At 64.1% G+C, this 456,952-nt stretch carries 405 protein-coding genes, 3 tRNA genes and 3 pseudogenes (2 of these 411 only partly in view); 197 read left to right on the top strand and 214 right to left on the bottom strand.

The annotated features are described in order from the left end of the window. Positions 1–1,094, top strand: the 3' portion of a protein-coding gene (locus ACP2YP_RS04115) for an ABC transporter substrate-binding protein (protein ID WP_426422462.1). Its footprint begins 502 nt before the window's first position; 1,094 of the gene's 1,596 nt are visible here — the last part of the coding sequence; its start codon lies off the left edge, out of view; the stop codon is at positions 1,092–1,094. Between the two features lie 331 nt (positions 1,095–1,425). Here the strand turns inward: ACP2YP_RS04115 and ACP2YP_RS04110 are convergent, their stop codons facing one another. Together ACP2YP_RS04110 and ACP2YP_RS04105 are read right to left on the bottom strand one after the other, a co-directional pair. Continuing rightward, positions 1,426–3,657 carry a CHASE2 domain-containing protein gene (locus tag ACP2YP_RS04110; protein WP_426422461.1) on the bottom strand — a complete coding sequence of 744 codons (2,232 nt, stop codon included), beginning with the start codon at positions 3,655–3,657 and terminating at the stop codon, positions 1,426–1,428. 147 nt (positions 3,658–3,804) lie between these two features. Then, positions 3,805–16,344 (bottom strand): Ig-like domain-containing protein, encoded by a 12,540-nt coding sequence (locus tag ACP2YP_RS04105; protein ID WP_426422459.1) that lies wholly within the window; start codon positions 16,342–16,344, stop codon positions 3,805–3,807. Positions 16,345–17,019: 675 nt separating this feature from the next. Here ACP2YP_RS04105 and ACP2YP_RS04100 point away from each other — a divergent pair. Both ACP2YP_RS04100 and ACP2YP_RS04095 read left to right on the top strand, forming a co-directional pair. Continuing rightward, the gene (locus ACP2YP_RS04100; protein WP_426422457.1) at positions 17,020–17,772 is read left to right on the top strand and encodes a transglutaminase-like cysteine peptidase; all 753 of its coding nucleotides are present in this window, start codon (positions 17,020–17,022) and stop codon (positions 17,770–17,772) included. Between the two features lie 86 nt (positions 17,773–17,858). Then, positions 17,859–18,983 carry a lysozyme inhibitor LprI family protein gene (locus tag ACP2YP_RS04095; RefSeq protein ID WP_426426466.1) on the top strand — a complete coding sequence of 375 codons (1,125 nt, stop codon included), beginning with the start codon at positions 17,859–17,861 and terminating at the stop codon, positions 18,981–18,983. 159 nt (positions 18,984–19,142) lie between these two features. Here the strand turns inward: ACP2YP_RS04095 and ACP2YP_RS04090 are convergent, their stop codons facing one another. The 6 genes from ACP2YP_RS04090 to ACP2YP_RS04065 form a co-directional block, all read right to left on the bottom strand. Continuing rightward, positions 19,143–20,342 carry an ABC transporter substrate-binding protein gene (locus ACP2YP_RS04090; RefSeq protein ID WP_426422456.1) on the bottom strand — a complete coding sequence of 400 codons (1,200 nt, stop codon included), beginning with the start codon at positions 20,340–20,342 and terminating at the stop codon, positions 19,143–19,145. A 74-nt stretch (positions 20,343–20,416) separates the two neighbouring features. Then, positions 20,417–22,255, bottom strand: coding sequence for an AMP-dependent synthetase/ligase (locus tag ACP2YP_RS04085; RefSeq protein ID WP_426422455.1), 1,839 nt, complete (start codon positions 22,253–22,255; stop codon positions 20,417–20,419). 36 nt (positions 22,256–22,291) lie between these two features. Next, positions 22,292–23,080: an ABC transporter ATP-binding protein gene (locus ACP2YP_RS04080; protein WP_426422453.1), complete on the bottom strand. Its 789-nt coding sequence runs from the start codon at positions 23,078–23,080 to the stop codon at positions 22,292–22,294. 3 nt (positions 23,081–23,083) lie between these two features. Then, on the bottom strand, positions 23,084–23,842 hold the full coding sequence (locus ACP2YP_RS04075; RefSeq protein ID WP_197953824.1) for an ABC transporter ATP-binding protein: 759 nt from the start codon (positions 23,840–23,842) through the stop codon (positions 23,084–23,086). Next, positions 23,839–24,990, bottom strand: a complete 1,152-nt coding sequence (locus tag ACP2YP_RS04070; protein ID WP_426422452.1) for a branched-chain amino acid ABC transporter permease — start codon at positions 24,988–24,990, stop codon at positions 23,839–23,841. Before ACP2YP_RS04070 ends, ACP2YP_RS04075 begins: the two co-directional genes overlap by 4 nt. Before the next feature lie 4 nt (positions 24,991–24,994). After that, the gene (locus tag ACP2YP_RS04065) at positions 24,995–25,870 is read right to left on the bottom strand and encodes a branched-chain amino acid ABC transporter permease (RefSeq protein WP_426422451.1); all 876 of its coding nucleotides are present in this window, start codon (positions 25,868–25,870) and stop codon (positions 24,995–24,997) included. Between the two features lie 274 nt (positions 25,871–26,144). On the opposite strand from ACP2YP_RS04065, the gene ACP2YP_RS04060 reads away from it, so the two are divergent. The 5 genes from ACP2YP_RS04060 to ACP2YP_RS04040 all read left to right on the top strand — a co-directional run bounded on the left by ACP2YP_RS04060 (position 26,145) and on the right by ACP2YP_RS04040 (position 30,235). Then, positions 26,145–26,894 carry an ABC transporter ATP-binding protein gene (locus ACP2YP_RS04060; RefSeq protein WP_426426465.1) on the top strand — a complete coding sequence of 250 codons (750 nt, stop codon included), beginning with the start codon at positions 26,145–26,147 and terminating at the stop codon, positions 26,892–26,894. Further along, positions 26,891–28,417, top strand: a complete 1,527-nt coding sequence (locus ACP2YP_RS04055) for a permease (protein ID WP_426422449.1) — start codon at positions 26,891–26,893, stop codon at positions 28,415–28,417. The genes ACP2YP_RS04060 and ACP2YP_RS04055 overlap by 4 nt, the downstream gene beginning before the upstream one ends. A 55-nt stretch (positions 28,418–28,472) precedes the next feature. Then, positions 28,473–28,724, top strand: a complete 252-nt coding sequence (locus ACP2YP_RS04050; protein ID WP_426422448.1) for an AbrB/MazE/SpoVT family DNA-binding domain-containing protein — start codon at positions 28,473–28,475, stop codon at positions 28,722–28,724. Between the two features lie 90 nt (positions 28,725–28,814). Then, entirely contained in the window at positions 28,815–29,630 is an 816-nt protein-coding gene (locus ACP2YP_RS04045) for an MBL fold metallo-hydrolase (RefSeq protein ID WP_426422446.1), read from the top strand. Between the two features lie 65 nt (positions 29,631–29,695). After that, on the top strand, positions 29,696–30,235 hold the full coding sequence (locus tag ACP2YP_RS04040) for a hypothetical protein (RefSeq protein WP_426422445.1): 540 nt from the start codon (positions 29,696–29,698) through the stop codon (positions 30,233–30,235). A 189-nt stretch (positions 30,236–30,424) separates the two neighbouring features. On the opposite strand, the gene ACP2YP_RS04035 is transcribed toward ACP2YP_RS04040, so the two are convergent. Continuing rightward, positions 30,425–30,880, bottom strand: a complete 456-nt coding sequence (locus ACP2YP_RS04035) for a cupin domain-containing protein (protein ID WP_426422443.1) — start codon at positions 30,878–30,880, stop codon at positions 30,425–30,427. A gap of 238 nt (positions 30,881–31,118) precedes the next feature. Between ACP2YP_RS04035 and ACP2YP_RS04030 the strand changes: the two genes are divergently transcribed. After that, complete coding sequence (locus ACP2YP_RS04030; RefSeq protein WP_426422442.1) at positions 31,119–31,664, top strand: hypothetical protein; 546 nt, start codon at positions 31,119–31,121, stop codon at positions 31,662–31,664. 160 nt (positions 31,665–31,824) lie between these two features. On the opposite strand, the gene ACP2YP_RS04025 is transcribed toward ACP2YP_RS04030, so the two are convergent. The 4 genes from ACP2YP_RS04025 to ACP2YP_RS04010 form a co-directional block, all read right to left on the bottom strand. Beyond that, positions 31,825–33,081 carry an aminopeptidase gene (locus ACP2YP_RS04025; protein ID WP_426422441.1) on the bottom strand — a complete coding sequence of 419 codons (1,257 nt, stop codon included), beginning with the start codon at positions 33,079–33,081 and terminating at the stop codon, positions 31,825–31,827. A 111-nt stretch (positions 33,082–33,192) separates the two neighbouring features. Continuing rightward, positions 33,193–34,554 (bottom strand): 3-carboxy-cis,cis-muconate cycloisomerase, encoded by a 1,362-nt coding sequence (gene pcaB, locus ACP2YP_RS04020; RefSeq protein ID WP_426422439.1) that lies wholly within the window; start codon positions 34,552–34,554, stop codon positions 33,193–33,195. A gap of 331 nt (positions 34,555–34,885) precedes the next feature. Beyond that, on the bottom strand, positions 34,886–35,455 hold the full coding sequence (locus ACP2YP_RS04015) for a DUF2147 domain-containing protein (protein ID WP_426422438.1): 570 nt from the start codon (positions 35,453–35,455) through the stop codon (positions 34,886–34,888). A 277-nt stretch (positions 35,456–35,732) separates the two neighbouring features. Next, entirely contained in the window at positions 35,733–36,365 is a 633-nt protein-coding gene (locus ACP2YP_RS04010; protein ID WP_426422437.1) for a TetR/AcrR family transcriptional regulator, read from the bottom strand. Between the two features lie 216 nt (positions 36,366–36,581). Here ACP2YP_RS04010 and ACP2YP_RS04005 point away from each other — a divergent pair, with 216 nt between their 5' ends. The 4 genes from ACP2YP_RS04005 (at position 36,582) to ACP2YP_RS03990 (ending at position 41,769) form a co-directional block, all read left to right on the top strand. Beyond that, the gene (locus ACP2YP_RS04005; protein ID WP_426422435.1) at positions 36,582–38,132 is read left to right on the top strand and encodes an ABC transporter substrate-binding protein; all 1,551 of its coding nucleotides are present in this window, start codon (positions 36,582–36,584) and stop codon (positions 38,130–38,132) included. A 207-nt stretch (positions 38,133–38,339) separates the two neighbouring features. After that, positions 38,340–39,311, top strand: a complete 972-nt coding sequence (locus ACP2YP_RS04000) for an ABC transporter permease (RefSeq protein WP_426422434.1) — start codon at positions 38,340–38,342, stop codon at positions 39,309–39,311. Next, positions 39,308–40,147, top strand: coding sequence for an ABC transporter permease (locus ACP2YP_RS03995; protein ID WP_426422432.1), 840 nt, complete (start codon positions 39,308–39,310; stop codon positions 40,145–40,147). Before ACP2YP_RS04000 ends, ACP2YP_RS03995 begins: the two co-directional genes overlap by 4 nt. A gap of 2 nt (positions 40,148–40,149) precedes the next feature. Continuing rightward, entirely contained in the window at positions 40,150–41,769 is a 1,620-nt protein-coding gene (locus ACP2YP_RS03990) for an ABC transporter ATP-binding protein (protein ID WP_426422430.1), read from the top strand. 18 nt (positions 41,770–41,787) lie between these two features. Here ACP2YP_RS03990 and ACP2YP_RS03985 read toward each other — a convergent pair whose 3' ends face one another. Beyond that, on the bottom strand, positions 41,788–42,060 hold the full coding sequence (locus ACP2YP_RS03985; RefSeq protein ID WP_426422428.1) for a hypothetical protein: 273 nt from the start codon (positions 42,058–42,060) through the stop codon (positions 41,788–41,790). 365 nt (positions 42,061–42,425) lie between these two features. Between ACP2YP_RS03985 and ACP2YP_RS03980 the strand changes: the two genes are divergently transcribed. After that, positions 42,426–42,599 (top strand): hypothetical protein, encoded by a 174-nt coding sequence (locus tag ACP2YP_RS03980; protein WP_426422426.1) that lies wholly within the window; start codon positions 42,426–42,428, stop codon positions 42,597–42,599. Then, on the top strand, positions 42,596–42,805 hold the full coding sequence (locus ACP2YP_RS03975; RefSeq protein WP_426422424.1) for a hypothetical protein: 210 nt from the start codon (positions 42,596–42,598) through the stop codon (positions 42,803–42,805). Before ACP2YP_RS03980 ends, ACP2YP_RS03975 begins: the two co-directional genes overlap by 4 nt. A 95-nt stretch (positions 42,806–42,900) precedes the next feature. Here ACP2YP_RS03975 and ACP2YP_RS03970 read toward each other — a convergent pair whose 3' ends face one another. Next, the gene (locus tag ACP2YP_RS03970) at positions 42,901–43,197 is read right to left on the bottom strand and encodes a hypothetical protein (protein ID WP_426422423.1); all 297 of its coding nucleotides are present in this window, start codon (positions 43,195–43,197) and stop codon (positions 42,901–42,903) included. A gap of 224 nt (positions 43,198–43,421) precedes the next feature. On the opposite strand from ACP2YP_RS03970, the gene ACP2YP_RS03965 reads away from it, so the two are divergent. The 6 genes from ACP2YP_RS03965 to ACP2YP_RS03940 all read left to right on the top strand — a co-directional run bounded on the left by ACP2YP_RS03965 (position 43,422) and on the right by ACP2YP_RS03940 (position 53,675). Beyond that, positions 43,422–43,742 carry a hypothetical protein gene (locus ACP2YP_RS03965; RefSeq protein WP_283048267.1) on the top strand — a complete coding sequence of 107 codons (321 nt, stop codon included), beginning with the start codon at positions 43,422–43,424 and terminating at the stop codon, positions 43,740–43,742. 222 nt (positions 43,743–43,964) lie between these two features. Further along, positions 43,965–44,687, top strand: coding sequence for an outer membrane protein (locus tag ACP2YP_RS03960; protein ID WP_426422421.1), 723 nt, complete (start codon positions 43,965–43,967; stop codon positions 44,685–44,687). Between the two features lie 167 nt (positions 44,688–44,854). Beyond that, on the top strand, positions 44,855–46,996 hold the full coding sequence (locus tag ACP2YP_RS03955; RefSeq protein ID WP_426422419.1) for a methyl-accepting chemotaxis protein: 2,142 nt from the start codon (positions 44,855–44,857) through the stop codon (positions 46,994–46,996). Between the two features lie 132 nt (positions 46,997–47,128). Continuing rightward, positions 47,129–48,190, top strand: a complete 1,062-nt coding sequence (locus ACP2YP_RS03950) for an MBL fold metallo-hydrolase (protein WP_426422418.1) — start codon at positions 47,129–47,131, stop codon at positions 48,188–48,190. Positions 48,191–48,552: 362 nt separating this feature from the next. After that, positions 48,553–49,782 carry a 5-aminolevulinate synthase gene (gene hemA, locus ACP2YP_RS03945; RefSeq protein ID WP_426422416.1) on the top strand — a complete coding sequence of 410 codons (1,230 nt, stop codon included), beginning with the start codon at positions 48,553–48,555 and terminating at the stop codon, positions 49,780–49,782. A 383-nt stretch (positions 49,783–50,165) separates the two neighbouring features. Beyond that, on the top strand, positions 50,166–53,675 hold the full coding sequence (locus tag ACP2YP_RS03940; protein WP_426422414.1) for a PAS domain-containing hybrid sensor histidine kinase/response regulator: 3,510 nt from the start codon (positions 50,166–50,168) through the stop codon (positions 53,673–53,675). A gap of 13 nt (positions 53,676–53,688) precedes the next feature. Here ACP2YP_RS03940 and ACP2YP_RS03935 read toward each other — a convergent pair whose 3' ends face one another. From ACP2YP_RS03935 to ACP2YP_RS03925, 3 genes are all read right to left on the bottom strand, one after another. Further along, a complete protein-coding gene (locus ACP2YP_RS03935; protein WP_426422412.1) occupies positions 53,689–54,510 on the bottom strand; it encodes an SDR family NAD(P)-dependent oxidoreductase in 822 nt (273 codons plus the stop codon). Positions 54,511–54,659: 149 nt separating this feature from the next. Beyond that, entirely contained in the window at positions 54,660–55,691 is a 1,032-nt protein-coding gene (locus tag ACP2YP_RS03930; protein ID WP_426422411.1) for an alpha/beta fold hydrolase, read from the bottom strand. A 1,177-nt stretch (positions 55,692–56,868) separates the two neighbouring features. Next, positions 56,869–57,540 carry a response regulator transcription factor gene (locus ACP2YP_RS03925; RefSeq protein WP_426422409.1) on the bottom strand — a complete coding sequence of 224 codons (672 nt, stop codon included), beginning with the start codon at positions 57,538–57,540 and terminating at the stop codon, positions 56,869–56,871. Positions 57,541–57,885: 345 nt separating this feature from the next. Here ACP2YP_RS03925 and ACP2YP_RS03920 point away from each other — a divergent pair, with 345 nt between their 5' ends. After that, entirely contained in the window at positions 57,886–59,511 is a 1,626-nt protein-coding gene (locus ACP2YP_RS03920) for an MFS transporter (RefSeq protein WP_426422407.1), read from the top strand. A 55-nt stretch (positions 59,512–59,566) separates the two neighbouring features. On the opposite strand, the gene ACP2YP_RS03915 is transcribed toward ACP2YP_RS03920, so the two are convergent. The 4 genes from ACP2YP_RS03915 to ACP2YP_RS03900 all read right to left on the bottom strand — a co-directional run bounded on the left by ACP2YP_RS03915 (position 59,567) and on the right by ACP2YP_RS03900 (position 61,134). After that, complete coding sequence (locus tag ACP2YP_RS03915) at positions 59,567–60,040, bottom strand: secondary thiamine-phosphate synthase enzyme YjbQ (RefSeq protein WP_426422405.1); 474 nt, start codon at positions 60,038–60,040, stop codon at positions 59,567–59,569. A gap of 217 nt (positions 60,041–60,257) precedes the next feature. Further along, a complete protein-coding gene (locus ACP2YP_RS03910) occupies positions 60,258–60,413 on the bottom strand; it encodes a hypothetical protein (RefSeq protein WP_426422403.1) in 156 nt (51 codons plus the stop codon). 115 nt (positions 60,414–60,528) lie between these two features. Continuing rightward, positions 60,529–60,642, bottom strand: coding sequence for a transposase (locus tag ACP2YP_RS03905; RefSeq protein WP_426426464.1), 114 nt, complete (start codon positions 60,640–60,642; stop codon positions 60,529–60,531). 264 nt (positions 60,643–60,906) lie between these two features. Then, on the bottom strand, positions 60,907–61,134 hold the full coding sequence (locus ACP2YP_RS03900; protein ID WP_426422401.1) for a hypothetical protein: 228 nt from the start codon (positions 61,132–61,134) through the stop codon (positions 60,907–60,909). Positions 61,135–61,372: 238 nt separating this feature from the next. Here ACP2YP_RS03900 and ACP2YP_RS03895 point away from each other — a divergent pair, with 238 nt between their 5' ends. From ACP2YP_RS03895 to ACP2YP_RS03885, 3 genes are all read left to right on the top strand, one after another. After that, positions 61,373–63,898 carry a glycogen/starch/alpha-glucan phosphorylase gene (locus tag ACP2YP_RS03895; protein ID WP_426422399.1) on the top strand — a complete coding sequence of 842 codons (2,526 nt, stop codon included), beginning with the start codon at positions 61,373–61,375 and terminating at the stop codon, positions 63,896–63,898. Positions 63,899–63,990: 92 nt separating this feature from the next. Continuing rightward, positions 63,991–64,338, top strand: a complete 348-nt coding sequence (locus ACP2YP_RS03890; RefSeq protein WP_426422397.1) for a hypothetical protein — start codon at positions 63,991–63,993, stop codon at positions 64,336–64,338. A gap of 4 nt (positions 64,339–64,342) precedes the next feature. Then, on the top strand, positions 64,343–65,158 hold the full coding sequence (locus tag ACP2YP_RS03885; protein ID WP_426422396.1) for an acyl-CoA thioesterase: 816 nt from the start codon (positions 64,343–64,345) through the stop codon (positions 65,156–65,158). Between the two features lie 205 nt (positions 65,159–65,363). On the opposite strand, the gene ACP2YP_RS03880 is transcribed toward ACP2YP_RS03885, so the two are convergent. The 3 genes and pseudogenes from ACP2YP_RS03880 to ACP2YP_RS03870 form a co-directional block, all read right to left on the bottom strand. After that, positions 65,364–66,980 carry a phosphoenolpyruvate carboxykinase gene (locus ACP2YP_RS03880; protein ID WP_426422394.1) on the bottom strand — a complete coding sequence of 539 codons (1,617 nt, stop codon included), beginning with the start codon at positions 66,978–66,980 and terminating at the stop codon, positions 65,364–65,366. A gap of 280 nt (positions 66,981–67,260) precedes the next feature. Next, positions 67,261–69,827, bottom strand: a pseudogene (locus ACP2YP_RS03875) (CHAT domain-containing protein). Between the two features lie 79 nt (positions 69,828–69,906). After that, positions 69,907–70,641: a HugZ family protein gene (locus ACP2YP_RS03870; RefSeq protein ID WP_426426463.1), complete on the bottom strand. Its 735-nt coding sequence runs from the start codon at positions 70,639–70,641 to the stop codon at positions 69,907–69,909. 243 nt (positions 70,642–70,884) lie between these two features. Here ACP2YP_RS03870 and ACP2YP_RS03865 point away from each other — a divergent pair, with 243 nt between their 5' ends. The 5 genes from ACP2YP_RS03865 to ACP2YP_RS03845 all read left to right on the top strand — a co-directional run bounded on the left by ACP2YP_RS03865 (position 70,885) and on the right by ACP2YP_RS03845 (position 74,861). After that, positions 70,885–71,586, top strand: a complete 702-nt coding sequence (locus ACP2YP_RS03865; RefSeq protein WP_027535781.1) for a response regulator transcription factor — start codon at positions 70,885–70,887, stop codon at positions 71,584–71,586. A gap of 115 nt (positions 71,587–71,701) precedes the next feature. Further along, positions 71,702–73,492 carry a stimulus-sensing domain-containing protein gene (locus ACP2YP_RS03860; protein ID WP_426422392.1) on the top strand — a complete coding sequence of 597 codons (1,791 nt, stop codon included), beginning with the start codon at positions 71,702–71,704 and terminating at the stop codon, positions 73,490–73,492. After that, positions 73,489–73,938: an HPr kinase/phosphorylase gene (locus ACP2YP_RS03855; RefSeq protein ID WP_426422390.1), complete on the top strand. Its 450-nt coding sequence runs from the start codon at positions 73,489–73,491 to the stop codon at positions 73,936–73,938. Before ACP2YP_RS03860 ends, ACP2YP_RS03855 begins: the two co-directional genes overlap by 4 nt. A gap of 207 nt (positions 73,939–74,145) precedes the next feature. Then, positions 74,146–74,547: a PTS sugar transporter subunit IIA gene (locus ACP2YP_RS03850; RefSeq protein WP_007597752.1), complete on the top strand. Its 402-nt coding sequence runs from the start codon at positions 74,146–74,148 to the stop codon at positions 74,545–74,547. After that, positions 74,544–74,861, top strand: a complete 318-nt coding sequence (locus ACP2YP_RS03845) for an HPr family phosphocarrier protein (RefSeq protein ID WP_426422388.1) — start codon at positions 74,544–74,546, stop codon at positions 74,859–74,861. Before ACP2YP_RS03850 ends, ACP2YP_RS03845 begins: the two co-directional genes overlap by 4 nt. Before the next feature lie 9 nt (positions 74,862–74,870). On the opposite strand, the gene ACP2YP_RS03840 is transcribed toward ACP2YP_RS03845, so the two are convergent. Further along, the gene (locus ACP2YP_RS03840; protein ID WP_426422387.1) at positions 74,871–76,496 is read right to left on the bottom strand and encodes a glycosyltransferase family 39 protein; all 1,626 of its coding nucleotides are present in this window, start codon (positions 76,494–76,496) and stop codon (positions 74,871–74,873) included. 113 nt (positions 76,497–76,609) lie between these two features. On the opposite strand from ACP2YP_RS03840, the gene lepA reads away from it, so the two are divergent. Beyond that, positions 76,610–78,421 (top strand): translation elongation factor 4, encoded by a 1,812-nt coding sequence (lepA, locus tag ACP2YP_RS03835; protein WP_426422385.1) that lies wholly within the window; start codon positions 76,610–76,612, stop codon positions 78,419–78,421. A gap of 291 nt (positions 78,422–78,712) precedes the next feature. Here the strand turns inward: lepA and ACP2YP_RS03830 are convergent, their stop codons facing one another. The 3 genes from ACP2YP_RS03830 to ACP2YP_RS03820 all read right to left on the bottom strand — a co-directional run bounded on the left by ACP2YP_RS03830 (position 78,713) and on the right by ACP2YP_RS03820 (position 81,393). Further along, positions 78,713–79,966: a serine hydrolase domain-containing protein gene (locus tag ACP2YP_RS03830; protein WP_426422383.1), complete on the bottom strand. Its 1,254-nt coding sequence runs from the start codon at positions 79,964–79,966 to the stop codon at positions 78,713–78,715. Positions 79,967–80,089: 123 nt separating this feature from the next. Next, positions 80,090–80,506, bottom strand: a complete 417-nt coding sequence (locus ACP2YP_RS03825) for a methyltransferase family protein (protein WP_426422381.1) — start codon at positions 80,504–80,506, stop codon at positions 80,090–80,092. A gap of 197 nt (positions 80,507–80,703) precedes the next feature. Next, positions 80,704–81,393: an aspartate/glutamate racemase family protein gene (locus ACP2YP_RS03820; RefSeq protein ID WP_426422380.1), complete on the bottom strand. Its 690-nt coding sequence runs from the start codon at positions 81,391–81,393 to the stop codon at positions 80,704–80,706. A gap of 299 nt (positions 81,394–81,692) precedes the next feature. On the opposite strand from ACP2YP_RS03820, the gene ACP2YP_RS03815 reads away from it, so the two are divergent. Beyond that, positions 81,693–82,487 (top strand): L,D-transpeptidase, encoded by a 795-nt coding sequence (locus tag ACP2YP_RS03815; protein WP_426422378.1) that lies wholly within the window; start codon positions 81,693–81,695, stop codon positions 82,485–82,487. A gap of 108 nt (positions 82,488–82,595) precedes the next feature. Here ACP2YP_RS03815 and ACP2YP_RS03810 read toward each other — a convergent pair whose 3' ends face one another. Both ACP2YP_RS03810 and ACP2YP_RS03805 read right to left on the bottom strand, forming a co-directional pair. Continuing rightward, the gene (locus ACP2YP_RS03810) at positions 82,596–82,874 is read right to left on the bottom strand and encodes a hypothetical protein (protein WP_426422376.1); all 279 of its coding nucleotides are present in this window, start codon (positions 82,872–82,874) and stop codon (positions 82,596–82,598) included. Positions 82,875–83,043: 169 nt separating this feature from the next. Then, positions 83,044–83,460: an SRPBCC family protein gene (locus tag ACP2YP_RS03805; RefSeq protein WP_426422374.1), complete on the bottom strand. Its 417-nt coding sequence runs from the start codon at positions 83,458–83,460 to the stop codon at positions 83,044–83,046. A 201-nt stretch (positions 83,461–83,661) separates the two neighbouring features. On the opposite strand from ACP2YP_RS03805, the gene ACP2YP_RS03800 reads away from it, so the two are divergent. Further along, positions 83,662–83,871 (top strand): GDCCVxC domain-containing (seleno)protein, encoded by a 210-nt coding sequence (locus ACP2YP_RS03800; RefSeq protein WP_426422372.1) that lies wholly within the window; start codon positions 83,662–83,664, stop codon positions 83,869–83,871. 31 nt (positions 83,872–83,902) lie between these two features. On the opposite strand, the gene ACP2YP_RS03795 is transcribed toward ACP2YP_RS03800, so the two are convergent. From ACP2YP_RS03795 to ACP2YP_RS03785, 3 genes are all read right to left on the bottom strand, one after another. Further along, complete coding sequence (locus tag ACP2YP_RS03795) at positions 83,903–84,082, bottom strand: tetratricopeptide repeat protein (RefSeq protein ID WP_426422370.1); 180 nt, start codon at positions 84,080–84,082, stop codon at positions 83,903–83,905. 45 nt (positions 84,083–84,127) lie between these two features. Beyond that, entirely contained in the window at positions 84,128–85,483 is a 1,356-nt protein-coding gene (locus ACP2YP_RS03790) for a serine hydrolase domain-containing protein (RefSeq protein ID WP_426422369.1), read from the bottom strand. A 179-nt stretch (positions 85,484–85,662) separates the two neighbouring features. Further along, a complete protein-coding gene (locus ACP2YP_RS03785) occupies positions 85,663–87,273 on the bottom strand; it encodes an amidase family protein (RefSeq protein ID WP_426422367.1) in 1,611 nt (536 codons plus the stop codon). Positions 87,274–87,293: 20 nt separating this feature from the next. Here ACP2YP_RS03785 and ACP2YP_RS03780 point away from each other — a divergent pair, with 20 nt between their 5' ends. Next, positions 87,294–87,461: a GNAT family N-acetyltransferase gene (locus tag ACP2YP_RS03780; protein WP_426422358.1), complete on the top strand. Its 168-nt coding sequence runs from the start codon at positions 87,294–87,296 to the stop codon at positions 87,459–87,461. 77 nt (positions 87,462–87,538) lie between these two features. On the opposite strand, the gene ACP2YP_RS03775 is transcribed toward ACP2YP_RS03780, so the two are convergent. Further along, positions 87,539–89,314 carry a B12-binding domain-containing radical SAM protein gene (locus ACP2YP_RS03775; RefSeq protein WP_426422356.1) on the bottom strand — a complete coding sequence of 592 codons (1,776 nt, stop codon included), beginning with the start codon at positions 89,312–89,314 and terminating at the stop codon, positions 87,539–87,541. A 310-nt stretch (positions 89,315–89,624) separates the two neighbouring features. Here ACP2YP_RS03775 and ACP2YP_RS03770 point away from each other — a divergent pair, with 310 nt between their 5' ends. Then, entirely contained in the window at positions 89,625–90,776 is a 1,152-nt protein-coding gene (locus ACP2YP_RS03770; protein WP_426422354.1) for an acyl-CoA dehydrogenase family protein, read from the top strand. 176 nt (positions 90,777–90,952) lie between these two features. Here the strand turns inward: ACP2YP_RS03770 and ACP2YP_RS03765 are convergent, their stop codons facing one another. Continuing rightward, complete coding sequence (locus ACP2YP_RS03765) at positions 90,953–93,112, bottom strand: putative bifunctional diguanylate cyclase/phosphodiesterase (RefSeq protein WP_426422352.1); 2,160 nt, start codon at positions 93,110–93,112, stop codon at positions 90,953–90,955. A gap of 446 nt (positions 93,113–93,558) precedes the next feature. Here ACP2YP_RS03765 and mepA point away from each other — a divergent pair, with 446 nt between their 5' ends. The 5 genes from mepA (at position 93,559) to modC (ending at position 97,700) form a co-directional block, all read left to right on the top strand. Beyond that, positions 93,559–94,503: a penicillin-insensitive murein endopeptidase gene (gene mepA, locus ACP2YP_RS03760; RefSeq protein WP_426422350.1), complete on the top strand. Its 945-nt coding sequence runs from the start codon at positions 93,559–93,561 to the stop codon at positions 94,501–94,503. Between the two features lie 333 nt (positions 94,504–94,836). Further along, on the top strand, positions 94,837–95,340 hold the full coding sequence (locus ACP2YP_RS03755; RefSeq protein ID WP_426422348.1) for a hypothetical protein: 504 nt from the start codon (positions 94,837–94,839) through the stop codon (positions 95,338–95,340). 186 nt (positions 95,341–95,526) lie between these two features. Then, positions 95,527–96,312 carry a molybdate ABC transporter substrate-binding protein gene (modA, locus tag ACP2YP_RS03750; protein ID WP_426422346.1) on the top strand — a complete coding sequence of 262 codons (786 nt, stop codon included), beginning with the start codon at positions 95,527–95,529 and terminating at the stop codon, positions 96,310–96,312. 27 nt (positions 96,313–96,339) lie between these two features. Further along, the gene (gene modB / locus ACP2YP_RS03745; protein WP_426422345.1) at positions 96,340–97,035 is read left to right on the top strand and encodes a molybdate ABC transporter permease subunit; all 696 of its coding nucleotides are present in this window, start codon (positions 96,340–96,342) and stop codon (positions 97,033–97,035) included. Between the two features lie 2 nt (positions 97,036–97,037). Next, positions 97,038–97,700, top strand: a complete 663-nt coding sequence (modC, locus tag ACP2YP_RS03740) for a molybdenum ABC transporter ATP-binding protein (RefSeq protein WP_426422344.1) — start codon at positions 97,038–97,040, stop codon at positions 97,698–97,700. A gap of 173 nt (positions 97,701–97,873) precedes the next feature. On the opposite strand, the gene ACP2YP_RS03735 is transcribed toward modC, so the two are convergent. Both ACP2YP_RS03735 and ACP2YP_RS03730 read right to left on the bottom strand, forming a co-directional pair. Next, positions 97,874–98,134 carry a PepSY domain-containing protein gene (locus ACP2YP_RS03735; RefSeq protein WP_426422343.1) on the bottom strand — a complete coding sequence of 87 codons (261 nt, stop codon included), beginning with the start codon at positions 98,132–98,134 and terminating at the stop codon, positions 97,874–97,876. A 291-nt stretch (positions 98,135–98,425) separates the two neighbouring features. After that, on the bottom strand, positions 98,426–100,219 hold the full coding sequence (locus tag ACP2YP_RS03730) for a potassium/proton antiporter (protein WP_426422341.1): 1,794 nt from the start codon (positions 100,217–100,219) through the stop codon (positions 98,426–98,428). Between the two features lie 214 nt (positions 100,220–100,433). On the opposite strand from ACP2YP_RS03730, the gene ACP2YP_RS03725 reads away from it, so the two are divergent. Both ACP2YP_RS03725 and map read left to right on the top strand, forming a co-directional pair. Next, positions 100,434–101,750 carry a mechanosensitive ion channel family protein gene (locus tag ACP2YP_RS03725; protein ID WP_426422339.1) on the top strand — a complete coding sequence of 439 codons (1,317 nt, stop codon included), beginning with the start codon at positions 100,434–100,436 and terminating at the stop codon, positions 101,748–101,750. A 185-nt stretch (positions 101,751–101,935) separates the two neighbouring features. Then, entirely contained in the window at positions 101,936–102,754 is an 819-nt protein-coding gene (gene map / locus ACP2YP_RS03720; protein WP_426422337.1) for a type I methionyl aminopeptidase, read from the top strand. 104 nt (positions 102,755–102,858) lie between these two features. Here the strand turns inward: map and ACP2YP_RS03715 are convergent, their stop codons facing one another. Further along, entirely contained in the window at positions 102,859–103,455 is a 597-nt protein-coding gene (locus ACP2YP_RS03715) for a bifunctional transcriptional activator/DNA repair enzyme AdaA (protein WP_426422335.1), read from the bottom strand. A gap of 132 nt (positions 103,456–103,587) precedes the next feature. Here ACP2YP_RS03715 and ACP2YP_RS03710 point away from each other — a divergent pair, with 132 nt between their 5' ends. From ACP2YP_RS03710 to ACP2YP_RS03700, 3 genes are all read left to right on the top strand, one after another. Continuing rightward, positions 103,588–104,532 carry a DMT family transporter gene (locus tag ACP2YP_RS03710; protein WP_426422333.1) on the top strand — a complete coding sequence of 315 codons (945 nt, stop codon included), beginning with the start codon at positions 103,588–103,590 and terminating at the stop codon, positions 104,530–104,532. 79 nt (positions 104,533–104,611) lie between these two features. Next, positions 104,612–104,749 carry a twin-arginine translocation signal domain-containing protein gene (locus tag ACP2YP_RS03705; RefSeq protein ID WP_426422331.1) on the top strand — a complete coding sequence of 46 codons (138 nt, stop codon included), beginning with the start codon at positions 104,612–104,614 and terminating at the stop codon, positions 104,747–104,749. Positions 104,750–104,776: 27 nt separating this feature from the next. Further along, on the top strand, positions 104,777–105,466 hold the full coding sequence (locus ACP2YP_RS03700) for an intradiol ring-cleavage dioxygenase (RefSeq protein ID WP_426422330.1): 690 nt from the start codon (positions 104,777–104,779) through the stop codon (positions 105,464–105,466). A gap of 30 nt (positions 105,467–105,496) precedes the next feature. Here ACP2YP_RS03700 and ACP2YP_RS03695 read toward each other — a convergent pair whose 3' ends face one another. Beyond that, positions 105,497–106,222, bottom strand: a complete 726-nt coding sequence (locus ACP2YP_RS03695) for an SDR family oxidoreductase (protein ID WP_426422329.1) — start codon at positions 106,220–106,222, stop codon at positions 105,497–105,499. A 47-nt stretch (positions 106,223–106,269) separates the two neighbouring features. Then, entirely contained in the window at positions 106,270–106,836 is a 567-nt protein-coding gene (locus ACP2YP_RS03690) for a TetR/AcrR family transcriptional regulator (RefSeq protein WP_426422328.1), read from the bottom strand. Positions 106,837–107,134: 298 nt separating this feature from the next. Between ACP2YP_RS03690 and ACP2YP_RS03685 the strand changes: the two genes are divergently transcribed. Further along, positions 107,135–107,521 carry a VOC family protein gene (locus ACP2YP_RS03685; RefSeq protein WP_426422327.1) on the top strand — a complete coding sequence of 129 codons (387 nt, stop codon included), beginning with the start codon at positions 107,135–107,137 and terminating at the stop codon, positions 107,519–107,521. 99 nt (positions 107,522–107,620) lie between these two features. Then, a complete protein-coding gene (gene radC / locus ACP2YP_RS03680) occupies positions 107,621–108,334 on the top strand; it encodes a RadC family protein (protein WP_426422325.1) in 714 nt (237 codons plus the stop codon). A 136-nt stretch (positions 108,335–108,470) separates the two neighbouring features. On the opposite strand, the gene ACP2YP_RS03675 is transcribed toward radC, so the two are convergent. Genes ACP2YP_RS03675 through ACP2YP_RS03660 form a run of 4 tightly spaced genes read right to left on the bottom strand, consistent with a single transcriptional unit; the run spans position 108,471 to position 110,123 of the window. Then, complete coding sequence (locus tag ACP2YP_RS03675; protein WP_426422324.1) at positions 108,471–108,653, bottom strand: hypothetical protein; 183 nt, start codon at positions 108,651–108,653, stop codon at positions 108,471–108,473. A 53-nt stretch (positions 108,654–108,706) separates the two neighbouring features. Next, the gene (locus ACP2YP_RS03670) at positions 108,707–109,267 is read right to left on the bottom strand and encodes a dihydrofolate reductase family protein (RefSeq protein WP_426422323.1); all 561 of its coding nucleotides are present in this window, start codon (positions 109,265–109,267) and stop codon (positions 108,707–108,709) included. Next, on the bottom strand, positions 109,260–109,760 hold the full coding sequence (locus ACP2YP_RS03665; RefSeq protein ID WP_426422321.1) for an SRPBCC domain-containing protein: 501 nt from the start codon (positions 109,758–109,760) through the stop codon (positions 109,260–109,262). The genes ACP2YP_RS03670 and ACP2YP_RS03665 overlap by 8 nt, the downstream gene beginning before the upstream one ends. Positions 109,761–109,778: 18 nt before the next feature. Further along, complete coding sequence (locus ACP2YP_RS03660; RefSeq protein WP_426422319.1) at positions 109,779–110,123, bottom strand: ArsR/SmtB family transcription factor; 345 nt, start codon at positions 110,121–110,123, stop codon at positions 109,779–109,781. A 513-nt stretch (positions 110,124–110,636) separates the two neighbouring features. On the opposite strand from ACP2YP_RS03660, the gene ACP2YP_RS03655 reads away from it, so the two are divergent. Beyond that, the gene (locus tag ACP2YP_RS03655) at positions 110,637–111,164 is read left to right on the top strand and encodes a hypothetical protein (RefSeq protein WP_426422318.1); all 528 of its coding nucleotides are present in this window, start codon (positions 110,637–110,639) and stop codon (positions 111,162–111,164) included. A gap of 25 nt (positions 111,165–111,189) precedes the next feature. On the opposite strand, the gene ACP2YP_RS03650 is transcribed toward ACP2YP_RS03655, so the two are convergent. Together ACP2YP_RS03650 and ACP2YP_RS03645 are read right to left on the bottom strand one after the other, a co-directional pair. Further along, positions 111,190–111,576: a VOC family protein gene (locus ACP2YP_RS03650; RefSeq protein WP_426422317.1), complete on the bottom strand. Its 387-nt coding sequence runs from the start codon at positions 111,574–111,576 to the stop codon at positions 111,190–111,192. A gap of 25 nt (positions 111,577–111,601) precedes the next feature. After that, on the bottom strand, positions 111,602–112,183 hold the full coding sequence (locus ACP2YP_RS03645; RefSeq protein ID WP_426422316.1) for a TetR/AcrR family transcriptional regulator: 582 nt from the start codon (positions 112,181–112,183) through the stop codon (positions 111,602–111,604). 160 nt (positions 112,184–112,343) lie between these two features. Here ACP2YP_RS03645 and ACP2YP_RS03640 point away from each other — a divergent pair, with 160 nt between their 5' ends. Next, positions 112,344–112,769: a tautomerase family protein gene (locus ACP2YP_RS03640; RefSeq protein WP_426422314.1), complete on the top strand. Its 426-nt coding sequence runs from the start codon at positions 112,344–112,346 to the stop codon at positions 112,767–112,769. A gap of 61 nt (positions 112,770–112,830) precedes the next feature. Here the strand turns inward: ACP2YP_RS03640 and ACP2YP_RS03635 are convergent, their stop codons facing one another. The 9 genes from ACP2YP_RS03635 to ACP2YP_RS03595 all read right to left on the bottom strand — a co-directional run bounded on the left by ACP2YP_RS03635 (position 112,831) and on the right by ACP2YP_RS03595 (position 120,170). Further along, positions 112,831–113,136: a YMGG-like glycine zipper-containing protein gene (locus ACP2YP_RS03635; protein ID WP_426422312.1), complete on the bottom strand. Its 306-nt coding sequence runs from the start codon at positions 113,134–113,136 to the stop codon at positions 112,831–112,833. 158 nt (positions 113,137–113,294) lie between these two features. Then, positions 113,295–113,669 (bottom strand): hypothetical protein, encoded by a 375-nt coding sequence (locus ACP2YP_RS03630; RefSeq protein WP_426422311.1) that lies wholly within the window; start codon positions 113,667–113,669, stop codon positions 113,295–113,297. A 206-nt stretch (positions 113,670–113,875) separates the two neighbouring features. Beyond that, entirely contained in the window at positions 113,876–115,159 is a 1,284-nt protein-coding gene (locus ACP2YP_RS03625; protein WP_426422310.1) for an RNA polymerase sigma factor, read from the bottom strand. Between the two features lie 31 nt (positions 115,160–115,190). Next, a complete protein-coding gene (locus tag ACP2YP_RS03620) occupies positions 115,191–115,589 on the bottom strand; it encodes a YciI family protein (protein WP_426422309.1) in 399 nt (132 codons plus the stop codon). A 150-nt stretch (positions 115,590–115,739) separates the two neighbouring features. Beyond that, positions 115,740–116,432, bottom strand: a complete 693-nt coding sequence (locus ACP2YP_RS03615) for an AprI/Inh family metalloprotease inhibitor (protein WP_426422307.1) — start codon at positions 116,430–116,432, stop codon at positions 115,740–115,742. Continuing rightward, positions 116,432–117,421, bottom strand: coding sequence for a 2-hydroxyacid dehydrogenase (locus ACP2YP_RS03610; RefSeq protein ID WP_426422306.1), 990 nt, complete (start codon positions 117,419–117,421; stop codon positions 116,432–116,434). The genes ACP2YP_RS03615 and ACP2YP_RS03610 overlap by 1 nt, the downstream gene beginning before the upstream one ends. Then, a complete protein-coding gene (locus ACP2YP_RS03605) occupies positions 117,421–118,239 on the bottom strand; it encodes an ABC transporter permease (protein WP_426422304.1) in 819 nt (272 codons plus the stop codon). Before ACP2YP_RS03605 ends, ACP2YP_RS03610 begins: the two co-directional genes overlap by 1 nt. Then, positions 118,236–119,051, bottom strand: a complete 816-nt coding sequence (locus tag ACP2YP_RS03600; protein ID WP_426422302.1) for an ABC transporter ATP-binding protein — start codon at positions 119,049–119,051, stop codon at positions 118,236–118,238. Before ACP2YP_RS03600 ends, ACP2YP_RS03605 begins: the two co-directional genes overlap by 4 nt. Positions 119,052–119,147: 96 nt before the next feature. Beyond that, on the bottom strand, positions 119,148–120,170 hold the full coding sequence (locus ACP2YP_RS03595) for an ABC transporter substrate-binding protein (protein ID WP_426422300.1): 1,023 nt from the start codon (positions 120,168–120,170) through the stop codon (positions 119,148–119,150). A gap of 140 nt (positions 120,171–120,310) precedes the next feature. On the opposite strand from ACP2YP_RS03595, the gene ACP2YP_RS03590 reads away from it, so the two are divergent. The 3 genes from ACP2YP_RS03590 to ACP2YP_RS03580 all read left to right on the top strand — a co-directional run bounded on the left by ACP2YP_RS03590 (position 120,311) and on the right by ACP2YP_RS03580 (position 123,207). After that, positions 120,311–121,117, top strand: coding sequence for a creatininase family protein (locus ACP2YP_RS03590; protein ID WP_426422299.1), 807 nt, complete (start codon positions 120,311–120,313; stop codon positions 121,115–121,117). A 139-nt stretch (positions 121,118–121,256) separates the two neighbouring features. Continuing rightward, complete coding sequence (locus ACP2YP_RS03585) at positions 121,257–121,520, top strand: hypothetical protein (RefSeq protein ID WP_426422297.1); 264 nt, start codon at positions 121,257–121,259, stop codon at positions 121,518–121,520. Between the two features lie 388 nt (positions 121,521–121,908). Further along, entirely contained in the window at positions 121,909–123,207 is a 1,299-nt protein-coding gene (locus tag ACP2YP_RS03580; RefSeq protein ID WP_426422296.1) for a hemolysin family protein, read from the top strand. Positions 123,208–123,226: 19 nt separating this feature from the next. On the opposite strand, the gene ACP2YP_RS03575 is transcribed toward ACP2YP_RS03580, so the two are convergent. The 3 genes from ACP2YP_RS03575 to ACP2YP_RS03565 form a co-directional block, all read right to left on the bottom strand. Further along, positions 123,227–123,466 carry a PilZ domain-containing protein gene (locus tag ACP2YP_RS03575; protein ID WP_426422294.1) on the bottom strand — a complete coding sequence of 80 codons (240 nt, stop codon included), beginning with the start codon at positions 123,464–123,466 and terminating at the stop codon, positions 123,227–123,229. Between the two features lie 106 nt (positions 123,467–123,572). Continuing rightward, positions 123,573–125,285 (bottom strand): FMN-binding glutamate synthase family protein, encoded by a 1,713-nt coding sequence (locus tag ACP2YP_RS03570; protein ID WP_426422292.1) that lies wholly within the window; start codon positions 125,283–125,285, stop codon positions 123,573–123,575. Between the two features lie 223 nt (positions 125,286–125,508). Next, the gene (locus ACP2YP_RS03565; RefSeq protein WP_426422291.1) at positions 125,509–126,282 is read right to left on the bottom strand and encodes a ferredoxin--NADP reductase; all 774 of its coding nucleotides are present in this window, start codon (positions 126,280–126,282) and stop codon (positions 125,509–125,511) included. A 372-nt stretch (positions 126,283–126,654) separates the two neighbouring features. Between ACP2YP_RS03565 and ACP2YP_RS03560 the strand changes: the two genes are divergently transcribed. Continuing rightward, positions 126,655–127,455, top strand: coding sequence for an ATP-grasp domain-containing protein (locus tag ACP2YP_RS03560; protein ID WP_426422289.1), 801 nt, complete (start codon positions 126,655–126,657; stop codon positions 127,453–127,455). 177 nt (positions 127,456–127,632) lie between these two features. On the opposite strand, the gene ACP2YP_RS03555 is transcribed toward ACP2YP_RS03560, so the two are convergent. Beyond that, entirely contained in the window at positions 127,633–128,553 is a 921-nt protein-coding gene (locus tag ACP2YP_RS03555) for an amino acid ABC transporter substrate-binding protein (RefSeq protein ID WP_426422288.1), read from the bottom strand. Between the two features lie 12 nt (positions 128,554–128,565). Next, positions 128,566–129,861, bottom strand: coding sequence for a dicarboxylate/amino acid:cation symporter (locus tag ACP2YP_RS03550; protein ID WP_426422286.1), 1,296 nt, complete (start codon positions 129,859–129,861; stop codon positions 128,566–128,568). Between the two features lie 218 nt (positions 129,862–130,079). Here ACP2YP_RS03550 and ACP2YP_RS03545 point away from each other — a divergent pair, with 218 nt between their 5' ends. The 5 genes from ACP2YP_RS03545 to ACP2YP_RS03525 all read left to right on the top strand — a co-directional run bounded on the left by ACP2YP_RS03545 (position 130,080) and on the right by ACP2YP_RS03525 (position 135,339). Further along, positions 130,080–131,081 carry an NADP-dependent oxidoreductase gene (locus tag ACP2YP_RS03545; protein WP_426422285.1) on the top strand — a complete coding sequence of 334 codons (1,002 nt, stop codon included), beginning with the start codon at positions 130,080–130,082 and terminating at the stop codon, positions 131,079–131,081. Between the two features lie 208 nt (positions 131,082–131,289). Beyond that, positions 131,290–132,069 carry a cysteine rich repeat-containing protein gene (locus tag ACP2YP_RS03540; protein WP_426422284.1) on the top strand — a complete coding sequence of 260 codons (780 nt, stop codon included), beginning with the start codon at positions 131,290–131,292 and terminating at the stop codon, positions 132,067–132,069. A gap of 121 nt (positions 132,070–132,190) precedes the next feature. Beyond that, positions 132,191–132,400 (top strand): hypothetical protein, encoded by a 210-nt coding sequence (locus ACP2YP_RS03535; protein ID WP_426422283.1) that lies wholly within the window; start codon positions 132,191–132,193, stop codon positions 132,398–132,400. Between the two features lie 189 nt (positions 132,401–132,589). Next, positions 132,590–133,729 carry an FAD-dependent monooxygenase gene (locus ACP2YP_RS03530; RefSeq protein ID WP_426422281.1) on the top strand — a complete coding sequence of 380 codons (1,140 nt, stop codon included), beginning with the start codon at positions 132,590–132,592 and terminating at the stop codon, positions 133,727–133,729. Continuing rightward, positions 133,726–135,339: a benzoate-CoA ligase family protein gene (locus tag ACP2YP_RS03525; protein WP_426422279.1), complete on the top strand. Its 1,614-nt coding sequence runs from the start codon at positions 133,726–133,728 to the stop codon at positions 135,337–135,339. Before ACP2YP_RS03530 ends, ACP2YP_RS03525 begins: the two co-directional genes overlap by 4 nt. A gap of 167 nt (positions 135,340–135,506) precedes the next feature. Here ACP2YP_RS03525 and ACP2YP_RS03520 read toward each other — a convergent pair whose 3' ends face one another. Further along, positions 135,507–136,019 (bottom strand): MarR family winged helix-turn-helix transcriptional regulator, encoded by a 513-nt coding sequence (locus ACP2YP_RS03520; RefSeq protein WP_426422277.1) that lies wholly within the window; start codon positions 136,017–136,019, stop codon positions 135,507–135,509. Next, positions 136,009–136,641, bottom strand: coding sequence for a maleylacetoacetate isomerase (gene maiA / locus ACP2YP_RS03515; RefSeq protein ID WP_426422276.1), 633 nt, complete (start codon positions 136,639–136,641; stop codon positions 136,009–136,011). Before maiA ends, ACP2YP_RS03520 begins: the two co-directional genes overlap by 11 nt. A 109-nt stretch (positions 136,642–136,750) precedes the next feature. Here maiA and gtdA point away from each other — a divergent pair, with 109 nt between their 5' ends. Continuing rightward, positions 136,751–137,791 carry a gentisate 1,2-dioxygenase gene (gene gtdA / locus ACP2YP_RS03510; RefSeq protein ID WP_426422274.1) on the top strand — a complete coding sequence of 347 codons (1,041 nt, stop codon included), beginning with the start codon at positions 136,751–136,753 and terminating at the stop codon, positions 137,789–137,791. 117 nt (positions 137,792–137,908) lie between these two features. Here gtdA and ACP2YP_RS03505 read toward each other — a convergent pair whose 3' ends face one another. The 4 genes from ACP2YP_RS03505 to ACP2YP_RS03490 all read right to left on the bottom strand — a co-directional run bounded on the left by ACP2YP_RS03505 (position 137,909) and on the right by ACP2YP_RS03490 (position 142,071). Then, entirely contained in the window at positions 137,909–138,730 is an 822-nt protein-coding gene (locus ACP2YP_RS03505) for an ABC transporter permease (protein WP_426422272.1), read from the bottom strand. Next, entirely contained in the window at positions 138,723–139,496 is a 774-nt protein-coding gene (locus ACP2YP_RS03500) for an ABC transporter ATP-binding protein (protein ID WP_426422271.1), read from the bottom strand. The genes ACP2YP_RS03505 and ACP2YP_RS03500 overlap by 8 nt, the downstream gene beginning before the upstream one ends. A 172-nt stretch (positions 139,497–139,668) precedes the next feature. Then, the gene (locus ACP2YP_RS03495) at positions 139,669–140,673 is read right to left on the bottom strand and encodes an ABC transporter substrate-binding protein (protein ID WP_426422269.1); all 1,005 of its coding nucleotides are present in this window, start codon (positions 140,671–140,673) and stop codon (positions 139,669–139,671) included. Between the two features lie 33 nt (positions 140,674–140,706). After that, positions 140,707–142,071 (bottom strand): FAD-dependent oxidoreductase, encoded by a 1,365-nt coding sequence (locus tag ACP2YP_RS03490; RefSeq protein WP_426422266.1) that lies wholly within the window; start codon positions 142,069–142,071, stop codon positions 140,707–140,709. A gap of 110 nt (positions 142,072–142,181) precedes the next feature. Here ACP2YP_RS03490 and ACP2YP_RS03485 point away from each other — a divergent pair, with 110 nt between their 5' ends. Further along, entirely contained in the window at positions 142,182–143,066 is an 885-nt protein-coding gene (locus ACP2YP_RS03485) for a LysR family transcriptional regulator (RefSeq protein WP_426422264.1), read from the top strand. 13 nt (positions 143,067–143,079) lie between these two features. On the opposite strand, the gene ACP2YP_RS03480 is transcribed toward ACP2YP_RS03485, so the two are convergent. Next, entirely contained in the window at positions 143,080–143,883 is an 804-nt protein-coding gene (locus tag ACP2YP_RS03480; protein WP_426422263.1) for an enoyl-CoA hydratase-related protein, read from the bottom strand. Between the two features lie 171 nt (positions 143,884–144,054). Between ACP2YP_RS03480 and ACP2YP_RS03475 the strand changes: the two genes are divergently transcribed. Continuing rightward, positions 144,055–145,029, top strand: coding sequence for a ketopantoate reductase family protein (locus ACP2YP_RS03475; protein WP_426422262.1), 975 nt, complete (start codon positions 144,055–144,057; stop codon positions 145,027–145,029). 3 nt (positions 145,030–145,032) lie between these two features. Here the strand turns inward: ACP2YP_RS03475 and ACP2YP_RS03470 are convergent, their stop codons facing one another. Further along, a complete protein-coding gene (locus ACP2YP_RS03470; protein ID WP_426422261.1) occupies positions 145,033–145,710 on the bottom strand; it encodes an alpha/beta family hydrolase in 678 nt (225 codons plus the stop codon). A gap of 126 nt (positions 145,711–145,836) precedes the next feature. Between ACP2YP_RS03470 and ACP2YP_RS03465 the strand changes: the two genes are divergently transcribed. Further along, on the top strand, positions 145,837–146,982 hold the full coding sequence (locus tag ACP2YP_RS03465) for an acyl-CoA dehydrogenase family protein (RefSeq protein WP_426422260.1): 1,146 nt from the start codon (positions 145,837–145,839) through the stop codon (positions 146,980–146,982). A gap of 134 nt (positions 146,983–147,116) precedes the next feature. Then, positions 147,117–148,727 carry an ABC transporter substrate-binding protein gene (locus ACP2YP_RS03460; RefSeq protein WP_426422259.1) on the top strand — a complete coding sequence of 537 codons (1,611 nt, stop codon included), beginning with the start codon at positions 147,117–147,119 and terminating at the stop codon, positions 148,725–148,727. 72 nt (positions 148,728–148,799) lie between these two features. Here ACP2YP_RS03460 and ACP2YP_RS03455 read toward each other — a convergent pair whose 3' ends face one another. The 9 genes from ACP2YP_RS03455 to ACP2YP_RS03415 form a co-directional block, all read right to left on the bottom strand. Then, positions 148,800–149,939: an amidohydrolase/deacetylase family metallohydrolase gene (locus tag ACP2YP_RS03455; RefSeq protein ID WP_426422257.1), complete on the bottom strand. Its 1,140-nt coding sequence runs from the start codon at positions 149,937–149,939 to the stop codon at positions 148,800–148,802. A gap of 115 nt (positions 149,940–150,054) precedes the next feature. Then, on the bottom strand, positions 150,055–152,061 hold the full coding sequence (locus ACP2YP_RS03450; RefSeq protein ID WP_426422256.1) for an SPFH domain-containing protein: 2,007 nt from the start codon (positions 152,059–152,061) through the stop codon (positions 150,055–150,057). A 201-nt stretch (positions 152,062–152,262) separates the two neighbouring features. Then, entirely contained in the window at positions 152,263–152,334 is a 72-nt protein-coding gene (locus tag ACP2YP_RS03445) for a hypothetical protein (protein ID WP_426426461.1), read from the bottom strand. Positions 152,335–152,396: 62 nt separating this feature from the next. Continuing rightward, positions 152,397–152,828: a DUF2569 family protein gene (locus ACP2YP_RS03440; protein ID WP_426422254.1), complete on the bottom strand. Its 432-nt coding sequence runs from the start codon at positions 152,826–152,828 to the stop codon at positions 152,397–152,399. A gap of 266 nt (positions 152,829–153,094) precedes the next feature. Continuing rightward, a tRNA-Arg gene (locus ACP2YP_RS03435) sits at positions 153,095–153,171 on the bottom strand. 99 nt (positions 153,172–153,270) lie between these two features. Beyond that, positions 153,271–153,465: a hypothetical protein gene (locus ACP2YP_RS03430; protein WP_426422253.1), complete on the bottom strand. Its 195-nt coding sequence runs from the start codon at positions 153,463–153,465 to the stop codon at positions 153,271–153,273. A 25-nt stretch (positions 153,466–153,490) separates the two neighbouring features. Beyond that, entirely contained in the window at positions 153,491–154,129 is a 639-nt protein-coding gene (locus tag ACP2YP_RS03425) for an RraA family protein (RefSeq protein ID WP_426422251.1), read from the bottom strand. A gap of 24 nt (positions 154,130–154,153) precedes the next feature. Further along, the gene (locus ACP2YP_RS03420) at positions 154,154–155,671 is read right to left on the bottom strand and encodes an AMP-binding protein (protein WP_426422250.1); all 1,518 of its coding nucleotides are present in this window, start codon (positions 155,669–155,671) and stop codon (positions 154,154–154,156) included. Between the two features lie 125 nt (positions 155,672–155,796). Beyond that, positions 155,797–156,825, bottom strand: a complete 1,029-nt coding sequence (locus ACP2YP_RS03415) for an alpha/beta hydrolase (RefSeq protein ID WP_426422248.1) — start codon at positions 156,823–156,825, stop codon at positions 155,797–155,799. 209 nt (positions 156,826–157,034) lie between these two features. On the opposite strand from ACP2YP_RS03415, the gene ACP2YP_RS03410 reads away from it, so the two are divergent. Continuing rightward, the gene (locus tag ACP2YP_RS03410; protein ID WP_426422246.1) at positions 157,035–157,658 is read left to right on the top strand and encodes a hypothetical protein; all 624 of its coding nucleotides are present in this window, start codon (positions 157,035–157,037) and stop codon (positions 157,656–157,658) included. 21 nt (positions 157,659–157,679) lie between these two features. Here ACP2YP_RS03410 and ACP2YP_RS03405 read toward each other — a convergent pair whose 3' ends face one another. Both ACP2YP_RS03405 and ACP2YP_RS03400 read right to left on the bottom strand, forming a co-directional pair. Further along, positions 157,680–157,895, bottom strand: a complete 216-nt coding sequence (locus tag ACP2YP_RS03405) for a hypothetical protein (protein ID WP_426422245.1) — start codon at positions 157,893–157,895, stop codon at positions 157,680–157,682. Positions 157,896–157,913: 18 nt separating this feature from the next. Next, positions 157,914–158,921 (bottom strand): 2-dehydropantoate 2-reductase, encoded by a 1,008-nt coding sequence (locus ACP2YP_RS03400; RefSeq protein WP_426422244.1) that lies wholly within the window; start codon positions 158,919–158,921, stop codon positions 157,914–157,916. A gap of 165 nt (positions 158,922–159,086) precedes the next feature. Between ACP2YP_RS03400 and ACP2YP_RS03395 the strand changes: the two genes are divergently transcribed. Further along, a complete protein-coding gene (locus ACP2YP_RS03395) occupies positions 159,087–159,656 on the top strand; it encodes a YidB family protein (RefSeq protein ID WP_426422242.1) in 570 nt (189 codons plus the stop codon). Positions 159,657–159,698: 42 nt separating this feature from the next. Beyond that, the gene (locus ACP2YP_RS03390; RefSeq protein ID WP_426422240.1) at positions 159,699–159,971 is read left to right on the top strand and encodes a GlsB/YeaQ/YmgE family stress response membrane protein; all 273 of its coding nucleotides are present in this window, start codon (positions 159,699–159,701) and stop codon (positions 159,969–159,971) included. Positions 159,972–160,106: 135 nt separating this feature from the next. On the opposite strand, the gene ACP2YP_RS03385 is transcribed toward ACP2YP_RS03390, so the two are convergent. Then, the gene (locus ACP2YP_RS03385; protein WP_426422239.1) at positions 160,107–160,892 is read right to left on the bottom strand and encodes an SDR family NAD(P)-dependent oxidoreductase; all 786 of its coding nucleotides are present in this window, start codon (positions 160,890–160,892) and stop codon (positions 160,107–160,109) included. A 258-nt stretch (positions 160,893–161,150) separates the two neighbouring features. On the opposite strand from ACP2YP_RS03385, the gene ACP2YP_RS03380 reads away from it, so the two are divergent. The 3 genes from ACP2YP_RS03380 (at position 161,151) to ACP2YP_RS03370 (ending at position 164,406) form a co-directional block, all read left to right on the top strand. After that, complete coding sequence (locus ACP2YP_RS03380; RefSeq protein WP_426422238.1) at positions 161,151–162,215, top strand: acyl-CoA dehydrogenase family protein; 1,065 nt, start codon at positions 161,151–161,153, stop codon at positions 162,213–162,215. 15 nt (positions 162,216–162,230) lie between these two features. Then, entirely contained in the window at positions 162,231–163,391 is a 1,161-nt protein-coding gene (locus tag ACP2YP_RS03375; protein ID WP_426422237.1) for an acyl-CoA dehydrogenase family protein, read from the top strand. A gap of 196 nt (positions 163,392–163,587) precedes the next feature. Beyond that, positions 163,588–164,406: an enoyl-CoA hydratase/isomerase family protein gene (locus ACP2YP_RS03370; protein WP_426422235.1), complete on the top strand. Its 819-nt coding sequence runs from the start codon at positions 163,588–163,590 to the stop codon at positions 164,404–164,406. Between the two features lie 256 nt (positions 164,407–164,662). Here the strand turns inward: ACP2YP_RS03370 and ACP2YP_RS03365 are convergent, their stop codons facing one another. The 3 genes from ACP2YP_RS03365 to ACP2YP_RS03355 form a co-directional block, all read right to left on the bottom strand. Further along, positions 164,663–165,412 (bottom strand): hypothetical protein, encoded by a 750-nt coding sequence (locus ACP2YP_RS03365; protein WP_426426460.1) that lies wholly within the window; start codon positions 165,410–165,412, stop codon positions 164,663–164,665. Positions 165,413–165,414: 2 nt separating this feature from the next. After that, positions 165,415–166,203, bottom strand: coding sequence for an enoyl-CoA hydratase (locus ACP2YP_RS03360; protein ID WP_426422234.1), 789 nt, complete (start codon positions 166,201–166,203; stop codon positions 165,415–165,417). Positions 166,204–166,377: 174 nt separating this feature from the next. Then, positions 166,378–167,583, bottom strand: a complete 1,206-nt coding sequence (locus tag ACP2YP_RS03355; protein ID WP_426422232.1) for an ABC transporter substrate-binding protein — start codon at positions 167,581–167,583, stop codon at positions 166,378–166,380. A gap of 381 nt (positions 167,584–167,964) precedes the next feature. Here ACP2YP_RS03355 and ACP2YP_RS03350 point away from each other — a divergent pair, with 381 nt between their 5' ends. After that, positions 167,965–168,765, top strand: a complete 801-nt coding sequence (locus tag ACP2YP_RS03350; protein ID WP_426422231.1) for a thermonuclease family protein — start codon at positions 167,965–167,967, stop codon at positions 168,763–168,765. A 102-nt stretch (positions 168,766–168,867) separates the two neighbouring features. Next, the gene (locus tag ACP2YP_RS03345; protein ID WP_426422230.1) at positions 168,868–170,292 is read left to right on the top strand and encodes a M48 family metalloprotease; all 1,425 of its coding nucleotides are present in this window, start codon (positions 168,868–168,870) and stop codon (positions 170,290–170,292) included. 10 nt (positions 170,293–170,302) lie between these two features. Here ACP2YP_RS03345 and ACP2YP_RS03340 read toward each other — a convergent pair whose 3' ends face one another. Both ACP2YP_RS03340 and ACP2YP_RS03335 read right to left on the bottom strand, forming a co-directional pair. Next, positions 170,303–170,704: a c-type cytochrome gene (locus ACP2YP_RS03340; protein ID WP_426422228.1), complete on the bottom strand. Its 402-nt coding sequence runs from the start codon at positions 170,702–170,704 to the stop codon at positions 170,303–170,305. Between the two features lie 55 nt (positions 170,705–170,759). After that, the gene (locus tag ACP2YP_RS03335; RefSeq protein ID WP_426422227.1) at positions 170,760–172,097 is read right to left on the bottom strand and encodes an MFS transporter; all 1,338 of its coding nucleotides are present in this window, start codon (positions 172,095–172,097) and stop codon (positions 170,760–170,762) included. Positions 172,098–172,278: 181 nt separating this feature from the next. On the opposite strand from ACP2YP_RS03335, the gene cyoA reads away from it, so the two are divergent. Genes cyoA through ACP2YP_RS03300 form a run of 7 tightly spaced genes read left to right on the top strand, consistent with a single transcriptional unit; the run spans position 172,279 to position 179,208 of the window. Then, positions 172,279–173,439 (top strand): ubiquinol oxidase subunit II, encoded by a 1,161-nt coding sequence (gene cyoA / locus ACP2YP_RS03330; protein ID WP_426422226.1) that lies wholly within the window; start codon positions 172,279–172,281, stop codon positions 173,437–173,439. A gap of 39 nt (positions 173,440–173,478) precedes the next feature. Beyond that, complete coding sequence (gene cyoB / locus ACP2YP_RS03325; protein ID WP_426422224.1) at positions 173,479–175,476, top strand: cytochrome o ubiquinol oxidase subunit I; 1,998 nt, start codon at positions 173,479–173,481, stop codon at positions 175,474–175,476. Next, positions 175,477–176,106 (top strand): cytochrome o ubiquinol oxidase subunit III, encoded by a 630-nt coding sequence (gene cyoC / locus ACP2YP_RS03320; RefSeq protein WP_426422222.1) that lies wholly within the window; start codon positions 175,477–175,479, stop codon positions 176,104–176,106. Beyond that, positions 176,103–176,483, top strand: a complete 381-nt coding sequence (gene cyoD / locus ACP2YP_RS03315; RefSeq protein ID WP_426422221.1) for a cytochrome o ubiquinol oxidase subunit IV — start codon at positions 176,103–176,105, stop codon at positions 176,481–176,483. The genes cyoC and cyoD overlap by 4 nt, the downstream gene beginning before the upstream one ends. Beyond that, a complete protein-coding gene (locus tag ACP2YP_RS03310) occupies positions 176,480–177,328 on the top strand; it encodes an SURF1 family protein (protein WP_426422219.1) in 849 nt (282 codons plus the stop codon). Before cyoD ends, ACP2YP_RS03310 begins: the two co-directional genes overlap by 4 nt. Further along, the gene (locus ACP2YP_RS03305) at positions 177,300–178,685 is read left to right on the top strand and encodes an ATP-binding protein (RefSeq protein ID WP_426422217.1); all 1,386 of its coding nucleotides are present in this window, start codon (positions 177,300–177,302) and stop codon (positions 178,683–178,685) included. The genes ACP2YP_RS03310 and ACP2YP_RS03305 overlap by 29 nt, the downstream gene beginning before the upstream one ends. Then, a complete protein-coding gene (locus tag ACP2YP_RS03300; protein WP_426422216.1) occupies positions 178,675–179,208 on the top strand; it encodes a response regulator transcription factor in 534 nt (177 codons plus the stop codon). The genes ACP2YP_RS03305 and ACP2YP_RS03300 overlap by 11 nt, the downstream gene beginning before the upstream one ends. A 188-nt stretch (positions 179,209–179,396) precedes the next feature. Here ACP2YP_RS03300 and ACP2YP_RS03295 read toward each other — a convergent pair whose 3' ends face one another. From ACP2YP_RS03295 to ACP2YP_RS03275, 5 genes are all read right to left on the bottom strand, one after another. Then, entirely contained in the window at positions 179,397–180,218 is an 822-nt protein-coding gene (locus ACP2YP_RS03295) for a CarD family transcriptional regulator (protein WP_426422215.1), read from the bottom strand. Positions 180,219–180,567: 349 nt separating this feature from the next. Then, entirely contained in the window at positions 180,568–180,906 is a 339-nt protein-coding gene (gene fdxA / locus ACP2YP_RS03290; RefSeq protein ID WP_148751923.1) for a ferredoxin FdxA, read from the bottom strand. A 132-nt stretch (positions 180,907–181,038) separates the two neighbouring features. After that, positions 181,039–181,269 (bottom strand): S4 domain-containing protein, encoded by a 231-nt coding sequence (locus tag ACP2YP_RS03285; protein ID WP_426422214.1) that lies wholly within the window; start codon positions 181,267–181,269, stop codon positions 181,039–181,041. A 49-nt stretch (positions 181,270–181,318) separates the two neighbouring features. Beyond that, positions 181,319–184,711 (bottom strand): helicase-related protein, encoded by a 3,393-nt coding sequence (locus tag ACP2YP_RS03280; protein WP_426422212.1) that lies wholly within the window; start codon positions 184,709–184,711, stop codon positions 181,319–181,321. A 570-nt stretch (positions 184,712–185,281) separates the two neighbouring features. Further along, positions 185,282–186,091, bottom strand: coding sequence for a DUF3108 domain-containing protein (locus ACP2YP_RS03275; RefSeq protein ID WP_426426459.1), 810 nt, complete (start codon positions 186,089–186,091; stop codon positions 185,282–185,284). Between the two features lie 585 nt (positions 186,092–186,676). Here ACP2YP_RS03275 and rpmB point away from each other — a divergent pair. After that, positions 186,677–186,988 carry a 50S ribosomal protein L28 gene (rpmB, locus tag ACP2YP_RS03270; RefSeq protein ID WP_426422211.1) on the top strand — a complete coding sequence of 104 codons (312 nt, stop codon included), beginning with the start codon at positions 186,677–186,679 and terminating at the stop codon, positions 186,986–186,988. Positions 186,989–187,123: 135 nt separating this feature from the next. On the opposite strand, the gene ACP2YP_RS03265 is transcribed toward rpmB, so the two are convergent. The 4 genes from ACP2YP_RS03265 to ACP2YP_RS03250 form a co-directional block, all read right to left on the bottom strand. Then, the gene (locus ACP2YP_RS03265) at positions 187,124–192,034 is read right to left on the bottom strand and encodes an AAA domain-containing protein (protein ID WP_426422210.1); all 4,911 of its coding nucleotides are present in this window, start codon (positions 192,032–192,034) and stop codon (positions 187,124–187,126) included. A 155-nt stretch (positions 192,035–192,189) separates the two neighbouring features. Further along, a complete protein-coding gene (locus tag ACP2YP_RS03260) occupies positions 192,190–192,468 on the bottom strand; it encodes a DUF1488 domain-containing protein (protein WP_426422208.1) in 279 nt (92 codons plus the stop codon). Positions 192,469–192,661: 193 nt separating this feature from the next. Next, entirely contained in the window at positions 192,662–192,958 is a 297-nt protein-coding gene (locus tag ACP2YP_RS03255) for a hypothetical protein (protein ID WP_426422206.1), read from the bottom strand. After that, positions 192,951–193,217 carry a hypothetical protein gene (locus ACP2YP_RS03250; protein ID WP_426426458.1) on the bottom strand — a complete coding sequence of 89 codons (267 nt, stop codon included), beginning with the start codon at positions 193,215–193,217 and terminating at the stop codon, positions 192,951–192,953. The genes ACP2YP_RS03255 and ACP2YP_RS03250 overlap by 8 nt, the downstream gene beginning before the upstream one ends. 380 nt (positions 193,218–193,597) lie before the next feature. Here ACP2YP_RS03250 and ACP2YP_RS03245 point away from each other — a divergent pair, with 380 nt between their 5' ends. From ACP2YP_RS03245 to ACP2YP_RS03235, 3 genes are all read left to right on the top strand, one after another. Continuing rightward, complete coding sequence (locus ACP2YP_RS03245) at positions 193,598–193,966, top strand: hypothetical protein (protein ID WP_426426484.1); 369 nt, start codon at positions 193,598–193,600, stop codon at positions 193,964–193,966. Positions 193,967–194,223: 257 nt separating this feature from the next. Then, on the top strand, positions 194,224–195,549 hold the full coding sequence (locus ACP2YP_RS03240) for a DUF2235 domain-containing protein (RefSeq protein ID WP_426422204.1): 1,326 nt from the start codon (positions 194,224–194,226) through the stop codon (positions 195,547–195,549). A 263-nt stretch (positions 195,550–195,812) separates the two neighbouring features. Next, on the top strand, positions 195,813–196,058 hold the full coding sequence (locus tag ACP2YP_RS03235; RefSeq protein WP_426422202.1) for a PilZ domain-containing protein: 246 nt from the start codon (positions 195,813–195,815) through the stop codon (positions 196,056–196,058). A 35-nt stretch (positions 196,059–196,093) separates the two neighbouring features. On the opposite strand, the gene ACP2YP_RS03230 is transcribed toward ACP2YP_RS03235, so the two are convergent. The 5 genes from ACP2YP_RS03230 to cobS all read right to left on the bottom strand — a co-directional run bounded on the left by ACP2YP_RS03230 (position 196,094) and on the right by cobS (position 201,982). Next, positions 196,094–196,501 (bottom strand): hypothetical protein, encoded by a 408-nt coding sequence (locus tag ACP2YP_RS03230; protein ID WP_426422200.1) that lies wholly within the window; start codon positions 196,499–196,501, stop codon positions 196,094–196,096. A gap of 123 nt (positions 196,502–196,624) precedes the next feature. Beyond that, on the bottom strand, positions 196,625–197,737 hold the full coding sequence (locus ACP2YP_RS03225) for an NADH:flavin oxidoreductase/NADH oxidase (RefSeq protein ID WP_426422198.1): 1,113 nt from the start codon (positions 197,735–197,737) through the stop codon (positions 196,625–196,627). Between the two features lie 141 nt (positions 197,738–197,878). Beyond that, a complete protein-coding gene (locus ACP2YP_RS03220) occupies positions 197,879–198,937 on the bottom strand; it encodes an esterase-like activity of phytase family protein (protein ID WP_426422197.1) in 1,059 nt (352 codons plus the stop codon). Next, positions 198,934–200,838 carry a cobaltochelatase subunit CobT gene (cobT, locus tag ACP2YP_RS03215; RefSeq protein ID WP_426422196.1) on the bottom strand — a complete coding sequence of 635 codons (1,905 nt, stop codon included), beginning with the start codon at positions 200,836–200,838 and terminating at the stop codon, positions 198,934–198,936. Before cobT ends, ACP2YP_RS03220 begins: the two co-directional genes overlap by 4 nt. A 145-nt stretch (positions 200,839–200,983) precedes the next feature. Then, positions 200,984–201,982, bottom strand: a complete 999-nt coding sequence (gene cobS / locus ACP2YP_RS03210) for a cobaltochelatase subunit CobS (RefSeq protein ID WP_008144548.1) — start codon at positions 201,980–201,982, stop codon at positions 200,984–200,986. Between the two features lie 293 nt (positions 201,983–202,275). On the opposite strand from cobS, the gene ACP2YP_RS03205 reads away from it, so the two are divergent. Further along, entirely contained in the window at positions 202,276–202,935 is a 660-nt protein-coding gene (locus ACP2YP_RS03205; protein ID WP_426422195.1) for a DedA family protein, read from the top strand. A 151-nt stretch (positions 202,936–203,086) separates the two neighbouring features. Here ACP2YP_RS03205 and ACP2YP_RS03200 read toward each other — a convergent pair whose 3' ends face one another. Next, positions 203,087–204,304: a citrate/2-methylcitrate synthase gene (locus tag ACP2YP_RS03200; RefSeq protein WP_426422193.1), complete on the bottom strand. Its 1,218-nt coding sequence runs from the start codon at positions 204,302–204,304 to the stop codon at positions 203,087–203,089. 81 nt (positions 204,305–204,385) lie between these two features. Here ACP2YP_RS03200 and ACP2YP_RS03195 point away from each other — a divergent pair, with 81 nt between their 5' ends. Continuing rightward, a complete protein-coding gene (locus ACP2YP_RS03195; protein WP_426422192.1) occupies positions 204,386–205,477 on the top strand; it encodes a citrate synthase/methylcitrate synthase in 1,092 nt (363 codons plus the stop codon). 227 nt (positions 205,478–205,704) lie between these two features. Here ACP2YP_RS03195 and ACP2YP_RS03190 read toward each other — a convergent pair whose 3' ends face one another. Continuing rightward, positions 205,705–206,340 carry a J domain-containing protein gene (locus tag ACP2YP_RS03190; RefSeq protein ID WP_426422191.1) on the bottom strand — a complete coding sequence of 212 codons (636 nt, stop codon included), beginning with the start codon at positions 206,338–206,340 and terminating at the stop codon, positions 205,705–205,707. A 158-nt stretch (positions 206,341–206,498) separates the two neighbouring features. Here ACP2YP_RS03190 and ACP2YP_RS03185 point away from each other — a divergent pair, with 158 nt between their 5' ends. After that, entirely contained in the window at positions 206,499–206,774 is a 276-nt protein-coding gene (locus ACP2YP_RS03185; protein ID WP_426426457.1) for a BolA family protein, read from the top strand. A gap of 145 nt (positions 206,775–206,919) precedes the next feature. Here the strand turns inward: ACP2YP_RS03185 and ACP2YP_RS03180 are convergent, their stop codons facing one another. The 3 genes from ACP2YP_RS03180 to ACP2YP_RS03170 are packed head-to-tail and all read right to left on the bottom strand — an operon-like array spanning position 206,920 to position 210,038. Further along, positions 206,920–208,224, bottom strand: a complete 1,305-nt coding sequence (locus ACP2YP_RS03180) for an HlyC/CorC family transporter (protein ID WP_426422189.1) — start codon at positions 208,222–208,224, stop codon at positions 206,920–206,922. Positions 208,225–208,266: 42 nt separating this feature from the next. Then, positions 208,267–209,415: a 3-dehydroquinate synthase gene (gene aroB / locus ACP2YP_RS03175; protein ID WP_426422188.1), complete on the bottom strand. Its 1,149-nt coding sequence runs from the start codon at positions 209,413–209,415 to the stop codon at positions 208,267–208,269. Next, positions 209,412–210,038: a shikimate kinase gene (locus ACP2YP_RS03170; protein ID WP_426422187.1), complete on the bottom strand. Its 627-nt coding sequence runs from the start codon at positions 210,036–210,038 to the stop codon at positions 209,412–209,414. Before ACP2YP_RS03170 ends, aroB begins: the two co-directional genes overlap by 4 nt. A 168-nt stretch (positions 210,039–210,206) precedes the next feature. On the opposite strand from ACP2YP_RS03170, the gene ACP2YP_RS03165 reads away from it, so the two are divergent. The 4 genes from ACP2YP_RS03165 (at position 210,207) to ACP2YP_RS03150 (ending at position 214,580) form a co-directional block, all read left to right on the top strand. Beyond that, entirely contained in the window at positions 210,207–210,353 is a 147-nt protein-coding gene (locus ACP2YP_RS03165) for a hypothetical protein (protein ID WP_035669499.1), read from the top strand. 17 nt (positions 210,354–210,370) lie between these two features. After that, on the top strand, positions 210,371–211,342 hold the full coding sequence (xerD, locus tag ACP2YP_RS03160; protein ID WP_426422186.1) for a site-specific tyrosine recombinase XerD: 972 nt from the start codon (positions 210,371–210,373) through the stop codon (positions 211,340–211,342). Positions 211,343–211,640: 298 nt separating this feature from the next. Next, the gene (locus ACP2YP_RS03155) at positions 211,641–212,603 is read left to right on the top strand and encodes an acetyl-CoA carboxylase carboxyltransferase subunit alpha (RefSeq protein WP_426422185.1); all 963 of its coding nucleotides are present in this window, start codon (positions 211,641–211,643) and stop codon (positions 212,601–212,603) included. A 456-nt stretch (positions 212,604–213,059) separates the two neighbouring features. Continuing rightward, on the top strand, positions 213,060–214,580 hold the full coding sequence (locus ACP2YP_RS03150; protein WP_426422184.1) for a L,D-transpeptidase family protein: 1,521 nt from the start codon (positions 213,060–213,062) through the stop codon (positions 214,578–214,580). 22 nt (positions 214,581–214,602) lie between these two features. Here the strand turns inward: ACP2YP_RS03150 and ACP2YP_RS03145 are convergent, their stop codons facing one another. From ACP2YP_RS03145 to ACP2YP_RS03115, 7 genes are all read right to left on the bottom strand, one after another. Then, on the bottom strand, positions 214,603–215,298 hold the full coding sequence (locus tag ACP2YP_RS03145) for an ABC transporter ATP-binding protein (RefSeq protein ID WP_426422183.1): 696 nt from the start codon (positions 215,296–215,298) through the stop codon (positions 214,603–214,605). Next, positions 215,291–216,025 (bottom strand): ABC transporter ATP-binding protein, encoded by a 735-nt coding sequence (locus ACP2YP_RS03140; protein ID WP_426422182.1) that lies wholly within the window; start codon positions 216,023–216,025, stop codon positions 215,291–215,293. Before ACP2YP_RS03140 ends, ACP2YP_RS03145 begins: the two co-directional genes overlap by 8 nt. Then, positions 216,012–217,103 (bottom strand): branched-chain amino acid ABC transporter permease, encoded by a 1,092-nt coding sequence (locus tag ACP2YP_RS03135; protein WP_426422181.1) that lies wholly within the window; start codon positions 217,101–217,103, stop codon positions 216,012–216,014. Before ACP2YP_RS03135 ends, ACP2YP_RS03140 begins: the two co-directional genes overlap by 14 nt. Positions 217,104–217,171: 68 nt before the next feature. After that, a complete protein-coding gene (locus tag ACP2YP_RS03130) occupies positions 217,172–218,386 on the bottom strand; it encodes a substrate-binding protein (RefSeq protein WP_426422180.1) in 1,215 nt (404 codons plus the stop codon). A gap of 4 nt (positions 218,387–218,390) precedes the next feature. Next, entirely contained in the window at positions 218,391–219,248 is an 858-nt protein-coding gene (locus ACP2YP_RS03125; protein ID WP_426422179.1) for a branched-chain amino acid ABC transporter permease, read from the bottom strand. 138 nt (positions 219,249–219,386) lie between these two features. Beyond that, positions 219,387–220,901, bottom strand: a complete 1,515-nt coding sequence (locus ACP2YP_RS03120; protein ID WP_426422178.1) for an amidase — start codon at positions 220,899–220,901, stop codon at positions 219,387–219,389. Positions 220,902–221,075: 174 nt separating this feature from the next. Further along, complete coding sequence (locus ACP2YP_RS03115; protein ID WP_426422177.1) at positions 221,076–222,260, bottom strand: substrate-binding domain-containing protein; 1,185 nt, start codon at positions 222,258–222,260, stop codon at positions 221,076–221,078. Between the two features lie 179 nt (positions 222,261–222,439). On the opposite strand from ACP2YP_RS03115, the gene ACP2YP_RS03110 reads away from it, so the two are divergent. Continuing rightward, a complete protein-coding gene (locus ACP2YP_RS03110) occupies positions 222,440–222,874 on the top strand; it encodes a MarR family winged helix-turn-helix transcriptional regulator (protein WP_057747431.1) in 435 nt (144 codons plus the stop codon). Between the two features lie 228 nt (positions 222,875–223,102). Here ACP2YP_RS03110 and secA read toward each other — a convergent pair whose 3' ends face one another. Further along, complete coding sequence (secA, locus tag ACP2YP_RS03105; RefSeq protein WP_426422176.1) at positions 223,103–225,943, bottom strand: preprotein translocase subunit SecA; 2,841 nt, start codon at positions 225,941–225,943, stop codon at positions 223,103–223,105. Between the two features lie 352 nt (positions 225,944–226,295). Between secA and ACP2YP_RS03100 the strand changes: the two genes are divergently transcribed. From ACP2YP_RS03100 to ACP2YP_RS03090, 3 genes are all read left to right on the top strand, one after another. Next, entirely contained in the window at positions 226,296–227,252 is a 957-nt protein-coding gene (locus ACP2YP_RS03100) for a peptidylprolyl isomerase (protein ID WP_426422175.1), read from the top strand. A 129-nt stretch (positions 227,253–227,381) separates the two neighbouring features. After that, positions 227,382–228,623, top strand: a complete 1,242-nt coding sequence (gene argJ / locus ACP2YP_RS03095) for a bifunctional glutamate N-acetyltransferase/amino-acid acetyltransferase ArgJ (RefSeq protein ID WP_426422174.1) — start codon at positions 227,382–227,384, stop codon at positions 228,621–228,623. A 10-nt stretch (positions 228,624–228,633) separates the two neighbouring features. Continuing rightward, positions 228,634–229,044 carry a (deoxy)nucleoside triphosphate pyrophosphohydrolase gene (locus ACP2YP_RS03090; protein ID WP_426422173.1) on the top strand — a complete coding sequence of 137 codons (411 nt, stop codon included), beginning with the start codon at positions 228,634–228,636 and terminating at the stop codon, positions 229,042–229,044. A gap of 133 nt (positions 229,045–229,177) precedes the next feature. On the opposite strand, the gene ACP2YP_RS03085 is transcribed toward ACP2YP_RS03090, so the two are convergent. Then, the gene (locus ACP2YP_RS03085) at positions 229,178–230,047 is read right to left on the bottom strand and encodes a methyltransferase domain-containing protein (protein ID WP_426422172.1); all 870 of its coding nucleotides are present in this window, start codon (positions 230,045–230,047) and stop codon (positions 229,178–229,180) included. 206 nt (positions 230,048–230,253) lie between these two features. Here ACP2YP_RS03085 and ACP2YP_RS03080 point away from each other — a divergent pair, with 206 nt between their 5' ends. The 4 genes from ACP2YP_RS03080 to ACP2YP_RS03065 are packed head-to-tail and all read left to right on the top strand — an operon-like array spanning position 230,254 to position 232,728. Then, positions 230,254–231,051: a ComF family protein gene (locus ACP2YP_RS03080; protein ID WP_426422171.1), complete on the top strand. Its 798-nt coding sequence runs from the start codon at positions 230,254–230,256 to the stop codon at positions 231,049–231,051. Positions 231,052–231,098: 47 nt separating this feature from the next. After that, a complete protein-coding gene (grxC, locus tag ACP2YP_RS03075) occupies positions 231,099–231,374 on the top strand; it encodes a glutaredoxin 3 (RefSeq protein WP_426422170.1) in 276 nt (91 codons plus the stop codon). Beyond that, on the top strand, positions 231,371–232,249 hold the full coding sequence (locus ACP2YP_RS03070; RefSeq protein ID WP_426422169.1) for a carbon-nitrogen hydrolase family protein: 879 nt from the start codon (positions 231,371–231,373) through the stop codon (positions 232,247–232,249). The genes grxC and ACP2YP_RS03070 overlap by 4 nt, the downstream gene beginning before the upstream one ends. After that, entirely contained in the window at positions 232,246–232,728 is a 483-nt protein-coding gene (locus ACP2YP_RS03065) for a DUF1178 family protein (protein ID WP_426422168.1), read from the top strand. Before ACP2YP_RS03070 ends, ACP2YP_RS03065 begins: the two co-directional genes overlap by 4 nt. 112 nt (positions 232,729–232,840) lie before the next feature. Here the strand turns inward: ACP2YP_RS03065 and ACP2YP_RS03060 are convergent, their stop codons facing one another. From ACP2YP_RS03060 to ACP2YP_RS03050, 3 genes are all read right to left on the bottom strand, one after another. Then, the gene (locus ACP2YP_RS03060; protein WP_426426456.1) at positions 232,841–233,740 is read right to left on the bottom strand and encodes an EamA family transporter; all 900 of its coding nucleotides are present in this window, start codon (positions 233,738–233,740) and stop codon (positions 232,841–232,843) included. A gap of 189 nt (positions 233,741–233,929) precedes the next feature. After that, entirely contained in the window at positions 233,930–234,703 is a 774-nt protein-coding gene (ubiG, locus tag ACP2YP_RS03055; RefSeq protein ID WP_426422167.1) for a bifunctional 2-polyprenyl-6-hydroxyphenol methylase/3-demethylubiquinol 3-O-methyltransferase UbiG, read from the bottom strand. 14 nt (positions 234,704–234,717) lie between these two features. After that, positions 234,718–235,185, bottom strand: a complete 468-nt coding sequence (locus ACP2YP_RS03050; protein ID WP_426422166.1) for a PH domain-containing protein — start codon at positions 235,183–235,185, stop codon at positions 234,718–234,720. Between the two features lie 150 nt (positions 235,186–235,335). On the opposite strand from ACP2YP_RS03050, the gene ACP2YP_RS03045 reads away from it, so the two are divergent. The 5 genes from ACP2YP_RS03045 to ACP2YP_RS03025 all read left to right on the top strand — a co-directional run bounded on the left by ACP2YP_RS03045 (position 235,336) and on the right by ACP2YP_RS03025 (position 242,426). Beyond that, complete coding sequence (locus ACP2YP_RS03045; RefSeq protein WP_426422165.1) at positions 235,336–236,592, top strand: aspartate kinase; 1,257 nt, start codon at positions 235,336–235,338, stop codon at positions 236,590–236,592. Between the two features lie 268 nt (positions 236,593–236,860). After that, the gene (gene ptsP, locus ACP2YP_RS03040; RefSeq protein ID WP_426422164.1) at positions 236,861–239,128 is read left to right on the top strand and encodes a phosphoenolpyruvate--protein phosphotransferase; all 2,268 of its coding nucleotides are present in this window, start codon (positions 236,861–236,863) and stop codon (positions 239,126–239,128) included. A gap of 57 nt (positions 239,129–239,185) precedes the next feature. Then, entirely contained in the window at positions 239,186–240,271 is a 1,086-nt protein-coding gene (prfA, locus tag ACP2YP_RS03035; RefSeq protein WP_426422163.1) for a peptide chain release factor 1, read from the top strand. Continuing rightward, positions 240,268–241,152, top strand: coding sequence for a peptide chain release factor N(5)-glutamine methyltransferase (prmC, locus tag ACP2YP_RS03030; RefSeq protein ID WP_426422162.1), 885 nt, complete (start codon positions 240,268–240,270; stop codon positions 241,150–241,152). The genes prfA and prmC overlap by 4 nt, the downstream gene beginning before the upstream one ends. 464 nt (positions 241,153–241,616) lie before the next feature. Then, a complete protein-coding gene (locus ACP2YP_RS03025; protein ID WP_426422161.1) occupies positions 241,617–242,426 on the top strand; it encodes a DUF4167 domain-containing protein in 810 nt (269 codons plus the stop codon). 63 nt (positions 242,427–242,489) lie between these two features. Here ACP2YP_RS03025 and ACP2YP_RS03020 read toward each other — a convergent pair whose 3' ends face one another. Then, a complete protein-coding gene (locus ACP2YP_RS03020) occupies positions 242,490–243,233 on the bottom strand; it encodes a class I SAM-dependent methyltransferase (protein WP_426422160.1) in 744 nt (247 codons plus the stop codon). A gap of 108 nt (positions 243,234–243,341) precedes the next feature. On the opposite strand from ACP2YP_RS03020, the gene gloB reads away from it, so the two are divergent. Continuing rightward, complete coding sequence (gene gloB / locus ACP2YP_RS03015) at positions 243,342–244,109, top strand: hydroxyacylglutathione hydrolase (protein WP_426422159.1); 768 nt, start codon at positions 243,342–243,344, stop codon at positions 244,107–244,109. 37 nt (positions 244,110–244,146) lie between these two features. After that, positions 244,147–244,569 carry a cupin domain-containing protein gene (locus ACP2YP_RS03010; protein WP_426422158.1) on the top strand — a complete coding sequence of 141 codons (423 nt, stop codon included), beginning with the start codon at positions 244,147–244,149 and terminating at the stop codon, positions 244,567–244,569. A gap of 111 nt (positions 244,570–244,680) precedes the next feature. Here ACP2YP_RS03010 and ACP2YP_RS03005 read toward each other — a convergent pair whose 3' ends face one another. The 3 genes from ACP2YP_RS03005 to ACP2YP_RS02995 form a co-directional block, all read right to left on the bottom strand. After that, complete coding sequence (locus ACP2YP_RS03005) at positions 244,681–245,550, bottom strand: DMT family transporter (protein ID WP_426422157.1); 870 nt, start codon at positions 245,548–245,550, stop codon at positions 244,681–244,683. Positions 245,551–245,665: 115 nt separating this feature from the next. After that, complete coding sequence (gene phbB / locus ACP2YP_RS03000; RefSeq protein WP_426422156.1) at positions 245,666–246,391, bottom strand: acetoacetyl-CoA reductase; 726 nt, start codon at positions 246,389–246,391, stop codon at positions 245,666–245,668. Positions 246,392–246,651: 260 nt separating this feature from the next. Beyond that, positions 246,652–247,830 carry an acetyl-CoA C-acetyltransferase gene (locus ACP2YP_RS02995; RefSeq protein ID WP_426422155.1) on the bottom strand — a complete coding sequence of 393 codons (1,179 nt, stop codon included), beginning with the start codon at positions 247,828–247,830 and terminating at the stop codon, positions 246,652–246,654. A gap of 305 nt (positions 247,831–248,135) precedes the next feature. Between ACP2YP_RS02995 and phaR the strand changes: the two genes are divergently transcribed. Both phaR and ACP2YP_RS02985 read left to right on the top strand, forming a co-directional pair. Continuing rightward, entirely contained in the window at positions 248,136–248,729 is a 594-nt protein-coding gene (gene phaR, locus ACP2YP_RS02990) for a polyhydroxyalkanoate synthesis repressor PhaR (RefSeq protein WP_426422154.1), read from the top strand. A 107-nt stretch (positions 248,730–248,836) separates the two neighbouring features. Next, positions 248,837–249,454: a class I SAM-dependent methyltransferase gene (locus ACP2YP_RS02985; protein ID WP_426422153.1), complete on the top strand. Its 618-nt coding sequence runs from the start codon at positions 248,837–248,839 to the stop codon at positions 249,452–249,454. A 6-nt stretch (positions 249,455–249,460) separates the two neighbouring features. Here ACP2YP_RS02985 and ACP2YP_RS02980 read toward each other — a convergent pair whose 3' ends face one another. Next, complete coding sequence (locus tag ACP2YP_RS02980; RefSeq protein WP_426422152.1) at positions 249,461–250,348, bottom strand: branched-chain amino acid aminotransferase; 888 nt, start codon at positions 250,346–250,348, stop codon at positions 249,461–249,463. Positions 250,349–250,694: 346 nt separating this feature from the next. On the opposite strand from ACP2YP_RS02980, the gene ACP2YP_RS02975 reads away from it, so the two are divergent. After that, the gene (locus ACP2YP_RS02975) at positions 250,695–251,630 is read left to right on the top strand and encodes an alpha/beta hydrolase (RefSeq protein ID WP_426422151.1); all 936 of its coding nucleotides are present in this window, start codon (positions 250,695–250,697) and stop codon (positions 251,628–251,630) included. Positions 251,631–251,639: 9 nt separating this feature from the next. On the opposite strand, the gene ACP2YP_RS02970 is transcribed toward ACP2YP_RS02975, so the two are convergent. The 4 genes from ACP2YP_RS02970 to ACP2YP_RS02955 all read right to left on the bottom strand — a co-directional run bounded on the left by ACP2YP_RS02970 (position 251,640) and on the right by ACP2YP_RS02955 (position 254,496). Next, entirely contained in the window at positions 251,640–251,885 is a 246-nt protein-coding gene (locus tag ACP2YP_RS02970) for a hypothetical protein (RefSeq protein WP_426422150.1), read from the bottom strand. 266 nt (positions 251,886–252,151) lie between these two features. After that, entirely contained in the window at positions 252,152–252,712 is a 561-nt protein-coding gene (locus ACP2YP_RS02965; RefSeq protein ID WP_426422149.1) for a carboxymuconolactone decarboxylase family protein, read from the bottom strand. A gap of 127 nt (positions 252,713–252,839) precedes the next feature. Continuing rightward, on the bottom strand, positions 252,840–253,985 hold the full coding sequence (locus ACP2YP_RS02960; RefSeq protein ID WP_426426455.1) for a PLP-dependent cysteine synthase family protein: 1,146 nt from the start codon (positions 253,983–253,985) through the stop codon (positions 252,840–252,842). Between the two features lie 46 nt (positions 253,986–254,031). Beyond that, a complete protein-coding gene (locus tag ACP2YP_RS02955) occupies positions 254,032–254,496 on the bottom strand; it encodes an Lrp/AsnC family transcriptional regulator (RefSeq protein WP_148755822.1) in 465 nt (154 codons plus the stop codon). A gap of 158 nt (positions 254,497–254,654) precedes the next feature. Between ACP2YP_RS02955 and ACP2YP_RS02950 the strand changes: the two genes are divergently transcribed. Then, positions 254,655–255,671: a 1-aminocyclopropane-1-carboxylate deaminase gene (locus tag ACP2YP_RS02950; RefSeq protein WP_426422148.1), complete on the top strand. Its 1,017-nt coding sequence runs from the start codon at positions 254,655–254,657 to the stop codon at positions 255,669–255,671. Positions 255,672–255,685: 14 nt separating this feature from the next. On the opposite strand, the gene recQ is transcribed toward ACP2YP_RS02950, so the two are convergent. The 7 genes from recQ to ACP2YP_RS02915 all read right to left on the bottom strand — a co-directional run bounded on the left by recQ (position 255,686) and on the right by ACP2YP_RS02915 (position 265,062). Continuing rightward, positions 255,686–257,551 (bottom strand): DNA helicase RecQ, encoded by a 1,866-nt coding sequence (recQ, locus tag ACP2YP_RS02945; protein WP_426422147.1) that lies wholly within the window; start codon positions 257,549–257,551, stop codon positions 255,686–255,688. Positions 257,552–257,659: 108 nt separating this feature from the next. Further along, positions 257,660–258,403 carry a polysaccharide deacetylase family protein gene (locus ACP2YP_RS02940; protein WP_426422146.1) on the bottom strand — a complete coding sequence of 248 codons (744 nt, stop codon included), beginning with the start codon at positions 258,401–258,403 and terminating at the stop codon, positions 257,660–257,662. A gap of 105 nt (positions 258,404–258,508) precedes the next feature. Further along, a complete protein-coding gene (metA, locus tag ACP2YP_RS02935) occupies positions 258,509–259,510 on the bottom strand; it encodes a homoserine O-succinyltransferase MetA (protein WP_426422145.1) in 1,002 nt (333 codons plus the stop codon). A 12-nt stretch (positions 259,511–259,522) separates the two neighbouring features. Then, a complete protein-coding gene (locus ACP2YP_RS02930; RefSeq protein WP_426422144.1) occupies positions 259,523–260,824 on the bottom strand; it encodes an O-acetylhomoserine aminocarboxypropyltransferase/cysteine synthase family protein in 1,302 nt (433 codons plus the stop codon). Between the two features lie 309 nt (positions 260,825–261,133). Next, entirely contained in the window at positions 261,134–262,711 is a 1,578-nt protein-coding gene (locus tag ACP2YP_RS02925) for an amidase family protein (RefSeq protein WP_426422143.1), read from the bottom strand. A gap of 123 nt (positions 262,712–262,834) precedes the next feature. Then, positions 262,835–263,869 carry an aldo/keto reductase gene (locus ACP2YP_RS02920; RefSeq protein ID WP_426422142.1) on the bottom strand — a complete coding sequence of 345 codons (1,035 nt, stop codon included), beginning with the start codon at positions 263,867–263,869 and terminating at the stop codon, positions 262,835–262,837. 11 nt (positions 263,870–263,880) lie between these two features. Then, the gene (locus tag ACP2YP_RS02915) at positions 263,881–265,062 is read right to left on the bottom strand and encodes an MFS transporter (protein ID WP_426422141.1); all 1,182 of its coding nucleotides are present in this window, start codon (positions 265,060–265,062) and stop codon (positions 263,881–263,883) included. Between the two features lie 99 nt (positions 265,063–265,161). Between ACP2YP_RS02915 and ACP2YP_RS02910 the strand changes: the two genes are divergently transcribed. Next, positions 265,162–266,115 (top strand): LysR family transcriptional regulator, encoded by a 954-nt coding sequence (locus tag ACP2YP_RS02910; RefSeq protein ID WP_426422140.1) that lies wholly within the window; start codon positions 265,162–265,164, stop codon positions 266,113–266,115. Positions 266,116–266,203: 88 nt separating this feature from the next. On the opposite strand, the gene ACP2YP_RS02905 is transcribed toward ACP2YP_RS02910, so the two are convergent. The 4 genes from ACP2YP_RS02905 to ACP2YP_RS02890 are packed head-to-tail and all read right to left on the bottom strand — an operon-like array spanning position 266,204 to position 274,837. Further along, entirely contained in the window at positions 266,204–268,837 is a 2,634-nt protein-coding gene (locus tag ACP2YP_RS02905; protein WP_426422139.1) for an autotransporter outer membrane beta-barrel domain-containing protein, read from the bottom strand. Then, positions 268,755–269,687, bottom strand: coding sequence for a YncE family protein (locus ACP2YP_RS02900; protein WP_426422138.1), 933 nt, complete (start codon positions 269,685–269,687; stop codon positions 268,755–268,757). The genes ACP2YP_RS02905 and ACP2YP_RS02900 overlap by 83 nt, the downstream gene beginning before the upstream one ends. A gap of 28 nt (positions 269,688–269,715) precedes the next feature. After that, positions 269,716–272,325 (bottom strand): autotransporter outer membrane beta-barrel domain-containing protein, encoded by a 2,610-nt coding sequence (locus tag ACP2YP_RS02895; RefSeq protein WP_426422137.1) that lies wholly within the window; start codon positions 272,323–272,325, stop codon positions 269,716–269,718. 22 nt (positions 272,326–272,347) lie between these two features. After that, complete coding sequence (locus ACP2YP_RS02890) at positions 272,348–274,837, bottom strand: autotransporter domain-containing protein (protein ID WP_426422136.1); 2,490 nt, start codon at positions 274,835–274,837, stop codon at positions 272,348–272,350. 324 nt (positions 274,838–275,161) lie between these two features. Between ACP2YP_RS02890 and ACP2YP_RS02885 the strand changes: the two genes are divergently transcribed. The 3 genes from ACP2YP_RS02885 to ACP2YP_RS02875 all read left to right on the top strand — a co-directional run bounded on the left by ACP2YP_RS02885 (position 275,162) and on the right by ACP2YP_RS02875 (position 281,370). After that, the gene (locus ACP2YP_RS02885) at positions 275,162–276,061 is read left to right on the top strand and encodes a sigma factor-like helix-turn-helix DNA-binding protein (protein ID WP_426422135.1); all 900 of its coding nucleotides are present in this window, start codon (positions 275,162–275,164) and stop codon (positions 276,059–276,061) included. 367 nt (positions 276,062–276,428) lie between these two features. Further along, positions 276,429–280,061 carry a hypothetical protein gene (locus tag ACP2YP_RS02880; protein ID WP_426422134.1) on the top strand — a complete coding sequence of 1,211 codons (3,633 nt, stop codon included), beginning with the start codon at positions 276,429–276,431 and terminating at the stop codon, positions 280,059–280,061. A gap of 124 nt (positions 280,062–280,185) precedes the next feature. Next, entirely contained in the window at positions 280,186–281,370 is a 1,185-nt protein-coding gene (locus tag ACP2YP_RS02875; protein ID WP_426422133.1) for an IS481 family transposase, read from the top strand. 44 nt (positions 281,371–281,414) lie between these two features. Here ACP2YP_RS02875 and ACP2YP_RS02870 read toward each other — a convergent pair. Further along, a tRNA-Ser gene (locus tag ACP2YP_RS02870) sits at positions 281,415–281,504 on the bottom strand. 196 nt (positions 281,505–281,700) lie between these two features. On the opposite strand from ACP2YP_RS02870, the gene ACP2YP_RS02865 reads away from it, so the two are divergent. After that, the gene (locus tag ACP2YP_RS02865) at positions 281,701–282,042 is read left to right on the top strand and encodes a hypothetical protein (protein WP_426422132.1); all 342 of its coding nucleotides are present in this window, start codon (positions 281,701–281,703) and stop codon (positions 282,040–282,042) included. Positions 282,043–282,077: 35 nt separating this feature from the next. On the opposite strand, the gene ACP2YP_RS02860 is transcribed toward ACP2YP_RS02865, so the two are convergent. The 3 genes from ACP2YP_RS02860 to ACP2YP_RS02850 all read right to left on the bottom strand — a co-directional run bounded on the left by ACP2YP_RS02860 (position 282,078) and on the right by ACP2YP_RS02850 (position 286,102). Further along, on the bottom strand, positions 282,078–283,541 hold the full coding sequence (locus ACP2YP_RS02860) for a trehalose-6-phosphate synthase (RefSeq protein WP_426422131.1): 1,464 nt from the start codon (positions 283,539–283,541) through the stop codon (positions 282,078–282,080). Between the two features lie 248 nt (positions 283,542–283,789). Beyond that, positions 283,790–284,611: a trehalose-phosphatase gene (otsB, locus tag ACP2YP_RS02855; protein ID WP_426422130.1), complete on the bottom strand. Its 822-nt coding sequence runs from the start codon at positions 284,609–284,611 to the stop codon at positions 283,790–283,792. Positions 284,612–284,614: 3 nt separating this feature from the next. Further along, entirely contained in the window at positions 284,615–286,102 is a 1,488-nt protein-coding gene (locus ACP2YP_RS02850; RefSeq protein WP_426426454.1) for an MFS transporter, read from the bottom strand. A 130-nt stretch (positions 286,103–286,232) separates the two neighbouring features. Between ACP2YP_RS02850 and ACP2YP_RS02845 the strand changes: the two are divergent. Beyond that, positions 286,233–286,615, top strand: a pseudogene (locus ACP2YP_RS02845) (DUF3175 domain-containing protein). Between the two features lie 71 nt (positions 286,616–286,686). Here the strand turns inward: ACP2YP_RS02845 and ACP2YP_RS02840 are convergent. Beyond that, positions 286,687–288,720, bottom strand: a complete 2,034-nt coding sequence (locus ACP2YP_RS02840) for a methyl-accepting chemotaxis protein (RefSeq protein ID WP_426422129.1) — start codon at positions 288,718–288,720, stop codon at positions 286,687–286,689. Between the two features lie 156 nt (positions 288,721–288,876). Then, a complete protein-coding gene (locus ACP2YP_RS02835) occupies positions 288,877–290,916 on the bottom strand; it encodes a methyl-accepting chemotaxis protein (protein WP_426422128.1) in 2,040 nt (679 codons plus the stop codon). Between the two features lie 238 nt (positions 290,917–291,154). Between ACP2YP_RS02835 and ACP2YP_RS02830 the strand changes: the two genes are divergently transcribed. The 4 genes from ACP2YP_RS02830 (at position 291,155) to ACP2YP_RS02815 (ending at position 296,196) form a co-directional block, all read left to right on the top strand. Next, positions 291,155–291,640, top strand: a complete 486-nt coding sequence (locus ACP2YP_RS02830) for a (2Fe-2S)-binding protein (RefSeq protein ID WP_426422127.1) — start codon at positions 291,155–291,157, stop codon at positions 291,638–291,640. 83 nt (positions 291,641–291,723) lie between these two features. Then, entirely contained in the window at positions 291,724–294,066 is a 2,343-nt protein-coding gene (locus ACP2YP_RS02825; RefSeq protein ID WP_426422126.1) for a xanthine dehydrogenase family protein molybdopterin-binding subunit, read from the top strand. A gap of 12 nt (positions 294,067–294,078) precedes the next feature. Then, complete coding sequence (locus tag ACP2YP_RS02820; RefSeq protein WP_426422125.1) at positions 294,079–294,879, top strand: FAD binding domain-containing protein; 801 nt, start codon at positions 294,079–294,081, stop codon at positions 294,877–294,879. Between the two features lie 204 nt (positions 294,880–295,083). Then, positions 295,084–296,196, top strand: coding sequence for a CaiB/BaiF CoA transferase family protein (locus ACP2YP_RS02815; RefSeq protein WP_426422124.1), 1,113 nt, complete (start codon positions 295,084–295,086; stop codon positions 296,194–296,196). Between the two features lie 101 nt (positions 296,197–296,297). Here ACP2YP_RS02815 and ACP2YP_RS02810 read toward each other — a convergent pair whose 3' ends face one another. The 3 genes from ACP2YP_RS02810 to hppD all read right to left on the bottom strand — a co-directional run bounded on the left by ACP2YP_RS02810 (position 296,298) and on the right by hppD (position 299,448). Then, complete coding sequence (locus tag ACP2YP_RS02810) at positions 296,298–297,632, bottom strand: MFS transporter (RefSeq protein WP_426422123.1); 1,335 nt, start codon at positions 297,630–297,632, stop codon at positions 296,298–296,300. Positions 297,633–297,735: 103 nt separating this feature from the next. Further along, complete coding sequence (locus tag ACP2YP_RS02805) at positions 297,736–298,191, bottom strand: nuclear transport factor 2 family protein (RefSeq protein WP_426422122.1); 456 nt, start codon at positions 298,189–298,191, stop codon at positions 297,736–297,738. 114 nt (positions 298,192–298,305) lie between these two features. Then, the gene (hppD, locus tag ACP2YP_RS02800) at positions 298,306–299,448 is read right to left on the bottom strand and encodes a 4-hydroxyphenylpyruvate dioxygenase (RefSeq protein ID WP_426422121.1); all 1,143 of its coding nucleotides are present in this window, start codon (positions 299,446–299,448) and stop codon (positions 298,306–298,308) included. 122 nt (positions 299,449–299,570) lie between these two features. Between hppD and ACP2YP_RS02795 the strand changes: the two genes are divergently transcribed. Beyond that, entirely contained in the window at positions 299,571–300,050 is a 480-nt protein-coding gene (locus ACP2YP_RS02795; protein ID WP_426422120.1) for an Lrp/AsnC family transcriptional regulator, read from the top strand. Between the two features lie 74 nt (positions 300,051–300,124). Further along, positions 300,125–300,436, top strand: coding sequence for a DUF1272 domain-containing protein (locus ACP2YP_RS02790; RefSeq protein ID WP_426422119.1), 312 nt, complete (start codon positions 300,125–300,127; stop codon positions 300,434–300,436). A gap of 120 nt (positions 300,437–300,556) precedes the next feature. Here ACP2YP_RS02790 and fahA read toward each other — a convergent pair whose 3' ends face one another. From fahA to ACP2YP_RS02765, 5 genes are all read right to left on the bottom strand, one after another. Continuing rightward, positions 300,557–301,831, bottom strand: coding sequence for a fumarylacetoacetase (gene fahA / locus ACP2YP_RS02785; protein WP_426422118.1), 1,275 nt, complete (start codon positions 301,829–301,831; stop codon positions 300,557–300,559). A 174-nt stretch (positions 301,832–302,005) separates the two neighbouring features. Further along, positions 302,006–303,352 (bottom strand): homogentisate 1,2-dioxygenase, encoded by a 1,347-nt coding sequence (gene hmgA, locus ACP2YP_RS02780; RefSeq protein ID WP_426422117.1) that lies wholly within the window; start codon positions 303,350–303,352, stop codon positions 302,006–302,008. 2 nt (positions 303,353–303,354) lie between these two features. Continuing rightward, positions 303,355–304,311, bottom strand: coding sequence for an MBL fold metallo-hydrolase (locus ACP2YP_RS02775; RefSeq protein ID WP_426422116.1), 957 nt, complete (start codon positions 304,309–304,311; stop codon positions 303,355–303,357). Between the two features lie 37 nt (positions 304,312–304,348). Beyond that, positions 304,349–304,573, bottom strand: a complete 225-nt coding sequence (locus ACP2YP_RS02770) for a DUF2783 domain-containing protein (protein WP_008137646.1) — start codon at positions 304,571–304,573, stop codon at positions 304,349–304,351. Between the two features lie 8 nt (positions 304,574–304,581). Continuing rightward, positions 304,582–306,210, bottom strand: coding sequence for an FAD-dependent oxidoreductase (locus ACP2YP_RS02765; RefSeq protein WP_426422115.1), 1,629 nt, complete (start codon positions 306,208–306,210; stop codon positions 304,582–304,584). A 110-nt stretch (positions 306,211–306,320) separates the two neighbouring features. On the opposite strand from ACP2YP_RS02765, the gene ACP2YP_RS02760 reads away from it, so the two are divergent. Continuing rightward, complete coding sequence (locus ACP2YP_RS02760; RefSeq protein WP_426422114.1) at positions 306,321–306,863, top strand: MarR family winged helix-turn-helix transcriptional regulator; 543 nt, start codon at positions 306,321–306,323, stop codon at positions 306,861–306,863. A 144-nt stretch (positions 306,864–307,007) separates the two neighbouring features. Here ACP2YP_RS02760 and ACP2YP_RS02755 read toward each other — a convergent pair whose 3' ends face one another. Next, the gene (locus ACP2YP_RS02755; RefSeq protein ID WP_426422113.1) at positions 307,008–307,814 is read right to left on the bottom strand and encodes an N-acyl homoserine lactonase family protein; all 807 of its coding nucleotides are present in this window, start codon (positions 307,812–307,814) and stop codon (positions 307,008–307,010) included. Between the two features lie 371 nt (positions 307,815–308,185). On the opposite strand from ACP2YP_RS02755, the pseudogene ACP2YP_RS02750 reads away from it, so the two are divergent. The 4 genes and pseudogenes from ACP2YP_RS02750 to ACP2YP_RS02735 all read left to right on the top strand — a co-directional run bounded on the left by ACP2YP_RS02750 (position 308,186) and on the right by ACP2YP_RS02735 (position 314,737). Beyond that, a pseudogene (locus ACP2YP_RS02750) lies at positions 308,186–309,707 on the top strand (caspase family protein). A 142-nt stretch (positions 309,708–309,849) separates the two neighbouring features. Then, positions 309,850–310,515, top strand: coding sequence for an OmpA family protein (locus ACP2YP_RS02745; RefSeq protein WP_426422112.1), 666 nt, complete (start codon positions 309,850–309,852; stop codon positions 310,513–310,515). A 143-nt stretch (positions 310,516–310,658) separates the two neighbouring features. Then, positions 310,659–311,588 carry an efflux RND transporter periplasmic adaptor subunit gene (locus ACP2YP_RS02740; protein WP_200471284.1) on the top strand — a complete coding sequence of 310 codons (930 nt, stop codon included), beginning with the start codon at positions 310,659–310,661 and terminating at the stop codon, positions 311,586–311,588. Then, positions 311,588–314,737, top strand: a complete 3,150-nt coding sequence (locus ACP2YP_RS02735) for an efflux RND transporter permease subunit (RefSeq protein ID WP_426422111.1) — start codon at positions 311,588–311,590, stop codon at positions 314,735–314,737. The genes ACP2YP_RS02740 and ACP2YP_RS02735 overlap by 1 nt, the downstream gene beginning before the upstream one ends. A 33-nt stretch (positions 314,738–314,770) precedes the next feature. Here ACP2YP_RS02735 and ACP2YP_RS02730 read toward each other — a convergent pair whose 3' ends face one another. Continuing rightward, positions 314,771–315,445 (bottom strand): Crp/Fnr family transcriptional regulator, encoded by a 675-nt coding sequence (locus tag ACP2YP_RS02730; protein WP_426422110.1) that lies wholly within the window; start codon positions 315,443–315,445, stop codon positions 314,771–314,773. A gap of 222 nt (positions 315,446–315,667) precedes the next feature. Between ACP2YP_RS02730 and ACP2YP_RS02725 the strand changes: the two genes are divergently transcribed. Further along, on the top strand, positions 315,668–317,725 hold the full coding sequence (locus ACP2YP_RS02725; RefSeq protein ID WP_426422109.1) for an AsmA family protein: 2,058 nt from the start codon (positions 315,668–315,670) through the stop codon (positions 317,723–317,725). Positions 317,726–317,990: 265 nt separating this feature from the next. Further along, a complete protein-coding gene (locus ACP2YP_RS02720) occupies positions 317,991–320,438 on the top strand; it encodes an adenylate/guanylate cyclase domain-containing protein (protein WP_426422108.1) in 2,448 nt (815 codons plus the stop codon). Positions 320,439–320,572: 134 nt separating this feature from the next. Here ACP2YP_RS02720 and ACP2YP_RS02715 read toward each other — a convergent pair whose 3' ends face one another. From ACP2YP_RS02715 to ACP2YP_RS02700, 4 genes are all read right to left on the bottom strand, one after another. Then, entirely contained in the window at positions 320,573–320,764 is a 192-nt protein-coding gene (locus ACP2YP_RS02715; RefSeq protein ID WP_426422107.1) for an AbrB/MazE/SpoVT family DNA-binding domain-containing protein, read from the bottom strand. Positions 320,765–320,876: 112 nt separating this feature from the next. After that, positions 320,877–321,074 carry a hypothetical protein gene (locus tag ACP2YP_RS02710; RefSeq protein WP_426422106.1) on the bottom strand — a complete coding sequence of 66 codons (198 nt, stop codon included), beginning with the start codon at positions 321,072–321,074 and terminating at the stop codon, positions 320,877–320,879. A gap of 223 nt (positions 321,075–321,297) precedes the next feature. Continuing rightward, positions 321,298–322,569 carry a Spy/CpxP family protein refolding chaperone gene (locus tag ACP2YP_RS02705; RefSeq protein WP_426422105.1) on the bottom strand — a complete coding sequence of 424 codons (1,272 nt, stop codon included), beginning with the start codon at positions 322,567–322,569 and terminating at the stop codon, positions 321,298–321,300. Between the two features lie 318 nt (positions 322,570–322,887). Further along, positions 322,888–323,886, bottom strand: coding sequence for a LysM peptidoglycan-binding domain-containing protein (locus ACP2YP_RS02700; RefSeq protein ID WP_426422104.1), 999 nt, complete (start codon positions 323,884–323,886; stop codon positions 322,888–322,890). A gap of 165 nt (positions 323,887–324,051) precedes the next feature. Between ACP2YP_RS02700 and ACP2YP_RS02695 the strand changes: the two genes are divergently transcribed. The 3 genes from ACP2YP_RS02695 (at position 324,052) to ACP2YP_RS02685 (ending at position 328,063) form a co-directional block, all read left to right on the top strand. Further along, a complete protein-coding gene (locus tag ACP2YP_RS02695) occupies positions 324,052–324,744 on the top strand; it encodes a hypothetical protein (RefSeq protein ID WP_426422103.1) in 693 nt (230 codons plus the stop codon). Positions 324,745–324,971: 227 nt separating this feature from the next. Beyond that, complete coding sequence (locus ACP2YP_RS02690; protein ID WP_426422102.1) at positions 324,972–327,635, top strand: bifunctional diguanylate cyclase/phosphodiesterase; 2,664 nt, start codon at positions 324,972–324,974, stop codon at positions 327,633–327,635. Positions 327,636–327,802: 167 nt separating this feature from the next. Next, positions 327,803–328,063, top strand: coding sequence for a hypothetical protein (locus tag ACP2YP_RS02685; RefSeq protein WP_035971930.1), 261 nt, complete (start codon positions 327,803–327,805; stop codon positions 328,061–328,063). Between the two features lie 19 nt (positions 328,064–328,082). Here the strand turns inward: ACP2YP_RS02685 and ACP2YP_RS02680 are convergent, their stop codons facing one another. Then, the gene (locus tag ACP2YP_RS02680) at positions 328,083–328,973 is read right to left on the bottom strand and encodes a LysR family transcriptional regulator (protein ID WP_426422101.1); all 891 of its coding nucleotides are present in this window, start codon (positions 328,971–328,973) and stop codon (positions 328,083–328,085) included. Between the two features lie 107 nt (positions 328,974–329,080). Here ACP2YP_RS02680 and ACP2YP_RS02675 point away from each other — a divergent pair, with 107 nt between their 5' ends. After that, positions 329,081–329,962, top strand: coding sequence for an SDR family oxidoreductase (locus tag ACP2YP_RS02675; RefSeq protein ID WP_426422100.1), 882 nt, complete (start codon positions 329,081–329,083; stop codon positions 329,960–329,962). Positions 329,963–330,140: 178 nt separating this feature from the next. Here ACP2YP_RS02675 and ACP2YP_RS02670 read toward each other — a convergent pair whose 3' ends face one another. Beyond that, on the bottom strand, positions 330,141–332,240 hold the full coding sequence (locus ACP2YP_RS02670; protein WP_426422099.1) for a methyl-accepting chemotaxis protein: 2,100 nt from the start codon (positions 332,238–332,240) through the stop codon (positions 330,141–330,143). Between the two features lie 155 nt (positions 332,241–332,395). Next, a complete protein-coding gene (locus tag ACP2YP_RS02665; protein ID WP_256375386.1) occupies positions 332,396–332,518 on the bottom strand; it encodes a hypothetical protein in 123 nt (40 codons plus the stop codon). 97 nt (positions 332,519–332,615) lie between these two features. Here ACP2YP_RS02665 and ACP2YP_RS02660 point away from each other — a divergent pair, with 97 nt between their 5' ends. The 4 genes from ACP2YP_RS02660 to ACP2YP_RS02645 all read left to right on the top strand — a co-directional run bounded on the left by ACP2YP_RS02660 (position 332,616) and on the right by ACP2YP_RS02645 (position 335,660). After that, the gene (locus ACP2YP_RS02660; protein WP_426422098.1) at positions 332,616–333,185 is read left to right on the top strand and encodes a hypothetical protein; all 570 of its coding nucleotides are present in this window, start codon (positions 332,616–332,618) and stop codon (positions 333,183–333,185) included. After that, entirely contained in the window at positions 333,185–333,319 is a 135-nt protein-coding gene (locus tag ACP2YP_RS02655) for a hypothetical protein (RefSeq protein ID WP_426422097.1), read from the top strand. The genes ACP2YP_RS02660 and ACP2YP_RS02655 overlap by 1 nt, the downstream gene beginning before the upstream one ends. Before the next feature lie 126 nt (positions 333,320–333,445). After that, the gene (locus ACP2YP_RS02650) at positions 333,446–334,576 is read left to right on the top strand and encodes a lactonase family protein (RefSeq protein WP_426422096.1); all 1,131 of its coding nucleotides are present in this window, start codon (positions 333,446–333,448) and stop codon (positions 334,574–334,576) included. Positions 334,577–334,772: 196 nt separating this feature from the next. Beyond that, a complete protein-coding gene (locus ACP2YP_RS02645) occupies positions 334,773–335,660 on the top strand; it encodes an efflux RND transporter periplasmic adaptor subunit (RefSeq protein ID WP_426422095.1) in 888 nt (295 codons plus the stop codon). A gap of 215 nt (positions 335,661–335,875) precedes the next feature. Here the strand turns inward: ACP2YP_RS02645 and ACP2YP_RS02640 are convergent, their stop codons facing one another. Next, the gene (locus ACP2YP_RS02640) at positions 335,876–336,724 is read right to left on the bottom strand and encodes a caspase family protein (protein WP_426422094.1); all 849 of its coding nucleotides are present in this window, start codon (positions 336,722–336,724) and stop codon (positions 335,876–335,878) included. Between the two features lie 412 nt (positions 336,725–337,136). On the opposite strand from ACP2YP_RS02640, the gene ACP2YP_RS02635 reads away from it, so the two are divergent. The 6 genes from ACP2YP_RS02635 to ACP2YP_RS02610 all read left to right on the top strand — a co-directional run bounded on the left by ACP2YP_RS02635 (position 337,137) and on the right by ACP2YP_RS02610 (position 344,911). Then, positions 337,137–338,864 (top strand): hypothetical protein, encoded by a 1,728-nt coding sequence (locus ACP2YP_RS02635; protein ID WP_426422093.1) that lies wholly within the window; start codon positions 337,137–337,139, stop codon positions 338,862–338,864. A 298-nt stretch (positions 338,865–339,162) separates the two neighbouring features. Further along, entirely contained in the window at positions 339,163–339,888 is a 726-nt protein-coding gene (locus tag ACP2YP_RS02630) for a thermonuclease family protein (RefSeq protein WP_426426453.1), read from the top strand. Positions 339,889–339,994: 106 nt separating this feature from the next. Next, complete coding sequence (locus tag ACP2YP_RS02625; protein ID WP_426422092.1) at positions 339,995–341,182, top strand: pyridoxal-phosphate-dependent aminotransferase family protein; 1,188 nt, start codon at positions 339,995–339,997, stop codon at positions 341,180–341,182. 201 nt (positions 341,183–341,383) lie between these two features. After that, a complete protein-coding gene (locus tag ACP2YP_RS02620) occupies positions 341,384–341,647 on the top strand; it encodes a hypothetical protein (RefSeq protein ID WP_426422091.1) in 264 nt (87 codons plus the stop codon). Between the two features lie 53 nt (positions 341,648–341,700). Continuing rightward, positions 341,701–342,672, top strand: a complete 972-nt coding sequence (locus tag ACP2YP_RS02615; protein WP_426422090.1) for a CobW family GTP-binding protein — start codon at positions 341,701–341,703, stop codon at positions 342,670–342,672. A gap of 130 nt (positions 342,673–342,802) precedes the next feature. Next, complete coding sequence (locus ACP2YP_RS02610) at positions 342,803–344,911, top strand: S9 family peptidase (RefSeq protein WP_426422089.1); 2,109 nt, start codon at positions 342,803–342,805, stop codon at positions 344,909–344,911. Positions 344,912–345,065: 154 nt separating this feature from the next. Here ACP2YP_RS02610 and ACP2YP_RS02605 read toward each other — a convergent pair whose 3' ends face one another. Together ACP2YP_RS02605 and araD are read right to left on the bottom strand one after the other, a co-directional pair. Beyond that, entirely contained in the window at positions 345,066–345,785 is a 720-nt protein-coding gene (locus tag ACP2YP_RS02605) for a ribonuclease activity regulator RraA (protein WP_426422088.1), read from the bottom strand. A gap of 9 nt (positions 345,786–345,794) precedes the next feature. Further along, complete coding sequence (gene araD / locus ACP2YP_RS02600; protein WP_426422087.1) at positions 345,795–347,534, bottom strand: L-arabinonate dehydratase; 1,740 nt, start codon at positions 347,532–347,534, stop codon at positions 345,795–345,797. A 258-nt stretch (positions 347,535–347,792) separates the two neighbouring features. Between araD and ACP2YP_RS02595 the strand changes: the two genes are divergently transcribed. Continuing rightward, positions 347,793–348,212: a response regulator gene (locus ACP2YP_RS02595; protein ID WP_426422086.1), complete on the top strand. Its 420-nt coding sequence runs from the start codon at positions 347,793–347,795 to the stop codon at positions 348,210–348,212. Continuing rightward, on the top strand, positions 348,190–351,786 hold the full coding sequence (locus ACP2YP_RS02590; protein WP_426422085.1) for a PAS domain S-box protein: 3,597 nt from the start codon (positions 348,190–348,192) through the stop codon (positions 351,784–351,786). The genes ACP2YP_RS02595 and ACP2YP_RS02590 overlap by 23 nt, the downstream gene beginning before the upstream one ends. Positions 351,787–351,855: 69 nt before the next feature. Here the strand turns inward: ACP2YP_RS02590 and ACP2YP_RS02585 are convergent, their stop codons facing one another. Further along, the gene (locus ACP2YP_RS02585; RefSeq protein WP_426422084.1) at positions 351,856–352,491 is read right to left on the bottom strand and encodes a response regulator transcription factor; all 636 of its coding nucleotides are present in this window, start codon (positions 352,489–352,491) and stop codon (positions 351,856–351,858) included. A gap of 175 nt (positions 352,492–352,666) precedes the next feature. Here ACP2YP_RS02585 and ACP2YP_RS02580 point away from each other — a divergent pair, with 175 nt between their 5' ends. After that, positions 352,667–352,984 (top strand): hypothetical protein, encoded by a 318-nt coding sequence (locus tag ACP2YP_RS02580; protein WP_426422083.1) that lies wholly within the window; start codon positions 352,667–352,669, stop codon positions 352,982–352,984. A gap of 54 nt (positions 352,985–353,038) precedes the next feature. On the opposite strand, the gene ACP2YP_RS02575 is transcribed toward ACP2YP_RS02580, so the two are convergent. The 7 genes from ACP2YP_RS02575 to ACP2YP_RS02545 all read right to left on the bottom strand — a co-directional run bounded on the left by ACP2YP_RS02575 (position 353,039) and on the right by ACP2YP_RS02545 (position 359,530). Continuing rightward, positions 353,039–353,542: a response regulator gene (locus ACP2YP_RS02575; RefSeq protein WP_254127721.1), complete on the bottom strand. Its 504-nt coding sequence runs from the start codon at positions 353,540–353,542 to the stop codon at positions 353,039–353,041. Positions 353,543–353,684: 142 nt separating this feature from the next. Continuing rightward, positions 353,685–354,002 carry a PilZ domain-containing protein gene (locus ACP2YP_RS02570; protein ID WP_426422082.1) on the bottom strand — a complete coding sequence of 106 codons (318 nt, stop codon included), beginning with the start codon at positions 354,000–354,002 and terminating at the stop codon, positions 353,685–353,687. 2 nt (positions 354,003–354,004) lie between these two features. After that, positions 354,005–354,877, bottom strand: coding sequence for a CheR family methyltransferase (locus tag ACP2YP_RS02565; RefSeq protein ID WP_426422081.1), 873 nt, complete (start codon positions 354,875–354,877; stop codon positions 354,005–354,007). A 34-nt stretch (positions 354,878–354,911) separates the two neighbouring features. Then, a complete protein-coding gene (locus tag ACP2YP_RS02560; RefSeq protein WP_426422080.1) occupies positions 354,912–355,301 on the bottom strand; it encodes a response regulator in 390 nt (129 codons plus the stop codon). Between the two features lie 36 nt (positions 355,302–355,337). Then, positions 355,338–355,811, bottom strand: a complete 474-nt coding sequence (locus tag ACP2YP_RS02555) for a chemotaxis protein CheW (protein WP_426422079.1) — start codon at positions 355,809–355,811, stop codon at positions 355,338–355,340. Positions 355,812–355,834: 23 nt separating this feature from the next. After that, entirely contained in the window at positions 355,835–358,642 is a 2,808-nt protein-coding gene (locus ACP2YP_RS02550; RefSeq protein WP_426422078.1) for a hybrid sensor histidine kinase/response regulator, read from the bottom strand. Positions 358,643–359,062: 420 nt separating this feature from the next. Beyond that, positions 359,063–359,530, bottom strand: coding sequence for a response regulator (locus ACP2YP_RS02545; RefSeq protein ID WP_426426452.1), 468 nt, complete (start codon positions 359,528–359,530; stop codon positions 359,063–359,065). Positions 359,531–359,985: 455 nt separating this feature from the next. Here ACP2YP_RS02545 and ACP2YP_RS02540 point away from each other — a divergent pair, with 455 nt between their 5' ends. The 4 genes from ACP2YP_RS02540 (at position 359,986) to ACP2YP_RS02525 (ending at position 362,457) form a co-directional block, all read left to right on the top strand. Continuing rightward, a complete protein-coding gene (locus ACP2YP_RS02540; RefSeq protein WP_426422077.1) occupies positions 359,986–360,696 on the top strand; it encodes a Crp/Fnr family transcriptional regulator in 711 nt (236 codons plus the stop codon). Positions 360,697–360,890: 194 nt separating this feature from the next. After that, a complete protein-coding gene (locus ACP2YP_RS02535) occupies positions 360,891–361,586 on the top strand; it encodes a Crp/Fnr family transcriptional regulator (protein ID WP_426422076.1) in 696 nt (231 codons plus the stop codon). A gap of 146 nt (positions 361,587–361,732) precedes the next feature. After that, positions 361,733–362,110: an Hpt domain-containing protein gene (locus tag ACP2YP_RS02530; protein WP_426422075.1), complete on the top strand. Its 378-nt coding sequence runs from the start codon at positions 361,733–361,735 to the stop codon at positions 362,108–362,110. 98 nt (positions 362,111–362,208) lie between these two features. Next, on the top strand, positions 362,209–362,457 hold the full coding sequence (locus tag ACP2YP_RS02525) for a hypothetical protein (RefSeq protein WP_426422074.1): 249 nt from the start codon (positions 362,209–362,211) through the stop codon (positions 362,455–362,457). A 38-nt stretch (positions 362,458–362,495) separates the two neighbouring features. Here the strand turns inward: ACP2YP_RS02525 and ACP2YP_RS02520 are convergent, their stop codons facing one another. Then, positions 362,496–363,113, bottom strand: coding sequence for a LuxR C-terminal-related transcriptional regulator (locus ACP2YP_RS02520; RefSeq protein ID WP_426422073.1), 618 nt, complete (start codon positions 363,111–363,113; stop codon positions 362,496–362,498). Between the two features lie 342 nt (positions 363,114–363,455). Here ACP2YP_RS02520 and ACP2YP_RS02515 point away from each other — a divergent pair, with 342 nt between their 5' ends. The 3 genes from ACP2YP_RS02515 (at position 363,456) to ACP2YP_RS02505 (ending at position 366,944) form a co-directional block, all read left to right on the top strand. Continuing rightward, positions 363,456–364,619, top strand: a complete 1,164-nt coding sequence (locus ACP2YP_RS02515) for a hypothetical protein (RefSeq protein WP_426422072.1) — start codon at positions 363,456–363,458, stop codon at positions 364,617–364,619. A gap of 402 nt (positions 364,620–365,021) precedes the next feature. Continuing rightward, entirely contained in the window at positions 365,022–365,447 is a 426-nt protein-coding gene (locus tag ACP2YP_RS02510; RefSeq protein WP_426422071.1) for a hypothetical protein, read from the top strand. A 282-nt stretch (positions 365,448–365,729) separates the two neighbouring features. Further along, complete coding sequence (locus ACP2YP_RS02505) at positions 365,730–366,944, top strand: EAL domain-containing protein (RefSeq protein ID WP_426422070.1); 1,215 nt, start codon at positions 365,730–365,732, stop codon at positions 366,942–366,944. A gap of 81 nt (positions 366,945–367,025) precedes the next feature. On the opposite strand, the gene ACP2YP_RS02500 is transcribed toward ACP2YP_RS02505, so the two are convergent. From ACP2YP_RS02500 to ACP2YP_RS02490, 3 genes are all read right to left on the bottom strand, one after another. Next, complete coding sequence (locus ACP2YP_RS02500; RefSeq protein ID WP_426422069.1) at positions 367,026–367,529, bottom strand: GDYXXLXY domain-containing protein; 504 nt, start codon at positions 367,527–367,529, stop codon at positions 367,026–367,028. Between the two features lie 85 nt (positions 367,530–367,614). Then, entirely contained in the window at positions 367,615–368,889 is a 1,275-nt protein-coding gene (locus ACP2YP_RS02495) for a DUF2157 domain-containing protein (RefSeq protein ID WP_426422068.1), read from the bottom strand. 432 nt (positions 368,890–369,321) lie between these two features. Then, the gene (locus ACP2YP_RS02490) at positions 369,322–369,483 is read right to left on the bottom strand and encodes a hypothetical protein (protein ID WP_426422067.1); all 162 of its coding nucleotides are present in this window, start codon (positions 369,481–369,483) and stop codon (positions 369,322–369,324) included. On the opposite strand from ACP2YP_RS02490, the gene ACP2YP_RS02485 reads away from it, so the two are divergent. After that, the gene (locus ACP2YP_RS02485; protein WP_426422066.1) at positions 369,467–371,803 is read left to right on the top strand and encodes an Ig-like domain repeat protein; all 2,337 of its coding nucleotides are present in this window, start codon (positions 369,467–369,469) and stop codon (positions 371,801–371,803) included. The two genes, ACP2YP_RS02490 and ACP2YP_RS02485, sit on opposite strands and share 17 nt — an antisense overlap. Before the next feature lie 73 nt (positions 371,804–371,876). On the opposite strand, the gene ACP2YP_RS02480 is transcribed toward ACP2YP_RS02485, so the two are convergent. From ACP2YP_RS02480 to ACP2YP_RS02470, 3 genes are all read right to left on the bottom strand, one after another. Then, on the bottom strand, positions 371,877–372,182 hold the full coding sequence (locus ACP2YP_RS02480; RefSeq protein ID WP_426422065.1) for a hypothetical protein: 306 nt from the start codon (positions 372,180–372,182) through the stop codon (positions 371,877–371,879). 65 nt (positions 372,183–372,247) lie between these two features. Beyond that, on the bottom strand, positions 372,248–373,150 hold the full coding sequence (locus ACP2YP_RS02475; RefSeq protein WP_426422064.1) for an SDR family oxidoreductase: 903 nt from the start codon (positions 373,148–373,150) through the stop codon (positions 372,248–372,250). Between the two features lie 47 nt (positions 373,151–373,197). Further along, complete coding sequence (locus tag ACP2YP_RS02470) at positions 373,198–373,938, bottom strand: SDR family oxidoreductase (protein ID WP_426422063.1); 741 nt, start codon at positions 373,936–373,938, stop codon at positions 373,198–373,200. 116 nt (positions 373,939–374,054) lie between these two features. On the opposite strand from ACP2YP_RS02470, the gene ACP2YP_RS02465 reads away from it, so the two are divergent. Beyond that, positions 374,055–374,957 (top strand): LysR substrate-binding domain-containing protein, encoded by a 903-nt coding sequence (locus ACP2YP_RS02465; protein ID WP_426422062.1) that lies wholly within the window; start codon positions 374,055–374,057, stop codon positions 374,955–374,957. A gap of 445 nt (positions 374,958–375,402) precedes the next feature. Here ACP2YP_RS02465 and ACP2YP_RS02460 read toward each other — a convergent pair. After that, positions 375,403–375,492 (bottom strand) — tRNA-Ser (locus tag ACP2YP_RS02460). Between the two features lie 616 nt (positions 375,493–376,108). Then, positions 376,109–377,260, bottom strand: coding sequence for an ROK family protein (locus tag ACP2YP_RS02455; RefSeq protein ID WP_426422061.1), 1,152 nt, complete (start codon positions 377,258–377,260; stop codon positions 376,109–376,111). Between the two features lie 344 nt (positions 377,261–377,604). On the opposite strand from ACP2YP_RS02455, the gene rplU reads away from it, so the two are divergent. From rplU to ACP2YP_RS02440, 3 genes are all read left to right on the top strand, one after another. Next, positions 377,605–377,994 carry a 50S ribosomal protein L21 gene (rplU, locus tag ACP2YP_RS02450; protein ID WP_426422060.1) on the top strand — a complete coding sequence of 130 codons (390 nt, stop codon included), beginning with the start codon at positions 377,605–377,607 and terminating at the stop codon, positions 377,992–377,994. A 97-nt stretch (positions 377,995–378,091) separates the two neighbouring features. Beyond that, entirely contained in the window at positions 378,092–378,361 is a 270-nt protein-coding gene (rpmA, locus tag ACP2YP_RS02445; RefSeq protein WP_128962840.1) for a 50S ribosomal protein L27, read from the top strand. A gap of 155 nt (positions 378,362–378,516) precedes the next feature. Then, a complete protein-coding gene (locus ACP2YP_RS02440) occupies positions 378,517–379,110 on the top strand; it encodes a GNAT family N-acetyltransferase (protein WP_426422059.1) in 594 nt (197 codons plus the stop codon). Between the two features lie 74 nt (positions 379,111–379,184). On the opposite strand, the gene ACP2YP_RS02435 is transcribed toward ACP2YP_RS02440, so the two are convergent. Beyond that, entirely contained in the window at positions 379,185–380,099 is a 915-nt protein-coding gene (locus ACP2YP_RS02435; protein WP_426422058.1) for a DMT family transporter, read from the bottom strand. A gap of 120 nt (positions 380,100–380,219) precedes the next feature. On the opposite strand from ACP2YP_RS02435, the gene ACP2YP_RS02430 reads away from it, so the two are divergent. The 3 genes from ACP2YP_RS02430 (at position 380,220) to ACP2YP_RS02420 (ending at position 383,694) form a co-directional block, all read left to right on the top strand. Continuing rightward, positions 380,220–380,699 carry a MaoC family dehydratase gene (locus tag ACP2YP_RS02430; RefSeq protein ID WP_426422057.1) on the top strand — a complete coding sequence of 160 codons (480 nt, stop codon included), beginning with the start codon at positions 380,220–380,222 and terminating at the stop codon, positions 380,697–380,699. Positions 380,700–380,802: 103 nt separating this feature from the next. Further along, entirely contained in the window at positions 380,803–381,843 is a 1,041-nt protein-coding gene (gene obgE, locus ACP2YP_RS02425; protein ID WP_426422056.1) for a GTPase ObgE, read from the top strand. 216 nt (positions 381,844–382,059) lie between these two features. Next, complete coding sequence (locus ACP2YP_RS02420; RefSeq protein ID WP_426422055.1) at positions 382,060–383,694, top strand: alkaline phosphatase family protein; 1,635 nt, start codon at positions 382,060–382,062, stop codon at positions 383,692–383,694. Positions 383,695–383,827: 133 nt separating this feature from the next. Here ACP2YP_RS02420 and ACP2YP_RS02415 read toward each other — a convergent pair whose 3' ends face one another. Next, positions 383,828–384,793, bottom strand: coding sequence for a Bug family tripartite tricarboxylate transporter substrate binding protein (locus ACP2YP_RS02415; RefSeq protein WP_426422054.1), 966 nt, complete (start codon positions 384,791–384,793; stop codon positions 383,828–383,830). A gap of 189 nt (positions 384,794–384,982) precedes the next feature. On the opposite strand from ACP2YP_RS02415, the gene proB reads away from it, so the two are divergent. The 10 genes from proB (at position 384,983) to ACP2YP_RS02365 (ending at position 394,632) form a co-directional block, all read left to right on the top strand. Then, complete coding sequence (proB, locus tag ACP2YP_RS02410; protein ID WP_426422053.1) at positions 384,983–386,104, top strand: glutamate 5-kinase; 1,122 nt, start codon at positions 384,983–384,985, stop codon at positions 386,102–386,104. A 135-nt stretch (positions 386,105–386,239) separates the two neighbouring features. Beyond that, positions 386,240–387,535, top strand: coding sequence for a glutamate-5-semialdehyde dehydrogenase (locus ACP2YP_RS02405; RefSeq protein ID WP_426422052.1), 1,296 nt, complete (start codon positions 386,240–386,242; stop codon positions 387,533–387,535). A gap of 23 nt (positions 387,536–387,558) precedes the next feature. Continuing rightward, positions 387,559–388,203 (top strand): nicotinate-nucleotide adenylyltransferase, encoded by a 645-nt coding sequence (locus ACP2YP_RS02400; RefSeq protein WP_426422051.1) that lies wholly within the window; start codon positions 387,559–387,561, stop codon positions 388,201–388,203. A gap of 213 nt (positions 388,204–388,416) precedes the next feature. After that, positions 388,417–388,773: a ribosome silencing factor gene (rsfS, locus tag ACP2YP_RS02395; RefSeq protein ID WP_426422050.1), complete on the top strand. Its 357-nt coding sequence runs from the start codon at positions 388,417–388,419 to the stop codon at positions 388,771–388,773. Positions 388,774–388,865: 92 nt separating this feature from the next. Further along, positions 388,866–389,348 carry a 23S rRNA (pseudouridine(1915)-N(3))-methyltransferase RlmH gene (gene rlmH, locus ACP2YP_RS02390; RefSeq protein ID WP_426422049.1) on the top strand — a complete coding sequence of 161 codons (483 nt, stop codon included), beginning with the start codon at positions 388,866–388,868 and terminating at the stop codon, positions 389,346–389,348. 31 nt (positions 389,349–389,379) lie between these two features. Next, positions 389,380–390,747: a murein hydrolase activator EnvC family protein gene (locus tag ACP2YP_RS02385; protein WP_426422048.1), complete on the top strand. Its 1,368-nt coding sequence runs from the start codon at positions 389,380–389,382 to the stop codon at positions 390,745–390,747. Then, complete coding sequence (locus tag ACP2YP_RS02380) at positions 390,744–392,105, top strand: S41 family peptidase (protein WP_426422047.1); 1,362 nt, start codon at positions 390,744–390,746, stop codon at positions 392,103–392,105. The genes ACP2YP_RS02385 and ACP2YP_RS02380 overlap by 4 nt, the downstream gene beginning before the upstream one ends. A 155-nt stretch (positions 392,106–392,260) precedes the next feature. Beyond that, positions 392,261–393,490, top strand: coding sequence for a divergent polysaccharide deacetylase family protein (locus ACP2YP_RS02375; protein ID WP_426422046.1), 1,230 nt, complete (start codon positions 392,261–392,263; stop codon positions 393,488–393,490). Between the two features lie 72 nt (positions 393,491–393,562). Continuing rightward, entirely contained in the window at positions 393,563–394,069 is a 507-nt protein-coding gene (locus ACP2YP_RS02370) for an RNA pyrophosphohydrolase (protein ID WP_426422045.1), read from the top strand. 62 nt (positions 394,070–394,131) lie between these two features. Beyond that, entirely contained in the window at positions 394,132–394,632 is a 501-nt protein-coding gene (locus tag ACP2YP_RS02365) for an RNA pyrophosphohydrolase (protein WP_426422044.1), read from the top strand. A 283-nt stretch (positions 394,633–394,915) separates the two neighbouring features. Here ACP2YP_RS02365 and ACP2YP_RS02360 read toward each other — a convergent pair whose 3' ends face one another. From ACP2YP_RS02360 to ACP2YP_RS02335, 6 genes are all read right to left on the bottom strand, one after another. Further along, positions 394,916–396,565 (bottom strand): adenylate/guanylate cyclase domain-containing protein, encoded by a 1,650-nt coding sequence (locus ACP2YP_RS02360; RefSeq protein WP_426422043.1) that lies wholly within the window; start codon positions 396,563–396,565, stop codon positions 394,916–394,918. Between the two features lie 148 nt (positions 396,566–396,713). Next, on the bottom strand, positions 396,714–397,121 hold the full coding sequence (locus ACP2YP_RS02355) for a F0F1 ATP synthase subunit epsilon (protein WP_426422042.1): 408 nt from the start codon (positions 397,119–397,121) through the stop codon (positions 396,714–396,716). A gap of 91 nt (positions 397,122–397,212) precedes the next feature. Then, the gene (gene atpD, locus ACP2YP_RS02350; protein ID WP_426422041.1) at positions 397,213–398,652 is read right to left on the bottom strand and encodes a F0F1 ATP synthase subunit beta; all 1,440 of its coding nucleotides are present in this window, start codon (positions 398,650–398,652) and stop codon (positions 397,213–397,215) included. A 52-nt stretch (positions 398,653–398,704) separates the two neighbouring features. Beyond that, entirely contained in the window at positions 398,705–399,577 is an 873-nt protein-coding gene (locus tag ACP2YP_RS02345) for a F0F1 ATP synthase subunit gamma (RefSeq protein ID WP_426422040.1), read from the bottom strand. 173 nt (positions 399,578–399,750) lie between these two features. Continuing rightward, positions 399,751–401,280 (bottom strand): F0F1 ATP synthase subunit alpha, encoded by a 1,530-nt coding sequence (gene atpA / locus ACP2YP_RS02340; protein ID WP_426422039.1) that lies wholly within the window; start codon positions 401,278–401,280, stop codon positions 399,751–399,753. Next, positions 401,280–401,840 (bottom strand): F0F1 ATP synthase subunit delta, encoded by a 561-nt coding sequence (locus tag ACP2YP_RS02335; RefSeq protein WP_426422038.1) that lies wholly within the window; start codon positions 401,838–401,840, stop codon positions 401,280–401,282. Before ACP2YP_RS02335 ends, atpA begins: the two co-directional genes overlap by 1 nt. A gap of 647 nt (positions 401,841–402,487) precedes the next feature. Between ACP2YP_RS02335 and ACP2YP_RS02330 the strand changes: the two genes are divergently transcribed. Next, positions 402,488–402,985: a septal ring lytic transglycosylase RlpA family protein gene (locus ACP2YP_RS02330; RefSeq protein WP_426422037.1), complete on the top strand. Its 498-nt coding sequence runs from the start codon at positions 402,488–402,490 to the stop codon at positions 402,983–402,985. A 223-nt stretch (positions 402,986–403,208) separates the two neighbouring features. Here ACP2YP_RS02330 and ACP2YP_RS02325 read toward each other — a convergent pair whose 3' ends face one another. After that, a complete protein-coding gene (locus tag ACP2YP_RS02325; protein ID WP_426422036.1) occupies positions 403,209–405,419 on the bottom strand; it encodes a primosomal protein N' in 2,211 nt (736 codons plus the stop codon). A 113-nt stretch (positions 405,420–405,532) separates the two neighbouring features. Between ACP2YP_RS02325 and ACP2YP_RS02320 the strand changes: the two genes are divergently transcribed. Both ACP2YP_RS02320 and ACP2YP_RS02315 read left to right on the top strand, forming a co-directional pair. Beyond that, positions 405,533–406,498, top strand: a complete 966-nt coding sequence (locus tag ACP2YP_RS02320) for a tyrosine recombinase XerC (RefSeq protein WP_426422035.1) — start codon at positions 405,533–405,535, stop codon at positions 406,496–406,498. A 135-nt stretch (positions 406,499–406,633) separates the two neighbouring features. After that, a complete protein-coding gene (locus ACP2YP_RS02315; protein WP_426422034.1) occupies positions 406,634–407,227 on the top strand; it encodes a DUF4337 domain-containing protein in 594 nt (197 codons plus the stop codon). 142 nt (positions 407,228–407,369) lie between these two features. Here ACP2YP_RS02315 and ACP2YP_RS02310 read toward each other — a convergent pair whose 3' ends face one another. The 12 genes from ACP2YP_RS02310 to ACP2YP_RS02255 form a co-directional block, all read right to left on the bottom strand. Continuing rightward, positions 407,370–407,900, bottom strand: coding sequence for a hypothetical protein (locus ACP2YP_RS02310; RefSeq protein ID WP_426422033.1), 531 nt, complete (start codon positions 407,898–407,900; stop codon positions 407,370–407,372). A gap of 34 nt (positions 407,901–407,934) precedes the next feature. Further along, positions 407,935–409,335: a dihydrolipoyl dehydrogenase gene (gene lpdA, locus ACP2YP_RS02305; RefSeq protein WP_426422032.1), complete on the bottom strand. Its 1,401-nt coding sequence runs from the start codon at positions 409,333–409,335 to the stop codon at positions 407,935–407,937. A gap of 38 nt (positions 409,336–409,373) precedes the next feature. After that, positions 409,374–410,135: an SDR family oxidoreductase gene (locus ACP2YP_RS02300; protein WP_426422031.1), complete on the bottom strand. Its 762-nt coding sequence runs from the start codon at positions 410,133–410,135 to the stop codon at positions 409,374–409,376. 55 nt (positions 410,136–410,190) lie between these two features. Further along, positions 410,191–411,438: a 2-oxoglutarate dehydrogenase complex dihydrolipoyllysine-residue succinyltransferase gene (gene odhB / locus ACP2YP_RS02295; protein ID WP_426422030.1), complete on the bottom strand. Its 1,248-nt coding sequence runs from the start codon at positions 411,436–411,438 to the stop codon at positions 410,191–410,193. A 181-nt stretch (positions 411,439–411,619) separates the two neighbouring features. After that, complete coding sequence (locus tag ACP2YP_RS02290) at positions 411,620–414,589, bottom strand: 2-oxoglutarate dehydrogenase E1 component (protein WP_426422029.1); 2,970 nt, start codon at positions 414,587–414,589, stop codon at positions 411,620–411,622. A 136-nt stretch (positions 414,590–414,725) separates the two neighbouring features. Continuing rightward, positions 414,726–415,610, bottom strand: a complete 885-nt coding sequence (gene sucD, locus ACP2YP_RS02285) for a succinate--CoA ligase subunit alpha (protein WP_426422028.1) — start codon at positions 415,608–415,610, stop codon at positions 414,726–414,728. 34 nt (positions 415,611–415,644) lie between these two features. Beyond that, complete coding sequence (locus ACP2YP_RS02280) at positions 415,645–416,124, bottom strand: DUF1579 family protein (protein WP_426422027.1); 480 nt, start codon at positions 416,122–416,124, stop codon at positions 415,645–415,647. A gap of 4 nt (positions 416,125–416,128) precedes the next feature. Beyond that, positions 416,129–417,325, bottom strand: a complete 1,197-nt coding sequence (sucC, locus tag ACP2YP_RS02275) for an ADP-forming succinate--CoA ligase subunit beta (RefSeq protein ID WP_426422026.1) — start codon at positions 417,323–417,325, stop codon at positions 416,129–416,131. A 217-nt stretch (positions 417,326–417,542) separates the two neighbouring features. Then, positions 417,543–418,511, bottom strand: coding sequence for a malate dehydrogenase (gene mdh / locus ACP2YP_RS02270; RefSeq protein WP_148755121.1), 969 nt, complete (start codon positions 418,509–418,511; stop codon positions 417,543–417,545). A 239-nt stretch (positions 418,512–418,750) separates the two neighbouring features. Beyond that, positions 418,751–419,938: a cell division protein ZapE gene (zapE, locus tag ACP2YP_RS02265; RefSeq protein ID WP_426422025.1), complete on the bottom strand. Its 1,188-nt coding sequence runs from the start codon at positions 419,936–419,938 to the stop codon at positions 418,751–418,753. A 240-nt stretch (positions 419,939–420,178) separates the two neighbouring features. Continuing rightward, positions 420,179–420,715, bottom strand: coding sequence for an RNA 2',3'-cyclic phosphodiesterase (thpR, locus tag ACP2YP_RS02260; RefSeq protein WP_426422024.1), 537 nt, complete (start codon positions 420,713–420,715; stop codon positions 420,179–420,181). A gap of 174 nt (positions 420,716–420,889) precedes the next feature. Next, positions 420,890–421,525, bottom strand: coding sequence for an arylesterase (locus ACP2YP_RS02255; RefSeq protein ID WP_426422023.1), 636 nt, complete (start codon positions 421,523–421,525; stop codon positions 420,890–420,892). A 55-nt stretch (positions 421,526–421,580) separates the two neighbouring features. Here ACP2YP_RS02255 and ACP2YP_RS02250 point away from each other — a divergent pair, with 55 nt between their 5' ends. The 4 genes from ACP2YP_RS02250 to ACP2YP_RS02235 all read left to right on the top strand — a co-directional run bounded on the left by ACP2YP_RS02250 (position 421,581) and on the right by ACP2YP_RS02235 (position 426,702). Then, on the top strand, positions 421,581–422,303 hold the full coding sequence (locus ACP2YP_RS02250) for an ABC transporter ATP-binding protein (RefSeq protein WP_426422022.1): 723 nt from the start codon (positions 421,581–421,583) through the stop codon (positions 422,301–422,303). Next, positions 422,300–424,870, top strand: coding sequence for an ABC transporter permease (locus ACP2YP_RS02245; RefSeq protein ID WP_426422021.1), 2,571 nt, complete (start codon positions 422,300–422,302; stop codon positions 424,868–424,870). Before ACP2YP_RS02250 ends, ACP2YP_RS02245 begins: the two co-directional genes overlap by 4 nt. Positions 424,871–425,152: 282 nt before the next feature. Further along, positions 425,153–425,944 (top strand): Bax inhibitor-1/YccA family protein, encoded by a 792-nt coding sequence (locus tag ACP2YP_RS02240; RefSeq protein WP_092233985.1) that lies wholly within the window; start codon positions 425,153–425,155, stop codon positions 425,942–425,944. Positions 425,945–426,171: 227 nt separating this feature from the next. After that, positions 426,172–426,702 carry an N-acetyltransferase family protein gene (locus ACP2YP_RS02235; protein WP_426422020.1) on the top strand — a complete coding sequence of 177 codons (531 nt, stop codon included), beginning with the start codon at positions 426,172–426,174 and terminating at the stop codon, positions 426,700–426,702. Positions 426,703–426,824: 122 nt separating this feature from the next. Here the strand turns inward: ACP2YP_RS02235 and ACP2YP_RS02230 are convergent, their stop codons facing one another. The 3 genes from ACP2YP_RS02230 to acnA all read right to left on the bottom strand — a co-directional run bounded on the left by ACP2YP_RS02230 (position 426,825) and on the right by acnA (position 431,510). Then, positions 426,825–427,196, bottom strand: coding sequence for a DUF2794 domain-containing protein (locus ACP2YP_RS02230; protein WP_426422019.1), 372 nt, complete (start codon positions 427,194–427,196; stop codon positions 426,825–426,827). A 601-nt stretch (positions 427,197–427,797) separates the two neighbouring features. Next, positions 427,798–428,577 (bottom strand): DUF1223 domain-containing protein, encoded by a 780-nt coding sequence (locus ACP2YP_RS02225; protein ID WP_426422018.1) that lies wholly within the window; start codon positions 428,575–428,577, stop codon positions 427,798–427,800. A 212-nt stretch (positions 428,578–428,789) separates the two neighbouring features. Next, the gene (acnA, locus tag ACP2YP_RS02220; RefSeq protein WP_426422017.1) at positions 428,790–431,510 is read right to left on the bottom strand and encodes an aconitate hydratase AcnA; all 2,721 of its coding nucleotides are present in this window, start codon (positions 431,508–431,510) and stop codon (positions 428,790–428,792) included. A gap of 243 nt (positions 431,511–431,753) precedes the next feature. Between acnA and ccmA the strand changes: the two genes are divergently transcribed. The 5 genes from ccmA to ACP2YP_RS02195 all read left to right on the top strand — a co-directional run bounded on the left by ccmA (position 431,754) and on the right by ACP2YP_RS02195 (position 434,909). After that, positions 431,754–432,356 (top strand): heme ABC exporter ATP-binding protein CcmA, encoded by a 603-nt coding sequence (ccmA, locus tag ACP2YP_RS02215; protein ID WP_426422016.1) that lies wholly within the window; start codon positions 431,754–431,756, stop codon positions 432,354–432,356. A gap of 250 nt (positions 432,357–432,606) precedes the next feature. Beyond that, entirely contained in the window at positions 432,607–433,275 is a 669-nt protein-coding gene (ccmB, locus tag ACP2YP_RS02210; RefSeq protein ID WP_426422015.1) for a heme exporter protein CcmB, read from the top strand. A gap of 76 nt (positions 433,276–433,351) precedes the next feature. Next, positions 433,352–434,137 carry a heme ABC transporter permease gene (locus ACP2YP_RS02205; protein ID WP_426422014.1) on the top strand — a complete coding sequence of 262 codons (786 nt, stop codon included), beginning with the start codon at positions 433,352–433,354 and terminating at the stop codon, positions 434,135–434,137. Next, positions 434,134–434,319, top strand: coding sequence for a heme exporter protein CcmD (gene ccmD, locus ACP2YP_RS02200; RefSeq protein ID WP_426422013.1), 186 nt, complete (start codon positions 434,134–434,136; stop codon positions 434,317–434,319). The genes ACP2YP_RS02205 and ccmD overlap by 4 nt, the downstream gene beginning before the upstream one ends. Beyond that, entirely contained in the window at positions 434,316–434,909 is a 594-nt protein-coding gene (locus tag ACP2YP_RS02195) for a DsbE family thiol:disulfide interchange protein (protein ID WP_426422012.1), read from the top strand. Before ccmD ends, ACP2YP_RS02195 begins: the two co-directional genes overlap by 4 nt. Positions 434,910–434,937: 28 nt before the next feature. On the opposite strand, the gene ACP2YP_RS02190 is transcribed toward ACP2YP_RS02195, so the two are convergent. The 3 genes from ACP2YP_RS02190 to ftsY form a co-directional block, all read right to left on the bottom strand. Continuing rightward, complete coding sequence (locus tag ACP2YP_RS02190; RefSeq protein WP_426422011.1) at positions 434,938–436,152, bottom strand: hypothetical protein; 1,215 nt, start codon at positions 436,150–436,152, stop codon at positions 434,938–434,940. A 226-nt stretch (positions 436,153–436,378) separates the two neighbouring features. Then, positions 436,379–436,981 (bottom strand): septation protein A, encoded by a 603-nt coding sequence (locus ACP2YP_RS02185; protein ID WP_148778471.1) that lies wholly within the window; start codon positions 436,979–436,981, stop codon positions 436,379–436,381. Between the two features lie 3 nt (positions 436,982–436,984). Continuing rightward, the gene (gene ftsY / locus ACP2YP_RS02180; RefSeq protein ID WP_426422010.1) at positions 436,985–437,932 is read right to left on the bottom strand and encodes a signal recognition particle-docking protein FtsY; all 948 of its coding nucleotides are present in this window, start codon (positions 437,930–437,932) and stop codon (positions 436,985–436,987) included. Between the two features lie 47 nt (positions 437,933–437,979). Here ftsY and ACP2YP_RS02175 point away from each other — a divergent pair, with 47 nt between their 5' ends. Both ACP2YP_RS02175 and ACP2YP_RS02170 read left to right on the top strand, forming a co-directional pair. Continuing rightward, complete coding sequence (locus ACP2YP_RS02175) at positions 437,980–438,681, top strand: RluA family pseudouridine synthase (protein WP_426422009.1); 702 nt, start codon at positions 437,980–437,982, stop codon at positions 438,679–438,681. 212 nt (positions 438,682–438,893) lie between these two features. Next, positions 438,894–440,003, top strand: a complete 1,110-nt coding sequence (locus tag ACP2YP_RS02170; protein ID WP_426422008.1) for a DUF2336 domain-containing protein — start codon at positions 438,894–438,896, stop codon at positions 440,001–440,003. 168 nt (positions 440,004–440,171) lie between these two features. Here ACP2YP_RS02170 and mtaB read toward each other — a convergent pair whose 3' ends face one another. Together mtaB and dapF are read right to left on the bottom strand one after the other, a co-directional pair. Further along, positions 440,172–441,425 (bottom strand): tRNA (N(6)-L-threonylcarbamoyladenosine(37)-C(2))-methylthiotransferase MtaB, encoded by a 1,254-nt coding sequence (gene mtaB, locus ACP2YP_RS02165; protein WP_426422007.1) that lies wholly within the window; start codon positions 441,423–441,425, stop codon positions 440,172–440,174. Further along, on the bottom strand, positions 441,425–442,300 hold the full coding sequence (gene dapF, locus ACP2YP_RS02160) for a diaminopimelate epimerase (RefSeq protein ID WP_426422006.1): 876 nt from the start codon (positions 442,298–442,300) through the stop codon (positions 441,425–441,427). The genes mtaB and dapF overlap by 1 nt, the downstream gene beginning before the upstream one ends. A gap of 204 nt (positions 442,301–442,504) precedes the next feature. Here dapF and ACP2YP_RS02155 point away from each other — a divergent pair, with 204 nt between their 5' ends. Both ACP2YP_RS02155 and ACP2YP_RS02150 read left to right on the top strand, forming a co-directional pair. After that, a complete protein-coding gene (locus ACP2YP_RS02155) occupies positions 442,505–443,272 on the top strand; it encodes a GyrI-like domain-containing protein (RefSeq protein WP_426422005.1) in 768 nt (255 codons plus the stop codon). A 5-nt stretch (positions 443,273–443,277) separates the two neighbouring features. Next, the gene (locus ACP2YP_RS02150) at positions 443,278–443,982 is read left to right on the top strand and encodes an SIMPL domain-containing protein (protein ID WP_426422004.1); all 705 of its coding nucleotides are present in this window, start codon (positions 443,278–443,280) and stop codon (positions 443,980–443,982) included. A 163-nt stretch (positions 443,983–444,145) separates the two neighbouring features. Here ACP2YP_RS02150 and ACP2YP_RS02145 read toward each other — a convergent pair whose 3' ends face one another. Beyond that, a complete protein-coding gene (locus ACP2YP_RS02145) occupies positions 444,146–445,210 on the bottom strand; it encodes an MBL fold metallo-hydrolase (RefSeq protein ID WP_426422003.1) in 1,065 nt (354 codons plus the stop codon). Between the two features lie 395 nt (positions 445,211–445,605). Between ACP2YP_RS02145 and ffh the strand changes: the two genes are divergently transcribed. The 6 genes from ffh (at position 445,606) to leuC (ending at position 451,147) form a co-directional block, all read left to right on the top strand. Next, the gene (gene ffh / locus ACP2YP_RS02140; RefSeq protein ID WP_426426450.1) at positions 445,606–447,153 is read left to right on the top strand and encodes a signal recognition particle protein; all 1,548 of its coding nucleotides are present in this window, start codon (positions 445,606–445,608) and stop codon (positions 447,151–447,153) included. A gap of 99 nt (positions 447,154–447,252) precedes the next feature. After that, positions 447,253–447,585 (top strand): 30S ribosomal protein S16, encoded by a 333-nt coding sequence (gene rpsP, locus ACP2YP_RS02135; protein ID WP_014438992.1) that lies wholly within the window; start codon positions 447,253–447,255, stop codon positions 447,583–447,585. A gap of 9 nt (positions 447,586–447,594) precedes the next feature. Then, positions 447,595–448,128 carry a ribosome maturation factor RimM gene (gene rimM, locus ACP2YP_RS02130; protein WP_426422002.1) on the top strand — a complete coding sequence of 178 codons (534 nt, stop codon included), beginning with the start codon at positions 447,595–447,597 and terminating at the stop codon, positions 448,126–448,128. Positions 448,129–448,161: 33 nt separating this feature from the next. Continuing rightward, positions 448,162–448,917 carry a tRNA (guanosine(37)-N1)-methyltransferase TrmD gene (gene trmD, locus ACP2YP_RS02125; protein ID WP_426422001.1) on the top strand — a complete coding sequence of 252 codons (756 nt, stop codon included), beginning with the start codon at positions 448,162–448,164 and terminating at the stop codon, positions 448,915–448,917. Positions 448,918–449,027: 110 nt separating this feature from the next. Further along, positions 449,028–449,408: a 50S ribosomal protein L19 gene (gene rplS / locus ACP2YP_RS02120; protein ID WP_200471166.1), complete on the top strand. Its 381-nt coding sequence runs from the start codon at positions 449,028–449,030 to the stop codon at positions 449,406–449,408. Positions 449,409–449,740: 332 nt separating this feature from the next. Continuing rightward, positions 449,741–451,147 carry a 3-isopropylmalate dehydratase large subunit gene (gene leuC / locus ACP2YP_RS02115; RefSeq protein WP_426422000.1) on the top strand — a complete coding sequence of 469 codons (1,407 nt, stop codon included), beginning with the start codon at positions 449,741–449,743 and terminating at the stop codon, positions 451,145–451,147. A 61-nt stretch (positions 451,148–451,208) separates the two neighbouring features. On the opposite strand, the gene ACP2YP_RS02110 is transcribed toward leuC, so the two are convergent. The 3 genes from ACP2YP_RS02110 to ACP2YP_RS02100 form a co-directional block, all read right to left on the bottom strand. Then, positions 451,209–451,760, bottom strand: coding sequence for a hypothetical protein (locus tag ACP2YP_RS02110; RefSeq protein WP_426421999.1), 552 nt, complete (start codon positions 451,758–451,760; stop codon positions 451,209–451,211). Positions 451,761–451,894: 134 nt separating this feature from the next. Continuing rightward, a complete protein-coding gene (locus tag ACP2YP_RS02105; protein ID WP_426421998.1) occupies positions 451,895–452,158 on the bottom strand; it encodes a hypothetical protein in 264 nt (87 codons plus the stop codon). Between the two features lie 77 nt (positions 452,159–452,235). After that, positions 452,236–452,517 (bottom strand): hypothetical protein, encoded by a 282-nt coding sequence (locus ACP2YP_RS02100; RefSeq protein ID WP_426426448.1) that lies wholly within the window; start codon positions 452,515–452,517, stop codon positions 452,236–452,238. A 156-nt stretch (positions 452,518–452,673) separates the two neighbouring features. Between ACP2YP_RS02100 and ACP2YP_RS02095 the strand changes: the two genes are divergently transcribed. From ACP2YP_RS02095 to ACP2YP_RS02080, 4 genes are all read left to right on the top strand, one after another. Continuing rightward, on the top strand, positions 452,674–453,072 hold the full coding sequence (locus ACP2YP_RS02095; RefSeq protein WP_426421997.1) for a metallopeptidase family protein: 399 nt from the start codon (positions 452,674–452,676) through the stop codon (positions 453,070–453,072). 79 nt (positions 453,073–453,151) lie between these two features. Further along, positions 453,152–453,757, top strand: a complete 606-nt coding sequence (leuD, locus tag ACP2YP_RS02090; protein ID WP_426421996.1) for a 3-isopropylmalate dehydratase small subunit — start codon at positions 453,152–453,154, stop codon at positions 453,755–453,757. Positions 453,758–453,840: 83 nt separating this feature from the next. Further along, entirely contained in the window at positions 453,841–454,626 is a 786-nt protein-coding gene (locus ACP2YP_RS02085) for a hypothetical protein (protein ID WP_426421995.1), read from the top strand. Positions 454,627–454,897: 271 nt separating this feature from the next. After that, the gene (locus tag ACP2YP_RS02080; protein ID WP_426421994.1) at positions 454,898–455,317 is read left to right on the top strand and encodes a DUF6455 family protein; all 420 of its coding nucleotides are present in this window, start codon (positions 454,898–454,900) and stop codon (positions 455,315–455,317) included. A gap of 29 nt (positions 455,318–455,346) precedes the next feature. On the opposite strand, the gene ACP2YP_RS02075 is transcribed toward ACP2YP_RS02080, so the two are convergent. Next, the gene (locus tag ACP2YP_RS02075) at positions 455,347–456,360 is read right to left on the bottom strand and encodes a helix-turn-helix domain-containing protein (RefSeq protein ID WP_426421993.1); all 1,014 of its coding nucleotides are present in this window, start codon (positions 456,358–456,360) and stop codon (positions 455,347–455,349) included. Positions 456,361–456,505: 145 nt separating this feature from the next. Between ACP2YP_RS02075 and ACP2YP_RS02070 the strand changes: the two genes are divergently transcribed. Further along, positions 456,506–456,847 (top strand): DUF3817 domain-containing protein, encoded by a 342-nt coding sequence (locus tag ACP2YP_RS02070; protein WP_426421992.1) that lies wholly within the window; start codon positions 456,506–456,508, stop codon positions 456,845–456,847. Continuing rightward, positions 456,840–456,952 carry the beginning of a CopD family protein gene (locus ACP2YP_RS02065; protein ID WP_426421991.1) on the top strand. The gene runs 295 nt beyond the window's last position, so 113 of the gene's 408 nt are visible here — the first part of the coding sequence; it begins with the start codon at positions 456,840–456,842; the stop codon falls past the right edge of the window. Before ACP2YP_RS02070 ends, ACP2YP_RS02065 begins: the two co-directional genes overlap by 8 nt.

Genomic DNA, 456,952 nt, shown 5'->3' with positions numbered 1-456,952 from the left:
ATCAGATGCTGTGGTTCCTGGTGTCGAGCCCGGCGCAATATGAAAAGCTCGGCAAGGATTGGGACAAGTTCGCCAGCCAGCCCTCCGGCACCGGGCCGTTCAAATTAACAAAACTCGTGCCGCGCGAGCTCGCCGAGCTCAGCAAGAACCCGGACTATTGGAACGCCAAGCGTATTCCCAAGGTCGACAAGATCGTGCTGGTGCCGATGCCGGAGGCGCTGACCCGCACCAATGCGCTGCTCGCCGGCCAGGTCGACCTGATCGAGACGCCAGCGCCCGATGCCGTGCCGCAGCTGAAAGCGGCCGGCATGAAGATCGTCGACAACGTCACGCCGCATGTCTGGAATTATCATCTGAGCGTGCTGCCGGGCTCGCCCTGGACCGACATCCGGCTGCGCAAGGCGCTCAACCTCGCGATCGATCGCGAAGGCGTGGTCGGCCTGATGAATGGGCTGGCAAAACCCGCCAAGGGCCAGGTCGACCCGTCGAGCCCGTGGTTCGGCAAGCCGCGCTTCGACATCAAATATGATCTCGCCGCCGCCAAGAAGCTGGTCGAGGAGGCCGGCTACTCCAAGGCAAAGCCGCTGAAGGCCACGTTCATCATCGCGCAGGGCGGCACCGGCCAGATGCTGTCGCTGCCGATGAACGAGTTTTTGCAGCAGAGTTTCAAGGAGATCGGCATCGACATCGATTTTAGGGTGGTCGAGCTCGAGACGCTCTACACGCATTGGCGCAAGGGCGCGGCCGACGAGATGAACGCCGGCATCACCGCCAACAACATCGCTTATGTCACCTCCGATCCCTTGTACGCCATCGTCCGCTTCTTCGCCTCCGACCAGATCGCGCCGGTCGGCGTCAACTGGGGCGGCTACAAGAACCCGAAGGTTGACGCGCTGATCAACGAGGCCAAGCAGACCTTCGACACCGCCAAGCAGGACGACCTGATCGCCCGGGCGCATGCGCTGATCGTCGACGATGCCGCGCTGGTCTGGGTCGTCCACGACACCAACCCGCACGCGCTCTCGCCGAAAGTGAAGCAGTTCGTGCAGGCGCAGCACTGGTTCCAGGATCTGACAACGATCGGGGTGGAGTGAGGGCGGCAGCAAGCACAGCTGCCGTAGGGTGGGCAAAGCGAAAGCGTGCCCACCAGCTGGCTGCGGTGAAAACGATGGTGGGCACGGCGCTCCGCGCCTTTGCCCACCCTACGAGAGTTGATGGTGGCCGCGCACTAACGCGTCTCAGCTGTCGTCCCGGCGCAGGCCGGGACCCATAACCACAAAATTGAGTTTGGCGAAGATTGCCAATTCCGATCTCGAGCCACGACTGCTGCTGCGAAGTATGGGTCCCGGCCCCCCGTGCGCACTTGCGCACTAGGCCGGGACGACACTATTGTTGAGGCGCCGGCTAGCCCCTCATGGGCAACGGCTACTTCGTCAGCAGCGCATACGCCCCCGTCCACCCTTCCTCCGGCGGATTGACGCGAAACTCATTGATGCGCGCTTCATACAGCTTGAACAGCTTTTCCAGCGTGTCGGCATCCTCGCTGCGACGGCCGCGCTCGATGGCGTCGAGTGCGCCCTGCCAGTCGCGGCTGCGGTAGCAGCCGAGCATCTCGATGGTGACGTTGCGCAGGCGCTGGAACGCACCCGACTGCATCACGTCCTCGCGGCCGGCGATGGCATAGATCACCTCCGGCTCGCTCTTGCCCTTGACCATGATGAAGTCGAGTTCGAGGATCGCGAACTTGTCCTTGGCGGCGAGCGCCGTGCGGGAGCCGACGATGATCGGAAAGCCGTATTCCTTGGTCTGGCCTTCCAGGCGCGAGGCCAGGTTCACGCTGTCGCCCAGCACCGAATAGTTCTTCTTCAGGTCGGAGCCCATGTTGCCGACAACGCCGATGCCGGTGTTGAGACCGATGCCTACGTTGAGCGGAATATAGACGTGACCGCCATCGGCGGCTTCGCGCTCGCGCTCCCTGTTGACCACGTCGATCTTCTCGAGCATCCGGATCGCGGCCTCGCAGGCGTTGAGCTGGTGCTCGGCATCGTCGAGCGGCGCGTTCCAGAACGCCATGATGGCGTCGCCCATGTATTTGTCGACGTAGCCCTTCTCCTCGATGATCACGTCGGTGAGTGGCGTCAGGAAGCGGTTCATCAGCACGATGAGCCCTTGCGGATCGTGCTTGTAGCTTTCCGAGATCGTGGTGAAGCCGCGCACGTCGGAGAACATGATGGTCATCTCGCGCTCCTCGCCGCCGAGCACGACCTTTTCAGGCGACTGTGCCATCTGCTCGACCAGAACGGGCGACATGTATTGCGCGAAGATGCCGCGGATCTCCTTCCGCTGCCGCTGCTCGCGCACGAAGCTCGCGAAGATGAAGGTCAGGTAGATCGCGGTGGTCGACAGCAGCGGATAGGTGAAGTCGATGAGGTAGCGGGACCGCCAGTAGAAGAACCAGGACGTGCCGATCAGGATGGCGGCGAACGTCGCGCCCGCGAGCACGAGCCGGACCGGGCCGAGATTCGGCGTGAAGATGATGACGAGGATGCCGATGATCAGCGCGGCGAGCAGCTCGACGCCGAGCGCGTAGTTCGGCTGGGAGATCACGGCGCCGCTCAGCACGCTTTCGAGCACCTGGGCGTGGATCTCGACACCCGGCATGTTCGGGGACACCGGCGTGGTCTTGATGTCGTTCAGCCCGGCCGCAGAGGTGCCGATCAGCACCAGCTTGCCAGTGATCTTGCTCGGCGGCACGGTGTTATCGAGCACGTCCGCCGCCGAGACATAGATCGAGGGATCGCGGCGGGCGTAGTGCACCCAGAGCTGGCCGTTCTTGTCGGTCGGGATCTCGACGCCCTTGAGGCGGATGGCGCGGATGCCGGTCTTGTCAGTGCGAACCAGCAGCGTCGGCGTTGCCGTGACGACCCGCAGGATCTCGAGGCTGAGCGAGGGCATGATGTTGCCCTGGGCCCGCATGATCATCGGCACGCGGCGAATAAAGCCGTCGCGCTCGGTCTTGATGGAGAACAGGCCACGACCGGCGGCGACCTTCTCGATGACGGGTACGTTACGCAGCAGGCCGGGGAATTCGAACAGGAATTTTTCGGCGTTCTCCTCGCCGACCGTCGCGACGCCGGTGAAGGGCAGCGTCTTGTCGAGCTCCGACCCGACCTCCGGCAGTCCGGTTTCGCCGAGGACGACGTGCGAGCGCTTGATCGCTTCCGACAGAATCTGGTCGTTGCTCGGCAGCTCGCGCAGTTTGGTGCGGGTGGCGTCGTCCAGATCGCGCATCTGGTTGGCGACCAGATCCGGATTGAGCCGGTCCGCTTCCGAGAACACCACGTCGAAACCGATCGCCACGGCGCCGTTATTGGTGAGGCTGATGATCATGTCCGCGATCCGTGTCCGCGACCACGGCCATTGGCCAAACCTGGCGAGGCTCCTGTCGTCGATGTCGACGATGGTGACCGGCCGCACCGTCTTGTGACGGGGGTCGACCAGCTGGAACAGGTCGAAAGTGCGAAGCCGCAATTCCTGGACCGGCGGCGGATCCCAGAGGCGCAAGCCGGCGAAGACGACCAGCAGCGCAAGGCACACCAGCCGCGCAAAGCCGAATTTACGCGCGAACCACCGCTGCATCAGTCTTAGCCGCTTCATGCTAACCGGACTTCCTGTCCTGCATCACGTCATGCGCACCGATCATGGAGCGTCCGCGCGCGATTGGCTATTCCCTGACGGTGGAGGATTGCGGATTTTTTTCCGCGGTTAACATGCGGTCCAGTCCTCGCGAAGCCGGGGCATTCATCAGGCGACGTGGAGGATGAAATCGCTGGCCTGGAGCTTGGCGGCAATCACGTTCTTCAGCAGGATCGACTCATGCTCCGTGACCGTCGCACTCTCAGGTTGAGCGACCTGCTGCTGCCACGTGACCAGCGTGTTGCCGGACTGCTGGGTGATGGTGAGATTGTTCATGGAACTGACGTCCGAGAATTGTCGCAGGTCGATCTTGTCCAGGCCCGCCGCGAAATCGACGATAGTGTGCTGGGCGTCAGCTCCGGACGCGCCCGGCGCGAACACGAACTGATCCTTGCCGCCGCCGCCGATCAGCGTGTCGCCGGTCTCGGTTGCGAAGATGACGTCCTTGCCGCCGGTGCCTTGCAGCGTGATGCCCTGACTGGTGTCGCCGGCCTCTTTGAAGATGAAGTTGACGGTGTCGCGAACGCCGACATTGTTCGTCACTGTAAAGGTGATGATGTCGTTGGCGGGAGGCGAAGCTCCGGGTTTGTAGGTGACGCTGGCGATGTCGAAGTTGACCTGGTCCAGCGTGAGACTGTTTCCGGAGGACGGAGAAACGCTGCTGCCGTCGCCCTGCCCTGCGGTGACGGCACTTACGGTGTAGGTCTCCGCCGACGAGCCCGAGACGGACAGCCCCGTGATCGTATCGGTTTTGTCGGCGTTGTGCGTGTGCTCGAAATGCGTCGTGTCGATCACCGGCGACTGGTCGACGGTGAAGGACACCGTCGCGGTCGAGGTCTTGACGCCGTCGGAGATGGTGTAGGTGAAGCTATCGGCGCCGAAATAGTCAGTCGCCGGCGTATAGCTGATGATGTTGCCGTCGAGCGTGACCGCGCCACCATGGGCGCTGTGGCCGGAGAGATCGCCGACCGACGTGACGTTGATGGGGTTGCCCGCGGAATCGGTATCGTTGGTCAGCAGCTGCGCCGTCGTCAGCGTGGTCCCGACATTCTCCTTGAACGCGACCTGACCCTGCTGGCCGCCCCATTCTTCAAGGTAGGCACGACTATCGAAATATGGCGGCACGTCGTTCCAGTCGCGGCCGTGGTCCTCGATCACCATATAGGCGACGGTCTCGGTGCCCCAGCCGCTCGGCTCGTGAGCCCTCCAGGCCGCATAGGTGAAATCGGAACCGGCTTCGGGCCCGGTCACCCATGACCAGTGACTCGAAGCCTGCAGATTGTCGTCGAGGCTCTGGCCGCCGCTCCACACTCCGTAGCGGACATGGTCCCAACCGGCCAGCTTGGCGATGAAATCTTCCTCGCCCTGGCTTGTGACGGTCGCGAGATAGGCGCCGTCCGCAACTGCATTGGCATCCGCCTTAGCCCAGGTCACTTCAGACGCGACAATGCGGTAGAAGTGGCCGTTCTCCGCGTCGAGCACCCAGCCGTCAGCGGTCGAAGGTGTCGCGGCGTTGCCGATGGTGTCGTCGTTCGCGACCAGCACGTCCGGCGGCACGGTCACATCGATGCTGATCGAGGCGGCCTGGTCGGACACCGGCGTGGTCCCGCCATGGCCGGCGCCGGAAATATCGATCAACGCGGGCGATGTGGTGGTGGTGACGGTGCCGGCGTAGGTGTCGTCGAGCGCGTGAACGTCAAGCGTGCCCGGCGTGCCGGTGTAACCGTCGGCCGGCACGAAGCGGAGCAATGTGTCGGGGCTCAGCACCAAAGCATGCGCATCGTCGACAGATCCGATATCGACCCACAGATCGGTGCCCGTAATCTCATACTGCCAGATGCCTTGATCCGAGGAAGCATTGTCGGCGCTGACCGCAATCGCCTTCAGGCTCGCGCCGGCGTCGACATCGTGGAACTTGTCCGCGAAGAGATCGCTGACGGCGGCTCCGGTCGGATTGCTGTCATTCCCGCTGACCGAGGCCAGCACCGTGCTGTCCAGCGTCGGCGCGTCGTTGGTGCCGGCAATGTTAATGGTGACGGTGCCATTGCCGGTGCCGGTCGCCGTATGGCCGTCGTCCGGTACGATCGTGTATTGCAGCGACAGCGTCTGGCCGGCGGCAAGGAAGTCGAAGGCTTGGCTGCCCGAATTGAAATCCCAGGTGAACTGCGCGTGGGTGGCGGTGCCATTCAGGATGTCGCCAGACTGCACGGTGAGATAGTTCAGCAGGTCCGCGTTCGACAGCCCGTCGATCCCGTCGGCCTGCAGGACGCCATCGAGATAGACGGTGACGTGATCGAGCGCCACCGTGACATGATCGGTGGCGTCGGCATCGGACACCGCCAGCGTGCCGTGAACGACCTGTCCCGCATCGGTCTCCGTCAGCGAGGCCGTGACACCGCCGGACGCAGCGTCGATCCAGGCGGCATTGCCGTGAATGCCCAGATTGCCGCCACCGCTTGCGAGGTTCGTGACCGCTGTGCCGCCGCCGTCGTGGAGCGGGAAAAGGCCGACGAGATTGCTCTCGCTGCCGGTCAGCGTCGCAGCCTGGCTCACCTGGACCTGGGCCTGTGTCAGCGCGGCACTCCAGATGCTGACATCCGAGATGCTGCCCTTGAAACCTTCGGTCGCGAAGCCAGTACCGTCTTCCGTCGGGACGCCGCCGATCTCGGTGAAATCGTTGTAGCCGGCAGCCCCCGGAATGCTGTTGACACTGGCCGTCGTGGTGTATTCGGCGACACCGTCGACATAGAGTGTGAACAGGCCGTCGACATGCGTCAGCGCGATATTATGAGCGTGGTTGGCGTCGATGGTGACGCCGGTGTCGATACCGGCAATGCCGCCATTCTGGATCTGGAGGTCGAGCTTGCCCTCGTCGGTGACCACACCGTTGACGCCGAAGCCCGCGTCCGACGTGCTCCCGTTGTAGAACAGAAGCTGGGAATCGCCGGACTTGCCTTCCCCGCTCCAGTTGACCCAGCCCTGGAGCGAAACGCCGTCAGACCCATTGCCGGTATTTTGCGTCGATACCGTGCCGCTCACCGCTGTGGCGCCGTCGAACGCAAGATAGCTCGGCAAGCCATAGCTGATCTTCGGCGCATCGTTCGTACCGATGATCGTCACATCGACATGCGCCGTATCGGTACTGTTGTGGCCGTCATTCAGCGTGATGGTGGAGTTCACCTTCACGGTCTGGCCTTCGCCGAGGAAATCCAGCGCGCTGTCGGCGATCGAATAGCTCCAGCCAACTGCGCCGTTGTTCTTGCCGGTCTGCTGAAGCGTCAGCGCATGCTCGAGCGCGGCGATCTCGTCCGGCGACAGCGTCAGCTGGGTGGTGCCGTCGGTATCGAACCAGGTCACGGTCTGGGCGACATTTGTCACAGTCGGCCGGTCGGTGAGGTCGACGTCGGTGAAATGGATCGTGCCGGTCCCGCCCGAGACAGGGTCGAGCGCGGAGGAGCCGGTGGTGTTCGCGAGTTCGGAGAAGCTCACGGTCGGTGACGCCTCGGCGGCGGTGAACGCCGGCGTGTCGTCGTCGGCATTGAGCGTGATCAGCGTGCCACCATGGCCGTCGCTGCTGCCGGCGAAATGCCCATCGCTGTAATCGTGGCCAGTGAGCTTCACCGTGATGCTGTGACCATAGGCATCGCTCACGACGAGATTGCCGGTGTTGGCGTCGTAGGTTGCGGAGGTGCCGCCGTCATACTTGATGGTCGACAGGTCGAGCTTGTCAGTCGCCGCAAAGCCGGCGACCGAGCCGCCGAAGCTCGCTGTGTCGATCTGGAGCTTGCCACCGACGGCATCGAACGTGATGGTCTGCGAGACCGTGGCATTGACGTCGAGCGTCGCGTTGGCGTCGATCGTGACCGAGCCTGCACCGGACAGCGAACCGAACAACGACAGGGTGCCGGTGTGGACCTCGATCGTGTTGGTATTGGTAATGCTGCCCGTGATCGAATTGGTGCCCCAGCTCTCGATCTTGCCGGAGTTTGTGATGGCGAAGGTCACTCCGTCCGCGCTCGAGACCGAGGCGCCGTTCAGGAGATCGATCTCGCCGGCATTTTCGATCGTGGACAGCGTGCCGAACACGCCCGTCCCCGAGACCGTCCAGGTGCCGGCGCTCTCGTTGTCGAAGGTGGCGCTGGCGACCGAGATGTTGCCGTTGATGTGGTCGCTGTTGTTGATCGTGATGGCGCCACCGGTCTCGACGATCGCGTAGGTCGTCGCGGTCACGCTGCCGGCATCATCGGGCCCGATCGTGCCGGAATTGTCGATCAGCGCGGTGCCGGTCGCGTTCTCATGGATGGAGATCGCAGCATAGCCGCTGGCGCCGACGACGGAGCCAGTGTTGGTGATGTGCGTCGAGCCTGTCGCGCTGTCATCGTCCTGCGTGACGCTGATGCCGACGCGGCTCGTGCCGGCGAGATCGCCATCATTGACGATGGTGACGTCGCCCGCGCCGGTGGCAAGGGCCGACAGACCGACCGCACCGGTCGCGGAGCCTTCGTTGGTGACGCTGACGTTACCACCACCGTGATCGAAGGCGCCGATCGCGGTGCCTGCGGCGGTGATCGACGAAAGCGCGCCGGTCGTGACCGTGACCTTACCGACGCCCCAGGTGAACGCTTCGATACCGTAGCCGGCGTCCGCAGTGATCGCCGCGTCGCTCGCGACGGTGACGTCGCCCTTGACCGCGTTCGAGAAGGTGGCATTGCCGCCCGGCTTGTAGCCGGCGATGATCCCGCCCGGCGTGGTGGTGTCATTATTCGACGTGGAGCCAGAATGGATGGTGCCGTGCGCCTGAACGGAGATCGTGCTGTCCACGCCGCTTGCGATGGCGGTCGCATAATTGACGGCCACGATGCCGGAGCTGCCGGACGTGATGCTGTCGCCCGTCGCCATGGTGACGCTGATGTCGCCCGCATCGATGCTGTAGGCCTTGATGCCGTAGGCCGTTGCACCCGTGATCGTGACGTTCTTGTCCAGCGTGATGCTGATGTCGCCGGTGCCGCCGCTCAGGGCGGAGGCCTCGATGCCGTAGCTCCGGGTGCCGGAAACGGAAATCGTCGTGCCGGCGAAGCTGTTCACGGTGACGTCGCCATTCCCGTAATTGTAGGCGTCAATACCGGAGCCGGCTGCGGCGGTGATATCGGCGTAGTTGTTGACGACAACCGTCCCGTTGACGTCGGTGTTGGCGCCAGTGCTGTCCTTGGATCCGGTATACCCGGCCTGGATGCCAGCCGGCGGATTGCCGGAGAGATTAGCGGTATCCCCCGAATTGATCGTGCCGTAGGCGTTGACCGTGATGGTGCTGTCGTTCGACGCATCGAGCGAGATCGCCCGATTGACCGCGACGATGCCGGAGCTGCCAGAGGTAATGACGCTGCCGGTCTCAGTCGTGACCGTCTCGCGGCCGGCGCCATAGCTGCGTGCCCGGATGCCGTAGATCGCGCTTCCCGTGATCGCGCCGCCGGCATCGATGGTGACATCGCCATTACCCCAAGTGGCCACGTCAATGCCGTATGCATCACCTTCGGCGCCGCCGCGCTGGGTGATCGTGATGTCGCCGGCGTTGGCGGCATTGAGATTCTCGACGAGTACGCCCACCGAATTTGCGCCGGTGCCGGTCGCCTTGCCGGTAACGTCGTTGACCGTGATGCTGCCGGCTCCGGTTGCGCTGTCGCGCAGCATGATGCCGTTGCCGTTCAGGCCCGTGATGTCCCCGGTCGCCGTCAGCGAGATATTGCCGGCACCGTTCTGGGTCACAAGGACGCCGTTCAACGCACCTGTCAACGTGCCTGTCGGCGTCAGAACGATATTGGCGGCCGTCGTTCCGACGCCAGCCGTGAAGTCGAGCGCATCGCCGGTCGACGTTGTAATGTCAGCGTCGCCGTTGACCGTGAACGTACCATTGGTGCTCGACTGGCCTGCGATGGTGCCGCTGAAGCTCTCGCCCGCAACCTTGTCGAGCCGCAACGTATCGGTGCCGCCGTTGAAGGTGACGGTCTGGGCCGTAGCGCCCGCAAGCTCGAGCGTCGCGCCGTCGTCGATGATCAGCGAACCCACGCCGCTGAGGCCGCCGGAGAGATCGAGCGTGCCGCCCTGGACTTCGATTGTGCCGGTGTTTGCGACGGCGGCCGTGATGGTGTTGGGACCGGAGACAGCATAGAGGTGGCCGGCATTGCTGAGCGTCCCGTCATTGACCGTGACCCCGGTCAAGTAAAGCGCCGATGTAGCGTCGACCAGAACGGTGCCATCCTTGTTCGTGACGACCGCGCCTGTCAGCTTCAGCGTGCCGTGATGGATCGCCTCGAGCGTGCCGGTATTCGTAATGGCATCGTGGATAACGTCGATCTCGCCGCCATCGGCGGCCATGACGTTCTGGTTGACGATGGTGTAGACGGGATCGGGCGGATCGAAGGTGAGCGTGCCGCCGGCGATGCTGACCGTACCGGTGATCGTGACGTTGGCGTTGTTAATGGCACTGCTTCCGCTCGACTCCAGCGTGCCGGAGATCGTCACTGTGCCGCCGTCAATGGTGGCTTCATCGAGATCGAGCGTCGAGCCGGCATCGACCGACACTGTGCCGAGGGTATTGGTCACCTTGGTCGCGATCAGCTTCAGCGTGCCGTCGTTGATCGCGGCCAGCGTGCCGGTGTTGGTGACGAGCTCGCCGTTGATATCGAGTTCGGCGCCATTCGCCTGGATGATGTCGCCATTGGTAATGGCAGCGGCGGGGGTCGTCGCCAGCAGCGTCAAGAGGCCGCCGAGAGTCGCCTCGATCAGATAGCTGTTCGAGATGGTGGCGTCGGTGATGGTGGTGGTGCCGGAGGACGCGAGCGTACCGGAGACGGTAAGCGTGCCGCCGGTCAGGCTTGCGCCCGCCAATGTCAGTTTGCTGTTCGCATCGACCTTGACCGTGCCGCCATTGGCGATGGTGGTTGTGGTGACGGTGGTGTCGTCAAGCGTCAGCGTCGTGGTGGCGTCCACCGTGATGCCGCCGCCAGCCACGGAAGCGCCGGTGATAGCGGTGTCGCCGGTGACGTGGATGCTGCCGTTGTCGGTGAGGGTGCCGCCGGTGACGGTGGTGCCATCAAGCGTCAGCACCTTGCCGCTGTCGATCGTCAATTGATTATTGGCAAGGGCATCGTTGATGATCGCGCTGTCGGCGACGATCTCGACGGTGCCGAGATTGTTGACCGCCCCGCCGGTCAGCGTCACGCCGCTGAGGCTCAGGCTCTTCGAAGAGTCGACCTTGACGGTGCCGTTGTCGGTGATCGCGGTGGCAGTGACCGTGGTATTGTCAAGCGTTAGCGTCGTGGTGGCATCCACCGTGATGGCGCCGCCCGTGACGGCTGCGCCGTTCACGGCGCTGCTGCCGGTGATGTGGACGGTTCCGTAATCTGTGACGGTGCCGCCAGTGATAGTGGTGCCATCAAGCGTCAGCGTCTTGGCCCCGTTGACCGTCAGTTGAGCGTTGGCGAAGCCGTCGTTCACGATCGAGCTGTCGGCGACGATCTCGACCGTGCCAAGATTGTTGATTGCGCCACCGGTCAGCGCCACGCCGCTGAGATTCAGCGTCTTCGCGGCATCGACCTTCATCGTGCCGTTGTCGGTGATCGTGCCGCCGGTGATCGTCGTGCCATCAAATGTCGCCACCTTGCCGCTGTCGATCGTCAGCTGGTTATTGGCGAGGGCATCATTGACGATCGCGCTGTCGGCGATGATCTCGACCGTGCCGAGATTGTTGACCGCCCCGCCGGTCAGTGTCACGCCGCTCAGGCTCAGCGTCTTCGCGCGATCGACCGTCAGTTGAGTGTTGGCGAAGCCATCATTGACGATCGAGCTGTCGGCGACGATCTCGACTGTGCCGAGATTGTTGACCGCCCCGCCGGTCAGCGTCACGCCGCTGAGATTCAGCGTCTTCGCGGCATCGATCTTCGCCGTGCCGTTGTCGGTGATCGCGCCGCCAGTGATCGTCGTGCCATCAAGTGTCAGCACCTTGCCGCTGTCGATCGTCAGTTGGTTATTGGCGAGGGCATCATTGATGATCGAGCTGTCGGCGACGATCTCGATCGTACCGAGATTGCTGATCGCTCCGCCCGTCAGAGTCACGCCGCTCAGGCTCAGGCTCTTCGAAGCGTCGACCTTCACCGTGCCATTGTCGGTGATCGCGGTGGTGGTGACCGTGGTGTCGTCAAGCGTCAGGGTCCTGGCGGCATCCACTGTGATTGCACTACCGGCAACCGAAGCGCCGTTGACAGCGCTGCTGCCGGTGACGTGAATGGTGCCGCTGTCGGTGATCGCGCCGCCAGTGATCGTCGTGCCATCAAGTGTCAGCACCTTGCCGCTGTCGATCGTCAATTGATTATTGGCGAGGGCATCATTGATGATCGAGCTGTCGGCGACGATCTCGATCGTGCCGAGATTGCTGATCGCTCCGCCGGTCAGCGTCACGCCGCTGAGGCTCAGGCTCTTCGCGGCATCGACCTTCACCGTGCCATTGTCGGTGATCGCGGTGGTGGTGACCGTGGTGTCGTCAAGCGTCAGGGTCCTGGCGGCATCCACTGTGATTGCACTACCGGCAACCGAAGCGCCGTTGACAGCGCTGCTGCCGGTGACGTGAATGGTGCCGCTGTCGGTGATCGCGCCGCCAGTGATCGTCGTGCCATCAAGTGTCAGCACCTTGCCGCTGTCGATCGTCAATTGATTATTGGCGAGGGCATCATTGATGATCGAGCTGTCGGCGACGATCTCGATCGTGCCGAGATTGCTGATCGCTCCGCCGGTCAGCGTCACGCCGCTGAGGCTCAGGCTCTTCGCGGCATCGACCTTCACCGTGCCATTGTCGGCGATCGCGGTGGTGGTGACCGCGGTATTGTCAAGCGTTAGCGTCGTGGTGGCATCCACCGTGATGCCGCCACCGGCAACCGAAGCGCCGTTGACAGCGCTGCTGCCGGTGACGTGAATGGTGCCGTTGTCGGTGACGGTCCCGCCAGTGATGGTGGTGCCGTCAAGCGTCAGCACCTTGCCGCTGTCGATCATCAGCTGGTTATTGGCGAAGGTATCATTGATGATCGCGCTGTCGGCGACGATCTCGATCGTGCCGAGATTGCTGATCGCTCCACCCGTCAGAGTCACGCCGCTCAGGCTCAGGCTCTTCGAAGAGTCGACCTTCACCGTGCCATTGTCGGTGATCGCGGTGGTGGTGACCGCGGTATTGTCAAGCGCTAGCGTCGTGGTGGCATCCACCGTGATGCCGCCACCGGCAACCGAAGCGCCGTTGACGGCGCTGCTGCCGGTGACGTGGATGGTGCCGTTGTCGGTGACGGTCCCGCCAGTGATGGTGGTGCCGTCAAGCGTCAGCGTCTTGCCGCTGTCGATCGTCAATTGAGTATTGGCGAAGCCATCGTTGACGATCGAGCTGTCGGCGACGATCTCGACCGTGCCGAGATTGTTGACCGCCCCGCCGGTCAGCGTCACGCCGCTCAGGTCCAGCATCTTCGCGGCATCGATCTTCATCGTGCCGTTGTCGGTAATCGCGGTGGCGGTGACCGTGGTGTCGTCAAGAGTCAAGGTCTTGGCGGCATCCACTGTGATTGCGCCGCCGGCCACGGAGGCGCCATTGATGGCGCTGCTGCCGGTGACGTGGATGGTGCCGTTGTCGGTGACGGCGCCGCCGGTGACGGTGGTGCCATCAAGCGTCAGCGTCTTGCCGCTGTCGACCTTGACGGTGCCATTGTCGGTGATCGCCGTGGTGGTGACGGTGGTGTCGTCAAGCGTCAGGGTCTTGGCGGCATGCACCGTGATGCTGCCGCCGGTGACGGAGGCGCCATTGACGGCGCTGCTCCCGGTGATGTGGATGGTGCCGTTGTCGGTGACGGTCCCGCCAGTGATCGTCGTGCCGTCGAGCGTCAACACACCGGCAGCATCGATTGTGATGTCGCTGCCGGCATTTGTGACCGTCTCGCTGGCGAACTCCGCCGCCCCCTTGACGTTGACTGTGGCAAAATTGTTCAGCGTGCCGTTCTCGATCAGGCTGGTGCCGTCGAGCTCGAGCGTGCCGAGAATGATGACCGTGCCGCCGTCGATCGTCGCGGCATCCACGATCAGCGTCGTGCCGGCGTCGGCCTTCAGGGTGCCGCCGACGTTGGCGACATTGCTCTTTAGCGTCAGAGTACCGCCGGACAGGTCGATCATGCCGGAATTGGAAACGGTGGTCCGGGTGTCGATCGTGCCGCCCCCGGCCAGCGTCAGCGTACCTGCGTTCGTAATGATGCTGGTGTTGGTGACAGTGCCGGTACTCCTGGTCGTTGCCTCGACGTCGATCTTTCCGCCCACGAGGACATCGCCACCAACCGAATTGGTGAACTTCGAATCGGCGTTGAGCGTAAGCGCGCCCGCGATCGTCAGCGTGCTGTTGTTGATGAGCTCGGGCGGCGAAGTGTTGTAGTCGTCCATGATCAGCGACTTGGCGAACGCCGCCGCATCGATCGTGACCGGATAGGACGGCGTCAGTCCGCGCAGCTGGTCGGTGATGACCATGACGTCGTCGTTGATGGTCGGGACCGTGTGCGTTTCCCAGTTGAGCTTGTCGCCCCACAGGCCGCCGGACGGCGCGCCGGTCTCCTTGGTCGCGATCCACACCACGGCCGGGCTGTCGGTGCCCTTGATCGTGACGGTGATGGTCTGGGTCGAGGTCGCGCCCTGGGAATCGGTGAGCGTCACCGTGTAGGTCAGGGTCAGGACCTCGCCCTTGGGGATGAAGTCGGCGACATAGGCGGGAAGGTCGGCAAGCGACCAGTCGATGATGCCGGTGTTGTTGCCGGCCTGGGTGCTGTCCTTTTCGACCAGCACGGACATCGCGTGCTGAAAGATGGCAAGCGGGCCCGGCGGCACGGTGCCATCCGGCAGGCTCGCGCTGGTCAGCGCCACGGACACCGTATGCGTATCGGTGAGATCGACATCCTTGAACGTCAGCGTCCCCGCGGTCGGAACGTCGCTGATGAGCGGGCCGCCCGGCACGCTGGTGCCACCCGAGAACGTGATGGTCGGCACGCTGGTCGTGATCACCGGCTTGTCGTTGGTGCCGGTGATTGTGATCGTGATATCGATGAACGAGGATTCGGGGTTGACCGCGAAATTGTTGTTGACGCGGACCCTGTAGGTGAGCGTCAGCGTTTCTCCGGCCGCAAGGAAGTCGAAGGCGTGATCGGGGATCGTGTAGGTCAGGATATCCGAGCCGTTGTTATTGTTGCCGGCATCGGCGACGACGCTGATCTTGATCTGCGTTGCCGCGATGTCCTGCTTCTGGAGCGCGGTCAGCGAGCTGGTGACGTCGTGATGGCCGGCGTCTGTGTAGACGTAGTTTGGCGCGGCAGCGAGGTCCACCGACACCGTCGGCTGGTCGCCCAGGTTTTGGTCGACGAAGTTGACCCGGAAGATGATCGTGTCGGGAGGCACGGTGTCGCCGGTCGTGTCCGCGCGGTCACCGGTCGCGTTCGCGTGCTCGGTCAGCTTGAACGCTGTCGTCACATGTCCGTTGGCATCGAGGCTGCGCGCGTCGGGCGGCCCGGGAACACGGGTGCTGGATTGCGTGGAAAGGGTTGGCCCCTGCGAAGCCTGCGTATTGAGGTTCGTGAAGGTTGCGATCGCAGTGGCGCCGGACGGCGTCTTGATCATCAGACCATCGGGGATCTGCGTGATGGTGTCGGTGAAGTTCGTGGTCAGCTTGGTGTTGGTGTTGTTGTCCGTGAACTTCAGCGTGAACACGTCCGTGATCAGCTTCTGCACGTCCGGCGACAGCAGCGCATTGGTGACCGAGACGTTGCCGCCGCTGATCTGGATCATCTGGCCGGCCTGGTTGACCGTCGCGATCGGCAGCAGGGTCAGCTTGTCGAACAGGATGTAGGAGCCGGTGGTGCCGTTGGGCTCGACCAGCACCTGGAAGTTCGCCTGCGGCTGCGGATCGCCGCCGCCGGAGGGAACGACGAAATTGATCTCGGTCAACACCGCCGTGCCGCGGATGCCCATGGTGGCGACCGGCGTGTCGATCTTCATGTCGCCGTGCTTGGCGGTCTCGCCGGCAACGAAGGTGATGGTGCCCGCGACCAGGCTGAGCAGCGAGGAATTGTTCGACCCGTTAGGGTCGTAGACCATCTCGTTCAGCACCATCCGCGCGTTGGAGGACAAGCCGAACACAGTGCCGTCGATGAAGGTGACGCCAAGCGTCGAATCCGAACCGGTCGAGACCACGTCGCCCTTCTCGACGTTGTCGCCATTGTTCAGGATGACCGAGACGCCGTTGCGGATCGCAGTCGCGCTGCCGGTCAGCTTGGTGACGTGGCCGATGACTTGCGCCGCGGCGGCACCGGGCGCGGCCTGCGCATACTGGACGTGCCCCGTGAGCGCGCTGACGATGTCGCCGGTGAGATGGGCGCCGTCGGGCGAGGCGATCGCCGCGCGCTTGTCGCCCCTGAAATAATCGTGAACGACGAACTCATGGCCGTCGTGCGACAGCACGAGATCAAGACCCGTGCGCTTGAAGTCGCCGTGAAAGATCAGGTTGGGATCGGCAATGACGACCGCGCCTTCGGGCACGTGACCGTGCGCCTTGGCAGTAAAGGAATCGACGTGGTCGTGGCCGGGCAAACGGGAACCCTGACCATCCAAGGAGAGCGCGGCGTCAAATTTGCCAGCGTAATTCAACCGGGCACCATAAAAACGGTTAATAATTAGGTAAGTATCAACTGCCTAAGCTTGCATATCATTACCAAGTCCTTAGCGAAACCGTCTATTGCTTGTGTGATTTCGCATCACTTGGTCACCCACGACTATGCTTATGGCGACATCAACAGATAATCTGAAGTATTCCTTCGAACATTTTCAAGTCGAACCCGGCTTATTGCGCGCATTTCCAGTCGTCAAAAGCGATCAATCGTACAGATCTAGCGACAGATACTTGTGTCATCTCTTCTTCGTGGTCCCCCGCAGCATCCTGCGGCAAATACGGAGTTAAATCTGTGATCCAACTAACAGAACCCGTGAAATAACGGGGTCATTAGCCATAGGCGCAGAATCGGCTCGCCCACAATTTCTGCCCGCAGTTGGCTCCATTTCGCAACAGCGCGGCCTCTCCCAACCGGTGGATTGTAAAATTTTACGCAATTGGGACAGGCCCGGTTCAGCCTGCCCGGCGGTTTTGGGGTCCCGCCCGAGCGCGTTAAGCAGAACAAAACGGCCCACCTCCCACTATCTCCGCGAAAGCAACAAGCCCGGCACGTCAAGGTCGAGGGGACCTGGCGAAGCCGGATAAGGGGATGTCAGATGGAGACCGCTGCTCGCTCGCGCGCCTGGCGCGCTATCCTTGTCCTGTGCGGATTGATCTTGTTCGGATCGGCCGCCGACCTTCGTGCCGGCACGTTGCTGTCGCCGGGCGCCGGCGTGCTCGTGCGCAAATCGGCCGAGCCGTTCGGCGTGTTCGCCTTCGCCATTTCCACCGGTGGCCTGCGGCAGAAATGGTTCTCGCTGAAAGAGAGGCTCGACGACGACATGGTGCAGCTGGCGCTGTGCGATGGCGACCGCGACAATTGCGCCTCGCCTGCGGCGCTGAAACTGCTCGCCATCGTCGACCAGGCCCGCAGCCACGACGGCCGTGCGCTGCTCGCTGAGACCAACCGTGCCATCAACCTCGCCATCCGCGCCGAAAATGACGGTGCCGAAGACATCTGGAGCTCGCCGCTCGAGACCTTCCAGCGCGGCGCCGGCGATTGCGAGGATTACGCCATCGCCAAGCTGGCCGCGTTGCGGCTTGCCGGTGTCGCCGCTGAGGACCTCCGCCTCGTGGTGGTGCGCGACACCCGCAACGGCGAAGGCCATGCGGTTGCCTCGGCAAAGCTCGACGGCCACTGGCTGATGCTGGACAACCGCCGCATGGCGATGGTCGAGGATGACGACGCGCGCAACTACCAGCCGCTGTACGTGCTCTACCAATCCGCCGTGCTGAGATATGTCGACGAACCCGTGCGGGGCGAGAGCCAGCGGGTGTCGATGGTATCGGCCGAGGCCGAGGCGCGGTGATCCGGGTGTAACCACCCGCCACAAATCCATTTCGCCGCACGGTCCGGGACGCTAGCATGGCGATGGCCATGCTGGGGGCAATTGGAATGCGATGGATCGTGCTGACTGTGCTTGCGGTGCTGGCATTACCGGCGGCACCTGGATTCGCGCAATCCGGCACATCCGACCGCTCCGTTGCCGACAGGCTGCCGCTGTTCGCCAGGAACAATTGTGAGCAGATCCGCGACCCCGGCAATCAATTGCTCTGCGGTGATCCCGAGCTATCTGCCGCCGCCGAAAAGCTCAGCACCGCCGTCGAGGCACGGCTCGCCCGCCTGCCGGATCGCCTGCCTGGCATCGAAGAGAACGCGATCTGGATCCGCCAACGCAATCTCGGCTGCGGCATCGTCGGCCAGACCGCGATCCGCGCCGACGATTTCGACCGGGTGAAGACGTGCCTTCTCAAGGTGACCGAGGAGCGTGCCACGATCGTGCGCGATCCGGATTTCGACTGTCTTGCGGCCAACACCGCGGCCGGCGCGCTGATCTGTGCGGACCCGTCGCTGGCACTGACCGAGACCGAGCTCAACAGCCAGGTGCTCGGCCTGATCGGCAAGCTGGACCCGACCGCGGCACGCTTTGCCTTCGCCGAATACGGCCGCTGGACGCGAGAACGCGATCGCAAGTGCAATCTGGTCGGCAAGGAGAACGTGCCGCCTCAGGAGCTTGGCTCCGCGGAAGACTGCCTCGCCGACTATCTGAAGCAGAAGACCAACGAGATCGCGGCTGCCAAGGGCGATCCGAAGAAGGTGTTCGGCCGGCAGGTCGCGGCCAGCGAGCCCGACACCGATGCCGTCGATTTCTGCGCCGCGCGCATCCACGCCGCCAATTCGTGCGGCAATTTCCTCCGCATCAACCGCGTCGACGCGCTCGACAGCCAGGTGACGGATCAGGAGGCACAGGTCACCGGCGAGATCGAGATGGTCGTGCTGGCGCCCTTCGCCGCCTGCAGCAAAGTCGCCTCCACCTGCACCGGCACCTGCTGGGACCCCAGCACCGGTCGTCCGCAACCGGGAGCCGGCAACAAGGAGCGCTCCGCAGCAGCCTTCAACGTGACGCGCCGCCTGAGGATCCAGCGGACCTTCGTCTTCGTCAAAGCCGCCGACGGCTGGCGCTGCCGCGAAGACGCGCTGGCGCCGGTGAACTCGGGCACCGCCGGCGGGGGATCGTAGGCTGCCTCCTCTCCCTCTCCCCGTTCTTACGGGGAGAGGGTCGGGGTGAGGGGCTGCTTCCGCAATCACGGTGAGAGTCGGACTCGCGGAGACTCCCCCTCACCCGGAATTTGCTTCCGCAAATTCCGGCCTCTCCCCGCACGCGGGGAGAGGCAAGGATCAAAACATCAGATTGTCCTTCACCAGGACCCAGCGGCCGCCCTTGACCTGCTGCACCTGGGTGATGGTGTTGGCGAGGTGATCGGTCTTGGAGAATTTGGTCGGCGGCGAGTTGAAGATGTCGAGGAATTTCTCGCCTGCCTCGAGCGAGTCCAGCATCTTCTGTCCGGTCAGATTCTTGCCGGCCTTGTCCGCGTAGAACGCAAACGTCATCACCGCGTTGTAGCCGATGATCGCCTGCGTGTTGGCGTCGGTGTTGAACATCTTCTTGTAGTTGACCAGCCAGTCGTGGACCTTGCCCTTGGCAGTGTCCTCGTAGGGGATCTCGAAGCCCGAGGCCGCATAGAGGCCTTCGACCGCCTCCTTGCCCAGCGTGGGCACCTCCAGCACGTTGGTCGGCGTCGCGCCGAGGAAGGTGACGTCCCAGCCGAGCTTCTTCGCCTCCGTCATCGCGCCGATGGTCTCGCGGATCACGGTGCCGAGCACCACGAGATCGCAGCCGTCGGACTTCATCTTGGCCACTTGCGCGCTGAAATCGGATGCGCCGCGTTTGTAGCTCGTGACCGAGGCGGGCTGCATCTTCATCGCGGCAAGCTGCTGGTTGAAGCCGTCGAGCACATTCTTTCCGTACTCGTCGTCCTGATGCATGATGCAGGGCTTCCGGAAATTCTTCCACTCCATCATGTACTTCAGCGCGGCGCGGGTGCTCTCGACGTAGGGCAGCAAATTGTTGAACTTCAGCCGCTCCTGCGGCTTGGCCGGGTCGAACTTGAAGGTGAACTCGGCGGCCGTCAGCGGAAACAGCTGGAGCACGCCGGCGTCGAACAGGATATCCTGGGCGGCAAGCACCGTGGGCGAACCCATTGGTCCGATCATCGCGAAGATCTTGTCGCGCTCGACCATCTTCTGCGAGGCCAGCACCGCCCTCTTCGGATCGTAGCCATTGTCCTCGAGGATCATCCTGATCTTGCGCCCCTGGATGCCGCCGGCCGCATTGATCTCCTCGACCGCCATCTTCATGCCGTTGGAGACCGGCACGCCCCAGACCTTGATCGGGCCCGACAAATCCTGATGGGTGCCGATGACGATCTCGCCCGCCGAGATGCCCTCATTGGTGACCTTGGTTTGCGCTAGGGACGGCTGACAGGTGAGCGCCACCGCACCCACAGCAAGGCCGAACGCTCTCAACGATCTCGACATTGACGTCTCCTCCTTAGGCCCATGTTGCACGAAGGGCGTGGCCATGGCTCCTCCGCTGTTCTCACAGACGCGGCTCAAGCGACTGCGCGTTGGCGATACATCGCATCGATCTCCGCTGCGTAGCGCTTGTTCACAAAGTTACGCTTCAGCTTCATGGTCGGCGTCAGCTCCTCGTCCTCCGGGGTGAGCTGGCGTTCGATCAGGTAGAATTTCTTGACGGTCTCGACGCGCGCGAAGTTCGCGTTGACGCCTTCGATCTCGTGCCAGATCAGGTTCTGGACCTCGCTGGCCCGGCACAGGCTTGCGTAATTGGTGAAGGGGATGTCGTGGTCCTGGGCGAATTTCTCGACATTCTCCTGGTCGATCATCACGAGGCAGGTGAGATAAGGCCGCTTGTCGCCGATCACGACGGCATCCGAAATGTAGGGCGAGAATTTGAGCTGGTTCTCGATCTCCGACGGCGTGATGTTCTTGCCACCGGACGTGATGATGATGTCCTTCATCCGGTCGGTGACGCGGACGAACCCCTCATTGTCGATGGTGCCGACGTCGCCGGTATGCAACCAGCCGCGATGGTCGATGGTCTCAGCCGTCTTCTCGGGCTGGTTCAGATAGCCCATGAACAGGAAGTCGCCTTTGATCAGGATCTCGCCGTCGGGCGACAGCGCGACCTCGCCCCAGGGCACCGCCGTGCCGACCGAGCCGAGCTTGATGCGCGACGCCGGCATCATGGTCGCGACCCCGCAATTCTCGGTCTGGCCGTAGACCTCGTGGATGTCGATGCCGAGCGCCAGGTACCAGCGGATCAGATCCGGCGCGATCGGCGCTGCGCCGGTGAAAGCGATGCGGCAACGGTCGAGCCCGATCATGCGTCGGATGTTGCGGAAGGCGAGCTGGTAAGCGACGCGGTTGGCAATGCGTAGCGCCAGCGGCGGTGTCTTGCCCTCGATCCGGCAGTCGACCATGCGGTAGCCAATCCCGATGGCGCGGCGATAGACCCATTGCTGGAGTGGCGTCGCGTCCTTCAGCGCGATGGTGATGGCCGAATAGAATTTCTCCCAGATCCGCGGCACCGCGAGGAACACGGTCGGCTGCACCTCGCGCAGATTGTCCGGCACGGTCTCGGGACTCTCGGCAAAATTCATCACCGAGCCGAGCGCGACCGAGATGTAGTAGCCGCCGACGCGCTCGGCGACGTGGCAGAGCGGCAGGAAGATCAGCCGGTCCTCGTCCTCCAGCGCCGGGATGAAGTCGTTGGCGTGCCGCATCTGGTGCGTGACGCTGCGGTTGGCGTGCATGGCGCCCTTGGGCGGGCCTGTGGTTCCGGAGGTATAGACGAGAACCGCCAGATCGCCGGCGCTGGGGCAATTGATCATCTCCTGCCACAGCATTTCGCGGCCGACCATGTGGTTGCGGCCGAGCGCGCGAAACTCGTCGAGCGACATCACCATGTCGTCGGAGAAGCCAGAGAGGCCCTCCATGTCGAACACGATGATCCTTTGCAAGCTGGGACATCGCGCGCGGCAAGCCAGGATCTTGTCGAGCTGCTCCTCGTCCTCGGCGAAGATCACCCGCGTCGCGGAATCATTGATGAGATATTCGACCTGGGCAGCAGCGTCGGTCGGATAGATCCCGGAGGAGACGCCGCCGGCACACAGGATGCCCATGTCGGCATAGACCCACTCCGGCACGGCGTTGGCCATGATGGAGCCGACGTTGCCGGGCACGAAACCGATCGCATGGAGGGCGTAGGCGATCTCCTTTGAGGTTGCCAGCCATTCGCGCCAGCTCGTCGGCTGCCAGATGCCGAACTTCTTCTCGCGGATCGCGGGCCTGTCGCCGCGCACCTCTGCGGCGCGCAGGAAACTTCTCGCGATCGTATCAGCGACCGTCAGCACCGCCGGTCGGGGCATGCGTGTCTCCTCGTTGCCGCCTTAAACGCAAACTCTTCATCGCCAAGTCTTCTTCTTTTTCCAGCGCCGCTCGCCTCGTGCGCCGGCTTCCTTGGCGCCAAGGTAGAATTCCTGGATGTCCTGGGAATGCATCAAGCGGTCGCAGCTGTCATTCATCACGACGCGGCCGATCTCGAGCACATAGCCGTAATGCGCGGTCTCGAGCGCCACGCGGGCGTTCTGCTCGACCAGCAGGATCGACATACCTTGCTCCTCGTTGACGCGCCGGATGATGGTGAATATCTCCTTCACCAGGATCGGCGACAGGCCGAGCGAGGGCTCGTCGAGCAACAACAGCGTCGGGCGGTTCATCAGCGCGCGGCCGATCGCGAGCATCTGCTGCTCGCCGCCGGAGAGCTGGCCCGCAGGCTGGTTGATGCGCTCCTTCAATCGCGGGAAGTAGCCATAGACGCGCTCCAGATCGTCCGCGACGCCGTCACGGTCGCTGCGTGGATAGGCGCCCATCATCAGGTTTTCGCGCACCGAGAGGAACGGGAACACCTCGCGCCCCTCGGGCACGTGGCTGAGGCCCAGTCGCACGATGCGATCGGCTTCCATGCGCTGGATCGGCTTGCCCATGAACTCGATCGAGCCCTTTTGCGGATCGAGAATGCCCGAGATGGTCTTCAGCACCGTGGTCTTGCCGGCACCGTTGGCACCCAGCAGCGTGACAATGCGGCCGCGCGGCACCTCCAGCGAGATGCCGCGGATCGCCATGATCGGCCCGTAATAGCTCTCGATGTTGGAGAGCTTCAGGATGATGTCGGGCGCCGGGGTCGCATCCATGCATCACGCTCCCAGATACGCGGCGACGACATCGGGGTGCTGCTGCACCTCGGCCGGCGAGCCCATCGCGAGCACGCGGCCGTAGTTCAGCGCGATGACACGGTCCGAGACGCGATTGACCAGCGACATGTCGTGCTCGACCATCAGCACGGTGACGCCGAGCTCGCTCTTCATGTCGCGGATCCAGAACGACATGTCGTCGGTCTCCTCGACGTTGAGGCCGGAGGACGGCTCGTCGAGCAGGATCAGCTTCGGCTCGGAGCACAGCGCGCGTGCGAGCTCGATCACCTTGCGCACGCCGTAAGGCAGGCCCGAGATCAGCTTGTCGCGATAGGGCTCGAGGTCGAGGAACTCGATGACCTGCTCGACCCGGCGGCGGTGCACCTTCTCGTTGGCGCGCACGCTCGGCAGGAACAGCAATTCTTGCCAGAGCTGCGTGGTGGAATGCCGGTGGCGCCCGACCAGGAGGTTCGACAGCACCGTCGCATTCTCGAACAGCTCGATGTTCTGGAAGGTGCGGGCGATGCCGAGCTTTGCGATATCGTAAGGCGGCTGTTCCGTGATGTCCTGGTCCTCGAAGAAGATGCGGCCCGAGGTCGGCCGGTAGATCCGCGAGATCAGGTTGAAGATCGAGCTCTTGCCTGCCCCGTTCGGGCCGATGATGGAGAGGATCTCGCCCTTCTCGACCGCAAAGGACACCGCATCGACGGCCTTCAGGCCCCCGAAATGCAGCGACAGGTTTTCGGCGCGGAAATAGCTCATCGGTTCCGCTCCGACTTCACGTAGATCTTCTGCCGCTTGAAGGTCGAGCGCTTGTAGAGCGGGAACAGCTGGAAAAAAAGCTTGATCTTGAGCCAACGGCCGTAGATGCCGAGCGGCTCGAACAGCACGAACAGCATGATGATGATGCCGTAGATCGCGCCCTTCAGCCCGTTCAGCGAGGCAAAGGCAGCGACCTTGGACTGGATGTTTGCCGCGGTCGCCGTGCCCGCGCCGAACATCGCGGCGATACCGGCGATGATGCCGGGCATGTCGTCCTTCAGATAGGTCAGGAACGGATCGATCATCACGATGAAGATCGCGCCCAGCACTGCGCCATGCAGGCTGAAGGTGCCGCCGATCAGGATCACGATGATGAACTCGATCGAGAGCTGCAGCGTGAACATCTCCGGCGAGATGAAGGAGAGCTTGTGCGCGAACAGCACACCGGCAAAGCCGGTGATCGCCGCAGAAATCGCGAAGGACTTGACCTTGTAGAGCGCGACGTTGACGCCCATGCTGCGCGCCGCCGTCTCCGAGTCCCGGATCGCGACGAAGGCGCGGCCGGTCGGCGAGCGCAGGAGATTGAGCGTGCCGACAATGGTCAGCACCAGCACCGCAAGGCAGAGGAAATAGAAGGTCGGACTGTCGCGCGAGACTGTCACGCCGAGCAGCGACAGCGCCTTGACCCGCAGGCCTTCGTTGCCATTGGTGACACTCTCCCAGCGCGCCAGAATCTCCTCGACGATGAAGGCAAAAGAGATCGTGGCGATGACGAGATAGATGCCCTGGAGCCGCAGCGCTGGAAAGCCGACCAGCGCGCCGACGCAGCCGGTCAGGACGCCTGCGGCAAGGAAATAGACCGGAAACGGCACATTATACTTCTGCAGATAAGCGGCCGTGTAGGCGCCGATCGCGAGGAATGCGGCGTGCCCGAGTGAGGCCTGCCCGGTGAAGCCGGTCAGGATCATCAGCGCCACGCCCACCGTCGCGTAGATACACACAAAGACCAGCTGGCTCATCAGATAGCTGGAGAGGACGTAAGGCGCGATCAGCAGCACGGCGAGCAAGAGGCCATAGGAGACCACATACCCGGAATGCGGGAAGAGCCTGATATCGTCCTCATAGTCGGTCTTGAACAGGAAGCGCATGCGTTCAGACCTTCTTGCGGGCGTGAAGGCCGAACAGGCCTTCGGGCTTCAGCAGCAGCACGGCCAGCAGCACGATGTAGGGCGCGACGTCCTTCCAGCCTTCCGCCAGATAAAACCCGGCCATGCTCTCGATCACGCCAATCAAGACGCCGCCAACGACGGCGCCGGGGATCGAGCCGAAGCCGCCGAGCACCGCGGCTGGAAACGCCTTCAGGCCGAGCACGAGGCCGACATTGGAGTGGATGAAGGTGATCGGCGCCAGCAGCACGCCGGCGCAGGTCGCGACTGCCGCGCTGATCGCCCAGACGATCGAAACCACGCGCTTGACCGGAATGCCCATGTAGTACGCCGCCAGCATGTTCTCGGAACTGGCGCGCATCGCGGTGCCGAGCATGGTCTTGTTGAAGAACAGCCAGAGCAGCGCGCAGAGAATGACCGTCGCCGCGATCACCGAGAGCTTGTCATGGGCGAGCACCAGCGAGCCGATGCGCAGCACGCCCTGGCTGAACGGCGTCTCGATCTTGAAATCGTCGGTGCCCCAGATCATGCCGGCGACCGAGCGCAGGAAGTAGCCCAGCCCGATGGTGGCCATGATGATGGAGAATTGCGGATAGCCGAGGATCGGCCGCACCACGATCCGCTCCGCCAGCATGCCGAACAGCGCCATCGCCGCCACCGCACCGGCAAACCCGATCCAGTAGTTCAGGCCCATCATGCCGATGAAGGTGAAGGCGAAGAAGCCGCCCAGCATCATCAGATCGCCCTGGGCGAAATTGACGACCTCGGTGGCCTTGTAGACGAGCACGAAACCGAGCGCGATCAGGCCGTAGACACAGCCGAGCGCAACACCGCTGACCAGCTGCTGAACGAAATCCAGCATCGCCGCGTCCTCCCGATGCAACCTGCGGTTCTTGACGACCGCCTTGCCGCATCTTGTGTCCAGCCGCTACGCTGCCGTTTCGCCGCGTTAGCTGCCATTTGTCCCGGCGCCAATTCAGCCTGAACGCCCGAGTGCTGTCAACAAACGGTGACTTGCCTTTAGTCCAAGGCGCAGTCGAAGTCGGATGCCGGAATTTGCGGCCGCGCGATTCACGGTGCCGAAACATCTTCAGGTCATGGTCGCGACCGATGCAAAACCGGATGGGGTGGCCGTCATGAAGCTGGACAGCTCGGCGCTCGAAGTCCGAGGGTTAACGAAGCGTTTTGACCGTTTGGCGGTCGATAGCCTCGATCTCACCATCCATGCCGGTGAATTCTATGCGCTGGTCGGCCCCAATGGTGCCGGCAAGACCACCACTTTGCGCATGGTTGCGGGCCTGTTGCGGCCCGATGACGGCGGCGTTTCGATTTTCGGCATCGATGCGCTTCAAAATCCGGTCGCGGCCAAGCAGGTGATGGCGTGGGTCTCCGACGAGCCCATGATCTATGACAAGCTCACTCCGCTCGAATATCTCGAATTCGTCGCCGGCCTCTGGGGCATCGCGCCGTCCGTCTCGGAACCGGTCGCCGAGCAGCTTCTGAGCTCGCTCGGGCTCGAGCGGCACCGGCACGAACGCTGCGAAGGCTTCTCCAAGGGCATGCGCCAGAAAGTGGCGCTTGCCGGTGCGCTGGTGCACGATCCCCGCCTCATCATCCTCGACGAGCCGCTGACCGGGCTCGACGCCGTCTCCGCCCGCCATGTGAAGGGCCTGTTGAGCGAGCGCGTTCAGGCCGGCTGCACCATCATCATGACCACGCATATTCTCGAGGTAGCCGAGCGCATGGCCGACCGCATCGGCGTGATCGCCGCGGGCCGCCTGGTCGCGGAGGGCACGCTGACCGAGCTGCGCCAGCAGAACGGCCATGCCGACACCAGCCTGGAAGATCTCTTCATCGCATTGGTGACGCTCCAGGAAGCCGCATGAGCTCGGCGACCGCGCTCTCCTGGTTTGCCCGTCACGAGCTCCGGCTCGCCTGGCGCGAATGGTTCGCCATGATGACGGGCGGCCGGCGCAGGCGCGCCCGTGCCGCTGTGATCGGCCTGCTGTTCTTCGCCGCACTGCTGCATGTGCCGGCCTGGGCCGTGATCGGCCGCTTCGCCAATCTGCAACTGCCACTCGACAAATCCTCGCTGATCGTGATCTCGGCGACGATCTTTCTCGCCTGGACCTTGATGCTGTCGCAAGCGATCGAATCCGTGACGCGGGTGTTCTATGCCCGCGCGGATCTCGATCTCATCATGTCCTCGCCGGCGCGGCTCGCCAATCTGTTCTCGGTGCGCATCGCCGCGATCGCGCTCACCGTCACGGTGATGGCGCTGTTGTTCTCGACGCCCTTCATCGACGTGCTGGTGATCGGCGGCGGAGCGCGGTGGCTTGCCGCCTTCGGCGTCGTCGTCGCGATGGGCCTGTCGGCTGCAGCGATCGCGATTGCAATCACCATCCTGCTGTTTCGCCTGATCGGCCCGGCGCGGACGCGCTTCGTGGCCCAGATCCTGGCTGCGATCATCGGCGCGGGTTTCGTCATCGCGCTCCAGGTCGCGGCGATCATCTCCTACGGCACGCTGTCGCGCTTCACCATCCTGACGTCAGGCACCTTGGCCGCCCACGCGCCCGACATCGACAGCATCTGGTGGTGGCCGGCGCGGGCGACCATGGGTGACAGCGAGGCGCTGCTGCTGCTCCTCGCACTTGGGCTGGTGCTGCTCGGAAGCGTGATGGCGATGTTCTCGAGCCGCTTTGCCGACACGGCAATCGACGCCGCCGCCTATGGCACATCCGGCCGCAAGCGCGCGAAGGAACGTCCGTTCCGCGGCGGGTCGCGGCAGCAGGCGATGCGGCGCAAGGAATTCGTGCTGCTCTGCCGTGATCCCTGGCTGATCTCGCAGACCCTAATGCAACTGCTCTATCTGGTGCCGCCGGCACTGCTGCTGTGGCGCAGCTTTGCCGACAGTTCTGCCGCGCTGACGCTGATCTCGCCCGTCATCGTGATGGCCGCGGGCCAGCTCGCCGGTGGGCTCGCCTGGCTGACGATCTCCGGCGAAGACGCCCCGGATCTGGTCGCGACCGCGCCGCTGACGCCCTCCAGCGTCATCCGCGCCAAGATCGAGGTGGTGCTGATCGCGATCGCCGTCATCTTCAGCCCGCTGGTGGCCGCGCTGGTTTTCGCCTCACCGTTCCAGGCCGCGGTCACGGCAGCCATGATCATCATCAGTGCGGCTTCCGCCACCGCGATCCAGCTCTGGTTCCGCATCCAGGCCCGGCGCAGCCAATTCCGTCGCCGCCAGACGTCGTCGCGGCTTGCGACCTTCGCCGAAGCCTTCTCCTCGATCGGCTGGGCCGCCACGGCCGCCCTGCTGCTGACGCTTCCGGTCGCCGGTGTCGTTAGCGGCCTGATCACCGCGGGCCTGGTTGCCATGACCTGGAAGTTCAGCCCAAGGCGGGAGTGAGTTCAGCGGTCATTTGTCCCTTCAAAGTCAGTCCGTTCTGCCTTATTGATGGGCAATGCAGACGTTCAAGGTGACTGCTGAAGGACAGGTGACGCTGACCGCCGAGCTGCTCAAGCACCTTGGTGTGCAGCCGGGCGATATGCTCGTCGCAAGTGAACTTCCGAACGGAAGCGTTGAATTGAGAGCGCCGCCAAAGGGCAAGATTTCAGACGCTTTTGGGTTCTTGCGCACGCAGAGGGAAGGCCCTCCTCTCTCGATCGAGGAGATGAATGAAATCATCGCTGCGGGTTGGGCAGGCGAACGGTAGACTTCGGCATTGACGCGCTGTTGATCGCGTCCTGTTGGCTACGCGCTGCGTTGCACGCTAGACTTTCCCTGACGTGATCGGGGACTGGACATGTGGCGATTAGTTTCGGCGGCATTTGCGCTGTTGAGCGCATGTCTCTCCCCTGCCCTCGCCCAGCAGCCGCCTCAGCGCAGCGAATGCCTGGCGATGGCGAACGCTGCGCCTCGCGTCATGCCGGCAGCCTTCCGGCAGGCGGCCGCCGCAGCCGAGGTCGAGATCACCTATGCCGGCCACTCCACCTATTTCATCGACACGCCGGGCGGTGTGCGCATCGCGACCGATTACAGCGGCGCCTATCAGGTCGGCCGGCTGCCTGACGTCGTCACCATGAACCGGGCGCACAGCACTCATTACACGCTCTTCCCGGACAAGCGCATTCCTCATGTGCTGCATGGTTGGGGCGAGGACGGCAAGCCGGCCATCGTGTCGGAGCGCATCGGCGACACCTTCATCCGCAACGTCACGACCGACATCCGCCGCTACTTTGGTGACGATTCCGGCGCCGACATGATCCGCGACGGCAATTCGATCTTCATCTTCGAGGTCGCAGGTCTCTGCATCGGCCATCTCGGTCATTTGCACCACAAGCTCGACGACAGCCATTTCGCCCAGATCGGACGGCTCGACATCGTGATGGTGCCGATCGACGGCACCTACACCATGTCGCTCGACGGCGTCTCGGAGATCACCAGGCGGTTGCGCGCCTCCGTGGTGCTGCCGATGCATCGCTTCGCCACCCCGCTCGACGAGTTCATGCGCCGCATCGGCCAGCAGTTCGAGATCGACCGCCGCACCGAGCGTTCCTTGCGGATATCGCGGGATACGCTGCCAGCGACGCCGACAGTGATCATCCTCGACGGGGTGTGACGCGCAATTTTCTCCAAGTCCGCCGCCGGCCGGTCGTGCTGATCTCCTCGCAACAGGAGATCGACATGACTGACTTTGCGAAACTATTGCACGCAGACGGGCCCAACCCCGAGCACGCGGCGGCGCTTCAGCTTTACGGCCGCTTCGTCGGCGATTGGGATGCCGAGATCACCGCCCACGGGTCCGACGGAACGAAACACATCGCGCCCGGCGAAATCCATTTCGGATGGGTGCTGGAGGGACGCGCGGTGCAGGACGTCTGGATCATTCCTCGTCCCGCTGACAGCCCCGCCTTTCCAATCGCGGGCAATTGGTACGGCACAACGCTGCGTGTCTACGATCCCTCCATGTCCGCGTGGCGGATTTCCTGGTTTGATCCGGGGCGCAGTGTGTTCCGTCAGCAGATCGGCCGTCCGCGCGGAGAAGATATCGTGCAGGAAGGCACGACCGAAGCTGGCGACCTCACGCGCTGGAGTTTCGTTGAAATCACGGGCGATTCTTTTCACTGGCTCGGCGAGGTCAAGCCGGCGACGGCAAGCGATTGGCGGCTGGTGGTCGATGTCAGGGCGATCCGCCGGGCGGCGATCGCTGCCAGCGCAGGCTAGGCAGCCGCAGCTTCTTTCAACGGCTTTGGGTCGAAATAGCGACTGCCGCGAACGTTGCGTCCGGCATCCACGCTGAGGGAACGAAAACTTGCCAATAAGCGCGATGTCATGCGCATGCGACAAGGGCCGGGATTTTCATCCCGGCCCCTCTCCTTCGTGGCCGCTGGGAAGCGTCCTTGAAGAATAAGACTAGCCGGCACCCATCAACGTCGCGGGGCGGCGCTCGCCCGGCGAGAGGAACATCCGCTTCAGCTTGTTGACGACGCGGATCATGAAGCCGATGACGGCCGGGTTGGTCTTGCGGCAGAAGGCAATCTTCTTGACGTGCCCTTCGACATGCCATTTGGCATGCGCGCCGTCGCGGAAGAAGATCACGTCACCGACACCGTAGCGCTTCGGCGGGAGCCCGTCGCTCTCCAGCACGATCGATCCTTCCAGGATCATGATCGTCTCGTCGAAATCATAATACCAGTTGAAGCGGCCTTCGGTGCAGGACCAGATGATGGTCGAGGAGGTGCCGTCGGCGCTGGTCGAGAGAATGTGCGAACGCGAGACCGGGTTGCCCTCGATGATCCAGGCCGGCTCGATCGGCTGCAGCTCCAGATCCACGTTGCAACTACCGATTTCAATTAATGCCCGCGACATCTGCTTCCCCAGGAGGTACAATATGATTAACCGGGCTTAATCCCGGATTGTTTCGAAAGATGTTTGGAACGCTAGTAGCCGGTTTTTAATTCTTCCTTACGCAGGCTCCGACAATCAGCCGCAAGTTGCAGATGCGAGGCGGTTAACGTTGAGATTTGCCCCGCAAATTCGCGCACATGAACCGATCTTTTCCGGGGTGCGACAAAGTGCGCGAAGCGACCCAGAAGGAGCCCCATCGATGCCCCTGATCCCAGAGGTTCTGACAGCCCAAGGCGAGGTCGTCGCCTGGCTCGGCAGCCTCGATGTCTCGTTCGCCCCGGACGAGGAGCCCTGGTTCACGATCGACGGCGTCGAAAGCCCCCGGCAGATCGGCAGTGACGGCTCAGGCGGCGCCTTCGTACTGCTGCCGTCGCAAAATGTGCTGTACGTCTCATCGGAAGGTCGCGCCGGGATCATCGCCGGCAGTTTCGAGGCGTTTATCCAGCTCGTCGTTGCCCGCCCCTATTGGCTCGACATCCTCAAATTCTCCGCCGGCGGCGATCTCCAGGAGATGCGGCGCGCGGCGGATGCGCTGGAGGCGACGCTCGACGACGAGGACGACGTCAACGAGGCGAGAGAGGAGATCCGCAGGCAGCTCGACCTGCCCGAGCTGGACGATCCGGTCGGCGCGCTTTACGAGGCGGTCGCGGCGTCCGACGCCATCGTGCGGGCCACCGACGGCAGCCCGTTCACGACACTGTTCAACCGCTTCAGCATCGAGATGCTGTGCAACGCGGCGGCGTGAGACGTGTTGAAGAGACGAACGTGCTCGGCCTTCATGGTTCGAGACGCGCCGCCGGGCGGCGCTCCTCACCATGAGGGTCTAACATTTCGCCGCGACACCAGACCTCATCCTGAGGAGCCCGCCAGCGGCGGGCGTCTCGAAGGATGGACCGCAAGGCGCTTTACTTCGCCCACTCGCCCTTGCGGAACACCGGCACCTTGCTGCCGTCGGCCAAAATGCCGTCGATATCGGTCTCGGCCGAGCCGATCATCCAGTCGATATGGATCAGGCTCTGGTTGCCGCCTTGCGCGGCGATCTGCTGCGGGGTGAGCTGCGCGCCGTTGATGAAGCACTTCGAATAGCACTGACCGAGCGCGATGTGGGATGCCGCATTCTCGTCGAACAGCGTGTTGTAGAACAACAGCCCGCTCTGCGAGATCGGCGAGGAATGCGGCACCAGCGCCACCTCCCCGAGCCGGCGCGCGCCCTCGTCGGTGTCGAGCACCTTGTTCAGCACCTCCGCGCCGCGCGAAGCCTTGGCATCGACGATCCTGCCGTCCTCGAAGCGCACCACGATGTTGTCGATCAGCGTGCCCTGGTAGGACAGCGGCTTCGAGCTCACGACATGGCCGTAGACCCGCCGGCAATGCGGCGTGGTGAAGACCTCTTCGGTCGGGATGTTGGCATTGCAGCTGATGCCGTTCTTGGATAGCGAGGCACCGCCTTCCCATTCATGGCCGTCGGCAAGCCCGATTGTGAGATCGGTGCCCGGCCCTGAATATTGCAGCGCGCGAAACCGCTGGCCGTTGAGCCAGTTGGTGCGCTCACGCAGCACCGCATTGTGGCTTGCCCAATTGGCCGTGGCGTCCTCGCGATCGACGCGGGACGCCGCGAAGATCGCGTCCGCAAGCTTGCCGACCGCGACATCTTCGGGATCGTTCGGAAAGACCTGCTTCGCCCAGGATGGGCTCGGATAGGCAATGATGTTCCAGTTGGTGTCGAAATTGACAATCTTTTCCAGCGCCGGCTGATACGCCATGGAATTGGCCTTGCTGGCGCGCGCGACCTTGGAAGCATCTTCGCCCGACAGCAGCATCGGATTGTCGCCAACGATGGCGAGACGCGCGGTGTTGTTCGAGAACGCCTTCGCCATGCCCTCGTAGAGCCAGTTGGCGGCACGATCAAAACTGTCGTCGTGGCCGTGGCGGTAGCGTGCCAGCGTCATCTCCTCGTCGGAGAGGATCGGCGTCACGATGCCGGCACCGGCTTTATAGGCGTGGACGGCGATGCGCCGCACCAGCGGCAGCGCCATCGCTGGCGCCGTCAGAAGAAGGTCCTGTCCCGGCCGCAAGCCCAATCCCACCTTCACCGCGACCTCGGCCAGCCGGTCGAGCTTCACGGGGTCGATGGACGTAGCGGAATTGCGTTGATCGGTCATGCCGGGTCCTCTGTCGAAATCTCTCGTTCAATCTAAGTCTAGCATCACGAGACACAAGTGCGCGAGCGTCTTGCGAGACGTGAAGATACGGAGTTTCACGCAGTTTGGTTTTCAACGCGTTGCCGATTTCAGCACCCGGTCGACCATGGCGGGCGCAAGACCGAGGTAATTTTTCGGTGAAGTGAGGGCCTCGATGGTTGCGCGATCGATTTGGGCCGCGACGCGCGGATCGGCCGACAGCGCGTCGGCGAGGCTGATGCCTTTCTCGTTGGCGAGCCGGCAGGCGTCGTAGACCACGTCGTGCGCATCCTGCCGGCCGATCTGCGGCGCGAGCCCCATCATGACCGCTTCGGCCACAATCAGACCGCGACTAAGGGCGAGGTTGTCGTTCATCTTTGTCTCGTCCACGATGAGGCCCGCGAGCGCGAACTTCGCCTGGTGCAGGGAGCCTGCGGTCAGCACGAAACTCTCGGGGATCGCCATCCATTCGGCGTGCCACGGACCGGTGGCGCGCTCGAAATCCTGCACCATGGCATCGAGCATGAGGCCCGCCTGCTGGCGCACCGCCTTGGAGGCTGCGAGCATCAGCTCCGAGGAGATCGGGTTGCGCTTCTGCGGCATGGTCGAGGAGGCGCCCCGCCCCTTGACGAAGGGCTCGTAGACCTCGGCGAATTCGGTCGAGGCCATGATCATGATGTCGAGCGCGATCTTGCCGAGCGAGCCGGTAACAAGCGCGAGGAAGTTGACGGCTTCGGCAAAGCCGTCGCGCGCGACGTGCCAGGTCGAGACGGGAACGCCGAGCTCCAGCTCGGCGCAGAGCGCCTCCTGCACCTCAAAGCCCTTGTCGCCGAGCGAGGCCAGCGTACCGGCGGCGCCCGCGAACTGTCCGACGAGGACGCGCGGCTTCAATTGATCGAGACGCTCGGCGTGGCGGTCGAACATCGCGAGCCAGATCGCGGTCTTGTAGCCGAACGTCACCGGCAGCGCCTGCTGGAGATGGGTGCGGCCCGCCATCGGCGTATCGCGATGACGCTGCGAGAGATCGGCGAGGATTTTTCGCAGCTCGGCGATGTCGCGCTCGATGATCTCGAGCCCTGCGCGCAATTGCAGCACTACGGCGGTGTCCATGATGTCCTGCGTGGTCGCGCCCCAATGCACGTAGCGGCCTGCCTCGCCGCACTGCTTCACCATCTGATGCACCAGAGGCAAGATCGGGTAGCCGACAATGTCGGTCTCCTGCCGCAGCAGATCGAAGTCGAGCGCAGCGACATCGGTCCGCGCCACGATCTGGTCGGCGGCTGCTAGCGGGATCACGCCGCATCGCGCCTCCGCTTTCGCCAGCGCCACCTCGACCTCGGCATAGCGCGCAACCAGCGCGACGTCGGAAAACACCTCGCGCATCGCAGGCGTGCCGAAGGCATCGCGAAACAGCATGGAGTCGAGCACGGTGGTCGAAGCGGGAAAGGCGGGCATGGGCGTTTCTTTGCAGCTGTTGTTTGTGTGGGAGGCAGCTTACGCGGGCCGCAGCGTTCGGCAATGAACATTCACCGTTCACCACACATTCGATATGCGTGCGATGGCTTCGCCGCGACTCAGGCCCTAAGCCCCGTCATCCTGAGGTGCGAGGCGCGCGATGCGAAGCAGCGTGCGCAGAGCCTCGAAAGGATGAACGGCCGCGATGCAGCCGGGCCATCTATCCTTCGAGGCCTGCGCTTCGCTCCGGCACCTCCAGCGACAACCGCATCGCGGTTGCCGCGGGGATGACGGTGATCAAACCCGGGTGAGCTGTCAAAAATGCCGTCGGCTACTTCGCCTTGGTCTGGATCGGCTTCGGCGGCGGCACTTGCGCCCATTCCTTGTCCGCACGGGGACCATTGAGATCGCCGGTGAGACCGATGAGCTGGCCGGGCTGTGCGTCGAGGGTCTGCTGCCAGGTCTGGGTCTGGCACAACAGCTTGATCAGGCATCCCTTGAGCTTGAGGCGGTCGGCGGATTCGCGCCACAGCGAGACCGAATAGAACTTGCCGTCCTCGGCATTGTGGATGTCGCCGGCGAACCGGCCATCGGTCGTCGCCTGCAGGCCCATGATCAACTGGTGGCCGAGTAGCGCGCGGGCGCGCTTGTCGGGGTCGGGATTTTCCTTGTCGCGATGAGGCTGGCCGCGCTTGTCGGCCGGCTCCTTCATCCAGACGATGAAGCCGCAGATGCGGTCGCGCGTCGGTCCGCAGCGCTCGAGCCTGATGCGGGCGCGGCCGTCTTCGACGAGCCAGGTGCCGCTGGGATCGGTGGGCGCGACGGCGCCGGCGCGGCCACCCAAAATCATCATCACGACGGTGATGACGACTCGCAGCACGAAGCGAAAGACAAAGTTCATCAGCGGCTCCTTTCGTTGGGAGGATCTAGAAACTCCTCTTGCGGCTTGTCGAACGGCAAAGGCGACCGCAGCCACGTTTGGGACCAGACGCGGCTGCGGCGCTCACCTTTGCCAGCCCAAGGCTTCGTCCGGGGCCATGTCAGTTGCCTTGGGCCGCCTCAGTGTTTCCACTTATAAACCGACCAGGCGGTTTGTAAATTACAAAAATGACCGCCCTGACGCATTTGGCCGCAGATGCGGTTTAGGCAGCGCCTGGTTGGCGGTTGTTAACGTTGAATCAGGCGCGCTTGCGCGGCGTTGCGGCCTTTGCCGCCGGCGCCGCCTTGACGGCACGCTGCCTGACGGGCTTTTCCAGCGCATTCCACTGGCTATCGTCCATCAGACGCTTGAACAGCCGCTGATGCTCGTCCTTGCCAAGCGGCGACATGCCGAACAGCCCGCTCAACAATAATCCCCTCGCCGCCGCCCAGCGCAACAGAGCGAGATCCGGGTCACTCGCCTCGGCCTTGATGGCCTCGATGATCTCGACATCGGCCGCACGCGGCAGTTCCATCAGGCTGGGATCCTCGACCATTGCCGCGAGCAGGCCGAGCGCTGCCGAATTCGGCTGGATGCTCGCCTCCCGCACAGTCGCGAGCTGCGCAGCCAGTTCGGGCTGGTCCGAAACTTCACGCGCCGTCGCCATATAGCGAGTGGTGAACTCCGCGAAATGCGTCATCTGCCGCTCCAGCAGCGCCTTCAGCACCGCCTGCTTGGTGCGGAACTGGTGCATCACGCCGCCCTTGCTCAGGCCGCTCTCGCGCGCGATCGCGTCGAGCGTCAGCCGGCCGGGCCCGTCGCGCGCAATGATGGCAAGCGCCGCATCGAGTGCAGCATTGCGGGATCGTTCGGAGCGTGTGGCGTTGTCCATGGCGGACTTGTCTCCGTGACAAGACAATGAATCAAGTGAAAACAGGACGCGCTGTACATTTTTTGTGCGAACACTGTCGAGACTTTCATCTTGCGGCGCGGAATGGGACTGTGTGAGCCTCGATGGTGGATGGGGACTGGGATGGGCCGGCCGTCGCTTCGCGCGCGAGGACGTCGCGAAGCGTTGACGGCTGGTCTCGCTTGAGAAAGATACGACATGTCGAAACGAGTGTTGCTTGGTCTCCTCCTGGCTTGCGGCCTCACGGCCTCGGCGCTGGCGCAAGAGCCGAAGACGGGGGGTGTGATCAATGCGGTGATCCAGCCCGAGCCGCCCGGCCTGATGCTTGCGATGATCCAGAACGGTCCGACCCAGATGGTGTCGGGCAACATCTTCGAGGGCTTGCTGCGTTACAGCCCCAAGCTCGAGCCGCTGCCGGAGCTCGCCGAAAGCTGGAGCGTCAGCGAGGACGCCAAGACCTACACCTTCAAGCTCAGGAAGGGCGTCACCTGGCATGACGGCAAGCCCTTCAGCGCAGCCGACGTGCTGTTCTCGGTCGAGATGCTGAAGCAGACCCACGCGCGCGCCCGCAACAACCTCGCGCAGGTCGACAAGGTCGAAGCGCCCGACGATTACACTGTCGTCTTCACGCTGAAGCAGCCGTTCGGCCCGTTCCTCGGCATCTTCGAGGTCGGCTCGATGCCGATGGTGCCGAAACATCTCTATGAAGGTACCGACTGGAAGACCAATCCCTACAACAACGCGCCTGTTGGCACCGGCCCCTTCATGTTCAAGGAATGGCAGAAAGGCTCGTTCATTCGGCTGGTCAAGAACCCGAACTATTACGAGAAGGGCAAGCCCTATATCGACGAGATCTACTGGCAGATCATTCCCGACGCCGCCGCGCGTTCGGTGGCTTATGAGACCGGCAAGGTCGACGTGCTGCCCGGCGGCTCGGTCGAGAATTTCGACGTGCCGCGGCTGTCCAAGCTGAAGGACACCTGCGTCACCGGCGCGGGCTGGGAGTTCTTCTCGCCGCTAGCCTGGCTGTGGCTGAACAACCGCCAGGGGCCGCTCGCGGACAAACGGGTGCGGCAAGCGGTGATGTACGCGATCGACCGCGACTTCGCCAAGGACGTGATCTGGAACGGGCTCGGCAAGGTCGCGACCGGTCCCTCGGCCTCGACCATCAAATACTACACCGACGACGTGCCGAAATACCCTTATGACCCGGCCAAGGCCAAGGCGCTGCTGAAGGAGGCCGGCTACAAGGGCGAGAAGATCCGCATCCTGCCGCTCGCCTATGGCGAGACCTGGCAGCGCTGGGGTGAAGCGGTGAAGCAGAACCTCATGGACGTCGGCATGAACATCGAGACGATCTCGACCGACGTTGCCGGCGGCAACCAGAAGATCGGCGACTGGGATTACGACATCGCCTTCACCTATCTCTACCAGTACGGCGATCCCGCACTCGGGGTAGGGCGCAACTACGTCTCCAGCGCCATTGCCAAGGGGCAGGTGTTCAACAACGTCGAGGGCTACTCCAACCCCGAGATCGACAAGCTGTTCGCCGACGGCGCGGTCGCGACGCCGGACTCCAAGCGCAAGGAAATCTACGAGAAGGCGCAGAAGATCCTGGTCGAGGATGTGCCGGTGGCCTGGATGCTCGAGCTGCAATTCCCGACCATCACCCGCTGCAAGGTCAAGAACCTGATCACCACGGGGATCGGGGTCAATGACGGCTTCAAGGACGCATGGCTCGACAAGTGAGAGCGCTCTCGACTTCACCTCTCCCCGCATGCGGGGAGAGGTCGACGCGCTCGCAGAGCGCGGCGGGTGAGGGGGTACAGGTCCATCGGCATTCTCACGCATGGAGAGAGGCCCCTCACCCCAACCCTCTCCCCGCAAGAGCGGGGCGAGGGAGCCCACTGCCCAAGTGGCCAAAGGTCACGTCACACCATATGAACCTCCAATAAGATGCTCTCCTTCGTCACCCAGCGTGTCGTGAAGGGCGTGATCGTCCTGCTCGCGATCGTCGTCCTCAATTTCTTCCTGATCCGGCTTGCGCCCGGCGACCCCGCTGTCGTGATGGCGGGCGAGGCCGGCGCCAGCGACCAGGTCTTCGTCCAGCAGCTCCGGGAAAAGTTCGGTCTCGACAAGCCGCTGCCCGAGCAGCTCTTCATCTACGTCAAGGGCATCGCGACCCTCGACCTCGGCTTCTCCTTCCGCCAGCAGGCACCGGTGTCGAAGCTGATCCTGGAGCGGCTGCCGGCGACGCTGCTATTGACGCTGACCGCGTTCGCGATCTCGCTCGCGCTCGGTGTTCTCTTCGGCACCTTCGCCGCGCGCTTTGCCGGAACCTTCCTCGACACCGCAATCACCATCTTCGCGCTGATCTTCTACGCCATGCCTATCTTCTGGGTGGCGCTGATGGGAATCCTGTTGTTCTCGGTCACGGTCGACTGGCTGCCGAGCTTCGGTTACGAGACGGTCGGCGCCAACCTGACCGGCTTTGCCCATGTGGTCGACGTCGCAAAGCACCTGATCATGCCGGCGATGACGCTCGGCCTTTTCTTCATGGCGACCTACACCCGCATGACGCGTGCCTCGATGCTGGAGGTGAAGCGGCTCGACTTCGTCAAGACCGCGCGCGCCAAGGGCCTCTCCGACGCGGTGATCCAGCGCCGCCATGTGTTGCGCAACGCGCTGCTTCCCGTCGTCACGCTCGCCGGCGTCCATGCCGGCACGCTGATCGGCGGCGCCGTCATCACCGAGACCGTGTTCGCCTGGCCCGGCATCGGGCGGCTGATGTACGACGCGCTGCTGCAGCGCGACTACAATCTGCTGCTCGGCGTCTTCGTGACCTGCTCGGTCATGGTGCTGATCTTCAACCTCATCACCGACCTCGTCTATCGCCTGGTCGACCCACGCATTGAATTCGCCGCATGAAACAGTTCTGGAAATCGATGCTGAAGAGCCCGAGCGGCGTCGTCGGGCTCGTCATCCTTCTGCTTGCCATCTCGGTCGCGGTGTTCGGGCCGTTGCTGTTCCCGAACTCGCCCTGGCGCATGGTGCAGCGCCCGTTCCTGCCGCCGTTCACGCTCTCGACCGTACCGCTCGGCACCGACGCACTCGGCCGCGACGTGTTCGCCGGCCTGATTTTTGGCGCACGCGTCTCCTTGCTTGTCGGGCTCGTCTCGACGCTGGTCGCACTCGTCGTCGGCGTTCCCATCGGCGCCATGGCGGGCTATTTCGGCGGCAAGGTCGATGATGCCCTGATGCGCTTCACCGAGTTCTTCCAGACCATTCCGAGCTTCGCCCTCGCGATCGTGCTGGTGGCGATCCTGCAGCCGTCGATCTATTCGATCGTGGCCTCGATCGCAGTGGTGAGCTGGCCGCCGGTCGCGCGCCTCGTCCGCGGCGAGGTGCTGTCGCTGCGCACGCGCGAATATGTCCAGGCCGCCGTGGTCACCGGTCAGAGCAACACCTGGATCATCCTGCGCGAGATTCTGCCCAACGCACTGTCGCCGGTGATCGTGCTGGCCTCGCTGATGGTGGCGACCGCGATCCTGCTGGAATCCTCGCTGTCCTTCCTCGGCCTCGGCGATCCCAACCTGATCTCCTGGGGCTACATGGTCGGCGCCGGCCGCACCGTGATCCGCCAGGCCTGGTGGATCACGGTGTTTCCCGGCGTCGCGATCCTGATCTCGGTGCTCGGGCTGAACCTGATCGGCGAAGGCCTCAACGACGCGCTCAATCCGCGCCTGTCGCGAGAAGGACGCTGATGATGACCGCCCCGCCAGCCGTCTCCATCAAGAACTTGCGGATCGCGCTGCCCAAGGGCGCCGAGCGTCCCTTCGCCGTCGACGGCGTCTCGCTCGATTTGCGGCCCGGCAAGATCGTCTGCGTCGTCGGCGAATCCGGCTCCGGCAAGTCGATGTGCGCGCATGCGCTGATGGGTCTCTTGCCCGACACGGTGTCGGTCACGTCAGGCGAGATCCAGTTCGAAGGCCGCGACCTGCTCAAGCTCGATGATGACGGCTGGCGCGACCTGCGCGGCCGGCGTCTCGCGATGATCTTCCAGGAGCCGATGACCGCGCTCAATCCCTTGATGCGGATCGGCGACCAGATGGCGGAGATGTTCGAGGCCCACGGCCTGCACACGCCCAGGGAACGGCGCGCCAAGGCGCTGTCGCTGGCGCGCGAGGTCGGCCTGCCCGACCCCGAACGCATCGTGCGCGCCTATCCGCACCAACTCTCCGGCGGCCAGCGCCAGCGCGCCATGATCGCGATGGCGCTCGCGCTCGAGCCGGCCGTGCTGGTCGCGGACGAGCCGACCACCGCGCTCGACGTGACAACACAAGCGCAGATCCTGAAGCTGATCCGCAACCTCCAGCGCAACCGCAACATGGCGGTGATGTTCATCACCCATGACTTTGGTGTCGTCGCCGATATCGCCGATCAGGTCGTGGTGCTCAGGCACGGCAAGGTCGTCGAGGAAGGCCCTGCTAGCTCCGTCTTCAACGAACCACAGCATGATTACACCAAGGCGCTGCTCGCCGCCGTGCCGTCGATGCACCCGCCGGCGCGTAAACCGCTCGACGACCAGGCCAGGGCCGTCGAGGTGATCGGGCTGGACAAGACCTACGTCACATCGGGCGGTTGGTTTCGCGAGGACCGCCGCGTCGATGCCGCGCGCGCGGTCAATTTCAACATCCTCAAGGGCGAGACGCTCGGCCTCGTCGGCGAATCCGGCTCCGGCAAATCGTCGGTGGCACGCCTCGTCATGCGACTGATCGAAGCCGATCGCGGTACAGTGCGGATCGGCGACACCGATCTCACACAGCTTTCGGGCAAGGCGCTGCGCGCCGAGCGCCATCGCATCCAGATGATCTTTCAGGATCCGTTCGCCTCGCTCAATCCGCGCCGCAAGATCGGCCACATCATCGCCGATGGCCCGATCGCGGCCGGCACCGAGCCGAAAGTGGCATTCGACCGCGCCCGCGATCTCCTGAAGATGGTCGGACTTGATGCCGGCGCGCTCGAGCGCTATCCGCATGAATTCTCCGGCGGCCAGCGCCAGCGCATCGGCATTGCGCGCGCACTCGCGCTCGAGCCCGAAATCATCGTCGCCGACGAAGCCGTCTCCGCGCTCGATGTCTCAGTTCAGGCGCAGGTGCTGAGATTGCTTGAGGACCTCAAGGCACGCCTTGGCTTGTCGATGCTGTTCATCACCCATGATCTGCGCGTCGCCGCGCAAATCTGCGACCGCATCGCCGTGATGCAGCGTGGCGCCATCGTCGAGCTGAAGCCGACCGCGCAGCTCTTCGCCGCACCGGAACATCCCTACACACGCGAGTTGCTCGCGGCCGTGCCGGGACAGAACGAACGTGCGCCGGCAGCGTGAGGCAGCCGATCGCGGTTGCTACTTGGCGGACGGGTTGGTGTTGTTCCAGGTGGGGACTGAGTTGGTCACGCCGACCGAGGGCCGGTTATACGTTCCGATCGACGGTGCCGTAACGGTCCCGACAGTCTGTCCGGAGCTTCCATAAGCCGCGCCTTGCGTTGCAGGCGCCCCGAAGCTTCCGCTCTGGCTGCTTTGCGTGCCCGCCGCGGACGTCTGCGCGCTTGCAGCGAATGGCGCGGCCACCAAACCGAGAGCGATGAGTGCAGCAGCGCAGCGTTTCGTTCTTATCATGACTGATCCTTTTTCGGTCGCTGTCCCTCAGCCGCGTCGGGCGTCGCTGGTCGAGCCGACCGTGCACTGAGCAGACTTACAACGCCACACGCGCGAAGATGTGCCGCAACACGCCATACTGCGGGTCCTGACAATCCATCACGATGCTGCGACGAGCGACTCCGGCCGGGCGCCAGTGAGCGCGCCGGCGGCATGAGGCGGGCGCTTCGCTCCGGTATCCCCGTCCCGCCTCCGCAACGGAGCGGTCACGGGCTTTTTATCTCGCGTGACCGAACTCCTGGCTGCAAACCTGAATTCCGCACCCCACATCTGCTTTGAATGATTATCATCATGTGATGATAGTTCGCCGATCGAGCGGAGCCGACATGGGCCAGGTTATTCAGTTTGTCTCGAAGTCCGAGCGCGAGCGCGTTCGCCTCATCCAGGAGGCGCGCGCGATCTATGACAGCATTTTTCCGCCAGTTGATCCGGTCGGCGAACAGCAGGACGAGGCGACGATCAGCCGCGCGGCCGGCCGCGGCGTGGGAAATCCGGCGTGATCAAGATCATCGCTGTGCTCTGCAGCCTCGCCTCGCCGTCGAATTGCCACGAGCAGATCGTCACCTCGTCGGACTTCGCCGAGGTCTCGATGCAGTCCTGCATGATGGGCGCGCCGCAGCTCGCCGAATGGATGAACCAGCATCCGGCCGAAAGGCTGGCAGGATGGCGTTGCGTGATCGGCCAACAGGGCGGCCGGGGAGCCTAGGGTAACACTCGCGTTCTTATCGCCGGTCTTGACCCAACAATCCATCTTCCGAAGGGAAGCGCGGACGGGTGACGCACGCGGCGATCAAGCCTATCTCACCGCGGGTTGGTATTGCTCCAGGTCGGGACTGCGTTGGTCACGCCGACCGACGGCCAATTATACGTTCCGATCGATGGCGCCGTGACCGTTCCGATCGACTGTCCCGAGCTTCCGTAAGTCCTGGGCTGCGTCGCGGTCACTGCAGAGCTTCCGTAGGTTGGGGCCAGCACGGTCGTGCTGGTGTGCCTGCCAGTCTGCCTGCTGGATCTGTGCCCCTTCGCTTCGGCAGCGAAGGGCGCCGCCACCAGCCCGACAGCGATAAGTGCCGCAATAGCAAGCCTGGTTCTTGTCATGACCGATCCTCTCGTTACCTGCCCCCGTCTCACAAGTCGTTCTTTGGCCAGACTGTTTCAATACACGAGAGGCTTACAACTCCGTGTACCTCGGCATGTACGGGAGCGCAGGCAACTGCGCGATCAGGGCCGCCGCGGACGGCTATCACGATCATGCCCGCCTTCGGATGGACCCGAATCAGCGCTACTGCATTCACCTCGACGACTTCGCGTATTGAGGTGACATGACCGGCCCCGAACTGAAGCAACTCCGCGCCGACCTCTCCGACGCCATCGAACGCAAGCTCACCGCGGCCGACATGGCGAAACTGTGTGCCTTGCCGGAGAAGGGCGGTGCCGACACGATCCGGCGCTGGGAGGTAAGCGGGCCGACGCTGGCCGCGACCAAGGTGCTGCGCGTGCTCGCGATGGCGAGCGAGCGCTATCCGATCCTGGAGAAGTTCGACATCTTCGATCGCCACGACGTGCGCGTGGAGGATCGGCCAGCGAAGCGCGCGGCCTTCCGCGCGCAGATGCGCGACGAGGTGCTGCGGCGTCTTGGTTAACGAAACGCGCGCACAGATTACCGGACGGCGCGCGAATTAAGCCTTCCTTCACCACTTCTTAAGCCGACATTAATCACGAAAATCATTTGGCGTCCAATACGTTAGGTTGGGTGCCGCTGTGCCATGCATGTGACAGCATTTTCGTCAAAAGCGAGCTATCTGCAAAACCAACGCGGCGCGGACAGCGCGCTTGCCGGGGACCTTAGTGTTGGAGTTAGGACTATGAAGAAGATTCTGTTTGCGACCGTTGCGCTGCTCGCATTGGGCGCGTCTGCGCCCGCCATCGGTGCCGATCTCGGCGCCCGCCCCTATTACAACAAGGCGCCGGCCTATGCCGCGCCGATCTACAACTGGACCGGCTTCTATATCGGCGCACATGTCGGCGGCGCGTTCTCGAGCGACAACAATTTCAACGGCCTCTCCACCGGCAACAACGGCAACGGCCGTTTCCTCGGCGGCCTGCAGGCCGGTGCGGATTGGCAGGTCAACCCGAACTTCGTGGTCGGCGCCGAAGCCCAGTATTCCTGGCTTTCCGGCAGTGTCGGCGCGGTATTTCCGGGCGGCGTGGCCTACACCAACGACCAGCGCGGCCTCGGCTCGATCACCGGTCGCGTCGGCTACACCTGGGGCCCGGGCCTGGTCTACGTGAAGGGCGGCTACGCCTATTCCGACAACAACGAGAAGGTGACGGTCGGAGGCGTGCCGTCCGGCTTCATCATCACTGGCGATCACCGCAACGGCTACACTGTCGGTGCCGGCCTCGAGTACATGTTCGCGCCGAACTGGTCGGCCAAGGCCGAGTACCAGTACTACAATTTCGGCGACGCGCACTTCACCGCGGGTCCGCTGGTCGGCACCGGCAACTTCACCACCGACGACCACACCTTCAAGGCGGGCCTCAACTACCGCTTCAACTGGGCGAGCCCGATGGCCGCGCGCTACTGATCGCGCCTTCCAAAGTCTCTTCGCTATCAAGGGCCGGCATCATTGCCGGCCCTTTCTCTTTCGCTCTGCGGAACTGGCCAAGCGATTGTGCAACTTGCGATTTTTTAACCCGCAGCAGGGATACTCCGCAGCGAAAACATAAGATTGCGGGTGTGGGGGAATTTTCGATGGAGATCCGTCTCAGCGTCGGCCGTTTCAAACCTCGTTTCAAAATGCCGAAATGGGGCCTGCGCGGCAGCCTGTTCGCGGCCTTCGCGGTGATCGCGGGCATGGGCCTCGTGATCGCGGCCGGCGCCGGCTTCGTGTTCAAGCATCTCGGCTCGACCATGATGGACCTGAGCGGCCGCGACATCCTGCGCCTTTCCGCCAGCCTTCAGCTTGCCTCGCAGAGTGCGACGCTCGCGGCGCAGGGTCCGGGTCTGCTCGCATCGCCGTCCGACGAGGCGCTGGCTGAGCGCACCAAGAAGGTTCAGGAAATCCAGCAACGGGCCATGGCCAAGGTCGGCGAGATCATCGAGCTCGGCGCCGACAAACAGGTCGCCAGCGCGCTCGGCGAGACCGTCAAGAGCATCGATGATGCCACCAAGAGCTTGGTGTCGGCGGCGAAGGAGCGCCTCGACACGATCGCGCTGCATGACAAGCAATACGAGGCGCTGCGCAAGGCGCAGCTCGCCTTCGTCGGCGCAGCCAACCCTGCAATGCTGGATACCCAGACACGGCTGAGCGCAATCCTGGCATCGACGAACGTGTCGCCAGACGACGCCATGGAGGCGGTCCGCTCCGTTGGTCAGATCAGCACGGTTCTTGCCAACGGAAATTTGATGGCCGCTGACATGATGGCCGCGTTGTCCGCCAACTCCAGCGACATGCTGGAGACGATCGAGCACGAATTCAAGGCGGTCCGCGACCGCGTCAAGTGGAACTTGGAGGACCTGCCCGACAATCCCGCAACCACTGCGGTGAAGGGCGCAATGCAGAAATTGCAGACCTTCGGCGAGGGCAAGACCGGCGTGTTCAAGATCCGCCAGAAGGAGCTCGATTCCATCGACTACGGCCAGACCATCCTGGACGAGACCCGCAAGCTCAATGTCGGCCTCGGCATCAGCGTGCAGGCGCTCGTCGACGGCGTGCAGAAGGAGACCAACGCGTCGACCTTCCAGGCGCGCCAGGAGATCTCGCTCGCCACCACCGCAATGCTGGCGCTCGGCGGGCTCACCTTGATCGGCTCGGCGCTGTTCGTCTGGCTCTATGTCGGCCGCAACATCCTGCGCCGCATCCGTGAGCTTCAGCGCGCCATGCAGCTGCTCTCGGCCGGCGATCTCGACACCGAGATCGTCCGCTCCCGGCAGAACGATGAGATCGGTGCGATGAAGGAAACGCTGACGGTGTTCCGCGACAGCATGATCGAAGCCCGGGCGCTCGCGAGCGAGCAGGACAAGGACCGTGTCGCCAAGGCCGAGCGTGCCGCGCATATGGAAGCCAAGATCGCGGAGTTCGAGGGCACGGTGCGCACCGCGCTCGACAATCTCGCGCAATCGGCCAATTCGATGCAGGCGACCGCGCAGAGCATGTCGACCACTGCCGACCAGTCCAATGCGCTGGTGAACGCAGTTGCCTCCGCCGCCGAGGAAACCTCGGTCAACGTGCAGACCGTGTCGTCGGGCACCGAGCAGCTGTCGTCCTCGATCGAGGAGATCTCAAAGCAGGTCGTCACCTCGGCTGCGATCGCCAAGAAGGCGGTGGATGAGGCCGGCGCCACCGACGCCACGGTGCAGAGCCTTGCCGACAGCGCGAGCCGCATCAGCGTCGTGGTCGACCTGATCCAGACGATTGCGTCGCAGACCAATTTGCTCGCACTCAACGCCACCATCGAGGCGGCGCGGGCGGGCGAGGCCGGCCGCGGCTTCGCGGTGGTTGCTTCCGAGGTGAAGAGTCTCGCCAGCCAGACCGCGAAGGCGACGGAGGAGATCCGAACCCAGATCGCAAGCATGCAGCAGGTCACGACCTCTGCCGTCGGCGCCATCCAGGGCATCGGCCGGATCATCGGCGAGATCGACAACGTCACGACGACGATCGCGGCTGCAGTCGAGGAGCAGGGCGCGGCGACCCGCGAGATCGCCCGCAACATCCAGCATGCGGCCGGCGGCACCAGCGAAGTCTCCAGCAACATCGTCGGCGTTTCCACGGCTTCGGCCGAAGCCGGTGCCGCGGCCACGGAAGTGCTGAGTGCATCGGACGCACTCCGCCGCGAGGCCGACATGCTGCGTGGAGAGATCGACGCGTTCCTCAACAACATGCGGGCGGCATAACCCGGCGCGTAGCCCGGATCGAGCGAAGCGTAATCCGAGCTACGGAAAACTACGCGGAATGACCGCCATGCAGGCGGGCCGCGCGTCCTTTTTCGGCTGGCGCCCCGCCCGCGCTGGGTTTAAGCCGGTAGCATGAACGCAAAAAACGACACCGTGCAGTCCTCGGCCGAGGCCTTGCGCTATCCCTGGGAACAGCATCCCGGCCCCGAAGAGGTCGTGGAAGTCAGGCCCGGCGTATTGTGGGCGCGGCTGAAGCTGCCGTTCCGCCTCAACCATGTGAACATCTATCTGCTCGCCGACGGCGACGGCTATGCGATGGTCGATGCCGGCTTCGGCAACGAGGAGACGATCGAGGCCTGGACAAAGCTGTTCGAAGGGCCGTTGAAGGGCGTCAACATTACGCGCCTCATCGTCACCCACTCGCACCCCGATCATGTCGGCCTTGCTGGATGGATCGTCGAGCGGTTCAACTGTCCGCTGGTGATGTCGCAGGTCGAATATCTGCAGTCGGTCTATCACCAGAACCGGGGCACCGAGGAGCGGCGCGAGGCGCAGCGGCTGTTCTTCCGCCGCCACGGCATGGACGAGTCGCTCACCGAAAAGCTGCTCGGCCGCGGCCAGGATTATCTCAAGCGTGTCTCGGTGCTGCCGCCGTCCTACCGCCGCATCGCGCATGGCGACGAGGTCGTAATCGGCACGCGCCGCTTCAAGGTGATCACCGGCGGAGGGCACGCGCTCGACCAGGTGATGCTGTATTGCGCCGACGACAAGCTGTTCCTCTCCGCCGACCAGGTGCTGAGCAAGATCTCGCCGAACGTCAGCGTGTGGGCTGTCGAGCCCGACCAGAACTCGCTCGGCGAATATCTCGCCTCGCTCGCGAGCCTCACCACCACTCTGCCCTATGATCTGCTGGTGCTGCCCGGCCACGGCGTACCGTTCTACGGACTGAAGACCCGCATCAAGCAGCTCGCCGACCACCATGAGGAGCGCTGCCGCCTGATCGCGGAAGCCTGCCGCGAGGTGCCGCAGACCTCGCGCGCGCTTGTGCCGGTCGTGTTCAACAAGCACGTGCTCGACGAGCACCAGATGGGTTTTGCGGCCGGCGAACTCGTGGCCCACGTCAACTACATGATTGTCGAGGGACGGCTGACCGCCGAGACCAAGGACGGCGTGCTCCAGTTCAGCACGACGTAAGGCGTTGTCTTCGCCTCGCCCCGCTTGCGGGGAGAGGCCGACGCGCCCCGAGCGATGCGAAGCATCGTCTCGCGCGCGGCGGGTGAGGGGGGACTCTCCGCGAGTCCAATTCTCACCGTCCCTGTCGAGACTCCCCCTCACCCCGACCCTCTCCCCGCAAGCGGGGCGAGGGAGCAGATAGATGGTGCAGAGCAGCATTAAAGGTCGCGCGGACTTGATCGGGATCAAGTTTCAAATCGCACGATAGGGCATTTTGCCCAAATGCCCCTCACGGCCAAATGTGGGATAGCGCATGGACATTAGAGTTCGAAAAGCTCTAAGTAGATGCACATTTTTGGTCAGTTCCGTCCCAGGTTGCACCGATGGATTACGCCCAGTTCTTCAATTCCGCCCTCGATCGCCTCCATACCGAGCGCCGTTATCGCGTGTTCGCCGATCTGGAGCGCACGGCGGGCCGGTTCCCGCATGCGGTCTGGCACTCGCCGAAGGGCAAGCGCGACGTCGTGATCTGGTGCTCCAACGATTACCTCGGCATGGGCCAGCACCCGAAAGTGGTCGGCGCCATGGTCGAGACCGCGACCCGCGTCGGCACCGGCGCAGGTGGCACCCGCAACATCGCCGGCACGCATCATCCGCTGGTGCAGCTCGAGGCCGAGCTCGCCGACCTCCATGGCAAGGAAGCGGCGCTGCTGTTCACCTCGGGCTACGTCTCGAACCAGACCGGCATCGCCACCATCGCAAAGCTCATTCCGAATTGCCTGATCCTGTCGGACGAGCTCAACCACAATTCGATGATCGAGGGCATCCGGCAGTCCGGCTGCGAGCGGCAAGTGTTCCGCCATAACGATCTCGCCGATCTCGAAGCGCTGCTGAAGGCGGCCGGTCCGAACCGGCCGAAGCTGATCGCCTGCGAGAGCCTCTATTCCATGGACGGCGACGTCGCCCCGCTCGCCAAAATCTGCGACCTAGCCGAAAAATATGGCGCGATGACCTATGTCGACGAGGTTCATGCCGTCGGCATGTACGGTCCGCGCGGCGGCGGCATTGCCGAGCGTGACGGCGTCATGCATCGCATCGACATTCTCGAAGGCACGCTGGCCAAGGCGTTCGGCTGCCTCGGCGGCTATATCGCCGCCAACGGCCAGATCATCGACGCGGTGCGCTCCTATGCCCCGGGCTTCATCTTCACCACCGCGCTGCCGCCGGCGATCTGCTCGGCCGCGACCGCCGCGATCAAGCATCTGAAGACCTCGAGCTGGGAGCGCGAGCGCCACCAGGACCGCGCCGCGCGCGTCAAGGCGATCCTCAATGCCGCCGGCCTGCCCGTCATGTCGAACGACACGCACATCGTGCCGCTGTTCGTCGGCAATCCCGAGAAGTGCAAGCAGGCCTCGGACATGCTGCTCGAAGATCATGGCATCTACATCCAGCCGATCAACTATCCGACCGTCGCCAAGGGCACCGAGCGCCTACGCATCACGCCCTCGCCCTATCACGACGACGGCCTGATCGATCAGCTCGCCGAAGCCCTGTTGCAGGTCTGGGACCGCCTCGGCCTGCCGCTACGCGAGAAGTCGCTGGCGGCGGAGTAGGCGTTTTCGCCGCTCCTTAAATCTACCCCCTCCCCAGCCCTCCCCCGCAAGGGGGGAGGGAGCGAGACGGTTGTGCCTCCCTCACGTTGATCTGCCGTCCGGCGTTGTCCCGTCCTTGTTGCCACAAGTAAGGCTCTCACCGTTCCCTCCCCCCTTGCGACCCCTTGCGGGGGAGGGTCAGGGAGGGGGGTGCCGCACGGGGACTCTCTCGTTAGCCTCAAGCCCCCGGCTTAACGCCAACCCCAGTTCCCGTCCCGGCCCGGCATTTCGCTGTCGCCTCTACCCGCCCAACGCGCTAGATTTGCAAGCGAAAATGAGAGCGGGCGCGGCCGGCGCCTTGAGAAGATCGGGCGCTACCGCGCCATGGGAGAAGCACGCTCGCCATGCTGCACGACTGGGGCGTGATCGCTGCCGCCTTCGGCTATATCGGCTTCCTGTTCCTGGTGGCGAGCCATGGCGACCGCCGCTCGCCGGCCGGCCACGGCCGCGCGTCCGGGCTGATCTATCCGCTGTCGCTGGCGATCTACTGCACCTCCTGGACCTTCTTCGGCTCGGTCGGCTTCGCCACCCGCACCTCGACCGATTTCCTCGCGATCTATGTCGGCCCGATCTTGATGATCGGCCTCGGCGCCGGCGTGCTCCGCCGCGTGATCCAGCTCGCGAAAGCGCACAACATCACCTCGATCGCCGACTTCATCGGCGCGCGCTACGGCAAGAGCCAGGCGGTGGCGGCAACCGTGGCGCTGATCGCGATCATCGGCTCGGTGCCCTACATCGCCCTCCAGCTCAAGGCGGTCGCCTCCTCGCTCGAAGTCATCCTGAGCGAGGACCAGGCGTTCTCCCACATCCCGATCCTGGGCGACATGGCGCTGATGGTGACGCTGGCGATGGCGGCCTTTGCGGTGCTGTTCGGCACGCGGCACACCGACGCCACCGAGCATCAGCACGGCCTGATGCTGGCGGTCGCGACCGAATCCACCATCAAGCTGGTCGCGTTCCTCACCGCCGGCATCTTCGTCACGTTCTGGATGTTCTCGCCGCACGAATTGATCGAGCGCGCGATGAAGACGCCGGAGGCGGTGCGCGCCATCGACTACTCGCCGTCGATCGGCAACTTTCTGACCATGACGCTGCTGTCGCTGTGCGCGATCATGCTGCTGCCGCGCCAGTTTCATGTCAGCGTGGTGGAGAATTCCTCGGATGCCGAGGTCAGCCGCGCGCGCTGGCTTTTCCCGCTCTATCTCGTCGCCATCAATGTGTTCGTGATCCCGATCGCGCTCGCCGGCCTCGTCAGTTTCCCGTTCGGCGCAATCGACCCTGATATGTACGTGCTGGCCTTACCGATCGAGGGCGGCGCGGGACTTCTCAGCGTCGCCGTCTTCGTCGGCGGCCTGTCGGCGGCCACCGCGATGGTGATCGTCGAATGCGTCGCGCTCTCCATCATGGTCTCGAACGACCTCGTGGTGCCGCTGGTCCTGCAACGACGCCCTGACGGCCGCGCCGGCGCCACCGATTTCGGCGACTTCCTGCTGCGCTCGCGGCGGCTTGCGATCTTCGCCATCATGGTGATGGCCTATTTCTACTATCGCGCGCTTGGCAACACCCAGCTCGCGGCGATCGGCCTGTTGTCCTTTGCCGCCATCGCGCAGCTCGCGCCCGCCTTCTTCGGCGGCCTGTTGTGGCGGCGCGCCACCGCGCGCGGCGCCATCGGCGGCATGATGGTCGGCTTCGCGGTGTGGCTCTACACGCTGTTCATACCAAGCTTCATGGATTCCTCGACCGCAGGAATCTTGCTGCTCCAGCACGGCCCGTTCGGCATCGAGGCGCTGCGGCCGCAAGCGCTGTTCGGCGCCGACCTGCCGCCGCTGATGCACGGCGTGGTCTGGTCGCTGTCGCTCAACATCCTCACTTACGTGCTGTTGTCGCTGGCGCGGCAACCCTCGTCCATCGAGCTGGTGCAGGCCGATCTGTTTGTGCCCAACACACTCGCCCCGATCGCCCCGAATTTCCGCCGCTGGCGCACCACCATCACGGTGCAGGACATCCGGACCACGGTCGCGCAATATCTCGGGCCCGATCGCGCCCGGCAATCGTTCGAAGCGTTCTCGGCACGGCGCAATATGCGACTGGAATCCGGAGCGCCCGCCGATTTCGAGCTGCTGCAGCACGCCGAGCACCTGATCGCCTCGTCAATCGGGGCTGCGTCCTCACGCCTCGTGATGTCGCTGCTGCTGCGCAAGCGCACGGTCTCCGCGAAAGCCGCGCTGAAGCTGCTCGACGATTCCCATGCGGCACTGCATTTCAATCGCGAGATCCTACAGACCGCGCTCAACCATGTGCGCCAGGGCATTGCGGTGTTCGACGCCGACCTGCAGCTGATCTGCTCCAACCGGCAATTCGGCGATCTGCTCAACGTACCCCCGCATTTCATCCAGTTCGGCACGCCGCTGCGCGAGATCTTGGAGTTCATGGGCGTCAGCGATCCCACAGATCATACCGACCGCGAGGCGATGATCGAGCAGCGGCTCGTGGCCTACACCACCGACAGCGAGCCCTATCTCGAACGCCTGCCGGAACGCCACATGGTGATCGAGGTGCTCACCAACCGCATGCCCGGCGGCGGCTTCGTCATCACCTTTACCGACGTCACGCCGACCTTCGAGGCGGCGGAAGCGCTGGAGCGCGCCAATGCGACGCTGGAAAAGCGCGTGCGCGACCGCACCGAGGAGCTGACGCGGCTGAACTCCGAGCTGGCGCGGGCCAAGAGCAGTGCGGAGGACGCCAGCATCTCCAAGACGCGCTTCCTCGCGGCCGCCAGCCACGACATTCTCCAGCCGCTGAATGCGGCGCGGCTCTATGTCACGAGCCTGGTCGAGCGTCAGCACAATGGCGAGGAGACGCGGCTGGTCGAGAACATCGACGAATCGCTGCAAGCCATCGAGGAAATCCTCGGCGCGCTGCTCGACATCTCCAGGCTCGATGCCGGCGCGATGACGACCTCGATCTCGAGCTTCAAGATGGCCGATCTGATGCGCTCGCTGGAGATCGAGTTCGCACCGATCGCACTTGCCAAGCGCCTCGACCTCACCTTCGTGCCCTGCTCGCTGCCGGTCGAGTCGGACCGGCTGCTGCTGCGACGCCTGCTGCAGAACCTGATCTCCAATGCGATCAAATACACGCCGCGCGGCCGCGTGCTGGTCGGCTGCCGCCGCCGCGGCGCCGCGCTCAAGATCTGCGTCTACGACACCGGCGTCGGCATTCCCGCGGCCAAACGCGGCGAGATCTTCAAGGAATTCCACCGCCTGGAGCAGGGCGCGCGGATCGCGCGCGGCCTGGGGCTGGGACTCTCGATCGTCGAGCGGCTGGCGCGCGTGCTCAACCACGGCATCGCCATCCACGCCAATGCGAGCGGCGGCTCGCTGTTCTCCGTGACGGTCCCGACGGCGAAAGCCGTGACGCTCACTGCGGCGGTGACCAGCGCGACACCGCTGGCGCGCACGCCGATCTCGGGCGCGCTGATCGTCTGCATCGAGAACGACGCTGCGATCCTCGACGGCATGCGCACGCTGTTGAAGGCCTGGGATGCCGAGGTGATCGCAGTCGCCGATCCCGAAGGCGCGATATCAGCGATCGAAGCCGCCGGTCGACGCGTGACCGGCCTGCTCGTCGACTATCACCTCGACCGCGGCAACGGCATTGCCGCCATCCGCGAGATCCGCCGCCGCTTCGGCGACACCATCCCCGCGATTCTGATTACCGCCGATCGCAGCCCCGCCGTGCAAATGGCCGCCCGCGATGAAAAGATCGCGGTACTGAACAAGCCGGTGAAGCCGGCGTCGCTGCGCGCCCTGCTCGGGCAATGGCGCACGCAGCAGATGGTGGCGGCGGAGTGAGACGTTCCGCCGATCAATGGTCTGTCGAGACGCTTAGCGCGCGCCATCTCTCCAGCTCGTCGAGCCGTTGCCGATCCGTCGCCGCGATCGCGTTCACGGCGTCGCTGCCGAGCGCGATCCGCAGAGGGGGACGATCCATGCCGACGAGTTGCAGAACGACGGCGGCGGCCTTGGCGGGATCGCCTGGCTGATGGCCATCGTAATCGCGCTGCATCCTGACGGCGGCGCCCACGACCGCGTCGTATTCCGCGCGGCCTTCGTCCGTGTCATGTGCGGCCTGGGCAAAGCCCGTCCGGAAGCCGCCGGGCTCGACGATCGTGACATGCACGCCGATCAACGCCATCTCGCGTGCCAGGGATTCCGAGAATCCCTCGATCCCCCATTTCGCAGCCGAATAGGCCGCACGGGCTGGCGCGCCGATCCGTCCGCCGACCGAGGAGAACTGCACGATGTGCCCGCGGCGCTGACGGCGCAGCACAGGGATCGCCGCCTTCGTCACGATGATGGTTCCGATCAGATTGGCGTCGATCTGCTGACGGAATGAGTCCAGGCTGGTGTCCTCGACCGATCCGAGCTCGCCATAGCCCGCGTTGTTCACGACCACATCGACACCGCCGAACGCCTCGACAGCCAGGCTGATCGCGGCTTGCGCGGCCGCCTCATCGGTGACGTCGAGCCGCGCGAGCCGCAGCTTCTCGCCAAAGCGCTCAAGCAGCGGTTCGAGCGGCCCGAGATTGCGGGCCGTTGCAACCACTTGGTCTCCCGCCACGAGCGCAGCTTCCGTGATGGCACGGCCAAGCCCGCGCGAGCTGCCGCTGATGAACCATGTCTTCAAGGTGAGGCCTCCGGATCGTCTCAGGGCGCGAGCCGCGTGAGGACGTAGTCGTGGCCCCTTGGCACGGGCCTCATGACAGGCAAAGTAGGTGCGGTGCTGCGCCTCGTCAACCGGCTTGCCGTTGATGAAGCGGGGTCTTGAACCGGCGCTTAGGCGCCGCCGTCGGCATCAATGACGGCCTTGGCAAAGGCTTGCGGCGCTTCCTGCGGCAAATTGTGACCGATGCCACCGGTGATCAGGCGATAGTCGTAGCGGCCGGAGAACCTCTTGGCGTAGGCGCTGGGATCGGGGTGCGGCGCGCCGTTGGCATCGCCTTCCATCGTGATGGTCGGCACGTCGATGACCGGAGTTGCCGCAAGCTTCTTCTCGATCTCCTCGTATTTCGCCTCGCCCTTGGCGAGCCCGAGCCGCCAGCGGTAATTGTGGATCGTGATCGCGACATGATCCTTGTTCTCGAAGGCCTTGGCACTACGATCGAAGGTGGCGTCGTCGAACTTCCACTGCGGCGAGGCCAGCTTCCAGATCAGCTTTGCGAAATCATGCGTGTATTTCTCGTAGCCGGCGCGGCCGCGCTCGGTCGCGAAATAGAACTGGTACCACCATTGCAGCTCGGCTGCCGGCGGCAGCGGCGCGTTGCCGGCGGCCTGGCTGGAGATCAGATAGCCGCTGACCGAGATCAGCGCGCGACAGCGTTCCGGCCACAGCGCCGCGATGATATCGGCGGTGCGCGCGCCCCAGTCGAAGCCGGCAACAACCGCCTTCTTGATGTCCAGCGCATCCATCAGCGCGATGATGTCGGAGGCGAGCGCGGCCGGCTCGCCGTTGCGCATCGTCTCGCCGGAGAGGAAGTTGGTCGAACCATAGCCGCGCAGATAGGGGATGATGACGCGATAGCCGGCCTGCGCCAGGATCGGCGCGACGTCGACGAAGCTGTGAATGTCGTAAGGCCAGCCGTGGAGCAGGATCGCCACCGGGCCGCTCGCGGGGCCGACTTCGGCGTAGCCGACATTCAGCACCCCGGCATTGATCTGCTTGATCGTGCCGAAGGATGCGTTGGTTGCAGAGGATCGCGGCGCCTCGGTTTCGGCGCGCGCGAGGTCGATTACGCCGAGGCCTGCGGCAACGGTCCCGGCGGCCACGCCGAGGAACTGGCGGCGATGCTGGTCGATAATCTGTGTCATGGTCCTGGTACCTCGTTGATGGTTGTCGAAGTTGTCAGACCAGATCGACGGCGACGTCGATGTTGCCGCGAACGGCCCTGGAATGGGGACAAGCCTTGTGTGCATCACTGACTATCAGTGGCTGAGCTCAGACGCCCGTTTGGAGTTGTGAGAAGTTGTGAGGCCGGCTGAGAACCTCGTTGGGAGGCCTGCAAGCGTGGTCTGCTTCCGGGCCAAAGCGGCTTTGTTGATGGCTGTCCGGGCTCACAACAAGCAAGATTTCGTGATGATCGAGCCGGCCGGGATCGCGGCAGTAACACTGTTGTTCGGGCAACCGGGATGCCATTGTCGCAAGGAAGCTGGCGATGGATCACACACGCTCTCTCCACGTCGTCACTGCGAGCGCAGCGAAGCAATCCAGAATGCCTCCGCGAAAAGACTCTGGATTGCTTCGCTGCGCTCGCAATGACGGAGTAAGGGGCGACGTCGCCATTCTCCAACAGACATTTCAACTCGCAGACACACCTTCTCGCAGACACACCTTCGCGTTCTCGCGGCGCATTTCGCCCGAGTTTTGCTGTTCGCTTCGCGCCCTCAGAACTAAGGGCGCAGGGAAGGCCGGGTGCCGGCTGGCACCCACGGTCCGCTGTGCGCTTGTAGCGCAAGGAAGAACTGCACAGCGGCATACAGGTGGTGCCGAACACACGGCCTTCCCTGCGCGATGGTCGGACGGCTTATGCCGTGCTCTCCCGGGAGCCGAGTTCCTTCTGGCCTCCCTTGCCCCACGGAATTCGCCGACACCGCGCCGGTTGGCGCCAGTGCCGCCTCCGCGAAGAGCTTGACCGTAGCGACGACGGCCAGGACCACACGGTTTTGCCGTACGCAAGCTCCCCGCTTAGCCCAAGGGCTTGGCAGGCATTGAGCGCCGTTCGTACAACGCGGCTTGCAAGCGGCTCACGAGACTCGGCTCAATCCACTGCCCCGCCCTGCCACTCGCATCCGCGACGGCGCCGCTCGCGTCCACCGCAACCCGATCCGCGGCTCGTGACGACGTACGACCGCCCCTTTTCGCCGGATCAGGATGGGCGATACATACGACAAATCCGAATTTCGGTAAAGTGGAATATTTTGATGCGCGCCGGTTGACCCAGCGCTTGCATGTTTTGCCCATCGGGCAGCGCAAGGGATTGTGGCAGGCCTACCCCATGGGTGTGCTCTGCTTCCACTGGCCGCCGGCGATTCGGGCGGCGGCGATTACCGCCTGGGTCCGGCTCTCGACGCCGAGCTTTTGCAGGATCGCGGAGACATGCGCCTTGATGGTCGCCTCGGAGACGCCGAGCTCGTAGGCGATCTGCTTGTTCAGCAGCCCCTCGGACAGCATCATCAACACCCGGACCTGCTGCGGGGTCAGCGTCACCAGACGGTCGCGCAGGCGCGTCATGTCGGGATCGGTGGCGGCCGTCAGGTCGGTATCGGCGGGAACCCAGACGTCGCCCTCCATCACCTTGAGGATGGCGTCACGCAGCGTCTCGACGCCGAACCGCTTCGGGATGAAGCCGGAGGCGCCGAAATCGAGCGAACGGCGAATCGTGGCGCTGTCGTCGGAGGCCGAGACGATCACCACCGGGATCGCCGGGTATTGCGCACGCAGATAGATCAGGCCGGAAAAGCCGGAGATGCCGGGCATCGACAGGTCGAGCAGGACCAGGTCGACCTCGGAGGTTTGCTCCAGCAGTTTCGTCAAATCCTCGAACGATCCGGCCTCGTCGATCTTCGCCGTGCTCAGGACACTCGCCACCGCCTGCCGCAGTGCATCGCGGAACAGCGGATGGTCATCGGCAATGACGAGATGGGTGGAGGGAGCGCTCATCGATCTCTTGCTGGGGTTCGTCAGCCGGGCCAGTAGTCCAGACCGGCGCCATGGTCAATTCTTCCCCGGCCGGCCGTGGCATGCAAGGGCACATTATTCCTTTGCGGGAAAGCGGTTAATGCGCAGCCGAGTGCCGCACTGCGGCACTATAGATCCGCTCCGCCAGTTGCGTGCCAGTGCGCAAGGCCGAAAGTCGTATTGGGGCGGGTTTCACGCCGATGTTATTTTGGGGGCAAGACCCAGGTTGATCCGGCATGCCCGGACAGGCGGGACGCGAGGAAACGAAATTCGGGGAGCGAACGCAACATGTCGACAATGGCTGTCTCTCAAACACGCGCGGGAGGTATGACGAAGGACGAACGTTTCGTCATTCTCGCCTCCTCGCTCGGTACCGTCTTCGAATGGTACGACTTCTATCTCTACGGATCGCTTGCCTCGATCATCGGCGCACAGTTCTTCTCGGCGTATCCGCCGGCTACGCGCGACATCTTCGCGTTGCTGGCATTCGCGGCGGGCTTCCTGGTGCGTCCGTTCGGCGCCATCGTGTTCGGCCGTATCGGCGACATCGTGGGCCGAAAATACACCTTCCTCGTCACCATCCTGATCATGGGTCTTTCGACCTTCATCGTCGGCCTGCTGCCGAGTGCCGCGACGATCGGCTTCGCCGCACCCGTCATCCTGATCGCGCTGCGTCTCGCGCAGGGTCTCGCGCTCGGCGGTGAGTATGGCGGTGCGGCGACCTACGTTGCCGAGCATGCGCCCCACGGCAAGCGCGGCTACTACACGTCCTTCATCCAGACCACCGCAACGCTGGGCCTGTTCCTGTCGCTGCTGGTGATCCTGTTCACCCGCACCGCGACCGGCGAAGCTGACTTCGCGGCATGGGGCTGGCGTATCCCGTTCCTGGTCTCGGTGCTGCTGCTCGGCGTCTCGGTCTGGATCCGGCTGCGCCTCAATGAATCGCCGATCTTCCAGAAGATGAAGGACGAGGGAAAGAGCTCCAAGGCGCCCCTGACGGAAGCCTTCGCCAACTGGCAGAACGGCAAGCTGGTGCTGCTGGCCCTGCTCGGCGGCACCATGGGCCAGGGCGTGGTCTGGTACACCGGCCAGTTCTACGCGCTGTTCTTCCTGCAATCGATCCTGAAGGTCGACGGCTACACAGCCAACCTGCTGATCGCCTGGTCGTTGTTGTTTGGAACCGGCTTCTTCATCGTGTTCGGCATGCTCTCCGACCGGATCGGCCGCAAGCCGATCATCCTCGGCGGCTGCCTGATCGCGGCGCTGACCTTCTTCCCGATCTTCAAGATGATCACCACCAACGCCAACCCGGCGCTGGAGAAGGCGATCGAGCAGACCAAGGTCGAGGTGGTGGCCAATCCCGCGGGCTGCGGCGATCTGTTCAACCCGGTCGGCACCCGCGTCTTCACCTCGCCTTGCGACACCGCCCGCGCGTTCCTGTCGCAGTCGTCGGTCAAGTACTCGACCACCAGCGGCCCGGCCGGCTCGGGCGTCAAGGTTGTCGTCAACGGCAAGGACGTGGCCTACGCCACCGCCAAGGACAGCAACCCGGCGGTACTCGCCGCGGTGCAGGCGGCCGGCTATCCGAAGGCAGGTGACACCGGGATCGTGAAGATGTCGAATCCGTTCGACATCTTCCGCCCACAGGTCGCGGCGATCATCGGCCTGCTGTTCATCCTGGTGATCTTCGTCACCATGGTCTACGGGCCGATCGCGGCGATGCTGGTCGAACTGTTCCCGACCAAGATCCGCTACACCTCGATGTCGCTGCCCTATCACATCGGCAACGGCTGGTTCGGTGGCCTGCTGCCGGCGACCGCATTCGCGATCGTGGCATCGACCGGCGATATCTATGCCGGTCTCTGGTATCCGATCATTTTCGCGGTGGTCACCGCCGTGGTCGGCTTCCTGTTCCTGCCCGAGACCAAGGACGTCGACATCAAGACGACCTGATCGGAAGCAACGATCCATCATCACGAACGGCCGCGGATTCCCGCGGCCGTTTTGTTCATGACGTCGCGCCGATGAATTGCAGCACCATCTCGCGCCGATGCGGGCGGCTGCGGTGCTCGATCAAATAGATCGCCTGCCATGTGCCGAGCGCGAGCTTGCCGTCGAGCACCGGCACATGCAGCGACGTCTGCGTCAGCATGGTCTTGACGTGTGCGGACATGTCGTCGGGCCCCTCGGTGTCGTGGGTCCACCCGGCATTCTCCGGCGCGAGCCGCGAGAGCGCCGTCGTGAGATCGGCGAGCACGGAGGGATCGGCGTTTTCCTGGATTGTCAGCGAGGCCGAGGTGTGGCGGATGAACAGCGTCAGCACGCCGTCGCGGGCGTGAGCCTCAGCGACGAATTTCGCGATCTCACTGGTGAGATCTGTGAAGCCGCGGCCTGATGTCTGTACGGTCAGAAGCGACGATACGATCGTGGTGGCTTGCACTGACGATGGCGCCGAGCGCGTGACGGATTTGGCTGATGTCATGAACGACTCTCGTGATGTCATGAACGACTCTCGTTATGTCGTCCTGGCGAAAGCCAGGACCCATTACCCCAAATGTTCTTGGAGGCGTACGGTGACAACGCGCACCGAGAAAAACAGCAAAGCCGCGGCGTATGGGTCCTGGCTTTCCAGGCTGTGCGAGAAGTCGCATTGTTTGTTGCGACGCTGGGACGATTGCGCGAGAAGCAAAAGTCTACTGTCAGGCCGCAGATGGCGCCAGCGCTCCCAGTAGGGCCGGCGGCACGCCGAGGATGTTGGTCACTCGCTTGATGTTGTAACAGAGGACGCCCAGGGCCAGCTCGGCCTTGGCCTTTTTCAGCCCCTTCACCAGGAAGCGGGGCCGGCCATCAGCCACTTCATGGTCCCGAACGGGTGTTCCACCGTCTCCCGCCGACGCTGCATCCAGATCGGGGCGGCGACGGCCCGCCGGTGCATCGCCTCGCGCGCGTCCTCGTAAAAATGACGCACGATCACCCGTCGCGCCGTGTTTCCGCCTCCAGCCGACGGCTCGCCCGCACCCGGTGCAAATACCCATAAATATCCAGCTTCAAGAGGTCGCCCGGCGCGTAGGGCGGCCGTCCCATATCCTCCGCAACAGCCTTGGAAAATCTAAGTTGCTCCAATTCCAGCCCCGCGACAAAACGCCTCAATCACCCGAACCGGATCGTCACGGCCTACCACTTCGTCCAGAACCTCGGGAAAAAGCGTCGCCTGGTATCGCGATTGTCCCGTCACGTGCGCCATCGTCGCCTCGAATCAAGCCATACCAAAACACCATAACTCACACGGTTTTCACACAGCCTGGAAGGCCGGGACGACGACGGGAGAAGTTTGCGCCTAGTCTTTACTCACATCCCCGACATCAACTTATCCCCGCATGCGCTCGCGTAAAACTTGCCGCCGCATTGGCGCTTGATGGCGGCGCAACGAGCGGCAGGAGATGCATTTTGCGGAAGCGAGAAGCCGCAGCTGAGGCCGTCGGCGCTGCGGCCCTTGCCGGCGGCGAAGGCGGCGCTCGAGGTGGCGATGCAGATGACGAGAAGCGCTGCGGCAGCGATTTCGATCAGCAGTCTCATGGGGCGTCTCCTCCACACTGATGGCTGAATCTGTGCCCAATGTAGCATCAAATCCACGGTGCTCCGTGCTCGTCCGGGTTCCCAAATCGGCCCGTTCCTTGCATAATTTTGCGCCAGCGCAGTGCACGGCCGCGCCAGCGATGGTTCCGGTGCAGGGGCAAGACGCGTAAGTTACATGCCGCGTAGGTTACAAGACGCGTAGGGTTAGTGGTGTTCTCGCGACCAGGAAGTGACGGCCTTGCAAGATCAATCGTTCCAGCCAAATTTCCCCGCCCCGGGTCAGCCCATCGACGAACTCGCGCTGTCGGAGATCAAGGGCGCGATCCTGGCGAAGCTGCGCCTTGCCATCGGCAAGGATGCGGGCATGGCGACCAAGCATGACTGGTACCAGGCCGCGGCGCTCGCGCTGCGCGACCGCATCGTGCATCGCTGGCTCTCGGCCGAGAAGCGCAGCTACGACGCAGGCCGCAAGCGCGTCTATTATCTCTCGCTCGAATTCCTGATCGGCCGCCTCTTCACCGACGCGCTCAACAACATGGGCCTCTTGAAGATCTTCGATGTCGCGCTCGGTGATCTCGGCGTGTCGCTGCCTGAGCTGCGCAAATGCGAGCCGGACGCGGCGCTCGGCAATGGCGGCCTCGGCCGTCTCGCCGCCTGCTTCATGGAGAGCATGGCGACACTGTCGATCCCCGCGATCGGCTACGGCATCCGCTACGATTACGGCCTGTTCCGCCAGATCATCAATCAGGGCTGGCAGCAGGAATATCCGGACGAATGGCTCGGCTTCGGCAACCCCTGGGAATTGCAACGGCCGGAGGTGATCTATGACATCAATTTCGGCGGCGGCGTCGAGCATGTCGACGACAAGGGCCGCGACCGCGCGATCTGGCACGCGAGCGAGACCGTGCAGGCGATCGCCTATGACACGCCGATCGTCGGCTGGCGCGGCCAGCACGTCAACGCGCTGCGGCTGTGGTCGGCACGCTCGCCCGATCCGCTGAAGCTCGACGCTTTCAACAAGGGCGACTATGTCAGCGCCAGCGCCGAGCAGTCGCGTGCGGAAGCGATCTGCAAATTCCTCTATCCGAACGACGAGAGCCCGGCGGGCCGCGAGCTGCGCTTGCGCCAGGAATATTTCTTCGTCTCGGCATCGCTTCAGGATCTGATCAAGCGGCATCTTGCCTCCGATGGCCAGCTGCGCAGCCTGTCGTCCAAGGTCGCGGTGCAGCTCAACGACACGCATCCGAGCCTCGCCGTCACCGAGCTGATGCGCATCCTCGTCGACCTCCACAATTTCCGCTGGGACGAGGCCTGGAAGATCACGGTCGCGACGCTGTCCTACACCAATCACACGCTGCTGCCGGAAGCCCTGGAGACCTGGCCGGTCGAGCTGTTCGAGCGGCTGCTGCCCCGCCATCTCGAGATCATCTACCGCATCAACGTGCAGCATCTCGCGCTCGCCGAAGCGCGCGCCCCCGGCGACATCGATTTCCGCGCCTCGGTCTCGCTGATCGACGAGAAAAGCGGCCGGCGGGTGCGCATGGGCCAGCTCGCCTTCGTGGGCTCGCACCGCATCAACGGCGTCTCGGCGATGCATTCGGATCTGATGCGCGAGACGGTGTTTCACGATCTCAACCATCTCTATCCCGGCCGCATCACCAACAAGACCAACGGCATCACCTTCCGCCGCTGGCTGATGCTGGCGAACCCGAAGCTGACCGATTTGTTGCGCGAGACCTGCGGCGAGGCCGTGCTCGACGACCCGACCCAGCTCTCGCTGATCGAGGCCCGTGCCAGCGACGCCGAATTCCAGAAGAAATTCCGCAGCGTCAAGCTTCACAACAAGACCGCGCTTGCGCGCCTGATCGGCGAACGGCTCGGCATCATGGTCGACCCGACCGCGCTGTTTGACGTGCAGATCAAGCGCATCCACGAATACAAGCGCCAGCTCCTCAACGTCATCGAGACCGTCGCGCTGTATCAGTCGATCAAGGACGATCCCAACGGCAATTGGGTGCCGCGGGTCAAGATCTTCGCGGGCAAGGCGGCGGCGAGCTACCGCTACGCCAAGCTGATCATCAAGCTGATCAACGACGTCGCTGAAATCGTCAACAACGATCCCGCCATCGGCGGCAAGCTGAAGGTCGTGTTCCTGCCCGACTACAATGTCAGCCTCGCGGAAGTGATCATTCCCGCAGCCGACCTCTCCGAGCAGATCTCGACCGCCGGCATGGAAGCCTCCGGCACCGGCAACATGAAGCTGGCGCTCAACGGCGCCATCACCATCGGCACGCTCGACGGCGCCAATATCGAGATCCGCGACCATGTCGGGCCTGAGAACATCGCGATCTTCGGCATGGAGGCCGGCGACGTGATGATCCGGCGCAAGCAGGGGCTCGATGCCTCCGACGTGATCCGCAATTCGCCAAAGCTCCAGCGCGCCATCAATGCGATCGGCGCAGGCGAGTTCTCGCCCGGCGATCCCGGCCGCTTCGAATCCATCGCGCATGCGCTGCGCTATATCGACCACTACATGGTCAGCGCCGATTTCGATTCCTATTACGAGGCGCAGCGCGCGGTCGACGCGCGCTGGCAGGTGGCGCCGGCATGGACCCGCGCCTCCATCCTCAATGTCGCGCGCATGGCCTGGTTCTCGTCCGACCGCACCATTCGCGAATATGCCGAGGAAATCTGGAACGTGCCGGTCAATCCGATCACGCCGCCGTTCCAGACGGCAGAGGACGTGCGCGACGCCGCGAGCTGATTTTTCCGCAGCGTGAAATCGGCGTTACCTCCGTGGTCATTGATTTGGCAGGATAGCCATCATATGACGGCGAGAGCTTTCTCGAGCCGGAGATGGTCGTGCCCGTCGGCGAATACACCAGCCCGGATGGGCAGCTTCAATTGCTCGTCATCTGTCCTGACGGCGACTGGACGCTGGGTTTCGACGGCTTCCCGTGGCACACGCACGGCAGCATCCTAGCCAGTCTCTCCGGGCAGGACGAGGAAACCGCCATCGACAACTTCGTTGCCGATTTAACCAGCGGCAAGAGCGTCATCGCAGTGAAGCGCATAAGCGGCTCGGTGGCGGATGTCTGGGTCACAGACGATCCGGCGGACGATCTTTCGAGTTCGCAAAAATATGGTCCCGATGATGAGACGATGGAATTTCGTCTTTGGGACGGAAGCATAGTGAAGGTTTGAGCCAATGCACGCCAAGCTCCCGCACCCCTTCGACGACGCCATCCGCATCACCGCCGGTGACTCCAGCTGGCAGGGGCACACCAGCGACGATTACTGGGCCTTCGTCGGCCCGTTCGGCGGCGCCACGGCCGCGACCATCCTGCGCGCGCTGATCGAGCATCCGCAACGCGCCGGCGATCCGCTGGCGCTGACCGTCAATTACTGCGCGCCGATCGCCAAGGGACCGTTCGATCTCGACCTCCGGCTGGTGAAGGCCAACCGCTCCAGCCAGCACTGGAGCGTCGAACTGTCGCAGGGCGGCGGCGAGGTCGCGACGCTCGCCACCGCCGTGTTCGCCGAACGCCGGCCGTCCTGGGAGCACAGAGTGGCGAAAGTCCCGGAGGCGAAGCCGTTCGAACAGATGATGCCGTTCCCGAAACTCGCGGCGTCCTGGGCCAACCAGTATGAATTCCGCTTCGTCGAGGGTGAGATGCGCTTCGGCCCGCCGCAGGCCGAGTTTGCGAGCACTTTCTCAAAGCTCTGGATCGGCGACCGCGAGCCGCGCAAGCTCGACATGTTGTCACTGATGTCGATGTCGGACGCCTTCTTCGCCCGCATCTTCCACGCACGACGCGAGCTGGTGCCGTTCGGCACGGTGTCCCTGACGACCTATTTCCACACCGACGCGGAAGAGCTCGCGGCTGAAGACATCACCCGCGTGCTAGCGACCGCCGATTCGAAGATCATGCACAAGAGCTACGCCGACCAGAACGCCGAGCTGTGGTCGCCGAACGGAAGGTTGCTCGCAACCACGACGCAGATCGCGTATTTCAAGGCGTAGCCTTCTTTCCCTCTCCCCTTGTGGGAGAGGGTCGCTTCGCAAAGCGAAGCGGGGTGAGGGGTTCTCTCCGCGAGCGAACCTTTATCCAGCGTACGGATAGAACCCCTCATCCGGCGCTTCGCGCCACCTTCTCCCACAAGGGGAGAAGGAAGAAACAAAAAGGGCGGCCTCTCGGCCGCCCTTTTGCATTCCAAGCGATACGAAATTACTCCGCCGCGAGCTTCACGTCGGGCGCAGCCGCGCGCACTTCGGCGTCGACCTGGGCCTCGAACTTGGCAAAGTTCTTCTGGAACATGCCGACCAGGCTACGTGCGGTCTTGTCGAACTCGTCCTTGTCCTTCCAGGTGTTGACCGGATTGAGGATCTCGCTCGGCACGCCCGGCAGCGCGGTCGGGACCGCGAAGCCGAAATATTTGTCGGTGCGGAATTCGACGTTGCGAAGCGAGCCGTCGAGCGCGGCGGTCAGCAGCGCGCGCGTCACCTTGATCGGCATGCGCGAGCCCGTGCCGTACTTGCCGCCGGTCCAACCGGTGTTGACCAGCCAGCAGTCGACATTGTGCTGGGCGATCAGGTCGCGCAGCATGTTGCCGTAGACGCTGGGGTCGAGCGGCAGGAAGGGTGAGCCGAAGCAGGTCGAGAATTCGGGCTGCGGCTCGTTGCCGAGGCCGCGCTCGGTGCCGGCGACCTTGGCGGTGTAGCCGGAGAGGAAGTGGTACATCGCCTGCGCCGGCGACAGCTTCGCAATCGGCGGCAGCACGCCGAAGGCATCGGCGGCGAGCATCACCACGTTCTTCGGCTGCGGCGCACGGCCGGTGCGCGAGGCGTTCGGGATGAAGTCGAGCGGGTACGCAGACCTTGTGTTCTCGGTCTTGGAGCCGTCGTCGAAATCGACGATTCGGGTATCTTCGTCGAGCACGCAGTTCTCGAGCACAGCGCCGAAGCGGGTCGACGCCGCGTAGATCTCGGGCTCGGCTTCCTGCGAGAGCTTGATGCACTTGGCGTAGCAGCCGCCTTCGAAGTTGAACACGCCGTTCGGGCCCCAACCATGCTCATCATCGCCGATCAGCGTGCGGTTCGGATCTGCCGATAGCGTGGTTTTTCCGGTGCCTGATAGCCCGAAGAAGATCGCGGTGTCGCCGTTGGCGCCGACATTCGCCGAGCAGTGCATCGGCATCACGCCGCGCTCGGGGAGATAATAGTTCAGCGTGGTGAAGACCGACTTCTTCATCTCGCCGGCGTAGTAAGAGCCGCCGATCAACACGATTCTGCGGGCGAAGTCGATCGCGACGACGTTCTCCGACTTGCAGCCATGGCGCTTCGGATCGGCGCGGAAGCTCGGCATGTCGATGATGGTGAGCTCGGGCGTGAAGCTCGACAGCTCGACCGCCTCGGGACGGATCAGCAGCGTGCGGATAAACAGCGAGTGCCAGGCGAGCTCGGTGAAGACGCGGGTCTTGATCCGGTAGGCCGGATCAGCGCCGCCATAGAGGTCTTGCGCGAACAGGCTCTTGCCTTCGGCGTGCTTGAGGAAGTCCTGATAGAGCGTCTCGAACTGCTCCGCAGTGATCGACTGGTTGCCTGCCCACCACATCTTCTGGTCGGTGGTGGCGTCACGCACCGTGAACTTGTCCTTCGGGCTGCGGCCGGTGAACTCGCCGGTGTCGGCGCAGAGCGCACCGTCGGCGGACAGCACCGCTTCGCCCGCGGAGAGCGAGTATTGATAGAGTTGCGGCGCGCGGAGGTTCCAGTGAACCTGTTTGAGATTCTTTAAGCCGAATTTGTCGGCGCCGAAGGCACCGTTGCGCACGCCCGTCTCTTGCACGAAAAATCCTCCTAGAACCCGCGACACATAGCGCGACCTAACCTTGGCGCCATCGCGGTCACCGTGAATTACAGGCCGTCGGCCTCGGTTGGACGACCTAATACTGATGAACGCTGACGTTGCCAAGCCGATCCCGCAGGATTTGGTTTATTCAAGGACCGCGCCAAACGTCGCGCATGTCAGCTCTGAGCAAGCCAATGCAAAAATCACGAATGATCGCGCAACCAAACGCGTGTTTCGACGTTGTCAGGTGTTTTGCGACGCACAATGCTGCGCCGGTCTATTGTACCGCGCCTTCACCGATCAGCGCGAACGGCCCCCATATCGCGGGGTAGGCATTGCGGGGCGACGAGGTGTCATCAACGTACGTTAACATCGCGCGCCGCAGAGCTTCGGCTCTGCCGATTTTTGGTTCGTTTTTGAGCAGATCGAAAGTCGAAGTGGTCAAGCGGGTGGCAGCCACCGAATCCACTGGCCCAGTGCGAAACCAAGAGCGCGCGCGCACCGGCATAGAAGAAGGGCGCCCGGCTTGTCGCCGGCGATCGTGTTGCAGGCCGACAGCACGACCCAATCGGCATTGAGCTTGAGCTGGGCGACTTCGCTCGCCGTGAGCAGGCCATCATCGAGCTCCGAGGGCTGATCGGGAATCGAGAGCGCAAGCGATGGCTCGCCCACACCCTTGATGTCGCCGGCGACGAGGCCGTGGGTCGCAAAGTAGATGATGCTGTATTGAGCAAGCGGTGCACGCTTGAGCGTCGTTTCGCTGGCATCGCGGCCGAGATGAATGTCGGCATCAGTCGCACCGACATCTTTCGCCACGGCATTCAGCTCGTCTGCAGTATCGGGCAGTTGCGGCAGCGCCTGCGCAAGCCGCGTGCGATCGACGCCGGCGCCGCGCCAGAAATCGGTATAGGCTGACGTCACGATGCTGCGCGCGGCAACCGTGCCGCTTGCAGCGCGGCGATCGGCGGGACCGCGCTCGGCCGGATTGAACACGGGATCGCCAAAGCCGGTCATCGGCTTGACGCCCTGATCCCTGCGCGCAAAGGCGCGCAGCGATTTCAGGCTGACCAGCGATGGCAGCACCGAGACAGCTTGACGCCGCAGCAGCCAGGCGGCGCTGCGATAGCCTTCGAGCGTCTCCGGGATCGCAGCTTGCGGTGTCTCCGTGACGAGCAGATGAAACGGCAGCGCAGTGAGCGCGCCCGACGGCACTGTGAGCAGGCTGCGCTTGTCCCTGGTCAGCGCCTCGACCGGGCCGAGCAGCGTGAGATAGAGCTCGTTGGCGAGCGCGAGATCGAACAAGCCGGATTTGCCGGAGCCATCGCGCGCCTTGCCGACATCGAGACCTCGGCGGAACGCCGTGACCTTCTGCGCCAGCGCGTCTGCGCCAAGCGGAATTTCCTTCCAGTCGGCGCCCTCGCGCGTGATGGCGATGACATAGCTGCGCTTGTCGACGACGGAATAGACCACCATCGCCTCGTCGGCCGACAGCAGGGGCTGGACGTCCTTGACCGTCACCGGCAGCGGGTTGGAGAGTGAGGAATAGTCGGGGAATTCAATGGCGAGCGTCTTCTGCAAGCCGGCGCGCTCGCTTGTGATGGCCGCGATCCGCGCGCGGCTGCGCTGCTCGGCGGCGACGTCGCGCTGCGCCGACGGCTTCGACACGGCCGCGATGATCGCTTTGTCCAGCGCCTCGGATTCGGCTCCCAGATCCTGGTCCTTGCGCACCAGCTCGGCGAGACGGTCGCTGCCGGCGGCGAGCCGCACCGCGAGCTTGTTCACGGCCGATGCGGCGGAGGATTGCGTGCCGCGCTGGATCGCGGCGAGCGCCTCGTCCAGCGCCTTGTCTTGCGGCAGCAGCGATTGCTGGCGCGCCGCAAGCAGGATCGGCAGCACCACGCGCAATTGCGCGCGGTCGTTCGCAAGCGTTTTTTCCGCGAGCGGCAACGCGTCCGCAGTTCGCCCGGACACAAAGAGGAAATAGGCAAGATTGCTGGTGGATGTCGCAACATCCGGATGATCCGGCCCAAGCGCACGCTCGCGGATGGCGAGCGCGCGGCGATACAGCGGTTCGGCATCGGCGTAGCGCTGCCGGTGCTCGTAGAGGCCGGCGAGATTGTTGAGGGACCGCGCGACGTCGGGATGATCGGGCCCCAGCGCTTTTTCCCGGATCGCAAGCGAGCGCTTGATCGGCGCTTCGGCATCGGCGTCGCGACCGAGGTCGCGATCGACCTGGCCCATGTTGTTCAGGACCGTGGCGACCGCAGGATGCTCGGGCCCGGCGGCCTTCTGGTAGATCGCGAGCGCGCGCTGAAACAGCGGTTCGGCTTCGGCCTGGCGCTGCTGCCGGACATAGAGCGTGGCCAGATTGTTGAGAGCCTGGCCGACATCGGGATGCTCGCGCGACAAGCTCCTTTCCCGGACGGCCAGCGCGCGCTTGAACAGCGGCTCGGCCTCGGCAAAGCGGCTCTGCCGCTGATACAGCGCGGCGAGATTGGTCAGTTCGGCCGCGACCAGTGCGTTGTCGAGACCAAGCGACTTCTCCATCAATGCAATCGAACGCTTGTAGAGCGGCTCGGCGAGGTCGTCCCGGCCCTGACCGGCATGGACCTGACCGAGATTGTTCAATGCGGCCGCAAGTTCGCGACCATTGTCGCTCTTCTCCAGGCTCGCGGCCAACGCCTGCGCCAGGGGAAGCGCTTCCGAATATCTGCCGGCCTTGGTGAGCTCGTTGATCCTGGCGCTCTCCGTCGCGAGATTGCCCTTCTGGGCAAGGCCCGGCGTGGCCAGCGATGCAGTGATCGCGAGCGCCAGGCCCGCGACCAATGCCAAACGACGCGTCATGAACCCTCTCGCTGCCAATCTCAGACCGATCACGATCTTGGGTCGCAGCGATGGGAGGCAACGTTCAAACTATTGCGGGTTAGTCCGTCTTCGCACGCGCTTCGCCCACCAGACGGACCAACATCTTGCGCAGCGCCGTGCCGTTGCTCACCCGCTCCGGAAAATCCAGCCGCAGCGCGGTCTGGCCGTCCTGCATGTCGAGGCCTTCGGGGTCGCAGCCGGTGCAGCGCCAGTCGCCCGCGGCCGCGCCGAGCAGCCTTGTTGCGTACAAGTCCATGGCGTCACGGTGGTCGGCGTTCATGTGCTCGACCGCCCCCTCCTCCGCCGCCAGCAGGTCCTCGGCGCCGGCGAGGTCCGTGAGGAACTGCTCCGGCTTGAGATCGACGATCCGGCCAAAGCCTGCGACCAGATGGGTTCCCGCAGGCCGGATCCGGAAGAAGGCAAAATCCTTAAATGAGACAAAGGCTTCCGCCGCCGGATGGGCATTGAGATACCGCCGCTGAAGCAGATCCTTCTCGTCCTCGGCCTGTTCGGCCCGGCCGGACAGCATGATCCGGGCGCCTTCCAGCGGATCGCCGGCGGAGCGCTCATCCAGCATCAGGGAAACCCGGCCGTCTGCGAGGATGTTCTTGGTATGAACCGCCAATCGGGAGATCAGCAGGATCGGCGAGCCGTCGGGGTGGCTGGCCAGATTGACCAGGGAACAGTAGGGATCGCCGCTGCCCGGCATGAGCGTAGCGAGCGCACCCTGCCGCGACCGCCTGAGCAGCGACTTGGCGAGCTTTCCGGCGTCAAAATCGGGGGGCGGTTGCATTGGCTTTCTCGGCTCAGGTGGTTGCAAGGCGGGCCGTTTTTCGGGTAAACGGGGGCCCGGTTATGGGTCGATATGCGGCGAATCCGCCGTGTTTCGTGGAACTTGGTCACACTTCAGCCCAGCTTGCATTGCTCGGTGACAAGGTTCGAACGCCAAATTCGGCACCCATCATGTATGCGGCGCATCACTGGATTGCTCGCCGTTTAAGCCACGACCCAAACGGAAAGCAGAAAGCAGAGGCTCATGCCCACAATCGCTTTGGTCGACGACGACCGCAACATTCTCACATCCGTCTCGATCGCGCTGGAAGCCGAAGGCTACCGCATCATGACCTACACCGACGGCGCCTCCGCGCTTGACGGTTTCCGCACCACCCAGCCCGATCTCGCCATCCTCGATATCAAGATGCCGCGCATGGACGGCATGGAGACGCTGCGCCGTCTCAGGCAGAAATCCGACCTGCCGGTAATCTTCCTGACCTCCAAGGACGAGGAGATCGACGAGCTGTTCGGTCTCAAGATGGGCGCCGACGATTTCATCCGCAAACCGTTCTCGCAGCGCCTGCTGGTCGAACGCGTCAAGGCCGTACTGCGCCGCTCGGCGCCGAAGGATCCGACCGTCGCACCGAAGGAGAACGATGCCAAGGCGCTCGACCGCGGCCTGCTGCGCATGGATCCGGAACGGCATACCTGCACCTGGAAGAACGAGCCGGTGACGCTGACGGTCACCGAATTCCTCATCCTCCAGGCACTGGCGACACGGCCCGGCGTGGTCAAGAGCCGCAACGCGCTGATGGACGCCGCCTATGACGACCAAGTCTATGTCGACGACCGCACCATCGACAGCCACATCAAGCGGCTGCGCAAGAAGTTCAAGGTGGTCGACAACGATTTCGAGATGATCGAGACGCTTTACGGCGTCGGCTATCGCTTCAAGGAAGCCTGAGGCGCACGCGCCTTCACGACAGATGAGGGCTGCGCCGGTTCTGATTCCATCGGAACCGGGCATGCTCTAGGATGCGGGGACCGTCGCACGAGCTGTCCTAACGCGGGCGTAAGCATTGCTTGACCGAACGCAGCCTGATCCGAGTTCGAACGCCGAGGACGTTACCGCCCACGGCGCCTCGGAGCATGAGGACAAGCCGGTCGCGCGAGGCTGGGGGCCGCTGAACTGGCTCAAGCGCGCCGGCCAGTTCTTCTTCGCGTTGTCCTTCTCGAGCCTGACCCGCCGCATCGTCTCGCTCAACCTCGCAGGCCTTGTCGCCCTGGTCGCGAGCATCCTCTATCTGTCGCAGTTCCGCGCCGGCCTGATCGACGCGCGCGCGCAAAGCCTGCTGGTGCAGGCCGAAATCATCGCCGGCGCCATCGGCGCCTCGGCGACGGTGCAGACCAATGCGATCACCGTCGACCCCGAGCGGCTGCTCGACCTGAAACTGGGTGAGAGCTATGGCGGGCCCGACGATTCGCTGGATTTTCCGATCAATCCCGAGCGCGTGGCGCCGGTGTTGCGCACGCTGATCTCGCCGACCAAGACCCGCGCTCGGATTTTCGATCCCAACGGTTCGGTGTTGCTCGACAGCCGTGACCTCGACGTTCTCAGGGCCTTTCCGCTGCCGCCACCGTCCGAGAAACCCGGGCTGGTCGAGCGCGCCATGGTCGCGACCCGGACCTGGCTGAATCGCGGCGACCTTCCGCTCTATCGCGAACTCGGGCGCGAAAACGGCAATGGCTATGTTGAAGTCGCCGATGCGCTCCAGGGCCAGAAGCGCTCCATGGTCCGGGTCAATGCGCGCGGCGAGGTGATTGTCTCGGTTGCGGTCCCCGTGCAGCGCGCGCGCGCCATCCATGGCGCGCTGATGCTGTCGACGCAGGGCGACGAAATCGATCAGATGGTCACGGCCGAGCGCCTCGCGATCCTGAAAGTCGGCGGCGTCGCTGCCGCGGTCATGATCATGCTGTCGCTGCTGCTCGCGAGCACGATCGCAGGCCCCGTGCGCCGGCTCGCCGACAGCGCCGAGCGGGTCCGCCGCCGGATCAAGACCCGCGTCGAGATTCCCGACTTCACCCGCCGCCGCGACGAGATCGGCCATCTCTCCGGCGCGCTACGCGATATGACCAGCGCGCTCTACAAGCGGATCGAAGCGATCGAGATGTTCGCCGCCGACGTCGCCCACGAGCTGAAGAACCCTCTGACCTCGCTGCGCTCCGCGGTCGAGACGATGCCGTTGGCGCGCAACGAGAACAGCCGGGCCCGCCTGCTCGAGGTGATCGAGCACGACGTCAAGCGGCTCGACCGCCTGATCTCGGACATCTCCGATGCGAGCCGGCTCGATGCCGAATTGCAGCGGCAGGATGCGATCCCGGTCGATCTGAGGCGGCTCCTGGGCACGCTCGTTGCGGTCGCCAATGAAACCAAGCTCGGCCACGACGTCGCCGTCGAGGCACGCTTCGAGGGCCGCAGCCCGACCGACATTTTCGCGGTCACGGGCCATGATTCGCGGCTCGGGCAGGTAGTCTCCAACCTGCTCTCCAACGCACAATCGTTCTCGGAAGCCGGCAGCAAGGTGCGCCTGACCTGCCGCCGCGTCCGCGGCGAGATCGAGATCGTGGTCGACGACGACGGCCCCGGCATCCGCGACGACGCGCTGGAGCGCATCTTCGAGCGCTTCTACACCGACCGGCCGCATCAAGGCTTCGGCCAGAATTCCGGCCTTGGCCTGTCGATCTCCAAGCAGATCGTCGATGCGCACGGCGGACGCATTTGGGCGGAGAATCGCGCCGGCCCCGCTGATGAAGACGGGGCGCCGACGGTTGCCGGCGCGCGCTTCGTGGTGAGGCTGCCGGCGCTATGAGCGACGGCGGGCCGAGCGTTCACGCCTCCGCGGTCAAGGTCGGCCCTCTGGCGGTGCTGATCCGCGGGCCCTCGGGCGCCGGTAAGTCGCGCCTTGCCTTCGATTTGATCATGGCGGGGCGCTCAGGCGTGGTCGAAAGCGCCGTCCTGGTCGGCGACGACCGTGTCCATCTGGCGACAGTCGGCCACGAAATTTCGGTTCGTCCCGCCCCTCTCCTGGCCGGCCTGATCGAGATTCGCGGGCTTGGCATCCGCCGCTGCGACTTCGCGGAGCATGCGACCGTCGGCCTCGTGGTCGATCTGGACGCCGACGACGCCGAACGGCTGCCGCCGTCGGAATCGCTGAAAACCACCATTTTGGGTGTCGAAATACCGCGAATCCCGGTCAGGCGCGGCGATTCACCGCTCCCCTTGGTTGTCGCAGCCTTGACCACTACCAAGAGTTAATCTCCAGCTAATCCTTCAGGCGATTGTTTGAAGGGAAATTGTAACCATATGAACCCCACACTCGCGACCGAGTAGACCGGCGCAGCTCCCCTTATCCATCCGTCTAGATTTAGGGAGATACGCAACATCCCCCCTTGCGCGGGGGCTCTGGATGGTCAAAGTGGCGCGTTCGTGCGGTGCACCAAAAGCGCCCGCGGGAGTTTTCCGATGATTGGTCTAGTACTTGTGACCCACGGGCGCCTTGCCGACGAATTCAAGGCAGCGCTTGAGCATGTCATGGGCCCACAAAAGCAAATCGAAGCGATTACGATCGGTGCCGAAGACGATTCCGATCTCTGCCGAAGCGACATCATCGAGGCGGTTAACCGCGTCGATTCCGGCGATGGCGTTGCGATCCTCACCGACATGTTCGGCGGCACTCCGTCGAACCTTGCGATATCCTGCATGAGCCGGCCCAAGGTCGAAGTGCTCGCGGGCATCAACCTGCCGATGCTTGTGAAGCTCGCCAAGGTGCGCGAGGAGCGTCCACTGCCCGACGCAATCGCGATGGCCCAGGAAGCCGGCCGCAAATACGTCACCATCGCCAGCCGGGTGCTCGCCGGCAAATGAGTGACGACGCGCCGCAAGCGGGGACAGGCGTGCCCGCGGGTGCGATCTCCAAAGAGCTCCTGATCATCAACAAGCGCGGCCTGCATGCGCGCGCCTCGGCGAAATTCGTCCAGGCGGTCGAGCGCTTCACCGCGCAGGTGTGGGTGACGCGCGGCGGCGAAACCGTCGGCGGCACCTCGATCATGGGCCTGATGATGCTCGCGGCCGGACCGGGCACGACGATCACGGTCGCCGCCGCCGGCGCCGATGCGGAAGCCGCGCTTGCGGCGATCACCGAGCTCGTTGAAAGCAAGTTCAACGAGGAAGGGGTTTAGGCCCCTCGCTCACTTCTCTGGCGGGGCGATGTAGACGTTCCACGTCATCGACGGGCCGGCCTTGCCGTGGGTGAAGCGGCGCGTCGTCATCACCATGCGCTCGGCGTTCGGCGCGATTTCGGACACCCATTTTTCGAATGCGGGCAGGCGGCCATCGGTCGGATCGAACACGCCGATAAAGCCGTACTTCTTGACGTCGTCGAGTGACGTCAGCCCGGACCCCCACGCTTCGTTCGGCGTGAACGCCGCCGGATGATCGGGGCTGTAGAACACCATCGGCTGGATCGATTCCATGGTGCCGGCAACGATCGCCCAGCGCGAGGCGAAGCGCGAATGCCAGGCTTGCGTCAGCTCGCGCGCGAGCTCCGAGCGTGCGCCATAGGTCGCCGTGTTGTCCGAATTCACCGCCATCTCGCGTGCGGCGATCCAGGGTGACGCGACAAGCGTCGCGACGCTGAGCACCAGCCAGATCGCGGTGATGTTGAACAGCACGGCACTCTGCACCCGCAGCGCCGGAATCGCGACCAGTGCGAGCGGCACCAGGAAGAACAGCGAGATGCCCCAATCGGTCTTCATGTAGATGGAGAACGCGAGCGCGCCGAGCGGCGGCCCGGCCGCGACGATGATCTGGATGATCCAGATGTTCAGCGCCTGGGAAACGTTGACGCCCAAATTGGCGCCGCGCGCCCAGGCCCGCGTGACAATGCGCAACGGCGCGCGCACAAGCAGCGCCGGCCAAGGCGGCACCAGCGCCATCGCAAGTGCGGCGAGCGCCACGGGCAGCGCCAGCAGCGCGGCGTTGTGCAGGACATAGCCGAACACGAGCTGCCGCACCTGGCCGGCATCCTCGATGCTGTAGGTGTCGCCGGCATAGGTCAGCGGCACGAAATGCGCATCCGCAAGCCAGACGATGTGCGGGATCATCGCCACCAGCAGCGTCACGATCGCGACCCACGGCGCCGGCGACAGCAGGAATTTTATACGCGCCGGATGGATCAGCGCGGCAAGGCCGATGGCGCCGATCATGGTCAGCACCCAGTATTTGGTCATCAGCGCCAGCGCGCCGGCGAGCCCGAGCCAGATTCCGGACTGCCAGCTCCGCTTCTCGAACGCGTTGAGATAAGCGAGCACGACCAGCGGCAGAGTGACGAGCTGAAGCAGATCGGGGTTGTACTTGAAACCCTTGAAATTGAAGATCGGATAGAGCGCGACCATTACCACGACCAGGAACGCGCGGCGCGGATCAACGACGCGCAACGCGACCAGCCAGCAGATCACCATGCCGACGCTGACGGTCGCCATCGCCAGGGCATAGGTCGCCCAGTCCGCCGCCGGGAAGACCTTGAACCAGAGCCCGGCGATCCAGCCCGACAGCGGCGGATGCTTGCCGTAGCCCCACAGGAATTTCTGGCCCCAGCCCCAGGCTTCTGCGACGTCCATGTGAACGTCCTGCGCCGCCTTGAGATTGATCAGGATGAAGGTCCAGATCACCGCATGCAGGATGGCGAGCTGGATCACCAGCCAGAGCCGGGCTGAGGGGCGGGTCGCGTAGGCAACCAGCCAGGCCCGGAAACGGTCAAAGCTGAGGCGGGTCTTCGCGCGCGCCCGGGCGGAGGGGATCGAGGTCGTTGACATCGGCGTTGCGTAGCGCGTTTTGGGCTCGCGTGGAATCAGCTTGGCGTGAAGAAAGGCCCTGAAAATACAGCAATATGGTTGCCGCACGGGGGTGTGAGTGGTATCCCGCGCCCATGACGACCGTCCCCATTTCCAACATCCGCAATTTCTCCATCGTCGCCCATATCGACCATGGCAAATCGACGCTGGCCGACCGTCTGATCCAGATGACCGGCGGCCTCTCCGACCGCGAAATGGCGGGCAAGGAACAGGTGCTCGATTCCATGGATATCGAGCGCGAGCGCGGCATCACCATCAAGGCGCAGACGGTGCGGCTCGCCTACCGCGCCAAGGACGGCAAGGATTACATTTTCAACCTGATGGACACGCCCGGCCATGTCGACTTCGCCTACGAAGTCTCACGGTCGCTGGCGGCCTGCGAGGGTTCCCTGCTGGTCGTCGACGCCAGCCAGGGCGTCGAAGCGCAGACACTCGCCAACGTCTATCATGCGCTCGACGCGGGGCACGAGATCGTTCCGGTCCTGAACAAGGTCGACCTTCCGGCCGCAGAGCCCGAGAAGGTCAAGCAGCAGATCGAGGACGTCATCGGCATCGACGCCTCCGACGCCGTGATGATCTCGGCCAAGACCGGCCTCGGCGTTCCCGATGTGCTGGAAGCCATCGTCACCCGCCTGCCGCCGCCGAAGGGCGATCGCGATGCAACCCTGAAGGCGCTGCTGGTCGACAGCTGGTATGACGTCTATCTCGGCGTGGTCGTGCTGATCCGCGTCGTCGACGGCGTCATGAAGAAGGGCAGTCGCGTGCGCATGATGGGCACCGGTGCTGCTTACGACATCGAGCGCGTCGGTTTCTTCACGCCGAAAATGACGCAGGTCGACGAGCTCGGCCCCGGCGAGATCGGCTTCATCACCGCGGCGATCAAGGAAGTCGCCGACACCCGCGTCGGCGACACCATCACCGACGACAAGAAGCCGGTGACCGAGATGCTGGCGGGCTTCAAGCCGGCCATTCCCGTGGTGTTCTGCGGCCTATTCCCTGCGGACGCCGATGACTTCGAAACCTTGCGCGCGGCGATGGGCAAGCTGCGCCTCAACGACGCCAGCTTCTCCTACGAGATGGAAACGTCGGCCGCGCTCGGCTTCGGTTTCCGCTGCGGCTTCCTCGGGCTGTTGCATCTGGAGATCATCCAGGAACGTCTGTCGCGCGAGTTCGATCTCAACCTGATCGCGACCGCGCCGAGCGTGATCTACAAGATGCGCCTGACCGACGGGCAGGAAATCTCCATTCACAATCCCGTCGACATGCCCGACGTGGTCAAGATCGAGGAGATCCAGGAGCCCTGGATCGAAGCCACGATCCTCACCCCCGACGAATATCTCGGCAGCGTGCTGAAGCTCTGCCAGGACCGCCGCGGTTCGCAGAAGGAGCTGACGTACGTCGGCTCGCGCGCGATGGTGAAATACGATCTGCCGCTGAACGAGGTGGTGTTCGATTTTTACGACCGCCTCAAATCGGTCTCCAAGGGCTACGCCTCGTTCGACTATCATCTCACCGACTACAAGGCGGCCGACCTGGTCAAGATGCAGATCCTTGTCAACGCCGAGCCGGTCGATGCGCTCTCGATGCTGGTCCACCGCACCCGCGCTGAGGGGCGCGGCCGCGCCATGGTCGAGAAGATGAAGGAGCTGATCCCGCCGCACATGTTCCAGATCCCGATCCAGGCGGCGATCGGCGGCAAGGTGATCGCGCGCGAGACCGTGCGCGCGCTGCGCAAGGACGTCACCGCGAAGTGCTATGGCGGCGACATCACGCGTAAGCGCAAACTTCTGGAGAAGCAGAAGGAAGGCAAGAAGAAGATGCGGCAGTTCGGCAAGGTCGACATCCCGCAGGAAGCCTTCATTGCCGCGCTGAAGGTGGATAGCTGAGGCCGATCAGGGTCCGGCCCGCCGGGGCCGGACACCGCAAATCTCGAAAACAACCCCATGCACAGTAGCCGACGCCTTGCCGGCATTGCACTTTTTCGATTTTTACGAATATCGTTTGACTCGTCGGGCAAAACACCGGCATGATAGCATCATGGCAGTGGTCAACTTGATTCGATTGTAATGACGAAGCTTGACGGGCTTCGCTTCCGCCTTCGCTCCTTGAGCTACGGCTGACAGGTCGCTCTCCCCATCTCACGAGCGTTGCTGCTGTCATGCAACGCGCCCAAATCATCATGGCCCGAACTGTTGAAGCACCGCGAACCACAACGCGAGCGGTTCTCTGAGGGCTCCGGGCTCGGACGGCTTCTGGCGAACGGCAGTGTGCACCATGACGAGCTTCGAGGCTGGATCGACCAGGATGACCTGACCGCGTATGCCGAGCAGAGCAAATCTGCGCTGCTCGCCAGGGAGTATCCACACCTGATAGCCGTAGCCGAAATAGGGTGTGGCTACCCGCGGAGCGAGATGGCCATCGCTCGGTCTGACGGTCGTGGCATCCAACAGCCACTGCCGGGGGATCAACTGACGACCTTCCCAAGCGCCGTCGTGTGCGAATAACCGGGCCAGGCGCGCATAGTCACGCAAGGTTGCGTTGAAGCAGCAAAAAGCAATCTCTTGCCCGCTACCGTCGATCGCCCACGAGGCATCCGCTTCGGTGCCGATTGCATCCCAGATGCGGTCGTGGAGATAGTCGGCAACCGGCGTGCCCGTGGCGGAGCGCAGGACCAAGCCTAATATCTCGGTCTCCACGCTTGCATAGTGCCATCTGGTACCCGGCGGTGCGGTTCGGGTATTGAATTGCGCGATGATGCCGGCGGGATCTTTTGTCTCTTCGACGAAAAGGGCGCGCCCAAGCCGGGCTATATCGTCGTGCCCGTCATAGACTTCCGAAAACTCGACGCCCGACGACATGTTCAACAAGGCTCGGATGGATGTGTTTCCATATTCCGTTCCTGCAAGATCAGGGACGTAGGTTGAGACGAGGTCGTCGATCGACTTGATCCGTCCCTCCGAGACCGCGATCCCGACCAGCATGGACACCAGCGTCTTGGCCATCGATTGCGAAAGAAAGCGGTCGTGATCGGTCCGCGAATATTGATAGTGCTCATACAAGATGGTGTCGTCCCTGGCGATCAGGAGTCCTGTCACCGGGTTGCGCTTGAGGTAATCCGCGATGCTCAGCCGCTCCGTGCCAAAGCTGTAGGCGATCGATGGCTCCGGCGCGCGTTTGAATTGCCAAGGCGTCGCCGCGCGACCGATCGGGCGCGCGGGGTAGATCTCGTCGAAATGGCTGTAGACCCCGACGAGCTTGTCAAGCTGTGTGGTGGTCGCCCGCGTACCGATTGGATAGCCGGAAGCCGCGCCGTAAATATCAGCATTGGGGCCGCTATCCGAAAAAGTCGGTCCCGCCTCGCCGGAAGTGCTTCGGACGTCCTTTGCGCATGCCAAGGCCGCCCAGACCGCGGAGACGAGAATGACAGGCAAGAAAAGCCCGCCGCAACCGCGCGGCCTGCAGCCCTTGCGAAACCCATCGCCTGACGGCCGGTCGCAGCTCGAGGATGATGTTCGATGGGGTTTCGCTTTCGCTTTATCCATCCGAGCTTGCTCTCACACCCAGCGCCGCACGCGCGCGACGTAGTCGTCATACTCCGCTTGGAACTGGCGGCGCATCTTGGCTTCCTCGAACGGGATATGGACCCAATTGGCCGTCGCGAACACCGCGACAGGCGCAATAAACATGGGCCAGGCGCCGACCCATATCGCGATGCCCAGAGCGAGAATCACGAGGCCCAGATACATCGGGTTGCGCGTGAACTGGTAGGGGCCGCTGGTAACCAGCTTGCGATTTGTCGGCGACGTTGGTTGGATCTCGGTGTCCTCACGCCGGAACAGAACGAAAGCCCAGACTGGAGCAATGAACGCCAGGGCGACCAAAGCCACTCCCAGCAGCGGAAGCGGGAAGCCCGGAAGCGCCGGCCAGCCGAGCGACCAACTGAGCACCGCGCACAAGACCAGGTAGATCAACGTCCAAATCGGCGGAGGGAGTCGGAGCATGGTCGAACCACCTGGGCCGGATGCCCGGTTACGATGCCGGAGCGCTGGTAACGCAAGAGTTTGTCCACTTTGGGCCGAATTCGTCCAGGATGACGGCGCCTTCCCTGACGAGATTGGGTTCGGGGTATTGGCGAATTGAACCAGCGCCAAACCCAGCCACACCACTTTCACCCGATCGCGAAATCGGCCGCTGTCTCCGCGTGGATGGCCGTCGTGTCGAACGTCTCGACCGATGTATCGGCGGCCCCCACCAGCATCGTGATCTCGGTGCAGCCGAGGATGATGCACTCTGCACCGCGCCCGACCAGCGCGGCCATCACGTCCTGATAGCGGCGGCGCGAGGGCGCGGCGACGATCCCGAGGCACAGCTCGTCGTAGATGATGCGGTTCACGTCGGCGCGCGCCTCAGCGGGCGGAACCAGGACCTCGAGATCATGCGCGCGCAGACGATCGATGTAAAAATCCTCCTCCATCGTGAACTTGGTGCCGAGCAGCCCGACCCGCCGATATCCTTTTGCCCGAATGCGCTGCGCCGTTGCGTCGCCGATGTGAATGAATGGAATGCTCACGCTGGACACGATATCGGGCGCGAGCTTGTGCATCGTGTTGGTGCACAGCACGATCGCACTGGCCCCTGCGCTTTCGAGCAGCTTGGCCACCTCCGCCAGGCTCGCCGCCGCCTCCGCCCAGCGGCCGGCATATTGCATCTCCTTGATCGCCTGGAAGTCGTAGGAGTACAGCAACAGCGGCGCCGAGTGCAGCTTGCCCATGCGATCGCGGACGCGCTCGTTGATGAGCTTGTAGTAGAGCGCGGTGCTCTCCCAGCTCATGCCGCCGATCAGGCCAATGGTTCGCATCTGCGGTGCCTTTCGAAATCCGACGAACCCGGATCGTAGACGAAGACACCAAGGCCCGCCATCACGATCCGGAAGAAACGACTGGGAGCTTGCCCCTATGAAGACATCGAGCCTTCATTTCTCGCGCCGCGCAGCCACGACGCTGTGGTCCAATGATCCTGTCGCCCCGATGCGCACGGTCGGAGAGGTCCCCGGCAAGAGTTGGCGTTAACGACGTTTAATGGTTCCAACGAAATCGCTTCGAAGTTTCTTAAATTTTGCCGGGTACCTCTTCAAGGCATAATGACTTGGGGAAAGACATGAGTAAGCGGGCCAAACGTGGAAAGGCAGGGACGTTCGCACTACCGATGGTCGCGAGAGTTGCCATTGGCGCCGTGGCCGTCGCCGCATTAGGGTACGGCTTGCTGTCTCGTCCGGCGAGCCTGCAACCGATACGGAAGCCATCCGCGCACGAAGCCCTGGCATCATCAACTCCGGTTTACGTGTCGAATCCTGCTCATGTATCAGCGCCAGCTGCGGCTCTGGTTTCGGCCCCGACGCCTCTGGTCGAACCACCAAGAGCCGCTGACGGTCCCGGAGCATTTGTCCGGCAGGTGGTTGACTACGCCAGCCGCCAGACGCCGGGCACCGTGATCATCGATACCAAGAACACATTCCTTTATTTGGTTCTGAACGACACGCAAGCGATGCGCTACGGCATCGGTGTCGGCCGCGAAGGTTTCGCATGGTCCGGCGAACAGACTGTGGCCCGTAAAACAGAATGGCCGGATTGGCGTCCGCCTGCAGAGATGGTTCTGCGTCAGCCTTATCTGCCGCGGTTTATGGCAGGCGGTCCCGGCAACCCGCTCGGCGCCCGGGCGATGTATCTGGGCGAGACCGAATATCGAATTCACGGCACCAACAAGCCCGATACGATCGGGAAGCGGGTTTCGTCCGGCTGCATCCGCCTGACCAATGAGGACGTCGCGGATCTTTACGAGCGGGTGAAAGTCGGGGCGAAAGTGATCGTGCTTCCGGCAGCGCCGTCGAGCCGGCCCTTGGCAACCAACGCGCAGATGCTGTCCTCTGGACCGAAGATCGCCGAGGTCCGGTAATTCAGTCCTCGGTTTTCGGTCCTCAGTCTGCAACTAACTCCGGTTTGCCTGAAGGGATCTTTGGTGCGATCTCCACGCCCTGAGCGTTGATTTGCTCGGACGACCGTATCACGCGCTGACGCGGTCGCCCCACTGGTCCTGATCGTAGAAGCGCAGGATGCGGACAAAATCGGCCATGCTGGATCGATTCTGGTTTTCGGCCATCGCCGCAACCTCAGGATTGGACGCGGGCTGGCTCCCTTGCCAAAACCGCACCAGGAGCTCGGCGATGTTTCTCATGGCGTGCTCCCTGAGCCAGGTGTGGCAGTAGACACCAATTGCTGCGGCATCGCGCCGTTCGATCAGGAGGAGGCCGGCGGGCGCTACGCCGCCGACCTTGTCCCGCAACTGCCGGCTCGTGGGCCGGTTCCGTTGCTTTTCACTCTGCGTTCACTGGTAGCACCGGGAACGTGGTTGACGCCATTGTGCGCGGGTATGACGTGACCATACTGAGGTAGGTCCGGACTAGTGAAACGGGATAGGTCGACCAAGCGTCGGTTTAGTGACCGGCTCAGCCTTACGACGCCTTCTGCTTCGCCTCGACGTATCGCGCGAAATTGGCGAGGATCGCCTGCCAGCCGCTTTGCTGCTGCTCGATCGAGTGGGTCTCTTCGCCATCGAAGACGACGCGGACGACGACGGCCTTCGGACCGGGCACAAATTCGACTTCAGCCTTGCGGTCGCCAAACGCATATTCGATCAGCTTGTGCTCGACGATCGTCGTGTAAGTACCGGCGAAGTCAAAACCCATGCTGCCGTCCTTGGCCTCCATGCGAGACGAGAACACGCCGCCTTCGCGCAGGTCGACCGTCGCCTTGGTCGTATGCCAGTCGTCCGACGCGGCGTTCCACTTCACGATGTCGGCAGGCGTCGTATAGGCACGCCAGACCTGATCGATGGGGGCGGCGACGCTGGTTTCGACGGTGATCCTCATGGGTATTGCTCCAGTTCGATTTTGACGGCTCGAGATGACGACATCACTTCACGTGTGTGGGGTCCATGCCAGCACGTCCGCGAAATGTCCACCCAAGGACGGTCGAGACCAACCCTTGCCGACATGGCCGAGCCGTCAATGTGGTAAAAAATGCAAAACGTGCTATCTCCCACTTTTGAGGCTTCTCAGAGCAGCCCGGCCATGCAATTACAATCGACCCTGACCTGTCCCGCATGCGGCCACAAAGCCACAGAGACCATGCCGACCGACGCGTGCGCGTTCTTCTACGATTGCAAGGGTTGCGGCACCAGGTTGAAGCCCAAGGCGGGCGACTGTTGCGTGTTTTGCTCCTACGGCAGTGTGCCGTGTCCGCCCATTCAAGAGACTGGCAAGAGCGCGTGCTGCGGTTAGGGCCTCCGCGTCGGCGCCGAGAGCTCGTCATTCACGCAGTCCATCTTGATGCCGTATGACCTCTCGGGCGTTGTTTGTCCATGGTGGCGACCGATTGCTTGAACAGCCGCTCGGCGTCGGCGTTGCGTCCCTGACGCGCGTAGAGTGCGGCCAGATTGTTCAGCGCCTGCGCGACATCGGGATGAGCAGGTCCGAATGCCTTCTCGGTCACTGCCGTCGCTCGCCATCGGGGGCGGCAATCGCTGAACCAGGACCGCTAAAAGCCCGCCTTCACGATTGCGCGCAGTAGTCCCGCGTTGCTGAAACCGATATCCTCGCGCGTCATCCCCATGCGCAGGATCACCAGCTTGCGCGAGGGGATGATGGCGATCACCTGGCGGAGATGCCCTTCCATCATGAAGGTGTCGGCGGGGAGATCATAGCCCAGGCCCTTGGCCAGCCAGATCTGTCCGCGGCCGTAGACCGGGCCGTGGCCCTCGTCGGACACGGGAGAGGGTGACCGCATATAGTCGACGAAGCCCACGGGAAGAAGCTGCTGGCCGTTCCATTGCCCGCCCAAGCGCAAAAATTCGCCGAACCGCGCCCAATCGCGCGCGGTGGCAAAGAGAAAACCTTCGCCGCGAAACGTGCCGACCTCGTCGGCCTCGAGCACGGCGCTGGTCATGCCCAACGGATTGAACAACCGCTCGCGCGGATAGGAGGGAGCGCCCTCGCCGACCGCGTCCTGCCAGAGCCGCGTCAGCAGGACGGTCTGGGCGCCGGAATAGTTGAATCGCGTTCCCGGCGGCGTGTCCAGCGGAAGGCCCCGCGCGAAAGCTGCGGTATCCCGCACCAGAAATTCCATGCGCCCGGGATCGGTGATGCGGCCCTCGGCTTCGCTCCATTTCAGCCCGGCGGTCATGGCCATCAGATCGGCGATCGAGATCTCCGCGCGTCCGTCTCCGGCCCATTGCGGAAATAGATGCTTCTGCTCGAGCGACAGTTTTCCATCCTTGATGGCCATGCCGACCAGAGCCGCGGTGACGCTCTTGGTCATCGACCAGCCGTGCAGCGGCGTTGTCGCGCCAAATCCCTCGCCATAGGTTTCGGCGATGATACGCCCGTCATGGACGACGACGATGGCGCGCATGCCCGGGCCTTGCAGAGCCGGATCGTTCACCGCCGCTTGCAAGCGTGTGTTCTCGGACACCTCCACCTTCTCGCCGGCGGGCCAGAGCGCATCCGCGCTCGCCCTGGGCGGAAGCGGCTGTGCCGCAGGGCGCTTCCAGGACTGGTCGTCCATGACGTTAGTGCAACCCCGGCCCTCGACATATTGGGCGTGACGTCTGGCGATGAACCCGAGAAGGGCGGCATCGACGCGGTGTTCAGCAGGGCTGACGTCGACCTTCACCAGATGAAAGATCTGATAGCCGAGGGCCAGCAGGTCGGCTTGCACGATCGCGTCCACCTCGCGCCTGGCCATGAAGACATTCGAGCAGACGGTCTTCGCCGTACCAGCGGTAACGAGCTGCAAGACGTCTTGGCGGGCGATGACGATCCAGGCGCCTAACCCCACGATCGTCAGCGCCAAAAGGCCGACGACGACACCGAAAATCCTGAGCGCCAAACGCATGATCTTTCACCCGTGCCGGGACGCTTTCTACTACAGCGGGAATACAGTTCCAAGGCACTCGCCCATGGCGGTCGAACGACCTCGGCGATAAAACAGCGCTTGCGGGACACTGGACGCACGGCCGATGGCATTCTGGATAGCTGTTACAGTTGGATCGGCGATCGCCTATCTGCTCGGCTTCAGAGCGCCGGCAGACCGGGCGGCGGCTTGCGCATGTTCGAGGCCTGCTCATAGGCATAGGCGAGGCGCAAAAGCTTGTGCTCGCTCCAGGCACGGCCCGCGAAGCTGACGCCGAGCGGATAGTCCGGCGTGTCCTTGCCGTCGGCCCCCGAGACGAAGCCTGCGGGCACCATGACGCTGGGATAGCCTGCCTTGGCTGCAATTGCTGCGCCGGTCGCACCGGGGAACAGGACGGCGTCCAGCTTGTGCTGGTTCATGTAGGCGTCCATGCCGTGCGTCCTGGCCGCGAGCAAATCCATGGCACGTGCGGATTTGTACTCGCGCTCGCTCAGATCGCCTTTGGTGAGGTCAGCGGCGAGAAACAGGTCCTGGCCGAAACGCAACGCCCTCTCCGCGTGCGCCGCGTTGAAGGCGATGATATCGGCCATGGTCTTGATGTCGGTATTGGTCGCCCAATCCTTCAGATAGAGGTTAAGACTGTTTTTCAGCTCGTAGAGAAACACGATCGGCGCGCCGGTCGGATTGCCCTTGTTGCTGCTCAGCGGATTGCGGTTGAGCACGGCCATGCCGGTGCCCGGCCCGGCGATCCAGCCGCGCGTCGGCATGTTGGCGCGCACGATGACGGCACCGAGATCCTCCATCACTTTGATGACGTCGGCCATCAGCCTGGCCCCGTCGGATGGCAACTTGCCGTAGTAGCAATCGTTCAGGGGGTCGGCAGGGTCGCTCGGCACGCCGATGCGCGCGCCCTTCATCGCATCGCGCGCGAGGTCGGCCGTGTAATCGGCCGGCCTGCGCTGCCGCTCCGTCATGGGATCGCGCAGGTCCTTGGTGGCCAGCACATTCAGCAGCATTGCCGCGTCGCGCACCGTGCGCGTCATCGGTCCCGCGGTGTCCTGGCTGTGCGCGATCGGCACGATGCCGGCGCGGCTGATCAGCCCGACGGTCGGCTTGACGGTGACGAGGCCATTCCGGCTGGCAGGATGCAGCAGCGAGCCCGACGTCTCGGTGCCGATCGAGGCCGCACACAGGCCTGCCGCCACGGCTGCCGCCGAACCCGAGCTCGATCCGCCCGGCTGCACGACCGGAATGCCGTGATCGCCCATCAGCGCCGGCACGAAAGGGTTCTTCACCTGGCCGCCCAGCGAGGAATAGCCGCCAGGCATCTCGATCGCGAGGATGTTGGCGAACTCGGTCAAATTCGCCTTGCCCAGGATCACCGCGCCGGCCTTGCGCAGCAGCTTGACGATTGTGGCGTCCCTCTTGGCGCGCGCGCCCTCCAGCGCCAGCGAGCCCGCGGTCGTCGGCTGCTTGTCGGAGGTCGCGATGTTGTCCTTCACCAGGATCGGCACGCCGGCCAGCGGCCGTTTGGCCGACGGCCTGGTGCCGTCGAGCTTGGCTGCGATCGCGAGCGCGTCGGGATTGAGCGCGCGGACAGAGTTCAGCGCCGGCCCAGCACGGTCATAGGCCGCGATCCGCGCGAGATAGGCTTTTGTGAGCGCCGCGGCGGTGACCCGGCCGCCGGCCAGGGCATCGACGATGTCGCTCAACGGCGCGTCCTCGAGCCTCAGCTCGGCCGGCGCCGCCGCGCTGCGGGTTGGCTTCTTCATCGCGTGCCTCTCAAGCGAAAATGATGGCGCAGGTCGAGCACATCGCACGCGCCCGAAACATTCTCGCATTGACGGTTCCATCATCGGTCACCGCCGAAAAATTTTACGCCCGGCTCGGGTTCAAGGCCGTGCGCGACAGCTATCATGGTGACGAACGCACGATCATCATGGAGCGGTTACTCAAATGACCCGGTGCGGACCTCGTGCTGCTTCATTTAAAGTGGAGCGTCCGGTGGCGCCGCCGCGCAAATTATCGGAAGCGCAATTATCCTGCTCCATGCGTGAGATCGAACACCTTTTTCTGGTGAGCCGCGGCTTGCTTTGCACTCGAAGTTTGCGTCAGCAACTGCAGCGCGCCCTCGTCATCATCATCCATGCGCGACAGCGCGTGATCCCTATAGTTCAAACGATCAGGATTCCGAGAAATCCTGATACCCAGAGAGGCAAGCCGTGACAGAGCAGCAATAGTCACTGCCGTCTTGCGCATGAGCTCGAACGTCAGCTTTGGCCAGAACAAGAAAGCGCTCTCGGCGGGAAGCTCGGGGCGCCGTTCGGAAGGATGACGCAAGCGCATGATCCCGCTCTGTAGCGGATGAACTTTCTCAATCCTGTTGGTCAACGAAAACGTAAGCAGCAGCTTCACCAGGCTGCTCATATTCACGCCGGTCGCTGCGCCGCGCAGCAGCAGCGTCTTCATGTGCTCGGGCGTATAGTACAAGGCCCAGGCATCCCGATAGATCGCCTTCCACTCGTCTTGCGACATGCGGGAATGCGCCGTGCATACGTGCTCGAGGTCATAATTGTTAAGATCGGGATCCATCGGGATTTTGGCAATCCAGAGATTCTTGTGATCCTCCGAGCCTGGCAGCGGCGTGAGGCAAAAGAACTCGAGAATATCAATCGGCAGCTCGCGCTTGATGATTTCAATATCGTTGCGGATGGATTCAGGCGTATCGGCGGGGAATCCCAGGATGTAGCCCGCAAGCGTGAGGATGCCCTGATCTTTCCAGGCCAGAAGCATATTGCGATATTCGGTGATCTTGTTCTGCCGCTTCTTTGCCGCCAGGAGATTGTCGGGGTTGATGTTCTCGAGCCCGATAAACACGCGCGTCACGCCGGCGCGCTTTGCCTTCTCGACAAAATTCGGAATCTTGTGACAAAGCGTATCCACCTGGATCAAAAGCCCAAGGGGAATGCCCTGGGATTCCCGCAGCCAGATCAAGCGGTCGAGGATTTCCTCCCAATGCTTGTTGCGCGCAAAATTATCGTCGGTGATGAAATACTTGTAGACGCCTTGTTTCCAATTGCTTCTGACCAGCGTCTCAACATCGTCTGGCGACCGGAAGCGCGATTTGCGTCCCTGCACATTGATGATAGTACAAAATGAGCACTGGTAGGGACAGCCGCGTCCGGCATCGAAGCTGGTACTCAGACCCAAGGTCCGCCTGACGTTTTCAATGGGAAGGAAGGGCGCCGGCGTGCCTTCAATGCCGGGCAAGTCGTTGAGGAAATTGTAGGTCGGCTGGAGCCTGCCGGAAGCGGCCTCTTGCAGGACGAGATCGAGGCGACCTTCCGCCTCGCCGGCAAAAAGGGAAACGCCCATTGCACGGCTGGCATCAAGATCGACCGCCCTGCCGTCGAGCATCGACAAACAACCCGAGACGTGAAACCCACCAATCGCGACCTGAATACCGGCCTTGCGGAGCGGACGGGCAATATCGAGGGCGCGTGGGTACTGGTTCGACTGCACGCCGACGAGCATGACCAAGCCAAAGTTATCGTGCCGCGAAAAACGTGCGACCAGCTTTGGAATGTCGACCCTGGCGCTGAATTCATCGGTCGCTTCGATATCGAACTCAACATCGGGTCCCAGCACATGACGTGCCAGGCTTTCCTGAGCAATTCCATACACGCTGGCGAGCGAATTCGAGGGGATCGCCGCCCGCCACCACCGGATCACATATCCGTCTTCGCCATAATGTGACGGTTTGACCAGGACCAGCTGGAATCGCCGCTTTGGCTGAACGAGCGAGGGAGACATTCGTCATTTCCTCTTGGGACCCTTGCAGCTAGCACGTTTAGACAGGGGAAGTCTTGTCCGAACCGGGTCATTCTCCGCGGATTTAGCGGGCATTACGCGCCGATTGATGTCCGCTTTGCTTCAGCTTGCGTCAATCGGGCGACGGCTTCGCGGCAATGAGTCCACGCTCCGGATACCGCGGCGAGATCCCGCGCGTCGCGCTGACGCGTCGCCCGGCAATGACAGCCGCAGCACCTTGATCCTCCCCGCCAAATAGACCACCATCGCGGCATTGACCGCTCACACCAAGAATGGGCGAGGAAACACTGACATGAACGCGACTCCGGGGTTTGGCCTGGTCGAGCGGGCGCAGGCCATCGCGCCGCTGATTGCGGGTGAGGCCAACGCGATCGAACGGACGCGGCGGCTGACGCCGGATGTCGTCAACGCGCTGATCGAGAACGGGCTCTATCGCGCGCTGCTGCCGCAGAGCCTGGGCGGCTCGGAAGCACCGCCAGACATCTTCATGCAGATGCTGGAGGAGATCGCGAAGGCCGATGCGTCCACGGCCTGGTGCCTCGGCCAATGCAGCGTCTGCGCCATGATCGCAGCCAGCCTCGACCACAACACCGCACACGAGATCTTCAACACCGCCCCCGGCATCCTCGCCTGGGGCGCGGTTGCGCATGAGGCGCGCGCAGTCGAGGGCGGCTACCGCGTCAGCGCGCGCTGGGATTTTGCCTCGGGCTCGCGGCAGGCAAGCTGGCTCGGCGCCCATGTTCGCATCGTCAATGCCGACGGGACGCCGCGCAAGAACGCCGACGGCGCGCCGGAGATGCGCACCATCCTGTTCCCGCTCGCGAGTGCCATGATGCATGACGTCTGGCAGGCGATCGGGCTCGCCGGCACCGGTACCGATTCCTATGAGGTGCGCGACCTCTTCATCCCCGATCGCTTCGCCGCATTCCGCGACGTGCCGGGCGCCTTGCGCGAGCCGGGCCCGCTCTACCGGCTTCCCACCGGCTCAACCTTCAGCCTCGGCTTCGCCGCGGTCTCGCTCGGCGTCGCGCGCGCGACGCTCGATGCGGCGATTGCGCTGGCGCGCGCAAAGCACCAGTCATTGGCGGCAAGCGCCATGCGCGACAACCAGGCGGTCCAGGGTCTGATCGGCCGCACCGAAGCGGATTTGCGCGCCGCTCGCGCCTATCTCTATGCGACGACAAATGCGATGTGGCGCGATCTCTCGGCGACCCGCATGTTCAGCCCGGCGCACCGCAGCGCAGTTCGCCTTGCATCGACCTGGACCATCCAGCAATCGGCCAAGGTGGTCGACACCGCCTATCACATGGCCGGTGCCACCGCCGTATTCCGCAGCAATCCGTTCGAGCGACGTTTTCGCGACATGCATGCGATCACCCAGCAGATCCAGGCGCGCGACACGCATTACGAGGACGTCGGCAAGGCGATTCTGTTGGGCGGTTGAGACGGAGTAATAGCCGCAAGGCCGGTATGCTCCCTCCCCCGCGCGCGGGGGAGGGTTGGGGAGAGGGTTTCTCCGCAATCGAGACCCCCCAAGAGGCGAGAGCCCTCACCCGGCGCTTCGCGCCGACCTCACCCGCAAGCGAGAGAGGTTAACCGAGAGAGCGGTGCTTCCCTTACTCACGCCACTAGCGCGGTGTCCCCATCGATGCCGCGCTGCGCCTTCAAGAGACTGATGATCTCGGCATTCGGCCGGGCCTTGCTGAACAGAAAGCCCTGGCCCTCGTCGCAGCCCTCGGTACGGAGGCAGCTCAGCTCGGCCTCGGTCTCGACGCCCTCGGCGGTGATGATGACGCCGAGGCCTTTGCCGAGGCTGACGATGGAGCGGATGATCGCCTGCGCCTCGCGATTGGCGCCGAGGTCGCGGACGAAGGACTGGTCGATCTTGATCTTGTCGAACGGAAAGCTGCGCAAATAGCTGAGGCTGGAATAGCCGGTGCCGAAATCGTCCATCGAGATGCGCACGCCGAGTGCGCGCAGCGCATGCAGCGTCGCCAGCACCTGCGCGCTCTTCTCGAGCAGCAGCGTCTCGGTGATCTCGAGCTCGAGCCGCCGCGGCGGCAGGCCGGAATGCTTCAGCGCGTCCGTCACCATCGAGAGCAGATTGCCGCTGCGAAACTGGAGCGGCGACAGGTTGACGGCGACACGGACGTCGTCGGGCCAGGTCGCGGCATCCAGGCAGGCCCGGCGCAGCATCAGTCCGCCCAACGGATTGATCAGCCCTGTCTCTTCCGCGACCGGGATGAACTCGGCCGGCGAGACCATGCCGCGCTCGGCATGCGGCCAGCGCACCAGCGCCTCGAAGCCGGTGATGCGGCCGCTCTGGAGATCGATCAGCGGCTGGTAATAAGGCCGCAGCACGTCGTTCTGGATCGCGTCGCGCAGCTTGACCTCGATCTTGCGGCGGCTCTGCGCTTTCGCGTCGAGCGCGGCCTCGAAGAAGGCGAAGGTGCCGCGCGCATCGGATTTTGCGCGCGACAGCGCCATGTCGGCGCTCTTGAGCAGCTTTTCGGACTCATCGCCGTCGCCGGGCGCCATCGCGATGCCGATGGAGGCACCGATCACCACGGAATGGCCGTCGAGCAGGTAGGGATCGGCGATGGCCTCGAGCAGACGTTTTGCGAGTCGCACCGCATCTTCCGGCCGGGTCAACCCGCTCTGCACGATGGCGAACTCGTCCGAGTTGAGCCGCGCCAGCGCGTCTTCGTCGCGCAAGGTCGAGCGCAGCCGCTTGGCGACACCGCGCAGCAGCTTGTCGCCGACCGCGTGACCCAGCGTGTCGTTGACCGCCTTGAAATTGTCGAGCCCGAGCATCAGCACCGCGACCTTGTCGAGGCTGCGCCGCGAATGCAGCAGCATCTCGTCCATGGTCTGGCGCAACAGATTGCGATTGGGCAGGCCGGTCAGCCCGTCATGCTGGGCCATGAAGGCAAGCCGCGCCTCGGCGCGCTTGCGTTCGGTAATGTCCATCAGCGCCAGCAGCACCGCCGGCCGCTCGGCATAGGTCAATTCGCGGGAATAGATCGCCAGATCGATCAGCGCGCCGTCGGCCTTGACGTGCTTCCAGGTGCGCGCGGCCTGCTGCTCGCCGGTCGGATCGGTGGTCCAGGGCGGCTCGCTGTCGAAGGCCTGCAGGGAGCGGATATTCAACTTCTCGAATTCGGCCCGGCTATAACCGTAATGCGCGACCGCGGCATCGTTGACGCCGAGGATGCGCTCGCCGTCAAGCGCGCAGACGATCATGGGGACGGGATTGCCGTCGAACAGCAGGCGGAACGAGGCCTCGCGCTGCTTCAATTCGGTGATGTCGACGCGCAGGCCGACCACGCCGCCGTCATCGGTGCGGCGTTCCTCGATCAGGATGACACGGCCGTCAGACAGCGTCTGCTCGTGGCGCTTGCCGGGCTCGTAGAGCTTCTTTAGCCGCTCGGCGATCCATTCGTCCTCGTGGCCGGCCGCTTCCGGATAGTCGCCGCGGGCAACGCCGACGCGCAGCGTGTCTTCGAGCCGCGCGCCTTCCCGGAACAGATCCGCGGTCTTGCTGTAGATCTCGGAATATTGCTTGTTCCAGAGGACGTAGCGGCCTTCGGGATCGAGAATCACGATGCCCTGCGGCAGCAGGTCGACGGCCTGGCGCAGCCGCTCATGCGATTTGCGCGCCTCGGCGATGGCCGCTTCGGCGTCCGCGCGGCTCTGCGCGAGTTGGCCGCGTTCGACGGGCGAATGAGGCGCGCGCGCAAATCGCGGCTGGCGCGGCTGTCGGCCGCCCCAGGCAAGCACGTTGCGCTTTCGCTTTTTTGTTTTTTTAGACCCCAAACTCAACTTCACACGTCCTAACCGCGCCCAGCGGACGCAAGTCTTGCTCCAAGTGTCTGAAAGAAAAGTAATCTTGGGTGGTCTCGCTCCCGAGAACGCGCCTTGCGGCGGCCGGGGCGCCGGAGCGTTTTGCCTGTTTGCGAGGCGCGACAAGCGTCATCGGGCGCGTCGAACCTGCTTGCTCGTCGCGATCGGTGAGAGAGGAGACGCAAAAACGCGCAATCTCCATGAATCAATTCCGGAACGCAGGCCGCTTGCATGCAGGAGGCAAGCGCATCTCGTTCCGCGCACGAATTTTCGTCAGTGCAGGATAGAGTTATCGCGCCGTTAAAAATCCAGCCGCAGCGGCGGCCAGGGGGAACGCGGCGCGCGTCGACCCTGGCGCGGCATTGGGCTATAAGGATGTCAGCATGAGTCCCCGCCGCATCGCCCCTCTCCTGCTTGTGATGACGCTCCTGGCCGCCGGCGCCGCGCTGGCCCAGGACAAGGGCAGCGTTAACCCGAAGCCATTGCCGCCGCTCGCCAATCCGAACGATCCCAAGATCGGTGCCAAGGAGCTGTTCGCGCGAAAGCTTCTGCCCTCAAGTGGCCCTGCGCACATCATCGGCTCGTACACCAAGGGCTGCATCGGCGGCGCCGTCGAGATGTCGATCAACGGAGATAATTGGCAGGTGATGCGGCTGTCGCGCAATCGCAACTGGGGCCACCCGGACACGATCGCGCTGATCAAGCGGCTGGCCGCCAAGGTCCACAAGGATGCCGGTTGGCCGGGAATTCTGGTCGGCGACATCGGCCAGCCGCGTGGCGGTCCTGCATTGTCCGGCCATGCCAGCCACCAGATCGGGATCGACGCCGATATCTGGCTGACGCCGATGCCGGACCATCGCCTCTCGCGTGAGGAGCGCGAGGAGATGTCGGCGGTGATGATGGTGCGCCAGGACCGGCTCGACATCGACCCGAAGGTGTTCACGCCAGGCCAGGTGCTGTTGCTGCGCGATGCGGCGCAGGAGCCGGCGGTGCAGCGCATCTTCGTCAATCCCGCGATCAAGAAGGCGCTGTGCCGCGAGGCCAAGGGCGACCGCTCCTGGCTGTCGAAGATCCGGCCGTGGTGGGGCCACGACTATCATTTCCACATCCGCATGCGCTGCCCGGCCGGCGCCGGTGAATGCCGGGGCCAGCCGTCGCAATCCGGGGACGAAGGCTGCAAGGCCTCCGATTTCGCCTACTGGTTCAGCGAGGGCGTGCTGCATCCAAAACCTCCGCCGGAGCCGCCGAAGCCGAAGCCGCCGATGACGCTGGCCCAGATGCCGGCCGCTTGCAAAGCCGTGCTGAACGCGCCCGATGCGAAGCCGTAGAGCGCGCGGATGGGCAGGCTGCCGCCTCATCCACCGCCGTCGTCCCGGAGCGCGAAGCGAGCCCGGGACCCATAGCCACATGGAGTGGTTGTGGCACGAGCTGATTGCTCCGAGCCTTCGCCAAACACCTTCCTGTGGTTATGGATCCCGGGCTCGCGCTGCGCGCGCCCCGGGATGACGAACTAGTTGGTTGGTTCGCACTACCCAAATGCGCTAGGATCGCCCTGCCGCTGGGCCGTAAGCCCGCGGCATTCCGGGATGCGCATCCTGTTCGCCAACGAAGCCTGACTGAAAGCCCGCGCGGCCGTCGCGTGGCCAACGATGAGATTTGACATGCGCGTCCTCGCTCTCCTTGCCGTGCTCTCGCTCGGCGCGACCTCCGCTCTGGCTGCCGAAGAGCCGAGCGGCTGCGACAAGTTCAAATGGCCGATCGAGCGCGACCGTGCCGCGCTGACCGCGCCGGACCGCGCCAAGCTGGCGTCGGGAAGCGAGCAGGCCGCGGTCCCGGCATCGGCGATCACGCTGGGGCTGGTCGCGCCTCAGGAGGCAAAGCTGCCGACGCCGCCGGAGCGGGCGCCGAAGGACGGCACCTTCGCCGGCTTCACCAGCATCAAGGCCGCGAAGGCCGGCCTCTACACGGTCAGCCTGTCCTCGGGCGCCTGGGTCGATCTGGTCCAGGACGGGCATTTCCTCAAGCCCGTGGCCTTCAGTGGCGCCACCGATTGTGACGGCATCCGCAAGACCATGAAATACGAGCTCTCGGACAAGCCCTTCGTGCTCCAGATCAGCGGCGCCAAGGACAATTCGCTCTCGATTTCGATCCTGCCGGCGCAATAGGTTGGACAAACGGTCGCCTTTGACCTGAGGCGCCGGCCTGCTATCTTCGCAACTGCGATATCCCCGCCGGCCGTAAGCCGTTGCGGGGACACGTGGAACGGCGCTTCCGCCCGTCGCGACTTAAACCCAGCCAACGCCAGATTTGCGCGCGCGTTTATGCGCGCGGGCTCGCACGGAGCGCCATCCATGTATCGCATTGCCGGACTTTTCACCGCCTTCGTCATGCTCGCGGGCGCGAGCCTTTCGCCCGCCGCCGCCGAGGACAAGACCATCACAGTCTTTGCTGCCGCGTCGATGAAGAACGCGCTCGACGACGTCGATGCCGCCTACACCGCCAAGACCGGTGTGAAGATCACCGCGAGCTACGCGGCGAGCTCGGTTCTGGCAAAACAGATCGAGCAGGGCGCGCCGGCCGACGTTTTCGTTTCCGCCGACACCGACTGGATGGACTACGCCCTCTCCAAGAAGACCATCAACGAGCCGACCCGGGTCAACCTGCTCGGCAACAGCATCGTGCTGATCGCGCCGAAAGATTCAGAGATCAACAACGTCACCATTTCGCAGGGCTTTGACCTCGCCAAGCTCGCCGGCGACGGCAGGATCGCGACCGGCGACGTCAAGTCGGTGCCAGCAGGCAAATACGCCAAGGCGGCGCTGGAAAAGCTCGGCGCCTGGACTGCCGCAGAGCCGAAATTCGCGATGGCCGAGAGCGTGCGCGCGGCGCTGACGCTGGTAGCGCGTGGCGAGGCCAATCTCGGCATCGTCTATTCAACCGACGCCAAGGTCGAGCCCGGCGTGAAGATCGTCGGCACCTTCCCGGCGGATTCGCATCCGGCGATCATCTATCCGGTGGCGGCGACCACGACCGCGAAGCCCGAGACCAACGACTATCTCGCCTTCCTGCGTAGCTCGGCCGCCAAGACCATTCTGGAAAAATACGGTTTTAAATTCCTGATCAGCCCGACAACTTAATCTTTCCGACCTGATTTTTACGATTTGATGCCCGACATCTCTCCCGCCGAATGGACGGCGATCCTGCTCTCGCTCAGGGTCGCCGTCATTGCGACGCTGGTGGCAACGCCGTTCGGCATTGCGCTGGCGTGGCTGCTCGCCCGCAAGGATTTTTGGGGCAAGTCGTTGCTCGACGCCATCGTGCATCTGCCCCTGGTGCTGCCGCCTGTCGTCACCGGCTATCTCCTGCTTCTCACCTTCGGCCGCCGCGGCCTCGTCGGCGCCTTCCTGGCTGACCATCTCGGCATCGTCTTCGCGTTCCGCTGGACCGGTGCAGCGCTCGCCTGCGGCGTGATGTCGTTTCCGCTGCTGGTGCGCCCGATGCGGCTGTCGATCGAGGCGATCGACCGCCGGCTCGAGCAGGCTGCCGAAACGCTGGGCGCCGCGCCTTTCAAGGTCTTCTTCACGGTGACGCTGCCGCTTGCGCTGCCCGGCGTGCTCGCCGGCATGGTGCTCGGCTTTGCCAAGGCGATCGGCGAATTCGGCGCCACCATCACCTTCGTCTCCAACATTCCCGGCGAGACCCAGACGATCTCGTCCGCGATCTATTCGCTGATCCAGACGCCGGACGGCGACGCCGCCGCGGCACGGCTGGTGATCGTCTCGATTGTGCTCGCGCTCGGCGCGCTGATCGCCGCAGAATGGTTCGCCCGCCGCGCCACCGCGCGCCTGCACGGGAATTGACCATGCTGCGGGTCGATGTCGAAAAGCAGCTCGGCGAATTCTCGCTCTCCGCATCCTTCGAGAGCGAAGGCCGGGTGACCGGCCTGTTCGGCGCATCCGGTGCCGGCAAGAGCTCGCTGATCAACATGATCGCGGGGCTCTTGCGGCCCGACCGCGGCACCATCGTCATCGACGGCGAGACCGTCGACGACACCGCCGCCGGCATTCATGTCCCGACCTGGCGCCGCCGCATCGGCTACGTGTTCCAGGACGCGCGGCTGTTTCCGCATCTCAACGTCGCGCAAAATCTCGACTATGGACGGTGGATGAACCGCCTTGCGCCCGATCCGGCGCAGCACACGCGCGTCGTCGATCTGCTCGACATCGGCGCGCTTCTCGATCGCCGTCCCGGAAAGCTCTCCGGCGGCGAACGCCAGCGCGTCGCACTTGGCCGCGCGCTGCTGTCAAAGCCGCGCCTGCTGCTGCTCGACGAGCCGCTTGGCGCACTCGACGAGGCCCGCAAGCTCGAGATCCTGCCTTACCTGGTGCGACTGCGGGACGAGGCCAACGTTCCCATGGTCTATGTCAGCCACGACGCCGCAGAGCTGCGCCAGCTCGCGACGCAGATCGTGATGCTCAGGCAGGGACGGGTGACCTCGTTCGGCGGCGTGAAGGTGCTGACGTGAGGGGCGAAGTGACTGTGCCGGTTGGAGCCGCCCCGCCCTTGCCTCACCACCGCAGTCATGCCCCGGCTTGACCGGGGCATCCAGTACGCCGCTGCTTCTCCGTATCGACGAACCGTCTCTGGAATACTGGATTGCCCGCTTTCGCGGGCAATGACAGCGAGGATGTATTGTGTCTACCAGCCGCGATCGACGTTGCGCACGTCGCCGGTTCGGGCATCGACATCGACCTCCATCCAGCGGCCGCGGCTGTCGCGGCCCTCGATCTGCCATTCGTCGCCGGCGAACTCGGTATGCGAAATGGTCATGACGCCGATGTCGGTTGCAACATCGAGCGCGGCCTGCATCGAGATCTGATCGCCCGTGTCATAAGCCATCGCCGGTGCCGCCGATCCCAAACCGATCGCGACGATGGCGGGCAAGATGAGTTTACGCATGGGTTGCTCCTGTCAGATGCGTTGACCGGTACGCGCTAAGAACGGATAGCGCCGCGAGACGTTCCGAAACCGGCGGTCACGAAGCCGCGCAAATCTTCGGCGGTTGCGGCGATTTGGTGGCGGTGTCTGGCGAGAGGTACCACCGTCATCAGAGCGACGCGCGGCTATCTCTCGTGCCCCGGACGCGACGCAGCACGAAGTGATGCGTTGCAGAGCCGGGGCCCACGGTCCTGGGTCCCGGCTCTGCGGCGCAGCGTTTCACGCTGCACCGCGTCCGGGACACGAGAGTGTTTAAACCCCGGCCACCGAGGTCCACAGCTCCGCCAGCTTGCGGCGTAGCGCCTGCGTGCGCGTCTCGGGCTCCGACGTCTCCTCGTCTTCCGGCAGGCGCAGGCCGACGACGTTGACGCGGCCGCCGGAGATGCTGCGTGCCACGAGCACGATGGTGTCAAGCGCGAGCTCGGCGCCCTCCTTCGGCGCGCGGTCGAGATTGACGTCGAAATAATCCGCGAGCGTGAGCTTGCCCTCGTCCTCGCTGACGTTCACGCCGTAGATCTCGGCGAGCTCGGCGAGCGTATGCTCGCCGGAGACCATGAAGTCGCCGAGCAGATGCGGGTCGGGCGTCGAGTCCGGCTGCATGTCGACGAAGAAGCGGTCGAGCGCTTCGGCCTTTTCCGGCGGCGCCAGCAGATAGATGTAGTCGCCGGGCGCGATCGGATCGGCTTCCACAGGCGTCAAAATGCTCTCTTTGCGGATCACCAGGGTCGGCTTGGACCAGGACGGGATCAGGCCGCGGCGGAAATAGAGACTTTTCGGTCGCACCGGATAGCCGACCAGCTGCTGCTCGAGCTGGCCGGGCAGATCCAGTTCGACACGGCGCGGGCCGCGCTCGGCGCGCGGCAGTGCCACGTGGAGCTTGCGCGCCGCGGGCGCCAGCGTCCAGCCCTGCAGCAGCAGCGAAATGATCACGACGACGAAGGCGACGTCGAAATAGAGATAGGCCTTCGACAGGCCGACCAGCATCGGGATCGACGCCAGGAAGATCGCGACCGCGCCGCGCAATCCGGTCCAGGCGATGAAGATCTTTTCGCGCCAGTTGAAGCGGAACGGCGCCAGACACACGAACACCGCGATCGGCCGCGCCACCAGCATCAGGACGAAGGCGACGCCGATCGCCGGCAGCACGCTGGAGCCCAGCCGGCTCGGCGACACCAGCAGGCCGAGCAGCACGAACATCACGATCTGCGCCAGCCAGGTCGCGGCATCGAGGAACGCCACCACCGAATTATGCGCGCGCGTCGGCCGGTTGCCGATGATGATGCCAGCGAGATAGACGGCGAGGAAGCCCGAGGCATGCATGATCTGCGAGCCGCCGAAGATCACGAGCGCGGCCGTGGTCACGAAAGGTGCATGCAGCCCCTGCGGCAATGCGACCCTGTTGAGCCCGATGACGACAAGACGCCCGCCAAGGAAGCCGACGACGGCACCCAGCACCGCCTCTTGTAGGAACTCCATCACCACATGGCCGGGCGAGCTCGAGCCCAGCGAGATGTATTCGACCAGCATCAAGGTGAGGAAGATCGCGAAGGGATCGTTGGTGCCGGATTCGGCTTCCAGCGTCGCACCGACGCGCGGGCGCAGGCGCAGGCCCTGGGTGTGCACCAGCAGGAACACCGCGGCCGCGTCGGTCGAAGCGACCACCGCGCCGACCAGCAGCGACTCCGTCCAATTCAGGTTGAGCGCGTATTTCGCGAACGGCGCCGTGATCAGTGCGGTCAGCAAGACGCCGACGGTCGCGAGCACCACGGAGGGCGCGAGCACGGTGCGGATGCTGGCAAAGCGCGTCTTCAGGCCGCCGTCGAACAGGATCAGGGCCAGTGCCACCGAGCCGACCAGATAGGTCGTGCCGACGTCGTTGAACTGGAGCTGGCCGGGGCCTGCATCGCCCGCCAGCATGCCGATCGCGAGGAAGACCAGCAGCAGCGGCGCGCCGAAGCGCAGCGCGAGCAGGCTCGACAGGATACCGGCCATCACCAGGACGGCGCCGAGCAGAATGGCGATGCTGAAAGAGTCGAGGGAGGCCATCCATCTTCCGGGTACAAATCGCTGGAATGGCATCCTTATCGTCGCCGCACCGGCGCGCCAACCCATTTTCGCCCGCTCGCGGCAATCGGCCCGTGTTTTGCGGCCTTAACGCGCTTCACTTCGCGGTGTATCGATGGCCCGGCCGCTGCCTTTGTGGGATTCTGCGGCGCCTTCGAATCAAACCCTCCCGCCCGTATCCCGACGAGACCGCCCGATGGACATGGACCTCAAAGACGTCATGGAGTTCGTGCAGACCACCGCGCGCAGCGTCGGGGCGGAAATCTCCTCGCCCTGGTTCTACCTGCAATTCGGACTCATTCTGGCGGCGGCCGGGATCGCCTATGCGGCGGAAGCCGCCATTCGCAATCGCGTCGACATGACCTCGCTGGCGATGCGCTGGCCGCTGCCGCTCCGGCACCTCGCCCGCGTGATGGTCTCGAGCGCCTCGACGGCGGTGTTCACCCTGCTCGTGATCGTCTCCCGCGTGGTGATGTATCACGCGACCTGGCCGAGCCGCAGCTACCTCTTGATGGTCGCCGCCAAGCTGGGGCTCGCCTGGCTTGCGATCCGGCTGCTGACCTCGGTGCTGCGCAATGCCTTCTTCGTCAAGCTGGTGTCGGTTGCGGCGTGGTTTGTCGCCGCCCTGTCCATCCTCGGCCAGCTCGATACCACGGTCGACCTGCTCGACTCCTACGCGATCGTGCTCGGCGGGTTGCGGCTGACGCCGCTCCTGGTGCTCAAGGCCGGCGCGCTGTTGATCCTCGCACTGTGGCTCACCAACATCGCCAGCAATTTCGCCGAGAGCAAGATCAACTCGGCGACGGACCTGACACCGTCGGTCCAGGTGCTGCTGGTCAAGATCATCCGCATCGGGCTGCTCGCAATCGCGATCGTGCTCGCGCTCGGCACGGTCGGCATCGACCTGTCCGCGCTTGCGGTGTTCTCGGGCGCGGTCGGCGTCGGCATCGGTATCGGCCTGCAGAAGATCGTCGCCAACTTCATCTCCGGTATCATCCTGCTCGCCGACAAATCGGTGAAGCCGGGCGACCTCGTCACCATCGGCGACAATACCGGGCGCATCAGCGCGATGAAGACGCGTTATATTTCCGTGGCCGCCGGCGACGGCCGCGAGTTCCTGGTGCCGAACGAGGATCTGGTGACACAGAAGGTCGTCAACTGGACCTACACCGACAAGAACACGCTGGTGAAGATCGCCTTCGGCACCAATTACGACGCCGATCCAAGGCTCGTGTGCAAGCTCGCCGCCGAGACCGCGGCCGCCCATCCGCGCGCTCAAAAGGGCAAGCCGCCGAACAGCATCCTGACCGAGTTCGCCGAGGCCGGCATGAAGTTCTCGCTGACCTTCTGGATTGCAGACCCCGACGGCATGGACAACGTCAAGAGCGACGTGATGCTGGCGCTGTGGGACGTCTTCAAGCGCGAGGGCATCCGGGTTCCCTATCCCGTCCGCGAAATCCGCATCCGCGGCGGGGCGCTGCCGGTCGAAACCACCGTAGAAGTCCCGAATTGAGCCTGCTTTCGGGCGCATGGCGGGCTGTGTTCTTTGTTTTGACGCGTTTTCTTCACGCGAACCGGTATCCACTTCGCTCGAAAACGCTCTAGCTAAGCTTGCACGAAGGCCCGCAATCATTAAATTGGGGCCTGAAATCAAGCCTTTCCGCCCATATCGGGCCCGAGCCAGAAGACCAGACCCGCATGAGCTACGTCGAAGCCACCGATACCTCCCTGCGCAAGACCGGACAGATCAAGCTGCATGGCCCGGCCGCCTTTGCCGGCATGCGCAAGGCGGGCGCCCTGGTGGCGAAGTGCCTCGACGAGCTCACCGACATCATCGGACCCGGCGTGCCTACCGATCGCATCGACGAATTCGTCCGCGAGTTCGCCTTCAGCCATGGCGCCTATCCGGCGACGCTGATGTATCGCGGCTACCGGTACTCGACCTGCACCTCGCTCAATCACGTGGTCTGCCACGGCATGCCCGGCGATCGTCCGCTGAAGGAGGGCGACATCGTCAACATCGACGTCACCTTCATCGTCGACGGCTGGTACGGCGATTCCAGCCGGATGTATGCGGTCGGCCAGATCGCCCGCAAGGCCGAGCGGCTGATCGAGGTGACCTATGAGGCGATGATGCGCGGCATCGCCGCCGTGAAGCCCGGCGCCACCACCGGCGACATCGGCCACGCCATCCAGAGTTTCGTCGAGCCGCAGGGCATGAGCGTGGTGCGCGATTTCTGCGGCCATGGCCTCGGGCGCATGTTCCACGACGAGCCGAACATCATCCATATCGGCCGGCCCGGCGAAGGCGTGCAGCTCAAGCCCGGCATGTTCTTCACCATCGAGCCGATGATCAATCTCGGCAAGCCGCATGTGAAGATCCTGTCCGACGGCTGGACCGCGGTGACCCGCGACCGCTCGCTGTCGGCGCAGTTCGAGCACTCCGTCGGCGTCACCGCCACCGGCGTCGAGATCTTCACGCTGTCGGAGCGGCGTGGCGAGAAGCAGATCGGCTGATCTGCGCCGCTCTGCGCCGTCAGTCCAGCGTGAACAATTCCGCGCCTTCGATCGCGTAATGCGCGAAGAGAAAATCGCGGATGTTGACGATGCTGCCGAGCGCCCTATCGCCGGCGGCGGAAGGACGACGGCGGCCGCTTGTAGGTCGCGGCAAAGGCATCGTTGAAGCGGCGAACGCTGCCGAAGCCGGCGGCGAAGGCGATCTCCGCCAAGGTCATGTCAGTCTGGTCGATCAGGCGCTTGGCCTCCTGCACGCGCCGGGTCGCCGCGATGTCGCTGGGGCTCGCCCCGGCATGGCGCAGGAACAGACGCAGCAGATGCCTCGGCCCGACGCCAAGAGCCTCGGCGAGCTCCGTCATGGTGGCGCGATCGAGAAAGCCGTCGTCGATCAGCCGCATCCCACGGGCGACAGTGGTGGCCGTCCCCAGCCAGGCCGGAGAACCGGGCGCGGTTTCCGGCCGGCAGCGCAGGCATGGGCGAAAGCCGGCCCGCTCGGCGGCGGCAGCCGTCGCATAGAAGGTGACGTTCTCCGAGCGCGCGGGACGAACCGGACAGACCGGCCGGCAATAGATGCGCGTCGAGCGCACGCCGGAGAAGAACAGGCCATCGAACGCGCGGGCACGTGCCAGCCGCGCGCGGTCGCACGTCTCCCAGTCGAGATGCGGTGGCAGGGTTTGCCGTTGCGCCGAGCCCGTCGTCATGCCGCGAGAATAGTTTCGAAGGGGCTCGCGGAGTAGCTGAAATCGGACTCGATCGGACGATGAGGTCCGAATTCGGCCAGCCTGCGCCTCCGCTTCCTGTTGATGCTGCCGGCAAATCACGGAGCACATCGCATGAGCACGCAAGGCCTGCAGGCAACATCAGCGCAGACCACCCTTGCCTGCGAGATCGCCCTGCTGCTGCTGCTGTCGCTGATCTGGGGCAGCTCGTTCACGCTGATCAAGGTGGCAATCCCTTCGATTCCGCCATTCACGATGGTCGCAGCGCGCGTGACGCTCGCGGCAGGTCTTCTCCTTCTTATTGCGACGGCGCAGGGATACGCCCTTCCTCGCCAACGATCGGTCTGGGCTGCGTTTCTCGTGCAAGGGGCGCTGCAAAGCGCGCTACCATTCACCCTGATCAGCTGGGGTGAGGCGCATATCACAAGCGGCCTCGCCGGTGTGCTCAATGCGACACCACCGATGTTCGTGCTCGCGATGGCCCTGATGACGGGGCGCGGACGACAGGCGATCAGCGGCCGCAAGATCGCAGGCGTCGCTCTCGGCCTCGCCGGCGTTGCCGTGACCGTGGGGATCGATGCGCTGTCCGGGATCGGCACGGCCACGCCGCTGGCGCAGGTGGCCGTGCTCGGCGCGAGCCTTTGCTACGCGCTCGCACCGCTATGGGGTCAGCGGTTCGCAAAACTTCCCGCGATCGTCACGGCGGCAGGCGCCATGAGCTGCGCCGCAATCCTGATGCTGCCCGCGGCCGCGATCCTCGAGCAGCCATGGGTGCTGGCGCTGCCGCCGGCGCCGGCGATCGCGGCTGTCGTCGCGCTCGCAATCGTCTGCACGGCGCTCGCGATGGTGATCTATTTCCGGCTGATCCGCACCATCGGCCCACTCGGCACCACCAGCGGGAGTTATCTGCGGGCGGGATTCGCGGTCATCCTCGGCACAACCCTGCTCGGCGAAAGATTTACCTGGTCAATTCTCGCCGGAATGGGGCTCATTCTCACCGGGGTGGTCACTGTCACGCTGCCCCTGCCGGCGCGACACGATCAGAAACCGCGGGGCTGATTGTCGCCATCTTCAAAGCCTGATCTTGCCATCCTGTTTGTCGATGACGATCTCTCGTCAAACAGACAGGAGAGACGGAGTGAGCACGTCGACGCGCCGCGGCTTTCTCGGATTCGTTTCCGCCAGCGCTGCGGGCCTGTTGCCAGGCCGCGCGGAAGCTGCCCCGGTTGCGGCGGAGACCGCGCCTTCCTGCATCCTGACGCCGCAGGCGGAGTAAGGGCCGTTCTATTCCGACCCGAAGCTCGTGCGATCCGATATCGCCGAGGGCAAGCCCGGCGTGCCGCTGACATTGCGGCTGCGCGTGATCGAGGCGGGATCGTGCACGGCGATCCATGACGCGCGGGTCGACATCTGGCATTGCGACGCCAAGGGGCTCTATTCCGCCTTCGCCGGGCAGAGCGACAGCCACAATGTCGATGCGATCGGCAAGACGTTCCTGCGCGGCACGCAAATGACCGACGGCGCCGGCTGGGTCAGCTTCAACACCATCTATCCGGGCTGGTATGACGGCCGCACCACCCACATCCATTTCAAAGTTTTTCTCGGCGACCGGACCGTGCTGACCGGGCAGACCTTCCTGCCGGATGCGCTCAACGAGTTCATCTATACCAACGTGCCCGATTATGGCGACCGCGCACGGCAGCGCATGGTGATCAACGCCAACGATCACGTCATCGAACGTTCCGATCCCGAGCATCGCGCCTTCTGCGCGGTGAAGGAGGAGCGTGACCGCTACGTCGCGACGCTCACGCTCGGCGTCGACCGCCGGGCGGAGGTGACCGTGGGGCGTGCCGGCCCGCCGCCACCGCCGCCGGGCATGCGCGGAGGACCGCCACCTGGTCCGCCGCCCGCGGGCCTGGGCGGACCGATGTTCGGCCGCCCGATCAAGGACCGTCTCGCAGCGCTGGTGCCGGGATTGAAGCGCTCGCAATGAGAAGCGCAGCCGCCTCGGCCCAATGAGGCCCTACAGCACGTAGCCGCCATCGATCGTGAGACTGGCTCCGGTCATGTAACCGGACTCTGGACCCGCCAGATAGGACACGAGCGCAGCGATTTCGCCGGGCTCGCCGATGCGCTTCAATGGAACGATTTCCTTGAGATGGGACTCCATCGAGCCTGTCATGTCGGTCTTCGTCGGCCCGGGTTGGACGTTGTTCACCGTGACCCGGCGAGGCGCAAGGTCGAGCGCGACACCCTTGGCCATGGCCGCAATTGCGGCCTTGGTCATGGCATACACGCTGCTGCCGGGAAAGCCGGTGCGGATCGCCGTATTGCTGCCGATCGTGATGATGCGGCCGCCGTCGCGGACATGCGCGGCGGCGGCCTGGATGGCGAGAAAGACGCCGCGGATGTTGACATCGAGCATGAGGTTCAGGTCCTCGAGGCCGAACTGCTCAATGGATCCGAGGCGGAGGATGCCGGCATTGACGACGACGGCGTCGAGCGTTCCAAACCGATCCACGGTCCCGGTGACGGCCGCCTGGATCGCGGCGGGGTCGGCGCTATCGGCCTTGATCGCGATCGCCCTGCGTCCGGCGGCCTCGATAGTGGCCACGACGTCAGCGGCGCGATCGGGCCGCGACACATAGGTGAGGGCGACGTCGAAGCCATCCCGGCCAAGACGGGTTGCGATGGCGGCGCCGATGCCCCGCGCGCCGCCAAAGACCAATGCGATACCTTTGTTGTCCATATGCTTGCTCCTTATTTGATCGTTCGTTCCAGAATTGGCCAAAAAAACTATCTGAGTGCACGCAACACAATCGCACCGAGCGCGCGCAACTGACGCATCTTCGCTCCGCCACGTGCGGCGATCCGAATACCGGCAATATTTGCCTGCAGAAACTCCGCCGCATCGTCCACGTCGAAGTCTTTTGCGACGTCACCGTCGGCCTGCGCTTCGCGCAAACGTTTCGACACGGCCCCCTGGATCGTGCGGCCCGCAGTGGTGTGGATCTCCACGAGGTCGCCTTGGGAGCGGCCGAACTCGCAGATCGAGCCGACACCCAGGCAGGCCTGATGCGCATCGCGAACAACGCGCTCGACCATCGCCCTGATCCCGTCCATCGCGCGCGGCGGCCCGCGCAACGCGGCCAGATGCGCCTCAATCTCGCCGGTGGCGTAGCGGCGGACCGATTCGCAGTAGAGCTGCCACTTGTCGCCAAAGGTGTCGTAGATGCTCTGGCGGCCGATGCCCATCGCGTCCACGAGCATCGGCGTCGAGGTGCCCTCGAATCCATGCTCGCGGAATACGGCGATCGCCGCATCAAGCGCCTGCTCCCTGTCAAATTGCTTCGGTCTCGCCATGAGGCGCACCATGACAATTCTGGAATGAACAGTCAATTACTATCAGATGCTGCAGCGTTGCCGCAGCAGGGCATTCCTGCTATTGAAGTCGCGCCGAAAAAGGCATGGCCGGATTGGTAAGCCCGGCCTGTTCCTGACCTCAGGAATTCTGCCACCGTATCCACGGTAGGACCCACGGCCGGACAGAGTGACGTGATCGTCACGCTGACCGGGGTGTCGTGTCACCGTGTCAACCCGGCCGCCGCATCAGCGTGGGATCTCGTTTCGTCCGTTCTTTCACCCTGAACGGAGAGCATCCATGCGACTGCAACATCTCAACCTGGCGACGTCGGACGTCCCGGCCCTTGCCGCCTTCTTCGAGCGCTTCTTCGGCTTCGCACCCTATGCCGGGCGCGGCGACGCGCTCGTCGTCTTGCGCAACAAGGAGGATTTCATCCTCACATTGATGCGCGGCAAAAAGGACGAACCGGCCGACTATCCCGCCAATTTCCATATCGGCTTCTATTATGACACCGTCGGTGAAATCGAGGCCAAGCACGCCGAATTGTCGGCAGCCGGCCTCAACCCGAAAAAGATCGCGTTCATGGAAAGAGGTGGCGGCATTCGCGTGCCGCACTTCTATTGCTCGGCCCCGGGCAATATCCTGATCGAAGTCTGCATGCCGCCGGGCGGGCTCGCGTCGTAGCGGACTGACTGACGCTTCGGCGGAAGCCTGAAAGGCCAGCCGCCGAAGCGCAACACTTCTTGGTTGCAAAACGCGCGCCGTACGGCATGGTTATGGCTGATGCCCGCCAAAACCAACGCCGACGACAGCAAGCCCGAGGACACGCCGCATTATCTCGGCCATCGCGAGCGGCTGCGCGAGCGCTTCTACAGCGCCGGCGCGGATGCGCTCAGCGACTACGAGCTCCTGGAGATGGCGCTGTTTCCGGCGCTGCCGCGGCGCGACACCAAGCCGCTGGCGAAGACGCTGATCAAGATCTTCGGCTCGTTCGCCGAGGTCGTCCACGCGCCGGTGGCGCGGTTGCGGGAGATCGACGGCGTCGGCGAAGCCGCCATCAACCAGCTCAAGCTGATTGCGGCGGCCGCGCACCGCGTCGCCAAGGGCGAGGTCAACAGCCGCAACGCGCTGTCGTCCTGGAACGAGGTGATCGCCTATTGCCGCACCAGCATGGCCTTCGCCGACAGGGAGCAGTTTCGCCTGCTCTTCCTCGACAAGCGCAACCAGCTCATCGCCGACGAGGTGCAGCAGACCGGCACCGTCGACCACACGCCGGTCTATCCGCGCGAGGTGATCAAGCGCGCTCTGGAGCTGTCGGCGACCGCGCTGATTTTGGTGCACAACCACCCTAGCGGCGACCCCTCGCCGTCGCAGGCGGACATCCAGATGACCAAAGCCATCATCGAGATCGCAAAGCCGCTCGGGATTGCCGTGCACGACCACATCATCGTGGGCAGGAGCGGGCATACAAGTCTGCGCGGCATGCGGTTGATCTAGGCTCCGACTTGCGCTCCTCGCAGAGCGCCGTTACGAATCCCCGCCGGATAGAACCAGTCGAGGCGCGCGAGATCGTTCACGCGCGCGCAGTGAGTTGACTGCCCGTTCGGCTGACAGGGCGGCCATTTGCCATCTGTTAGAAGTAGCCGGCCTGATAGCTGCCAACACCCATGCCGATCCAGCCGACGGTGGCCACCGCGGCCGTAGCAATTCCTGACAGGCGCAGCGGCGCGGCCTCGCGGGCGCAGATCAGGAGGCATGTCGTCACTCCCGCAAAGCCGAAGCCGGCAGCGCTCTTCGTCCGCGCGAAGAAGAACACGACCGAGATCTGCCGTTTCGAAGAGGACGCATATTCCGGCGCCTTGTCCGCTCTTACAAGGCGGTCTCGTAGCAGAGATACACGTTCCCATTTTCGAAGGTTCGCGACAAAGTGCACTTAAGGGTCGGCCTACCGCTGACGCCTTCAAACATCGTGCGCCCACTTCCAAGAATGACCGGCACCACGACGATCTTGTATTCGTCAATCAGCTTGGCCTCGGTCAATTGGGAAATGATAGTTCCGCTGCCCATAATGACCATATCATCGCCGGGCTCATTCTTGAGCCGACGCACTTCCCCCACCAGGTCGTCCTTCACGACGCGAGTGTTGTTCCAGGTTGCCTTATCGAGAGTGCGTGAAAATACGACCTTGGGGAGATTGTTCATCCGCTCTGCCACCGCTGGCATGCTCTGCATCGCCATTGGCGTCGGCCAGAACTGAACCATCAAATCGTAGGTAACTCTGCCGAACAGCATCGTTCCGCCGCCCCGCGCGTTGGTACGAGTAAAATCGAGCCACTCCTGATCATTCTTATGAGCCCAGCTCATGTCGCCTTGGCCATCAGTGAAACAGCCGTCGAGGGACACATTGTTGAAGACGCTAAGTTTAGGCATACGGAAACTCTCCTCGGTTGACGGTTTTGAGGTAGTCGGAAAGGCGATCGGTGCTCGCCGCGATCGGCTTGGTGAAGCCCATCCCGACGGCGACGTCGCGAGACGCAATCGACTCGAAGCGCGTGACCATTTCCCAAGCGGTCTGGTTGCCCAGGTCTTCAAGCGTAACTGTCGTAACCGAGACGGGCGGCCCTCCTTGACGGGTGCCGTGATCGGCATGCCGCCACACAAGCCGATGGGGAGCGTCGACCTCGACGAACACGAAGTTCATCTCGAGTTCTGTGCCATCGGGAAAGCGCATCACGTGATGCCAAAGGCCCGAGGGCCGCACGTCCATCTCGCAGACGGGGTTCGTAAACCCAGGACCGCCCCACCATCTCGCAACGTGCTCGGCCTCGGTCATCATCTGCCAGACGAGCGGACGCGGCGCTTCGAAGATGCGGCGCATCACAATGACCGCATCACCGGCGGGAATGTCCGTCACGATGTTCATTTGCACTCCCTTCGACGCTCAGGCTTTTTCGCCGGGGTCTTTTTGCTGGACGGTTTTCAGATAGTTCGCGAGACTGTCGAGGTTGCGCTCCCAGAACCGGCGATAGTCGTCGAGCCAATCGCTCACCGCCCGAAGTGGTGCCCCTTCGAGATGACAGGGTCTCCACTGCGCTTGACGCCCGCGTGAGACGAGGCCGGCGCTCTCCAAAACCTTCAGGTGCTTCGAGACAGCGGCCAGGCTCATGTCATAGGGCTCAGCCAACTCGGTCACCGTTGCGTCTCCGGTCGCCAAACGGGCCAGGAGGCCGCGGCGAGTCGGGTCTGCGAGGGCAAAGAGAGTGGCGCTAAGCGCATCGGTCGGCATGGCGTATTAAACCGTAAGGTTGATAACTTATCGGTTGAATACGATAGCCGGGCGGGCGTGTCAACAAACGAACACGGCCGGAAGCCGAAATTGGGAGCGTCGAGGCGTTGATGGTTCGGTCAAAGCCAAGAAACCTCGACCACCACGGGCTAGTGAGCCACGAGTTGTTGGCCGAATGCGAACCTCGACTTCGAGATCACTGATCTTGCAGCGAGCTTTCCACGGTAAGACAAGCCTCAGCGAGCAATATATTTCGCGGGAGCTGATGAGAACGATCTGTTACGACGAGATAAAGCCAATGACGTCGCACGTCTTTGCTGCGAGTCTCCGCCTCGCTCTTTCCGATTTGTAGCCGGGATTAGCCGTGGTCCCTACGCCCGCAGAAAAGGGCTTCCGCCGAACGCACTACATACCGCACCTATCCTGCACCTATCTTGGCATAGCAGTGTGAGCGGCCGGACGCCGGCAGGCCCAGTGATGATGTTGAGTGACGCTGGAGTCCGAAGATCGCTTTTGCTTTGTACGCTGCTCGCCGCGGGCCTGCCGGCGGAGCAGGAAGCAAAGCTGCGCGGGCTGGTGCGTGACTATGTCGGGCAGGCCGTCGCGGTGGAATGGCCGGAGATGGCGCATCAGGAAGCCTCGCTGAAGGCGACGCCGCCGGCGCTCGCCGAGGCCCTGCAGCTCGTCGTCACCATGACGCCGCAGGGTCGGGCACAGGAGACCACGCAGCACGAGATCGTCGCCGCGCTGGAGCAGGCGCTGGACGCGCGGCGGCAGCGGATCATCGTCAGCCTGGCCTCGGTCAACTCGGTAAAATGGTGGTGCCTGTATCTCCAGGCCCTGTGCGAGCTGCTGGTGATCGGCTTCGTTCATTGCGACAACCGCCTGGGATCGGCGATTGCGATGGGCCTGTTCGCGACCGGCGTCGCCACCTCGGTGCTCCTGATCGCGGCGCACGACCGCCCGTTCACCGGCCAGATATCGATCTCACCGGAGCCGCTGCGCCAGATCATGCCGGAAGCGCAGGCGGGACGAAATTGATTGCGACGGCGAGCAGTCTTCGGCGCTAACCGTGCGCCAACGTACAGTTCAGCATCCATTGCACACCGAAGCGATCGGTGAGCTTGCCGTAATAGTCGCCCCAGGGCTGGATCGCGAGCGGCGTCGTAATCGTACCGCCTTCGGCGAGGCGCGCGAACAGATCCGTCGTTGCCTGCGCGTCGTCCATCATCAGGATATGCGCCGAGCCGCGCATCGGCTCGGCATCGTCATTGTCGGATGCGTAGAATTGGAGACCCGGTCCTTCGAATTTCGCATGCAGGACCTTGCCCTGCATCGGTCCGGTGGCGCCGTGGCGCTTGATCTCGGTCACCTTGCCGAGGCCGCAGGCGGTATAGAAAGCGAGCGCCGCCTCGCAATGCGTCGTGAAGAAGAGATAATTCGACATCTGCATCTGCGGCTCTCCGCTTTTGAGCCGATCAGGTCTCGGCACAGGCCTTGAGCGCAGCCGCGCGACACGCAGACGCGATCGCCGCGCTGACATCCTTGTCGGCGACGGCCCTTGCCATCGTGACACCGCCGGACAGGATCGAGAGCAGCGCCCAGGCGCGCGCGCGCCTGTCGTTGGGCAAGCGGCCCGGCAAGCCATCCGCGACAGCGTTCACGACGCCCTCGATCTCGGTCTCGAACACGGTCCTGATCCCGGCGTCTGCGCGCTGCACCTCGGAGGTCAGGCTCTGCAAGGCGCAGCTCGAACCGAGCTCGCAGACCCGCTTTTGTCCGAGATAGAAATCGACGAATGCCACGACCCATTTGGCGCCGTGCTCGGCCCGCAGGCCTTCGACGCCCTGGCGCAGCTCTTCGAGGCCCGCCACCAGCGCGGCCTTGAACGCTTCGCCCTTGGACGAGAAGTGCCCGTAGAACGCGCCGGAGGTGACCTCGGCCTCCTTGGCAAGGCCGTCGACACCGATGCCGCCAAAACCCTGGCGGCGAAAGCCGCGGCCGGCAGCCGCCACCATCCGCGCGCGCGCTTCTTCCTTGTGTCCGGATTTGTATCGCACCACCGCACCTTTTTATATAACGATCGTTATTTTAATGTTGACGGCATCGCCCTCGCCGTGCGAATGCAATCGCGGTCGTTATATAACGATCGAAATGTTATCGCAAGCCGCGACCGCAGCCGGCGTTCGCGGCGCTCACATCACGAAGGGAGCTCCAATCATGCCGATCACCGTCGTCGCCACGGATGGCATCTTCAGTGCAGCCGCCGAGCAGACCATGTTCGCCGAGCTGACCGCCTCGTTTCTCAGGCATCATGATCTGGCGGGCAATGCGTTCCTCACGCCGAACGTGATCGGCGAGATCAGCACCGTCCCGAAAGGCCGGTCCTTCGCCGGAGGGACGTCGAACGACATCGTCGTGGTCGAATTGAAAGTCCCGTCCTTCGCGCTGGCGAGCCCTGCGCAAAAGGCAGGCTTCATCAAGGAGGCCACCGACATCGCGTTCAGGGCCGCGGAAGGCCACCATCCGCGCGAGCGGATTTTCGTCAACATGGTCTACGCAGTGGATGGCCTGTGGGGCATCGGCGGAAAGGCCTACACCAATGCCGAGCTTGGCGACGCAGTCAGCCGGGCCAGCACGGCTTAAGGCGCGGCGATCAGGCATGGCAGCGCCGGCGCGTGCGAGACGGCGCCGGCGCACAGTCTGTTCAGTAGCAATATCTCGGATCGACCGGGACATAGCGGCCGTCCGCGCGCTGCATGTAGCAGCCGCGCTGATAGGCGTAATAGCCGGACCGGCGACGCTCGCCTTCGGAGGCGATCGCAGCCCCCGTGCCGGCGCCGACGACGGCACCGATGGCGGCGCCGCGGCCGCCGCCGAGCGCACCGCCCAAGATCGCTCCACCCACGCCGCCGATGATGGCGCCGCCGACAGCGTCCTGCGCCACCGCGTCATGGACCGGTACGGCCATCGCGACTGCGAAACACGCTGCAATTCCAAGACGTCGAAGCATCCCGAATCCTCCCATCTGATGCGGCCATTCATAGCGTTTGGGACGATCCCCGGCCAGAATAATCGCGCGGATTCGGCTGCCTCCCGCCCCTTACGCCACGGGACCAGCCTGTCGCGACGACCATCCGATGCCTCAGATCGAGGGTACGGTGGCCACGGCTACGGATCGATCCAGCGCTGCACGGATTCCGCCGTGTCGGCAGGTGTCGTGTTGAAGCAGATCGCGGCCTGCGGCGCCAGACGGTGGACGAGGTTGAGCACCTTCTCGAACAGCAGCAGCCGCTCCTTCGGCTCGCGCAGGCCAGCACCGATGACGATGCAATCGAAGCTCTCGTCGCGTAGCGCGGCCGTCACGGCCGCTTCCGCGGCCACGTCGAGATCGATCAGGCAGCTCGTGACCTCGTAGCCGCGACCACGCAGGCGCAGGAGCTGCGCTTCGATGTGGTTGCGGACGAGCGCCGGCGTGAGCTGCGGGAACGCACTGTAGTCGGCATTGCCGGGTTCGATGCCGATCGCGAGAACGCGCTTGGCCATCGCAGGATTCCTTGAGCAGACCGTCTCCGTTGCTAACGGACGGCCACCCGGCAGGTTCCCGGACAGCGTGTGATGACTGCGCGCTCGCGCGTGCGTCGCTCTGATGTCCCGTCCTTTGACCGCAACCTTTCGCACCGCACCTGTAAGCCACTTCACATGGGCCCACCGATGACCTGCCACATTCGTCGGACTACGCCCGGAGCGGCTCACGCCTGATTTGCGCAACGAACCGCCGCGGCGCGGCGCTGCATCAGCGCGCGCTCACGTCCGTTGGTCGCAAGATGCGCGGCGGCCTCGAACGCCTGCCGCGCTTCTGCGAGCCGTCCGAGCTTTTGCAGGAAATCACCACGAACTGCCGGCAGATGATGATAGGCCGACAGCGACGGCGCGGGCGCGATCTGGTCAAGCACGTCGAGCCCGGCTTGCGGTCCCTCGGCCATGCCGACCGCGACCGCGCGATTGAGCTCGATGATCGGCGAGCGCACCAGCCGCGCCAGCTCGGCGTAAAGCTGCGCGATGCGCCGCCAGTCGGTCTCCGCGGCCGTCTCCGCCGTGGCGTGACACGCCGCAATTGCGGCCTGGAGCGCGTAAAATCGTCCCGCACCGCCGAGCCCGCGGGCACGTTCGAGCGCGCGCAGGCCGCGACGGATCTGCGAGCGATCCCAGAGCGAGCGATCCTGGTCCATCAGCAGAATGGGATCACCGCTTGCGTCGGTGCGCGCGCGAGCCCGCGCGGCGTTCAAATCCATCAGGGCGACGAGGCCGTGAACCTCCGGCTCATCCGGGGCGAGGCCTGCGAGCACGCGGCCCATGCGCAGCGCCTCGTCGCAGAGCTGCGGCCGCAGCCATTCCTCGCCCCGCGCCGCGAGGTAGCCTTCGTTGAAGATCAGATAGACAACCTCCAGCACCGAGGCGAGACGCTCTGACAGAGCCTCGCCGCCCGGCGTCTCGTAGGCAAGGCCGGATCCCGACAGCGTCCGCTTGGCGCGGACGATGCGCTGGGAGATGGTTGCTTCAGGCACCAGATAGGCACGCGCGATCTCGGACGTGGTCAAGCCGCAGATCATGCGCAGCGCCAGCGCCGCGCGTGCCTCGCGTGACAGGATCGGATGGCAGGCGGTGAAGACCAGCCGCAGCAATTCATCGCCGATGTCATCGTCGAGCGCAGCATCGAAATCGGGCACGATCTCCTGCTCCTGCAACATGTCGCGCGCCAGCATGTCGTGCTTGTCCGCCAGCATCTTGCCGCGGCGCAAGACATCGAGCGCGCGGCGTCTTGCGGTCGTCATCAGCCAGGCGCCGGGATTGTCGGGCACGCCGATGGTCGGCCACGCCTCGAGCGCCGCAACCAGCGCGTCCTGGGTCAGCTCTTCCGCAAGCGGCACATCGCGCAGCATCCGCGACAGCGTCGCGATCAGCCGCGGCTGCACGACGCGCCAGGTTGCGTGAATCGTGGCACGGATGATCCGATCGATGTCGGCGGCCGTCATCGCCGCCGACCGGGAGGCGCGGTGGTCACCATCAGGCGTGCGCGACTACCCCGGACCGTGCGTCGACCTCGCAGGCCCCGTCGACGCCCGGCGTGGCGAAGGCCCGCAACTCGCAGGTACCGTCCCAGCCCGGCATGTGATCGAGGTGCAGCTGCATGAATTCCTTGGCCATGGCCAGGGCTTCCGCCTTGTCGCGCAGCTCGAAAATGGCATAGCCGCCGACCACTTCCTTGGCCTCGATGAAGGGGCCATCGATGACACTGAGATCGCCGTCAACGATCCGCACACGCGCGCCGGTCGCAAGCGGCATCAGGCCGCCATTGTCGATCATCCGGCCGGCCTTGATTTCCCGCTCGGAAATCTTCTGCATGGCCTCCATCAGCGCCGGGGTCGGGCCGGTCATCGGCTGGCTGGAGGTGACGATGTACATAAAGCGCATGCAAAACTCCTGTTGAGGCGAGACGCGGCCGGTTCGGCCGCGCGATCAGCTCGCTACCCAGATGACGATCCAGCCGGGGCCGGATCGACATCGGCACGGGAAAAATTGGGAACGGGAAAAATTGCAGAAGCGTTCCGGCGCCTACTGGCGCAGCATGATCAGGGGATCGGCCGTATCGGGAACCCGCCGCCATTGCGCATTGTCGTCGGCCTCGAACTGCCAGACCTCGCCCGATTTCGACATCAGGATGATCTGGCCGCGCTCCAGCCGCCATTGCGTCGGGTTGAACTGGGCGATCGCCGCATCGCATTTCGGCTTGAGGAAGACCTGGAAATTGTCCTGATCGGCTTCCGTGTTGGTCAGCGTCAGCCCGCAGACCGGCTGGCCGTTGCCGCGCACCATCGCCCAGTCACCGATCATCTGGTCCATCGACTTGGCCATCGAGCGGGCGGCGGCGAGATCCTGCAAGATGTAGACGCCCTCGCCCTGGCGCAGGCCTTCGAAGATGCCGGCCTCGACCTCGGTGAAGTCGATCACGGATTCACCGGTCGCATCCTGCAAGCGGACGATGTCGAGGCCTTTCACGCTCCAGGCCACGATATCCTTGGTGAAAGGCAGCGCAGTCTTGCAGGCCGGCTCGAGCTCGAGCTTGAACCCGTGCGCCACCGCGTCGCCCTTGATCGTGACAACGCAGGTCTTGCTGCGCTCGGTGGTCGAGAGCTCCCACTGCCCGACCATCTCCTTCTTCAGGGTCGTCGCATCCTGCGCACGCGCAGCGCCGATCGCGGCGACACAGGCCGCGATCAGCCATGCAACGACCCGAAGAGCGGTCATCAGCGCCCCTTGAACGGCGTTTCCGCAACCGGCGTCAGCGGCGGCTTGCCGGCGAACCAGGACTTGAGGTTGTCGACCACGAGCTGGTCCATGGCGTTACGCGTCACCACGGAGGCCGAGCCGATGTGCGGCAGCAGCACCACGTTCTGCATGGTCTTGAGCTCGTCCGGCACGGTGGGCTCGGCCGCGAACACGTCGAGGCCGGCGGCCAGGATGGTGCCTGATTTCAGCGCCTGGACCAGCGCCGGCTCGTCGACCACGGAGCCGCGCGCGACGTTGACCAGCACGCCGCGCGGGCCGAGCGCCTTGAACACCTCGGCATTGATCATCTTGTTGGTCGAGGCGCCGCCCGGCACGATCACCATCAGCGTGTCGACCGCCTTCGCCATCTCGATCAGGTCGGGGTAGTGCTTGTAGGAGACGTCCTTGGACGGATTGCGCGAGTGATAGACCACCGGCACCAGCGACGCATCGAGCCGGCGCGCGATGGCCTGGCCGATCCGGCCCATGCCGACGATGCCGACCTTGCGGTCGCGCAGCGAGCCGACGCTGAGCGGATAGTTCTGCGTCTGCCAGAGGCCGGAGCGGACGTAGCGGTCAGCCTTGATGAATTCACGCACGGTGGAGATCAACAGGCCCATCGCAACGTCGGCGACCTCCTCGGTCAGCACGTCGGGCGTGTTGGTGACGATGATGTTGTGCTCGGCCGCGTATTTGGCGTCGATGTGGTCGTAGCCGACGCCGAAGCTCGCCACCATCTCGATCTTGGGAAGCTGCGACAGCGAATCCTTGTCGGCGCGGACGGTGTGATAGGTCACCGCCACGCCGCGGATCTTTTCGCGGATCGCCGGTGTCAGCCGCTCGAGGTCGCCGCGCGTCTCGGCCTTGTGCACGACGAAATGATCGGAAAACCCGTTCTCGAGGATCGGCCGCACCGGCCCATAGATCAGAAGGTCGATCTTGTCGGACGAAATCGAACCGGTAGACATCAGTTTTCCTTTCCAAGCGCGCTCTCATGCCAGCGCCGTAAAACGAGGTGGGAAACTAGCGCCAGCACCCCATAGATGACAATCCCGGCCAGCGACAACAAAAGCAGCGCTGCGAACATGCGGGGTATGTTCAATCGATAGCCCGACTCGGCAATTCTGTAGGCAAGGCCTGAGCCGGCGCCGGCCGTTCCCGCCGCGATCTCGGCCACGACCGCGCCGATCAGCGACAGGCCGCCGGCGATGCGCAAGCCGCCGAGAATATAGGGCAGCGCCGCCGGCAGCTTCAGGAAGCGCAGGGTTTGCGGCGGCGAGGCACCATAAAGCTGGAACAGGCCGGCAAGGTTGCGATCGACCGAATTCAGCCCAAGCGTGGTGTTCGACAGCACCGGGAAAAAGGCGACGATGAAGGCGCAGACGACGACCGCGGTCTGCTGCTCCAGATAGATCAGCAAGAGCGGCGCGATCGCGATCACCGGCGTCACCTGCAGCACGACGGCATAGGGGAACAGCGAATGTTCCACCCATTTCGAATGATTGAACAGCAGCGCCAGCGCGATGCCGCCGATGCTCGCGGCGATAAAACCTTCCAGCGTCGTCAGCAGCGTGGTGGCGAGCGATTGTGACAGCACTGACCAGTCCTTGATCAGCGTCAGGAAAATCACCGACGGCGCCGGCAGCACGTAAGGCGGGATCTCCCGGATGCGGACCACGAGCTCCCAGGTGGCAAGGCCCGCCGCAAACACGATGACGGGCAGCACGAAACGCACCACGCTTTGCGCGCCGGACGGCTTCGCGGTGACGGTGGGCTCTGCGCTCATAGCGTCAACTGTCCGGAATAGGACGGCGCCAGTGCGGCCGAGACGCGCCGGCAATAATCAGAATAGGCGGCCGAGGTACGAAACTCTTCGCCGCGCGGCTCGACGGTCTCGATGCGGATGTCGGCCTGGATGCGGCCGGGCCGCGCCGTCATGACCACGACGCGCTGCGACAGATAGACGGATTCGAACACCGAATGGGTGACGAAGATGACCGTCTTGCCAAGGCTGCGCCACAGCCCGAGCAAATCGTTATTGAGGCGGAAGCGCGTGATCTCGTCGAGCGCCGCGAACGGTTCGTCCATGAGCAGGATATCGGGATCGGTGACGAGCGCGCGCGCCAGCGACACCCGCATCTTCATGCCGCCGGACAGTTCGCGCGGAAAAGCGTCGGCGAAATCGGCGAGCCCGACGCTCGCCAGCGCCGCATCGGCCCGCGTCCGCCCCTCCGCCTTCGGGATGCCGCCGAGCTTCAGCGGTAGCCGCACGTTTTCGCGCACGCTGGTCCACGGCATCAGGGTCGGCTCCTGGAACACGAAGCCGATGCCGTGGCCGATCTGCGCCGGGCCTTCATGGCGCGACATCCGCACCGTGCCTGATGACGCAGCGCTGAGCCCCGCAATCAGCCTCAGCGCCGTCGACTTGCCGCAGCCGGAGGGCCCAAGCAGCGAGATGAACTCGCCCTTGCGGACCGCGAGGTCGAAGGGACCGAGCGCCATGACGCCGTTGTCATAGGCCTTCGTCACGCCGCGCAGGCTGACGGCAAGCGCGGTCAGGCTGGCCTCGACCGTTGGCGAAGTTTTGCTCTCTACCATCGATCGCTGACTGTCGGGTTTCGGACGCCTTTCACCTCTCCCCATCGGGGAGAGGTGAAGGATGCGGCGACATCTCGCTCCGATCGCAGCATACGGTTACGGCTTGGCGGGGCGCAGCTCGACACCGACGCCCTTGTTGACGAAGCGCAGCGTGTAGGACTTGCGGAAGTCGAGATCGCCCTTCACGACGCCGGCCTTCACCATCTTGTCGAAGAAGGAGGTGTAGCGATCGTCGCTCATCGCGCCGATGCCGTTCTTCAGGCTGTCGCCGGAATCGACGATGCCGTACTCCTTCATCTTGGCGACGGAATAGGCGAGCAGATCGTCGGTCATCTCCGGATTGAGCGTCTTGATCATGGCATTGCCGGCGGAATTGTCGCCGTAGATGTAATTGTACCAGCCGATCATGGAGGCATCGACGAAGCGCTGCACCAGGTCCGCCTTCTTCTCGACCAGCTCGCGGCGGGTCTCGATCAGGGTCGAATAGGTGTTGAAGCCGGCATCGGCGAGCAAGATGACGTTGGGCTTGAAGCCCGCGGCCTTCTCGACCGCGAAGGGCTCGGAGGTGACGTAGCCCTGCATCGCGCTCTTGGGGTTGGCGATGAAGGGCTGCGGATTGAAATTATAGGGCCGGACGTTCTTCTCGCTGAAGCCGTATTCGGACTTCAGCCATTGGAAGTAGCTGCCCATGCCTTCCTTGGAGACGAACAGCGTCAGCGGCTTGAGGTCCTCGATCTTGGTGACCTTCGCATCCGGCTGCGTCAGCATCACCTGCGGGTCTTTCTGGAACACCGCAGCGATGGTCACCACGGGGACGTTGTTGGCGACCGCATCGAACGACATCAGCGTGTTCGCGGCCATGAAGAAATCGATCTTGCCGGCGATCAGCAGCATCCGGTTGTTCTCGTTGGGCCCACCCGGAACGATGGTGACGTCGAGCCCATATTTCTTGTAGGTGCCGTCGGCGACCGCCTGGAAGAAGCCACCATGCTCGGCCTCGGCGACCCAATTGGTGCCGAATGTGACCTTGTCCAGGGTTTCCGCACGCGCCGGCAGGATCGACACGACCGTGGCCAGCAAGCCTGCCGTTAACGCTCGCCGCAGATGGGAAGGGCTCATGAATGCACTCCGTTGATCGAGTCTGGCCGATGTGAAAACAACACGATAAAACCGCAAGACATTCGGGGACGCGAGCCGGCCAGGCCCGCGTCCCCTCCATAACACCAAACTACGTGACAAATTCGGGCAAAGAAACCTTGATGACGCCTTCCCGCGACTGGACCGAGATCCGCTGGGCCGATGCGAACCCTGCGGACGTATCGCGCTGGATCGCAGTGCTGCCGCTGGCGGCGACCGAGCAGCACGGCCCGCATCTGCCGCTCGAGACCGACGTGCTGATCGCGGACGCCTATCTTGCACGCGTGCAGGAGGTGCTGCCAGCGACCATTCCGGCCACGTTCCTGCCCGTTGAACCGATCGGGATTTCCACCGAGCATATCGACTATCCGGGCACGCAGACGCTGCCGACCGAGGTGGCGCTGAAGCGCTGGACCGCCATCGGCGAGGGCGTCGCGCGACACGGCGTGAAAAAACTCGTCATCATCACCAGCCATGGCGGCAACAGCGCGGCCATGATGCTGGTGGCGCAGGATCTTCGTGCGCATCAAAAACTGTTCGTGGTGACGACGTCGTGGTCGCGCCTGTCGGGCGCGGAAAAACTGTTCCCGGCCGATGAAGTGCGCCACGGCATCCATGGCGGCGCGATCGAGACCTCGATCATGCTGGCGCGCTATCCCGAGCAGGTGCGCGCCAATGCGATCGCGGATTTTCCCGCGAGCAGCATCGCGATGGAGAAACAATATCGCTGGCTTTCGACGCAGCGGCCCGCGCCCTTTGCCTGGCAGGCGCAGGATCTCAACCCCAGCGGCGCCATCGGCAACGCAACGCTGGCCGTGGCCGAGAAAGGCGAGCAGCTTCTCGATCAGGGCGCGCGCGCCTTCTGTGAGTTGCTGACTGAGGTCGATAACTTCGACGTGAACAGGCTCGTCAAGGGCCCCCTCGGCTAACTCGCATCTATCTGAAATAATTCAGGAAAGAGCTGGAATCTCAGGCCACCTAGGGCGTTTTCGAACCGGTTTCGGCAAGCCTCCGTCCAATTGGGCACGCGGACCACAACGGACCGCCTCAACCCGGATGGAGTTTCACATGTCGATCAAGACCAAGATTGCCGCACTCGCGCTCGCGGCCCTCACTGTCACCGCTGGCGTCGCTTCCACGACTTCGACCGCTCAGGCCAAGCCGCTCGGCTGGGGGTGGGGCGTCGGCGCCGGCATCGCGACCGCCGCCATCGTCGGCACCGCAGTCGCCGCCAGCAGCCAGCCCTATTACTACGGCTATCACCGCTGCGGCTGGACCCCCCGCTACAACGCCTTCGGCCAGTATGTCGGCAGCGTTCGCACTTGCTACTGATCTAGGTATCTGAGGCCGATCTTACGTGGATCCTGCGTCCGACACGGGCGCCTCATCCACCCCGTGTCGTGCCCCCGACCCCGCCCGGCTGTCCCCCGGGCGGGGTCATCCTTTTTCACACCGCGACAATGCCGGCTGCTTTCGATTGCACGCTCCGCGTGCCACGATACGGATAGGTGGCTGGAGGGCGAGCATGAACTGGCGGGTCTCAATTGGATCGATCCTGATCGGGATCCTGGCATCGACGCAGGCATTTTCTGAGCCTTCGCAGGCACATTCAACGCGGTGCGACAGTTTGTTCCGAACCGGGCAAAACGCGCACCGGCTTCTTATATGAAGCGCTTGGTCCGGCGTCCGCCGGGCTCAATGTCCCTCCCCCTTGCGCACAATGTTGTCCGTCGAACTCACCATCGTCGTCGTCCTGATCGTCATCAACGGCCTGCTGTCTATGTCCGAATTGGCCGTGGTCTCATCACGCCCGGCGCGGCTGTCGCTGCTTGCCGCCAAGGGCGTGCGCGGCGCCGAGCGCGCGCTGATACTGGCCGCCGATCCCGGAAAGTTCCTCTCGACGGTACAGATCGGCATCACGCTGGTCGGCGTGCTCTCGGGTGCGTTCTCCGGCGCGACGCTCGGGCAGCGGCTGACGCAATGGCTGGTCGAGCTCGGCCTGTCCTCGGGCCTTGCCGATATCGTCGGCGTCGGCATCGTCGTCACCATCATCACCTATGCGACCCTGATCGTCGGCGAGCTGGTGCCGAAGCAGGTCGCGCTGCGCGATCCCGAAAGCATCGCGGTCAAGGTCGCGCCGGCGATGCATGTGCTGGCGCGGGTCTCGCTGCCGCTGGTGTTTCTGCTCGACCTCTCCGGCAAGCTGATCCTCGCGCTGCTCGGCCGCGGCGGCAAGGCCGAGGAGAAGGTGTCGGAGGACGAGATCCATCATCTCGTCAGCGAAGCCGAAAGCGCCGGCGTGCTCGAGCCCGGTGAGAAAGAGATGATCGCCGGCGTGATGCGGCTCGGCGACCGCCCGGTCGGTGCCGTGATGACGCCGCGCACCGAGGTCGACGAGATCGACCTGAGCGATGCTCCGGACATCATTCAAGCGATCATCGCGAAGAGCCCACATTCGCGCTTTCCCGCATCAGACGGCGATCGCGACAAGCCGATCGGCGTGCTCCAGGCCAAAGACCTGCTGGTCGCGTATATGAGCGAACGCACGCCGGATCTTCGAGCGCTTGTCCGCGAGGCCCCGAGCATTCCTGCATCGGCGGATGCCCGCGACGTGCTCGCCATCCTGAAGGCCGCGCCGGTGCATGTCGGCTTCGTCTATGACGAATACGGCGCGTTTGAAGGCGTGGTCACGGCGGCTGACATTCTGGAATCGATCGTCGGCGCCTTCCATTCCGAGGAAGGCCCGCCGGAGCCGGCCTACGTCAAGCGCGCAGATGGCTCGCTCCTCGTCTCTGGCTGGATGCCGATCGACGAGTTCGGCGAGCTCCTCGGCATCGAACTGCCGCCGTATCACCGCTACAACACAGTGGCTGGACTGATGCTGCAGCAATTCACCGTGCTGCCCAATGTCGGCGATGCCTTCGACCTCGGTGGCTGGCATATCGAGGTGGTCGATCTCGACGGCAGGAGGATCGACAAGATCCTGGCGAGCCGGTCGGGTGAAGTCGAGACCGGGTGAACAGGTGGCCGCGTGCCGCTCACCCGAACCTCACCCCGATCCGCTTCTCCTTGCGCCAGACCACAGTGCAGGGCAGATGCGTTCCGTCGGCCTTAATCGCCAGGGTGAACCGTTCGGGGATGCCGACCGGACTGGTGACATCGAGTGCCGCGCCGGTGTCGGAGAAATTGCGGATAGTGCAGTCGATCGCGCCGCCGCCGAACTCGATGGTTCCGGCTTTCAGCACCCGATGCCTGCTTTTGTCACGCCGTTCATCCATGGGGCCAATTTACACCCGAAGCTGACACAAACGTTGAAGCGCTACCCTATTCCTCATAAATTCGCGCCGCCGCAGGAACTAGCGGTATCATCCGGTGGCCGGGCGCTCACAGCGCCGGCTGAAACGAATCCGCCCGCGCCATCCGCCAGGCGTCGCGGAACCGAGGGTCTTCCGTGCCTTCGAGCAGCTCGCCCGGGCGCAGCACCGGATAAAGCTGCGCGAACGACTGCACGTTGGTCGTCGAGGTCCGCTGGCTGAAATGGACCGGACGCAGCTCCTGCGGATGGGTCAGGCCGGCTGCCGCGATCAGCTCGGTCAGCGAGTGCAGCGTGGCGTGGTGATAATTGTGCACGCGATCGATCTTGAGCGGCACGTAGAGCGCGCGCGCCCGCGTCGGATCCTGCGTCGCAACCCCGGTCGGACAACGGTCGGTGTGGCAGCTCAGCGACTGGATGCAGCCGAGCGAGAACATGAAGCCGCGCGCCGAATTGCACCAGTCGGCGCCGATCGCCATGGCGCGCGCCATGTCGAAGGCGGTGGCGATCTTGCCGGACGCGCCGATCTTGATGCGGTCGCGCGCATTGATGCCGACCAGAGCGTTATGGACGAAATTGACGCCCTCGCGCATCGGCATGCCCAGATGATCCATGAATTCCAGCGGCGCAGCACCGGTGCCGCCCTCGTTGCCATCGACGACGATGAAATCAGGATAGATGCCGGTCTCCAGCATCGCCTTGCAGATCGCCAGAAACTCCCAGGGGTGGCCGATGCAGAGCTTGAAGCCGGCCGGCTTGCCGCCGGAAAGTTTCCGCATCTCGGCGATGAACTGCATCATGCCGGTGGGCGTGGAGAAGGCGCGGTGCGAGGCCGGCGAGATGCAGTCCTCGCCCATCGAGACGCCGCGGATCTTGGAAATCTCCTCTGAGACCTTCGCTGCCGGCAACACGCCGCCATGGCCGGGCTTGGCGCCCTGGCTGATCTTGAGCTCGACCATCTTGATCTGGTCCTGGCTCGCAACGCGCGCGAAAGCCTCGGGATCGAAGGTGCCGTCGAGATGACGGCAGCCGAAATAGCCGGAGCCGATCTCCCAGATGATGTCGCCGCCCATCTCGCGGTGATAGGGGCTGAAGCCGCCCTCGCCCGTGTCGTGCGCGAATCCACCCTTCTTCGCGCCCGCATTGAGCGCGCGCACCGCGTTCGGGCTAAGCGCGCCAAAGCTCATCGCCGAGATGTTGAACACCGAGGCCGAATAGGGTTTTGCGCAGTCCGGCCCGCCGATCGTGACGCGAAACTTCTCCTCGGCATGCGCCTGCGGCGACACCGAGTGATGCATCCACTCATAGCCCTGGCGATAGACATCCTCCTGGGTGCCGAACGGGCGCTTGTCGAGCTGCATCTTGGCGCGTTGATAAACCACCGCGCGGATGTCGCGCGAGAACGGCATGCCGTCCTTCTCGCTCTCGAAGAAATACTGCCGCATCTCCGGCCTGATCTCTTCGAGCAGGAACCGGATATGCGCCGAGATCGGGTAGTTGCGCAGAACCGCATGGCCCTTCTGCATGAGATCGCGGACGCCGAGAACCGTCAGCGCGCCGAAGATCGCGATCGGGATCAGCAGGATGCCGAAGATCTTGCGGTCGGCGATGCCGATGCCGATCAGCAGTGCGGTGACGACCGCGCAGATCGTCAGGATGATGAAGCGCGGCGAGAATGGAAGCAGCAGGGTTTCCATGATCCCTTCCTCCGCCAGCGGCAGGCGCCTGGGGGATGGGGAGTTGGGCGCTTCCTGCATCTTGTTGTTGTCGGCCACGATTCCCATCCTCTCGCCAGCATGAGGCGGTACGATACGCCTTCGCCTGCCATACGGATATGACGCGGCCTTTGTTTCAAGGCTAGCGAATTCGGCCGGGACAAATCAATCAGCCCGATGGCGGTTATTGCAGTGCAACAGAGATGGCCTCAGGGGACCAGGGTGAGCGGCGGCGGTCTCAGCCGTGACCCGGATCAGCGTAGAGGCGGCCAATCGCCGCGGGAAGCGGCGCTTACCGCTCGACGAACGCCTTCTCGATCACGAAATGGCCGGGCTTGTTGCCGGAGCCTTCGATGAAATCGCGGCCTTCGAACATCACCTTCAGCTCTTCGAGCATCGCCGGGCTGCCGCACATCATGATGCGGTCTGTTGCGATGTCGAGCGGGCCCTGGCCGATGTCGTTGAAGATCTGCCCGGAGTTGATGAGATCCGTGATGCGGCCGCGGTTGCGGAACGGCTCGCGGGTCACGGTCGGATAGTAGATCAGCTTGTCCGCGAGCAGCTCACCGAACAGCTCGTCCTCGCGCAAATTCGCGACGAGCTTCTCGCCATAGGCGAGCTCGGAGACCTGGCGGCAGCCGTGCACCAGCACGATGCTCTCGAACTGGTCATAGACCTCGGGGTCCTTGATCAGGCTGGCGAAGGGCGCGAGGCCGGTGCCGGTCGAGAGCAGCATCAGCCGCTTGCCGGGGATGAGGTTGTCGGTGATCAGCGTGCCGGTCGCCTTGCGGCCGACCAGGATGGTGTCGCCTTCCTTGATCTTCTGCAGGCGCGAGGTCAGCGGACCGTCCTGCACCTTGATCGAGAAGAACTCGAGCTCTTCCTCGTGATTGGCGCTGGCCATGCTGTAGGCGCGCAGCAGCGGACGGCCGTCGACTTCGAGGCCGATCATCGCGAACTGGCCGTTCTGGAAGCGGAAGCCGGTATCGCGCGTCGCGCGGAAGCTGAACAGCGTGTCGGTCCAGTGCTGGACGGAAAGAACCTTCTCTCGGTAAAACGCGCTCATGATTTTCGATATTCCGAATAATTGCGGTTTTAGGGCAAAAGCGTTGCCCGGCCCTGAAAACGGGGCGGACACCATTGCCATGGCGGAGGATTTCGCGTGTGTGATCTACGCCATTGAGACCAATAATCAACCTCGTTCCGGATGCAATTGATGCCGGTCAAAGCGGCATTTACGGCGGAAACGGCCACATCATTAACGGATCTGCTGCCGGGGCTGCGCAGAGAGCAATTTCTTTTCCCTTTCGGGCGCAAAAGCAGCACTTAATTTCCGTTCTGCTCGCGAGAATTTCATTAAGAATAGCTCTGACCTTCACCCCGCTTTGGCGCTGTTTCCCGCATTTTTGCGGCTTTGGGCGACGGGAACGATCAGGACATGGCAAGCGGCGAGCGGATCTTCGTCCAGGCGATCAGGGGCTATGGTGCGCGCCATGGCATCGATGTCGATGTCCGCGCCAGTGGCTGGCTGATCGCGATGCGCCGTGGCGAGATGCGCCGCTTCGCCTTCGGCTACGACATCGGCCTCAACGGCGCGATCGCGCACCGCCTCGCCAACGACAAATCGGCGACCGCCGAGGTGCTGTCGCTTGCAGGCTTGCCCTGTATTCCGCATCACCTCTTCCTCAATCCGAAGCTGGGCGAGAAGGTTGTTGGCGTCACCTGGCGAGAGGCCATGCTTGGGCTGCTTCACGACAATCCGCAAGGCGTGGTGGTGAAGCCCAACGAGGGGACGTCAGGACGATCGGTCTTCAGGGTGACGACAGAGACGGAGCTCGACCGCGCGGCCGGCGAAGTCTTCTCGATGAGCACAGGGCTCGTGATCTCGCCTTATGTCGAGATCGAGGACGAGGTCCGCGTGATCCTGCTCGATGAGGTGCCCTTCGTCGTCTACAGCAAGCAGCGCGGCTCGGATTGGCGTCACAATCTCGATGCCGGCGCAAAGCCCGTGCTGCTGGAGCACGGCGAGGTCCGCACGGCCTGCGTGAAGCTCGCGACCAACGCCGCGAGCGCCATCGGAATCGTCTTTGCATCAATTGACGTGGTGTGCGTGGGTGGCGCGTGGAAAGTGCTGGAAATCAATTCCGGCGTGATGATGGAGGCGCTGGCGAAGCTGCATCCGGAGCTGGTGCAGGCGACGTATGACGCGGCGCTGGATCGGGTGTTTGGGGAGGACTAGGGCCGCGAGCACGGTGAACCCTCGCCCCTTGTGGGAGAGGGTGGCTCACCGCGTAGCGGTGAGCCGGGTGAGGGGTCTCTCTCCGCGCGTGAGCTTCTCGCGCCTGAATTCGCCGAAGCAACCCCTCATCCGGCGCTTCGCGCCACCTTCTCCCTCAAGGGGAGAAGGAAGTAAGACCTAATTATTCGCGCTGGCGGAATCGTCCATCGCCTTGAAGGCTTCTTCGAGTTGCAGCGAGATCGGCACGTTCATCCGTTCGCCAGTCGGCATCCGCGCGGTGAACCATTTGTTGTAGAGCGGAACGAGGTCGTGGTTGGAGCCGAGCTTGCGGAAGGTCCGGTCGACCACGGCTGACAATTGCGGCTCGCCCTTGCGGAACATGATGCCGTAGGGGTCGTAGGACAGATAGTCACCGGTGACGCGGAACTTGTCCTGGGACTTGTGACGAACAATCAGGCCCGAGAGCAAGATGTCGTCGGTCGCGAACGCGTCAGCCTTGCCGTCGACCAGCATCTGGTAGGACTGCTCGTGGTCGGCGCCTACGACGATGTTCAAGCCCAGCGAAAACTTCTTGTCGGCCGCCTGGATCGCCTGCTCGTTGGTGGTGCCCTTCGTCACCACGATGGTCTTGCCCTTCAGATCGGTCAGCGACTGGACGCTTGATGCCTTCGGCACCATCAGCTTGGTGCCGGCGACGAACATCAGCGGCGAGAAAGCGACGCGCTTGCCGCGCTCGGAATTGGCCGTGGTCGAGCCGCATTCCAGATCGATCTTGTTCTGAAGCACGGCGTCGATGCGGTCGTCCGAGGTGACCTTGACGTAGTCGATCTTCAGATTGGGATCGTCGACCTCGACGCCGATCTCCTCGACGATGGCCTCGCAGAGTTCGAGGCTGTAGCCGATCGGACGGCCCGACTGATCGAGGAAGGAGAACGGCGGCGAGCTTTCGCGATAGCCGAGCCGCACGGTGTGCGCGTTCTTGATGGCTGATAGCGTCGGGCTAAGCCCTTCGCTGCCGCCGGTCTGCCCCGAGGCGCCCGTTGCCAGCAGGCACGCTGCCAGCAACAGGCCACCCGAAATCGCCGTCAAAGGGCGCATGTCGCACTCCCGTCAGTGGCCGGCCATCGCAGGCACTTCGCCCGGCACCATGTCGCCGGGCACCACATCGCCCGGTCCCATCGCATGCTCGGGCCCGAGCTCGCCTTCCCACTTCGCCACGACCGAGGTCGCCAGCGTGTTGCCGATCACGTTGGTGGCGCTGCGGCCCATGTCGAGGAAGGTGTCGATGCCCATGATCATGAGCAGGCCGGCCTCGGGGATGCCGAACTGCGACAAGGTCGACGCGATCACGACGAGGGAGGCGCGCGGCACGCCGGCGACGCCCTTCGAGGTGATCATCAGCGTTGCCAGCATCGCGAGCTGCGTCGCGAGCGGCATCTCGATGTGGTAGGTCTGCGCGATGAAGATACTGGCGAAGGTGCAGTACATCATCGTGCCGTCGAGATTGAAGGAGTAGCCGAGCGGCAGCACGAAGCTCGAGATTCGCGACGAGGCGCCGAAGCGGTTGAGGCCCTCGAGCGTCTTCGGGTAGGCGGCCTCCGAGCTCGCGGTGGAGAACGCGATCATCAGCGGTTCGCGGATCAGCCTGAGGAGATGGCTGTAGCGCGGCCCGATCACGATGAAGCCGACGATGACCAGGATGCCCCAGAGAAGGAAGAGCGAGAGATAGAAGCCGCCCATGAACACGATGAGCTTCCAGAGCACCAGCAACCCGTTCTTCGCGACCGTTGCGGTGATGGCGGCCCACACCGCGAACGGTGCGAACAGCATCACATAGCTCGTCACCTTCAGCATGATGTGGCCAAGATCGTCGATCAGCGACAGGATCTGCTTGGAGCGCTCGGGCAGCGCGCCCATCGCCACCGAGAAGAACACCGCGAAGATCACGATCTGGAGGATCTCGTTCTGCGCCATCGCGTCCGCGATCGAGGTCGGGATCAGATGGGTCAGGAATTTCTCGATCGAGAAGGCGGAGACCGGCAGGCCGGTCGATTGCGCCTTGTCAGGCAGCGTGCCGGGGAAGTTGGCACCGGGCTGGAGCAGATTGACCATCACGAGGCCGAGCAGCAGCGAGATGAAGGAGGCGCTGACGAACCAGCCCATGGTCTTGGCGAAGATGCGGCCGAGCTTCGAGCCCGAACCCATATGGGCGATGCCGCCGACCAGGGTCGCGAACACCAGCGGCGCAATGATCATCTTGATCAGGCGCAGGAAGATCACGGCAATCAGGTTGATGGACGAGGCCCAGTCGGCCCGTGTATCGGGCATAAAGTTGAAGATCGCCGAGCCCATGATGATGCCGAGCACCATCGCCAACAAGATGTATTGCGTAAACCTGTTCGACATTGACTACCCCCGCTACACCGGCCGCTTCATGATGTCGCAGATATGACAGCGACGCAACACGCTTTGCGTGCAGTTGGATGGTTGGATGGTCGGATGTTCCCGTTGCGAAACTGGACGCAGCGATCTAGCCTTCATGCAGCGCACAACGAATGCGGCTTGCACGTTTTCTTTGCGGCGGCTGCATCAATAATCGTCAAATAATCAGTGAGGGGAACGCCATGAGTGGACAGATCAATCGCCAGATTCTTCTGGTGGAAAAGCCCAGCTGCAAGCTCGGCCCCGAGCATTTCAAAATGGTGGAAGGCACGATGCCTGAGCCGAAGGACGGCGAGGCCTTGTTGCGCGTTCGTTACATCTCGCTCGATGCCGCCAACCGTGCCTGGATGCACGGCGCGACGTATCGCTCGGCGGTCGAGGCGAATAGCGTGATGGCGGGAGGTGGCATCGCCGAGGTCGTCAGTTCGAAGGCACCGGAGCTTACGGCCGGCGACATCGTTTTCGGCGACACCGGCTGGCAGGAGTTTGCCGCAGTGCCCGCAAAGCATCTGACGAAAATGCCGAAGCTGGAGCCGATGACGCATCTGCTCAGCGTGTTCGGCATCGCCGGCCTCACCGCCTATTTCGGCCTGCTTGAGGTCGGCAAGCCCAGGGAAGGCGAGACCGTCGTGGTCTCGGCGGCTGCGGGCTCGGTCGGCTCGATCGTCGGACAGATCGCCAAGATCAAAGGATGCCGCGTGATCGGTATCGCCGGCGGCGCGGACAAGTGCCAGTGGCTGACCTCCGAGCTCGGCTTCGATGCGGCGGTTGACTACAAGGACGGCGCAACGTTCAAGGCGTTGCGCGCGGCCGCACCGAAGGGCATCGACGTCTATTTCGACAATGTCGGCGGCGACATTCTCGAAGCGTGCATTCCGCAGATGAACAATTACGGCCGCATCGCCTGCTGCGGTGCGATCTCGCAATATGACGGCGCACCGTCGGCGCACAGCCCGCGCGGCGTGCCCGGTCTGATCGTGGTGAAGCGGCTGGTGATGCAGGGCTTCATCGTGATGGACTACATGAAGGAGAGCCAGCGTGCGCTCGCCGATCTCCAGGCCTGGGTCAAGTCCGGCAAGCTGAAGGTGCAGGAAGACATCATCGACGGATTGCAGAACACACCGGAGGCGCTGATCGGATTGCTCGCCGGCGAGAACCGCGGCAAGCGGATGGTCAAGCTCTGATGACGTATTGTTTGAGCATGATCTTTTCGGAAAACCGCTGCACACTTTTCCGGATCATGCTCTAAGTTACGTCGCAATTCCGCGCGTATTATCTACTTGCGGTAGTGGCCAAAGTGGCCAAGGATAGCGCGCGGCATCAGCCACGACGATTGTTTGCATCATTTTTTAATAGTCCGTCGGCGTTACCGACAGGGCGGGATTCATCCAGATGTTCAACACGTTGAAGCATGTATCAACGCGTCAGGCGTTGCTCGCCGCAGCGCTCTTCGCAACTGCAACAAGCGCATTCGCGCAAGCGCCGACCGAGGCACAGAAGAGCGCCATCCGCTCCGCATGCCGCTCGGATTTCATAGCGCACTGCTCGAGCGTGACGCCCGGCGGCGTCGAAGCGTATCAATGTTTGCAGAGCCACATGTCGAGCCTGTCGTCGGGATGCCAGACCGCGGTTCGCGCAGTTGAGCCGGCTGCAGCGCCGAAGACCGAAGCAGCGCCCGCTGCCGAGCCTGCGGCGAAGCCGGCCGCAGAAGCCGCTCCGAAAGCGGCGGTGCCGAAGCAGCCGAGCAGCGCACAAGTTGCTGCGGTCAAGAGCGCGTGCCGCGCCGATTATCCCAAGGTTTGCGCCAGCGTGAAGCCGGGCGGCGCTCCCGCGCTCGAATGCCTGGAGAAGAACAAGGCCAAGGTTTCGGCGGCTTGCGCGAAGGCCGTGACCGCTGCGGCCGGTGGCGGCGGCACAGCAGCCGCGCCGGCAGCTGCTGCCGCACCCGCTGCCGGAGCCGCGCCGGCGGCCGCGCCCCCGGTGATCGTACTGCGCCCGCTGCGGCCGCGTGAAGAGCTGTTCATCGTCCGCTCCGCCTGCGGCGCCGACATCCGCACGCTCTGCGCCGGCGTCCAGCCCGGCGGCGGCCGCATCGTGCAATGCATCGCCAGTAACGCGGCGTCGCTGTCGCCGGGCTGCAAGGATGTGCTGGCACCATTTGCTGCGCGATAAGCGGCAAGCGGCTCACGCTGCCATTCGATATTGGGCGGCGCATGGATGAATTTTCGCGCGCCTCTTGCGACTAATCTTTGCCTATATCCGATTTCAATCACGACAAGACCGGGAGGACAACATGCGTTCAATCCTGCTCATCGCGTCCGCGCTCCTCGCTTTCGCCGCGACCATGACCTTCGAGCCCTCCGATGCCAATGCGGTGGTATGTGCCCGCGGCGTCTATCGCGCCGGTTGCGCCGGACCGAACGGCGCCGTCGTGGTCCGCAAGCCAGTGGTCCGCTGTACCAGGGTGCTGGTGAATGGTGTCTACGTGAAGCGCTGCGTCTGACGCGCGGGTAGTCAATCCGGCGCAGTTTGGCTATGATTCGCAACTGACGGTTTCGGGTACGCGCGAGGCGTGTGCCCGCGACTTTGCTGCGGCGCACCTCGCTTGCCGATAATTCCGCTGGCGTGGGAAGCTGGAGCCCATTAGTCTACCCTGAGATAGTAAGTATACTGTCAATTAGGGAGGCAGAATTTGCGGATCGCCGTGATTGGCGGGGGGCCCGGTGGGCTCTACTTCGCCTATCTCTGGAAGAAGCGTCACCCCGAGGATCAAGTCGACCTGTTCGAACAGAACCGGGCTGACGCGACCTGGGGCTTTGGCGTTGTGTTCTCCGACCAGGCCCTGGAGTTCCTGCGCGCCGACGACCCCGAGACAGTCGATGCGATCGCGCCGCATATGGAGAGCTGGGAGAACATCACGCTGACCCATGGCGGCGACAGCGTCGCCATCGACGGCGTCGGCTTCTCCTCGATCGGCCGGCTCGAGCTCCTGCAGTTCCTGCAGCAGCGTGCGCTCGATGCTGGCGTCACCCCGCGCTTCGACACCCAGATCCACGCGATCGACCAGCTCAACGGCCACGATTTGATCGTTGCCGCCGACGGCTTGAACTCGCTGGTGCGCCGCGCCTATGAGGGCGATTTCGGCACCTCGCTGTCCTATTCCTCCAACAAATTCGTCTGGTACGGCACCTCAAAGCGCTTCGACACGCTGTCGCAGACGTTCGTGAAGACCGACCGCGGCGCGTTCAATGCGCACCACTACCGCTATTCGCCGAACATGAGCACCTTCCTGGTCGAATGCGATCATGCGACCTGGCAGGCCTATGGCTTCGCCTACAAGGACGTCGAGCAGTCCAAGGGCGTCTGCGAGGAGGTTTTTGCCGATACGCTTGGCGGCCACTGCCTGGTCTCCAACAAATCGGTCTGGCGCAACTTTCCCTGGGTCTGGAACGAGCATTGGTCGTTCAAGAACATGGTGCTGATCGGCGACGCGCTGCATTCGGCGCATTTCTCAATCGGCTCGGGCACGCGGCTTGCGATCGAGGATGCGATCGCGCTGGTCAAGGCGCTGGAGTCGGATGTGCATCTGTCGACCGCACTGCATCGCTACCAGGCCGCGCGCAAGCCGGTGGTGCAAAAGCTCGTCAATGCTGCGCGCACCAGTGCTCTCTGGTACGAGCACTTTGCCCAGCACATGCAGCTTGGCCTGATGGACTTCGCCTACAGCTACATCACCCGCTCCGGCCGCATCGACGATTCACGGCTACGCGCGATGTCGCCGACCTTCATGGCGCGCTACGAGGCCGAGAAGAACGGCGGAGACGGGGCATGAGCAACGAGATACGCGACCAGGTACCTGCGGATAGCGCGGGCGCCCGCGAGATCGGCTTTGCTGTTCCGCAGGTCTACAACGCCAGCCGCGTGCTGTTCGACAATCTCGCCAAGGGCCGCGGCGACAGGCTCGCGCTGATTGGCCCGGCGGGCATGCGGACCTATGCCGAGCTCTGTGCCGAGGCTTGCCGCTGGGGCAACGGGTTTGCATCGCTCGGCCTGAAGCGCGGCGACCGCGTGCTGCTGTTCCTCGACGACACCCCGGCCTATCCGGCCGCCTTCTTCGGCGCGGTTCGCGCAGGCTTCGTGCCACTCTTGATCAATACACTGACGCCGCCGGACCTGCTGCAATTCTATCTCGCCGATTCCGGCGCGGCCGTTGCGGTGGCGGATGCCGAGTTCTGCGCGCGTTTCAACACCGAGGCCTGCAAGGACACGGAGCTGCGCACGCTGATCGTCGTCAATGGCGCGGTGGGCGATCACGCGGCGCCGAAGGCGTTGGCCGCAGCGGACTGGCTTGCACAATCTCCAGCCGAGCTGGCCGAAGCTCCGACGCATCGCAACGAGATGGCGTTCTGGATGTACTCCTCCGGCTCGACCGGCCGCCCGAAAGGCATCGTGCATCTCCAGCACGACATGGCCTACAGCGAGGCGGCTTTTGCGCAGAATGTGCTGAAGCTGACCCCGGACGACATCTGCTTCTCCGTGCCGAAGATTTTCTTCGCCTACGGCTTTGGCAACTCCGTCACCTTTCCGTTCTCAGCCGGTGCCGCGACGTTGCTGCTGCCGGGACAGCCGAAGCCGGCATCGATCTTTGCCGCGATCGAGCAGTACAAGCCAACGGTATTCTTCGGCCTGCCCACGCTCTACACGTCGCTGACCAAGGCCGAGGGCGCGGACAAGACGAATTTCTCGTCGCTGCGCATGGCGCTCTCGGCAGCCGAAGTGCTCTCCGCCGACGTCTTCAACGGCTGGAAGACGCTTACGGGCCTCGAGATCGTCGAAGGTCTGGGCTCGACCGAGGTGCTGCACATCTACCTCTCCAACCGCCCCGAGCGGAAGAAGCTCGGCGCGGCGGGCTTGCGCGTGCCCGGCTACGAGGTCGCGCTGCGCGACAAGGACGGGCGCGACGTCGGCGACAACGAGGAAGGCATCTTGTGGGTGCGCGGCGATTCCAACACGCCGCTGTACTGGAACCGGCCGGACAAATCCGCCGAGACCATCCGCGAGGCGGGGTGGATCTACACCGGCGATCGCTTCGTGCGCGATAGCGACGGCTTCCACTTCTTCCGCGGCCGCGCCGACGATCTCATCAAGATCTCCGGCCAGTGGGTCTACCCGCTGGAGGTCGAGCTGTGCCTCGCCGACCACCCAGATATCCGCGAGTGCGCCGTGTTCGCCGCCGAGTTGCCGGATCGGCGCATGACGCTGAAGGCGGTGGTTGTCATGAACAACCGTGCCACCGATCAGAGCGAGGCGACGCGGAGGCTGCAGGATTACGTCAAGGGCAAGCTGCTTCCTTACAAATATCCGCGCGAGGTGATCTTCATCGACGAACTGCCGAAGACCGGCACGGGGAAGATCGATCGGCAAGCGTTGTTGCGGATGTGAGGTGAGGGCAGAGACCCACACGCAGCAATCGTAGGGTGGGCAAAGCGAAGCGTGCCCACCGCTTCTAGTCCATTTGAGGAGCGATGGTGGGCACGGCGCAAGGGCGCCTTTGCCCACCCTACGAGATTCGCGCAAGCCTCGCGACCCGTATGGTCGTGACACCGCCCTCACCCCGTCTTCCCCAAATGCTCCAGCGCATCCTCGGCGCGCAGCGGCACGCGGGACGCCTCGTTGTTGAGATCGACGAGCTGCGCCATCAGCCCCATTAGCGCCTTGCGCTCGGTGGGCTTGAGCGGCTCCAGCATGCGCGCTTGCGCACGTTCGACCGCGGGGATGATCTCGCGCAGGATCGCGGCGCCCGGTTTGGTCAGATAGAGCAGCTTGATCCGCTTGTCCTCGGGCGCCGGCTTGCGCTCGACAAAAGCCTTGGCCTGGAGCCGTTCGATCACGCTGCCGAGCGTGGAGCGGTCGAAGGCGATCACCGCCGACAGCCGCGTCGCGTCGATGCCGGGATGGGTGTGGATCGCGATCAGCGCCGCATATTGCACCGGGGTCAGATCGAACGCCTTGCACTCCTCCATGAAGATCGAGACCGCGATCTGCTGCATGCGCCGGAACAGATAGCCCGGCGCGGCATAGACCGCGTCCATCGTGATCGGAGGCGGCGGCTTACTCGGCATCGGGCTGCTTCTCCGGTGCGGCATTGGCAAAGGCGGCCAGCGCCTTGGCGGCGGCTTCGGCTTTGAGCAGGCGCGGATATGCCGCGACATCGACGCCGAAGCGGCGCGCATTGGCAAGCTGCGGCACCAGGCAGAGGTCGGCAAGCGTTGGCGCAGCGCCGAAGCAGAACGGCCCCGGCTCGTCCCTGATCAGCGCCTCGCAGGCCGACAGCCCCTCGCGATTGACCCAGGCGGCCCAATCCTGGACCTTCTCTTCGGCAAGTCCGAGCTCGCGCAGCCGCGCCAGCACCTTCAAATTCTGCACCGGGTGGGTGTCGCACGCGATCGCCAGCGCGAACGCCCGCACCTTGGCGCGCTGCAGCGGATCCTTCGGCAGCAATGGCGGGTTGGGGTGCGTTTCGTCGAGCCATTCGATAATCGCGACCGATTGCGTCAGCACTGCACCCGCATCATCCTCCAGCGCCGGCACCAGGCCCTGCGGATTGATGGCGAGATAGCTAGGGGCGCATTGCTCGCCCTTGCGAAGATGATGCGGCAAATGCTCGGCACCGAGGCCCTTGAGGTTGAGCGCGATCCGCACGCGGTAGGCGGCGCTGGAGCGGAAATAGCCGTGCAGCTTCATCGGAACCCTCCCGTGAATTCTCTCGTTACTTAGCAAGAGCGGCTGCCATTGACGCTACAAAGATTGTCAGTATGCTGTCAATCTACAGAAAAACGACGGGAGCCGCGCCATGGAAGCCGTGACCAAGACGCCGGAACGCGAGGCGTTCTACAAGAAGATCGACGGCGAAAATCTCACCGCGCTGTGGACGGTGATGAGCGATCTGATCACGCCGGAGCCGAAGAGCGCTTGCCGCCCGCACCTCTGGAAGTTCGACATCATCCGCGACTACATGACCGAAGCCGGCAAGCTGATCACCGCCAAGGAAGCCGAGCGACGGGTGCTGGTGCTGGAGAACCCGGGCCTGCGCGGCCAGTCCAAGATCACGACATCGCTTTATGCGGGCGTGCAGATGGTGGTGCCCGGCGACGTCGCGCCCGCGCACCGGCACAGCCAGTCGGCGTTGCGCTTCGTGCTCGAAGGCAAGGGCGCCCACACCGCCGTCGACGGCGAGCGCACCGCGATGGAGCCCGGCGACTTCGTCATCACGCCGTCGATGACCTGGCACGATCATTCCAACGAGACCAACGAGCCGATGTTCTGGCTCGACGGCCTGGATATTCCGCTGGTGCAGTTCTTCGACTGCTCCTTCGCGGAAGGCTCCAAGGAAGACCAGCAGAAGATCACAAAGCCCGCCGGCGACAGCTTTGCCCGCTACGGCCACAATCTGCTGCCGGTCGATGTGAAGCGCTCATCGAAGACCTCGCCGATCTTCAGCTACCCCTATGCCTTCACCCGCGAGGCGCTGGAGAAAGCCAGGACGAGCCAGGAGTGGGACGCCTGCCACGGGCTGAAGCTCAAGTTCAGCAACCCCGAGACCGGCGATTTCGCGATGCCGACCATCGGCACGTTCATTCAGTTGCTGCCCAAGGGGTTCAAGACCGCACGCTACCGCGCGACCGATGCGACCGTGTTCTGCCCGATCGAAGGCCGAGGCCGCAGCCGCATTGGCGACGCCGTTTTCGAGTGGGGCCCGCGCGATCTGTTCGTGGTGCCGAGCTGGCAATGGGTGACACACGAGGCGGATGACGACGCCGTGCTGTTCAGCTTCTCGGACCGGCCGGTGCAGCAGAAGCTGGATCTGTTTCGCGAGGATCGCGGCAACGCTTGACGGTCTCGTAGGGTGGGCAAAGGCGCAACGCGCCGTGCCCACCATGCCTCCGCAAGTGATGAAAGAAATGGTGGGCACGCTATCGCTTTGCCCACCCTACGGCAGCGCGGATTGCAACTACCGCCAATGCAACAATCGCGTCTCCAGCAAATTAATCACCTTCCCCACCACAAGCCCGAACACCGACAGGATCGCCACGCCGGCGAGCAGCTGATCGGTCTGCATGAGATTGCCGGCCTGGAGCACGAAGGCGCCGATGCCGTATTGGGCGCCGATCATCTCGGCGCTGACGACGAGCAGCAGCGCCACCGACGACGTGATGCGGAAGCCGGCGAGGATCGCGGGCAGCGCGCCGGGCCAGACCACCTTGCGCACAATGGTGGCGAAGGGAACGTTGAAGCTTTGCGCCATGCGGATCAGGTTGCGCGGCACCGCATCGACGCCGCTATAGACCGAGATCGCGGTCGAGAAGAACACCCCGAGCGCAATGGTCGCGATCTTCGGCTCCTCGCCGATCCCGAGCCAGAGGATCAAGAGCGGCAGCAGCGCGATCTTCGGGATCGGGAACAGCGCGGAGATGAAAGTGATGCCGACGCTGCGCGCCAGCCGCGACAGGCCGATGGCGAAGCCGACGGCGACGCCGGCCGCTGTGCCGAGCAGCCAGCCGACGCCGATGCGCAGCAGCGACGCCGAGAGATGCTGCCAGAGCGCGCCCGACAGCGCGAGTTCGTAGATCGCCCGCACGATGGCCGATGGCGGCGGCAGGAACAGGGGGTTGACGAGGCCGGTGCTGCCCGCCGCTTGCCAGATCGCAATGACCAGCGCGAGCGCGATCCAGCCGCCGAAGCGGCTGCTGGCGGGCACGAAGCCCGCACCGCGGAAGCGGACACGCCGTGTCGCGTCGCCCTTGGATGATGTACCCGCCGCGCGATCAAGCATGCTGCACCTCGCGCTCGGCATCGATCGCCTCGTTGCGGATCAGCGACCAGATCTGGTTCTGCAGTGCGAGCAATTTCTCTCGTGCCGCCGCTTCGCCGCGCGCGGCCCGCGTCATCGGCACCGTCACGACCTCGCGGATGCGCCCGGGCCGCCGCGACAGCACCACGATGCGGTCGGCGAGCCGCGCGGCCTCTTCGAGATTATGCGTGACATAGACCGCGCCCATGCCGCCATCTGCGAGCAGGCGGACAAAATCCTCCATCAGCAGCTCGCGCGTCTGCGAATCCAGCGCCGACAGCGGCTCGTCCATCAGCAGTATCGCAGGCTTCACCGCAAGCGCGCGCGAAATGCCGACGCGTTGGCGCATGCCGCCCGAGAGCTGCTTCGGATAGGTCGCGCGGAAATCGGTCAGGCCGGTGCGGCGCAAGGCATCATCGACCAGCGCGCGGCGCTGCGCGGCCGAGAGTTGGGTATGCAGCAGCGGGAATTCGACGTTCTCCTCCACCGTCGCCCAGGGCAGCAGCGCGAAATCCTGGAACACGAAGGTCAGCGGATTGAGACTGTCTGCCGGCGGCACGCCGCGCAACTCGGGTGCGCCGGAGGTCGGCTGCAACAGCCCGCCGAGGATCGACAGCAGCGTGCTCTTGCCGCAGCCGGAGGGACCCACGATCGCCACCACCTCGCCGGCACTGACGGTAAAGGAGACGTCATCGAGCACAGCGAGATCGCCGAAGCGGTGGGTGATGTGGTTGGCGATCAGGTCCATAGGCGGCGCCTCACTGTCAGTCCGTCATCCTGAGGTGCGAGCATTGCGATGCGAATGCATCGCGATGGGAGCCTCGAAAGATGAGCGGCCCCGCTGCATCCGGGCCGTGCATTCTTCGAGGCTCGCTTCGCGAGCACCTCAGGATGACGGGTCTGGAAAGGTGAGCGCAGCATCAATCCGCCTTCACAAAATCCTTGGCGATGATCGTATTCGCATCAAAGCCCTTGTCCGCGAATCCCTGTTCCTGCAGCCATTTGATCTGGTTGTCGACGTTCTTGACGTCGAGCTTGCCGTCCGGATCGATATAGGCGCAGTTGCCGACCACCTGCTCGACCGGCAAATTGGTGTATTTGGCGATGATCTCCAGCAACGGCTTTGTCTTGTCGTTGATCGGAGCTGTGCCGTCCTTCATCGAAGCCAGGATGACGTCGTGATATTCGCGATCGGCCTTGGCCAGCGCGCCGAGCAGCTTGGTCACCAGCACGTTGTTGGTCAGTGTCTTCGGCGAGGCGAACACCGCGCCCAATTGCCAGGGCGTCTCGTCGCCGACCCAGCCCAGGAATTTCGCGCCGCCTTCGTCCATCAGTTTTCGTGCGGTGGAGATTGGCAGCAGCGCCGCATCGACTGTCTCGCCCTTCAACGCGGCGGCTGCGTTCGACAATGACTGGAGTGGCACGATCTTCACCTCAGCGAGCTTGAAGCCGTATTTGCCGGCGAGCAGGCCGAGCGAATAGTGGAAGGATGATCCGACCTGGGTCATCGCGATGCGCTTGCCCGCTAGGTCCTTCGGCGTCTTGAGGCCGCTCGCATAGGCGCTGTTGCTGGCGAAATAGCCGATCAGGGGATAGCCGGCCTTCTCGCGGCTCATACCGCCGATCACCTTCAGCACGCCCTTGCCGGCGAGATTGTAGAGACCCGCGGTGAAAGCCGTGACGCCGAAATCGACATCGCCCGAGGTAGTGGCGACCGCGATCGGCTGCGCCGCGTCGAAGAACTTCAGCTCGACGTCGAGGCCGGCCTCGCGGAAATAGCCCTTGTCCTGCGCGATGAAGACCGGCGCGGAGGATGACAGGCGAAGCACGCCGATCCTGGCCTTCAGTGCGTCTTCGGCCCGGGCCGTGCCCATCGCCATCATCGCCAAAAGGCCAGCTGCCGCGAGCCGCGCAATCCCGATCATCCCGCTTCCTCCAGTGGTTCTTCTTGCAGTCCGTTACAGGCCCTCGGGCACCGGCTGGTCCCGCCCGATGAAGGCGCCCTGTTGTTTCAACGTTTCCTGCAACTTTTCAACTTGTATCTCGCGCGGGATCCGGTTTCCGGACAGCGCCAGAGCCGCAGCGGAACCGGCCGCCTCCCCCATCACGAAACAGGCCCCGGAGACCCGCGCCGCCGACTGGCCCTCATGGGTCATCGAGGCGCAGCGGCCGGCGACCAGGAGGTTATCGACACCCTCGGGCACCAGCATCCGGTACGGCAGCTCGTTATAGCCGCGCGATTCCGGGATCGGCGGGAAGGTGAAGACGACGTCGCCGGGAACATGGGCCTCGATCGGCCAACCATTGACGCCGATGGAATCCTCGAACGAGGCGCAGCCAAGCACGTCCTCGCCGCTGAGCTGGTAGCCGCCCCTGATGCGGCGGGTCTCGCGGATGCCGAGTTGCGGCGGCAGGTCGACGATGTAGGATTTTTCAAAACCCGGCACGGTGCGCAAGAATTCAAAGGCGGCGAGCGCCTGCTTGCGGCCCTCGATCTCGCCGCGGGTGAGATCGTCGGGCTCGACACCATTGATGGCGTGGCCGTCTTCGCGGGCCACTTGTGTGAAATTCACCCGCCATTCGATGCCGGATTTTTGCGGCCGCACGATCGCGCTCTTGCGCGGGAATCTGTGCGTGCCGGCGGCAGTGGCCTCTTCCATCAATTGCGGGATGGTCCGCCAGGCATCGCCCGCCTTTGCGGGATCGATGCCATTGAGGCGGAGCATCATCGACGGGTACATCGGGTGACCGTGTTCATCGCCAATGTCGAACGGCGCGCCGGCCCAGACCGCGAGATCGCCATCGCCGGAGCAATCGATGAAGATCTCTGAGCGTACCGCCTGCCGGCCGGCCTTGGTCTCGACCATCAGCGCATCGATGCGGCGGTCATCGCCCATCACGACGCCGGCACCGAGCGCATGGAAGAGGATGTGGACCTTGTGGCTGGCCAGCAATTCGTCGGCCGCGATCTTGTAGGCCGCGGTGTCATAGGCCTGGGCAAAGACCTTGCCGAGGATCAGATGCGGCGCGTTGAGGCCATTCAGATGATCGATCCGCGCCAGCAGATCGGACGCCATGCCTTGCACGAGACGGCGGGCCTGACCATAGACATTGCCATGCAGGCCGCAGAAATTGGTGACGCCGGCCGCCGTGCCCATGCCGCCGAGAAAGCCATAACGCTCGATCAGCAGCGTCTTCCGTCCGGCGCGCGCGGCCGAGGCCGCGGCGACGATGCCGGCCGGACCGCCGCCGAGCACGACGACCTCGTATTCGCCGTAGAGCGGCACCTGACGTGCTGGTTCATTGATCGTCGTGGCCCGCATGGTGCGTCCTTCCCAAAACCCTTTGCTTGGGGGCGACTATGAATTAACGCGGCCCGCGCTACAATCCATCAGAATAAGCGATCAGCTTTCGCGAATTGAGAAAGGTCGACATGGACATCCTCGTGAACCTCCAGGCCTTCCTTGCCACCGCGGACGCAGCCGGCTTCTCCGCCGCCGCGCGAAAACTCGGTGTCTCGACCTCGGTGGTGGCAAAACGCGTCACGCAGTTGGAGGCGCGGATCGGCACGCCGCTGTTTCACCGCTCGACCCGGCAATTGCGGCTGACCGAGGCCGGTCAACGCTATGTGCATCGCGCGCGCGGCGTGGTCACCGACGCCACCGATTTGCTCTCGCGCATGGGCGAGAAGGGCCACGATCTCGTCGATCACCTCCGCATCAAGGCGCCGACCTCGCTGACGGTGGCGCGGCTTGCGGACGCGTTCAGCGCTTTCCAGACGCAGAACCCGCGATTGAAGCTCGAGATCGTGCTGATCGATCGTCCGGTCGATCCGGTGACCGAGGGATTCGACATCGCCATCGGCGCCTTCCCTCACGCCTTCGGTGGCGTCGTCGACGAACCGTTGTGCGCGCTGAAGCGGCTGCTCTGCGCCTCACCGGCCTATTTGAAGAAGCACGGCACGCCAAAGCATCCGCGCGACCTCGTCGAGCATCGCTGCCTCAGCTTCCTGCCGACCGGCCCGGAATGGATATTTGACGGGCCGCGCGGCCGCATCAGCATCCAGGTCAGTCCGCTACTCTCCTCCAACGAGGGGCATGTGCTGGCGCGCAGTGCGATCGCGGGCAACGGCATCGCGCTGATGTCGCACTATCTCGTCGCCGATGCGTTGCGCGACGGCACGCTCAGGCCGGTGCTGCGCGACTTTCCAATTCCGGAATTGTGGGTCAAGGCGGCGATCCCCGAGCGGCGACGCAACGCGGCGGCAGTGCAGGCGCTGCTGACTTTGCTGAAAACGTCACTCGCATCGTCGCTATAAGACGCGCGGCCGCTCACCTTTCAATGCCGCCCCAATTCGCCGCGCGCTTCTCGGCGAACGAGGCCAGTCCCTCCGCCGCCTCGGCGCTCTGGCGCTTGAGCGCATGCAGTTGGACGAGCCGCGTGTACGCCGCATCGTCCACGGCCATTCCACCGAATGAGCTCTCCAGCGCCAGCCGCTTGGTCTCGGCCATCGCCTCCGGGCCGTTGGCGAGCAGCTGCTCCACTACCTTGATGCCGGCGGCTTCGAGATCGGCAAGCGGCACCACCTCATGGACGAGGCCGATGCGGCGCGCGTCTTCGGCGCCAAAGCGTTCGCCGGTCAGCGCGTAACGGCGGACTTGCCGTACACTCATGGCGTCGCAGAGCTGGGGGATGATGATCGCGGCGGTCAGGCCCCAGCGCACCTCGGTGATGGAAAACAGGGCATTGTCGGCGGCGATCACGATGTCGCAGGCCGCGATCACGCCGGTGCCGCCGCCAAAACAGCCACCCTGCACCAGCACGACCGTCGGGATCGGCAATTTGTTGAGCCGCTGTACCGCCTCGAACGTCGCCCGGGACGCCGTCTCGTTGGCTTCAGGCGATTGCGGCCGCACGCCGTTGATCCATTTGAGGTCGGCGCCGGCCTGAAAATGCTTGCCATTGCCCTTGAGCACGACGACGCGGAGGTTAGGCTTCTGGCCGAGATCGTCCATGGCCGCGAGCACGCCGGCGATCAGGGCGCCGTCATAGGCGTTGTTGACCTCCGGGCGGTTGAGCGTGACGATCGCAACACCACGCTCGTCGAGGGTCCACAGGACAGGGTTGGCAGTCATCGGCGATCCTCCGGTCAACTTGATTGCCGCGTACTATGGACGAGGCGATGGACCCCGATCCATATCTTTCCGGCGTGGGGCGGTCGCGCCCATCGCATGGCGGCTTGTGTCATGCTGGCGCCGGGCGACGACCAAGAGACCAGGCCAGGCGATCAGGGACGGGACATTTCTATGCGCATCTGCATTTTCGGCTCGGGCGCCGTCGGAAGCCATCTCGCGGTCAGGCTCGCGCGCGCCGGCCACGAAGTCTCATGCGTGATGCGCGGCGCGCATCTCGAGGCGGTGCGCGCCAATGGCCTGAAGCTGCGCGTCGGCGATTCCGAGGTCTCGGCCAAGGTGAACGCCTCCGGCGACCCGGCCCAGCTCGGCCCGCAGGACGTAGTGATCTCGGCGCTGAAGGCCACCGCGTTGACCGGACTGGTCTCCAGCATCAAGCCGCTGCTCCAGGACGACACCGCCATCGTTTTCGCCCAGAACGGCATTCCCTGGTGGTACGGTATCGGACTGCCGCCGCGACACCCGACACCGCCGGACATTTCCTTCCTCGATCCGGGCGGGCGCCTGCGCGCCTGTATCCCGAAGGAGCGGATCATCGGCGGGGTGGTCTTCTCCTCCAACGAGGTGACCGCGCCCGGCGTGGTGCAGAACCTGACGCCGGATCGCAACCGCCTCCTGATCGGCGAATGCGACGACCGTAATTGCGAGCGCATCACGAAGCTGCGCGGCGTGTTCAACGACGCGCGGCTGGAATCGCCGCCGGTGGCCGAAATCCGCGAGGCGATCTGGTCAAAGTTGCTGACCAACATGTCGCTGTCGGTGCTGTGCCTGCTCACCGGACAGACCGCGCGCGGCGTGCGCGACGATCCCGCCTTCTCCGAACTCATCCCGCGCATGCTGAACGAGGCCAACGACATCGCCCAGCACTTCATTCCCGAGGTCAAGCGCGTGACGCGCAGCGGCCCCGCCCCCAACCACAAGCCGTCGCTGCTCCAGGACTACGAGCTCGGCCGCGCCATGGAGATCGACGTGCTGGTGAAGGCGCCAGCCGCCTTCGCGCGCACCGCCGGCCTGTCGACGCCGACGCTCGATCTCATTGCGGCGCTGGCGATCCAGAAGGCGCGCGACAAGGGGCTTTACGCCGCCTGAGCCTCAGGCGAGCGCATCGATCCAGGCCGTGAGCGTGTCGAGCACTTCCGCAAGCGCCTGTTCGTTGGTGCGGCCGGACTTCTTCAGCACCGCGAAGGAATGATCGCCGCCTTCGATCTCATGCAGCGTCGCCTTCGCCCCAAGCGCCGCGACGACGGGCCTGAGAAGGCCGAGATCAGCCAGCCCATCGCGCGTGCCTTGCAGGAACAGCATCGGAATCTCGACCTGGGTGAGATGCTCGGCACGCTCGGTCGACGGCTTTTTGTCGGCATGCAGGGGAAAGCCGAGAAAGGCGAGGCCCTTCACACCCAGCAATGGCGTCTTGGCTTGCGCCTGCGAGGTCATGCGCCCGCCGAACGACTTTCCACCGGCGATGAGCATCACACCCGGGCACAGCCGCGCCGCCTCCTCGACCGCCGCGCGAATCGTGCCATGCGCGACCGCCGGCTGGTCGGGACGGCCCTGCTTGTTTTCCATGTAGGGAAAATTGAAGCGGAACGTCGCGATGCCGCGATGGCTGAGGCCCTCCGCGATCTTGTCCATGGATGCATGCCGCATCCCCGCGCCGGCGCCATGCGCCAGTACGTAACAGGCGCGCGCATTGTCCGGCCGCATCAGGATCGCCGAGACCGCACTGACGCGGTCGATGCCGAGCTTGAGCTCTTGAGTTTTGACAGCCACAATCAACCATCCCATCAGACGCGTTTCCGGCCGCCTTGGTAGCGTCACCGGCGCAGCCTGAAAACACAATAATTGCCGCAGTGGACTGGCCTACCAGGCCGGCAAGCCGCATCAACCGAGGTAATCATGTCCTACCGTTCCTCCTGGATGACCGAAGAGCTCGAAATCTTCCGCGACCAGTTCCGGAAATATCTCGCCAAGGACCTGGCGCCGCATGCCGAGAAATGGCGCGAGCAGAAGATGGTCGATCGCTTCGCCTGGCGCGGGCTCGGCGAGATGGGCGCGCTGCTGGCGAGCGTCCCGGAGGAATATGGCGGGCTGGGCGCGACCTTCGCCTATGACGCCGCGGTGCTGGACGACCTCGAAAGCACGGTGCCGGAGCTGACGACCGGCGTCTCCGTGCACAGCGCCATCGTCGCTCATTACATTCTCAACTATGGCTCCGAGGAGCAGAAGAAGCGCTGGCTGCCGAAGATGGCTTCGGGCGAGATGGTCGGCGCCGTCGCCATGACCGAGCCCGGCACCGGCTCGGACCTTCAGGCGGTGAAGACAACCGCGAAGAAGCAGGGCAATTCCTACGTCATCAACGGCCAGAAGACGTTCATCACCAACGGCCAGGCCGCCGATCTCGTCGTGGTCGTCGCCCGCACCGGCGAGGCCGGCGCCAAGGGCATCTCCCTGATCGTGGTCGAGACCGCAGGCGCCGACGGCTACAAGCGCGGGCGCAACCTCGACAAGATCGGCCTGCATGCCTCCGACACGTCGGAGCTGTTCTTCGACAATGTCACGGTGCCGCCGGAAAACCTGCTCGGCAAGGAGGAAGGCCAGGGTTTTGCCCAGCTGATGCAGCAGCTGCCGCAGGAGCGCCTCGCGCTCGCGGTCGGCGCCGTCGCCTCGATGGAGCGCGCCGTCAAGCTCACCACCGAATACACCAAGGAGCGGAAGGCCTTCGGCAAGCCGCTGATGGATTTCCAGAACACCGCCTTCACGCTTGCCGAGCGCAAGACCGAAGCGATGATCGCGCGCGTCTTCGTCGACTGGTGCATCGAGCGCCTGGTCGCCGGGGATCTCGACACCGTCACCGCGTCGATGGCGAAATACTGGTGCTCGGACAAGCAGGTCCAGACCGCCGACGAGTGCCTCCAGCTGTTCGGCGGTTACGGCTACATGCAGGAATATCCGATCTCGCGCATCTTCATCGATTCCCGCATCCAGAAGATCTATGGCGGCACCAACGAGATCATGAAGCTGCTGATCGCCAGATCCTTATGATCAGGTCGCTGTAGGGCGGCGCTACCGCGCCCTCCGATCACAACCTGCTTGTCACGTGTGGCTCCCCGCCATACGCTGCCTGTCGTCGGCAGCCGCCGTCTGGTCTCGTTTGCCTCGAGTCGGGAGAATTGCGAATGGCTTACGTCTCGCGACGGAAACTGCTTCAGCTTGCGGCTGTTGCGCCATCGGCACTTCCTGCGGCCTGGACGTCGGTTGCATCCGCCGCGGGCGGAAAGAAGATCCTGATTGCGGTGATGCAATCGGATCTTCGCATCACCGATCCCGGCTTCACGACGGCCATCATCACCCGCGACCATGGCTACATGGTCTACGATACGCTGCTCGGCATCGATTCCAGCTTCAAGGTGCGGCCGCAAATGGCCGACTGGGCGGTATCCGCAGACAAGCTGACCTATACCTTCACCCTGCGCGACGGCCTGAAATGGCATGACGGCGCGCCGGTGACGGCGGAGGATTGCGTCGCCTCACTGAAACGCTGGGGCACGAGCGTCGACGGCATGGCGCGCAAGCTGATGGACTTCACGGCAGGCATCGAAGCCGCAGACGCCAAAACAATCGTCCTCAAGCTGAAGGAGCCTTATGGCCTTGTGCTGGAGACGATCGCCAAGCCATCGTCGATCTGCGCCTTCATGATGCCCAAGCGGCTCGCGGAGACCCCGATCAACAAACAGATTCCGGAGCAGATCGGCTCCGGCCCGTTCAAGTTCGTGGCTGCCGAATTCCAGCCGGGCGTGAAAGCTGTCTACGACAAGAACACCGACTATTTGCCGCGCAATGAGCCGGCCGAATGGACATCGGGCGGCAAGGTGGTCAAGGTCGACCGTGTCGAGTGGCTGACGATGCCGGACGCACAGACCGCGCTCAACGCGCTGCAATCCGGTGATGTCGATTTCGTCGAGACGCCGCCGTTCGACCTGCTGCCCACGCTCGAGTCCAATCCGGACATCAACGTGGCAATCCTGAACAAGTTCGGCTTCCAGTCGTTCGGCCGGATGAACTTCCTGCATCCGCCGTTCGACAATGTGAAGATCCGCCGCGCCGCGCTGCTCGCGATCAACCAGAAAGACGTGCTCGACGCGCAGATCGGCAATCCCAAATACTACAAGTTCTGCGGCGCATTCTTCATCTGCGACACCCCGCTGGCCAGCGACGCCGGCGGCGAGACCCTCATCAACGGCAACGGCATGGCGGACGCCAGGAAGGCGCTGGCCGAGTCCGGCTATGACGGCACGCCCGTGGTGATCCTGGCGCCGACCGATCAGATCCTGCTGAAGGCGCAGCCGGTCGTGGCCGCGCAGCTTTTGCGCGAGGCCGGTTTCAAGGTCGACCTTCAGGCGATGGACTGGCAGACCGTGGTCACCCGCCGCGCCAACCAGAAGCCCCCGAAGGAAGGCGGCTGGAGCATGTTCTTCACCTACCAGGGAGCCGCCGACTCGATGAACCCGCTCGTCAATGGCGCGATGGTCGGCAAGGGCAAGGAGGGCGGCTGGTTCGGCTGGTCCGAGGACCCCAAGCTCGAGCAGCTGCGCGACGCTTTTGCCCGCGCCACCTCGCCGGAGGAGCAAAAGAAAATTGCCCTCGACGTGCAGAAAGAGGCCTACGATCAGGTGATCTACGTTCCGCTCGGCCAGTTTCAGGCGCCGAGCGCATGGCGCAAATCGCTCACCGGCGTGATCGACGGCCCGGCGACGCCGATGTTCTGGAATGTGGACAAGAACGAGTGAGCGGCGGTTCAAGCGCAGCAAAGCGCGGCGTGGAAGGCGCCTCTCCCCGTTGTTGCGGGGAGAGGCGAAACCCTAGGTCGGATGCCACCAGCGGCCGCCGATGACGACGCCTTCGGAGACGATCTTGCGATCGCCGGTCAGGTGCTCGCCGACGACGTCCTCATAGTCGAACTGGCCTTGCTTGACCGAGATCAGCGTGGCATCGCCGACGCTGCCCGGCTTGAGGCTGCCGAGCTCGGGCCGTCGCAGCGCCATCGCGGCGTTCTCCGTCGACGCCGCGATCACGTCCGACAGCGACATGCCCATGCAGAGGAATTTCGACATGGTCGTCACCTGGTCGAAGGCCGGGCCGTCGATGCAGAGCTGATGGATGTCGGACGAAATGGTATCCGGATAGAAGCCGTTGGCCAGCATCGCACGCGCGGTCTTGAACGCGAACGAGCCCTTGCCGTGACCGATATCGAACAGCACGCCGCGCTCGCGCGCGTCCAGCACCGCCTTCTTCACCGTGCCCTGCGCGGCCGCCGGCGTGTTCGGGAACGGGCGGAACGCATGGGTCAGCACGTCGCCGGGGCGCAGGCGGGCCAGCACCTCTTCATAGGTCGGGGGCGGATGATCGATATGCGCCATCAGCGGCATGCCAACCTCGTCAGCAACCTGGAGCGCGATATCGAGCGGCACGGCGCCCGAGGTGCCCGAGGAGTGCAGTCCGACACGCACCTTGATGCCGACGATGAGGTCGCGATTGGCATCCGCGACCTTGGCCGCTTCGATCGGATTCATCAGCCGCAACTCCTCGCTCTCGCCGACCATGATCCGGTGCGAGAAGCCGAAAATGCCGGCATGAGAGACGTGCAAGTACGCGAGGATGCGGACCTGGCTCGGTTCGATCACATGCTTGCGGAAGCCCGCGAAATTGCCGGGGCCGGCGCTGCCGGTGTCGACCGAGGTGGTCACGCCGGAGGCGCGGCAGAATTCCTCGGCATCGATGCCGAGCGAGGTGCCGCCCCAATAGACGTGGGTGTGGAGATCGATCAGTCCCGGCGTCACGATGAAGCGCGCGACATCGCGTACATCAGTTCCCGGATCCGCCTTGAGCCCGCTGCCGACGGCGGCGACCTTGCCACCCGAAAATGCGACATCCGTCACGGCATCGAGCTTCTGCGAGGGGTCGACGACCCGTCCGCCGCGCAGGATCAAATCGAAAGGCATCATCGTCTCCGAATGTGGGCAAGCAATGTGGGCAAGCATGGACCGGGCTGGAAGGTGCGCTTCCAGCCCGGTCGCTGTTAGCAATTTTCGCGCCGTTCAAGCAAATCGGCTGCGATCAGTGCCCGTTTGGTCTGCGATCCGCGCGCGGCGCCTCCTCTTTCAACCGCTCCAGCGCATCGGGCATCATGCGGCCGAACATCGAGCTCAGCATCGCGGTCGGGATCAGGCCCGCATTGTTGCTCTCCGGCCCTTGCGCGCCGGACATCAGGAATTGCGGCACCAGCGGCTGGTTGATCTTGGTCAGGGCCTCTGCGAACTTCGCAAAGTTCTGCTCCGCCAGCCTGAACTCCGGTCCGCCATAGGCGTCGACCGAGAGCTTCGTCGATTGGGCATTGGCGGTACCGACGGCCAGCACTCGGTCGGCCTCGCCCTGGCCTTCGAGCCGCGACTGCTCGCCGACCGCGGCTGCGGTAACCTTGCGGGTCTCCGCATCCTTTTGCGCGCGGGCGAACGCCGCAGCACCCTCGTTCTCGTTGACCTTGATCTGGATGAGCGACTGCGTCAGCGCCGTCTGCGCTGCCGCCGTTGCCTTGGCCTCGTTGAGCGTGCGTTCCTGAACCGCGGCTTTCTCCTGCTCCTGATAGGTCTCGATCTGCTCGCGCGCGATCTGACGCGAGCGGAGCTGGATCAGGATGTTCTCAATCGTATGGTCGCCGGAGGCGGCGCGCGGCGTGCCGATCAGAACCTCCTGAAGGTCAAGCGAATAGCTCTCGAACTTCGCCTTCATTTGGGCGGCGGATTCCTCCTGGATCGACGCCCGGTTCTGCAGCAACTCGATCAAGGTCATCTTCTGCGCGATGTTCTTGAAGAACGCGCTGACCATCGGATCGAGCGTCTGCTCGACGAGCTTCTTCACGTCACCGAAACGCTGGATGATCATCGGCGCCTTCTTGTAGTCGATATGCATCACCACCGAGAGCGGCAGTGTCGGCTCGAACGCGTCCCGCGTGATCAGGGAGATCTCTGACAGGTTCTCATCCAGCTTCATCGCGCCGACCTCGCCGCGAACCCATTTCAGGATGAAGTTGACGGTCGGAATGATCTCGATCTTGCCGGCATAGGTGTTGAACGCGTATTTGCCGGACAGCAGCGGGTCCTTCCAGACGCCGCGGCTGCCGTTGAGGACCAGTTCGCCATGGCGATATTGCTCGCCCGACACGTCGTCGCTGTGCGGGCCGGTGTAGAAGATGACGACGCCGACATTGCCGACCGGGATCACGGTCTTCGGCACTGCCTCGACGGTTGCGAACAGGCGGTTGATGTACCAGGTGCCCTCGACGATGACCTGGAGCTGCCGGCCGCGATAGCCGCCGGCCGCCAGGAATTTCTCGGGCTCCTGGAAATTGTTGTGAAAGATATCGCCGTCGCGCAGATCGGTGCCGACTTCGGGCGCGATGATCTCGCCTGACGGCAGCGACGGGCCGTCATGCACGGTAACGATTCCGACCAGATCGTGATCGGCCGCGAGCACGACGGGCGTAAAGCCTCGGCGCTCGGCGATCGTGAGCTGCATGGCGTCGAGCACGCTACGCTCTTGCCCGCTGAGGGCATGGCCGTAGACACGTTCGTCGGTGATGATCGCGAACTGCGTCGTGTTGATCGCATAGGTGCCTTCGCGCAGGATCTTGCGCTGCGGCCCCTTCTGGCCACCGCCGAGCAGGAAGCGCCGCACGTCCTGGAAATCCGCCCTGTCCTCGGTGTCGTTGGCGCCGAGCACCTGCGATGGCTGAAGCGGCGCGCCGTCGCGCGCGAACACATAGGCGATCTTGCCCTGTCCGACCGTGACGAGATCCGATTTGTGGATCCGGTACATGAACGGAAAGAACACGTGCAGGCCGCCGCGCAGCACTTCCGGCTCGTAACCGGCTTCACCGTTGAGCGCGATGAAGCCTTCGTCGATCGACCCGGTCGTCGACCACAGCTTCTCGACGATGCCGACCTGATTGTTCGGAATGTAACGAAAGATATTGGCCGTTCGCAGCAGGATCACGAACGCGATCGCCGCCGCGGCCCAAAGCGCCGGCTGGATCAGCCAGGCGCCATTGAAACCATTGAGGTCCATAGTTCATCTCCACAATTCGCAACTGGGCGGTCTTGTTAACCAAGGCCACACCCCAGAATTGCGGGAGCGGAGATGTGAATACGGCCCTTCCTCCGCAAGCACGCTGTCGCGTAAAGCCGTGCCAATCTTTTTTTATTGGGGACTTGACGAGGGGCAAAAACCGGGAAAACCACAAGGCGCAGAGCGCGTCGTCACGCGGCCCTACCTCGTGAACGTGTTCGCGACCCTGCGGGAGCGAAGAACGTATGTTATCCAAACCGCAGCACTTATCACACCGACAATTGTTTGTCCGACCTGTCGAGGTTCGATGGTGAAAAAGTCGCCGAACGGACGATTCAGGGCGGCGGAAAAAATGAGGCGATGCAGAGGAGATCGACGAGCGGCATGAGCACCGCGCAGATCATCTGCACGATGAAAAAGGCTGGAAACCTGTGGGAATGTCTGAACAGGAGCACCGTTGTCCAGATCGCGAAGCCGATCATGGCGGCATTTATCAGCATTTCACTCCAGATCACCGTCGGAAAGTAAGTCCAGACTTCGTCGGTGATCGACTGCACATATTGTCCGACGTTGAAGACCAGGCGCAGGATGCCCATCACTTGGCCGAACGCCAGAAGCGCGAGCCAGCCGCCGATGCCGGTCGATTCGGGCTGTACATCTTTGAAGGCGGCAGCGTCTTCCGCGAGAACGGCAGGCTCCCGATTTTCGACGACCGGTAGTGGATCAAGCTGTGGAGGTCGGAAGAGCTGCTCTGCGATCTCACGCACCTCTTCGGCGGGCTTCCAGCCTCGAAATCCTTCCGCCGGATCATCACGCGCCGCGGATCTGCGATGCGAGCCAGCAGCGGAAGCAGCTCGGAAATCGTCATCGGGCCGCGCTGCTGCCCACCTTCCGCGTAGTACCAAGAATCTGCCATGCGAACGCCCCCTGCACCCGCCGCATCCTAGCCGACTACCGGTACACGTCACGATAGAAAATGATTAATGGGGGTATCAGCACCGCACGTCTGTGGCGACGCGTAACGTTCGGAAAATGGCGATCCCGGCATGACTCGAACATGCGACCTACGGTTTAGGAAACCGCCGCTCTATCCGGCTGAGCTACGGGACCGCGGAACCCGCCTGTAGGGCGGGTTGCCTGAACGCGTTCATAGCAAAGTGATGGCGGGATCGGAAGCCCTTCGGCTGAATTCGGTTCTGACGGCCCTTTTCAGGTCGTGCCGAAACCCGACCCCGCTTTCTTGTATTCAGGCCGTGGCGGACTAAAAATGTCCAGCACGCGGGCACCCACCGACAGCATGGCCTGCTCGCCGGAAAAGATGCGCGTCGTCACCCCCGCCGCCAGCTCGCGAAACAGCCCGTCGGCGGCATCGTCGAGATTGTGGAATTCGTCCTTCTGGCTCACGCCGTCCTCCCTGTCCTGCCTTGATTTACGACTTGCCGTAGGAGCCCTGGTAGCGGCCCTCACGGATCGCTTTCAGCGTGTCGTCCTCGCGCTTGATCTGGACACGCACTGCCTCCAGCAGCGCCGCTGCACCCGCGGCGGGAAACGATACCACGCCGTCTTCGTCACCAACCACGATGTCGCCAGGCGAGATCACGCTGCCGCCGATCGTAACAGGCACGTTGATCTCACCGGGACCATTCTTGTAAGGGCCGCGATGGATTACCGCGCGGGCGAAGCAGGGAAAGTCGTCGGCGGCGAAGGCCGCGACATCGCGGATTGCGCCGTCGATCACATAGCCTTCCGCCTTGCGCCACTGCGCGATGTTTTTCATGATCTCGCCGACCAGTGCCCGGGTCTCGTCGCCGCCGCCATCAACCACGATGACATCGCCGGGACCGACCAGCTCGAGCGCGCGGTGGATGGCGAGATTGTCGCCGGGGCGGGTGCGCACCGTGAAGGCCGTACCGATCAACCTGCCGCTGCGATGATAGGGTTTGAGCCCGACCGCGCCCGGCAGCCGGCTGAGATTGTCTGAAATAATCGAGGTCGGTGCATTCCGAAAACCCTCGATGATGTCGGCCGGCGGCTTCGGCACGCTGCTCACTGCGATGGTGATGGTCATAGACTTCAGTCCTTCTGCAATTTCTTACTCGGCGTGCGCCCGGGCCTTCGCGGGCATGATACGGAAGGCACGCCCCTCCTTCATCCACGCCGCGCGCTCGTCGCGCAATAGCGAGCGGCGAACCTTTCCGGAATCGTCGCGCGGCGGCGTGCTGACGATCTCGAAACTCTCGGGATGCTTGTAGCGGCTGAGCCTGTCTTTCAGGAAGTCCGCCATGCCGTCCGCAATCGCCTGGCCGTCCGCGTTCGCCTCCGGCTCGATGATGGCGTGCACACGCTGGCCCAACTCCGGATCGGGCAAGCCCACCACCACGCAGGACCGCACGCCGGGACATTCGGAGACGGCGGCCTCGACCTCGGCCGGATAAATGTTGGCGCCGCCGCGCAGCACCATGTCGGCGAGGCGGTCGCCGAGATAGAGATAGCCTTCGGCATCCAGCCGGCCGATATCGCCGAGCGATTCCCAGCCGTCGGCGCGACGTTTCGGCTCGGCGCCCAGATAGTGATAGGTGGCGTCCTTGCCGTCATTGTTGAGGAAGTAGATCTCTCCAGTCTCGCCCGGCGCGACGTCGTTGCCGTCCTCGCCGATGATGCGCAAGCGTGCCATCTCGCCGATCTTGCCGACCGAGCCCCTATGCGTCAGCCATTCCATGCCGGAGATGATGCAGGCGCCCTGCCGCTCGGTGCCACCATAGAGCTCCCAGACCCTGTCAGCCCCGAGCCAGGCGATCCAGTTCTCCTTGAGCCAGGGCGGCATTGGAGCTGCCATGTGGAAGACGGTCTGCAGGCTCGACACGTCGTAAGAGTTGCGGACGTTCTCCGGCAGCGCCCAGATCCGGTGCATCATGGTCGGCACGAAATTGACCCATTGCACGCGCTCGCGCTCGATCTGCCGCAGCGTCTCCTCGGCGTCGAACTTGATGAGGCCGGTGAGCTTGCCGCCGCCGAACAGCGCGTAGTGCGACAAGATGAACGGCGCATTGTGGTAGAGCGGACCGGGATTGAGCAGCGACGCGCCGAACGGGATGTTGAGCGGCAGCGGAAAAACGGTGTCGATCACCGCCGGATGGTGATCGAGGATGACCTTTGGGCGGCCGGTCGAGCCGCCGCTGGTCATGGCCTTCCAGTAGCGCGCCACCGGCGGATCGAGCTGCTCATCGGAAAACCCTTCCGGCACGAAATCCGCAGGCAGCCGGTTCGGCGCATTCCAGTCGGCCTCGCCGCCGACCACCAGCGCCGGCTTGAGAATCTCCAGCACGGCTGCGGCTTCGCCGCGCGGCAGCCGCCATGACAGCGAGGTTGGCGTCGCGCCGCATTTCCACACCGCAAACGTGGTCTCGAAGAACGCATTGCCGTTGGGTAATCCGATCGCGACGAAATCGCCGGGCTTGACGCCCTTCGCTGCAAATGCCCGCGCGCGCCGATTGGCACCACGCTCGAGCTGATCCCATGTCAGTCGATCCTGCCCATGCTGGACGGCGATGGTGCCTTCGGGTTTGCGTTGCGCGTACCAGCGCGGCACATCGGACAGGGGCAGTAGCATCAGGCGCTTCCACTTCGTCTTCTTGGCGTCGCCTCAGGATGAGGCGCCCGCGGGACGAAGTGTAACAGCCGGAGCTGGACCTTCAAGCGCAGGCCTTCAAGGCATAAGCCTTCGAGGCATCTGGATCAGCGCTCCGCGCCGCAGCCCGGACTATCGAACAGTGCCGCAAGACCGCATTTCGAGGTCAGCATCTTGTCGCCGTCATGGCCGACACCGGTGACGTCCCACACCCGGTGATTGGGCGTGCCATGATTGCGCTTCGCCATCGCGTCCGCATAGGCATGGCCGCGGGCGTAGCGATAGGCGCCTTGCTCCTTGGCCATGCAGCTCTTGTCGAGCGCAGGATGCTCGGGATTGGTATCGAGGGTGCCGAGCAGATAAGTCACGTCGCGCTCGACGTAACGCTGCTCGAGCGCGGCCGGTGTCGCATCCGCAAGATAGGGCGGGCGCTGGTCCATGCCGTATTTCCAATTGTTGTAACCTGGGCAGGACGCGGCAATCGCCGGCACCGGACGCTCACTGCTGAAATAAGCATAGGACGAGGGATTGGCGACAACATAGCGGATGTCGATGTGCTGGCGCGACAGCATCGCCTCGCCCTTGCCCGCGATGGCGTAGCGTTGCGCGACCTGGCCGCCGCCGGAATGACCGGCGACCACGACCTGCTTCAGGTTCGGGAAGATGCGCCGGTCAGAGAGTTTTGTCAGGATCGCGTCGAGCGCCTCGAAGGAGGAGACCGGATTCGGCGCGAGCGCAGCATCGCCGCCCTCCCATCCTTCCAACGACCAGCGCAGCGTGTCCGCGGGAAGCTTGTGCGCCTCGATATCGATCTCCGCCAGGAACTGCGGCACGATCATCAGCGCGCTCTTGCCGTCGTCGCCGGCTGCGACCTGCGCGGTATGCGCCGAGATGTAATATTCGTCGGCATTGCGCAGACGTCCGTGCAGCACGATGATGGCGCGGGAAATCGCCGGCAGCGGTACCGACCAGTCGCTGGAGAGATAGAGCGGCAAAATCCCCTGGCCGCCGACCGACAGCCGCGCATCGGCAACGACCTTCACCGGCTTGCGGTTCGGTGCATCCTCGTCCGCGGCGAGCGCACGGCCACAAACCAGCGCGAATGCGATTGTGGCGAAACAAGTCAGCGCTCTCATGACGAACCTTTCCCTTCTTGCTCGAACCGATAAACCTCTAAACGCATCATGTGCCGCGCGGCTGTGACTCCTGCGCCACGTCAAGCAAAAAATGTCAGCAACCCAGCCATGAAATTCCCGGGTTCCACGGGTGACAAGGCGGCGATAATGGAGCAAAAATCAGGCCCGACTCAGTTGGGGTTGAGTTTTGCAGGGAATGCTCTCGTAGAATGTCAGTCGTAGTTGCATCGCGTCGTGCGGCGCCGCTTCTCGTTGCCGCAGCAGGAGTTTTTCTGCTGACGTCGTCGCATGCCCACGCGCAATGGTGGAAGCGCACGCCGGTTGACTTCGAGGAATGCGCCGACGCTGCCGAAAAATCCCCAACCAAGGCCGAAAAGACCGCAGCGCTCGCTGACTGCAACGCAAAATTCGCCGGCCGGCGCAAAGCCGGCGGCGGCTATACCTATTACGACTTCCTCCAGGATCGCACCTTCGACATCGCCGGACCTAACCCGACGCCGGACGAGCAGAAGAAGATCGACGAATCCTACACCGCCTATCTCGCCAATCAGCGCCGCAGCAATGAAGCGGCCCAGGCCGCGGCACGGCAGCAGCGCGAGCAGCAGGAACAACAGGTGCAGCAGCTTCAGCAGGTCGCACTGCGAGCCGAGGTCGAGCGTGTGCCCGTGCCGGTGGAACGGCCGAAAGTGCAGCAGACGGTCGGCGCGCGACCGAAAGGCGCCCCCTGTACCAAGGGCTCGTTCTCCTGCGAATGGCCGAGGCTGTCGGAGAGCCTGAGCGATTTGAAAAAGCTATTCAGCCCGACGCCGAGCAAACCGGCGAAGAAGGGCTGAGGCCGCAGCCGTCATTGCGCCTCAGTTTGGATGCTTCTTCTTGCTGTGCTTGGGTCCGGGTACTGTCGGATTCACAGGCGCCGCTGGCGTCGCCGAGTTGCTCAACGCCTTGCGGCTCTCCTGCAAGCGCGCATCATAGCCGGGCGAGTTCATGACTGTCGGCGGCCGGGCATCGGCCAGCGGCGACACGCCGCAGAGTGCGGTCAGCGTGAGCACGGTCATCAAATAACGCCTCATCTCACATCTCCATCGCGCTCAGGCCACACCGCGGATTTGCTGCGGTGAGAGCCCCGGCGGGCCCAGGCCTGCCGTCTCCGCCTGTTTGATCAGCGTAACAATGCGGCGCATCAGCGGCACGTCGACATTGTTCCGCTCGGCGAGCGCAATGACCGCGCCCTGGAGATAGTCGATCTCGGTCTTGCGGCCTTGCTTCAGATCTTGCCACATCGAGGAGCGCGCCTCGGGATCGATCTTCATCGTCCGCCCCAAGATCGCATTGAAGATCAGGTCGGGCAATCTCAGCAAGGTTGGCGTCCAGTGCATCGGGATCGGCGTTGCAGAAACTGGCGTGATGCCGGCGGCCTTCAGCGCGGCCAGACCTTCCGCCATCTGGTCGGCGAACAGTCTTCGCCAGTCGCGGCTCGCCAGTTGCGCCGCGAGCGGCATATCGGACAGTGCGCTGAGCGCGTTGTTCAGATTGATGATCAGCTTGCCCCATTGCACGCCGGCGATGTCGCGGCTTGCGCGCAAATGAAGCCCCGGCACCGAGAGCGCCGCCGCCGTGTTGCCAGCATCTTCGCCGACATGGATGTCGCCGGAGGTCGAACGGTGGAAACGCCCTTCACCCATTGCGACCACATTGAACGGCACCATACCGGCGAGCACGCTCCGGCCGCCAAGCCGCTCCTGCAGCACGGCAACATTGCCGACACCGTTCTGCAGCGACACGATGACGGCATTCTGAGGCGCGTGCTGCGCGATCTGGTCGGCGACGTCTGCCGTGTCGGCGCTCTTGACCGTGACCAGCACGATGCTGGCGCTGTGGAAGATTGCGGGATCTTCGGACAGCGCAAGCCGGCCCGCATCCAGCTTCTTCTCGGCGCCGTCGAAATCCGTCAGGCGCAGGCCGAACCGCTCGATCTCGGTCTTCACCCGCGGCCGCACCAGCAGTGCGACCCGGCGGTCGGCAGCCGCCAGCTGGCCTCCGACAAAACATCCGATGGCACCGGCGCCGGCCACCACGATCGGTCGATCCGTAACCACCAGACCTTGCTCCCCTTAACGACCCACCTTCGATAGCAGAGGCGGAGCGGCCTGCCCATCACGACGCATCCGCCTTGTAACCGTCATGAGTGCCTCATATGCTTTTGCCCTGGGGGCTTTGTCACCGGCGAGAGCTCGCCGACGAGAACGCCAAAGGAGAGCACCATGGGTCTACTCGACGTCCTCAACGGCATGCAGAACGGTCCCCGCGGCCCGAGCACGCCGAGCTCACAGCAATCCTCCGGCAGCATGTCGCCGATGACCATGGCGATCCTCGGCCTGCTCGCCTGGAAAGCCTACAAGCATATGACCGCAAGCCAGCCGGGCACCGCGCCGCAGCCGGCGCCGACACCTGTCCCCCCGCCGGTGAATGCGGGCACAGGCGGTGGCGGCCTCGGTGACGTTCTCAAGGGCGGCCTCGGCGGCCTGCTCGCGGGCGGTGCGGCGGGCTCCGTGCTCAGCGGCGGGCTCGGCGATCTCCTCAACCAGCTCCAGCAGGGCGGCCACGGCGAGACAGCGAATTCCTGGGTCGGCAAGGGCGAGAACAAGGCGATCGCGCCCGGCGATCTCGCCAACGCGCTCGGCGCCGACCAGATCCAGAGCCTGTCGGCCCAAAGCGGGCTGTCGCGCGACGAGCTGCTCTCCGGCCTCAGCCAATATCTGCCGCAGGTGATCGACCATCTGACGCCGGATGGACGGTTGCCGACCGAGAACGAGATCTCGGGACGAATTTAATCCAAATTGGATCTACGCGTACTCGGCAAGGGGAGTACTGACATGAGCATGGGCGGCCTGTTGTGGATCATCGTCGTCGGCTTCGTCGCCGGCCTCATCGCGCGCTGGCTCGCGCCGGGACCGAACAACCCGTCGGGCTTCGTCCTCACCACCATCCTCGGCATCGTCGGCGCGTTTCTGGCAACCTTCATCGGCCAGGCCATCGGCCATTACGGCGCGGATCAAGGCGCGGGATTCATCATGGCCACGATCGGCGCGGTGGTGGTGCTGTTCATCTGGCACCGCCTGGTCGCGAGCGGCGTGATCAAGGGGTGACGGCGTAGCCCGTCGAATATCGGCGCGCCTGCCGCCTCGGATTCCGTCATTGCGAGGAGCTCTTGCGACGAAGCAATCCAGAGTGTCTCTGCAGAGAGATTTCTGGATTGCTTCGCTTCGCTCGCAATGACAAGCTCACGCAATCAAATGCATCCCCGCATCCATGCGCACGATCTCGCCGGTCATGTTGCTGGAGGCCGGCATCGCCAGGAAGCAGACGAGCTGCGCGATGTCCTCGGCGGATGACGCGACCTTAAGCGGCACCTTCGCCACCACGCTGTCTCGCACCTGCTTGGCGCCGGCTTCGCCGCGGCCTTTGGTGAACCACGGCGTGTCGATATATCCGGGGCACACCGTGTTGACGCGGATCAGCGGCGCGAGTGCGCGCGACAGCGACAGCGTCATGGTGTTGAGCGCGCCCTTGCTCGCGGCATAGGCGATCGACGAGCCGACGCCGCTGATGCCGGCGACCGACGACACGTTGACGACGGCGGACGCACGCCCCGATGCCTTCGATCCGGCTTCCAGTAAGCTGCGCGCGGCGCGCACCATCTGGAACGGGCCGATCGTGTTGACACCGTAGAGGCGCTGGAAATCTTCAGCCGACAATCCGTCGAGATCGGCATGGGCGACGTGCTTGGTGGTGCCGGCATTGTTGACGAGGATATCGAGCCGACCCCAGCCGCTCGCAGCCGCAACGATCCTGCGGCAATCGTCATCCTTCGAGACGTCGCCCTGCGCGACCAGCACGTCCGCGGCGCCGGCCTTGCGGCAGAGCTCTGCCGTGGCCTCGGCTTCCTTCTGGCTCGACGAATAGTTGATGACGAGGCGCGCCCCGCCCCGCGCGAGAATTTCCGCGGTCGCAGCACCGAGGCCGGATGCGGACCCCGTCACGATTGCGCACAAACTGTCCTTGGCCATCCGGATGTCCTTCCCCGTGATTGAATGTGGCGCCCTGTTTAGCGAGTTTGTCGCGCCCTGCAAATCGAGCAAACTCCGCTAAGCGGAATTAGTCCAGACCGGTGCTCAGGCTGTTTCTTGCCCCATGCCGGAGCCGCAGATGGGCCTGCGATCAACGCTTGTCAGGGCCATGGCTTTTTCGGATCATCGGGCGCAAGAAGACACCGCGCGCCGCATCGACCGGGCAGGACGCGCCAATGGCAAAACACGGGGAACGCTGTGGCGGAGAGTGACAATATCGTCGTCGAGACCGCGGAGAAAATCTTCGCCGATCTCGCCGATCCGCAAACCATCAACAACGACAAGACGAATTCGTGGCAGGGGCCGCTGTGGCAGGCGCTGAGCGAAGCCGGCTTGCCCTTGTCCTGGGTGCCCGACGATCTCGGCGGCTCCGGTGCGAGCCTCGCCGACGGTTTTGCCTTGCTGAACGCTGCCGGCCGCTTCGCGGTCGCGGTTCCCCTGGCCGAGACGATGCTCGCGGGCTGGCTGCTGGCGCAGGCGAAGATCGCTTCGCCCGAAGGCGAGATGACGGTGCTGCCGGCCTCGCCAAAGGATCGCATCACGCTCGATGCCGACGGCTCGCTCTCTGGCCGCGCCCGCGGCGTGCCCTTTGCCAAAGCGGCGAAGCACTTTGCGGTGCTCGCGCATGGCAAGGACGGCGTCTCGATCGCGCTGGTCGACGCCTCCAAAGGCCGGATCGAATCCGGGCTCAATGTCGGCTACGACCACAGCGATACCGTCACGCTCGACAAGGTCCAGCCCGTCGCCATCAAGGCCGCACCGGAGGGCGTTGACCAGACCACGCTGATGCTGATGGGCGGCGCCGCGCGCAGCCTTCAGATCGCCGGCGCGCTGGAATCCATGCTCGACATCTCCGTGCGCTACTCCAACGAGCGCGTCGCCTTCGAGAAGAAGATCTCGAAATTCCAGGCCGTGCAGCACAATCTCGCGCGCCTCGCCGGCGAAACCGCAGCAGCCCTTGCGGCCGCAACCTCGGCCGCCGACGCCATCGCGAACGCCACGTCGTTCAATGACGAGGTCTATCTCGAAGCCGCCTCGGCAAAGATCCGCTGCGCCGAAGCCGCGGAAAAAGGCGGCGGAATCGCACATCAGGTCCACGGCGCGATCGGCTTCACCATCGAGCACATTCTGCACCGCTATTCGCTACGGGCGCTGGCCTGGCGTGACGATTTCGGTTCGGAGAGCTACTGGGCCGTCGAGCTCGGCAAGCTCGTCGCCAGGCGCGGCGCAGATGAATTGTGGCCGCTCGTGGCGTCGCGCTGATCGGAGACGAAACACATGACCGCTGCCCTCCGTTTTGATCCGATCCGCCTGCCGCCCGAATGCGAACAACTGCGCAAGGAAGTACGCGCGTTCCTCGCCGAGGAAATCGCTGCCGGCACTTTCAGTCCGTTCAAGCCCAACCGCGAGGACACCGACGCGCCGGAATTTTCTCGCAAAGTCGGCGCCAAGGGCTGGCTGGGCATGACCTGGCCGAAGAAATATGGCGGCCAGGAGCGCTCCTTCCTCGAGCGCTACGTCGTGACCGAGGAGATGCGCGTCGCCAACGCGCCGACGCGGCGCTTCTTCGTCGCCGATCGCCAGAGCGGACCGGTGCTGCTGAAATACGCGCCCGAGCACATCAAGATGGACATCCTGCCGCGTATCTGCCGCGGCGAGATCTGCTTTGCGATCGGCATGAGCGAGCCGAACTCCGGCTCGGACCTGTTCGCGGCGAAGACGCGCGCCACCAAAACCGACGGCGGCTATCTCATCAACGGCACCAAGATCTGGACCTCATCGGCGCATATCGCCGACTACATGATCGCGATCTTCCGGACGTCGCCGCCGACCAAGGAAAACCGCCGTCACGGCCTCACCCAGTTCCTGGTCAAGATGAAGCAGCCGGGTATCAAGGTGAACCCGATCGGCCAGATCACCGGCCAGTATGAGTTCAACGAAGTCGTCTTCACCGACTTCTTCGTGCCCGACGATCACGTGCTCGGCGAGGTCGACGGTGCCTGGAAGCAGGCGACTTCAGAGCTCGCCTATGAGCGCTCCGGCCCCGAGCGCTTCCTCGAGACCTATTACGTGCTGACCGAGCTGGTCCGCGCCGTCGGTCCCAATCCGGATACGCGCAGCGCCGAAGGCATCGGGCGACTGGTGGCGCAGCTCCACACCATGCGGCGCATGTCGGTCTCGGTGGCCGGCATGCTGCAAGCCGGCAAGGAGCCGGTGGTGGAGGCGTCCATCGTCAAGGACATCGGCACGGTCTGGGAGCAGCAGCTTCCGCACCGCGTGCGCGATCTCGCCGCCTTCATCGAGGAGACCGCGACCAACCGCGAGACGCTAGAGCGCCAGCTCGACTTCGCCATCAAGACCGCACCGAAACTCACCATCCAGGGCGGCACCACCGAAGTGCTGCGCGGCATCATCGCCCGTGGATTGGGTTTGCGCTGACGCTGATGGGGGACGCTATTGCGGCTTGCTCCGTTCACCTCTCCCATGGGGAGAGGTCGATTTGCGCCAGCAAATCGGGTGAGGGGCTATGCGCTATCGAGGGGCCGAAACCCCTCACCCGGCGCTACGCGCCGACCGCTCCCTATGGGAGAGGTGGTTCTTCGCTACGGCTGTATAGAGACACTGGAGACAGCAAATGAGCACCTACAAAGATATCGGCGTCGAGAAAGTCGGGCACGTCGGCACCATCGAGATCCGCAGGCCGCCGCTCAACTTTTTCGACATCTCGCTGATCAACCAGATCGCGGATGCGCTCGACGAGTTCGATCGCGACATCGAGATCCGCGCCTCAGTTCTCTCGGCGCAAGGCAAGGCGTTCTGCGCCGGCGCCAATTTTGGCGATCCCGCGCGGCAGGCGCAGGAAGCTCAGGAGGCCGAGAAAAAGGCAAAGGGCGATCCCGCGGATAATCTCGGCCCGATCAACCATCTCTATATCCAGGCCGTGCGCATCTTCCGCGCCAAGAAGCCGATCGTCGCTGCGGTGCAGGGTGCGGCCATCGGCGGCGGCCTGGGCCTTGCGGTGTCGGCGGATTTCCGCGTCACCTGTCCCGAAGCGCGCTTCTCCGCGAATTTTACAAAGCTGGGCTTCCATCCCGGCTTCGGCCTGACGACGACGCTGCCGGAATTGATCGGCAAGAACAACGCCGAGCTGATGTTCTACACCAGCCGCCGCGTCACCGGCGAAGAAGCCGTCAAATGGGGCCTCGCCAATGTGCTGGTGCCGCAGGACCAGGTGAAGGCGGAGGCGATTAAGCTCGCCGGCGAGATCGCCGAATGCTCCCCGCTCGGCCTGCTCTCCACCCGCGCCACGATGCGCGCCGGATTGGCCGATCGCGTCATGGCCGCGACCAATCACGAGCTCGCCGAGCAGACCCGTCTGCGCGCGACGGAAGATTTCAAGGAAGGCGTGAAGGCCACAGAAGAGCGGCGCGTGGCGAATTTTAGGGGAAGGTAACCTCTTTCTTCCTTCTCCCCTTGTGGGAGAAGGTGGCATAGGCGGCCTTCGGCCGCCGTTCTTGAGAACGCCGATGCTTCGCATCGGCTATGGCGCCGGATGAGGGGTTGCCTCCGCAGATTCAGCTGAAGCGGTTCGGAGCGCGGAGAGAGACCCCTCACCCGTCTCGCCGCTGCGCGGCGAGCCACCCTCTCCCACAAGGTCCCACAAGGGGAGAGGGTTTAGCTCCGCCTCACCACCTGCGCATCGACGATCGTCACGGCTTCACGCGAAAAGTCACTCCGCCCAGCAGAAACTCGTTCCCCGCAACCGCGAGCCCCTTTGACCTCGCTACATGCAGCACGTGCGCGGCATCGGCCACTCGAAATTCCAGCGCACTCATGATCTCGCTGGCACCCTTCACGAAGTGGAACGTCGCATTGGGCAGCTTCAGCTCGGAGCCATCAGCGGGAACCCCGATGATCTTCCCCCAATGCGCCGCCAGCGCTATCGGATCCGGGCTCTGCATTTCCACGCCGGTCAGGGCCTGCGTCACATCCTTGCGGATGAAGTTTTGCCAATCCGGCCCGGCCGGCGGATAGGGACCCAGAATGTCGTCGCTGCCTTCGGTGTGGTTGAACTCGATGAAGGCGGCGCGGCAGTCGCGGGGGTGGAGCTGGACGCCGTGATAGGGCGCGTGGTCGATGACGTTGGCGGTGCGTACGCCAAGCGCATTGGCATTGCGGCCGCACTCGTCCGGGTCGTTGCAGCAGAAGATCGCCATGTAGCCGCCGCGGCCGCCGATCTTCTCGATGAAGCGGCCGGCCGCGGTGCCGTCCTTGAAGGGTGCGACGACCTCGAGCAAGATCGTGTCGACCGGGAGCAGCGCGTTCTCCAGGCCATATTTGGCGACATTGCCGTCGCGGTAGCAGACGGCGAGGCCCATGATCTCGGCGATATCGGAGACGACAGGCGCGAGCTGCGGCGCGACCAGACAAATCTGCCGCAGCCGCACATAGGGCGCCATCGTCATGCGCCCCTGAAGGCCGGCTTGCGCTTCTCGACGAAAGCCTTGGCAGCCTCCTTGTGATCCTCGGTGTCGCTGCAGCGGGTGTGATGGATCGCTTCACCGTCGAAGCAGTCTTCCAGCGGCAGGTGCTCGGCATTGTTGATGTTGCGCTTGATGTAACCGAGCGCAATCGACGGCCCCTGCGCCAGCGACAGCGCAAGCTCGTGCGCGGCGGCATCGATCTCGGCATCGGGAACGACCTTGGTCACCATGCCGATCGCATGCGCTTCCTTGGCCGTGAGCACCGGCGACATCAGATAGAGCTCGCGCGCCCGCGCGCTGCCGAGCAGCTGGGTGAGAAAATAGGTGCCGCCGTAATCGCCGGAGAAGCCGACCTTGGCGAAGGCGGTGGTAATCTTGCACGATTCGGAGGCGATGCGGAGATCGCACGACAGCGCCATCGAGAGACCAGCGCCGGCCGCGGCGCCATCGAGCTGCGCCACCACCGGCTTCGGCATCTGATGCAGGATGCGCGAGACTTCCATGCCGCGGCGGAGGTTCGCCATTTTGACCTCGAACGGCAGCGGCGCGCGACCGGCCGCCATCGACTTGACATCGCCGCCGACGCAGAACGAACCGCCGGCGCCCTTGAACAGCACCGCGCGCACCTCGGGATCGTCGGCGGCGCGCCGCGCCGCCTCGACCAGACCGGCGACCATCTCGGGGTTGAGCGCGTTCTTTCGCTCGGGACGGTTCATGGTGATAGTGAGCAGCCCGCCTTCGAGCTTTTGCAGGACCTTATCGTTCATGGGACGTCTCCCTTGTTGTTTGTTTGTTTCGTCATTCCGGGGCGCGCCCTTGGCGCGAACCCGGAATCCATTTCTCGACAGTCACCGCGGCCCGATGGATCCTCAGATGCGCAATTGCGCATCATAGTTCGCGCTACGCGCGCCCCGGGATGACGCCGCGACTTCGTCACGCCGTCATTTCTTCACCAGCGGGCAGCGCGACTGCTCCAGCGACTGGAACGCCTCGTTGCCGGGCACGGTGGCGACCAGCTTGTAGTCGTCCCAGCGGCCCTTGGACTCCGACGGCTTCTTCACCTCGAACAGGTACATGTCGTGGATCATGCGGCCGTCCTCACGGATCTTGCCGTTATGGGCGAAGAAGTCGTTGATCGGCGTGTCCTTCATCACCTTGATGACCGCAGCTGCATCGGTCGTGCCGGCCGCCTTCACCGCCTTCAGATAATGCATGACGGAGGAGTAGACGCCGGCTTGCGCCGAGGTCGGCATCCGCTTGGTGCGCTCCATGAAGCGTTTCGACCACGCGCGGGTGTCGTCATTGAGATCCCAGTAGAAGGCTTCGGCCAACAGCAGGCCCTGCGCGGTCTCGAGACCGATCGAATCGATGTCGGAGACGAAAGCGAGCAGCGGCGAGACCTTCTGGCCGCCCTTGGTGATGCCGAATTCGGCCGCCTGCTTGATCGCGTTGACGGTGTCGCCGCCGGCGTTGGCGAGCCCGATCACCTTGGCTTTCGAGGCCTGCGCCTGCAGCAGGAACGATGAAAAGTCCGACGTGTTGAGCGGATGGCGCACGCTGCCGAGCACCTTGCCGCCGGTCTTCGTCACGACCGCGCTGGTGTCCTTCTCCAGGTCCTGGCCGAAGGCATAGTCGGCGGTGAGGAAGAACCAGGTGTCGAGGCCCGACTTCACGGCCGCAAGGCCGGTCACGTTGGCCTGGCCGTAGGTGTCGAACACATAGTGAATGGTGTAGGGACCGCAGGCCTCGTTGGTGAGACGGATCGAGCCCGGACCGTTGAACATGATGATCTTGTTGCGCGCCTTCGCGATCTCGCCGGCGGCAAGCGCGGTCGCGGACGCCGCGACGTCGTAGATCATTTCGACGCCCTGATTTTCGAGCATGTCGCGGGCGAGGTTGGCGGACAGGTCGGCCTTGTTGAGATGGTCGGCCGCGATCACCTGGATCTTGCGCCCCAGCACCTCGCCGCCAAAATCTTCCACGGCCATCTTGGCCGCGGTCTCGCTGCCGGGGCCGGTGATGTCGGCATAGAGACTCGACATATCGAGGATGCCGCCGATCTTCAGGGGTGGCTTGTCCTGGGCCTGCGCAGCATTCGCGCTGAGAGCCAACGCGGCGGCAAAAATGCCCGACAAAATATGTTTCATTGAAAAGGCCTCCCTTGATCGCCTGGCTCTGAATGGCGGCTTGATTATTGCTCTTGGCAATCGCTATTCCCGCAATCATGCCGCATGCGCAAGAGCGCAGCAAGCAGAAGCGCGATGCGCGTCTCGCGACGGTCTTATGTTTTCCGCAAAGCGGAATGGTCGGAAGACGCAAGATGTTTCCGCATCGTCATTGCGAGCGCAGCGAAGCACTGACGATGTGTGACGCAATGACGAAGCATCACGCAAACTGTCGTAGGGTGGGCAAAGGCGCGCTCTTCGCGCCGTGCCCACCAGCCGGCGCGAAGAACCAAAGAGGTGGGCACGCTTCGCTTTGCCCACCCTACGAGTGCCCCTTCGTCGTTTGCGACGTTTGGGTTAAGGTTGAAGCGCAACGCAACCTCGCCGGGCAACGTGACGCGACTGCTTCATCTCATCATCGCATTTGTTCTCGTCGCGGGTCACGCTGCGTTCGCCACCCCGTGCCAATTCGAAACGCAGGGCGAAGGCCGCGTCGCGGGAATCATCGACGCACGCAGTGTCCGTCTCGACGACGGTCGTGAAGTCCGCCTCACCGGGATCGAGGCGACATCGACGACGAAGCAAGCGCTGACTTCGCTTCTCGTCGGCCGCGACGTGACGCTACGCAGCGCGGACGACACACCCGACCGCTACGGCCGCCAGGCCGCGCTGGTGTTCATCGGCGAAAGCGACACCTCGGTACAGGCCATGCTGCTCGCTCAAGGCGACGCCCTCGTCTCGGCCGAAATCGCGGACAAGGCGTGCGCCACCGCCTTGATGTCGTCGGAGGCCGAGGCGAGGCGCCAAAAAAAGGGCAACTGGGCTGACCCGTCGGCCATAAAAAACGCGGAAAGTCCGGACGATATTTTGGCCGGGATCGGGCGCTTTATGGTGGTCGAGGGCAAAGTCCTGTCGGTCCGGCAAGCTGGGGCAATGACCTACCTCAACTTCGGACGGAACTGGACACGCGGCTTTGCCGTGACTATTTCAAAGCGCAATCTGCCGACGTTCGAAGGCGCCGGAATGACCCTTAAGTCCCTGGAAAATCGGCGTATTCGAGTCCGGGGCTGGGTTGAGGGGACGACGGGGCCGCGTATCGATGTGCTCCGGGTGGGACAGGTCGAGTTGCTGGGCGCAAACGAGCCGACAGGGGTAAGGCCTTAAACAAGGGCCAGGCACGGGTTAAACGACGTGAATGGGGTGCTAGAACAGCTCAAAAAAGGCGAAAGACGCCGCCTTCGGGCTGCGACGGCCGCGCTTTGCCTTATGCTGGGCGCCGCGCTCGCCGGCTGCGGTGACATGGGCCGGTTCCAGACCCCGGCGGCCCCGCCCACCGTGGCGTTGCCCAAGCCAAAGCCGGCTGTCGCCCAGACCCCCGCCACCGAGAAAGAGCACGAACGCATCCTGGCGAGCTATGGCGGCCCCTATGACGACCCCAGGCTCGAATCACTGGTCAGCAAGACCGTCGACCGGCTGGTTGCCGCCTCCGACCGTCCCGACCAGGGCTACAAGGTCACCATCCTCAATTCCGGCGCGGTCAACGCCTTCGCGCTGCCGAACGGCCAGCTCTATGTCACCCGCGGCCTGCTTGCGCTCGCCAGTGACACCTCGGAATTGTCCTCGGTGCTGAGCCATGAGATGGCGCACGTGCTGGCCAAGCACGCCGCGATGCGCGAGGATCAGGCGCGCCAGGCCGCGATCGTCACCCGTGTCGTCACCGACATGAGCAACGATCCCGATCTCACCGCGCTCGCACTCGCCAAGACCAAGCTCACCATGGCGAGCTTTTCGCGCAATCAGGAGTTCGAAGCTGACGCCATCGGCGTCGGCATCTCCGCCAAGGCACATTTCGACCCGTATGGTGCCGCGCGTTTCCTCTCGGCGATGGAGCGCAATGCCGAGCTCAAGGCCGGCAAGAGCTCGCTCGATCCGCGCGCGCAGGATTTTACCTCGTCGCATCCGGCCACGCCGGAACGGGTGGAGAATGCGCAGACCATCGCGCGGCAATATACAGCGCCCGAGGGCGGCGAGCGCGACCGCGAGAGTTATCTCGCCGCGATCGACAACCTCGTCTATGGCGAGGACCCCAGCGAGGGCTTTGTCCGCGGCCGGCGTTTCCTGCATCCAAAACTCGGCTTCACCTTCCAGGCACCGGACAATTTCACGCTCGACAACACTGCGCAGGCGGTGATTGGCGTGCGCGAGGGCGGCTCGCAGGCGATGCGCTTCGACGTCGTGCGGGTGCCGGCCGAGCAGTCGCTCGGCGACTACCTCAATTCCGGCTGGATGGAAGGTGTCGAGAAAGCGTCCACCGAAGACATCACCATCAACGGCTTCCCGGCCGCGTCTGCCGCCGCCAAGGGCGACCAGTGGCAGTTCAAGGTCTATGCGCTGCGCTTCGGCAGCGACGTCTATCGCTTCATCTTCGCCACGCGGCAGAAGTCGACCGAGAGCGAGCGCAATGCGCGCGAGACCGTCAATTCGTTCCGCCGCCTGACGCTGGACGAGATCCAGGCCGCGCGTCCGCTGCGCATCAAGGTCATCACCGTGCAGCCTGGCGACACCGTGGACTCGCTGTCTCACCGGATGGCCGGCGTCGATCACCCGGCCGAGCGATTTCGCGTGCTGAACGGCCTCGATCGCACCGCGCAGGTGAAGGTGCGTGACCGCGTGAAGATCGTGACGGATTGAGACGCGGCGGCTACTTCGCCTTCTCCTTCAAAAACGCGATGATGTCCGCGCGATCCTGCGCATCCGGCACGTCGAAGAACATCTTGGTTTCCGGGACCATGGCCTGCGGTCCGGTCAGCCATTTGTCGAGATTCTCCTCGGTCCAGACGATCCCCGAGTTCTTCAGATCGGGCGAGTAGTCATAGCCGGGAACGCTGCCCGCCTTGCGCCCGACCACGCCCTTGTGCATCGGGCCGACGCCGTTCTCGGCGATCGAGTGGCAATCCGCGCAGCCCTTATAGAGCGTCTGCCCGCGCGCGGCATTGCCGGTCGCGCCGGCGGGGCCGGCTGCGCAGAGAAGCGCAATCGCGATCGCGGCGAGAGCCGGGCTTGTCGTGCGTCGCGGGAGGACGGAATTCGACCGGACGTTCATGTGATCTCCTGTTTGCGGCAGCAAGCAGGATCGTCGGGGTCGAATTCTATTCCCGTCAGTTCGAAGATTCGCCCGCGTCCATGTCACCCACCTCGCGCTGGCCGCTGAGCCAGAGCGCGAGCAGGGTCCAGAACGCGCCGGAGAGCAGATAGGCACCCGAGGCGATGACGCCGAGATTGGTGGCGAGCAGCAGCGCGACCAGCGGAGCGAAGCCGGCGCCGAACAGCCAGGCCATGTCCGAGGTCAGCGCGGACGCCGTGTAGCGGTACATCTGCTTGAAGTTCGAGGCGATCGCGCCCGACGACTGGCCAAAGGAGAGGCCGAGCAGGATGAAGCCGATCACCATGTAGATGGTCTCGCCGAACGCGCCGGCGTCGAGCAACTGCGGGGCGAAGCCGCTGTAGATCGCGATCGCGATCGCCGATCCCATCAGCAGCGACTTGCGGCCGACCCGATCGGCGATGACGCCGGAGGCCACGATCGCGGCGACGCCGAACACGGCGGCGACGATCTCGATGATCAGGAAGCGCACCGGGCTTTCGCGGGTGAACAGGAACACCCAGGACAGCGGAAACACCGTGACCATGTGGAACAGTGCGAAGCTTGCAAGCGGCGCGAAGGCACCGAGCATGATGTTGTGGCCTTCGCGCGCAACCGTGTCCGAGATGCGCGAGGGCTGCAGTTCGCGGGTCTCGAACAGCGATGAGTATTCCTCGGTCGTCACCATGCGCAGGCGTGCGAACAGCGCCACGACGTTGATGGCGAAGGCGACGAAGAACGGATAGCGCCAGCCCCAGTCGAAGAAATCGTCGGCCGAGAGGTTGCCGGCGAAATAGGCGAACAGCGCGCTCGCCACGATCAGCCCGAGGGGTGCGCCGAGCTGCGGCACCATCGCGTACCAGCCGCGCTTGGAAGAGGGCGCGTTCAGCGCCAGCAGCGAGGCCATGCCGTCCCAGGCACCACCCCAGGCCAGACCCTGCGCAATACGCGCCAGCGCCAACAGCCAGATCGCGGCGACACCGATGTCCTGATAACCAGGCAGGAACGCGAGCGCCACGGTGGCGGTGCCGAGCAGGAACAGCGCTGAGACCAGCTTGGCCGTCTTGCCGTACTCCCGGTCGACCGTCATGAAAATGACGGTTCCGATCGGCCGGGCGATGAAGGCCAGCGCAAAAATCATGAAGGAATAGAGTGTGCCAGTCAGTTCGCTCGTGAACGGGAACACCAGCCGCGGGAACACGATCACCGAGGCGATCGCGTAGACGAAGAAGTCGAAGAATTCCGAGGTACGGCCGATGATGACGCCGATGGCGATCTCGCCGGGACTGGCCAGGTCGTGGCCGTGCTCGCCCGAGTGGAGGTCTGCCATTGCGGGGGTCTGTGCCGTCGCCATGCGTGCGCCCTTAACGTCCTGAAAACCAAAGCCGACCGCCCGGCGGGACGCCAGGCAATCTGGCCCTGTTTGACCCAACATGCCGCACTGCAACATTGGACAAATTGTCCAATGTCCGGATTGTTGCGCCGCAGCTACCCGTTGGCCCCGCAAAGGAAACTCATTCTCAAAGGCTCGCCCCGTGTCCCGTCTCAAGATCCTGGCGCTGCTACCCCTGGCAGTTGCGCTCAGCGGCTGCAACTACGTCGTGCTGGCGCCAGCTGGCGATATCGCGGCGCAACAGCGCGACCTCGTCATCATCTCCACCGTCCTGATGCTCCTGATCGTCGTCCCCGTGATGGCGCTGACGGTGCTGTTCGCCTGGCGCTACCGTCAGTCCAACGCCTCGGCCCGCTATGAGCCGGATTGGGACCACTCGACCAAGCTCGAGCTGGTGATCTGGTCGGCGCCGCTTCTGATCATCGTCTGCCTGGGCGCGCTGACCTGGATGGGCACGCATCTGCTCGATCCCTATCGCAACATCGGCCGCATCCATGCGGAACGCGCCGTGGACCAGTCCAAGGCTCCGCTCGACGTCGATGTCGTCGCGCTCGACTGGAAGTGGCTCTTTATCTACCCCGATTACGGCATCGCCACCGTCAACGAGCTCGCCGCGCCGGTGGACCGCCCGATCAACTTCCATATCACCGCCTCCTCGGTGATGAACTCTTTTTACATCCCCGCACTTGCCGGGCAGATCTACGCGATGCCGGGCATGGAGACGTCGCTCCACGCCGTGATCAACCACACCGGTACCTACAAGGGCTTTTCGGCGAACTATAGCGGCGCCGGCTTCTCCGGCATGCACTTCAACTTCCAGGGGCTCGACGACAAGGGCTTTGACGCCTGGATCGCGCAGGCCAAATCGGCCGGCGGCTCGCTCGGCCGCGCCGAATATCTCCAGCTCGAGAAACCAAGCGAGAACGAGCCGGTGCGCCGCTACGGCACGGTCGATACCGATCTCTACCGCCTGATCCTCAACATGTGCGTCGAGACCGGCAAGATGTGCCAGAGCGAGATGATGGCGATCGACGCCAAGGGCGGTCTCGGCCATGAGGGCCTGAACAACACCCTGCCGCTGGCCTACGACAAGTACGCACGCCGCGGCACCGTCCTCGGGCCCGAGCCGACCTTCGTCGCCGGCACCTGCACGCCCGAGGCGCCGCAAGGCCAGACGACGGCCGCGATCAAGGCGCCGCTCGACACCGCGCCGCTCCTGGGTGCCGGCCTGAAGCGGCCGACCTTCGCGCCGCTGAAGTCCTCATCCTTCTTCCTCGGACAACGTCCCAAGTCAAACTCCTGAAGTCAGACTCCTGAAGTCAGACTCCTAAAGAGAGCTCGCATGTCTCCTGATCTTCTCAAGCTCATCTTCGGCCGTCTCGGCATCGATTCGCTGCCGCTGCACGAGCCGATCCTGGTCGGTACCTTCGTGATGGTCGCGCTCGGCGGCATCACGCTGTTCGCCGGCGTGACCTATTTCCGCCTCTGGGGCTATCTGTGGCGCGAGTGGTTCACCACTGTCGACCACAAGCGCATCGGCATCATGTACATGATCCTCGGCATCGTGATGCTGCTGCGCGGCTTCGCCGACGCGCTGATGATGCGTGCGCAGCAGGCGCTCGCGTTCAACGGGTCCGAAGGCTTCCTCCCCGCCCATCACTACGACCAGGTCTTCACCGCCCACGGCGTGATCATGATCTTCTTCGTGGCGATGCCGCTGGTCACCGGCCTGATGAACTACGTTGTTCCGCTCCAGATCGGCGCGCGCGACGTGTCATTCCCGTTCCTGAACAATTTCAGCTTCTGGATGACGGTCGGCGGCGCGGTGCTGGTGATGGCCTCGCTGTTCATCGGCGAATTCGCCCGGACCGGCTGGCTGGCTTATCCGCCGCTGTCGAACATCGGCTACAGTCCTGACGTCGGCGTCGACTATTACATCTGGGCGCTGCAGGTCGCCGGCGTCGGCACGACACTGTCCGGCATCAACTTGATCTGCACCATCGTCAAGCTGCGATGCCCCGGCATGACCATGATGCGGATGCCGGTGTTCACCTGGACCGCGCTCTGCACCAACATCCTGATCGTCGCCTCCTTCCCCGTCCTGACCGTCGTGCTCGCGCTGCTCTCGCTCGACCGTTACGTCGGCACCAACTTCTTCACGAACGATTTCGGCGGCAGCCCGATGATGTACGTGAACCTGATCTGGATCTGGGGCCATCCCGAGGTCTACATCCTGGTTCTCCCCGCCTTCGGCATCTTCTCCGAAGTGACCTCGACCTTCTCCGGCAAGCGGCTGTTCGGCTACACCTCGATGGTCTACGCCACGGTGGTCATCACCATCCTGTCGTACCTGGTCTGGCTGCACCACTTCTTCACGATGGGCTCGGGCGCCAGCGTCAACTCGTTCTTCGGCATCACCACGATGATCATCTCGATCCCGACGGGCGCGAAGATGTTCAACTGGCTGTTCACGATGTATCGCGGCCGTATCCGCTTCGAGCTGCCGATGCTGTGGACGATCGCCTTCATGTTGACCTTCGTGCTCGGCGGCATGACCGGCGTACTGCTCGCAGTGCCGCCGGCCGACTTCGTCCTGCACAACAGCCTGTTCCTGATCGCGCACTTCCACAACGTGATCATCGGCGGCGTGGTGTTCGGCGCGTTTGCCGGCATCAACTACTGGTTCCCGAAGGCGTTCGGCTTCAAGCTCGATCCGTTCTGGGGCAAGCTGTCGTTCTGGTTCTGGGTCACCGGCTTCTACATGGCCTTCATGCCGCTTTACGTGCTCGGCCTGATGGGCGTGACCCGCCGCCTGCGCGTGTTTGACGATCCCTCACTCCAGATCTGGTTCGTCATCGCCGCGATCGGCGCCGGCCTCGTCTTCCTCGGCATCCTCAGCATGCTGATGCAGTTCGCGGTCTCTTTCCTCAAGCGCGAGCAGCTCAAGGACGTCACCGGCGATCCCTGGGACGCGCGCACGCTGGAATGGGCGACGTCTTCGCCTCCGCCGGACTACAACTTCGCCTTCACGCCCGTCGTTCACGACAATGACGCGTGGTGGGACATGAAGCGCCGCGGCTACCAGCGTCCGCTCACCGGCTTCAAGCCGGTCCACATGCCCAGCAGCACCGGCACCGGCATCATTCTCGCCGGCTTCGCCACCGCGATGGGGTTCGGCCTGATCTGGTACATCTGGTGGCTTGCCGCCGTCAGTTTCGCCGCGATGCTCGTCGTCGGCATTGGTCACACCTTCAACTATCACCGCGACTTCGACATTCCGGCTGACGACGTCATCCGGACCGAAGATGCGCGCACCAAACTGCTCGCCGGAGCCAAGTAAATGACTGTCGCTGTCAATCCCACCCAAACCGGCGAGCCGGTCTTCTACCTCGCCGACGAACATCCGCATCCGGAAGGCTACAGCACCGCGCTCGGCTTCTGGATCTATCTGATGAGCGACTGCCTCATCTTCGCGATGCTGTTCGCCGCCTTCGGCGTGCTCGGCGCCAACTACGCCGCCGGACCCGCGCCGAAGGACCTGTTCGACCTCAACCTGGTCGCGGTCAACACCTCGATGCTGCTGCTGTCGTCGATCACCTATGGTTTTGCGATGCTGACGATGCAGCAGAACAAGATCGCCCAGACGCAGATGTGGCTCCTGATCACCGGCCTGTTCGGCGTCGCCTTCATCAGCATCGAGCTCACCGAGTTCGCCCACATGATCCATGAAGGCGCCACGCCGCAGCGCAGTGCCTTCCTGTCCGCCTTCTTCACCCTGGTCGGCACCCACGGCCTGCACGTCAGTTGCGGCCTGATCTGGCTGGTGACCTTGATGGTGCAGGTCTGGCGCTTCGGCCTGATCGAGGCCAACCGCCGTCGCCTGATGTGCCTGTCGATGTTCTGGCACTTCCTCGACGTGGTCTGGATCGGCGTCTTCACCTTCGTCTATCTCCTGGGAGTTCTGCGATGAACACCGACACCCACGCCGCCCATGCGGACGGCCATCATCACGACGACGGCCACGCCCATGGCACGTTCTCGACCTATATGCTCGGCTTCGTGCTCTCGGTGGTGCTCACCGCGATCCCGTTCTGGCTGGTGATGAGCGGCACGCTGCCGAGCAAGCAGATCACCGCGCTGGTCATCATGGCCTTTGCGGTCGTCCAGATCGTCGTGCACATGATCTACTTCCTGCACATGAGCCCCAAGTCCGAGAACGGCTGGAGCATGATGGCGCTGATCTTCACCATCGTGATGGTGGTGATCGCGCTGTCCGGTTCGCTGTGGGTGATGAACCACCTCAACAGCAACATGATGCCGATCCACGAGATGACGGGAATGAAGTGAGCGACCTCGTGAGGCCCGGGGATAACGAACCGCGCAGCCCCGCAAGGGCTGCGCGTCCGCACCTGTGGCTCACGGTTCTCTCGCTCACCGCCCTCGTTGTTCTGATCGCCCTCGGCGTCTGGCAGGTCGAGCGCCGCACCTGGAAGCTCGCGCTGATCGACCGCGTCGAGCAACGCGTTCATGCCCCGGCGCAGCCGATCCCCGCGCGTGCAGCTTGGCCGGCGATCACCGCCGCCGGCGACGAATACCGGCGTGTCAGCGTCTCCGGCCGCTTCCTGCACGATCGCGAGACCCTGGTTCAGGCCGTCACCGAGGAAGGCCCCGGCTATTGGGTGCTGACGCCGCTCCAGCGCGCCGACGGCACGCTTGTCCTGATCAACCGCGGCTTCGTGCCATCCGAGCGGCGCGACCCATCGACGCGCCAGGCCAGCAATCCGGACGGCCAGATCGAGGTCACCGGGCTCCTGCGCATCACAGAGCCGAAGCGCGGATTTCTCAGGGACAACGTGCCCCAGCACAACCGCTGGTATTCGCGCGATGTCGCCGCGATTGCGGCCGCACGCGACCTCCAGGACGTCGCGCCCTTCTTCGTCGATGCCGACGCCGGATCACAATCCGGCGGCGGTCCCATCGGCGGATTGACCGTGATCCGCTTTCCCAATAACCACCTGATCTACGCGCTGACGTGGTTTGCCCTGGCTTTCATGCTGGCCGGTAGACTTCTCGTCACATTCGGCGGCGGGCTGTTCCGCTGCAGGCGCTTCGTCCACGAACCGGCCGGCGGCCCCGATGCTTCCGCCCGCAGGACGGGATCAGATGCTGGAACGATCGTCGAACCGACCTGACGACGGGAACAATTTTGGCGAGCTGGCCGTCACGCTGCAGTCGCAGGCGGACGCGCGCAGGGAGCTGGCCGGCGCAGCCCCGACCGACGACGAGACCAACCGCAAGAACATGGCGCTGCTGATCCAGCTGCGCTGGACCGCGGTGGTCGGCCAGATCGTGACGATCGGCGGCGTGCATTTCTGGCTCGGCATTCCCCTGCCCCTCACCCGCATGGGCGCGGTGATCGGCGCGCTGGTGCTGCTCAATGTCTCGAGCCTGGTCTGGGTGCGCCATCGTGCCGCGATCACCAACAATGAGCTGCTGGTCGCGCTGATGCTCGACGTCGCCGCGCTGACCGCGCAGCTTTACCTCAGCGGCGGCGCCACCAATCCCTTCACTTCGCTGTTCCTGCTCCAGGTCACGCTCGGTGCGGTGCTGCTCGATGCCCGCTCGACCTGGTCGCTGGTGGCGCTAAGCTGCGCGAGCTTCGTGTGGCTGACGATGGCCTACCGGCCACTCGACCTGCCGCCGAATCCGCTGAGCGAGACCTATACGCTCACCGTCACCGGCATGCTGCTGGGCTTCATCCTCAACGCCGTGCTGCTGGTCGTGTTCGTCACCCGCATCAACAGGAATTTGCGCGAGCGCGACGCGCATCTGGCGGCACTGCGTCAGCATGCCGCCGAGCAGGATCACATCGTCCGCATGGGCCTGCTCGCCTCCGGCGCCGCGCATGAGCTCGGCACGCCGCTCGCCTCGCTCTCCGTCATCCTCAGCGATTGGCGTCGCATGCCGGATCTCGCCGCCGATCAGGAGCTCGCCGAGGACCTCACCGAGATGGAAACCTCGCTGCAACGCTGCAAGACCATCGTGACGGGCATTCTGGTGTCGGCCGGCGAGGCCCGCGGTGAGGGATCGTCGCCGACGACGGTGACCGCCTTCGTCACCGCGCTGGTCGAGGAATGGCGCAACGCGCGATCGGCGCGGACGCTCTATTTCGTCAACACCTTCGGCGAGGACGTCGCGATCGTCTCCGACGTCGCGCTGAAGCAGGTGATCTTCAACGTCCTCGACAACGCCTATGAAGTCTCGCGCGAGTGGGTGGAGCTGCTCGCCGAGCGCGAGGGCGACAATCTGGTGCTCTCGATCAGCGACCGCGGCCCGGGCTTCGCGCCGGAAATGCTGGCACAGCTCGGGAAGCCCTATCAGTCGAGCAAAGGCCGCGCCGGCGGCGGGCTCGGCCTGTTCCTGGTGGTGAACGTGGTGCGCAAGTTAGGGGGCAGCGTGACCGCCGAGAACCACAGGAAGCGCGGCGCCACCGTCCGCCTGACCTTGCCGCTCGCCACGCTCGCGATCGGAGGCAGTTTTGACGCCTGACCGTTCGCTCATCGTCGTCGAGGACGACGAAGGCTTTGCGCGCACGCTGAAACGCTCGTTCGAGCGCCGCGGCTACGAGGTCGTGCTCGCCGCCTCGATCGAAGACGTCCGGAAAGTTCTGGAAGGACGATCCTTCGGCTACGCCGTGGTCGACCTCAAGCTCGGCGGCGCCTCCGGTCTCGCTTGTGTCGAGCTGCTGCACACCCACGACGAAGAAATGCTGATCGTGGTGCTGACGGGCTTCGCCAGCATCTCGACCGCCGTCGAGGCCATCAAGCTCGGTGCCTGCCACTACCTCGCAAAACCCTCCAACACCGACGACATCGAAGCCGCCTTCAACAAGGCCGAAGGCAACGCCGAGGTCGCGCTGGACGTGCGGCCGACCTCGATCAAGACGCTCGAATGGGAGCGCATCCACCAGACGCTGATCGAGACGGATTTCAATATTTCGGAGGCGGCAAGAAGGCTGGGCATGCACCGGCGCACGCTGGCGCGAAAGCTCGAGAAGCGGCCGGTCAAGTAGTGCAAGCTTGGCTCGGTTACCCTTGCCGTGGCGCTAAGCGCGGTCCGCTGGCGTAACCCACCTTGCTCTTTTTGCGTGGACGCAAAAGAGACCGATTAAGCATCGCCAACCCCTACGAAGCGAAGCATCGAACAAAAAGCCCGGCCGAACGGCCGGGCTTTTGATCTATTGCGATCGATGCGAGAGGCTTACGCGGCCTCGTCGGCGACGGTGGTGTCGTCGCCATCGGTATCGCCCTCGGCATCCGCCTCGCCTTCGCCCTCGGTGGCTTCCGCCTTGGCGTTGCGGCGCGGGCTCTTGGCGAGCTGGGCCTCGATCTCCTTGACCGCTTCGGTCTCGGTCGAGTGCTGCACCACCGCGATCTCGCGGGACAGACGATCGAGCGCGGCTTCATAGAGCTGACGTTCGCTGTAGGACTGCTCCGGCTGCGACTCCGAGCGATAGAGGTCGCGCACGACTTCCGCGATCGCGACGATGTCGCCCGAATTGATCTTCGCTTCGTATTCCTGGGCGCGACGCGACCACATGGTGCGCTTGACGCGAGCGCGGCCCTTGAGCGTCTCGAGCGCCTTCCTGACCAGCGCGGGCTCGGACAGTTTGCGCATGCCGACGTTGGCGACCTTGGCGGTCGGAACGCGCAGCGTCATCTTGTCCTTGATGAAATTGATGACGAACAGCTCGAGCTTCGCGCCGGCGATCTCCTGCTCCTCGATGGCCAGGATCTGGCCGACGCCGTGAGCGGGATAGACGACGAATTCATTGGCCTTGAAGCCCTGACGCTGAGTCACGACCTTCTTTTCCTCGACCTTCGGCGCAGGTGCGGCGGCCTTCACGGCCGGCTTCGCAGCAGCAACGGGAGCCTTGGCAGGGGCGGCAGCAACAGGGGCCTTCGGAGCAACAGGCTTGGCAGCGGGAGCCTTGGCAGCGGGAGCCTTGGCAACGGGCGCCTTGGCAACAGCAGGCTTGGCAACGGTCGCTTTCGCGGCCGGTTTGGCAGTCTTGTGAGGCATTGCGCTTCTTTTGTTCTTCGAGGACTTTGCAGCCGGCGGCGCCTTGGCAGCGGCCCGACCCTTGGATGCGCTACGGCTGGCCGCGGCGACTTTTTTGGCCTCCTTATGGGAAGCCCTCGCTGAAGTACTCTTTTTACGCGTTTTCTGTGACACAGCCTGCGCGCGGAAACTGCCACGCCCCTGTTCGACATTTGGTTTCACGGGAACCCGGCGGGGCCAACTGGGCTGACCGGGGTTCAGCTTAATGTGCCCAATATAGCACATTTCCCGCAAAAATCAATGATTTAGGGGTCTTCAGGGCTGGTTTTCGACACTAACGAAGGTATTAGGGTTAAGTTTGCGACGGAATTTAGTCTCCGGAGCCGGGGTTCGGAGAAAAATATTTCTCGAACTTCCCTTCCATCCCATCGAATTCCTTGGCGTCGTCGGGTGATTCTTTCTTCTGGGTGATGTTCGGCCAGCTCTTGGCGTAATCGGCGTTGACCTGGAGCCACTTTTCCAGGCCCGGTTCCGTGTCCGGCTTGATGGCGTCGGCGGGGCATTCCGGCTCGCACACGCCGCAGTCTATGCATTCGTCAGGATGGATGACGAGCATGTTCTCGCCCTCGTAGAAACAGTCGACCGGGCAGACCTCGACGCAGTCGGTGTACTTGCACTTGATGCAGGCTTCAGTGACGACGTAAGTCATCCAACGCTCCGGAAAGCTTATTCAAAAGTCGCGGCTTGCGTAGCGCGGATGGCCCGGCGCTGCAAGGTCGGGAAGCCCCGATCATGACGGCTTTATGTGGTTGATCGACCAAGAAATGAACGGGACGCGCAATTAATTGCGCTTTACGTCGCCGAGCTCCTCATAGAGCGCGCGCGCCGATGCCGCATCGCCGCGGCGTTCGTTGAAATCAGTCACCTTCAACACGCGCACGGTGCGGTCGAGCGCGACCGTGATCACATCGCCGACCTTGATCGCATGGCCCGGCGACTTCTCGCGCGTGCCGTTGATGCGGACATGGCCGGACTCGACGAGCTCAGCGGCAGAGGTGCGCGCCTTCACCACCCGCGCGTGCCACAGCCATTTATCGAGGCGCTGCCGCTCGGTCGTGGGATCACTCCTTGCGACCGGCGAGTTGCTCTTTCAGTGCGGCCAGTTTTGCAAACGGCGAGTTCGGATCGACCGGACGGTCGCGCTCGCGCGGGTTCGCGCTGGAGGCGTAGGGACGCAGCGACGGACCGCCCTGGCGGTCGCGGCCCTTGTCGCGGTCGCGGCCACGATTGTCGCGGCCCTTGTCGCGATCGCCACCGAACTTCTTGTTGTCGCGGTTGCGATCCTTGTTGTCACGGTCCTTGCCTTCGAAGCGGCGGTTCTTGTCGTCGCGCCCCTCTGGACGCGGCGCGCCTTCGGCACCACCTTCGCGCGGCTTGCGGAAGTCCTTAGCCCCATCGCGACGATGACCGCCGCCATGACGATGACGCTCGTTACGCTTCTCGCCGTCGGCAGCTTGTGCTGCTTCACCCTCGGCGGGCGCGGCGCCAGCCTCAACACTGGCCTGTGGACGCTGGTTGTTGTGGCGCTGATGGCGATGGCGCTCGTGGCGCGGCTTGCGATCCTCGTGACGGCCGCCGGGACGCCAGACCTCGATAAGCTCGGGCTCGGCGGGCGTTGCCGCTGCTTCAACAGGCGCAGCAGCATCGGGTGATGCGGCAGCTTCCGTTGCGGCGGTTTCGGCGGGAGCAATTTCAGCGGCGGCCTCTGCGGGTGCAGCGGCCTCTTCCACCGGCGGCGCGATGCCGGGGGCATCTTCGGGTGTGACGGGCGCCTCAGGCGAGGCTTCGAGCGCCGGCTCTTCTTGCGCGGGCTCGTCGTGCTGCTCCATGCCGGGCGCGTCTTCGACGGTGACCGGTTCGGCAGCGGCTTCGATTGCAGTGTCTGCGGCGACTGCGGCCTCCTCGGTCGCAAGCGTCTCGGTGGAAGCTTCATCCGCCGGCGTCTCCGCAGCAGGCGCGGCCGGCTTCGGCGGCAGCGGCGCACGTTTCTCCATGCGATAGCCGAGCGCGCGCAGCACCGAGGCAAAATCCTCGCCGGCGGAGCCGGTGAGCGAGGTCATCGCCTGCGTCACCACAAAACCGCGGCCGTCGAACGCGCCGGCCGGTTTTTCGCCGGGCGAGTTGTCGCGCCAGGCCAGCGCCGGGCGGATCAAATCGGCCAGGCGCTCCAGAATGTCGACGCGGACGGCGCGCTCGCCGGCCTGCTTGTAGCCGAGCACGCGATAGGCATCGCGCGGCAGGCTCTTGTCGACCGGGAATGAGGTGCGACCCGACGATGCCAGATGCTGCGCGCCTGATAGTGCCGAGAGATCGACATTGTCCTGCTTCAGCGCCCACAACAGCGCTGCCAGCGCACGCGCGGCGGGCTTCAGAATGCCGGGGAAATAGATGTGATAGGCGCCGAAGCGGACGCCGTATTTGCGCAAGGTCGCGCGCGAAGGCTGGTCGAGATCCTTCAGCTCGTTGGCAATCTTCGGACGCTCGAGCACGCCGAGCGCCTCGACGAGCTGATAGGCGATGCCGCGGGCAATGCCGGTGACGTCCTCGGCCTTGGACAGCTCGAACATCGGCCCGAGCAGCTTTTCGATATGCGTCTTGAGCCAGAGGTCGAGCCGCGCCTGCACCTTCTCACGGGGCGCACCCGTCAAACGCTCATCCGAGATGATGCGGATGCGCGGATGCAGCGCCTCCTCTGCGGCGGTCAGCCGCGCCACCGCATCGCCGGTCCAGCGGATGGTGCCGTCCGAGGTCAGCACGAACTGATCGTCCGGAGCGTTGCCCAGCCTTTCGGCACGCGTGTTGATCTCGCCGGCGAGCACCGCTTGCGCGGCAGCCTGCAAGGCTTTCGCATCGGAGCCGGCTTCCGCCGCATCCGGTGCAAAGGTGAAGCCATCGAGGCGGCCGATGACATGGCCTTCGACGATGACTTCGCCGGTCTTGCCGATTTCCGTATTCAAGCTCGTGTTCTCCCGCAGGCGGCGCATCAATACACTGGTCCGGCGATCAACGAAACGCTCAGTCAAGCGTTCATGGAGCGCATCCGATAATTTATTTTCGACCTCGCGGGCGATCCCCTGCCAGCGTTCGGGGTCTTTCAGCCAGTCCGGGCGGTTGGCGACGAAGGTCCAGGTGCGGATCTGCGCGATTCGGGCCGACAGCGTGTCGATGTCGCCGTCGATGCGGTCGGCCTGGTCGATCTGGGCGGCAAACCAGGAGTCGGGAATGCATCCCTTCTGCATCAGGAAGCCGTAAAGCGTGGTGACGAGCTCGGCGTGGGCCGCCGGCGACAGTTTTCGGTAGTCAGGGACCTGGCAGGCCTCCCAGAGGCGTTCCACGGCGGCCTTGCCATGCGCGATATCGCGCACCTCGACGTCACGGGCGGCGTGGTCGAGCACGCGCATGTCTTCCGCGATGGGCGCCCGCGTCAACGTCTCATGGCCGGGGGACAGGTTCAGCGACACCTGCAGCGCGCCGAGCGAGGAGAAATCGAGCTTCGCGTTGCGCCATTGCAGCATCTTCACGGGGTCGAAGATGTGGTTCTGGAGCGCGTTCACGAGCTCGGGCTCGAACGGGCCGCAGCGGCCGGTGGTGCCGAAGGTTCCGTTGCGCGTGGCGCGGCCGGCGCGGCCGGCAATCTGCGCGAACTCGGCCGGCGTGAGCCTACGGAACTGATAGCCGTCGAACTTGCGGTCGGAGGCAAAGGCGACGTGGTCGACGTCGAGATTGAGGCCCATGCCGACGGCGTCGGTGGCGACGAGATAATCGACGTCGCCGTTCTGGAACATCTCGACTTGTGCGTTCCGTGTGCGCGGCGACAGCGAACCCAGCACCACCGCGGCGCCGCCATGCTGGCGCTTGACCAGCTCGGCGATGGCGTAGACCTCGTCCGCCGAGAACGCGACAATCGCCGTCCGGCGCGGCTGGCGCGTGATCTTGCGGTCGCCGGCGAATTCGAGCTGCGACAGCCTGGGACGGGTGATCATGGAGACGCCGGGCAGCAGCCGCTCGATGATCGGGCGCATGGTGGCAGCGCCCAAGAGCAGCGTCTCGTCGCGGCCGCGGCGGTTGAGGATGCGGTCGGTGAAGACGTGGCCGCGCTCCAGGTCGGAGGCGATCTGGATCTCGTCGACGGCGAGGAAGGAGACGTCGAGGTCGCGCGGCATCGCCTCGACCGTCGAGACCCAATAGCGCGGGTTCTTCGGCTTGATCTTCTCCTCGCCGGTGATCAGCGCGACGCTATCTGCGCCGACGCGCCCGACGATCTTGTTGTAGACCTCGCGCGCCAACAGCCGCAGCGGCAGCCCGATCAGCCCTGAGGAATGCGCGAGCATCCGTTCGATGGCGAGATGGGTCTTGCCGGTGTTGGTCGGCCCGAGCACCGCAGTGACGCCGGCGCCAGGCACGCGATCGGAAGGCGCGCGCTCGGAAGCGAAGGGGGAGGGAGAAAAGGCCATGTCTGGTTGATTAGGTAATGGCGATTGGGGCGAATGTCAGTGCTGTTTGGGGCGGCGGGGTGTGGAGCGCTCGCCATACGCACAACTGTCATCGCCCGGCTTGACCGGGCGATCCAGTACGCCGAGGCGACTGTGGCTGAGCCGAGGGGCCGCGGCGTACTGGATGCCCCGGTCAAGCCGGGGCATGACAGCGGAGTATGCGGTGGCGTTCCCCCAAATCCCGCGCAACTGTCTCACTTTGCGACGCTTTTCCTTGTGGCCTTAAGCTCCGGAACGACTCTAGAACGAATCGCGGCCGAATCGCTGACTCCCCGGTGAGTCCTGTTACGTTCACGCAACATGTCGCGGGACTCTGATTTCCATCGCACTAGATGGAGTTTTGGGCTGTCGCACAAGCGACGATTTGATGACGGATTTCGTTAAGTTGGGGACGGCACGGAGTCGAATCAGAATCGGGCAGGAGTCAAATGGATTCCGGGATCCGAGGCCCTCTCAGCCCATGTCGCGAAAACAACCCCATGCACAGTAGGTAAGTCGTTGATATCACTAGGATGACCGCAGCAGCGGCGGCTACTGCGTCTTCGCGACCCTTGGCGGCTGGGCGGTGGTGATGAAGCTGGTTGCTTCCAGCATCGCCGGCCCCAAGGGCGTCGGCACTTTCAGCCAGAACGGGACCAGAATCCGCGTGCCCGCGACCGGCGCGAAGGCGATCTCGATGTTGCGCTGGGCGGCGAGGTATTTGATCACGGGGCGGTCGGGGATGTAGCCGGCGACAGGCACGAAATAGAGCGCGCAGACCACGACCGGCCCGCGATAGCCCTTCTCGGCCTTAACGGTCTCCATGCGCTTGAAATCGAGCTTGAGCTCGTAGCGCATGCGGCCGTCGAACACGGCGGCGCTGCTGTGGCAGGCCTCTGCGGACAGCACATCGCCGGTGCCGGGCACGCGCAGCAGCGAGGCCGTCATCGGATCCCAGACGCCGCGGCGATGGGCCTCGGTGACGACGATGCGGTCGGCATCAACAGGCGGCTCCGGAATGATGCCGAACTCCTTCACATTGCCCTTGTCGAGGGTGATGTGGATCTCTTCGGTCTTCTTCGAGGTGGTGGTGGAGGCCTGGTAGGCGGTTGCGACCAGCGCGCCATTGACGACGCGGCCTTGGCTAGCGCCGGTGCCGGACCCGCCCGCGAACGATTTCAGGATCCCGGTGGTGCCACCGGAGGCGGCGGCGGAAAACAAATCGTCCTGGATATCGATGTTCCAGGCGCCGCGGCCGACCGGAATGCCTGAGAGCGTCGCCTCATACTGCGCCTCGAGCTTGCCCTGAGCCGCCGCCGGCTCCGCCGCCCACGCCACGACCAGCCCGCCAAGAGCGGCCAGCGCCAGCCGGCCGGCCGAGCGCAGCCGGGGCGGAAAGAGGGGTGAGGCGTGCACGAGACGATCCAATCGGGAAGCGAGTGTCTGTTACTTAAGCCTGTTACGGCCGCAAGCAATGCATCCGGGCGCCGAGAGCCGGGAACTCAGTGGACTCTTTCGGCGGTGAATACGCCCTTTATGTGATGGTAAGGCGTTTCAAACATTGCCGTTTTGGTGGTCGGCCCGCGCTCTCGCCCCGGGCTCCAACACCTCTCCCGCGTGCGGGAGAGGTCGCGCGCAGCGCGGGTGAGGGCTCTCTCCTCTTGGGGGCACCATCCCTGCTAGCAACTGCCCCACCGTTGAGGCACCCTCTCCCCACCCCTCCCCCGCAGGCGGGGGAGGGAGCGCACCTATTCTGCGGCTTGAGACCCCGGGTTCGGTCTCGCGCCCGCCCCGGCACGACGGGCCAAAAACGGCCCGTCGCCTTGACGTCCCGCCGCTTCCCCCCTATACGTCCGCCCGCTCCCTGCAAGGACAGAGAATTTGCCCCCGTGGCGCCCCGGATGGCGGCCGCAACTCGTTGGGGGCTTAGACTGAAGGATTTGTGACATGTCTCGCCGCTGCGAACTGACGGCCAAGGGCCCCCTCGTCGGCCACAAGGTCAGCCACTCCAACATCAAGACCAAGCGCCGCTTCCTGCCGAACCTCGTCAACGTGACGTTCATCTCGGAAGCCCTGGAGCGCAACGTGCGCCTGCGCGTCTCGACCAACGCGGTCAAGAGCGTCGACCACAATGGCGGCCTCGACGCCTTCCTGCTCAAGGCCAAGGCCGACGTGCTGTCGCCGCGCGCCCTCGAGCTGAAGCGTGCCATCCAGAAGAAGGTCGGCCCGACGCCTGCGCCGGTCAAGAAGGCCAGCTAAGCGAATTTTGGAATCGGGCGGGGGCTAAGTTGCGTCGCGTGGCGTTCTTAGCCAAGTTGAGTTTTGCGTTGCGGCCGGATCGAAAGATCCGGCCGTTTTTGTTTTTGGGCACCGCCGATCAAAAACATGCGGCGGTCAGATCGCGACCTCATCTCGCCGAGTCTCAGCCGAGACTACGGTGTGAGTACTTTCAACACCTTCAATCAGGACCTTTCTGAGCTTGCCATGCTCGAGAACGAGATCAACTTCGTCCCCCTCTTCGGCCATCAAGACGGCTTGGCCGAGAGGTGTCCCCACCGAGAGCCTTCCCTTATCCAAATCGTTTGCTCCCTCCACCAACCGCACCGACAATCTTTTCTGATCATCTGCGAAGACAAGCACAACCTTGTCCCCTATTCTGATCTTGCCCCCAATTGGGGCAGAGCTCGATGTGTCGATCTCAGCGCCTTCGGCTTGCTCAACAAGACTGGCGACAAAGTCCTGCGACGGCATCTGAATGACCCGATGTTCAGTGTACCTGTGAACTAAATCTCCTCTAGCGTCATTTAGAATTGGCTCAATGCCCATACGCGAAAGCAGCCCGCACAGATCACCTAAAATCGCATCAGGATCTCGATAGAAGCTAGAGGCGAAACACCGCCAGAACCGCCAACCAACACGCTCCAATGTTCGCTGCCGTCGCATGTCTTGCTGCCAATGTTCTGGCCCATGATATCGATCACCATCGCACTCAACAGCAAGCCGAGCTCCGGTCGCACCTTCAACAACCATATCGATTCGATATCCAATCGAACCCACCTGACCGTGAACGCGGTAACCGCGCTCCAGCAATCGCTGCATTAAGTCGCGCTCAAAGTTCGACTCACATGTCGATAGAGCGTCCGAAACCTTTTCGCGATCTGGCATTGGTCTTTCGAAGTGCGCAATAAGGCGAGCCTTCAGATCGTTCGGATTCAACTCCTCTCGCCGCACCGATCGCACCAAAACTACACGATCGCGGGCTCGCGAGACCGCCACGTTAAATCGCTGCTCGTACCGCAACATGGTGAGCGCAGTTTTATGTGACGAGTCAGCAACCATCGAAAGATAGACAACATCTCGCTCTGAACCCTGAAACGTTGCACTGTCGCCGCAGAGGATGGCATGGCGCTGCATGATTTCCTCGCCGACCGCCTCCGAAAGCTTCGTACGAATGTGTTCGGCTTGTTCTTTGCCGACCAGAGAAATAACCCCAATGGTGCGCTCTCGCATTTCAGGCAATCCTGTTAGCCTTGCGATGTCCTCCACGATGACTTCGGCTTCTGCCGAATTTATTTTTTTGGAGCGCCCTCGGGAACCATGAGGAACAAAAATGTCAACGAGCGGAGGATCTAATCTTTCGCTAGCAGATGGTATCCGAAGCGGTAGCATTCTCTCTGGATAGAACTGCATCGAAAACTGTATGATAGGTTCAACGCAGCGAAAATGTTCTTTCAGCATCAACCTCTGATCCGGAAAAACCGCTCGCATCAAATCATAGATACTCTCACCCGGTTCGAGCAGACTCTTGAACGGCATATCCCCCAGGTAATGATGACGAAGCTGCCCGATCTTCTCCTGCGTTACAAATGGAGCCGTCGGACTAACCTGCCGATCATCACCAACGACTAGAATTTTCTTTCCGCGCAACAGTGCTGGCAGCTCTGTAATGTCCGACTGCGAAGCTTCGTCAATAATAACAAGGTCCAGAACACCAATATCTGCCGGCAACTGCTCTGCTACTCGCCATGTCGGCATAATCCAACACGGCACGGCACTGTAGCAACGGGCCATTGCATCGCGGGCCGTTCTCCGATGGGTCCATGCTGCTTTGCCTGTACCTCGACCAATCCTGGCCAAGGCCCGCACAAATTCGACAAGAGCCGCCTTTATCGCAGGAGAGAGTCTTCTTTCGAGCGCATAGAACGTACGCTCGCGAACAATTTCACCAAACAGCTTCCGACAGCGCTTATCGTCCTCTTCTCGCTCTCTCATAAGGTCGATCAAACGATGCCGCGCATCAATTCGATCAAGCAGAGATTCTGATGCTGCATAGTCCCACGAATCGCGCCAAGAACTGCGAGCGATCACTTCGTCTGGCCCAGCAATCTCCACCCGCAGCCGATTTGCCCAGCTTGGAGCTCCTGCCTCGGCGAGCCGGCTCGTAGTTTGCTTGATTGTCTCAAAATCATTCGCCAGACTCTTGAGCTGATCCAGTCGCCTCAAAACACCGTTCCAGGCTGCCGCTATCCTTTCTGAATCGATACTGACATTGCCCAACGCCTCCGAGAGCAGCTGCTTTGCCAATACCGATGTTCTATCCTCGCTCTGATCGAAGTAAGCCAACGTTCGCTCACGGAGCTTGCTAGCGCCCGCAAGATTGGCCGAACTCGCAGCAGCACGAAGTTGCGTTGCCAAGCCGAGGCAGATTTCCGGCTGCTCCGCCAGATCCTCGATGACGAAGCTATCGCCTGCAAGAGCTCCTAGAATACCCCGCTTCTTCCGTGCATCGTCGCAAACTCTGAGCACATGAGCGGACAAGTCGATCGCGGTTTTGAAACCGCTACCGGTCGGCGCTCCTATTTCCTGAGCAAAGGCCTCCCATCGCCCCCTGGCTTCTCTCTGCCGCAACATATTTGCGATTACGTCAGCTACATGGCGCCAAGCACGTTGATCATCCTCTTTTGGGAACACACCATCTAGACGAATGCTCCCTACATGCGCCTTCGCTGCTCCGCGCCCAAAGCTCACCAAGGGCCACAGCCTCTGACCATCAGCTGCTCGTTCAACGGCCTCTATCGCGCCCTGATCGTCGAGCAAGCCGTGAGGGATCTCTACTGGTCGACGCAATAGAGTAGCTCTCTCTTCGGTCAACCGCTGCGATTCGGCTATACGCTCCCTTAAATGCGCTATCCACGGATGCGCTCGCTCTGTGAGCGCAGATTGTCGAAACGATTCCAACCAGATTGCTGACGTCGCGCAAACCTCTCTAACCCTTACCAACGCATCGAGCGATTGCGCCAACTCGACCGTTTGGGCTGCATTGCCGGCAGTCACCCTAAGTCCAAGAGCCGGACCACGCCCCGCCTCAGTGCTGTGACGAGCCGCGGCGACTAAATCGCCGTGACATGCCGCAATGTCGTTACCGCTCGGAAGATCGGCTGATGATGGAAAGGAAACATCGATGTGATCGAGCAAACTCCCCGATCGAGTACGGGCTTCGTAAAGGGAAAAAATATCCCGATCATTAAGATCGATCTCTGACGAGAAGCGAACAGGCCTATCAACGAACCATTCGTGGACCGCTCGCTCTCGAACTAAGCGCTGAGCCAATTCGGCGGGGCTTTCGTTCTTCGGCCCGATCTTTGCAAGATGATTGGAAGCGATCTCATCAAGTTCGCGATCAATTGTCGCAACCCGTATCTGCAGTCCTTTCAGCTCCTGCTCCAATCGAACGATCGCTGCTCTTCGGCTCTCGGGCTGCGTTCCTTCGACTACACCTTGAACTTCGCGTATGGCACTCTCAACTTGCCGGAGGCCCTCCCTCTCGTTCGACAGGACAGAAATTGCAAGCTGCTGAACCTCCTTCGGGAGCTGTTGCTTCAGCACGGCGAGGGCAGCTTCTCCGCGGGACACGACAAGAACGCGTTGCCCCGTCGCCATGGCATGACAAATAAGATTTGCGATCGTGTGAGTCTTTCCGGTCCCAGGAGGGCCCTGAACAACTAGTCCGTCTGACTTTGACAGCCGTCGTACGATTTCAAGCTGATCATCATTGAACGGCTTTGGGAAGAAGACGTCTGACGATTCGCGCTCCTCCAGTCCTTCGGTGCCGGCGGCCGACGTCTCACCAATCCTTGCACCCAGCGGCCGCCATCCATCGCTGCCCACGTCGGACGAAGGGGGTGTAACGAGCCTCTTCGCAAGACCTTCCAATGGACGTTCACTGTCTTCCGCTGACTTTCGAATTCGATCAATGTCGTGCAGAATGACGTGTTGAGATCGTGGACGAGCAAAAATGACCCATTTGTCACTCACAACAAGCCGCGATGGAGACGACGCTGTGGCTGACGGTGGCTTTACGCCCACTTCAGGGGAGTAAACTCCTTCGGGGTCTAAGCGAGCGCCAGCAGCAGACAAGATGGGCTCAAAGCTGTCGCGCGAGAACGGCGAAATTCCTTCATTCTCGCCGGCGCGCTGAATCTCGCGCCGCATCATATCCGACAATCCAGCGAGATTAGCTACGCCGACCTCCTCGTAGGGCTTCAGATCAAACGCCGCGTCGGCGCTTGTCGGACGAATACGAATCATCCCGCCGCGACTATCATCAAGTTCGATCTCGGCTCTTCGCTCAAGCAGCGGACGATTAATCGCGCGGCCCTCTTTCTGCCACTGTACGATGCCGATGCCCCATATCAGTTCAATCGAGCTTTCCGCTCCGCCGACTTCTAGGAGCTGAAATATCTTGTAGAGCACCTGATAGAGCGCAATCGTGCGACGTCGAGGTTGCTCGACGACCGCCCATGGGCTCCAAATTTCCGTGATCCAACGCTCGATGGACGCAGCAAGCTCCGGGCGGTCCTCAAGGCGGAGCTTGAGATCAAAGAGAGCTACTTCGTTCTCTCCTCGACGTTTGCGCGGTGCTTCGAGAACGTCATCCGGCCTGACCTGGCCGATAGAGAGCGCGGCGTCGCGCTCGCGAGCTGAGACTGTGACTATACGCTCGGGTCGCACGTCTGGTACACGATTAGGATCAGCGGATAGCGCTATCCAGTCGGCGAGTTCGGCCGGCGGAACTGGCGGCTCCCTCCGCGAAAGCCGATCTATTTCAAGCCACACTGGGCCTTCTTCATCACGAGTGTCGTGTCTAACCGAAGGCAAATTGTGTGTATCTGAGTTTGTAACGGCGAAAGTCGAACCATCCGGCAGACGGTATTCAGATAGTTCGTAAGCTACTTTCTCGTCGAGCCGTATTACCTGCTCAACATAGTCAAGCAGACCTACCAACTTTTGTCGCACGTCAGTCATGAATCCCCCTCCCGCGTGGCATCACAGCGCGTAGGAGGTCAGGATTCAACCCTTAGTATCCGAAAGTAGGGAGGATCTGTTGATCGTCTCGCCTGATCTGGGACCAAATTTGCTATAATTGCTGTCGTAGAGCCGACGGCTACACGCTCGCCGCCCTACCCCCGAAAATCAATACTCCGCAGCACGATCCCCGGTGGCGTCCCCTCGAACTCCGTCGCGCGGTACTTGCTCGCGGCGCGGGCTTCGATGCGGTCGCGGAGGCGGATGAACTGGGCTTCGCGCTGCTCGGGGCGGGATCGCGGCCCACGTTCGAGATCGTCCATCGCCGAGGTCGAGATCGCGCAGGGAACCTCCCTCGCGCCGTCCTGCATCGAGAACTGGACGATCCCCCGGTCCTGTTCGTGGCCGACAAAGCGGCCGCTGGTGAGGGTCATGTGTGTACTCCTGTTGCGCGGGTTACGGTTCTCGGGGCCGAAGCGACACTCCCCGGGAGGAGAGAGCCCTCACCCGCCGCGCGGGACGATGCTTCGCATCGCCCGGGGCGCGGCGACCTCTCCCGCGAGCGGGAGAGGTGAAGCAGCCGCAACGCCCGGCGCGCATGCACGTTCCTCGCGACCGCAACTTGCCTCAGCTGTCGCCGGTGAGCCTGGCGAAATCGTCGAACAGGGCTGCCACCAGCGCGCGATGCCGACTGTCCTCGGAGGGCAGGCTCGCGGCGTAGATGTTGAGCAGATAGCGCGCCTTCGCGGCCGCCTCCGGCCACGACGATGCGGGCACGGTGAGCAGCTGGTTCTCGAGCGCGGTCTCGCGCTCGCGCAGCTCCTTGAGATTGGTCTCGACCTCGGCCAGCGCGCGGCGCAGATCGGTCGCCTTTTGGGCTGCCATGCCGCGGTGCTTGTCGAGATCGACGGTACGGTCAGTCATTGGCGACGCTCGCGTCGGACGCTATCGCGTCTGCCAGGTCGGGCGCGCGGATCGACAGCATCTCCACCGAACCGAGCACGCCGTCCACGGGCACGATGATCGACGTGCCGACGCGGCGCCAGGCCGAGAAGGTCTCGCTCTCGATCGTCTCCTCGTCGGCGATGACAGGATAGGCGCCCGCGGGCAGCACTCGATCGATGCCGTGGATGCGGAACGGATGGCGGAAGGTGACGGTTTCGCGCCGCGAACGGATGGTCATGAACGCCTGCCTTGCCTCGCGAGAGCGGCCCCAACCGACGCCAGCGATCGCGACCATGCGCTTGTCGCGCTGCAATAGCCAGCACTATCGTTGTCGCGGATAGCGCGCGCCGAGGCCGCAGCGCACGCGTGTGTTTTAGTCCTCGCTATCGGCCCGAGGCAGGCGTACGCTCGCCTGCATCACCGCGACTTTCGCTACGGCATCGACCGGTGACTGAGGGTCACGTGCGCTCCCGCCGAGAAACCAGTCACTGGAGCACGACTTCGCGGTGCTCGTGCAGGAGCATACGACACCGCCTTTTCGCGCCTCGGAATGGATCGTTCCGCCTGTTATCGTTCCGCTGTTTCTTCTGCTTCTCGTCGGCGCGGCCGCCCTGTTCCATGGCTAGGCCGATCCGGGTGCCCTATCTGGTCTGGGCGACCGGCGAATACGGCAGCGCCAATCACGGCCGCGGCAACGCGACCGTCGCGCTGCGGCTGGCGCGAAAGCTGCTGCGCGACGGCTTCATGGACGTGCGCGTCTGCACGCCGCGCGGACGCGTGCTGCAATCGGACGAACTGGACGAACTCAAACCCCAAGATAGATCTCAAGACAAAGCTCAAGAGGAGACCGACGCCATGGCCAAGGGACAGCAACGCAGCAATCGCGAAGCCAAGAAGCCGAAGAAGGACAAGACCAAGGTGATCGCCGCGGCCCCGAGCCGCAAGGACGCATGGCAGCCGGAGATCGGTCAGGGGAAGAAGAAGTAGGGCGGAGGAGGCGGGGCGCGCTTCTTCACCTCGCCCCGCTTGCGGGGAGAGGTCGAATTCGAGCGTAGCTCGAATTCGGGTGAGGGGGACTCTCCGCGAGTCCAGCTGTCACCTGCCTTGCGGAGAGTCCCCCTCACCCCAACCCTCTCCCCGCAAGCGGGGCGAGGGAGCTCACCGCCTTCGCCGCACCATCGTCTCCTCCCCGTCGCGCTTTTCGGCTATACTCGCCCCGGTAGCATCACCGGGAGGGGCACACCGTGGAGCACGAGCGCAAAACCGAACCGAAAAATCTCGTCATCTGCTGCGACGGCACCGGCAACGAGATCTCCGAAAACATCTCCAACGTCCTGAAGCTCTATCGCTGCCTGCGCAAGACGGACAGGACCGAGCCGCGGCAGATGGTGTTTTACGATCCCGGCGTCGGCACGGTGACGGAGCCGTCGACGTGGAATCGCTGGAAGTCCAACATCAAGCTGGTGCTGGGGCTCGCCACCGGTTACGGGCTCGATGACAATTTGCTCAACGCCTATTGCTTCCTGGTCGAGCATTACGCGCCGGGCGACAGGATCTACCTGTTCGGCTTCTCGCGCGGTGCTTACACGGTGCGGGTGCTGGCGGGGCTGATCCACAAAGTTGGTCTGATCTCACCGGAGCAGGCCAACCTCGCAGGCTCGGGCCTCGTCGCCTACAAGCAATATTCCGGGCTCGGGCGCGGCAACGACATCGCGGACGTCGAGAACATCACCGTCGACGACCAGGGGCCGCTGCCGAAGGACGCATTCGATCTCGCCGCGCAATTCGCCCGCATCACCTCGACGCGCTGGCCGACCATCCATTTCATCGGCGTCTGGGACACGGTGGCGAGCGTGATCGTGCCGCGGCGCGACGTCTTCTTCCTCGTCTTCAGCCTGGAGGAGCTGGCCTTCACGCTGCGCAATCCCAGTGTCAACATCTTCCGCCAGGCGATCGCGATCGACGAGCGGCGCTGCATGTTCCGCCTGAAAGAGTACGAGGAGCCGCAGGACTACTGGAGCAACCGCTACGTGCCCGACGAGAAGAAAGAGCCGCAGGACATCCTGCAGGTTTGGTTCGCCGGCGTGCATTGCGACGTCGGCGGCGGCTATCCCGAGGCCGAGAGCGCGGAATCGAAATATCCGCTGCTGTGGATGATCGAGGAGGCCGCGAAAGCCGGGCTGAACTTCAACCCGCGCACCGTGAACCAGCTCGCCTGGGGCATCCAGCGCAAGAACTCGCCGTTCCAGTACGTCCCGCCTGCTTTTACCGGCAAGGCGGGCCAGCTGCACAATTCGATGAGCGCGGCCTGGCGCGCGCTGGAATTTTTGCCGAAGCGCGCGACGTACAAGGAATGGCCGGAGCGGAAGGTGTTTTTGGGTTTCTACATCCCCGATTGCGAGCCGCGCGTGATTCCCGAAGGCGCGCATGTGCATGAGAGCGTGTTGAAGCGGATGGCGGTGGAGCCGGGGTATCGGCCGGTAAATATGCCGAAGGAATTCGTGACGGTGCCGATGCCGGTGGCGCCGGGGGTGGGGGTTGAGGCGGAGGCGGAGACAGCGGGAGTGTGAGCGGGGCTCGCGCCCCGGGCTCGTCATTGCGAGCGAAGCGAAGCAATCCAGAGTCTCTCCGCGGCGGCAGTCTGGATTGCTTCGCTGCGCTCGCAATGACGGTGGTTGGGGCGGCGCCTCCCCATCCCGCTACCGCCACTTTCCGCCATCGCCGCTACTTTTCATTAAAATTCTCGCGCCGAGCTTAGTCGGATCGCATCATCTCTGCTGCATCATTGGAACCTGCCACCCACCGCGACCGGCGGACTTGGAGGAGAGTGCCAATGCATCCGCGCCGACATGCCCGAGTGAAGCCCGCAGGCATCGTGTCCCGCCAGGCCAAGATCATCACCGACCCGCGCGCGCCTGTTATCGTCTGCACGCTGATCGACTATTCGCCGGGCGGCGCCTGCGTCGATCTCGGCGGGCAGGTGAAGATCCCCGACAGGTTCGAGCTGCTGCACGTCAACACCAAGAAGCGCTGCCGCATCGCCTGGAAGCGCGGCACGCGCGTGGGCGTGGTGTTTTAGGATTCTTGCTTACCCTCCCCTGAAGAGTAAGAGAGCTACCCCCGCATCCGCGCCTTTGCGCCCGCGACGATCTGCATCGCGACGCCGCCGATCCAGCCCAGCAGCACCAGCCAGGTCAGTGCGCTGTCTGTATCGAGCCGCAGCACGATGACGGCGACCGAGGCCAGCGCTGCGAGCGTGGCGCAGAGGGTGCCGGCGGAGCTCAAGAGTTCCGCGGCGTCGATCTCGCTGTGCGCCTCGTCGAAAGGCTGCTGCGGCGTGTCGATGCCGAGATAGAAGCCGACCACGCCGAGCAGCATCATCAGCAGCAGAAAGCCCTGCGTGGTGAGCGCGGCAAACGCCGATCCGACATAGGCGCCGACGAACAGCCCGCACGCGGCGCCCGCCATCGCGAGGCCCAGGCGCTCGAACACGTGGGCAGTCTTGCGAACACGAAACCGCATGGCCGGCCTCCGCGATGCCCCGGATGAGCGGAGGTTAGGCCAGTTTTGCGGCAGGCGGAAGGTAAGGAGGGTTACGGATGCGTGAGGTGGATCCTCTCCCCGCATGCGGGGAGAGGTGAAGAGCTACCTCGCCCCGAACGTGGTCTTGCCGAAAAGCGCCTTCTGCGTCGACGGCTGCGAGCGCCAGTATTGCGGCGGGGCTTCGACTTCGCCGCCGACATCGGCCGCCGCGTGCCAACCCCAGCGGGGGTCGTAGAGCATGCCGCGGGCGAGCGCGATCATGTCGGCCTTGCCGCTTGCCACGATCTCTTCGGCCTGCTTGGCTTCCGTGATCAGGCCCACCGCGATGGTCGGCAAGCCGGTCTCGCGCTTGATGGCTTCCGCAAACTGCACCTGGTAGCCGGGGCCGAGCGTGATCTTCTGCTGCGGCGAAACGCCGCCGGAGGAGGCATCGATCCAGTCGACGCCGCGCGCCTTCAGCGCTTTCGCGAATTCAATGGTCTGCGCCAGATCCCAGCCGCCCTCGACCCAGTCGGTCGACGACACCCGCATGCCGACCGCCTTGTCGTGCGGAAAAACGCTGCGCACCGCGTCGTAGATTTCGAGCGGGAAGCGCATGCGATTTTCGAGCGAGCCGCCATATTCGTCGGTGCGCTTGTTCGAAATCGGCGACAGGAATTGATGCATGAGATAGCCGTGCGCGCCGTGCAGCTCGATCGCGTCGATGCCGATGCGCTCCGCGCGCTTGGCGCTGTCGACGAAGGCCTCGCGGATGCGCTTCAGACCGCTAGCATCGAGCGCCAGCGGCGCAGCTTCGCCCTCCTTGTGCGGTAGCGCCGACGGCGCCACCGTCTGCCAGCCGCCCTCGCTGAGCGGGATCAGCTGGCCGCCGTCCCAGGGCCGCGCGCTCGAGGCCTTGCGGCCCGCATGCGCGAGCTGCATCGCGACCGCCGTGCTCGAATGCTTGCGGACGGAGCTGAGGATCTGCTTCAGCGCGGCTTCCGAGGCGTCGTTGTAGAGCCCGAGACAGCCCGGCGTGATGCGGCCGATCGCCTCGACATGGGTGGCCTCGATGCAGAACATCGCCGCGCCCGACAGCGCGAGATTGTTGATGTGGGTGAAATGCCAGTCGGTGGGAACACCGTCTTCGGCCGAATACTGGCACATCGGCGACACCACCAGGCGGTTCTTCAAAGTCAGGCCGCGCAGCTTGATCGGGGAAAACAGGGCGCTCATGCGGGGATCCGGGGATGGAGGAATGGAAGCGATTGCATGAAGTTTAGTGAGCGAATCGCGAATTGCCAGTTGCGCAGGCGGCATGGCCGCCCGCGGCGCCATGCATTGCGGGTTTGACGGGAGGCCGGGACGACAGCAGGGCTAGTCCGCCAGCGTGAACTGCAACAGCAGGGTGCGCTGGAGCATCGAGAAATTGTCGTCCGACACCATCGTCAGCACGGTCTCGCCCTCCGCCGTGACATGGGCGTCGATGCCTTCCATGTTGTCGACCTCGTGGCCGAGATCGGCCTCGAACAGCACGGGGCCGTCGACCAACGCGCCTGGCGCGATGGTCCTCAACGGGATCGATCGGATGCGGATGTTGATGCCGGTGAACCAGGAGAATTTGCGTTCGAGGATCAGCAGCTCACCTGAAGGCAGCAGCACGGCGTCGCTGATGAACTGCTCGTCGGTGCGCTTGATGCTGAACTGGCCGGGCGACGGGCCGCCGATCAGGAAGCCGATCAGATTGCCGTCGGCATCGAAGCCGCCTTCGGACATCGCGATCAGCGTGCCCGCGAGCGGCTGTCCCTTCATGTCCCTGGGCACGAACACCATCGCCTCCAGCCCCTTGTTGTAGGGCAGCTTGCGCAACGCGGCCGGTGTCGGCACCACCTCGCCGCGGGCGCGGGTGCCGCCTTTGGCGAAGTCGAAGCGCATGATCTGGTTGACGCGTTCGAGCCCGACATAGACGAGCGAGCCGTCGCGCGCGAGCGACTCGGTGTCGTACCAGAGCCGCTTCTCGGTGATCGGCCGCCCCTCGGCATTGAGCATCGGCGCAGCCTCGACGTCGTCGAGCCCGACCATCTTGCCGCCGGAATAACGGATGGCGCCCGTGAACCAGCTGCCCTGGTCGGACAGCGCGAGGAAACGCGCGCCCTTGTCGTCGAGGAAGCGGAAGCCGGACAGGCCACCGAAGCCGCGATGCGGCGAGGTCAGCACCAGGCCGCTGCGATATTGCAACGAGCCGAAGCGCACGCGCGCTCGATCGCGCGGCTCGAAATGGGGAATCGGCCGCGCGTTGACCTCGATGGTGACGGGCTCGGTGACGGCGTGCTCGGCCTGCGCCGGCTTCGCCTGCGCCAACCGAGCGAGCGCGAGAGTGGAGAATCCCGCCGCCGCGTGGCCGATAAAGCTGCGGCGGGATGAAAGCGTGCTCACGAATGCAGTTTGCGCCGCGGGCGACCGGCCGGCTGCGGCGGCGCCGTGTTGGTCTCGCTGAAGAGTTCGGCGAGCTTTTCGGTGATGGCGCCGCCGAGCTCTTCGGCGTCCACGATCGTCACCGCGCGGCGATAGTAGCGCGTCACGTCATGACCGATGCCGATCGCGATCAGCTCGACCGGCGAGCGGGTCTCGATCTCCTCGATGATGTGGCGCAGATGCCGCTCGAGATAGTTGCCGGGGTTGACCGACAGCGTGGAATCGTCGACCGGCGCGCCGTCCGAGATCATCATCAGGATCTTGCGCTGCTCGGCCCTCGCCAGCAGGCGCTTGTGCGCCCAGTCGAGCGCCTCGCCGTCGATATTCTCCTTCAGCAGCCCCTCGCGCATCATCAGGCCAAGGTTCTTTCGCGCGCGACGCCACGGGGCATCCGCCGACTTGTAGATGATGTGGCGGAGATCGTTGAGGCGGCCGGGATTGGCCGGCTTGCCGGCGGCCAGCCACGCCTCACGCGATTGTCCGCCCTTCCAGGCCCGCGTGGTGAAGCCCAAAATCTCGACCTTGACGCCGCACCGCTCCAGCGTGCGCGCGAGGATGTCGGCGCAGGTCGCCGCGACCGTGATCGGGCGGCCACGCATCGAGCCGGAATTGTCGAGCAGCAGCGTCACCACGGTGTCGCGGAACGTCGCCTCCTTCTCGTGCATGAAGGACAGCGGGTGATGGGGATCGGTCACCACGCGCGACAGTCGCGCGGGATCCAGAATGCCCTCTTCGAGGTCGAACTCCCAGGCCCGGTTCTGCTGCGCCATCAGGCGGCGCTGCAGCCGGTTGGCGAGACGGGCGACAATGCCCTGCAGATGCGCGAGCTGCTTGTCGAGATAGGCGCGCAGGCGCTCCAGCTCGTCATGGTCGCAGAGGTCTTCGGCGGAGATGACCTCGTCGAATTTGGGCGCGAAGGCGTGATATTCCGGCCCGCGCGGCTCGTTCTTGCCGTGCGCGTTCGGACGCGTCGCCTCGCCCGGCGTCTCGTCGTCGCCGAGCTCGCCGTCGTCGAAGGTATCCGAGGTCGAGGCCTGCGCGCTTTCCATCGCGCTGTCGCTCATCTCTTCGGACGACGCCTGCGCCTGGTCGGCGCTCATCTCCTGGGCGGCATCGGAATCGGGCGAGCCCTCGGCGCCGGACTGATCGTTGTCGCCGTCCTGGTTCTCGTCGTTGTCGTCATTGTCTTCGCTGTCGGCGCTGCGCTCGTCGCCGAGCTCGAGCGCCGTCAGCAGATCATGCACGGCGTCGCCGAACCGGGTCTGGTCCTCGACCAGGCCATCGAGCCGGTCGAGCCGCTTGCCGATCTTGTCTTCAAGAATGGGACGCCAGAGATCGACCATCTTTTTCGCGGCCGTCGGCGGCGCCATGCCGGTCAGGCGCTCGCGCACCAGCATCGCCAGCGCGTCGGCCAGCGGCGCATCGGCGCGGTCGGTGATCTCGTCGAACTTGCCGCGATGGAAGTGGTCGTCGAGCATCGCGTTGAGATTCTTGGCGACGCCGGCCATGCGGCGCGCGCCGATCGCCTCGACGCGGGCCTGCTCGACCGCCTCGAACACGCCGCGCGCCTGCGGATTGCCCGGCATCAGCTTGCGATGCAGCTTGGCGTCGTGACAGGCGAGCTTGAGCGCGATGGAATCGGCGTGGCCGCGCACGATCGCCGCATCGCGCTTGGTCATCTTTCGCGCGGGTTCGGGCAAACGGGCTTTGCCCGGCGCCAGGCCCGGGCGCTCGGCCGCGAAGGAGACCTCTAGCTCAGGCGTCTTTGCGATCGCCTTCAGGCAGGAGGCCACCGAGCGCTTGAACGGCTCAGTCGGGGCTTCCTTGCTGTTGCGGAATTTGGAATTGGAGGGCGTGCTCATCTCGATCTCACCGTCGTCCCTGCGGAGGCGGGGACCCATAGCCACCGACGGTTGGTGCGTCAGGGAAAACTATCAGCGTCGCTTCATCGAGAGACCTCGCGGCGCCCGTCCCTGCTTTCGCCGGGACGACATGCCGCGAGAGAGATCAGGACAGCGCCACATTGACTGCCGATTCCGGCAGCTCAGCGTTGAAGCAGCGCTGGTAGAACTCGGCGACCAGGGGACGCTCGAGCTCGTCGCACTTGTTGAGGAAGGTGACCCGGAACGCGAAACCGATATCGCCAAAGATGTCGGCGTTTTCGGCCCAGGTGATCACCGTGCGCGGGCTCATCACCGTCGACAGATCGCCATTGGCGAAGGCGTTGCGGGTGAGATCGGCGAGGCGCACCATCTTGTTGACGATGTCGCGGCCCTCCTGGGTGCGATAGTGCTTGGCCTTGGCCAGCACGATCTCCACCTCCTCGTCATGGCTGAGGTAGTTGAGCGTGGTAACGATCGACCAGCGGTCCATCTGGCCCTGGTTGATCTGCTGGGTGCCGTGATAGAGGCCGGAGGTGTCGCCGAGGCCAACCGTGTTGGCGGTCGCAAACAGGCGGAACGACGGGTGCGGCTTGATCACCTTGTTCTGGTCCAGGAGCGTCAGGCGGCCCGAGACTTCCAGCACGCGCTGGATCACGAACATCACGTCCGGGCGGCCGGCGTCGTATTCGTCGAACACCAGCGCGACGTTGTGCTGCAGCGCCCAAGGCAAAATGCCGTCACGGAATTCGGTGACCTGCTTGCCGTCGCGGACCACGATGGAGTCCTTGCCGACGAGGTCGATACGGCTGATGTGGCTGTCGAGGTTGACGCGCACGCAGGGCCAGTTCAGGCGGGCGGCGACCTGCTCGATATGGGTGGATTTGCCGGTGCCGTGATAGCCGGTCACCATCACGCGGCGGTTGCGGGCAAAGCCGGCGAGAATCGCGAGCGTGGTGGCGCGGTCGAAGCGGTAGTCGGAATCGACTTCGGGCACGTGAGGATCGACTTCGGAATAGGCCGGCACTTCGAGATCGCTGTCGATCCCGAACACCTGGCGCACCGACACCTTCATGTCGGGCAGACCGGAAACTTCCTCAACTTTGGACAGGGCGGCGGTCGTCATCAATCCTCCGAGGTCCCGGGCGGTCCCGAAACCAGTTATTTGCACGTTGGCTGCGGCTGGGTGCGGCTGCGAACCTATCAGAGACAACGTGCCGGCAGAAGCCCGCCCCACAATCAAAGTTCCATTGTCTTTTCATTTAGATAGGCAAGGAACGCGATTTTTGGAAGGCTGCCCTGCGAATCACGCGCGAAATTCGGGCGAAACCGTCCGCTGCTCGCGCCGATGGCACTTTTCCTGCCGCTCCTTACTTATAGGGCCTGAACCCGAATGGCCCCACCCAACACAGAGACGATGTGACTTCCTTTCTCGATCCCCTGATATCGTTCGTTTCGGCCCATGCGTGGCTGGCCTATCTGACCCTGTTCCTGGCAGCGCTTCTCGAGGCCGTCCCGGTGGTGGGGTCGGTCATCCCGGGCTCGACCATCATCCTGGCACTCAGCGCCCTGGTTCCCGGCGGCGACCTGAAACTGCAATGGGTGCTGCTGGCGGCAGCGGTCGGCGCGGTGCTGGGCGACGGCTCGGCCTACTGGCTCGGGCACCGGCAGCAGCGCAAGATCCTCAACACCTGGCCGCTGACCAATTATCCGCGCGTGGTCAAGGAGAGCGAGACCTTCTTCCACCGCTTCGGCACCTGGGCCGTGTTCTTCGCCCGCTTCGTGCCGCCGATCCGCGCCTTCGTGCCGGTAACGGCCGGTGCGCTCGGGATGGCGCCGACAAGATTTTACGCGGTCAATATCCCGGCGATCCTGGTCTGGGCGCCGGCCCATGTGCTGCCGGGCGTGCTGGCGGTGTCGGCCCTGCACAAATATGCCGGCCTGCCGCACCACGGGCATCCCTACAAGCACATGTGGATTCTGACCGTGGTCGGCGTTGCGATCGCGGTGGGCGTGGCGATCTGGATCTATCGCCGCCGGAACGGTGGCGGTGTCGCTGCGGTGAAGCCGCCGGCTTAATCAACCTTGGGTGCGTAACGCGACGGAGGTGCGCTCCCTCTCCCGCTTGCGGGAGAGGGCTGGGGTGAGGGTCTCGCGGCAATCGAGAACCCCCAAGAGGAGAAAGCCTCACCCGGCGCTTGGCGCCGACCTCTCCCGCAAGCGGGAGAGGTTAAGAACCCCCCGACCGCCGCCCAGGCGCAGGCCCCACATATCTTGCCCGCGGGCGGATCAATCTGCCGAACTGCAATTGCTCGCTGGCATGGGCGATCCAGCCGACGCTGCGGGCCATGGCGAACAGTGCGAGCTCGCTGCCGGGCGGCAGCCGGAGCGCGTGCACGAGCACGGCGAGCACATAGTCGATATTGACGAACTCTCCGGTCGCCTCCGCGATCCGCTCCGGCACCTCGCGGGTGAATTTGCGCGGCGCGCCGGTTCGCGCCAAGGCGTTCAGCAGCGACTGCGCGCGGGGATCGCCGCGCTTGTAAACGCCGTGGCCGAAGCCCGGGAAACGCTCGCCGAGCGCAACGCGCTCGCGCACCATCGGCTCGACGTCGCGATCGACCAGCGTCTTGACCAGCTGCGAGGCCAGCACGCCGGCGCCGCCGTGCTTCGGCCCTTTCAAGGCGGCGAGGCCGACGATGACCGAGTCATAAAGATTGAGCCCGGTCGAGGCCGCGCAGCGCGCGGTGAAGGTCGAGGCGTTCAGTTCGTGGTCGGCCAACAGCACCAGCGCGCGCCGGATGAGATCGGGCGCGTGCTTGTTGTCGCCTGCCCAGGCCCGCGCGATCTGCTGATGCAGCGGCTCGGCTGACGGCTCGGCATTGAGCATGGTCGCGACCAGCAGCCGGACGATGCGCGCGCCGACCAGCGCGCGGCCATCGGGCGCGCGCGTGAAGGCGCGGGAATCGGCGCTGGCCGCGAGCGCGAGCACAGCGATGGCGCGATCGATCGGAGCTGCGCGGCGCGCGGCTTCCGCAATCGCACGCATCTCGTCGGACATCGCAGGCTGGTTGTCCGGCACAAAGGGATCGACATCGGAGACGTCCCAGAGCAGCGTTGCGGTGTGCTCCAGCGTGTCGTTCTCGGCGAGATCAATGCAGTTCACACCGCGGTAGATCGCGCCCTCCTCGGTAATGGTCGAGATCTCGGTGTCCATCACAGGCAGATCGGCATCGAAGCTGCGCAGGCCGCGCGGCTCCGGCGACGGCACCCGGCGCTCCTTCAGCGCGCGGACGTCCTCGGCGCGGTAGCGATTCTTGCGCGAATCCGGCGTCGGCTCAGAGCGGATCAGGCCGCGGCTGACATAGGCGTAGAGGGTGGCCGGCGAGATCGCGAGCTCGGCCGCGGCTTCCCGGGCGGAGAGGTAGAGACCTTCCGAATTTTTCATATTGATTGATGTAATCAAGATTGATCAATCTGTCGAGAGGCCTGATTTTCTCCTGGTGCACTGCAAAGGGAGAATTGGGCCATGAATACCCACCTCACGAAAAGCCAAATCGGGCTGGACGACGTTCTCGCGGCCGAAACCGTGCTGAGCCATGTCGACGGCGAGCGCGGCGAACTGATCATCGCCGGCGAGCATCTCGGGACCCTCGCCGCCAAATCGAGTTTTGAGGGCGTCACCGCCCGGCTCTGGAATGGCGTGAGCCAAGCCACCCTCACCGAAGCCAATGTCCGGGCGAGCCTGGGCGCGGCGCGCGAACGCGCCTTCGCGCGGCTCTCCGAGCTGCTGCCGGCAACCCAGGGCATGGGCATCATCGACGGGTTTCGTGCAGCAGTCGCGGGGCTTCGTGCGGAGGATGGCCTCGAGCATGAGGCAACAATCGTCGGCGCGTTTCCGGTGATCGCGGGCGCGCTGGTGCGCCGCGCCAAGGGGCTCGACCCGGTCGCACCCGACCCGAGCGCGAGCCACGCCGCCGATACGCTGCGCATGCTGCATGGACGCACGCCTGCGCCGCGAGAGGTCACTGCGCTGGATGCCTATCTCGTGACTGTCTGCGACCACGGCATGAACGCCTCGACCTTCGCCACGCGCGTGGTGGCCTCGACCCAGGCCGATCTGTTCGCTGCGGTGACTGCGGGGTATTGCGCGTTGACCGGCCCGCTCCATGGCAGCGCGCCGGAGCCGGTGCTGGACATGCTCCATGCGATCGGCTCGCGCGAGCGGATCCAGCCCTGGGTGGATGCGGCGCTGGCGCGCGGCGAGCGGATGATGGGCTTTGGCCACCGCGTTTATCGCGTGCGCGACCCGCGTGCCGACGTGCTCAAGACCGCAGTCGAGGCGCTGGCGTCCAACGGCACCGACCTGCAGTTTGCCGGCGAGGTCGAGGCCTATATCCGCGCAGCGCTGCGCAAGAAGAATCCGGAGCGGCCGCTGGAGACCAATGTCGAGTTCTTCACCGCGATCCTGCTCGATGCGCTGGCGATCCCAAGGCAGGCGTTTACGCCGATCTTCGCGGTGGCACGCGCAGCAGGCTGGACCGCGCATGCGCGCGAGCAGCAGCGAACGGGGCGGTTGATCCGGCCGAGCTCGTCCTATGTGGGGGCGATGCCGGTGTGAGGCTTAGCGCGGATGAGCGGCGCACTTTCCCTCTCCCCTTGTGGGAGAGGGTGGCTCGCCGCTTTAGCGGCGAGACGGGTGAGGGGTTCTCTCCGCGGATACCCAGCAACCCCTCATCCGGCGCCATAGCCGAAGCTTTGCTTCGGCGTTCTCAAGAACGGCGGCCGAGGGCCGCCTATGCCACCTTCTCCCACAAGGGGAGAAGGGAAGAAAGCGAGCTCGAGGCCCTACGCCTCCCGCACCACGGTCTTCAGATAATTATACGCCTTGATGATCTCGATCAGGCGATCTTCGGTGGAGCGGTCGCCGCCATTGGTGTCGGGGTGGTGCTGCTTCGCCAGGGCCTTGTACTTGGCCTTGACGTCGGCGAGCGTGGCGTCGGGGCCGAGGCCCATGACCTGGAGCGCCTTGCGCTCGGCATTCATGATCTTGCGCGTCTCGGCCTTGGGCTGGGCCTCCGGGCCCTTGCGCCAGCTGGCGCGGCCGTTGATCTCGGAGAACATGCTGAAGGGATCGAAGGCGCCGTCGATCTCGGCTTCCGCACCCTTCTTGACGCCGCCATTGGCGCCCATCTTCCAGGTCGGACGGTGGCCGGTCAGTGCATCCTTCTGATAGCGCGCGACCGCGTCGGCATTCATGCCGGAGAAGAAATTGTAGTTCTGATTGTACTCGCGCACATGGTTGAGGCAGAAGTGCCAGTACTCGCGCTGGTTCTCGCGACCCTTGGGTGCCCGATGCGCGCCCTTGTTCTGGCACCCGGTCCATTCGCAGGTGACCACGGTCTCGCGCGGCTTCACCTCGGGCTGCTTGCCCCGCGGCTTCACGCGGATGGAGTCGAAGAACTTTGATGAATCGATCGGCATGGCTGACTTTGACTACGCAATGCAAAAACCTTCAAGTCTTGACATTGCAATTAGCTGACTACCCGTAGCCGAAGTTTCACTTCGGCGTTTTTCAGAACGGCCGCCAGAGGCGGCCTGTGGCAATTGACGGAGCGCGATCGCAGGCTTTAATGGCACTCATGGTAATGAAAGACACTATCAGCAACAAGTTGCAGGAAGCTTTCACGCCGGAAAGCCTGCAAGTCGTCGACGAGTCACATTTGCATGAGGGCCACGCCGGCCATCGGCCGAGCGGCGAGACGCACTTCCGCGTTTATATCGTGTCCCAGGCCTTCAAAGGGAAGAGCCGGGTCGACCGTCACCGCATGATAAATGCGGCGCTGGCCGCGGAACTCTCGGGTAGCGTGCATGCGCTGGCAATCCACGCACAGGCGCCGGGGGAAGACGGGCGCTGAACCAACCAGCGCGCCGGCTGCAATTTCTCCCCTCATCCTGAGGAGCGCGCTCTTGCGCGCGTCTCGAAGGATGCAGGCCCCGCTGCGGCATCTTGGCCTTCATGGTTCGAGACGCGCCTGACGGCGCTCCTCAAGGAGCAAGAGCTCAAAACGACGTCCCGGCCCGGCGCGGCTTGGCCTCTTCCAGCTCCGCGTCACGTGGCACCGGTGAAATACGGAGCGCGGTGATGCGGTTGCGTTCACGGCGGAGGACGCGGAAGCGGAAGCCGTGGAACGTAAAGCTCTGGCCGCGGTCGGGGATCGAACGCGCCTCGTGAATGACGAGGCCGGCGACGGTGGTTGCCTCTTGATCGGGCAGGCGCCAGTCCATGGCGCGGTTGAGGTCGCGGATCGGCACCGAGCCGTCGACCACGACGGAGCCGTCCGGCTGGGCGCGCACGCCGGCGACCACGACGTCGTGCTCGTCGGAGATGTCGCCGACAATCTCTTCCAGGATGTCCTCCAGCGTCACAAGACCTTCAACTTCGCCGTACTCGTCGACGACGAGCGCGAAATGGGTTTTGCGACGCCGGAATGCCTTCAACTGCTCGGAGACAGGGCGCATCTCGGGCACGAACCAGGGCGGCAGCGCGATGGTGGAGACGTCGATGCGCGAAGTGTCGCCGTCGGCGGCGCGGATCGCGCGCAGCAGATCCTTGGCGTGGAGCACGCCGATGATGTTTTCGGGCTTCTCGCGCCAGAGCGGGATGCGGGTGTATTCGGTCGCCAGCACCTCGCGCACCAGCTCCTCCGCCGGCAAGTCGGCGTTGATCATCATCATCTCGGTGCGATGGATCATGACGTCGGAGACCTGGAGCTCGCGCAAATCAAGCAGGCCGCCGAGCATGTCGCGGTCCTGCTTCTCGACCTTGCCCTCGTGGTGCAACAGGTCGACCGCGCCGCGCAGGCGCTCGGTCGGCGACAGGATCGCCTGGTGCTCGCCGGCAAGGCCGAACAGGCGCATCAACAGGCGGACGATAACCTCGACGATCCGCAGCAGCGGCCCCAGCACGTACATGGTCAGCCGCATCGGGCGCGCGACCGCCAGCGCCATGCGGTCCGGCGCGTTGATGGCGAGGGTCTTCGGCAGCACCTCCGCGAAGATCACGACCAGCGCCGTCATCACGCCGGTGGCATAGAGCACGCCGACATCGCCGAACCAGGCGGTGAAGATGCTGGTGGCCAGTGCCGAAGCGGTGATATTGGCGATGTTGTTGCCGAGCAGCAGCGCGCCGATCAGGCGCTCGCGCATGTCGAGCAGCTGCGAGACCACGTCGGCGTCGCGATTACCCTGCTTGGAGAGCCGCAGCATGCTGGCGCGCGAGGCGCCGGTCAGCGCGGTCTCGCTCGCGGCGAAGAAGCCCGAGACGAGCAGGCAGATAAGGACGATGGTGAAGCCGAGCCAGTCCATGAGACACTCTGGTTTCTTGTTTTAGCGCCGTTCAGCCGCGTCTCACGCCTTGAGGGCGAGCTTGTCCTTCAGGAAGTCGCGCACCGGCGCCGGCTCGACATCCTTGGCGATGACGGCACGCCCCACGGCCTCCAGCAGGATGAAGGTGAGCTTGCCGCGCTTGACCTTCTTGTCCTGTGCCATCAGCCCCATCAGCGCGTCGGCATCGGCAAGGCCTTCCTGCGCGAAGCCGGCGATGTCCTGCAGGCGGGTCGGAAGACCTACTTCGACGAGATGGCGCTCGACGCGGGCCGCATCGGCCTCGCCGATCATGCCGAGCCTGGCCGAGAACTGCGCCGCCAGCGTCATGCCGATCGCAACGCCCTCGCCGTGGAACAGGCGGTCGGAAAAACCGGTCGCGGCTTCCAGCGCATGACCGAAGGTGTGGCCGAGATTGAGCAGCGCGCGTTCGCCGGTCTCGCGTTCGTCGCGCGAGACGACACCGGCCTTGGCGCGGCAGGAGGTCGCGATGGCGTGCTCACGCGCCGAGCCTCCCTTGAAGATGTCCGCGTGGTTCTTCTCGAGCCAGGTAAAAAAGGCCTCGTCACCGAGCACGCCGTATTTGGCGACTTCGGCATAGCCGGCGCGGAATTGCCGTGGCGACAGCGTGTCGAGCACGGCGGTGTCGGCGATGACCAGCACCGGCTGGTGGAAGGCGCCGAGCAGATTCTTGCCTTGCGGCGAGTTGATGCCGGTCTTGCCGCCGACGGAGGAATCGACCTGCGCCAGCAGCGAGGTCGGCACCTGCACGAAATCGACGCCGCGGCGCAGGATCGCGGCGGCAAAGCCGGCGAGATCGCCAACCACGCCACCGCCCAGTGCGATGACGAGATCGTTGCGCTCGATTTTTGCGGCGATCAGGGCTTCGCTGACCTTTTCCAGCCCCGCATAGGTTTTGGAGATCTCGCCTTCGTCGACGACGACACGCGACGTCGGAATGCCGCTGGCCGCGAGCGAGGCCTCGGTCGGCTCGAGCCAGTATTTTGCGACGGTGCGGTCGGTGACAACAGCGGTGCGCACGCCGGGGCGCAAAGCGGCAACGCGTTCGCCGAGCGAAGACAGCACGCCGCGGCCGATGACGATATCATAGGCGCGATCGCCGAGCGCGACGTCGACGTTGACGGGGTCGGAATGTTTCAGAGGCGCGGTCATCGAACGGCACTCGCGACGTCGGCTGGTGGTTGGGACGCGCTCTCGCCGCAGAGATGGGCGTGCAGCGTCTCGATGGTCTCATCGACGATTCTGTCGTGCGGCACGTCGCGCGAGGCGATCGTGATGTCGGCATGGCTGTAGACCGGCTCGCGCTCGGTGAGCAGGCGCGTCACCGTTCCTTCGGGATCGGCAGTCTGCAGCAGCGGACGGTCGGCGCGGCGACGGACGCGGCGCATGATCACGTCGTGGTCTGCCTTGAGCCAGATCGAGATCGCCCTGGCCGCGATGCGGCTCCGCGTCTCCTCGCGCATGAAGGCGCCGCCGCCGGTCGCCAGCACGATCGGCCCGCCCTCGAGCAGGCGCGCGATCACCCGCGCCTCGCCATCGCGGAAATACGGCTCGCCATGGCGCTCGAATATCTCCGGTATGGTCATGCCGGCATGCGCGACCTCGATCTCGGTGTCGGCATCGATGAAGGGCAGCTTGAGCCGCGCCGCCATGCGGCGGCCGATGGTCGACTTGCCGACGCCCATCATGCCGACCAGCACGATCGAACGCGCGCCCAGCGCCGACAGGATGTCGGCCTCGGGGCTCGCTTGTGCTGGCAGCGCGGCGTCGGACATGGATCTTGCTCTGGATCTCGCTCAATTTGCCGCCAAAGGCGGCATCTGGGCCACGTATACGACCCCATTGGGGCCCTCGCCAGAGGACTCTTGCCACGAAACGGCGAACATGTTGGATGATTTCATTGGTTAATTTGCCCGTTCGTGTCCTTCGTCGAGACCCTGCTGATGCCCAGCCTGTTCCGCTTCCTGACGGTCGTCGCCGTGATCGCCGGCATCGTCTATGGCGTGGTGTTCGCGCTGGCCAATTTCGTCAATCCGAAGCCGCGGGAAATGACGGTGACGATCCCGCCGGATAAATTTCTCAAGAAATAGGAGCTAGCCTCCAGGGCATGCGCAAATCCTCCGCCAGCAAGCCCTCAGACGCCAAGCTCACCGGCCTGTTCCTCGACATGCTCGCCGCGGAACAGGGTGCCGGCTCCAATACGCTCGATGCCTACCGCCGCGACCTCACCGATTTCTCGGAGTTTCTCGACCGCGTCGGCCACAGCTTTGTGGACGCGGAGACGCAAGTCCTGCGCGACTATCTTGGCGACCTCGATGCGCGCGGCTTCAAATCCTCCAGCGTCGCGCGGCGGCTGTCGGCGATGCGGCACCTGTTCCGCTTTCTCTTGAATGAGCGCATCAGAACTGAGGATCCCGCGGCGATCCTGTCCGGGCCCAAGCGCGGCCGCGGCCTGCCAAAAGTACTGTCGATCGCCGATGTTGACCGCATGCTCCGCTGCGCCAAGGAGATGAGCGAGGCGGCGGATGCCTCGCCGTCGCAGCGGCTGCGCGCTTTAAGGCTCTATTGCCTGCTCGAGGTGCTCTACGCCACGGGCTTGCGCGTTTCCGAGCTGGTGTCGCTGCCGCGCTCGGCCGCCAAGCGCGACGCCCGGATGATCGTGGTGCGCGGCAAGGGCGACAAGGAACGGCTGGTGCCGCTCAATGAAGCCTCGCGGCAGGCGATGGCGGATTATCTCGCGCAGACGGAAGCCGCGAAGACGGAGAAAAAGAAGGGCAGTGTCGCCGCCTCGAAATGGCTGTTTCCCTCGTTTGGCGAGAGCGGGCACCTGACGCGGCAGCATTTTGCCCGCGACCTCAAGGAGCTCGCGGTCGCCTCCGGCCTGCAGGCCCGGCTGGTCTCCCCGCACGTGCTGCGCCACGCGTTTGCCAGCCACCTCCTGCACAACGGCGCCGATTTGCGCATCGTGCAGACCCTGCTCGGCCACACCGACATCTCGACCACCCAGATCTATACCCATGTGGTCGAGGAGCGGCTGAAGAGCCTGGTGCGCGACCTGCACCCGCTGGCGGAGAAGTAGGGAGGTGCGCCCCCTCTCCCGCTTGCGGGAGAGGGTTGGGGAGAGGGTGTCTCGACAACGAAGAACCCCCAAGGGGAGAAAACCCTCACCCGGCGCTTCGCGCCGACCTCTCCCGCAAGCGGGAGAGGTAAACTAACCGCCTTGACTTCGGCCACATCTCCGCAGAAAGAGCCGTGGCCTTATCCGTGATTTGCCGCGCTTCCGCGAGCGCACAGGTCAAGCCTTTGAAGAAGCTACACTTCTTTACGAGAAGCCAACCTCGCTTCGCCTCGTAGCCCCGTCCCGCTATATTGAGTTGATGCCAGACCAGATGCGCAGCTATCTCGACTTCGAAAAGCCCGTCGCCGAGCTCGACTCCAAGGTCGACGAGCTCAGGACGCTGGCGGCCTCCGGCACCGACATCGCCGAGGAGATCGGCCGGATCGAGGACAAGGCGGCGCAGGCGCTGGCCGACCTCTATCAAAACCTGACGCCGTGGCAGAAGACGCTGGTCGCGCGGCATCCGCAGCGGCCGCATTTCAACGACTTCATCAGGGGCCTGATCACCGAATTCACCCCGCTCGCCGGCGACCGCAAGTTCGGCGAGGACGAGGCGCTGGTCGCGGGCTTCGGCCGCTTCCGCGGCGATGCGATCTGCGTGATGGGCCAGGAAAAGGGCGATTCCACCGAGAGCCGCATCAAGCACAATTTTGGCATGGCGCGGCCGGAAGGCTATCGCAAATGTGTGCGGCTGATGGAGATGGCCGAGCGGTTCGGCCTGCCGGTGCTGTCGCTCGCCGATTCCGCCGGCGCCTATCCCGGCATCGGCGCCGAGGAGCGCGGGCAGGCCGAGGCGATCGCACGCTCGACCGATGCCTGCATGGCGCTGACCGTGCCGAACGTCGCCATCATCACCGGCGAGGGCATGTCGGGCGGCGCCATCGCCATCACCACCGCCAACAAGGTGCTGATGATGGAGCACGCGATCTACAGCGTGATCTCGCCCGAGGCCGCCTCCTCCATCCTCTGGCGCGACGGCAGCAAGGCGCAGGAAGCCGCCAACAACATGAAGATCACCGCCCAGGACATGCTGCGCTTCGGGGTGATCGACAGCATTTTGAAGGAGCCGGTCGGCGGCGCCCATCGCGACCCCGCCGCCATGATCGCCACCACGGGCGATGCCATCGCAAAAGCCTTCGACGAGCTGCGGGGCCTGGACGGCGACGCCATCCGCAAGCAGCGCCGGCAGAAATTCCTCGATATCGGCCGGAAACTGGGCTGATTCAGGCAGATTTCGGTATTGTGGTGCGCTCCCTCCCCCGCTTGCGGGGAGGGTCGGGGAGAGGGTATCTCCCCTCGCGACACTCCCAATGCGGCGCGCGCCCCCTCCGGGCCTCCCCCGCAAGCGCCCGCAAGCGGGGGAGGTGAAGAGCCCCGGTAACCCCGTATTAACCCTTTTTTTGCCCAAATCAGCGATCTCAGTAGCGGTTTGGCTGCAAAGCCCAATTAAGTCCCAAGTTCCGGCCCAGTTTAAGTCTCTGTTGACCACGCCTGTCGGCCAACGGGCTCGTGATCCCCGGTCGGGTTGCGACCCCCAGGCGCGGAGGTTAGAATTTTAATCAATGGCTTCAGGGCATAAGCGCTGGGGCTTGGTCTGAATGAAGTCCGGAGTTCCGGTCAGGCCATGCCCGAGAGATTGGGGTACGCGCTCCTTGCCCGGCACGTTGTGGGGTCCATCTTGAATTCTCGTTCGCTTGCCCGTGCGCTTTTGGCTTCGGTCGCGCTTGCTGCCAGCGTTGTGCTGGCCGGCTGCGACACCGACCAGGTCTCGCTCGCGACCAACGCCAAGGCCAACCAGCCGGTCTCGCCCAAGCTCGTCGCCGCGATGGGTGAGAAGGACATGGATCTGCAATCGCCGATCCTGATCCGCCTGTTCAAGCAGGAAGCCGAGCTCGAAATCTGGAAGCAGACCCGCTCCGGCCAGTTCGCTCTGCTCAAGGCCTATCCGATCTGCCGCTGGTCGGGCGACCTCGGTCCGAAGGTGCGCGAAGGCGATCGCCAGGCGCCGGAAGGATTCTACTCGATCAACCCGAGCCAGATGAATCCGCAGTCGGCCTATTACCTCTCGTTCAACACCGGCTTCCCCAACGCGTTCGACAAGGCGCTCGGCCGCACCGGCTCGCAGCTGATGGTGCATGGCGATTGCTCGTCGCGCGGCTGCTACGCCATGACCGACGAGCAGATCGCGGAGATCTATTCGTTGGGCCGCGAGTCCTTCTTCGGCGGCCAGAAGGCGTTCCAGTTCCAGGCGTATCCTTTCAAGATGACGCCGGTGAACATGGCCAAGCACCGCAATAATCCGAACATGGCCTTCTGGAAGATGATCAAGGAAGGCTATGATCATTTCGAGGTGACACGACAGGAGCCGAAGGTCGACTTCTGCGAGAAGAAGTACGTCTTCGACGCCGCGAAGACGCCCGACGCCAAGCGTGATCCCGTGTTCGACGCTTCGGCAAAGTGCCCGGCCTATGTCATCCCCGAGGACATCGCCAGCGCGGTGCGCGAGAAGGAGCAGCGCGACGAAGCCGAGTACAACAAGCTCATCGCCAAGGGCACGCCGGTGGCGCGCATGAACACCGGTATCGACGGCGGCATGAACAAGATCTTTGCCGCGAAGATTCCGGAGGGCTCGACCGGCCTGTCGGAAGGCGCCGAAGGCAATACGCTGCAGATGCTGGCGATGTCGAAGGCGCCGGGCACCATTCCCGGCACCGTCAACCCGCCGAAGCCGAATCTCGAGCCCGCCGCGGCCGCGCCGCAGGAAGAGCCGGTCGTCGCGGTCGCCGCACCCGCGACCAACACCCGCGTCGCCTCGGCCGCACCGGCTGAAAAGTCGGGGGGCTTCTTCTCGAACCTTGGCCGCAAGATGGGCCTCGGCACCGCCGACACCACAGCGACCACGTCTCCGCCGCAAGCGACTGCCTCAGTGACCCCCACGCCGGCAGCGCCGAGCACGGCCTCCAAGCTGAAGGCCGCAGTAGCGCGCTTCGTGCCGGGTCATGACAAGTCCAAGGATAGCACCGTCGCGGCCGCGAAACCCGCCGAGCCGGCCAAGCCCGCCGAGACCAAGGTCGCCGCGACGCGGCCCGCGCTGAAGCCATCGGTGAACGATGGTGCAGCTGACGGCGCGCAGATGGCCGGCGCAGCACCGGTGGTATCGTCGAACTCGTTCGACAGCCGGTTTGGCGCGGTGAAGTAGGCGGGCGTTCCGCCCGCAAAATTTACGGCGCCAGGTACCGCATCAGCTCCGGATTGCCCCTCACCTCGCCCGCTGCGCCTTGCAGCGCGACCCTGCCACGATCCAGCACGTAGGCATAATCCGCAACACGCAGCGCGAGGTCGAGGTGCTGCTCGACGATGATGACCGCGATCTCCTTGGCGAGCTCGATCAGGCGCTCGGTGATCTCCTCGATCACGCCGATCCAGACGCCTTCGGTCGGCTCGTCCAGCAGCAGCAATTTTGGATCGCCGAGCATGGCGCGGCCGATCGCGAGCATCTTGCGCTCGCCGCCGGAGAGCGTGCCGGCGGGCTGGTCGAGGCGCTGGCCGAGTTTCGGGAAGATCGCCAGTACGCGGTCGACCGCGGTGGCGTCCTGGTTGAAGAGCGAGCCGACGGCGAGATTGTCGCGCACCGATAGGCGCGCGAACACCGAATGCTCCTGCGGCACGTAGCCGATGCCGGCGCGGACGCGCTCTTCAGGCCGGCGGCGGCTGATGTCGCGGCCGTCGAAGCCGACCTCGCCCTTCCACGCCGGCAGCTCGCCGACGATGGTCTTCATCAGCGTGGTCTTGCCGGCGCCATTGCGCCCGAGCACCGCGACGCCGCCGCGCCAGGGAATGCCGAGATTGAGATCGAACAGGACCTGGCTGCGGCCATAGCCGGTGTCGAGATGCTTGATGTCCAAAAATTCAGCCACGGCGCAGATAGATCTCCTGGACGGATGTGTTGGCCTGGATCTCGGACACGGTGCCCGATGCCAGCACCTTGCCCTGGTCAAGCACGGTGAGGCGATCGCAGATGTCGCGGATGAAATCGAGGTCGTGCTCGACGATGACGAGCGAGCAATGTTTTTTGATCGGCTGGAGCAATTCGCCGGTGACGCGACGCTCCTCCAGGCTCATGCCGCCGGTCGGCTCGTCCAACAAAAGGAGTTTGGGTTTGCCCGCGAGCGCCATTGCGATCTCCAGCCATTGCTGCTGACCATGCGACAGCGCCGCTGCCGCATCGAAGGCGCGGTCGGCGAGACGGAATTGCGTCAGCATGGTCATGACCTGATCATGCAGCAACCCGCGCGTACGCGAGAATACGAGGTCGAGCAGCGAGGACTGCGCCTGCAGCGCGAGCAGGATGTTGTCGTAGAGCGTCAGCGACGGCAGCACGCTGGTGATCTGGAATTTCAGGCTCATGCCGGCCCGCGCCCGCTCGGTCGGCGTGAAGGCGGTGATGTCGCTATTGACGAACGAGACCTTGCCCTGCGTCGGCACCTCGGCGCCGGCGATACACTTCATCAGCGTGCTCTTGCCGGAGCCGTTGGGGCCGATCAAGCCGTGAAACTCGTTCTCGCCGACGGTCAGCGCGGCGCCGTCGAGCGCGGTGAGCTTGCCGAATATCTTTGAGATGCCCGCGGCTTCAAGGAGCGGCATTTTGCTTCTCCTTGATCCTGGCACCAAAACTGCCGACGCGCTCCCGCTCGCCCAGGACAAAACTGATCAGGCCGAGCGGCCGGAACAGGATCACGAGCAGCAGCAACAACCCCAAAATGATCGGCCAGATGTCGCGATAATTGTCCGACAGCCAGAAGCTGACTCCCTCGACGATCACGGTACCGATGACGGCGCCGATCAGCGTGCCGGCGCCGCCGAACAGCACGTAAAGCACGACCTGTGTCGAGACGACCACGCCGACCATATTGGGCCACACGAAGCCCTCGTGGAAGGCGTAGAGGCTGCCGGCCAACCCTGCGATGGCGCCGCCGATCGCAAAAATGATCGCCTTGAGGTGCTGTACCTTGTAGCCGAAGAAGGCGATGCGCTGCTCGTTCTCGCGCAAGCCTGCCAGCGCGAGGCCGAATTGCGAGCGCACCAGGAAGCGGCAGAGCAGATAGACGACAACGAGGATGCCGAGCACGAGATAATAGAACGCCGGCCCTTCCGAGAATTCGTAACCACCGAGCGTCATTGACGAGATCGAGGGAATGCCGTTCTGGCCGCCAAGATAGTACCAGCCGCGCGCGAGGCGATCGGCGGCGTAGGAGCCTGTCAGCGTGCCGAGCGACACGAAGATCACGCTGGAGGGATGCCGGCCCAGCAGCAGGAAGCCGCCGAGCAGGAGCGCAAAGGTGAGGCCGATGATGGTGCCGGCCGGCAGCACCAAGAGGATGCTGGTGATATCGAGGTCGCGCGCGAGCAGCGCGACACCGTAGCCGGCCGAGCCGAAGAACAGGGCCTGGCCAAAGCTCATGATGCCGGCATAGCCCCAGACCAGATCGAACGACAACGCGAACAGCGCGAGGATGATCACGCGGGTTGCGAACACCGTGAGGTAGTCCTGCAGCACCAGCGGTGCGACCAGCGCAGCGACGAGCACCACGCCCTCCACGATCGGCAGGACTTTTCGCGCCGACGATCGTTTGACCGGTGCGCTTTCCGCCACCGAGACGTCTGTCTCACCCCCGACGTCGGCGTGGACGGCCTGCTTAGCTGCACCCATGGATTTCAGCATTCCAAATTAGAGCACCTTGTGGCGGTCTCTGCACCTCTCCCCAACGGGGAGAGGTGCAGAGAGTCACTCTAGCATTCCTTGGGATCGACCAGACCGTCGCTGCGTCCGACGATCTCGTAGTTCCCGGCCTTGGCGACGGCGGTGTACATCTTCATCTTACAGTGACGCTTGCCCGGCACCATCTCGGCCGGTCCGCCCGGGCCCTCGGCGATCTTGGCGTGGTCGAGCGCGGCGGCGACCGAGTCACGGTCGATCTTGCCGGCTTCCTTGACGGCCGCTTCCCACAGCTTGAGGCCACGATAGGTGCCGGTCGCCGCACTGCCGGCGGCGAACAGGAAGTTGCCCGGAAAATCCTTCTCGTAGGCCGCCTGGATTTTTGCGTCGAACGGGTTCTCCTTGGTCAGCACCTTGAAATAGTCGAGACAGCTCGCAAGGCCCTCGATCTCGGCGGCCTGATTGATGTTGAGCGTGTTCTCGTCGTAATAGACGCAGGCCAGACGGCCGCCGTTCTTGAGGAAGCCGGCTTCATAGAGCTGCTTGAAGAACGGGCCGACGCCCGGCGGGATGACGGTGTTGAAGACGACGTCGACCTTGTTGGAGACGATGCGGTTGACGGTCGCGGAGAAGTCGACCTGGTCGAGCGGGTAATACTCTTCGAACACGACCTCGCCACCGTTGGCTTCGATCACCTTGCGGGCATAGACATTGAGCGTGTGCGGCCAGACATAATTGGCGCTCGGCAGCGCGAACTTCTTGCCGCCGTTCTTGATCAGCCAGGGAATGAATTCGTCGCATTGCTGCGCCGGCGTCGGTCCGGTGCAGAACAGATAGGGCGTGCACTCCTTGCCCTCATAGAGTTGCGGATAGATGTAGAGCGTCTTGCCGCGCGCCACGATCGGGTCCTTGATCGCATTGCGCATCGACGAGGTGATGCCGCCGAGCACCATGTCGACCTTGTCGCGCTGGATCAGCTTGCGCACGTTGCCGACGGCGACGGATTCGTTCGAGGCGGTGTCCTCGATGTAGAGCTCGAGCGGACGGCCGAGCAGGCCGCCCGAGGCATTGATCTCCTTGATCACCATTTTGGCGACGTTGGCGTCAGCATTGCCGGCATAGGCGATCGGGCCGGTGAGGTCGGTCGCGATGCCGACCTTGATCGGGGCTTCGGCCGCATTGGCCCAGGGCGCCGGAAACACCCAGCTTCCGACCCCGGTCGCGACCGCACCGGAGGCGAAAGCGAAATTGGACAAAAAGCGGCGGCGTGAGAGTTGACGATCGAACATATGACTAAACCCCTTTTCCAGCGATGAGGCCCTGCGGCCGGAATTTGATGAAGGCAATGGCGAGAACGAAGACGAGGACATCGGCGACCACGGGCGCCATGACCCAGGGCAGCGCGGCGCTGAGCGTGCCGATCACACCGGCGCCGGCGACGGGGCCGATGAAGGAGCCGACACCGCCGACCATGACGGCGACAAAGCCCTGGATCAGGAAGCGGATGCCGAGATCGGCATAGAGGCTGAACACCGGCACGATCAGTGCGCCGGCAAGGCCAGCGAGCGCCGACCCAAAGGCAAACGTGGCGCCGTACATCAGGGGCGTGGAAATGCCGGATGCGCGCGCCAGCGACGGGTTCTCCAGCGTGGCGCGCATGCGCAGACCAAAGCTCGTGCGCGACAGCAGGAGATAGCAGCCGCCCATCACCAAAAGCGTGATGACGATGATGGTGAAGCGCCACGCCGAGATGTGCATGGTGCCGATATCGATCGAGCCGCCGATCGGCTCGGGCACCGTGAGATAGAAACCGCCGATCAGCCCGCGCACGGATTCGCGGATGATCAGGCCGAGCGCGTAGGTGCCGAGCATCGCGACGATCGGCGCGGCGTAGAAGCGGCGGATGATCAGCGCTTCCAGCACGAAGCCGAACGCGCCAACGACGAAGGGCGCCGCAACCATGCCGCACCAGATCGGCAGGCCCTTGGCGTAGGCGAGATAGGTGATGTAGGCCCCGAGCAGGACGAACTCGCCCTGCGCGAAGTTGAAGATGCCCATCATGCTGGCGATGATCCCGAGCCCCAGCACGATCAGGACGATGATCGCGCCAAAGCTCAGGATTTCGAACGCCGCAACGAACGCGTTAGCCATGCGCCGGAGCCTTTCCCGTTCCGATGGAATCGGAACGGGGCTCTGGATTCTGGTTTTGACGCGTTTTCTTGACGCGAACCGGTATCCACTTCGCTCGAAAACGCTCCAATGTTCCGTCCGTCTGCATCAATGCCTCGCTCACATCTTCTTCCAGTCGCCGATCTGCTCGAAGGCGTGCGCGGCGCGGTAGATGGTGGATTCCTCGAACATCCGGCCGACCAGCATCAGCCCGACGGGCAGGCCGTCGACCATGCCGCAGGGCAGCGACATCGCGGGATGATGGGTGATGTCGAACGGCGCAGTGTTGGAGATCATCTCCAGCGCGCGCGCGACGTAATCTTCGCGGCTCGCGGTCGGCTCCGGCAGCTTGGTCGCCTTCATCGGCGTCGTCGGCAGCAGCAGCAGGTCGTAATCCCCAAACGCCTTGTCATAGGCCGCGGTCAGGCGCCGGGAGATATTGAGCGCCTTGCCGTAGTAGCGGGGACCGAAGGCGTTGTTGATGTAGGTGCCCAGCAGCAGAAACAGCTTTGTGGTCTCGGACAGGGAGTCCGCCTGCCGGCGCCAGCCGCGGTGGAAATCCATCAGCGTGGTCGAGTAGAGGTCACCGCGGGACAGGCCGTAGCCGTCGCCATACATCATGGTCTGGGTCATGCCCTCGGTGCCGATCGGCGTCCAGATCGCAGGGCCGACGAGATGCATGGGGATCGACACGGTCTCGACGGTTGCACCGAGATCCTTGAAGCGCTTGGCCGCCTCACGCACGCTTTCGTTGACGGCGGCCTCCGCAGTCACCTGCTCAAAGCCTTCCTTCAAAATGCCGATCTTCATGCCCTTGACGCCCTGACCGAGCGCCTTGGTGTATTCCTCGACCTTCGGTGCCTTGATGCGGGGATCGTAACCGTCGTCGCCGGCGAGCACTTCGAGCAGCAGCGCGTTGTCGGCGACGGTCGCCGTCATCGGGCCGGTGTGATCGACAAAAATCTCGATCGGCATGATGCCGGTATAGGGCACGAGGCCCCAGGTCGGCTTCATGCCGTAGGTGCCGCAGAACGAGGACGGCATGCGGATCGAGCCGCCTTGGTCGCCGCCGATCGCCATGTCGACTTCGCCCAGCGCGACGACGACACCGCTGCCCGAGGACGAGCCACCGGCCGAATAGCCCATCTTGTGGGGATTATGGACCGCGCCAACCGCGTTGGTGTGGCTGCCGCCGGACATGCAGAAGGATTCGCAATGCACCTTGCCGGCGATCTCGGCACCGGCATCGAGCATGCGCGTGACGATGGTGGCGTCGAAATCGGGAACATAGCCTTCGAGCGTGGTCGAGCCGTTCATCATGGGCACGCCGGCGAGCATGATGTTGTCTTTCAGCGCGACGGTCTTGCCCTTGAGCTTGCCGCTGGCGGCGCCCTTGACCGTCGATTTGCGGTACCAGGCGTTGCGGGGGTTCTCTTCCGCCGACGGCCGATAGCCCGGCGTGCGTGGATATTTGACCTCCGGCACCTCGTCCGGCATCGCGCCGACGAGGTTGTAGGCATCGATCGAGCCCTGCATCAGGCCGCGAAACGAGGCGACGTCATCGTCGGTCAGTGCGAGGCCGCACTGCTCGGCGACGCTGCGAAGTTGGGCTGGCGTGGGAAGGACAACTGTCACGGCGCTCTCCTGAAGTTTCTTGAAACGATCCCTTGAAACGCTCTTTCGGAACGTTGGGCGTGGCCGCCCCGGCACGACGCACGCACCACCGGCCTCGCTGAAACATTCAAAACGGAAATATTTTCCTTTTCAAGTATTATTTTGCAATGGCGGACACATCGATTGCCCCACGTGTCAGATCGGCTTGATCAGCTTGAAGTCGAGACCATCGGCCGCGGCGAGATGCATCGGCATCCGCGCGTGCCCGTTGCGGACGGTGACCGGTCCGCGGGCGCCGCTGTAGACGATGTTGCGGCCGGCAGTGAGCATCGGCTCCAACGCCAATGTGCCGGCCTTGTTGGCGACCGCTTCGAGAAAGCGCAGGCCCTCGTAGCCGGACTGTCCGACCGAGCCGATCGGCGGCGCATTCGGCCCGAACATCGCGCGATAGCGGCTCTGGAAGTCGTCATTGGCGCGCGCGCCGGTGCCGGTGAAATAGCCGGAGGCGCAGAACATGTTCTCGCTGTTGTCGGCGCCGATGCCGAGCAGCACGGTCTCGTCCATGGCGCCTGCAAGCCGCAGCGTGGTGGCGCCCAGGCCGCATTCGCCGAACGCGCGATTAAACGTACTACTGTCGGTGCCAATCAGCGAGATCAACACGACGTCCGGCCTCGCGGCACGGATACGCGCCAGATGCGGCTCGTGATTGTCCTCGCCGAGAGGGACGAACTCCTCGCCGACGACGTGGCCGCCGGTTTCCTTGATGTAGTTTTTCACGGCGCGGTGCGATTGCCAGGGCCAGACGTAATCGCTGCCGATCAGGTACCAGCGCGACGCCTTCTTGACGTCCGCGAGCCAGTGGATCGACGGCCGACTCTGCCAGCGCGGAGTCTCGCCGATCGCCATGACACCGGGTGTGCGCTCGCCGCCTTCATAGACCGGGGTATAAATATAGGGGATGCGATGACGCGTGGTGACGTCGCGCAGGCCGACGCGGACGGCGCTGGTGTGCAAGCCCACGATGAGATCGACCTCGTCGAAGGCGATCGCCTGTTCGGCGCGGTCCAGCACCTCATCGAGCGGGCCGCCGGCGTCGTAGATGGAAAGCTCGACCTCGCGGCCGAGAATGCCGCCGCGCTTGTTGATCTCGGCGACGGCGAGCTGCGCACTGTTGGTCGCGCAGGGACCCCAGACGCCGGGAGATCCCGTGCAGCAAATGAAGCCGCCGACGCGCAGCTTGTTCGCGCCGCGTCGCTTGAAGAAGGCGTGATCGCTCGGCGACAGCGCGCCATCAGCCGCCGATGACGACAGATTCCTGAACAGCAGGGACGGCGGCAACGCCGGACCGCCGTGAGCCGGGAAGTTTACCGTCGCGCGCACGCCAACTCCTGTCTGGCACCAGACCTGAAAGCACATTGAGCAGGCGGCCGCGGCATCCGCCCTTTTGTTGTGCAATCATTCTATTTTGAAAATATTGAATATTCAAGAATTGAAGTGCATATAGAAGCAGCATTGATTGCAAGACATTCACTCATTTGGGTCAAGACGAAGTCTTAGCCGTGGCAAAATCCAACGCTCCCATCACCGAACACCTCGCTTATCTGCTCGCGCAAGCCAACCGGGAGATCAACCGGCAGCTCGAACTGCGCCTCAGCAAGGAGGGGGTTCCCGTCGAGCAATGGCGCATCCTGAAGGTGCTGTCGGACGGCGATGGCCATTCGATGGGCGAGCTTGCCGACGCCGTGCTGCTCAACCATCCGACCCTGACCAAGATGATCGACCGCATGGTCTCCGACACGCTGGTCTATCGCGTGCAGGACCCGAACGACCGCCGCAAGGTTTTGATGTTCATCTCCGACCGCGGCAAGGTGCTGTGCAAGAAGCTCAACTCGCTCGCGGTGGACCAGGAGGAGCACATCCTGGAGAGCTATGGTGACAAGTCGACGAGCGAGTTGAAGCGGCTCTTGGAGAGCTTGATCGACAGCTCGAATTGAGGGGCTGGTTACCGCATTTTCTCAACACGTCGCGGACAAGCGCAGCGCAGAATCCGGACCCCATTGCCACACGCACAACTGTCATCGCCCGATTTAATCGGGCGATCCAGTATTCCAGAGACGTTTGATTGAACCGATAGGCCGCAGCGTACTGGGTCGCCCGGTCAAGCCGGGCAACGACAGGGGAAGATGAGGCGCCGGCATTGCGCCTCACCGATAATTCAGGCCTTACGCGTACCGCCCGTGGCAGTGCTTGTACTTCTTCCCTGAGCCGCAGGGGCAGTCTTCGTTGCGGCCGACCTTGCCCCAGCTTGCCGGTTTTTTGGGATCGCGCAGCGCTGCGTCGGTGGCCTGCGGGGCGAGCGTGACGCTGGCAAGCGCCATCTCGTCTTCGCCGGTATCGGGGTTGAGCTTGTGCGCTTCCATCGCGGGCAGCATCGGCGCTTCCTGCTCCGGCGGGACGATCTCGACGCGCATCAGTTGCGCGGTGACGGCTTCGCGCAGATGCGCGCTCATCTCCTGGAAGAGGTTGAAGGCCTCGGTCTTGTACTCCTGCAACGGATCGCGCTGGCCGTAGCCGCGCAGGCCAATGACCTGGCGCAGATGGTCGAGCATGATCAGGTGCTCGCGCCAGAGATGGTCGAGCGTCTGCAGCAGGATGGTCTTCTCGACGTAACGCATCACGTCGGGACCCCATTGCCCGACCTTGGCCGCCATGTGCTCGTCGGCGCGGGTCTCGATGCGCTTGAGCAGCTCCTCGTCGGCGATGCCCTCTTCCTTGGCCCAGTCGTCGACCGGCAGGTCGAGATCGAGCACGCGCTTCAGCTCTTCCTTCAGGCCGGCGACATCCCACTGCTCGGCATAGGCATGCTCGGGCACGTGCTTGGCGACGAGGTCATCGATGAAGGCATGGCGCATGTCGGTGACGGTCTCGGCGACGCTGTCGTCCTTCATCAGGTCGACGCGCTGATCGAAGATCACCTTGCGCTGGTCGTTCTGGACGTTGTCGAACTTGAGCAGGTTCTTGCGGATGTCGAAGTTGCGCGCCTCGACCTTCTGCTGCGCCTTCTCCAAGGCCTTGTTGATCCAGGGATGGATGATGGCCTCGCCCTCTTGCAGGCCGAGACGCTGGAGCATGCTGTCGAGACGATCCGAGCCGAAGATGCGCATCAGATCGTCTTCCAGCGACAGGAAGAACTTTGAGCGGCCGGGGTCACCCTGACGGCCGGAACGGCCGCGGAGCTGGTTGTCGATGCGGCGGGATTCGTGCCGCTCGGAGCCCATGATGTAGAGGCCGCCGGGCTTGGTCACCGTCTTGGCGGGCTTGGAGCCCTTGGCCGGCTCGATCTCCACGATCTCTTCCGCCTTGAGCACGATGTCGCGGAAACGCTCGACGTCGGCCTTGATCTGCTCGACTTTCTTGGCCTTCTCGGCCTCGTCCTCGATGCCCGCAGTCTCCTTCGGGATGCGCATCTCGAGCGAGCCGCCGAGCTTGATGTCGGTACCGCGGCCGGCCATGTTGGTCGCGATCGTGATCGCGCCGGGCACGCCGGCTTCAGCGACGATATAGGCCTCCTGCTCGTGGAAGCGCGCGTTCAGCACCGCGAACAGCTTGGCCGGCTTGCCGGCGCGGGCCGCGGCATAGAGCTTGTCGAGCGCGTTCTCCTTGCCGAAGTCGATCTGCTTGTAGCCGTTTGATTTAAGGAATTCGGCAAGCACTTCCGATTTCTCGATCGACGCGGTGCCGACCAGCACCGGCTGGAGCCGGGCGTTCGCCCGCTCGATCTCGGCGAGGATGGCCTGGTATTTTTCTTTCTGGGTGCGATAGACCTCGTCGTCCTCGTCGAGGCGGCCGACCGGCACGTTGGTCGGGATTTCGACGACCTCGAGCTTGTAGATGTCAAAGAGTTCATCGGCTTCGGTCAACGCCGTGCCGGTCATGCCGGCGAGCTTTTCATACATCCGGAAATAATTCTGGAAGGTGATCGAGGCCAGCGTCTGGTTTTCCGGCTGAACCTGCACATGCTCCTTCGCTTCCAGCGCCTGATGCAGGCCTTCGGAATAGCGGCGGCCGGCCATCATGCGTCCGGTGAACTCGTCGATGATCACGACCTCGTCCTCGCGGACGATATAGTCCTTGTCGCGGGTGAACAGCGTGTGGGCGCGCAGCGCCTGATTGATGTGGTGCACGACCGAGACGTTCTCGACGTCGTAGAGCGACTCGCCCTTGAGCTGGCCAGCGTCGCGCAGCAGTGTCTCGATCTTTTCCATGCCGGCTTCGGTGAGCGTCACCGTGCGCTGCTTCTCGTCGACCTCGTAGTCGGTCTTGTCGAGCTTGGGCAGGAAGCCGTCGATGGTGTTGTAGAAGTCCGAGCGGTCGTCGAGCGGGCCGGAGATGATCAGCGGCGTACGCGCCTCGTCGATCAGGATGGAGTCGACTTCGTCGACGATCGCGTAGAAATGCGGCCGCTGGACCATGTCTTCCAGACGGTACTTCATGTTGTCGCGCAGATAATCGAAGCCGTATTCGTTGTTGGTGCCGTAGGTGATGTCGCAGGCATAGGCCGCCTTGCGCTCGGAATCGTCGAGGCCGTGGACGATCACGCCCGTGGTCATGCCGAGGAAACCGTAGATCTGGCCCATCCAGGCGGAATCGCGGCGAGCAAGGTAGTCGTTGACGGTGACGACGTGGATGCCCTTGCCGGCGAGCGCATTGAGATAGACCGCAAGCGTCGCGACCAGCGTCTTGCCTTCGCCGGTCTTCATCTCGGCGATGTCGCCTTCGTGAAGCACCATGCCGCCGATCAGCTGGACGTCGAAATGGCGCTGGCCGAGCGTGCGCTTGGCGGCCTCGCGCACGGTGGCGAAGGCGGGCACCAGCAGGTCGTCGAGCGTCTTGCCCTCGGCGAGCTGCTTCCTGAACTCGACCGTGCGGGCCTTGAGCGCCTCGTCGGAGAGTTTTGAGACCTCGGCCTCCAGCGCGTTGATTGCGCTGACGCGGGACTGATATCCCTTCACCCGCCGGTCGTTGGAGGAGCCGAAAAACTTGCGGGCGAGCGCGCCGATCATGACTAGTTCCTGTGTTCGCGATTTAACCGCGTTGCAGCCAAAAGGTTGTCACCCGCTTGCCTATCAACACACCGTGACGCCTGATGGCGCCAGAGCCCGGACTGCGGGGATCATCCGCCATATGGGTGGGAATTGGGCAAGTCAGGGTTCAACGGCCAAAAACGCAGCAAAATAAACGCCATCGCCATGGTCGCGACCGGGCAGAGATATGGCCCGGTCAGGGCCTTGTCAACGGCGGGCGCATTGCGGCCAATTCATCATTTTGACAGACTTTTCGCGTTGCCAAGCCCCCCTGAATTGGGCGAGTGTCCGCCCCGCTTAAGCAGCCCCTGCTTCAACATAAGGATTTTGCATGACCACCTCGTTCCCGGTAACCACCGGCCAGCGTTTCCGCCACGCGTCCGCCCTGGCTGGCTGCTTTGCCCTGGCGCTGTCCCTGGCGGTCGCCGGCCCGCTCCGGGCCGCCGACGATCCCGTTCTGGCCAAGGTCAATGGCGCTGACATCAAGAAGAGCGACGTCGCCATGGCCGAGGAGGAGCTCGGACCGAGCCTTGCCCAGATGGATCCGGCGACCAAGGACGAGAACGTCCTGTCGTTCCTGATCGACATGAAGATCGTGGCCAAGGCTGCCGAGGACAAGAAGGTCGCGGACGGCGAGGAATTCAAGAAGCGGATGGCGTTCGCCCGCAACCGCCTGCTGATGGACAGCCTGCTCGCCCAGGAAGGCAAGGCCGCAACCAACGACGACGCCATGAAGAAGGTCTATGAGGAGGCCTCCAAGCAGATCACTGGCGAGCAGGAAGTGCGCGCCCGCCACATCCTGGTCGAGACCGAGGACGAGGCCAAGGCGGTGAAGGCCGAGCTCGACAAGGGCGCGGATTTCGCCGAGCTGGCCAAGAAGAAGTCCAAGGATCCGGGCTCCGCCGACGGCGGCGATCTCGGCTTCTTCACCAAGGAGCAGATGGTACCCGAATTTTCGACCGTCGCGTTCGCGCTCGAGCCGGGCAAGATCTCCGATCCCGTGAAGTCGCAGTTCGGCTGGCACATCATCAAGGTCGAGGAAAAGCGCAACCGCAAGGCGCCCGAGTTCGACCAGGTCAAGGCCCAGATCGAGCAGTACGTCACCCGCAAAGCCCAGGCCGACTACGTCGCCAAGCTGCGCGCCGAAGCCAAGGTCGAGCGGACGGCCGACGCGTCGAAGGACGCCAAGCCTGCCGATGCCAAGCCTGCCGATGCCAAGCCTTCCGATGCCAAGCCTTCCGATGCCAAGCCTGCCGACAGCAAGATGGCGCCGCCCGCCAAGAAGTAAGAATTTGCTGTCACTTCGGTGACGCCAAGAGTATCTAAGCATCGCAATGGCCGGGCCTAAAGTGCGCAGCACGTCTTCGCACTGGAGGCCCGGCCATCTGCATATCCAGACCTCATCAAGGCACAAGCGATGTCCTCAACCGTCTCCCCGCTCGCCCCGAAGAACGTTCCCGACATGCCCGTGATCGCGGGCGTCCGCCTCGCGACGGCCGAGGCCGGCATCCGCTACAAGAACCGCACCGACGTGCTGCTGGCGATCATGGACAAGGGCACGGCGGTCGCCGGCGTCTTCACCAAGTCGAAGTGCCCGTCCGCGCCGGTCGAATGGTGCCGGGCAAAACTGAAGGGCGGCAAGGCCCGCGCGCTGGTGGTCAATTCCGGCAATGCCAACGCCTTCACCGGCAAGACCGGCCGCGGCTCCACCGCCCTGACCGCGAAGATCGCGGCCAAGGCCGTCGGCTGCAGCGAGAGCGAGATCTTTCTGGCCTCGACCGGCGTGATCGGCGAGCCGCTGGATGCGACCAAGTTCGACGGCGTGCTGGGCCGCCTCGCCGAGACCGCCGAAGCAGGCGATTACCTCGCCGCCGCCAAGGCGATCATGACCACCGACACCTTCCCCAAGGTCGCGACCGCGACCGTGAAGCTCGGCAAGGCCAAGGTCACCATCAACGGCATGGCCAAGGGCGCCGGCATGATCGCCCCCGACATGGCGACGATGCTGTCCTTCATCTTCACCGACGCGCCGATCGCGCCCGCCGCGCTCCAGGCGCTGCTCAAGGCCGGCGTCGAGGACACCTTTAACGCGGTCACGATCGACGGCGACACCTCGACCTCGGACACGCTGCTGGCGTTTGCGACCGGTGCCGCTGCCGAGCATGGCGCGCCAAAGATCAGCCGCGCCAGCGATCCGCGCCTGAAGGCCTTCACCAAGGCCTTCAACCAGATCCTCGCCAATCTCTCCGAGCAGGTCGCCCGCGACGGCGAAGGCGCCCGCAAGCTGGTCGAGATCACTGTCGAGGGCGCCAAGACCAAGGCCTCCGCTCGCAAGATCGCCATGTCGATTGCCAACTCGCCGCTGGTGAAAACCGCGATCGCGGGCGAGGACGCCAATTGGGGCCGCGTGGTGATGGCGGTCGGCAAGGCCGGTGAGCCCGCCGATCGCGACAAGCTGTCGATCGCCTTCAACGGCATCCGCGTTGCCAAGAGCGGCGCGCGCGATCCCGACTACGACGAGGCGCAAGTGTCGGAGGCGATGAAGGCTCCGGAGATCGCGATCAAGGTCTCGCTCGGCCTCGGCAAGGGCCGCGACCGCGTGCTGACCTGCGACCTCACCAAGGAATATGTCGCGATCAACGGTGATTACAGGTCGTAGCTCAAAGCCAATGACCGATCTCAAACTGACATTGGTAGTGGCGTGCGCGCTCGTCGACGCCGACAAGCGCGTGCTGATCGCGCAGCGTCCCGAAGGCAAGACGCTGGCTGGACTCTGGGAATTTCCCGGCGGCAAGTGTGAGCCCGGCGAGCGGCCGGAGCAGAGCCTGATCCGCGAGCTCAGCGAGGAGCTCGGCATCACTGTCGCCGAGCCCTGCCTGGCGCCGCTGACCTTTGCGAGCTACGGCTACGAGACCTTTCATCTCTTGATGCCGCTCTATATCTGCCGGCGGTGGGAGGGCCAGGTCACGGCACGCGAGGGCCAGAACCTCGCCTGGGTCCGCGCCAACAAGCTACGCGACTATCCGATGCCGCCCGCGGACATTCCGCTGATCCCGCATTTGATTGATTTGCTGATCTGAGGCTTGCCTGCCCCGGACGCAGCGCAGCGCTTCTTCAGCGGTGCGCTGCAGAGCCGGGGCCCATGGTAGCCGCAGACTGGGTCCCGGCTCTGCGCAGCAGCGTAAGAACGCTGCAGCGCGTCCGGGACACGCGTCACTCCTTCCCAGCCTTCTTCACCGCCTCCGCCAGGCTCGCCTTGGCCGAGCCCGGCTTCAGCGGCTGCTGCTGGCTTGCATGCGGGGCCCAGCCGGAGAGCCAGATGATGTCGAAGGTCGCGCGGATGCGGCCATCGGCATCGGCAAAACGCTCGGCATAGATTTCGGCCATGCGCAGCAGCGTCGCGCGCCGGCTCGGCGCACGCCGCCGCTCGATCAGCACATTGGCCGCGCCCATGCGGCGGAGATCCTGCATCAGCGCGAACGCGTTGCCATAGCGCACCACGACGCGATCGACGTCGGTGACCGGCAGCGCAAATCCAGCCCGCTGCAACAGCGCGCCGATGTCGCGCAGATCGGCGAACGGTGCCACCCGCGGCGAAACACCGGCTTCGCATTCGGCCTCCGCCGCGGCAAAAGCCTGGCGCAGCTCGGTCAGGCTGTCGCCGCCAATCATCGCGGCGAGCAGCAGCCCGTCCGGCTTCAGCGCACGGCGAACCTGCGCGAGTACGCCGGGAAGATCGTTGACGAATTGCAGCGCCAGCGCGGAAACGACGAGATCGAGGCTTTCCGGCGCGAGGGGCAATTTCTCCGAGCCCGCTGCATCGAGCGCGATCCGTTCGATGGACGGCAGTCGCGTGCGCAGCGCGGCAAGTCCCTCACCGGGCGTCCAGAGATCGACTGGCGCGTGAAATTCGCGCATCACCGCGGCCAGCCGGTCGGACATGTCCTCGGCGACCCGATCGAGCAGGAAGGAGGCCGGCCCCTGCGCCAGCGCACGCTGCTGCCGCGCGTGCAGGAGAGCACGATCAAACAAGGCGGGCGGGGTCTGCGGGTTCTGAGCCATGCCGCTGGTTACGCCGATCATGACAGTTCTGGCAATCACCTCTCTCTTGTCCCGGGCGCGGTGCGGCACGCAGTGACGCTCCGCAGAACCGGGACCCAGAGCCATCGCCGTACGATGCGGTGAGATGGGCCCCGGCTCTGCAGCGCACCGCCGAAGTGGCGCTGCGCTGCGTCCGGGGCACGAGAGCGTGGCTTGAGCGGATTGGCGCGGAACGCTAGCCTCCCCTCATGGACGCCAACGCCGCACCCACCCGCTCGATCGCCGCACCCTTGCGTGCCGCATGGACGGCCGGCCGCCATGTGCTGTCGCGCGCGGCGCGGCTCGCGCTCGACATTGCGCTGCCGACCTTGTGCGTGTCCTGTCGCGAGCCGGTCGACGGTGAAGGCGTTTGCGCGGCCTGCTGGTCGCAGCTGTCCTTCATCGAGCGGCCTTACTGCCCGCGGCTCGGCATCCCCTTCGTCTATGATCCCGGTCCCGACATGCTGTCGATGGAGGCGATCGCGAGTCCGCCCGCCTACCAGCGGGCACGCGCGGCGGTGCGCTACGACGACGTCGCGCGCACGCTGGTGCATGCGCTGAAATACCAGGACCGCACTGATCTGGCGCCCGCCATGGGCCGCTGGATGGCGCGCGCGGGCGGCGAACTGCTTGCCGGCGCCGACATGCTGGTGCCCGTTCCCTTGCATTGGCGCCGGGCCTGGCGGCGACGCTACAACCAGTCCGGCGCGCTGGCGCATGTCATCGCGCGGCAGAGCGGGGTCAAGGTGAGAGCTGAGGTGCTGCGCCGGGTGCGTGCCACCGAGCAGCAGATCGGCCTGTCGCGGGCCCAGCGCGCCACCAATGTGCAGGGCGCATTCCAGGTATCCCCCGACCGTCAGGCCGAGGTCCAGGGCCGGCGCATCATCCTTGTCGATGATGTCCTGACCTCAGGTGCGACGCTGGATGCCTGCGCGCGCGCACTTCTGCGCGCCAAGGCGGCCCAGGTCGACGTGCTGGTCTTTGCCCGGGTTGTCGAGAGCCGGTAAACTCCCATATAATTCAACAAATTCATGACATGAGAGCGCTGGACGCCATGACCGCTGCTGTCGAGATCTACACTAGGCCGGGATGCGGCTATTGTTCCGCTGCCCGGTCGCTGCTGACCCGCAAGAAGGTGACCTTTAGGGAATTCGACGTCGCCCGGAACCCGTCCTGGCGCGAGGAGATGTACGACCGCGCCGGCGAGGGCTCGACCTTCCCGCAGATCTGGATCGGCGGAACCCATATCGGCGGCTGCGACGACCTCTACGCGCTCGATCGCGAAGGCAAGCTCGACGGCCTCCTCGAAAGCATCAAGGCGGTCTCATGAGCGACAACAGGACCTTCACCGCCGCCATGGTGCAGATGCGCACCGGGTTGATGCCCGAGCCGAGCCTCGCACAGGCAACAAAACTGATCCGGGAGGCGGCTGCCAAGGGCGCCGACTACGTGCAGACGCCCGAGGTCAGCAATATGATGCAGGTGAACCGCACGGCGCTGTTCGAGCACCTCCAGAGCGAGGAGGACGACACTTCGCTCAAGGTGTATCGCGCGCTCGCGGCCGAGCTGAAGATCCACATCCATGTCGGCTCGCTGGCGCTGCGCTTCTCGCCAGAGAAGGCCGTCAATCGCTCATTCCTGATCGGGCCCGAGGGCCAAGTGCTCGCGAGCTACGACAAGATCCACATGTTCGACATCGAGCTGCCGGACGGCGAGAGCTATCGCGAATCCGCCAACTACCAGCCGGGCGAAACCGCCGTGATCTCCGACCTGCCCTGGGGTCGCGTTGGCTTGACGATCTGCTACGACGTGCGCTTCCCCGCGCTCTACCGGGCGCTGGCCGAGAGCGGCGCGTCTTTCATCACCGTGCCGTCGGCCTTCACCCGCAAGACCGGCGAGGCGCACTGGCACATCCTGCTGCGGTCGCGCGCGATCGAAACCGGCTGCTTCATCTTCGCAGCTGCCCAGGCCGGCACCCACGAGAACAAGCGCGAGACCTATGGCCACTCCCTGATCATCGACCCCTGGGGCGAAATTCTCGCCGAGGGCGATGTGGAGCCCGGCATCATCATGGCCAAAATCGATCCGGCCAAGGTCGAGACCGCGCGCCGCGCGATCCCCTCGCTCCAGCACGGCCGCCGCTTCGGCGTCTCCGATCCAAAGGCCGGGCCGGATCATCTGCATCTGGTGCGGGGATCGGCATGATCCGCTACGCGCTCCACTGCGACCACGACCACCAATTCGAAAGCTGGTTCCAGAGTTCGTCGGCTTACGATTCGCAGGTGAAGCGCAAGCTCGTGACCTGCCCGATCTGCGGCTCCGCCAAGGTCGACAAGGCGATCATGGCGCCGCGCATCGTCGGCAAGAAGGGGCGCGGCCGCGCGACACCGCCGCCGGAGCCGGCCACGACAACTGCGCCCGAGGCTGCGCCGTCCGGATCGACCTCGCTGATGATGGCGCAGGAACGCGAGTTGCGCGCCAAGCTGAAAGAGCTGCGCGACCACATCGTCAAGAACGCCGACAATGTCGGCGAGCGGTTTGCGAACGAAGCCCGCGCGATGCATTACGGCGACAAGGAGCACCGCCCGATCTATGGCGAGGCCTCGCCCGACGAGGCAAAATCGCTGATCGACGAAGGTATCGAGGTCTCACCGCTGCCAACGCTGCCGGAAGACCGGAATTGAACCTTCCCATTCTTCGTCATGGCCGGGCTTGGCCCGGCCATCCACGTCTTTCTTACAGCATGAAGAACGTGGATGCCCGGGACAAGCCCGGGTATGACGGCGAGATATCTGCCTAAGCCCCCACCAGCAGCGCCACGCCGACCACGATCAGCGCGATACCAAAGATCTCACGCGGCGCGATCGGCTGCTTGAACGAGTAATATGCCACCGCTTGCGCGAACAGCACCTCGATCAAAGCGAGCGTGCGGACATTGGCGGCTGCCGTCAGCGCAAAGGCCAGGAACCAGAATTGCGAAGCGAAGGCGCCCATGAAGCCCGCAAGCAGCGACGGCCTCCAGAGTCCCAGGATCGACTGAAGCACTTTTGGCGCGCGCCAGAGCAGATAGATCGTCAGGATCAGCGTCTGCACGAACAGGCCGAGCACCAGCGTGAACGACGCCGCCGTCACGAATGAGACGTTCGGCACGTTGATGATCGCGCCGCGGAAACCAACCGCCGACAGCGCGAACGCCGCTGCCGCGACGAGGCCGGTGACGGTCGGCTTCAGCTCGGCAAAGCTCTTCTCGCCGCCCGGCCGCAGCGCGGTGATGACGACGCCGACGGTCGCGATCACGATCGCCAGCACCTTCAGCCATGTCAGGTGATCGCCGAGGAAGACGAAGCCGAAGATCGCAGTCTGAATCGCCTCGGTCTTCAAATACGCCGTCGTCACCACGAAGGAGCGGTCGTTCATCGCGAGCAGCATCAGCCCGGTCGCAACGATTTGGCTGAGCGCACCGAGCAGCAGCCACGGCCAGAACACGGTCGGCGGCATGCCGAGATGATCGCCCGTCGCCACCAGCACAACGCCCAGAAACAGCAGCGAGAACGGGAAGCCGAACAGGAAGCGGATATTGGTCGCGCCCCAGGTCCCCAGCGGCTTCGTGAGCGATCGCTGCATCGCATTGCGCGCGACCTGGCCGAGCGCAGCAATGACGGTGAAGGGAATCCAGAGGCTGGTGACGGTGAGCATGGGGGTGGGAGTGGGTGAGGTGAGATTCAGCCAAACTGCCGCCAGCATTGCAGCAGGTCAATCACGCCCACGTCATGGGAGCATTGCTCTTGCTACAGTGTAGTCCCGGCCCCCCGTGCGCAATTGCGCACGGGGGGCCGGGACGACACCGTGTTTGTGGACGCAGTTCGCCGTCGCTCTACGTCCCCCTCATACCATCCCTTCCGCCACCACCATGTAGTTCACGTCCATATCCGACGAGAGCGTCCATTTGTCGGCGAAGGGGGAGTAGACGACGCCGGTCTGCTCGGTGATGACGAGGCGGTTGTCGAGGAGATGCTTGGTCAGCTCGTCGGGGGTGACGAACTTGTTCCATTCGTGGGTGCCGCGCGGCAGCCAGCGCAACACGTATTCGGCGCCGACGATGGCGAGCGCAAAGCTTTTCCAATTGCGGTTGAGTGTGGACACCACCATAAGGCCGTTCGGCTTCAGCATCGAGGCGCAGCGCTTGAGGAAGACGCCGACGTCGACGACGTGCTCGACCACCTCCATCGCCAGCACGATGTCGAAGCGCTCGCGCGGGTCGATCTCCTCTACCGTGGTGCAGCGATAGTCGATCGACAGATGGCTCTTGTCGGCATGCAGCTTCGCCGCGGCGATGTTGCTCGCCGACGGATCGACGCCGATGACCTGCGCCCCCAGCCGCGACAGCGGCTCGCACAGCAGGCCGGCACCGCAACCGATGTCGAGCACGCGCAGGCCGCCGAGGCAGTTGAGGCTGCGCACATTGCGCTCGAACTTGCGGCAGGCGGCGTCGCGGATATAGCCGAGCCGCAGCGGATTGATCCGGTGCAGCGGTGCCATCTTGCCCTTGGGGTCCCACCACTCGGCCGAGAGCTTTGAGAATTTCGCGATCTCGGCGGCGTCGACGGTCGAGCCCGGCGGGGGGCTTGCGGTTGCGGAAGTATCTTGCTGCATGCTCATGGTTACGCGCGGTCCTACCGCGTGGTGATCGAACTACGGAAGGCCAGCGGCGAGGCGATGGTCTTGATCGTCTCGATCCCCTCGCCGACGCCGCGAATGGTCACGTCGCCGTAGTTGAGAATTCGTCCAAGAATGGTCTGATTGACGTCGACACTCTCGACCTTGTCCAGCGCCATCTCGAAGGTGCGGCGCTTGATGAAGCCGGTCTTGTGGACAACCCGGAGGTTGGTGACGTCAGTCTCGGTCGTGAAGCGGTGGAACCAGCCCTTCACGGTCCAGAACAGGGCGGCCAGCGCCACCAGGCCGGAAGCGACGAGACACAACAGGACGAGCCCCTCGACCGTCGTTTGCCGAGAAGCCACAAAGAGGGCCAGGGCCACGATCCAGGCCACGATCGCCGGAAAATAGAAGATCCAGTGCGCATTGGTCGAATACAGCACCCGCTCGCCCGGTTGCAGAATCTCGTCGATATAGCGCGCCATAAGCTCGATTAACCCATTGCCCGGATTGGCCCCGCAGGAACCCGCTTGCTCCCGGCCCCGCCCCTCTGTATACGCGCGGTCGGAATCCGCGAGGCGTCCGTCCAGCGCGGGTCACCATACTGATCCTTCTGAAGGAATGCACGCGTCGTCATGAGCCGCCTCGTGATGAAATTCGGCGGCACGTCCGTCGCCAACATCGAACGTATCCGCAACGTCGCACGCCATGTGAAGCGTGAGGTCGACGCCGGCCATGAGGTGGCCGTGGTCGTCTCGGCGATGTCGGGCAAGACCAACGAGCTGGTGGCCTGGTGCACCGAGGCCTCGCCGATGCACGACGCGCGCGAATACGACGCCGTCGTCGCCTCCGGCGAACAGGTGACCTCGGGCCTGCTCGCGATCGTGCTCCAGGGCATGGGCATCCAGGCCCGCTCCTGGCAGGGCTGGCAGATCCCGATCAAGACCAGCGACGCCCATGCCTCGGCCCGGATCGAGGACATCGACGGCAGCGAGATCATCACCCGTTTTAAGGATCGCAAGGAGGTCGCGGTCATCGCCGGCTTCCAGGGCATCGATCCCAAGACCAACCGGATTACCACGCTGGGCCGCGGCGGCTCCGACACCTCGGCCGTGGCGATCGCGGCCGCCGTCAAGGCCGACCGCTGCGACATCTACACCGACGTCGACGGCGTCTACACCACCGACCCGCGAATCGTGCCGAAGGCCAAAAGGCTCGACAAGATCGCGTTCGAAGACATGCTGGAACTGGCCTCCCAGGGCGCGAAAGTGCTCCAGGTGCGGTCGGTGGAACTCGGCATGGTCCACAACATGCCGATCTTCGTCCGCTCGAGCTTCGACAAGCCCGAGGATATCGACCCGCATGCCAACCAGCCGCCCGGCACGCTGATCTGCAGCGAGGAGGAGATCATGGAAAGCCACGTCGTCACCGGCATCGCCTTTTCGAAGGACGAGGCCCAGATCTCGGTGCGCCAGATCGAGGACAAGCCCGGCGTCGCCGCGTCGATCTTCGGCCCGCTCGCGGATGCCAATATCAACGTCGACATGATCGTTCAGAACGTGTCCGAGGACGGCAAGACCACCGACCTCACCTTTACGGTGCCGGCGGCCGACTACAACCGCGCCAAGGATACGATTACCGCCGCCAAGGCCACGATCGGCTATATCAGGCTCGATACCGCTACCGACGTCGCCAAGATCTCGGTGATCGGCAGCGGCATGCGCAGCCATGCCGGCGTCGCCGCCCAGGCGTTCTCGGCCCTCGCCAGACGGAATATCAACATCCGGGCCATTACAACCTCCGAGATCAAGTTCTCGGTTTTGATCGACACCGCCTATACCGAGCTTGCGGTGCGCACCTTGCACACGCTCTACGGCCTCGATCAGGCTTAGACTAATTTTCTCTTAGCGGTCGCAGCAAACACGAAGGTGTACACACCTTCGCGTTTGGCAGGCGTTTTGCTTGGCAAAACAAGCCCCAATTCGCTATACGGCGAACAGGGTGGGCTGCCGCAGACTGTGTCCCAGTTCAGGCTGCTGATTCGGTGCAAGCGGTGGTTTGCGCCTGCGCCGGACAGACAATTTGATTGTTTTTCTGGAATTTTGGGCCAGCCGCCGGCCAATATCGCCGGGCCGGGCAGACGGAGGAGATTGACGGTTCATGCGGAGCGCGTCGGGAGGTCCCCGCGTCTTGTTGAGACGGCTCCGCGAAACCATGGCGGAGCAGGTCTCGGCCCAGGAGCGGCTGGACAAGATCGTGGTGCTGATCGCCGCCAACATGGTGGCCGAGGTGTGCTCGGTCTATGTGCTGCGCATCGACAACACCCTCGAGCTCTACGCCACCGAAGGCCTCAACCGCGAGGCCGTGCACCATACCGTGCTGAGCGCCCATGAGGGCCTGGTCGGCCTCGTCGCCAGCGAGGCGACGCCGCTCAACCTGAACGACGCCCAAAGCCACCCGGCCTTCTCGTTCCGCCCCGAAACCGGCGAAGAGATTTACCACTCGTTCCTCGGCGTGCCGATCCTGCGCGCCGGCAATACGCTCGGCGTGCTGGTGGTGCAGAACCGCGCCAAGCGCACCTATGTCGAGGAAGAGCTCGAGGCGCTGCAGACCACAGCCATGGTGCTGGCGGAGCTGATCGCGTCGGGCGAATTGTCCGCGCTCGCCCAGCCTGGCGCCGAGCCCGCCGCGCGCCATTCCACCGAGAAGGCCGGCGCAATTCTCTCGGAAGGCATCGCGCTCGGCCACGTCGTGCTGCACGAGCCGCGCGTCGTCATCAAGGACTACATCGCCGAGGATCTGCCGAAGGAGATCAAGCGGCTCGACACCGCGCTTGCCAAGCTGCGCTCGGATCTCGACCGGATGCTGGAGCGCGGCGACGTTGCCGAGGGCGGCGAGCATCGCGACGTGCTCGAAGCCTACCGCATGTTCGCCAACGACCAGGGCTGGTCGCACAAGCTGCACGAGGCGGTCGCCACCGGCCTCACCGCGGAAGCCGCGGTCGAGCGCGTCCAGTCCGACACCCGCGCCCGCATGCTGCGCGTGACCGATCCCTATTTGCGCGACCGGCTGCACGATCTCGAGGACCTCGGCTATCGCCTGATGCGGCAGCTGGTCGGCCAGGACCATGCGCCCTCGCGCGAGCAGATGCCCGACAATGCCATCGTCATCGCACGCGCGATGGGACCGGCGGCGCTGCTCGACTATGACCGCAAGCGCCTGCGCGGCATCGTGCTGGAGGAAGGCACCGCCAACTCCCACGTCTCGATCGTGGCGCGCGCGCTCGGCATTCCCGCCGTCGGCGAGGTCCCGAACGCGACCGGCATCGCCGATCCCGGCGACGCTATCATCGTCGACGGCACCTCGGGCGCGATCTATGTGCGGCCGTCGCAGGAAGTCGAGGCTGCCTATGCCGAGCGCGTGCGCTTCCGCGCCCGCCGCCAGGCGCAATATCTGGCACTGCGTGACCGCCCCTGCGTCACCAAGGACGGCCAGAAGGTCGAGCTCCTGATCAACGCGGGCCTTGCCATCGACCTGCCGCATATCGAGGACACCGGCAGCGCCGGCATTGGGCTGTTCCGCACCGAATTGCAATTCATGGTCGGTCAGAGCCTGCCGCGCACCAGTGACCAGCTCGCGCTCTATCGCGCCGTGCTGGATGCCGCAGGCCACAAACCCGTCACCTTCCGCACCCTCGACATCGGCGGCGACAAGGCGCTGCCTTATATGGAGACAGTGATCGAGGAGAATCCCGCGCTCGGCTGGCGCGCGATCCGGCTCGGGCTCGACCGTCCCGGCCTGTTGCGTGGCCAGATCCGCGCGCTGCTGCGCGCCGGCGGCGGCCGCGCGCTGCGTATCATGTTCCCGATGATCTCGGAGGTCGCCGAGTTCGATGCTGCGAAGTCGCTGGTCGAGCGCGAGCTGACTTATCTGCGCCAACACGGCCACACGCTGCCGGAGCGCATCGACATCGGCACCATGGTCGAGGTGCCGGCGCTGCTCTATCAGCTTGACGAGCTGCTGCAGAAGGTCGACTTCATCTCAGTCGGCTCCAACGATCTGTTCCAGTTCCTGTTCGCGGTCGACCGTGGCAATGCCAAGGTCTCCGAGCGCTTCGACACCATGTCGACGCCGATCCTGCGCGCGTTGCGCGACATCGCGCGCAAGTCGCTGGCGGCGCAGAAGTCGCTGTCGCTTTGCGGCGAGATGGCCTCGAAACCGATCGGCGCGCTGGCGCTGATCGCGATGGGCTACCGTTCGCTGTCGCTGTCGGCGACCGCGCTCGGCCCGGTCAAGGCGATGGTGATCGATCTCGACGCCAAGAAGGCCGAAGCGATGCTTGGGCCACTGCTGGATGCGCCGGCCGGCAGCGTCTCGATCCGGCAAAAGCTGACGGAATTTGCCGAGGCCGAAGGCCTGGCGTTGTAGCGGGCCTGCCGCCCGTCTTCGCCGCCTCGCCTTCCTCCGCCTTTTGAGACCAAACCGATGTCGTCACTCCCCGAAGCCAAACTTGACGTCCTGCTCGCGCATCACGCCTCGCTCGAGGCCGAATCGCTGGGACAGCTCTCCTCCGAGCGCTATGTGCAGGTTACGCGCGAGCTCGCCGAGATCACTCCGCTGATCGAGGCGGTAAAGACTTATCGTGCAGCCGTGAAGGAGCTCGCCGACACCGAGGCGCTGATCGCCGATCCTGCGACCGATCCCGAGATGCGCAGCATGGCGGAAGCCGAGCGCGACGAGCTCAATCCGAAGATCGATGATCTCATCCAGAAGATCCGCGTCGCGCTGCTGCCCAAGGACGCCATGGACGACCGCAACGTCGTGCTCGAAATCCGTGCGGGCACCGGCGGCGACGAGGCCTCGCTGTTCGCCGGCGACCTGTTCCGGATGTACGAGCGCTTTGCCGCCTTGCAGGGTTGGAAGGTCGAGGTGATCTCGGCGAGTGAAGGCACCGTCGGCGGCTATAAGGAAATCATCGCGGAGGTGCAGGGCCGCGGCGCGTTCTCCAAGCTGAAGTTCGAATCGGGCGTGCACCGGGTGCAGCGGGTGCCCGACACCGAGACGCAGGGGCGCATCCACACCTCGGCCGCCACCGTCGCGGTGCTGCCCGAAGTCGAGGATGTCGACGTCGAGATCAAGAATGACGATCTGCGCATCGAGACCATGCGCGCGCAAGGCGCCGGCGGCCAGCACGTCAACAAGACGGAATCGGCGATCCGCATCACTCACATTCCGACCGGCATCGTGGTGATGATGCAGGACAGCCGCTCGCAGCATAAGAACCGCGCCTCCGCCATGAACATCCTGCGCTCGCGCATCTACGATGCCGAGCGGCAGCGCGTCGACGCCGCGCGCTCGGCCGAGCGCAAGGAGAAGGTCGGCTCCGGCGACCGCTCTGAGCGTATCCGCACCTATAATTTTCCGCAGGGGCGCGTCACCGACCACCGCATCAATCTGACGCTCTACAAGTTGCCGCAGGTGATCGCGGGCGAAGCGCTCGGCGAATTGACCGATGCGCTGACCACCGAGCACCAGGCCGCGCAGCTCGCCGCGCAAGGCGCGGCGGCGTGAGCAATCCCCTCACCGGACGAACGATCGAGGGTGCGCGGCGCGCGCTGGCGGCGCGGCTGCAATCGGCCGGCATCGATGAGCCGTCTCTCGATGCGCGCCTGCTCGTCGGCGCCGCGCTGGGGCTCGATCTGACCGGCCTGATCACGCGGGCGGCGCGATATCTCACACCCGAGGAGGCTGTTCGGCTCGAAGCTTATGCGCAGCGAAGGCTCGCGCATGAGCCGGTCGCCCGCATTCTCGGCACGCGGGAATTCTGGGGCTTGCCGTTCCGCCTCTCCGAGGCGACGCTGGTGCCGCGGCCGGATACCGAGACCGTGGTCGAGCTGGCGCTCGATATTTTTCGCGAACGCACGGCCGCGGGACGGCGCCCACGCATCGCCGATATCGGCACCGGATCCGGCGCCATTCTGCTCGCGTTGCTGCACGAGATTCCGGATGCTTTCGGCGTCGGCACTGATCTCAGCCTCACCGCACTCGGCACGGCAAAAGGCAATGCCGCCGCTCTCGGCCTTGCCGATCGCGCGGGGTTCGTCGCCTGCTCCTATGCAGCGGCGCTTCACGGCCCGTTCGATTTGATCGTGTCCAACCCGCCCTATATTCCTGCCGGGGAAATTCCGAAACTGAGCATCGAGGTGCGCGAGCACGATCCGCATCTGGCGCTCGACGGCGGCAATGACGGCTATGACGCCTACCGCGCCCTGATTCCACAGGCGGCCGAGCGGCTCGCCCCCGGCGGCGCCCTGATCGTCGAGGCCGGCCAAGGCCAGGCCGGAGATATTGCAACCCTAATGGCGGCTGCCGCGTTATTGCAGGACAGGCCGCCCAAGGCCGACCTGGCGGGCATTCCCAGGGCCGTCTCGGCCCGAAAAATGCCTCCATAAAAGCCGGATTGGGCTGCAAAAAACCTCTTGGAATATCCCTTGGGAACGACTACCTTTCGTCTAGCACATCGGTGTCGGCCCCGTAGACCCACGGGCGAAAGCCGGGCTCTCAGGCGAGAGCTTCACTGATTTTAGGTTCCAAGCCGCAGGTCCTGTTAAGCGCGATGGCCCACTGAGGTACGCTGCTTTCCGACCGCAACGTGAACGAAAGCCTGATATTGCGCTTGAACACTTACGCAAGAAAGCTGGGCTTGTTTCGGCAGGCGATATGAATGGGTTCGCTGGCAATGGATGCTGGCGGGTGGGGAACGCGTCTTTGTTGAACGCGACGGTCGACGAACATCGGCAGGGTTCAATCCCGCTCTTGCGCGCGGTGCGCGTGAGGCATGTGAACCGCTGTCATCAGGTCACTCCAAGCAATCAGTAATGCGTGCAACCTTTAGGGCTGGAATTAAAGGCAGGACATGAGAAACGGTCAGAACAAGCAGCGGATGCGCAACCGCAACAACAACAACAACAACAACAACAACAATAACCGGCGCGGCCAGAACCCGATGACCCGGGTCTTCGAATCGAACGGCCCCGACATCAAGATCCGCGGTACCGCCTCGCACATTGCCGAAAAATATCTGCAGCTTGCGCGCGACGCGCGCTCTTCGGGCGACCCGGTCGCCGCCGAAAACTATTACCAGCATGCCGAGCATTATTTCCGACTGATCGCGGCAGCCCAGGAACAGTTCCGCCAGAACCAACAGCCGCGCGGCGACGAGCCCGTCAGCACCAGCAGCGACGACGGCGAGGATGACGGCGAGAATTTCTCGAATTTCGGCCAGGAGCCGGGATTTGTTCCGCAACCGCAGCAGCAGAATTTTGCGCGCGACGGCCAACGCGATCAACAGCAACGCGATCACCAGCAGCGTGATTATCAGCAGCGTGACAACCCGCCCTATCAGCGCGACAACCAGCAGCCGCGCGAGCACCGCGAGCGCGACCACCGTCCGCAGCCGCAATATCAACCCCAGCCGCAGCCCCAACCGCAACCGCTGAACCAGCCGCAGCCCGTCATTGCCGATGCCGGCAATGTCGACCGCCTGCCCTCCTTCATCACCGGCGCACAGCCGCAGGTGAATGGTGCTCCGGGCGGCCTCGAAGGTGGCAATGGTGGTGGTGGCGAGCGGTTTCCGCGGCGGCGCCGCCGGCCGCATAGCGGCCCGCGCCCCGAGCGCGAGGCAGCTCCTGCCGCTTCCGGCGACGATCTCGCCCCCAGCGAGTAAGTTGCAGCCAAATTTCAGATTTGCGATGCATGATCGTCCCGGCCTCGCCGGGACGATTTGTTTTTAGCCCCGCGTCACCGACGTCGAGGACGGCACCAGCACCGGCTTCAACGAGGGAATCAGCCGCGCCCGTTCGCGCTTGGCGGGGATCGCGCGATAGACCTGCTTGGTCGCTTCGACGATGTGGACGCCGGCAAAAGGCAGCGACAGCGCAGCACCGGCACGCTCCCACATCTGCGCCGATTTCAGCACCCAGCGGCCCGCATAAGGCGGCATGAACAACGCCTCGCCCCAGCCGGTCGGCGTGAACCAGGTCTGGCGCAACAGGTCTGTGATCTGCGAGCGCGAATAGGGACGACCATGGCCGAACGGCGTGTTGTCGCTGCGCGTCCACACGCCGCGCCGATTCGGGATCACCGCCATGACGCGGCCGGACGGCGACAGCACCCGCCAGACCTCCCGCAACAGCGCGGCCGGATCGTCCGACATCTCGAGGGCATGGACCAGCAGGATGCGGTCGACCGCGGCATCGGGGAGCGGCAGCGAGAACTCGTCGATCAGCGCGGCCAGCGCCGGCCGCCCCGTGGGCCATTTCAACACGCCCTGCGCCGCCGGCATGAAGGCGATGCAGCGCTCCGCATCCTCGCGGAACAATCCCAGATAGGGCGTGGGATAGCCGATGCCAAGCACACGCTGGCCCTCGGCTGTCGGCCAGCGCTCCCGGATGCCGCGGTTGATCATCTGCCGCGCCACGATGCCGAGGCGCCGGGAATAGAACTCGCGAAGGTCGACGACGTCGATGGTCATGACGGCAATGTAACATGCACAAGGCGGCGGCCGCGCGCTGAATATTGCATTGCCTGCGCAACGTTAACGCCATATCTGTCTGACGGGGCTGAGCCCGATGGAGATGTCATGGCCGCCGAAATTCGTACTTTCGCCTGTTTAAACGACAATTTCGGTTATCTGATCCACGATCTGGAAACCAAGGCAACCGCCTCGATCGACGCTCCGGAAGCCGGTCCCATCATCAAGGCGCTGGAGCGGGAGGGCTGGCAACTTACCGATATCCTGATCACCCATCATCATGGCGATCATGTCGGCGGGGTCGCCGAACTCAAGCAGAAATACAATTGCCGCGTCGTCGCGCCGCATGACAAGACGGCAAAAATTGCCGATGTCGATTTGCGTGTCGCCAATGCAGACGTGGTCAAGGTCGGCACGCTGCTCGGGCGTGTGCTGGAAACGCCCGGCCACACGCTCGACCATATCTCCTACGTGTTCGACACCGAGAAGACGCTGTTCGCCGCCGATACGCTGTTCTCGATCGGCTGCGGCCGCGTGTTCGAGGGCACCTACCCGATGATGTGGGACTCGCTATTGAAGCTGCGGGCCCTGCCTGACGACTTCAAGCTCTATTGCGGCCACGAATACACGGCGTCCAATGTCAAGTTCGCGCTGACCGTCGATCCCGATAATGCGGCCCTCCAGGCACGCGCGGCGGAAGTGACGAGGTTGCGGGCGGAGAACAAGCCGACCATTCCCTCACTGCTTGGTGATGAGAAGCGAGCAAACGTGTTCCTGCGCGCTGATGAAACGTCGGTCGCAGCCAGGCTACACATGAAGGGCGCGGATGCCGCCGCAGTGTTCGGCGAGCTGCGCGAGCGCAAAAACAAATCCTGAAGTACAAGTCCTGAAATACAAGTCCTGACGGGGATCGATGCCGACCGCAGCCGAGATCATCGCACGCCTTGAACTCCGCCCGCACCCCGAGGGCGGACATTATCGCGAGACCTTTCGCGACCAGACCACCGACGCCAATGGCCGCTCGCGCTCGACCCTCATCTACTTCCTGCTCGCACGCGGCGAGCGCTCGCACTGGCATCGCATCGATGCGGTCGAGACCTGGCACTATTATGCCGGCAGCCCGCTGACGCTGCGCATCGCCCATGACGGCTGCTCCCAGCACGAGGTGCGGCTCGGCGCGGATCTCGTGAGCGGCGAGCGGCCGCAGGCCATCGTGCCGGCGGACGCGTGGCAAATGGCGGAGACCACCGGCGAGTGGACGCTGGTCGGCTGCACCGTGGCGCCCGCCTTCGAGTTCGCAAAATTCGAGCTCGCGCCGAAAGGCTGGGAGCCGTAGCGATTGTCATTCCGGGACAGCCCGAAAAGGACTGGGCCAAGAATGTTTCTCATCGCCGTTGACGCGGATAAATGGATTCCGGATTCGCGCTCCACGCGCCCGGGACGACAGTCATCGCTTCCTCAGCACCATATCCTTTGCCGCAATCAGGCCGCCGCCGGCGATCAGGATTGCTGCAATCGCAATGTTGGCGCTGGCTTTGGCAAAGCCGGCGGCGATGAGAAAGCCGGTCGAGAGCAGCGGCGTCGCGTAGGAGGCGGCGCCGAGCACGCGAATGTCGCCGCGCTTCATGCCGATGTCCCAGGCATAGAAGGCAGCGCCGACGGGACCGATGCCGAGTGCGATCACGGCGAGCCATTGCAACGTCGTCTCGGGCCACACCGTGGTTTCGAGCAGACCATGCATCAGCGCGGCGAGCACTGACGTGGCGAGGCAGAAGCCCGCGACCGCGTCGGTCGGCACCGCCTTCAAGCGCCGCGACAGCACCGAATAGGTCGCCCAGACGAAGGCAGCGATGAAGGCCGCGACCAATCCCGGCACCGCGCCGGGCGCGAAGCCGGACGTATTGCCGGCAAACAGCAGCACGGTGCCGACGAGGCCGAGCACGGCGCCGATGATGTGATGCACGGCGAGCCGCTCGCCCGGCAGAAACGACGAGAACAGCACGATCAGCAGCGGCCACATGTAGTTCAGAAGGCCGGCTTCGGCCGGCGGCGCGAAGCGCAGCGCGAGGAAATAGAGCGCGTGATAGCCGAACAATCCGCCGACGCCGACGAGCCACACGACGAGCGGCTGACGCAGGCTCTTCGCCGCGTCGCCCCGGCCGATCCAGGTGAGCAGGCCGACGAGACCGCCGATCGCAAAGGTCATCGCAGCGAGCTGGAACGCCGGGATCTTTCCGGTCGCCACCGTCATCACTGACAACAACGACCACATCAGGATCGCGGCCAGTCCGATCAGTGTGGCGGTGCGCGGGGTCATGGATCAAAAGGCTCTGAGGACGATGATGCCCGGCACGAGGCCGGGCATTTGCGTCTTCACTATCGCCTTGTCGCGCCTGAAGCTACAGGCTTTTGGCTTAAGGGCTGCTGCCCCATCAGACCTGGTACTGACCACCATTGATGGTCATCGTCGATCCCGTGATGAAGCCGGCCTCGTCGGCCGCGAGGAACACGACCGCGCGCGCAATCTCCTCGGGCTCGCCGAGCCTGTTGACCGGGATCTGCGGGATCACGTTCTTCTCCAGCACGTCCTTCGGCACGGCCTGCACCATCTCGGTGTTGATGTAGCCAGGCGCGATGGCATTGACAGTAATGCCGCCCTTGGCATTCTCGATCGCGAGTGCCTTGGTGAAGCCGATGTCGCCGGCCTTTGCCGCGGAATAATTGACCTGGCCGAACTGTCCCTTCTGGCCGTTGATCGATGAGATCGAGATGACGCGGCCGAATTTGCGCGCACGCATGCCCTCGATCACCTGGCGCGTCATGTTGAACAGCGAGCCGAGATTGGTGTTGATCACGGCGTTCCACTGCTCGAGCGTCATCTTGTGGAAGGCTGTGTCGCGGGTGATGCCGGCATTGTTGACCAGGACGTCGACGGGACCGAGTTCGGCCTCGACCTTCTTCACGCCTTCGGCGCAGGCATCGAAGCTGCTGACGTCCCATTTGTAGACGGCGATACCGGTCTCGGCCTTGAACTTCTCCGCCGCCGCATCATTGCCGGCATAGCTCGCCGCGACCTTGTAGCCGGCCGCCTTCAGCGCCTTGCTGATCGCAGCTCCGATCCCCCGCGTACCACCCGTCACCAATGCCACTCGTGCCATGCTGCTTTCCTTCCCTCAACTTTTCCTTGGATTCTTTCTCGGACGTCCAGCGATCGTTTTAGATTTGGATTATGGGCGGCGTTTGACGGACATCAAGAACAAAACGCCCGGCGTTGAGCCGGGCGTTTGTATTTAGTCGAGGCTTGCGCCGTTGCGAAGAATATTTGATTTGCAACCGCTGCCTTTTTAGTCGCGTGCAACGCACTCAATCAGTGTGCAGCGCACGCGCAAGTGACGCGTAAGTTACGCATCAGCTATCTTCAGTCGCGCGCCAGACACATCGCGATACCCATGCCGCCGCCGATGCACAGCGTGGCGAGGCCCTTCTTCGAATCACGCTTCTGCATTTCGTGCAGCAGCGTCACCAGCACGCGCGCACCGGAGGCGCCGACCGGATGGCCGATCGCGATCGCACCACCGTTGACGTTGACCTTGGAGGTGTCCCAGCCGAGGTCCTTGTTGACGGCGCAGGCCTGCGCCGCAAAGGCTTCGTTGGCCTCGATCAGATCGAGATCGCCAACGCTCCAGCCGGCCTTCTTCAGCGCGGCGCGCGAGGCCGGGATCGGGCCCGAGCCCATGATCTTCGGATCGACGCCGGCCTGCGCCCAGGACACGATGCGCGCGAGCGGCTTCTTGCCTTCCTTGGCGGCCTGCTTGGCGGTCATCAGCACCACGGCAGCAGCGCCGTCATTGATGCCGGAGGCCGAACCTGCGGTGACCGTGCCGTCCTTTTCGAAGGCGGGACGAAGCTTCGCCATTGCGTCGAGCGTGGCGCCATGACGCGGATATTCGTCGGCGCTGACGACGACATCGCCCTTGCGACCTTTGATGGTGACCGGAACGATCTCGTCGTTGAACTTGCCGGCCTTCTGCGCGGCCTCGGCCTTCTGCTGCGAGGCGACCGCGAACTCATCCTGCTGGGCGCGGGTAATCTGCCACTGCCGCGCGACGTTCTCGGCGGTGTTGCCCATGTGGTAGCCGTTGAAGGCATCCCACAGGCCGTCCTTGATCATGGTGTCGACGAATTCGACGGGGCCCATTTTGACGCCGCCGCGCAGGTATTGGGCGTGCGGAGCCATGCTCATGGATTCCTGGCCGCCGGCGACCACGATCTCGGAATCGCCGTTGAGCAGCGCCTGATAGCCGAGCGCGACCGTGCGCAGGCCCGAGCCGCAGAGCTGGTTGACGCCCCAGGCCGGGCTCTCCACCGGAATGCCGGCCATGATCGAGGCTTGGCGTGCGGGGTTCTGGCCTTGGGCCGCGGTCAGGATCTGGCCCATGATGACTTCCGAGACCCGGCCGGGCTCGATGCCACCGCGCTCCAGCGCGGCCTTGATAGCGATGGCGCCCAGGTCGTGGGCGGGAAGGGTCGCGAACGCTCCGTTGAAGCTTCCGACCGGGGTGCGGGCGGCGCTGACGATGACGACATCGTCTGACATGGGCATCTCCTGAGGTTGAATGGGGGCAGACGGGGCTGGGGAAACGGCTCGCCAGTCTCGGATGGCATCCTGTTAACGTCGTTGAGGCATGTCAATCGGCGGGTGACCGAATTGATGCCGCAGCGCATTCAAAATAGCGTTCTTGGCGATTTCGCAAGCACGTTTTTGCTATGCAATTAACCGTGCCGCACAAAACGGTAGCGTGACCCCTTTGAAAATGCTTATTTTGTTGCGTTGCGTACTCTTCCGCCCTGCGGCATTGCCCCTGCAGGTTCCCGTTCTCAGCGTCTTTGAAGTGAGAGCCCATGGCGAAATCAGACCAACCCACCACCATCAAGAAATACGCGAACCGCCGGCTCTATAACACCGGAACGAGCACCTACGTGACGCTGGAAGATCTCGCTGCCATGGTCAAGGACGGCGAAGATTTCCTGGTCTACGACGCCAAGTCCGGCGACGATATCACCCGCTCCGTGCTCGCCCAGATCATCTTCGAGCAGGAGAACAAGGCCGGCCAGAACCTGCTGCCGACCACCTTCCTGCGCCAGCTCATCCGCTTCTACGGCGACAGCATGCAGATGGTGGTGCCGAAATATCTGGAGCAGTCGATCGCGACGCTGACCCAGGAGCAGGAGAAGTTCCGCAAGCAGATCGCCAACACGCTCTCGGGCACGCCCTTTGCCCCGCTGGAAGAACAGGTCCGCCGCAACATGGAGCTGTTCCAGCAGACTTTCTCGATGTTCAAGCCGTTCGTTCCGCCGACCGGTCGCCCGGCAACGACCGAGCCGGAGGCCGATGCCGGCGCCGAGCCGGCCAAGGACACCAACATCGACGATCTGCGCCAGCAGATGAAGGAGATGCAGGAACGCCTCGATCGCATGTCGAAGAAAGACGAGTAGGTCTCTCGTTCGCATCGCCGCGTCCGCATCCGGCGGGCGCACGAACTCCCGATTGATCGCGGCATCGCCATTTGCGCGCTGCCCTCCCGGCCAAGGCCGGAGCCGCCATGTCTGACCGAACCACGCACTGGCAGAATGTCTACGCCACCAAGGGCGAGGCCGAGGTCAGCTGGTTTCAGGACAGTCCAGCGATCTCACTCGAGATGATTCGTGCGGCGAGTCCGGATCGTGCTGCGGCCATCATCGATATCGGCGGCGGCGCATCGCGATTGGTCGATGCACTGCTTCAAGACGGATTCCGCAATCTCGCCGTGCTGGACCTTTCCGCCAACGCGCTCAACGCAGCGAAGAAGCGAATCGGCGCGGCCGCCTCAACAGTCGACTGGATCGTCGCCGACGCCACCACTTGGCGCCCGGCGAAGACCTGGGACATCTGGCACGATCGCGCGGCGTTTCACTTCCTGACTGATCCGCACGACCGCGCCGCTTACGTCGAGCGCTTGCGGTCGGCGGTGGTGCCGGACGGGCACGTGATCATCGCGACGTTCGCGCCCGATGGCCCGGAGAAATGCAGCGGCTTGCCGGTGCAGCGGCACGACAGCGCGAGCCTTTCAGCGGAGCTCGGGCCGGAGTTCGAGCTGGTCGAGGCGCGCAGCGAGACGCATCACACGCCGTGGCATTCGACGCAGGCGTTTCAGTTCAGCCGATTTCGACGGCGGGGCTAGCTCCCGTCAAGCCGCCAGCTTCACCGCATGCGCAAAATCCCAATAGAGCTTGCGCGCCCTGGTGTAGAGCGGGCCCGGCTTCAGCTCGCGCGCGTCGATGCGAATCACCGGCGCGACTTTGGCGAAATTGCCGGTGGAGAAGATCTCGTCAGCGGCAACGAAATCGGCATAGCGCAGCGTCTTCTCGACCACGGTGACGCCGTCGGCGCGGAGCAGGCTGATCACGCGCTGGCGCGTGACGCCGTTGAGGAAGGTGCCGTTCGCCACCGGCGTGAAGACCACGCCGTCCTTGGCCATGAACACGTTCGAATTGCCGAACTCCGCGACATTGCCGAGCATGTCGAGCATCAGCGCGTTCTGGAAGCCGCGCGAGGCCGCTTCCGCCAGCGCCCGCGAATTGTTCGGATAGAGACAGGCGGCCTTGGCTTCGACCGGCGCACATTCGGCGGTGGGCCTGCGGAACGGCGACAGCGTGATCGCGTTGCCGACCGGCTTCGGCATCGGCGCCTCGTAGATACATAGACACCAATTGGTGGTTTCAGGGTCGAACAGCACGCCGCCGCCGGCACCGTTCTGCGCCCAATACATCGGACGGATATAGAGTTCGGCATTCCGCGCAAAGCGCGCGATGCCTTCGTTGGCGAGCGTGAGCCAGGTGGCGGCATCGACCACGGGCTTCAGACCAAAATTGATCGCGGACTGATTGGCGCGGGCGACGTGCCGGTCGAGATCCGGTGCCACGCCCTCGAACGCGCGCGCACCGTCGAACACGACCGAGCCGAGCCAGGCCGCATGCGTGCGCGGCCCCATGATCGGCACGTTGCCGTCATGCCATTTGCCCTCGAAGAAGGTCCAGCTCGGCGAATATTCGATCGGCTTCTTGATCTCGGCCATGATCGGCCTCCCCTCGAAAAATATCCGGGCATTATTGTCCCCAATTTCTAAACGATTTGCTGCGGGGAAGCACCAACTCTCCCTCCAGGGGCGATCGCCTGAGCGCGCGCCTCGTCCTTCGAGACGACCGCTCCGCGGTCTCCTCAGGATGAGGCTAATCGGCATTGGTCTCCGTTGAAACTGGCGCCGCATGCTCCGCCCTCATCCTGAGGAGCCCGCCCAAAGCGGGCGTCTCGAAGGATGGCCGCAGCAAAAAGCGCTCAAATGCGATAGCCCTGCCTCCAGGAGGCTAAGACAACGGCGCGACCAAACCGGCTATAGTGGCGGGCACGTCACGGAGTCTCCCATGCCGCTCGATCCGCTCGCAAAGCGCCTGTTGACCATGATGGCTGCCGCCGCGCCGCAGGCGCGGAGCCGGCCGAGTGTCGAGGCGCGCCGACAATCGCTGTCGAAGCTGATGCAGTTCGCGCGGGCCGAGGCACCGAACGTGACGGCCTTCGACGGCATGCTGCCCGGTCCCGGCGGAGAGCTGCCCTATCGCCTCTATTCGCCGGCGTCTGCCGGCGAGCGCGCGCCGGGCTTCGTGTTCTTTCATGGCGGCGGGCTCGTCGCCGGCAGCATTGCGACGCATGACCGTATCGCGGCGGCACTGGCGCATGCGACCGGCTGCCGCCTCGTTTCGGTCGACTACCGCCTCGCGCCCGAGCACAAATTTCCTGCTGCTGTCGACGACGCGATCGGAGCCACCGAGTGGGTGGCGCGCGAAGCTTCATCTCTCGGCATCGCCGCCGACCGGCTGGTTGTCGGCGGCGATTCCGCCGGCGCGACGCTGGCTGCGATCGTATGCCAGGAGGCGGCGCAGAGCGCCGGCCTCTCTATCGTCGCGCAATGCCTGATCTGCCCGGTGCTGGATTTCGAGGAGACCTCACCCTCGCGCGAGGCCTTCGCCGAAGGACATCTGATCGACCGCGTGACCATCGAGGCCGATCTGTCCGACTATCTGCCCGAAGGCCTGGACGCCGCCGATCCCCGCATCTCGCCGCTGCGCGCGACGCGTCTCGCTGGCCTGCCGACCGCGATCATCCACACCGCCGAGTTCGACCCGATGCGCGACGAAGGCAATGCCTACGCGCGCAAGCTGCTCGCCGCGGGCGTCGCGGTCGAGCACGTCTGCCATGACGGCATGGTCCACAATTTCCACGCCATGGGCGCGATCCTGCCGCAGGCGCAACTCGTGCTGTCGCAGATCGGCGAGCAGGTCAGGCGGGCCGTGGAGAAATGAAGGCGCGAATCATGCCCGCGCATCGAGCACGGCCCTGGCTGCCACGACATAGTCCGGCCAATGCGCGTCCGCATAGCGTTCGGCCTGGCGTGCGCAGGCGACATCGGGCGCATGCGCGGCGGCAATCATGCGCGCGAAGCGTTCTTCGGCAACTGTCGTATCGGCAATAGCCGGTGCCGTCGCGGCGGCCACGGCGGTCGGAGCCACGGCGAGCCCCGCCATTCCAGCGAGCAGGATGCGGCGTGACGTGGTCATGGCTGTCGTCCTCTATTGTCGGCCTGCACAGTGCCGGGCGCGTGTGTCCGTACGATCACGACAGGGTAACCGCGCACACGCGCATCGTCCATTGCCCGTGGAGAGACCTTGACCACACGAACGATCACGTTCCATCTAGCGAGCGGTTCCGTCACTAGAACGCCACCGTCGGATTGCACGTGTCCCACCGCAGCCCACGCATCGCCCCGCGCGAGGCACGGCTCTGGTTCGCAAGCAGGGCCCCGGAATGAGTATCAGAGCCGCCTCTATTCCGGCACCGGCACGTCGAACGTATTCAGCGTGACCGAAACCATGCAATAGACGCCGACGAGATAGGACAGCTCGGCCGCGCCGTGCTCGCCGAATTCCTTCACCGCAGCCCGATAGGTCAGCTCAGGCAGCACGCCGCCGCTGACCAGGGCAGACGCCATGTCGTAAGCGACCGCCTCCTGCTTGGTGAGATCCACCGGCCGTTGTCCGGCGACGATGGTCGCGAGCTTCTCGTCGGAGAGGCCGCGCTGCTCGGCCACCAGCACGTGAGCATAGAGCTCGTAGCCCGAGCGAAAATGCGAGCCCGTGACGAGGATTGCGACCTCTCGCACCGGCGCCGGCAGCAGCGGGTTCGACGCGATCGCCTTGACCAGCTCCCACACCGGCCCGCCGAAGCGTGGCTCGCGGATCCAGGGATTCCAGGGGCCGAGCAGCGCGCCGTCGCCGCGCATGTTCACAAAGCCCTTGAAGTGGTCCTTGATCCCCGCCTGCATGTCGGCATAGAGCGGCTTCTGTTCGTCGGTCAGGTCTTTTGGATCGAGAATGGGAAGGCGCACGGCAGGATCTCCTCGTTGAGAAGGTCGAAAGCTCGCCCGCGTGCGCGCGCAAGGCAAGTGAAGTTGCCGTGACGACCGTGCAATTTCGCAAATGGCAGACAGACGCCGCCATGACGCCTTCAGGGCATCATGGGCTCTGCGGATTGACCACATCGTCGACTGCAAGCGCCAGCGGCTGCGCGGTGTCGAGGAACGACGACAAGGTCGCCTCGAACGGCGCCGGATCGAGACCGCGCGCGGCGAGCCAGGCGGGCTCATAATACGTCTGCCGGTAACGCTCGCCGGAATCGCAGATCAGCGTCACCAGCGATCCCGTCTGGCCTGCCTTGCGCATCTCCGAGGCGAGCCGGCACAGCGCGAGGAAATTGGTGCCGGTGGAACCGCGCACCGCACGCCGCAGCCGGCGCGACAGCACGTTCATCGCCGCGATCGTCGCCGCATCCGGGATCTTCATCATGCGGTCGACCACGCCCGGCACGAAGGACGGCTCACAGCGCGGCCGGCCGACGCCTTCGATCAGCGAGGGGCGTTCGCAAACATGGGAGCGGTCCTGCGAGCGGAAGCAATCGAAAAAGGCGGAATGCTCGACATCGGCCACGCACAGCCGCGTCGGATATTGGCGATAGCGCAGATAGCGACCGATGGTGGCCGAGGTGCCCCCGGTGCCCGCCCCCATCACGATCCAGTCGGGAAGCGGACGCGGCTCGCCCTTCAACTGAGTGAAGATCGATTCGGCGATGTTGTTGTTGCCACGCCAGTCGGTGGCGCGCTCGGCGAAGGTGAACTGATCCATGTAGTGGCCGCTCAGCCGGGTCGCGAGCGCGGCGGCCTCCGCATAGAGCGCGCGGCCGTCGTCGATCAGATGGCAATTGCCGCCATAATGCTCGATCGCGGCGATCTTTTCCGCCGAGGTCGTGCGCGGCATTACGGCGTAAAAGGGCACGCCGATCATCTGCGCGAAATACGCCTCCGACACCGCGGTCGAACCCGACGACGCCTCCACGACGGGCGTGCCTTCGCGGATATGGCCGTTGCAGAGGGCGTAGAGGAACAGCGAGCGCGCCAGCCGGTGCTTCAGGCTGCCGGTCGGATGCGTGGACTCATCCTTCAGATAGAGGTCGATGCCTGATAGCGCCGGCACGATCAGCCGAATCAGATGGGTGTCGGCCGTGCGGCACTGGTCGGCTTCGATCGCAGCGATGGCCTCGTCGACCCAGCCGCGCCGGTAGGCCGGGGCGACGGGATCATGCTGGCGAAAGGGAAGCGGCTGCATCGGGCGAATCTTGTCATGATGCGTATCGCGCATCAATAGCTCCGGCTCAAAACTCCAGCGGCGCATTGTCGACGACCTCCTTCATCACGAAGAAGGTGCGGGTCTGGCGCACGCCGGGGAGCGCGATGAGCTGCTCGCCATGAATGCGGTTGAAATCCTCCATGTCGCCGACGCGGATTTTCAGGAAATAGTCGAAGTCGCCGGCCACGAGGTGGCAGTCGAGCACGAATTTCAGCCTGGCGATCGCCTGCTCGAAGGTCGCAAAGCTTTCCGGGGTCGAGCGGTCGAGCACGACGCCGACCATCACCAGCGTGCCCTTGGCCACCTTCTTCGGCGCCACCATGGCGCGGACCGCGGCAATAAAGCCGTCCTCGAACAGGCGCTGGGTCCGACGGTGGCAGGTGGCGGGGCTGATCGCGACGGTTTCGGCCAGCTCGGCATTGCTGAGCCGGCCGTTATTCTGCAACAATCTCAACATCTTGAGGTCGATGCGATCGAGACGGGCGGACATGGAAGAAGCTTCCGGCTTTTGACGTTATTGCGGAAGGAATACTACCAAATTTCATCATCGTCGCAAGATTATGTGCAATATGGGTGCAATATTCGAGAGCACCTTTTTGCAGTGCGATGCTAGCCATCTCCCAGACCAACGCCAATCGGGATGATCCAATGAGACTGGACAAATTCGCGCGTTATCCGCTGACCTTCGGCCCGACGCCCATCGAGAAACTGGAGCGGCTGTCGAAGCATCTCGGCGGCAATGTCGAGATCTACGCCAAGCGCGAGGACTGCAATTCCGGCCTCGCCTACGGCGGCAACAAGCTGCGCAAGCTCGAATACATCATCCCCGACGCGATCGCGTCGAACGCCGACACGCTGGTCTCGATCGGCGGCGTGCAGTCGAACCACACCCGCATGATCGCCGCGGTCGCCGCCAAGATCGGCATGAAGTGCCGCCTGGTGCAGGAAGCCTGGGTGCCGCACGAGGACGCCGTCTACGATCGCGTCGGCAACATCATGCTCTCGCGCATCATGGGCGCGGACGTGCGACTGGTCGACGACGGTTTCGACATCGGCATCCGCAAGAGCTGGGAGCAGGCGATCGAGGAAGTGAAAGCTGCGGGCGGCAAGCCCTACGCGATCCCGGCCGGCGCCTCCGTGCACAAATTTGGCGGGCTCGGCTATGTCGGCTTCGCCGAGGAAGTGCGCAAGCAGGAGAAAGAGCTCGGCTTCAAGTTCGACTACATCATCGTCTGCACCGTGACCGGTTCGACCCATGCCGGCATGCTGGTCGGCTTTGCCGCCGACGGCCGCGCGCGAAAAGTGATCGGCATCGATGGGTCGTTCACGCCGGCGCAGACGAAATCGCAGGTCCTCGAGATCGCGCAGAGCACCGCTGAACTCGTCGAGCTCGGCAAGGAGCTCGTCGCCGACGACGTCGTGCTGATCGAGGACTATGCCTATCCCGCCTATGGCGTGCCGTCGGAAGAAACCAAGGAAGCGATCCGCCTCACCGCGCGGCTCGAGGGCATGATCACCGACCCCGTCTACGAGGGCAAGTCGATGCAAGGTCTGATCGACCTGGTGCAGAAGGGCCATTTCGAGAAGGGCGCGAAGATTCTCTATGCCCATCTCGGTGGCGCGCCGGCGCTGAATGGGTATGCGTATGCGTTCAGAAATGGCTGAGTGAGAGGCGCGCGCTACCGCGTCCGCACGATCTGCAGCAGCTCCTCGCCGTAGTGCTCCAGCTTCTTGTCGCCGATGCCTGGGACGTTGCGCAGCTCGTCCAGCGTGGTCGGCCACGCCCGGACGATGCCGTCGATGGTGGCGTCGTGCAGCACGACATAGGCGGGCACTCCACGTTCGCGCGCGATATCCGAGCGCCAGGAGCGTAGCCGCGCGCGCAGTTCGGGATCGACATCGCCCTGCGGCGCGCTGGCGGCCGGCGCAAGATCGCCGCGGCGGGATTTTGCGCGGCTTGACCGAACCCGCGTGCCAGGCGCTTCCTCGCGCAGCCACACCTCGGTCTCCCCGCGCAGCACGCCGCGCGCGGTCTCCGTCAGCTTCAGCGCACCAAAGGCTTCGCTGTCGCTCTGCAAATGGCCCATGGCCACCAGCTGCCGCAGCACGGTGCGCCATTGCTTCTCGTTGAGTTCGCGCCCGATGCCGAACACCGACAGCTTGTCGTGGCCGAACTGCGTCACCTTCTCGGTCAGGCGTCCGATCAACACGTCGATCAGATGCATCGCGCCAAAACGCTGACCGGTGCGATAGGCGCATGAGAGTAGTTTTTGCGCCAGAACCTTGCCTTCGCGCATTTTTGGCGGCGTCAGGCAATTGTCGCAATTGCCGCAGGTCTCGCCATGCGATAGCTCGCCGAAATAGCCGAGCAGCCGCTTGCGCCGGCACTGCGCGGTCTCGGCGAGCGCGACCAGCGCATCGAGCTTGCCGATCGACACGCGCTTGAAATCGTCGGAGCCGCTGGACTCGTCGATCATGCGGCGCTGCTGCACGATGTCGGAGAGGCCGTAGGCCATCCACGCCGCCGCCGGCTTGCCATCGCGCCCCGCACGCCCGGTTTCCTGGTAATAGGCCTCGATGCTCTTGGGTAAATCGAGATGGGCGACGAAGCGCACGTCGGGCTTGTCGATGCCCATGCCGAAGGCGATGGTCGCGACGATGACGATGCCGTCCTCGTTGAGGAAGCGGTCCTGGTTGCGCGAGCGAACGTTACTGTCCAGCCCGGCATGATAGGGCAGCGCCGCAATGCGGGCCTCGGCGAGTGCGGCAGCAACCTCCTCGACGCGGTTACGGGACAGGCAATAGACCACGCCTGCGTCTCCGGCGTGGCGTTCCCGGATGAACTCCTTCAGTTGCGACACCGCATTGCGCTTGTCGACGATCTCGTAGCGGATGTTGGGCCGGTCGAAGCTCGAGACGAATTGCGGGCTATCTGTCAGCTGGAGCCGCTGGACGATCTCTTTCCGCGTCAGCTCGTCGGCGGTCGCTGTCAGCGCGATGCGTGGCACGTCGGGGAAGCGTTCGGCGATGATGGAGAGGCCGACATATTCGGGCCGGAAGTCATGACCCCATTGCGAGACGCAATGCGCTTCGTCGATCGCGAACAGCGCCACCTTGGCCTGCGCCAGCATCGACATACAGCGCGGCGTCACCAGGCGTTCGGGCGCCACATAGAGCAGGTCGAGATCGCCCGCGATCAGGCGCCGCTCGATGTCGGAGGCCTCCTGCAATGTCAGCGACGAGTTCAGTGCGGCTGCGTTGACGCCGGCCTCGATCAGACCTGCGACCTGGTCGCGCATCAGCGCGATCAGCGGCGAGACCACGATGCCGCAGCCTTCGCGCAACAGGGACGGCAATTGATAGCACAACGACTTGCCGCCGCCGGTCGGCATCAGCACCAGGCAATTGCCGCCGTCGGTGACGTGCCGGATGATTTCGCCTTGAGCGCCACGGAACCCCGGCAGGCCGAACACCGAATGCAGCACCGACAGCGCATCGCGGCCATCGGCCGGCGCGGGCAGCGGAGCGGTGGAAGGGGCGGACATGGGCGTGTCGGGGCTTTGCGAGATTCGTCACAAGGCCAGTCGCATGACGGCGCGGGCGTTGCAAGTCCATCTTCTCCCTCTCCCCCGCAACCGGGGAACAGGTGAAAGCTACGCCCCAATCCTGCGCAAGGCCTCGGCGACCGTCACGACCGGCATGTTGCGCTTTTCCGCAGCCTTCAGCGCGTGGCGCAACAGATCGGGCGTGCAGCCATAGGGGCTCGGCGCGTCGACGACGTCGTGGCCGTAGAAGATCAGCCAGCCTCCGCTTGCGGTTGCCTCGTCGCAGTAACGGTCGACGCCCGCCGTATCGATCTCGTAATTGACCAGCGGCGAAGCGCGCAGAAACTGGAGATCGATGACGTCGCTGTTGACACCCGGAAGGATCCCTCGCGCGGAGCGGAAGTTTTGGGCGAGCTGCGGTTTGCGCCAGACCGAGGCGAGGCCATAGGGATAGGCAAAATTCTCAAGCCGGATCGAGGAATCGATGCTGCGAAAATGATTGCGGTTCCGCTCGATCTCGCGCGCCATCGCGCTTTCGTCGAGGTCGACCGCGCGCAAATGTGAAAAGGTGTGACAGCCGATCTCGTGACCGCCGCGATGCAGCCGGACGATCGCATCGTTCGACAGGCCGTGCCAGTGATCCCCCGGCTGATCGATCAAGCTGCCGGAGAGATAGAACGTGCCGCGCCCGCCATGCGCTTCCAGCAGCGAGGCGCCCTCGCCGGCGGCGCTGTCGGGGGCGTCATCGAAGGTGAAGCTCACCATCGGTGCGTGTGCCGGCAAGTGATGTGGCGCGGCGCGGAAATGCCGGGCCAGCCGATTGCTCACGCGTCCGTTGAGGGCCGACAGCACGGGTGCATTCCCTGTGAGTTCGTATTCCTGTACTGAAACATTTGCCCGCGGCCTGAGGCAAGCTTAACGCCTGGGTAATCCTAACGCGCAACCGACAGCCCTGGGTTAACGCGCCAGCAGCGGAGCTTCAGCGTCCGCGCCGAGATATTGCAGCCAATTGCGGAAAAGCGCGGCCGCAGCGCTACCGGCCGCAATATCGGTGCGCAAGGTCAGCGCAGGCAGCTCGTTGGTCAGGGCGGGATGCCGCTGGTGCTTTGCGCGCTTCTCGAACCGAGCCAGTTTTTCCTCCGTCGCTGCGTCAAAATAACTCACGGGAAGCGCCGGATAGGCCTCCCGCTCACGCGCGAGGTAGCGGCCGATGTCGCGAAGATATTCGCGCTGGAGCGATAGCGCGTCATATTCGGGATGCCCCTGGAAGAATACGAAGCGGCTGTCATACTGTCGGACAAAGACATCGACCCCGGCCCGGGCCGACCGGGTCAGCACCTGATAGCCGGCCCGCGTGAGATCTCCCTCGATGACTTCGTTGAGGCGGGAATGCGAGACCTTGAACGGCGCCGGGGCATCGCGCGTCAGCGGATCGCTGGTCACGGCCTCGCAGTCGAAGATGCCATGACATTTGGACGGCAGGCGGTGCCGTTGGATGCGATCGAGGTGCAGCACCGCCGCATGCGCGGCAAGGCATGACCAGATCGTCGAACGGGTATTGGTCCTGGCCCAGTCGACCAGCTCGGTGAGGTCGCGCCAGTACGGCTCCTGGTCGAGCTCGGGTGCGACCGGTTCGGCACCGGTTACGATCAGCCCGTCGAATTTCTGGCGCTTGAGATCGGAGAGATCGGAATATTCGCTCTCGACATGCCACTTCGCTTCCGGCGAACGCGTCACGGACGGCAGCGAGAAGCAATGGAAGCGGATGCGGCGCGGCCCTGCAGCGGCCTGGAGCAGCTTCATGAACTGCCGCTCGGTCGCCTTCAGCGCCGTATCAGGCATGTTGTTGATCAGCCCGATGGTGAGCTCGGCGCGGGCATGACCGCGCGCGAGGTCGCCCTCGGCTGGGACCAGCGCCGGGCTTACAATCCCTTGATCCCTGTCGATCAAGACGCTCATCGGCCCGAATGCCTACTCCGCCGCTTGAAGACGCGCGGACGGACAAGCCTTTTCCAGTGCCTGGTCGATGTCCTCGATGATATCGGCGGCATGCTCGATTCCGATCGAGAGGCGGATCGTTTCCGGCAGCACACCGGCAGTGCGCTGCTGCTCCGGCGACATTTGCCGGTGCGTGGTCGAGGCCGGATGGCAGGCCAGCGACTTGGCATCACCGATATTGACGAGGCGCGTGATCAGCTTCAGCGCATCATAGAAAGTCTTGCCGGCCTCCATGCCGCCCTTGATGCCGAAGGTGAACAGCGAGGAGGCGTTGCCGTCGAGATACTTCTGGACTAGCGGATAATAGGGGTTGTCCGGGAAGCCGGTGTAGTTGACCCAGGCGACGCGCGGATCGTTGCGCAGGAATTCGGCGACCTTGCGGGCGTTCTCGCAATGGCGCTCCATGCGCAGCGCCACCGTCTCGATGCCCTGGAGCAGCAGGAATGCGTTGAACGGCGACAGCACCGAACCCATGGTACGCTGATAGACGCTGCGCGCGCGCTCGATATAGGCGGTCTTGCCGAAGCGCTCGGAATAGACGAGCCCGTGATAGGAGGCGTCCGGCTTGTTGTAGGCCGGGAAGCGCTCAGCGTGCTTGGCCCAGGGGAAGTTTCCGGAATCGACGATGGCGCCGCCGAGCGTGGTGCCGTGGCCGCCCAAGAACTTGGTCAGCGAATGCACGGCGATGTCGGCGCCGTAGTCGAACGGCTTGAGCAGGATGGGCGTGGCGACCGTGTTGTCGACGATCAGCGGTACGCCATGGGCATGCGCGATCTTGGCCAGCGCCTCGATGTCGCAGACATTTCCGGCCGGATTGCCGATGGTCTCGGCGAACACGGCGCGGGTGTCCTCGTCGATCAGCTTCTCGATCGCCTCGGGCTTGTCGCTCTCGGCGAAGCGGCCGGTGATGCCCTGCCGCGGCAGGATGTGCGAGAGCAGCGTATGCGTGGTGCCGTAGAGCTGCGGCACGGACACGATGTTGCCGCCGTGGTCGGCGACATTGACGAAGGCGAAATGCAGCGCGGCCTGGCCGGTGGCAACCGCGAGCGCACCGACGCCGCCTTCGAGCTGGGCGATGCGCTTCTCCAGAACCGCGCTGGTGGGATTGGCGATGCGGCTGTAACGGAAACCTTCGGCCTCGAGATTGAAGAGGGCCGCGCCGTGATCGGCGCTGTCGAAGGCGTAGGCCGCGGTCTGGTAGATCGGCACGGCAACCGCGTGCGTGGTGGCCTCGGGCTCGTAGCCGGCGTGAATAGCAATCGTCTCGTTGCGCATCGTACCACCTCCGCGTGGGACGGGCCGCACTTATTGACCTGTATGAGGCATGTGCGTTGTCCGCCGTCCCTCTGTTAGAGGCGGGCGGTAAAGCGGACAATAATTCGCTTAGAGATAGAGGAAGTAACCCTAACGGTTGTTGGTGAATTGGCTAAAATTTGAGTCAATTTGGATTAATGATCTCACCCGGCCGGGCGACCAAAAAGCCTGCGCGCGAAAAGTCGACGACGCTTGCCTCGCATCTGACGAACTGATCTCGCCGGCTCATCGGGGCTTCGCGCGTGTTGCGCGAAAGCCCCGAGAGCCAGATCAGGCCATCGCCTCCCAGAGCCGGTGGGTCAGCACGCCGGCGCGCTTCTCGATCGCGGCGGCAGCGTCCAGCGCCAGATCCTCGCGATAGCGGCCCGCGATGAGCTGCACGCCGATCGGCTTGCCGTCGTGCACGGCCACCGGCACCACGGCGCCGGGCAGGCCCAGCACGTTGATCGCGGAGATGAAGCGGATCTCGCCCCAGAAGATTTCCTGCACGCGCTCGGCGCTGACGGTGTCGTCACGCGGCCCCGGCGTCGGCTTCACCGTGGTCGGCGCCAGCACCACCGGATACTCCTCGAAGAACAGCTGCCAGGCACGGATATGGCCGTTGCGCGCGGCTGTCGCCTGCATCCACGTCTTGAGATCGAGCGTGCTTGCCTTGGTCTTCATGCCGCCCCACGCCTTGTGGAAGTCTTCCGACGTGACCTTCAGCATGCTCGCCTCCTGCATCATCACCGTCTCGTTGGTGATGATGTCGCACCAGGTTTGCCAGACGCCGTTGATGTCGGGCACCTCGACCTCGCTGACGCGATAGCCGGAGCGCTCGAGGTGATCAGCGGCCTGGCGAAGCGCCGCGCTGACCGCCGGATCGACCGCCATGTCTTCCGGGATCCTGGCCAGCGCGACCTTGATCGGGCCCTTCGGCTTCGGCCCGGTCAGCGGCGCCGGCACCCACCAGGGATCGCGCGGATCGCGCTGGCTCATCACCTCCAGCGCAAGACGGACGTCGCCGACGTGGCGGGCGAGCGGCCCCTGCGCCGACATCAGATGCGCCAGCATCGGCCGCTCCGCCGTCGCGCTGGCGTTGAAGGCAGGAATGCGGCCCTGCGTCGGCTTGATGGTCGCGACGCCATTGCAATGCGCCGGCCAGCGCAGCGAGCCGCCGATGTCGTTGCCATGCGCGATAGTGCCGATGCCGGCGGCAACCGCCGAACCCGCGCCGCCCGAGGAGCCTCCGCAGGTGATGTTCGGGTCCCAGGGATTGAGCGTCAATCCGTGCAACGGATTATCGGTGAAGCCGCGGAACGAGAATTCCGGCGTGTTGGTGAGGCCGATGACGATCGCGCCGGCCTTCTTCAAGTTACGCACCACAGGCGAGTCCGACGGCGCGACGAGGTTCTTGTTGGCGGGAACGCCATTGAAATTGGGTCGGCCTTCGTAGTCGACGTTTTCCTTGATAGTGACAGGCACGCCGTGCAGAAGGCCGAGTTCGCCGCCCTTGGTGCGCTGCTTGTCGGCCGCATGCGCGGCCTTGAGCGCGTCCTCGCCGAGATCGACGACGACCGCGTTCAGCCGGGGATTCACCGCATGCATCCGCTCCAGATGTGCCTCGACGGTTTCCACCGCGGAGATTGCGCCGGAGCGGATCGCAGTCGCGGTCTCCACTGCCGACCATTGCCAGGCGGGGCCCTTGGGACGGCGCGCCGCGGTCGATTTGGACGAGGGCGACGCGAGCTTCTTGGTCGTCTTCCTTGTCGTCTTGGCGACGGCCCCCTTGCGGACCGGGCTCTTCTTGTCAGAGGTTTTCGCTACCTTCTTTGAAACGCTCTTCTTCTTCGCCGTCTTTTTCGCCACGCCGCATCTCCTGAAATTGCGCGGCGAAAGTTACGGAGGACATGCGGCCCTGTACAGGTGCGATTCTGCATGGCGCATTGGCGGGAGCAGCCAATGCGACCAAATGTCAGCGATGACCGCCGCTCAGACCGGTGGCGGGTTCAGTCGCGCAAAGCCTTCCTGGATGCGGTAGGGATAATAGGGATAGGGCGGCATCACCGCGCTGACCTCGTCGAGGCGCTTGAGCTGATCCGCGCTCAACGACCAGCCGACGGCGCCGAGATTGTCGCGCAACTGCGCCTCGTCGCGGGCGCCGACGATCACGGATGATACCGTTGGGCGCGACAGCAGCCAGGCGATCGCAACCTGCGGCACGGTGCGGCCGGTCTCAACGGCAATCGCGTCGAGCACGTCGACGATGGCATAAAGCCGTTGCTCGTCCACGGGTGGACCGAACTGCGCCGTCGCATGCAGGCGGCTGTTTTGCGGCAAGGGCCGATCGCGCCGGATCTTGCCGGTAAGCCGGCCCCAGCCGAGCGGGCTCCAGACCAGCGCGCCGATACCCTGGTCGCGTGCGAGCGGCATCAGCTCCCACTCATAGTCGCGGCCGAGCAGCGAGTAATAGACCTGGTGCGCGGCATAGCGCGGCCAGCCGTGACGATCGGCGACGGCGAGCGACTTCATCAACTGCCAGCCGGCAAAATTGGAGACGCCGACATAGCGCAGCTTGCCGGCGCGCACGAGCGTATCGAGCGTGGACAACACCTCCTCGATCGGCGTGAAGGCGTCGAAGGCGTGGAGTTGCAGCAGGTCGATATAATCCGTGCCGAGCCGCCGCAGCGCCGCCTCGACCGAGGCCAGCAGGCGATGCCGCGACGAGCCGGCGTCGAGCGGGCCATCGCCCATCGGCAGGCTCATCTTGGTCGAGATCAGCACTTTGTCGCGCCGGCCCTTGATCGCTGCGCCGAGAATCTCCTCGGAGGCGCCGTTCGAATAGACGTCGGCACTGTCGAACAGATTGACGCCGGCCTCGAGGCAGATGTCGACCAGCCGGCGCGCCTCCTCGGCGCCGCTGCGTCCCCAGGCCGAGAATAGCGGGCCTTGGCCGCCAAACGTGCCGGTGCCGAAGCTGAGAACGGGCACCTTGAGTCCGGAAGCGCCGAGATGACGGTATTCCATGTGCGCCTCCCCTATTCCGCCGGGCACGCCGCGACAGCGGCCTGCCTGCGGTCGAGCTGAAGGCTCCACAGCGCCAGCACGAGTCCGATCGCGGTGATGCCGGCCGCAACCAGCGGCAGCGCGGAGAGGCCGAGCCCGCGATCGATGGTGACGCCGCCGGCCCAGGCACCGAGCGCATTGCCGAGATTGAACGCGGCGATGTTGAGGCTGGAGGCGAGCGTGCGGCCGCTGGGGCCGGCCGCTTCCAGCACGCGCAGCTGCAGCGGCGCGACGGTCGCAAACGCCGCGATGCCGAGCAGCAGGATCAGCGCAATGGTGGGGATCTTGACCGACAGCGCGGCGGAGAGACCAAGCAACACGATGGCGAGCGCGGCGAGCGTGCCGGTCAGCGCGCGAGCAAGACCACGGTCGGCGAGCTTGCCGCCGGCGACATTGCCGATCGCAAGCCCGGCGCCGAACACCAGCAGGATCGGCGAAACGGCGGCCTCCGAAAATCCGGTGAAGTGCGTCAGGATCGGCTGGATATAGGTGAAGACGACGAACAGGCCGGCAAAACCGAATACGGTCATGGCGAGGCCGAGCAACACCTGTCCTCGCCCGAGCACGGCAATCTCCTCGGCCAGCGAGATCGGCCTGTCGCCGTGACCGACATGACCTGGCACCAGCGCTGCCACCACCGCAAAGGCGATCACGCCGATCACCGTCACCGCCCAGAACGCCGCGCGCCAGCCGAGCATCAGGCCAAACCAGGCGCCGAAGGGCACGCCGAGCAGTGTCGCGACGGTGAGGCCGATGAACATGGTGGCAATGGCGGAAGCGCGCTTGTCCTCGGCGACGAGGCTGGTCGCCACCACCGAGCCGACCCCGAAGAAGGTACCGTGGGCCAGCGAGGTCAGCACCCGCGCGGCCATCAACAATTCGTAGTTCGGCGCGAGCGCGCAGGCTGCATTGCCGAGCGTAAAGATCGCCATCAGCGCCAGCAGCACGGTCTTTCGCGGCAGCCGGCGGGTCGCGAGCGTCAGCACAGGCGCGCCGACAAACACGCCGAGCGCATAGCCGGAGATCAGCAGGCCCGCGACCGGCACGGAGACATGCATGTCGGCGGCGACCTGGAGCAGCAGGCCCATGATGATGAATTCGGTGGTGCCGATGCCGAAGGCACCGGCGGTGTGCGCGAGGACGGCGGGAGGCATGCGTGGCTCCGATGGATGAATACGAGCCACGCAGATAGCCGAGCCTGCATAAAACCACTAGAATGTCCGCAATCCAATCATTTGTGACGTGAATTCAACATGGCCCGTTTCGATACCAACCGCTCTGCCGAGATGGACGTTTTCGTCCGCGTCATCGACCTCGGCGGCTTCACCCAGGCCGCGCGAAAGCTGCGCCTGACGCCATCGGGCGTCAGCAAGCTGATCTCACGGCTGGAGGCGCGGCTCGGCTCGCGGCTGATCAACCGCACCACGCGCAAGCTGACCCTGACGGAGGAAGGCCAGGCCTTCTACCAGCGCGCCGTGCGCATCCTCGGCGAGATCGAGGAAGCCGAACGTGAAGCCGCATCCGGCGCCACGCCCCGCGGCCGGCTCACGGTCAACAGCAACATCCCCTTCGGCATGCTGCATGTGATGCCGCTGATCCCGCGCTTTCTCGCGCAGCACCCCGACGTCACGATTGATCTCGTGCTGACCGACACGCTGATCGACCTGATGCAGGAGCGTGCCGATGTCGCCATCCGCGTCGGCCCCCTGCGCGCCTCACGCCTCGTCGCGCGAAAACTCGGCACCAGCCGCATGGTCGTGGTCGGCGCGCCGGATTATCTGGCGCGCGCGGGCACGCCGAAGACGCCGGCGGATCTCGCCGACCACTGTGGCATCGGCTGGACCTTTCCGCGCTCGATCCGCGGCTGGCCGTTCAAGCGCGGTGACCGCACCGAGGAAGCCGTGCCGCCGCCGGCCGCGCGCGTCAGCGACGGCGAAGCCGCCCGCCGTCTTGCGCTTGGCGGAGCTGGGCTTGCTCGCCTCGCCCTGTTCCACATCGGCCCCGACATCGAAGCCGGACGTCTTATTCCGGTTCTTCAAAACTACAATCCCGGCGACCGCGAAGACATCCACGCCGTCTATGTCGGCCACACAGCACCGCTGCCCGCGCGGGTGCGCGCCTTCATCGATTTTCTCGCCGAGCATGTACGGGTGAGCGATCCGGCACTGAAGCGCGCGGGGGATGGGCGGTGGAAATTGGTCAGATGAGGTTGATGGCAGAGAGAGTGTCAGTCAACTCCCACTGAAAGATAAAGCACTTTCAACTTTCTGGGCCAAAAGCCGTCAGATCAGTGCGTCACCACAGATACCGCATCACGCCCTTGCCAGCGTAGGAATTGGTGACGCTGGAGAACTCACCCTCGAAGGTCGCCGCCGCCGACCAGCCATTCATCCACTTCATCTCGAGCGAAGCTGTGGTGAGTGCCGATACACTCGCCTGTGCCGCGCCGTTGACGACGAAGCTTGCGCCCGGCAATGCCTGGAACGTTGCGGCGATCGCGCGGTCAGGATCGTAGTCGTGCGCCCAGGCGAAGCGGCCGCGCAGGGTCAGCACGCCATTCTGGACCGCGAAGGACTTGTCGGTGCGGATGCCCAACTCGCTGCGCAAGTCCGTCACGCTCTTCGCGGCATAGGCAAGTGCAAAGGCCGGCGCGCCGGAGACTACGCTCTCGGCATAAGCCGGCAGATCGAAGGTGGTGAACTGGCCGGCGGCATAGGGCGTGATCCCGACGCCGCCGATCCATGGTGCGACAAAGCGATAGCCGCCCTCCACGCGCCCGGAATACGCATTGGCATTGAACTCGGCGCGCAACTGATCGATGCCGGCGATGGTCACTGTTCGGTTGGTGGTGATGTCCTGCCAGCCATAGGCCAGCGCGCCGGTGATGTATGCCGCGCCGTTGGCGTGGCGCACATACGCGCCGGCCTGGAACAGATCCGATCTTCCCGAGCCGAGATTGTTCACACTGAAGCTGGTGCCGCCGCCTGCGAGCGCAAAGCCTGCAATCGTGTCCGGCGAGAACAGATAGTCGGCGCCGACCGCAGTCCCGGCGATGCGGCTCATGGTATCGTTCGAGCCGACGATCGCGTTGCCACTGGTCGACTGCGATCCGCCATAGCCTGCCGCCCATACACTCCAGCGCTGCACGAAGGGCGCCGGCGGCGCCTTGGTGAACATGGCGAACGCATCGGTCTTCTTGCGCGCGGCATAGGCGCCGGCCTGATCGCCCTCCTCCGCAAAGCCGGCCGGCGATGGCGCGCCATTGATGCCGTTGCCGCGGCCCATGAAGGGGTCGGTGAGCAGGCCCATGAACTGGCCCATCGCATTGAACGTCGTCTGCTGCGAGCCCGCGGCGCTCTCGCCGGAAGCCTGCGTCAGCCCCACGGCGGAGAGCGCGCCGTAAGTCAGCGGAATGCTGCCATTGGAATTGAAGAAATTGGTCAGGGCATTGCCGACGGCCTGCTTGTTGCCGTTGAGTCCGCCGGGAATCGCAAAATTCAGGACCAGGTTGAGATAGGCGTTGTCGGCGTCGTAGCTTAGCGTGGTGTGGAAGTTCGCCGGCAGGTTGGTGTTGACGAGCGAACCGAACGTGCCGGAGACGGCGCCGCTCGCAGTCAGGATGGTGTACTGCTTGCTGACATAGCTGCCGCCGGCAAAGATCGCATTCACGCCGGCGCCGCCGAGCGTCGCCGTGCCGGTGACGTTCGCGAACGAAGCGGTCGAGGGATTGAGCATCACGACGTACATCGCGCCCGACTGAAAGGCGAGATTTCCGACGATCGTGGTCGAAGAGCCGGTCGTGCCATTGCCCGGCGCAAAGCTGCTGCCGCTGTTGAAGATGACGGTCAGGGGGTCGATGGTGCCGATGCCCGTCAGCGTGCCGCCGGCATTGACGGTGACCGACGCGGTGCCGGTGATGCTGCCTTCGACATCGAGCACGCCGCCGTTGACGGTGGTGGCGCCGGTATAGGCGTTGATGCCGAACAACGTCGTGGTGCCGGCCGTGGTGGTGACGCTTGCCGAACCGTTGAGGCCGTTGATGGCGCCGCCGGTCGACGTGATCGGCGCGTTCAGGTTGCCGTTCTGGATCGTGCCGCCATTGAGGTTCAGCGCTGCCTGCGTCTGCGTGGTGCCGCCGAGATCGAGGGTGCCGCCGGTGTTGACGGTGGTTGATCCGCTCGCAGCGCCGAGCGTGCCGGCGCCGAAGAGTGCCAGTGTGCCGGCATTGACGATGGTGCCGCCCAAATAGGGGTTAACGCCCGACAGCGTCAGCGTGCCGAGGCCGATCTTGGTCAGTCCGCCGCTGCCGGAGATCGTACCGGAAAATGTGGTGCTGGTACCGTCGCCGGTGGTCAGCGCCGCCGCACCAAGCGTCACGCTGCCGGCGCCCGCCAGCGAGCCGATGGTCTGGTTGAAGCCGTTGAGGTCAAGGACCGCGCCGCCTGCCACGGTATAGGCGCTGAAGGGCGAAAACCCGCCCGCAATGCCGGCTTGCAGCGTGCCGGCATTAACAAGGGTCGGTCCGGAATAGGTGCCGGAGCCCGAGAGCGTCAGCGTGCCGGCGCCGACCTTGGTCAGTCCGCCGGGCCCACTGATCGTTCCCGACAGCGTCGCGTTGTTGCCCGATGTATCGAACGTGCCGCCGGCGGCCATCAGTGTGATCGGCAGCGCACTGGTAATATTGGCGCCGGCGAACTGCAGGGTGCCCCCGGTGAAAACCGGGCCGCTGGCCCCGGTCGGGCCGGACGCCTGGGTGCAGCCCAGCGCGCCGGAGGTGTTGGCCTTGAACGTCAGTCCCGCCGCCAGCAGGGCATTGCCGTTGCCGCAGATGCCGGGGAAAAACGGTCTAGATCCCACGGCCAGCGTGGCCACCACCGTATCGGTTGCGGTATCGATCACCGAAACGGTGTTGTTGTTCTCGTTGGTCACATAGACGCGGCTGCCGTCGGGACTGACTACGCCCCCCCCCAGGGGTTTGAACCCCGACGGTGGCGACGACTGCGTTGGTCGCGGTGTCGATCACCGAAACGGAGTTGCCGGCCTTGTTGGTCACATAGGCGCGGCTGCCGTCGGGGCTGATCGCGACCCCGTCGGGGTAAGCTTGAACCGCGACGGTGGCGACGACCGCGTTGGTCGCAGTGCTGATCACCGATACAGTGTTGCCAGCCTCGTTGGTCACATAGGCGCGGGTGCCGTCGGGACTGACCATGACCCCGAAGGGCTGATTTCCAACCCCGACGGTGGCGACGACCGCGTTGGTCGCAGTGTTGATCACGGAAACGGTGTTGCTGCCCGCGTTGGTCACATAGGCGCGGCTGCCGTCAGGGCTGACCGTGACCCCGGAGGGGTTAGTGCCCGCCCCGACGGTCGCGACGACCGTATTGGTGGCAGTGTTGATGACGGAAACGGTGTCGCTGTTCGCGTTGGCCACATAGACCCGGCTGCCGTTGGGACTGACCGCAACCCCGCGGGCGCTATTGCCGACCACGACGGTGGCGACGACCGTATTCGTGGCGGTGTCGACCACGGAAACGGCGTTGCCGGAGTTGGTCACATAAACCAGCGACTCGTCGCCGCGCACCGCCGCCGCAAAGGGTGCAAAGCCGACGCGGATCGTGGACCCGGCGACCGTGTTCGTGGACGTATCGATGACCGAAACGTCGTCACCGGTAACGCTGTTAAAATTGGGCACATAGACAAAGGGGCCCGATTGCGCCTGCGCCTCGCCGGCGGCGAGCAGCAGCGTTGCGCATACGACTGTCGAAGCGAGCCCTCTCATTGGTAGACCTGTGGTAACGGGCCGTTCATCACCACGCATAGCGCACCACGCCTTTTCCCGCGTAGCTCGCGGTGACATTCGAGAACTCGCCCTCGAAGGTCCCGGCCGCCGACCATCCACTCATCCATTTCATCTCGACGGATGCAGTCGTGAGTGCCGAGTCACTCGCTTGTGCCGCGCCGTTGACGACGAAGCTTGCGCCCGGCAGTGCCTGGAAAGTCGCGGCGATCGAACGATTCGGATCGTAGTCGTGCGCCCAGGCGAAGCGGCTGCGCAGCGTCAGCACGCCGTTCGACATCGCGTAGGATTTGTCGGTGCGGAAGCCGAGCTCGCTCCGCACGGAGGTGACATCCTTCGCACCATAAGCCAGCGCAAAAGCCGGCGATCCCGATACCACGCGCTCGGCATAGGCCGGCAGATCGAAGGTGGTGAACTGACCCGCCGCATAAGGCGTGATGCCGATGCCGCCGATCCATGGTGCGACAAAGCGATAGCCGCCCTCGACACGGCCGGAATACGCATTGGCGTTGAACTCGGCGCGGAGCTGGTCGACGCCAGCGATGGTCAAGGTGCGGTTCGTCGTGATGTCCTGCCAGCCATAGGCGAGCGCGGCGGAGATGTAGGCCGGTCCTTCGTTGTGGTGGAAATAGGCGCCGGCCTGGAACAGATCGGAGCGGCCGCTGCCGCTGCCCGCGACGGAGAAGTTCGTGCCACCGCCGGCGAGCGCGAAGCCGGCAATGGTCTTCGGCGAGAACAGATAGTCGGCGCCGACAGCCGTGCCGAAAATGCTGCTACGTGTGTCGTTCGATCCAGCGGCTGGATCACCGCTGGTCGATTGCGAGCCGCCATAGCCGGCCGCCCACACGCTCCAGCGTGGCACGAAAGGCACCGGAGGCGCCTTGGTGAACATCGCATAGGCGTCGGTCTTCTTGCGCGCCGCGTAGGCGCTCGCAGAATCGCTCTCGTCGGCATAGCCGGTCGGCGCCGCCGATCCATTGATGCCGTTGCCGCGGCCTATCAAGGGATCGGTGAGCAGGCCCATGAACTGGCTCATCGCCTGGAACGTGGTCTGCTGCGAGCCCGTGGCACTCTCACCGGAGGCCTGGGTCAGCCCGGCCGCGGTCAGCGCGCTGTAGATCAGCGGGATCCCGCCATTGCTGTTGAAGAAATTGGTCAGGGCATTGCCGACCGCCTGCTGGTTGCCGGAAAGGCCGCTGCCCGGCGGCGGAACGAAGGCGAGCGTCAGATTGAGGAAGGCGTCGTTGGCATCGTAGCTGAGGCCGGTCTTGAAGTTGGCCGGCAAATTGGTGTTCACCACGGTCGGCGCAAAGGTGCCGGAGACGCCGCCGGTCGCGGTCAGGATCTTGTAGGTCTTCGCGACATAGCTGCCGCTCGCGAACACCGCATTCACCGTCGCGCCGCCAAGCGTGGCCGCGCCCGTGACACTGGCAAAGCTCGCCGTCGACGGGTTGAGCTGCACCAGATAGATCGCACCGGACTGGAAGGCGAGACTGCCCGAGATCGCAAGCGAGATGCCGGGGGTGCCGTTGCCGGGCGCGAGCGTGCCGCCAGTATTGATGGTGGTCGCGCTCACGGTGCCGCTGCCGGCGAGCGTGCCGCCGCTGTTCACCGCAACGGCGCTCGACGACGCGATCGAGCCGTCGACCTCGAGGACACCGCCGTTCACCGTGGTCGCACCGGTATAGGCGTTGACGGCCGACAGCGTCAGCGTGCCGGTGCCGGTCTTGACCAGCGATCCACCGGTGGCGCCCGGGTTGCCACAATCAGCGCCGCCGCCGCAGTCGCTGATGACGCCGCTGACCGCGGTGCTCAGATTGTTGCCGCCGATGGTGACCTGGTCGGCGCCCAGATAGAAGTTGCCGCCGCCCGCGATCGAGCCGGCGGAAAGCTTGCCGTCGTTGTTCGGGCCGGTACCGAAGGAGAAATCGACCGCGCCGGCACTGCTGTTGGTGATCGCAGCGTTGCCGCCCGTGCCGTTCATCTCGAACGACAGCAAGTTGTTGTTGGTGATGGCGGCGCCGCCTGCCGTGCTGTTGCCCTGGAAAACGAGGAGGCGGTTGTTGGTGATGGAGGCGTTGCCGGCGGTGCTGGCGTCGTTGAAAAAGAGCAGCTGGCCGTTGGAGATCGCGGCGCTGCCAGCCGTGCTGGTGTTGGCGAAAGCGAGGGCGCCGTTGCTGGTGGTGATGGAGGCGTTGCCGGCGGTGCTGGCGTCGTTGAAAAAGAGCAGGAAGCCGTTGGCGATCGCGGCGCTGCCAGCCGTGCTGGTGTTGGCGAATGTGAAGATGCCGGTGTTGCCGATGGTGGCGCTGCCGCCATTGACGACAATGCCGGCGCCGTTGAGGATCAAATGATGGTTGTTGCTGAAGCTGTAGGCCGCCGCACCGGGATTGAAGGTGAAGCCGCCGAGGGTGGTGTCGGCCGAGAACGACAGGCTGGTGGTCGCCGACGAACCGAAAAAGGCGGTGCCCGTCGGTATCGTAGCGGGAGTCCAGTTCCCCGCCGTGTTGAAATCGTTGCTGGCACCGGTCCAGGTCGCGTCCTGCGCCGCGACAGGCCCTGCCCAGATCAGCACGAGGCCTGCCAACATTGTCCGCAGCGCGGGCATCGCGTTAGCCATACCCCACCGCCCCTTCCAACGCTTACCAGACATAGCGCACCACGCCCTTGCCGGCGTAGCTCGCGGTGACGTTCGAGAACTCGCCTTCGAAGGTCGCTGCGGCCGACCAGCCATTCATCCATTTCATTTCGACCGAGGCCGTCGTCAGCGCGGAGTCACTCGCCTGCGCTGCGCCGTTGACGACGAAGCTTGCCCCGGGCAGCGCCTGGAAGGTCGCGGCGACGGAACGATCCGGATTGAAATCGTGTGCCCAGGCCACGCGACCGCGCAGAGTGACGACGCCGTCAGCCATCGCGAAAGCCTTGTCGGTGCGAAGACCAAGTTCGCTGCGCGAGTCGGTGACGGTCTTGGCACCGTAAGCCAGCGCAAACGCGCCGCCGCCGGACACCACGCTTTCGGCATAGGCCGGCAGATCGAATGTGGTGAACTGACCCGCGGCATAGGGCGTGATGCCGATGCCGCCGATCCATGGTGCGACGAAGCGGTAGCCGCCTTCGACGCGCCCGGAATACGCATTGGCGTTGAACTCGGCCCGCAATTGATCGATCCCGGCAATCGTGACGGTACGGTTGGTGGTGATGTCCTGCCAGCCATAGGCCAAAGCACCGCTGATGTAGGCATTGCCTGCGGTGTGACGCACATAGGCACCGGCCTGGAACAGATCCGACCTGCCCGAGCCAAGCCCGTTCACGCTGAAATTCGTGCCGCCGCCGGCCAGCGCAAAACCTGCGATGGTCTGCGGCGAAAGCAGATAGTCGGCGCCGACCGCCGTACCGGCGATGCGGCTCGTCGTGCCGTTCAATCCCGCCGCGGTGTTGCCATCGGTGCTCTGCGATCCGCCGTAGCCTGCCGCCCACACGCTCCAGCGCGGCTCATAGACCTTTGCGAGCGGCGCCTTGGTGAACATCGCATAGGCGGTGCGCTCGGCTCCAAGCCGCTTCTGCGCGGCATAGGCGCTGGCGCCCTCCTCATCCGCATAGCCCGGCGCCGACGTCGCGCCGTTGATGCCACCTCCGTGGCTCGCGAAGGGATCGGCGAGCAGGCCCATGAACTGGCCCATCGCCTGGAATGTCGTTTGTTGCGATCCGGTCGCGCTTTCGCCGGAGGCCTGAGTCAGCCCGGCCGCGTTGAGCTGGGCATACGTCATCGGGATGCCGCCGGTTGTGTTGAAGAAATTGGTCAGGGCGTTGCCGACCGCCTGCTGGTTGCCGGTGAGCTGGCTCGGAATGCCGAAGTTGAGCGCCAGGTCGAGATAGGCGTGGGTGGCGTCGTAGCTCAGGCTGTCGTGGAAATTCGCAGGCAGGTTGGTGTTGACGAGCGAGCCGAACGTGCCGCTCACCGCACCCGCGGTCAGGATGGTGTATTGCTTGGAGATGTAGCTGCCGCGCGCGAACAACGCATTCACCGTGGCGCCGCCGAGCGTCGCCGTGCCGGTGACGCTGGTGAAGCTTGCCGTCGACGGATTGACCTGCACCAGATAGATCGCACCGGACTGCAACGCGAGGCTGCCGGAAACCGCAAGTGAGCTGCCAGGCGTACCGTTGCCGGGTGTCAGCGTGCCGCCATTGTTGACGGTGGTCGCGCCGACCGTGCCGGTGCCCGTCAGCACGGTGCCGCTGTTGACCACAACTCCGCTCGACGAAGCGATCGAGCCGTCGGCCTCGAGTACGCCGCCGTTAATGGTGGTCCCACCGGTATAGGTGTTGAAACCCGACAGGGTCAGCGTGCCGGTGCCGGTCTTGGCAAGCGACCCGCCGGTGGCACTACAGCCCGTGTAGCAGTCGCTGATGATCCCGCTGACCACCGTGTTCTGACCGTTGCCGCCGACCGTGAGCTGGTTGGCGCCCAGATAGAAATTGCCGCCGCCCGCGATCGAGCCGGCGGAGAGCTTGTTGTCCCCGTTCGGGCCGCTGCTGTTGTGGAAATCGACGCGACCGGTATCGTTGTTGGTGATTGCGGCGTTGCCGGCCGTGGCGGTGTTGTAGAATCTAGTAAGGCCGGTGCCGGCGTTGCTGATGGTGGCATTGCCGGCCGTGGCGCTGCCTGCGAATAAGGCGACGCCGCTGTTGACAATGACGGCGTTGGCCGCCGTGCCGTCGAAATTGAGGCTGCCGCCGGTGGCGACGGTGATGACGGCGCTGCCAGCCGTGCTGGAGCTGTTGAACTGGAGGATTCCACCCGAGCCGACGCTGACGGCGGCGCTGCCGCCGTTGATGCCGGCGCCGGTAAAGACCAAATCATGGCTGCTAATGCTGAAGCTGTAGGCCGGCGCGCCGGGATTGAAGGTGAAGCCGCCCAATTGGGCGTCGGTCGATAACGACAGGCTGGTAATCGTCGACGTACCGAAAAAGGCAGTGCCGTTCGGCACAAAATTCGGATTCCAGTTCGTCGCCGTGTTGAAATCACCCGAGCCGGGCGTGGTGCTCCAGGTCGCGTCCGCCACCGGTGCAGCCCCTGCCGGTGCAGCCCAAATCACCACGACGCCAGCCAGCAGCGCTCGCAGCAAGCGCATTCTCTCAGTCCACATACTTAACCCCACCCCGCGGCCGGCCGTGCGCGCATCCATTGGCGGAGCGCGGGGCAGCCCGGGGGCCAAGCTATCAGCCGTCGAGGGCTACCGGTGGATCCACGCAAATTGTTCCGTTTTTGCAGTGACGAAATCGCCGGGGTGTGGCGCGAAGTCCACGGGTTTCCTTGGCGGAACAGGAAGTTGCCGGCCAAGGAACCACATCCTGGATCGTTTCAAGCCCTCACCTGCTCAATATTCGAGCAGCGTCCCGCTTGAAAGTTTACGCCAAGCCGATAGCAGGGCGGCACGAAGCCGCGAAAGCCACCCATGCCCTCCCCCGCCCCGTCCGTCGCCAGCGCCATCCTCACCCCTGACGAGATTCTCCACCATCCGCGCTTCGCCGCCGGCCGCGCGACCTTTGTCGATGGGGTGATCGCGCTGCACGAGGGCGATGCCTATCACAGCCGGCTGCTGGTCGAGGCGATGCGGCAGGTAACGTTCAACCTGATTGTCAGCCTTCATCTCAGCCATGACGTGGCCGACCGGACGACCTGGCCGACGCCGCGCCGTCTCAAGGACGAATTGAAGACGTTCGGGCTGTCGAGCGAGCGCCGGGTCGATGCACTGCTGTCCCGCTTCGTCCAGCTCGGCTATGTCGAGTCGCTCCCTTCCGAGCAGGACGGCCGCATACGCATCCTCAAGCCGACGCCGAAGATGATGTCGATCGACCGTGAATGGCTCGTCTATCACTACGCGCCGTTGCATGCGATGTTTCCGGAGCGCGGCTATCGCGAGCCGGTGGCGCGCGATGTCGCGTTCCAGCGCGTCCACCGGCTGATCGCGCTGGATTTTTCCAGCAAGGGCGCGGAGATCATGGCGAGCCATCCACAGGTGATGCGGTTCATGACTCGTGATGCCGGCATGCTGGTGCTGATCAAGCTCGTACAGATGCGGATGACCGCCGGGGACAGCGACGCAGGCCTCACCTATGCGGATATCGGCAAAAAGTTCGGCGTGTCACGCACTCACGTGCGATCGCTGCTGGAAGACGCCGCGCAACACGGCGACATCACTCTTTCCGGGCGCGGCGGAAGCCTGGTCGAGCTCAACCCTCCCCTCCTGCAATCTTTCGACCGCTTCGTCGCGGACGCGATGTCCGGGCACGACATGCTCTACAGGTTGGCCATGGAGCGGATGGCAAAGGAACCGCAGCAACCGGGCGCTTGATCGCGCCCCGACGGCCCGGACGCGCGCCCCATTCTCAGCGAAGCGCAAGCGACGTCCTTGTCCTCGCGGTCATCGCGTCTGAAGCTGCGAACTGAAACGAGACGCGGATGTTTCGCGCAAATCTCGATGGCGCGTGGCCGCGGCTACTTTCGTCACGCTGTTGATAAATTCATCCAGCAAGATGCACGCATATACACGTCACGGTCTTCAACAGCTGAAATCGCGCGAGCATCCGTTCAAAACTTCGTTGAGAAGTGACGGCCGCTTGACAGACATTTTCGGCTATTGCACTTTTAAGTTGAATAGCCCCCGAATGATTTTTGCTTTGCTCGTTTGATTTGACAAGCAACGAACGTGGATCATTCATATGACAGCTATTCCTCCCGCCAGTGGCGTTACCCTCCACAACGGCGACACGATGAACGTCAGTTACGGCGCTTCCGTCGATAGCACGACGATTCAAACTGGCGGCTTGCAGACGGTCGGCGGCTCTTTCGCAACAAGCACGGCAACCCACACGCTCATCGATGGCGGAGAACAGGACGTCATCCTGGATGGCGTCGCCAGCTATACGACCATCAACTCGGGCGGCATCCAGCGTGTAACTGGCCAATTTATCCATGAAGGTCCTACCCCCGGCGCGGTTGATCACACCACGATCAATAGCGGCGGCGAGCAGGACATCGACACGGGCAGCGCAACGACGACGACTGTCAATTCCGGCGGCGTCCAGAATGTGACGAACGGTGGCCGCGCCAGCGGCACCATCGTCAATTCCGGCGGAGTTCTCAAAGTTTCGGGTGAAACTGTAGAAACGGCGCCGGTGTATCCGCCGCCGGTGATCCAAAGCGTGGCGACCGCTGCAACCATCAACTACCAGGGCGAATTCGACGTCACCGGCGGCGGGACCGCCGTGAACGCCATCGTCAATGGCGGGGTCATGACTGTGTCGGGATCGATACCGGATCCGTTCGCCAACGTCCCGGGACAGCCGGCTGTCGATGTCAGCATGGCGAGCGGCACCACGGTTGAAAGCTTTGGGCTCCTAACGGTATCGAACGGAGCGTCGGTGTCCGGAACAATGCTCCAAAACTTCGGCAGGCTGAATGTGGATGCAGGTGGCACAGCGACCGGCACGACAGTCAATTACGGAACGATGCAATTGTCTGCGGGCGCGACGGCGATCAATACGACCGTTGATCAATTTGGCGTTTTCATTGTGCTGGGTAACGCCCATTTTTCCGGAACAGTCTTCAACGCTGGCAGCACCTTCGAGATCGGCGACGGTACGATTGAAAGCGGATTTACTGTTGCGAACAGGGTGACGCTGGACGTTTTGGATGGTGGGGTCCTCAATAACAGCGTCGTCTCCGCAGGCGGAACACTCTTCCTGGAAGCTGGCGCGACGCTATCCAATACGACTTTCCAAAGCGGCGCAACGCTGGTTGCCGACTATGGCTACACGGAAAACGGCTTCACCGTATCGAACGGCATATTGTTCAAGGTGTTCGGCACAGCCACGAACACGACGATATCGGCCGGCGGCAAGCAAGTCGTAGGTGAGAACGATTTGAGCGGAATCGCCAGCAACACAATTGTCAATGGCGGCGAACAGGATGTGGGGCTGAGCTCCACCGCGAGCTACACCACGATCAACATGGGCGGCATTCAGCGTGTCGCCGGCGTTTACATCCACGATGAGCCGGGTCCAGGACGGGCCGATCATACCACCGTCAACAGTGGCGGCGAGCAAGATGTCGATACTGGCATCGTCACATCAACCATTGTCAATGCCGGCGGCGTCCAGAATCTCACGAACGGGGGTATTGCCAGCGGCACCGTCGTCAAATCGGGCGGTGTCATCAAGGCTTCGGGAGAGACGGTCTATCATTCTCCCGGGGGCCAATACGCCACCGTCATCAGAAGCGAGTTCGATTCGGCTGTTGTCGGCAGCGGCGGCCAATTGCACCTGACCGAGGCTGGGATCGCCAAGAACGCCACCATCAATGGTGGTGTGATGACGGTTTCGGGGTCAATTCCGGACCCCATCACGAGCGACCCAAACGCTCCGGCGGTCGACGCCAGCGCGGCGAGCGGAACGATCCTCAATTCAGGAAGCCTGTCCGTATCGGAGGGCGGCATCATCACCGCCACGGCTCTGAACGGCGGCACGCTTGACGTGCTCGATCAGGGCACCGCGAACGTTTCGACAATTCATCTTGGCGCCACGGAACTCGTCGAGGCGGGTGGCATTGTCGGCGCAACCACGATCGCCGGCGGCACGCTTGATCTCAAGGCAGGCGCGATGTCCGACGACGCGATCACCTTCTCCGGTCAAAGCATACTCAAGATCGAGCAGAAACTGGTTTCGGGTCCATCGACCTTCGCAAGCCAGATCAAGGGCATTGCGCTCGGCGACCAGATCGATCTTTCCGGGCTGTCCTATACCAGCGGCGCAACGGCGACCGTATCCGGCTCGAAGCTCACCGTCAGCAACGGTGCGTCCAGCGAGACTTTCACTCTGGCGGATACGTCGGTCACAAATTTCGGCATCACGAATGACGACTCCGGCGGCATTCTGCTGACAGCCGCGGCCCTGCCCTCCATCGCAGGAGCCGTATCGGGACAAACGACCAGCAACGAAGCTGCGATCAAGCCGTTCGCGACAGTCACGGTCACAGATCCAAACGCGGCAGCAACGGATCACCTCGTCATCACGCTCGCGGGCGCGGCCGGCATTTTGTCCGGGACAGGACTGACCTCGCTTGGAAACGGAACCTACGAACTTGCAGCGACCGGCGCTGACAAGCTGACCGCCGAGCTGCACGCCCTCACCTTTGTGGCCTCGCCGCACGGAGACGGCAGCGTAACGACCACGTTCACTCTGAGCGACACTAGCAGCGTGGGCTTGACCGTCAGCGACGCCCACACGTCCGTCATAGACACGCATCAAGCCGGTCCCACGATTATCAACGGCCCGGCATCCGGTTATGCGACCATTCAGGGCACGACGGGCAACGACATCATCCACGCCTATGGCATGTTCAATATCATCCACGGCAATGGCGGGAACGACACGATCTATGCCGGACTATACGGTACGGTTGATGTATCGAGCGGCGACAGCACCGTCTATCTGGAGGGATTCGGCAACCGCGCAACCGGCGGCGACGGCAACATCACGGTGACGGGATCGACAGGCGCCACCATGATTACGCTCGGCAACGGCAACGACACCATCGACGCCAGCGGATACGGGAACATCATCACGCTGGGCAACGGCAAAGATATTGTCCATCCGGGTGACGGCGCCAGCACAACGACGGCCGGCAACGGCAACGATCAAGTGACGCTCTCCGGATTTGGCAACACGGTCATACTTGGAAACGGCAATGATCTTGTCACCGGCGGAGGCGGCGCCAACAGTGTCACGCTCGGCGATGGCAACAACACCGTGAACTTCGGCGGCATGGTCAACCAGATCACCGTCGGTTCGGGAACAAACACGATCATCGCCGGCAACGGAGCGGATAACGTCGTTGCTGGCGCGGGCCACGATACGATCACACTTGGCGGGGTCGCCAATCACGTGGTGCTTAACGGGTCCACGGCAACTGTGACAAACCAGATTGGCCTGGACGTCGTTACGGCCAATGGCGGATCAGACCAGTTCAACTTTGTCGGGTTCGGCAATCAGGCGATCATCAATGGCCCTGCCCATGTCAACATCAGCGATCACAGCACCGGTCTGACCATCTCGATCAACTCCAGCAACCAGGTCGATACGATCTCGGGATTTGGCCATGACCCGTTCGGCGTCGTCGATGTTGCAAACGGCGTGGGCAATTACCACTCCGTAGCCGACATCATGAACGCGTTAAAGAACGACGGGCATGGTGGGACCCTGCTTGCCCTGGGCAGTGCTCCCAACGCCGGGTCTGTCGATTTCGTCGACATCGCGATCAGCCAATTGCACGCATCGAACTTTATGATCGCGTAAAAGCCAGGCTTCTTTGCAACGCGCGCCGGCGCGTTCGCATGGATTGAGCGGCCCGAGACATAGGTGACAGGACGTACCGGACACATGGGTTACACTTTCCGCTTTTGTTCTGCGGGAGGTGTGGATGCCGTGGAAAGCGAGTTCGGTGATGGAAGAACGCCTGCGCTTTGTGGCCCGTTTGTTGGACGGGGAAGCCATGACCGAGGTCTGTCGGGATTTCGGCATCTCCCGTACGACCGGCTACAAGATTTTTGATCGCTACAGAGACCACGGCCTGGAGGCCCTGAACGATCGGTCGCGCCGGCCGGTGCGCTATGCCAATCAGTTGCCCCAGCAGATCGAGACCCTGGTCGTCCGGCTCAAGAGCGAGAAGCCACATTGGGGTGCGCGCAAGATCCGGGAGCTTTTGGTGCGGCGGCTCGACGGCGACATCAAGGTTCCGGCCAAAAGCACCATCCATGCGGTCCTCGACCGTCATGGCCTGGTCAAGCGCTCAGGCGGGCCGCGCCACCGCGCGCGCGGCACGCCGCTCTCGGAAGGCGCTGTTCCTAATGACCTCTGGTGCGCCGACTTCAAGGGCGAGTTTAAGCTCGGCAATGGTCACTACTGCTATCCGCTGACCGTCACCGACCATGCCTCACGGCTCCTGCTCTTGTGCGAGGCGCTCGACTCCACCCAGGAAGAGCCGGCCATCACGGCCTTCGAACGGCTGTTCCGGGAGCGCGGCCTGCCGATGGCCATCCGCTCCGACAATGGCGTGCCGTTTGCCAGCCCCAATGCCTTGTTCAATCTCTCAAAGCTCTCGGTGTGGTGGCTCAGGCTCGGCATCGCCATCGAACGCATCAAGCCCGGCCATCCGCAGCAAAACGGCCGCCATGAGCGTATGCACCTCACCCTCAAGAAGGAGGCGACCCGGCCGCCAGGCTTCAACAGCCTGCAGCAACAGGCCCGCTTTGATGCATTCACTCACGAGTTCAATGTCGAACGCCCCCACGAGGCGCTCGACATGAAATGTCCTGCTGAACTCTACACACCATCAACCCGTGGCTATGACGGCCTGCCTGAGCTGAGCTATCCATTCCACGATCGCGAGGTTCTTGTCACCGCTTGCGGGCGCCTCTGCCTGCATCGCAAGCGGATCAATCTCTCCACTGTGCTGGCCGGACAAAAGCTTGGCATCAAGGAGGTCGACGACGGCATTTGGCTCGTCAGCTTCATGCACTATGATTTGGGATACTTCGATCTGGAGCAAAAAACCTTGCAGCCCCTCGACAACCCGTTCGGCACGAGGTTGTCACCCATGTCTTAGGTACGACCTGTTACCCATGTGTGCGGGCTGGACAAGATCGAAGCTGGCGGAGAGAGTGGGATTCGAACCCACGGTACGGTTTCCCGCACACACGCTTTCCAAGCGTGCGCCTTAAGCCACTCGGCCATCTCTCCGGAGCGCCTTCTCTTGAAGGGGCGCCGGTGATTTTGCAAGGGATCACGGGTAAATCGGGTGAATTTTCCGCAACATATTGTATTTGCAACAGAATATCTCGCGTCACGCGGTCGCCCGGAACCTGCCTCAGGCTGAACCAATCGCAGGTTTGGCGCGACGATTCACTCAGGGACATCCAACACGACCGGGGACGCCATGACCATCTGCAGGACCATTACCGCGCTGAGCCTGATTTTGGCCCTTGGCGCCGCCTTTAGCGCGTCGGCCAACGCACAGGCCTGCACCCGGCAGGGCGTCGATGTGACCTGCGACGACGGGCGGCGCGGGGTGCTTTCGGGCGATGCCATCCTCTGGCCGGACGGGACGCGCTCCAGTACGACCCCGCACCAAAGCGTGATCATCGGCAACAAAGGCACGGTACATGTCGGGCCCGGCGTGTTCGTCGGCCAGGGCAAGGGCATGGTGCCAATGGACGATCCGAACGCACCGAACAAGCGGCAGTGCGCGATTCTGGAAGGCGTGTCGTATTGCCATTAAGGGCTCGCCTCTCCCCGTAAGAACGGAGAGAAGAACTAGATTAACCGCACGCCCGAGATCGCCGACCTCAGCCAGCGCAGCGCTTGCGGCGGCTGCGCGGCGAGCGGGGCGGCCGCGACCTTCTCGGTACGGCACTTCTCCAGTGCGGCGACGAAATCCGACGACCATTGCTGGATGGTGTGACCGCGCAACGTCTTCATCATCGCGTCCCAGCGCATCTTGCGCTCGGTGAGCGGCATCGCGGCGGCAACCGCGATCGCGCGGGCCATGCCGTCGATGTCGTGCGGATTGACCAGCAGCGCGGTTTCGAGCTCGTTGGCGGCACCGGCGAACTTCGACAGCACCAGCACGCCGGGATCGGCCGGGTTTTGCGCGGCGACATATTCCTTGGCGACAAGGTTCATGCCATCGTGCAGCGGCGTCACCACGCCGACCTGCGCGGTGCGATAGAGGCCCGCCAGCACGGTCTGGCTAAAACCCTTGTTGAGATAGCGGATCGGCGTCCAGTCGACCTCGCCATGGCGGCCGTTGACGTCGGTGACGAGGCGCGCGACTTCGTTCTGAAGATTGCCATACGCTTCGATCGCGCCACGCGACGGATTGGCAATCTGCAGCAGCGAGATGCTGCGCGCAAACTGCGGCTGATCGGTCCAGAGACGATCGAACGCGCTGATGCGGTTCACAAGTCCCTTGGAATAGTCGAGCCGATCGACGCCGATCGCGAGCCGCTCGCCGTTGAGGCTGCGGCGCAGGCGCGAGACGTCCGGATGCGACGCCGACTTCGCGGCATAGGTTGCGAACTTCTCCGCGTCGATTCCGATCGGAAACACTTGGCAGCGCGTGCGTCCATGCTGCGAGAGCACGACGCCGTCCTCGACGACGAGGCCGAGCTCGCCACCGGCATAGCCGAGAAAGTTCTGGCAGTCTTCCTCGGTCTGAAAACCAAGCAGATCGTAAGCCAGCATCGCCGTGATCAGCTCGCGATGATTGGGCACGCCCTGCATCACCGCAGCGACCGGCCACGGCGTGTGCAGGAAGAAGCCGATGGGATCGTCAACGCCGAGATCGCGCAGCTCCGCGCCGAGCGCGAGGAAATGATAATCCTGCACCCAGAACGCGGTTTGCGGTTTGCGGAAGCGCATCAAGGCACGCGCCATGAACGCGTTGACCTCGCGATAGCTGACATAGTCGTCGCGCGAAACGCGGATCAGATCGCTGCGCGAATGCAGCGCCGGCCACAGCGCCGAATTGGCAAAGCCTTCGTAATAGCCGCCGTAATGCGCCGCCGGCAGATCCAGCGTCGCGATTGCACCCGATCCCAGCGCCTCGATCTCGGCGAACGGTTCCTTCTGATGGCCATCGCGCACGCGACCGGAGGAACCCACCCAGATGGCCCCCGAATATTCCACAACGGGAAGCAATGCCGCAGCGAGGCCGCCCGTCATTGGCTCGTTGGGTTTACCGCGCGCAACTCGATTCGAAACGACGACTAAATTCACAGGTCGTCCCCTCCTGTTCATTCCACCCCGTTTAACTGCCGTTCATCAATATGGTTCCTGTCATCATTTCTACGAAATGAAACCAAAGTCAGGCGCGCGCGTTGGAACCAGTTCTCTTTGAGGGAACCCGGCGTTTTCACTTGGGAATTCACTTGGGAAAGAGCGTCTTGGCGTGAAATTCACGCAGCATAAGTTACGCGCGCAATGGAACTGCGCAGGCAACAATGTGGCTCTGCGATGACGATGCCTTATTCCAACCGCGTGTCGTCGAGCAGGCGCGCGAGGAACGCGCGCACGTCGTTCGGCGCATCGAAGTGGCCGTTCACGCCGATGGCGCGGCGGCCGACGGAGAATGAGAGCCCGTTCATGTCAGGCATGATCGCGAACACGGTCTCGTCGGTGACGTCGTCGCCGATGAAAATCGGACGACGTCCCCTAAAGGGCTCGTGCTTCATCAACTCGCGCACGCCGGTCGCCTTGGTGAAACCGGAATGCTTGATCTCGCAGACGAACTTGCCGGGCAGCACCTCGATCGGCGCATTGGGCAGATCGGCCCGGACCAGCGAGACGGCTTCATAGATCGCCTTCTCCGCATGCGGCGCGAGGCGATAATGCAGCGCCAGCGAATAGCCCTTGTCCTCGAGCAGAATGCCGGGGCTGAGTTTTGCGATCGCGGCCAGCCGCCGCTTCAGCTCCTTGTCCATCGGCGGCGCGTGCACGTCGTCGGCTTCATTGCCCACCGACAGCCGCATCTCCGCACCGTGACCGGCGACGGCGCGAAACACATCGGGCGCGAAGATCAGGTCGATGTCGTTGAGCGAACGGCCGCTGACCATGGCCAGCGCGCCCGAGGTGCGCTCGGTCAGCCGGTTCAGCGTTTCCGACAGACCCGGCGGCACCCACACCTCGCGCGGCGTCGGCATCAAATCGAGCAACGTGCCGTCGATATCGAGCAGGATCGCGGTCTCGTCGAGATGCGGCACGAGTGCATGCGGCACTGGCACCGCGTCGGGCGTTTCATCGACGGACATGGCGCGTTTCTGGTCCAGTTCAGCGAATTCCGATGTCATAGTCTACTCCATAGAGGCGAGCGGCCGCGCGATGTGTTCGAGCGGTTTGCGCTCCGCGGAGATGGCATAGCGCCACGCCACGATCGCAGCCGCAATCATCAGGAAGGCCCCCAGCAAATAGCCGGCGAACACGCTGTTGCGTGATCCCGTGTCGATCAGGGCGCCGAACAGCGCCGGGCCTACGACGCCGCCGATGCCGGTGCCCACCGCATAAAACACTGCGATCGCCAGCGCGCGAACTTCGAGCGGGAAAGTTTCGCTCACAGTGAGATAGGCAGCACTCGCCGCAGGCGAGGCAAAGAAGAAGATCACCATCCAGGCAATGGTCTGCCCCTGCGCGCTCAGCGCGCCGATCGAGAAAAGATAACCCGACACCGCCAGCAGCAGGCCCGAGACACTATAGGTGAACATGATCATGGTGCGGCGGCCTAACGTGTCGAACAGACGGCCGAGCAGCAGCGGACCGAGGAAGTTTCCGGCCGCGAACGGCAGCAGATACCAGCCGACATGATCGGCGCTGATGCCGTAGAAGTCGGTCAGCACCAGCGCGAAGGTGAAGAAGATCGCGTTGTAGAAGAAGGCCTGCGCGACCATCAGCACGAGGCCGACCAGCGCGCGCTGACGATAGGTGAAGAACAGCGTGTGCACGACTTCGCTGATCGGGGTGTGATCGCGCATCTTCAGGCGCATCTGGGCGAAGCGCCCATCGCTCGCATCTTGACCATGCCCGATCACCGAACTCTCGATGTCGTCGACGATCGCGTGGGCCTGGTCCGGGCGGCCATGGATCATCAGCCAGCGCGGGCTTTCCGGGATCCACATCCGCATCAACAGCACGACGAGACCGATGGTCGCGCCGATGAGATAGGCGAGACGCCAGCCGAGGTCGGGGCCGATCACCGCGGGGTCAAGCAGCACGATGGCTGCGACCGCGCCCATCGCCGCGCCGATCCAGAAACTGCCGTTGATGACCAAATCCGTCCAGCCGCGATAGCGCGCCGGCACCAGCTCCTGGATGGTCGAGTTGATCGCGGTGTATTCGCCCCCGATGCCGGCGCCGGTCAGGAAGCGGAACAACGCGTAGCTTGCGATATCCCACGACAACGCGGTCGCTGCCGTTGCGGAGAGGTAGAGCGCGAGCGTGATGAAGAAGAGTTTTTTGCGGCCGATGCGATCGGTCAGCCAGCCGAAGCCGAGTGCGCCGAGCACGGCGCCTGCAAGGTAGGCGGAGTTGGCAACGCCAAGATCGAGGTTGGAGAAGTGCAGCGTCGGGCTCTGCTTCAGAGCGCCCGAGAGCGCGCCGGCCAGCGTCACCTCAAGCCCGTCGAGAATCCAGGTGATCCCGAGCGCCAGCACCACCCGGGTGTGAAAGCCGCTCCAGGGCAGCGCGTCGAGCCGCGCCGGAATGCTGGTCTCGATGATGCGATCGGTCGCGGCCGCGGCCGAGACTGCAGGTCCATAATTCAGCGCTGGGCTTTGCTGCAATTCCATCGCGTTGCTGGGTCGTGGGGGTGCGGCATTTCCGCCTGCCACCTGCGACAACGTCTGCGGCAACAGCAGGTTCCCTTAGGAACGGCGCCGAATGCTGGCCGTTTCCGCTGGAGCCGCAAGGAGTTGACGCATGGCTCATGTCAGAAAGACGACACATTCGCGCAAAACCGCAGCACGCAAGAAGACCGGCGCGAGGCGCAGCACCTCACGCAAAACCCCACGCAAGAGCACAAAGCGCGCCACGCCAAACGCTGGTCGCAGCGTGTGACAAAAGAGAGCGACGCGCTCGACCTCAAGCGCGGCGTGTTCACCCTCACGAGCCCGAAGTGGATCGCAGCGTCGCTGAAGCGCTCGGCCGAGCACAGCGCACGCCGCAAGACCGGCGCCTATCGCTCGGCGCTGTCGATGCTGACGTTCTATATCAACCGCGCCGGCAAGACCTTGCCGAAGACGCAGCGCGAGCGGCTGGAGAAGGCGAAGGTGGAGCTGAAGCGGGCGTTCGGGAGGGAGTGATTCGGACTCACCCTTCGCCGGGACGACAGCGGAGAGTGAGGCCGGAGCGGAGCGTCACCGCGCGACGAAGCCTACGCCGCCCGGATGTTCGCCATGAAGCGGTCGAGTTCGGCACGCAACCGGGTGCTTTCGGACGACAGCGTCTTCGCCGAGTTCAACACCTCTTCCGAGGCCGAGCCGGTTTCGGCGGCGCCGCGGTTGACCTGGACGATGTCGGTCGCGGCAGTCTGGGTGCCCTGGGCGACGGCCTGGACGCTGCGGGCGATTTCCTGCGTCGCCGCGCCCTGCTGCTCGACGGCGCTCGCAATCGAGGTCGAGATCGACGAGATCTGACCGATGGTCGCGCCGATCTCCTTGATCGCTGCAACCGACTCAGCGGTCGCGCCTTGCATCCCTGCGATGTGCGACGAAATCTCGTCGGTGGCTTTCGCCGTCTGGCTCGCCAAGGACTTTACCTCGCTCGCGACCACTGCAAAGCCCCGGCCGGCCTCGCCGGCGCGCGCCGCCTCAATCGTGGCGTTCAGTGCGAGAAGGTTAGTCTGCTCGGCGATCGCCGTGATGAGCTTGACGACCTCGCCGATCTGCTGGGCGGCATGCGAGAGTTTTCCGATGCGGCCATCGGTCTCCTTGGCCTGCACCACCGCAGCTTCGGCGATCCGGCTGGAATCGCGGACCTGGCGGCCGATCTCCTCGACCGAAGCCGATAATTCCTCGGTCGCGGTTGCGACCGACTGCATGTTGCTCGAGGCCTGCTCGGAAACGCCGGCGACCTGGCTGGACAGCGTCTGCGTGGTCTCAGCAGTACGGGTCAGCGTAGACGCCGACGATTCAAGCTGCACGGCGGAGGCCGAGACGTTCGACACGATGGCGCCGACGGCGCTCTCGAAATCATCGGCAAAGCGGATCAGCTCGCCGCGACGGCTGGCTGCCTGCTCCTTGCTCTGGGCTTCGCTGGCAGCGGCATCGCGCTCGGCCTTGGCCACGGCCTGAACCTTGAACTCCTCGACCGCGCCGGCCATCTCGCCGATCTCGTCCCTGCGGCCGAGGCCGGGCAGCACGACGTCGAAATTGCCCGAGGCCAGCTCGCGCATCGCCTTGCACATCGCGATCATGGGCCGCGAGATGCCATTGCCAAGCATCAGGGCCAGCACCGCGCCGACAGCAAGACCACCCAGCGCCAGCATCAGCATCAGCCGCTCGGTTTCGCCGATCGTCACATTGGCGCTCGCCTCGATGCGCTGCTGATCGGCCGACAGGTCCGACCGCAACTCGCCCGAGAGCTTGAGGATGGACGCGGCCGTCTTGGTCATCTCGCCGTTCGACTTCACGATGATTTTCACGTTGTCGGAGAGCTTTGCAAAGGACGTGCGATATTGCTTCAGCAGATTGCTGATCTCGGTGACACGGTCGGTGATCTTCTGGTCGTTGGCATAGATCGAGACCAGCAGTGTCTCCAGGAACTTGATGCGGGCGACCACGCCGTCGGCGGTCTTCGGCTCCGGCTTGGCGATGAAGGCGCTGACCGAGGTGGAGACCGCGAGATATTGCGAGGTGATGTCCTTGGCCGTGGTCTGGACCGATGCGAGCCCGGCAAGCGCCGCAGTATCGGCGAGGTCGTCGAACTTGAAGCGGATCTTGTTGCCGACGCTGTTCAGCTCGTCGGTCGCAATTTTGTTGTTCTCACGCGTCAGCGTGATGATATCGCTGAACACCTTTGCGAAGCGCTGGAACTCGGCCTCGAGCTTGCTGATCTGCTCGCGACGCGCCGCGCCTGTTGTGGCCGACATCGACTTGGCGATCGCCGCCTTCAGATTCTCTTCGGCCGCTTTCGCCGCCGTTTCGTCGTCCGCGGCGCCGGTCAGCGTGTAGGCCCGGGTCAGCCCCTGATAGCTGATCAATTCGCGATCGATGGTCCGCGCCAGGTCGGCTTCCGCCACGCTGGTCCGGTAGGAGGCGACGGCGCCCGCGATTCGCTCGAAGCCGAAATAGGCAAATGCCATGCTGACGGCGAGGATGGCCAGCACCGCCACGAAGCCGAGGATGATTTTTGCACGAAAACGCAAGGTGAAGAGCTTCGATGTGTTCGGCTTCGACGTCACGGGCATTCCCCCACCCCATTCCATTCGCGGAAAACCAGGCGCCGCCGGGAAACAGCCCCGCTCCCCGACTCAAATGCACGGTAAATGGCAAAGGATAAGCTGCGGTAAATTTATCGCGCCGCAACTTACGGTTAGGTGACGCGGGGTGACCCGATCCAGCCCCTACGCCGCCCGGATATTCGCCATGAACCGATCGAGCTCGGCGCGGAGGCGGGTGCTTTCGCTGGACAGCGTCTTCGCCGAGTTCAGCACCTCTTCCGAGGCCGAGCCGGTTTCGGCGGCGCCGCGGTTCACCTGGCCGATATCGGTCGCGGCGGTCTGGGTGCCCTGGGCGACGTTCTGGACGCTGCGGGCGATCTCCTGGGTCGCGGCGCCCTGCTCTTCCACCGCGCTGGCGATGGAGGTCGAGATCGACGAGATCTTGCCGATGGTCGCGCCGATCTCCTTGATCGCGGCAACCGACTCGGCGGTCGCGCCCTGCATGCCCGCGATGTGCGAGGAAATCTCGTCGGTAGCCTTCGCCGTCTGGCTCGCCAGCGACTTCACTTCGCTCGCGACCACTGCAAAGCCCCGGCCGGCCTCGCCGGCGCGCGCCGCCTCGATGGTGGCATTGAGCGCGAGAAGATTAGTCTGCTCGGCGATCGCCGTGATGAGCTTGACGACCTCGCCGATCTGCTGGGCAGCATGCGACAATTTTCCGATGCGACCGTCGGTTTCCTTGGCCTGCACCACGGCGGCTTCGGCGATGCGTCTGGAATCGCGGACCTGGCGACCGATCTCCTCGACTGAGGCCGAGAGCTCTTCCGTCGCGGTTGCGACCGACTGCATGTTGCTCGAGGCCTGCTCGGAGACGCCGGCGACCTGGCTCGACAGGGTCTGCGTGGTCTCGGCGGTGCGGGTCAGCGTGGAGGCCGAGGATTCGAGCTGCACGGCGGAGGCCGACACGTTGGAGACGATGGCACCGACGGCGCTCTCGAAATCATCGGCAAAGCGGATCAGCTCGCCGCGGCGGGCAGCGCTCGCCTCCCTGTTCTGGGCTTCGCTGGCGGCGGCGTCGCGCTCGGCCTTGGCCACGGCCTGAACCTTGAACTCCTCGACTGCGCCGGCCATTTCGCCGATCTCGTCCTTGCGGCCGAGGCCCGGCAGCACGACGTCGAAATTGCCCGATGCGAGCTCACGCATCGCCTTGCACATCGCGATCATCGGCCGCGAAATGCCGGTGCCGAGCAGGAAGGCAAGGACCGCGCCGAGCAGCGTGCCGCCGACGGCGAGCATCAGCACCAGTTGCTCGGTCTTGCCGATGGTCGCTTCCGACTCCGAATCCAGCCGCTGCTGTTCGGCGACCAGGTCCGCCTTCATGGCAGAGGCGCCCCGAAGGATCGCGCCCGCCGAGCCGCTCATCTCGGTGACGAGGTCTTCGACCAGCTTGGCGTTGGCGATCAGCTTCTCGAGCGCCTCGCGATAGGCGACGAGGATGGTCTTGGCGTCCTTCAGGCCGGCCACGATCTTATCGTCCATGGAATAGACCGCGCCGAGCGAGTTGTCGACGAACTTCAGCCGCGCCAGCGCGCTGGTCGCGATCGTCTGGTCCGACGTCAGCACGAACTGGGTCGCCGCCGCGCTTGCGGTCTGGAACTGGGCGTTGACCTGCTTGGTGCCGAACTCGATGGCCTGGGCCTCGGAATCGGAGGCGTTGTTGCCGATATCGTCGAGCTTGTACTTCAGCAGATTGGCTTGGCGCGAGAGCTGGTTCTGCACCAGCAGCGTGCTGTCGCGCTTCGCCTGGAGAACCTTGGCGAAGGTCGCAGAGAAGTTCGCAAACTCCTTGGCGAGCTTGTCGAGGCTGTCCTGCCGTGCCGGGGTCTTGGCGCTCTTGACGGCCTGGTCGATCGCGTTCTTCAGGCTGGCTTCGGCATCGAGCGCCACCTTGGCGTCATCTTCCTTGCCGGTAACGACGAAATATTTGACGGCCGAACGGTAGCCGAGCAGCTCGCGGTCGATGTTGCGGGCGAGATCGGCCTCCGTGACGCTCGATCGATAGGATCCGACGCCGGATGAGACCCGCTCGAAGCCGAAATAGGCGAAGGCCATGCTACCGGCGGAGATCGCCAGCACCGCGGCAAAGCCCAGAATGATCTTGGCGCGGAACCGGAGGGTCGGAAACATGCTGCGCTTGGACGGCGACGCGATACGCCCGGACATTCCCAACCCCCATCTATTCTCTTCAGCCGCAATCAAGAGGCGCCCCGCCCCGGACCCGGATGCGTAAAAGTAAGGCACAATGGATAAAGGGCGGTAAATTCGTCGCGCCGTCGCAATCCGGGGTTTTATCGGCCAAAGGCCGACCGGACGGGCCGGGGTGGCCAAAATCCTAGTTGCCAAGTCCGGGGGGCGCGGTCTCTAATTGGAAACAATCAAAATCAATTCCGGGAGGTACTCTGTGTCCACAATCAAACTGACGGTGAACGGCAAGGCCGTTGCTGTCGACGTCGAGGACCGCACCCTGCTGGTCCATCTCCTGCGCGACCATCTCAACCTCACCGGGACCCATGTCGGCTGCGACACCAGCCAGTGCGGGGCCTGCGTCGTGCATATGGACGGCAAGGCGGTGAAGTCCTGCACCATGCTGGCCGGCCAGGCCGATGGCGCCAACGTCACCACCATCGAAGGCATCGCCAAGGGCGACGAGCTGCATCCGATGCAGGCCGCCTTCCGCGACAATCACGGCCTGCAGTGCGGCTATTGCACCCCGGGCATGATCATGTCGGCGATCGATATCGTGCAACGCCATGGTGGCGAGCTCGACGAAGCGACCGTCCGCCACGAGCTCGAAGGCAATATCTGTCGCTGCACCGGCTACCACAACATCGTCAAAGCCGTGCTGGACGCAGCCGGACGCATGAAGGTCTCGCAGGCGGCCGAGTAAAGCGGTCCGCCTCGAATAAAAACCACCGCTGCAGCTTTCGAGGGAAAGCGCAGTCAAAGCAATTCCGGTCGGGAGGACCAGCCATGGGTGTTGAAGGCATCGGCGCGCGCGTCGTGCGCAAGGAAGACAAGCGTTTCATTACCGGCAAGGGCCGTTACGTCGACGACATCAAATTGCTGGGCATGACCCATGCCCATTTCATCCGCAGCCCGCACGCGCACGCCAAGGTGAAGAAGATCGATTCGTCCGCCGCGCTGAAGATGCCGGGCGTGGTCGCGGTGCTCACCGGACAAGAGCTGGTCGACGACAAGGTCGGCAACCTCATCTGCGGCTGGGCCATCACCTCCAAGGACGGTAGCCCGATGAAGATGGGCGCGTGGCCGGCGATGGCGCCGGAGACGGTGCGCTTCGTCGGCCAGGCCGTTGCGGTCGTGATCGCCGACAGCAAGAATCTCGCGCGCGATGCGGCCGAGGCCGTGGTCGTGGATTACGAGGAACTTCCGGCGGTGGCCGACATTCATGCCGCCATCAAGTCCGGTGCGCCGCAGCTCCACCCCGAAGCGCCCGGCAACCAGGTCTATGACTGGGTGATCGGCGACGAGGGCGCGACCGATGCCGCCTTCGCCAAGGCCGCCAATGTGGTGAAGCTCGACGTCACCAACAACCGTCTCGCGCCCAACGCGATGGAGCCGCGCGCGGCGATCGCCGATTACGACGCGGCGGAAGAGCACTTCACTCTTTATACGACGTCGCAGAACCCGCACGTCGCCCGCCTCGTGCTATCGGCGTTCTACAACATCGCCCCCGAGCACAAGCTGCGCGTGATCGCGCCCGACGTCGGCGGCGGCTTCGGCTCAAAGATCTTCATCTATCCGGAAGAGATGGTGGCGCTGTGGGCGTCGAAGAAGGTCGGCCGTCCCGTGAAATGGACCGGCGACCGCACCGAAGCCTTCCTCACCGATGCGCATGGCCGCGACCATGTGACCCATGCCGAGATGGCATTCGACGCCAACAACAAGATCACCGGCTTGAAGGTGAAGACCTACGCCAATTTCGGCGCCTATATGTCGCTGTTCTCGTCGTCGGTGCCGACCTACCTCTACGCGACGCTGCTGTCGGGCCAGTACAACATCCCGGCGATCCACGCCGAGGTGGTCGGGGTCTACACCAACACCACGCCGGTCGATGCCTATCGCGGCGCGGGCCGCCCGGAGGCAAGCTACCTGATCGAACGTCTCATGGAGACGGCGGCGCGGCAGCTCAAGGTCGATCCGGCCCAGCTGCGCCGGACCAACTTCATCACCCAGTTCCCGCACCAGACGCCGGTGATCATGGCCTATGACACCGGTGATTTTAATGCCTCGCTCGACGCCGCGATGAAGGCGATCGACTATGCCGGCTTCGCCGGGCGCAAGGCGCAAGCCAAGTCGCAAGGCAAGCTGCGCGGCATCGGCGTGTCCTGCTACATCGAGGCCTGCGGCATCGCGCCGTCGAAGGCGGTCGGCAGCCTGGGCGCCGGCGTCGGCCTCTGGGAGTCCGCAGAAGTGCGCGTCAACCCGGTCGGCACCATCGAGGTCCTCACGGGTTCGCACAGCCATGGCCAGGGCCATGAGACGGTGTTCGCTCAGCTCATTTCGGATCGCCTCGGCATTCCCATCAGCCAGGTTTCGATCGTCCATGGCGACACCGACAAGGTGCAGTTCGGCATGGGCACCTACGGCTCGCGCTCCGCGGCCGTCGGTCTCACCGCCATCCTCAAAGCCGTGGAGAAGGTCGAGTCCAAGGCCAAGAAGATCGCCGCGCACCAGCTGGAAGCGTCGGAGGCCGACATCGTCATCGAGAATGGCGAGTTCAAGGTGACGGGTACCGACAAGGCGATTGCCCTGCCGATGGTCGCGCTTGCGGCCTACACCGCACACAACCTGCCTGACGGGATGGAGCCGGGCCTGAAGGAAAGCGCCTTCTACGACCCGACCAACTTCACCTTCCCGGCCGGCGCTTACATCTGCGAGCTCGAGATCGATCCCGGCACCGGCAAGACCTCCTTCGTCAACTTCGTCGCGGCCGACGATTTCGGCCGGCTGATCAATCCGATGATCGTCGAGGGTCAGGTCCATGGCGGCCTCGCCCAGGGCATCGGGCAGGCACTGCTCGAGCACGCGATCTACGATGCCAATGGCCAGCCGGTCACGGCCTCGTTCATGGATTACTCCATGCCGCGCGCCGACGATCTGCCCTCGTTCAACCTCTCCCACACCACGACGCTGTGCCCGGGCAATCCGCTCGGCATCAAGGGTTGCGGTGAGGCCGGCGCAATCGGCGCCTCTGCGGCCGTGATCAATGCGATCACGGATGCGATCGGCAAGAACAATCTGGAAATGCCCGCAACCCCTGACCGGGTGTGGCGCACGATCCACGCCGCTTGAGAGGAGAGAAAGATGTATCAGACCACTTATCATCGCGCCTCGTCAGTCGATGAGGCTGTCTCTCTCTTCGCGAAGGGCAGCGAAGCAAAGTTCCTTGCCGGCGGCCAGACACTGCTGCCGGTGATGAAGCAGCGGCTCGCGAGCCCCTCCGACGTGATCGATCTCGCCAAGATCAAGGAGCTGATCGGCATCGAGGCCGCCGGCGACACGTTGACCATCAAGGCCGCTACGCCGCATTACGACGTCGCGACCAGCGATGCCACGAAGAAGGCGATCCCCGCGCTCGCCTATCTGGCGTCACTGATCGGCGACCCCGCCGTGCGCTACCGCGGCACGATCGGCGGCTCGATCGCCAACAACGATCCCGCCGCGGACTATCCGGCCGCGCTGCTCGCGCTCGGCGCCACCGTGAAGACCAACAAGCGGTCGATCTCGGCCGAGGACTTCTTCAAGGGCCTGTTCACGACGGCGCTTGAAGACGGGGAGATCATCACCGCCGTGTCGTTCGCGGTTCCGGCGAAAGCGGGCTACGCCAAGATGCCGCATCCTGCCTCGCGCTTCGCGCTCACCGCCGTCTTCGTCGCGCAGACGAAGTCGGGTGAAATCCGCGTCGCCGCGACCGGCGCTTCGCAGAGCGGCGTGATGCGGGTTCCTGCCATCGAGGCCGCGCTGAAGGCGAACTGGTCGCCGACGGCACTGGACAACGTCAGCATTCCCGCAAGCGGATTGCTGGCCGACATCCACGGCACGGCCGAGTACCGCGCCAATCTCGTCAAGGTGATGGCGCAGCGCGCGGTGGCTGCCGCCAGCTGACATCGCGACCTAGCGTCTCAACACAAATCTTCCGCGGCGCGCAGCAATGCGCGCCGCTTTTTTGATACGCCTATGCATGAAAACCGCTTGCCTCGCTGGCGCGAAGGCGAGAAAAGTTAATCAGCCAATTAACTCGCCGCAGAGAGGAATGTCCGAGGCGAATGCCGAACCAACGGCATCGCCCGTGATCCGAGGAAACAACACGTGCTCGACAAACCAGCCCAGAACGCATCTGTCCGCACCACCGGCCCGCTCGCGGGTTTCCGAATCGTCGAATTCGCCGGCATCGGACCGGGCCCGTTCGCCTGCATGTTGCTGGCCGACATGGGCGCCGATGTCGTCACGCTCGACCGCGTCGGCGCGAAGAAGAGCATGAAGTCGGTGGCGGGCCGCGGCCGCAAGGTGATCGAGCTCGATCTCAAGGACAAGGCGGCAATCGCGCAGGTGCTCGACCTCCTCGCCGGCGCCGATGCGCTGGTCGAAGGTTTTCGTCCCGGCGTGATGGAGCGGCTCGGGCTCGGCCCGGACGTCGTGCTCGCGCGCAATCCAAAGCTCGTCTACGGCCGCATGACCGGCTGGGGCCAGGAAGGCCCGCTGGCGAATGCCGCCGGCCATGACATCAACTACATCTCGATCACCGGTGCGCTCGCCGCGATCGGACCTAAGGAAGCGCCGGTGCCGCCGCTCAATCTGGTCGGCGATTTCGGCGGTGGCGCGCTCTATCTCGTCGTCGGCGTGCTCGCTGCACTGCTGGAAGCATCAAAGTCCGGCAAGGGCCAGGTGGTCGACGCCGCAATGTGCGACGGCGCGGCTTCGCTGATGTCATTCTTCTTCGACATGAAGACGATCGGCCGCTGGACCGAAGGCCGCAACCGTAACTTCCTCGACGGCGGCGCCCACTTCTACGGCGTCTATGAATGCGCCTGCGGCCATTTCGTATCGATCGGCTCGATCGAGCCGCAGTTCTACGCGCTGCTGCGCCAGCATGCAGGCCTGCTAGATGCTGATTTCGACGCGCAGATGGACCCCAAGGCCTGGCCCGCGCTCAAGGAGAAGCTGAAGGCCGTTTTCAAGAGCAAGACGCGCGAGGACTGGTGCAAGATCATGGAAGGCAGCGACATCTGCTTCGCGCCGGTGCTGACCATGTCGGAAGCGACCGAGCATCCGCACATGGTCGCCCGCGATGTCTTCATCGAGCGCCACGGCGTGAAACAGCCCGCGCCCGCGCCGCGCTTCTCGCGCACGCCGTCGGTGGTTCGCGAGCCGGAAGGCGCGGAGATCGGCGCCGTGACGAGTGCGTGGAAGGCGGCGAATTAACCTTCACTGTCGCCGGCATCTCCGCCGTCGTCCCGGCCTTCGCCGGGACGAAAATTTATTTGACGCGATCGCGATAGTGTGCCCGACAGAAGCCGCGCTCGTCACGACCCCGTGTTACCCACGTTGAGGTCTATACCCTGCGGGTCCCTTACGGTCGAGACCGCGACCAGCGAGATCAGCGACAACACCGCGATGTAGACGCCGATGCGCCAGGACTGGCCGGTGCTCGCGATGATCCATTGTGCGATCATCGGCGCAAACGCGCCGCCGAGGATGGCGCCGAGCGCGTAGCCGATCGAGACGCCGGAGTAGCGTACCTTTGCCGGAAACATTTCGGCATAGAGCGCCGCCTGCGGGCCATAGGAGAGGCCGAGCGGGATCGTGAGACCGACGGCGGCGACGAGAAACAGCAGCACATCCCTGCTGTCGATCAGAAACCACATCGGCACCGCCCATAGCACGAGCAGGGCGTAGCCGATCTGGAAGCAGCGCACGCGACCGATCCTGTCGCCGAGCAGGCCGCCCAGCAGCGTAAAGAAGAACCAGCTTACGGCGGCCAGCACGCTGGCGAGCAGAAGCTGGTCCGATGGCAATTTCAGCGTATTGGCGCCATAGCTGATCATGAAGGCGATCAGGATGTAGCCGGCGGCGTTGTTGGCCATGAAGATCAGCGCGGTGCGGATGATGTCCCTGGCATTCCCGCGAAGCAGCTCCGCTAGTGGCGCAGAGGATTCCTTGTGGCGGCGATGCATCGCCTGGAACACAGGCGACTCCTCGACGTTGCGGCGGATCACGACGCCCACGACGATCAGAACGAGCGAGAGCAGGAACGGAATGCGCCATCCGAAATCGATCATCGCCTGCTTCCCGAGCACGGCCGTCAAGAGCCACAACACGCCGGTCGCGAGGATCATGCCGAGCGGCGTTCCGACCTGTGGAAACACCCCGAAGAAGCTTCGCCGATCGACCGGCGCGGACTCGACCGCCATCAGCGCCGCGCCGCCCCATTCGCCCCCGGCGGAAATTCCCTGAAGGATACGCAGCAGGATCAGGAGCGCCGGCGCCAATGCACCGATCTGTCCATAAGTCGGCAACAGGCCGACCAGCGCGGTGGCGACGCCCATCAGCACGAGGGTGCCAACCAGCACATTCCGGCGGCCGAATTTATCGCCGAGGTGACCGCACACGATGGCGCCGAGCGGCCGGAACAGGAACGACAGGCCGAGCGTCGCAAACGACACGATCTGTGCCAGCAGCGGATTGTTCTGATTCATCGGCGCAAAGAACAGGCTGCCGAAAATGAGGCCGGCAGCCTGGGCGTAGACGAAGAAATCGTACCATTCGATGGTCGTGCCCACGAGCGTGGCGAGGACAACCTTGCGTTCCTCACTTGTCATGTCCGGGCTGCGCGCGATGGCAGCGGTCTCAATAGACATCATTCCCTCCATGGCTTTTTTGGTTGTGGTAGAAGCGCGACGGTACCGTCGCGCTTCTGGTGCATGAACGTCGCCGCGCCTTCAGGTGCTGCGGCGCCGCGCCTCAAAACATTCCATTGCTGTTTGAAACCGTTTCCGGCACCGGCTGAATGACGTCCCAATGCTCCACGATTTTCTGATTTTCCAGCCTGAATATATCGATGATGGCCGCTCCCCGGGTCCCCGGCTCCTGGATCGCATGCGAATGCACGATCACGTAATTTCCGTCGGCGAATACGTGCTTTGATTCCGAATGCGCCTGGGGATATTTTTGCCGGAGAAACTCGACGAACTTCTGAAATCCTTCGACTCCATCGGCAACCCCCGGATTGTGCTGCGTGTAATGCGCACCGAAAAATGCGGCCGCCGCGTCGGGATTCTTGCCGTTGAGCGCCTTTTCGTAAAACTCCAGAACGATCTGCTTGTTCTGCGCTTCCGCAGCCGACTCTTGCGCCCTGGCCAGTGAACCACTTCCTGCCAGGACGAGAGCAACGCTTACCAAAGTCATCACGCGAGTCATTTTCGATCCTTTTCGATTGAGCGCACCTCACCGAGCGCCCGCTGATTCGGGTCGCGCGGCAATTCCTTGCTGTGTTTCTTGGGAGCCCCGGTGCGGTTTCGCTCGTCCGGGGCGTCAGGCTTGTTTGATGTGGCGGTGTTGCCTCACGACGTCGGCCTTCAGCACGCCGCGCCGGATCTGGTCTTCCTCGATCGACTCGAACAGGGCCTTGAAATTGCCCTCGCCAAAGCCGTCGTCGCCCTTGCGCTGGATGAACTCGAAGAAGATCGGACCGATCGCGTTGGCCGAGAAGATCTGGAGCAGCACCTTGGTCTGGCCGCCGTCGACCACGCCCTCGCCGTCGATCAGGATGCCATTGGTCTTGAGCCGCGCGAGGTCCTCGCCATGCCCGGGCAGGCGTGCATCGATCCGCTCGAAATAGGTCTCGGGCGGCGACGGCATGAAGGGCAGGCCGGCCTCGCGCAGGCCTTCGATGGTGCGATGGATGTCGCGGCAGCCGCAGGCGATGTGCTGGATGCCCTCGCCGCGATAGGTTTTCAGATATTCCTCGATCTGGCCGGAATCGCCGGCGTCCTCGTTGATGGGAATCCGGATCTTGCCGTCCGGGCTCGTCAACGCGCGGGAAAACAGGCCCGAGGCACGTCCCTCGATGTCGAAGAAGCGGATCTGGCGGAAGTTGAACAGCTCTTCATAAAAGCGGGTCCAGACATCCATGCGGCCGCGATGGACGTTGTGGGTGAGGTGATCGAGATAGAACAGTCCGGCGCCGGCCGGGCACGGATCGCGCGCGCCGAGCCATTCGAACTCGGCATCATAAGCCGAGCCCTTGGCGCCATAGCGATCGACCAGATAAAGCAGGCTGCCGCCGATGCCCTTGATCGCCGGCACGTCGAGCGTCTTCTGCGCGGACGATACGTTGGCGGGTTCGGCGCCGAGCGCGATAGCGCGCTCGTAAGCCGCCCTCGCATCGACCACGCGGAACGCCATCGACGGCGCGCAAGGGCCGTGCGCGGCGACGAACTCGTAGCCGTGGGTGCCGGGCTCCTCGTTGACGAGATAGTTGATGTCGCCTTGGCGATAGACCGTGATCTTCTTGCTCTTGTGGCGCGCGACGGGCGCATAGCCCATCAGCTTGAACAACGCATGCAGCTCTTGCGGATGGGGATGCGCATATTCGACGAACTCGAAGCCGTCGGTACCCATCGGATTGTCGGCGGTGATCGTGGCCGGCGGGGCATCGTGCGGAAACGGACCCATGGTGCTCTCCCAAATTTGCTGCTGGGATGAACTATCCTTCACCGGACGTGCAATGAGCGTGCAAACGGAACGGGTTTTGGCTATCGTATGCATGATCCGTGCACGAAATGGACAAATGACGCATGATTTTGCTGGATGCCTTCGACCTCAAGATCCTGGGCGCACTCCAGGATGACGGCCGCCTCACCAACCAGGAGCTTGCCGAGCTAGCCGGCCTCTCGGCCTCGCAATGCTCGCGCCGGCGAATGCGGCTGGAGGAGGAGAAGGTCATCGCCGGCTACCACGCCGACCTCTCCAGCGAGGCCCTCGGCTTCGGCGTGATCGCCTTCATCCAGGTCGGGCTTGCGACCCACTCGCCGGACAATTCCAAACGCTTTCGCGCACTGGTGAACCGGATCGACGAGATCCAGGAGGCCTACTCGCTGACGGGGGATGCCGACTACGTGCTCAAGGCGGTGCTGCGCGATCTCAAGGGGCTGTCCAACCTCGTCAACGACGTGCTGATGCCGCACCAGAGCGTGGCGCATGTGCGTTCCTCGATCGTGCTCGACCGGCTCAAGGAAAGCTCGCGGCTACCGCTCAAGGAAATCAAGGTTGGCTGAAATCGAGGGAACTACGCCATTCGAGCTGCCGACACGATCTGCGATGATCCCGGCCAGCTTTCGGAGATTCACCCATGGCCCTCCAGCTTCGACCGAACTGCGAATTTTGCGATCGCGACCTGCCGCCTGATGCAACGGATGCACGGATCTGCTCCTATGAATGCACGTTCTGTGCGGACTGCGTGGAGACAAAGCTCTCCAATGTCTGCCCGAACTGCGGCGGCGGTTTTGCCCCGCGGCCAATACGTCCGACGCAGGAATGGCGCCCGGGCGTGTGCATGAGCAAGCAGGCGCCGTCGGACAAGCGGGTGCATTTGAAGTACAGCCTGGAGGACGTCGCTGCACATTGCGCGAGGGTCAAGGACGTGCCGCCGGAGAGGCGCTGAGCTGCCCCACACCGTCATTGCGAGCGCAGCGAAGCAATCCAGAATCCCTCCGCGGAAGGACTCTGGATTGCTTCGTCGCTTCGCTCCTCGCAATGACGGAGGTCGTGGTGACGGCGGAGCCTACTCCGCCGCCAGAATCGTCCCCTCGACCTCACCAAATCCCACGCGATAACCGTTGCCCTGGCACCAGCCGCGCATCACGAGGCTGTCGCCGTCTTCCAGGAACGAGCGCTTGGCGCCGCCGGGCAACTCGACCGGCTCGGTGCCGTTCCAGCTGATCTCCAGAAGGCTGCCGCGCTGGTTCTTCTCGGGACCTGAGATCGTCCCGCTCCCAAGGAGATCGCCGACATTCATGGCGCAGCCTGAGGAAGCATGGTGCATCAGCTGCTGCACCGACGACCAGTACATGTATTTGAAATTGGTCCGGCTGATGCCAACGGGCGCATTGGCGCCGGCGGCGCGCAAGGCAGCGTCGAGCTCGATATCGTAGTTCTGCGGCTTGCCTTGCTTCAGATAATCCAGCGGCACCGGCTCCTGCTCAGGCCCCTTCAGCCGGAACGGCTCCAGCGCCTCGCGCGTCACCACCCACGGGCTGATCGAGGTCGCGAACGCTTTGGCGAGGAACGGCCCGAGCGGCACATATTCCCATTGCTGGATGTCGCGCGCGCTCCAGTCGTTGAGCAACACGAAGCCGAAAATCATCTCTTCGGCCTGGCTCTCCGTGAGCATGCCGCCCATCGGCGAGGGCTGGCCGACCACGACGCCCATCTCCAACTCGAAATCGAGCCGCTTGCACGGCCCGAAGCTTGGCACCTCGACATTCGGCGGCTTCAACTGCCCGCGCGGACGCTTCACCTTGGTGCCGGAGACCACGACGGTGGAGGCACGGCCGTTATAGGCGATCGGCATATGCAGCCAGTTCGGCTGCAGCGCATTGTCCTTGCCGCGGAACATGACGCCGACATTGGTGGCGTGCTCTTTCGATGAATAGAAATCGGTGTAGCCGGAAACGGTGAATGGCAGATACAGCCTGGCGTCGCGCATCGGCACCAGGGCCTGCTTGCGTAGCTCCGCATTGTCGCGCAGCTCCGGATGATCGTGGCGCAGTAGCTCGCTGATCCGCGCCCGCGTCCTGGTCCAGACCTTTGGTCCGAGCGCCATGAAGGAATTGAGCGAGGGGCCGGAGAACACGCCGAGCGGACCGACATCGAGCCGCGAGTCCTGTTCCAGCTCCCAAAGATCGAGCACATAATTGCCGATCGCAACGCCGACCCGCCGCGTCGGATTGGCCGCGGTCGAGAACACGCCATAGGGCAGGTTCTGGATCGGAAAGTCGGAGGCGGGATCGACGTCGATGAAGGCGCGGAGGCTGGGATCGTTGGGGTGCGTTGACACGTTTGGCTCGGACCTTTCTTCCTTCTCCCCTTGTGGGAGAAGGTGGCGCGAAGCGCCGGATGAGGGGTCTCTATCGGCGAACTCATTGTAAGAGAGGTCGCGGAGACAACCCCTCACCCGTCTCGCCGCTACGCGGCGAGCCACCCTCTCCCACAAGGGGAGAGGGGAAGAAAGCTACGGCCGGTTCGGATCGAACCGCTTCTCCAGTCCCTTCCAGCAATCCGCGTAATCGTCCTGCAGCGTCGACGCATTCGCGGCATGCGCCGTGACGCGCTGCGGGTAGCGGGTCTCGAACATGAAGGCCATGGTGCCCGTGAGCTTCACGGGCTTCAGCTCGCCATTGCTGGCGTGCTCGAAGGCGTCGCGGTCGGGGCCGTGCGGCAGCATGCAATTGTGCAGTGAGATGCCGCCCGGCACGAAACCCTTCGGCTTGGCGTCGTAGACGCCGTAGATCAGTCCCATGAACTCGCTCATGATGTTCATGTGATACCAGGGCGGACGGAAGGTATTGTCGGCGACCAGCCAGCGCTCGGGGAAGATGACGAAGTCGATATTCGCGGTACCTGCGGTCTCCGAGGGCGAGGTCAGCACCGTGAAGATCGAGGGATCGGGATGGTCGAAACCGATCGCGCCCACCGGCGAGAAGGTGCGCAGATCGTATTTGTAGGGCGCATAATTGCCATGCCAGGCGACGACGTCGATCGGCGAATGGGCGAGTTGCGTCTTGAACAGCGAGCCGCCCCATTTCACGAACAAATCGGTCGGCGTGTCCTTGTCCTCGTAGTGCGCGACCGGCGTCAGGAAGTCCCGCGCGTTCGCGAGACAGTTGGCGCCGATCGGCCCGCGCTCCGGCAGCGTGAAGGCGCCGCCGTAGTTCTCACAGAGATAGCCGCGCGCCGGACCGCTCGGGATCTCGACACGGAATTTGACGCCGCGCGGGATCACCACGATCTCGCCAGGCTCGGCGTCGATGCGGCCGAACTCGGTGACGAGGCGCAGATTGCCCTGCTGAAGCACGAACATCAGTTCGCCGTCGGCATTGTAGAAGTGCTGGTCCACCATCGACTTGGTGATGAGATAGACATGCGCGGCCATGCCGGCCTGCGTGTTGACGTCGCCCGCCGTCGTCATGGTCTGCACGCCCTGCAGGAAGGTCGTGTCCTCCTTCGGGATCGGCGCCGGGTCCCAGCGCAGCTGCGCGATCGGAAAATCGTATTCGTGGCACGGCGCCGAGCGCCACAGGCCGGCATCGGCCTTCTCGAAGCGGCCGGAATGCTTCACAGAGGGGCGGATGCGATAGAGCCAGGAGCGCTCATTGGTGCCGCGCGGCGCGGTGAAGGGCGAGCCGGAGAGCTGCTCGGCATAAAGCCCGTAAGCGCAGCGCTGCGGCGAGTTGCGCCCCAGAGGCAGCGCGCCCGGCAGCGCTTCAGTCTCAAAGCTGTTGCCGAAGCCGGACATGTAGCCCGGCGTCACCTGCGCTGAGCTCCGGATGATCTGATCAGGCGAGGTATTGATGTTCATGACTATCCTCCTCCTTGCAGGGCCGCCCACATTTCCTGGTCGCGCTTGTCGGTCCAGATCACGGGATCATCGATGCCCGACGCTTCGTCATACGCGCGCGACACATTGAACGGCAGGCAGTGCTCGTAGATGGCGAAACTGTGGAATTTCGGATCCATCACCTCGCGCGTCGCCGCCATCGATTCCTTCAGCGTACGTCCCTTCGCGACCGAGATTTCGGCGGCGCCATAGAGCGACGTGACGAAGTCACGCGTCATCGCGATGGCTTCGCGCACCGTGGCTGTGCCCTTGAGCGCATCACCGCGCCCCGGCGCGATCGCCTTGGGATTGAAATTGCGGATCTCGTTCAGCGTCAATGGCCACTCGCGCAAATGCGCGTCGCCGCAATAGCAGGCCGAGTGATATTCGATGAGGTCGCCGGAAAACATGACTTCCGCATCCGGCACCCAGGCGACGATGTCGCCGGAGGTGTGGCCGGCGCCAAGCTGCATCAGCCGCACCTCGCGTTTGCCGAGATAGATCGACATCTCGCCTTCGAAGGTCAGCGTCGGCCAGGTCAGGCCGGGAATGCTCGATGCATCCTGGAACAGACGTGGAAACCGGCCATACTCGGAATCCCAATCCTGCTGGCCGCGCTCCTCGATCAGTCGATAGGTCTCCTGCGAGGCGACGATTCCTTGCGCCTTGTAGGCGGACGCACCGAGCACGCGGACGGCGTGATAATGCGACAGCACGACATATTTGATCGGCTTGTCGGTGACGGTGCGCACACGCTCGATCACTTTGTTGGCCATCGCCGGCGTCGATTGCGCGTCGAACACGAGGCAGCCGTCATCACCGACGATGATGGCCGTGTTCGGATCGCCCTCGGCAGTGAAGGCGTAGAGATCGGTGCCGATTTCGGAGAAGGTGATCTTCTTCTCGGAGAGATCGCCGGTGGATGCGAAGTTCTTCGCCATCAGTTCGTCCTTAAGTTCTTTGCTTCAGGTTTTTGGGTTATTGTTGTTGCTGCTGTTGCTGCTGGCCGTCGATCATGCGGCGCTTCGCCAGCACGAGCGCTTCCCGCAGTACGTCGATATCGCCGATATGGTTGGCGAGGATCAGCACCAGCGCCGCGTCGAAATCGGCGCTCTGCTCGTCGGTGAGACCGCGATGCGCTTCGACGATGGCGCGAAAGGCATCGTCAGGTCGCGCGAAGTTGGAGCTGGTGGAAAGCGGCATATAAAACCTCAATTCAGACCTGCGGCCCGCGACAGTGCGGCCGCGATCGCCTCGCGCGTCGGATGGCGGAAACGCGCCGCGACGTAGCCGTCGGGCCTGAGCAGATAGGCAGAGCCCGGCTCGGCGTCATAGCGCTTGGCGACGAGGCCCTGGGAATCGGCAAGCCCGCCCTCGCCGCCAATACGAATATCCTTCACGCCATCGGGCGTATTGTTCGCCGCGCCATTGCTGAACGACAGCAGGGTAAAGTCCGTTCCACCCTTGCGGAAGGCATCTGTCAGATAGGCCTGCTCACCTGTGCGGGTCGCAACCGGCGCATCGAGCATGGAGGAGCCCGGCGATGGTCCACTGCGCCAGGCATCCGCATCGCGCGATGACAGCGGGGAATCATAGCTGCACGGCACCGACAGCCGCCCGCCGTTGACCATGCGCTTGCCGAACTCGGTTTCCTTGGCGAGCGACAGCACCGCCTGGCGCAGCCGGGCTTCCTGATGCGAGTTCGGCGCCATGAAATCGGTCGAGCGGGTGGATTCGCGGATATTCTCGTCGGCAGCCCCGCTGCGCTCGACATGGTAGCTTTCGAGCAGGCCTGCGGGCGAGGTGCCGCGCAGCACGCGGTCGAGCTTCCACGAAAGATTTTCAGCGTCTTCGAGCCCGGAATTGGCGCCACGAGCGCCAAAGGGCGAGACCTGATGCGCCGAATCGCCTGCAAAAATCACACGGCCATGGACGAAGCGGTCCATGCGCCGGCACTGGAACTTGTAGAGCGAGATCCACTCGAACTCGAACTTGTCGTGACCGAGCATGCGTGCAAGCCGCGGTCGCACGTTCTCCGGCTTCTTCTCGACGACGGGATCGGCGTCACGATCAAGTTGCAGATCGATGCGCCAGACATTGTCAGGCTGCTTGTGCAGCAGCGCCGAACGTCCCGCATGGAATGGCGGATCGAACCAGAACCAGCGCTCGGTCGGGAATTCCGCGGTCATCTTGACGTCGGCAATCAGGAACTGATCCTCGAACATCTGTCCCGCGAACTCGGCGCCGACCATCTGTCGCAGCGAAGACCGCGCGCCATCGCAGGCAACGACATATTGCGCATGCAGGCGATAGGCGCCCTCCGGCGTTTCGATCGTCAGCGCAACGGAATCGTTGCGCTGTTCCAGCGCCGTCACCTTGTTCCGCCAACGCAAGTCGATCGCGGGCAGATCGCTGATGCGATCGACCAGATAGGCCTCGGCGTAATATTGCTGGAGATTGATGAAGGCCGGCCGCTTGTGGCCATCCTCCGGCAGCAGATTGAACTGATAGAGCTGAGACTCACCGCGAAAAATCCGGCCGACGTTCCACACCACGCCCTTGTCGACCATGCGGTCGGCGACGCCGAGCCGGTCCCAATATTCCAGCGAACGCTTCGAGAAGCAGATCGCGCGCGATCCCTCGCCGATGCGGTCGGCATCATCGAGAAGGACGACGCGCTGGCCGCGCTGGGCGAGATCGATCGCCAGCGACAGCCCGACGGGCCCTGCGCCGACGACCACGACGGGGTGCTCGGCCGGACTTTGGCCGGGGCGATCCTGGTCGGCATGGCGGCGATAGCCGAACTGGGTTTTGGCCTGATGCGTATTGGCGGCCGCCATATACTAACCTCGGCTCTGGTCAGGAGAGGACTGATCTGCTAGATAGTCTCACGTGCAACTATTTTGGACCGGAGCCGGCCGGCCGTCAACTGGAATTCGGAGCGCTCTTCTTGGCGAGGACATCCAGCGACATCGCGCTGAAGACACGGCAAGCCGATGAGGCTTCACCACGACCCAAGTCGCGGCTCGATCTGTTCAAGTTCGTGCCGTTCCGCCTCAACCGGCTCGCGGCCGAAGTCAGTTCCGCGCTGGCGGTCGAATATCAGGAACGTCACGGCCTCGACATTCCAGCCTGGCGCGTGATTGCCACGCTCGGCTTCCGCAACGATGCCTGTAGCGCGCAGTACATCTCGCAATGCACCCGCACGCACAAATCCACCATCAGCCGCGCGGTGACCACGCTGCTGCATGACAGCCTGATCGAGCGGGTCGAGAACGAAGCCGACCGCCGCGAATTCCGCCTGCAACTGACCAGGAAGGGCCGCGCGCTTTACGAAGAGCTGTTCCCGCAATTGCTGCGGCGGGAAGACGAGATCCTCGCCTGCCTCTCCGCGCAGGAGCGCAAGCAGCTCTCGGCCCTGCTCGGCAAGATCGAGGAAAGCCTCGACCTGATCCAGACCAGCGAAGAGGCCGACGCCAAGCAGGCGTATTAGTTTCCCCTCGCACAGCGCCAGACCCTCATCCTGAGGAGCGCGGAACGCGCGTCTCGAAGGATCGAGGCCCCGCTGCTGCAACTCGGCCTTCATCCTTCGAGACGGCCGCATGCGGCCTCCTCAGGATGAGGGTCTTGCGTCGCGTCACTTCGCAAACGACCGCGTCGGCGGCAAATGCAGCGCCCAGGCGTCGACCTTGTCGCTCGCACGCGAATAGATCTCGGTCACGATCGGATCGTGACCGGGAATGTAGCGATCGGGATGGCCGGCGAGACGTTCGATCGTCTCCCAGCCCACGGCCATGTCGCCGACATTGTAGACGATCGGGAACGGGCTGCGGCGCTGCAGATTGGCGTAGTAATGCGCGGCGTCAGACGCCAGCACCACCGGACCGCGCGCGGTCTCGACCTTGACCACTTGCAAGCCGTCCGAATGGCCGCCGACACGGTGCACCGTGACACCGGGCGCGACCTCGCCGTCGCCGGAATAGAAATTGACGCGCTCGCCATAGACATGGCGCACCATCTGGGTGACGTGCTCGACCGAGAATGGATGTCGCAGCAGTCCGTTGCACATGCAGCGCCCCGTCGCGTAAGCCATCTCGCGCTCCTGGAGATGGAAGCGTGCATTCGGGAAGCGATCGAGATTACCTGCGTGATCGTAGTGCAGATGCGTCACGATAATGTCGGCAATAGCTGACGCTGCGACGCCAAAGCGCTCCAGTGCATCGACCGGATTGAGCGTCAGCTTGCGCGCGCGCAAGGTAGCCTCCTCCGCATTAAAGCCGGTATCGACCAGGATATCGCGACCCTGCCCTCGGATCAGCCAAACGAAGTAGTCGAGGTCCTGCGCCGCACTGTCATGCGGGTCGGGCGCCAAAAAATTCATGCTGGGGGTGCGCGGCGACATCGTCGCATAGCGCAGGGCGTAGATTTCGTAGGCGTTTCCCATGACTTTGATCCCGGCTTTTTGCTTTTCCTGAGCGGGCTTGCCGCACACCAAGCCATCGACCGCCGCAAAGGTCAAACGTCCGCGGTCGCGGCGGATGCGGGTCCGCAATGTGAGACCAATCACATTTTCGTCGCCTGTACCGGCCTAACATGGCCGCCGGAACCATAAACGAGAACGCGTCGAGGAAAGCCGTGACCGCCGAATTATTCCCCTCGCAGCCGGCCCGTGAGTCGCGGTCAATTGTCGCGATAGTGCCGAATCTCCAAGCGGTTGACGCCCCCACTCCCCGGTTTGATAATGCACATTGCGTAAGTTAAGGTCGCCGCGGCGCAAGCTGGGAACGGCGCCTTTTTGGCTGGACCGCGCTGATTATGAAAATTCGCTTCCTTTTTCTTCTGCCCTTGCTTGTCTCGCTCGTCCCGACCGCGCCCTCGCAGGCGGCCGGCGACCGCTTCGCGCTGGTCATCGGCAATGCCAAATATCCGGACGCGGACAGCCCGCTGAAAGAGCCGATCAACGACACCCGCGATGTCGCCGACGAGCTCAAGCGCGACGGCTTTTCGGTGGAGGTCGGCGAGAACCTGACCGGCGACGGCATGCGCCGCGCCTTCGAGAAGCTCTACGGCAAGATCAAGCCGGGCTCCGTGGCGCTGGTGTTCTACAGCGGGTTCGGCATCCAGTCGGCACGCCAGAGCTACATGATCCCGGTCGACGCGCAGATCTGGACCGAGTTCTGACGTCCGCCGCGACGGTTTCAGCATCGAAGCGATCCTGGGCGAGCTCAACACCCGCGGCGCCGGCGTCAAGATCGCGCTGATCGATGCCAGCAGGCGCAATCCGTTCGAACGGCGGTTCCGCAGCTTCTCGGCGGGTCTGACCCCGGTCATCGCGCCGAACGGCACGCTGGTGATGTATTCGGCGGCGCTGGCATCGGTGGTGTCGGACGCCGGCGGCGACCACAGCCTGTTCGTCCAGGAACTGCTCAAGGAAATCCGTGTCCCCGACCTGATGGCGGAGGAAACGCTGAACCGCACCAAGATGGGCGTCACCCGCGCCTCGCGCGGCGAGCAGGTGCCGTGGATATCGTCCTCGCTCGCCGAGGATTTCTCGTTCATTCCGGGTGCCGCGGGATCGCGCCCGACGGCGACCACCCCGCCACCGGCGCCTCCCGCACCGCCGCCGGCGGTCGCCAACAACCCGCCTCCGGCTCCGCCCGCCCCGCCAGCACCGCCCGTGGCTGCGAATAATCCGCCGGCGCCTCCTGCACCTCCATCACCGCCGCCGGCACCGAAGCCGCAGGTTGAGGCCGCGCTGCCTCCGCCGCAACCGCCGGTCAAACCGGCCGAGACAGCCCCGGCGCCGAACGCGGATGGCGGGCCGAGCGCGGCCGCGCTGGCTGAGGATCCCACGATCAAGGGCCTGACGGCCAAGATCGCCGCCAATCCGGACGACGTGAACGCGCTGTACCGGCGTGGCCAGGTCTATGCCAGCAAGGGAGCCTACAGCCTCGCCATCAAGGATTTTGACGACACGCTCCGGATCAATTCGAAGGACGTCGAGGCGCTGAACAACCGCTGCTGGACCCGTGCCGTGGTCGGCGACCTCCAGGCCGCGCTGAAGGATTGCAACGAAGCGCTGCGGCTGCGGCCGAACTTCGTCGATGCGCTGGACAGCCGTGGGCTGGTGAACCTCAAATCCGGGACGGTGAAGAATGCCATCGCCGATTTCGACGCAGCCCTGAAGATCAACCCACGCCTGACCTCCTCGCTCTTTGGGCGGGGGATCGCCAAGCAGCGCAACGGCTCGGCCCAAGAGGGTGCGCTCGACATCGCCAATGCCAAGGCGATGGACCCGAACATCGTGGGGGAATTCGCAAGTTACGGAGTGCGTTGATATTTTTTTGACGTGAGGCGGGCGGCGTCTCGAACCCCTTGCGGCCCGGCCAAGACTAACGAACGGATGCCGCAGGCGGCCTTGCCGTGGGCCTATTGCAGGAATTTTGGAGCCGCGCGGGCTCGCGCAGGAGGGACTGGCAATGAGATTGGCTGCAAAAGGACTGACCGCAATCCTGTCCATCATCATCATCAGTGCCACACTGACGCTCCCTCCCGCCTTCGCCGGCGATGACGGCAACAGCAAGAACGTCACCGAGGACGAGATCGTCCGCGCGCTGGCGCCGCCGCCGAAGAAGCCCCTGACCCGCGGCCTTTTGATCTCTCCGCAGGCCGATCCGGCGCCGAACCCGGCGGAAACCAAGCTGATCCAGTCCGTCCGCGGCCGCACCACCCGCTCGCTGTCGTCGACCGAGCGCGAGGAGATCGCCTCCGCCGCCAAGGACAAGCCGAATATCGATCTCGAAATCACCTTCGACTACAACTCGGCCGACATCAGCACCAAGTCGCTGCCGTCGGTGCAGGCGCTGGGCCGCGCGCTGACCAGCCCCGATTTGAAGGGCTCGACCTTCGTGGTCGCCGGCCACACCGACGCCGCCGGCAGCGAGGGCTACAATCAGGAGCTGTCGGAACGCCGTGCGGATTCGATCAAGCGTTATCTCGTCGAGAAGTACAGCATTGCCGCCACCGACCTCGTCACCGTCGGCTACGGCAAGAGCAAGCTGAAGGATCCGAACCAGCCGATGGCGGAGGTGAACCGCCGCGTCCAGGTCGTGAATATGGAAAACAAGACCACCGCATCGAAGTGACCACGACGTAATCCTTTGCAGTGACACGTCGTGATGTGGTGTAAAGTCCTGCTCCCGGCGCGCGTCCCGCAGCCCTGCGGGACGCCGCTTCGTTTCAGGGAAACGTTCCCAGCAACCCCGAGCCAGGCCAGGATGATCCGGCGATGAACATCTCCGAATATCTCAAGCCTGCGGGAACCGTGGCGTTCATCGTTGCGCTCGGCATCGGCTATTACTGGTTCGAGCATCGGCATCGCCCCGAAGCGAAGGAGACGCCGGGCGAGGCGCTCGTCATCGTGACGAAGTCGACCAATGCCTGCTTCTCCGACCTGGTGCGGGTCACCGGCTTCTTCGTGCCACGGCGCGAGGCCGTGGTCATGGCCGACCAGGAAGGATCGAAGGTCACCGACCTCTTCGTCACCGAAGGCGCTGTCGTCACCGACAACCAGGAACTCGCGCGCCTGACGGCGCCGCCGCAGATCCCGGGCCAGCCGCAAAGGCCGGGCCCGCAGGGTCCGATCTCGCTGAAGGCGCCCGCACCGGGTCTCATCACGGAAGTGCGGACCATTGTCGGCGCGCCGGCCTCGCCGCAGGCGGGACCGATGTTCCGCATCGCCGTCAACAACGAGATCGAGCTCGATGCGCAGGTCCCGGCCGTGCACATGCCAAAACTCAGCCCCGGCGCGACGGTGCGGATCAGCCGGGATGACGCCGCCGATTTGATCGGCCGGGTCCGGCTGGTTGCGCCCGAGATCGATCGGGCCACGCAACTCGGCCGCGTCCGCATCAGCGTCACCAACAATCCGTCGCTGAAGGTCGGCGTATTTGCCCGCGCCTCGATCGACGCCAAGCGAAGCTGCGGCGTCGCGGTGCCCAAGACTGCGATCGACCATCTCACCGTGCAGGTGGTCAAAGGCAACACCGTCGAGACACGCCGGGTGCGCGTCGGGCTGACATCCGACAGCCAAACGGAAATCCTTGAGGGGGTCGACGTCGGCGAAATCGTCGTGGCCGACGCCGGCTCTTCGCTGCATGACGGCGACCAGATCAAGACCATGTTCGCCGATGAACTCGATCGCACGCGGGTACGCTAATGGCTCTCAATATCTCGGCATGGTCGATCCGCAATCCACTGCCGTCGGTGGTGTTTTCGATCATTCTCCTGATCCTCGGCTGGACCTCCTTCACCAAGCTCGCGATCACGCGACTGCCTTCGGCTGACATTCCCGTGATCTCGGTCGCGGTGGCGCAGTTCGGCGCCGCGCCCGCGGAGCTCGAATCCCAGGTCACCAAGACGGTTGAAGACGCCGTCTCCGGCGTCGAGGGCGTGCGGCACATCACCTCCTCGATCACCGACGGCGTGTCGGTCACCACCATCCAGTTCGCGCTGGAAACCAACACTGACCGCGCGCTCAATGACGTCAAGGACGCGGTGACACGCGTGCGCTCGAACCTGCCGCAGAACGTCACCGAGCCGCTGATCCAGCGCGTCGATGTGATCGGCCTGCCGATCGTCACCTATGCCGCGATCTCGCCCGGCAAGACGCCGGAGCAGCTCTCTTATTTCGTCGACGACGTTGTCAAGCGCGCGCTGCAAGGTGTGCGCGGCGTCGCCCAGGTCGAGCGCATCGGCGGTGTCGAGCGCGAGATCCTGGTGTCGCTCGATCCCGACCGCCTGCAGGCCATGGGGCTGACCGCCGTCAATGTCAGCCAGAGCCTGCGCGGCACCAATGTCGACGTCGCCGGCGGCCGCGCCGAGATCGGCAAGAACGACCAGGCGATCCGGACACTGGCCGGCGCCAAGACGCTCAGCGACCTCACCGGCACCATGGTTCCGCTGTTCGGCGGCGGCGAGGTCCGTCTCGACGATCTCGGCACCGTGACCGACACCATCGCCGACCGCCGCACCTTCGCCCGTTTCAACGGCGAGCCGGTAGTCGCGCTCGGCATCAAGCGCTCCAAGGGCGCCAGCGACGTGAAGGTCGCCGAAGCCGTGCAGAAGCGCATCGACGCGCTCAAGGCCGCCTATCCCGATGTCGACCTCAAGCTGATCGACACCTCCGTCGAATACACCAATGGCAATTACGAAGCTGCGATCTCGACCCTGTTCGAGGGCGCCATCCTCGCCGTCGTCATCGTGCTGCTGTTCCTCCGCGACCTGCGCGCCACCATCATTGCCGCGGTCTCGCTGCCGCTGTCGATCTTCCCGGCGTTCTGGGCGATGGACATCCTCGGCTTCTCGCTCAACCTCGTCAGCTTCCTCGCCATCACGCTGTCGACAGGTATTCTGGTCGACGACGCCATCGTCGAGATCGAGAACATCGTACGGCACATGAACATGGGCAAATCGCCCTATCGTGCGGCACTGGAAGCCGCCGACGAGATCGGCCTCGCCGTGATCGCGATCTCGCTGACCATCATCGCGATCTTCGCGCCCGCGAGCTTCATGTCGGGTATCGCCGGGCAATTCTTCAAGCAGTTCGGCATCACCGTCTCGGTGCAAGTGTTCTTCTCGCTGCTCGCGGCGCGCTTCGTGACGCCGATGCTGGCGGCCTACTTTCTCAAACATGGCAATCATGAGGAGCCGCCGCCCGGCCGCATCCTGCGGACCTATCACGGCCTCGTCTCGTGGTCGGTGAAGCACTATTTCATCACCGTGCTGATCGGCTTCGGCATCTTCGCGGCCTCGATCTGGAGCATCACGCTGCTGCCGCAGGGCTTCCTGCCGGCGCAGGACAGCGCCCGCTCGCTTCTGGCCCTCGAACTGCCGCCGGGCACACAGCTCGCCTACACCGAAAAGGTCACCGAGGACATCGTCGCACGCCTGCGCAAGCGGCCCGAGGTGAAGAGCATCTTCGTTGACGGCGGGCGCGTTCCTCCGGGCACCCAGGAAGTCCGGCGCGCCGCCCTGATCATCAATTACACGCCCAAGAACGACCGCAACATCACCCAGCGCGAGCTCGAGTTCTCGATCAGCCAGGAGCTGGAGAACGTTCCCGATATCCGTTTCTGGTTCCTGGACGAGAACGGCCTGCGCGCGATCTCGCTGGTGGTAACCGGCGTCGATGCCAATATCGTCAATAACGTCGCCAGTGAGCTTGCGACGCAGATGAAGCGGATTCCAACCATCTCCGACGTGATTTCGGAGACATCGCTGGAACGTCCCGAACTGCGCATCGAGCCGCGCGCCGATCTCGCCGCGCGGCTCGGCGTCTCGACCGAAAGCCTGTCGCAGACCATCCGTGTCGCGACCATCGGCGACGTCGGTCCGGCGCTCGCCAAGTTCGACGTCGGCGACCGCCTGGTGCCGATCCGCGTGCAGCTCGAGGACGCCGCGCGCGGCAATCTCAAGACGCTGGAGCAGCTGCGCGTGCCGCTCGGCGAGCACGGCGAGAAGGGCGGCGTTCCGCTCTCTGTCATCGCCGACGTCAAGCTCGACCAGGGTCCGACCAGCATCAACCGCTACGACCGCGAGCGGCAGGCAACCGTCGCCGCCGACCTCGTCGGCTCGGCGGCGCTGGGCGATGCCACCAAGAAGATCTACGACCTGCCGGTCATGAAGAGCCTGCCGAAGGGCGTGAAGGTCTCCCCCTCCGGCGACGCCGAAAGCCTCAACGAGCTGTCCGACGGCTTTGCCACCGCGATCACGGCCGGCCTGATGATGGTCTATGCGGTGCTGGTGCTGCTGTTCGGCACCTTCCTGCAGCCGATTACCATCCTGTTCTCGCTGCCGCTCTCGATCGGCGGCGCGATCGCGGCGCTGCTGATCACCGGCAAGCAGCTCACCACGCCGGTGTGGATCGGCATCCTGATGCTGATGGGCATCGTCACCAAGAACGCGATCATGCTGGTGGAGTTCGCGATCGAATCCATCAATGCCGGCAAGCCGCGCGACGAGGCGATGATCGACGCCGGCATGAAACGCGCCCGCCCGATCGTGATGACCACGATCGCGATGGCCGCCGGCATGATGCCGAGCGCGCTCGCGGTCGGCGCCGGCGGCGAGTTCCGCTCGCCGATGGCGCTCGCGGTGATCGGCGGCCTGATCTTCTCGACCATCCTGTCGCTGGTGTTCGTGCCCGCGATGTTCATGGTGATGGACGACCTCGGCGCCCTGATCTGGCGCTTCGGCAAGCGGCTGATCGTGCATAGCGAGGATGCCGAGACGAGCGATCCTCACGGCGCCGCGCCTAAGGAGACGGCGCCGATGCCGAAGAGCATCGTGCATCCGGCGGCGGAGTAGTCGCGACTCGACGAGGCGCAGCTTGGCTGCGCGCTACTCGTTCCGTGCGATCGCCGTCAGCTTGGTCATGTTCCGCAGCAGAATGCGGCCGCGCTGGAGATCGAGGATCGCTTCCTTGCGCCAGGCTTGAAGCTGGCGGTTGACGCTCTCACGGGCGGCACCGACGAAGACACCGAGCTGCTCCTGCGAGATGTGCACCTCAGAGCCGAAATCGGCGGCGAGCGCGCAGAGCCGACGCGCCAGCCGCACCGGCAGCGGCTGCAGCATGGATTCCTCCATGCGCTCGCTCTGCCAGCGGATGCGCTGGCACAGAAGCGCGATGATCTTGATCGCGACCTTCGGCTCGCGCTCGAGGAAGGCGAGAAAGTCTTCGCGCCGCAGCACGAACAATTCGCTCACCTCGCCGGCGGTCGCGTCCGCGGTGCGGCTCTGGCCGTCGAGCACCGCGACCTCGCCGAATAGATCGCCCGGCCCCATGAAGTTCAGCGTCAGCCGGCTGCCGTCGGAGGCGCCGGTCTCGATCCGGACCTGGCCGCGGCGCACGCCGAACAGTGCGTCGCCGGGGTCGCCCTTCTGGAACAGCATCTCGCCATTCGCCAGATGCTGGGTGTGGCAGAGGTTGGACAACCGCTGGAGCTCGTCCGCACCGAGATCGGCGAACATGGCATTCATTTTCAGAATGACCGCAAATTCGGCCTGCTTGCTCATTTCAACGTCCTTGTGAATTCTTTGGCAAATCGCTTGGAAGCATTGACGTCAGAATCGCGTAAAACCGCGCCGGAGAAGTGTGCCATAAGTCACATAACTTTGCAGCACCTCCCGACTATTTTTAGTCGCTTGGAGCGGCTTCCCGTCCCGGGATAAACTCGGGCGTGAAGGACGGGCAATCTGCCGGATTCGACGCCGCTCGTCCGTCGTTGGAAAGTCGACATGAGAGCAGTGAAATTCGCCGGCGCAGCTTTGGCTGCAATCATCGTCGTGATCGCACTCCTGCTGGTGATCGGGATCCCTTCGGGCTTCCTGACCGCGACGATCGCCTCGCGCGTCGAGCAGGCGAGCGGCTATCGCCTGTCGATCGACGGCACCGCCAAGATCAGCCTGTGGCCGACGCTGAACGTCACGCTGAACGACCTCACGCTCCAGGACCCCAAGGACCGCAGCGGCATCACCCGCCTGACGATCGACAGCGTGCAGGCCGACATGTCGCTCGCAAGCGTGTGGTCCGGCCGCCCTGACATCAGCGAGATCGTCGTCACCCATCCCGTGATGTACCAGCCGCTGCTGCGTGAGCGTCTGCCCAACGCCGATGCGTCGCCGAAGCCGCTCGCGCTCGACATGGATGGCGCGAGCGTCGACCGCGTCAAGATCACCAACGGCGAAGTCGCATTTTCGCGCGTGCGCGATCGCATCGATGGCCGCATCAGCGCCATCAATGCCGACGCGATCATGGGCCGCGACCGCAAGGTCAATATCGCCGGCACCGCGCGCGTTGGCGAGCACCCGACCAAGTTCGACATCAAGGCGACCACATCGACGCCGCCGGTCGAGCGGCAGACCATGCCGGTGGATTTCGCCATCGACATGCCCGACGTGCTGAAGTCTCAGCTCGCCGGCCATGCCGAGCTGCGGCTCAACGGCGCGGTCGTGATGATCAATGGCGTCAACGGCACGCTCGGCGATGGCGCCTTCAACGGCTGGGCCTCGGTCGACATTGCGAGCAAGCCGCTGGTGAAGCTCGATCTCGACTTCCAGCGGCTCGCGATCCCGCTGGCGAAATCGTCTGATGGCGCGACCGGACAGCCCTGGAGCGATGCGCCGATCGACGTGTCCGGGCTCAACTATGTCGACGCGCAGATCAGGATCTCCGCGAACGAAGCCGTCATCGGCGACGCCCGTCTTGCGCCTGTGGCGCTCGATGCAAAACTCGCCGGCGGCATATTGAAGGCGGGAACGGCGAATCTCGGCGCCTTTGGCGGCCAGGTCTCGGGCGAGGTGATCCTGGATGCGACCAGCGGCGCGCCGAGCTTTGCGATGCACTCCGACCTCGTCGGCGTGCGCGCGCTGCCGCTGCTGCAGGGCCTTGCCGAATTCGACCGGATCGACGGCAAGCTGCAAGCCAAGCTCGCGCTGCGCAGCGCCGGCACCAGCCAGCGCGCGCTGATGGCGAACATGCAGGGCACGGCCTTCGTCAGTTTCCAGGACGGCGCCATCCGCGGCATCAATATTGCGCAGATGATCCGCTCGCTGACGTCGGGCACGCTGTCGGGCTGGCAGGATAGCCAAGAGCAGAGCACCGACCTGTCGCAGCTCTCGGCGTCCTTCCGCATCGACAAGGGCCAGGCGGTAACGACCGATCTCAATCTGATCGGGCCGCTGGTGCGCGTCACCGGCGCGGGCACCATTGCGCTCGACACCAAGATGATGGGTTTTCGCGTCGAGCCGAAACTGGTGATGACGACCGAAGGTCAGGGCCGCGCCTCCGATCCCGTCGGTTTCGGCATTCCCGTGATGATCACCGGCGCGTGGTCGCAGCCGCGGATCTATCCTGACATGGCCGGCGTGCTCGACAATCCGGATGCGGCCTATGCCAAGCTGCGCGAGATGGGCAAGGGCCTGTTCGGTCCCGATGGCGCCGGGCTCGGCAACATCCTGAACAGTTTTGGCCTCGGCGGCGCCGCCGCACCGGGTGGCGGCAACGCCGCCGGCACTGCCAATCCGCAGACGCAGCAGCAGGGGCAAGGACAGGGACAAGCACAAGGGCAGAACAATCTGCTCGGCGGCCAGCTGGGCGAGGCGATCGGCAATCTGATCCAGCAGGGGCTCTCAAGCGGCGCCGGAAACGGCACCGGCCGAAGCCGCAGCCTGCCCGGCGCGTCGACCACACCGGCACCCCAGGCTTCGCCGACCCCTCCGGCCCAGGACCCGCCTGAGGCGCAGCAGGACAGCCAGCCGATGAACGACGTGATGCGGCAGCTGTTTAACCGGTGATTGGCGGACCAAGAGGGCGAACTCCGCGTGCAGCCTTGCACCGCCTCGTCACACAGCTCTTCCTCCGAAAGGAGGAGACGGCCGGCCGGCTGCGACAATTCACCGCCCTGCAGCCGTCCCGGCATTCCCCGGCGGGTAACCACACCCGCCCTTGACTGGCTCCTTGCTAGTCCCTTGCCGGTCCAAAAGCCCAAATTGTGGTAGAAGGCCCATGGGCCTGTACGGCCCATAGCGCCGGCGCCGGTCGCGGCGCAAGAGGATCCGGATGGCAGGAGCGAAAGACAAGACCTGGTTTCTGCGCGAGGGCCTGTTCGCCAAATATGTCGTCTCCCTCGTCGGCCTCGTCGTGTTCGTGCTCGCCGTCAACGGCGCGATGGAGACCTGGATCTCCTATCGCGCCATCAAGACCTCGCTGACCGATGGGCTCGAGGACAAGGCGCAAGGAGCCGCCCGCCGCATCGAGCAATCGGTCTCCGAGCTCGAGCGCCAGATCAGCTGGGTGACGACGGCAAGCCGGGACACGCTCGAGAAACGTCGCGCCGACTACGCCCAGCTGCTGCAGCATGTCGCGGTCGTCTCCCAGCTGTTCCAGCTCAACGGCGACGGCCGCGAGGTGCTGCGCGTCTCGCGCCAGGCGACCACGACCGGCAGCAATGCCGACCTCTCCCGCGACATGCGCTTCACCGACACGGTCGCCCGTGGCGTCAGCTACTCGGCCGTCAATTTCGTCGATGAGAAGCCGGTGATGTCGATCTCGGTGGCGCATTCCGGCTTCAATGCCGGCGTCACCGTCGCCGACATTGATCTCAGCTTCGTCTCCGACTTCCTGTCCGATGCCCAGGTCGGCAAGGCGGCGTTTGCCTATGTGGTCGACGCACGCGGCCGTGTGCTGGCGACCTCGTCGAAGGGACCGGATGTCGGCAAGGATCTGTCGAAACTGCCGCAGGTCGCGGCTGCGATCGCACCCGGCCGCGAGCCCGATACGTCAGGCACCGACTTCAACGGCCATGCGGTGCTATCAGCCGCGAGCACGGTGCCGAAGCTCGGCTGGAGCGTGTTGTTCGAGCAGCCGACCGTGCAGGCGCTGACGCCGATCCGCGACCAGCTCGTGCGCATCGCGCTGCTGATCGGCATGGGCCTGCTGGTCGCGATCCTCGCCGGCACGCTGCTCGCGCGCCGCATGATCATCCCGATCACGGCGCTGCGCGACGGCGCGCACAAGCTCGGCGAGGGCGACTTCAGCCACCGCATCGACGTGCACACCTCCGACGAGCTGGAAGAGCTCGCCGGCCAGTTCAACCGCATGGCCGGCCAGCTCCAGGAGACCTATTCGGATCTCGAGACAAAGGTCGACGCGCGCACCCGCGATCTCGCGCAGTCGATCAACGAGCTGAAGGTGCTGGAAGAGGTCGGCCGCGCGGTCGCGTCCTCGCTCGACCTCAATGCCGTGCTGCCGACCATCGCCGCCCGCGCGCTGGAGATCAGCCACGCCGATGCAGTGGTGATCTACGGCTATGATGCCGAACGACATCGCTTCAACCTGGTCGAGGCCGACGGCATCGACAAATCGGCTGACGGCGCCCATGTCACGATCGACGAAGGCGAGAACATTTTGAGCGATGCCGCACATCGTGGCGAGCCGATCGCGATTGCCGATCTCGATCGCGCCGCCGCGCAGCCGCTGCGCGACGTCGCGGTCAATGCCGGCTTCCACGCGGTGCTGGTGGTGCCGCTGGTCGACCAGCAGGGCACGCTCGGCTCACTGGTGGTGCTGCGCCGTGCCAGCGGCGCGTTCGAAGGCAGCCTCACCGGCCTGATGCGCACCTTCGCCAACCAGGCGGTGCTGGCGATGCGCAATGCGCGTCTGTTCACCGAGGTCGACCATAAGAGCCACGCCTTGGAGACGGCGAACGAGACCGTGCGCGCCCAGGCCGACAAGCTGCGCGAGCAGACCGAGCAGCTCAAGAACTGGAACAAGTCGCTTGAGGAACGCGTCGAGACCCAGCTCGGCGAGATCGAGCGCATCCGCAAGCTCGAGCGTTTCCTGGCGCCGCAGGTGGCGCAGCTGATCGCCTCCTCCGACAGCCCCGAGGGACTGCTCACCAGCCAGCGCCGCGAAGTGACTGTGGTGTTCTGCGACCTGCGCGGCTTCACCGCCTTCACGGAAGCGACCGAGCCGGAAGAGGCGATGAACGTGCTGCGCGAATATCACGCCGCGCTCGGCAAGCTGATCTTCAAATATGAGGGCACGCTCGACAAATATGCCGGCGACGGCGTGATGATTTTGTTCAATGCGCCGATCCAGTTCGCGGACCATACCGAGCGCGCCGTGAAGATGGCGGTGGAGATGCGCGACACCATCGGCCCGCTGACCGAGCGCTGGCGCAACCGCGGGCACAGCCTCGGCTTCGGCATCGGCATTGCGCTCGGCTATGCCACGCTCGGCCAGGTCGGCTTCGAGCAGCGGCTGGAATATGCCGCGATCGGCAGCGTCACCAACCTCGCCTCCCGCCTCTGCGGCGAGGCCCTGGCCAACCAGATCGTGGTGAGCCGCCGCGTCTACGGCATCGTCGAACCTTTCGTCGAGGCGCGCGCACTCGACGACCTCCACCTCAAGGGGTTCAATCACCCGGTGCTGGCGATGGAGATTTTGTCCTGGCGCGAGGACGAGGAGAGCGTCGTTGACACCTCGGCGGCGCGGCGGAGAGGGTGACCTCGAACACAAAAGTCGAAAACAACCCCATGCACAGTAGACGGGGGCTGTGGGATCAATGGGTTACGCGGGCGCTAGGGCCAAGGGCGATCAGCGCCGTTTGACACGTCGGGCAAAACACCGGCATGATGGCATCATCGGGTATTGGGCCGGAGGTCGTCCTGCTCTTTACTGATCCGAACTTCGGCACGAATACCTGTAGCCTCGGTTGCGGCGACAATTTCGAGTTCGTCCCCGTCCTTGAGAGCAAGCTGGTTGATCAGCTCTTGGGGTAGCTCGACTGCCAAATCATCATTCCATTTGAAGACTTTCAAGACGACTACCACGCACCTGCTCCTCGTGCCGAGATCGCTTCAGCTTGTTCGACCGAGCAATCATGCTGTTCTCTCGTCGCGCTTTCCGAGTGGAGATGCAACTTCATCGTCGAATGTGCTGTGACTACGATTTGACCTGAACCGATGCTTCTTTTTGCTCGGGATCACCCACACCGGCCGATGGCATACCGTTTAGCGCCTTCGGCCGTCGTAGTTGGGCGGCACGAAAAAACGCCTCGGTTGCCTCCGGTATATCGGAGGTATCGACTTCGTGCTCCAAGGAATCTTCCAGCTCGGCCAGGCGCTCTTTTGAGATAGGCATTCAAATGGTTTCTGCGGCGTAGAATGATCGCTCGTCAGCGCAGAGATATAGACTACAAGTTTGCCCCAATAAGACGCGTTGTGGCAAGCTGAGAAGGGAGCGGCAAAGCGCAAACGATCTTATTTCTGGAAGACCCAAGTCCAATCATGACCCAAAGCAAGCGATCCAAGAAAAAGAAGTCCGCTTGATAGCAGCGGGACCGCTTAGCAACTCTGATTGCCACTCACGTCCCGCGCTTCGGTCCGATCGCCTCGAACCCTGCCCTTTGCTCGTCGCTCAGATCCGCCTCGAAATCATCGAGCGCATCGGCGACGCCCTTGACCGCCTGCTGCATCGTCTGCAACCGCGTCTTCACGGCGGCGAGACGGGCCTGCGGTGTGGCGGCTGCTTTGGTCGGGCAAGGACTGAGCGTCTCCATGGTGCGCAACGTGGTGTCCTGGAGCACGTCGAGCCGGGCGCGGCCGGTGTCGTCGAGCTTGAGCGTGGAAGCGATGTCGGCCGCGGGCCATTGCTGCTGCACGAGCTGCTCGTATTGACGCTGCGCCTGCACATCGTAGCGGGGATCGTTGTTCGGATCGCAGGCTGAGGCCGCCTGCGCGTCCTTGTGCTGAGCCGATGCGAGCGCGGCGCGGCGTTCGTTGGCCAGCGAATCGAGCTTTGCTTTCTGGGTGTCATCGAGAAGCTCGACGAATTTTGCAAGCGGCGCCACGAGCGCGTCCGTGGCCTTGATCATTGCATCGAGGCGAGCCTGCATCACGCCAAGGCGCTCCGCTGCCGTCATCGGCGCCTGCGCCGGGCACGAGGCGCGGATGGTATCGCGCGCGGCAGCCCAGGCGGCGCTGAGATCGTCGAGCGCGGTGCGCTGCATCTCGTTCGGCTGCACCGCGGCGGCGATGCGATCGACCGGCAAGCCGCCGGTGTCGCTGCCATCGCAGACCGCCTCCACCGACGGAACTCGTCGCGCATGACGGCCCTGCGGCGCGGTGTAGGCGGCGAGCTCCGGGGCCGCATAGGGCGCGAAGATCGCCGCATAGATATCGCCATAGCCATAGAGCGAGAGGCTGGTCGTATCGCCGAAGATCACCGCGGTGGTGAGATCGTCATGCGCGAACGGCCAGAACACGGGACCGATCCAGCCATAGCTGCCGTCGGGATGCCGCCACCAGCCCTGCGGACGGCGGCCGCCGTGCCAACCGGACAGTGCGGCACCGGCGGTCAGCGCAGCGCGCAAAACGTAGGGATTGGCGGGCTGGCCACGCTCGGCACCGCGAGGGTCCTGCGATCTCAACGCGGCGTCTCGGGTGCGGCCGCTTCGCACCGCCATCCGCGCGTGGCGCAACCGCGTCAGGCCGATGACATGGCCGACGGCGAAGCGCGCAACGCCGAGCGGCCCGCCGCGCAATCCGAACTGCGCTTCCGCTTGGTTCGGCAACAGCACTGTCAGAATCGCGAGCACCGCGCCAGCCAGCGCCAGTCCCATGCGGGGTCTCGACATGACAACTGAGCCGACCACTGAGCCAACCACTTTTTGGCCCTCCTCCAGCGCCAAGCGCACATCGCGTCGCATGGAGAAGACGCGCCGGGGAACCAAATGTTCCGCGGCGACACGGTCAAAGCGTCGCAGAGTGGTGAAGTGTCGTCGCCGCAAGCGCCGCGCTTTACCTCGCCCCGCTTGCGGGGAGAGGTCGGATTACATCGCAGATGTAATCCGGGTGAGGGGGTACAGGTCTCTCGACGATCTCATTCGCGGAGAGAGCCCCTCACCCCGGCCCTCTCCCCGTAAGAACGGGGCGAGGGAGAAAGACAAGCCGCCTCACTGCGCCTTTTGCGGCAGCACGACGGTCTGCCCGGGATAGATCAGGTTGGGATTGTGGATCTTTTCGCGATTGGCGTTGAAGATCACCGCGTAGCGGTTGCCGTCGCCGTAAGCGAGACGGCTCAATGCCCAGAGGCTGTCGCCGCGGGAGATCACCCGGCTGCCGCCGGCCTCCGCAGGCGTCGTGTTGAAGACCTCCGCGGGCGAGGCCGATGCGACCGTCGCACCCGCCGCCGGCACCCGCGCCATGGCTCTGGGCTTGGGCGTGCCCATCAGTCTCGGCCGCGCCGCGGACGTCGCGGCCAGGCGCGGCGACGGCAGCGATGCGACGATGTCCGATTTGTCATCGGGCTTTTCAGCCGGCTTCGCTGCCGCCGCGACGCGCGCGGGCGGCGGCGCGGCTTCGGCGATCGTCACCGGCATGGTCCGGCTGGATTGCATGATGGTGCCATCCGGCGCCTTGGCGCGCAGCGTCAGCTCGTAGCTGCCGGCGGGAAGCTTTGGCGGGGTCATCACGAACTGGCCCGACGCATCGGCGACCACGCTGTCGAGCGGCTGGCCATCACGCAGCAGCTCGACCTTCGCACCCGGTGCGGCCTGGCCGGCGATCACCGCGGCCTCGCCATGATCGTCGACGCGGGCGACGTCGAAACGGGGACCGGTGTCCGCAACGGGCGGCTGCGGCTTGGCCGGCGCGATATCGGCCAGCGCCGTGACCTGCTTCTGCGTCTCGGCCAAGGCGCCCGCCTTCGGCGCATCGACCGGTGCACGCGGCGCGGACGGCGCAACCGCGGCGAGCTTCGGTTCGTCAGCCTTCGGCTCTGTCTTGGGGTCGACTTTGGGTTCGACTTTGGCCCCAGGCTTGGCGGCGAGCGCGACCTCGGTGCTCGTGCCGCCCGGCAGCAGGCGGCGCAGCTCGGTCGGGCCGATCGCCAGCACGGTGCCGACCACCGCGAGCAGGCAGAATGCAATGAAGGCCTTGGATGCGGTGATCATCAGTCCTCAAACCCTAATCGAAACTCTGGGTCGCAAAATCAACCCCGGCAAATTGCGCCGTTTTGGCTACGGCGGCAAGACAGTCGATGGGATGAACCGACACGCCCCCCTCGGCGTCAAATGAGCGAGACCGCACCGCGGCAATTTCTTTTAAGGACTTTCATCGTGACCGCATTCTGCCGCGCCGCGCCATGGCTGGCGCTTGCCCTGACGCTCGCCGCCGCCCCCGCGCTCGCCGCCTCCGGCCCGCCGCCGGGGTTCGCCCTCACCGACAATGCCGATCTCGCCTTCACCTCGCCCGACGGCGCCACCAAGCTCGAGCAGTACATGAAGGACGGCGGCAATTGGGACGTCAAATGGCAGGCCTGGGCGCGGCACGGCGACCAGATGACGGAGCTGAAGCCGGAGCAGGGCTATGGCGCCGGCTTCCGCTTCACCAGCGACTCGCAATGGCTGGTGCGGATGCAGAAGACCGGCTCGGGCGAGCAGGACCTGTTTCTCTACCATGTCGAGAACGGCGCCTTCGTCAGCGCCACCAGGAAATCGCTCAGCGACCTCGCCTGGGCCTACTTCCACAACCGGCCCGACACGAAGAGGATGAAGCTCGACTGCCACATCTCGGCCAATCTCGTGAAGGGCACCGAGGATGCCTATCGCTGGCTCGGCGTCGACTGGCCCAACAACCGCTACCTCTTGATCTCGCTGTCGGGCGAAATGGACAAGCATCCGAAGAACGTCGCCGTGAAGGGGCTGGCCGACTGGAAATGCCGTTATGACCTCAAGACCGGCAAGTTCGACGTGCCGGCGATGTTCGCCAAGGGCAACGCGGAAGCGCTGAACTGGGAGATCAAGCGGTAAGAGAAGTTTCGTAGGGTGGGTTAGCCGAAGGCGTAACCCACCATTGTTGGTCTCCGCGGAAGCAGAAGAGGTGGATTACGCTACGCTAATCCACCCTACGGCGCCCACGGTCCCGCGCGCGAGAGGGACCAACTCCCTGATTCCGTTCCGATTCACATTTCCCTAACCCTCGCTGGTAACGCGGTGTTGTCGGTTTTGCTGCATCTTGCATCCCACGGGAGGACGGGATGGGCGCATCAATTCGATGGACCGCGCGACTGCGCGCGCTGCTTCGCCAATGGCGGGGTGCGCCGCTGACGTGGCTGATCGTCGGCGGCTTCGTGCTGATGGCCGCGATGGCCATCGGCACCGGGCTCACCGTCGACCGCTTCCGCCAGAATGCGATCGAGAGCGGCCGCGACAGCCTGGAAAGCTCCGTCCGTCTGCTCGCCCGCCATTTCGACCGCGAATTCGAGGATTTTGCGGTGCTCCAGAAGAGCATGATCGCGGAACTCGAAGGCCATGGCATCGATTCCGCCGACGTGTTCCGCAGCGAGATGGCGACGCTCGCCATGCACGAGGTGCTGCGCACCAAGGCCAGCGGCTGGTCCGACGTTGCCGGCGCCAACGTGTTCGATTCCAACGGCGTGCTGATCAACTCGTCGAAGCGCTGGCCCGTCGCCGACATCTCGGTGTCCGATCGCGGCTATTTCAACCGGCTCAAGAACGATCCGGCCTCGCAGGAAGAAATCGAGGTCGTGCCCGGCCGGCTCGACAGTGGCCCGGCGATCGTGTTCGCGCGGCGCGTATCGGGCCCGCATGGCGAATTCCTCGGCCTGGTGTCGCGGGCGATTACGCCGGAGCAGCTTGAATCCTTCTTTGCCTCGACCGGGCTCGGCGAGGACTCCTCGATCGCGATGCACCACCAGAACGGCCAGCTGCTGGCGCGCGTTCCGCATGTCGACGCCATGATCGGGCAGAACTACCGCACCGGCTCGCCCGAGCAGAAGGCCGTGTTCGAGCGCAGCTTCGTCACGACCGAACTCACCAGCCCGATGGACGGCAAGGACCGGATCGTCGCCTCGCGCATGCTGACCGGCGAGCCGCTGGTCGTGGTCGCCACCAGATCGCTGGATGCGACGCTCGCCACCTGGCGCACCCAGACCAAATTCTTCGTCACTGTCGCCGTGCTGTCGATCGGCCTGCTCGTGCTCACGCTGTTCCTGATCTTCCGGCAGGTGACGCACCGCGTCTCGCTGGAGAAACAGCGGCTCGACACCGCGATGAACACGATGACCCAGGGCTTGCTCATGTTCGACCAGGACGAGCGGCTCATCGTCTGCAACCGCCGCTACATCGACATGTACGGGCTCTCGACCGCGGTGGTGAAACCCGGCGCCTATTTCCGCGACGTGATCCAGCATCGCGCCGACACCGGCTCGTTCGACGGCGACGTCGATTCCTATTGCGACGACATCCTGAACAGCGTCGGACGGATCCAGAGCAACATCGTCGAGACCTCCGACGGCCGCCTGATCGAGATCAAGAACCAGCCCGGCGCGGCCGGCGGCTGGCTCGCCACCCATGACGACGTCACCGAGCGCATCCGCGCCGACGAGCGCATCGCGCATATGGCGCATTACGACGCGCTGACCGACCTGCCTAACCGCGTCCTGATGCGCGGCCATCTCGAACGGCGCGTGGCGGAGCTTGCCCACGGCAAGCCGTTTGCGATCCTCTATATCGACGTCGACGAGTTCAAGGGCGTCAACGATTCGCTGGGACACGAGGTCGGCGACGAATTGCTGCGCCAGGTCGCCAGCCGCCTGCGCGCCTGCGTCAGCGGCAACGATCTCGTGGCGCGGCTTGGCGGCGACGAGTTCGCCATTGTCAAGGCCGGGACCTGCGACCACGCCGAGCTGACGACGCTCGCCGAACAGATCCTGAAATCGCTGCGTACGCCGGTGGACTGCAAGGGCCAGGAGATCGCGACCGATGCAAGCATCGGCATCGCAATCGCGCCCGATCACGGCGACAATCTCGACGACCTGCTCAAGCGCGCCGATCTCGCAATGTATGCGGCGAAATCGGAGGGCCGCGGCACCTTCCGCATCTTCGTGAGCGAATACGACGCCAAGGCCAGGCTGCGCCGCCAGCTCGAGCTCGATTTGCGCCAGGCACTCGCCCGTGGCGAGTTCGAGGTGCACTATCAGCCGCTGGTCGATCTGTCCGCCAATGTCGTCACCGGCTGCGAGGCGCTGCTCAGGTGGCACCATCCCGAGCGCGGCATGGTCTCGCCCGCGGACTTCATTCCGGTCGCTGAGGACACCGGCCTGATCGGCGAGATCGGCGAATGGGTGCTGAAGCAGGCCTGCACCGAGGCGGCAAGCTGGCCCGGCGACATCCACATCGCGGTCAACGTCTCGCCGGTGCAGTTCCGATCCAAGACGCTGGCGCTGAAGGTGGCCGCCGCGCTCGCCGAGTCAGGCCTGGCGCCAGGACGGCTCGAGCTCGAGATCACCGAAACCGTGCTGATCCGCGACGACGAGGAGGCGCTGACCGTCCTGCAGCAGCTGCGCGAGCTCGGCGTGCGCATCGCGCTCGACGATTTCGGCACCGGCTATTCGTCGCTGAGCTATCTGCACCGCTTCCCCTTCGACAAGATCAAGATCGACCGCAGCTTCATCAGCGATATCGGCCAGTCTGAGGATTCCTCGCCGATCGTGCAGGCCGTGGTGCACATGGCCGCCGCCCGCCACATGGCGACGACGGCGGAAGGCGTCGAGACCGAGGCCCAGCGCGACGTACTGCGGCAGCTCGGATGCAGCCAGATGCAAGGCTGGCTGTTCAGCCCGGCGGTGCCGCCGGCAAAGCTGAAGCAATTGCTGTCGAAGCAGGCGGAAGCGGCTTAAGCCGCGCGCATAGGCGGGATCCGGACATCCAAAGCGCTGCGCGCGACGACCGAGGCAAGCGCGGTCATGCCGGGATGCTCGTTCAGGGTCCGCTCAGACAGGTGCTGTTACGTTCGTCTCGAACTTCTGCATCTTGTATTCGCGCGGCGTTTCCATATCTCATCGGCATGATGAAGCTCACACTCGTCCAGGACCAGGCGATCCAGGCACTGACGGCAGGCGCCGTCGGCGCCGAGACGTTCGATCGCCTTTTTGCAGGCATCCGTTTCGACAAGCTCGACGGTACGATGCTCTACGCCTTCGCCAAGGACGAGGAGATCGCGTCCGACATCGAGGATGGCTATTCGATCTATATCGCCGCCGTCGCATCGCGTGTGTTGAAGCGACAGGTCGATGTCGTCGTCGTGATGCCAAAGGTTCTGCAATAGGCGTATCAATATCCTTGGCTCAGTCGATGAAGGCCGCAAGCTCTTCGGGTGTTCCGGAGGGAAACGCCTCCTTGAGACAGTCGAGGAAGGCGGATACGCGCGCACTCAGCAGTCGGCGGGATGGATAGAGCGTCCAGAGAGCGATCTCGGGTCCATCGACATCACCCCAGTGCACGAGCTTGCCCGCTGCCAGGTCGTGACTCACCAGCGAGACAGGAAGCCGGGCGGCGCCGACGCCTGCCCGGACCGCATCGCGGACCATGATGAGCGACGACAGGCGAAGCACTGGTTCGGCCGCGATCCGCAGGTTTCCACCCGGCGCGACCACATCCCAGCTGGACGTCGGATCACCCGTTTCGCGCACCACGGCTGGAACGGCACGACCGCCGGCAGGCAGACCCAGGCTCGGGCTCGCCACGACCACCAGCCGATCGCGCAGAAAGATTCGTCCGACAAGACTTTCGTCCGGATCCGGATTGACGCGGATCACCAGGTCATAACCCTCTTCGATCATGTCGACGGCACGATCTTCCGTCGTGACCTCAAGCCGGACCTCCGGATATTTCAGCGCGAAATTTGCGGCCAGCTTTCCCATCGCGGTTTGCGAGAAGAGGAGCGGCGCGCTGATCCGCAGCCTGCCGCGCGGCCTGTCGCCGCCCGAAGCGATTGCGGCTGCGGTCTCGTCGAGCTCGGCGAGCAACGTCCCTGTCCGCTCATACAGCGCCCGCCCTTCCTGGGTGAGTCTCAGGACGCGCGCTCCGCGCTCGAACAGGCGCAAATCCAGGCTGCTCTCCAGGTCAGAGACCCGGCGGGACAGCGTCGCTTTCGGCCGGCCGGTGGCCCGCGCGGCCCGTCCAAACCCTCCGTGACGGGCGACCAGATTGAAATCGGCAAGCGCAAGCAGGTCCATTCGTTCCACCAGTGAGACGCTATGTCTAGATATACCGTCTATCGGGCCGAATTTGGATCACTAATTTGCGGGGGTGCCTCTTAAAACCTCAAACAGGAGTGACCCCCATGACCATCCTCGTTACCGGCGCCACAGGCCGTGTCGGCAGCCACGTCGTCCAGCAACTCGTCAAGCGCGGCGCCGACGTGCGCGTGCTGTCTCGTGACCCCGCGAAGGCCGATGTCCCGAGCGGCGTGAAGGTCGCGAAAGGCGACCTGCTCGATATCGACTCGCTGCGCGCCGCGTTCAGCGGCGTCAACACGCTGTTTCTGCTCAATGCGGTGACAGGCGACGAATTCACCCAGGCGCTCATCACGCTGAACATCGCGCGCGACTCGGGCGTCGATCGGGTCGTCTATCTCTCGGTGATCAACGCCGATCGCTTCGTCAACGTACCGCACTTCGCGGTGAAGTTCGGCGCCGAGCGGATGCTCGAACAGATGGGCTTCAGCGCCACGATCCTGCGTCCGTCCTACTTCATCGACAATGATCTCACGATCAAGGACGTCATCTTCAACCACGGCGTCTACCCGATGCCGATCGGCAACAAGGGTGTCGCCATGGTTGACACCCGCGACATCGCCGAGGTCGCGGCGATCGAGTTGATCCGACGGGGGCAAGCCAAGGACAAGCTGCCGATCGAAACCATCAATCTGGTCGGCCCCGACACGCTGACCGGTCCGGACGTGGCCGCGATCTGGTCGGACGTCCTGGGCCGCCCGGTCGCCTATGGCGGTGACGATCCCACAGCCTTCGAGCAGAATCTCGCGGGTTTCATGCCGAAGTGGATGGCCTACGAGATGCGCCTGATGGCCGAGCGCTTTGTCCGCGACGGAATGATCCCCGAGAACGGCGACGTCGGGCGCCTGACCAAGATCCTGGGACGTCCGCTGCACTCCTACCGTAGCTTCGCGACCCAGATCGCCGCGGGCGCCGCGAAGCCGGCCTGACTGTAACGGCAGTCCGAACACGCTCTCGTGTCCCGGGCGCAGCGCAGCGTGCAACGATACGCTGCTGAACCGGCACCCAGCATTGCACGGCGCTATGGGCCCCGGATCAGCAGCGCATCACGCTGCAAGGGCGGCGCGATGCGCAGCATCCGGGGCACGAGAGCTGAGCGCAGTTGCGCTACGCCGCCCTGAGATCCCCGACGAAGCGATCGACGTCGCGCTTGAGGTCGTCCGACAGGCGCGCCAGCATCTTGGCGGAATCCAGCACCTCGCCGGCGGCTGCACCGGTTTGGCCTGCGGCCTGCGACACGCCGGAGATGTGCCGCGAGACTTCGTTGGTGCCTTGGGAAGCCTGCTGCACATTGCGCGCGATCTCGCGCGTTGCGGTGCCCTGCTCCTCGACGGCGGCCGCGATGGCTGCGGCGATCTCGTTGACGCGCTGGATGGTGGTGCCGATCGACTGGATCGCGGTGACCGACGATTTGGTCGCGCCCTGGATCGCGGCGACCTGGCCGGTGATCTCCTCGGTCGCCTTCGCGGTCTGGGTGGCGAGGTTCTTCACTTCCGATGCGACCACCGCAAAGCCGCGGCCGGCTTCGCCGGCGCGCGCGGCCTCGATGGTGGCGTTGAGCGCGAGCAGGTTGGTCTGCTCGGCAATGCCCGTAATCAGCGCAACGACGTCGCCGATGCGCTGGGCGGCATCGGCCAGCGCCTGCACCTCGGCATTGGTGCGATCGGCTTCGCTGGCGGCGGCACCCGCAATGCTGGAGGATTCCGCGACCTGACGGCTGATCTCGCTGATCGAGGCCGACAGCTCTTCCGTCGCCGCCGCAACCGTCTGCACGTTGGAGGAGGCATCGCCGGACAGGCTCGCCACCGAAGCCGCCTTGGACGAGCCCTGCTCGGCGGTCGACGACATCGATTGCGCGGTGGCATTGAGCTCGCCCGAGGCCGAGGCGAGCGTGTGCAGCGATTCCGTGACGGTCTTCTCGAACTGCTCGATCAGGCGGTCGACGGCAGACTGGCGCCGCTCTTTCCGGCCCTGCTCCGCCGCCTGCTCCTCGGCGAGGCGATCGCCGGTGATCATGTTCTCCCTGAACACCGACACCGCACGCGACATTTCCCCGATCTCGTCGCCACGTTCGATCCCCGCAAGCTCGATCGCATAGTCACGCTCGGCCAGCGATCGCATCGCCTGCGTCAGCTTGCGGATCGGCGCGCTGACGCGGCGGCTCACCAGGATGAAGCCGAACAGGGTGATGGCGAGTGCGACCAGCATCATCCCGCCATTGAGCGCGAGGCTCCATGTCGCCGATGTCATCTGCCGACCGGCACGGGAGACCATTTCGGCCAGCGCGACCTGCCCGGCCTCGACACTGTAGTTGAGGATCGCGGTGTTGAGCTTGGAGAGATCCTCGATCTTGATGTCGATGGTCTGGTTGTTGCTCAGCGCCTTGATGAAGCCCTGCTGACGCTCGGTCATGGCGGCGGCATCGCCCTGCTTCGAGCGCGCGATCACGTCCGTGAGACTCGCAGGCGCGTCGGCACGACCGGCGACTTCCAGCACCTGGCTCCAGGCCTGTTTGGAGCGGCCGGTATCCTCGGCAGCGCCGACCATGTCGGCGGCGCTCCAGGGCTTGCCGCTGGCCGCCGCAGCTTCGAGCCGGATTGCGACCAGACCGCCGAAATTGCGCGCATTCCATGCCGATTGCTTCGCGCCGAGGAGATGATCGACCACGGGATCGGTGAGCTTGAGTGCGTTCTCGAGCTCGCCGGTCAGCGCCAGGATGGCGTCGAGATAATCCTGAGCGGCTTTGCGGAACTCGTCGCCGACCTTGGGATCGCGCTGCGCCTTGGCCTGATGGATCTGGGTTTCCGCCTTGGACCGCATCGGCACGAGCGCATCGTGGATCGCGATCAACTTGCTGGCGGCGGCGGCCAGGCGGGCATCGCTCACGCCCGCGAGGCGCTCGAGCACGTTCTTGTAGGCTGCTTCCGACAATCCCCGGTTGGTGGCGATGCGATCGTCGGCATTGGCGTTGGCCGGGGCATCCGCGACCAGCGCCGACAGGAAGGTACCGCGCTCGAGCCGGAAGCCGAGCAGGGTCGCAAACAGCTGCTGGTCGGTGCTGGCGAAGCGTTCGACCTTTTGCGCGGCGCTGTTGCGCTCGACGGCGCCGAACAGCCCGGTCGAGAGCTGCCCGACCAGGAACAGGCCGAGGACGCCGATGATGGCGCCGAGAACCGAACGAATGGAGGGATTGCCGAACAATGCCATGGGGAGCGCCGGATCTCTGAATCTGAAAAAGATGCAGAAAAATACCGGCATGCCCCTAAGATTTGGTTCACCAAATGCGCCCGCGCCCGCAGGCCACGCGCCAACCAAGCCCATTTGCGGCTGTTGGGGGTGGCGACCTCAGGTCCCGCAGCGGCTCACTTCACCCGCCTTGCGGCCTGGATCTCGACGAACTCGGCGTCCGGATGGGTGACGATGGTGGTGAACATGATGCCGCTGATGATGAGCGACCAGGCGGTGTCCCAATAAATCCAAAACACTTTCCAGCCTCCGTTTTGGCGTCCTCCGCCCGCGAGACCGGGTAACGGCGGGACAAGGCTGCCGTTCCCTGGGAATCCCGAGGTCGGGACCTGCGGCTTGAGCAAGAGCAGGCAAAGCTTAGCGCTTTCCGGTGTTGGTCGGCGAGACCTTGCGATCGGTTTGATCGGCTTTACCGGTGTGGCGCTTTGCCACGACATCTTCGTCCCTCCGGCCAGTTTTAGCGTCAGGGTCTTGGCGCGGACGCGGCGTCGGCTTGGGCTGGCCGGATTGGCCGCCGTGCTTGCCGCCCATGTCGGGTTTGCCTTCGAGGTCGTTTTCGCGGGGCATGCCCGGTCAATGCACGCGCCGGGCAATGGTTCGCAATCGCGTGAACGATTTCCGGCTGTGAACGAGTTCATATTGCAGCTGCGATATGGGGCGCAGGATCGCTGTCGCGCGACACAGCGCATCATTTTCAACAGACGGATTTTGACCATGGACATTGCAGAACGTGCACCTTCGCATGTGGTCTCACCCCGAGCGGCCGTCCGCAATTATGACGGTTGGATCATCGCGGGCTATGCCGCCTTCGCGATCGTCGCCTGCGTCGCGATCTATTTCGCTTCCGGAGGACCGGGCATGAGCGATGCAGAGCTCGCCATCATGGCCGGGATGCCGCTGCCGTGATGCGCAAGCGCCTTGTCGGCTGGACCATCCTGACCGCCACGCTGATTGCGGTGGCGGTGTGGACCATGCTGGGGCCGCCCGAGCATGCGGGCGCCCCGCATCGGCCTTTGCGGGACCTTACGGCCGCGCGGTAGCGCTCACAACCGAACCGATACAATTTCGGCATCGATCAATCCCAATTGGAATTTGGTGCAACGGAACACCAGCCGCTATCCTCTGCCGCAAAACGACAAGCCACACCGGCTCAAGGAGGACGGCCCATGATCAAACCGACACGCCCCGCATCCCGCGCGGCGATCGCCACCACACTCTTCACCGCTCTTGCCCTCGTTTCCGGAGCCCGTGCCGGCATGGCCGAAACGTTCGCCTATGTCGGCAATGCCGACTCCAACGACATCAGCGTGTTCAAGATCGCCGAGAGCGGCGAGATGACGCCGGTGCAGACCGCCGCCTTCACCGGCGTGGAAAAGCCGGGCTCCTCGACCCCGCTCGCGATCACGCCCGACCGTCGCGTGCTGATCGCCGGCATCCGCTCGCAGCCGTTCCTCGCGGTGAGCTTTGCGATCGATCCCAAGACGGGCCTCCTCAGCCATATCGGCAACGGGCCGCTCGCCGACAGCATGGCCAACATCGTCATCGACCGCGGCGGCAAGGTGCTGTTCAGCGCCTCCTATGGCGGCAACAAGGTCGCGCTGAATCCGCTTCAAGCCAACGGCGTCGTCGCCGAGCCGAAGCAGGTGATCCCGACCGGGCTGAACGCACACGCCTTCCTGCCCTCGCCCGACAACCGTTTTGTGTTCGCGACCAATCTCGGCTCCGACCAGGTGCTGAGCTTTGCATTCGATGCCGCCGCCGGCACGCTGACACCGAGCGATCCGCCTTCGATCAAGACACCGGAAAAATCCGGGCCGCGGCACTTCGTGTTCCATCCCAACGGCAAGTTCGTCTATCTCATCCACGAGCTGAACGGCGACGTCGCAGCGTACAGCTATGAAGCCAAGAGCGGTGCCTGGGGCGAGATCCAGCGCACGACCGCGCTGCCAGAAGGCTTTAACGGAAAGGACTCTGGTCAAAAGCCTTGGGCCGCCGACATCCACATCACCCCGGACGGCCGCTTCCTCTACGCCTCCGAGCGCACCACCAACACGCTCACCGCCTTCAAGGTCGATGCCACCAGCGGCAAGCTGACCACGATCGGCAGCGTGCCGACCGAGAAACAGCCGCGCGGCTTCAACATCGATCCGACCGGCCGCTACCTCGCCGCCGTCGGCGAGCTGTCCGACGGCATGACGGTCTACGCCATCGACCAGACCAGCGGTGCGCTCAGCAAGCTGAAATCCTACGCCACCGGCAAGAAGCCGAACTGGGTGGAGTTTTTGAAGCTGCAGTGAGGGCTTCTTCTTACCCTCCCCTGGAGGGTAAGAGACAGCGAACCTCATCGTCATTTCCGCGACTAATTCAACAGGCGGCATCGCGCCGCCTGCGCTGCGGCATTTCTCATCCGGTCAGCCCATGGCCCGCTGCTGCCGCTTCTGCTATCGATTGAGGCCTTATCGATTGAAGCCTTGCGGCCAACCGGAATGACCGATGCGTTCATTGCCTGCGCGTTCCTTTCCCCAGACCTTCGTTGCCCTTGCCGGCCTGGTGCTGGTTTCCGCCCAGCCCGTGCTCGCGGCCGATGACGACGCGCCCAAAGGGCCGGCGGTCACGGTGCTGAAGGCGGCAAAATCCTGCTTCTCCGATATCGTCGAGGCCACCGGCTCGATCATCGCGCGCGAGGAGACCTCGGTGCGGCCCGAGCGTCCGGGGCTGAAGGTGACGGAAGTGCTGGCCGAAGCCGGCGAGACCACGACGGCCGGCCAGGTGCTGGCGCGGCTGGCGCTGCCCGAAGGCGGCACGCTGCAGGTCACCGCTCCCGTCGCCGGCGTCATCGCCACCTCGACCGCGCAGATCGGTGCGCCCGCCTCGGCCAAGGGCGAGGCGCTGTTCACGATCGTGGCGCGCAGCGAATATGATCTCGTCGGCCTGGTCGCGACCAACGATGTGAGAAAGCTTGCGGTCAATCAGCCGGCCACCGTGCGGATTGCCGGGACCGGCGATATCGAGGGCAAGGTGCGCCGCATCGGTCCGACCGTCGAGCCGAACATCCAGCAGGGCATGGTCTATATCGGCATCACGTCGCAGAAACGGCTGCTGCTGAATGCGAGCGGGCGCGCGCTGATCAAGACCGGGCAGAGCTGCAACGTCGCGGTGCCGCTGACGTCGGTGCAATATTCATCCGCCGGCACCGTGGTGCAGGTGATCCGCCGCAATCGCGTCGAGACCAAGCGCGTCGAGACCGGTTTGATGTCGGGCGGCAATATCGAGGTCCGCGACGGCCTCAGTGAAGGCGATATCGTCGTCGCCCGCGCCGGCGCGCTGCTCCGCGAAGGCGATCCCGTGCGCCCGGTAATGGCGAGCGAAGCGGCGAAGTAGCAGACGGTCTCGTAGGGTGGGCAAAGCGAAGCGTGCCCACCAATTCTGTCAGCGATTTTGGAAAGATGGTGGGCACGGCGCTTTGCGCCTTTGCCCACCCTACGATCGCGTCACAAGACGATAGGCCAAAAAAATGGCCCCGGCTCAGCGTCGCATCATTTCATGATGCGCCGCGTCCGGGGCACGAGACCTCGCAAGATCTAAGAGAAAAAAAACTAGCCGCCGGCTTCGTTGAAGTGCACGTCCTCGAGCAGCGAGGAGGAGACGGTCGGAACCTGGTCGCCTTCGGAGGCGCGGGAGATGGCGACGCGGGTCTTGTTGAAGACGCTTTCGGCGCTGCCCTGCGCATCGAGATTGTTGAGGAGCTCGCTGACCAGCGTGCTGTGCTCGCCCTTGCCGTCGTCGACGACCTTGCCGGGCGAGGCCGAGGTCAGGATCAGCGCGTTGTCGGGCGTGCCGATCGGCGCGAGACCATGCGAATAGGAGCGGAAGCGGCGCTCATAGGGATTGCGGCGGGACGCATCGACCACGACGAGCTTGGCCTTGGCGCCCTGCTCCTTCATCATGTTGAGCACGCCCTCGATGGAGACGCCCTGGCGGCGGACGTCGCTCTCCTTCCAGATCACGGCATCGACCGGCAGCATGTAGGTCTCGCGGCCGGCCTGCACGCCATAACCGCCGAAGAACAGCATGACGACGGTGTCGTGCGTGATGCGGGACTTGAGGCGGTTGACGGCGCGGACCATGTCGTCCTTGCTCGCGTCTTCCACCATGTCGACGTCAAAACCGTTCTTGCGCAGCGACGAGGACAGCGCGCGCGCGTCGTTGATCGACTGCGCCAGCGGTGCGCTGGCGTCGGGATAATGACCATTGCCGATGACGAGCGCGAGACGTGAGGTCTGGCCCACCGAGCCAGTGACCTGGTCGGTCGAGACGGCCTTGGCAGCGTCGAGCGCGCGCATGTTGAGGGCAGCATGGGCGCCGATCGCCAGCGACACCGTGCCGATGAGGGCAGCGGCGAGGGCTATCGAACGTCGGGAAATGTCGAGCTGCCTTACATTCATCTCGGTTCATTCCTGTCAGTGCCAAAGGCCGGCCAAGCGCGCGCACACTGTTTGAGTAGCGCGATGGCGTCGTTGGGTTTGAGGGATTGGCCGGGGGAGTGCCCCCGAATTGCGCGCAATTTGCGGCGCCGCACCAAACAAACCCTTAACCGGATATCGCCGGCTCGGCAATAGATCGCTCCAAATTTGATCTAAGTCGCTGAATATATTGGTTAATTAGCAGAACCCAATTCCTCCGTTTTTTGGCTCCCAGTAGCCTTCCGGGGGTCGATCGTGCAGCCCTTGTGCCGGGTTTTTCCGTGACAACAGTCACATTTGTGTTTTCTGCGAATCCGGGTAGCTTTTTCAAAGACTTGAAGGGGGACAGGTTGCCGACCTGGCCCCGCGAAAGTCCCCCGCGACCAGGTATTTCATGAGCTTTCATTATTTCGCAGGTGCCGCGTGCCGGGCGTTGACGGCGCGGAAAGACGGCCCCTCCCTTTATGACGTCTGTGATCCCGTATTGTCGGGCCAAGCCCGCGGCGACCCGCATCTGGCGAAATTCTACAAGACCGCGCTCGGCAATCCCGCGTTGCGGGTGCTGCTGCGCCGCGCCGGCCTGCCCGAACTGCGTAACGAGGCCAAGCTGACCCGGCTACGCGAGGCTTTGGTCCACGCCCGCGACGATGCCGAGCCTGACTGGGCGGCCGTCGGCCAGCCCATTGCCGAACTCGTCGACAGCATCGCGCTCGACCATCCCAGGCCGCCGCCGGCCAAGTTCGTCGGCGCCATGCCGGCACAGGCACAGATCGACGGCGTGATCCGCGATTGCGCGCAGCATCTCCTGGGCTCGTATCGCAAGAACGGTTTCCTGCCGACCTATGCCGCGTTCAACCTGATCGGCGATCCTGACTTCCGCGGACGCGAGCTGATCATGGCGCTCACCGGGCTGAATGCGCGCGGCTACAAGAATTCGTCGCTGCTTTTCAACCTCGCCCGCGTCTTCATCGCGCGCTCGAAGGCTGCCGCCGTGGTCAATCCGCCCTGGCGAGGGATTGCCGAGCCGATGTGGGAGCCGGTGCAGATCCGCCACCGCTCGGCCTATTACGACGCGTTCTTCATCGAAGCACTGCTCAGCTTTGTCGAGACCGGGCTCGCCGCGCCGGCCGACAAGATCGCGGCCGAGCGGGCGATCGCCGACATGGTCGATTTCTGCGTCAACGCCAGCCGCGAGGAGGTCGAGGGCATCGGCGGTCAACGCTTCAACGTCATCACCGCGCTCGCACCCCCGCCGCATCCGCGCTTCTCCCGCTATTTCGCCCAGATCAAGCAGGACCTCGGTTTCGGCGTCTATGTGCCGGATTGCGACACTACGGCGTGCTCGATTTCCGCGGCGACGCAGGCCGGCTGCACCGATGCGATCATCGACCAGCCGCTGCTGGATTTCTACGCGGGCTATCAGGTGCATGCCGGCGTCAACGAGCCGCGCGTGACGGTGCCGCTCAACGACAATATCGATTACGAGGGCGGCGTTGCGACCTGGATCGACAATCTCAGGGGCGAGCGCCCCTACGGCAACGATCTCGATCCGACACTCAATCTCGACATTCTCGAGGTGAGCTTTCGCAATCTGGCGCGCTGGAGGATTTTGGAGACGCCGGCGCGGCTCGCGACCGTGCATCGCATCATCGGCTTCCAGAAGCGCTTGGCTGCGAGCGGCGCCTTCGCCAATCCGCGCTCGCACATCTATTATCTGCCGGAACTCTACAGCGCCTATTTCGGCCGCTGCTATGCCGCCTTCCTGGCGCTGCCGCTGGCAGCCCAGGCCGCGATCGATCCCGACGGGGATTTCGATATCATCCGCCATCGCGTGCTCTCCTACGTCAAGGGCGAGCTGATGGCCGCGGAGATGAACGTGTTCGACGCGGCGCTGGCGCTGATCGCGCTCGGCCATCTCGGCGCCGACCCGCGCGCCTTTGCACCCGCGCTGAACGTGATCGTGGCGAGCTTGGGTGAGGGTGGCCGCCGCGGCCCGTTCCGCGCCTATGAATGGAACAAGATGAAGACTCCGACGCGGATCCTGGTCGGCGGGCCGGAGGTGACATCGGCGTTCGTATTGATGGCGCTGGCGGTGGCGAAGCGGGCGATGGCGGGGCGGTAGGACGCACTCCATCCGTGCCCCGGGCGCAGCGCAGCACGTAGTGATGCGCTGCTGAGCCGGGGCCCATGCCAGCGAAACGCTCGCCCGCGATTTTCTGGGTCCCGGCTCTGCGGAGCGGCGTTGCACGCCGCACCGCGTCCGGGACACGAGAGGCCGCCGCAATGACGGGAAGTTGAAAGCCTCTCCGTTAGGCATAAGCTGGCCGCGCGGCCCAAAGCCGACCACAATTGCGCGGCTTATCAAGGTGTTCCCAAGACCATGCGGACAAGTCAACGCGGACAAGACAATGCGGACCGGCATGTTGCGAAAATTCCTGATTGCGCTGTCTTTACTCGCTGTCCCGTCGCTGGGGCAGGCGGCTGACATCACCGGCACCGCAAAGGTCCGCGACGGCGATTCCGTCCTGATCGGCAACACGCGGATCCGGCTCGGCGGCATCGACGCGCCCGCGGCCGACCAGCTTTGCCTCAACACCAAGGGCGAGCGCTGGACCTGCGGCGTGGCGGCGCGCGACGAGCTCGCCAAATACACCGAGGGCAAGAGCTGGGTCTGCCATGCCCGCTCGATCGACCGGCGCGGCCGCACCGTGGCGCGCTGCGAGGTCGGCGGCGAGGACATCCAGAAATGGCTAGTGCGGAGCGGCTGGGCGCTGGCCTACACCCGCGTGTCGCACGATTACGACGCCGATGAAGCTGCAGCGCGTGAGGCCAAGGCCGGGATGTGGCAGGGCGCCTTCATCGCGCCATGGGACTGGCGCGTGCGCAACAAGAAAACGACGATATTGGGCGCCGCCAAGCCGCCCGAGGGGGCACATTCGGTGCTGCTGGCTTCAGCCTCCGGGCCGGTCGCGCCGTCGCCGGACTGCACCATCAAGGGCAACGTCAACACCGCCGGCGAGTGCATTTACCACACCCCGACCAGCCGCTGGTACACCCAGATCAAGATGAAGATCAGCAAGGGCACCCGCTGGTTCTGCTCGGTCGAGGAGGCCGAGGCCGCCGGCTGCCGCGAAACCAAGCGTTAGGCGCATCTGGCGTGCGTTTTACGTGCTTTTCTCGGGCCGCCCCGCCGCGTAAAAGCATGAATCAGCGACCCACCAGCCTGTTCTCAAGCAACAAGGACCAACAGCAATGACCGTTCGCGCGGGCCGGGAATTTCTGGCCATCCCCGGGCCCACCACGATGCCCGACGCGGTGCTGCAGGCGATGCATCGTCCGGCGATCGACATCTACTCCAAGGAGATGCTCGACCTGACCGAAAGCCTGCTCCGCGACATCTCGAATCTGTTCGCGACCAAGGGCAAGTCCTACATCTACATCGCCAACGGCCACGGCGCCTGGGAAGCCGCGCTGAGCAACGTGCTGTCGCGCGGCGACAAGGTGCTGGTGCTGGAAAGCGGACGGTTTGCGATCGGCTGGGGCAATGCGGCAGCCTTGATGGGCGCCGAGGTCGAGGTGCTCAAAGGCGACTGGCGCCGCGCGGTGCGGCCGCACGAGGTCGAAGAGCGGCTGCGCCGCGACACCGAGCACAAGATCAAGGCCGTCGTCGTCGTCCAGATCGATACGGCCTCAGGCGTGCAGAACGACATCGAGGCGATCGGCAAGGCGATCAAGGCGGCCGGGCATCCCGCGCTGTACATGGTCGACACCGTCGCCTCGCTCGGCTGCATGCCGTTCGAGATGGACAAATGGGGTGTCGACGTCGCGATGTCCGGCTCGCAGAAGGGCTTGATGACGCCGCCGGGCCTCGGCTTCGTCTCCGCCAACGAGCGCGCGCTGGAAGCGCACAGACGCGCGAACATGTCGACGCCCTATTGGAGCTGGAGCGAGCGCGAGGGCACCGAGCACTATCGCAAATATGCCGGCACCGCACCGGTGCATCTGTTGTTCGCATTGCGCCAGGCGATCGATCTGCTCCACGAGGAAGGGCTGGAGAACGCCTTCCGCCGCCACAGCTTGCTCGGAGAGGCCGCACGCCGTGCGGTCGGCGCATGGACGGAAGGTCAGGTGCTCGGCTTCAACGTTGCCGAACCGCATGAGCGCTCCAACACCGTGACCACGGTGACCATGACCACCGGCCATGATCCCGCGGTGCTGCAGCGCTATTGCAAGGAAAAGTGTGGCGTCGTGCTCGGCACCGGCATCGGCGACCTCTCGGGACAAGCCTTCCGCATCGCCCATATGGGCCATGTCAACGCGCCGATGCTGCTCGGCACGCTCGGCGTCATCGAGGTCGGGTTGAATGCGCTGAAGATCCCGCATGGCAAAGGCGGGCTCGAGGCCGCGGTTGCGTATCTGGGTGAGCAGGTGGCGGTGTAGCCGCCGCGGACGCCGTGCAGGCGTCGGTGGCGGTGTAGCCGCCGCAGACGCCGTGCAGGCGTGACACGCGGCCGAGCCAAGCATCCCTAACCGGATCAGACGATTGGCCCGCCCCTCCTTCGGGGCTTGCCAACGCGCCAGCAATGAATGTAATGTTATAACATTACATTCATTATGACCTCGCGCAGCGGAGCGGCCATCTTGTTCCTGTTTCGTCGTAACGATACGCCGGACGCCGACCGCAAGCGAGCGGCTCACATCGAGGCGGTGGTCCGCTCCATCCTGGACCTCGAAGCAGACGCCATTGTCCGCGTCCTGCGCCGCCACTGCGCCGACCAGGGTTGCGGTCAGACCACGATCCTTCTCGCGCGTCCCAATCTCCCGACGCAGGCGCTGGGAGTCGACAAGCCGATCAACGACATCACCGAGGCCGATCTGCGCATCGCCTTGCAGCCGCCGATTTGAGCCGCCCGCACGCGGCTCGCAACCACCCCCTGACCCCACCTGGAGGCTCCCCAATGGTTCAACTCTCGACGCAAACGCCTGTGACGGTGCTGACAGGATACCTCGGCTCGGGAAAGACGACTCTCTTGAACCGCATCCTCACCGAGCAGCACGGCAAGCACTACGCCGTGATCGTCAACGAGTTCGGCGAGATCGGCATCGACAACGATCTCATCGTCAACGCCGACGAAGAGATCTTCGAGATGAACAACGGCTGCATCTGCTGCACGGTGCGCGGTGATCTGATCCGCATCCTCTCCGGGCTGATGCGCCGCAGCCGCGCGTTCGACGGCATCTTAATCGAGACCACGGGACTTGCCGACCCGGCGCCGGTGGCGCAAACCTTCTTCGTCGACGAGGATGTCCGCCAACGCACCAAGCTCGACGCCATTGTCACGGTGGTCGACGCCAAGCATCTCCTGGACGAGATCGATCGGGCGCATGAGGCGCAGGAGCAGCTGGCGTTTGCCGATGTCGTCCTGCTGAACAAGACCGACCTGGTCAGTCCCGAGGAGCTCGCCGCGGTCGAGGCCCGCATCCGCCGGATCAATCCATACGCCAGGATTCATCGCACCGAGCGCTGCTCCCTGCCTCTCGATGAAATCCTGGGACGGGATGCATTCAATCTCGAGCGCGTTCTCGAATTCGAGCCGGGCTTCTTGACCGAGGAGCACGGCCACGAGCACGACGACGCTGTGGCGAGCTTGTCATTGACGGCGGAGCAGCCGATGGACCCGGACCGATTCCTGCCATGGATCCAGACCATCACGCAGCAATTCGGGACGGATATCCTGCGCATGAAAGGGATCATCGCCTTCAAGGGCGACGATGACCGTTTTGTCGTTCAGGGCGTGCACATGCTGCTCGACGGCGGCCACCAGCGCGCCTGGCGCGCAGACGAAAAGCGCGACAGCCGGCTGGTCTTCATCGGTCGCGACCTGCCGAAAGATCTCCTCAAATCGGGATTTGAGGCCTGTCGCAGCTGACAGGCAAGGAGGGCGCGGCGACAGGGAGTTTGTTGCGCCTACCTGGCCTCACAGCCAGATTCGCCTTCTTTAAATCCCCCGCATTCGATCCGATATAGGGGCGAGACACATCTCTTCCCCGAGGATCGATTTGCCCAAATCCGCCAGCACGACCCCGACCGCTCCCGTCGCTCCGCGCCGGCCGCATCCGTTCACCCGGCACGGCATCACCGTCGCCGACGACTATGCCTGGCTAAAGGACGCGAAATGGCAGGAGGTGCTGCGCGAGCCCAAGGTGCTCGATCCCGACATCCGCAAATATCTGGATGAAGAAAACGGTTACACCGAGAGCCTACTCGGCCACACCGCGACTCTGCAGAAGACGCTGGTGCGCGAGATGCGCTCCCGCATCAAGGAAGACGATTCCAGCGTGCCGTCGCCGGACGGACCCTTCGCTTACTTCCGCAAATTCCGCGAGGGCGGCCAGCACGAGCTGTTCGGCCGCATGCCACGCGATGGCGGCGAGGGCTATATCGTGCTCGACGGCGATGCGCTCGCCAAGGACCACAAATATTTCAAGTTCGGCGGCAGCCGCCACTCGGACGATCACAAGCTGCAGGCCTGGAGCGCCGACACCAAGGGCTCGGAATATTTTACGATCCGCATCCGCGACTGGGCGAGCGGCAGCGACCTCGACGACGTCGTCGAGGAGACCGACGGCGGCGTGGTCTGGAGCAAGGATGCGAAGTCCTTCTTCTATGTGAAGCTCGACGACAATCACCGGCCGATGCAGGTGTGGCGGCACAGGCTCGGCACCAGACAGGCCGACGACGCGCTGGTCTACGAGGAGCAGGATTCCGGCTGGTTCACCCATCTGCATGAGAGCAGCAGCGGTCGCTTCTGCGTGATCGCCGGCGGCGACCACGAGACGAGCGAGCAGCGGCTGATCGACCTCGCCACCCCGGAAGCGCCGCCGCGCCTGGTCGCGGCGCGCGAAGAGGGTGTGCAATATTCGCTCGCCGATCGCGGCGACGAGCTCTTCATCCTCACCAATGCCGATGACGCCATCGACTTCAAGATCGTCACCGCGCCGCTTGGCCAGCCCGAGCGCAAGAACTGGCGCGATCTGATCCCCTATCGTCCCGGCATCTACATCATCGATCTCGATCTCTATGCCGGCCATCTGGTGCGGCTCGAGCGCGCCAATGCGCTGCCGGCGATCGTGATCCGCGACCTCACGACCAGGGAGGAGCACGCGATCGCCTTCGACGAGGCCGCCTATTCGCTGGACACGATGGGCTCCTACGAATTCGACACGACGAATTTGCGCTTTGCCTATTCGTCCATGACGACGCCGTCGGAAGTCTACGACTACGACATGGCCAGGCGCACGCGCACCTTGCGCAAGCGCCAGGAGATTCCGTCCGGCCACAATGCGGCCGATTACGTCACCACCCGCATCATGGCGAAAGCCCATGACGGCGCGGAGGTGCCGGTGTCGATCCTCTATCGCCGCGGCCTAAAACTCGACGGCGCGGCGCCGCTGCTGCTCTACGGCTACGGCTCCTACGGCATGGCGATGCCGGCCTCGTTCAACGCCAACCGCCTGTCGCTGGTCGACCGCGGCTTCGTCTACGCCATCGCCCATATCCGCGGCGGCGCCGACAAGGGCTGGGGCTGGTATCTCGACGGCAAGCGCGAGAAGAAGACCAATTCGTTCGACGATTTTGCCGCCAGCGCGCAGGCGCTGATCGATGCGAAATACACGAGCCGCAAGCGTATCGTCGGCCATGGCGGCTCGGCCGGCGGCATGCTGATGGGCGCGGTCGCGAACCGTGCCGGCGAATTACTCGCGGGCATTGTCGCAGAAGTGCCGTTCGTCGACGTGCTCAACACCATGCTCGATGACACGCTGCCGCTGACGCCGCCGGAATGGCCGGAATGGGGCAACCCGATCGAGAGCGAGAAAGATTTTCGCACCATCCTGTCGTACTCGCCCTACGACAATGTCGCGGCCAAGGACTATCCGGCGATCCTGGCAATGGGCGGGCTGACCGATCCGCGTGTCACCTATTGGGAGCCCGCCAAATGGATCGCCCGCCTGCGGGCGACCATGACGGGAGGCGGCCCGGTCCTGCTCCGCACCAACATGGGCGCCGGCCACGGCGGCGCCTCGGGACGCTTCGACCGGCTCGATGAAGTCGCGATCGTCTATGCGTTTGCGCTGTGGGCGACGGGGATGGCGGAGGCCGGGGTGTAAGCTCTCCCTCTCCCCGTTCTTACGGGGAGAGGGTTGGGGTGAGGGGCTTTGTCCGCGTAAGCAGCGCGAGATGGACTCGCGGAGGCTCCCCCTCACCCGGAATTTGCTGCGCAAATTCCGGCCTCTCCCCGCAGGCGGGGAGAGGCGAAGATCACTACCTTCCGTTCTTCTTCCGCCATGCCGCGAAGTCGGTGAGCGTCTGCGGATCGGTCGCGGGATAGAGACCAAAAATGCCGCGGCCCTTGCCGACTTCCTCGGTGACGAAATCCTCGAACGCGGTCATCTCGAAGGTTTCGTTCGCGATCTCGTCCGCAAGGTGGGCCGGGATGACGATGACGCCGTCGGCATCACCCAGAATAACGTCGCCTGGAAACACCGGCGCATCGCCGCAACCGATGGGCACGTTGATCTCGATGGCCTGATGCAGGGTCAAATTGGTCGGCGCCGAGGGGCGATGATGGTAGGCGGGAATGCCGAGCTTTGCGATCTCGGCGGAATCGCGAAAGCCGCCGTCGGTGACGACGCCGGCGACGCCGCGCTTCATCAACCGCGTCACCAGGATCGCGCCAGCCGAGGCCGCGCGCGCGTCCTTGCGGCTGTCCATCACCAGCACGCTGCCTGCCGGACAGTCCTCGACCGCCTTGCGCTGCGGATGCGAACGATCCTTGAAGACGTCGATGGTGTTGAGGTCCTCGCGCGCCGGCATGTAGCGCAGCGTGAAGGCCTCGCCGACCATGGTCGGCTGGTCCGCACCTAAGGGATGCACATCCTGGATCATCTGGATGCGCAAGCCGCGCTTGAACAGCGCGGTGGCGACGGTGGCGGTGGAGACGGATTTGAGCTTGTTGCGGGTGGCTTCGCTGAGTTTTGTCATGTGCGTCCTTTAGTAAATCGACGGCTCGCCAATCGGCGCGCCGAAATCGGTCTCGAGGAAGTCGAAGTCACAGCCGTCATTGGCCTGCTTGATGTGCTTGGTGAACATCCAGCCATAGCCACGCTCGAAGCGGCGACCGGGCTGCTTCCAGACGGCGCGGCGCTTGTCGAGCTCGGCCTCGGGGACATCGAGATTGATGGTGCGCGCGGCGACGTCGAGCGTGATGCGATCGCCGTTCTGCACCAGCGCCAGCGGACCGCCGATATAGGACTCCGGTGAGACGTGCAGGATGCAGGCGCCATAGCTGGTGCCGCTCATGCGCGCATCCGAGATGCGCACCATGTCGCGCACGCCCTGCTTCACGAGTTTTGTCGGGATCGGCAGCATGCCCCATTCCGGCATGCCCGGTCCGCCCTGCGGGCCCGCATTGCGCAGAATGAGGATGTGGTCCTCGGTGACGTCGAGATCGGGGTCGTCGACCGCCTTCTTCATCGCGGGATAGTCGTCGAACACCAGCGCCGGCCCGGTATGCTTGAGGAAGCGCGGCGCGCAGGCCGACGGCTTGATGACGCAACCGTCCGGCGCGAGATTGCCCTTGAGCACAGCGAGCGCGCCCTCCTTGTAGATAGGATTGTCCACACCGCGGATGACATCGGCATTGTGAACCTCGGCGCCGGCGATGTTCTCCCCAAGGGTCTTGCCGCTCACCGTGATGCAGTCGAGATGCAGATGCTGCTTGATCTGGCCCATCAGCGCCGGCAGGCCGCCGGCATAGAAGAAATCCTCCATCAGATAGGCATCGCCGCTCGGGCGGACATTCGCGATCACGGGCACCTTGCGGCTCGCGATCTCGAAATCGTCGAGGCCGATGTCCTGGCCGGCGCGGCGGGCCTGCGCGATCAGATGGATGATCGCGTTGGTCGAGCAGCCCATCGCCATCGCCACCGCAATCGCGTTCTCGAACGCCTTGCGCGTCTGGATCGTCTTCGGCGTCAGATCCTCCCAGACCATCTCGACGATGCGGCGGCCGCATTCGGAAGCCATGCGGATGTGGTTGGCGTCGGCGGCGGGAATCGAGGAGGCGCCCGGCAGCGTCATGCCGATCGCTTCCGCAATCGCGGTCATGGTCGAGGCCGTGCCCATGGTCATGCAGGTGCCGTAGCTGCGGGCGATGCCGGCTTCGATGTCGAGCCAGTCCTTGTCGGAGATCTTTCCGGCCCGCCGCTCGTCCCAATATTTCCAGCCGTCGGAGCCGGAGCCGAGCGTCTTGCCCTTCCAGTTGCCACGGAGCATCGGGCCGGCCGGCAGATAGATCGCCGGAATGTTCATCGAGGTCGCGCCCAGCAGCAGCGCCGGCGTGGTCTTGTCGCAGCCGCCCATCAGCACGACGCCGTCAACGGGATGGCTGCGCAAAAGCTCCTCGGCCTCCATTGCCAGGAGATTGCGATAGAGCATCGTGGTCGGCTTCAGCAGCGATTCCGAGAGCGAGAGCGCCGGCAACTCCACCGGCAGGCCGCCGGCCATCAGAATGCCGCGCTTGACGTCGTCGACGCGCGTCTTGAAGTGCATGTGGCACGGCTGCGCCTCCGACCACGTGTTGATGATCGCGATGCATGGCCGATCCTTCCATTCTTCAGGGGCGTAACCCATCTGCATGGCGCGGGAGCGGTGACCGAACGAGCGGAGATCGTCGGGCGCGAACCAGCGCGCGCTGCGGAGCTGGTCGGGTGTCTTTTTGTTCTTGGTCATTGTCCTTGTCCGTCGAGAAATCCATTTTGCTCTTCCCACAGGCTGTCCACCCCTCGCAAGATGCCGGACGGCCGGCATGGTGTGCCTCTGGTATGCACCCAGACGTGCATAAAAGGAGGTGCGGCGCAACATCGGGCAAACCATCTCGGCAGGAACCGGAAGCGCTTGCAGGCAGACAGGAATCCGCGCAACAATTTCACATTTGATGGCTTGATTTGGGTCGCAGGGAACTTCCCTGCCCGACCCGGAGGGTTTGACGTGGCCAACATCCTGATCGTGGATGACGACCCGGCCGTCCAGCTTACGATCCGGCTGCTCCTGGAGCGGGCCGGTCATCACGTGACGGTCGCCGGCGACGGCCGCAAGGGGCTCGCCCTGTTCGAGGGCAGCCAGTTCGACCTGCTATTCCTCGACATCTTCATGCCCGGCATGGACGGGCTGGAAACGATGCGCCATGTCCGGGCGCTGCAGCCGAATATCCCGATCGTCGTCATTTCCGGCCGCTCGATCACGCCGGACGCCTATGCCGAGCCGGACTTCCTGAAGATGGCGACCAAGCTTGGCGCGGTCGCGAGCCTGCAGAAACCATTCCGGGCCGACGCGCTGCTGGCGGCGGTCGACGGCTGCCTGAAGGCGGGCGAGTCGGAGGGCTCCAATGTCAACGCCAGCCGCCGATGAAGGGGGTGTCTCCTCCGCTCAACGCCAGAACAGGCGCGGTCATCCGGGAAGACCTGCGAATATCCCCATGACGCTCGCAACACGGCTGGCCGTCGCGATGATTTTGCTGGTGGCGGTCACGGTGGCGGCAGTCGGCTGGCTGGGCTATCGCAACACCACGCAAGCCGTCATTCCGCGAGTCCTGGAGCGGGTTGAAGCCCAGTCGCGCCTGCTGGCCAGCAATCTTGAATCCTACGTTGCCGGCGTACGCGGCGATTTGATCGGCTACCGCTCCGCCGCCGCCATCAATGGTCTGATCCGCGCCCACATCGGTGGAGGAATTGACGCTCTTGACGGCGTGTCCGAGCAAACCTGGCGCGATCGCATCGCGGCGCGGCTCGCGGCCGAAATCGAGGCCAAACCCAGCTACGGGCAGTTTCGAATCATCGGTGTTGACGACGATCAGCGCGAGCTGGTCCGCGTCGATCGCTCCGGCCCGAATGGAGCAGCGCGGATCGTCCCCGACAGCGAACTGGAGCGCAAGAGCGAGCGAACCTACTTTCAGGAAACGATCCGGCTCGCGCCGGGCGAAGTTTATGTTTCGCAGATTGATCTCGCAACCCGCCAGGGCGGGACCACGGCCTTGCACATTCCGACTCTGCGGGTCGCGACGCCACTGTTCACGCCGGACGGCAAGCCGTTCGGCATCATCATCGCCAATATCGATATGCGTCCGGCACTCGACCGCGTGCGCTCGACGGCGAGCTCCGGAGGAGAGATTTACGTCGTCAACGCGCGTGGCGATTATCTCGTTCATCCCGATCGCGCACGAGAGTTCGGCTCATTGCGTGGCCACCCCACCAACTGGCGCGATGATTTTCCTTTCTTTGCAGCACTGGTCGGCACCCGGGACGCATCCACGCAGCTCCTGACCGATGGGTCGGGCCGGCCGAATGGTGCGGCAATAGCGCCGGCGCTGCTCGCGGGTACGGAGTGGGTCGCAATCATCGAGACCATTCCCCCGAACGTGTTCGGGCGCGTGCCGGCCGCCATTCAGAATACGTCCTTGCTGGTCGGCGTGCTTGCCGTCCTCGCCGCAGCTTCACTCGCGGTGCTGGTCGCGCGCTCATTGACGCGCCCGATCGGGCGCCTGACCGCGGCGGTGGAGGCTATCGGCAACGGACGGCCGGCCGACATTCCGGTCGATGCAGCGGGCGAGACCGGCGCGCTGGCGCGGGCTTTTGCCGCGATGGTCGAAGAAACGCGGTCGAAAGCAGCCGCGCTCGAACGGGAGGTCCAGGAGCATCGTCGCACCGAGGCCGCGCGAAACCATCATGCGGCGCGCGAGCTCCTGTTCAGCGCCGCCGTCGAATCATCCGACGATGCGATCGTGATGCAGTCCCTCGACGCCATCATCACGGGCTGGAATCCGGCCGCCGAACGCCTTTATGGCTATTCGGCGAATGAAGCGATCGGGAAATCCACCTCGATCATTGTCCCGCCCGACCGCCGCGAGCAGGGCAAGGACTATTTGAAGAGGATCGCCCGGAGCGAGCCGATCGAACGCTTCGAGACGGTGCGGCTGCGCAAGGACGGCACGCCGGTCGAAATCTCGCTCAGCCTGTCGCCGATCAGGGGGCCCTCGGGCGAGATCATCGGCGTCTCCGGATCCGCGCGCAGTTTGACCGAAGCACGACGCGCCGAGCGGGCGCTTCAGCAGCAATTGGAGGAGCGGCGGCAGCTTTTTGACACCTCGCAGGATCTGATCATGATCATGAACTCGCACGGCGAGGTCGTGCAGATCAGCCCGAGCACCGAGACCATTCTTGGCTACAGACCGGACGAGATGATCGGCCGCACCGGCGTCGATTTCATTCACCCCGCCCATCTCGATCGATCCCGCGAGGAGATGCGCGAGCTTCGGCGCGGCGAGCATCCCAAGCTTGCCGACACGCGGTGCATTCACAAGGACGGCCACGAGGTCTGGCTCTCCTGGCTCGGCAACTGGTCGGATCAGGCCAATCGCTTCTTCTTTGTCGGACGCGACATGACCGAGGCGAGGCACGCCGCCGAATCCCTGCGTGACAGCGAGCAGCTTGCGCGCAACATCGTCGAGACCGCGCTCGACGCTTTCACTCAGACAGACCAGACCGGTACCATCCTGAGCTGGAACTCGCAGGCCGAGAAGCTCTTCGGCTGGCCGCGTGAGGAGGCGATCGGCAGGAATGCATACGATCTCTTCGTCGCCCCCAGCGAACGGGAAGGAGTCAGGGCCAGACTCCAGCTCTTTCTTGAATCCGAGGAACAAACGCTACCCAGCCCCCGTCGCGAACTCCTCGTGCGGCGGCGCGACGGCAAGGAATTCAGGGCCGAGCTGAGCGCCACGGCGCTCCGGCAACGCGAAGGCGTCCTCTTGAATTCGTTCTACCGCGACCTCACCGACAAGATCGCCTCCGAGGAGCGCATCCGCCACGCCGAGAAGATGGAGGCGGTGGGCCAGCTCACCGGCGGCGTGGCGCACGATTTCAACAACATCCTCACCGTGATCACCGGGACGATCGAGATCCTCGCCGAGGCCGTCGCCAAGGAGCCGGGGCTTGCCGCGATCACGAAGATGATCGACGAGGCTGCGGGCCGCGGCGCCGAGCTGACCCAGCATCTGCTGGCCTTCGCACGCAAGCAGCCGCTGCAGCCGCGCGAGATCGACATCAATTCGCTGGTCGTCGACACGGCAAAGCTGTTGCGGCCGACGCTGGGCGAGCAGATCCAGATTGAATCCGTGTTCGAGGACGAGAGCTGCGTCGCAGTCGTCGATCCAAACCAGCTCACCACGGCGATCCTCAACCTCGCGCTCAATGCGCGCGACGCGATGCCCGGCGGCGGCAAGCTGATCGTCGAGACCGGCGCCGCCTATCTCGACGAGGTCTATGCCAACATCAACGACGTCCAGCCGGGGCACTACGTGCTGATCGCGGTGAGCGACACCGGCACCGGCATTCCTTCCCATATGCTGGCACGCGTGTTCGACCCCTTCTTCACCTCGAAGGGCCCGGGCAAGGGCACGGGCCTCGGTCTCTCCATGGTCTACGGCTTCATCAAGCAGTCCGCGGGACACATCAAGATCTACAGCGAGCAAGGCCACGGCACCACGATCAAGATGTATCTGCCGCCGGGCAAGACGCCGACGGCCGTCGCCGATGGCGTGATGCCGGCCTCGATCGAGGGCGGACACGAGATCATCCTCGTGGTCGAGGACGACCGGCTGGTGCGCGACTACGTGCTGGCCCAGCTGCATTCGCTCGGCTACGTCACCCTGCAGGCCGCCAATGCCGCGGAGGCGCTCACCATCGTCGCGAGCGGCGAGCCGTTCGACCTGCTGTTCACCGACGTGATCATGCCCGGCAAGATGAACGGACGGCAGCTCGCCGACGAGGTGTTGAAGTCGCGCCCCGACCTCAGGGTGGTCTACACGTCAGGCTATACGGAGAACGCGATCATCCATCACGGCCGGCTGGATTCAGGCGTGCTACTGCTGGCGAAGCCCTATCGCAAGTCCGATCTGGCGCGGATCATCCGCAAGGCGCTGCAGGGATAGCACGCGATTTCGTTTCCCGGCTCAGCGGCGCATCGTTTCATGATGCACCGTCCGAGGCACGAGACCATTTTACGACGCGCGCTGGGCCGCGGTCATCACGATGCGGATCAGATCGGCGGCATTGCGCGCGCCGAGCTTCTTCATGATGTTGGCGCGGTGATCCTCGATGGTGCGCGGGCTGATGCCGAGGGTACGACCGGCTTCCTTGTTGGAGGCACCGGCAGCGAACTGCTCGAGCACCTCGCGCTCCCTGCGGGTCAGCGGCTCGCGTCCGGGGAAATGCAGCGAGCCGAATTTCGGCGACGCATTCTCCGTCTGCCGACGTGCATAGGCGCCGATCGCCTCGTCCAGCCGGCCGACGATCTCGCTGCCGCGGAACGGCTTCTCGATGAAATCGAGCGCGCCGCTCTTGATGGCGCCCACCGCCATCGCGATGTCGCCCTGGCCGGAGATCATGAAGATCGGCGCAGGATAGTCTTCGCCGTGCAGCTCCTTGAGAATATCGAGGCCCGACTTTCCGGGAATGTGCACGTCGAGCAGCACGGCGGCCGGCGTGCGGCTTCGCGCGACGGAGAGCAGTGCTGCGCCGTCCGCAAAACAGATCACCTCATAACCCGCCGCCTTCAACACCATCGACAGGGTGTCGCGAACAGCCGGGTCGTCGTCGACCACGAAGATCTCACCACGAGGGGTTTGTTCGACCATGTGCCATGTCCATTCGCCAAGTCGATTGCCAAGAACGTCCGGCATTCAAGGACTCGCGTCCGCGCCTAACGTTATGGCTTTCGGCGCAGATTCGGCCCACCCGCATTTGTACGGGACATGAACTTAACGCACAAGTAGCGCTGAGGTGCCTTATTGCGGGGAAGGGAAAATATCCATGCCAAATTACGCCGGCACACCCCCGCTCGCCTCGATGGCTGAAACCGACAGCCGTCAGTTGATCGCGGCCGAACTTCGCTCCCTGATCGCGCGCATCGAGATCAGTGCGCGCCTGATCGACGCTGCCATGACCTCGGACGATATGGAGCCTGAAGACGATAGCGCCATTTTGAGTACTATCTCGGGTTCCACCGAGATTGTCGTGCTCGACGACGTCACGCCCCGTTATGCTACGGCGAGCGCCGCCCTCAACACCTGCCGGGCGGAGCTCGGCCACGCCCTTCAAAAGCTGTCGGAATCTGGCAACGCCGCGTAGGCCGCAATCAGCGCGGCTGATTTGCCGCAGCCGATTGCATGGCAGCTCCGCGCCTCAGGCGCGGTGCCGCTCCACGATCGCGTCGGTCGCGACGCCGCCCCAGGTATGGATCGTCGGCAGGCCCATCGCCGTCTTGCCGAGATTGGCGAGGCTGATACGCAGCGCAGCGAGATCCAGCGGCTTCGGCAGGCTCTGAAGCTCGATCCCGACGGAGCGGGCGAAGCTGCGGGCGGCGCTGCGGCGCTTGCCGTCCATGCCGCTGATGACGATCACGGAGCCCGTGAATTTCGCCGCCGCCATCTCGCGCAGCACGTCGATGCCATCGCCATCCTCTAGCACGAGATCGAGCGTCACGCAGTCGAAGCGAGCGGCGCGCAGCTTTTCGATGGCTTCGGCAACCGACGGCGCAACGGCGACTTCGTGGCCCGCCTGCTTGGCGGCAACCGTGATCAGGCTGCGCTGCGTGGCGTCGTCATCGACCACCAGGAGCTGAAGCGCGCGCCGTTCGGCGACGTCGGGCAGGTTTGACGGGATGGGGGAGAGAGAGCTTCTTGGCATGTCCGGACCCTGAAATTGCGACCGTCCATTGATACACGGTGCGCGCTTAGACCGCGTAAAGCCGGGCCTGCGAATTCGTCCGGATGTTTTCAGAAAATGTGAATCAACGCGTCAGGAAAGGGCAACACACTGCGCGTGGCGATCACGCCACCGCATCATGGCCGCTGGCCGCGCCGCGCTTCTTGCGGTTCTTGCCGCGCAGGAACTGGATGTCCATCTCGGCGCCGTTGACGCGCACCAGCTCGCAGCGGCGGTAGGCAAGGCCGGTGGACGACAGCAGCAGGAAGAACTCCTTGAGGTTCAACCCCTGGATCGAGCCCTCCACCGTGAGGATGGCATCGGTGTCGGAAATCGCATTGAGGGTGCAGTCGCGCCGCCACGTGCCGTCGATGGCCATGATGCAGACATCATAGCCCCGACTGAATGTGACGCGCTCGACGCCCTTGCCATCCTCGGCCATGCTTATCGTCCTGCCATCGCCGCCATGCGCGGCGCTTCGGCAGCCGGCTTGGCCACTGCTGCACGCGGATCGTTCGGCTTGTAGAGGCCGCGGCGATCGGCAATCGGCCTGAACGTATCGGTCAGTCCGACCACGGTTTCCGCCGCGCCGAGCACCAGGAAGCCGTCGGGCTCGATCTGGCGGGCCAGGCGGTTGAAGATGTTGATCTTGGTTTCCTGATCGAAATAGATCAGCACGTTGCGGCAGAAGATGACGTCGAAGGTGCCGAGGTGGGAGAAATCCTGCAGCAGATTGAGCTGCCGGTGCTGAATCATCGCCCTCAGTTCGGGGTTGATCTGCCAGGTTTCCCCGTTCGGCTTGAAGTACTTCACCAGATGCTGAATCGGCAGGCCGCGCTGCACCTCGAACTGGCTATAGACGCCAGCCTTGGCCTTCTCCAGCACTTCCTGCGAGAGATCGGTCGCGATGATCTCGACGCGCCAGCCGGTTAGGGCCGCGCCCATCTCCTTCAGGGTCATCGCAAGCGAATAGGGCTCTTGCCCAGTCGAGCCTGCGGCGCACCAGATCCGCACGCTGCGGCGGCCGACACGGGCCTTGAGGACTTCCGGCATGATGGTGTCGCGGAAATGGTCGAACGGGACCTTGTCGCGGAAGAAGAAGGTCTCGTTCGTGGTCATGGCTTCGACCACGCTGGTGATCAGCGCGCTCGCGCCGCCTTGCAGCTTCTGCACGAGCTCGGGGATACCGGAGAGCCCGGCCTTGCGCGCCAGCGGCAGCAGGCGGCTCTCGATCAGATATTGCTTGTCGGCGGACAGGTCGAGACCGGAGCGCTCTTTCAGCAACTTACGCAGATACTCGTAGTCGGGCGAATTCACAGGGAACCTCTTGACGCTACTGGCAGGTGTATTTTCAGGCAGCTGTCTCTTCTTCGCGTTCGATCAGTCCGACTTCCTGGAATTTCGCCATCACGATGTCCTTGTCGAACGGCTTCATGATGTACTCGTTGGCACCGCCGCCCATCGCCTTGGTGATGTGGTCGATGCCGGTCTCGGTGGTGCAGAACACGACCCTGGGCTCTTCGCCGCCGGGCATGCGGCGCAGCGTGCCCAGGAACTGGAAGCCGTCCATGACGGGCATGTTCCAGTCGAGCAGGATGGCTTCCGGCATTGCCTTCTTGCAATGGACCAGCGCCTCGACGCCGTCTTCCGCTTCGATGACGTGAAAGCCCAGCGATTCGACAATGCGACGGGCGACCTTGCGAACGATGCTGGAATCGTCGACCACCAAACAGGTCTTCATCTTGGTTCTCCGGCTTTGAATGTCTTTCGTGAAAGTTCAGGCAGCCATTTGCACTTCGGTCTTGAGCTCGAGGACGCGATCGACGTCGAGGACGACCATGAGCTGGCCGTCGAGACGGTGGACACCGCCGGCGAGCTTGGCCATGCGGGGGTCGAGATTGACCGGGTTGTCTTCCTTGCCGTCCTCGGACAGGCGCAGCACTTCGCCGATCTGGTCGATCAGCAGGCCATAGGATTCGCCGCGCATGTCGACGCCGACCGCCATCGCCGTCTTGCCGTCTTCCGGCTTGGGCAGGCCGAGCCGGGCGCGCATGTCGACCACGGTGACGATGCGGCCGCGCAGGTTCAACACGCCCGCGATCTCGCGCGAGGACAAGGGAACGCGGGTGACGCGCTCGGGCATGAACACGTCCTGGACGCGGGAGATCGGCAGGCCGAACAGCTGGCCGCCGATCATCGCGGTGACGTACTCGACCATGGCGCCTTCGCCGGTTTGCATCTTCTTGGTCATATCGATCTCTCCTCAGGTCCCGCTCAGGCTGCCGCGCGGCTCAGATCGGAGGCGCCGGCGGCACCCGCGGTCTGTTCCTTCAGCGCCGCGATCAGACCGGGACGGTCGAACTTGGCGACATAATCGTGGAAGCCGGCCTGGCGGCCGCGCTCGATCGCGGCCGGCGACACCAGCGCCGAGAGGCCGATGATCGGCATCGAGCCCAGATTGCTGTCGGAGCGGATCACTTCCGCAAACTCGAACCCGTTCATGTCGGGCATCTCGATGTCGGTCAGGACCACGTCGAAGCTCTGCGCGCGCAGCGCTGCCAGGCCCTCCTGCGCGGTCGGCGCGGTGCGGACGCGGTAGCCGGCGGCTTTCAGCACCGGCGCCAGCATGTTGCGGAAGAAGGCGCTGTCGTCGACCAGCAGCACCGCCTGCGAGTGCATCGACGGCTTCATCTCCTTGCGGGTGAACCAGTCGGCGAACGCCATCGGCAGGAAGTGGCCGACGTCGATCACCTCGGTGGCCTGGCCCTTGATCACGGCCGAGCCCAGGATGCCGCTAGCCGAGCCGCCGACCTCGATGTTGAGCCGTTCCTCGACGATGTCGATGATCTCGTCGACGACGAGGCCCATGGAGCGGCCGTCATCGGCGAACACCAGGATCGGCTGGACGCCCTGGGTCGCGATGGTGACGCTCTCCATGGCGACGAGCGGCATCAGCTGCTCGCGGTACTGCACCATGTAGCGGCCGTTGGAGAACTCGATCTTGTCGGCCGGGAGCTCTTCCAGACGGGTGACGAGCCCGAGCGGGACCGCCTTGGGCTGGGCCGAGCCGGCGCGGAAGACGAGGAGCGAGGTGGTCTGCTCGCCCGAACCGATGTGATGCGCGCCATTGTCGTCGGCCATGTCATGGGCCGAGGAGCCGGCAGCACCGAGCGCCTTGGCAATGCCGTTGGGGTCGATGATCATGATGACCGCGCCATCGCCTAAAATCGTGTTGCCCGAGAACATGTCGATGTGGCGCAGTTTCGTCGACATCGGCTTCACGACGATTTCTTCGGTATGGAACACGCCGTCGACCACGATACCGAAGGTCTGGCTGCCGACCTGCGTGACCACGATGAAGCCGTTCTCGGGATCGCTGGCGGCGCCGTCGTCGATCTTGAGGAGCTTCTTCAGATGGATCAGCGGCAAGAGCTTGTTGCGCAACCTGAGGACAGCGGTGTCCTTGATGCGCTCGATGCGGTGCTCTGAGTTGGCGCGGGCGCGGACCAGCTCGACCACCGAGAGCTGCGGGATCGCAAAACGGTCGCCGGCGGCCTCCACGATCAGCGCGGAGACGATCGCCAAGGTCAGCGGGATCTTGATGGTGACGGAGGAGCCTTCACCGGCCACCGACTTGATGTCGATGGTGCCGCCGATCTGGTCGATATTGGTGCGGACCACGTCCATGCCGACGCCACGCCCCGACACCGAGGTGATGGCGGCCGCGGTCGAGAAGCCCGGCGCGAAGATGAACTTGTGGATCTGGGCTTCCGACATCTTCTCCAGCTCAGCCTCGGTGACGAGACCGCTAGAGATCGCCTTGGCCTTGATCTTCTCGGTGTTGAGGCCGCGGCCGTTGTCGGCGATGCAGATGATGATGTGGCCGCCTTCATGATAGGCGGAGAGACGGATGGTGCCCTGCTCGCCCTTGCCGCTGGCAAGACGCTCGGCGGGGGTCTCGAGACCATGATCGGCGGAGTTGCGCACCATATGGGTGAGCGGGTCCTTGATCAGGTCGAGCACCTGGCGGTCGAGCTCGGTGTCGGCGCCGTGCATCTCCAGCTCGATCTGCTTGCCGAGTTCGCTCGAGAGATCGCGGACGATGCGGGGCAGCTTCTGCCAGGCATTGCCGATCGGCTGCATGCGCGTCTTCATGACGCCTTCCTGCAGCTCGGCGGTGACGTTGGAGAGACGCTGCAACGGCACCTTGAACTCGGTGTCCTCGTTGCGCCTTGAGATCTCCAGCAGCTGGTTGCGGGTCAGCACCAGCTCGGAGACCATGGTCATCAGATGCTCCAGCGTATCCACGTTGACGCGGATCGACTGGTTGGCGACACGGTCGCCTTCGCTGGCTCCCTCGTCGGCCGTCGACTTCTTCGGCGCGGCCTTCTCCTTCGCCTTGGCAGCTTCCTTTGCAGCTTCTTTGGCAGCTTCCTTGGCGGCGGGCGCGGGCGCTTCAGCAGCCGGCGCGGGCTCAGCCTTCGCTTCGGCGGGCGCCGGGGCTTCGATCGCGGTCTCGCGGAAGGCGCGCTCGAGATCGTCGAGCGAGACCTCGCCCGGACGCAAGGGTCGCTCCAGGGTCTGGTCGATCAGCGTGCCCGTGGTCATCTCCTTGGCGGGAGCGGGCGCCGCGGCGGCGGGCGCTTCCGGCACCAGCGGCGGGGCTTCAGCAACGGGAGCGGCAGCGCCGGCAGCCATTGCCGCCATACCCTGCTCGACCATCGCTTCGAGCTTGTCGATGAGATCGCGGTCGTTGCCTTCGGGCTCGGCTTCGGTCGCTTCGAGCCCTGCGAGGATCTCCTTGATGCGGTCGATCGACGACAGGATCAGCGTCACGGCCTGACCGGTCACCGGCATGCCGTCGCGGAATTTGCTCATCAGCGTCTCGCCGGCATGCGCCAGCGCTTCAAGCCGCGGCAGTCCGAGGAAGCCGCACGTACCCTTGATGGTGTGGACCAGGCGGAAGATGTTATCCAGGATCTTGGCGTTGTTCGGCTCCTGCTCGAACTTCACCAGCTGATTGTCGACGGTGTCCAGGCTCTCGCTGGTCTCCGTCAGAAACTCCCGCAACAGATCATCCATGAGCTACGCCTTGACTGAGCTGGACCTCGACGCCTGCGCCGCCCCTGGAATCGGCGGAAGTCCGCTCCCTAGATCGTTAGACAACCCATTTCACGGTCCCGTTAATTTCATCCTCCGTGCTAATACGGATATTGAAGCGAAGTTTGCTGTTCGACCGCGCGAGGCTGCGGTTGTCGGCAAGTCCCGCACGCGGCATCGGGCCGGAAGCGCAACAGGTAAACGCGCCGATAACAGCGTCACGACATGCGCAAAAAAATCCCGCCAAAATCGGGAGATATGCACGGTCCGCGCGAATTGACTCAAATCACGCGCGATTGGAATCGCGTGTGCGACTGCCTGTCGATGTTGTGCTGAAATCCGCAAGGGCTGCGCTCGCGGTAAACGGACTCTTACCTCACGAGCGTCGCGGACAATAACGCGCTAACCCAGCCGCGCAGCAGCGGCATGACGCTCGGCAAGACAGTCCTTGACGGCTGCCAGCAGCGCATTCGGCGTGAACGGCTTGCGCAGGCAGCGCGCGGCGCCGAGCTCGAGCGCCATCCTAAGGAAGTCGGGCGCGGGCGAGTTCAGATCTGCGAAGGCATAGCCGGACATCGCGATCAGCGGAATGGCGGGTGCTTTGTCATGAAAGAGCCGGATCGATTCGAACCCGCGCATATGCGGCATGAAGATGTCGACGATCATCAGGTCGAACTGTTCATGCGCAATCGCGCGAAGTCCCGCTGCTCCTCCGTCGGCAATCGTCACCCGAAAATTTTTCCGCTGGAGATAGATCTCGATGGCCATGCACACCATCGGGTCGTCGTCGACAACGAGAATATGGCGCGGACTTTCTGTGTTCGTTTGAATTTCTCGTTTCGGCGATCCAATAATTGAACCGTGGCGCACGCCTTTCTCCTCTCGCTTGCACTGAAATGGTGATGACCGCACGCACAGTCGGCCTTGCGCAGCGTGCGAACGGGATGAACGCAATATCTGCGGCGAGGCCACGCAATGGCGCGAAGCAATTTCTGATGGCTAAGAAGAATCGATGAAGGAGCGAAATGGTGCGGATCGGCGGACAACCGACGGACATGCGGATGCATTGTCTGCCATCGATTGCGCGTTTCCAGCTCACGAAAGCCCCCTTGCCACTTGTTCCCGGCCAAGGACGCAGGACTGGCTTGCCGGTCGCACGCACGAATCAGCACGCAGTTCCTATTTCCGCCGCAAATGCGGCAGGCTGTCTGCCCCTCAACAGGTATATAGACAGCCGCACAACCATTAATATAAATTTATTTTAGTGCGCAACCGGATGTCGAATGCGCGGCGTCGACGTCGCATCGAACGCTGGATGATCCTGCATGATCGCGAGCGGACCACCGCCCAACCGATTGCTGCAAATGCTCGACGCTGCCGACTTCGATCTGTTGCGCCCTCATCTCATCACGATTGAATTGGTCAGAGAGACTGTCTTAGGTGAAGCAGGCGCAGCGCTGAGACACGTCTACTTTCCTCATAATGGAACCGTTTCAATCACGGTCGGTCTTTCCGAAGGACAGGCGATCGAGGTGGCAATGCTCGGCCGCGACAGCGTTGTTGGCGGCGGTGCGGCGCTCGCTGACGGGATCGCGGCGTCGGACGCCGTCGTGCTCTTCCCCGGGACCGCGTCCATGCTTGAAATCACGGCTTTTCGAACCATCGCCGCTACCAGCGCGCCGTTCCGCAGCCTGATGATCCGGCATGAGCAGGCGCTGCTCGCGCGTGCGCAGCAATCCCTGCTCTGCAATACGCTGCACCCGATCGAGGCACGGCTGGCGCGCTGGCTGCTGCGGGCCCGGGATCTGTCCGACAGCGAAACCCTCCCGCTGACGCAGGAGACTTTGGCTCAGATGATGGGCGTCCGGCGCAATGCCATTTCACTGGTCGCCCACGCGCTGCAGCGTGCCGGCATCATTCACTACAGCCGCGGCCAGATCGAGATCATCGATCGTCGGGCCCTGGAGGTGACCTCCTGCGATTGCTATGCCGCCGTGAAGGCCCACTGCGTGCGTCTGCTGGAGAGACCGCGATGAGTGCCACCATGGCCGGCTGCATGCCGGTGTGCACACCAATCAGTATCAGACGATTGGGGGCGCAGCTGTGAACAATGAACCAATTGCCAATATATCCCGCCGCGAACATGATGGAACTTACCCGTGCAGGGAAGTAGCGGACTCGGTGACGAGCGTTCCACCGGCGGATGAGACGGGAGGCAGATTTGGAAACGATGGTACGCCCATCCAACGGTTTCCTGTCGGCACTGTCGGCAGACGATTATGAATTGATCCGTGCACATCTGCACACGGTCGATCTGCCGCATGACGCCGTGCTGGTCGAAACCGGTGAGACGCTCAAGCGCGCCTATTTCCCGCACCGTGGCGTGATCTCGCTGGTCGTGAAACTTGCCAAGGGCGAGCATGTGCAGGTGGCCATGATCGGCCGCGACAGCCTGCTCGGGACACTCTCGACCATGGGCGATGCCTGCGCGCTGAACACGGCGGTCGTGCTGGTTCCCGGCGTCGCGTCGGTGATGGACCTCGACCGGCTGCGCATCGCGGCCGAACGGAGCTCCACCCTGCGGACGCTGCTGACGCGCCATGGGCTCGCGGTCTACGCGCAGGTGCAGCAGACTGCGGGCTGCAACGCGGCGCATCCGGTGGAGGCGCGGTTGTCGCGCTGCCTGCTGCACACCCATGATCTGTCGGGCGACTACCGATTGCTGCTGACCCAGGAGGCCATGGCGCAGATGATCGGGGCGCGGCGCAACAGCGTGTCGCTGGTCGCCAATACCTTGCAGCAAGCCAATTTCATCCATTACAGCCGCGGACACATCCATATCCTCAATCTGGAGGGGCTGCGCCAGACGGCGTGCGAATGCTATGCCACGGTCAAGGCCCAGTACGACCGGCTGCTTGGGCCCTGAGGGGCGCCCGGACGCGGCGCATGGTAAAGCAAGTGCTTAATCCCGCCTACAAACACCACACATCTCGGGACCAGAACCGAAATCGGAATGGCGTAGATGTCCCGGACGCCTCGCACCGCGACGCGCATTACGGGGACCGGGACACCATGTTCGACGCCGCTTTCGCGCCCGTGCAGGGCGCGCTCGATACCGCGCCCCTGCGCGAGCCCGGCGCGTTCAACGTGCTGGTGCGCGAGATCGGCGAGGACGGCGCCTGTGAAGTGCGCGCGGTGTTCTGGAGCGAGACGAGCGCGCGGCTCGAGCTGTTTCACACGCTCGCGCTCGGCCAGCATCGTGGCCGGATCGCGCGCGAGGCGCATTCGCTGAAGAGCACGGCCGGGACGTTCGGCTATGTCAGGCTCGCGGCGCTGGCGCTGCGGCTCGAGAGCACCGCCGACACCCTCGATGACGCCGAATTCAGCGATTTGCTGCGGCAGATGGATGAGGCCTTCACCGCCGCGAAGGCGCAGGAACCGCAGGGCTGACCATCCCCGCCTGCACCCCGCCGTACTTATACGGTTTGCAATTTTCACGGATGACTAATCATAGGCGGCGATAGTCGCCGGAAACCAGGAGGGTTTCCATGTTCACCTATGAGACTGCGGACCAGAAAGAGGTCCGTCGCTTCCGCATCGCACAGTTCAACGGCCGGATGGCCACTGTGAAGGCGGGCGAGTCCACGGTGACGGGTTTTGTCCGCTCGGTGCTGGAGCAGGATTCGACGATCCCGCCGCGCTGGACCATCACAATCATCCCGACTGCGCCGAAGGAAGAGCCGAAGGCGCTGCGGCCCAATTCGCGCGTGCGCCCCTTCGCCGAAGACTATTTCTAGGTGGTGCGCCGCCGCGAAGGCGGCGCGAGACCACAGCTTCAATCGATCGAATGCAGCAGCGCCGCGCGGACGAGGTCGGCGGTGTTGCGCGCGCCGAGCTTGCGCATCGCTTCGGCCCGATGGCTCTCGAAGGTGCGCGGGCTGATCTGCATCCGCAGCGCCCCCTGCTTGTTCGAAAAACCCTCGCTGATCAACCGCAGCACTTCACGCTCGCGCTTGGTCAGCCGCTTGCCCGACAGGCTCGACAGTTCGGAGCCCGTCTCGCGCGGCGCCGGCAGCGCGCGGCCGGCCTTCAACTCGGAATCCCCGGTCTTGGACGGCGCGGGCAAGGCGCCCTTGTGGGTCCCGGCGAGCTGCTTGACCAGGCCGCAGACGCGCTCGGTCTGCGCCAATGCATTCTCCACCACCTGCTGCAAATAGGCGCGGTCAGCCGAGACAGGCGCGAGCAGGCCGCTGTGGTGCTTGATCTCGCCCATGTAGAGCAGGAGTGCGGTCAGGGGACCGTTGAGCTCGCGGGCAATGGCCGCGGCCATCTCGTCGGCCGCCTTGGCACGGGCGGCGTTCAGCCGGACGAAATCAAGCTCCTCGGCCGGAGCAGCGCTCTCGAACCATTCCGACGGCCGCGAATCAGCAACCGTATCGTTCTGTGACCCCATGTGACTCGTTTAGCGGAACCCGGGGCGATCCGGGGTTAACTTTCTGCTCCGTAAGACTACGGTGATTTTGTCAGTTTTGTGCTGAAATGCCGACATCGGCACAATTTGTGCTTGCATCCCTGCGTCATCGACTATGTCAGGGTTGATATTTCGACCTAGACCGTCGGCAGAACGGCAAAGGCCTTCTTAACGATCACCGCCGCGCCCGGCCTAGAGCCCCCGGATTTTACGGATTAATTAACGGCGACCTGCTTCTCTTTGTCACAATTGAGAGCGCGCAAATGCCTCCATGCACTGGGCCACCGTTAGGCCTGCTGGAATCGTTGCGAGAGATTGCGTGCCATGAACGAGGTCGACCAGCTATCGGAGTTCCTGCAGAAGCTGACGCCGTTGTCGCGCAGCTGTCTGCTGAGCGAGCTCGAGCGGCTCGAGCTGTGCGGCATCGACATGCCGGGCGCGGCCGAGATCCAGGCCAAGCTGCGCGCCGAGTTTCGCAAGGACGGATCAACCCAGGCGCGCGCCACCAGCCCGTCCCGCTATTTCTTCGCTCCACTCGAGCTGCTGCTGATCGACGGCGCGCCTGAGCACGCCAATGCGGGACGGATCTCGCGCAACACGCTCACGCCGATCTGGGAATGGATCTGCCGCGACCTGCTGCCGACCATGGCGCGCGACTACGTCAAGGCGATCAACGACCAGGTCACCGCCAACAATCCCAAGGAAGTGCTGAAGATCGCGACGACCTTTCAGGTCAAGGTCGTCAAGGTGCTCGAGAACACGCTCGCTTCAGCCGAGAGCACCGAACTCGCGCGCGGCAAGCTTGCGCAATACACGGCTTCGCGCACCGCCTTCGACGACGTGAAGAAGATGCAGCAAGTGCTGCGCGCCGGCGACGCGCTGCCGAAGTTCAACGAGAAGCTGCCCGAGACCATCACGAAATTCGACGACGGCCAGGTCGCCCAGATCACCGCGCAGCTCGACGCTTTCAAGAAGGCGAATCCCGGTGCGCTGCCCTTTGCACTGACGCTGGTGGCGAGGCGCCTGAAGACGTTCTGGCAACTCGCATACCTTGCGACCAAGGCGGCCGCGAGCAAGAGCGCTGCCGAGGTTGCAGCGGCGCCCTATGCTTGCGTCGTTCCCATGGTGCTCGACCGGCTCGACGACAAGCGCCTCGCCCTGCGGATCGCACTCCGGCACAACCGTTTCCTCGTCGCACGCGACCTGCTCACCGAAATCTACGACGCCGAACATGCGCTCAAGCTTCGCATCGACGGCATCGAGCAGAGCCAATGGGGCGTGCGGCTTCAGCAATTGATGGACGCGATCGCGGCACTGGTGTCGGCCGAGGTCAGCCGCTTCCCCGCCAATGTCGGTCACATCCTCGGATCACGCCGGCTGCGCAGCCAGGATACGCTGGGCGGCAAGCTGAGCCATCTGGCCTGGAAGGGCCGCGACGCCGTGCAGGACGGCGCGGCGGCGCTTCGCAAATTGATCGGGGCGACTTAGAGCATGATCCGGAAAAGTGTGGAGCGGTTCTCCGACAAGATCATGCTCAAATAGAAAACGTTCCCCCTGGGCTATTCGGGCGCGTGCGGCAGGCACAGGAAGCGATCGAGAAATCGCCCTGACATGACGAGCCTGAACCACCAATAGATCATCCGCCGCGTCGTCATAGCTGCAATCCCTGACAGCCCACCACCCACCGGCTGGTCGGACCAATAGCGCAGGTGCAGCAATACGCATGTGAGGTGCTTCACACCCGTTGGCTCAGCAGCCGGGCGAGTTGTCGCATCACTGTCACGCGCGATGCCGGAACATGCGCGCATCGCGCGAAAATGAATTCATCGACGGAACGCGTCGCCCCTATTCTCCGATGCACCGCATGCTGCATTGTGAAGGACATAAGCGATGAGATCGATCCGACTAGCGTTGATGGTGACGGCGTGGCTGACGGGCGCATGCGCGCTCACACCGGCGACGATGGCGCAGACAGCGCCGCCCCCGGGCAACGCCGCGCCGACTGCCGACAATGCCGTCCTGCTCACCGTCTTCTTCAAGCACGACCAGTCGCGCCCGCTCGGCGAGCTGAATGCGCAACTCGACAAGCAAGGCTTCCGCAAAGCCTTTCCACCGGCGGGTGTGGAGGTCGTGAGCTGGTACGTGATGATGGGCATCGGCCAGGTGGTCACGCTGCGGCTGCCGGCTTCGCGGCTGCGCGAGGTCAACCGCATCATCGAGGACACGGCATGGGGGCCGTACCGCACCGAGTTCTATCCGACCTATGACTACAAGCCGGTCGGCATGGCCGAGCACGACAAAGCCGCAGCCAATTGAGGCGTTCATTATTCAATTGGGCGAAGCGCGCGCAGCTTCGTCCAATTACAGGACACGGCCGCGCTCGCTGCCAAACTTCACGTTGCGAAAATCCTGCATGATTGTCGCACGCAGGTGCGCAACGCGCGGCCAGACGTAAAAACTTCTCGAAGGAAATCCGAACAATTTTAGAATTGATGGGGGCTTTAACGTTACCCAGATAATTCAACAATCGGCCGAAGCCCTCCTTATTTGAAACTGCTCCCGTCGCTAACACCGGTCGCGGAACGGGAGTGGTTTAAGATGAACGATGAAATTGTTGAGTTCGCCGGACGAAGGCCCAAAACCTTCGGACGGCGAAAAGTAACGCCGCGCGCATGTGTCGCCGACGGCAAGCGCCATCTGCGCGCGTTCCTCGCCGAGGTGCTGGAGGATATTGGCTTCGTCACCAGCGAATGCGCCAGCGCCGACGAGCTGAAGACCGTGCTCGCCGGTGAGCTGCCGGATCTGATTCTTTTCGGAGTCGCCGCTGATGGCATCGAGCCCGGCACATTTCTGGAGACGCTGGTGCGCGAGGCCTTCGACGGCAAGGTCCTGACCGTCGGCGCCCGCGAGTCGATCATCGTGAAGGCCGTGCAGCAGGTCGGAGAAGAATACGGGCTCGCGATGCTGCCGCCGCTCACCACGCCCTTTGCCGCGGAGACGCTGCGCGATCGCGTCGCGATGCTGCTGCCGGACGAGCCGGCGCCGAGCCCGGCCGTTCATGTCGGCGAGGCCCTGCATGCGGGCTGGCTCGAGCTCTGGTACCAGCCCAAGATCGACGCGCGCACGCTGATCCGCAGCGGCGCCGAGGCACTGGTGCGGATGCGCCATCCGACCTGGGGCGTGGTGCCGCCGGCCTATTTCATCCCGGAAGAGCATGATCCGCATCTGCGCGATCTCTCGGAGTTCGTGATCGAACGCGCCATGCAGGACTGGCACTATCTGCTGGAGCAGCAAAGCCCGGTCGATCTCTCGATCCACCTGCCGGCGTCGTATTTGAAGGAACCGCAGGCCGTGCGCGACCTCTGCCGCCGCGTGCCGACGCATCCGGCCTTCGGCGGATTGACGATCGAGATCAACAGCGAGGAAGCGATTCGCGATCTCGAGCTCCTGACCGAAATCTCGCGCGAGATGCGCCTGCACAATATTGGCCTGTCGATCGACAATCTCGGCGCCAATTGGCCGTCGCTGATGGATCTCGACAAGATCCCTTTCATCAAGCTGAAGGCTGATCGCCACTTCGTGACCGGTAGCGCCAACGACCGCCTCAAGCGCACGGTGTGCCGTCACATTGTCGAACTGGCTCAGGGCTATGGCGCACGCGCTGCCGCCGAGGGCATCGAGAGCCGCGCGGACCTCGTCGCAGCAAACGAACTCGGTTTCGATCTCGTGCAAGGCTTCCTGTTCGGAAAGCCGATGCCGCTCAAGAAATTTGCGCGGAGCGCGCTGACGCGGACGGTGATGGATCAGGCGTGATGCATGCAGTCTCAGGCATACCGCCGCGCAAAGAACACGCAGACGACGACCAGCGCGGTCGCGGCAGGCGCGGCCCAACCGCTAGTACCACGGCTCCTCATAGACCGGCTCGCCGTCGAGCAGCAGCCGCTTGATCGCGGCGCGGCCCGAGGGCAGCACGGCGGCGACGACGCGCAGCTTCTGCTGGTTGCGGGCCTGCTCGAGCTTCCTGCCCTCGCCTTCCGGCACGAAATAGCTTTCCAGGCCGTATCTGATCGTCAGCCTGTCGCAGAAGGTGCGGCTGGTCGAGCCGCAGGAAGAAGCGATGCGGCCCCGGATCAGCACGTCGGGCGCCGCGACCGTCACAGGCGCCGCATGCACGGAAACGGCCTGATAGAGGCCGTTGGCATCGGGCGCGAGCTTGACGAACACGACGGGATTGCGCTCGGCGGTCGGCTGGCCGGCGAGCGCGCCTGCCGGCAGTTGCGAGATGTCGTAGCCGAGCACGACATAGTCGCCGCGCAGGAGATCGCGGGGATCGACCGGCCGGGTCTGCAAGGTCACCTCCGTGCCCTCGCGCAGGATCCGCACGCGATCGGCGACCATCAGAACCAATATCGCACATTGAAGCAGGATGGCTGCACCGAACAGCACGCTTTCGGGATGCGCTGCCAGAGCGCGGCGAGCTTCATCATCGTTCAGCCCTCGGCAGCGCGCGATTGAGCGCGGTTGCGAAGACGACGGCGATGACGCCAGCCACCGCCAGGAAGGCCGAGCGGCGCAGCAGCGAGCCCTTCACCGCCCAGGTGATCGCAGCGATGACGCCGGCGATGCCGAGCCAGCCGGCGACGATCCTTGGACGCACATCGTCGAGCACGCCGGAGACCACGAGGCACAGCATGGCGCAGAGCAGCGCGGCATAAGCGAACCAAGGCTCGCCGGCCGCGGATGCCGGCCAGATCGGCGCCGCGAGCAGCACGAGCCCGATCGCGCATGCCGCGAGGATTTCGCCGACACGCTTCGTAACGCCGGCGGATGCGAGCGCGAGGATCACACCCGCGATCCCGCACAGGATCGCCCACAGCGGCTGCGCCGGCGCCGTGCCGGTCCGGAACCGCAAGAAGAGATCATCGACCGTTGCCACCTCCAGGAAGGCGACGACGGCCAGCGCGAAAGCCCCATAGACCGCCAGGACGGACCCAAGCCGGAGCGCCCGCGGCGATGGCGCCGCGGCGATCGCGAGCCCGGCGCCGAACAGCAGGGCCGCGCCGTTCGCCAGCACGAATGACGGTTCGGCAGCATCGAAGTCGTAGCGAAGCGACGTCGCGATCCACCATGGCAGCACGGCGATCGCGACGAGGTGAGCCGCGACCTGTGAATTCCACGCGAACGCGACGGCGGCGGCGATGAGCCAGGCCACCACGAACTGAAGATGAAGCGCGTCCGGCGCATCATAGACGCGCATGCAGGTCCAGATGCAGGCGGCGGTGAGCCCGACCGCGAGCGCGCCGCGCGAGCCGGTCAGCAGCGCCGCGGCGAAGGCGCCGATCGACCACAGCAGCATGCCGCCGGCAAAATCGTCGCCGAGATGATACATCTGGCCGACCAGCGCGATGCCCGCACCAAAGATGATCGCGCCGATGCTGGCACAGAGATCGGCAAGAACAACGCGGCCCGTCGCGGCGAACCACGCGCCCAGGCCGCCGGCGACGATCATGCCGGCAAGCAGGATCACGAACCGCAACAGCCGGGCGATCTCGGTCCAGTGCGCCGCGACGAAGGCGAGGAATGCGGCCGCGATCAACAGGCCGCCGACGATGGCAACGACGACCGCGATGTTGATGCCCGGCGAGAGCGGCGGCAGCGCATTGCGAATGGACGCGGCGGCCGCCGGCGCGATCACGCCATCGGCTTCCCATTGCGCGAGGTCAGCCTCGAGGCGTTGGCGATAGGTCTTGTCGAACATCGTGGTGGATCACCTGGCTGCCGGCCGTCGGCGGGATGTTGGTCGGACCGCGCCGGTGGCAGGTTCAACCTGGCTCCGTTGTGGGTGCGGGGCTGTCGGTTGCCGCGGGATCATGATCAGGCCCAAGTCGAAAACAACCCCATGCACAGTAGGCGGCCACTGCCGGCACTGCGCTCGCTGCATCCAGCGAAATATCTGATCCGGCGGGCAAAATGCCGAAAGCGAGGCATACCGGACGCTGGTATGCGTCAATCGCTGACGCGGACATCTTCCCGAGCACGCTCGTGCTTGGCGAGATACGAAAGGGCGGCAAAACCCTGCTGCCTGCCATCTGTCCCGATCTCAGATCTGGCAGACTTGCTGGTGCGAAACGGCAACAGGCGTCGCCTTATTTTTTCGCTTTGCAAAACCTGCATTGACGAGGCCCAGCAATCAAATATTGCTGCAACCTGATATTGCGGAAATCGGTTCGTGTACACCTTTCGGGTGGGATACTTTGCCAACATCGGCTTTCATAGCCGCTTTGCGCGGCAAGGCCGCGCCGGCGGCGATTGCCATATTGGCGATGATGTGGGCGATGGCGCTGTCGGCCACGGCCGCATCGGCGGGACCGGCGACCCACTTCTTGGTCTCGGCCCCTTCCTCCGCAACCGCGGGCACGGCTTTCAATTTCACCGTCACGGCGCTCGATTCCGGCAATAGTGTCGACACGACCTACAGCGGCCCGGTGCATTTCACGAGCACTGACGGGGCCGCGACGCTGCCCGCGGACTCCACGCTGACCAACGGTGTCGGCACGTTCTCGGCGACGCTGAAGACTGCGGGCAGCCAGACCATCACTGCCACGGATACGGTGACCTCCTCGATCACCGGCACGTCCAGCACGATTGCCGTTTCCGCGGCTGCGGCAACGCACTACACAGTGTCCGCGCCCGCTTCGGCAAACGGCAACGTTGCATTCAGCTTCACCGTCACAGCGCAGGATCAGTTCAACAACACGGCCACCGGCTATGCCGGCACCGTGCATTTCACGAGCACTGACGCCCAGGCCGTGCTGCCGGCGAATTCCACGCTGACCAACGGTACCGGAACGTTCTCGGCGACGCTGAAGACCGCAGGCAGCCAGACCATCACCACCACGGATGCGGTGACCTCCTCGATCACCGGCACCTCGGGTGCGATCAACGTCTCAAGCACCGGAGTCACGCATTTCACCGTTTCGGCACCGGCGTCGGCAACCGCCGGCACCGCTTTCAACTTCACCGTCACGGCACTGGATTCCTCCAACGCCGTTGTGACCAGCTACAGCGGCACCGTGCATTTTACGAGCAGTGATGCGGCGGCCACACTGCCCGCGAACGCCACGCTGACCAACGGTACCGGAACGTTCTCCGCCACGCTCAATACCGCGGGCAACCAGACCATCACCGCCACCGATACTGCGAATGCAGCGATCACCGGCACCTCGAGCGCGATCGCAGTCAGTGCCCCGAAACCGACGACGACCACACTCGGTTCATCGCCCAATCCGAGCGCCGCCCGCCAGACTGTTACGTTTACGGCGACTATCACCAGCAGTGGCGGCACGCCGACAGGAACAGTCACTTTCAGCGACGGCGGAGTGGCGATCGGATTGGCGTCACTCTCGGGCGGCATCGCCGTGTTCGCGACGACGCAGCTATCGACGGGTAATCACACCATCACCGCCACCTATGCGGGGGCTGCAGGCTTCGCTGCCAGCGCGTCGGCGGCACTTCTCCAGGTCGTCAATGCTCCTTTGGACAGCCTGAAACTGCGAGCGATGCAGGTCATGACTACCCCCGTGGTGGCGCAGGTGTCCGGGCAGGCGATCTCTGGCGCGGTCGATAGCGCAATCGGAGAGGCGTTTTCGCCGGGTGGCGCGCTGATCACGCCGAGTGCGAGCGGAATCCGCGTCAACTTCGCGGCGTCTACCGACGGGCAAGCTGCGGCCAGTGCGTCGCAGGCGATCGATCGCAGCGCGCCGCTCAATCCGGCCGAACGCGATGGGGCATCTTCGCGCGTTCAGGATGCGTTCAGTGCGCTGGCCTATGCGGGGCCGACCAAGGCGCCGCCGATGCGGGCAACGGAGCCAAGAGACTGGCTCGCATGGGCCGAGGTCCGCGGAGCCGTTCTCGATCACTTGTATTCCCCGACTCTGGGTGCTGCGGCCCTTTACGGCGATCAGGTTAACCTGCTCGCGGGCGTCTCCCGAAAAATCCTGCCGAACTTCGTGATCGGAGTCCTCGGCGGGTGGGAGACGTTCGACTATCGTTCGGACGGGCTCTCCGGACATCTGAAGGGCGATGGCTGGACTGCGGGTGCTTATCTCGGTTGGAAGCTGACCGACAGCATCCGCTACGACCTCGGTGCCAGCTACTCCGGCATCGGCTACGACGGCACGGCTGGAACCGCGGCGGGTTCGTTTACGGGCAGACGTGTGCTGGCGGTGACCGGTTTCACGGGCACCTACGGCCTCTGGGGTGCCGTGCTTGAGCCGTCGGCCCGTGTGTACGCCCTGTGGGAGCATGAAAATGCCTACACGGACACGCTCGGGACACTCCAGGCGGCCCGCAACTTCTCGACCGGTCGCGCCAGCGGCGGCCTCAAGCTGATCTTTCCATTCCAATGGACCGCGTCGGTGGGGCTGACGCCGTATATCGGCGCCTATGGCGACTATTACTTCAACACAGACGACGGAAGGGCCGCGATTTCGAGCCTGGTCCCTGCGGCTCTTGTGCAGGACGGCTGGTCGGCCCGCGCTGTCGGCGGCATCTCCGCGAGATTTGTCGGTGGGGCCCAAGTCGCCATCGGCACCGAGCGCGCGGGTATCGGCAGCAACTTTGCGCTTTGGACTTACCGGGCACGCGCCTCGATTCCCTTCAGCGCTCAATAGTCGCGTTCGCTTCCGGCATGGCGAACGCGCTTCGCTCCGCCTGCAACCACTCCGCCGCTGCTATTGGTCAAATTCATGATAACGCACTCCTTGGTTGGGCGTCCGGGAGGGAGCCGGTTGCCGCGAGATGGATTGAAAGCCTGGAAAGAGGCTGTGCGAGCGGGCTTAGCGCCCCTCGGACACCCACTTGAGCGTGGCGGATGTCCCGATCGCGGGTGGCAAGATCGCTTGCCATCTGGCCTTGGGGCTGGCCAGCGGCGATCGCCGCGCCGGCCAGTGTCGCGAGCATGGTCGCTGCGACCAGGACTGCGGCCTTGGCCAAGCGTAACGACTCCGTCGGTTTGCGCGCTTCGCGCGCCGCATCGATTGACGTCTGCATTGTCTGTCTCCTTATGTGCTGGAATGTCATCACCGTCACTGCTGCCAATGGGCCCGCAGGGATGCCTAGACGAGGACGCTGGGCTTCAGCAGGTCGGAGAGACCGACCCGATGAAGCATCTCCGCACGCAGGCGGTCGAGCACGATGAAGCCGACATTGGCGCCGTCTTCGGTCGGATCGTAGTGGATCCGGAACGGACGCTTGCCGAAGGGCATGTCGACGACCTTGACAATCTCGTCGGCCACGCCGCTGGGCTCGGCGTCGTCGGGGACGATTGCGGCGAACGCCTTCAACACCTCTTCGCCGAAGCCCTTGTAGGGGCCAGCTTCATATTCCGCGACCCGCGCCTCGTCTGCCGGACGCCCGGAATGCGCGAAGTGGTTCGTGCCCTTGGTGAACGCGCCCGGCACGACGATCGTCGTCTCGATGCCCCAGCGCGACAGCTCGCGCGCATAGAGGACGGCCAGCGAATCCATCGCCGCCTTGGCCGCGAAATAGGGCGCGAGATAGGGCGGCGTTCCGCCAGCGGAGCTGCTGCTCGAGATCCAGAGAACCAGACCCTGTTTCGCCGCGCGCATGTGCGGCAGGACGGCCCGGTTGACGCGTTGCGTGCCGAGCACGTTGACGTCGTACTGCACCGCGAATTGCTCGGGCAAGAACGCCTCGGCCGGGCCAAACATCATGTGACCCGCATTGTGGACCAGCACGTCGATCCTGCCGCTCTCAGCCATGATCTTCTTGACCGCCACATCGATCGACGGCTCGGACTGAACGTCGAGCTCAATCGGGCGCAGGTCGACGCCATCGCGCTTCGAGGTCTCGGCCATCTCGGTCGCGTTCTTGGCGTTGCGGCCAGCGATGTCGCGCATCGAGGCGTAGACGGTGTTTCCGGCCTTGGCGAGCGCTTCGGCCGTCAGGCGGCCGAAGCCGCTGGAAGCGCCTGTGATGAGAATGATCTTCTTGCTCATGATAGAATCTCCATTGTCAGCGTGTTGAAGTTTGAAGGGGATGCGGGTCAGATGATCCCGCCATTGGCGCGCAGCGTCTGGCCGTTGATCCAAGCGCCGTCCGGGCCTGCGAGGAAGGCCACCGCGTCGGCGATATCCTGCGGCTGGCCGAGACGTTCCAGCGGCGCCAGCTTGGAGAGGCGCTCGATCACCTCCTGCGGCTTGCCGTCGAGGAATAGCTTGGTCGCCGTCGGGCCCGGCGCGATCGCGTTGACGGTGATGTTCCGTCCCCGCAGCTCCTTGGCGAGAATGCTGGTCATGGCCTCGACCGCGGCCTTGGTGGCGGCATAGACGCCATAAGTCGGCTGCAGCAACCCGGTGACGCTGGAGGAGAAATTGACGATCCGGCCGCCGTCGCGCAGGCGGCGCGCCGCTTCGCGCAGCGTATTGAAGGTGCCCTTCAGGTTGACCTTGATGTGGCGATCGAACAGTGCGTCACTGCTGTCAGCGATGGTCGCCAGGCTCATGATGCCGGCATTGTTGATCAGCACGTCGACGCCGCCGAACGCGGTTTCAGCCGAGTCGAACATGCGCGCCACCGCGGCGACATCCGAGATGTCGGCCTGGGCCGCCACGGCGTGGCCGCCGGCCGCTTCGATCCTAGCTACGACTGCCGCAGCCGAGACGGCGTTACCGGCATAGTTCACCACCACGGTGAAGCCGTCTTTGGCCAGGCGCTCGGCGACCGCAGCACCAATGCCGCCGGACGCGCCGGTGACGATGGCTATTCTGTTAGTTTCGGTGGTCATGATCCGTCTCCTTGGAGTTGGGCACCGGTCATCGGCGCTCGATGAAAGCAAGATGCTCCTTCCCATTCGGCGGATAATCATGCATATTTCGACATCATAATTCGAGCTGCCGAATAATGGATCGTTTCGACGCCATGCGCGTCTTCACCCGTATTGTGGAACGGCGCAGTTTCACCCAAGCCGCTGACGATCTTGGTCTGCCGCGCTCCTCGGTGACTGATGCCGTGAAGGGACTGGAGGCGCGGTTGGGGGTACGGCTATTGCGGCGCACGACGCGGCAGGTCAGTCCGACCCTGGATGGCGAAGCCTACTATCGGCGCTGTGTGAACCTGATCGCGGACATGGAGGACGCGGAAGGCGCCTTCGTCGGAGCCAAACCTTCGGGCCTCGTTCGTGTCGACGTTCACGGCACCCAGGCGCGGTATTTCCTGTTACCGGGCCTGCCTCGATTCCGGCAGCAATATCCCGATATACGGCTGCACTTCAGCGAAGCGCACCAACCGCTGGACATGATCCGGGAGGGACTCGACTGCATCCTTCGGGCCGGCGAGCTGAGCGACAGTCCGCTGATCAAGCGGCGCCTGGCGCTGCTCGACAGGGGGACCTTCGCCAGCCCGGATTATCTCAGCCGTTTCGGCATGCCGCGAACGCCTGACGACCTCGCAGGTCATGAGATGGTCGGATTGCTTTCGCCGGACTCCGGCGAAGTCGCTTCGCTCGTCTTCGGCGTCGCCGGCAAGGCGCGTCAAGTCACGTTGCCAGCGATGGTGACGGTGACCGGTCCAGAGACCAACGTTGCGTGCGCGTGCATGGGCCTCGGACTGATTCAGGTGCCGCGATATCGCGTCAGCTCCGAGCTTGCCAGCGGCGCGCTGGTCGAAGTGCTCGCCGGCTTTCCACCGTCGCCGCTGCCTATCCACGTCCTCTACTCCCATACGCGGCAACTGTCGCCGCGCCTGCGTGTGTTCATAGACTGGATGGCAGAGCAGTTCCGCGACCGGCACTCGCCGACTGAATGACATGCGCATGAGACCCGTTCCCCTTTTGTCGCCTGCCGCGACGACCCGGCGAAGAACGCATGCGCTGGTTTTTAATTTTGCCTCGGTTGGGCGCGAGGCTCTGCTGGATAGCCGCTTTGCGCCATAAGCAGTCGTTCGATGTCTCGGTGTAGCGTCGTTGTTCCGGCGTGCCTTATCTTGAACAAGCCCAGAAGAACCCCGATTCTGAATGACGGGCCTCCGAGCGCAAATCCCTGCCCTGTCACCGCGGCCTCCAACCAACAGCCGCAGCTACGCGGGCCGTGCGGTTCGATTGGGGAGGATTCGATGCTGATTCCACTTTGACTGGCGTCTCAATGATGGCAATTTGGGTCACCCCGGTGCTACACCGTGGTGCTCCACCGTCATTTTCCGGCGGTTCGAGAAACGCCTGATTTCAAAGGACTTCTGCGCTGTCGAAAATCGGTGGCGGAGAGGGAGGGATTCGAACCCCCGATAGGCTTGCACCTATGCCGCATTTCGAGTGCGGTGCATTCAACCACTCTGCCACCTCTCCTGAAGGCGCCATAGTAGGAGCAGGGCCCCTGTGGTTGGGGGCGTTAATAGGCGAGGATGGCGGGCCAGACAAGGCGCGAAAGGGGAAAATCCGCTGCCTCTTTTGGCTGGAGCTGAATCCGGACAAGATTGAAGTCGAATCGGGCTTGGTCAACGGCAGGGCTCGCTGCGTTCCCTCCGCCCTTGTGGGGGAGGGCAATCGCGTATGGAAGCGGCTTCCCTGCGGCCATCCTTCGAGACGCCCGCCTTTGGCGGGCCCTCAGGATGAGGACGGTGTACGCAGCAGCAGTTTCAGCAGGCAAAGGTGCCGCTTAGCCTCATCCTGAGGAGACCGCGGAGCGGTCGTCTCGAAGGACGAGGCGTGCGCTCAGGCCGTTTGCCCACAACGGGGGAAGGGAACGCAGCTCCATCGGGGCGCGGGTCCAGGCTCATCTCAGCATGTTTTAAGAGAACGGGGTGGGACCGCCAGACGCGGTAAAAACTGGCGGTCCCGTGCCGCTCATCGAAATGCCGGCCAGGAAGGGCGGCTTCGCAGGCCTGCGTGAGGCGACGATTCGACCCTAGCGTGCAGGCGCTGCGCCGCAACGCAATCCGTCCCTTAACCTAACCAGTCAAGGTTACTCCTTGTCGGCCTTGCTGCTTTCCTTATTGTTTTCCTTGGTCTTTTTCTTCCCGTTCTCCGTAGAGTCACGGTCCTTGCCGTTACCCTCCTTGCGCCGGTTGGTGAAGCGGGCATTGCCGAGGCCGGTGCCGATGGTGAGCACGCCCCAGCGCTCGACATGCTGCATGAACGGCACCTCGGAGAGGCCCTGAACCAGGCCATCATTGTGCATCAGAACCGCGGTGTCGTGCTGGCCGATCTGCGGGATGCCCTCGATCAAACTCGCCGGCAGGTTGAATTTGCTGCTCTCCCAATTGCCCGGCAGGTTCTGGGCGCCCTTCTCGATCGAACCGTCCTCGTTGATCACGCCGGGACAGGCAATGCCGATGAAAGGCGCCAGCTTGAAGCCTCCGGTCTCGGCTTCCTCGATCAGTCCCTTCAGCATTTTGATGAGACGCTTCACCGCGCCCTCGCGCGTCGGCTCGTCGTCGGCGTGACGCCACAGCTCGGACTTCACGACCCGTGCGTTCGACAGGTCCTTGGCCTTCTTCCAGCCCGTCTCCACCAGGCCGCAGCGGATGTTGGTGCCGCCGATATCGACCGCGAGGATGCTGTCATAGGCCTCGAAAATCCACGACGGCGCCAGATGCAGCGTGCCGAGCAGGCCGGCTTCATCGGGGTGATGCCGGATCGGCACCATGTCGATCTTGAAGTCCTCGGATTTCAGGATGATCTCGGTGCGCGCGATCGCAAGCTCGCCGAGCCGGGAATCGCGAAAGCCGCCGCCGACCACGATGCGCTCGGTCTTGGCCCAGGCCTTGGTCTTGAGGAAGCGGCGGGTGACATAGGCGAGCTCCTGCGCGAACTCCTCGATGGCGCTGTGCACCACCGCGGAGGCCTCGGTGTCGTCGCCGACCAGGATGGCATCGAGCGTCTTCTTGCTGATGTTTTCCGAGGGCTCCTCGCCGAACGGGTCCTGGCCGGTTTTGTGCAGCGGCTTGCGCCAGCGGTCGAGAATCTCGCGAAACGCGCCCTTGCTGGCGCGGTCGCCGAGAAAACCCTCGTCGTCCTTGATCTCGATGTTGAAGCTGTCGACATCGACCGACGGCAGCCGGCTCGCCCCGTGCTGGGCGATGCCCGTCGTCTTGACCAGTTCGTCGGTTGCCATGGAAAGCCCTTGCCCGAATGCCAATTTGCCGGGACAACGGCGGGGGAACCCGTTGGTTGCTGTGCAGGGCGAGATTGCATGTCGAGATTCATGGTCAGCTTGGAAATGGCCCAAATCCTTCTAATCCGGGCCTTTTCGCCCGCTTTTCCTTGACTCTGAGCCGCCGGCGGCTATAAGTCCCACAACCGGCGCGGGTCGTTTCTCGCGCCGCTTGTTTTTGCGTGGTTTTTCAAAGGGATAGTTCCCGCCCGCACAAAACTCGCATAAACCCATAGCGACTGACAAAAAGCCGGCCCCGACGATCTTCGTCGCGAGGCCGGGATTGAACACGAAGGAAAACAACGATGTTCGCAGTCATCAAAACCGGCGGCCGGCAGTACCGCGTCGTTCCGGATGATGTTCTGGAAGTAGGCAAGATCGAAGGCGAAGTCGGCACGATCGTGCAGCTGAGCGAAGTCCTGGTGGTCGGCGGTGATACGCCGGTGCTGGGTCTGCCCACGGTTGCCGGCGCATCCGTCGCCGTCGAGGTGCTCGACCACAAGCGCGGACCGAAGGTCATCGCGTTCAAGAAGCGCCGCCGCAAGAATTCGCGCCGCAAGCGCGGCTACCGCGACGAGATCACAGTCGTGCGCGTCAGCGAGATCCTGACGGACAACGCCAAGCCCACCAAGGGCCCGCGTCCGAAGCGGGAAAAGGTCGCAAAGGAAGCGACCACGGAAGCCGACGCAGCATAAATCGATCACGCCAATTCACGAATTGATGCGTGAGACGTTTTGAAATGATTCCGTCAAGGAATTGACCTAGACATACGCAGGATTTCGGAGACGAGCCATGGCTCACAAAAAAGCAGGCGGTTCATCGCGCAACGGACGCGATTCAAAGGGTAAGCGCCTTGGCGTCAAGGTGTTCGGCGGGGAGCACGTGATTCCCGGCAACATCATTGCACGTCAGCGCGGCACCACCTGGCATCCCGGCCTTAATGTCGGCATGGGCACGGACCACACTCTGTTCGCCAAGATCGAGGGTCGTGTTGAATTCCAGGCCAAAGCCAACGGACGCACCTTCGTAGCGGTGCTCCCGCTCGCAGAGGCTGCTGAATAGACGGTGGACCAAATTGGAGTCCGCCGGGTCCTTGACCGAACCGGCGGAGTCCCAGAGATCATAGAGATCGAAGGCTCCAGGGGAGGCAGGGAAACCGGCCTCCCCTTTCGTTTGACGAGCTCACTTTTGACTTAGTGACTTTGACGGAGCCGGACATGTTGCAGGATTTCTCGAGCGTGACCTTGCGGGAGGCGAGACCCAGCGTCGTCGCCACCGAACGGCTGACCTTGCGGCGGCCGACACTCGCCGACGTCAGGACCATCGCCCGCCTCGCCAACGACCGCCGCGTCGCGGAAAACACCCGCCGCCTCCCCCATCCCTATTCGCAGGACGACGCCGTCGAATTCATCCGCGCCACCGCCGCGCTCGGCAGCGAGACCGTGTTCCTGATCGAGTACGACACGACGCCCGTCGGCATGGTCGGCATCGACTGCTCCACGCCCGACAATGCCGAGCTCGGCTACTGGCTCGGCGTCGAGCATTGGGGCCAGGGCTTTGCCACCGAGGCCGCGCGCGGCGCGATCGACTTCTTCTTCGAGGAGTTCGAGGACGATCATCTCTATGCGGGCGCGCGCGTCACCAATCCGGCCTCGCGCAAGGTGCTGGAGAAGTGCGGCTTCCAGTGGAGCGGCGTGCAGCTGCACCGCTTCCTGGCGCTGGGCTCCTCCACGCCGGTCGACTGCTTCCGTCTCTCGCGCGGGGTATGGTCGTCGTTGAAGAGCTGGAGCAGTGCGCGGCGGATGAGGTAGGGCGCGAGGCGCGGCTATATTCTCCGCTGTCGTCCCGGGCTCGCGCTGCGCGCGCCCCGGGACGACACTGTGCATCACGCCGGTGGATTGACCTCTTCGCTGGCGCGGCCGAGATCGCGCTCTCGCAAGTAAATGTAGAACCCTGCGCCGATGATGATCGCGGCGCCGACAATCGTGGCCATCGACGGCACATCGCCAAACACTGCGAAGCCGAAGATCACGGCCCAGACGATCATTGAATATTGGTAGGGCACCACCACGCTCGCCGGCGCAAGCTTGAGCGACCGGTTGACGCAGAACAGCGCCGTCACGGAGATACATCCGGCCAGCGCGAAGAACACGAGGCTGCTAGGGGTCGGCGGCACCCAGTGGAACGCGGACAGCAGCGCGCCCAGCGAAAACGTGCCGATGAATTGCGAGGACGCCATCACGATATCGGGCGTCTTGCGCAGGCTGCGGGTGATCAGCATCAGGGTTGCGAAGGAGAGGCTGCCGCCGAGCGCGATCAGCGCCGGCAGGCTCACCGTCTGCGCCGACGGCCGCAGCGCGATCAGCACGCCGCAGAAGCCGATCAGGATCGCCGTCCACCGCCGCCAGCCGACCTTCTCGCCCAGAAAGATCGCCGACATCGCGGTGACGAAGATGGGACCTGCGAGATAATAGGTGATGACGTCGGCGAGCGGCAGATAGACGGTCGCGAGGAAGAAGGCGGCGACCTCCAGCGTCGACAGCACGACGCGAAACAGCTGCAAACCCGGCCGCTCCAGATGCAGGAACTGATGACGCTGCCGCCAGATCATCGGCGACAGCAGCAGCAGCGCCGCGCAGGCGCGCAGGAACAAGAGCTGCCCCACCGAATACGTCCCGACCAGGAACTTGCCCATGGCGTCGCCGAACGAGAACATGAAGATCGACAGCACCATGAGGGCGATCCCGGCCAGCCGTGCCGAGCGGTCGTCATAAGCGGAGAGATTTTTGAACAAGGGCATTGGCGTCGTTTTAATGAAGCAGACGCGCGCGACAAGCCCGTGGCAGCCGAATTGAACGGATTGTCGCACTCTTCGCGCCGCGGTAGCGATAAGCACCTCACCGATGAAAGAGCTTAAGTCATGACCGACTTCGACCCGGCCCAGCACCGCATGATCACCGCGCAACGCTGGTTTGAGGATTTCGTGGTCGGCGAACGTTTCGTGTTGCCGAGTCGCACCCAGACGTCAGCGGTGTTCGCGGCGTTCCAGACCGCGAGCGGCGACACCCATCCGGTGCATTATGACGTGGAATATTGTCGCAGCCGCGGCATGCCGCATCTGCTCGCCCACGGCTTTCAGACGCTGATCCACACCGCGCCCGGCGCGGGCCTGTTTCCGTTCATGGTCGAGGAGTCCCTGGTCGGCTTTCTCGAGCAGTCGAGCCGGTTCCTCAAGCCGGTCTTCGCCGACGACACGATCTATCCCGCGCTCGAGGTCACCGAGCTCGTGCCGGGACGCACGACAGGTGCGGTGACGCTCAAAAGCACCGTGTTCAACCAACGCAAGGAGCTGGTGCTGGAAGGCATGCAAAAATTCCTGATCCGGCGACGCCCCCTCTGAAGTCGTCTTGCTGGTTAAGCAAGGGGCCAAAATCGCGGAAATTCGGCCGATTTACGGATAAGTCCGGGTTGCCGCGGGGGACCGGCTGGCCTACCTATGGCCGATGAAATTCCTCGACGAAGCAAAGGTCTATATCCGCTCCGGTGACGGCGGGAACGGCTGCGTGGCGTTCCGCCGCGAGAAGTTCATCGAATTCGGCGGCCCGTCCGGCGGCAATGGCGGCCGCGGCGGCAATGTCATCCTCGAGGTCGCCGACGGCCTCAACACGCTGATCGACTACCGCTACCAGCAGCATTTCAAGGCCCAGAAGGGCGAGAACGGTTCTGGCTCGGATCGCCATGGCGCCAACGGCAAGAACATCGTGCTGAAGGTCCCTGTGGGCACGCAGATCTTCGACGAAGATCGCGAGACCCTGATCCATGACTTCACCAATGTCGGCGAAAAATTCGTGCTGGCCGAGGGCGGCAATGGCGGCTTCGGCAACGCGCATTTCAAGACCTCGACCAATCGCGCGCCGCGCAACGCCAATCCCGGCCAGCCCGGCGAAGAGCGCTGGATCTGGCTGCGGCTGAAACTGATCGCGGATGCCGGTCTCGTCGGCATGCCCAATGCCGGCAAGTCGACCTTCCTCAGCAAGGTCAGCGCGGCGCGGCCGAAGATCGCGGACTATCCCTTCACCACGCTGCATCCGCAGCTCGGCGTCGTGAACGCCGACGGCCGCGAATTCGTGCTCGCCGACATTCCCGGTCTGATCGAAGGTGCGCATGAAGGCACCGGCCTCGGCGACCGCTTCCTCGGCCATGTCGAGCGCTGCCGCGTGCTGCTGCACCTGATCGACGCGACCTGCGAACACGCCGGCAAGGCCTACAAGACCGTGCGCACGGAGCTCGACGCCTATGGCGGCCTGCTCACCGACAAGATCGAGATCGTCGCGCTCAACAAGATCGACGCGGTCGAGCCGGACGCGCTGAAGAAGCAGAAGGACCGGTTGAAGCGTGCGGCCAAGAAGACGCCGCTGCTGCTCTCCGGCATCACCGGTGAGGGCGTCAAGGAAGCGTTGCGCGCGCTCGTGGATGTGATCGGCGAGGCCCCGGTCTCGGCCAAGGCCAAGAGTGCGGCCGAAGCGGAGCCGTGGTCGGCCTGAGCAATCCTGCTTACAGACCCTCATGGTGAGGAGCGCGGAACGCGCGTCTCGAACCATGAAGGCCCGGCTCTCGCCCGCGGCCATCCTTCGAGACGCCCGCTACGCGGGCTCCTCAGGATGAGGTCGGTGGTTGTGACGTAGTCTAATTAGGCACTGACTTGTCTTCGCTAGCGCGATAGCGCAGCATCAAAAATCAAGAAAATGCAGGGGCGAAGCATGGCGCGCGCGAAGAACGTTCTCTGGATCATGTGCGACCAGCTTCGCTATGATTATCTCGGCTGCACCGGCCATCCCACCTTGAAGACACCGAACATCGACGCCATAGCCAGGCGTGGCGTGCTGTTCTCGAAAGCCTACGTGCAGTCGCCGATCTGCGGCCCGTCGCGGATGTCGTTCTACACCGGACGCTACATGCGCTCGCACGGCTCGCACTGGAACGGCTGGCCGCTCCGTGTCGGCGAGCCGACCCTCGGCGATCACCTCAACAAAATCGGCGTGCGCAACGTGCTGGTCGGCAAGACCCACATGGCGCCCGACCTCGAAGGCATGAAGGCGCTCGGCATCCCGCCGGAATCGATGATCGGCGTGCATGTCGCCGAATGCGGCTTCGAGCCCTATGAGCGCGACGACGGCCTGCACCCGACGGGGCGGCCACGCCCGAAATACGATGAATATCTGCGCCAGCAGGGTTTTGAAGCGACCAATCCCTGGGAGCACTGGGCGAATTCAGGCGCAGCCGAGGATGGCTCGTTGCAGAACGGCTGGCTGCTGGTGCATGCCGACAAGGCGGCGCGCGTGCCGGACGAGCATTCCGAGACGCCCTACATGACGCGCCGCGCGATGGACTTCATCAGCGAGGCCGAGACCGACGGCCGGCCGTGGTGCCTGCATCTGTCCTACATCAAGCCGCACTGGCCCTACATCGCGCCAGCGCCGTACGCGAGCATGTATTCGACCGATGACATGATCCCGGTGATCCGCTCCGAGCGGGAGCGGCAGAATCCGCATCCGGTATTCGGCGCCTATATGGACATGCGCTACTCCCGCAACATGGCGCGCGACGATGCCCGCGAGAAGGTGATCCCGACCTATATGGGCCTGATCACCCAGATCGACGACCAGATGGGCGTACTGATGAAGTTCCTGGAGGAACGCGATCTGCTGGAAACGACGATGATCGTGTTTACCTCCGATCACGGCGATTATCTCGGCGACCATTGGATGGGCGAGAAGGATCTGTTCCACGAGCAATCGGCAAAGATCCCGCTGATCATCATCGATCCCTCCACCGAAGCCGACGCGACGCGCGGCACGCGCAGCGATGCGCTGGTCGAAGGCATCGATCTCGCGCCGACCTTCGTCGATTATTTCGGCGGCAAGGTGCCGGGCCACATCCTCGAAGGGCGCTCGCTGCTGCCGCTGCTCCGCGGTCCCACGCCGGTGGATTGGCGCAAGGTGGCGTTCTCCGAATACGACTATTCCATGCAGGACGTCCGGCTGAAGCTGAATCAGCCGATCGAGCGCTGCCGCCTGTTCATGGTGTTCGACGGCCGCTGGAAATACATCCACGCCTCCGGCTTCCGCCCGATGCTGTACGATCTCGAAACCGATCCGGACGAGTTCTTGGATCGCGGCGACGATCCCGAATGCGCCGGCATCATCGCGCGGTTGCAGGCCGAGCTGTTCGACTGGGCGCTGCATCCGAACGACCACATCACCACGCCGCGCGAGAAGATCGCGAACTATGCCGACAACCAGCTCCAGGTGAGGGGCGGGATTCTGATCGGCATCTGGGATGAGGCCGAGCTCGCGGCGATCAAGGACGGCATCGCCCAGCGCGGAAAACTCTAAGACCCTCATGGTGAGGAGGCGCGAAGCGCCGTCTCGAACCATGCAGGCCCGGCTCTCGCATCTCGGCCTGCATCCTTCGAGACGCGCGCAAGAGCGCGCTCCTCAGGATGAGGGGATGGAGCGGAGCGCGAGCTCAATTTTCGATCTTATACCCCGTCGCTTTCACGATCGGCTGCCAAAACGCAGTGTTCGCTGCGAGCTCCTTGGTCAGTCCATCCGCGCTGCTGCCGACCGGAATCAGTCCGATCGCGGTGAGCTTCTCCTTCACCTCGGGCTTGGCCAGTGCCGCGCTCGCGGCGGCGCCGAGCTTGCTCGCAAACTCCGGCGGACTGCCGGCGGGAAGCCACATGCCGTACCAGGCGTCCGCAACGAGATCGATGCCGCTCTCCTTCAGCGTCGGAACGTCAGGCGCAAAGGGCGAACGTTCTGCGCTCGCGACTGCGATGATCTTCACACCCTTGGCGCGATGCTGCGGCAGCGCATCGGCCAATGTGGTGATACCGAACGAGATGTGGCCGCCGACGAGATCGTTGAGCATCGGCGCACTGCCGCGATAGGGCACGCGCGTGAGCGGAATGCCAACATCCTTTTCGAGCTTGGAGCCCATGAAGTGCGGAATGGTGCCGTTGCTCGGCACACCAAACGACGTCTTGTCGGGGTGCGCTTTCAGCCATGCGACGAACGCCTTGAAGTCAGCGGCATCGACCGCCGGACCGATCACGAGCGCGAACTCGAACCGCGCCAGCAGCGACATCGGCATGAAATCCTTCGCCGTGTCGAAGCTTGGCGTCGTCTCCACCATCGGCAGCAGGTACATGGTCGGCCCCGTCGTCACCAGCACCATGCTGCCGTCGGGGCTCGCGCCCTTCACCGATTTGATGCCGATCAGACCGTCGCCGCCGGTGCGGTTCTCGACCACGATGGTCCGTTGCAGCACCGGCGCGATCTCCTGTGCGATCAGCCGGCACAACGTGTCGCCGCCCGCCCCCGCAGCGAACGGAAAAATGATTTTGCTCAGCCCGGCCTGCGCTTGCGTCCCACCTGCCTGCGCCAACAGCGGCAGACCGAGACATCCGGCGATGAAGTTGCGGCGGTCCATTCGTTTCCTCTTTCAGCCCCTTATCGTTGGCGGCCATTAGAGCCAGCCGGGCACGCGACACAAGGCCGACATTGGTGGCGTTTACCATTCTGGCTGCCTTGCGCCGGCCATCGTCCTGCTGCAAAAGCAGGCCCTACCGGCGCCGCCTGTCGCTCCGCCGTTTCCAGAAAAACTCGCCTTGTAGTGCCCATGGCCAGCCCCGAACTCAGTCAATTCCGCCGCATCGTCGTCAAGGTCGGCTCCGCGCTGTTGGTCGATTCCGACAGGGGCGAGGTGCGGGCGTCCTGGCTCGCCGCGCTCGCCGACGACATGGCCAAGCTGCACAAAGAGGGCCGCGATGTCCTCGTCGTCTCCTCCGGCTCGATCGCGCTCGGCCGCAGCCGCCTCAAGCTGCCGCGCGGGCCGCTGAAGCTGGAGGAGAGCCAGGCCGCCGCCGCCGTCGGCCAGATCGCGCTGGCGCGGATCTGGTCGGAGGTGCTTGGCGCGCACGGCATCGGCGCCGGGCAGATTTTGGTGACGCTCCAGGACACCGAGGAGCGCCGCCGCTATCTCAACGCCCGCTCCACTATCGGCAAGCTGCTGGAATGGCGTGCCATTCCCGTGATCAACGAGAACGACACGGTCGCGACCAACGAAATCCGTTACGGCGACAATGACCGTCTCGCCGCGCGCGTCGCCACCATGGCGAGCGCTGACCTTCTGGTGCTGTTATCCGACATCGACGGGCTCTACGACGCGCCGCCGAAGAACAATCCGAACGCCAGGCTCATTCCAGTCGTCGACAGCATCTCCTCCGAAATCGAGGCGGTGGCGGGGGACGCCGAGTCCGAGTTGTCGCGCGGCGGCATGCGCACCAAGGTCGAGGCGGCCAAGATTGCCACCACCGGCGGCACGCATATGCTGATCGCGTCCGGCAAGATCGAGCATCCCCTCCAGGCGATTGCGAATGGCAGCCGCTGTACCTGGTTCCTGACGCCCGCCAATCCCATCACGTCGCGAAAACGCTGGATCGCGGGCACGCTGGAGCCAAAGGGGACGCTGATCATCGACGCCGGCGCGGTGACGGCGCTGCGCGCCGGTGCCAGCCTGCTGCCGGCCGGCGTGATCAAGGTCGAGGGCCAGTTCGCCCGCGGCGACGCCGTCATCGTCCGCGGCCCCGACACCAGCGAGGTCGGCCGCGGGCTGATCGCCTATGACGCCGAGGTCGCCGAACGGATCAAGGGCCGCTCGTCCCCGGACGTGATGTCCATCCTCGGCATCAGCGGGAGATCCGAGATGATCCACCGCGACGATCTCGTGGTGGGCGGGTAAGGGCCGCTGCGGTCCTTTTACTGGGCCAATGACCCAGCCGGCCCGCCGCCGGGAGACCAGCCATACCCTCCCCGCGCTTCGCAAAAGCGGGATTTCCGTGCTAGGACACTGCCTTAGCAAAAGGTTGAACTCCCCATGGCCGCCCCCCTCAAAGCCGTCGACGGCAATGCCGATCTCCAGGCCCTGATGTCCGATCTCGCCACCCGTGCTCGCGCCGCCGCGCGCGTGCTGGCGCTGGCGCCGCCGGAGCAGAAGAACCGGGCGCTGGAAGCCATGGAGCGGGCGATCCGAGAGCATGCTGCAGCGATCCTCGCCGCCAATGCCGAGGACGTCGCCGATGCCCGCGCCTCCGGCAATGCCACGTCCTCCTTCATCGACCGCCTGACGCTGACGCCGGCGCGTGTCGAAGGCATGGCCGAAGGCATCGCCGTCGTGCGCGGGATCGCCGATCCCGTCGGCATCGTCACCGAGAGCTGGCAGCGGCCAAACGGCATGACCATCGAGCGCGTGCGCGTGCCGCTCGGCGTCGTCGGCGTGATTTTTGAGAGCCGGCCCAATGTCGCGGCGGATGCCGGCGTGCTCTGTTTGAAGTCAGGCAATGCCGTGATCCTGCGCGGCGGCTCCGACAGTTTCCGCTCCTGCCGCGCCATCCATGAATGCCTGGTGCAGGGCCTGCGCGAAGCCGGATTGCCCGAAGCCGCGATCACGTTGGTGCCGACGCGCGACCGCGCGGCGGTCGGCATGATGCTGTCCGGCCTCAACGGCGCCATCGACGTGATCGTGCCGCGCGGCGGCAAGAGCCTCGTCGCCCGCGTCGAGCAGGAAGCGCGCGTGCCGGTGTTCGCGCATCTCGAAGGCGTCAATCACGTTTACATCGATGGCAGCGCCGATCTCGCCATGGCGAAGTCGATCGTCCTCAATGCCAAGATGCGCCGCACCGGCGTCTGCGGCGCGGCCGAAACGCTGCTGGTCGATCGCGCCGCTGCTGCGAAGAGCCTGAAGCCGCTGGTCGAGATGCTGATCGAGGCCGGCTGCGAGGTGCGCGGTGACGACGCCGTGCAGAAGACCGACGCGCGCGTCAAGCCTGCCAGCCAAGACGATTGGGATACCGAATATCTCGACGCGATCATCGCGGCGAAGGTGGTCGACGGCGTCGACGGCGCGATCGCGCATATCCAGAACCACGGCTCGCACCACACCGATGCGATCGTGAGCGAGAACGACGTGGCTGCGAAGAAATTCCTGAGCGAAGTCGATTCCGCGATCGTGCTGCACAACGCCTCGACGCAGTTCGCCGATGGCGGCGAGTTCGGCTTCGGCGCCGAGATCGGCATCGCCACCGGCCGCTTCCATGCCCGTGGTCCTGTTGGTGCCGAGCAGTTGACGAGCTTTAAATATCGCGTTCACGGCACAGGGCAGACGCGGCCGTAAGGCATGGCGCGAGGCGTGGGGCATTGAGTAACAATTTCGTCGCGCCACGTTTCTTCGCGCAGGCCATACCGCCCTACACCGAAGGCATGCGCATCGGCCTGCTCGGCGGCTCGTTCAATCCGCCGCACCAGGCCCATCGCGCGATCAGCCAGTTCGCGCTGAAGCGCCTTCAGCTCGATCGCGTGTGGTGGCTGGTGACTCCGGGCAATCCGCTGAAGGAGAACGGCACGCTGCATGAGCTTGGCGAGCGCATGCAGGCCGCGCGCGACGTCGCCAACGATTCCAGGATCGAGGTGAGCTGTCTCGAATCCGTCATTCGTACCCGCTATACTGTCGACACGATCAACACCTTGCGCCGCCGTCTCAGTGGCTTGCGCTTTGTCTGGATTATGGGCGCCGACAACCTCGCTCAATTCCATCGTTGGCAGCACTGGCGGCGCATCGCCGACCTGGTGCCGATTGCGGTCATCGATCGCCCTCCGCAAAGTTTTCGTGCCCTTGCCTCACCCGCTGCCCAGGCGCTTGCGCGCTATCGCCTTCCCGAGAATAAGGCAGCTTTGCTCGCGGATCAGCCGGCGCCGGCCTGGGTCTTCCTGACCGGATTGAAGCTCAACCTCTCCTCGACCGGGTTACGGAACCCGGACGGGAGCTGGAAAGGTACGAATTGAGACAGAGTGTGCGGATTGAGGGGCTCTCTGGCATATTGAAACCCTTAACCCCACATGATGTAGTGTAACCCGTGAGGGGCGGATTCGGTCCTCGCGATACAGTGAAAGGAATGGTCCCTGGCCACGTCTGTATTGTCCAAGTCAGCTTCACCGAAGTCTGTTTTACCCAAGGCTACGAAACCGACGCGTAAAACATCGACCAAAGCTGCAGCCTTGGAGGCGCAACCCGACGCCGACAAGACGCTGAACCTGATCCTCTCCCGCCTCGAGGACATGAAGGCGGAAGAGACGGTCACCATCGACCTTCGCGGCAAATCGGCATACTCCGACTACATGATCGTCACCACCGGCCGGGTGAACCGGCACGTTGGCGCGATCGCGGAGAACGTCGCAAAGGGCCTCAAGGAAACCGGTATCAAGAACATCCACGTCGAGGGCTTGCCCAATTGCGACTGGGTGCTGATCGATTCCGGCGATGTGATCGTGCACGTGTTCAGACCCGAGGTCCGTGAGTTCTACAATCTCGAGAGATTGTACACGCAGGGCCCAGGGGCGGCGAAGGCGATCTAAACGACCTGGCCGATTTCGAATCGGCTGGCGCGCATGCTAGCGTCGTGCGCGCGCGGAATGCGCGCGGTCTGGAAACGCGACCCTAAAACCTCATGCGTGTTGCTGTCATTGCGGTGGGCCGGCTGAAGCACGGCCCCGAGCGGGAGCTTGCCGATCGCTATTTCGAGCGGTTCGACGAGGCTGGCCGCAAGCTCGGATTCCGCGAGCTCACCATCCATGAAATCCCTGAGAGCCGCGCGCGCGACACCGCGACGCGAATGGCTGAAGAGGCCGCGGCGATCGCCGCGCATATTCCCGAAAAATCGATTCTGGTGGCGATGGACGAGCGCGGACAAAACCTCGATTCCACCGTATTCGCACGGAATCTCGGGCGCTGGCGCGACGAGGGCGCCGGTCATACTATCTTCCTGATCGGAGGGGCGGACGGACTTTCGCCCGAATTGCGCCGTAAGGCCAAGCTTGCGATCGCGTTCGGCTCTGCGACCTGGCCGCATCAAATGGTCCGCGTCATGCTTCTGGAACAGCTGTATCGGGCCGCCACCATTCTGGCCGGCCACCCCTATCATCGCGCGTGATTCGCGCCACAACGAGCACCTTGCCGACGAGATGCGAGCGCCGATCCTCAATTTGCTGCTGATTGCGAGCTGCGCCGGCGCAAGCCTCTTCGCTGAAGAAAGCCTCGCGCAAGCTCAGACGGCGGCGCCGGCGCCACAGACCGCGGCCATCTCGCCAGACGCCATCAAGCAGCGCGAGCAGGAGCTGGAAGCCGCGCGCGCAAGCAAGAAGAGCGCGGAGGACGCGCAGGCCAAGCTGAAGGCGGAGATCACCTCGCTCGGCCAGGACCGCACCCAGCTCAATCAGCAATTGATCGACACCGCCGCCAATGTCCGAACCGTCGAGACCAAGATCGACGAGGCCGAGGCGCGACTAAGGACGCTGAACGGCCGCGAGCAGCAGGCGCGCACCTCGCTCGATTCGCGCCGCGCCGACATCGTCGAGGTGCTGGCGGCCCTGCAGCGCGCCGGACGACGCACCCCGCCTGCGCTGCTGGTGCGGCCCGAAGATGCGCTGCAATCGCTGCGCACCGCGATGCTGCTCGGCGCCGTCGTGCCGGAATTGCGCGGCCGCGCCGAGAAGATCGCGGGCGAGCTCGGCGAGCTCGTTGGCTTGCGCAAGAGCATCGCTAGCGAACGCGACCAGCTCGCCTCCGACCGCGACAAGATCCGCAGCGACCAGACCCGGCTCACCGCCCTGGTCGACGAACGGCAGCGCCAGCAGTCCTCGCGCGAAAAGGACCTCGACGCCGAGAATTCACGCGCCATCACGCTGTCAAAGCAAGTCGGCGATCTCCAGGGGCTGATCGCCAAGATGGAGCAGGATCTGCAAAGCGCGGCCAAGGCGGCTGAGAAGGCGGCCGAGGCCGCAAAGCAGGCCGAGGCCAAGGAGGCCAAGGCAGCAGCGGCAAACGCGGCCGCCAATGCCAAACCCGGCCCGGCCGCGTTCAAGGACCGCTCCCGGACCAGCCCGGCCATCCTGTTCGCCTCAGCGAAGGGACTCCTGCCGTTGCCGGTTAACGGTAACAAGATCAGGGACTTTGGCGGTTCCGACGGGGTCGGCGGGGTCCAGAAGGGCATTTCGCTGGCAAGCAAGCCCGGTTCGCAGGTCACAACGCCGTGCGACGGCTGGGTGGTCTATGCCGGCCCGTTCCGCAGCTACGGACAACTCTTGATCCTCAATGCCGGTGGCGGGTATCATGTCCTGATCGCCGGGATGGAGCGCATTTCGGTTAACATCGGTCAGTTTGTGCTCACGGGGGAGCCGGTCGCGACGATGGGGTCGACCTCTCAAGTCGCCTCCATTCTCGCCACGAACGCGAGTCAACCTGTGCTGTATGTCGAGTTCCGCAAAGACGGCACTCCAATCGATCCAGGCCCATGGTGGGCCGCAAATGAAGGCGAGAAGGTTCGCGGATGATGCGCAAGACTTCAGTTATCCTCCTCAGCGCGGCCACCGGTGCGGCGCTGACGCTGTTCGTGACGCAGCCGCGCGCGGTGTTCATGGGCTCCAGCGCGCGAGCCGCGACCGCTGACACCTATCGCCAGCTCAATCTGTTCGGCGACGTCTTCGAGCGCGTGCGCTCCGACTATGTCGAGAAGCCCGACGACACCAAGCTGATCGAATCCGCGATCAGCGGCATGCTCACGGGTCTCGATCCGCATTCGAGCTACATGGACGCCAAGAGCTTCCGCGACATGCAGGTGCAGACCCGCGGCGAGTTCGGCGGCCTCGGCATCGAGGTCACCATGGAAGACGGCCTGATCAAGGTGGTCTCTCCGATCGACGATACGCCCGCCTCGCGCGCCGGCGTCATGGCCAACGACATCATCACCAATCTCGACGATGAAGCGGTGCAGGGCCTGACCCTGAACCAGGCGGTCGAGAAGATGCGCGGCCCCGTCAACACCAAGATCAAGCTCAAGATCATTCGCAAGGGCCAGGACAATCCGATCGACGTCACGCTGGTGCGCGACAACATCCGCGTCCGTTCGGTGCGTGCGCGCGTCGAGGCCGACGACATCGCCTATATCCGCATCACCACCTTCAACGAGCAGACCACCGAAGGCCTGAAGAGGGAGGTTGCCAACCTCTCGACCCAGATCGGCGACAAGCTCAAGGGCTACATCATCGACCTCCGCAACAACCCGGGCGGCCTGCTCGAGGAGGCCGTCACCGTGTCCGACTCGTTCCTGGAGAAGGGCGAGATCGTGTCGACCCGCGGCCGCAATGCCGAGGAGACCCAGCGCCGCACCGCGCATGCGGGCGACCTCACCAAGGGCAAGCCGGTCATCGTGCTGGTCAACGGCGGTTCGGCCTCGGCGTCGGAAATCGTCGCCGGCGCGCTGCAGGACCACAAGCGCGCGACCATCGTCGGCACGCGCTCGTTCGGCAAGGGCTCGGTGCAGACCATCATCCCGCTCGGCTCAGGCAACGGCGCGCTGCGCCTCACCACCGCGCGCTACTACACGCCGTCTGGCAAGTCGATCCAGGCCAAGGGCATCGTGCCCGACATCGAAGTGCTCCAGGACGTGCCGGACGAGCTGAAGTCGCGCACCGACACCAAGGGCGAGGCTTCGTTGCGCGGCCATCTCAAGAACGACGGCGACGAGAAGACCGGCTCGCAGTCCTACGTCCCGCCGGATGCCAAGGACGACAAGGCGCTCAAGCTCGCCGACGATTTGCTCCACGGCATCAAGAACAGCGCCTCCGCGGCGCCGACGCCCGGCAGCGCCACCGATAAGGCGGCAGCCGACAAGCCCAAAGCGGCGAACTAAGGCCGCGAATTAAGCGCGACCGACGCGACCTTACGAAAAGGGCGGCTCCGGGAGCCGCCCTTTTTGCTTGGAACTCCTGACGTCCCCGGCCTATCCCGGCCTGCCGCCGCTTGACCTCGGCGTGGTATCGTCGGTGGAGTGATTCGGGATCTCGCATGACTGAAACGGCCGATGATCTGAGCGCCCCGCTCGGACAGGACAAGCCGCGCCGGAAACGGCGGCTGCGGCTGCCGTTCACGGCCATGCAACTGCTGGCGGTCATGCTCGGCCTGTTCCTAGTCGCCTTCGCCGGCTTCGCCATCTTCAACAAGGACCCGCTCGGCGGCGAGCCGGTAACGCGGATCGCGATCCGCGATCCCAATGCCACAGACAAAGCCACCGACGAGAAGCCCCCCGCCGGCCATGGCGAAGAGCAGGCTCAAGAGAGCAAGCACGCGACCAAGGAGGCGCCGAAAGAGCCCGCCTCCGGCGAGCGCAAGACCGTCACCATGATCGACGGCTCGACCGGCGCGCGCCACGACGTGGTGATCGGCGCAGGCGAGGTCGCCGACAAGGGCGAGGCTTCCGCTGCGCCGGCCGTCATGGCCGGGATCGATCCAAAACTGCTGGAGAAATCCCGCTACGGCATGATTCCCGTGATGTCAGGCGACCTCAAGCCGTTCAACGTCTACGCCGCCGAGGCCGACCGCGCCAAGGCCGCGAAGATGCCTGTGGTGGCGATCGTGATCGGCGGCCTCGGTGTCGGCGCCGCCAAGACCACCGATGCGATCATGAAGCTGCCGGGCGCGGTGACGCTGGCCTTCACGCCCTATGGCGCCGACCCCGGCAAGCTCGCCGAGCGCGCCCGCGCCCAGCGCCACGAGATCTTCCTCCAGATCCCAATGGAGCCCTACGACTTCCCGGACAACGATCCGGGGCCGCAGACGCTGCTGACCTCGCTCACCGTCGACCAGAACACCGACCGCCTGTACTGGCACCTCAGCCGGATGCAGGGCTATGCCGGCATCACCAATTTCATGGGCGCCCGCTTCGTCGCGACCGAGGCGGCGATGCAGCCGATCATCCGCGAGGCCTCCAAGCGCGGGCTCGGCTTCTTCGACGACGGCTCCTCGCCCCGCAGCATCGCGCCGCAGGCCGCGGGCAGCCTGGCCGTGCCGTTCGGCAAGGGCGACATCGCGCTCGACGCGGTGCCGACCCCGACCGAGATCGACCGCGCCCTGAACAAGCTGGAATCGGTGGCCCGGGAACGCGGCGTTGCCGTCGGCACCGCCACTGCGCTGCCAGTCTCGATCGAGCGGGTCGGCGCCTGGATCAAGACATTGAGCGACCGGGGTATCCTTTTGGTGCCATTGACAACCGCGATGCTGAAATCAAAATCCAGCTAAATCAACGAATTGGTACGCCACGGGCGCAAGCGCCCGAAGGGCGTGCCGACAGTACGCGAGGGGTTTGGCGGAATGGCGCGTTATGAGGATCTGCCCTACCGAACCTGCGTCGGTGTAATGCTGATCAATGCGAAGGGCCTGGTGTTCATCGGTCGTCGTGCCGGCGGCATCGAGCATGTCGACGACAGCCATGTCTGGCAGATGCCGCAGGGCGGGGTCGATCCGGGCGAAGACAATTGGGACGCCGCGAAACGCGAGCTCTATGAAGAGACCAGCGTGCGCTCGATCGAGCGGCTCGGCGAGGTTCCGGACTGGCTGATCTACGACATCCCGCGCACGGTGGCGGGGCGCGCCTGGAAAGGCCGCTACCGCGGCCAGCGCCAGAAATGGTTCGCGGTGCGCTTCACCGGCAAGGACAGTGAGATCAACGTCGAGAAGCCCGGTGGCGGCGGCCACAAGGCCGAATTCGTCAACTGGCGCTGGGAGCCGATGAAAAACCTCCCCGAGCTGATTGTCCCGTTCAAGCGCCCGGTCTACGAGCGCGTGGTGAAGGAATTTTCGGCGCTCGCCGATGACTAAATCAAATTGTCATCCCGGCTTTGGTGCTAAGGCATCGCCGGACTGACAATGAAAGATCCCACGTGACGAACGAAAAACCCTACCGTCCCAACGTGGGCATCGCCCTCTTCAATGCCGACGGCCGCGTGCTGATCGGGCACCGCTTCAAGGGCGATGGCCCCGAGATCATCCTGCCCGGCCTCGACTGGCAGATGCCGCAAGGGGGCGTCGACGAGGGCGAGGTCTTGCGCGATGCCGCCATGCGCGAGCTCTGGGAGGAAACCAGCGTCGTCAGCGCCGACTATCTCGGCGAGACCGACTGGCTCACTTACGAATTCCCGCCCTATGACGGCCCGCAGACGCATCGGCTGGCAAAATTTCGCGGCCAGCGCCAAAAGTGGTTTGCGCTGCGCTTCACCGGCAAGGATGACGAAATCGATCCGCTGACGCCGCGCAACGGCCAGCCCGCGGAATTCGATGCCTGGCGCTGGGAGCGCCTCGACCGTGTCGCCGACATCGTGGTGCCGTTCCGCCGCGAGGTCTATCGCGCGGTAGCCGAGCGGTTCGCGCCCTTCGCAAACTGAAACCGCGAAAACAACCCCACGCACAGTAGAACGGGGTTGAGATCATTAGAGGATTTTCACCGGAAATTTGCGCGCGAGGGGTGCACCACTTTCTCGTTCCCCCCTTGCGGGGGAGGGGCAGGGAGGGGGGTGCCACACGGGGATTCCATCCATCGCACACCGCCTCGGTGCTTCACTAACCGCTACCTTTTTCCTGGGCTACCCCTCTCCCTAGCCCTCCCCCGCAAGGGGGGAGGGAACCTACCTCCGTCGGGGCGCGAGTCGGGCCTAATCAGAATTCGCGCTAATTCGTCGGTCCGACCGTGAACGGGCCGATCGCGATCACGTGGCAGTCGCTGTCGTGCTTGACGCAATCGGCAAGCGCGCCGTTGACGGCGGTCTGCTCGTCGGCGGCCTTCAGGCCGAGGCCGGGACGGCCCGCAGTGCCGACGGCAACCGCGTTCCAACCCATGCCGTCTCCGAGCTTGCGCACCACCTCATCACGCGCATCGGCCACGATCGAGGAATTGGTCGCGGCGTGGAAGAAGCCGTTGGGCTTGAGCAGGGTCGGGATCGGCACGACGAAATTGTCGTCGACCGCCACGATCATGCAGGCCGATCCCGCGATTGCACCGCACGATTCCAGCGAACGCCGCGCCGTCTCGTCGACCGATGACGCCCCCAGCACCATGTAGTACTGCCCGCCCGGACCGAGTGCGACCGAGCGGGATTTTGCCGCCGGCGCGTAGATGTTCTCGACCCGGGTCCTGGCCTGATCACGCAGCATTGGAAAGTCTTTCGACGCGAACGGGCGTTCGGTCATGGTGTCGTGCCGCACCCAGGGCTGTGGCGGCATTGGCGGACTGCCATGGCTGTACACGACCTTGTTGCCGACCGCGTAGAGCTCGCAGCGCCGCGGGTTTTGTGCGGCGTCCGAGCGCTTCTGGCACTGGTCGAGCGCGGCATTGCGCGCGGCCTCCTCGTTCGGCTGATTGAGCGATGAGCCGGTAAAGCCGCCGATGTTCAGGGCGAAGGCCTTGTAATCGCCGGCGGCGGCATATTCGTTGCCGAAATAGGCGCGCTGGCGCTCGCCGATGAACGGCACCGCGTCGACGAGGATCTTGCCGACTGATGCGGCCGGCGGCGACAAGCTCGGCGTTGCACCCGCCGCGGCAATCTGCGTCGGCGTCGGTGAGGGCTCCGGCGCCTTTGTCGCAATCGTCGGCGTCGGGCTCGGGGCTGGCGCAGTGACAGGGCTCGGCGCGGGCGCAGCCGCGGTCGATTTGACCTGGGTGGTCTCGAGCTTGGTGAAATAAAGGAAGCCGCCGACGCCGATCGCGACGACGGAGACCACGCCGACCACCAGCGGCCACATCCAGTTCGGCGCGGGCTCCGGCTTGGCGACCTTCTTCAGCTGCGGCGTCGCATAAGTCCCGTCCTCGCGCCGCATCGCCACCATATAGGCGTGCACCGGCGTCGGGATGTTCTTCACTTCCTGCGCGCCGATATCGGCGAACTGCACCGAGAGCTTGTTGACGACCTGCTCATGCACCGCGCGGGAGACGCAGATGCCGCCGACTTCCGCCAGCCCCTCGAGCCGGGCTGCGATATTGACGCCGTCGCCGAGGAGATCGCCGTCACGCTCGACCACGTCGCCGATGGTGATGCCGATGCGGAACGACATCTGCCGGCTCGGCGGATAGGCCATGTTGCGGGTTCGCAAGCTTTCCTGGATGTCGATCGCGCAGCGCACGGCGTCGACCGCGCTCGGGAATTCCGCGAGCACGGCATCGCCCGCGGTGTTGAAGATCCGGCCGTTCGCTTTTGCGATGAAATCGTCGACGACCGAGCGATAGGACGCCAGACGCCGCAGCGTCTCTTCCTCGTCTTCCGCGACCAGCCTCGAGTAACCGGCAATATCGGCTGCGAAAATCGCTGCGATCTTGCGTTTCATCTGTGACCCGCCCCGGAACAAATTGCGCGCGCGCAGAATGCCGCTATCTCCGGCGCGGTGCAACAAAGTTTCAGCGCCCGCCACTTTCGTGACGAGCGCTGAACTTGTTCAGGAATTTCTTGTGAGCCCCGAAGCGGTGCCCCGGGGCTTAGTGCATAGCCGTCGAGTTGAGCTGCTGCTGGATGCTCTTGTAGTGATCGAGCCGCTCGATAGCCTGATCGAGCTCGCTGCCTTCGTGCTCCTTCAGCCCCTCTTCCATCTCCGAGATGGTCTCGGCGAACTGGGCTCGGTCGAGCTCAGCCAGCGACGTCGCGACGTCGGCGAGCACGGTCAGGCCCTTCTCCGAGACTTCGGCAAGACCGCCGAGCACGATGATCTTCTCGTGCCTACCGCTGGTGGTGACGGTGAGGATGCCGGGGCGGATCGCAGCCACGACCGGCGCATGACCCGCCAGCACGCCGAAGTCACCCTCGACGCCGGGAATGTCGACCTGGTCAACCTCGCCCGAGAACGCGAGCTTTTCCGGAGAGACGAGATCGAAGTGGAAGGTGGCCATGGTGTACCTGCGAATAGCGAATAGCGAATGGCGAGTAGCGAACCGAACGGGAGCAGCCTCTATTCGCTACTCCCTATTCGCCATTCGCCCCTCAGGCGGCCTCGGCCAGCTTCTTGCCCTTCTCGACCGCCTCTTCGATGGTGCCGACCATGTAGAAGGCGGCTTCCGGCAGGTGGTCATACTTGCCTTCGCAGAGGCCGCGGAAGCCCTTGATGGTGTCCGCCAGGTCGACGAACTTGCCGGGCGAGCCGGTGAAGACTTCGGCGACGTGGAACGGCTGCGACAGGAAGCGCTCGATCTTGCGGGCGCGGGCCACGGTCAGCTTGTCCTCTTCCGAAAGCTCGTCCATGCCGAGAATGGCGATGATGTCCTGAAGCGACTTGTAGCGCTGCAGCACCTGCTGGACCTGACGCGCGGTGTCGTAGTGCTCCTGACCGACGACGAGCGGCGAGAGCATGCGCGAGGTCGAGTCGAGCGGGTCCACCGCGGGGTAGATGCCCTTTTCCGAGATCGCACGGTTCAGCACAGTGGTGGCGTCCAAATGCGCGAACGAGGTCGCGGGCGCCGGGTCGGTCAAGTCGTCGGCCGGAACGTAGATGGCCTGCACCGAGGTGATCGAGCCCTTCTGCGTGGTGGTGATGCGCTCCTGCAGCGCGCCCATGTCGGTGGCGAGCGTCGGCTGATAACCCACGGCGCTCGGAATACGGCCGAGCAGCGCCGACACTTCCGAACCGGCTTGCGTGAAGCGGAAGATGTTGTCGACGAAGAACAGCACGTCCTGGCCCTGGTCGCGGAAGTGCTCGGCGACGGTCAGACCGGTGAGGCCGACGCGGGCGCGGGCGCCGGGCGGCTCGTTCATCTGACCGAACACCAGCGCGCACTTCGACTTCACGCTCGGATCCGGATTGTGCGGATCGGCGTTGACCTTGGACTCGATGAACTCGTGATAGAGGTCGTTGCCCTCGCGGGTACGCTCGCCGACGCCGGCGAACACGGAGTAACCGCCGTGCGCCTTGGCGACGTTGTTGATCAGCTCCTGAATCAGCACGGTCTTGCCGACGCCGGCGCCGCCGAACAGGCCGATCTTGCCGCCCTTCGCATACGGAGCAAGAAGATCGACGACCTTGATGCCGGTGACAAGAATTTCAGCTTCGGTCGACTGGTCGGTATAGCTCGGCGCTTCCTGGTGGATGGCGCGGTTGCCTTCAGACTGGATCGGACCCGCTTCGTCGATCGGCTCGCCGATGACGTTCATGATGCGGCCGAGCGTACCGGCGCCGACCGGAACCGAGATCGGCTGGCCGGTGTCGGTCACTTCCTGGCCGCGCACCAGACCCTCGGTCACGTCCATCGCGATCGTGCGCACGGTGGATTCACCGAGATGCTGCGCGACTTCCAGCACGAGGCGGATGTTGCCGTTCTTGGTTTCCAGCGAATTGAGAATGGCCGGGAGGTGGCCCTCGAACTGGACGTCGACGACGGCGCCCATGACCTGGGTGACGCGACCGACCGGGTTAGCTGCTGTAGCCATGAAGCTCTCCTTCGAAATTCTGTACTTGAACGACCGTCGTTTGGTTCGTGCGTCAGACCGCCTCGGCGCCGGAGATGATCTCGATCAGCTCCTTGGTGATCTGGGCTTGACGGGTTCGGTTGTAGATCTGGGTTTGCTTGCGGATCATTTCGCCGGCGTTGCGGGTGGCGTTGTCCATCGAGCTCATCTGCGCGCCGTAGAACGAGGCGTTGTTTTCCAGCAGCGCACGGAAGATCTGGACCGCGATATTGCGCGGCAGCAGGCCGGCGAGAATCTCGTCCTCTTCCGGCTCGTATTCGTAGGACGTGGTGTTGGCAGCGGCGCCCGCCTCGACGACCAGCGGGATGACCAGCTGGGCGGTCGGGATCTGCGCGATCACCGAGCGGAAGCGCGAGTAGAACAGCGTGCAGACGTCGAACTCGCCGTTGTCGAAGCGCGCCAAAACCTTCTTGGCGATGTCCTCGGCATTGACGAAACCGAGCTGGCGAACGCTGCGCAAATCGAGATGCTCGACGATCTGCTTGTCGAACTGGCGGCGGAGCTGCTCGTAACCCTTGCGGCCGACGCAGAAGAATTTCACGTCCTTGCCCTGGTTCATCAGGGCCAGCGCGCGCTCGCGGGCAAGACGCACGATCGAGGAGTTGAAGGCGCCGGACAGGCCGCGCTCGCCGGTACAAACCAGCAGCAGGTGAACCTGATCGTTGCCGGTGCCGGCCAGCAGCACTGGTGCGCCGGGCGAGCCCGCAGCGGCGCTGGCGATATTGGAAATCACCGCGCTCATCTTGTCGGCATAGGGCCGCGCCGCCTCGGCCGCTTGCTGCGCGCGGCGCAATCTGGACGCCGCGACCATCTGCATGGCCTTGGTGATCTTCTGCGTCGCCTTGGTCGAGGCGATGCGAACCCGCATGTCTTTAAGTGACGCCATTCTTCGTTCACCCCGGCGATCAGCCTGTGGCTGGACCGCGACCCTATCCTGTCGTCATGCTCGGGCTTGTCCCGGGCATCCACGTCTTTGTCTCCACGCGGTGACGCGTGGCGGCCGGGACATCAAATGCGAAGACGCGCTTCGCGCTTTAGCCCGGCCATGACGGCTCTCAATTACACGAAGCTCTTCGCGAAACCTTCGACCACCGACTTCAGCTTGGCGGCGCTGTCGTCGGAGAGGTCACGGCTGTCGCGGATCGCATTGAGGATCTCGACGTTCTTGCCGCGCAGCAGCGACAACAAACCGTCCTCGAACGCGCGCACCTTGTTGACCGGCAGCGGATCGAGATAGCCGTTGGTGCCGGCCCAGATCACGCAAACCTGCTCTTCCATCTTCAGCGGCGAGAACTGCGGCTGCTTCAAGAGTTCCGTCAGGCGCGAGCCGCGATTGAGCAGGCGCTGGGTCGAGGCGTCGAGGTCGGAGCCGAACTGCGCGAACGCCGCCATTTCGCGGTACTGCGCGAGCTCGCCCTTGATCTTGCCAGCGACCTTCTTGGTGGCCTTAGTCTGCGCCGAGGAGCCGACGCGCGACACCGATAGACCGACGTTCACCGCGGGACGGATGCCCTGGAAGAACAGGTCGGTTTCCAGGAAGATCTGACCGTCGGTGATCGAGATGACGTTGGTCGGGATGTAGGCCGACACGTCGTTGGCCTGGGTTTCGATGACCGGCAGCGCCGTCAGCGAGCCCGAGCCCTGGTCCTTGTTCAGCTTCGCCGCGCGCTCGAGCAGGCGGGAGTGCAGATAGAACACGTCGCCAGGATAGGCTTCGCGGCCCGGCGGGCGGCGCAGCAGCAGCGACATCTGGCGGTAGGCGACGGCCTGCTTGGACAGATCGTCATAGATGATGACGGCGTGCATGCCGTTGTCGCGGAAGTACTCGCCCATGGTGCAGCCCGTGAACGGCGCGATGTACTGCATCGGGGCCGGATCCGAAGCGGTCGCGGCGACGATGATCGAGTACTCGAGCGCACCCTGCTCTTCCAGCACCTTCACGAACTGGGCAACCGTCGAACGCTTCTGGCCGATCGCGACGTAGACGCAATACAGCTTGATGTTCTCGTCGGGCTGCGCGTTGAGCGGCTTCTGGTTCAGGATGGTGTCGAGCGCGATCGCGGTCTTGCCGGTCTGACGATCGCCGATGATCAGCTCGCGCTGGCCGCGGCCGATCGGGATCAGGGCGTCGATCGCCTTGAGGCCGGTCGCCATCGGCTCGTTCACCGACTTGCGCGGAATGATGCCGGGCGCCTTGACGTCGACGCGCATGCGCTTGTCGGCCTGGATCGGGCCCTTGCCGTCGATCGGATTGCCGAGCGCGTCGACGACTCGGCCGAGCAGGCCCTTGCCGACCGGCGCGTCCACGATGGCGCGGGTGCGCTTGACGGTCTGGCCTTCCTTGATCTCGCGGTCGGCGCCGAAAATAACGATACCGACGTTGTCGGTCTCGAGGTTCAGCGCCATGCCGCGGGTGCCGTTCTCGAACTCGACCATTTCGCCGGCCTGGACGTTGTCCAGACCGTAGACGCGGGCGATACCGTCGCCGACGGACAGCACCTGTCCGACTTCGGAGACTTCAGCTTCCTGGCCGAAATTCTTGATCTGGTCCTTGAGGATCGCGGAAATTTCCGCGGCGCGGATGTCCATCAGCCTGCCTCTTTCATCGCGTGCTTGATCGAATTGAGTTTGGTGCGAAGCGAGCTATCGATCATGCGGCTGCCAAGCTTCACGACGAGGCCACCGATGATCGAGGGATCGATCTTCACGTTGAGCGCGACGTCCTTGCCGGTCACCGACTTCAGGGCAACCTTGAGGGCGTCGAGATTCTTGTCCGAGAGCGCTTCCGCCACGGTGACGTCGGCCGTCGCCTCGCCCTTGAACCTGGCGACGAGGGCGCGGTAGGCGCGGATGACGTCACCCACCACGAACAGGCGGCGGTTGGCGGTCAGCACTTTCAGGAAATTGGCGGAGATGCCGGCGACGCCCGCCTTGTCCAGGACGGCCGAGAGGGCCTTGGACTGGGCGTCAGCCGCGAAAACCGGACTGCGGACGAGGCGCTTGAGATCAGCGCTTTCGTTGAGCAGACCCTCGAACTTGTCGAGATCGGCTTTGACCTCGTCGACCACCTTCTGGTCGCGGGCCAGTTCAAACAAGGCCGTTGCATAACGGCCGGACACACCTGAAACGGACGTATCTTCTGCAGCCACAGACGCGCTCTTTTAGCTGTCAAATTCGCAAGGGAAAAACCGTCGCCACGAAGCGGCGCCTAGCGATCCAAGCCCTTGGAATTCAAGCGGGACTTTGATTTTCGGCCGACACGGGACATGCCGGGTCCGTTAAAATCGCGGCTTTGCTAACATAGCAGGCGCGCACGTGCAACATGACGGCAACTTAAAGGCTTGGTTGCTTATCGCCAGTTCGTCGCACGCCGGGATGATCAAATCGCCCACATCTCAGGGACCTGCCACGCCACGGAATTGCCGTGAGCCTTACGGCGGCAATCGTCCCATTCGTTCCTGTCCCCAGCGCATAGCGGCCATGAACACAGCTCGCTGAGCCGTGACTGCGGCCGCCTCGGCATCGTCCGCCGAATACTTATCCAATTCTAAACCTAAAGAATAACAAGCTTCGCTTTACAGTATTCATGAGTAATCGATCAGTTAATGAATCGTTAAAGCGAAAGATTACGGAACATCGAACGAATATCGTTTCAGATCACAAGATATTTCATCGCGACACGGAACGGATTTACTGCCCAATTCACGCCTCATTGCAAAAGGAAACGCCAACCCGCTCACAAACTGATGGGGGCTCCACTTGCCACATATGTGGCATTACTAGCAGGGACCACTAAATGCTATCTTTGAAGACGCTGGGCACTATGACCCGGCCGCGTACGGCGATCGCTTTCGTTGCTGCAACTCTCCTCGTCGGTGGAACTGCCACCGAAGCTTCCGCAAAATCCAGGCATCACCACCGCACCTCTCACCATCACCGCCAGGACGATACCAACGCGACCTCCGATTGGCGCAACGCCAATGCGGCGATGACGCCGTCCTCGGGCACCGGCCACAGCTTCTCGGGCATGGCCTCGTTTTACGGCAACGAGTCCGGCAGCCGGACCGCGTCGGGCCAGCGCTTCAACCAGAACGCCATGACCGCGGCGCACCGTTCGCTGCCGTTCGGCACCAAGCTGCGCGTCACCCATGGCGGCTCGAGCGTCATCGTCACCATCAATGACCGTGGCCCGTTCGTGCGCGGCCGCGTGCTCGACCTCTCCACCGGCGCTGCCCGCGCCATCGGCCTCACCGGTGCCGGCGTCGGCCGCGTCACCGCGGAAGTCGTCTCCTAACGGCGTTCGACGCGCCTCATCCCACACGCGCAGTTTTTATCATCGTCCGCAGGGACATGAGCAGTTTGATGCGCGCGTGAAACAAGCCCGTGGTCTTGGGGGACCGCGGGCTTTTTGTTTGGCTGGTCATTGCGAGCGCAGCGAAGCAATCCAGAATCTTTCCGGGGAGGGACTCTGGATTGCTTCGCTTCGCTCGCAATGACGTGGAGAGAGCGGTGGGGCCCTACAAAAAGCTCTGCGGATCGACGTCGACCTCGAGCTTCTGATTGCCCTTCGGCTTCGGACACACCGCGAGCCAGTTGCGCAAATAATCCGAGAGATCAAAACCGCGCGCCGATTTCACCAGGATGCGGAAACGATAGCGGCCCTTGATCACGGCGAGCGGGGCTTCCGCCGGGCCCAGCACCACCACGCGTTCGTCGCGCGGCGCCAGTGCAACGAGCCTGCGACCCAAGCCCTCCGCGCTCGGACGGTCGCCTGCAGAAATGATCAGGCTCGCGAGCCGGCCGAACGGCGGATAGAGCGTGCGCTCGCGCAGATCGATCTCGCTGTCGTAGAAGGCCTCGCGGTCGCAGGCGATCAGCGCCTTCATCACGGGATGATCGGGCTGATGGGTCTGGAGATAGCCGACGCCACGGCCCTGCTCGCGCCCGGCGCGGCCGATCACCTGGTTGAGCAATTGCCAGGTGCGTTCCGCCGCACGCGGATCGCCATTGCTAAGGCCCAGATCCGCATCGACCACGCCGACCAGATTGAGCCGCGGGAAATTGTGGCCCTTGGCGACGAGCTGCGTGCCGATGATGATGTCGACCCGGCCCTCGGCGATCTCGGCAAGCTCGCTGCGCATCGTCTCGATCGAGGTGATGAGATCGCTCGACAGCACCATGGTGCGCGCTTCCGGAAACAGCGCGGCCGCCTCCTCCTGCAGGCGCTCGACGCCGGGCCCGACGGCCACAAGCGATTCCTCCGCCGCGCAATGCGGGCAGGTCTGCGGGCGCGGCATTGAGAAACCGCAGTGGTGACAAACGAGGCGCTGGCGAAAACGGTGATCGACCAGCCAGGCATCGCAGATGGTGCAGGCGAAGCGATGGCCGCAGCCGCGGCACAAGGTCAGCGGCGCATAGCCGCGGCGATTGAGGAACAGCAGCGCCTGCTCGCGCTTCTCGATCGCGGTTCTGATCTGGCCTGCCAATCGCGGCGAGATGAAGCGGCCGCGCGCCGGCGGCTCGCGGCGCATGTCGATCGCCTCGATATGCGGCATATGCTGGCCGCCGAAGCGCGACGGCAGCGCGACGCGCTGATAGCGGTTCTTGCGCGCATTGACCTCGGATTCGACCGACGGCGTGGCTGAGGCCAGCACGATCGGGATCTTGGCGATATGCGCGCGCACCACGGCCATGTCGCGGGCGTGATAATGCACGCCCTCGTCCTGCTTGTAGGCCTGGTCGTGCTCCTCATCGACCACGATGAGGCCGAGATTGGCGTAAGGCAGAAACAGCGCCGAGCGCGCGCCGACCACGACCGGCGCTGAGCCTTCCGAGATCGCGGCCCAATTGCGTGCGCGGGTGCGCGGCGTCAGCTCTGAGTGCCACTCGATCGGCCGCACGCCAAAACGTTGCGCGAAACGGTCGAGGAACTGGCCGGTGAGCGCGATCTCCGGCATCAGGATCAGCGTCTGCTTGCCGCAGCGGATCGTTTCCGCGACCGCCTCGAAATAGACCTCGGTCTTGCCCGAGCCGGTGACACCGTCGAGCAGCGCGACGTGAAAGCTGCCGTTGGCCGCGAGCGCGCGCATCGCATCGACGCCGGCACGCTGTAGCGGCGAAAAATCCGGCCGGCCGAACTCCGGATCGGGCGCCGGCGGCGGTGGTGGCGGCGGCATCGGCTCGACCGTGAGCGTGCCTTCATCGACCAGGCCGTCGATCACGCCGGCCGACACGCCGGCTTCCTTGGCGGCCTCGGATTTGCCGTGCAGCAGCCGGTCCGACAGCACCTCGATCACGCGCTGGCGCGCCGGCGTCAGCCGCTTGGGGGGATCGCCGGCCAGGCGCACGCCGGCGCGCGTCCGCTCGGGACCGAGGTTCTCGCCCATGCGCAGGCACATGCGCAGCACCATGCCGCGCGGGCTCAGCGTGTAATTGGCGACCCAGTCGACGACCGCGCGCAGCTCACCCTTCAGCGGGGAAACGTCGAGCTTCTCACTGACCTCCTTGAGGCGGTTATGCAGGCGCGGATCGGGATTGGCGTTTTCCGCCCAGACCACGGCGAGCACCTCGCGGGCCCCAAGCGGCACGCCGACGAGATCGCCGGCCTTCAGCTCCATGCCGCGCGGCACCTTGTAGGAATAGGTCTGGTCGAGCGCGACCGGCACCAGCACGTCGACCATGAGGGTCGCGTTGGCGGGGGCGGCGTTGCTGCGCGACGATTGATCCATGAGCCGAGAATCGGAACCTTGGGGGCTTTGAGGCTAACGCCCCGGGGCGGCCTTAGCGAACAGTAAACGGGTGTGATGCGATATACTGTGCGGAATCATTACGTCCAGAGCGCATGAGCAAAGCGGCCGCCCCACCACTCGAGCTCGCCAGCGCCGATCCCTCGATCGCGCAGGAGATGACGCGCTGGCTGGCGCATCTCGGCGCTGAGCGGCGGCTGTCGCCGAAGACGCTGGAGGCTTATGGCCGCGACCTCAGGCAGTGCCTGGATTTTCTCTGTGCCCATTGGGGCGAGCGCGTGACGCTCAAGCGCTTCGCCGCGCTGGAAGCCACCGACATCCGCGCCTTCATGGCGATGCGTCGCGCCGACGATATTGCCGGCCGCTCCCTGATGCGCGCGCTGGCGGGCCTGCGCTCCTTCGGCCGTTTTCTCGAGCGCGAAGGCAAGGGCAAGGTCGGCGCACTCTCCGCGATCCGCGCGCCAAAGGTCGCAAAAACCTTGCCAAAGCCGCTGCCGATGGCATCGGCCAAGCGCCTGGCTGACGCCGACGAGCGCGCCGGCGAGGATCGCGAGACCTGGATCCTGGTGCGCGACGCCGCCGTGATGGCCTTGCTGTATGGATCGGGCCTGCGCATCTCCGAGGCGCTTGGCCTGAAGCGCCGAGAGGTGCCGAAGGCAGGCGAAGGCGACGTGCTCGTCGTAACAGGCAAAGGCAACAAGACGCGCATGGTGCCGGTGCTGCAAAACGTGCTGGCGCTGGTGCAGGACTATGTCTCGATGTGCCCGCATGCGCTGCCGCCGGAGGGACCGATCTTCGTCGGCGCGCGCGGCGGTCCGCTCAGCCCGCGGATCATCCAGCTCGCGATGGAGCGGCTGCGCGGCGCGCTCGGCCTACCCGACAGCGCTACGCCACATGCGCTGCGACATTCCTTCGCGACGCATCTGCTGTCGCGCGGCGGCGACTTGCGCGCCATCCAGGAATTGCTCGGCCATTCCTCGCTCTCGACCACGCAGATCTATACCGGCATCGATTCCGAGCGGCTGCTGGAGGTCTACGCGAGCGCGCATCCAAGACGCTGAAGAGCCGCTGAAAGAGCCGCTGAAGAGCTCGCTGATTCCTGACATCAAGCTGTCATAGCCAGCTCCTGCCCCGCATGCCTCTTGCGCAGGCCGCGCGGTTCGGTCAATCGTGCGGAATCGACACAGGAGGGACTCATGAGCGCACACGAAAGCATGGAGCACGCCGAGCATGCCGAGCACGCATCTGCCGAGAACAGGAAGATCGCCCTCCTGATCGCGGTGCTGGCGCTGTTCCTGGCGATCTCGGAAACGCTCGGCAAGGGCGCGCAGACAGAATCCATCAGCAAGAACGTCGAGGCTTCCAATCTCTGGGCGTTCTTCCAGGCCAAGAGCATCCGCCGCACCGTCGTGCAGACCGCCGCCGACCAGGGCAAGCTGACGCTGGGCAGCGCCACCGACGACGCCATGAAGGCCGCGGTGCAGAAGCAGATCGACGATTGGCAGAAGACCGCGGCGCGCTACCGCTCCGAGCCCGAGACCGGCGAAGGCACCGAGCAGCTCGCCGAGAAGGCCAAGCACGCCGAGCATGAACGCGACGAGGCAACCGCGAAATACCACCACTTCGAGCTGGCCTCGGCCGCCTTCCAGATCGGCATCGTGCTGGCATCCGCCACCATCATCACCGGCATGCTGCCGCTCGCCTGGATCGCCGGCCTCTTGACGCTCGCCGGACTCGGCATGACCGTGCTCGGCGCATGGGCGCCGCACCTGTTGCATCTGCACGGGTAGGCACCGCTACGCGCACCGCTGTCATGCCCCGGCTGGACCGGGGCATCCAGTACGCCGCGGCTTCCCGGTTCTAATCTCGCTGTCTCTGGAATACTGGATCGCCCGGTCAAGCCGGGCGATGACAGTGTGTGTGGCGAGAAGTTTAGCGCGCCTCGTGCACGCTCTTGCGAAAGCGCTGGATCAGACGGAGCGTGCGGGAGGACCAGCCTTCGCCGTTGCCTTTGATCAGCTCGCGAATGCGACACTTGACCGGCTCGACCAGCTCGGTCGCCTTGGCACGCAGCCGTAGCACCAGCTCATAGAGCCGCTCGAACCAGTGCATCTCCAGCAGCTTGTCGCGGGTGACGTCGAACAGGAAGGCGGTGACGCCGACGCCGAGCATCTTTGCGAACAGAAACGTGGATACGCCGGTCAGCCAATATTCGTGGGTAAGCAGCCACAGGCCGATCAGCTTGAGCGGAAACAGCGGCAAGATCGGAACGGCGAACACGATCAGCGTCATTGCCGGCGACAGCGCATCGACGCGCTCCGCCAGCCATTCCTTTGCGCGCGCGAGCGGGATGCGTGCGACAACCCGCGCGACGATCGGTTCGAGGTGGTCCCACAGCCAAGCTTCGATCAGGAAGATGATCGCCAGCAGGACCCAGACCGGTTGAAGAAGGCGGCGCAGCATATGTTTCCCGCCCGATTCGGCTCTGGGCGCGCTCCTACATATGGATGGCCCGCTTGCCGACTGCAAGCGCGGCTTCCTTGACGGCCTCCGAGCGGGTCGGATGCGCGTGGCAGGTGCGGGCGAGATCTTCCGCACTGCCGCCAAACTCCATGAGAACGCAGGCTTCATGGATCATTTCGCCGGCCTCGATGCCGATGATGTGTACGCCGAGCACGCGATCGGTCTTCGCATCTGCGAGAATCTTCACAAAGCCTTCGGTGGTCTGGTTGACCTTGGAGCGGCCGTTGGCGGTAAAGGGAAACTTCCCGACGGTATAAGCGACGCCCGCCTGCTTCAGCTCCTCCTCGGTCTTGCCGACGGAGGACACTTCCGGGGTGGTATACACGACGCCTGGAATAACGTCGTAGTTCACGTGGCCGGCTTGCCCGGCGATGATCTCCGCAACAGCCACGCCTTCATCCTCGGCCTTGTGCGCGAGCATGGGGCCCGCGACGACGTCGCCGATGGCATAGACGCCCTTCAGGCTGGTGGCGAAATGCGGATCGATCTGCACGCGACCGCGATTGTCCAGCGCAACGCCGGCTTCCTTGAGGCCGAGCCCATCGGTGTAGGGCACGCGGCCGATGCAGACGAGCACGACATCAGCCTCGATGGTCTCGGCCGCGCCACCCGCAGCAGGTTCGATCTTCGCAAGTAGTGCCTTGCTGTTCACTTCGACGCCGGTGACCTTCGAACCAAGCTTGAATGCAAATCCCTGCTTTTCCAGGATGCGCTGGAACTGCTTCGCGATCTCACCGTCCATGCCGGGCAGGATGCGATCGAGGAATTCGACGACCATGACTTCGGACCCGAGTCTGCGCCACACCGAGCCGAGCTCAAGCCCGATCACGCCGGCGCCGATGACCAGTAATCTCCCCGGCACCTTCTCCAGCGACAGCGCGCCGGTCGACGACACGATACGCTTCTCGTCGATCTCGATGCCCTTGAGACGCGCGATGTCCGAGCCGGTGGCGATCACGATGTTCTTGGTCTCGATCGTCTGCGACTTGCCATCGGCGGAGACTTCGACCTTGCCGGTGCCCAAAATCTTGCCGGTGCCCTTGAGCACGTCGACCCTGTTCTTCTTCATCAGGAACTCGACGCCCTTGACGTTGCCGTCGATGCCCTGCTGCTTGAAGTTCATCATCGCCGGCAATTCGAGCTTCGGCGCGGAGACGCTGACGCCCATCTTGGCGAAGGAGTGCCCGGCTTCCTCAAACATCTCGGAGGCATGCAGCAGCGCCTTGGACGGCATGCAGCCGACATTGAGGCAGGTGCCGCCGAGGGTGGCGTCCTTTTCGACCACGGCGACTTTCATGCCGAGCTGGCTTGCGCGCACCGCGCAGACATAACCGCCAGGTCCGGTGCCGATGACGACGAGATCGTAGGTAGCCATGAGAGAAAGTCCCGTAAGTTTAGCGTGGTGAGGATGTGTCAGCGTCCGCCGGACACATCGAGAATGGCTGAGGTGACGTAAGAGGCATCGTCCGACATCAGCCAGACGATCGCGTTGGCAATTTCATCCGCAGTGCCGACGCGCTTCATCGGCACCATATGGGCCAGACGATGGGCGCGGTCGGGCTCGCCGCCGGCGGCGTGGATTTCGGTGTCGATCAGGCCTGGGCGAATACCGGCGACGCGAATGCCTTCGCTGGCGACCTCATAGCCGAGGCCGATGGTGAAGGAATCGATCGCACCCTTGGACGCGGCATAATCGACATAGGTGTTCGGCGCGCCGAGCTTGGCAGCAACCGATGACAGATTGACGATGACGCCGCCCTTGCCGCCATGCTTGGTCGACATCCGCTTGACGGCTTCGCGCGCGCACAGGATCGAGCCGGTGACGTTGACCGCCATCACGCGCTGGATGCGCTCGGCCGACATCTCGTCGACACGCACGCCGCTCTTGCCGACGATGCCGCCATTGTTGACGAGTGCGGCAAGCGTGCCGAACTCGTCGGCTTCCTTGAACAGATCGATGATGTCGCTTTCCTCGGCGACGTCGCACTTCACGGGAATCGCCTTGCCATTGCCGGCCGCGATCTCGGCGACCACCTCGGCGGCGGCCTCCTTGTTGCTGGCATAGCCGACGACGACGCGGTAGCCGCGCGCGGCCGCCGCAAGCGCGGTCGCGCGCCCAATGCCGCGGCTGCCGCCGGTGATGACAACGACTTTATCTGTCACACGCGCCTCCATGGTTCGACACGCGCCGTCGCGCGAGAGGGCGACGGCGCTCGCAAAGCATCAGGGATCAGAGATCGAGCACCAGGCGGGCCGGATCTTCCAGGCTCTCCTTGACGCGAACCAGGAAGGTGACGGCTTCCTTGCCGTCGATGACGCGGTGATCGTAGGACAGCGCCAGATACATCATTGGGCGAACCTCGATCTTGCCGCCGACGACCATCGGGCGCTCCTGGATCTTGTGCATGCCCAAGATGCCGGACTGCGGCGCGTTCAGGATCGGGGTCGACATCAGCGAGCCATAGATGCCGCCATTGGTGATGGTGAAGGTGCCACCCTGCATCTCGTCGATCTTGAGCTGACCGTCACGGGCGCGGCGGCCGAAATCGGCGATGCCTTTTTCGATGTCGGCGATCGACTTGTGGTCGCAGTCGCGCACCACGGGCACGACCAGGCCCTTGTCAGTGCCGACGGCAACGCCGATGTGGTAGTAGTTCTTGTAGATCAAATCGGTGCCGTCGATCTCGGCGTTGACGGCCGGGATGTCCTTCAGCGCCTGCACGACGGCCTTGGTGAAGAAGCCCATGAAGCCGAGCTTCGAGCCGTGCTTCTTCTCGAACGCATCCTTGTAGTGTGCGCGCAGCGCCATGACGTTGGTCATGTCGACCTCGTTGAAGGTCGTCAGCATGGCCGCGGTGTTCTGCACGTCCTTGAGGCGGCGCGCGATGGTCTGGCGCAGGCGGGTCATCTTGACGCGCTCTTCGCGGGCAGCGTCATCGGCCGGCGAGGGGCTGCGCATCTGCACGGCGGCGGCGGGCTGGTTGACCGGAGTCGGCGCAGAGGCCGCGCGCTCGATCGCGGCGAGCATGTCGCCCTTGGTGACGCGGCCGTCCTTGCCGGAGCCCGGAACGGTCGAGGCGTCGATGCCGGTCTCGGCGGAAAGTTTTCGCACGGAAGGCGCGAGCGGCGCATCGGCCGGCGGCGCCTTCGGCGCGGCGGGAGCAGTAGCCGGAGCCGCGGCGGCGGGCGCCGGAGCAGCAGCAGCGGGCTTGGCGGGCGCAGCGGCCGGCTTGGCGCCGGCAGCACCGTCCGTGATCTGGCCGAGCAGCGCGCCGACCGCAACGGTCGTGCCATCGGCGGCGATGATCTCGCTCAGCATGCCGGCAGACGGCGCCGGGACTTCGATGGTGACCTTGTCGGTCTCGAGCTCCACCAAGGGCTCGTCGACGGCGACGGCGTCGCCGGCTTTCTTGAACCAGCGGCCGATGGTGGCCTCGGTGACGGATTCGCCGAGCGTCGGCACACGAATTTCAGTCATGGTCTTTTCCTTAAGGAGATCGCGAGTAGCGGTCATGAATTCCGAATGCCATCGGCCGGCGAAAAGCAGGCCATCCAGCAAACCGGGACGTATCGCATTCACGAGGACGTCACGGGTTACTGGATGCCCCGCCTTGTGCGCGATTGCGCACTGGGGCGGGGCATGACGCAGTTCAAAAAGTTCAGCTCAGTGCTTCGTCCAGGAACGCCTTCAACTGCGCCTGATGCTTGGACATCAGACCAGTGGCGGTCGCGGCGGAAGCGGCGCGGCCGACATAACGCGGACGCCGGCTCACGCCGTTCACCTGGTTCAGCACCCATTCCAGATAAGGCTCGATGAAGTGCCAGGCACCCATGTTGCGGGGCTCTTCCTGGCACCACACCACTTCGGCCTTCTTGAAGCGGGACAGCTCGGTCACCAGCGCCTTCAGCGGCACCGGATAGAGCTGCTCGACGCGCATCAAATAGATGTCGTCGATGCCGCGCTTCTCGCGCTCCTCGTAGAGGTCGTAATAGACCTTGCCCGAGCAGAGCACGATGCGGCGGATCTTGTCGTCCGGAACGAGCTTGAACGCCTCGTTCGGCAGCATCTGGGCGTCATCGTACAGGATGCGGTGGAAGGTCGTATCCTTGGCGAGCTCCTCGAGGCGCGAGACCGCGCGCTTGTGACGGAGCAGCGATTTCGGCGTCATCACGATCAGCGGCTTGCGGATCTCGCGATGCAGCTGGCGGCGCAGCACGTGGAAGTAGTTCGCCGGCGTGGTCGGATAGACTACCTGCATGTTGTCTTCCGCGCACATCTGCAAGTAACGCTCCAGACGCGCCGACGAATGCTCTGGTCCCTGACCCTCATAGCCGTGCGGCAAGAGGCAGACGAGACCGGACATGCGCAGCCATTTGCGCTCCCCGGAGGAGATGAACTGGTCGAACACGACCTGCGCGCCGTTGGCGAAGTCGCCGAACTGGGCTTCCCACAGGGTCAGCGTGTTCGGCTCGGCGAGCGAGTAGCCGTATTCGAACCCGAGCACGGCCTCTTCCGACAGCAGCGAGTTGATGACCTCGTAATGGCCCTGCTCGTGGCCGAGATGGTTGAACGGGGTGTAGCGGCTCTCGTCCTCCTGGTCGATCAGGACCGAGTGACGCTGCGAGAAGGTGCCGCGTTCCGAATCCTGTCCGGACAGACGGACGTGATGGTTTTCGTTGAGCAGCGTGCAGAAGGCCAGCGCCTCGCCGGTCGCCCAGTCGATGCCGGCACCGGTGTCGATCGCCTTCGCACGGTTGTCGAGGAAGCGCTGGATGGTGCGGTGAACGCGAAAACCGTCCGGCACCTTGGTGATCTTGCGAGCGATGTCCTTGAGCACGGCGGTGTCGACACCGGTGACGCCGCGCCGGGCATCCTCTTCCTGGTCGGCGATCTTGAAGCCGGCCCACTTGCCGTCGAGCCAGTCGGCCTTGTTCGGCTTGTAGCTGGTGCCGGCCTCGAACTCGGCATCGAGTCGCACGCGCCAGTCGGCCTTCAGCTTGTCGACCTCGCCCTCGGTGACCACGCCTTCGGCGATCAGGCGCTTGGAGTAGAGCGTGAGGGTCGAGGGATGGGCCGCGATCCGCTTGTACATCACCGGCTGGGTGAAGGCCGGTTCGTCGCCCTCATTGTGGCCGTAGCGGCGATAGCACCACATGTCGATGACGACGGGCTTGTGGAACTTCTGCCTGAACTCGGTCGCGACCTTGGCGGCGAACACCACCGCTTCCGGATCGTCGCCGTTCACGTGGAAGATCGGCGCGTCGATCATCTTCGCCACGTCGGACGGATAGGGCGAGGAGCGCGAGTAGCGCGGATAGGTGGTGAAGCCGATCTGGTTGTTGACGATGAAGTGGACGGAGCCGCCGGTGCGGTAGCCCTTCAGGTCGGACAGACCGAAGCATTCCGCGACCACGCCCTGGCCCGCGAACGCCGCGTCGCCATGCATCAGCAGCGGCATCACCGAGATGCGCTGGTCCGGCGGATCGCCATGCTGGTCCTGCTTGGCGCGGACTTTTCCGAGCACCACGGGATCGACGATCTCGAGATGCGAGGGGTTCGCGGTCAGCGACAGATGGATGCGGTTGCCGTCGAACTCGCGGTCCGAGGACGCACCGAGGTGATATTTGACGTCGCCCGAGCCTTCGACCGCGTCGGGATTGGCCGAGCCACCCTTGAATTCGTGGAACAGGGCGCGATGCGCCTTGCCCATCACCTGCGTCAGCACGTTGAGGCGGCCGCGATGCGGCATGCCGACCACGACTTCCTTCACGCCGAGATTGCCGCCGCGCTTGATGATCTGCTCGAGTGCCGGGATCAGCGATTCGCCGCCATCGAGACCGAAACGCTTGGTGCCGGTGAACTTGGTGTCGCAGAATTTTTCAAAGCCTTCGGCTTCGACCAGCTTCATCAGAATCGCGCGACGGCCCTCGCGGGTGAACGAGATTTCCTTGTCCGGACCCTCGATGCGCTCCTGGATCCAGGCCTTCTGCGCGGCATTGCTGATGTGCATGAACTCGACGCCGAGCGTCTGACAGTAGGTGCGCTCGCAGATCGCAGTGATTTCGCGCAGCGAGGCGTATTCGAGACCGAGCACGTGATCGAGGAAGATCTTGCGGTCGAAATCGGCTTCGCTGAAGCCGTAGGTGCGCGGGTCGAGCTCTTCGCGATTGCGCGGGGCTTCGATGCCGAGCGGGTCGAGCTTGGCGTGGAAGTGGCCGCGCATGCGGTAGGAGCGGATCAGCATCAGCGCGCGGACCGAGTCGCGCGTGGCCTGGAGCACTTCGGCGGACGAAATGCTGACGCCCTTGTCGCCGTCCTTGGCCTGCGTCTTGGCGGCGATCTTGCCGCCGATGGCCTTCTCAACTTCCGCCCAATTGCCGTCGAGGGCGGAGGTCAAGTCATCCTGCGGCGTCAGCGGCCAGTTGGTGCGCTCCCAGGACGGGCCCTGGGCGTTCTTGCTGATATCAGCGGGCTGGTCGTTGAGGCTTTTGAAGAACTCCTGCCACTCGACGTCGACCGAGGACGGGTCCTTCTCGTAGCGGGCGTAGATTTCGTCGATGTAGGTGGCGTTGGTGCCCTGCAAAAAGGAGGAGAGGGCAAAGGCTGCGTTCGCGTCTTGGCGAGACATACTTGAGTTCCTGGCGATTTTGGTTCGCGCATAACAAACGGCGCTGGCGCTGAGCTCCCGGCAGAGGCTCAGCGCGACAGAGACCATTTATCCTATTTGCTGCGAAACTTCGCCCGGAAAAGCACGAAGGAGTGAACTAGCCCTTCAATTTTTCGGCAAGCGTGTGGCCGAGGCGCGCCGGCGACGGCGACACTGTAATCCCTGCGGATTTCATCGCGTCGGTCTTGGAACCGGCGTCGCCCTTGCCGCCCGAAATGATTGCACCGGCATGGCCCATGCGGCGGCCGGGAGGTGCCGTGACGCCGGCGATGAAACCGACCATCGGCTTCTTGCGGCCGCGCTTGGCCTCGTCCTTGAGGAACTGGGCAGCGTCTTCTTCGGCGGAACCGCCGATCTCGCCGATCATGATGATCGATTCGGTCTTGGGGTCGGCCAGGAACATCTCCAGCACGTCGATGAACTCGGTGCCCTTGACCGGGTCGCCGCCGATGCCGACCGCGGTGGTCTGGCCGAGGCCCTCCTGGGAGGTCTGGAATACCGCTTCGTAAGTGAGCGTGCCGGAGCGGGAGACGATGCCGACAGAGCCGGTCTTGAAGATGTTGGCGGGCATGATGCCGATCTTGCACTCGCCGGCGGTCATGACGCCCGGGCAGTTCGGCCCGATCAGGCGCGACTTGGAGCCGGCCAGCGAGCGCCTCACGCGCACCATGTCGATCACGGGAATGCCTTCGGTGATGCAGACGATCAACGGGGTCTCGGCGTCGATGGCCTCGCAGATCGCATCGGCCGCGCCCGGCGGCGGCACGTAGATCACCGACGCATCCGCGCCGGTCTTCTCACGTGCCTCGCGCACGGTGTCGAACACCGGCAGGTTCAGATGGGTCGCGCCGCCTTTGCCCGGCGAGGTGCCGCCGACCATCTTGGTGCCATAGGCAATCGCGGCCTCCGAATGGAAGGTGCCGTTCTTGCCGGTAAAGCCCTGGCAGATGACCTTTGTGTTCTTGTCGATCAGGATGGACATGAGGTCTGCTTTCGCGAAACTAACGAGTGAGAGATCAGTGGATGCGGCGGTAGACGCCGGTGAGCACGTCGGCCCAGCCTTCCGCGTCCGGCGAGAACTGGATCTTCAACGAGTAGGAATTGTCGTCGATGATCTCGTAGACGTGGCGCGCATTGCCGCGGAGCGAGCCGCGCACCAGCGTCAGGGTCTTGCCGACCCACCCGCCCGAAGCGGGCGAGGGCGGCGTATAGCCGAGTGAATCGTACCAGAACAATTTGTAGGTCCGATCGTCGCGGTCCCAGGTGAAGATGCCGTGGGTGGCAAAGCTCTGCTTGCCGTCGCGGATCTGGACCGCATCCTGGATCAGGTAGAATCCGTTGAGGTCCATGCGCGCGACGACGTGCGAGGTGGCCGGCCCGCCGGCGGTCCAGCGGGACGGGAAGACCACCTCTTCGCCATCCCATTCGCCGGCGAACGCGGCGAGGCGCGCGTGCTCTGCAAGCGGAGATGAAGCGGCGAGATGGTCCTGGGTCATGGCCTTAGCCTCCCTTGACGGCCTTCACGATCTTCTGCGCGGCGTCGTCGAGATTGTCGGCGGGCACCACGTTCAGGCCGGATTCACGGATGATCTTCTTGCCCAGCTCGACATTGGTGCCTTCGAGGCGAACCACCAGCGGCACGCTGAGGCCGACCTCGCGCACGGCAGCCGTGACGCCCTCGGCGATCACGTCGCACTTCATGATACCACCGAAGATATTGACCAGGATGCCCTTCACGTTGGGATCGGCGGTGATGATCTTGAAGGCGGCTGCGACCTTCTCCTTGCTGGCGCTGCCGCCAACGTCGAGGAAGTTCGCCGGCGCCATGCCGTAGAGCTTGATGATGTCCATCGTCGCCATGGCGAGACCGGCGCCGTTGACCATGCAGCCGATGTTGCCATCGAGGGTGACGTAGTTGAGGTCGTACTTGGACGCCTCGATTTCCTTGGCGTCTTCCTCGGTCTCGTCACGCAGCGCGAGCACTTCAGGGTGACGGAACAGCGCGTTGTCGTCGAACGACACTTTTGCGTCGAGCACGCGGAGCTGGCCCTGCTTGGTCACGACCAGCGGGTTGATCTCCAGCATCGACATGTCCTTGGCGACGAAGGCGGCGTAGAGCTGCGCGGTGAGCTTCTCGGCCTGCTTGGCGAGATCGCCGGAGAGCTTCAGCGCGTCGGCGACGGTACGGCCATGATGGCCCATGATGCCGGTCGCGGGATCGACCGAGAAGGTCACGATCTTCTCAGGCGTGTTGTGCGCGACGTCCTCGATGTTGACGCCGCCTTCGGTCGAGACGACGAACGAGACGCGCGAGGTCTCGCGGTCGACCAGGATCGAGAGGTAGAATTCCTTGTCGATGTCGGAGCCGTCCTCGATGTAGAGGCGGTTGACCTGCTTGCCGGCGGGGCCGGTCTGGATCGTCACGAGGGTGGCGCCGAGCATCTGCTTGGCGAATTCGGAGACCTCAGCGGCCGACTTGGCGATGCGGACGCCGCCCTTGTCGCCAGCCGAGGCTTCCTTGAACTTGCCCTTGCCGCGGCCGCCCGCATGGATCTGGCTCTTCACCACCCAGACCGGGCCCGGCAGGGCCTTCGCGGCAGCTTCCGCGTCAGCGGCCTTCAGGACCGGAACGCCCTTCGAGATCGCTACGCCGAACTCGTTCAGCAGCGCTTTGGCCTGATATTCATGGATATTCATATGGTCGCTCCCTGAACCCGCCGGCGGTGCCCCCTAGGGGCCCACCTCAGTCTTGTGGCTGGCATACCATATACCACAGGAACTGCAACCCGGATTCGTTGACATCGATATCTGCGAGATGAGTGGACTTGCCCGGAACCCGTCCCGGTCAAGCCGGGGTCCGGAAGTGAAGCCGCCGAAGACCGGTTTTTCGATCTTCGGCGGGGTTTGTTTAGGCTTAGCGGCCGAGGAGATCGGGGGCGATCTTCTTGCAGGCATCGACGAGGCCCTGGACCGCGCCGACCGACTTGTCGAAGGCTTCGCGGTCCTTGCCGGCGAGCTCGATCTCGACGACGCGCTCAACGCCCTTGGCGCCGATCACGACGGGGACGCCGACATACATGTCCTTCACGCCGTATTCGCCGTTGAGGTAGGCGGCGCTGGCCAGCACGCGCTTCTTGTCGCGCAGATAGCTCTCGGCCATCGCGATCGCGGAGGCTGCCGGGGCGTAGAAGGCCGAGCCGGTCTTGAGCAGATTGACGATCTCGGCGCCGCCGTTGCGGGTGCGGTCGACGATCTCGTCGAGGCGCGCCTGCGAGGTCCAGCCCATCTTGACGAGGTCGGGCAGCGGGATGCCGGCGACGGTGGAGTACTTCACCAGCGGCACCATGGTGTCGCCATGGCCGCCGAGCACGAAGGCGGTGACGTCTTCGACCGAGACGTTGAACTCGTCGGCCAGGAAGTAGCGGAAGCGCGACGAATCCAGCACGCCGGCCATGCCGACGACCTTCTTGTGCGGCAGGCCGGAAGCCTTCTGCAGCGCCCAGACCATGGCGTCGAGCGGGTTGGTGATGCAGATGACGAACGCGTCGGGGGCGTACTTCTTGATGCCGGCGCCGACCTGCTCCATGACCTTGAGGTTGATGGAGAGGAGGTCGTCGCGGCTCATGCCGGGCTTGCGTGGCACGCCGGCGGTGACGATGCAGACCTTGGCGTTGTCGAGGGCTTCGTAGGAGTTGGCACCGGTGTAGTGCGCATCGAAACCGTCGACCGGCGAGGACTGCGCGATGTCGAGCGCCTTGCCCTGCGGCACGCCCTCGGCGATGTCGAACATCACGACGTCGCCCAGTTCTTTCAGGCCGATGAGGTGAGCCAGCGTTCCGCCGATCTGGCCGGAGCCAATCAAAGCAATCTTGTCGCGCGCCATGTGAACCTGTCCTTTAGACACGTGAGGGAAAACTGATGGGTGGTTATCCCTTTCGCTTCCCCCGTTCAAGTCGGGGGATGCCCAATTGTCGGGCTTGCCGCCGCCTCCGGCAAGCAGCCCCGTCATTCCGGGGCGTCGCGAAGCGACGAGCCCGGAATCCATCGGGCAACACAGCGCGCTGATCAATGGATTCCGGGCTCGCGCTCCGCGCGCCCCGGAATGACCGAGGCAAATAGGACTTAAGTCTCCACCAGGCCCTTGGTGGAGCCGCTGGCGGTGGAATCCTTGCGGCCGTGAGGCAGCGCCAGATAGGATTCCGAACTCATCTCGATCAGGCGCGACGAGGTCCGCTTGAACTCCATGGCCTCGTTGCCCTCATCGGCGAGGTAGAGCGAGATCGGGTTGGCATCGGCGGAAGCCATCAGCTTCACGGCATTGTCATAGAGCGTGTCGATCAGCGTGATGAAACGCTTGGCGGCGTTGCGCTGGGAGAAGTCCATCACTGGAATATGGTCGACCAGGATGGTGTGATAGTCGTGCGCCAGCCTGAGGTAGTCGGATGCGCCTAACGGCTTCTCGCAGAGATCGGCGAAGGTAAAGCGCGCGACGCCATGGGCCGAGCACGGCACGTGCAGGGTGCGGCCCTTGATCGAAATGTCGCGCGACTTGCATTTGGCGCCGCCGGTCATCTTCGCCCAGGCACGGGCGAGCGCGGCGCCGGCATCGCCATCCGCCGGCGTCAGCCACATCGACACGCCCTGAAGTTTTTCGAGCCGGAAATCGGTGCGCGCATCGAGCCGCCACACGTCCATGTGATCGGTGATCTGCTTGATGAAGGGCAGGAACAGCGCGCGGTTCAAGCCGCCCTTGTAGAGATCGTCGGGCGCAACGTTGGAGGTGGCGACCACGACGGTGCCGAGCTCGAACAGCTTTGCAAACAGGCGGCCGAGGATCATTGCGTCCGCAATGTCGGTAACGTGGAATTCGTCGAAGCAGAGCAGCCAGCTTTCCTCGAAGATCGCATGCGCGGTCAGCGCGATGACGTCGCCGTCGGCGATCTCGCCGCGCGCGATGCCCTGGCGATAATCGTAGATGCGCTCATGCACGTCCGCCATGAATTCGTGGAAATGCGCGCGCCGCTTGTGCTCGACGGTCGAGTGCTGGAAGAACAGATCCATCAGCATGGTCTTGCCGCGGCCGACCTCGCCATGGACATAGAGCCCGCGCGGCGCCTCATCCTTGTCGCCACCGTTGAACAGGCGGCTGAGCAGCCCCTGCTTGCGCAGCGGCTTGTAGTTGGCGAGCCTCAGGTCGAGCGCCGCATAGGCCTCGGCGATTTCAGCTTGCGCGGCATCGGGCTCGATCGCGCCGGACGCGATCTGGGCCTGATACGCTTCGCTGAAGGAGGAGTTTGGGGTGGAGAGCATCGCTCTTTACCGCCAGAGACCGGCGGAAATTGCAAGCCGTGAATTGGTGCGGGGCGCTATGCGTTCGTGTCCGGGACGCGCTGCAGCGTGCCAAGAGCGCATTCACGTGCGTCTCCGCCGCGCTATCGCTACTGCGCAGAGCCGGGACCCACTGTTTCGTACATCGATTGTGGAGCGATGGGCCCCGGCTCTGCGGCGCACCGCTACGCGCTGCGCCGCGTCCGGGGCACGAGAGCGCTGCTATTCACAGAGCTCGTAGGCGTCCTCGACCACATACGGCCCGCCGCCGGTGGACGCGCGCGAGGAAAACAGCACGAACCGCTCCGCCATGAATGCCTTGCTCGGGAAGTAGCCGCGGATCGAGAGATAGTCAGCGACGTCGCGGTCGGTGGCGTCGTACAGTCGCGCCAGCGTGACATGCGGGATGAATTTGCGTCCCTCCGGATCGAGGCCGATCCGCTGCATCATGCGTTCGAGTTCGGCCTGCAAATCCATCAGCGGCTTGCTCGGCGCGATGGTGGCGACCACCGCGCGCGGCTTGCGGCCGCCGAAGCTCGTGAGCCCCTGCACCTTCACCTCGAACGGTTTGCGGTCGACGCGAAACAGCATCGATGCGATCTCGTTGGCGGACATGCCGTCGATGTCGCCGATGAAACGCAGAGTGACGTGATAATTTTCGGGATCGATCCACCGGGCGCCGGGAAGGCCGCCTCTCAAATTGGAAAGCGTCTGGCTGACTTCAGCCGGAATTTCCAGACCAGTGAACAAACGCGGCATCGTTTCGCACTCCCGATGCTTGGGCATGATCCCAGGGCAAGATCATATCCAAATTTTAGAGCCGGTGACGAATCACCGGTACCCTGATTCCTATCGCAGTTGTGTGACTCTGCGAAGAGTGCCCAAGGCTACACCGGGAAAACCCTGGTTGTTAGGGTTAGCGTTGCCTGCTTTTCAACGGCGTTGCTCGCCGATCGCGCGCAGGAATGCCTCCACCGTGGGCAGCAGGTTGTTGACGACGATGTCGACGCCCTCAGCGGTCGGGTGAATGCCGTCGGCCTGGTTGAGCTTCGCATCGGCGGCGACACCGTCGAGGAAAAATGGATAGAGCGGCACGTCGAACTGCTTCGCCAGATCCGGATAAATCGAATTGAAGCGCGCGCCATAGTCGGCGCCGAAATTCGGCGGCGCCAGCATGCCACACAGCATCACGGCGATCTTGCGCGCCTTGAGACGTTGAACGATGTCGGTCAGCGCCGCGCGCGTCAAGTCGGGATCGATGCCGCGCATCGCGTCGTTGGCGCCGAGCTCGAGAATGACGCCCTCGGTTCCCTCCGGCACCGACCAGTCGAGCCGGTCGCGGCCCCCGGACGAGGTGTCGCCGGACACGCCGGCATTGATCATGTCCACGGCTATACCTTTGGCCTGCAAGGCTTTTTGCAGCTTGGCCGGAAACGCGTCCTGGGCCGGAAGGCCGAGACCGGCACTCAAGGAATCGCCCAAAACGACAAGCTTGATCGGTTTTGTCGTTTCTGCCCAAGCCGGGTTCACGACCGTCATCAAAGCGAGCATCAACACGGCTATGTGCATGAAGAATCCGTAACGCCTCTCGACCGCGCTATCGGAGTTGCCATATGACCGGACCATGGACACTCGCATCTATCCCTCTTCGCTCGCCGGCACTGCGCCGGACACCATCGCCATCTCCAACGTCAATCTCTCATTGGGGTCCGGGGCGGCACGCGTTCACATTCTCAAGGATATCAGCTTGCGCGTCGGCTCGGGCGAGACGATCGGCCTGATCGGCCCGTCAGGCTCGGGCAAATCCACGCTGCTGATGGTGATGGCGGGGCTGGAGCGTCCTGATAGCGGAGAGGTGGTGGTGTCAGGCACGCCTTTCAATGCCCTCGACGAGGACGCGCTGGCCCGCTTCCGCGGCCGCCAGATCGGCATCGTCTTCCAGTCCTTCCATCTGATCCCGACCATGACGGCGCTGGAGAACGTCGCCGTTCCGCTCGAGCTCGCCGGCAATCCCGACGCCAACAAGCGCGCAGCCGAGGAGCTGCAATCGGTCGGGCTCGGCGATCGCCTGCATCATTATCCGACGCAGCTCTCCGGCGGCGAGCAGCAACGCGTGGCGCTTGCGCGCGCGCTGGCACCCGATCCCGCCATCCTCGTCGCCGACGAGCCGACCGGCAATCTCGACGAGGCGACCGGCAAGCAGATCATCGACCTGCTGTTCAACAAGCACGCCGAGCGCGGCATGACGCTGGTGCTGGTCACGCATGATTCCTCGCTCGCGCATCGCTGCGATCGCGTGATCCGCCTGCGCTCGGGCCGCATCGACACGCAGACGACGAAAGCATGAGCGTCGCTGTCGAACCGTTTGCGAAGCCGAACGGCGTCGCACTGTCGCTGCGCTATGCGCTGCGCGAATTGCGCGGGGGCCTGCGCGGCTTTTACGTCTTCATTGCCTGCATCGCGCTCGGCGTGATGGCAATCGCCGGCGTCGGCTCGGTGTCGGCGAGCCTGAGCGACGGCCTCGCGCGGGAGGGACGCACGCTGCTTGGCGGCGACGTCTCCTTCGTGCTGTTCCAGCGTGAGGCCAAGCCCGAGGAAGTTGCCTTCCTGCGCTCGCGCGGCACCGTCTCCGTTGCCTCGACCTTGCGCGGCATGGCGCGCTCGGCCGACGGCAAGCTGGCGCTGGTCGAGATGAAGGCGGTCGACGACACCTATCCAATGCTCGGCCAACTCACGCTGGCGCCGCCACTGCCGCTGACCGATCTGCTCGCGGAGCGCGACGGCGCGTTCGGTGCCGCCGCCGATCCGACGCTGCTGGCGCGGCTCTCCCTGAAAGTCGGCGACCGCGTCACCATCGGCTCTGCGACCTTCCAGATCCGCTCTAGCGTCGAGGCCGAGCCCGACAAGCTCGCCGGCGGCATCGGGTTTGGTCCGCGCTTCCTGATCAGCGAGGCGGCCCTGCGCGCCACCGGGCTGATCCAGCCCGGCAGCCTGGTGCGCTGGGTCTACCGGGTCAAACTGCCTGACGCCGCCAACAGCGACCGTGCCACCGATGCCTTCATCGCGGATGCGCGCAACGCTGCGCCGCAGGCCGGCTGGGAAGTCCGCAGCCGCTCCAATGCCTCGCCACAGCTCGAGCGCAATATCGGCCGCTTCACGCAGTTCCTGACCCTGGTCGGCCTCGCAGCGCTTCTGGTCGGCGGCGTCGGCGTCGCCAACGCCGTGAAGAGCCATATCGACCGCCGGCTCGAGGTGATCGCAGCCTTCAAGGCCGTCGGCGCCACGGGACGCGACGTATTCGGTATTTATCTGGCGCAGGTCGTACTGCTCGCCGGGATCGGCTCGGTGATTGGCCTGGCGCTGGGCGCGGCGATGCCGTTTGCCATCGTCGGCCTGTTTGGAAAACTATTGCCGCTGCCGGTGGTGCCGGCGGTGCATGCCGACGAGCTCGCGCTGTCCTTCGTCTACGGCCTCTTGACCGCGCTCGCCTTCGGCCTGTGGCCGCTCGGACGCGTGCACGACGTGCCGGTGGCCGCGCTGTTCCGCGACACCATCAGCTCGGAATGGCACCGGCCGCGCTGGAGCTATCTCGTGTTCATGAGCGTCGTCGTCGCCCTGCTGGTTGCGGTGGTGATCGGCCTGTCGTTCGACAAGCGCATCGCCGCGGTGTTCGTGGCCTCCTCCGTCGTCGTGTTCGCAGTGCTGCGCGGCGTCGCCGCCATGCTGATGGCCGTCGCACGCCGACTGCCGCGCACGCGCTTCACCATGCTGCGGCTTGCGATCGCCAACATCCACCGGCCGGGCGCGCTGACGCCCTCGGTCGTGCTCTCGCTCGGGCTTGGCCTCGCCGTGCTCGTCACCATCACCCAGATCGACGGCAATCTGCGCCGGCAGTTTCTCGCCGCGCTGCCCGATCGCGCGCCGGCGTTCTATTTCATCGACATTCCGAGCACCCAGGCCGCACCGTTCGACGACTATCTGCGGCAGATCGCGCCGGGCGCGAAGGTCGAGGACGTGCCGATGCTGCGCGGGCGCATCGTCGGCGCCCGCGGCGTCCGCGCCGAGGACCTCAAGCCCACCACCGATTCCGAATGGGTGCTGCAGAGCGACCGCGGCCTGACCTATACCGGCGAGCTGCCGAAGGGTTCCAAGGTGGTCGAGGGCGAATGGTGGGGCGCCGACTATTCCGGCCCGCCGCTGGTCTCGATGGAGAAGAAGATCGCCGACGGCCTCGGGCTGAAACTCGGCGACGAAATCGTGGTCAACGTGCTCGGCCGCGACATCCCGGCAAAAATCGGCAATCTGCGCACCATCGACTGGCAGGGGCTCGGCATCAATTTCGTGCTGGTGTTCTCGCCGAACGCCTTCAAGGGCGCACCGCATACCCACATCGCCACGCTGACGGAAGCCGGCGGCGATGCGACCAGCGACGGCCAGATCATCAAGCAGGTGGCGGACGCCTATCCGATGGTGACGAGCGTGCGCGTGCGCGAGGTGATGGAGACGGTCGGCGCGGTCGTGACCAATCTCGCGCTGGCGATCCGCGGCGCCAGCGCCGTGACCCTGATCTCGGCGATCCTGGTGCTGGGCGGCGCACTCGCCGCCGGCCATCGCCACCGGGTCTATGACGCGGTGATCCTGAAGACGCTGGGCGCCACGCGGCTGCGGCTGCTCGGCGCCTATGCGCTGGAATATCTCCTGATCGGCCTCGCCACCGCGGTGTTCGGCGTGATCGCCGGCAGCATCGCGGCCTGGCTGATCGTGACGCGGCTGATGACGCTGACCTTCGTCTGGCAGGCCGGCAGCGCGGCCGGCGTGGTGGCCGCCGCCCTAATCGTCACCGTGGGGCTCGGCCTCGCCGGCACGCTGCTGGCATTGAACAAAAAGCCCGCCACAGTGTTGCGCAATTTGTGACAAAAGGTAGCGGGTGGCCTCGTGGGGGCCAAATCGCACGATTCCTGCGATTAACCACGTCCGCTCGTCAGGTTTTCGTCAGAATTGTGCGGGGAGGGCGACATTCGGCCGCGCGTGGACGGTTGCAGCGAATGTGGTAGTTTCCCACATATCGGATGGGTTCGGAGCCCCGATTGTTAGCCAAAATTAATGTCGGCAGACATCGGTATCCGAGATAGAATTTGACGAACCGGCGGCATGGCAACCCTCGTGCCGGACCGGGCAACCAACGGGAATTCGACCATGTCGGACCTAGACCGCAATTACGCTTCTCCTTTCGGCCGGGCCGCCGGGCGTGTTGACGCCGCGACGGTCGACGCCGGTCTGCGCGCCTACATGCTGCGCATCTACAATTACATGAGCATTGGCCTGGCTATCACCGGCCTGGCCGCGCTCGGCGTTTACATGGCTGCCGTGACTGACGTTCCGACCGCGGAAGCGGTCCGCGTCGGCAAGCTGTTCCTGACGCCGTTCGGCTACGCGATGTTCGTGAGCCCGCTGAAATATCTGTTCATGCTGGCGCCGCTCGCCATGGTGTTCGTGATCTCGGCCGGCATCAACCGTCTCGCCCCTTCGACCGCCCAGATCCTGTTCTGGGTGTTCTCGGCGCTGATGGGCATCTCGCTGTCCTCGATCTTCCTGGTGTACACGCACACCTCGATCGTGCGGGTGTTCTTCATCACCGCGGCCACCTTCGGCGCGCTGAGCCTCTACGGCTACACCACCAAGCGTGACATGAGCGGCATGGGCTCGTTTCTGTTCATGGGCCTGATCGGTATCATCATCGCGAGCCTGGTGAACCTGTTCCTGGCCAGCACCGCGCTGCAGTTCATCGTCTCGGTGGTCGGCGTGCTGGTGTTCGCGGGCCTCACCGCCTGGGACACCCAGCGGCTGAAGAACGACTACATCTACGGCTACGCGTCGGCCGGCGGTGACATCGCCGAGCGTGCGGCGATCTCGGGTGCGCTGTCGCTGTACCTGAACTTCATCAACCTGTTCACGCTGCTGCTGCAGCTTCTCGGCCAGCGCGACTAAGCGCCAGACCGGAGAGAACGGACACGAACCCCGGCCGTGAGGCCGGGGTTTTTGTTTGGCACTGGTGTCTCCTCACACTCCGTCATTGCGAGCGAAGCGAAGCAATCCAGACTGCCTCCACGGGGATAGCCTGGATTGCTTCGTCGCAAGGGCTCCTCGCAATGACGGAGTATGTGGAAGCATCGTTGCCTCTTCCAGCCGCCGCGCGAAGCCTCTAATCTTCCCCCATGTCCGCACCCGAAATCAGGCCCGCCCTTGAGGCCGACCTCCCCGCCATCACCTCCATCTATCAGCAGGCCGTCCGCGAGGGCACCGCGACGTTCGAGATCGAGCCGCCCGACCTCGCCGAGATGACGCGCCGCTACCGCGCGCTGGTCGACGGCGGCTATCCCTATTTCGTCGCCATGCTCGACGGCCGCGTCGGCGGCTACGCCTATGCCGGCGCCTACCGGCCCCGCCCGGCCTATCGCTTCACGGTCGAGAACTCGATCTATCTCGATCCCGCCTTCCACCGCCGCGGCATCGGCTCGCTGCTGCTGGAGCGGCTGATCACCGAATGCGAGGCACGCGGCTTCCGCCAGATGATCGCGGTGATTGGCGATTCCGCCAATGCCGGCTCGATCGGCGTGCACAGCCGGCGCGGCTTCAAGATGATCGGCACGCATCCGAATGTCGGCCTGAAATTCGGCCGCTGGCTGGATACGGTGATGATGCAGCGCGACCTCGGCGAGGGCGCGAGCACGGTGCCGGGGACGTAACTGCACTCGTCATTCCGGGGCGCGCGAGCGCGAGCCCGGAATCCATTGAACGGCACAGACGGTGGATGAATGGATTCCGGGCTCGCGACTTCGTCGCGCCCCGGAATGACGAACGATGGTTGCTACACCACCGCCAGTTTCCGGTCGATCACCAGCAGCACGCTGTCGAGCTCGTGGCCGCGGCGCAGGATCAGGCCGGTCGCCGAGATCACGCTGTACATGCCTTGCTTGCGGGCCAGCCGCGGATCTTTCTCGATGCGGTAGATCGGCACTTCGGAGGCGCGACGATAGACCGAGAACACCGCGCGGTCCTTCAGAAAGTCGATGGCATAGTCGCGCCACGCGCCGTCGGCGACCATGCGGCCATAGAGGTTGAGAATTCGGTTCAGCTCGAGCCGGTTGAACGTCACCCGGCTCAGTTGGGCATTCGCAGCGGCGGGGCGCGCCACTGCGCGCTGCTCGCTCGGATCGGCATCCTCCGGCGTCAAACTCATGCAGCGCCTCCTGTCGCATCGGCACGACCCGCCTCCGCGAAGACCGTCCCCGGAGCCGCGGATCATGACAATTGCATGATTGCGCCAACTGTTCCCCGCCGCAAGAGGCTCTTGGAGTGCCCCCGAAGGAACCGCGGTTCACCTCGCCAACGGGTTGCGAATCATGACACATGCAACGGTGGAACTTCTCAGCGACAAACCGTCACGGGATCGTTAGCAGGAATCACAGGATCGCCGCTTTTCCGCCAACCGCCCGCCGCCCTGCACTGCGAAAAGACCTGTGTGCGTTGACCCGGTCCTTTCGGTTCCGGATTCCTCAGCCCCCAGCCCCCCGGGGTCGAACAGGATCGGGTCTGTACGCACGACAAGGAGGGCCAACGCAAGTTGGTCCTTTTTTGTTTGTGTCGGGGTGTTGCTGCCGCGGCGAACTTCTCTCCGAACATTCGCGCGAAATATTCCCTCTGCTCATTCTGAAGAGTCGCGAACCGGCGTCCCGAAGGATCGAGGCCCCGACGCAGCAGCGCGGGCCTGCATGGTTCGAGACGCGCGCAAGGGCGCGCTCCTCACCATGAGGAGATAGAGCGAGCGTACTGTTAGAGAATCAGTGCAGCGACGTGTACGCCGCACCCAGCATCGCACCCGGCTTCTCGCGGCTGCCGTCCTGGATATAAACCACCGCGCCGTCGACGCCATCGCGAGAGGTGAGGTTCTCGAGCGGTACCGTCCAGCTTTCCGGATGTCCGTTCCAGTCACCGACCTTGAGCAGATTGCGCACGACGTTGTGGTAGGTGATCTGCTGTCCGCGATTCTCGCCGCGGCTGATTTCGATCGGCACCGATTTCGCAATCGAGCAGATCCAGACCTCGCCATGCGAGATCGCCGGCTCCTTGCTCGCCGCGACCGACACGTTGATCTGCTTACCCGCGAGCGACATCGTCACCGGCACGCTCATCACGCCCGTGCCCGTGTCCGTCTTGCCGATTGCGTTTTCGATGCCGGACCGGTCGCTGCCGATGACATGCACGGCGCCATTGACCACGACCTGCGGCGTGTAAACCTCGCGGTCACCGCGCATGCGTGAATAGGCGCGCTGCCGCGCCGAGAAACGTGAATCTGCCAGCGTGTCCTTCCAGCCGAGATAATCCCAATAATCGATCGGCATACTTAGCGCGATGATCGACGGATCCTTGGCGAGGTCGCCGATAACTTTGTCGGCCGGCGGGCAGGAGGAGCAGCCCTGGGAGGTGAAGAGCTCGACCACGGCGCGGGGATCGGCCTCGGCGGGACGGATCACGGCGACGACCGCGCAGATGCCGAGTGTTCCCGACCAGAATGCACCGGACCAGCGCGAAACGAAATTAGAAGCCGTCATTCCAGTCATGTCGAACGTCACACCTGATCATTCGTTGAGGGGGATCTTATCGCCTGATGGTCACCGTAGTCTTACGGGCGCAGCACATTCAACCGTCCGAGACGCATTTCTGCCGGACGGGCCCATCCAAAGCCTTAACGCACAAAGGCGGCCCTGTGATAGGCCGCCTTTGTTTAACCTTCTACTCACGTCGCAGTGAGCCACCGTTCACAAATTCGCGCTTAGGCCGCGAGCTTGCGCAGCACGTAGTGCAGAATGCCGCCGTTCCGGTAGTAATCGAGCTCGTCCAGCGTATCGATGCGGCAAAGCAGCGAAACGCGCTGCAACGAACCGTCGCCGGACACGATCTCCGCGGTCAGCTTCTGGCGCGGCTTGAGATCGCCGACCAGGCCACGCAGCGTGACCTTCTCGTCGCCCTTCAGGCCGAGCGACGACCACGATGCGCCGTCCTCGAAGGTCAGCGGCAGCACGCCCATGCCGACCAGGTTGGAGCGATGGATGCGCTCGAAGCTCTGGCAGATCACGGCGCGCACGCCGAGCAGACGGGTGCCCTTCGCAGCCCAGTCGCGCGACGAGCCGTTGCCGTATTCGGCGCCGGCGAACACCACCAGCGGCACCTGCTCCTGCTGGTACTTCATCGCGGCATCGTAGATCGACATCTGCTCGCCATCGGGCCAGTGCTTGGTGAGACCGCCCTCGGGGATATTTCCATCCGCGCCCTTCAGCATGAAGTTCTTGATGCGGATGTTGGCGAAGGTGCCGCGCATCATGACTTCATGATTGCCGCGACGCGTGCCGTACTGGTTGAAGTCGGCCGGACGCACCTGGTGCTCGCTGAGATATTTGCCAGCAGGCGAGGTGAGCTTGATCGAACCGGCCGGCGAGATGTGGTCGGTGGTGATCTTGTCGCCGAACATGGCGAGGATGCGCGCCTCGACGATGTCGGTGACCGGCTCCGGCTCCTTCTTCATGCCGTCGAAGTAGGGCGGGTTCTGCACGTAGGTTGAAGACATGTTCCAGCGATAGGTCTCGCTCTCGACCGTCTTGATCTTGCGCCAGTTGGTGTCGCCCTTGAACACGTCGGCATATTTCTTCTTGAAGATCGATGCGGTCACGAACTTCTTCATGAAGGCGTTGATCTCCTTCGTCGTCGGCCAGATGTCCTTGAGGTACACCGGCTTGCCGTCCTTACCTTCGCCGAGCGGCTCGACGGCGAGGTTCTTGGTGACGCTGCCGGCGAGCGCATGGGCGACAACCAGCGGCGGCGAGGCGAGATAGTTCGCCTGCACGTCAGGCGAGACGCGGCCTTCGAAGTTGCGGTTACCGGAGAGCACGGCAGCAGCGACGATGCCGTTGTCGTTGATCGACTTCGAGATCTCCTCCGGCAGCGGACCGGAATTGCCGATGCAGGTGGTGCAGCCGAAGCCGACCAGGTTGAAGCCGACCTTGTCGAGATCAGCCTGCAGACCGGAATCGGCGAGATAGCCCGCGACCACCTGGCTGCCCGGGGCAAGCGAGGTCTTCACCCACGGCTTTGCCTTGAGGCCCTTCGCCGCAGCGTTACGGGCTAGGAGGCCGGCGCCGATCAAGACGCTCGGGTTCGAGGTATTGGTGCAGGAGGTGATGGCGGCGATCACGACGTCGCCATGACCGAGATCGAACTTCTTGCCTTCGACTTCGAACCGCTTCGCCGGCTCCTCGGCCTTCTTGTACTCGCTGCTGAGCGCGAGCGAGAAACCTTCGGCGACCGACGGCAGCGCGATCCGGCCTTCGGGACGCTTCGGGCCGGCCATCGACGGAACGACATCGGCGAGATCGAGGGTCAGGGTCTCCGTGAACACCGGATCAGCCGACTTGGCGGTGCGGAACAGGCCTTGCGCCTTGGCGTAAGCCTGCACCAGGGCGACGCGCGCCGGGGCGCGACCGGAGGTCTTGAGGTAGTCGATCGCGGCAGCGTCGACCGGGAAGAAGCCGCAGGTGGCGCCATATTCCGGCGCCATGTTGCCGATGGTCGCCTTGTCGGCGACGGAGAGGTTGTCCAGGCCGGGGCCGAAGAACTCGACAAACTTGCCGACCACGCCGAGCTTGCGCAGCATCTGCGTCACGGTCAGCACGAGATCGGTGGCGGTGACGCCTTCCTTGAGCTGGCCCTTCAGCTTGAAGCCGACCACGTTGGGCAGCAGCATCGACAGCGGCTGGCCGAGCATGCAGGCTTCCGCCTCGATGCCGCCGACGCCCCAGCCGAGCACGGCGAGGCCGTTGACCATGGTGGTGTGGGAGTCGGTGCCGACCAGTGAGTCGGGATAGGCGACCTCGAAGGTGCCGGTCTTCTTGCCGACCGTCATCTTCTCCTTTTTGGTCCACACCGTCTGGGAGAGATATTCGAGATTGACCTGGTGGCAGATGCCGGTGCCGGGCGGCACGACGGAGAAGTTCGAGAACGCCTTCTGACCCCACTTCAGGAACTCGTAGCGCTCCTGGTTCTGCTTGTATTCCTCGGCGACGTTCTTGCCGAAAGCCTTGTTGTCACCGAAGAAGTTCACGATCACGGAGTGGTCGATGACGAGATCGACCGGCACCAGCGGGTTGATCTTCTCGGCATCGCCGCCGAGCTTCTGCATCGCGTTGCGCATCGCGGCGAGATCGACGACGGCGGGGACGCCGGTGAAGTCCTGCATCAGCACGCGCGCCGGTCGGAACGCGATCTCATGCTCCAGCGACTTCTTGCGCAGCCACTTCGAGACCGCGACGATGTCTTCCTTCTTGACCGAGCGGCCGTCCTCGTTGCGGAGGAGGTTCTCGAGCAGGACCTTCATCGAATAGGGGAGTTTCGAAATTCCCTTCAGACCATTCTTCTCGGCCGTAGGCAGGCTGTAATAGACATAGGTCTTAGCGCCGACCTTGAGGGTCTTTTTGCATTTGAAGCTGTCGAGCGAGGTCATGTAGGAAATCCCAATTGTTAGTTATACCCGGCAAAGGGTATTTTAACACCGTCAGCGTAACAGGCTGGGGTCGCTTGCAGGGGCAGGTTGAGTTGCTGCATCAAGTAGTTCCGGGCTTATAGAAGCTTTCTAACCGCGCCGCCACAGCCACAATCGAACCCAGCAAGTCGCGAGCCAAAAATTCTGATGCGCTACCCCAAGATTTCCTGAGGCCCGGCTTTGAACGGGTTGGTACCAGGCCAGATGCAGCTGTCCGGACGCAGGGTGATTTGCGTGCGGGGCGGCCGCGAGGTGTTTTCCGGGCTCGATTTCGAGGCGGCCTCCGGCGAAGCCGTGGCGGTCGTCGGCCGCAACGGATCGGGCAAGACCTCGCTGCTGCGGCTGATCGCCGGCCTGCTCATTCCGGCAGGCGGCACAATCGTACTGAACGGGGGCGACGCCGACATGACGCTGCCCGAGCAATGCCATTATCTCGGCCATCGCGATGCCCTCAAGCCGGCGCTGAGCGTGGCGGAAAACCTGTCATTCTGGGCTGATTTTCTCGGCGGCGAGCGTTGTGACGCCGCTGAAAGCCTTGCCACCGTCGGCCTCGACCACGCCACCCATCTGCCCGCGGCCTTCCTGTCGGCCGGCCAGCGCCGCCGGCTGTCGCTGGCCCGGCTGCTGACGATCCGCCGCCCGGTCTGGCTGCTGGACGAGCCGACCAATGCGCTGGATGTCGCCGGCCAGGACATGTTCGGCGTCCTGATGCGCGACCATTTGGCGCGCGGTGGCCTGATCATCGCGGCGACCCACGCCCCGCTCGGGATCGAATCGCGGGAGCTGCGGATCGGGGGGACGGCATGAGGATCGCGGACCCTCAGCTTTCCGAGTGGCTGGGCTCGGCTCTCGCGGTTCCCTCCCCCCTCGCGGGGGAGGGCCAGGGAGGGGGGTGCCGCACGACTCGCTCTCTCGGTTCTAGCGTTGGAGGGGCAGGCGCTCTGTTGCTGGCCTCCCAACTTCCAAAGGCATCTCTCCCGGGGCTACCCCCCTCCCCTGCCCTTCCCCGCAAGGGGGGAGGGAGCGCAGTGCCCTTGGGGCACGAGGGGAGCACCCCATGACCGCCCTCTCCGCTCTCATCCGCCGGGACATCCGAATCGCGCTTCGCGTCGGCGGCGGGGCCTTGATTGGCGTGCTGTTCTTCCTGACCGTGGTGGTGCTGATGCCGTTCGCGGTCGGGCCGGACTTGGCGCAGCTCGCGCGGCTCGGGCCCGCCATCCTCTGGCTCGGAGCCCTGCTGGCCAGCCTGCTGACGCTGGATCGGCTGTTCATGGCCGACCATGAGGACGGCTCGCTCGATTTGATCACGATGAGCCGGACCCCGCTGGAACTGGCGTGCGCGGCCAAGGCGCTGGCGCATTGGCTGGCTGCGGGCCTGCCGCTGATCGTCGCAACTCCCGTGCTGGGCCTGCTGCTCAACCTCGACATGGTCGCAACCGGTGCGGTGGCGTTGACCTTGCTCGCCGGCACCCCGGCGCTGACGTTTACAGGCATGATCGGCGCGGCGCTTGCGGTGACGCTGCATCGCGGCGGGCTGTTGATGGCCGTGCTGGTGCTGCCGCTGTCGATCCCGGTGCTGATCTTCGGGGTTGCGGCCTCGCAGGCCGCGATCACCGGGCCATTGTCATTCGGCGCGCCGTTCTCGATCCTCTGCGCGCTGTCGCTGGTCAGCCTCGTGATCGGCCCGTTCGCGGCAGCCGCAAGCCTGAAACATGGACTGGACTGACCTTGACCCCGATCAACTTTCGCTGCGCGCTTTCATGCTGATTGCGTGAGCAGCCCCCGGTGATTATCAGGATACGATGTCGCTGATCGACCTTGCCAACCCCACAAGGTTCCTCGCGCTGAGTGCGCGGGTGCTGCCGTGGCTCGCGGCCGCGACCGTCATCCTGCTCACGATCGGCCTTTATCAATCCGCCACCGCGCCCGACGATTATCAGCAGGGCGCGACCGTGAAGATCATGTTCATCCACGTGCCCAATGCGTGGCTGTCGATGTTCGTCTGGGGCGTGATGAGCGTCGCCTCGCTCGGCACGCTGGTGTGGCGGCATCCGCTCGCCGACGTCGCCGCCAAAGCCGCCGCACCGATCGGCGCGAGCTTCACATTCCTGGCGTTGCTCACGGGCTCGCTGTGGGGCCGGCCAATGTGGGGCACCTATTGGGAATGGGACGCACGGCTGACCTCGGTGCTGATCCTATTCCTGATGTATCTCGGCCTGATGGCGCTGTGGCGCGCGGTGGAAGATCCCTCGCGCGCGGCACGCGCCGCGGCCGTGCTGACGCTGGTGGGCGCTATCAATCTTCCGATCATCAAATTCTCGGTCGACTGGTGGAACACGCTGCACCAGCCGGCCTCGGTGATGCGGATGGGCGGCTCGACGCTCGACAAATCGTTCCTGATCCCGCTGCTGGTGATGGCGGTCGCATTCACGCTGCTGTTCGTCACGCTTCACTTAGCAGCGATGCGCAACGAGATTTTGCGCCGGCGCGTGCGCTCGCTGCAGATGATGCAAGCCAGTCGCGTAGCGTTTTCAAGCGAAGTGGGCACCGGTTCGCGTGACGAAAACGCGTCAAAAGGGGTTGCGTGATCATGTCGCTTGGTCCCTATGCATCCTTCATCGTGACGTCCTATGCGGCCGCCGCCGTCGTGGTCGCAATCCTGATCGGCTGGGTCGTGCTCGACTATCGCAACCAGACGCAGCGTCTGCGCGAGCTCGACCGCGGCGGCGTCACGCGCCGCTCGGGCCGCAGTGCTGTGGACACACCATGAACGAGCAATCGACCTCGGCACCGCCGCAACGCCGCACCTTCCTGATGGTGCTGCCGCTGCTCGCCTTCATCGCCCTTGCCGTGCTGTTCTGGTTCCGGCTCGGCAGCGGCGATCCTTCGCGAATTCCCTCCGCGCTGATCGGCCGGCCCGCGCCGCAAACCACGCTGCCGCCGCTCGAGGGATTGCAGGCCGACAGCGCACAGGTGCCGGGCTTCGATCCGTCCGCGTTCAAGGGCAAGGTCAGCCTCGTCAATGTCTGGGCCTCCTGGTGCGTGCCCTGTCACGACGAGGCGCCGCTGCTGACTGAGCTTGCCAAGGACAAGCGCTTCCAGCTCGTCGGGATCAATTACAAGGATGCGCCCGACAACGCGCGGCGCTTCCTCGGCCGCTACGGCAACCCGTTCGGCCGCGTCGGCACCGACGCCAACGGCCGCGCCTCGATCGAGTGGGGCGTCTATGGCGTGCCCGAGACATTCGTCGTCGGCCGCGAAGGCACCATCGTCTACAAGCTGGTCGGCCCGATCACGCCGGACAATCTTAAAGCCGTGCTCATGCCCGAACTCGACAGGGCGCTCAAAGCAGGAAGCTGACGCGGACCAGCTTCTCTGCGGACTGAGTTCACGAAACGTTGTCGCGACGATTGGTCGTGTCCGTGTTGCCTGCAAGCAACCCGGTCACGACATCCCAGCCCTTCTCGAACATATGGCCGACCTTGTGGCTGAAGGAATGGTCCGGGCGCAGCCGCGGCGATTCCAGAATGTGCGTCAAGTGCCGGTGATCACCCGGAATGCTGTCGATCTCCGCGTTGATGGCGGCCTGGACGGCTATCATCCGGTCATCCAGGTGCCGGGCCCAGTCGGACCCTTTGAGCTCGATCTGAGTTCTCAGCGCCTTCTCGATCCGGTAGATCTCGCCAACGATCTCCTTCGCCCGCACCGGACGGTTGTTCCTGAGCGCAAAGAGCAAGAGGAGGTGCTTTTCCTCGATCTGATCCAGCACCATCGAAACCGCAATCGCGAAGGGAGACGCCGCAATCCTCGCCGCAGCCCGGTCGTCGGCCGGAACAGTCGCGACGGACAGCAGCTCCCAAGGGGTTTCCAGACGATTCGTGACGATCGTGAGCGCAAACGGCACGGCATCGACGCGCTTGGCCTTGAGCGCGCTCAAGAGGCTAAGGACCCTGGCAAGGCTGGCGCCCTCGAGCCGCGCAATCTTCGGCGCAAGCGCACGGCCGAAATCCTCGAGCTCCCGCTGCATATCGAGATAGCGCAGCATCTTCTTCAGGTCGTCGAACGTCGCATGCGAACTGGTATAGGCCATCAGCCCATCGCGAATGCTGGCAGCGCCCTCGGCAGAGCCAAGCTGGCCGTTGAGGGAGATCAGGACCTTCTTCTGGAACGCTCGGGCCATCTGCCGCACCTCGGGCTGCTTGTCGGCAGAGATGACTTTCTTCGCATTGGCGATGTAGTCGGCGGCCATGCTGCGCAGCAATTGCTCCGTCACAAGGCTCCAGATCGGTGCGAGCGATCCACGGGCGATCTGGCCGCTATTGGCCCGCTCCGGCGCTCTGTCCACCAGGACCGGTTCGAGCGGCTCGAAGAAGTAGCGTGACGGATTTCCGATGCGATAATGATTCTGGCCCGTGGCGCGAAACTCGGCACGCAGCGCCGTGATCAATGGCTCGGAATGCGGAATGTCCTCGCCGAGGAGATGTAGCCGTTCCAATTCGGCAAGCAGGCGGCCCCGGACCTGCGGCGCGAGCTGCCGGAGGTACTGGATCAGCTGTTCAGCGTTGTGGTCCTGTTTTGCGCTCACCACCGGGCCCTCCGGCATGCCATGCTCCTCGGGCGTACGGGTCAATCCGTCTGCGACCTTTCCGGCACGGTAAAGAGCTCAACAATCTCAGCTTGCAGTTACTGAGCAATGAACAATCCTATCGGATTCGTCGCTCGATCCGATCGGCTTCGATTAAAAGAACGCGCGAAGTGCACGTCAGCGTGAATACGCTTGGTCCGGCTAAAGCGAGACGAGATCGTCATCGCGCTTCGGGCTGCTGGCGTCACCCTTTCCTGACGTCCCCCGCCTCCGCCTCGCTGGTCTCCAGCGACACCGGCTCGACACCGTAGCGCTTGGTCAGCGGCATCTGGGCGATGGCGAAGATCATGGTCAGCGGCGTGACACCGAACACCTTGAAGTTCACCCAGAAGTCCGTGCTCTGGGTGCGCCAGACGATCTCGTTCAGCACCGCCATGCCGGCGAAGAATAACGCCCAGCGCAGCGTCAGGATGCGCCAGCCCTGCGGGGTCAAATTGAACATCTGGTCGAACATGACGGCGATGAAGGAGCGGCCGAACAACAGGCCACCGCCGAGGATCGCGGCGAACAGGCCGTAGATGATGGTCGGCTTGACCTTGATGAAGGTCTCGTCGTGCAGCACCAGCGTCAGCGTGCCGAACACCAGCACGATCACGCCTGTCACGATCGCCATGATCGGGATGTGGCGCGTCACCACATAGGAGGCGATCATCGCCGCCACGATCGCGACCATGAAGGCGCCGGTCGCGGCGAACAGATTGAACTTCGCATTGACGAAGAAGAACACGAGCAGCGGACCGAGCTCGGTCGCAAGCTTGAACAGCGGATGCGGCTGGGTCTTGTCCATTCTCTAGCTTTCGATTCCGGCGATCGCACGGGCGAAATCGCGCGCGGTGAACGGCGCGAGATCGTCGACGCCTTCGCCGACGCCGATGAAATGCACCGGCAGTTTGAATTTTTCCGCGAGCGCCACCAGAATGCCGCCGCGCGCGGTGCCGTCGAGCTTGGTCATCACCAGGCCCGTCACCCCTGCGGTGCGATGGAAGGCCTCGACCTGCGACAGCGCGTTCTGGCCGACGGTGGCATCTAATACGAGTAGCACCGCATGCGGCGCCGAAGCGTCCACCTTCCGGATGACGCGCACGACCTTCTCGAGCTCGTTCATCAGCTCGGCCTTGTTCTGCAGGCGGCCGGCGGTGTCGATCAGGAGCACGTCGACGTTCTGCTCCTTCGCCGCCGTCAGTGCGTTGAAGGCGAGGCTCGCCGAGTCCGAGCCCTGTGCGCCTGATATGACCGGCGTCTTCGTCCGTTCGCCCCAGACCTTGAGCTGCTCGATGGCTGCTGCGCGGAACGTATCCCCGGCAGCGAGCATCACCTTGCGGCCTTCGGACGCGAATTTTTGCGACAGCTTGCCGATGGTGGTGGTCTTGCCGGAGCCGTTGACGCCGACCACGAGGATCACGAACGGCTTGTGCGCGGCATCGATCTCGAGCGGCTTCGCCACCGGCGCCAGCACTTTCTCGACCTCGGTCGCGACCACGTCCTTGACCTCGTCGGCCGAGATCGCCTTGTCGTAGCGTCCCGTGCCGACGGCGTCCGCGATCCGCACCGCGACCGAGGTACCGAGATCGGCGCGCAGCAGCACGTCCTCGATGTCGTCGAGCATGGCGCGGTCGAGCTTGCGCTTGGTGACGAGGTCGGCGACCGCGGTCCCGAGCGAGGACGAGGTGCGCTTCAGCCCGTTGGACAGGCGGCGCCACCAGCTCAGCTTGGGGGTCTCGGGGGTGGTATCGTTCATGGTGGCGGTGTGTTAGCCGTTCCCGCTGTTAAACGAAAGTCTTGCAATTGCTCGATGTTCCCGAATTGACCGCTGAAGAGATTTTGGCGCGCGTGCTCCATCGCGACGGCCTGATGCTGGTGATCGACAAGCCCTCCGGCCTGCCGGTGCATCGCGGCCCCAAGGGCGGCGCCAATCTGGAGGCCTCCTTCAACGCGCTCTGTTTCGGCCTGCCGCGGCCGCCGGTGCTCGCCCACCGGCTGGACAAGGACACCTCCGGCTGCCTCGTGCTCGGCCGCCATCGGAAGGCAACCGCATCGCTCGGCCTCCTGTTCAAGCACGGCAAGATCGGCAAAACCTACTGGACCGTGGTCGAGGGCGGGCCTGCCGAGGACGAAGGCACGATCGACATGCCGCTCGGCCGGCTCAATGCCGAGCGTGGCTGGTGGCAGAAGCCCGACCCCGAGGGCCAGAAAGCGATCACCAACTGGAAGGTGATGGGCCGCGGCGACGGGCTGACCTGGCTCGCCATGGAACCGGTCACCGGCCGGACCCATCAATTGCGGGTTCATTCGTCGGCGACCGGCTGGCCGATTTTCGGCGATAACATTTACGGCAACGGCCCGCGCTTCGGCGAGCCGCGGCTGCACCTGCATTCCCGCGAGATCGTGGTGCCGATCTCCCGGAACAAGGAGCCGGTCCGCGTGGTCGCGCCGGCCCCACCCCACATGCATGAGAAGCTCCGCGCCTGCGGCTGGAACGGGGAATAACGCTGCCGGACCCTCATGGTGAGGAGCGCGGAACGCGCGTCTCGAACCATGAAGGCCCGGATGCCGCGGCCATCCTTCGAGACGCCCGCTTCGCGGGCTCCTCAGGATGAGGAGAAGTGCGCCATGGTTTACGAAACGTTCAGTGCTTGTCGCTAATGATAGCGGTTGCTTAGAACAAGCTTCCGCCATCCGCTCAGGACGAGCCACGCGTCATGTCCACAGCCGAACTATCGATCATCGACGAAGTCGAATCCGCGATTCGACTCGGCTCGGCCGAAAAGGGCCTGGAAACGGCCCGGCGCGTCACCGAGCTGTTCCTGTCCTCCGCCGGCAGTTTTGACAACGAGCAGATCGCATTGTTCGATGACGTGCTCGAGCGCCTGATCGGCACCATCGAGCTGCGCGCCATCGCCGACATGGGCGCGCGCGTTGCGCTCGCCGAAATCAGCGCCCAGCTTGCGCCGGTCGCGCAGGCGCCGCCCTCCGTCATCCGCCGCCTCGCCAACAACGACGAGATCCGCATCGCTGGTCCCGTGCTGCAGGAATCCGCGCGCCTCGACGATGGCGAGCTGGTGAAGATCGCATCATCCAAAGGCGAGCCGCATCTGCTCGCGGTCGCCGGCCGCTGGTGGCTGAAGGAGATCGTCACCGACGCGTTGCTGGCGCGCCGCTATCCCAGTGTCAGCCGCCGTATCGCCGCCAATCCCGGCGCGCGCGTCTCGGGTAACGGCTTTGCCGTCATCGTCGGACAGGCCGAGTCCGATCCCGAGCTCGCCGTCAGCGTCGGCGTCCGCGTCGACCTGCCGTCGGACCTGCGCCGCCAATTGCTGCGTTCGGCGACGGACACGGTGCGCACGCGATTGCTGTCGCGCGCGCCGCCCGATCTGTTCGATGAAATCCAGGGCGCGATTGCCGCCGTCACCGTCGGCGTCGAGCGCGAGATGTCGGGTGTCCGCGATTTCGAGGGCGCCAAGCGGGCGATTGCAAATCTCAAGGCATCCGGCCAGCTCAATGAGGCGACGCTGCTCGGCTTCGCCAGGCAGCGGCGCTATGAGGAGACCGTGGCCGCTCTGGCGGCGCTGTCAGGATCGACCGTCGAGGTGATTCGTCCGCTGATGCAGAGCCTGCGCGAGGACGGTCTGCTGGTGCCGTGCAAGGCGGCACAGCTGAGCTGGGAAACGACTGCCGCCGTGCTCGAAAGCCGTTTTGCGACAGGTGCGATGAAGCCGGCGGATGTTGCGAGGGCGCAGAGCAATTTTGCGCGCATGTCGCCGGAGAATGCCAGACGCACGCTGCGCTTCTGGCAGGTGCGGGCGTCGTAGTTTTCCCTCTCCCCCTGTGGGAGAGGGTGGCTCGCCGCACAGCGGCGAGACGGGTGAGGGGTCTCTCTCCGCGCGTGAGCCTCTCGCAATCGAGTTCGCTGAAGCAACCCCTCATCCAGCGCTTCGCGCCACCTTCTCCCACAAGGGGAGAAGGAAGAAGGCGGCGGACTATGTGGTCAGCCGCTCGCCATCACTGCCGGCAATCATACGCGGCACGACGCTGCCGACGCGCTCGCCCGCAATCGCCACCGGCAGATAGTGCTCCGTGCGCCCCTGCGCCTCGCTCTCGATCAGCACATCGCGCGTTGCGCCGATTTCGGCTTGCAGCCGCTGGCGCAACGCTGCCTCGCCCGCTGCGCGCAGCCGCTTCGCGCGTTCCTTGATCGTACCGCCCGCGACCTGCGGCATCCGCGCGGCCGGCGTGCCGGGGCGTGGGGAATACGGGAAGACGTGGAGAAACGTCAGGCCGCACTCTTCGACCAGATCGAGCGAGCGCGAGAACATCTCATCCGTCTCGGTCGGAAAACCCGCGATGATATCAGCGCCGAAGGCGATGTCGGGGCGCAGGCGGCGCACCTGGTCGCAGAACGCAATCGCATCCTGCCGCGAATGCCGCCGCTTCATGCGCTTCAAGATCATGTCGTCGCCGGATTGCAGCGACAGATGAAGATGCGGCATCAGGCGCGAATCGTCGGCGATGGCGTCGAGCAGATCGCTATCCGCCTCGATCGAATCGATCGAGGAGATGCGCAGCCGCTTCAGCTCCGGCACATGCCGCAGGATCTGCCTGGTCAGCAGGCCGAGTTTTGGCGCGCCCGGCAGATCGGCGCCGTAGCTGGTGAGATCGACGCCGGTGAGCACGATCTCGGCATGGCCGCGCTCGACCAGCGCCCGCACCTGATCGACCACCGCGCCCATCGGCACCGAGCGCGAATTGCCGCGGCCATAGGGGATGATGCAGAAGGTGCAGCGATGGTCGCAACCGTTCTGCACCTGCACGAACACGCGCGGCATGCCGCTCGCATAGCCGTCGATCAGATGCGGGGCCATCTCCTTCACGGCCATGATATCGCTCACCGCGATCTTCTCGCTGGCGCCGATATCGAAGGCGTCGCGCGCCTGGCGCCACGCATCGCCGCGCATCTTGTCGTCATTGCCGACGACGCGATCGACCTCGGGCATGTCGGCGAACATGCCGCTCTGCGTCTGCGCCGCGCAGCCGGTGACGACGATGCGCGTACCGGGCCGCTCACGCTTCAACTTGCGGATCGACTGCCGTGCCTGCGCCACCGCCTCGTTGGTGACGGCGCAGCTGTTGATGACGATGGTATCGGACAGGCCCGCGCCCTCCGCCTCGCGACGGATCACCTCGGCCTCGAAGGCGTTGAGGCGGCAGCCGAAGCTGACGATGTCGACGGCCATCAGCCGACCGGCGCGAACAGCGCCGGATCGAAATGGCCTTCATATTCGAAGGTCGCCGTGCCCGTCATCAGCACGTGGTCGTCGCGCTCGCGCCATTCGATGCCGAGCTTGCCGCCGGGCAGCGTCATCTCGACCTTGCGCTCGGTGCGCTTCAGGCGCGCAGCCGCAACCGCGGTCGCACAAGCCGCAGAGCCGCAGGCCCTGGTGAGACCCGCGCCGCGCTCCCAGGTGCGCATGGTGATGTGCTCACGATCGGCAATATCGGCGAGCGTGATGTTGGCGCGGTCGGGGAAGATCGGGTGATTTTCCAGCAGCGGACCAAAACGCTCGAGATCATAGGCATTGACGTCGTCGACCCAGAAGATCGCGTGCGGATTGCCCATGCTGACCACCGAGGGCGAATGCAGGATCGGCTTGTCGATCGGCCCGATCTGCAGTTCGATGTAGCGGGTGTCGCGAAACTCCTCCGCCAGCGGAATGTCCTGCCATCCGAACTTCGGCGCGCCCATGTCGACGGTGTAGAGATCGGGCGCTGGGCCCTGCCAGGCATTGAGCAGGCCGGCCGCGGTCTCGAACGTCGCCGTGGTCTGGCCGCTCTTCTCGAAGATGCGGCGAACCACGCACCGCATGCCGTTGCCGCAGGCGCCGGCTTCCGAGCCGTCATTGTTGTAGATGCTGATGAAGGCTTCGGTGCCGTCGAGCCGCGGCTTCTGCAGCACCATGAGCTGGTCATAGGGCACGCCGCCGTGCGCGGAGGCCACCGCACGGGCGTCGGCCGACGTGATCCGGCCGGCGGAATCGCGCATGTCGACAACGACGATCTCGTTGCCGATGCCGTTCATCTTGGCAAATGCGTGGTTGGCCAGCGCGCTCATGAAAATTCCCGAATTTCGCCTGCCTTATATGGCGATCCTTGCCGGCTTGGCCAGAGATTTGGCGGGGACCCATGACGCATCTGTCATGGGACGAATTTGGCGCTCGCGTGTTAGAACGGCGCAGTTCGCGCGAACCGGGATGCGCGACCGGATTGGGCCCCTGGTGGATAAGGCCTTGATACGGAAGATATTGGGGAGAATAGAATGTTTGGGTTTCGTCGTTTTGCTCTGGTTGCGCTGGTCCCGGCAGCGGCCTTGTCGCTTGGCCTGTCCGGGGCCCTCGCGCAGACCCCGAGCCCGGCGCCCGCCGCATCGGCAAGTCCCTCGCCAGCCCCGTCAGCCGCCCCCTCTCCGGCCGCTAGCGCTTCGCCCGCACCGGGAGCAATGCCGTCTCCGGCGGCCAGTGCCTCGCCAACGCCTGCAACATCGCCATCCCCCGCGGCCAGCGCCTCACCGAGCCCGGCGGCTCCGCCACCTGCAGCGGCCGCCAGCCCCGCCCCGGTCCAGACCGCCGATCCCTTCGGCCAGGAGACCACGCTCGAGCCCAAGAAGGTCGTGATGGTCAAGGGCACCGCCAATTGGGACTCGGCCTTCGACACCCTGGTCGACGCCTTCAAGGCGTTGAACGCGCTGCTCGACAAGCAGGGCATCACGCACGCCGGCAATTCGATGATCGTCTACACCTCCACAGACGACACCGGCTTCACCTTCCTCGCCGAGATCCCGGTCGAGCAGGATCCGAAGAACCTGACCAAGGACATGAGCATCGGCAAATCGCCGGAGGGCAAGGCGCTGAAATTCGTCCATCGCGGCTCCTACGACAACATGGACAACACCTATGAGGCGATCACCAATCACCTCGACGACAAGAAGCTGGAAGCCAAGGATACGTTCATCGAGGAGTACCTCACCGATCCCCTGAAGACGGCTGAGGACAAGCTCGTGATCAACGTGTTCGTGCCGCTGAAGTGAGACCGATGAAAAAGCCTGTCGCCCTCGCCGCCATTTTCGCCGCCACAATGCTGGCAGCTCCTGCGCTCGCCGACGATTTTCCGTCCGCCATTACGGTGAACGGCGAAGCCACGATTTCCGCGGCGCCCGATCTCGCCCAGATCGATGCCGGCGTCGCCAGTGACGCCAAGTCGGCGAAGGAAGCGTCCGATGCCAACAACGCCGCGATGGGCAAGGTGCTGCTGGCACTGAAGGGCGCCGGCATCGCCGAGAAGGATTACCAGACCTCACGCCTGTCGCTGCAGCCGCAATATGCGCCGAACCGTTCGAACGGCGCCTCGCCGATCGTCAGCTTCCGCGCCTCCAATCGCGTCACGGTGAAGATTCGGGACGTGACCAAGGTCGCCGGCATCATCGACACGCTGGTCAGCGCCGGCGCGAATGATATCGGCAACATCTCGTTTGAAGTGACGCAGGCCTCAAAGCTGCTCGACGACGCCCGCGAGCAGGCCGTCGCCGACGCCCGCGGCAAGGCCGAGATTTACGCCAAGGCGACCGGTGTCACGCTGGGAGCGCCGCTCAGCGTCGCCGAAGGCGGCGCCCCGATGCCTTTGTTCAAGGGCCGCATGGCTACTGCGCCGATGGCAGCACCGGCTGCCGTTGCGCCCGGCGAGGAGACGCTGTCGGTGACGGTGAATGTGAGCTGGGCGATTAAGCCCAAGGAGCAGTAGGTCTCGTGTCCCGGACGCGCTGCAACGCGCGAGCGTTGCTGCGCAGAGCCGGGACCCAGCGAGCAACACGGTGCAATACGGCGACACGGGCCCCGGCTCTGCAGCGCACCGTCGAAGAGACGCTGCGCTGCGTCGGGGGCACGAGCTGTGTGCGAGAAGAGACTTAAATCTCCACCACCTGCCCCGGTTTCATCGCCACGAACCGCTCCTGCGGAATCTTCGCCGCATCCAGCGCCTCGACCAGCGCCTTGGCCGGCGCGTCGATCGCTTCGTCGGTGAGCTGGAACGTGCCGTGATGATGGCCAAGCGCCTGTTGCGCGCCGCAATCATCTAGCGCCTTCACCGCGTCTTCCGGGTTCATGTGCTGGTCACGCATGAACCAGCGCGGCTCGTAGGCGCCGATGGGGAGGATCGCCAGACGCAGTGGCCCGTGCTTCTCGGCGACGCGGCGGAAGTGCCCGCCATCGCCATAGCCGGAATCGCAGACGACGTAGATCTTGCCGGCCGGGGTCTCCAGCACAAAGCTCGCCCACAGCGCCTTGTTGCGGTCGGAGAGCCCGCGCGCCGTCCAGTGCCGCGTGGGCACAAGGTGCACGGCGATGCCGCCGCCGAGATCGACGCGGTCGTGCCAGTCGAATGCCTCCGCCTTGATTGTGGAATCAGCGCTGCGCATCGTGACGTCGTTGCCGAACGGGGTGACCACGCGCGGCGCGAAATTCTTGGCGAGCCGCGACAGCGTCGCGACGTCGAGGTGATCGTAGTGCCCGTGCGAGACCAGCACGACGTCGATCTTCGGCAGCCTCTCGAAGGCGATGCCGGGATCGTTGTGCCGCTTCGGTCCGGCCCACCCCACCGGCGAGACCCGCATCGACCAGACGGGATCGACGAGGATGTTGAGGCCGCTGGTCTGGATCAGCCAGCTGGCGTGGCCGACGAAGGAGAGCCGCACCTTGCCGCCGTCGACGCGCGCCGGCGGGGTATCGGCATGAGGGCTGGGGGCCCAATCCGGCCATTTCGCGCGCTCCCGTCCGCCGCTGAATTGCCAGCGCAGCACTTCGCGGAGCGACTTTGGCGGCGAGCCGTCCGGATCGAAGAAGTGCAGGCCATTAAAATGGTCGGAGACGGGACCGTCATAGGTTTTCATGCGGGAGATCCAGAGAGACGGGACGCCGACCAGCGTGCCTGCTCCGGCAACGAGTCCGATGATGCGGCGGCGGCTAATCGGCACGGTGCGGACTTAGAGATGGTTAAGACGGTAAGACATCACCGCCTATATGGGCGGAGCCAACGGAAAAGGAACCCATCGTCGAAAATGTCATATTTTCAAGGCCTTGCCTTCAAAAACGGCTGCCGCCACCCTAACTTTCCTTGACTTTCGGGCGCCAGCGGCGTTTAACCCGCCCACCTTCTCGGAAAGGCTTTCTTTTCGACCCGCCCACTGGCCCTGGAGGCCAGAGGCCAACGCCCGACAGCGCGATGCGCCCTCGGGCGTAAAGATGTTTGGAAGATCCTCATCCTGAGGAGCCGCGAAGCGGCGTCTCGAAGGATGAGACCACGACGGCACCCTTCGAGACGCAGGCTTCGCCTGCTCCTCAGGGTGAGGGCAAGAACAGGACAACGGCATTGTTCGACAATCTGTCGGAACGGCTTGGCGGCATTCTCGATCGTCTGACGGGGCGCGGTGCGCTGACCGAGAAGGACGTCGACGCCGCGATGCGCGAGGTGCGCCGCGCGCTGCTCGAGGCCGACGTCGCGCTCGAGGTCGTGCGCAGCTTCACCGAACGCGTCCGCGAACAGGCAATCGGCGCCACCGTCGTCAAGTCGGTGACGCCCGGCCAGATGGTGGTCAAGATCGTCCATGACGAGCTGATCAACACGCTCGGCGCGGAAAGCCAGACCATCGACGTCAATTCCGTGCCGCCGGTGCCGATCATGATGGTCGGCCTGCAAGGCTCGGGTAAGACCACCACCACTGCAAAGCTCGCCCGCCGCCTGGTCCAGCGCGACAAGCGCAAGGTGCTGATGGCCTCGCTCGACGTCTATCGTCCGGCGGCGATGGAGCAGCTGGCCGTGCTCGGCCGCGACCTCGACATTCCGACGCTGCCGATCGTCGCCGGCCAGCAGCCGCCGCAAATCGCCAAGCGCGCGCTGGAAGCCGGCAAGCTCGGCGGCTACGACATCGTGCTGCTCGATACCGCCGGCCGCACCACGCTCGATGAAGAGATGATGGCGGAAGCAGCCGCGATCAAAGCGGCTGCGAACCCGCATGAAGTGCTGCTGGTCGCGGACTCGCTCACCGGCCAGGACGCGGTGAATCTGGCGCGCGCGTTCGATCAGCGCGTCGGCCTCACCGGCATCGTGCTGACGCGCGTCGACGGCGACGGCCGCGGCGGCGCTGCGCTGTCGATGCGCGCGGTCACCGGCAAGCCGATCAAGCTGATCGGCACCGGTGAAAAGACCGATGCGCTGGAAGATTTCCACCCCGATCGTATCGCCGGCCGCATCCTTGGCATGGGCGACGTGGTGTCGCTGGTCGAACGTGCTGCCGCCAATATCGACGCCGAGAAGGCCGCGCGCACCGCCGAGCGCATGCGCAAGGGTCAGTTCGACCTGAACGACATGCGCGAGCAGTTGCTGCAGATGGCCAGTATGGGCGGCATCAGCGGCCTGATGGGCATGATGCCCGGCATCGCCAAGATGAAGAACCAGATCGCGGCCGCCGGCATCGACGACAAGATCCTGAAGCGCCAGGTCGCGGTGATCGATTCCATGACGCGGGACGAGCGCCGTCATCCCGACCTGCTCAAGGCCAGCCGCAAGAAGCGTATCGCCGCGGGCTCCGGCCAGAGCGTCGAGCAGGTCAACAAGCTCCTGAAGATGCACCGGAACATGGCCGACGTGATGAAGGCCATGGGCTCGGGCAAGCGCGGCCCGCTTGCCGGCATCGCGCAGGCCATGGGCTTTGGCGGCGGCATGAAGATGCCGTCTCCGGACGAGATGAAGGCACTGCAGGAGAAGATGCAGGGCGGCGGCGGACAGGGTCTGCCCAGCCTGCCGAAGGATTTGCCGGCCGGTCTTCGCACCGGTCTGCCGAACGTTCCAGGACTGACCGGACTGAGCGGCAAGCCGACGCTGCCGGGTCTCGGGGGCTTTCCCGGCAAGAAGAAATGAGGAATTCGTCGCGAGGGATCGCATCGGTCTCACGCAACGCGGAATACCAATCAACCGAACAAAACGTACTTTGCAAACCGTACTTCGAAGGAGAACTGAATGTCCGTCGTTATCCGCCTCGCGCGCGCAGGCACCAAGAAGCGTCCCGTCTATCACGTCGTCGTCGCCGACTCGCGCTTCCCGCGGGATGGCCGCTTCATCGAGCGCCTCGGCTATTTCAACCCGCTGCTGCCGAAGGACAACGAGACCCGCCTGAAGCTCGACATGGACAAGGTGAAGGCCTGGCTCGCCAAGGGCGCGCAGCCGTCGGACCGCGTGTCGCGTTTCCTCGACGCCGCCGGCGTCAAGAAGCGCGAAGCGCGCAACAACCCCGAGAAGGCCGTGCCGCGCAAGGAGCGCAAGGCGCAGGCCGAAGCAGCTGCGAAGGGCTAAGGCTCATCCATGTCGGCGCTGATCTGCGTCGCGCGGATCGGCGCCGCGCATGGTGTGCGCGGCGCGGTCAAATTGTGGACCTTCACCGAAGATCCCTTTGCCGTGAAGCGCTACGGTCCGCTTCTCTCCAGGGACGGCAAGCGCCAGTTCGAGTTGGCGCAGGCACGTGAAGCCAAGGATCATCTGGTCGCGACGTTCAAGGGCGTCACGACCCGCGATGAGGCCGAGCGCCTCAACGGAATCGAACTCTACGTCGCGCGCGAAAAGCTGCCCGCGACCGATCAGGACGAATATTACCACGCCGATCTGATCGGGCTCGCTGCCGTCACCGCTGATGGCGATGCGCTCGGTCGCGTGCTCGCAATCCATAATTTCGGTGCCGGCGACATCATCGAGATCGCGCCCCCCAAGGGCACGACGATGCTGCTGCCGTTCACCAACGCAGTGGTGCCCGAGGTCGATATCGCCGGCGGCCGCGTCGTGATCGCGACGCCGCAGGAGATCGAGGGCGACGATCCCTCCGGCGAAGGCGGGGACCCATAACCACAGGCCGCGGTTTTGGCTAAGCTGACTGACATGACCAACCCCTCACCCTGGCGCGCGACCGTCCTCACGCTATTTCCGGAGATGTTTCCGGGGCCGCTCGGCGTGAGTCTCGCTGGCCGGGCGCTGGCCTCCGGCCTCTGGCAGATCGAGGCAAGGGACATCAGGGCTTCCGCCACGGACCGCCACCGCAGCGTCGATGACACCCCCGCCGGCGGCGGCCCGGGCATGGTGCTGCGGGCGGATGTTCTCGCTGCGGCGATCGATGCCGCCGAGATCAGGCCGGACCGCCCGAAACTGCTGATGAGCCCGCGCGGTCGGCCATTGACCCAGGCTCGTGTCGCCGAGCTCGCCCAGGGCCCCGGCCCCCTGATCGTCTGCGGGCGGTTCGAAGGGATCGACCAGCGGGTGATCGACGGGCGCGGCCTGGAGGAAATCTCGATTGGCGATTACGTGCTGTCCGGGGGCGAAATCGCAGCTCTTGCGCTGATCGACGCCTGCGTTCGGCTGCTGCCGGGGGTGATGGGCAAGGAAGCCTCTGGAACTGAAGAGAGTTTTTCGGACGGCCTGCTCGAATACCCCCAATACACCCGGCCACAGCTGTTCGAAGGGGTTCCGATCCCGGAGATCCTGACCTCCGGGGACCATGCCAAGGTCGCGGCCTGGCGGCGGGCGCAATCCGAGGCCCTGACGGCGGTCCGGCGGCCCGATTTATGGGCCCAAATCCCGCCCAAGGCCCCGAATCGGCCCGGACGCCAAAAAACGCCAAAAAACAAGACAGACGGGTGACAAACGCTCCGGCTTGCCTTATAGGAGCGGCCACATCCGCAATGGCTGGATAGACGAATTTCGCGCAGCCCCCGTTTCGCAAGGCTGGGCGCGCCGATGGAGATTTACCCATGAACCTGATCCAACAGCTCGAAAAAGAGCAATTCGACAAGCTGTCCGCCGGCAAGGACATTCCGGAATTCGGTCCCGGCGACACCGTGATCGTCAACGTAAAGGTCGTCGAAGGCGACCGCACCCGCGTGCAGGCCTATGAAGGCGTCTGCATCGGCCGTTCCGGCGCTGGCCTCAACGAGAGCTTCACCGTGCGCAAGATTTCGTACGGCGAAGGTGTCGAGCGCGTGTTCCCGGTGATGTCGCCGATGATCGACTCGATCAAGGTGGTGCGCCGCGGCAAGGTCCGTCGCGCCAAGCTCTATTATCTCCGCAACCTTCGCGGCAAGTCGGCCCGCATCGTCGAGAAGACTGAGCACGCCAAGGCCGTCAACGAGTAAGCTCCGCTTACAGACGAGTTTGAGAAAGCGCGGGGCCAACGCCCCGCGCTTTTTTGTTGCGTCAGCCGTGCGCGTCAAAGCCCTCGCGCTTCCAATTCGGCCTGCTATATATTCCTGGAATGTTTCCAGATCTGACCAGCTTGGTAACTCCCCAGCGCATCGTCATCGACGATCGATCGCGGCTGCCTGGCCGGTTCTTCGGACGCTTCGCGACCTCGGCGACGTCAGAGCTTAGTCCCGCAGCTTAAAGGCTGCGCCGAAGACTGCCCTGTTGCTTGCCCCGCGCGCCACCGCGCATATCCGCTGACACAACATTCCCGGAGCTGACGCTCATGTCCAAGCCGACCACATTGTACGACAAGATCTGGAACGACCATCTGGTGCACGAAGCCGAGGACGGCACCTGCCTGCTCTATATCGACCGCCACCTGGTGCACGAAGTCACCTCGCCGCAGGCGTTCGAAGGCCTGCGCGCCACCGGCCGCAAGGTCCACGCGCCCGAGAAGACGCTCGCCGTCGTCGACCACAACGTGCCGACCACCGACCGCACCAAGCCGAATCCTGATCCTGAAAGCATCGAGCAGATCAAGGCGCTGGCCGACAACGCCAAGGAATTCGGCATCGAATATTACAACGAGTTCGACAAGCGCCAGGGCATCGTCCACGTCATCGGCCCCGAGCAGGGCTTCACCCTGCCCGGCACCACGATCGTCTGTGGTGACAGCCACACCTCGACGCATGGCGCGTTCGGCGCGCTCGCACACGGCATCGGCACTTCAGAGGTCGAGCACGTGCTGGCGACGCAGACGCTGATCCAGAAGAAGGCAAAGAACATGCGCGTCACCGTCGACGGCAAATTGCCTGATGGCGTGACGGGCAAGGACATCATCCTCGCCATCATCGGCGAGATCGGCACCGCAGGCGGGACCGGCTACGTGCTCGAATACGCCGGCGATGCGATCCGTGCGCTCAGCATGGAGGGCCGCATGACGGTCTGCAACATGTCGATCGAAGGCGGCGCCCGCGCCGGCCTCGTTGCGCCCGACCAGAAGGCCTACGACTTCCTGCGTGACCGCCCGAAGGCGCCGAAGGGCGCGGACTGGGACGCGGCGATGCGCTACTGGGAGGGCTTGCGCTCCGACGAAGGCGCGCATTTCGATCACGAGCTTCGCCTCGATGCCGCCAAGCTGCCGCCGATCGTGACCTGGGGCACGAGCCCTGAGGACGTGATCTCGGTGACCGGGATCGTGCCCGATCCCGACAAGATCGCGGATGAGGCCAAGCGTCTCTCCAAGCATCGCGCGCTGAAGTACATGGGCCTGACGGCGGGAACGAAGATCACCGACATCAAGCTCGACCGCGTCTTCATCGGCTCCTGCACCAACGGCCGCATCGAAGATCTGCGCGCCGCCGCGAAGATCGCGGAAGGCAAGCAGGTCGCAGGCAGCGTCAATGCTATGGTCGTGCCGGGCTCCGGCATCGTGAAGGAGCAGGCCGAAGCTGAGGGTCTCGACAAGATCTTCATCAAGGCCGGCTTCGAATGGCGCGAGCCGGGCTGCTCGATGTGCCTCGCGATGAACCCGGATAAGCTGGCTCCGGAAGAGCGCTGCGCCTCGACCTCGAACCGCAACTTCGAGGGACGCCAGGGTTTCAAGGGCCGTACCCATCTGGTGTCGCCGGCAATGGCGGCGGCGGCTGCGATCGCCGGTCACTTCGTCGACGTCAGGGAGTGGCGCTGAGCCAAGTTTCTTCGTCTTGGCCGGGATAAGCCCGGCCAAGATGCTTTGCGAGTAACTCACATCACCAATAGCGGTACGGATAGTGCCAACGGTGCCAGCGGCAGATGCGGCGCGGGCCGTAATAGGTCCAGATGATCCGGCAGCGACGGGGATAGTGGTAGTAGGGATAGTAGCCGCCGTAATAATAGTGCCGGTGGAAGTGGGGATAGCCGTAATACGGGCGATAGTAGCCACCGCCCCAATGACGATGATAGCCGCCATAATGGATGCCGCCGTAGCGCAAGCCGCCGCCATGGAAGGCCGGCGCGGCATGGAAGCCGCCGAAATGACCTCCGCCTGCGTGGAAGGCACCGAAATGGCCTCCACCTCCATGGAAGCCGCCGAAATGTCCGCCGCCGCCATGTCCACCGCCGCCATGTCCGCCGCCGCCACCAAAGCGAACCGGCGTGATCATGTCGTCGCTTGCAGTCTTCGCCGCCGGCAACGCGGTCGGATTGATCGGCGTCATCGCTTCAGCGCGACGCGCAGTGCCGACCACCAGCATCAGCGTGGCAACGGCCGCAAGCCCGAGCAAGCGCAGCGTGCTTGTCCCGGGACCCAGGATCCTCAGCATGGAATTTCTCCCTGAATATGGACAGCGTCATTGCGGCGCAGCGCTTCGCGCCATCGCTGTTCAATTGCAGTCGCTCCCGAGATTAAACTAGGGACACCGACGTGAACGCCCCATGAATGTGCGAGGTGCTGGCGTCACCACCACGGCCCGTAGCCGAACACGAAGGGTGCGGGCACGCCATAAGGATAGGGACGGTAATAGACAGGCCGCGCGTAATAGTGCGGATCAGGACGCGGAGAGTATCGCGCGATGTCGTCGTATCGCACGTGTCGCCGCGCATCGAACACCGCGCGACCTGCAGAGGCATCCGGCAGCTTCGTCACCTTCTGCGCAGCGGAAGCATGAGACAGGCCTGCGGCGAGCCCGACAACGATGGCCAATGCGATCCATCTCGACATGACGACCTCCGCCCGAAAATGTGTGCTCGTCGTCAGCGCCGGGCTGGTCGGCGCGCTGCGCGGGCACTGAGCTCTTATCAGCCGCGACGCCAGTAGCAGCTCATATGCGGCACGATCACCGTGCCGCTCGGCCGGAATTCCTGGACATAGGTGGCGTTGCACTCGCGGACCGCATCCGGGCCGGGGTTGTAGCGCGGATAGACGCCGTCGGGGGTGTAATAGGGCGTGACGCGCAGGCGGGTCTGGGGTCGCCTGCGCGGCGGCGGGACGTCGTCGGACGAGACGGCCTGGGCCACGCGGACCTCGGTGCCGGCCGTCTGGGCCTGTGCGCCAACGCAAGACTGCAAAAACAACCCCATGCACAGTAGCGTCAGCGCTGTTTTTGCTCGCATTTTACTGCCCACCTGAACCGTCCCCCATCGAGGCCCCAAGCTCCCCGTTTTGGCGGCGCCCGTCAACCTCACGCGCTTATAAAGCGGGATGCATCGTCGCGGAACCCGCGCTAAGAGAGACGTATGTGGACGGACCTGAAAGCGCCCTCGCTGGCCGAGATGGAAGTGACGGCGCACGACATTTTCGAGCGCCTGCCGGCGGAATTCCGCGGCCTCTGCGAAGGCCTGATCATCCGCGTCGACGACTTCCCGACCGAGGAGGTCCTGGACGAGATGGAATGCGAGAGCGAGTTCGACCTGCTCGGCCTGTTCCAGGGCGTCGGCCTGCCCCAGCAGAGCTTTGGCGACGTGGCGCGGCTGCCCAACATGGTCTGGCTCTACCGGCGGCCGATCCTGGATTACTGGGCCGAGCACGACGAGAGCCTCGGCCATATCGTCCGCCACGTGCTGATCCACGAGATCGGCCACCATTTCGGCCTCTCGGACGACGATATGGCGGCGATTGAGGCTCAGGCAGAGTAGATCTGCCGAAATCGGCCTAGGATTCGCCCCCCGATCGCGATAAATACGCGGTCCCTAACCACCCTCGGGAAGCGCAACCATGGACAAGTTCACTACGCTGGAAGGCGTCGCGGCGCCGCTGAAGATCATCAATGTCGACACCGACATGATTATTCCGAAGCAGTACCTCAAGACCATCAAGCGTACCGGGCTTGGCAAGGGGCTCTTCTCCGAGCAGCGCTACAAGGATGACGGCAGCGAGAACCCGGATTTCATCCTCAACCAGCCCGCCTATCGCAAGACCAAGGTGCTGGTCGCCGGCGACAATTTCGGCTGCGGCTCGAGCCGCGAGCACGCGCCCTGGGCGCTGCTCGATTTCGGCATCCGCTGCGTGATCTCGACCTCGTTCGGCGACATCTTCTACAACAACTGCTTCAAGAACGGCATTCTGCCGATCCGCGTTGCCCAAGAAGACCTCGACAAGCTGTTCGACGACGCCGAGCGCGGCGCCAACGCGACGCTGACGATCGATCTGCCGAACCAGGAGATCCGCGGTCCCGACGGCGGCAAGGTCAAGTTCGAGATCGACCCGTTCCGGAAGCACTGCCTGATCAACGGCCTCGACGACATCGGTCTGACGATGGAGAAGAAGTCCTCGATCGATACCTACGAGGACAAGCTCAAGCGCGAACGCGCCTGGGCCTGATCGCGGATTTTCGTTCGAGCCCCGGCGCGTCATCCGTGCCGGGGCTTTTTCTTTGCCTACGTTATCCCTTATAGCTTTGCCTCATGCTGCCCGAGATCGTCACCTTCTGGCATGGCCCGATGGACGCGCTGCGCCAGACCTGTCTGCGCTCGCAATTGGCTGCAGGCCACAAGGTCACGGTCTACAGCTTTGACACCATTCCTGGTCTTCCGGCCGGCGTCGGCAATGCGGATGCCGAAGCGATCCTGCCGCATGCTTTCTCCGAACGGCTGCGGCCGCCGCAGCCGGACGGCAGCTGGCGCGACTGGACCACGCTGCAGTTCAGCGACTTCTTCCGCATGAAGCTGATGGCCAAGGGCCTCGGCCTCTGGCTCGATGCCGACGTGCTGCTGCTCAAGCCCGCTACGATCGATCCGGCAAAGCCTTACTTCGCCTGGGAGCGCCCGCGCCAGCTCGGCAACTCCGTGATTTATCTTCCGCCCGAACACGGCATCGTTGCTGCGTTCGAAGAGCTGATGGAGCAGGAGGAGCTGACGCCGAACTGGCTGTCGGTGCGCCACCGCATCACCTTCCTGATGCGCCGCCTGCGCGGCGGCTCGAACCGTCTTTCCGATATTCGTATCGCGATCTTCGGACCGGCGGCGCTGACCGCGCTCGCCCGCCGCACCGGCGAATTGAGATGCGCGCTGCCGAAGCAGTCGTTCTACGCCGTGCATGCCGAACCAAAACTGTTCTTCGATCCCTCGAGCTATCTCGGCCTCGTCACCAACCCCGAGATCATCGGCCTGCACATCTCGCCCAAGGGCCGCGGCGGCGAGAAGCCGATCCCTGGCAGTCTGTATGCCTGGGCGACGGAGCGGTTCGCTTAACTTCCGCGCAGGAAGTGCGCTCCCTCTCCCGCTCGCGGGAGAGGGGTGGGGAGAGGATGTCTCCACAACGGGACAATCCCCTAGAGGAGAAAGCCCTCACCCGGCGCGCGGGACGATGCTTCGCATCGCCCGGGACGCGCCGACCTCTCCCGCAAGCGGGAGAGGTGCAGCGGAGGCCGCGGCCCCATCCTCAATTTGATCCAGCGCAACGCGCCTCTGCACCATTGTGCCTAGTCTCGCCTCCATCGCACGCGCCCAATGGAGCTTCGCAATGAGCACCGCAAGCAGGCCTTATCCCGTCGTCCAGGACCTCATCGAGTCCTTCGCGAATTGGCTGAAGCATCGCCGCGAGCTGAGCGAGTTGCGGCAGCTCGATCGCTCCGATTTCGACCGGATCGCAAATGATCTCAGGATCGCGCCCGACGATCTCGAAGACCTCGTCCGTCACGGCCGCCACGCCGCCGACGAGCTGCCAAAGATGCTGGAGCAGCTCGGCATCGACGCGGAGCGGCTCGGACAGGCCCAGCCGCTGTTGTTGCGCGACATGGAGCGGGTGTGTGCGCTCTGCAATCACAAAGCGCAGTGCGACCGCGATCTCGCCAGCGGCACCGCCGCGGAGAACTACCCCGGCTATTGCGCCAACGCCTCGACGCTGGAGGCGCTTGATCGCGCCGACCTCGCGCCGCGCTAGCGAATCGCCTTTGGACATTCGCGATCGGGTTAGGGCCGGGAGACGGCGCTGCGTCCGCTGCGGCCCATGACATTGCCTTTCGATCCCGGCACGCCAGATGATTGCGCATCGTTGAAGCGACGCCGATAGTCACCGGGGCTGATGCCGGCGATCCGGCGAAAGCTCGCACGGAACGTGACGGTTGACTGAAACCCGCAAGCCGCGGCGATCTGCTCCACGTAAGTTGCGCTGCTCTCCAGCAGCTCCTGTGCCCGGCGAATACGCGCGTTCAGCAGCCATTGCATCGGCGTGATCCCCATCTGCCCCCGGAAATGACGCGCAAAACTTCTTTCGCTCATCCCCGCCTGAGCCGCCATCCGCGCCACCGTGAGCGGCTCCGCCAGATGAGCCACAACCCATTCGAGATGCCGCGCGAGAGAACCGTTCGAACGCGGCGGATCGCGTCGGATGAATTGTGCCTGACCGCCTTCGCGGTTGACGGGCACGACGGCCAGCCGTGCGGCGTGAGCTGCCGCTGCCTGGCCGAAATCACGCCTGACGAGGTGCAGACACATGTCGATGCCTGCCGATGCTCCGGCCGATGTCACGATCTCTCCCTCATCCACATAGAGGACGTTCGGATCGACCTTCACTTGCGGATAGCGGCTGGCGAGTTGATCGGCACACAGCCAATGGGTGGTTGCCCGGCGCCCAGCCAGAAGGCCGGCTTCGGCGAGAACGAAAGCGCCGGAACAGATCGAGGCAATTCTCGCTCGACGGTGGTGAGCCATATGCAACGCGCGGAGAATGGCTTTCGATTTTGGAGCCAGAGGATTCTCTATGCCGGGCACGATCACGGTACGGGCGCGGGCAAGGGCCTCGAGTCCGAAAGGCACCACCAGCTCGAATGCCCCAGCGTGGATGCGGGTCACCTCGGCGCACACGCGCACATCGTAGAGCGGCCTGCCTTTGTCGTCCTTGAGCCGGGCGAACACTTCATAAGCGAGCGTCAGGTCGTAGGGGATCACCTGATCCATCGCGACAATGCAAACCCTGTGAACCATGACACCTCGTCCCCGACGATATCCTTCGGAGGTCAGTATCACGTTTTGGCAGGAATCGATCACTAATCGGCAGAAGCGCCACTCACGGGCATCGATCAGTTCCGCTAACCACGAGCGGCGCGCGACAAGGCGCAATGGTCAGGCCATGAACAACGAACGCGACATCAACACCTTGCTGCTGGGCCAACTCAAGCTTGCATCGCTTATTGAAGCCTCGACGCTAGCTCTGCTCGTCTGCGTTGCCGTTCCACTCAAACACCTTTGGGACTGGCCGATCGGCGTGCGAGCGATCGGACCGCTACACGGCCTTGCGTTCGTCTTCTACGGCTGGACGCTACTACAGACCTCCGGTGCCGGACTCTGGCGGCGACGCCAGATCGCCCTGTTTGCGGCCTCGGCCTTCGTGCCGTTCGCCGGCTTTCTCGCCTCCCGGCACATTCAGCGACGCATCAAAGCCCTGCGCCGGGAAACTCCAACAGATGGCTGACTATTACACCTGGCTGAAAGCCGCCCACGTCGCAGCTGCGCTGCTGTTCGTCAGCGGCGTTATCGCAACCTCGTTGACGCTTGCTCTGCTGTCGACGATGCCCCA

This window comes from Bradyrhizobium genosp. A, assembly GCF_049949275.1.
In the GTDB taxonomy this organism is placed as follows: Bacteria; Pseudomonadota; Alphaproteobacteria; order Rhizobiales; family Xanthobacteraceae; genus Bradyrhizobium.
The sequence above is the reverse complement of the archived record's forward strand: the minus strand, read 5'-3'. Positions and strand labels throughout refer to the sequence as shown.

Excerpts from the sequence above, each read along its gene's own strand:
- ACP2YP_RS03890 (WP_426422397.1), top strand. The coding sequence starts at position 63,991 with ATGGTCGTGCCCGTCGGCGAATACACCAGCCCGGATGGGCAGCTTCAA.
- ACP2YP_RS03665 (WP_426422321.1), bottom strand. The coding sequence starts at position 109,760 with ATGAACATCGTGACGGACATTCCCGCCGGTGATGCGGTCATTGTGATG.
- ACP2YP_RS03065 (WP_426422168.1), top strand. The coding sequence starts at position 232,246 with ATGATCCGCTACGCGCTCCACTGCGACCACGACCACCAATTCGAAAGC.
- hppD (WP_426422121.1), bottom strand. The coding sequence starts at position 299,448 with ATGGGTCCGTTTCCGCACGATGCCCCGCCGGCCACGATCACCGCCGAC.
- ACP2YP_RS04090 (WP_426422456.1), bottom strand. The coding sequence starts at position 20,342 with ATGTCGAGATCGTTGAGAGCGTTCGGCCTTGCTGTGGGTGCGGTGGCG.
- ACP2YP_RS02725 (WP_426422109.1), top strand. The coding sequence starts at position 315,668 with ATGAGAGCAGTGAAATTCGCCGGCGCAGCTTTGGCTGCAATCATCGTC.
- ACP2YP_RS03790 (WP_426422369.1), bottom strand. The coding sequence starts at position 85,483 with ATGCGTTTGGCGCTCAGGATTTTCGGTGTCGTCGTCGGCCTTTTGGCG.
- ACP2YP_RS04070 (WP_426422452.1), bottom strand. The coding sequence starts at position 24,990 with ATGCGCTTCCTGTTCAAGACCGACTATGAGGACGATATCAGGCTCTTC.
- ACP2YP_RS02970 (WP_426422150.1), bottom strand. The coding sequence starts at position 251,885 with ATGACCACGTCACGCCGCATCCTGCTCGCTGGAATGGCGGGGCTCGCC.
- ACP2YP_RS03010 (WP_426422158.1), top strand. The coding sequence starts at position 244,147 with ATGCCGACCGCAGCCGAGATCATCGCACGCCTTGAACTCCGCCCGCAC.
- radC (WP_426422325.1), top strand. The coding sequence starts at position 107,621 with ATGCCCGCCAAAACCAACGCCGACGACAGCAAGCCCGAGGACACGCCG.
- modB (WP_426422345.1), top strand. The coding sequence starts at position 96,340 with ATGCCCGACATCTCTCCCGCCGAATGGACGGCGATCCTGCTCTCGCTC.
- cobS (WP_008144548.1), bottom strand. The coding sequence starts at position 201,982 with ATGACGACCGCCGCCCTGTCCAAAGTTGAGGAAGTTTCCGGTCTGCCC.
- ACP2YP_RS03580 (WP_426422296.1), top strand. The coding sequence starts at position 121,909 with ATGTTGTCCGTCGAACTCACCATCGTCGTCGTCCTGATCGTCATCAAC.
- ACP2YP_RS02550 (WP_426422078.1), bottom strand. The coding sequence starts at position 358,642 with ATGGATGATCTGTTGCGGGAGTTTCTGACGGAGACCAGCGAGAGCCTG.
- ACP2YP_RS02530 (WP_426422075.1), top strand. The coding sequence starts at position 361,733 with ATGTTCGACGCCGCTTTCGCGCCCGTGCAGGGCGCGCTCGATACCGCG.
- ACP2YP_RS03685 (WP_426422327.1), top strand. The coding sequence starts at position 107,135 with ATGCGACTGCAACATCTCAACCTGGCGACGTCGGACGTCCCGGCCCTT.
- ACP2YP_RS02790 (WP_426422119.1), top strand. The coding sequence starts at position 300,125 with ATGGCCCTCCAGCTTCGACCGAACTGCGAATTTTGCGATCGCGACCTG.
- ACP2YP_RS02105 (WP_426421998.1), bottom strand. The coding sequence starts at position 452,158 with ATGTCGAGATGGATCGCATTGGCCATCGTTGTCGGGCTCGCCGCAGGC.
- ACP2YP_RS02070 (WP_426421992.1), top strand. The coding sequence starts at position 456,506 with ATGAACAACGAACGCGACATCAACACCTTGCTGCTGGGCCAACTCAAG.
- ACP2YP_RS02255 (WP_426422023.1), bottom strand. The coding sequence starts at position 421,525 with ATGCACATAGCCGTGTTGATGCTCGCTTTGATGACGGTCGTGAACCCG.
- ACP2YP_RS03770 (WP_426422354.1), top strand. The coding sequence starts at position 89,625 with ATGAACGCGACTCCGGGGTTTGGCCTGGTCGAGCGGGCGCAGGCCATC.
- ACP2YP_RS02770 (WP_008137646.1), bottom strand. The coding sequence starts at position 304,573 with ATGCCGCTTTCCACCAGCTCCAACTTCGCGCGACCTGACGATGCCTTT.
- ACP2YP_RS03070 (WP_426422169.1), top strand. The coding sequence starts at position 231,371 with ATGAGCGACAACAGGACCTTCACCGCCGCCATGGTGCAGATGCGCACC.
- ACP2YP_RS02370 (WP_426422045.1), top strand. The coding sequence starts at position 393,563 with ATGGCGCGTTATGAGGATCTGCCCTACCGAACCTGCGTCGGTGTAATG.
- ACP2YP_RS03005 (WP_426422157.1), bottom strand. The coding sequence starts at position 245,550 with ATGACCCCGCGCACCGCCACACTGATCGGACTGGCCGCGATCCTGATG.
- ACP2YP_RS02080 (WP_426421994.1), top strand. The coding sequence starts at position 454,898 with ATGAGCACCGCAAGCAGGCCTTATCCCGTCGTCCAGGACCTCATCGAG.
- ACP2YP_RS03085 (WP_426422172.1), bottom strand. The coding sequence starts at position 230,047 with ATGATCGGCGTAACCAGCGGCATGGCTCAGAACCCGCAGACCCCGCCC.
- mtaB (WP_426422007.1), bottom strand. The coding sequence starts at position 441,425 with ATGGCCGTCGACATCGTCAGCTTCGGCTGCCGCCTCAACGCCTTCGAG.
- ACP2YP_RS02880 (WP_426422134.1), top strand. The coding sequence starts at position 276,429 with ATGACAGCTATTCCTCCCGCCAGTGGCGTTACCCTCCACAACGGCGAC.
- ACP2YP_RS03575 (WP_426422294.1), bottom strand. The coding sequence starts at position 123,466 with ATGGATGAACGGCGTGACAAAAGCAGGCATCGGGTGCTGAAAGCCGGA.
- ACP2YP_RS02380 (WP_426422047.1), top strand. The coding sequence starts at position 390,744 with ATGATGCGCAAGACTTCAGTTATCCTCCTCAGCGCGGCCACCGGTGCG.
- ACP2YP_RS02495 (WP_426422068.1), bottom strand. The coding sequence starts at position 368,889 with ATGTTCGACAAGACCTATCGCCAACGCCTCGAGGCTGACCTCGCGCAA.
- rpmB (WP_426422211.1), top strand. The coding sequence starts at position 186,677 with ATGTCTCGCCGCTGCGAACTGACGGCCAAGGGCCCCCTCGTCGGCCAC.
- ACP2YP_RS03650 (WP_426422317.1), bottom strand. The coding sequence starts at position 111,576 with ATGCAGATGTCGAATTATCTCTTCTTCACGACGCATTGCGAGGCGGCG.
- ACP2YP_RS03800 (WP_426422372.1), top strand. The coding sequence starts at position 83,662 with ATGCAATTACAATCGACCCTGACCTGTCCCGCATGCGGCCACAAAGCC.
- ACP2YP_RS03455 (WP_426422257.1), bottom strand. The coding sequence starts at position 149,939 with ATGCCTTTCGATTTGATCCTGCGCGGCGGACGGGTCGTCGACCCCTCG.
- ACP2YP_RS02650 (WP_426422096.1), top strand. The coding sequence starts at position 333,446 with ATGATCAAACCGACACGCCCCGCATCCCGCGCGGCGATCGCCACCACA.
- ACP2YP_RS03940 (WP_426422414.1), top strand. The coding sequence starts at position 50,166 with ATGCTGCACGACTGGGGCGTGATCGCTGCCGCCTTCGGCTATATCGGC.
- ACP2YP_RS02975 (WP_426422151.1), top strand. The coding sequence starts at position 250,695 with ATGCCGCTCGATCCGCTCGCAAAGCGCCTGTTGACCATGATGGCTGCC.
- ACP2YP_RS02075 (WP_426421993.1), bottom strand. The coding sequence starts at position 456,360 with ATGGTTCACAGGGTTTGCATTGTCGCGATGGATCAGGTGATCCCCTAC.
- ACP2YP_RS03615 (WP_426422307.1), bottom strand. The coding sequence starts at position 116,432 with ATGACCGCTCTTCGGGTCGTTGCATGGCTGATCGCGGCCTGTGTCGCC.
- ACP2YP_RS03840 (WP_426422387.1), bottom strand. The coding sequence starts at position 76,496 with ATGTCAACGACCTCGATCCCCTCCGCCCGGGCGCGCGCGAAGACCCGC.
- ACP2YP_RS03345 (WP_426422230.1), top strand. The coding sequence starts at position 168,868 with ATGCTGGGCGCCGCGCTCGCCGGCTGCGGTGACATGGGCCGGTTCCAG.
- grxC (WP_426422170.1), top strand. The coding sequence starts at position 231,099 with ATGACCGCTGCTGTCGAGATCTACACTAGGCCGGGATGCGGCTATTGT.
- ACP2YP_RS03355 (WP_426422232.1), bottom strand. The coding sequence starts at position 167,583 with ATGAAACATATTTTGTCGGGCATTTTTGCCGCCGCGTTGGCTCTCAGC.
- ACP2YP_RS03335 (WP_426422227.1), bottom strand. The coding sequence starts at position 172,097 with ATGGCGACGGCACAGACCCCCGCAATGGCAGACCTCCACTCGGGCGAG.
- ACP2YP_RS03920 (WP_426422407.1), top strand. The coding sequence starts at position 57,886 with ATGACGAAGGACGAACGTTTCGTCATTCTCGCCTCCTCGCTCGGTACC.
- ACP2YP_RS02240 (WP_092233985.1), top strand. The coding sequence starts at position 425,153 with ATGTCGGACCTAGACCGCAATTACGCTTCTCCTTTCGGCCGGGCCGCC.
- ACP2YP_RS02875 (WP_426422133.1), top strand. The coding sequence starts at position 280,186 with ATGCCGTGGAAAGCGAGTTCGGTGATGGAAGAACGCCTGCGCTTTGTG.
- ACP2YP_RS03305 (WP_426422217.1), top strand. The coding sequence starts at position 177,300 with ATGCTGGAACGATCGTCGAACCGACCTGACGACGGGAACAATTTTGGC.
- ACP2YP_RS02300 (WP_426422031.1), bottom strand. The coding sequence starts at position 410,135 with ATGGAGGCGCGTGTGACAGATAAAGTCGTTGTCATCACCGGCGGCAGC.
- sucC (WP_426422026.1), bottom strand. The coding sequence starts at position 417,325 with ATGAATATCCATGAATATCAGGCCAAAGCGCTGCTGAACGAGTTCGGC.
- ACP2YP_RS03385 (WP_426422239.1), bottom strand. The coding sequence starts at position 160,892 with ATGGCCAAGGACAGTTTGTGCGCAATCGTGACGGGGTCCGCATCCGGC.
- otsB (WP_426422130.1), bottom strand. The coding sequence starts at position 284,611 with ATGACATCGGAATTCGCTGAACTGGACCAGAAACGCGCCATGTCCGTC.
- ACP2YP_RS02250 (WP_426422022.1), top strand. The coding sequence starts at position 421,581 with ATGGACACTCGCATCTATCCCTCTTCGCTCGCCGGCACTGCGCCGGAC.
- ACP2YP_RS03980 (WP_426422426.1), top strand. The coding sequence starts at position 42,426 with ATGGGCCAGGTTATTCAGTTTGTCTCGAAGTCCGAGCGCGAGCGCGTT.
- ACP2YP_RS02680 (WP_426422101.1), bottom strand. The coding sequence starts at position 328,973 with ATGGACCTGCTTGCGCTTGCCGATTTCAATCTGGTCGCCCGTCACGGA.
- ACP2YP_RS03855 (WP_426422390.1), top strand. The coding sequence starts at position 73,489 with ATGAGCGACGGCGGGCCGAGCGTTCACGCCTCCGCGGTCAAGGTCGGC.
- ACP2YP_RS03390 (WP_426422240.1), top strand. The coding sequence starts at position 159,699 with ATGAGCATGGGCGGCCTGTTGTGGATCATCGTCGTCGGCTTCGTCGCC.
- ACP2YP_RS03230 (WP_426422200.1), bottom strand. The coding sequence starts at position 196,501 with ATGCGGTTTCGTGTTCGCAAGACTGCCCACGTGTTCGAGCGCCTGGGC.
- ACP2YP_RS02405 (WP_426422052.1), top strand. The coding sequence starts at position 386,240 with ATGGCCGCCCCCCTCAAAGCCGTCGACGGCAATGCCGATCTCCAGGCC.
- ACP2YP_RS02740 (WP_200471284.1), top strand. The coding sequence starts at position 310,659 with ATGAACATCTCCGAATATCTCAAGCCTGCGGGAACCGTGGCGTTCATC.
- cobT (WP_426422196.1), bottom strand. The coding sequence starts at position 200,838 with ATGAGCACGCCCTCCAATTCCAAATTCCGCAACAGCAAGGAAGCCCCG.
- trmD (WP_426422001.1), top strand. The coding sequence starts at position 448,162 with ATGACCAACCCCTCACCCTGGCGCGCGACCGTCCTCACGCTATTTCCG.
- ACP2YP_RS02455 (WP_426422061.1), bottom strand. The coding sequence starts at position 377,260 with ATGGCAACCGACGAACTGGTCAAGACGACGGGCATCGCCCAGCACGGG.
- rplU (WP_426422060.1), top strand. The coding sequence starts at position 377,605 with ATGTTCGCAGTCATCAAAACCGGCGGCCGGCAGTACCGCGTCGTTCCG.
- ACP2YP_RS02755 (WP_426422113.1), bottom strand. The coding sequence starts at position 307,814 with ATGGGAAACGCCTACGAAATCTACGCCCTGCGCTATGCGACGATGTCG.
- ACP2YP_RS02590 (WP_426422085.1), top strand. The coding sequence starts at position 348,190 with ATGTCAACGCCAGCCGCCGATGAAGGGGGTGTCTCCTCCGCTCAACGC.
- ACP2YP_RS02540 (WP_426422077.1), top strand. The coding sequence starts at position 359,986 with ATGATCGCGAGCGGACCACCGCCCAACCGATTGCTGCAAATGCTCGAC.
- ACP2YP_RS03025 (WP_426422161.1), top strand. The coding sequence starts at position 241,617 with ATGAGAAACGGTCAGAACAAGCAGCGGATGCGCAACCGCAACAACAAC.
- ftsY (WP_426422010.1), bottom strand. The coding sequence starts at position 437,932 with ATGAACGATACCACCCCCGAGACCCCCAAGCTGAGCTGGTGGCGCCGC.
- ACP2YP_RS04015 (WP_426422438.1), bottom strand. The coding sequence starts at position 35,455 with ATGAACTTTGTCTTTCGCTTCGTGCTGCGAGTCGTCATCACCGTCGTG.
- ACP2YP_RS03695 (WP_426422329.1), bottom strand. The coding sequence starts at position 106,222 with ATGGACAACAAAGGTATCGCATTGGTCTTTGGCGGCGCGCGGGGCATC.
- ACP2YP_RS02315 (WP_426422034.1), top strand. The coding sequence starts at position 406,634 with ATGAGCGCACACGAAAGCATGGAGCACGCCGAGCATGCCGAGCACGCA.
- ACP2YP_RS02710 (WP_426422106.1), bottom strand. The coding sequence starts at position 321,074 with ATGCCTATCTCAAAAGAGCGCCTGGCCGAGCTGGAAGATTCCTTGGAG.
- ACP2YP_RS03555 (WP_426422288.1), bottom strand. The coding sequence starts at position 128,553 with ATGCGCCCTTTGACGGCGATTTCGGGTGGCCTGTTGCTGGCAGCGTGC.
- ACP2YP_RS02555 (WP_426422079.1), bottom strand. The coding sequence starts at position 355,811 with ATGACCAAGAAGATGCAAACCGGCGAAGGCGCCATGGTCGAGTACGTC.
- ACP2YP_RS03820 (WP_426422380.1), bottom strand. The coding sequence starts at position 81,393 with ATGCGAACCATTGGCCTGATCGGCGGCATGAGCTGGGAGAGCACCGCG.
- acnA (WP_426422017.1), bottom strand. The coding sequence starts at position 431,510 with ATGACCTCGCTCGACAGCTTCAAATGCAAAAAGACCCTCAAGGTCGGC.
- ACP2YP_RS03930 (WP_426422411.1), bottom strand. The coding sequence starts at position 55,691 with ATGACACAGATTATCGACCAGCATCGCCGCCAGTTCCTCGGCGTGGCC.
- ACP2YP_RS04045 (WP_426422446.1), top strand. The coding sequence starts at position 28,815 with ATGTGGCGATTAGTTTCGGCGGCATTTGCGCTGTTGAGCGCATGTCTC.
- ACP2YP_RS02225 (WP_426422018.1), bottom strand. The coding sequence starts at position 428,577 with ATGACTGGAATGACGGCTTCTAATTTCGTTTCGCGCTGGTCCGGTGCA.
- ACP2YP_RS03130 (WP_426422180.1), bottom strand. The coding sequence starts at position 218,386 with ATGTTCGATCGTCAACTCTCACGCCGCCGCTTTTTGTCCAATTTCGCT.
- ACP2YP_RS02170 (WP_426422008.1), top strand. The coding sequence starts at position 438,894 with ATGTCCACAGCCGAACTATCGATCATCGACGAAGTCGAATCCGCGATT.
- ACP2YP_RS03520 (WP_426422277.1), bottom strand. The coding sequence starts at position 136,019 with ATGCCGAGTAAGCCGCCGCCTCCGATCACGATGGACGCGGTCTATGCC.
- ACP2YP_RS03235 (WP_426422202.1), top strand. The coding sequence starts at position 195,813 with ATGCATCCGCGCCGACATGCCCGAGTGAAGCCCGCAGGCATCGTGTCC.
- ACP2YP_RS02615 (WP_426422090.1), top strand. The coding sequence starts at position 341,701 with ATGGTTCAACTCTCGACGCAAACGCCTGTGACGGTGCTGACAGGATAC.
- ACP2YP_RS02705 (WP_426422105.1), bottom strand. The coding sequence starts at position 322,569 with ATGTCGAGACCCCGCATGGGACTGGCGCTGGCTGGCGCGGTGCTCGCG.
- lepA (WP_426422385.1), top strand. The coding sequence starts at position 76,610 with ATGACGACCGTCCCCATTTCCAACATCCGCAATTTCTCCATCGTCGCC.
- ACP2YP_RS02520 (WP_426422073.1), bottom strand. The coding sequence starts at position 363,113 with ATGGGGTCACAGAACGATACGGTTGCTGATTCGCGGCCGTCGGAATGG.
- ACP2YP_RS03360 (WP_426422234.1), bottom strand. The coding sequence starts at position 166,203 with ATGAACGATAAGGTCCTGCAAAAGCTCGAAGGCGGGCTGCTCACTATC.
- ACP2YP_RS03610 (WP_426422306.1), bottom strand. The coding sequence starts at position 117,421 with ATGTCTACCGGTTCGATTTCGTCCGACAAGATCGACCTTCTGATCTAT.
- ACP2YP_RS03525 (WP_426422279.1), top strand. The coding sequence starts at position 133,726 with ATGAGCAACGAGATACGCGACCAGGTACCTGCGGATAGCGCGGGCGCC.
- ACP2YP_RS02510 (WP_426422071.1), top strand. The coding sequence starts at position 365,022 with ATGAGATCGATCCGACTAGCGTTGATGGTGACGGCGTGGCTGACGGGC.
- ACP2YP_RS02630 (WP_426426453.1), top strand. The coding sequence starts at position 339,163 with ATGTTGCGAAAATTCCTGATTGCGCTGTCTTTACTCGCTGTCCCGTCG.
- ACP2YP_RS03865 (WP_027535781.1), top strand. The coding sequence starts at position 70,885 with ATGCCCACAATCGCTTTGGTCGACGACGACCGCAACATTCTCACATCC.
- ACP2YP_RS03250 (WP_426426458.1), bottom strand. The coding sequence starts at position 193,217 with ATGACCATCCGTTCGCGGCGCGAAACCGTCACCTTCCGCCATCCGTTC.
- ACP2YP_RS03050 (WP_426422166.1), bottom strand. The coding sequence starts at position 235,185 with ATGGCGCGCTATATCGACGAGATTCTGCAACCGGGCGAGCGGGTGCTG.
- ACP2YP_RS03255 (WP_426422206.1), bottom strand. The coding sequence starts at position 192,958 with ATGACTGACCGTACCGTCGATCTCGACAAGCACCGCGGCATGGCAGCC.
- cyoC (WP_426422222.1), top strand. The coding sequence starts at position 175,477 with ATGACTGTCGCTGTCAATCCCACCCAAACCGGCGAGCCGGTCTTCTAC.
- ACP2YP_RS02155 (WP_426422005.1), top strand. The coding sequence starts at position 442,505 with ATGTTTGGGTTTCGTCGTTTTGCTCTGGTTGCGCTGGTCCCGGCAGCG.
- secA (WP_426422176.1), bottom strand. The coding sequence starts at position 225,943 with ATGATCGGCGCGCTCGCCCGCAAGTTTTTCGGCTCCTCCAACGACCGG.
- gloB (WP_426422159.1), top strand. The coding sequence starts at position 243,342 with ATGGCCGCCGAAATTCGTACTTTCGCCTGTTTAAACGACAATTTCGGT.
- ACP2YP_RS02420 (WP_426422055.1), top strand. The coding sequence starts at position 382,060 with ATGGCGCGCGCGAAGAACGTTCTCTGGATCATGTGCGACCAGCTTCGC.
- ACP2YP_RS02560 (WP_426422080.1), bottom strand. The coding sequence starts at position 355,301 with ATGAAGACCTGTTTGGTGGTCGACGATTCCAGCATCGTTCGCAAGGTC.
- ACP2YP_RS02375 (WP_426422046.1), top strand. The coding sequence starts at position 392,261 with ATGACTGAAACGGCCGATGATCTGAGCGCCCCGCTCGGACAGGACAAG.
- ACP2YP_RS02110 (WP_426421999.1), bottom strand. The coding sequence starts at position 451,760 with ATGCTGAGGATCCTGGGTCCCGGGACAAGCACGCTGCGCTTGCTCGGG.
- pcaB (WP_426422439.1), bottom strand. The coding sequence starts at position 34,554 with ATGCCCGCCTTTCCCGCTTCGACCACCGTGCTCGACTCCATGCTGTTT.
- ACP2YP_RS03550 (WP_426422286.1), bottom strand. The coding sequence starts at position 129,861 with ATGTCGAACAGGTTTACGCAATACATCTTGTTGGCGATGGTGCTCGGC.
- ACP2YP_RS03465 (WP_426422260.1), top strand. The coding sequence starts at position 145,837 with ATGTCCTACCGTTCCTCCTGGATGACCGAAGAGCTCGAAATCTTCCGC.
- ACP2YP_RS03170 (WP_426422187.1), bottom strand. The coding sequence starts at position 210,038 with ATGTCCGACGCCGCGCTGCCAGCACAAGCGAGCCCCGAGGCCGACATC.
- ACP2YP_RS03905 (WP_426426464.1), bottom strand. The coding sequence starts at position 60,642 with ATGGGACGGCCGCCCTACGCGCCGGGCGACCTCTTGAAGCTGGATATT.
- ACP2YP_RS03630 (WP_426422311.1), bottom strand. The coding sequence starts at position 113,669 with ATGGCCAAGCGCGTTCTCGCGATCGGCATCGAACCCGGCAATGCCGAC.
- ACP2YP_RS02745 (WP_426422112.1), top strand. The coding sequence starts at position 309,850 with ATGAGATTGGCTGCAAAAGGACTGACCGCAATCCTGTCCATCATCATC.
- ACP2YP_RS03775 (WP_426422356.1), bottom strand. The coding sequence starts at position 89,314 with ATGTCTCCCTCGCTCGTTCAGCCAAAGCGGCGATTCCAGCTGGTCCTG.
- ACP2YP_RS02835 (WP_426422128.1), bottom strand. The coding sequence starts at position 290,916 with ATGTCCGGGCGTATCGCGTCGCCGTCCAAGCGCAGCATGTTTCCGACC.
- ACP2YP_RS02655 (WP_426422097.1), top strand. The coding sequence starts at position 333,185 with ATGCGCAAGCGCCTTGTCGGCTGGACCATCCTGACCGCCACGCTGATT.
- ACP2YP_RS02085 (WP_426421995.1), top strand. The coding sequence starts at position 453,841 with ATGCTGCCCGAGATCGTCACCTTCTGGCATGGCCCGATGGACGCGCTG.
- hemA (WP_426422416.1), top strand. The coding sequence starts at position 48,553 with ATGGATTACGCCCAGTTCTTCAATTCCGCCCTCGATCGCCTCCATACC.
- ACP2YP_RS02485 (WP_426422066.1), top strand. The coding sequence starts at position 369,467 with ATGGCGCTGTCGGCCACGGCCGCATCGGCGGGACCGGCGACCCACTTC.
- ACP2YP_RS03225 (WP_426422198.1), bottom strand. The coding sequence starts at position 197,737 with ATGAGCGCCCTGTTTTCCCCGATCAAGCTGCGCGGCCTGACTTTGAAG.
- ACP2YP_RS03600 (WP_426422302.1), bottom strand. The coding sequence starts at position 119,051 with ATGGTAGAGAGCAAAACTTCGCCAACGGTCGAGGCCAGCCTGACCGCG.
- ACP2YP_RS03500 (WP_426422271.1), bottom strand. The coding sequence starts at position 139,496 with ATGGACCTGATCGCCAACCACATCACCCACCGCTTCGGCGATCTCGCT.
- ACP2YP_RS03280 (WP_426422212.1), bottom strand. The coding sequence starts at position 184,711 with ATGGCCTTTTCTCCCTCCCCCTTCGCTTCCGAGCGCGCGCCTTCCGAT.
- ACP2YP_RS03195 (WP_426422192.1), top strand. The coding sequence starts at position 204,386 with ATGAATACCCACCTCACGAAAAGCCAAATCGGGCTGGACGACGTTCTC.
- dapF (WP_426422006.1), bottom strand. The coding sequence starts at position 442,300 with ATGAGCGCGCTGGCCAACCACGCATTTGCCAAGATGAACGGCATCGGC.
- ACP2YP_RS04055 (WP_426422449.1), top strand. The coding sequence starts at position 26,891 with ATGAGCTCGGCGACCGCGCTCTCCTGGTTTGCCCGTCACGAGCTCCGG.
- ccmA (WP_426422016.1), top strand. The coding sequence starts at position 431,754 with ATGCAGCTGTCCGGACGCAGGGTGATTTGCGTGCGGGGCGGCCGCGAG.
- ACP2YP_RS02735 (WP_426422111.1), top strand. The coding sequence starts at position 311,588 with ATGGCTCTCAATATCTCGGCATGGTCGATCCGCAATCCACTGCCGTCG.
- ACP2YP_RS03595 (WP_426422300.1), bottom strand. The coding sequence starts at position 120,170 with ATGAGCCCTTCCCATCTGCGGCGAGCGTTAACGGCAGGCTTGCTGGCC.
- ACP2YP_RS02950 (WP_426422148.1), top strand. The coding sequence starts at position 254,655 with ATGAGACTGGACAAATTCGCGCGTTATCCGCTGACCTTCGGCCCGACG.
- ACP2YP_RS02820 (WP_426422125.1), top strand. The coding sequence starts at position 294,079 with ATGTATCAGACCACTTATCATCGCGCCTCGTCAGTCGATGAGGCTGTC.
- ACP2YP_RS02515 (WP_426422072.1), top strand. The coding sequence starts at position 363,456 with ATGAACGAGGTCGACCAGCTATCGGAGTTCCTGCAGAAGCTGACGCCG.
- ACP2YP_RS03125 (WP_426422179.1), bottom strand. The coding sequence starts at position 219,248 with ATGGCTAACGCGTTCGTTGCGGCGTTCGAAATCCTGAGCTTTGGCGCG.
- thpR (WP_426422024.1), bottom strand. The coding sequence starts at position 420,715 with ATGCCGCGTTTGTTCACTGGTCTGGAAATTCCGGCTGAAGTCAGCCAG.
- obgE (WP_426422056.1), top strand. The coding sequence starts at position 380,803 with ATGAAATTCCTCGACGAAGCAAAGGTCTATATCCGCTCCGGTGACGGC.
- rplS (WP_200471166.1), top strand. The coding sequence starts at position 449,028 with ATGAACCTGATCCAACAGCTCGAAAAAGAGCAATTCGACAAGCTGTCC.
- ACP2YP_RS03460 (WP_426422259.1), top strand. The coding sequence starts at position 147,117 with ATGGCTTACGTCTCGCGACGGAAACTGCTTCAGCTTGCGGCTGTTGCG.
- ACP2YP_RS02355 (WP_426422042.1), bottom strand. The coding sequence starts at position 397,121 with ATGGCCACCTTCCACTTCGATCTCGTCTCTCCGGAAAAGCTCGCGTTC.
- ACP2YP_RS03480 (WP_426422263.1), bottom strand. The coding sequence starts at position 143,883 with ATGACTGCCAACCCTGTCCTGTGGACCCTCGACGAGCGTGGTGTTGCG.
- ACP2YP_RS02525 (WP_426422074.1), top strand. The coding sequence starts at position 362,209 with ATGTTCACCTATGAGACTGCGGACCAGAAAGAGGTCCGTCGCTTCCGC.
- ACP2YP_RS03505 (WP_426422272.1), bottom strand. The coding sequence starts at position 138,730 with ATGCTTGATCGCGCGGCGGGTACATCATCCAAGGGCGACGCGACACGG.
- ACP2YP_RS03485 (WP_426422264.1), top strand. The coding sequence starts at position 142,182 with ATGGACATCCTCGTGAACCTCCAGGCCTTCCTTGCCACCGCGGACGCA.
- ACP2YP_RS03995 (WP_426422432.1), top strand. The coding sequence starts at position 39,308 with ATGAAACAGTTCTGGAAATCGATGCTGAAGAGCCCGAGCGGCGTCGTC.
- ACP2YP_RS02865 (WP_426422132.1), top strand. The coding sequence starts at position 281,701 with ATGACCATCTGCAGGACCATTACCGCGCTGAGCCTGATTTTGGCCCTT.
- ACP2YP_RS03690 (WP_426422328.1), bottom strand. The coding sequence starts at position 106,836 with ATGGCGAGACCGAAGCAATTTGACAGGGAGCAGGCGCTTGATGCGGCG.
- ACP2YP_RS02805 (WP_426422122.1), bottom strand. The coding sequence starts at position 298,191 with ATGACTCGCGTGATGACTTTGGTAAGCGTTGCTCTCGTCCTGGCAGGA.
- ACP2YP_RS03295 (WP_426422215.1), bottom strand. The coding sequence starts at position 180,218 with ATGCCTCACAAGACTGCCAAACCGGCCGCGAAAGCGACCGTTGCCAAG.
- ACP2YP_RS03080 (WP_426422171.1), top strand. The coding sequence starts at position 230,254 with ATGGACGCCAACGCCGCACCCACCCGCTCGATCGCCGCACCCTTGCGT.
- modA (WP_426422346.1), top strand. The coding sequence starts at position 95,527 with ATGTATCGCATTGCCGGACTTTTCACCGCCTTCGTCATGCTCGCGGGC.
- ACP2YP_RS03415 (WP_426422248.1), bottom strand. The coding sequence starts at position 156,825 with ATGAGAGCGCTGACTTGTTTCGCCACAATCGCATTCGCGCTGGTTTGT.
- ACP2YP_RS03395 (WP_426422242.1), top strand. The coding sequence starts at position 159,087 with ATGGGTCTACTCGACGTCCTCAACGGCATGCAGAACGGTCCCCGCGGC.
- ACP2YP_RS03405 (WP_426422245.1), bottom strand. The coding sequence starts at position 157,895 with ATGAGGCGTTATTTGATGACCGTGCTCACGCTGACCGCACTCTGCGGC.
- ACP2YP_RS03850 (WP_007597752.1), top strand. The coding sequence starts at position 74,146 with ATGATTGGTCTAGTACTTGTGACCCACGGGCGCCTTGCCGACGAATTC.
- ACP2YP_RS03915 (WP_426422405.1), bottom strand. The coding sequence starts at position 60,040 with ATGACATCAGCCAAATCCGTCACGCGCTCGGCGCCATCGTCAGTGCAA.
- ACP2YP_RS02535 (WP_426422076.1), top strand. The coding sequence starts at position 360,891 with ATGGTACGCCCATCCAACGGTTTCCTGTCGGCACTGTCGGCAGACGAT.
- ACP2YP_RS03060 (WP_426426456.1), bottom strand. The coding sequence starts at position 233,740 with ATGCTCACCGTCACCAGCCTCTGGATTCCCTTCACCGTCATTGCTGCG.
- ACP2YP_RS02360 (WP_426422043.1), bottom strand. The coding sequence starts at position 396,565 with ATGAAACGCAAGATCGCAGCGATTTTCGCAGCCGATATTGCCGGTTAC.
- ACP2YP_RS02675 (WP_426422100.1), top strand. The coding sequence starts at position 329,081 with ATGACCATCCTCGTTACCGGCGCCACAGGCCGTGTCGGCAGCCACGTC.
- ACP2YP_RS03165 (WP_035669499.1), top strand. The coding sequence starts at position 210,207 with ATGCCCAGCCTGTTCCGCTTCCTGACGGTCGTCGCCGTGATCGCCGGC.
- ACP2YP_RS02190 (WP_426422011.1), bottom strand. The coding sequence starts at position 436,152 with ATGCCGGAGGGCCCGGTGGTGAGCGCAAAACAGGACCACAACGCTGAA.
- ACP2YP_RS02330 (WP_426422037.1), top strand. The coding sequence starts at position 402,488 with ATGCTATCTTTGAAGACGCTGGGCACTATGACCCGGCCGCGTACGGCG.
- ACP2YP_RS04010 (WP_426422437.1), bottom strand. The coding sequence starts at position 36,365 with ATGGACAACGCCACACGCTCCGAACGATCCCGCAATGCTGCACTCGAT.
- ACP2YP_RS02320 (WP_426422035.1), top strand. The coding sequence starts at position 405,533 with ATGAGCAAAGCGGCCGCCCCACCACTCGAGCTCGCCAGCGCCGATCCC.
- ACP2YP_RS02290 (WP_426422029.1), bottom strand. The coding sequence starts at position 414,589 with ATGTCTCGCCAAGACGCGAACGCAGCCTTTGCCCTCTCCTCCTTTTTG.
- ACP2YP_RS02415 (WP_426422054.1), bottom strand. The coding sequence starts at position 384,793 with ATGGACCGCCGCAACTTCATCGCCGGATGTCTCGGTCTGCCGCTGTTG.
- ACP2YP_RS02345 (WP_426422040.1), bottom strand. The coding sequence starts at position 399,577 with ATGGCGTCACTTAAAGACATGCGGGTTCGCATCGCCTCGACCAAGGCG.
- ACP2YP_RS02850 (WP_426426454.1), bottom strand. The coding sequence starts at position 286,102 with ATGGAATTGCAGCAAAGCCCAGCGCTGAATTATGGACCTGCAGTCTCG.
- ACP2YP_RS03495 (WP_426422269.1), bottom strand. The coding sequence starts at position 140,673 with ATGATCGGGATTGCGCGGCTCGCGGCAGCTGGCCTTTTGGCGATGATG.
- ACP2YP_RS03545 (WP_426422285.1), top strand. The coding sequence starts at position 130,080 with ATGAGTGGACAGATCAATCGCCAGATTCTTCTGGTGGAAAAGCCCAGC.
- ACP2YP_RS03755 (WP_426422348.1), top strand. The coding sequence starts at position 94,837 with ATGCGCGTCCTCGCTCTCCTTGCCGTGCTCTCGCTCGGCGCGACCTCC.
- ACP2YP_RS03535 (WP_426422283.1), top strand. The coding sequence starts at position 132,191 with ATGCGTTCAATCCTGCTCATCGCGTCCGCGCTCCTCGCTTTCGCCGCG.
- ACP2YP_RS03715 (WP_426422335.1), bottom strand. The coding sequence starts at position 103,455 with ATGACGACGGGCTCGGCGCAACGGCAAACCCTGCCACCGCATCTCGAC.
- ccmB (WP_426422015.1), top strand. The coding sequence starts at position 432,607 with ATGACCGCCCTCTCCGCTCTCATCCGCCGGGACATCCGAATCGCGCTT.
- ACP2YP_RS03585 (WP_426422297.1), top strand. The coding sequence starts at position 121,257 with ATGTCGATCAAGACCAAGATTGCCGCACTCGCGCTCGCGGCCCTCACT.
- ACP2YP_RS02385 (WP_426422048.1), top strand. The coding sequence starts at position 389,380 with ATGCGAGCGCCGATCCTCAATTTGCTGCTGATTGCGAGCTGCGCCGGC.
- ACP2YP_RS02280 (WP_426422027.1), bottom strand. The coding sequence starts at position 416,124 with ATGACCCAGGACCATCTCGCCGCTTCATCTCCGCTTGCAGAGCACGCG.
- ACP2YP_RS03955 (WP_426422419.1), top strand. The coding sequence starts at position 44,855 with ATGGAGATCCGTCTCAGCGTCGGCCGTTTCAAACCTCGTTTCAAAATG.
- ACP2YP_RS03815 (WP_426422378.1), top strand. The coding sequence starts at position 81,693 with ATGAGTAAGCGGGCCAAACGTGGAAAGGCAGGGACGTTCGCACTACCG.
- ACP2YP_RS02230 (WP_426422019.1), bottom strand. The coding sequence starts at position 427,196 with ATGAGTTTGACGCCGGAGGATGCCGATCCGAGCGAGCAGCGCGCAGTG.
- ACP2YP_RS03475 (WP_426422262.1), top strand. The coding sequence starts at position 144,055 with ATGCGCATCTGCATTTTCGGCTCGGGCGCCGTCGGAAGCCATCTCGCG.
- lpdA (WP_426422032.1), bottom strand. The coding sequence starts at position 409,335 with ATGGCTACCTACGATCTCGTCGTCATCGGCACCGGACCTGGCGGTTAT.
- ACP2YP_RS03870 (WP_426426463.1), bottom strand. The coding sequence starts at position 70,641 with ATGCAACCGCCCCCCGATTTTGACGCCGGAAAGCTCGCCAAGTCGCTG.
- leuC (WP_426422000.1), top strand. The coding sequence starts at position 449,741 with ATGTCCAAGCCGACCACATTGTACGACAAGATCTGGAACGACCATCTG.
- mdh (WP_148755121.1), bottom strand. The coding sequence starts at position 418,511 with ATGGCGCGCGACAAGATTGCTTTGATTGGCTCCGGCCAGATCGGCGGA.
- ACP2YP_RS03245 (WP_426426484.1), top strand. The coding sequence starts at position 193,598 with ATGGCTAGGCCGATCCGGGTGCCCTATCTGGTCTGGGCGACCGGCGAA.
- ACP2YP_RS03950 (WP_426422418.1), top strand. The coding sequence starts at position 47,129 with ATGAACGCAAAAAACGACACCGTGCAGTCCTCGGCCGAGGCCTTGCGC.
- ACP2YP_RS03450 (WP_426422256.1), bottom strand. The coding sequence starts at position 152,061 with ATGGACCTCAATGGTTTCAATGGCGCCTGGCTGATCCAGCCGGCGCTT.
- ACP2YP_RS02890 (WP_426422136.1), bottom strand. The coding sequence starts at position 274,837 with ATGCGCTTGCTGCGAGCGCTGCTGGCTGGCGTCGTGGTGATTTGGGCT.
- ACP2YP_RS02685 (WP_035971930.1), top strand. The coding sequence starts at position 327,803 with ATGATGAAGCTCACACTCGTCCAGGACCAGGCGATCCAGGCACTGACG.
- ACP2YP_RS03990 (WP_426422430.1), top strand. The coding sequence starts at position 40,150 with ATGACCGCCCCGCCAGCCGTCTCCATCAAGAACTTGCGGATCGCGCTG.
- ACP2YP_RS03620 (WP_426422309.1), bottom strand. The coding sequence starts at position 115,589 with ATGTACATCGTCACCTCCAGCCAGCCGATGACCGGCCCGACCCCGGCG.
- ACP2YP_RS03635 (WP_426422312.1), bottom strand. The coding sequence starts at position 113,136 with ATGCTTCGACGTCTTGGAATTGCAGCGTGTTTCGCAGTCGCGATGGCC.
- ACP2YP_RS04050 (WP_426422448.1), top strand. The coding sequence starts at position 28,473 with ATGCAGACGTTCAAGGTGACTGCTGAAGGACAGGTGACGCTGACCGCC.
- ACP2YP_RS03970 (WP_426422423.1), bottom strand. The coding sequence starts at position 43,197 with ATGACAAGAACCAGGCTTGCTATTGCGGCACTTATCGCTGTCGGGCTG.
- ACP2YP_RS02635 (WP_426422093.1), top strand. The coding sequence starts at position 337,137 with ATGAGCTTTCATTATTTCGCAGGTGCCGCGTGCCGGGCGTTGACGGCG.
- ACP2YP_RS04110 (WP_426422461.1), bottom strand. The coding sequence starts at position 3,657 with ATGAAGCGGCTAAGACTGATGCAGCGGTGGTTCGCGCGTAAATTCGGC.
- sucD (WP_426422028.1), bottom strand. The coding sequence starts at position 415,610 with ATGTCCATCCTGATCGACAAGAACACAAAGGTCATCTGCCAGGGCTTT.
- ACP2YP_RS04075 (WP_197953824.1), bottom strand. The coding sequence starts at position 23,842 with ATGAGCTATTTCCGCGCCGAAAACCTGTCGCTGCATTTCGGGGGCCTG.
- ACP2YP_RS04085 (WP_426422455.1), bottom strand. The coding sequence starts at position 22,255 with ATGCCCCGACCGGCGGTGCTGACGGTCGCTGATACGATCGCGAGAAGT.
- ACP2YP_RS02575 (WP_254127721.1), bottom strand. The coding sequence starts at position 353,542 with ATGCCAAGAAGCTCTCTCTCCCCCATCCCGTCAAACCTGCCCGACGTC.
- fdxA (WP_148751923.1), bottom strand. The coding sequence starts at position 180,906 with ATGACTTACGTCGTCACTGAAGCCTGCATCAAGTGCAAGTACACCGAC.
- ACP2YP_RS02895 (WP_426422137.1), bottom strand. The coding sequence starts at position 272,325 with ATGGCTAACGCGATGCCCGCGCTGCGGACAATGTTGGCAGGCCTCGTG.
- ACP2YP_RS03780 (WP_426422358.1), top strand. The coding sequence starts at position 87,294 with ATGATGGCGCAGGTCGAGCACATCGCACGCGCCCGAAACATTCTCGCA.
- ACP2YP_RS03370 (WP_426422235.1), top strand. The coding sequence starts at position 163,588 with ATGAGCACCTACAAAGATATCGGCGTCGAGAAAGTCGGGCACGTCGGC.
- ACP2YP_RS02625 (WP_426422092.1), top strand. The coding sequence starts at position 339,995 with ATGACCGTTCGCGCGGGCCGGGAATTTCTGGCCATCCCCGGGCCCACC.
- ACP2YP_RS03735 (WP_426422343.1), bottom strand. The coding sequence starts at position 98,134 with ATGCGTAAACTCATCTTGCCCGCCATCGTCGCGATCGGTTTGGGATCG.
- ACP2YP_RS02430 (WP_426422057.1), top strand. The coding sequence starts at position 380,220 with ATGACCGACTTCGACCCGGCCCAGCACCGCATGATCACCGCGCAACGC.
- ACP2YP_RS04035 (WP_426422443.1), bottom strand. The coding sequence starts at position 30,880 with ATGTCGCGGGCATTAATTGAAATCGGTAGTTGCAACGTGGATCTGGAG.
- ACP2YP_RS04080 (WP_426422453.1), bottom strand. The coding sequence starts at position 23,080 with ATGGATGCGACCCCGGCGCCCGACATCATCCTGAAGCTCTCCAACATC.
- ACP2YP_RS03190 (WP_426422191.1), bottom strand. The coding sequence starts at position 206,340 with ATGCCGATCGATTCATCAAAGTTCTTCGACTCCATCCGCGTGAAGCCG.
- rimM (WP_426422002.1), top strand. The coding sequence starts at position 447,595 with ATGTCGGCGCTGATCTGCGTCGCGCGGATCGGCGCCGCGCATGGTGTG.
- ACP2YP_RS02580 (WP_426422083.1), top strand. The coding sequence starts at position 352,667 with ATGCCAAATTACGCCGGCACACCCCCGCTCGCCTCGATGGCTGAAACC.
- xerD (WP_426422186.1), top strand. The coding sequence starts at position 210,371 with ATGCGCAAATCCTCCGCCAGCAAGCCCTCAGACGCCAAGCTCACCGGC.
- ACP2YP_RS02205 (WP_426422014.1), top strand. The coding sequence starts at position 433,352 with ATGTCGCTGATCGACCTTGCCAACCCCACAAGGTTCCTCGCGCTGAGT.
- ACP2YP_RS03045 (WP_426422165.1), top strand. The coding sequence starts at position 235,336 with ATGAGCCGCCTCGTGATGAAATTCGGCGGCACGTCCGTCGCCAACATC.
- ACP2YP_RS03155 (WP_426422185.1), top strand. The coding sequence starts at position 211,641 with ATGCCAGACCAGATGCGCAGCTATCTCGACTTCGAAAAGCCCGTCGCC.
- recQ (WP_426422147.1), bottom strand. The coding sequence starts at position 257,551 with ATGTCCGCCCCTTCCACCGCTCCGCTGCCCGCGCCGGCCGATGGCCGC.
- ACP2YP_RS03185 (WP_426426457.1), top strand. The coding sequence starts at position 206,499 with ATGGTAATGAAAGACACTATCAGCAACAAGTTGCAGGAAGCTTTCACG.
- ACP2YP_RS02840 (WP_426422129.1), bottom strand. The coding sequence starts at position 288,720 with ATGCCCGTGACGTCGAAGCCGAACACATCGAAGCTCTTCACCTTGCGT.
- ACP2YP_RS04065 (WP_426422451.1), bottom strand. The coding sequence starts at position 25,870 with ATGCTGGATTTCGTTCAGCAGCTGGTCAGCGGTGTTGCGCTCGGCTGT.
- ACP2YP_RS04005 (WP_426422435.1), top strand. The coding sequence starts at position 36,582 with ATGTCGAAACGAGTGTTGCTTGGTCTCCTCCTGGCTTGCGGCCTCACG.
- rlmH (WP_426422049.1), top strand. The coding sequence starts at position 388,866 with ATGCGTGTTGCTGTCATTGCGGTGGGCCGGCTGAAGCACGGCCCCGAG.
- ACP2YP_RS03730 (WP_426422341.1), bottom strand. The coding sequence starts at position 100,219 with ATGGCCTCCCTCGACTCTTTCAGCATCGCCATTCTGCTCGGCGCCGTC.
- ACP2YP_RS03625 (WP_426422310.1), bottom strand. The coding sequence starts at position 115,159 with ATGACGGCCGCCGACATCGATCGGATCATCCGTGCCACGATTCACGCA.
- ACP2YP_RS02985 (WP_426422153.1), top strand. The coding sequence starts at position 248,837 with ATGTCTGACCGAACCACGCACTGGCAGAATGTCTACGCCACCAAGGGC.
- ACP2YP_RS02195 (WP_426422012.1), top strand. The coding sequence starts at position 434,316 with ATGAACGAGCAATCGACCTCGGCACCGCCGCAACGCCGCACCTTCCTG.
- ACP2YP_RS03540 (WP_426422284.1), top strand. The coding sequence starts at position 131,290 with ATGTTCAACACGTTGAAGCATGTATCAACGCGTCAGGCGTTGCTCGCC.
- ACP2YP_RS02440 (WP_426422059.1), top strand. The coding sequence starts at position 378,517 with ATGTTGCAGGATTTCTCGAGCGTGACCTTGCGGGAGGCGAGACCCAGC.
- proB (WP_426422053.1), top strand. The coding sequence starts at position 384,983 with ATGGCCAGCCCCGAACTCAGTCAATTCCGCCGCATCGTCGTCAAGGTC.
- metA (WP_426422145.1), bottom strand. The coding sequence starts at position 259,510 with ATGAGCGTCTTGATCGACAGGGATCAAGGGATTGTAAGCCCGGCGCTG.
- ACP2YP_RS02500 (WP_426422069.1), bottom strand. The coding sequence starts at position 367,529 with ATGGTCGCCGATCGCGTGCGGATCCTGCGCGAGGGCACGGAGGTGACC.
- ACP2YP_RS03785 (WP_426422367.1), bottom strand. The coding sequence starts at position 87,273 with ATGAAGAAGCCAACCCGCAGCGCGGCGGCGCCGGCCGAGCTGAGGCTC.
- ACP2YP_RS04060 (WP_426426465.1), top strand. The coding sequence starts at position 26,145 with ATGAAGCTGGACAGCTCGGCGCTCGAAGTCCGAGGGTTAACGAAGCGT.
- ACP2YP_RS03135 (WP_426422181.1), bottom strand. The coding sequence starts at position 217,103 with ATGCTGAAATCCATGGGTGCAGCTAAGCAGGCCGTCCACGCCGACGTC.
- ACP2YP_RS03020 (WP_426422160.1), bottom strand. The coding sequence starts at position 243,233 with ATGACCATCGACGTCGTCGACCTTCGCGAGTTCTATTCCCGGCGCCTC.
- ACP2YP_RS02645 (WP_426422095.1), top strand. The coding sequence starts at position 334,773 with ATGCGTTCATTGCCTGCGCGTTCCTTTCCCCAGACCTTCGTTGCCCTT.
- ACP2YP_RS02885 (WP_426422135.1), top strand. The coding sequence starts at position 275,162 with ATGCCCTCCCCCGCCCCGTCCGTCGCCAGCGCCATCCTCACCCCTGAC.
- ACP2YP_RS02570 (WP_426422082.1), bottom strand. The coding sequence starts at position 354,002 with ATGGCCGAGGATGGCAAGGGCGTCGAGCGCGTCACATTCAGTCGGGGC.
- atpA (WP_426422039.1), bottom strand. The coding sequence starts at position 401,280 with ATGGACATCCGCGCCGCGGAAATTTCCGCGATCCTCAAGGACCAGATC.
- ACP2YP_RS03180 (WP_426422189.1), bottom strand. The coding sequence starts at position 208,224 with ATGGACTGGCTCGGCTTCACCATCGTCCTTATCTGCCTGCTCGTCTCG.
- ACP2YP_RS02995 (WP_426422155.1), bottom strand. The coding sequence starts at position 247,830 with ATGTCAGACGATGTCGTCATCGTCAGCGCCGCCCGCACCCCGGTCGGA.
- ACP2YP_RS03985 (WP_426422428.1), bottom strand. The coding sequence starts at position 42,060 with ATGATAAGAACGAAACGCTGCGCTGCTGCACTCATCGCTCTCGGTTTG.
- map (WP_426422337.1), top strand. The coding sequence starts at position 101,936 with ATGAGCTACGTCGAAGCCACCGATACCTCCCTGCGCAAGACCGGACAG.
- ACP2YP_RS02100 (WP_426426448.1), bottom strand. The coding sequence starts at position 452,517 with ATGGGGTTGTTTTTGCAGTCTTGCGTTGGCGCACAGGCCCAGACGGCC.
- ACP2YP_RS03925 (WP_426422409.1), bottom strand. The coding sequence starts at position 57,540 with ATGAGCGCTCCCTCCACCCATCTCGTCATTGCCGATGACCATCCGCTG.
- ACP2YP_RS03805 (WP_426422374.1), bottom strand. The coding sequence starts at position 83,460 with ATGAGGATCACCGTCGAAACCAGCGTCGCCGCCCCCATCGATCAGGTC.
- ACP2YP_RS02505 (WP_426422070.1), top strand. The coding sequence starts at position 365,730 with ATGAACGATGAAATTGTTGAGTTCGCCGGACGAAGGCCCAAAACCTTC.
- ACP2YP_RS03590 (WP_426422299.1), top strand. The coding sequence starts at position 120,311 with ATGACGCCTTCCCGCGACTGGACCGAGATCCGCTGGGCCGATGCGAAC.
- ACP2YP_RS03490 (WP_426422266.1), bottom strand. The coding sequence starts at position 142,071 with ATGCGGGCCACGACGATCAATGAACCAGCACGTCAGGTGCCGCTCTAC.
- ACP2YP_RS03375 (WP_426422237.1), top strand. The coding sequence starts at position 162,231 with ATGACCGCTGCCCTCCGTTTTGATCCGATCCGCCTGCCGCCCGAATGC.
- gtdA (WP_426422274.1), top strand. The coding sequence starts at position 136,751 with ATGGAAGCCGTGACCAAGACGCCGGAACGCGAGGCGTTCTACAAGAAG.
- ACP2YP_RS02150 (WP_426422004.1), top strand. The coding sequence starts at position 443,278 with ATGAAAAAGCCTGTCGCCCTCGCCGCCATTTTCGCCGCCACAATGCTG.
- phaR (WP_426422154.1), top strand. The coding sequence starts at position 248,136 with ATGGCGAAATCAGACCAACCCACCACCATCAAGAAATACGCGAACCGC.
- ACP2YP_RS02915 (WP_426422141.1), bottom strand. The coding sequence starts at position 265,062 with ATGCCTCCCGCCGTCCTCGCGCACACCGCCGGTGCCTTCGGCATCGGC.
- ubiG (WP_426422167.1), bottom strand. The coding sequence starts at position 234,703 with ATGAGCATGCAGCAAGATACTTCCGCAACCGCAAGCCCCCCGCCGGGC.
- ACP2YP_RS03140 (WP_426422182.1), bottom strand. The coding sequence starts at position 216,025 with ATGCCGCTCCTTGAAGCCGCGGGCATCTCAAAGATATTCGGCAAGCTC.
- ACP2YP_RS02795 (WP_426422120.1), top strand. The coding sequence starts at position 299,571 with ATGATTTTGCTGGATGCCTTCGACCTCAAGATCCTGGGCGCACTCCAG.
- ACP2YP_RS03570 (WP_426422292.1), bottom strand. The coding sequence starts at position 125,285 with ATGGGAATCGTGGCCGACAACAACAAGATGCAGGAAGCGCCCAACTCC.
- ACP2YP_RS03640 (WP_426422314.1), top strand. The coding sequence starts at position 112,344 with ATGCCGATCACCGTCGTCGCCACGGATGGCATCTTCAGTGCAGCCGCC.
- ACP2YP_RS02235 (WP_426422020.1), top strand. The coding sequence starts at position 426,172 with ATGTCCGCACCCGAAATCAGGCCCGCCCTTGAGGCCGACCTCCCCGCC.
- ACP2YP_RS03100 (WP_426422175.1), top strand. The coding sequence starts at position 226,296 with ATGACCACCTCGTTCCCGGTAACCACCGGCCAGCGTTTCCGCCACGCG.
- ACP2YP_RS03425 (WP_426422251.1), bottom strand. The coding sequence starts at position 154,129 with ATGACCATCACCATCGCAGTGAGCAGCGTGCCGAAGCCGCCGGCCGAC.
- zapE (WP_426422025.1), bottom strand. The coding sequence starts at position 419,938 with ATGCTCTCCACCCCAAACTCCTCCTTCAGCGAAGCGTATCAGGCCCAG.
- ACP2YP_RS02920 (WP_426422142.1), bottom strand. The coding sequence starts at position 263,869 with ATGGAATACCGTCATCTCGGCGCTTCCGGACTCAAGGTGCCCGTTCTC.
- ACP2YP_RS04100 (WP_426422457.1), top strand. The coding sequence starts at position 17,020 with ATGGAGACCGCTGCTCGCTCGCGCGCCTGGCGCGCTATCCTTGTCCTG.
- ACP2YP_RS02980 (WP_426422152.1), bottom strand. The coding sequence starts at position 250,348 with ATGGCCGAGATCAAGAAGCCGATCGAATATTCGCCGAGCTGGACCTTC.
- ACP2YP_RS03265 (WP_426422210.1), bottom strand. The coding sequence starts at position 192,034 with ATGACTGACGTGCGACAAAAGTTGGTAGGTCTGCTTGACTATGTTGAG.
- atpD (WP_426422041.1), bottom strand. The coding sequence starts at position 398,652 with ATGGCTACAGCAGCTAACCCGGTCGGTCGCGTCACCCAGGTCATGGGC.
- ACP2YP_RS02690 (WP_426422102.1), top strand. The coding sequence starts at position 324,972 with ATGGGCGCATCAATTCGATGGACCGCGCGACTGCGCGCGCTGCTTCGC.
- ACP2YP_RS02185 (WP_148778471.1), bottom strand. The coding sequence starts at position 436,981 with ATGGACAAGACCCAGCCGCATCCGCTGTTCAAGCTTGCGACCGAGCTC.
- rpsP (WP_014438992.1), top strand. The coding sequence starts at position 447,253 with ATGTCCGTCGTTATCCGCCTCGCGCGCGCAGGCACCAAGAAGCGTCCC.
- ACP2YP_RS03410 (WP_426422246.1), top strand. The coding sequence starts at position 157,035 with ATGTCAGTCGTAGTTGCATCGCGTCGTGCGGCGCCGCTTCTCGTTGCC.
- argJ (WP_426422174.1), top strand. The coding sequence starts at position 227,382 with ATGTCCTCAACCGTCTCCCCGCTCGCCCCGAAGAACGTTCCCGACATG.
- prfA (WP_426422163.1), top strand. The coding sequence starts at position 239,186 with ATGTCGTCACTCCCCGAAGCCAAACTTGACGTCCTGCTCGCGCATCAC.
- ACP2YP_RS03420 (WP_426422250.1), bottom strand. The coding sequence starts at position 155,671 with ATGCTACTGCCCCTGTCCGATGTGCCGCGCTGGTACGCGCAACGCAAA.
- ACP2YP_RS03660 (WP_426422319.1), bottom strand. The coding sequence starts at position 110,123 with ATGCCGACCGATGCGCTTAGCGCCACTCTCTTTGCCCTCGCAGACCCG.
- ACP2YP_RS03960 (WP_426422421.1), top strand. The coding sequence starts at position 43,965 with ATGAAGAAGATTCTGTTTGCGACCGTTGCGCTGCTCGCATTGGGCGCG.
- rpmA (WP_128962840.1), top strand. The coding sequence starts at position 378,092 with ATGGCTCACAAAAAAGCAGGCGGTTCATCGCGCAACGGACGCGATTCA.
- ACP2YP_RS02245 (WP_426422021.1), top strand. The coding sequence starts at position 422,300 with ATGAGCGTCGCTGTCGAACCGTTTGCGAAGCCGAACGGCGTCGCACTG.
- ACP2YP_RS02475 (WP_426422064.1), bottom strand. The coding sequence starts at position 373,150 with ATGAGCAAGAAGATCATTCTCATCACAGGCGCTTCCAGCGGCTTCGGC.
- ACP2YP_RS04040 (WP_426422445.1), top strand. The coding sequence starts at position 29,696 with ATGACTGACTTTGCGAAACTATTGCACGCAGACGGGCCCAACCCCGAG.
- ACP2YP_RS03605 (WP_426422304.1), bottom strand. The coding sequence starts at position 118,239 with ATGAGCGCAGAGCCCACCGTCACCGCGAAGCCGTCCGGCGCGCAAAGC.
- ptsP (WP_426422164.1), top strand. The coding sequence starts at position 236,861 with ATGCGGAGCGCGTCGGGAGGTCCCCGCGTCTTGTTGAGACGGCTCCGC.
- ACP2YP_RS02930 (WP_426422144.1), bottom strand. The coding sequence starts at position 260,824 with ATGCGCAACGAGACGATTGCTATTCACGCCGGCTACGAGCCCGAGGCC.
- ACP2YP_RS03670 (WP_426422323.1), bottom strand. The coding sequence starts at position 109,267 with ATGCCTAAACTTAGCGTCTTCAACAATGTGTCCCTCGACGGCTGTTTC.
- ACP2YP_RS03565 (WP_426422291.1), bottom strand. The coding sequence starts at position 126,282 with ATGAGCGCGTTTTACCGAGAGAAGGTTCTTTCCGTCCAGCACTGGACC.
- ACP2YP_RS02810 (WP_426422123.1), bottom strand. The coding sequence starts at position 297,632 with ATGTCTATTGAGACCGCTGCCATCGCGCGCAGCCCGGACATGACAAGT.
- ACP2YP_RS03340 (WP_426422228.1), bottom strand. The coding sequence starts at position 170,704 with ATGAACGTCCGGTCGAATTCCGTCCTCCCGCGACGCACGACAAGCCCG.
- ACP2YP_RS02435 (WP_426422058.1), bottom strand. The coding sequence starts at position 380,099 with ATGCCCTTGTTCAAAAATCTCTCCGCTTATGACGACCGCTCGGCACGG.
- cyoB (WP_426422224.1), top strand. The coding sequence starts at position 173,479 with ATGTCTCCTGATCTTCTCAAGCTCATCTTCGGCCGTCTCGGCATCGAT.
- hmgA (WP_426422117.1), bottom strand. The coding sequence starts at position 303,352 with ATGAACATCAATACCTCGCCTGATCAGATCATCCGGAGCTCAGCGCAG.
- ACP2YP_RS02605 (WP_426422088.1), bottom strand. The coding sequence starts at position 345,785 with ATGACAAAACTCAGCGAAGCCACCCGCAACAAGCTCAAATCCGTCTCC.
- aroB (WP_426422188.1), bottom strand. The coding sequence starts at position 209,415 with ATGACCGCGCCTCTGAAACATTCCGACCCCGTCAACGTCGACGTCGCG.
- ACP2YP_RS04025 (WP_426422441.1), bottom strand. The coding sequence starts at position 33,081 with ATGACCGATCAACGCAATTCCGCTACGTCCATCGACCCCGTGAAGCTC.
- mepA (WP_426422350.1), top strand. The coding sequence starts at position 93,559 with ATGAGTCCCCGCCGCATCGCCCCTCTCCTGCTTGTGATGACGCTCCTG.
- maiA (WP_426422276.1), bottom strand. The coding sequence starts at position 136,641 with ATGAAGCTGCACGGCTATTTCCGCTCCAGCGCCGCCTACCGCGTGCGG.
- ACP2YP_RS03965 (WP_283048267.1), top strand. The coding sequence starts at position 43,422 with ATGACCGGCCCCGAACTGAAGCAACTCCGCGCCGACCTCTCCGACGCC.
- ACP2YP_RS03365 (WP_426426460.1), bottom strand. The coding sequence starts at position 165,412 with ATGGCGCCCTATGTGCGGCTGCGGCAGATTTGTCTGGTCGCGCCGCAG.
- ACP2YP_RS02775 (WP_426422116.1), bottom strand. The coding sequence starts at position 304,311 with ATGGCGAAGAACTTCGCATCCACCGGCGATCTCTCCGAGAAGAAGATC.
- leuD (WP_426421996.1), top strand. The coding sequence starts at position 453,152 with ATGGACAAGTTCACTACGCTGGAAGGCGTCGCGGCGCCGCTGAAGATC.
- ACP2YP_RS02825 (WP_426422126.1), top strand. The coding sequence starts at position 291,724 with ATGGGTGTTGAAGGCATCGGCGCGCGCGTCGTGCGCAAGGAAGACAAG.
- ACP2YP_RS02730 (WP_426422110.1), bottom strand. The coding sequence starts at position 315,445 with ATGAGCAAGCAGGCCGAATTTGCGGTCATTCTGAAAATGAATGCCATG.
- modC (WP_426422344.1), top strand. The coding sequence starts at position 97,038 with ATGCTGCGGGTCGATGTCGAAAAGCAGCTCGGCGAATTCTCGCTCTCC.
- ACP2YP_RS02480 (WP_426422065.1), bottom strand. The coding sequence starts at position 372,182 with ATGCAGACGTCAATCGATGCGGCGCGCGAAGCGCGCAAACCGACGGAG.
- ACP2YP_RS02470 (WP_426422063.1), bottom strand. The coding sequence starts at position 373,938 with ATGACCACCGAAACTAACAGAATAGCCATCGTCACCGGCGCGTCCGGC.
- ACP2YP_RS02095 (WP_426421997.1), top strand. The coding sequence starts at position 452,674 with ATGTGGACGGACCTGAAAGCGCCCTCGCTGGCCGAGATGGAAGTGACG.
- ACP2YP_RS03200 (WP_426422193.1), bottom strand. The coding sequence starts at position 204,304 with ATGAAAAATTCGGAAGGTCTCTACCTCTCCGCCCGGGAAGCCGCGGCC.
- odhB (WP_426422030.1), bottom strand. The coding sequence starts at position 411,438 with ATGACTGAAATTCGTGTGCCGACGCTCGGCGAATCCGTCACCGAGGCC.
- ACP2YP_RS03090 (WP_426422173.1), top strand. The coding sequence starts at position 228,634 with ATGACCGATCTCAAACTGACATTGGTAGTGGCGTGCGCGCTCGTCGAC.
- ACP2YP_RS03725 (WP_426422339.1), top strand. The coding sequence starts at position 100,434 with ATGGACATGGACCTCAAAGACGTCATGGAGTTCGTGCAGACCACCGCG.
- ACP2YP_RS02910 (WP_426422140.1), top strand. The coding sequence starts at position 265,162 with ATGGCCCGTTTCGATACCAACCGCTCTGCCGAGATGGACGTTTTCGTC.
- ACP2YP_RS03260 (WP_426422208.1), bottom strand. The coding sequence starts at position 192,468 with ATGACCCTCACCAGCGGCCGCTTTGTCGGCCACGAACAGGACCGGGGG.
- ACP2YP_RS04095 (WP_426426466.1), top strand. The coding sequence starts at position 17,859 with ATGCGATGGATCGTGCTGACTGTGCTTGCGGTGCTGGCATTACCGGCG.
- ACP2YP_RS02960 (WP_426426455.1), bottom strand. The coding sequence starts at position 253,985 with ATGCAGCCGCTTCCCTTTCGCCAGCATGATCCCGTCGCCCCGGCCTAC.
- ACP2YP_RS02765 (WP_426422115.1), bottom strand. The coding sequence starts at position 306,210 with ATGGCGGCCGCCAATACGCATCAGGCCAAAACCCAGTTCGGCTATCGC.
- ACP2YP_RS02325 (WP_426422036.1), bottom strand. The coding sequence starts at position 405,419 with ATGGATCAATCGTCGCGCAGCAACGCCGCCCCCGCCAACGCGACCCTC.
- phbB (WP_426422156.1), bottom strand. The coding sequence starts at position 246,391 with ATGGCACGAGTGGCATTGGTGACGGGTGGTACGCGGGGGATCGGAGCT.
- ACP2YP_RS02900 (WP_426422138.1), bottom strand. The coding sequence starts at position 269,687 with ATGAGAGGGCTCGCTTCGACAGTCGTATGCGCAACGCTGCTGCTCGCC.
- ACP2YP_RS02640 (WP_426422094.1), bottom strand. The coding sequence starts at position 336,724 with ATGAATGTAAGGCAGCTCGACATTTCCCGACGTTCGATAGCCCTCGCC.
- ACP2YP_RS02585 (WP_426422084.1), bottom strand. The coding sequence starts at position 352,491 with ATGGTCGAACAAACCCCTCGTGGTGAGATCTTCGTGGTCGACGACGAC.
- ACP2YP_RS03560 (WP_426422289.1), top strand. The coding sequence starts at position 126,655 with ATGGCAAGCGGCGAGCGGATCTTCGTCCAGGCGATCAGGGGCTATGGT.
- ACP2YP_RS02465 (WP_426422062.1), top strand. The coding sequence starts at position 374,055 with ATGGATCGTTTCGACGCCATGCGCGTCTTCACCCGTATTGTGGAACGG.
- araD (WP_426422087.1), bottom strand. The coding sequence starts at position 347,534 with ATGACCAAGAACAAAAAGACACCCGACCAGCTCCGCAGCGCGCGCTGG.
- ACP2YP_RS03885 (WP_426422396.1), top strand. The coding sequence starts at position 64,343 with ATGCACGCCAAGCTCCCGCACCCCTTCGACGACGCCATCCGCATCACC.
- ACP2YP_RS02955 (WP_148755822.1), bottom strand. The coding sequence starts at position 254,496 with ATGTCCGCCCGTCTCGATCGCATCGACCTCAAGATGTTGAGATTGTTG.
- ACP2YP_RS03900 (WP_426422401.1), bottom strand. The coding sequence starts at position 61,134 with ATGAGACTGCTGATCGAAATCGCTGCCGCAGCGCTTCTCGTCATCTGC.
- ACP2YP_RS04030 (WP_426422442.1), top strand. The coding sequence starts at position 31,119 with ATGCCCCTGATCCCAGAGGTTCTGACAGCCCAAGGCGAGGTCGTCGCC.
- ACP2YP_RS02670 (WP_426422099.1), bottom strand. The coding sequence starts at position 332,240 with ATGGCATTGTTCGGCAATCCCTCCATTCGTTCGGTTCTCGGCGCCATC.
- ACP2YP_RS03845 (WP_426422388.1), top strand. The coding sequence starts at position 74,544 with ATGAGTGACGACGCGCCGCAAGCGGGGACAGGCGTGCCCGCGGGTGCG.
- ACP2YP_RS02720 (WP_426422108.1), top strand. The coding sequence starts at position 317,991 with ATGGCAGGAGCGAAAGACAAGACCTGGTTTCTGCGCGAGGGCCTGTTC.
- ACP2YP_RS03710 (WP_426422333.1), top strand. The coding sequence starts at position 103,588 with ATGAGCACGCAAGGCCTGCAGGCAACATCAGCGCAGACCACCCTTGCC.
- cyoD (WP_426422221.1), top strand. The coding sequence starts at position 176,103 with ATGAACACCGACACCCACGCCGCCCATGCGGACGGCCATCATCACGAC.
- ACP2YP_RS02700 (WP_426422104.1), bottom strand. The coding sequence starts at position 323,886 with ATGATCACCGCATCCAAGGCCTTCATTGCATTCTGCCTGCTCGCGGTG.
- ACP2YP_RS02310 (WP_426422033.1), bottom strand. The coding sequence starts at position 407,900 with ATGCTGCGCCGCCTTCTTCAACCGGTCTGGGTCCTGCTGGCGATCATC.
- ACP2YP_RS04000 (WP_426422434.1), top strand. The coding sequence starts at position 38,340 with ATGCTCTCCTTCGTCACCCAGCGTGTCGTGAAGGGCGTGATCGTCCTG.